The 461,373-nt window shown below is 62.4% G+C and carries 400 protein-coding genes, 2 tRNA genes, 18 pseudogenes and 1 riboswitch (2 of these 421 only partly in view); of the genes and pseudogenes, 220 read left to right on the forward strand and 200 right to left on the reverse strand.

The annotated features are described in order from the left end of the window. A pseudogene (locus RW095_RS36025) lies at positions 1-26 on the reverse strand (EAL domain-containing protein) (it extends 1,830 nt beyond the left edge of the window). Between the two features lie 333 nt (positions 27-359). Next, positions 360-1,382, reverse strand: a complete 1,023-nt coding sequence (locus RW095_RS36030; protein WP_317020509.1) for a bile acid:sodium symporter family protein — start codon at positions 1,380-1,382, stop codon at positions 360-362. Positions 1,383-1,954: 572 nt separating this feature from the next. Here RW095_RS36030 and RW095_RS36035 point away from each other — a divergent pair. From RW095_RS36035 to icmF, 4 genes are all read left to right on the forward strand, one after another. Beyond that, complete coding sequence (locus RW095_RS36035) at positions 1,955-2,410, forward strand: hypothetical protein (RefSeq protein WP_317020510.1); 456 nt, start codon at positions 1,955-1,957, stop codon at positions 2,408-2,410. A 567-nt stretch (positions 2,411-2,977) separates the two neighbouring features. Then, positions 2,978-4,063 (forward strand): porin, encoded by a 1,086-nt coding sequence (locus RW095_RS36040; protein ID WP_317020511.1) that lies wholly within the window; start codon positions 2,978-2,980, stop codon positions 4,061-4,063. Positions 4,064-4,263: 200 nt separating this feature from the next. Further along, positions 4,264-5,199 (forward strand): LysR family transcriptional regulator, encoded by a 936-nt coding sequence (locus RW095_RS36045; protein ID WP_317020512.1) that lies wholly within the window; start codon positions 4,264-4,266, stop codon positions 5,197-5,199. A gap of 122 nt (positions 5,200-5,321) precedes the next feature. After that, a complete protein-coding gene (icmF, locus tag RW095_RS36050) occupies positions 5,322-8,759 on the forward strand; it encodes a fused isobutyryl-CoA mutase/GTPase IcmF (protein ID WP_317020513.1) in 3,438 nt (1,145 codons plus the stop codon). 77 nt (positions 8,760-8,836) lie between these two features. Here icmF and RW095_RS36055 read toward each other — a convergent pair whose 3' ends face one another. Continuing rightward, positions 8,837-9,796: an NAD(P)H-dependent flavin oxidoreductase gene (locus RW095_RS36055; RefSeq protein ID WP_317020514.1), complete on the reverse strand. Its 960-nt coding sequence runs from the start codon at positions 9,794-9,796 to the stop codon at positions 8,837-8,839. A gap of 289 nt (positions 9,797-10,085) precedes the next feature. On the opposite strand from RW095_RS36055, the gene RW095_RS36060 reads away from it, so the two are divergent. Beyond that, complete coding sequence (locus RW095_RS36060) at positions 10,086-10,976, forward strand: alpha/beta fold hydrolase (protein WP_317020515.1); 891 nt, start codon at positions 10,086-10,088, stop codon at positions 10,974-10,976. A 10-nt stretch (positions 10,977-10,986) separates the two neighbouring features. Here the strand turns inward: RW095_RS36060 and RW095_RS36065 are convergent, their stop codons facing one another. Next, entirely contained in the window at positions 10,987-11,457 is a 471-nt protein-coding gene (locus tag RW095_RS36065) for an Lrp/AsnC family transcriptional regulator (protein WP_317020516.1), read from the reverse strand. A 113-nt stretch (positions 11,458-11,570) separates the two neighbouring features. Here RW095_RS36065 and RW095_RS36070 point away from each other — a divergent pair, with 113 nt between their 5' ends. Beyond that, positions 11,571-12,470: a DMT family transporter gene (locus RW095_RS36070; RefSeq protein WP_317020517.1), complete on the forward strand. Its 900-nt coding sequence runs from the start codon at positions 11,571-11,573 to the stop codon at positions 12,468-12,470. A gap of 387 nt (positions 12,471-12,857) precedes the next feature. Here RW095_RS36070 and RW095_RS36075 read toward each other — a convergent pair whose 3' ends face one another. From RW095_RS36075 to RW095_RS36100, 6 genes are all read right to left on the reverse strand, one after another. Beyond that, a complete protein-coding gene (locus tag RW095_RS36075) occupies positions 12,858-13,778 on the reverse strand; it encodes an MBL fold metallo-hydrolase (protein ID WP_317020518.1) in 921 nt (306 codons plus the stop codon). Further along, positions 13,775-14,248 carry a MaoC family dehydratase gene (locus RW095_RS36080; protein WP_317020519.1) on the reverse strand — a complete coding sequence of 158 codons (474 nt, stop codon included), beginning with the start codon at positions 14,246-14,248 and terminating at the stop codon, positions 13,775-13,777. The genes RW095_RS36075 and RW095_RS36080 overlap by 4 nt, the downstream gene beginning before the upstream one ends. Continuing rightward, positions 14,245-14,472, reverse strand: coding sequence for a DUF1289 domain-containing protein (locus RW095_RS36085; RefSeq protein WP_317020520.1), 228 nt, complete (start codon positions 14,470-14,472; stop codon positions 14,245-14,247). The genes RW095_RS36080 and RW095_RS36085 overlap by 4 nt, the downstream gene beginning before the upstream one ends. Before the next feature lie 4 nt (positions 14,473-14,476). After that, positions 14,477-14,998 (reverse strand): YbaK/EbsC family protein, encoded by a 522-nt coding sequence (locus RW095_RS36090; protein WP_317020521.1) that lies wholly within the window; start codon positions 14,996-14,998, stop codon positions 14,477-14,479. A 61-nt stretch (positions 14,999-15,059) separates the two neighbouring features. Beyond that, positions 15,060-15,989 carry a hydroxymethylglutaryl-CoA lyase gene (locus tag RW095_RS36095; protein WP_317020522.1) on the reverse strand — a complete coding sequence of 310 codons (930 nt, stop codon included), beginning with the start codon at positions 15,987-15,989 and terminating at the stop codon, positions 15,060-15,062. 76 nt (positions 15,990-16,065) lie between these two features. After that, complete coding sequence (locus RW095_RS36100; protein ID WP_317020523.1) at positions 16,066-17,007, reverse strand: 2-hydroxyacid dehydrogenase; 942 nt, start codon at positions 17,005-17,007, stop codon at positions 16,066-16,068. A gap of 309 nt (positions 17,008-17,316) precedes the next feature. Between RW095_RS36100 and RW095_RS36105 the strand changes: the two genes are divergently transcribed. Both RW095_RS36105 and RW095_RS36110 read left to right on the forward strand, forming a co-directional pair. Further along, positions 17,317-17,919: an RBBP9/YdeN family alpha/beta hydrolase gene (locus RW095_RS36105; RefSeq protein ID WP_317020524.1), complete on the forward strand. Its 603-nt coding sequence runs from the start codon at positions 17,317-17,319 to the stop codon at positions 17,917-17,919. 191 nt (positions 17,920-18,110) lie between these two features. Further along, on the forward strand, positions 18,111-19,136 hold the full coding sequence (locus tag RW095_RS36110) for a sulfate ABC transporter substrate-binding protein (protein WP_317020525.1): 1,026 nt from the start codon (positions 18,111-18,113) through the stop codon (positions 19,134-19,136). An 86-nt stretch (positions 19,137-19,222) separates the two neighbouring features. On the opposite strand, the gene bioB is transcribed toward RW095_RS36110, so the two are convergent. The 4 genes from bioB to bioA are packed head-to-tail and all read right to left on the reverse strand — an operon-like array spanning position 19,223 to position 23,635. Next, positions 19,223-20,329, reverse strand: coding sequence for a biotin synthase BioB (bioB, locus tag RW095_RS36115; protein ID WP_317020526.1), 1,107 nt, complete (start codon positions 20,327-20,329; stop codon positions 19,223-19,225). A gap of 35 nt (positions 20,330-20,364) precedes the next feature. Beyond that, complete coding sequence (gene bioD / locus RW095_RS36120; protein ID WP_317020527.1) at positions 20,365-21,093, reverse strand: dethiobiotin synthase; 729 nt, start codon at positions 21,091-21,093, stop codon at positions 20,365-20,367. Then, positions 21,090-22,274: an 8-amino-7-oxononanoate synthase gene (gene bioF, locus RW095_RS36125; protein ID WP_317020528.1), complete on the reverse strand. Its 1,185-nt coding sequence runs from the start codon at positions 22,272-22,274 to the stop codon at positions 21,090-21,092. Before bioF ends, bioD begins: the two co-directional genes overlap by 4 nt. Beyond that, positions 22,274-23,635 carry an adenosylmethionine--8-amino-7-oxononanoate transaminase gene (bioA, locus tag RW095_RS36130; protein WP_317020529.1) on the reverse strand — a complete coding sequence of 454 codons (1,362 nt, stop codon included), beginning with the start codon at positions 23,633-23,635 and terminating at the stop codon, positions 22,274-22,276. Before bioA ends, bioF begins: the two co-directional genes overlap by 1 nt. 429 nt (positions 23,636-24,064) lie before the next feature. Between bioA and tssM the strand changes: the two are divergent. Continuing rightward, positions 24,065-25,974 (forward strand): annotated as a pseudogene (tssM, locus tag RW095_RS36135) (type VI secretion system membrane subunit TssM); the annotation flags it as partial. 33 nt (positions 25,975-26,007) lie between these two features. Continuing rightward, entirely contained in the window at positions 26,008-27,360 is a 1,353-nt protein-coding gene (gene icmH / locus RW095_RS36140; RefSeq protein ID WP_317020530.1) for a type IVB secretion system protein IcmH/DotU, read from the forward strand. Between the two features lie 193 nt (positions 27,361-27,553). Here icmH and RW095_RS36145 read toward each other — a convergent pair whose 3' ends face one another. From RW095_RS36145 to RW095_RS36180, 8 genes are all read right to left on the reverse strand, one after another. Next, complete coding sequence (locus RW095_RS36145) at positions 27,554-28,858, reverse strand: dienelactone hydrolase family protein (protein WP_317020531.1); 1,305 nt, start codon at positions 28,856-28,858, stop codon at positions 27,554-27,556. A gap of 802 nt (positions 28,859-29,660) precedes the next feature. Continuing rightward, the gene (locus RW095_RS36150; protein ID WP_317020532.1) at positions 29,661-30,128 is read right to left on the reverse strand and encodes a YchJ family protein; all 468 of its coding nucleotides are present in this window, start codon (positions 30,126-30,128) and stop codon (positions 29,661-29,663) included. A 7-nt stretch (positions 30,129-30,135) separates the two neighbouring features. After that, positions 30,136-31,272: an acyl-CoA dehydrogenase family protein gene (locus RW095_RS36155; RefSeq protein WP_110405448.1), complete on the reverse strand. Its 1,137-nt coding sequence runs from the start codon at positions 31,270-31,272 to the stop codon at positions 30,136-30,138. A gap of 12 nt (positions 31,273-31,284) precedes the next feature. Continuing rightward, positions 31,285-31,962 (reverse strand): SDR family oxidoreductase, encoded by a 678-nt coding sequence (locus RW095_RS36160; protein ID WP_128589633.1) that lies wholly within the window; start codon positions 31,960-31,962, stop codon positions 31,285-31,287. 46 nt (positions 31,963-32,008) lie between these two features. After that, the gene (locus RW095_RS36165) at positions 32,009-33,217 is read right to left on the reverse strand and encodes an acetyl-CoA C-acetyltransferase (RefSeq protein WP_317020533.1); all 1,209 of its coding nucleotides are present in this window, start codon (positions 33,215-33,217) and stop codon (positions 32,009-32,011) included. Further along, on the reverse strand, positions 33,210-33,986 hold the full coding sequence (can, locus tag RW095_RS36170; RefSeq protein ID WP_027780080.1) for a carbonate dehydratase: 777 nt from the start codon (positions 33,984-33,986) through the stop codon (positions 33,210-33,212). The genes RW095_RS36165 and can overlap by 8 nt, the downstream gene beginning before the upstream one ends. A 98-nt stretch (positions 33,987-34,084) precedes the next feature. Continuing rightward, a complete protein-coding gene (gene aceK / locus RW095_RS36175; protein ID WP_317020534.1) occupies positions 34,085-35,959 on the reverse strand; it encodes a bifunctional isocitrate dehydrogenase kinase/phosphatase in 1,875 nt (624 codons plus the stop codon). Between the two features lie 223 nt (positions 35,960-36,182). Further along, on the reverse strand, positions 36,183-36,596 hold the full coding sequence (locus RW095_RS36180; RefSeq protein ID WP_317020535.1) for a MerR family transcriptional regulator: 414 nt from the start codon (positions 36,594-36,596) through the stop codon (positions 36,183-36,185). Positions 36,597-36,721: 125 nt separating this feature from the next. On the opposite strand from RW095_RS36180, the gene RW095_RS36185 reads away from it, so the two are divergent. Continuing rightward, positions 36,722-37,792 carry an MBL fold metallo-hydrolase gene (locus tag RW095_RS36185; RefSeq protein ID WP_317020536.1) on the forward strand — a complete coding sequence of 357 codons (1,071 nt, stop codon included), beginning with the start codon at positions 36,722-36,724 and terminating at the stop codon, positions 37,790-37,792. A gap of 85 nt (positions 37,793-37,877) precedes the next feature. On the opposite strand, the gene RW095_RS36190 is transcribed toward RW095_RS36185, so the two are convergent. The 6 genes from RW095_RS36190 to argS form a co-directional block, all read right to left on the reverse strand. Next, the gene (locus RW095_RS36190; RefSeq protein WP_317020537.1) at positions 37,878-39,464 is read right to left on the reverse strand and encodes an ABC transporter substrate-binding protein; all 1,587 of its coding nucleotides are present in this window, start codon (positions 39,462-39,464) and stop codon (positions 37,878-37,880) included. Between the two features lie 245 nt (positions 39,465-39,709). Then, complete coding sequence (locus RW095_RS36195) at positions 39,710-40,528, reverse strand: cobalamin-binding protein (RefSeq protein ID WP_317020538.1); 819 nt, start codon at positions 40,526-40,528, stop codon at positions 39,710-39,712. Positions 40,529-40,531: 3 nt separating this feature from the next. Then, positions 40,532-41,305, reverse strand: a complete 774-nt coding sequence (locus tag RW095_RS36200) for an SDR family oxidoreductase (protein ID WP_128594161.1) — start codon at positions 41,303-41,305, stop codon at positions 40,532-40,534. Positions 41,306-41,321: 16 nt separating this feature from the next. Next, a complete protein-coding gene (locus RW095_RS36205) occupies positions 41,322-41,960 on the reverse strand; it encodes a thiol:disulfide interchange protein DsbA/DsbL (RefSeq protein ID WP_317022792.1) in 639 nt (212 codons plus the stop codon). Between the two features lie 187 nt (positions 41,961-42,147). Then, positions 42,148-42,975 carry an SPOR domain-containing protein gene (locus RW095_RS36210; RefSeq protein ID WP_317020539.1) on the reverse strand — a complete coding sequence of 276 codons (828 nt, stop codon included), beginning with the start codon at positions 42,973-42,975 and terminating at the stop codon, positions 42,148-42,150. Between the two features lie 61 nt (positions 42,976-43,036). After that, positions 43,037-44,839, reverse strand: a complete 1,803-nt coding sequence (argS, locus tag RW095_RS36215) for an arginine--tRNA ligase (protein ID WP_317020540.1) — start codon at positions 44,837-44,839, stop codon at positions 43,037-43,039. A gap of 433 nt (positions 44,840-45,272) precedes the next feature. Between argS and RW095_RS36220 the strand changes: the two genes are divergently transcribed. Then, complete coding sequence (locus tag RW095_RS36220) at positions 45,273-45,599, forward strand: DUF1840 domain-containing protein (RefSeq protein WP_128586100.1); 327 nt, start codon at positions 45,273-45,275, stop codon at positions 45,597-45,599. A 178-nt stretch (positions 45,600-45,777) separates the two neighbouring features. Here RW095_RS36220 and RW095_RS36225 read toward each other — a convergent pair whose 3' ends face one another. From RW095_RS36225 to RW095_RS36255, 7 genes are all read right to left on the reverse strand, one after another. After that, positions 45,778-45,984 carry an acid-shock protein gene (locus RW095_RS36225; RefSeq protein WP_317020541.1) on the reverse strand — a complete coding sequence of 69 codons (207 nt, stop codon included), beginning with the start codon at positions 45,982-45,984 and terminating at the stop codon, positions 45,778-45,780. Positions 45,985-46,157: 173 nt separating this feature from the next. After that, a complete protein-coding gene (gene metH / locus RW095_RS36230; protein ID WP_317020542.1) occupies positions 46,158-48,932 on the reverse strand; it encodes a methionine synthase in 2,775 nt (924 codons plus the stop codon). A 94-nt stretch (positions 48,933-49,026) separates the two neighbouring features. Next, the gene (locus RW095_RS36235; protein ID WP_317020543.1) at positions 49,027-50,097 is read right to left on the reverse strand and encodes a homocysteine S-methyltransferase family protein; all 1,071 of its coding nucleotides are present in this window, start codon (positions 50,095-50,097) and stop codon (positions 49,027-49,029) included. Between the two features lie 393 nt (positions 50,098-50,490). Further along, positions 50,491-50,748 (reverse strand): BTH_I0359 family protein, encoded by a 258-nt coding sequence (locus RW095_RS36240; protein ID WP_013337859.1) that lies wholly within the window; start codon positions 50,746-50,748, stop codon positions 50,491-50,493. 118 nt (positions 50,749-50,866) lie between these two features. Beyond that, positions 50,867-51,655: an alpha/beta fold hydrolase gene (locus tag RW095_RS36245; protein ID WP_317020544.1), complete on the reverse strand. Its 789-nt coding sequence runs from the start codon at positions 51,653-51,655 to the stop codon at positions 50,867-50,869. A 183-nt stretch (positions 51,656-51,838) separates the two neighbouring features. Further along, positions 51,839-53,122, reverse strand: coding sequence for a DUF3108 domain-containing protein (locus RW095_RS36250; RefSeq protein ID WP_317020545.1), 1,284 nt, complete (start codon positions 53,120-53,122; stop codon positions 51,839-51,841). A gap of 64 nt (positions 53,123-53,186) precedes the next feature. Further along, a complete protein-coding gene (locus RW095_RS36255) occupies positions 53,187-54,104 on the reverse strand; it encodes an IclR family transcriptional regulator (protein WP_317020546.1) in 918 nt (305 codons plus the stop codon). A 164-nt stretch (positions 54,105-54,268) separates the two neighbouring features. Between RW095_RS36255 and RW095_RS36260 the strand changes: the two genes are divergently transcribed. From RW095_RS36260 to rfaE2, 6 genes are all read left to right on the forward strand, one after another. After that, positions 54,269-55,252, forward strand: coding sequence for a fumarylacetoacetate hydrolase family protein (locus RW095_RS36260; RefSeq protein WP_317020547.1), 984 nt, complete (start codon positions 54,269-54,271; stop codon positions 55,250-55,252). 123 nt (positions 55,253-55,375) lie between these two features. After that, positions 55,376-56,641, forward strand: a complete 1,266-nt coding sequence (locus tag RW095_RS36265) for an ABC transporter substrate-binding protein (RefSeq protein ID WP_317020548.1) — start codon at positions 55,376-55,378, stop codon at positions 56,639-56,641. 36 nt (positions 56,642-56,677) lie between these two features. Beyond that, entirely contained in the window at positions 56,678-57,529 is an 852-nt protein-coding gene (locus RW095_RS36270; protein WP_317020549.1) for an enoyl-CoA hydratase/isomerase family protein, read from the forward strand. Between the two features lie 119 nt (positions 57,530-57,648). Next, on the forward strand, positions 57,649-58,503 hold the full coding sequence (locus tag RW095_RS36275) for a PhaM family polyhydroxyalkanoate granule multifunctional regulatory protein (RefSeq protein WP_317020550.1): 855 nt from the start codon (positions 57,649-57,651) through the stop codon (positions 58,501-58,503). A gap of 567 nt (positions 58,504-59,070) precedes the next feature. Continuing rightward, positions 59,071-59,943 (forward strand): ferritin family protein, encoded by an 873-nt coding sequence (locus RW095_RS36280; RefSeq protein ID WP_317020551.1) that lies wholly within the window; start codon positions 59,071-59,073, stop codon positions 59,941-59,943. A 234-nt stretch (positions 59,944-60,177) separates the two neighbouring features. Further along, on the forward strand, positions 60,178-60,660 hold the full coding sequence (gene rfaE2 / locus RW095_RS36285) for a D-glycero-beta-D-manno-heptose 1-phosphate adenylyltransferase (protein ID WP_317020552.1): 483 nt from the start codon (positions 60,178-60,180) through the stop codon (positions 60,658-60,660). 228 nt (positions 60,661-60,888) lie between these two features. Here rfaE2 and RW095_RS36290 read toward each other — a convergent pair whose 3' ends face one another. The 3 genes from RW095_RS36290 to RW095_RS36300 form a co-directional block, all read right to left on the reverse strand. After that, entirely contained in the window at positions 60,889-61,128 is a 240-nt protein-coding gene (locus RW095_RS36290) for a hypothetical protein (protein ID WP_020067099.1), read from the reverse strand. Positions 61,129-61,207: 79 nt separating this feature from the next. After that, positions 61,208-62,062, reverse strand: a complete 855-nt coding sequence (locus RW095_RS36295; RefSeq protein ID WP_317020553.1) for a type III pantothenate kinase — start codon at positions 62,060-62,062, stop codon at positions 61,208-61,210. Then, the gene (locus tag RW095_RS36300) at positions 62,059-62,973 is read right to left on the reverse strand and encodes a biotin--[acetyl-CoA-carboxylase] ligase (protein ID WP_317020554.1); all 915 of its coding nucleotides are present in this window, start codon (positions 62,971-62,973) and stop codon (positions 62,059-62,061) included. The genes RW095_RS36295 and RW095_RS36300 overlap by 4 nt, the downstream gene beginning before the upstream one ends. 106 nt (positions 62,974-63,079) lie before the next feature. Between RW095_RS36300 and RW095_RS36305 the strand changes: the two genes are divergently transcribed. From RW095_RS36305 to RW095_RS36350, 10 genes are all read left to right on the forward strand, one after another. Beyond that, positions 63,080-64,213, forward strand: a complete 1,134-nt coding sequence (locus RW095_RS36305; RefSeq protein ID WP_128594174.1) for an MlaE family ABC transporter permease — start codon at positions 63,080-63,082, stop codon at positions 64,211-64,213. Further along, positions 64,210-65,088: an ABC transporter ATP-binding protein gene (locus tag RW095_RS36310; RefSeq protein ID WP_317020555.1), complete on the forward strand. Its 879-nt coding sequence runs from the start codon at positions 64,210-64,212 to the stop codon at positions 65,086-65,088. Before RW095_RS36305 ends, RW095_RS36310 begins: the two co-directional genes overlap by 4 nt. Positions 65,089-65,113: 25 nt before the next feature. Next, positions 65,114-66,076 carry an MlaD family protein gene (locus RW095_RS36315; protein ID WP_317020556.1) on the forward strand — a complete coding sequence of 321 codons (963 nt, stop codon included), beginning with the start codon at positions 65,114-65,116 and terminating at the stop codon, positions 66,074-66,076. Positions 66,077-66,106: 30 nt separating this feature from the next. Beyond that, positions 66,107-66,748: an ABC-type transport auxiliary lipoprotein family protein gene (locus RW095_RS36320; RefSeq protein ID WP_317020557.1), complete on the forward strand. Its 642-nt coding sequence runs from the start codon at positions 66,107-66,109 to the stop codon at positions 66,746-66,748. Between the two features lie 31 nt (positions 66,749-66,779). After that, the gene (locus RW095_RS36325) at positions 66,780-67,943 is read left to right on the forward strand and encodes a VanZ family protein (protein ID WP_317020558.1); all 1,164 of its coding nucleotides are present in this window, start codon (positions 66,780-66,782) and stop codon (positions 67,941-67,943) included. A 156-nt stretch (positions 67,944-68,099) separates the two neighbouring features. Beyond that, the gene (locus RW095_RS36330; protein WP_027780106.1) at positions 68,100-68,423 is read left to right on the forward strand and encodes a (2Fe-2S) ferredoxin domain-containing protein; all 324 of its coding nucleotides are present in this window, start codon (positions 68,100-68,102) and stop codon (positions 68,421-68,423) included. A gap of 8 nt (positions 68,424-68,431) precedes the next feature. Next, a complete protein-coding gene (locus tag RW095_RS36335; RefSeq protein WP_317020559.1) occupies positions 68,432-69,076 on the forward strand; it encodes an alpha/beta hydrolase in 645 nt (214 codons plus the stop codon). Between the two features lie 332 nt (positions 69,077-69,408). Then, a complete protein-coding gene (locus RW095_RS36340; protein WP_317020560.1) occupies positions 69,409-70,638 on the forward strand; it encodes a D-alanyl-D-alanine carboxypeptidase family protein in 1,230 nt (409 codons plus the stop codon). Positions 70,639-70,650: 12 nt separating this feature from the next. Next, the gene (locus tag RW095_RS36345) at positions 70,651-71,610 is read left to right on the forward strand and encodes a D-amino acid aminotransferase (protein ID WP_317020561.1); all 960 of its coding nucleotides are present in this window, start codon (positions 70,651-70,653) and stop codon (positions 71,608-71,610) included. Next, positions 71,582-71,851 carry an HP0495 family protein gene (locus RW095_RS36350; RefSeq protein ID WP_317020562.1) on the forward strand — a complete coding sequence of 90 codons (270 nt, stop codon included), beginning with the start codon at positions 71,582-71,584 and terminating at the stop codon, positions 71,849-71,851. Before RW095_RS36345 ends, RW095_RS36350 begins: the two co-directional genes overlap by 29 nt. Before the next feature lie 9 nt (positions 71,852-71,860). Here the strand turns inward: RW095_RS36350 and RW095_RS36355 are convergent, their stop codons facing one another. Next, positions 71,861-72,829 carry a transcriptional regulator GcvA gene (locus tag RW095_RS36355; RefSeq protein ID WP_317020563.1) on the reverse strand — a complete coding sequence of 323 codons (969 nt, stop codon included), beginning with the start codon at positions 72,827-72,829 and terminating at the stop codon, positions 71,861-71,863. 98 nt (positions 72,830-72,927) lie between these two features. On the opposite strand from RW095_RS36355, the gene RW095_RS36360 reads away from it, so the two are divergent. The 3 genes from RW095_RS36360 to lipA all read left to right on the forward strand — a co-directional run bounded on the left by RW095_RS36360 (position 72,928) and on the right by lipA (position 75,074). After that, positions 72,928-73,254, forward strand: coding sequence for a DUF2917 domain-containing protein (locus RW095_RS36360; RefSeq protein ID WP_128587938.1), 327 nt, complete (start codon positions 72,928-72,930; stop codon positions 73,252-73,254). Between the two features lie 73 nt (positions 73,255-73,327). Beyond that, on the forward strand, positions 73,328-74,053 hold the full coding sequence (gene lipB, locus RW095_RS36365) for a lipoyl(octanoyl) transferase LipB (RefSeq protein WP_317020564.1): 726 nt from the start codon (positions 73,328-73,330) through the stop codon (positions 74,051-74,053). Positions 74,054-74,066: 13 nt separating this feature from the next. Next, the gene (gene lipA / locus RW095_RS36370; protein ID WP_317020565.1) at positions 74,067-75,074 is read left to right on the forward strand and encodes a lipoyl synthase; all 1,008 of its coding nucleotides are present in this window, start codon (positions 74,067-74,069) and stop codon (positions 75,072-75,074) included. Positions 75,075-75,193: 119 nt separating this feature from the next. On the opposite strand, the gene RW095_RS36375 is transcribed toward lipA, so the two are convergent. Continuing rightward, complete coding sequence (locus RW095_RS36375) at positions 75,194-75,328, reverse strand: hypothetical protein (RefSeq protein ID WP_317020566.1); 135 nt, start codon at positions 75,326-75,328, stop codon at positions 75,194-75,196. Positions 75,329-75,926: 598 nt separating this feature from the next. Between RW095_RS36375 and tauA the strand changes: the two genes are divergently transcribed. The 3 genes from tauA to RW095_RS36390 are packed head-to-tail and all read left to right on the forward strand — an operon-like array spanning position 75,927 to position 78,654. After that, positions 75,927-76,949, forward strand: a complete 1,023-nt coding sequence (gene tauA / locus RW095_RS36380; RefSeq protein WP_394365170.1) for a taurine ABC transporter substrate-binding protein — start codon at positions 75,927-75,929, stop codon at positions 76,947-76,949. Between the two features lie 41 nt (positions 76,950-76,990). Beyond that, on the forward strand, positions 76,991-77,788 hold the full coding sequence (locus tag RW095_RS36385) for a taurine ABC transporter ATP-binding protein (RefSeq protein ID WP_317020567.1): 798 nt from the start codon (positions 76,991-76,993) through the stop codon (positions 77,786-77,788). Next, positions 77,785-78,654: an ABC transporter permease subunit gene (locus RW095_RS36390; RefSeq protein ID WP_317020568.1), complete on the forward strand. Its 870-nt coding sequence runs from the start codon at positions 77,785-77,787 to the stop codon at positions 78,652-78,654. The genes RW095_RS36385 and RW095_RS36390 overlap by 4 nt, the downstream gene beginning before the upstream one ends. Positions 78,655-78,699: 45 nt before the next feature. Here the strand turns inward: RW095_RS36390 and RW095_RS36395 are convergent, their stop codons facing one another. Then, the gene (locus tag RW095_RS36395) at positions 78,700-79,383 is read right to left on the reverse strand and encodes a histidinol-phosphatase (protein ID WP_317020569.1); all 684 of its coding nucleotides are present in this window, start codon (positions 79,381-79,383) and stop codon (positions 78,700-78,702) included. A 207-nt stretch (positions 79,384-79,590) separates the two neighbouring features. On the opposite strand from RW095_RS36395, the gene RW095_RS36400 reads away from it, so the two are divergent. Then, on the forward strand, positions 79,591-81,258 hold the full coding sequence (locus tag RW095_RS36400) for a Na/Pi cotransporter family protein (protein WP_317020570.1): 1,668 nt from the start codon (positions 79,591-79,593) through the stop codon (positions 81,256-81,258). Positions 81,259-81,287: 29 nt separating this feature from the next. Here the strand turns inward: RW095_RS36400 and RW095_RS36405 are convergent, their stop codons facing one another. Next, positions 81,288-82,058 (reverse strand): DeoR/GlpR family DNA-binding transcription regulator, encoded by a 771-nt coding sequence (locus RW095_RS36405; protein WP_020067080.1) that lies wholly within the window; start codon positions 82,056-82,058, stop codon positions 81,288-81,290. 327 nt (positions 82,059-82,385) lie between these two features. Between RW095_RS36405 and ugpQ the strand changes: the two genes are divergently transcribed. The 8 genes from ugpQ (at position 82,386) to RW095_RS36445 (ending at position 92,516) form a co-directional block, all read left to right on the forward strand. Further along, entirely contained in the window at positions 82,386-83,150 is a 765-nt protein-coding gene (ugpQ, locus tag RW095_RS36410; protein ID WP_317020571.1) for a glycerophosphodiester phosphodiesterase, read from the forward strand. Between the two features lie 163 nt (positions 83,151-83,313). Next, complete coding sequence (locus RW095_RS36415) at positions 83,314-84,426, forward strand: ABC transporter substrate-binding protein (RefSeq protein ID WP_317020572.1); 1,113 nt, start codon at positions 83,314-83,316, stop codon at positions 84,424-84,426. A 162-nt stretch (positions 84,427-84,588) separates the two neighbouring features. Further along, complete coding sequence (locus RW095_RS36420) at positions 84,589-85,527, forward strand: ABC transporter permease (protein WP_128584592.1); 939 nt, start codon at positions 84,589-84,591, stop codon at positions 85,525-85,527. Beyond that, complete coding sequence (locus RW095_RS36425) at positions 85,524-86,315, forward strand: ABC transporter permease (RefSeq protein WP_020067076.1); 792 nt, start codon at positions 85,524-85,526, stop codon at positions 86,313-86,315. Before RW095_RS36420 ends, RW095_RS36425 begins: the two co-directional genes overlap by 4 nt. Positions 86,316-86,348: 33 nt before the next feature. After that, positions 86,349-87,419, forward strand: a complete 1,071-nt coding sequence (locus RW095_RS36430) for an ABC transporter ATP-binding protein (protein ID WP_128584590.1) — start codon at positions 86,349-86,351, stop codon at positions 87,417-87,419. 376 nt (positions 87,420-87,795) lie between these two features. Next, positions 87,796-89,076, forward strand: a complete 1,281-nt coding sequence (locus RW095_RS36435; protein WP_317020573.1) for a dicarboxylate/amino acid:cation symporter — start codon at positions 87,796-87,798, stop codon at positions 89,074-89,076. Between the two features lie 61 nt (positions 89,077-89,137). Further along, positions 89,138-91,147, forward strand: a complete 2,010-nt coding sequence (locus RW095_RS36440; protein ID WP_317020574.1) for a sensor histidine kinase — start codon at positions 89,138-89,140, stop codon at positions 91,145-91,147. 16 nt (positions 91,148-91,163) lie between these two features. Next, on the forward strand, positions 91,164-92,516 hold the full coding sequence (locus tag RW095_RS36445) for a sigma-54-dependent transcriptional regulator (RefSeq protein ID WP_317020575.1): 1,353 nt from the start codon (positions 91,164-91,166) through the stop codon (positions 92,514-92,516). A gap of 124 nt (positions 92,517-92,640) precedes the next feature. Here RW095_RS36445 and RW095_RS36450 read toward each other — a convergent pair whose 3' ends face one another. Continuing rightward, positions 92,641-93,174, reverse strand: a complete 534-nt coding sequence (locus RW095_RS36450; RefSeq protein WP_128584587.1) for a TlpA disulfide reductase family protein — start codon at positions 93,172-93,174, stop codon at positions 92,641-92,643. Between the two features lie 380 nt (positions 93,175-93,554). Here RW095_RS36450 and RW095_RS36455 point away from each other — a divergent pair, with 380 nt between their 5' ends. Beyond that, on the forward strand, positions 93,555-94,094 hold the full coding sequence (locus RW095_RS36455; RefSeq protein ID WP_394365171.1) for a hypothetical protein: 540 nt from the start codon (positions 93,555-93,557) through the stop codon (positions 94,092-94,094). A 331-nt stretch (positions 94,095-94,425) separates the two neighbouring features. Here RW095_RS36455 and RW095_RS36460 read toward each other — a convergent pair. The 3 genes and pseudogenes from RW095_RS36460 to RW095_RS36470 form a co-directional block, all read right to left on the reverse strand. After that, positions 94,426-95,307: pseudogene (locus RW095_RS36460) on the reverse strand (YifB family Mg chelatase-like AAA ATPase); the annotation flags it as partial. A gap of 197 nt (positions 95,308-95,504) precedes the next feature. After that, the gene (locus tag RW095_RS36465; protein ID WP_317020577.1) at positions 95,505-95,759 is read right to left on the reverse strand and encodes a hypothetical protein; all 255 of its coding nucleotides are present in this window, start codon (positions 95,757-95,759) and stop codon (positions 95,505-95,507) included. Then, complete coding sequence (locus RW095_RS36470) at positions 95,756-96,787, reverse strand: hypothetical protein (protein ID WP_317020578.1); 1,032 nt, start codon at positions 96,785-96,787, stop codon at positions 95,756-95,758. The genes RW095_RS36465 and RW095_RS36470 overlap by 4 nt, the downstream gene beginning before the upstream one ends. A gap of 960 nt (positions 96,788-97,747) precedes the next feature. On the opposite strand from RW095_RS36470, the gene RW095_RS36475 reads away from it, so the two are divergent. The 5 genes from RW095_RS36475 to RW095_RS36495 all read left to right on the forward strand — a co-directional run bounded on the left by RW095_RS36475 (position 97,748) and on the right by RW095_RS36495 (position 103,887). Beyond that, positions 97,748-98,236, forward strand: a complete 489-nt coding sequence (locus RW095_RS36475; protein WP_317020579.1) for a hypothetical protein — start codon at positions 97,748-97,750, stop codon at positions 98,234-98,236. Positions 98,237-98,243: 7 nt separating this feature from the next. Beyond that, positions 98,244-99,881 (forward strand): hypothetical protein, encoded by a 1,638-nt coding sequence (locus RW095_RS36480; protein ID WP_317020580.1) that lies wholly within the window; start codon positions 98,244-98,246, stop codon positions 99,879-99,881. A gap of 1 nt (position 99,882) precedes the next feature. Beyond that, complete coding sequence (locus tag RW095_RS36485; RefSeq protein WP_317020581.1) at positions 99,883-101,910, forward strand: hypothetical protein; 2,028 nt, start codon at positions 99,883-99,885, stop codon at positions 101,908-101,910. 13 nt (positions 101,911-101,923) lie between these two features. Next, positions 101,924-102,610: a hypothetical protein gene (locus RW095_RS36490; RefSeq protein ID WP_317020582.1), complete on the forward strand. Its 687-nt coding sequence runs from the start codon at positions 101,924-101,926 to the stop codon at positions 102,608-102,610. Positions 102,611-103,455: 845 nt separating this feature from the next. Further along, positions 103,456-103,887: a YybH family protein gene (locus RW095_RS36495; protein ID WP_317020583.1), complete on the forward strand. Its 432-nt coding sequence runs from the start codon at positions 103,456-103,458 to the stop codon at positions 103,885-103,887. Between the two features lie 190 nt (positions 103,888-104,077). Here the strand turns inward: RW095_RS36495 and RW095_RS36500 are convergent, their stop codons facing one another. Then, complete coding sequence (locus tag RW095_RS36500; protein WP_317020584.1) at positions 104,078-105,028, reverse strand: LysR family transcriptional regulator; 951 nt, start codon at positions 105,026-105,028, stop codon at positions 104,078-104,080. A 100-nt stretch (positions 105,029-105,128) separates the two neighbouring features. On the opposite strand from RW095_RS36500, the gene RW095_RS36505 reads away from it, so the two are divergent. Then, a complete protein-coding gene (locus RW095_RS36505; RefSeq protein ID WP_317020585.1) occupies positions 105,129-106,550 on the forward strand; it encodes an aldehyde dehydrogenase family protein in 1,422 nt (473 codons plus the stop codon). Positions 106,551-106,822: 272 nt separating this feature from the next. Here the strand turns inward: RW095_RS36505 and RW095_RS36510 are convergent. Continuing rightward, positions 106,823-108,237: pseudogene (locus RW095_RS36510) on the reverse strand (IS1182 family transposase). 269 nt (positions 108,238-108,506) lie between these two features. Next, positions 108,507-109,034: pseudogene (locus RW095_RS36515) on the reverse strand (magnesium chelatase domain-containing protein); the annotation flags it as partial. Between the two features lie 81 nt (positions 109,035-109,115). Here RW095_RS36515 and RW095_RS36520 point away from each other — a divergent pair. Genes RW095_RS36520 through RW095_RS36535 form a run of 4 tightly spaced genes read left to right on the forward strand, consistent with a single transcriptional unit; the run spans position 109,116 to position 115,166 of the window. Then, positions 109,116-111,095 carry a hypothetical protein gene (locus RW095_RS36520; protein WP_317020586.1) on the forward strand — a complete coding sequence of 660 codons (1,980 nt, stop codon included), beginning with the start codon at positions 109,116-109,118 and terminating at the stop codon, positions 111,093-111,095. Beyond that, positions 111,058-113,274 (forward strand): hypothetical protein, encoded by a 2,217-nt coding sequence (locus tag RW095_RS36525; protein ID WP_317020587.1) that lies wholly within the window; start codon positions 111,058-111,060, stop codon positions 113,272-113,274. Before RW095_RS36520 ends, RW095_RS36525 begins: the two co-directional genes overlap by 38 nt. Next, the gene (locus RW095_RS36530) at positions 113,264-113,899 is read left to right on the forward strand and encodes a hypothetical protein (protein WP_317020588.1); all 636 of its coding nucleotides are present in this window, start codon (positions 113,264-113,266) and stop codon (positions 113,897-113,899) included. Before RW095_RS36525 ends, RW095_RS36530 begins: the two co-directional genes overlap by 11 nt. Beyond that, positions 113,886-115,166 carry a hypothetical protein gene (locus tag RW095_RS36535; protein ID WP_317020589.1) on the forward strand — a complete coding sequence of 427 codons (1,281 nt, stop codon included), beginning with the start codon at positions 113,886-113,888 and terminating at the stop codon, positions 115,164-115,166. Before RW095_RS36530 ends, RW095_RS36535 begins: the two co-directional genes overlap by 14 nt. Positions 115,167-115,415: 249 nt before the next feature. Here the strand turns inward: RW095_RS36535 and RW095_RS36540 are convergent, their stop codons facing one another. Then, entirely contained in the window at positions 115,416-115,724 is a 309-nt protein-coding gene (locus tag RW095_RS36540; RefSeq protein ID WP_317020590.1) for a hypothetical protein, read from the reverse strand. Between the two features lie 152 nt (positions 115,725-115,876). Here RW095_RS36540 and RW095_RS36545 point away from each other — a divergent pair, with 152 nt between their 5' ends. Continuing rightward, complete coding sequence (locus RW095_RS36545; RefSeq protein ID WP_317020591.1) at positions 115,877-116,092, forward strand: helix-turn-helix domain-containing protein; 216 nt, start codon at positions 115,877-115,879, stop codon at positions 116,090-116,092. Positions 116,093-116,252: 160 nt separating this feature from the next. On the opposite strand, the gene RW095_RS36550 is transcribed toward RW095_RS36545, so the two are convergent. From RW095_RS36550 to RW095_RS36580, 7 genes are all read right to left on the reverse strand, one after another. After that, entirely contained in the window at positions 116,253-117,713 is a 1,461-nt protein-coding gene (locus RW095_RS36550; RefSeq protein ID WP_317020592.1) for a class I SAM-dependent DNA methyltransferase, read from the reverse strand. Beyond that, positions 117,710-118,126: a hypothetical protein gene (locus tag RW095_RS36555; protein WP_317020593.1), complete on the reverse strand. Its 417-nt coding sequence runs from the start codon at positions 118,124-118,126 to the stop codon at positions 117,710-117,712. Before RW095_RS36555 ends, RW095_RS36550 begins: the two co-directional genes overlap by 4 nt. A 368-nt stretch (positions 118,127-118,494) precedes the next feature. Continuing rightward, complete coding sequence (locus RW095_RS36560; protein ID WP_317020594.1) at positions 118,495-120,213, reverse strand: AAA family ATPase; 1,719 nt, start codon at positions 120,211-120,213, stop codon at positions 118,495-118,497. Between the two features lie 2 nt (positions 120,214-120,215). Next, positions 120,216-121,979, reverse strand: a complete 1,764-nt coding sequence (locus RW095_RS36565) for a restriction endonuclease subunit S domain-containing protein (RefSeq protein ID WP_317020595.1) — start codon at positions 121,977-121,979, stop codon at positions 120,216-120,218. Continuing rightward, the gene (locus tag RW095_RS36570; RefSeq protein ID WP_317020596.1) at positions 121,976-124,765 is read right to left on the reverse strand and encodes a type I restriction endonuclease subunit R; all 2,790 of its coding nucleotides are present in this window, start codon (positions 124,763-124,765) and stop codon (positions 121,976-121,978) included. Before RW095_RS36570 ends, RW095_RS36565 begins: the two co-directional genes overlap by 4 nt. Before the next feature lie 23 nt (positions 124,766-124,788). Next, positions 124,789-125,175, reverse strand: a complete 387-nt coding sequence (locus RW095_RS36575; protein WP_317020597.1) for a type II toxin-antitoxin system RelE/ParE family toxin — start codon at positions 125,173-125,175, stop codon at positions 124,789-124,791. 16 nt (positions 125,176-125,191) lie between these two features. Then, positions 125,192-125,494 (reverse strand): type II toxin-antitoxin system Phd/YefM family antitoxin, encoded by a 303-nt coding sequence (locus tag RW095_RS36580; protein WP_317020598.1) that lies wholly within the window; start codon positions 125,492-125,494, stop codon positions 125,192-125,194. Positions 125,495-126,297: 803 nt separating this feature from the next. On the opposite strand from RW095_RS36580, the gene RW095_RS36585 reads away from it, so the two are divergent. The 4 genes from RW095_RS36585 to RW095_RS36600 all read left to right on the forward strand — a co-directional run bounded on the left by RW095_RS36585 (position 126,298) and on the right by RW095_RS36600 (position 128,842). After that, positions 126,298-127,182 carry a ParA family protein gene (locus RW095_RS36585; RefSeq protein ID WP_317020599.1) on the forward strand — a complete coding sequence of 295 codons (885 nt, stop codon included), beginning with the start codon at positions 126,298-126,300 and terminating at the stop codon, positions 127,180-127,182. Then, positions 127,179-127,604, forward strand: coding sequence for a hypothetical protein (locus RW095_RS36590; RefSeq protein WP_317020600.1), 426 nt, complete (start codon positions 127,179-127,181; stop codon positions 127,602-127,604). Before RW095_RS36585 ends, RW095_RS36590 begins: the two co-directional genes overlap by 4 nt. A gap of 852 nt (positions 127,605-128,456) precedes the next feature. Beyond that, positions 128,457-128,705, forward strand: a complete 249-nt coding sequence (locus tag RW095_RS36595; RefSeq protein ID WP_317020601.1) for a hypothetical protein — start codon at positions 128,457-128,459, stop codon at positions 128,703-128,705. A gap of 11 nt (positions 128,706-128,716) precedes the next feature. Next, positions 128,717-128,842 carry a hypothetical protein gene (locus tag RW095_RS36600; RefSeq protein WP_317020602.1) on the forward strand — a complete coding sequence of 42 codons (126 nt, stop codon included), beginning with the start codon at positions 128,717-128,719 and terminating at the stop codon, positions 128,840-128,842. A gap of 163 nt (positions 128,843-129,005) precedes the next feature. Here RW095_RS36600 and RW095_RS36605 read toward each other — a convergent pair whose 3' ends face one another. The 3 genes and pseudogenes from RW095_RS36605 to RW095_RS36615 form a co-directional block, all read right to left on the reverse strand. Further along, complete coding sequence (locus RW095_RS36605) at positions 129,006-129,731, reverse strand: HAD family hydrolase (protein ID WP_317020603.1); 726 nt, start codon at positions 129,729-129,731, stop codon at positions 129,006-129,008. A 206-nt stretch (positions 129,732-129,937) separates the two neighbouring features. Further along, positions 129,938-130,135: pseudogene (locus tag RW095_RS36610) on the reverse strand (magnesium chelatase domain-containing protein); the annotation flags it as partial. Between the two features lie 124 nt (positions 130,136-130,259). After that, positions 130,260-130,514, reverse strand: a complete 255-nt coding sequence (locus tag RW095_RS36615) for an accessory factor UbiK family protein (protein WP_020067052.1) — start codon at positions 130,512-130,514, stop codon at positions 130,260-130,262. Between the two features lie 446 nt (positions 130,515-130,960). Between RW095_RS36615 and RW095_RS36620 the strand changes: the two genes are divergently transcribed. The 7 genes from RW095_RS36620 (at position 130,961) to ptsP (RW095_RS36650) (ending at position 138,712) form a co-directional block, all read left to right on the forward strand. Then, positions 130,961-131,299 (forward strand): P-II family nitrogen regulator, encoded by a 339-nt coding sequence (locus RW095_RS36620; RefSeq protein WP_013088261.1) that lies wholly within the window; start codon positions 130,961-130,963, stop codon positions 131,297-131,299. 44 nt (positions 131,300-131,343) lie between these two features. Further along, on the forward strand, positions 131,344-132,840 hold the full coding sequence (locus tag RW095_RS36625) for an ammonium transporter (protein ID WP_201702252.1): 1,497 nt from the start codon (positions 131,344-131,346) through the stop codon (positions 132,838-132,840). A 247-nt stretch (positions 132,841-133,087) separates the two neighbouring features. Then, positions 133,088-134,377: a glutamate--cysteine ligase gene (gene gshA, locus RW095_RS36630; protein WP_317020604.1), complete on the forward strand. Its 1,290-nt coding sequence runs from the start codon at positions 133,088-133,090 to the stop codon at positions 134,375-134,377. Between the two features lie 156 nt (positions 134,378-134,533). Further along, positions 134,534-135,490, forward strand: a complete 957-nt coding sequence (gene gshB / locus RW095_RS36635; protein WP_317020605.1) for a glutathione synthase — start codon at positions 134,534-134,536, stop codon at positions 135,488-135,490. A 341-nt stretch (positions 135,491-135,831) separates the two neighbouring features. Beyond that, positions 135,832-136,320 (forward strand): PTS sugar transporter subunit IIA, encoded by a 489-nt coding sequence (locus tag RW095_RS36640; RefSeq protein ID WP_128585545.1) that lies wholly within the window; start codon positions 135,832-135,834, stop codon positions 136,318-136,320. Between the two features lie 79 nt (positions 136,321-136,399). Continuing rightward, the gene (locus RW095_RS36645; RefSeq protein ID WP_006048084.1) at positions 136,400-136,669 is read left to right on the forward strand and encodes an HPr family phosphocarrier protein; all 270 of its coding nucleotides are present in this window, start codon (positions 136,400-136,402) and stop codon (positions 136,667-136,669) included. A gap of 294 nt (positions 136,670-136,963) precedes the next feature. Next, positions 136,964-138,712, forward strand: a complete 1,749-nt coding sequence (ptsP, locus tag RW095_RS36650) for a phosphoenolpyruvate--protein phosphotransferase (protein ID WP_317020606.1) — start codon at positions 136,964-136,966, stop codon at positions 138,710-138,712. 72 nt (positions 138,713-138,784) lie between these two features. Here the strand turns inward: ptsP (RW095_RS36650) and RW095_RS36655 are convergent, their stop codons facing one another. The 3 genes from RW095_RS36655 to gpmA all read right to left on the reverse strand — a co-directional run bounded on the left by RW095_RS36655 (position 138,785) and on the right by gpmA (position 142,340). Beyond that, positions 138,785-139,543, reverse strand: a complete 759-nt coding sequence (locus tag RW095_RS36655; protein WP_317020607.1) for a HesA/MoeB/ThiF family protein — start codon at positions 139,541-139,543, stop codon at positions 138,785-138,787. A gap of 74 nt (positions 139,544-139,617) precedes the next feature. Further along, complete coding sequence (locus RW095_RS36660; RefSeq protein ID WP_317020608.1) at positions 139,618-141,195, reverse strand: S41 family peptidase; 1,578 nt, start codon at positions 141,193-141,195, stop codon at positions 139,618-139,620. A gap of 398 nt (positions 141,196-141,593) precedes the next feature. After that, positions 141,594-142,340, reverse strand: a complete 747-nt coding sequence (gene gpmA, locus RW095_RS36665; protein WP_128585549.1) for a 2,3-diphosphoglycerate-dependent phosphoglycerate mutase — start codon at positions 142,338-142,340, stop codon at positions 141,594-141,596. Between the two features lie 136 nt (positions 142,341-142,476). Here gpmA and RW095_RS36670 point away from each other — a divergent pair, with 136 nt between their 5' ends. From RW095_RS36670 to RW095_RS36690, 5 genes are all read left to right on the forward strand, one after another. Next, a complete protein-coding gene (locus RW095_RS36670) occupies positions 142,477-142,902 on the forward strand; it encodes a rhodanese-like domain-containing protein (protein WP_317020609.1) in 426 nt (141 codons plus the stop codon). Next, positions 142,899-143,159 (forward strand): glutaredoxin 3, encoded by a 261-nt coding sequence (gene grxC / locus RW095_RS36675; RefSeq protein ID WP_006048078.1) that lies wholly within the window; start codon positions 142,899-142,901, stop codon positions 143,157-143,159. Before RW095_RS36670 ends, grxC begins: the two co-directional genes overlap by 4 nt. A gap of 150 nt (positions 143,160-143,309) precedes the next feature. Further along, positions 143,310-143,780: a protein-export chaperone SecB gene (gene secB, locus RW095_RS36680; RefSeq protein ID WP_128594191.1), complete on the forward strand. Its 471-nt coding sequence runs from the start codon at positions 143,310-143,312 to the stop codon at positions 143,778-143,780. 21 nt (positions 143,781-143,801) lie between these two features. Then, the gene (locus RW095_RS36685) at positions 143,802-144,800 is read left to right on the forward strand and encodes an NAD(P)H-dependent glycerol-3-phosphate dehydrogenase (protein WP_317020610.1); all 999 of its coding nucleotides are present in this window, start codon (positions 143,802-143,804) and stop codon (positions 144,798-144,800) included. A gap of 116 nt (positions 144,801-144,916) precedes the next feature. Then, the gene (locus RW095_RS36690; protein WP_317020611.1) at positions 144,917-145,465 is read left to right on the forward strand and encodes an O-acetyl-ADP-ribose deacetylase; all 549 of its coding nucleotides are present in this window, start codon (positions 144,917-144,919) and stop codon (positions 145,463-145,465) included. Here the strand turns inward: RW095_RS36690 and trmL are convergent. Further along, the gene (trmL, locus tag RW095_RS36695; RefSeq protein WP_317020612.1) at positions 145,438-145,908 is read right to left on the reverse strand and encodes a tRNA (uridine(34)/cytosine(34)/5-carboxymethylaminomethyluridine(34)-2'-O)-methyltransferase TrmL; all 471 of its coding nucleotides are present in this window, start codon (positions 145,906-145,908) and stop codon (positions 145,438-145,440) included. The genes RW095_RS36690 and trmL overlap by 28 nt on opposite strands. 18 nt (positions 145,909-145,926) lie before the next feature. Continuing rightward, positions 145,927-146,712 (reverse strand): ComF family protein, encoded by a 786-nt coding sequence (locus RW095_RS36700; protein WP_317020613.1) that lies wholly within the window; start codon positions 146,710-146,712, stop codon positions 145,927-145,929. A gap of 83 nt (positions 146,713-146,795) precedes the next feature. Here RW095_RS36700 and RW095_RS36705 point away from each other — a divergent pair, with 83 nt between their 5' ends. From RW095_RS36705 to RW095_RS36740, 8 genes are all read left to right on the forward strand, one after another. Further along, positions 146,796-147,761, forward strand: a complete 966-nt coding sequence (locus RW095_RS36705; protein WP_317020614.1) for a methyltransferase domain-containing protein — start codon at positions 146,796-146,798, stop codon at positions 147,759-147,761. A gap of 314 nt (positions 147,762-148,075) precedes the next feature. Then, positions 148,076-148,549, forward strand: coding sequence for a DUF2244 domain-containing protein (locus tag RW095_RS36710; RefSeq protein WP_317020615.1), 474 nt, complete (start codon positions 148,076-148,078; stop codon positions 148,547-148,549). A 73-nt stretch (positions 148,550-148,622) separates the two neighbouring features. Further along, positions 148,623-150,257: a cytochrome c oxidase subunit II gene (coxB, locus tag RW095_RS36715; protein ID WP_317020616.1), complete on the forward strand. Its 1,635-nt coding sequence runs from the start codon at positions 148,623-148,625 to the stop codon at positions 150,255-150,257. 43 nt (positions 150,258-150,300) lie between these two features. Next, a complete protein-coding gene (gene ctaD, locus RW095_RS36720) occupies positions 150,301-151,914 on the forward strand; it encodes a cytochrome c oxidase subunit I (RefSeq protein WP_020067033.1) in 1,614 nt (537 codons plus the stop codon). Positions 151,915-152,026: 112 nt separating this feature from the next. Then, on the forward strand, positions 152,027-152,161 hold the full coding sequence (locus tag RW095_RS36725; protein ID WP_317020617.1) for a cytochrome oxidase small assembly protein: 135 nt from the start codon (positions 152,027-152,029) through the stop codon (positions 152,159-152,161). Between the two features lie 44 nt (positions 152,162-152,205). After that, on the forward strand, positions 152,206-152,820 hold the full coding sequence (locus RW095_RS36730) for a cytochrome c oxidase assembly protein (protein WP_020067031.1): 615 nt from the start codon (positions 152,206-152,208) through the stop codon (positions 152,818-152,820). Positions 152,821-152,851: 31 nt separating this feature from the next. Next, positions 152,852-153,061, forward strand: a complete 210-nt coding sequence (locus tag RW095_RS36735; protein ID WP_027801199.1) for a DUF2970 domain-containing protein — start codon at positions 152,852-152,854, stop codon at positions 153,059-153,061. Between the two features lie 130 nt (positions 153,062-153,191). Continuing rightward, entirely contained in the window at positions 153,192-154,049 is an 858-nt protein-coding gene (locus RW095_RS36740) for a cytochrome c oxidase subunit 3 (protein ID WP_020067029.1), read from the forward strand. A gap of 165 nt (positions 154,050-154,214) precedes the next feature. Here RW095_RS36740 and RW095_RS36745 read toward each other — a convergent pair whose 3' ends face one another. Further along, on the reverse strand, positions 154,215-154,424 hold the full coding sequence (locus tag RW095_RS36745; protein WP_020067028.1) for a twin transmembrane helix small protein: 210 nt from the start codon (positions 154,422-154,424) through the stop codon (positions 154,215-154,217). Positions 154,425-154,535: 111 nt separating this feature from the next. On the opposite strand from RW095_RS36745, the gene RW095_RS36750 reads away from it, so the two are divergent. From RW095_RS36750 to RW095_RS36770, 5 genes are all read left to right on the forward strand, one after another. Further along, a complete protein-coding gene (locus RW095_RS36750) occupies positions 154,536-155,252 on the forward strand; it encodes an SURF1 family protein (RefSeq protein ID WP_317020618.1) in 717 nt (238 codons plus the stop codon). Positions 155,253-155,322: 70 nt separating this feature from the next. Next, on the forward strand, positions 155,323-155,982 hold the full coding sequence (locus tag RW095_RS36755; RefSeq protein ID WP_317020619.1) for an SCO family protein: 660 nt from the start codon (positions 155,323-155,325) through the stop codon (positions 155,980-155,982). Positions 155,983-156,005: 23 nt separating this feature from the next. Then, positions 156,006-157,115 carry a COX15/CtaA family protein gene (locus RW095_RS36760; protein ID WP_317020620.1) on the forward strand — a complete coding sequence of 370 codons (1,110 nt, stop codon included), beginning with the start codon at positions 156,006-156,008 and terminating at the stop codon, positions 157,113-157,115. A 6-nt stretch (positions 157,116-157,121) separates the two neighbouring features. After that, the gene (gene cyoE / locus RW095_RS36765) at positions 157,122-158,027 is read left to right on the forward strand and encodes a heme o synthase (protein ID WP_317020621.1); all 906 of its coding nucleotides are present in this window, start codon (positions 157,122-157,124) and stop codon (positions 158,025-158,027) included. Positions 158,028-158,031: 4 nt separating this feature from the next. Next, positions 158,032-158,649 (forward strand): SCO family protein, encoded by a 618-nt coding sequence (locus RW095_RS36770; protein ID WP_317020622.1) that lies wholly within the window; start codon positions 158,032-158,034, stop codon positions 158,647-158,649. A 96-nt stretch (positions 158,650-158,745) separates the two neighbouring features. Here the strand turns inward: RW095_RS36770 and RW095_RS36775 are convergent, their stop codons facing one another. Continuing rightward, entirely contained in the window at positions 158,746-159,036 is a 291-nt protein-coding gene (locus tag RW095_RS36775) for a YciI family protein (protein WP_317020623.1), read from the reverse strand. 270 nt (positions 159,037-159,306) lie between these two features. Here RW095_RS36775 and RW095_RS36780 point away from each other — a divergent pair, with 270 nt between their 5' ends. Continuing rightward, a complete protein-coding gene (locus RW095_RS36780; RefSeq protein WP_317020624.1) occupies positions 159,307-160,119 on the forward strand; it encodes a MetQ/NlpA family ABC transporter substrate-binding protein in 813 nt (270 codons plus the stop codon). Between the two features lie 6 nt (positions 160,120-160,125). On the opposite strand, the gene RW095_RS36785 is transcribed toward RW095_RS36780, so the two are convergent. After that, complete coding sequence (locus RW095_RS36785; RefSeq protein WP_317020625.1) at positions 160,126-161,049, reverse strand: bifunctional helix-turn-helix transcriptional regulator/GNAT family N-acetyltransferase; 924 nt, start codon at positions 161,047-161,049, stop codon at positions 160,126-160,128. Positions 161,050-161,416: 367 nt separating this feature from the next. On the opposite strand from RW095_RS36785, the gene RW095_RS36790 reads away from it, so the two are divergent. The 5 genes from RW095_RS36790 to nagE all read left to right on the forward strand — a co-directional run bounded on the left by RW095_RS36790 (position 161,417) and on the right by nagE (position 168,839). Beyond that, positions 161,417-162,151, forward strand: coding sequence for a GntR family transcriptional regulator (locus RW095_RS36790; RefSeq protein ID WP_020067018.1), 735 nt, complete (start codon positions 161,417-161,419; stop codon positions 162,149-162,151). A 108-nt stretch (positions 162,152-162,259) separates the two neighbouring features. After that, entirely contained in the window at positions 162,260-163,363 is a 1,104-nt protein-coding gene (gene nagA, locus RW095_RS36795; protein WP_317020626.1) for an N-acetylglucosamine-6-phosphate deacetylase, read from the forward strand. After that, complete coding sequence (locus tag RW095_RS36800; RefSeq protein WP_317022795.1) at positions 163,356-164,363, forward strand: SIS domain-containing protein; 1,008 nt, start codon at positions 163,356-163,358, stop codon at positions 164,361-164,363. The genes nagA and RW095_RS36800 overlap by 8 nt, the downstream gene beginning before the upstream one ends. 11 nt (positions 164,364-164,374) lie before the next feature. Next, positions 164,375-166,966 (forward strand): phosphoenolpyruvate--protein phosphotransferase, encoded by a 2,592-nt coding sequence (gene ptsP, locus RW095_RS36805; RefSeq protein ID WP_317020627.1) that lies wholly within the window; start codon positions 164,375-164,377, stop codon positions 166,964-166,966. A gap of 73 nt (positions 166,967-167,039) precedes the next feature. Beyond that, the gene (gene nagE / locus RW095_RS36810) at positions 167,040-168,839 is read left to right on the forward strand and encodes an N-acetylglucosamine-specific PTS transporter subunit IIBC (protein WP_317020628.1); all 1,800 of its coding nucleotides are present in this window, start codon (positions 167,040-167,042) and stop codon (positions 168,837-168,839) included. 337 nt (positions 168,840-169,176) lie between these two features. Here the strand turns inward: nagE and rpoH are convergent, their stop codons facing one another. Continuing rightward, the gene (gene rpoH, locus RW095_RS36815) at positions 169,177-170,112 is read right to left on the reverse strand and encodes an RNA polymerase sigma factor RpoH (RefSeq protein ID WP_020067013.1); all 936 of its coding nucleotides are present in this window, start codon (positions 170,110-170,112) and stop codon (positions 169,177-169,179) included. 359 nt (positions 170,113-170,471) lie between these two features. Between rpoH and RW095_RS36820 the strand changes: the two genes are divergently transcribed. Then, positions 170,472-171,035: an acyloxyacyl hydrolase gene (locus RW095_RS36820; protein WP_317020629.1), complete on the forward strand. Its 564-nt coding sequence runs from the start codon at positions 170,472-170,474 to the stop codon at positions 171,033-171,035. 43 nt (positions 171,036-171,078) lie between these two features. Further along, a complete protein-coding gene (locus tag RW095_RS36825) occupies positions 171,079-171,462 on the forward strand; it encodes a nuclear transport factor 2 family protein (RefSeq protein WP_317020630.1) in 384 nt (127 codons plus the stop codon). A 3-nt stretch (positions 171,463-171,465) separates the two neighbouring features. Here the strand turns inward: RW095_RS36825 and ybiB are convergent, their stop codons facing one another. Then, positions 171,466-172,440: a DNA-binding protein YbiB gene (ybiB, locus tag RW095_RS36830; RefSeq protein WP_317020631.1), complete on the reverse strand. Its 975-nt coding sequence runs from the start codon at positions 172,438-172,440 to the stop codon at positions 171,466-171,468. 225 nt (positions 172,441-172,665) lie between these two features. Here ybiB and RW095_RS36835 point away from each other — a divergent pair, with 225 nt between their 5' ends. Both RW095_RS36835 and maiA read left to right on the forward strand, forming a co-directional pair. Next, a complete protein-coding gene (locus tag RW095_RS36835) occupies positions 172,666-173,364 on the forward strand; it encodes a fumarylacetoacetate hydrolase family protein (RefSeq protein WP_317020632.1) in 699 nt (232 codons plus the stop codon). Between the two features lie 25 nt (positions 173,365-173,389). Then, the gene (maiA, locus tag RW095_RS36840; protein WP_317020633.1) at positions 173,390-174,034 is read left to right on the forward strand and encodes a maleylacetoacetate isomerase; all 645 of its coding nucleotides are present in this window, start codon (positions 173,390-173,392) and stop codon (positions 174,032-174,034) included. A gap of 92 nt (positions 174,035-174,126) precedes the next feature. On the opposite strand, the gene ftsY is transcribed toward maiA, so the two are convergent. Beyond that, the gene (ftsY, locus tag RW095_RS36845) at positions 174,127-175,308 is read right to left on the reverse strand and encodes a signal recognition particle-docking protein FtsY (protein WP_317020634.1); all 1,182 of its coding nucleotides are present in this window, start codon (positions 175,306-175,308) and stop codon (positions 174,127-174,129) included. A 242-nt stretch (positions 175,309-175,550) separates the two neighbouring features. Between ftsY and rsmD the strand changes: the two genes are divergently transcribed. From rsmD to RW095_RS36860, 3 genes are all read left to right on the forward strand, one after another. After that, positions 175,551-176,165 (forward strand): 16S rRNA (guanine(966)-N(2))-methyltransferase RsmD, encoded by a 615-nt coding sequence (gene rsmD / locus RW095_RS36850; RefSeq protein WP_317020635.1) that lies wholly within the window; start codon positions 175,551-175,553, stop codon positions 176,163-176,165. A gap of 112 nt (positions 176,166-176,277) precedes the next feature. Next, the gene (gene coaD / locus RW095_RS36855; protein ID WP_288824630.1) at positions 176,278-176,793 is read left to right on the forward strand and encodes a pantetheine-phosphate adenylyltransferase; all 516 of its coding nucleotides are present in this window, start codon (positions 176,278-176,280) and stop codon (positions 176,791-176,793) included. A gap of 63 nt (positions 176,794-176,856) precedes the next feature. After that, positions 176,857-177,114 carry a YfhL family 4Fe-4S dicluster ferredoxin gene (locus tag RW095_RS36860; RefSeq protein ID WP_317020636.1) on the forward strand — a complete coding sequence of 86 codons (258 nt, stop codon included), beginning with the start codon at positions 176,857-176,859 and terminating at the stop codon, positions 177,112-177,114. Between the two features lie 68 nt (positions 177,115-177,182). Here RW095_RS36860 and hisC read toward each other — a convergent pair whose 3' ends face one another. The 8 genes from hisC to RW095_RS36900 form a co-directional block, all read right to left on the reverse strand. After that, positions 177,183-178,262, reverse strand: coding sequence for a histidinol-phosphate transaminase (hisC, locus tag RW095_RS36865; protein WP_317020637.1), 1,080 nt, complete (start codon positions 178,260-178,262; stop codon positions 177,183-177,185). A 164-nt stretch (positions 178,263-178,426) separates the two neighbouring features. Then, entirely contained in the window at positions 178,427-179,029 is a 603-nt protein-coding gene (pth, locus tag RW095_RS36870) for an aminoacyl-tRNA hydrolase (protein ID WP_317020638.1), read from the reverse strand. Positions 179,030-179,178: 149 nt separating this feature from the next. Further along, the gene (locus RW095_RS36875; protein WP_128587852.1) at positions 179,179-179,796 is read right to left on the reverse strand and encodes a 50S ribosomal protein L25/general stress protein Ctc; all 618 of its coding nucleotides are present in this window, start codon (positions 179,794-179,796) and stop codon (positions 179,179-179,181) included. Between the two features lie 163 nt (positions 179,797-179,959). After that, the gene (locus RW095_RS36880; RefSeq protein ID WP_006048037.1) at positions 179,960-180,916 is read right to left on the reverse strand and encodes a ribose-phosphate pyrophosphokinase; all 957 of its coding nucleotides are present in this window, start codon (positions 180,914-180,916) and stop codon (positions 179,960-179,962) included. Between the two features lie 46 nt (positions 180,917-180,962). Continuing rightward, positions 180,963-181,039: transfer RNA gene (locus tag RW095_RS36885), tRNA-Gln, on the reverse strand. 52 nt (positions 181,040-181,091) lie between these two features. Beyond that, on the reverse strand, positions 181,092-181,973 hold the full coding sequence (ispE, locus tag RW095_RS36890; protein WP_317020639.1) for a 4-(cytidine 5'-diphospho)-2-C-methyl-D-erythritol kinase: 882 nt from the start codon (positions 181,971-181,973) through the stop codon (positions 181,092-181,094). Positions 181,974-182,033: 60 nt separating this feature from the next. After that, positions 182,034-182,666, reverse strand: coding sequence for a lipoprotein insertase outer membrane protein LolB (gene lolB, locus RW095_RS36895; RefSeq protein ID WP_201702244.1), 633 nt, complete (start codon positions 182,664-182,666; stop codon positions 182,034-182,036). After that, a complete protein-coding gene (locus RW095_RS36900; RefSeq protein WP_317020640.1) occupies positions 182,666-184,507 on the reverse strand; it encodes a tetratricopeptide repeat protein in 1,842 nt (613 codons plus the stop codon). Before RW095_RS36900 ends, lolB begins: the two co-directional genes overlap by 1 nt. A gap of 87 nt (positions 184,508-184,594) precedes the next feature. Here RW095_RS36900 and mutM point away from each other — a divergent pair, with 87 nt between their 5' ends. Further along, on the forward strand, positions 184,595-185,425 hold the full coding sequence (gene mutM / locus RW095_RS36905) for a bifunctional DNA-formamidopyrimidine glycosylase/DNA-(apurinic or apyrimidinic site) lyase (RefSeq protein WP_317020641.1): 831 nt from the start codon (positions 184,595-184,597) through the stop codon (positions 185,423-185,425). 6 nt (positions 185,426-185,431) lie between these two features. Beyond that, on the forward strand, positions 185,432-186,580 hold the full coding sequence (gene mutY / locus RW095_RS36910; protein ID WP_317020642.1) for an A/G-specific adenine glycosylase: 1,149 nt from the start codon (positions 185,432-185,434) through the stop codon (positions 186,578-186,580). A 23-nt stretch (positions 186,581-186,603) separates the two neighbouring features. On the opposite strand, the gene RW095_RS36915 is transcribed toward mutY, so the two are convergent. From RW095_RS36915 to kdsD, 11 genes are all read right to left on the reverse strand, one after another. Beyond that, on the reverse strand, positions 186,604-187,239 hold the full coding sequence (locus tag RW095_RS36915) for an LON peptidase substrate-binding domain-containing protein (RefSeq protein ID WP_317020643.1): 636 nt from the start codon (positions 187,237-187,239) through the stop codon (positions 186,604-186,606). Between the two features lie 39 nt (positions 187,240-187,278). Continuing rightward, entirely contained in the window at positions 187,279-188,172 is an 894-nt protein-coding gene (gene rapZ, locus RW095_RS36920) for an RNase adapter RapZ (protein WP_128592435.1), read from the reverse strand. Between the two features lie 103 nt (positions 188,173-188,275). Further along, positions 188,276-189,244, reverse strand: a complete 969-nt coding sequence (gene hprK, locus RW095_RS36925) for an HPr(Ser) kinase/phosphatase (RefSeq protein WP_007179412.1) — start codon at positions 189,242-189,244, stop codon at positions 188,276-188,278. Positions 189,245-189,383: 139 nt separating this feature from the next. Next, a complete protein-coding gene (locus RW095_RS36930; protein ID WP_027804462.1) occupies positions 189,384-189,899 on the reverse strand; it encodes a PTS sugar transporter subunit IIA in 516 nt (171 codons plus the stop codon). A gap of 314 nt (positions 189,900-190,213) precedes the next feature. Then, entirely contained in the window at positions 190,214-190,570 is a 357-nt protein-coding gene (gene hpf, locus RW095_RS36935; RefSeq protein WP_020066967.1) for a ribosome hibernation-promoting factor, HPF/YfiA family, read from the reverse strand. 171 nt (positions 190,571-190,741) lie between these two features. Continuing rightward, entirely contained in the window at positions 190,742-192,256 is a 1,515-nt protein-coding gene (locus tag RW095_RS36940; RefSeq protein WP_317020644.1) for an RNA polymerase factor sigma-54, read from the reverse strand. Positions 192,257-192,435: 179 nt separating this feature from the next. After that, positions 192,436-193,221 (reverse strand): LPS export ABC transporter ATP-binding protein, encoded by a 786-nt coding sequence (gene lptB, locus RW095_RS36945; RefSeq protein ID WP_020066965.1) that lies wholly within the window; start codon positions 193,219-193,221, stop codon positions 192,436-192,438. Continuing rightward, complete coding sequence (gene lptA, locus RW095_RS36950) at positions 193,218-193,889, reverse strand: lipopolysaccharide transport periplasmic protein LptA (RefSeq protein WP_128592271.1); 672 nt, start codon at positions 193,887-193,889, stop codon at positions 193,218-193,220. The genes lptB and lptA overlap by 4 nt, the downstream gene beginning before the upstream one ends. Before the next feature lie 21 nt (positions 193,890-193,910). After that, positions 193,911-194,519, reverse strand: coding sequence for an LPS export ABC transporter periplasmic protein LptC (gene lptC, locus RW095_RS36955; protein ID WP_317020645.1), 609 nt, complete (start codon positions 194,517-194,519; stop codon positions 193,911-193,913). Beyond that, a complete protein-coding gene (locus tag RW095_RS36960; RefSeq protein WP_317020646.1) occupies positions 194,516-195,076 on the reverse strand; it encodes a KdsC family phosphatase in 561 nt (186 codons plus the stop codon). Before RW095_RS36960 ends, lptC begins: the two co-directional genes overlap by 4 nt. Beyond that, entirely contained in the window at positions 195,076-196,059 is a 984-nt protein-coding gene (gene kdsD / locus RW095_RS36965; protein ID WP_317020647.1) for an arabinose 5-phosphate isomerase KdsD, read from the reverse strand. The genes RW095_RS36960 and kdsD overlap by 1 nt, the downstream gene beginning before the upstream one ends. Positions 196,060-196,232: 173 nt before the next feature. Here kdsD and RW095_RS36970 point away from each other — a divergent pair, with 173 nt between their 5' ends. From RW095_RS36970 to purU, 5 genes are all read left to right on the forward strand, one after another. Further along, positions 196,233-198,236, forward strand: coding sequence for a cation:proton antiporter domain-containing protein (locus RW095_RS36970; RefSeq protein ID WP_317022797.1), 2,004 nt, complete (start codon positions 196,233-196,235; stop codon positions 198,234-198,236). Between the two features lie 75 nt (positions 198,237-198,311). Continuing rightward, positions 198,312-198,878, forward strand: coding sequence for an adenine phosphoribosyltransferase (locus tag RW095_RS36975; RefSeq protein WP_317020648.1), 567 nt, complete (start codon positions 198,312-198,314; stop codon positions 198,876-198,878). A 58-nt stretch (positions 198,879-198,936) separates the two neighbouring features. Further along, positions 198,937-199,551: a LysE family translocator gene (locus RW095_RS36980; RefSeq protein WP_317020649.1), complete on the forward strand. Its 615-nt coding sequence runs from the start codon at positions 198,937-198,939 to the stop codon at positions 199,549-199,551. A gap of 53 nt (positions 199,552-199,604) precedes the next feature. Further along, entirely contained in the window at positions 199,605-200,456 is an 852-nt protein-coding gene (locus tag RW095_RS36985) for an NUDIX hydrolase (protein WP_317020650.1), read from the forward strand. 95 nt (positions 200,457-200,551) lie between these two features. Further along, entirely contained in the window at positions 200,552-201,421 is an 870-nt protein-coding gene (gene purU, locus RW095_RS36990; protein WP_027777810.1) for a formyltetrahydrofolate deformylase, read from the forward strand. 111 nt (positions 201,422-201,532) lie between these two features. Here the strand turns inward: purU and RW095_RS36995 are convergent, their stop codons facing one another. Further along, positions 201,533-202,798 carry a PepSY-associated TM helix domain-containing protein gene (locus RW095_RS36995; RefSeq protein ID WP_317020651.1) on the reverse strand — a complete coding sequence of 422 codons (1,266 nt, stop codon included), beginning with the start codon at positions 202,796-202,798 and terminating at the stop codon, positions 201,533-201,535. A 358-nt stretch (positions 202,799-203,156) separates the two neighbouring features. Here RW095_RS36995 and RW095_RS37000 point away from each other — a divergent pair. Further along, positions 203,157-205,281, forward strand: a pseudogene (locus tag RW095_RS37000) (TonB-dependent siderophore receptor). A gap of 58 nt (positions 205,282-205,339) precedes the next feature. Here the strand turns inward: RW095_RS37000 and RW095_RS37005 are convergent. Together RW095_RS37005 and uvrA are read right to left on the reverse strand one after the other, a co-directional pair. Continuing rightward, on the reverse strand, positions 205,340-206,425 hold the full coding sequence (locus RW095_RS37005; RefSeq protein ID WP_317020652.1) for an AI-2E family transporter: 1,086 nt from the start codon (positions 206,423-206,425) through the stop codon (positions 205,340-205,342). A gap of 33 nt (positions 206,426-206,458) precedes the next feature. Next, positions 206,459-209,332: an excinuclease ABC subunit UvrA gene (gene uvrA, locus RW095_RS37010; RefSeq protein WP_317020653.1), complete on the reverse strand. Its 2,874-nt coding sequence runs from the start codon at positions 209,330-209,332 to the stop codon at positions 206,459-206,461. Positions 209,333-209,717: 385 nt separating this feature from the next. Between uvrA and RW095_RS37015 the strand changes: the two genes are divergently transcribed. Both RW095_RS37015 and RW095_RS37020 read left to right on the forward strand, forming a co-directional pair. Next, positions 209,718-210,911: an MFS transporter gene (locus RW095_RS37015; RefSeq protein ID WP_317020654.1), complete on the forward strand. Its 1,194-nt coding sequence runs from the start codon at positions 209,718-209,720 to the stop codon at positions 210,909-210,911. Between the two features lie 169 nt (positions 210,912-211,080). Then, complete coding sequence (locus tag RW095_RS37020) at positions 211,081-211,620, forward strand: single-stranded DNA-binding protein (protein ID WP_317020655.1); 540 nt, start codon at positions 211,081-211,083, stop codon at positions 211,618-211,620. Positions 211,621-211,688: 68 nt separating this feature from the next. Here the strand turns inward: RW095_RS37020 and RW095_RS37025 are convergent, their stop codons facing one another. Then, entirely contained in the window at positions 211,689-212,489 is an 801-nt protein-coding gene (locus RW095_RS37025) for a bestrophin-like domain (protein ID WP_317020656.1), read from the reverse strand. 306 nt (positions 212,490-212,795) lie between these two features. Between RW095_RS37025 and RW095_RS37030 the strand changes: the two genes are divergently transcribed. After that, positions 212,796-214,448, forward strand: a complete 1,653-nt coding sequence (locus RW095_RS37030; RefSeq protein WP_317020657.1) for a methyl-accepting chemotaxis protein — start codon at positions 212,796-212,798, stop codon at positions 214,446-214,448. A gap of 207 nt (positions 214,449-214,655) precedes the next feature. Here RW095_RS37030 and RW095_RS37035 read toward each other — a convergent pair whose 3' ends face one another. The 7 genes from RW095_RS37035 to RW095_RS37065 form a co-directional block, all read right to left on the reverse strand. Further along, positions 214,656-215,465, reverse strand: coding sequence for a c-type cytochrome (locus tag RW095_RS37035; RefSeq protein ID WP_317020658.1), 810 nt, complete (start codon positions 215,463-215,465; stop codon positions 214,656-214,658). Next, complete coding sequence (locus RW095_RS37040; protein WP_317020659.1) at positions 215,462-217,087, reverse strand: b(o/a)3-type cytochrome-c oxidase subunit 1; 1,626 nt, start codon at positions 217,085-217,087, stop codon at positions 215,462-215,464. The genes RW095_RS37035 and RW095_RS37040 overlap by 4 nt, the downstream gene beginning before the upstream one ends. Further along, the gene (locus tag RW095_RS37045) at positions 217,074-217,646 is read right to left on the reverse strand and encodes a cupredoxin domain-containing protein (protein WP_128594231.1); all 573 of its coding nucleotides are present in this window, start codon (positions 217,644-217,646) and stop codon (positions 217,074-217,076) included. Before RW095_RS37045 ends, RW095_RS37040 begins: the two co-directional genes overlap by 14 nt. Before the next feature lie 2 nt (positions 217,647-217,648). Next, on the reverse strand, positions 217,649-217,825 hold the full coding sequence (locus RW095_RS37050; RefSeq protein ID WP_020066944.1) for a hypothetical protein: 177 nt from the start codon (positions 217,823-217,825) through the stop codon (positions 217,649-217,651). A gap of 30 nt (positions 217,826-217,855) precedes the next feature. Continuing rightward, complete coding sequence (locus tag RW095_RS37055; RefSeq protein ID WP_317020660.1) at positions 217,856-219,190, reverse strand: c-type cytochrome; 1,335 nt, start codon at positions 219,188-219,190, stop codon at positions 217,856-217,858. Then, positions 219,187-219,888, reverse strand: coding sequence for a c-type cytochrome (locus RW095_RS37060; protein ID WP_394365172.1), 702 nt, complete (start codon positions 219,886-219,888; stop codon positions 219,187-219,189). Before RW095_RS37060 ends, RW095_RS37055 begins: the two co-directional genes overlap by 4 nt. 452 nt (positions 219,889-220,340) lie before the next feature. After that, the gene (locus tag RW095_RS37065; RefSeq protein WP_317020662.1) at positions 220,341-221,228 is read right to left on the reverse strand and encodes a LysR family transcriptional regulator; all 888 of its coding nucleotides are present in this window, start codon (positions 221,226-221,228) and stop codon (positions 220,341-220,343) included. 94 nt (positions 221,229-221,322) lie between these two features. Between RW095_RS37065 and RW095_RS37070 the strand changes: the two genes are divergently transcribed. The 8 genes and pseudogenes from RW095_RS37070 to RW095_RS37105 all read left to right on the forward strand — a co-directional run bounded on the left by RW095_RS37070 (position 221,323) and on the right by RW095_RS37105 (position 232,589). Continuing rightward, on the forward strand, positions 221,323-222,651 hold the full coding sequence (locus RW095_RS37070) for an MFS transporter (RefSeq protein ID WP_317020663.1): 1,329 nt from the start codon (positions 221,323-221,325) through the stop codon (positions 222,649-222,651). A 344-nt stretch (positions 222,652-222,995) separates the two neighbouring features. Continuing rightward, positions 222,996-223,667 (forward strand): response regulator transcription factor, encoded by a 672-nt coding sequence (locus RW095_RS37075; protein WP_317020664.1) that lies wholly within the window; start codon positions 222,996-222,998, stop codon positions 223,665-223,667. A 137-nt stretch (positions 223,668-223,804) separates the two neighbouring features. Then, positions 223,805-224,494, forward strand: a complete 690-nt coding sequence (locus tag RW095_RS37080) for a response regulator transcription factor (protein ID WP_317020665.1) — start codon at positions 223,805-223,807, stop codon at positions 224,492-224,494. Positions 224,495-224,604: 110 nt separating this feature from the next. Beyond that, complete coding sequence (locus RW095_RS37085) at positions 224,605-225,249, forward strand: response regulator transcription factor (protein WP_317020666.1); 645 nt, start codon at positions 224,605-224,607, stop codon at positions 225,247-225,249. Between the two features lie 238 nt (positions 225,250-225,487). Next, positions 225,488-226,234 (forward strand): aquaporin Z, encoded by a 747-nt coding sequence (gene aqpZ / locus RW095_RS37090; RefSeq protein ID WP_317020667.1) that lies wholly within the window; start codon positions 225,488-225,490, stop codon positions 226,232-226,234. Positions 226,235-226,296: 62 nt separating this feature from the next. Next, a pseudogene (locus RW095_RS37095) lies at positions 226,297-230,708 on the forward strand (ATP-binding protein). A 352-nt stretch (positions 230,709-231,060) separates the two neighbouring features. Further along, positions 231,061-231,495, forward strand: a complete 435-nt coding sequence (locus RW095_RS37100) for a CHRD domain-containing protein (RefSeq protein ID WP_128586079.1) — start codon at positions 231,061-231,063, stop codon at positions 231,493-231,495. Positions 231,496-231,626: 131 nt separating this feature from the next. Continuing rightward, the gene (locus RW095_RS37105; protein ID WP_317020668.1) at positions 231,627-232,589 is read left to right on the forward strand and encodes an alpha/beta hydrolase; all 963 of its coding nucleotides are present in this window, start codon (positions 231,627-231,629) and stop codon (positions 232,587-232,589) included. Here RW095_RS37105 and RW095_RS37110 read toward each other — a convergent pair. Beyond that, positions 232,559-233,401: an EcsC family protein gene (locus RW095_RS37110; protein ID WP_317020669.1), complete on the reverse strand. Its 843-nt coding sequence runs from the start codon at positions 233,399-233,401 to the stop codon at positions 232,559-232,561. The genes RW095_RS37105 and RW095_RS37110 overlap by 31 nt on opposite strands. 138 nt (positions 233,402-233,539) lie before the next feature. Here RW095_RS37110 and RW095_RS37115 point away from each other — a divergent pair, with 138 nt between their 5' ends. Then, positions 233,540-235,135, forward strand: coding sequence for an MDR family MFS transporter (locus tag RW095_RS37115; RefSeq protein WP_317020670.1), 1,596 nt, complete (start codon positions 233,540-233,542; stop codon positions 235,133-235,135). Positions 235,136-235,164: 29 nt separating this feature from the next. After that, entirely contained in the window at positions 235,165-235,683 is a 519-nt protein-coding gene (locus RW095_RS37120) for a MarR family winged helix-turn-helix transcriptional regulator (RefSeq protein ID WP_317020671.1), read from the forward strand. 90 nt (positions 235,684-235,773) lie between these two features. Here RW095_RS37120 and RW095_RS37125 read toward each other — a convergent pair whose 3' ends face one another. Continuing rightward, positions 235,774-237,051: an amino acid deaminase gene (locus RW095_RS37125; RefSeq protein ID WP_317020672.1), complete on the reverse strand. Its 1,278-nt coding sequence runs from the start codon at positions 237,049-237,051 to the stop codon at positions 235,774-235,776. A gap of 165 nt (positions 237,052-237,216) precedes the next feature. Between RW095_RS37125 and RW095_RS37130 the strand changes: the two genes are divergently transcribed. The 3 genes from RW095_RS37130 (at position 237,217) to RW095_RS37140 (ending at position 240,052) form a co-directional block, all read left to right on the forward strand. After that, positions 237,217-238,107, forward strand: coding sequence for a MurR/RpiR family transcriptional regulator (locus RW095_RS37130; RefSeq protein ID WP_317020673.1), 891 nt, complete (start codon positions 237,217-237,219; stop codon positions 238,105-238,107). A gap of 3 nt (positions 238,108-238,110) precedes the next feature. Then, the gene (locus RW095_RS37135) at positions 238,111-239,592 is read left to right on the forward strand and encodes an N-acyl-D-amino-acid deacylase family protein (RefSeq protein WP_317020674.1); all 1,482 of its coding nucleotides are present in this window, start codon (positions 238,111-238,113) and stop codon (positions 239,590-239,592) included. Between the two features lie 73 nt (positions 239,593-239,665). Beyond that, positions 239,666-240,052, forward strand: coding sequence for a RidA family protein (locus tag RW095_RS37140; RefSeq protein WP_128586072.1), 387 nt, complete (start codon positions 239,666-239,668; stop codon positions 240,050-240,052). Between the two features lie 58 nt (positions 240,053-240,110). On the opposite strand, the gene queF is transcribed toward RW095_RS37140, so the two are convergent. The 6 genes from queF to RW095_RS37170 form a co-directional block, all read right to left on the reverse strand. Then, positions 240,111-240,935 (reverse strand): NADPH-dependent 7-cyano-7-deazaguanine reductase QueF, encoded by an 825-nt coding sequence (queF, locus tag RW095_RS37145; RefSeq protein WP_317020675.1) that lies wholly within the window; start codon positions 240,933-240,935, stop codon positions 240,111-240,113. After that, positions 240,932-241,834 (reverse strand): 5'-nucleotidase, encoded by a 903-nt coding sequence (locus RW095_RS37150; protein WP_317020676.1) that lies wholly within the window; start codon positions 241,832-241,834, stop codon positions 240,932-240,934. Before RW095_RS37150 ends, queF begins: the two co-directional genes overlap by 4 nt. Positions 241,835-241,856: 22 nt before the next feature. Continuing rightward, entirely contained in the window at positions 241,857-243,422 is a 1,566-nt protein-coding gene (ilvA, locus tag RW095_RS37155; RefSeq protein WP_317022798.1) for a threonine ammonia-lyase, biosynthetic, read from the reverse strand. A gap of 65 nt (positions 243,423-243,487) precedes the next feature. Next, positions 243,488-243,859, reverse strand: a complete 372-nt coding sequence (locus RW095_RS37160; RefSeq protein WP_317020677.1) for a hypothetical protein — start codon at positions 243,857-243,859, stop codon at positions 243,488-243,490. A 37-nt stretch (positions 243,860-243,896) separates the two neighbouring features. Beyond that, the gene (locus RW095_RS37165; protein ID WP_317020678.1) at positions 243,897-244,073 is read right to left on the reverse strand and encodes a hypothetical protein; all 177 of its coding nucleotides are present in this window, start codon (positions 244,071-244,073) and stop codon (positions 243,897-243,899) included. A 35-nt stretch (positions 244,074-244,108) separates the two neighbouring features. Then, positions 244,109-244,327: an MARCKS-like protein gene (locus tag RW095_RS37170; protein WP_317020679.1), complete on the reverse strand. Its 219-nt coding sequence runs from the start codon at positions 244,325-244,327 to the stop codon at positions 244,109-244,111. Positions 244,328-244,819: 492 nt separating this feature from the next. Between RW095_RS37170 and RW095_RS37175 the strand changes: the two genes are divergently transcribed. The 18 genes from RW095_RS37175 (at position 244,820) to RW095_RS37260 (ending at position 267,521) form a co-directional block, all read left to right on the forward strand. Then, positions 244,820-248,911, forward strand: coding sequence for an FAD/FMN-binding oxidoreductase (locus RW095_RS37175; protein ID WP_317020680.1), 4,092 nt, complete (start codon positions 244,820-244,822; stop codon positions 248,909-248,911). A gap of 34 nt (positions 248,912-248,945) precedes the next feature. Further along, positions 248,946-249,374, forward strand: coding sequence for an HIT family protein (locus RW095_RS37180; protein ID WP_201702232.1), 429 nt, complete (start codon positions 248,946-248,948; stop codon positions 249,372-249,374). Positions 249,375-249,452: 78 nt separating this feature from the next. Continuing rightward, on the forward strand, positions 249,453-249,866 hold the full coding sequence (locus tag RW095_RS37185; protein ID WP_317020681.1) for a DUF971 domain-containing protein: 414 nt from the start codon (positions 249,453-249,455) through the stop codon (positions 249,864-249,866). Between the two features lie 67 nt (positions 249,867-249,933). Beyond that, positions 249,934-250,665, forward strand: a complete 732-nt coding sequence (gene ubiE, locus RW095_RS37190) for a bifunctional demethylmenaquinone methyltransferase/2-methoxy-6-polyprenyl-1,4-benzoquinol methylase UbiE (protein WP_317020682.1) — start codon at positions 249,934-249,936, stop codon at positions 250,663-250,665. 37 nt (positions 250,666-250,702) lie between these two features. After that, positions 250,703-251,692, forward strand: coding sequence for a Tim44 domain-containing protein (locus RW095_RS37195; RefSeq protein WP_317020683.1), 990 nt, complete (start codon positions 250,703-250,705; stop codon positions 251,690-251,692). A gap of 165 nt (positions 251,693-251,857) precedes the next feature. Next, positions 251,858-252,502: a ubiquinone biosynthesis accessory factor UbiJ gene (locus RW095_RS37200; RefSeq protein WP_317020684.1), complete on the forward strand. Its 645-nt coding sequence runs from the start codon at positions 251,858-251,860 to the stop codon at positions 252,500-252,502. A gap of 15 nt (positions 252,503-252,517) precedes the next feature. Next, a complete protein-coding gene (ubiB, locus tag RW095_RS37205; RefSeq protein ID WP_020069627.1) occupies positions 252,518-254,095 on the forward strand; it encodes a ubiquinone biosynthesis regulatory protein kinase UbiB in 1,578 nt (525 codons plus the stop codon). A gap of 19 nt (positions 254,096-254,114) precedes the next feature. Further along, positions 254,115-254,738: a methyltransferase domain-containing protein gene (locus tag RW095_RS37210; protein ID WP_317020685.1), complete on the forward strand. Its 624-nt coding sequence runs from the start codon at positions 254,115-254,117 to the stop codon at positions 254,736-254,738. Between the two features lie 233 nt (positions 254,739-254,971). Next, positions 254,972-255,352: an FmdB family zinc ribbon protein gene (locus RW095_RS37215; RefSeq protein ID WP_317020686.1), complete on the forward strand. Its 381-nt coding sequence runs from the start codon at positions 254,972-254,974 to the stop codon at positions 255,350-255,352. A gap of 72 nt (positions 255,353-255,424) precedes the next feature. Next, positions 255,425-256,078, forward strand: coding sequence for a DUF502 domain-containing protein (locus RW095_RS37220; RefSeq protein WP_020069630.1), 654 nt, complete (start codon positions 255,425-255,427; stop codon positions 256,076-256,078). A gap of 76 nt (positions 256,079-256,154) precedes the next feature. Beyond that, positions 256,155-257,954, forward strand: coding sequence for an aspartate--tRNA ligase (aspS, locus tag RW095_RS37225; protein ID WP_317020687.1), 1,800 nt, complete (start codon positions 256,155-256,157; stop codon positions 257,952-257,954). 211 nt (positions 257,955-258,165) lie between these two features. Continuing rightward, positions 258,166-258,651, forward strand: coding sequence for a dihydroneopterin triphosphate diphosphatase (gene nudB, locus RW095_RS37230; RefSeq protein ID WP_317020688.1), 486 nt, complete (start codon positions 258,166-258,168; stop codon positions 258,649-258,651). After that, entirely contained in the window at positions 258,648-259,907 is a 1,260-nt protein-coding gene (gene clsB / locus RW095_RS37235) for a cardiolipin synthase ClsB (RefSeq protein WP_317020689.1), read from the forward strand. Before nudB ends, clsB begins: the two co-directional genes overlap by 4 nt. A gap of 356 nt (positions 259,908-260,263) precedes the next feature. Beyond that, entirely contained in the window at positions 260,264-260,863 is a 600-nt protein-coding gene (locus RW095_RS37240; protein ID WP_317020690.1) for a TetR/AcrR family transcriptional regulator, read from the forward strand. A 128-nt stretch (positions 260,864-260,991) separates the two neighbouring features. Further along, positions 260,992-262,779: an acyl-CoA dehydrogenase C-terminal domain-containing protein gene (locus RW095_RS37245; RefSeq protein WP_317020691.1), complete on the forward strand. Its 1,788-nt coding sequence runs from the start codon at positions 260,992-260,994 to the stop codon at positions 262,777-262,779. Positions 262,780-262,894: 115 nt separating this feature from the next. Continuing rightward, a complete protein-coding gene (locus RW095_RS37250) occupies positions 262,895-265,342 on the forward strand; it encodes a 3-hydroxyacyl-CoA dehydrogenase/enoyl-CoA hydratase family protein (RefSeq protein WP_317020692.1) in 2,448 nt (815 codons plus the stop codon). 76 nt (positions 265,343-265,418) lie between these two features. Next, a complete protein-coding gene (locus RW095_RS37255) occupies positions 265,419-266,618 on the forward strand; it encodes an acetyl-CoA C-acyltransferase (RefSeq protein ID WP_317020693.1) in 1,200 nt (399 codons plus the stop codon). Positions 266,619-266,750: 132 nt separating this feature from the next. Then, positions 266,751-267,521, forward strand: coding sequence for an enoyl-CoA hydratase (locus RW095_RS37260; RefSeq protein WP_317020694.1), 771 nt, complete (start codon positions 266,751-266,753; stop codon positions 267,519-267,521). A gap of 33 nt (positions 267,522-267,554) precedes the next feature. Here RW095_RS37260 and fdhD read toward each other — a convergent pair whose 3' ends face one another. Continuing rightward, on the reverse strand, positions 267,555-268,394 hold the full coding sequence (gene fdhD, locus RW095_RS37265; protein ID WP_317020695.1) for a formate dehydrogenase accessory sulfurtransferase FdhD: 840 nt from the start codon (positions 268,392-268,394) through the stop codon (positions 267,555-267,557). Positions 268,395-268,516: 122 nt separating this feature from the next. Between fdhD and RW095_RS37270 the strand changes: the two genes are divergently transcribed. Both RW095_RS37270 and RW095_RS37275 read left to right on the forward strand, forming a co-directional pair. Beyond that, entirely contained in the window at positions 268,517-268,993 is a 477-nt protein-coding gene (locus tag RW095_RS37270) for a nitrate reductase associated protein (RefSeq protein ID WP_317020696.1), read from the forward strand. A gap of 184 nt (positions 268,994-269,177) precedes the next feature. Further along, positions 269,178-272,288 carry a sensor domain-containing protein gene (locus tag RW095_RS37275; protein ID WP_317020697.1) on the forward strand — a complete coding sequence of 1,037 codons (3,111 nt, stop codon included), beginning with the start codon at positions 269,178-269,180 and terminating at the stop codon, positions 272,286-272,288. 115 nt (positions 272,289-272,403) lie between these two features. Here RW095_RS37275 and RW095_RS37280 read toward each other — a convergent pair whose 3' ends face one another. Both RW095_RS37280 and RW095_RS37285 read right to left on the reverse strand, forming a co-directional pair. Continuing rightward, complete coding sequence (locus RW095_RS37280) at positions 272,404-273,018, reverse strand: glutathione S-transferase (RefSeq protein WP_317020698.1); 615 nt, start codon at positions 273,016-273,018, stop codon at positions 272,404-272,406. 240 nt (positions 273,019-273,258) lie between these two features. Continuing rightward, entirely contained in the window at positions 273,259-273,654 is a 396-nt protein-coding gene (locus RW095_RS37285; protein WP_317020699.1) for an acyl-CoA thioesterase, read from the reverse strand. Between the two features lie 311 nt (positions 273,655-273,965). On the opposite strand from RW095_RS37285, the gene RW095_RS37290 reads away from it, so the two are divergent. Then, on the forward strand, positions 273,966-275,855 hold the full coding sequence (locus RW095_RS37290; RefSeq protein WP_317020700.1) for an ABCB family ABC transporter ATP-binding protein/permease: 1,890 nt from the start codon (positions 273,966-273,968) through the stop codon (positions 275,853-275,855). Between the two features lie 57 nt (positions 275,856-275,912). Here RW095_RS37290 and murU read toward each other — a convergent pair whose 3' ends face one another. Both murU and RW095_RS37300 read right to left on the reverse strand, forming a co-directional pair. Further along, positions 275,913-276,620 (reverse strand): N-acetylmuramate alpha-1-phosphate uridylyltransferase MurU, encoded by a 708-nt coding sequence (gene murU, locus RW095_RS37295; RefSeq protein ID WP_317020701.1) that lies wholly within the window; start codon positions 276,618-276,620, stop codon positions 275,913-275,915. A 9-nt stretch (positions 276,621-276,629) separates the two neighbouring features. Then, positions 276,630-277,742, reverse strand: a complete 1,113-nt coding sequence (locus tag RW095_RS37300) for an aminoglycoside phosphotransferase family protein (protein ID WP_317020702.1) — start codon at positions 277,740-277,742, stop codon at positions 276,630-276,632. Positions 277,743-277,963: 221 nt separating this feature from the next. Here RW095_RS37300 and RW095_RS37305 point away from each other — a divergent pair, with 221 nt between their 5' ends. From RW095_RS37305 to rsmA, 4 genes are all read left to right on the forward strand, one after another. Then, complete coding sequence (locus RW095_RS37305; protein WP_317020703.1) at positions 277,964-280,330, forward strand: LPS-assembly protein LptD; 2,367 nt, start codon at positions 277,964-277,966, stop codon at positions 280,328-280,330. Positions 280,331-280,397: 67 nt separating this feature from the next. After that, on the forward strand, positions 280,398-281,762 hold the full coding sequence (locus RW095_RS37310; protein WP_193424956.1) for a peptidylprolyl isomerase: 1,365 nt from the start codon (positions 280,398-280,400) through the stop codon (positions 281,760-281,762). 5 nt (positions 281,763-281,767) lie between these two features. Further along, positions 281,768-282,778 carry a 4-hydroxythreonine-4-phosphate dehydrogenase PdxA gene (pdxA, locus tag RW095_RS37315; protein ID WP_317020704.1) on the forward strand — a complete coding sequence of 337 codons (1,011 nt, stop codon included), beginning with the start codon at positions 281,768-281,770 and terminating at the stop codon, positions 282,776-282,778. 69 nt (positions 282,779-282,847) lie between these two features. Continuing rightward, entirely contained in the window at positions 282,848-283,678 is an 831-nt protein-coding gene (gene rsmA, locus RW095_RS37320; RefSeq protein ID WP_317020705.1) for a 16S rRNA (adenine(1518)-N(6)/adenine(1519)-N(6))-dimethyltransferase RsmA, read from the forward strand. A 124-nt stretch (positions 283,679-283,802) separates the two neighbouring features. Here the strand turns inward: rsmA and RW095_RS37325 are convergent, their stop codons facing one another. Next, positions 283,803-284,729, reverse strand: a complete 927-nt coding sequence (locus RW095_RS37325) for a DMT family transporter (protein ID WP_317020706.1) — start codon at positions 284,727-284,729, stop codon at positions 283,803-283,805. A 337-nt stretch (positions 284,730-285,066) separates the two neighbouring features. On the opposite strand from RW095_RS37325, the gene RW095_RS37330 reads away from it, so the two are divergent. From RW095_RS37330 to RW095_RS37340, 3 genes are all read left to right on the forward strand, one after another. Continuing rightward, a complete protein-coding gene (locus RW095_RS37330) occupies positions 285,067-286,179 on the forward strand; it encodes a porin (protein WP_317020707.1) in 1,113 nt (370 codons plus the stop codon). A 96-nt stretch (positions 286,180-286,275) separates the two neighbouring features. Further along, positions 286,276-286,662, forward strand: a complete 387-nt coding sequence (gene gloA, locus RW095_RS37335) for a lactoylglutathione lyase (RefSeq protein ID WP_020069654.1) — start codon at positions 286,276-286,278, stop codon at positions 286,660-286,662. Between the two features lie 39 nt (positions 286,663-286,701). Continuing rightward, a complete protein-coding gene (locus RW095_RS37340; RefSeq protein WP_317020708.1) occupies positions 286,702-287,100 on the forward strand; it encodes a DUF4440 domain-containing protein in 399 nt (132 codons plus the stop codon). Positions 287,101-287,176: 76 nt separating this feature from the next. Here RW095_RS37340 and RW095_RS37345 read toward each other — a convergent pair whose 3' ends face one another. From RW095_RS37345 to RW095_RS37380, 8 genes are all read right to left on the reverse strand, one after another. Then, entirely contained in the window at positions 287,177-288,064 is an 888-nt protein-coding gene (locus RW095_RS37345) for a M48 family metallopeptidase (RefSeq protein ID WP_317020709.1), read from the reverse strand. Positions 288,065-288,108: 44 nt separating this feature from the next. Then, a complete protein-coding gene (locus RW095_RS37350) occupies positions 288,109-288,867 on the reverse strand; it encodes a lysophospholipid acyltransferase family protein (protein ID WP_317020710.1) in 759 nt (252 codons plus the stop codon). A 40-nt stretch (positions 288,868-288,907) separates the two neighbouring features. After that, entirely contained in the window at positions 288,908-289,462 is a 555-nt protein-coding gene (gene gmhB, locus RW095_RS37355) for a D-glycero-beta-D-manno-heptose 1,7-bisphosphate 7-phosphatase (RefSeq protein WP_317020711.1), read from the reverse strand. A gap of 10 nt (positions 289,463-289,472) precedes the next feature. After that, the gene (gene glyS / locus RW095_RS37360; RefSeq protein WP_317020712.1) at positions 289,473-291,575 is read right to left on the reverse strand and encodes a glycine--tRNA ligase subunit beta; all 2,103 of its coding nucleotides are present in this window, start codon (positions 291,573-291,575) and stop codon (positions 289,473-289,475) included. Between the two features lie 15 nt (positions 291,576-291,590). Further along, the gene (gene glyQ, locus RW095_RS37365; RefSeq protein ID WP_084166877.1) at positions 291,591-292,598 is read right to left on the reverse strand and encodes a glycine--tRNA ligase subunit alpha; all 1,008 of its coding nucleotides are present in this window, start codon (positions 292,596-292,598) and stop codon (positions 291,591-291,593) included. A 145-nt stretch (positions 292,599-292,743) separates the two neighbouring features. Next, positions 292,744-294,354 carry an FMN-binding glutamate synthase family protein gene (locus tag RW095_RS37370; RefSeq protein ID WP_317020713.1) on the reverse strand — a complete coding sequence of 537 codons (1,611 nt, stop codon included), beginning with the start codon at positions 294,352-294,354 and terminating at the stop codon, positions 292,744-292,746. A gap of 129 nt (positions 294,355-294,483) precedes the next feature. Beyond that, positions 294,484-295,629: a tRNA 2-thiouridine(34) synthase MnmA gene (gene mnmA, locus RW095_RS37375; RefSeq protein ID WP_317020714.1), complete on the reverse strand. Its 1,146-nt coding sequence runs from the start codon at positions 295,627-295,629 to the stop codon at positions 294,484-294,486. Between the two features lie 69 nt (positions 295,630-295,698). Beyond that, on the reverse strand, positions 295,699-296,178 hold the full coding sequence (locus RW095_RS37380) for an NUDIX hydrolase (RefSeq protein WP_317020715.1): 480 nt from the start codon (positions 296,176-296,178) through the stop codon (positions 295,699-295,701). Between the two features lie 380 nt (positions 296,179-296,558). On the opposite strand from RW095_RS37380, the gene RW095_RS37385 reads away from it, so the two are divergent. Genes RW095_RS37385 through RW095_RS37395 form a run of 3 tightly spaced genes read left to right on the forward strand, consistent with a single transcriptional unit; the run spans position 296,559 to position 299,511 of the window. Further along, positions 296,559-297,701 (forward strand): Re/Si-specific NAD(P)(+) transhydrogenase subunit alpha, encoded by a 1,143-nt coding sequence (locus RW095_RS37385; RefSeq protein WP_317020716.1) that lies wholly within the window; start codon positions 296,559-296,561, stop codon positions 297,699-297,701. A gap of 26 nt (positions 297,702-297,727) precedes the next feature. Then, a complete protein-coding gene (locus RW095_RS37390) occupies positions 297,728-298,057 on the forward strand; it encodes an NAD(P) transhydrogenase subunit alpha (protein WP_006047931.1) in 330 nt (109 codons plus the stop codon). Beyond that, on the forward strand, positions 298,057-299,511 hold the full coding sequence (locus tag RW095_RS37395) for an NAD(P)(+) transhydrogenase (Re/Si-specific) subunit beta (RefSeq protein WP_317020717.1): 1,455 nt from the start codon (positions 298,057-298,059) through the stop codon (positions 299,509-299,511). Before RW095_RS37390 ends, RW095_RS37395 begins: the two co-directional genes overlap by 1 nt. Before the next feature lie 125 nt (positions 299,512-299,636). Here the strand turns inward: RW095_RS37395 and RW095_RS37400 are convergent, their stop codons facing one another. The 8 genes from RW095_RS37400 to RW095_RS37435 form a co-directional block, all read right to left on the reverse strand. After that, on the reverse strand, positions 299,637-300,377 hold the full coding sequence (locus RW095_RS37400; RefSeq protein ID WP_317020718.1) for a helix-turn-helix transcriptional regulator: 741 nt from the start codon (positions 300,375-300,377) through the stop codon (positions 299,637-299,639). Positions 300,378-300,463: 86 nt separating this feature from the next. Further along, positions 300,464-300,847: a VOC family protein gene (locus RW095_RS37405; RefSeq protein ID WP_317020719.1), complete on the reverse strand. Its 384-nt coding sequence runs from the start codon at positions 300,845-300,847 to the stop codon at positions 300,464-300,466. A 326-nt stretch (positions 300,848-301,173) separates the two neighbouring features. Next, on the reverse strand, positions 301,174-302,463 hold the full coding sequence (locus RW095_RS37410; RefSeq protein ID WP_317020720.1) for a THUMP domain-containing class I SAM-dependent RNA methyltransferase: 1,290 nt from the start codon (positions 302,461-302,463) through the stop codon (positions 301,174-301,176). 805 nt (positions 302,464-303,268) lie between these two features. Beyond that, entirely contained in the window at positions 303,269-304,006 is a 738-nt protein-coding gene (locus RW095_RS37415) for a PqiC family protein (protein ID WP_317020721.1), read from the reverse strand. Then, the gene (locus tag RW095_RS37420) at positions 304,003-305,661 is read right to left on the reverse strand and encodes a PqiB family protein (protein ID WP_128594283.1); all 1,659 of its coding nucleotides are present in this window, start codon (positions 305,659-305,661) and stop codon (positions 304,003-304,005) included. The genes RW095_RS37415 and RW095_RS37420 overlap by 4 nt, the downstream gene beginning before the upstream one ends. Beyond that, on the reverse strand, positions 305,654-306,304 hold the full coding sequence (locus tag RW095_RS37425) for a paraquat-inducible protein A (protein WP_317020722.1): 651 nt from the start codon (positions 306,302-306,304) through the stop codon (positions 305,654-305,656). Before RW095_RS37425 ends, RW095_RS37420 begins: the two co-directional genes overlap by 8 nt. Positions 306,305-306,311: 7 nt before the next feature. Then, positions 306,312-307,091: a paraquat-inducible protein A gene (locus RW095_RS37430; RefSeq protein WP_201702203.1), complete on the reverse strand. Its 780-nt coding sequence runs from the start codon at positions 307,089-307,091 to the stop codon at positions 306,312-306,314. Further along, positions 307,073-307,348: a hypothetical protein gene (locus RW095_RS37435; RefSeq protein ID WP_317020723.1), complete on the reverse strand. Its 276-nt coding sequence runs from the start codon at positions 307,346-307,348 to the stop codon at positions 307,073-307,075. Before RW095_RS37435 ends, RW095_RS37430 begins: the two co-directional genes overlap by 19 nt. A 119-nt stretch (positions 307,349-307,467) precedes the next feature. On the opposite strand from RW095_RS37435, the gene RW095_RS37440 reads away from it, so the two are divergent. The 4 genes from RW095_RS37440 to RW095_RS37455 all read left to right on the forward strand — a co-directional run bounded on the left by RW095_RS37440 (position 307,468) and on the right by RW095_RS37455 (position 310,823). After that, positions 307,468-308,028, forward strand: a complete 561-nt coding sequence (locus RW095_RS37440) for a cytochrome b (protein ID WP_201702201.1) — start codon at positions 307,468-307,470, stop codon at positions 308,026-308,028. Positions 308,029-308,036: 8 nt separating this feature from the next. Then, positions 308,037-308,600: a YceI family protein gene (locus RW095_RS37445; protein ID WP_317020724.1), complete on the forward strand. Its 564-nt coding sequence runs from the start codon at positions 308,037-308,039 to the stop codon at positions 308,598-308,600. Positions 308,601-308,663: 63 nt separating this feature from the next. After that, complete coding sequence (locus RW095_RS37450; protein WP_317022800.1) at positions 308,664-309,236, forward strand: YceI family protein; 573 nt, start codon at positions 308,664-308,666, stop codon at positions 309,234-309,236. Between the two features lie 309 nt (positions 309,237-309,545). Next, positions 309,546-310,823: an MFS transporter gene (locus RW095_RS37455; protein WP_317020725.1), complete on the forward strand. Its 1,278-nt coding sequence runs from the start codon at positions 309,546-309,548 to the stop codon at positions 310,821-310,823. 170 nt (positions 310,824-310,993) lie between these two features. Here RW095_RS37455 and secF read toward each other — a convergent pair whose 3' ends face one another. The 5 genes from secF to queA all read right to left on the reverse strand — a co-directional run bounded on the left by secF (position 310,994) and on the right by queA (position 317,037). Next, the gene (gene secF, locus RW095_RS37460; protein ID WP_317020726.1) at positions 310,994-311,944 is read right to left on the reverse strand and encodes a protein translocase subunit SecF; all 951 of its coding nucleotides are present in this window, start codon (positions 311,942-311,944) and stop codon (positions 310,994-310,996) included. 18 nt (positions 311,945-311,962) lie between these two features. Then, positions 311,963-314,032 carry a protein translocase subunit SecD gene (gene secD, locus RW095_RS37465; RefSeq protein WP_317020727.1) on the reverse strand — a complete coding sequence of 690 codons (2,070 nt, stop codon included), beginning with the start codon at positions 314,030-314,032 and terminating at the stop codon, positions 311,963-311,965. Between the two features lie 116 nt (positions 314,033-314,148). Beyond that, positions 314,149-314,478: a preprotein translocase subunit YajC gene (yajC, locus tag RW095_RS37470; protein ID WP_007179286.1), complete on the reverse strand. Its 330-nt coding sequence runs from the start codon at positions 314,476-314,478 to the stop codon at positions 314,149-314,151. A 197-nt stretch (positions 314,479-314,675) separates the two neighbouring features. Further along, positions 314,676-315,866 (reverse strand): tRNA guanosine(34) transglycosylase Tgt, encoded by a 1,191-nt coding sequence (tgt, locus tag RW095_RS37475; RefSeq protein WP_317020728.1) that lies wholly within the window; start codon positions 315,864-315,866, stop codon positions 314,676-314,678. A gap of 103 nt (positions 315,867-315,969) precedes the next feature. Further along, positions 315,970-317,037, reverse strand: a complete 1,068-nt coding sequence (gene queA, locus RW095_RS37480; protein ID WP_317020729.1) for a tRNA preQ1(34) S-adenosylmethionine ribosyltransferase-isomerase QueA — start codon at positions 317,035-317,037, stop codon at positions 315,970-315,972. Between the two features lie 167 nt (positions 317,038-317,204). On the opposite strand from queA, the gene recG reads away from it, so the two are divergent. The 7 genes from recG (at position 317,205) to ubiA (ending at position 324,635) form a co-directional block, all read left to right on the forward strand. Beyond that, positions 317,205-319,571, forward strand: a complete 2,367-nt coding sequence (recG, locus tag RW095_RS37485; RefSeq protein WP_317020730.1) for an ATP-dependent DNA helicase RecG — start codon at positions 317,205-317,207, stop codon at positions 319,569-319,571. Between the two features lie 146 nt (positions 319,572-319,717). After that, positions 319,718-320,677, forward strand: a complete 960-nt coding sequence (locus RW095_RS37490; RefSeq protein WP_020069683.1) for a LysR substrate-binding domain-containing protein — start codon at positions 319,718-319,720, stop codon at positions 320,675-320,677. Positions 320,678-320,852: 175 nt separating this feature from the next. After that, the gene (locus RW095_RS37495; RefSeq protein ID WP_317020731.1) at positions 320,853-320,990 is read left to right on the forward strand and encodes a hypothetical protein; all 138 of its coding nucleotides are present in this window, start codon (positions 320,853-320,855) and stop codon (positions 320,988-320,990) included. Positions 320,991-321,072: 82 nt separating this feature from the next. Continuing rightward, positions 321,073-322,527 carry a catalase gene (locus RW095_RS37500; RefSeq protein WP_317020732.1) on the forward strand — a complete coding sequence of 485 codons (1,455 nt, stop codon included), beginning with the start codon at positions 321,073-321,075 and terminating at the stop codon, positions 322,525-322,527. Positions 322,528-322,601: 74 nt separating this feature from the next. Continuing rightward, on the forward strand, positions 322,602-322,763 hold the full coding sequence (locus RW095_RS37505; protein WP_317020733.1) for a hypothetical protein: 162 nt from the start codon (positions 322,602-322,604) through the stop codon (positions 322,761-322,763). Between the two features lie 236 nt (positions 322,764-322,999). Continuing rightward, entirely contained in the window at positions 323,000-323,488 is a 489-nt protein-coding gene (locus RW095_RS37510) for a Dps family protein (protein WP_006047907.1), read from the forward strand. A 283-nt stretch (positions 323,489-323,771) separates the two neighbouring features. Then, on the forward strand, positions 323,772-324,635 hold the full coding sequence (gene ubiA, locus RW095_RS37515) for a 4-hydroxybenzoate octaprenyltransferase (protein ID WP_317020734.1): 864 nt from the start codon (positions 323,772-323,774) through the stop codon (positions 324,633-324,635). Positions 324,636-324,773: 138 nt separating this feature from the next. On the opposite strand, the gene proC is transcribed toward ubiA, so the two are convergent. The 6 genes from proC to RW095_RS37545 form a co-directional block, all read right to left on the reverse strand. Then, the gene (gene proC, locus RW095_RS37520; RefSeq protein WP_317020735.1) at positions 324,774-325,589 is read right to left on the reverse strand and encodes a pyrroline-5-carboxylate reductase; all 816 of its coding nucleotides are present in this window, start codon (positions 325,587-325,589) and stop codon (positions 324,774-324,776) included. 84 nt (positions 325,590-325,673) lie between these two features. Further along, a complete protein-coding gene (locus RW095_RS37525) occupies positions 325,674-326,372 on the reverse strand; it encodes a YggS family pyridoxal phosphate-dependent enzyme (RefSeq protein WP_317020736.1) in 699 nt (232 codons plus the stop codon). 36 nt (positions 326,373-326,408) lie between these two features. After that, the gene (glcF, locus tag RW095_RS37530) at positions 326,409-327,635 is read right to left on the reverse strand and encodes a glycolate oxidase subunit GlcF (protein WP_317020737.1); all 1,227 of its coding nucleotides are present in this window, start codon (positions 327,633-327,635) and stop codon (positions 326,409-326,411) included. Between the two features lie 7 nt (positions 327,636-327,642). Continuing rightward, a complete protein-coding gene (glcE, locus tag RW095_RS37535) occupies positions 327,643-328,731 on the reverse strand; it encodes a glycolate oxidase subunit GlcE (protein WP_317020738.1) in 1,089 nt (362 codons plus the stop codon). Positions 328,732-328,867: 136 nt separating this feature from the next. Further along, the gene (locus tag RW095_RS37540; RefSeq protein WP_317020739.1) at positions 328,868-330,361 is read right to left on the reverse strand and encodes an FAD-linked oxidase C-terminal domain-containing protein; all 1,494 of its coding nucleotides are present in this window, start codon (positions 330,359-330,361) and stop codon (positions 328,868-328,870) included. A 141-nt stretch (positions 330,362-330,502) separates the two neighbouring features. Next, positions 330,503-331,918 carry an FAD-linked oxidase C-terminal domain-containing protein gene (locus RW095_RS37545; protein ID WP_317020740.1) on the reverse strand — a complete coding sequence of 472 codons (1,416 nt, stop codon included), beginning with the start codon at positions 331,916-331,918 and terminating at the stop codon, positions 330,503-330,505. Positions 331,919-332,482: 564 nt separating this feature from the next. Here RW095_RS37545 and RW095_RS37550 point away from each other — a divergent pair. Further along, positions 332,483-333,037, forward strand: coding sequence for a cob(I)yrinic acid a,c-diamide adenosyltransferase (locus tag RW095_RS37550; protein WP_317020741.1), 555 nt, complete (start codon positions 332,483-332,485; stop codon positions 333,035-333,037). Between the two features lie 105 nt (positions 333,038-333,142). Next, on the forward strand, positions 333,143-334,348 hold the full coding sequence (gene hmpA, locus RW095_RS37555; protein WP_317020742.1) for an NO-inducible flavohemoprotein: 1,206 nt from the start codon (positions 333,143-333,145) through the stop codon (positions 334,346-334,348). Positions 334,349-334,417: 69 nt separating this feature from the next. Here hmpA and RW095_RS37560 read toward each other — a convergent pair whose 3' ends face one another. The 6 genes from RW095_RS37560 to RW095_RS37585 all read right to left on the reverse strand — a co-directional run bounded on the left by RW095_RS37560 (position 334,418) and on the right by RW095_RS37585 (position 343,530). Beyond that, positions 334,418-334,750 (reverse strand): helix-turn-helix domain-containing protein, encoded by a 333-nt coding sequence (locus tag RW095_RS37560; protein WP_317020743.1) that lies wholly within the window; start codon positions 334,748-334,750, stop codon positions 334,418-334,420. Between the two features lie 3 nt (positions 334,751-334,753). After that, positions 334,754-335,092: a type II toxin-antitoxin system RelE/ParE family toxin gene (locus tag RW095_RS37565; RefSeq protein WP_317020744.1), complete on the reverse strand. Its 339-nt coding sequence runs from the start codon at positions 335,090-335,092 to the stop codon at positions 334,754-334,756. A gap of 197 nt (positions 335,093-335,289) precedes the next feature. After that, positions 335,290-336,363 carry a 3-deoxy-7-phosphoheptulonate synthase AroG gene (aroG, locus tag RW095_RS37570; protein WP_317020745.1) on the reverse strand — a complete coding sequence of 358 codons (1,074 nt, stop codon included), beginning with the start codon at positions 336,361-336,363 and terminating at the stop codon, positions 335,290-335,292. A 346-nt stretch (positions 336,364-336,709) separates the two neighbouring features. Next, a complete protein-coding gene (gene tldD / locus RW095_RS37575; protein WP_088173110.1) occupies positions 336,710-338,176 on the reverse strand; it encodes a metalloprotease TldD in 1,467 nt (488 codons plus the stop codon). Between the two features lie 91 nt (positions 338,177-338,267). Beyond that, entirely contained in the window at positions 338,268-339,164 is an 897-nt protein-coding gene (locus RW095_RS37580) for a carbon-nitrogen hydrolase family protein (RefSeq protein WP_317020746.1), read from the reverse strand. Positions 339,165-339,342: 178 nt separating this feature from the next. Continuing rightward, entirely contained in the window at positions 339,343-343,530 is a 4,188-nt protein-coding gene (locus tag RW095_RS37585; protein ID WP_317020747.1) for a YhdP family protein, read from the reverse strand. A gap of 203 nt (positions 343,531-343,733) precedes the next feature. On the opposite strand from RW095_RS37585, the pseudogene glnE reads away from it, so the two are divergent. Further along, a pseudogene (glnE, locus tag RW095_RS37590) lies at positions 343,734-346,535 on the forward strand (bifunctional [glutamate--ammonia ligase]-adenylyl-L-tyrosine phosphorylase/[glutamate--ammonia-ligase] adenylyltransferase); the annotation flags it as partial. Between the two features lie 123 nt (positions 346,536-346,658). Here the strand turns inward: glnE and recN are convergent. Together recN and RW095_RS37600 are read right to left on the reverse strand one after the other, a co-directional pair. Continuing rightward, the gene (recN, locus tag RW095_RS37595; protein WP_317020749.1) at positions 346,659-348,329 is read right to left on the reverse strand and encodes a DNA repair protein RecN; all 1,671 of its coding nucleotides are present in this window, start codon (positions 348,327-348,329) and stop codon (positions 346,659-346,661) included. Positions 348,330-348,397: 68 nt separating this feature from the next. Continuing rightward, positions 348,398-349,300: an NAD kinase gene (locus RW095_RS37600; RefSeq protein WP_317020750.1), complete on the reverse strand. Its 903-nt coding sequence runs from the start codon at positions 349,298-349,300 to the stop codon at positions 348,398-348,400. 318 nt (positions 349,301-349,618) lie between these two features. Here RW095_RS37600 and hrcA point away from each other — a divergent pair, with 318 nt between their 5' ends. The 3 genes from hrcA to RW095_RS37615 all read left to right on the forward strand — a co-directional run bounded on the left by hrcA (position 349,619) and on the right by RW095_RS37615 (position 352,292). Further along, the gene (gene hrcA, locus RW095_RS37605; RefSeq protein ID WP_025601566.1) at positions 349,619-350,638 is read left to right on the forward strand and encodes a heat-inducible transcriptional repressor HrcA; all 1,020 of its coding nucleotides are present in this window, start codon (positions 349,619-349,621) and stop codon (positions 350,636-350,638) included. Between the two features lie 167 nt (positions 350,639-350,805). Beyond that, entirely contained in the window at positions 350,806-351,876 is a 1,071-nt protein-coding gene (hemH, locus tag RW095_RS37610) for a ferrochelatase (RefSeq protein ID WP_317020751.1), read from the forward strand. An 8-nt stretch (positions 351,877-351,884) separates the two neighbouring features. After that, positions 351,885-352,292 carry an RNA-binding S4 domain-containing protein gene (locus tag RW095_RS37615; protein ID WP_128585265.1) on the forward strand — a complete coding sequence of 136 codons (408 nt, stop codon included), beginning with the start codon at positions 351,885-351,887 and terminating at the stop codon, positions 352,290-352,292. On the opposite strand, the gene RW095_RS37620 is transcribed toward RW095_RS37615, so the two are convergent. Then, positions 352,264-352,425, reverse strand: a complete 162-nt coding sequence (locus RW095_RS37620; protein WP_006047884.1) for a hypothetical protein — start codon at positions 352,423-352,425, stop codon at positions 352,264-352,266. The two genes, RW095_RS37615 and RW095_RS37620, sit on opposite strands and share 29 nt — an antisense overlap. A gap of 379 nt (positions 352,426-352,804) precedes the next feature. On the opposite strand from RW095_RS37620, the gene grpE reads away from it, so the two are divergent. The 5 genes from grpE to pabB all read left to right on the forward strand — a co-directional run bounded on the left by grpE (position 352,805) and on the right by pabB (position 359,364). Continuing rightward, positions 352,805-353,389, forward strand: coding sequence for a nucleotide exchange factor GrpE (gene grpE / locus RW095_RS37625; RefSeq protein ID WP_317020752.1), 585 nt, complete (start codon positions 352,805-352,807; stop codon positions 353,387-353,389). Between the two features lie 92 nt (positions 353,390-353,481). Continuing rightward, positions 353,482-353,922, forward strand: coding sequence for a thioredoxin family protein (locus RW095_RS37630; RefSeq protein ID WP_317020753.1), 441 nt, complete (start codon positions 353,482-353,484; stop codon positions 353,920-353,922). A 152-nt stretch (positions 353,923-354,074) separates the two neighbouring features. Then, positions 354,075-356,033, forward strand: a complete 1,959-nt coding sequence (gene dnaK / locus RW095_RS37635) for a molecular chaperone DnaK (RefSeq protein WP_317020754.1) — start codon at positions 354,075-354,077, stop codon at positions 356,031-356,033. Positions 356,034-356,306: 273 nt separating this feature from the next. After that, positions 356,307-357,449, forward strand: a complete 1,143-nt coding sequence (dnaJ, locus tag RW095_RS37640; protein ID WP_027799408.1) for a molecular chaperone DnaJ — start codon at positions 356,307-356,309, stop codon at positions 357,447-357,449. Between the two features lie 25 nt (positions 357,450-357,474). After that, positions 357,475-359,364 carry an aminodeoxychorismate synthase component I gene (pabB, locus tag RW095_RS37645; protein ID WP_317020755.1) on the forward strand — a complete coding sequence of 630 codons (1,890 nt, stop codon included), beginning with the start codon at positions 357,475-357,477 and terminating at the stop codon, positions 359,362-359,364. Between the two features lie 47 nt (positions 359,365-359,411). Here pabB and panB read toward each other — a convergent pair whose 3' ends face one another. From panB to RW095_RS37680, 7 genes are all read right to left on the reverse strand, one after another. Next, positions 359,412-360,227 carry a 3-methyl-2-oxobutanoate hydroxymethyltransferase gene (gene panB / locus RW095_RS37650; RefSeq protein ID WP_128591085.1) on the reverse strand — a complete coding sequence of 272 codons (816 nt, stop codon included), beginning with the start codon at positions 360,225-360,227 and terminating at the stop codon, positions 359,412-359,414. 34 nt (positions 360,228-360,261) lie between these two features. After that, positions 360,262-360,942, reverse strand: a complete 681-nt coding sequence (locus RW095_RS37655; RefSeq protein WP_020069714.1) for a deoxynucleoside kinase — start codon at positions 360,940-360,942, stop codon at positions 360,262-360,264. After that, positions 360,939-361,472: a 2-amino-4-hydroxy-6-hydroxymethyldihydropteridine diphosphokinase gene (folK, locus tag RW095_RS37660; RefSeq protein ID WP_317020756.1), complete on the reverse strand. Its 534-nt coding sequence runs from the start codon at positions 361,470-361,472 to the stop codon at positions 360,939-360,941. The genes RW095_RS37655 and folK overlap by 4 nt, the downstream gene beginning before the upstream one ends. A gap of 48 nt (positions 361,473-361,520) precedes the next feature. Beyond that, entirely contained in the window at positions 361,521-363,119 is a 1,599-nt protein-coding gene (pcnB, locus tag RW095_RS37665; protein WP_317020757.1) for a polynucleotide adenylyltransferase PcnB, read from the reverse strand. After that, positions 363,116-363,802 carry a histidinol-phosphatase gene (locus RW095_RS37670; protein WP_317020758.1) on the reverse strand — a complete coding sequence of 229 codons (687 nt, stop codon included), beginning with the start codon at positions 363,800-363,802 and terminating at the stop codon, positions 363,116-363,118. Before RW095_RS37670 ends, pcnB begins: the two co-directional genes overlap by 4 nt. Next, the gene (gene hda, locus RW095_RS37675; RefSeq protein ID WP_317020759.1) at positions 363,795-364,538 is read right to left on the reverse strand and encodes a DnaA regulatory inactivator Hda; all 744 of its coding nucleotides are present in this window, start codon (positions 364,536-364,538) and stop codon (positions 363,795-363,797) included. The genes RW095_RS37670 and hda overlap by 8 nt, the downstream gene beginning before the upstream one ends. A 71-nt stretch (positions 364,539-364,609) precedes the next feature. Next, on the reverse strand, positions 364,610-365,686 hold the full coding sequence (locus RW095_RS37680; RefSeq protein ID WP_317020760.1) for an AI-2E family transporter: 1,077 nt from the start codon (positions 365,684-365,686) through the stop codon (positions 364,610-364,612). A gap of 153 nt (positions 365,687-365,839) precedes the next feature. Between RW095_RS37680 and purM the strand changes: the two genes are divergently transcribed. Further along, positions 365,840-366,907: a phosphoribosylformylglycinamidine cyclo-ligase gene (purM, locus tag RW095_RS37685; RefSeq protein ID WP_317020761.1), complete on the forward strand. Its 1,068-nt coding sequence runs from the start codon at positions 365,840-365,842 to the stop codon at positions 366,905-366,907. Positions 366,908-367,057: 150 nt separating this feature from the next. On the opposite strand, the gene miaA is transcribed toward purM, so the two are convergent. After that, positions 367,058-368,017 (reverse strand): tRNA (adenosine(37)-N6)-dimethylallyltransferase MiaA, encoded by a 960-nt coding sequence (gene miaA / locus RW095_RS37690; RefSeq protein WP_317020762.1) that lies wholly within the window; start codon positions 368,015-368,017, stop codon positions 367,058-367,060. Between the two features lie 43 nt (positions 368,018-368,060). Continuing rightward, the gene (gene mutL / locus RW095_RS37695) at positions 368,061-370,106 is read right to left on the reverse strand and encodes a DNA mismatch repair endonuclease MutL (protein ID WP_317020763.1); all 2,046 of its coding nucleotides are present in this window, start codon (positions 370,104-370,106) and stop codon (positions 368,061-368,063) included. A gap of 192 nt (positions 370,107-370,298) precedes the next feature. On the opposite strand from mutL, the gene RW095_RS37700 reads away from it, so the two are divergent. Then, the gene (locus RW095_RS37700; RefSeq protein ID WP_317020764.1) at positions 370,299-370,964 is read left to right on the forward strand and encodes a VTT domain-containing protein; all 666 of its coding nucleotides are present in this window, start codon (positions 370,299-370,301) and stop codon (positions 370,962-370,964) included. A gap of 109 nt (positions 370,965-371,073) precedes the next feature. Here the strand turns inward: RW095_RS37700 and RW095_RS37705 are convergent, their stop codons facing one another. The 11 genes from RW095_RS37705 to ydfG form a co-directional block, all read right to left on the reverse strand. Continuing rightward, positions 371,074-371,886, reverse strand: coding sequence for a mechanosensitive ion channel family protein (locus tag RW095_RS37705; RefSeq protein WP_317020765.1), 813 nt, complete (start codon positions 371,884-371,886; stop codon positions 371,074-371,076). Between the two features lie 178 nt (positions 371,887-372,064). After that, positions 372,065-372,439 carry a hypothetical protein gene (locus tag RW095_RS37710; protein ID WP_317022802.1) on the reverse strand — a complete coding sequence of 125 codons (375 nt, stop codon included), beginning with the start codon at positions 372,437-372,439 and terminating at the stop codon, positions 372,065-372,067. A gap of 361 nt (positions 372,440-372,800) precedes the next feature. Next, a tRNA-Lys gene (locus RW095_RS37715) sits at positions 372,801-372,876 on the reverse strand. 202 nt (positions 372,877-373,078) lie between these two features. After that, positions 373,079-373,828 (reverse strand): tol-pal system protein YbgF, encoded by a 750-nt coding sequence (ybgF, locus tag RW095_RS37720; RefSeq protein WP_317020767.1) that lies wholly within the window; start codon positions 373,826-373,828, stop codon positions 373,079-373,081. Positions 373,829-373,847: 19 nt separating this feature from the next. Then, entirely contained in the window at positions 373,848-374,357 is a 510-nt protein-coding gene (gene pal, locus RW095_RS37725; RefSeq protein ID WP_317020768.1) for a peptidoglycan-associated lipoprotein Pal, read from the reverse strand. Positions 374,358-374,388: 31 nt separating this feature from the next. Continuing rightward, complete coding sequence (tolB, locus tag RW095_RS37730; protein WP_317020770.1) at positions 374,389-375,681, reverse strand: Tol-Pal system beta propeller repeat protein TolB; 1,293 nt, start codon at positions 375,679-375,681, stop codon at positions 374,389-374,391. Positions 375,682-375,818: 137 nt separating this feature from the next. Continuing rightward, complete coding sequence (gene tolA / locus RW095_RS37735; RefSeq protein WP_317020771.1) at positions 375,819-376,835, reverse strand: cell envelope integrity protein TolA; 1,017 nt, start codon at positions 376,833-376,835, stop codon at positions 375,819-375,821. Further along, on the reverse strand, positions 376,832-377,278 hold the full coding sequence (gene tolR / locus RW095_RS37740) for a protein TolR (RefSeq protein ID WP_025601528.1): 447 nt from the start codon (positions 377,276-377,278) through the stop codon (positions 376,832-376,834). Before tolR ends, tolA begins: the two co-directional genes overlap by 4 nt. Before the next feature lie 10 nt (positions 377,279-377,288). Further along, positions 377,289-377,966 carry a protein TolQ gene (gene tolQ / locus RW095_RS37745; protein ID WP_006047860.1) on the reverse strand — a complete coding sequence of 226 codons (678 nt, stop codon included), beginning with the start codon at positions 377,964-377,966 and terminating at the stop codon, positions 377,289-377,291. 157 nt (positions 377,967-378,123) lie between these two features. Then, positions 378,124-378,603, reverse strand: a complete 480-nt coding sequence (gene ybgC / locus RW095_RS37750) for a tol-pal system-associated acyl-CoA thioesterase (RefSeq protein WP_317020772.1) — start codon at positions 378,601-378,603, stop codon at positions 378,124-378,126. Positions 378,604-378,663: 60 nt separating this feature from the next. Further along, positions 378,664-379,410 carry a bifunctional NADP-dependent 3-hydroxy acid dehydrogenase/3-hydroxypropionate dehydrogenase YdfG gene (ydfG, locus tag RW095_RS37755; protein WP_317020773.1) on the reverse strand — a complete coding sequence of 249 codons (747 nt, stop codon included), beginning with the start codon at positions 379,408-379,410 and terminating at the stop codon, positions 378,664-378,666. Between the two features lie 238 nt (positions 379,411-379,648). Beyond that, positions 379,649-379,757, forward strand: a riboswitch (ZMP/ZTP riboswitch). Positions 379,758-379,923: 166 nt separating this feature from the next. On the opposite strand from ydfG, the gene glyA reads away from it, so the two are divergent. The 7 genes and pseudogenes from glyA (at position 379,924) to RW095_RS37790 (ending at position 384,760) form a co-directional block, all read left to right on the forward strand. Next, complete coding sequence (gene glyA, locus RW095_RS37760; RefSeq protein WP_317020774.1) at positions 379,924-381,171, forward strand: serine hydroxymethyltransferase; 1,248 nt, start codon at positions 379,924-379,926, stop codon at positions 381,169-381,171. 6 nt (positions 381,172-381,177) lie between these two features. Continuing rightward, positions 381,178-381,660 carry a transcriptional regulator NrdR gene (nrdR, locus tag RW095_RS37765; protein ID WP_317020775.1) on the forward strand — a complete coding sequence of 161 codons (483 nt, stop codon included), beginning with the start codon at positions 381,178-381,180 and terminating at the stop codon, positions 381,658-381,660. Between the two features lie 203 nt (positions 381,661-381,863). Beyond that, entirely contained in the window at positions 381,864-382,424 is a 561-nt protein-coding gene (locus RW095_RS37770) for a GspH/FimT family pseudopilin (protein ID WP_317020776.1), read from the forward strand. Positions 382,425-382,510: 86 nt separating this feature from the next. After that, positions 382,511-382,880 (forward strand): annotated as a pseudogene (locus RW095_RS37775) (hypothetical protein). Further along, entirely contained in the window at positions 382,880-383,689 is an 810-nt protein-coding gene (locus tag RW095_RS37780) for a PilW family protein (RefSeq protein ID WP_394365230.1), read from the forward strand. The pseudogene RW095_RS37775 and the gene RW095_RS37780 overlap by 1 nt, the downstream one beginning before the upstream one ends. Next, complete coding sequence (locus RW095_RS37785) at positions 383,686-384,318, forward strand: pilus assembly PilX family protein (RefSeq protein ID WP_394365173.1); 633 nt, start codon at positions 383,686-383,688, stop codon at positions 384,316-384,318. The genes RW095_RS37780 and RW095_RS37785 overlap by 4 nt, the downstream gene beginning before the upstream one ends. A gap of 10 nt (positions 384,319-384,328) precedes the next feature. After that, on the forward strand, positions 384,329-384,760 hold the full coding sequence (locus RW095_RS37790) for a type IV pilin protein (RefSeq protein WP_317020778.1): 432 nt from the start codon (positions 384,329-384,331) through the stop codon (positions 384,758-384,760). Positions 384,761-384,863: 103 nt separating this feature from the next. Here the strand turns inward: RW095_RS37790 and RW095_RS37795 are convergent, their stop codons facing one another. The 3 genes from RW095_RS37795 to RW095_RS37805 form a co-directional block, all read right to left on the reverse strand. Further along, positions 384,864-385,328, reverse strand: coding sequence for a DUF3318 domain-containing protein (locus RW095_RS37795; RefSeq protein WP_317020779.1), 465 nt, complete (start codon positions 385,326-385,328; stop codon positions 384,864-384,866). 185 nt (positions 385,329-385,513) lie between these two features. Next, positions 385,514-385,900, reverse strand: a complete 387-nt coding sequence (locus RW095_RS37800) for a phage holin family protein (protein ID WP_128587984.1) — start codon at positions 385,898-385,900, stop codon at positions 385,514-385,516. 139 nt (positions 385,901-386,039) lie between these two features. Further along, the gene (locus RW095_RS37805) at positions 386,040-386,342 is read right to left on the reverse strand and encodes a DUF883 family protein (protein WP_006047848.1); all 303 of its coding nucleotides are present in this window, start codon (positions 386,340-386,342) and stop codon (positions 386,040-386,042) included. 340 nt (positions 386,343-386,682) lie between these two features. On the opposite strand from RW095_RS37805, the gene RW095_RS37810 reads away from it, so the two are divergent. Both RW095_RS37810 and ltrA read left to right on the forward strand, forming a co-directional pair. Further along, positions 386,683-387,321 carry a peroxiredoxin gene (locus RW095_RS37810; protein ID WP_128587982.1) on the forward strand — a complete coding sequence of 213 codons (639 nt, stop codon included), beginning with the start codon at positions 386,683-386,685 and terminating at the stop codon, positions 387,319-387,321. 500 nt (positions 387,322-387,821) lie between these two features. Continuing rightward, entirely contained in the window at positions 387,822-389,192 is a 1,371-nt protein-coding gene (gene ltrA, locus RW095_RS37815) for a group II intron reverse transcriptase/maturase (RefSeq protein WP_317020780.1), read from the forward strand. A gap of 140 nt (positions 389,193-389,332) precedes the next feature. Here the strand turns inward: ltrA and RW095_RS37820 are convergent, their stop codons facing one another. Beyond that, the gene (locus RW095_RS37820) at positions 389,333-390,523 is read right to left on the reverse strand and encodes an acyl-CoA dehydrogenase (protein ID WP_317020781.1); all 1,191 of its coding nucleotides are present in this window, start codon (positions 390,521-390,523) and stop codon (positions 389,333-389,335) included. Between the two features lie 94 nt (positions 390,524-390,617). Here RW095_RS37820 and RW095_RS37825 point away from each other — a divergent pair, with 94 nt between their 5' ends. Then, positions 390,618-391,403, forward strand: coding sequence for an IclR family transcriptional regulator (locus RW095_RS37825; RefSeq protein ID WP_317020782.1), 786 nt, complete (start codon positions 390,618-390,620; stop codon positions 391,401-391,403). A gap of 176 nt (positions 391,404-391,579) precedes the next feature. On the opposite strand, the gene RW095_RS37830 is transcribed toward RW095_RS37825, so the two are convergent. Continuing rightward, a complete protein-coding gene (locus tag RW095_RS37830; protein WP_128594333.1) occupies positions 391,580-392,413 on the reverse strand; it encodes an EAL domain-containing protein in 834 nt (277 codons plus the stop codon). Positions 392,414-392,731: 318 nt separating this feature from the next. Here RW095_RS37830 and RW095_RS37835 point away from each other — a divergent pair, with 318 nt between their 5' ends. Genes RW095_RS37835 through fahA form a run of 3 tightly spaced genes read left to right on the forward strand, consistent with a single transcriptional unit; the run spans position 392,732 to position 396,772 of the window. After that, positions 392,732-394,096: an MFS transporter gene (locus tag RW095_RS37835; protein WP_317020783.1), complete on the forward strand. Its 1,365-nt coding sequence runs from the start codon at positions 392,732-392,734 to the stop codon at positions 394,094-394,096. Between the two features lie 31 nt (positions 394,097-394,127). Continuing rightward, complete coding sequence (hmgA, locus tag RW095_RS37840) at positions 394,128-395,474, forward strand: homogentisate 1,2-dioxygenase (protein WP_317020784.1); 1,347 nt, start codon at positions 394,128-394,130, stop codon at positions 395,472-395,474. Next, a complete protein-coding gene (fahA, locus tag RW095_RS37845; protein WP_317020785.1) occupies positions 395,471-396,772 on the forward strand; it encodes a fumarylacetoacetase in 1,302 nt (433 codons plus the stop codon). The genes hmgA and fahA overlap by 4 nt, the downstream gene beginning before the upstream one ends. Positions 396,773-397,444: 672 nt before the next feature. On the opposite strand, the gene RW095_RS37850 is transcribed toward fahA, so the two are convergent. Together RW095_RS37850 and RW095_RS37855 are read right to left on the reverse strand one after the other, a co-directional pair. Further along, a complete protein-coding gene (locus RW095_RS37850; RefSeq protein ID WP_317020786.1) occupies positions 397,445-398,611 on the reverse strand; it encodes an MFS transporter in 1,167 nt (388 codons plus the stop codon). Positions 398,612-398,852: 241 nt separating this feature from the next. Beyond that, positions 398,853-399,677: a crotonase/enoyl-CoA hydratase family protein gene (locus tag RW095_RS37855; RefSeq protein ID WP_317020787.1), complete on the reverse strand. Its 825-nt coding sequence runs from the start codon at positions 399,675-399,677 to the stop codon at positions 398,853-398,855. Between the two features lie 97 nt (positions 399,678-399,774). Between RW095_RS37855 and RW095_RS37860 the strand changes: the two genes are divergently transcribed. Beyond that, complete coding sequence (locus RW095_RS37860) at positions 399,775-400,389, forward strand: plasmid fertility inhibition factor family protein (protein ID WP_317020788.1); 615 nt, start codon at positions 399,775-399,777, stop codon at positions 400,387-400,389. Here the strand turns inward: RW095_RS37860 and RW095_RS37865 are convergent. Beyond that, positions 400,386-401,120 (reverse strand): annotated as a pseudogene (locus tag RW095_RS37865) (NAD(P)-dependent oxidoreductase); the annotation flags it as partial. The gene RW095_RS37860 and the pseudogene RW095_RS37865 sit on opposite strands and share 4 nt — an antisense overlap. Between RW095_RS37865 and RW095_RS37870 the strand changes: the two are divergent. The 3 genes and pseudogenes from RW095_RS37870 to RW095_RS37880 form a co-directional block, all read left to right on the forward strand. After that, positions 401,041-402,030: pseudogene (locus tag RW095_RS37870) on the forward strand (TrkA C-terminal domain-containing protein); the annotation flags it as partial. The pseudogenes RW095_RS37865 and RW095_RS37870 sit on opposite strands and share 80 nt — an antisense overlap. A gap of 1 nt (position 402,031) precedes the next feature. After that, positions 402,032-402,651 (forward strand): annotated as a pseudogene (locus RW095_RS37875) (aminotransferase class I/II-fold pyridoxal phosphate-dependent enzyme); the annotation flags it as partial. 192 nt (positions 402,652-402,843) lie between these two features. Beyond that, a complete protein-coding gene (locus tag RW095_RS37880) occupies positions 402,844-404,067 on the forward strand; it encodes a pyridoxal-phosphate-dependent aminotransferase family protein (RefSeq protein WP_128594340.1) in 1,224 nt (407 codons plus the stop codon). A 102-nt stretch (positions 404,068-404,169) separates the two neighbouring features. On the opposite strand, the gene RW095_RS37885 is transcribed toward RW095_RS37880, so the two are convergent. Next, the gene (locus RW095_RS37885) at positions 404,170-405,381 is read right to left on the reverse strand and encodes an MFS transporter (protein ID WP_317020789.1); all 1,212 of its coding nucleotides are present in this window, start codon (positions 405,379-405,381) and stop codon (positions 404,170-404,172) included. Between the two features lie 378 nt (positions 405,382-405,759). On the opposite strand from RW095_RS37885, the gene xdhA reads away from it, so the two are divergent. From xdhA to xdhC, 3 genes are read left to right on the forward strand one after another with little or no spacing between them, the layout of a single operon-like run. Further along, entirely contained in the window at positions 405,760-407,313 is a 1,554-nt protein-coding gene (xdhA, locus tag RW095_RS37890) for a xanthine dehydrogenase small subunit (RefSeq protein WP_317020790.1), read from the forward strand. 45 nt (positions 407,314-407,358) lie between these two features. Then, positions 407,359-409,722, forward strand: a complete 2,364-nt coding sequence (gene xdhB, locus RW095_RS37895) for a xanthine dehydrogenase molybdopterin binding subunit (protein WP_317020791.1) — start codon at positions 407,359-407,361, stop codon at positions 409,720-409,722. A gap of 17 nt (positions 409,723-409,739) precedes the next feature. Beyond that, entirely contained in the window at positions 409,740-410,330 is a 591-nt protein-coding gene (xdhC, locus tag RW095_RS37900) for a xanthine dehydrogenase accessory protein XdhC (RefSeq protein ID WP_317020792.1), read from the forward strand. A 173-nt stretch (positions 410,331-410,503) separates the two neighbouring features. Here xdhC and RW095_RS37905 read toward each other — a convergent pair whose 3' ends face one another. The 3 genes from RW095_RS37905 to RW095_RS37915 all read right to left on the reverse strand — a co-directional run bounded on the left by RW095_RS37905 (position 410,504) and on the right by RW095_RS37915 (position 413,917). Further along, the gene (locus RW095_RS37905; protein WP_317020793.1) at positions 410,504-411,469 is read right to left on the reverse strand and encodes a LysR substrate-binding domain-containing protein; all 966 of its coding nucleotides are present in this window, start codon (positions 411,467-411,469) and stop codon (positions 410,504-410,506) included. A 204-nt stretch (positions 411,470-411,673) separates the two neighbouring features. After that, entirely contained in the window at positions 411,674-412,318 is a 645-nt protein-coding gene (locus RW095_RS37910) for a 2-hydroxychromene-2-carboxylate isomerase (RefSeq protein ID WP_317020794.1), read from the reverse strand. A gap of 99 nt (positions 412,319-412,417) precedes the next feature. Then, on the reverse strand, positions 412,418-413,917 hold the full coding sequence (locus tag RW095_RS37915) for a TAXI family TRAP transporter solute-binding subunit (RefSeq protein WP_317020795.1): 1,500 nt from the start codon (positions 413,915-413,917) through the stop codon (positions 412,418-412,420). Positions 413,918-414,614: 697 nt separating this feature from the next. On the opposite strand from RW095_RS37915, the gene RW095_RS37920 reads away from it, so the two are divergent. Continuing rightward, the gene (locus RW095_RS37920) at positions 414,615-414,968 is read left to right on the forward strand and encodes a BON domain-containing protein (RefSeq protein WP_317020796.1); all 354 of its coding nucleotides are present in this window, start codon (positions 414,615-414,617) and stop codon (positions 414,966-414,968) included. Between the two features lie 125 nt (positions 414,969-415,093). On the opposite strand, the gene RW095_RS37925 is transcribed toward RW095_RS37920, so the two are convergent. Then, positions 415,094-415,336: a hypothetical protein gene (locus tag RW095_RS37925; protein WP_317020797.1), complete on the reverse strand. Its 243-nt coding sequence runs from the start codon at positions 415,334-415,336 to the stop codon at positions 415,094-415,096. On the opposite strand from RW095_RS37925, the gene RW095_RS37930 reads away from it, so the two are divergent. Continuing rightward, positions 415,335-415,583 (forward strand): hypothetical protein, encoded by a 249-nt coding sequence (locus RW095_RS37930; protein ID WP_317020798.1) that lies wholly within the window; start codon positions 415,335-415,337, stop codon positions 415,581-415,583. The genes RW095_RS37925 and RW095_RS37930 overlap by 2 nt on opposite strands. An 88-nt stretch (positions 415,584-415,671) precedes the next feature. On the opposite strand, the gene RW095_RS37935 is transcribed toward RW095_RS37930, so the two are convergent. Together RW095_RS37935 and RW095_RS37940 are read right to left on the reverse strand one after the other, a co-directional pair. Next, positions 415,672-416,460, reverse strand: a complete 789-nt coding sequence (locus RW095_RS37935; protein WP_128584373.1) for a sulfite exporter TauE/SafE family protein — start codon at positions 416,458-416,460, stop codon at positions 415,672-415,674. 199 nt (positions 416,461-416,659) lie between these two features. Beyond that, positions 416,660-417,319: a LysE family translocator gene (locus RW095_RS37940; protein ID WP_317020799.1), complete on the reverse strand. Its 660-nt coding sequence runs from the start codon at positions 417,317-417,319 to the stop codon at positions 416,660-416,662. Between the two features lie 254 nt (positions 417,320-417,573). Here RW095_RS37940 and RW095_RS37945 point away from each other — a divergent pair, with 254 nt between their 5' ends. The 5 genes from RW095_RS37945 to RW095_RS37965 all read left to right on the forward strand — a co-directional run bounded on the left by RW095_RS37945 (position 417,574) and on the right by RW095_RS37965 (position 424,028). Further along, on the forward strand, positions 417,574-418,467 hold the full coding sequence (locus RW095_RS37945; RefSeq protein ID WP_317020800.1) for a LysR substrate-binding domain-containing protein: 894 nt from the start codon (positions 417,574-417,576) through the stop codon (positions 418,465-418,467). Between the two features lie 294 nt (positions 418,468-418,761). After that, positions 418,762-419,745 (forward strand): hydroxymethylglutaryl-CoA lyase, encoded by a 984-nt coding sequence (locus tag RW095_RS37950; protein ID WP_317020801.1) that lies wholly within the window; start codon positions 418,762-418,764, stop codon positions 419,743-419,745. Then, positions 419,742-420,980, forward strand: a complete 1,239-nt coding sequence (locus tag RW095_RS37955; RefSeq protein WP_317020802.1) for a CaiB/BaiF CoA transferase family protein — start codon at positions 419,742-419,744, stop codon at positions 420,978-420,980. Before RW095_RS37950 ends, RW095_RS37955 begins: the two co-directional genes overlap by 4 nt. A gap of 62 nt (positions 420,981-421,042) precedes the next feature. Further along, entirely contained in the window at positions 421,043-422,524 is a 1,482-nt protein-coding gene (locus tag RW095_RS37960) for an MFS transporter (RefSeq protein ID WP_317020803.1), read from the forward strand. A gap of 418 nt (positions 422,525-422,942) precedes the next feature. Beyond that, positions 422,943-424,028, forward strand: a complete 1,086-nt coding sequence (locus RW095_RS37965) for a glycosyltransferase family 4 protein (RefSeq protein WP_317020804.1) — start codon at positions 422,943-422,945, stop codon at positions 424,026-424,028. A 35-nt stretch (positions 424,029-424,063) separates the two neighbouring features. Here the strand turns inward: RW095_RS37965 and RW095_RS37970 are convergent, their stop codons facing one another. From RW095_RS37970 to RW095_RS37985, 4 genes and pseudogenes are all read right to left on the reverse strand, one after another. Then, positions 424,064-426,460, reverse strand: coding sequence for an RICIN domain-containing protein (locus RW095_RS37970; RefSeq protein ID WP_394365174.1), 2,397 nt, complete (start codon positions 426,458-426,460; stop codon positions 424,064-424,066). A 120-nt stretch (positions 426,461-426,580) separates the two neighbouring features. Further along, positions 426,581-427,033: a GDP-mannose mannosyl hydrolase gene (locus RW095_RS37975; RefSeq protein WP_317020805.1), complete on the reverse strand. Its 453-nt coding sequence runs from the start codon at positions 427,031-427,033 to the stop codon at positions 426,581-426,583. 54 nt (positions 427,034-427,087) lie between these two features. Further along, positions 427,088-427,228 carry a hypothetical protein gene (locus RW095_RS37980; protein WP_317020806.1) on the reverse strand — a complete coding sequence of 47 codons (141 nt, stop codon included), beginning with the start codon at positions 427,226-427,228 and terminating at the stop codon, positions 427,088-427,090. Between the two features lie 146 nt (positions 427,229-427,374). Beyond that, positions 427,375-429,273, reverse strand: a pseudogene (locus tag RW095_RS37985) (hypothetical protein). A gap of 889 nt (positions 429,274-430,162) precedes the next feature. On the opposite strand from RW095_RS37985, the gene RW095_RS37990 reads away from it, so the two are divergent. From RW095_RS37990 to RW095_RS38030, 9 genes are all read left to right on the forward strand, one after another. After that, positions 430,163-431,146, forward strand: a complete 984-nt coding sequence (locus RW095_RS37990; protein WP_317020807.1) for a helix-turn-helix domain-containing protein — start codon at positions 430,163-430,165, stop codon at positions 431,144-431,146. Positions 431,147-431,236: 90 nt separating this feature from the next. Continuing rightward, a complete protein-coding gene (locus RW095_RS37995) occupies positions 431,237-432,784 on the forward strand; it encodes a mannose-1-phosphate guanylyltransferase/mannose-6-phosphate isomerase (protein ID WP_317020808.1) in 1,548 nt (515 codons plus the stop codon). 51 nt (positions 432,785-432,835) lie between these two features. After that, positions 432,836-434,221 carry an undecaprenyl-phosphate glucose phosphotransferase gene (locus RW095_RS38000; RefSeq protein ID WP_317020809.1) on the forward strand — a complete coding sequence of 462 codons (1,386 nt, stop codon included), beginning with the start codon at positions 432,836-432,838 and terminating at the stop codon, positions 434,219-434,221. A 68-nt stretch (positions 434,222-434,289) separates the two neighbouring features. After that, entirely contained in the window at positions 434,290-435,429 is a 1,140-nt protein-coding gene (locus tag RW095_RS38005; RefSeq protein ID WP_317020810.1) for a polysaccharide biosynthesis/export family protein, read from the forward strand. 49 nt (positions 435,430-435,478) lie between these two features. Continuing rightward, positions 435,479-437,713: a polysaccharide biosynthesis tyrosine autokinase gene (locus tag RW095_RS38010; RefSeq protein ID WP_317020811.1), complete on the forward strand. Its 2,235-nt coding sequence runs from the start codon at positions 435,479-435,481 to the stop codon at positions 437,711-437,713. A gap of 62 nt (positions 437,714-437,775) precedes the next feature. Beyond that, on the forward strand, positions 437,776-438,894 hold the full coding sequence (gene gmd, locus RW095_RS38015; protein WP_317020812.1) for a GDP-mannose 4,6-dehydratase: 1,119 nt from the start codon (positions 437,776-437,778) through the stop codon (positions 438,892-438,894). 5 nt (positions 438,895-438,899) lie between these two features. Next, on the forward strand, positions 438,900-439,856 hold the full coding sequence (locus RW095_RS38020) for a GDP-L-fucose synthase family protein (RefSeq protein WP_317020813.1): 957 nt from the start codon (positions 438,900-438,902) through the stop codon (positions 439,854-439,856). Positions 439,857-439,881: 25 nt separating this feature from the next. Further along, positions 439,882-441,024: a glycosyltransferase family 4 protein gene (locus tag RW095_RS38025; protein WP_317020814.1), complete on the forward strand. Its 1,143-nt coding sequence runs from the start codon at positions 439,882-439,884 to the stop codon at positions 441,022-441,024. Between the two features lie 62 nt (positions 441,025-441,086). Further along, positions 441,087-442,418 (forward strand): glycosyltransferase WbuB, encoded by a 1,332-nt coding sequence (locus RW095_RS38030; protein WP_317020815.1) that lies wholly within the window; start codon positions 441,087-441,089, stop codon positions 442,416-442,418. A 31-nt stretch (positions 442,419-442,449) separates the two neighbouring features. Here the strand turns inward: RW095_RS38030 and RW095_RS38035 are convergent, their stop codons facing one another. Beyond that, positions 442,450-442,944 (reverse strand): hypothetical protein, encoded by a 495-nt coding sequence (locus RW095_RS38035; RefSeq protein ID WP_317020816.1) that lies wholly within the window; start codon positions 442,942-442,944, stop codon positions 442,450-442,452. A gap of 172 nt (positions 442,945-443,116) precedes the next feature. Between RW095_RS38035 and RW095_RS38040 the strand changes: the two genes are divergently transcribed. Next, entirely contained in the window at positions 443,117-443,731 is a 615-nt protein-coding gene (locus RW095_RS38040; protein ID WP_317022806.1) for a DapH/DapD/GlmU-related protein, read from the forward strand. A 170-nt stretch (positions 443,732-443,901) separates the two neighbouring features. Further along, positions 443,902-445,632: a GMC family oxidoreductase gene (locus tag RW095_RS38045; RefSeq protein ID WP_317020817.1), complete on the forward strand. Its 1,731-nt coding sequence runs from the start codon at positions 443,902-443,904 to the stop codon at positions 445,630-445,632. A gap of 100 nt (positions 445,633-445,732) precedes the next feature. Here RW095_RS38045 and RW095_RS38050 read toward each other — a convergent pair whose 3' ends face one another. Next, a complete protein-coding gene (locus RW095_RS38050; RefSeq protein ID WP_317020818.1) occupies positions 445,733-446,950 on the reverse strand; it encodes a glycosyltransferase in 1,218 nt (405 codons plus the stop codon). Beyond that, a pseudogene (locus tag RW095_RS38055) lies at positions 446,947-447,513 on the reverse strand (hypothetical protein); the annotation flags it as partial. The pseudogene RW095_RS38055 and the gene RW095_RS38050, both read right to left, overlap by 4 nt. A 380-nt stretch (positions 447,514-447,893) precedes the next feature. Here RW095_RS38055 and RW095_RS41780 point away from each other — a divergent pair. Both RW095_RS41780 and RW095_RS41785 read left to right on the forward strand, forming a co-directional pair. Beyond that, the gene (locus RW095_RS41780; RefSeq protein ID WP_449406541.1) at positions 447,894-448,238 is read left to right on the forward strand and encodes an acyltransferase family protein; all 345 of its coding nucleotides are present in this window, start codon (positions 447,894-447,896) and stop codon (positions 448,236-448,238) included. Further along, positions 448,239-448,571, forward strand: a complete 333-nt coding sequence (locus RW095_RS41785; RefSeq protein WP_449406542.1) for a hypothetical protein — start codon at positions 448,239-448,241, stop codon at positions 448,569-448,571. A gap of 10 nt (positions 448,572-448,581) precedes the next feature. Here RW095_RS41785 and RW095_RS38065 read toward each other — a convergent pair whose 3' ends face one another. Then, positions 448,582-449,784 carry a glycosyltransferase gene (locus RW095_RS38065; RefSeq protein ID WP_317022808.1) on the reverse strand — a complete coding sequence of 401 codons (1,203 nt, stop codon included), beginning with the start codon at positions 449,782-449,784 and terminating at the stop codon, positions 448,582-448,584. A gap of 370 nt (positions 449,785-450,154) precedes the next feature. On the opposite strand from RW095_RS38065, the gene RW095_RS38070 reads away from it, so the two are divergent. Beyond that, entirely contained in the window at positions 450,155-451,408 is a 1,254-nt protein-coding gene (locus tag RW095_RS38070; RefSeq protein ID WP_317020819.1) for an oligosaccharide flippase family protein, read from the forward strand. Further along, positions 451,408-452,481, forward strand: coding sequence for a glycosyltransferase (locus RW095_RS38075; protein WP_317022810.1), 1,074 nt, complete (start codon positions 451,408-451,410; stop codon positions 452,479-452,481). The genes RW095_RS38070 and RW095_RS38075 overlap by 1 nt, the downstream gene beginning before the upstream one ends. A 19-nt stretch (positions 452,482-452,500) precedes the next feature. Here the strand turns inward: RW095_RS38075 and RW095_RS38080 are convergent, their stop codons facing one another. The 3 genes from RW095_RS38080 to RW095_RS38090 all read right to left on the reverse strand — a co-directional run bounded on the left by RW095_RS38080 (position 452,501) and on the right by RW095_RS38090 (position 456,269). Continuing rightward, positions 452,501-453,382, reverse strand: a complete 882-nt coding sequence (locus tag RW095_RS38080) for a hypothetical protein (protein ID WP_317020820.1) — start codon at positions 453,380-453,382, stop codon at positions 452,501-452,503. Positions 453,383-453,654: 272 nt separating this feature from the next. Then, the gene (locus tag RW095_RS38085; RefSeq protein WP_317020821.1) at positions 453,655-454,290 is read right to left on the reverse strand and encodes a hypothetical protein; all 636 of its coding nucleotides are present in this window, start codon (positions 454,288-454,290) and stop codon (positions 453,655-453,657) included. A 1,286-nt stretch (positions 454,291-455,576) separates the two neighbouring features. Further along, entirely contained in the window at positions 455,577-456,269 is a 693-nt protein-coding gene (locus RW095_RS38090) for a phosphatase PAP2 family protein (RefSeq protein ID WP_317022811.1), read from the reverse strand. Positions 456,270-456,565: 296 nt separating this feature from the next. Between RW095_RS38090 and RW095_RS38095 the strand changes: the two are divergent. Beyond that, positions 456,566-458,115: pseudogene (locus RW095_RS38095) on the forward strand (IS3 family transposase). 363 nt (positions 458,116-458,478) lie between these two features. Here the strand turns inward: RW095_RS38095 and RW095_RS38100 are convergent. The 3 genes and pseudogenes from RW095_RS38100 to RW095_RS38110 all read right to left on the reverse strand — a co-directional run bounded on the left by RW095_RS38100 (position 458,479) and on the right by RW095_RS38110 (position 461,330). After that, positions 458,479-459,800, reverse strand: a pseudogene (locus RW095_RS38100) (IS5 family transposase). 695 nt (positions 459,801-460,495) lie between these two features. Continuing rightward, positions 460,496-460,735, reverse strand: coding sequence for a hypothetical protein (locus RW095_RS38105; RefSeq protein ID WP_317020822.1), 240 nt, complete (start codon positions 460,733-460,735; stop codon positions 460,496-460,498). Between the two features lie 235 nt (positions 460,736-460,970). After that, positions 460,971-461,330, reverse strand: coding sequence for a hypothetical protein (locus tag RW095_RS38110; RefSeq protein ID WP_317020823.1), 360 nt, complete (start codon positions 461,328-461,330; stop codon positions 460,971-460,973). Here RW095_RS38110 and RW095_RS38115 point away from each other — a divergent pair. Beyond that, positions 461,311-461,373 (forward strand): annotated as a pseudogene (locus RW095_RS38115) (M3 family metallopeptidase) (its annotated part continues 702 nt past the right edge of the window); the annotation flags it as partial. The gene RW095_RS38110 and the pseudogene RW095_RS38115 sit on opposite strands and share 20 nt — an antisense overlap.

Genomic DNA, 461,373 nt, shown 5'->3' on the forward strand with positions numbered 1-461,373 from the left:
ATTCCGGAGGGCGAGCGAAGTTGCATGGCAGGTTGACGTAGCGATGGACCTTCGGCTTATCGACCTGCGCTGCGGAGAATTAAGTGAACTTTTGGTGAGGCGTCGCACTGGTGTGGTGCGTTCGGGCAGGGGTGAGATTTCGCGCGGGGTTCTCTGATGGTTTGAGGCGCTGCGGGGAGTTGACCGGAAGTCGGCCACGAGCCAGCCAGGACCCGGCCAGGAAGCCCCCTATGCCATCTGGCCGAGGCGACAACCGTCACGGATGAGCGTGAAATGACGAAAAGCCGCGCAAGGCGGCTTTTGGAAAACGACGCTCAGGGAGGGCGCTTATGAATGTCCTATTTGCATTGCGCGCGTATTCAACGGCGGGCGACGGCGGCGGCAGCCCGCTCGCGCGAGGCGCGGCTTTCCGCGCTGGGGTCGCGAGCGCCCCAGCGCTGCGCGAGCGCGGCGCAGACCATCAACTGGATCTGGTGGAACAGCATCAACGGGAGAACGACCGCGCCGACCGCCTGCGAGGCAAAGATGACCTTGGCCATGGGCACGCCGGCGGCAAGACTTTTCTTCGAGCCGCAGAAGATGATGGTGATCTGGTCCGCGCGACTGAAGCCGAGCCGCTTGCTCACGAAAATCGTGATGCCCAGAGCGAGCGCGAGCAGCACCACGCTGATGAGCAGCACGCCGCCCAAAGCGGAGAGCGGGATCTGATGCCAAAGGCCTTCGGTCACGGACTCGCTGAACGCGCCATACACGACCAGCAGAATGGAACCTTGATCGACGAACTTCAGCACGCCGCGATGCCGCTCGATCCACTTGCCGATCAGCGGGCGCAGCAGTTGCCCCGCCACGAATGGCACCAGCAACTGCAGCACGATATTGCCCACGGTGTGCCAAGGGGAGCTTCCGCCCGCCGCTTGATTCGTGACGAGGACGCTGACGAGTGCGGGCGTGATGAAGATGCCGAGCAGGCTCGAGGCCGACGCGCTGCAAACCGCGGCCGGAACGTTGCCTTTGGCGATGGACGTGAAGGCGATAGAGGACTGAACCGTCGACGGCAACGTGCAGAGGAAGAGGATCCCGGCGTAGAGCGCAGGCGTGACAAGTGGCGAAAGGAGCGGTTTAAGCGCGAGGCCGAGCAGAGGAAACAGTGCGAACGTGCTGAGCAGTACGACCACATGCAGACGCCAATGCGTCGCGCCCGCAACAATCGCTTCCCGCGAAAGCTTCGCGCCGTGTAGGAAGAACAGCAGGCCGACCGCGACGTTCGTCACCCAGTCGAACCCCGCGGCGGCCCGGCCGTGAACCGGCAGCAGGCTGGCGAGTATCACCGTGCCAATCAGGCACAGGGTGAAGTTGTCGGGAAGCAGTTTCGGGCGGGCCATTGTCAGATTCTCGAAATCGGTGATGCGGGACTACACGCAAGGCGCGTGCGCGGAGCGCCCGGCGATAGTGCTATGGAAAACCCTATTGTCCGTCTAAAGCTATTAAAACGACAAATTCATTTGCCGAATTGATTAATGACTAGCATGCATTCGAGCAGCAATCGACGACTCGGCTATGGTGTCACCGCGTATGCGCACGGGTCCGACCGCCGATCCATTCCGCGGGTGCGCTTGGCTGACCGACTAATCGTCGGGTAAAAAGGGCGCGTCGGTTGGTGCAATTTACGCCTTTCGCGAACGCGTCTAACCCTTGATGCACTGCCGGTTCTCAGGCGGGTTTAGCAAGGGTTGTGGCGTAGAAAAACGTCGCAGTAACAACGTGTTACAACAGCGGGCGAGGCCTAACACTTTTTGGCTCGACACCCTCTTCCCGCGACCATAAATTACCGATCAAAGGCCGTCGGGATGCTCTGCGCTGCGACCTGTTCGCAGCGCCAGCGCCAGTCCCTCAACAAGTCCATCGCAGCTCGAACGGTGGGCTTCAGGCAAGTCTTCGGGCAAGTGAGTCACTGGTGGACGGGTTGTCGAGAACGAAGCACCTGGTGTGGGGCGCGGTAATCGTCGCGCTGTGCTCGTTCGCCTACGCAAAAGGTCCGGGCATGCCGCACGGCGGCGCGAGCTTTGGTGCGGACAGCTACGGTCACGGCAATTACGTCAACCGCGACGTCGGCCGCAACGTCGAGCGCAACCTCGATCCCTCTGGCGCTTCAAGTCCAGGCATGCATCGCGTCGCCGGACCAGGTGCTTATCCTGGCGATGGCCGCGGCGGCATACCGTACGTCGGCGTCATTCAACCCGTTAGCGCCGAGACGCGCCCCGGACAGCGCCCGCAATCCAATGCACCGGTTCGCTCGGGGTCGATCCGGGCCGACGTCGCGCGCTATAACGAAGAACGCGGTTCACTGCGCGCCGTCCAGCGCCAGGGCGACGACAGCCGCCCGCCCGAAAGTTCTCCCTATCGAAATTAAGCCGGCACGGGCCGCGTTTTAATCAATCCTCCAGCCGGATAGGCGACGCCGCGGTTTGCGTCGCGTTCATTGCCTTGGCAACGCTCGATGTTCCAGGCTCCGCTCCCTTGCACGCCTTTCAATCGGCTTGGTGCGCGCATTACGCTTTAACTCACCTCCAAACCTCGCGCGCATCTGACGTTTCGACGCCACACTTTTTTGAAAACACTCGGCAGCAGGCCGCCTCCCGTCGTCAAATTTGGGCGGTTATGCGGCGGCGCGTCATCAGCATGTCATTTGAAGCGTTATCGAACGCGTTACGCATAGCGCGCGCTGCTTCGCGCAAGCGGCGGTGTGTGCCGCGGTGCCACGAACATGCGCACACGAAGGTCTGTAGCAGGCCGATAAGCGACAAAACTAATCAGACCGATATACCGGCAATAACCAGCGATATTTTTGTTCATAAAAATGGTCCGCAAAGATGGTCCCGCCCAGATTGGCTCGACGATCGAGCGGACAACAACAATGGTTCGCGCGAGCTTGCCCTTTCGCACAGCCACACCCCTTTTGACAAAGACTGGAGAATCCATGAAAACAGGCATCAGCCGTGCGCTGAAGACCACCCTCAAGGCAACCGCGTGTGCCGCTTTGCTGGCCAGTGCATCGTCTGCTTTTGCGCAATCGAGCGTGCAACTCTACGGTCAGGTGGACGAATGGGTCGGCGCGCAGAAATTTCCCGGCGGCAAGACGGCGGTCCAGGTGTCCGGCGGCGGAATGTCGACGTCGTACTGGGGCTTGAAAGGGGCTGAAGATCTGGGCAACGGCTACAAGGCGATCTTTACACTGGAAGGCTTCTTCCGCGCGCAGAACGGCCAGTACGGCCGCTTCGCCGGCGACACGACGTTTTCGCGTAACGCGTACGTCGGTATCGAATCGCCGTACGGCACGGTTACGGCCGGCCGGTTGACCACCGAACTGTTCGTGTCGACGATCCTGTTCAACCCGTTCATCGACTCGTACGTCTTTTCGCCGATGGTCTACCACGTGTATCTCGGGCTGGGCACATTCCCGACTTACTCGACCGATCAAGGCGTGACGGGCGACTCGGGCTGGAACAACGCGGTTCAATATCAGTCGCCGAACTTCAACGGCCTGTCGGCGAGTGCAATGTATGCGCTGGGCAACACGACGCAGAATGGCGCAAAGAAGTGGAGCGGCCAGGTGCTGTATTTCCACGGCCCGTTCGCCGCGACCGCGGTCTATCAGTACGTGAACTTCAACAACACGCCGGGCGATCTGGGCAGTTTCGATTCCTCGGGTGTGCCGGGCCTGAAGGCGCAGAGCGTCGCGCAAGTCGGCGTCTCCTATGACCTCAAGTATGTGAAGCTGTTCGGCCAGTACATGTACACGCACAACGACCAGACGCTGACGAGCTGGCACGTGAACACCGCGCAAGGCGGCGTAACGGTGCCGGCGGGCCCGGGCACGGTGATGGCGTCGTACGCTTATTCGCGCGACGGCGGCGGCTTCGACCAGACGCGCCAGACCGCGGCGATCGGCTACGACTACCCGCTGTCCAAGCGCACGGACGTGTACGCGGCTTATCTGTACGACCACATCAGCAGCCAGTCGAGCGGCAATACGTACGGCGTTGGTTTGCGCGCGAAGTTCTAGGCGACACTGCGCAGTTGAACTGACCGGCGCGCGGCAACTGCCGCGAGCCGGGCCGCATGCTCACCAACCTCCAAAGCCCGCTTCCTCACGGAACGCGGGCTTTGGTCTTTTCTGACGCGATCCGCCATAGTCGTTTCGCCATCTGCTCTTGATAAACCGGGCAAAATAACGCCGATCAATTCCTATAGCGAGCGATTTGGATGGACACCCTCGTCAGCATGAAAGTGTTCCGGCAAGTGGTCGAGGTGGGCAGCTTCGTGGGCGCGGCTGAACGGATGGAGATGTCCGCGGCGATGGCGAGCAAGCACGTGATGCATCTCGAACAGCAGCTCGGCGCGCGCCTGTTGAACCGCACCACGCGCCGCGTCGCGCCGACCGAGGCGGGCCGCGAATACTACGAGCGCTTGAGTCAGGTGCTCACCGAACTCGAGGAGGCGGAGCAGGTCGTCGGTGCGGCGAGCGTCGTGCCTCAAGGGCGCTTGCGGGTGTCGTCGCTGTCGGCATTCGGACTGAGTCACGTGATGGCCGCGGTCGCCGACTACGCCGCGCAGTATCCGCAGGTCACCGTCGACATCACGTTGTCGGACCGCGTGGTCGAGCTGATCGACGAAGGCTTCGACGTCGCGATCCGCGCTTCGCCGAGCGGCCTCAAGTCGTCGTCGCTGATCGCGCGGCAGATCGCGATGGCGCATCTGCTGCTGTGCGCGTCGCCGGAGTATCTGCGCCGGCGCGGCACGCCGAAGACGGCCGCCGATCTCGCGCGTCACAACTTTCTGCAATACACGGGCGTGTCGGCACTCGACATCCTGCAAGCCACCGGCGAAGCCGCGCGCGTACGCCTGTCCGGCAATCTGATCGTCAATCATCTCGAAGCGCAACGCGTGATGGTGCTGCAAGGTGCGGGCATAGCGCTCCTCGGCACCGAAGTGATCGGCGCCGATCTGACCGAGGGGCGCCTCGTGCCTGTGCTCTTCGATGAAGTGCCGCCTCGCGAGCTGCCGATCCATGTGGTGTACGCGAGCCGGCGCCATTTGTCGGCGAAGGTGCGCTCGTTCGTGGACTTCCTCGCCGACCGGTTCGCGAACGAGTCGCTGTGGCCGTCGCTCGAACAGATCAAGGCGCTGGCCGTGAGATAGCGCCCGGCACAGCGCGTTGGCTAGCGCGCCAGGCCACAAACCGCCGAAGCCGCGCCCACCCGTTTCGTTATACTGGTTGCCAGCACCCACACACGCAAACAGCGTAACGATCTGGGGGAGACATGACCGATCTGTCCACGCCGCAGCGCGCCGCCAGCCACGAGCTGCCCGCCGGCCGGCGCTTGCGCTTCGTCACCGCCGCAGCCCTGTTCGACGGCCACGATGCGTCGATCAACATCATGCGCCGCATCCTGCAAGCGAGCGGCGTCGAAGTCATCCATCTAGGCCACAACCGTTCCGTCGATGAAGTCGCGACCGCCGCGCTGCAGGAAGACGCGGACGGCGTCGCGGTGTCGAGCTACCAGGGCGGCCATAACGAATACTTCCGCTACCTGGTCGATCTGCTGCGAGCGCGAGGCGGTGAGCGCATCAAGGTGTTCGGCGGCGGCGGCGGGGTGATCGTATCCGAAGAAATCGTCGCGCTGGAAAGCTACGGAGTCGAAAAGATCTATTCGCCGCACGACGGCCAGCGGCTCGGCCTGCAAGGAATGATCGACGACATGATCGCGCGCTGCGCAGCAGCGGCCCGAGAGGGCGTCACAGCGCGGACCGGCGCAGTCGGCGAATGGCTCGCCGACCTGATCGGTCAACCTCTGTCGCACTTGCGTTCGAGCGCACAGGTAAGCCAAGGCGCGGGCATCGGCGATAGAGACGACGGTTCCCAAAACGTTCCGGGCGAGACGAGCAGCGTTAATCCGCGCGACGCAAGCTCGCTCGTGTTCCGTCGGCTCGCTCGACTGATCAGCGCCTTCGAGGCGGGCGGCGTCGCGTCGTCGAAGCGTGCCGAGCTCTCCGCCCTTACTCAGGCAATGCAAGTCCCCGTGCTCGGCATTACCGGCACAGGCGGTGCGGGCAAATCGTCGCTCACCGACGAACTGATCCGCCGCTTCCGGCTCGATTACGGCGACACGCTGACCATCGCCGTGCTCGCCATCGACCCGTCGCGCCGCAAGTCCGGCGGCGCGCTGCTCGGCGACCGCATCCGCATGAACGCGATTGGCGACTGGGGCGGCGGTGCGCGCGTCTATATGCGCTCGATGGCGACGCGCGAGGCGTCGAGCGAAATCTCCGACGCGCTGCCCGACGCGCTGATGCTGTGCAAGGCGGCCGGCTTCGACCTGATCGTCGTCGAGACCTCAGGGATCGGTCAGGGCGACGCGGCCATCGTGCCGTTCGTCGACGAATCGCTATATGTGATGACACCCGAGTTCGGCGCGGCCAGCCAGTTGGAGAAGATCGACATGCTCGACTTCGCCGACGCGGTCGCAATCAACAAGTTCGATCGCAAGGGCGCGCCAGATGCGTTGCGCGATGTCGCGAAACAGGTGCAGCGTAACCGCGCCGACTTCGCGAAATCGCCCGAGGCGATGCCGGTGTTCGGCACGATCGCTTCGCACTTCAATGACGACGGCGTGACCGCGCTTTACCAATACATCGCCGAAGCGCTGCGAAAGCACGGCCTGCGCTCAGGAGGCGGCCGTTTGTCCGTGCCCGCCGGCGTGCGCTTTTCGAGCGGCCGTCATGCGATCGTGCCGCCCGCGCGGGTGCGCTATCTCGCGGAAATCGCGCAGACCATCCACGCTTATCGCGAGCGGGCTGATCAGCAAGCGGGTGTTGCGCGCGAGCGCTGGCAACTCGTCGAAGCGCGCCGGATGCTCGCGCAAGCGAGCGCGGACGCGTACGATGCGCAATCCTCGCTCGACGCGCTCATCGAGCAACGCACCACGGCACTCGGCGAGCGCGAGCGCAAACTGCTCGACGCGTGGCCCCAAACCGTCGCCGCCTATTCGGGCGATGACCATGTGGTCCGCATTCGTGACCGGGAGATACGCACCGCGCTCACGGCCACGACCTTATCGGGCACGCAACTGCGCAAAGTCGCGCTGCCGAAATTCGTCGACCACGGCGAGATTCTGCGCTGGCTGATGCTCGACAATCTGCCGGGCTACTTTCCGTTCACCGCAGGCGTCTTCCCGTTCCGTCGCGAGAACGAAGACCCGACTCGAATGTTCGCCGGAGAAGGCGATCCGTCGCGCACCAACCGGCGTTTCAAACTGCTGTCGGAGGGCATGCCGGCCAAGCGTCTTTCGACCGCATTCGACTCGGTCACGCTATACGGCGAAGAGCCGCATGAGCGCCCGGACATCTACGGCAAGGTGGGCAACTCGGGGGTATCGGTCGCGACGCTCGACGACATGCATGCGCTCTACGACGGCTTCGATCTGTGCGCGCCGCAGACGTCGGTGTCCATGACGATCAACGGCCCCGCGCCGACCATCCTCGCAATGTTCTTCAACGTAGCGATCGATCAGCAGATCGCGCGCAAGGCGCAGCAACTGGGCCGTGCGCTAAGCGAGGACGAGCTCGCCGAGACGCGCCGCACAGCGCTGGAGAATGTACGAGGCACAGTGCAGGCCGACATTCTGAAAGAAGACCAAGGTCAGAACACCTGTATTTTTTCGACCGAATTCAGCCTGAAAGTGATGGGCGATATTCAGGCGTACTTTGTCGAACACGGCGTGCGTAACTTCTATTCGGTCTCCATCTCCGGCTATCACATTGCCGAGGCTGGCGCGAATCCGATCTCGCAACTCGCCTACACGCTCGCGAACGGCTTCACGTATGTCGAGGCGTATCTGGCGCGCGGCATGTCGATTGACGACTTCGCGCCGAATCTGTCGTTCTTCTTTTCCAACGGAATGGACCCGGAATACACGGTGCTCGGCCGCGTTGCTCGGCGCGTGTGGGCAATCGCAATGCGCGAGCGTTACGGCGCGAACGAACGCAGCCAGAAGCTCAAGTATCACGTGCAGACCTCGGGCCGTAGCCTGCATGCGCAGGAGATCGACTTCAACGATATCCGCACCACGCTGCAAGCGCTAATCGCGATCTACGACAACTGCAACTCGCTGCACACGAATGCGTTCGACGAAGCGATCACGACACCCACCGAGGAGTCGGTGCGACGCGCAGTGGCGATTCAGTTGATCATCAACCGCGAATGGGGGCTTGCGAAGAATCAGAATCCGAATCAGGGCAGCTTCGTCATCGAGGAACTGACCGACCTCGTCGAAGAAGCGGTACTCGCCGAATTCGACCGGCTGACCGAGCGCGGCGGCGTGCTCGGCGCAATGGAGACGGGTTATCAGCGCGGCCGCATTCAGGATGAGTCGATGCTGTACGAGCATCGCAAGCATGACGGCTCGTATCCGATTGTCGGCGTGAACACGTTCGTGAGCGCGAAGCCGCATCAAGCGCCGACGCCAATCGCGCTCGCCCGCTCCACCGAAGAAGAGAAGCAAAGCCAGTTGAAACGTCTGCGCGATTTCCAGGCGCGGCATTGCGACGCCGCGCCCGTCGCGCTCGAGCGTCTGCAACGCGCGGTGATCGACGACGAAAACGTCTTTGCGGTGCTGATGGATGTGGTGCGCGTCTGTTCGCTTGGGCAAATCACGCACGCGCTGTTCGAAGTGGGCGGGCAGTATCGTCGGAATATGTAGCGAGCGGGGCGAGTCGAAGGCGCGCCGCCGCGACCGTCAGCGAGCGACGGCAGCAACCCGCGCAACCCTCGGCAATGTCAACGCCCGATACCGAGTCGCGCCTTTGCGTCGTTGTATTCCTTCGACAGACGCTCGACCAGTTCGCTCACGCTCGGCACGTCGTCCATCAGGCCGACGCCCTGGCCTGCGCCCCAGATGTCTTTCCACCCCTTCGCCTTTTCGTTCGCGAAGTTCATCTTGGTTTTGTCCGATTCGGGCAGCGCCTCCGGATCGAGCCCGGCGTTGACGATGCTCTCGCGAATGTAATTGCCGTGCACACCCGTGAACAGGTTCGTGTAGATGATGTCCGACGCGGTGGAATTGACGATAGCCTGTTTGTAGCTGTCCACCGCATGCGCTTCTCTTGTCGCGATGAAGCGCGTTCCCATGTACGCAAGGTCGGCGCCCATGGCTTGCGCGGCGAGAATCGAGCCGCCGTTCGCAATCGATCCGGACAGCACGATCGGGCCGTCGAAAATGCGCCGCACTTCGCCGACCAGCGCGAACGGTGAAGTCGTGCCCGCATGGCCGCCCGCGCCCGACGCAACCAGAATCAGACCGTCGACGCCCGCTTCCAGCGCCTTCTGCGCGTGCCGCAGATTGATCACGTCATGCAGCACGATTCCGCCGTAGCTATGCACTGCATCGACGATCTCGCGCGCCGGCGCGCGCAGGCTCGTAATGAAGATCGGCACCTTGTGCTCGACGCACACCCGCACATCATGTTCGAGCCGCGTATTCGATTGATGGACGATCTGGTTGACGGCAATCGGTCCGATCACCGAGCCGGGATTCGCCGCCTTATGTTCGGCGAGTTGCGCCTGCAGTTGCGTGAGCCATTCGTCGAGCAGTTCGGCGGGGCGCGCATTCAACGCGGGGAACGAACCGACGATGCCGGCCTTGCACTGCGCCAGCACGAGCTCGGGATAGCTGACAATGAACATCGGCGAGGCGACGACAGGCAACGCCAGATTTTGTAGAACGGCGGGCAATGCCATAGTGCAAGTCTCCTGATTAACCGACCGGTGCGCAAAGCGCCCGGCTATTGATGAGTGTAGCGGCATGCGGCTTGCACTGTGGCGAAGCTAACAGCCCGCGCATATGGCCGCTCGAAATTTTAAGAACGATCGTTCGATTATAGGCCAAGCGCACGCTTCGCGTTCGCCGGTTCGTTTTGAACGGTTGGAATGAGTGTTCGGGTTCTACGCTTGCGTGGGTTGTCCCACCCGGTGCGGACACATTGGGCTTCTACAATGCACTGACTTCTAACGACGAGAGACGCCGGCCATGGCCTTCGAGAATTTCACGCCCTTTCGCGTCGCCGCGGGCGATGCAGATATCTTCGGAGTGAAGGGCGGAGCGGGGCCGCCGCTTCTCCTGTTGCACGGCCATCCGCAATCGCATCTGATCTGGGCGCGCTGCGCGGATCAACTGGCTCAGCACTTCACGGTCATTGCCACCGATCTTCGCGGCTATGGCGCATCGGGAAAGCCGCAGAGCGACGCCGCGCATGCGCCGTATTCGAAACGCACCATGGCCGCCGATCAGGTCGCAGTGATGCGGCACTTCGGGTTCGAGCGCTTTCTCGTCTGCGCGCATGACCGCGGCGCCCGCGTCGCGCATCGCATGGCGCTCGATCATGCGGACGCCGTCGAACGTCTGATGCTGCTCGACATTGCGCCGACACTAGCCATGTACGAAGCCACCGACCGCACCTTCGCCACGCATTACTTCCACTGGTTCTTCCTGATTCAGCCGCAGCCGTTGCCCGAAACGCTGATCGGCGCGAACCCGGCCGCTTATGTCGATGCAGTCATGGGAGGCCGTCACTCGGGTCTCGCGCCGTTCGACCCGGCCGCGCTCGACGCTTACCGCTCGGCGCTCGCGCAACCCGGTGCGGTGCATGCAATGTGCGAGGACTACCGCGCGTCGGCGAGTATCGACATCGAGCACGACCGCGCGGACATCGAGCGCGGGCAGAAGATTGCCTGCCCATTGCGCGTGTTGTGGGGCGACAAGGGCGTGATCGAAAAGTGCTTCAACGCGCTGGACGAATGGCGTCATGTGGCGCGCGACGTGAGCGGCCGTTCGCTGTCTTGCGGCCACTACATACCCGAAGAGGCGCCTGACGAACTGATCGCCGAAATGCTGTCCTTCTTCGAAGCGCTCGAAAAGTAGGGTTGCTCGCTTAACCAAGTGGCGGCAGGCGCCGCGCGATGGGCGTTGATTTGACGATCGCGGTGCTGGTCTCCGCTCGCTCGGCTACCTTCGACAGAATCTCGTCGAGCTGCTCGATCGAATGCAGATAGAGGCGGCAGATGAAGCAATCGTCGCCCGTCACTTTGTCGCATTCCACAAACTCCGGAATTCGCCGGATCACTTCTTCCACCAGATGCAACTGGCCGGGCAAAGGCTTCACGCGCACGATGGCTTGCAGCGTAAAGCCTAACGCGCGCGGGTCGAGCTGCACGGTGAAGCGCTCGATCACGCCTTGCGTTTCCAGGCGTCGAATGCGCTCGGCCGTGCTGGGCGCCGATAGTCCTACGAGGCGAGCAAGTTCGCTGACCGGCCGGCGCGCGTCTTCGGCGAGCGCGGCGAGGAGCGCGCGGTCGGTTTCGTCGAGCGTGGCAGGTGCGGGCTGCGCGAGGCGTTTTGTCATGACGGCCTTCGATTATTAGGTTTGATCGCAGTATCGCTTAAGTTTAGCCATGTATTCGCGAGAGCGGATTATCTACACTGCTTGTCAGGCAGAATTCAATCGAGGATCGGATCATGGCTTCAAACGAAATCCGGCGCGGTGCGGCGGAGATGAGCATCGCAATGCTGATGTCGGGCACTATCGGCTGGCTGGTGGTGTCGTCGCAGCAGAGTCCGTTCAATGTGGTGTTTTTCCGTTGCATTTTCGGCGGCGCAACGCTCGCGCTGGTGTGCGCCGTGCTCGGTCTCTTCAGGCGCAAGCTGTTCTCGTGGAAGATGCTTGGGCTCGCGTTGCTCGGCGGCGCGGCGATCGTCGCGAACTGGGTGCTGCTGTTCGCCGCCTATTCGCGCGCGTCGATCTCGATGGCGACGGCCGTCTACAACACGCAGCCTTTCATGCTGGTGGCGCTCGGCGCGCTGGTGTTTCGCGAGCGCATCAGCGCGTCGACGGTGGCGTGGCTGCTGATCGCATTAGTCGGGCTCGTGTTTGTCGTCAAGGTCGAACCGGCGGTACTGGCGGTGCCGGGGCAATATCTCGTGGGTATCGCCTACGCGGTGGGCGCGGCTGCGATGTACGCGGTCTCCTCGATCATCACGAAGCGCCTGAAGGGCACGCCGCCGCATCTGATTGCGCTGATCCAGGTGTTGCTCGGCGTGGTCATGCTGGCGCCGCTCGTGCGTTTCGACGCGCTGCCCGCCACCGGTGCGCAATGGATCGAGTTGATCGTGCTGGGCGTCGTGAACACGGGCCTCATGTACGTGTTGCTGTACGGTGCTATCCAGAAGCTGCCGACCTCCATGACCGGCGCGCTGTCATTGATTTATCCGGTGGTGGCGATCATCGTCGACCGTGTTGCGTTTGGCCAGGCGCTCGCGTGGATTCAGGTGCTGGGCGCGGTGCTGATCCTCGTTGCGGCTGCCGGCGTCAATCTCGGTTGGCGGATCGTGCCGCAAAGGCGCGTGCCGTCCGTCTGAGCGCCGCGCATCCGGTCAACGCGGCGAGTCGCAATGCTATGGATTGCAAAGCATATGCGCGAACGTTTGTTCATATCAGCGGACCAATCGTTCGTAAGGCTCGTCGCGGCTCGCATCTGCTTCAGGCCGCATGCGGGTTAACAGCCGCCGTCAAGCATCTGTAGGGAAATCACTGATGCGGTCAAAAATCGCGCACGCGTATCATTCGACCAGACGCTGATCACGTCCGACAGAATTTCCGCCGCTCGCCTTTACAGGTCGAGCGGCTTTCTTTTTGTGGCGGCGTTTTCCTGGCTGGCCGGGGCCGGCGCTCTTGCCAACGCGCATGTGCCGGCGGCGAGTGCCCGGACACTCAATCGCTTCAAGCAATGTAGGCGCTCACGCCCGCTATGCCGCGCGCGCGACGATCTGCTCACCTTCCACCGTGAGCGGTCCGTTTCCCGCAGCCAGTTCATCCACAATCGTTTTGACGAGTGCGGGCCATTCGCCACGCGGCTTCAGCATCGAAGCGGCCGCACGCATCACCGCCGCGTCGTGGAGCATTTGCAGCAGCGTCGCAAAACTCATCGCGCGGACGTCGAGCAGCTTGAAGACGATCAGCACCTTCAGCGCGTTCCTGGCATTGCGTGCCGGGTCGGCGCGCAACCACGCCACGCGGGAAAAAGCCCGTTCCAGCGCCTGTCCGACGTTCGTGAACGGCGCGCCATGGCCGGGAATCACAAGGCGCACGTCGAGCGCGGCAATGGCTTCCAGCACCGCCTGCTCCTCCGCGAAGCCGCTTTCGCCTTCGAGCTCCGGAAAGATCACGCCGAAGCCGTTCTCCCACAGCGCGTCGGCGCTAATCAGTACGCGTTCGTCCGCGCAGTACAGCATCAGCGAATGCGGATCGTGACCGGGTGCGCCGAGCACCTGCCAGTCGAGTGTGCCGAGCCGCAGCGTCCCGCCCGGCTCGATTGTGCCTGTGAAGCCGAAGCGCTCGCAGCTCTGCCCGGTCGCGCGGAAGCTCAGACGCGCCTCGTCCCAGTCGCGCACGGCGCCCGCTTCGGAGGCGGGGATCAGCGTGCGGCACGGCCACGTCGATTGCAGCAGCGCATTGCCGCCGCAATGGTCTGAATGCAGATGCGTGTTGACGATCAGATCGAGCGGCCGCTCGCCGAGCGCCTGCTGGACGAGGGCCAAGGTTTGGTGCGCGTGCGTCGCGTAACCCGTGTCCACGATGGCGGCGCAGTCGTCGTCGACGAGCAGCACGTTGTTCGACGAAAGCCAGCCGCGCTCGAAGACGCGGATCGATGCAGGCAATGCGTTCATAGCGTGCCCACGCCCGACCCGGCTCCTGCGGAAGCCTCGGCTTTCGGCATCACGAGAATGGTCGACGTGCCGACCACTGCAACTTCACCACGCTGATTCTTGACCGAGCCCTCCAGGTGCGTGAGATCGCCGTTCAGGCTCGGCTTCCAGTAAGCGTCGCGCACGCGCCAGGTCATGGTGAGCGTGTCGCCTGCATGCGCGGCCTTTTTCAGCTTGATATCGAACTCGAGTCCGAGCGGCTGCGCGTAGGTCGAAAAATGCGTCGCGAGCAGCGCCATGAAGTGCGCGGTGGGCTGTGTGCCCGACGCAATGAGACCGCCGAAGCGGCTTTGCGCCGCATAGGTTTCGTCGTGATGCAGCGGGTTCATATCGTTGACGAGCGTTGCGAACGACTTCACCGAATCCGTCGACAACGTGAGCCTCGAGCTGAAAGTCTCACCGATGGTGACAATGCGTGGCGGCGCGTTCATGGCTGCACCTTTGCCTGGCTTGCGATCAACCGGGCGCGGCGGGCTTCCAGTTCGTCCCACACGGCGCGCTTCTCGTGGTCGTCGTAGATCGACCAGCCGGCGATTTCGTCAATGGTGCGCAGGCACCCTTCGCACCAGCCGGTCGACGCATCCATCCGGCACACGTTGATGCACGGCGACGGCACGCCGCCGGCCTGTGTTGCTTTGTCGATTACCGCTGTCATCGCGTCAGGCCGTCTCGCGCAGCGCTACGTCGACTACCGGCGCGCCCGTCAATGCAACCAGTTCCTGTGCGGTCAGATTGAACACCGCATGCGGATGTCCGGCGGCCGCCCACAGGCTGTCGAGCGCGAACAGGTCTTCATCGATCAGTGTGACCGGTTCGACCGCATGACCGACCGGACACACGCCGCCAATTGCATACCCGGTTTTTTCGCGGACGAACTTCGCGTCGGCGCGGCCGATATCGCCGACTTGCGCCGCCACTTTCTTTTCATCGACGCGATTCGCGCCGCTTGCTACCACCAGCACCGGCGCATCGTCTTCGCGACGGCGAAACAGAATCGACTTTGCGATCTGCGCGACCGAACAGCCAAGCCCGGCGGCGGCTTCGGCGGAAGTCTTGCCGGTCTCCGGCAGCATGACGATCCGGCCACTGTGACCGCGCTCGCGCAGCAGCAGTGCGACGCGGCGTGCCGAGTCCGGTAATGCGGTGAGGTCGTCTGATTCAAGAGAAGCGTCGTCCGTCATCGTGTCAGGTCCTGATTGTCTGGTGTCCGGCAATGTCTTGAGCGAGGCGTCCGACCCAGGCTCAAACGCAGTTGGCCGCTGCTTCGCTGCGCGCCTTCGCGAGCAGCGCCTTGCCCGCGCGCGAAACGTTCGGCCGGCCGATCGACGTGGAAATGAAATCGCCGATTGCTACGACTTGCGCAAGGTCGATGCCGGTCTCGATGCCGAGGCCGTTCATCAGATACAGCACGTCTTCGGTCGCGACGTTGCCGGTTGCGCCCTTCGCATACGGACAGCCGCCGAGCCCCGCCACCGACGCGTGATAGATTTCGATGCCTTCCTGCAGCGCCGCGTAGATGTTGGCAAGCGCCTGGCCGTACGTGTCGTGAAAGTGCCCGGACAGACGCTCGCGCGGAAACACCTGTGTCACCGCTTCGAAGACTTCGCGCGTGCGCTTCGGCGTGCCGACGCCGATCGTGTCGGCGATGTCGATTTCGTCGCAGCCGAGCGCTGCGAAGCGTTGCACCACGTCGACTACCGACGCGACCGGCACCTCGCCTTGATACGGACAACCCAGCGCGCACGACACGCTGCCGCGAATGCGCAGGCCGTGCTGCTTGGCTGCCTGCGCGACCGGCGCGAATCGTTCGATACTTTCCGCGATGCTGCAGTTGATGTTCTTCTGCGAGAACGCTTCGCTCGCGGCGCCGAAGATCACGATCTCGTCCGCGCGCGCGGCAAGCGCGCCTTCGAAGCCGCGCAGGTTAGGCGTGAGCACCGAATAGATGGTGCCGGGGCGGCGCTCGATGCCGGACATGACTTCCGCGCCGTCGGCCATCTGCGGCACCCATTTGGGCGATACGAACGACGCCGCTTCGACGTTGCGAAAACCCGCTGCGGAGAGCCGGTTGATCAATTCGATCTTGGTGGCGGTCGGGACAAACTCCTTCTCATTCTGAAGGCCGTCGCGCGGACCGACTTCGACGATTTTCACTTGCTGCGGTACAGCCATGATTGTCTCCCCATACACAGTAGTCGATCAGAGTTGGCGGTTCGGCACCTGCTCCCGTCCATGCAATTCGACGATGTCAGTATCCGCGTTCGATATCCACCACGCCTCCGACCGCTTCCCCACGCTCCAGCGCCAACATTTTTTCCGCGATCTGCGCGACGCTTTCTTCGCGCAACGTCAGCGCGGAGATGTGCGGCGTAACGGTAATGCGCGGCTCCTGCCAGAACGGGTGATCGGCGGGTAACGGCTCCTCGCGAAACACGTCGAGCGTGGCCGCGGCGAGTTGACCGCTTGCTAGCGCGTCGAGCAGATCTGCTTCGACAAGATGCGCGCCGCGTGCAACGTTGATCAGATACGCGCCGCGCTCAAGCCGCGAAAACGTGCGCGCGCCGAGCACGTCGGCGGTATCCGGCGTATGCGGCAGCAGATTCACGAGCACCTTCACGCCGTCGAGAAACGCGTCGAACTGCGCCGCGCCAGCAAACGTAGTGATGCCTTCGACGTGCCGCGCGCTACGGCTATAACCGCGCACGGGCATGCCGAACGCCGCGACGGTTTGCGCGACATGAGCGCCGAGCACGCCAAGTCCGAGCACACCGACCGTGAACGTCTCGCGCGGATGCGGATCGAGTACTTGCCAGCGCCGCTCGCGTTGCAGCGTCTGATATTCGTCGAAGCGCCGCAGATAGCGCAGCACCGCATGCGTTACGTACTCGGCCATTTGCGGCGCCATGCCGGTGTCTTCGAGGCGGATCAGCTGCGCGTTGCCGGGCAACGTTCCGGGCTGCTCGCGTTCGAGCGCGAGAATGGCGTCGACGCCCGCACCGAGATTGAAGATCGCGCGCAGATCGCCGCGGCCGGCCAGCATCTCGCGCGGCGGGCGCCATACAACGGCAAAATCGGCGGGGGCTGTGTCGCCGGGCTGCCATTCGCGCAGATCGGCCTCAGGCAGCGCGCGGGCGAAGTCGTGCAGCCAGGCGGCGGCTTCGCCGTTCGGCATGTAAAAGAGTATCTTCATGCGACCTCGCCGTTGAATGCGCGATCGCGCCGCTCCGCACAAGAGGTGCGGCAGGATGGCTGCGAGGCTTCCGGCGGCTGCGGCGCAGCGCATGACGCTGGCGACATGAGGGCTCCTCCTTTTATGAATAGGCTTCATTCTACTTTTTCGCCGGCAATCCCGCGCGGTTGCGCACGACCGTGCGCGTCGCGGGCTTGTGCGCCGCCACTTCCCGCGCTCCACTCCATAAACAAAGCACAAAAACTTGGTTCGTCCACGCGTCGCACGGCGGGACAATGGCCTCCCGGTTTCCCGTAGCGAGGGACAAACATGCTTTCATGCACCACATCGCCGTGGCCGCCGCGGCTCGTGACCGTTCCCGGCCTGCACGGCAGCGAGGGCGCGCATTGGCAAAGCTGGCTGGAGCGCCAGTTCGCGCGGTCGTTACGCGTCGAGCAGGCCGACTGGGATGCACCGGACGTCGCAGGTTGGGCGAACTCGCTGCGCGAGCTGCTCGCGCGTGAACGGGGGCCGTTCGTGCTCGCCGCGCATAGCTTCGGCTGCCTCGTGGCTGCGCACGCGTTGCAGCAGGCGTCGTATGCAAACGAGGTAGTCGGCGTGCTGTTCGTCGCGCCCGCAAGTCCGCAAAAATTCGCTTTCGCCGGACCGTTCGAGGCGCGGCGTGTTGGCGTTCCGTCCATTCTGATCGGCAGCGAAACCGATCCGTGGATGTCGCTCGCCGGCGCCCGCGAACTCGCGCAGCGCTTTGGCAGCGCGTTCGTCAATCTGGGCGACGCAGGGCATATCAATACCGCAGCCGGGTTCGGCCCCTGGCCGAGGGCGAAGTATTTCATCGACACACTGGTGCACTGCGCGGCGCCGCTGCGCTTTCGCGACGAAGCGTTCGAGCTTGGGCAGCACGCGCTGGTTTGATGCGCCGGTTGTTGACCATTCGTTCGACAGACTTGTTCGGCTTCTGATCGTGCGCCGCTCGATGTCCGGCATGCGACGACTATCGCGCGGCCCGACTTCGGCCGCGGCGCGCGGAGGCGATCCGCTAGAATCCCGCTTCACGCTGCGCAATTGCGCGGCCACAGGTTTTTATCATCGATAGCGGGGACAACATGGCAGACAGGACGGGGACAACGCGCTGGCTGGCGGCGGGCTTCACGGCAATCGCGCTTGCGCTCGGCGGCGTGTCGGCAGCGCACGCAGAGACGTCGTTGATGAACGTGTCGTACGACGTGACGCGCGAGTTGTACAAGGACATCAATGCCGGCTTCATCGCCGCGTACAAGCAGAAGAGCGGCGAGAGCGTGTCGATCCGCCAGTCGCATGGCGCGTCGAGCGCGCAGGCGTTGTCGGTATTGCAGGGCTTGCAGGCGGATGTCGTGACGATGAATCAGCCGAACGACATCGACCTGCTCGCCGAAAAGGGTCAACTGGTCCCCGCCAATTGGCGCACGCGTCTGCCGGACGACAGCGCACCGTACACGACTACGATGGTGTTTCTCGTGCGCAAGGGCAATCCGAAGCAGATCAAGGACTGGGACGATCTGGCCAAGCCCGGCGTGCAAGTGGTGATCGCGAATCCGAAAACTTCGGGCAACGGACGCTATACGTATCTGGCCGCATGGGGTTATCGCAAGCAGCATGGCGGCAGCGACGCACAGGCGCTCGACTTCGAAAAAGCGATCTTCAAGAATGTGCCGGTGCTCGACACGGGCGGCCGCGGCGCAACGACGACGTTCACGCAGCGCGGCATCGGCGATGTGCTGGTGACATTCGAAAACGAAGTCGCGCTGATGAATACCGGCGTGGGCGCGGGCAATTTCGAAGCGGTGTATCCGTCGGTGAGCCTGCTTGCCGCGCCGCCGGTGTCGGTCGTCGACAAGGTGGTCGACAAGCGCGGCACGCGCAAGGAGGCGCAGGCTTACCTGGACTATCTATGGTCGCCGGCCGCGCAAGAGATCATCGCGCAACATCATCTGCGTCCGCGTGACAAGAACGTCCTCGCGAAGCACGCCGCCGAGTTCAAGCCGATCAAGACGTTCACCGTCGAAGAAATGTTCGGCAGCTGGCAGAAAGCGCAGCAAACACACTTCTCGGACGGCGGGACGTTCGATCAGATCATCGTCGACAAGAAGTAATTTTCCCGGCTGGAAATGAACAAGGCCGCTTCGAGATCGAAGCGGCCTTTTTATTGCGCGGCTTTTATAGCGCGCGGTCGGTGTGCCTAGTTTGTCGCGGCGTGTGCGGATTGCTCATGTTCACAACCATGCTCGCAGCCGCTTTTATCGAGCGGCATGTGCTGCGCGGCTTCGGCGCGAATGCCGAGACGTTCGAGTAGCTTGCGGTCCGCTTCCGCTTGCGGATTGCTCGTGGTGAGCAACTGATCGCCGTAGAAAATCGAATTCGCACCGGCGAGGAAGCACATTGCCTGCAACGCTTCGTCCATCTGCTCACGACCGGCCGACAGGCGCACCATCGCGCGCGGCATGGTGATCCGCGCAATCGCGATCGTCCGAACGAATTCGAACGGATCGATCGATTCAGTGCCCGTCAGCGGCGTGCCTTCCACTTGCACCAGATTGTTGATCGGCACCGATTCGGGATACGGGTCCATGTTCGCCAGTTGCGCGATCAGTCCCGCACGTTCGCGGCGCGACTCGCCCAATCCGACGATGCCGCCGCAGCACACGTTGATGCCGGCGTCCCGAACGCGTTCGAGCGTGTCGAGACGGTCCTGATATGTGCGCGTCGAAATGATCTGGCCGTAGAACTCCGGCGACGTGTCCAGGTTGTGGTTGTAGTAGTCGAGGCCTGCTTCGCGCAGTTGCTGCGCCTGGTGCGTTTCGAGCATGCCGAGCGTCACGCAGGTTTCGAGACCCATCGCCTTCACGCCGCGAATCATGTCCTTGATCGGCTCGAGGTGGCGGTCTTTCGGATTGCGCCACGCGGCGCCCATGCAGAAGCGCGTCGCACCGTTTTCCTTGGCGACCTTCGCGGCGGCGAGCACTTCGTCGACCGGCATCAGCTTGTCGGCTTGCAGGCCGGTATCGTGATGCACCGACTGCGGGCAGTACGCGCAATCTTCTTCGCAGCCGCCGGTCTTGATCGAAAGGAGCGTCGACAGTTGTACGGTGTTCGCATCGAAATGCTCGCGATGCGTTTGCTGAGCGCGAAACATCAGGTCGTTGAACGGCAGTTCATACAACGCGACGATATCGGAAACGCGCCAGCGCGCGAGTTGCTTGCCCGCCGCATCGACATTGGCGTTGGCGTTGGCATTGTTGGCGGCGGCCGTTTCAGCAGGCGCGGTGGCGATGTTCAGTTGCGTCATGTGTTCAATCCTCATGAATGGATGTGTTGGTTGATTCAGCGCTGCGCGTGACGCAGCGTCTGCAATAGCATGCTGATGTCGAGCTGATCAGCCGCGAGTTCCGGCGCGGCTGGGCGCAGATGCGGCACGATGCCGAGCAACGGCGCACCGTGCTCCCGCGCGAGATGCTCGCGGATCGCCGCGATGTTTTCGTCGGGGAAAGTCATGTCCGGATCGACGCGATTCGCTACCCAGCCGGCGAGCGTCAGCCCGCGCGCGGCAATGGCCTCGGCGGTGAGCAACGCGTGGCTGATGCAGCCGAGGCGCATGCCGACCACCAGCACGACCGGCAGCTTCAGCGCGACGGCGAGATCGGCGGTGTCGTGCGTGGTGGTCAACGGCACGCGGAAGCCACCGACGCCTTCCACTACCACGACGTCCGCGCGCTGCAACGCCTGCGCATGGCAAGCGACGATATGGTCGATATCGAAGGTGACGTTCTCCAACGCGGCCGCGATATGCGGCGCCGCTGGCTCCTTTAGCAGATACGGCGTGCGCATCGCGGACGGCAGCAGCACGTTTGAAGCGGCGTCGAGCTGATCCGCATCTTCGTTATGTAGTTCGCCGTTCAATTCGAACGCGCCCGCAGCGATCGGCTTCATCGCGGCGGCTTGCAGACCTTCGTGCACGAAGCCGCGCAACAGTGCGCAAGAGACGAACGTCTTGCCGATTTCAGTATCGGTGCCGGTGACAAACAGCGACAGTGCAGAGTTCGTGTTGGTCATACGGCTTGCGCTCCTGCCTGTTGCAAGCCGGCTTCCAGCCGGTCGAGATCCGCATGCGAATGCGCGGCCGACAACGATATGCGCAAGCGCGATGTGCCGGTGGGCACGGTCGGCGGACGGATTGCGGGAACCCACAAACCGGCGCGGTCGAGCGAGGCCGCAATATCCAACGTCGCCTCGTTCGCGCCGATCACGAGCGGCTGCACGGCGGTGTGCGAATCCACTGGAATCCACGGCGTGCTTTTGAGCATCGCGCGCGCGCGTTCGATCAATTGCCGCAGATGCGCGCGGCGTTCATCACCTTCTTCGCCGCCGATAATGCGCAGGCTCGCGGAAACCGCATGCGCCGCCGCGGGTGCGGAAGCCGTGGTGAAAATATACGGACGCGCGCGCTGCACGAGCCATTCGATCACCGTCTCATGCGCGGCGACGAACGCGCCCGACACGCCCGCCGCCTTGCCGAGCGTGCCGATCGAAACCAGATTCGGCGAGCGCAACGCGGCGTCTGCGACGGCGCCGCGGCCTTGCGGACCGAGCACGCCGAAACCATGCGCGTCGTCGACGATCAACCATGCGCCATGCTGTTCCGCGAGTTCAAGCAGACGCGGCAGCGGTGCGATATCGCCGTCCATGCTGAACACCGTGTCGGAGACGATCGCTTTGACATCCGCATCTGACGCGTCGAGCATCGCGCTGAGCGCTTCCATATCGCAGTGCGGATAGATCTGCACGTCTGCCCGCGATAAACGGGCGCCGTCGATCAGCGACGCGTGATTCAGCGCGTCGGAGAAGAGCGTCGTGCCGCGGCCCGCGAGCGCGGTGAGCGTCGCGAGATTCGCCATATAGCCGGTGCTGAAATAGAGCGCGCGCGGTGCATCCACGAATCCGCCAACGAATTCGGCCAGGTCGTCTTCGAGTTGCGCGTGTGCGCGGGAGTGGCCGCCAAGCAGATGCGAACCGCCGCTGCCCGCGCCATAGCGTTGCGCGCCTTCGGCGATGGCCGCGATCAGTTGCGGATGCGCGGCGAGCCCGAGATAGTCATTGCTCGCAAAGCCGATGATCTCGCGTCCGTCGACTGTCATGTGCGCGGCGCAGGGCGTATCGGCCGTACGGCGTCGACGGCGCAGGCCGCGTTCGTCGATTTCCTTCAGCCCCTCTGAGAGTTTGTCGAGTAGATGCATTAGCGGACCTGCGCGAGCGTTGCTTCGAATGTTTCGCGAGTGCGCGAGGCGAGCAGCGCCAGTTCGTCGTCGTCGAGAATGTATGGAGGCATCAGATAAACCGTGGTCGAAATGGGGCGCAGCAGCAGTTCACGTTGCAACGCGTTTTCGAAAAAGCGGCGTGAGAATGTTTTGGCATGCTGTGGATTTTCGATTGCCGCGTCGAAGGCGATGATGGTGCCGCATTGCCGTAGGTTGCGCACTTGTTCATGCTCTGCTAGCGGCGCGAGCGCGGCCTTCAGCTTTACCGACTTTTGCGCGTTGGCCGCGAGCACGTTGTCGGTCGCGAACAGATCGAGCGTGGCGAGCGCCGCGCGGCACGCGAGCGGATTGCCGGTGTACGAATGCGAGTGCAGGAAGCCGCGAGCGGTGTCGTCGTCATAGAAGGCTTCGAAGATTTCGTCGCGCGAGAGCACTATGGAAAGCGGCAGATAGCCACCGCTTATACCTTTGGAGAGGCACAAGAGGTCCGGCCAGATGCCGGCCTGTTCGCACGCGAAGAAGGTGCCCGTGCGTCCGCAGCCAACGGCGATTTCATCGGCGATCAGATGCACGCCGTATTGATCGCACAGCGCGCGTAAGCCGGCGATATACGAAGCGTCGTGCATGGCCATGCCAGCCGCGCATTGCACGAGCGGCTCGACGATCAACGCGGCGATCTTCGTGGCACGGGCTTCGAAGAGCGCGCGTACGTGGTCGAGCGCGCGACGTGCGGCGTCCGCGGCCGTTTCGCCTGGTTTCGCGAGACGTGCGTCGGGTGATGCGACGACGTGCGCGTTGCGGATCAGCGGGTCGTAGGCGTCCTTGAACAGCGCGACGTCTGTGACGCCGAGCGCGCCGATGGTCTCGCCGTGGTAGCTATTCGCGATGCACACGAATTCCTGCTTGTCGGCGAAACCGCGATTGCGCCACGAGTGGAAGCTCATCTTGAGCGCGATTTCGACTGCCGATGCGCCGTCCGACGCGAAGAATGCGTGACCCAACGTGCCGTGGGTGAGCGCACCGAGGCGCTCCGCGAGTTCGATGGCGGGTTCATGCGTGCAACCGGCAAGCATGGCGTGCTCGAGCGTATCGAGTTGATCCTTGAGCGCCGCGTTGATGCGCGGGTTTGCGTGGCCGAACAGATTGACCCACCACGAGCTGATTGCATCCAGATACCGATGGCCGGCGCGGTCGTAGAGCCACGCGCCTTGACCGCGCGCGACGGGCACGAGTGGAAGGCGCTCGTGATGCTTCATCTGCGTGCAGGGATGCCAGACCGCGCCCAGGCTGCGGGCGATCCAGTCTTCAGTCGATGTTGGCGATGTTGCTGAATTTTCCAAGAGGTACTCCGAGGTGCTTTTTTGCCGCTGCGGTTTGGTTTTTGTATGTTTTTGTATGGTTTTTGGGGCGCGGCGCGTGGTCGTTTTTTGCGCTGCGCGCGGCCCTCCCGGCTAGCGTGCGGGGTCGAGATTAGCGGTTTATTTCGGGCTTTGCACTAGGGGTGGGGCGGTGCGTTTTGGCTGAGGCTTTGGGGTTCGGCGGGGTTCGCGGCAGGTGGTTTGGGTTTGGGTCTGAAGGTCGCTTTTGGGGGGAGTTGGCGACGGAAAAGTAATTGGGGTGTTAGGAAGGGAGGAGGGGCGCGAGGCGGTTGGAGGGACTGGAGCGTGCCGTTTAGGTCTTGTGGCGCGGTCGTCGAAGTTCGCGTCGGCTCGATAAGAAGCTTTTGTTATTGCGACGGATATACTCGCTGATCTGTGCGTTTCGTTGGCAGATTCAGTGCCGACGACGTCAAGGCGTGGGTGCTCGACGACTGGGCCAGGACCGATAGCGCGGCTGTGTTTGGAGGCCGGGCGTCGATGGTGGATCATGTGCAGCAGCTCTTCTCCGGCTCGCGCACGGTTGAGTCGCCGTTCGTGCACAACGACGCGCTGATTCAGCAAGCGCGTTCTTTCCTCGACAGCAGCAATGCTACTGAACGGCTCTATGAGCGCGCCAAGGCGGCCATGCAAAAAGAGGCGCCCGACGAGTTTACGCTGCTGCGCGCGGTCGGCCCGCAGGCGGGTACGGTGTTCACTCGCGCGAGCGGCACGCCGCTTTCGCGCGGAGTGCCAGGTATTTTCACGTTCGACGGCTATCGCAACGTGTTCGACAAGCGGCTACCGGAATTCGTACAGCTCGCGCGCGACGACGATGCATGGGTGATGGGCCGTTCGTTACTCGGTGATGCTCAAAAAAAACGCTTGAGATTGTGAGTTCCGCGACGGGCGCGAACGACCCGTTGACCGAGGCGATCCGCCGGCAATATCTGAGCGAATACGCGCAGCAATGGGATGCGTTTCTCGGCGATATCCGCACAGTCAGCGGTACTAGCCTTGCATTCAATCTCCAGGTGTTGCGCAGCTTTGCAGCGCCGGACTCGCCGCTGTCGCTCCTTGCGCGCGCTGCGGTCCACGAAACCACGCTGGCGCAGCCTGTTGCGTCGGCCGAGGGTTCGCTGCTGCAAAAAGCGACTGGGCAGGTCGTGCAGAAAACCGACAGCGCGCTCGGCATACGGTCGGAGGAGCGTACCGAGCGCGAACTTGTCGACAGCCATTTCGCCGCGCTTCGTGAGGTCGTCACCGGCAATACCGATTCGCCGACAAGCGCGCCGGGCGCGCCGCCGGCTTCCGCGCAGGCGGGCAAGACCGGGCTCGATGGTGTGGCGAACATCCTCAACGACTACTACACCGCGCTCACGGTGGCGGACAACGCGCTTACCAACAACAGCATGCCGCCTGCAAGCGACGTCGCCGCGAGGCTCAAGATGGCCGCGGGCACGATGCCCGCGCCGTTCCGTTACGTCCTGCTGCAACTGGCGCAGCAAGGCTCGCAGGAGGTGAACCACGGCATCGGCCAGCTCCTGTCGCGGCAGATGCAGGCCGTGGTCGGCGATGTCTGCCGGCTCACCATCGAGGGCAACTATCCTTTCGCGAAAGACAGTCCGCGTGACGTCAGTATCGACGACTTCACGCGGGTGTTCGCTCAGGGTGGCGTCATCGACGATTTTTTCACGAAAACGCTGGCGCCGTTCGTCGATACATCGGCGAGACCATGGCGTTACCGGACGCTGCCGGGCGCCACGGATGCCGTTCAAGGACCGGGTCTCGAACCCTTCGAGCACGCGAAGGCGATTCGTGACGTGTTCTTCGGCGAGGCGGGTCAGAAACAGCTTGGGTGGAAGGCGAATATCCAGATTCCCGAGCTGGATCCGACGATCACCGGGCTGATGGTCGACATAGACGGCCAGACCATGCTTTACCAGCACGGACCCGTACAGCCGTTCGGGCTGGCCTGGCCCGGGCCCCGCGGTGGCGTGCACGCGGAGATGACCGCCAGTCCGCGGATCCGGCCAGATACGTCGACGATCTCAACCGACGGACCGTGGGCGCTGATGCGTCTGGCTCAAAAGGGCCATGCGATAGAGACGGCGACGCCCGGCCGTACGCGCATCGCTTTCGACTTCGATGGACGCAAGGCCGTGCTCGACATCGCGAGCGCGGGGAGTGTCGCCAATCCACTGACGAGCGACGTGCTGAAAACGTTCCGTTGCCCCAGTTCAATGCCTGTGTTCACTCTGACCGACAGTGGTCCGCCGCCGGCGTTGCCGCCTGCCGGTGCCGTTCCCGGCGCGTCCCGCTAAACATATGACGCAGCGAATACACGCGAAACGGAGATGACCACCTTATCCGCACGACCGCGGCCGCCGACGCACGAGGGCGTCCCCTCGCCATTGCCGTTTCATCTGCGCATGGAGGCGGCCCGGCGGGCTCACAACCCGCTGCTCGAAGCGGCGCAGGTATTGCTCGATGCGCTGGCTCATACGCCCGCAAAGCTGAACGCCGAGGAGGTGGTGCGCTGGCGCGAGGGTCTCGCGTGTGAGCTCAGGATATTCGGGAAGCTCTGCGCCGAACTTCGGTTACGTCCCGATCATGTTCGTGACGCGCGTTACTGCCTTTGCGCTGCGCTCGACGAAGTCGCAATGCAGAAGGATTGGGGGCAAGGTGGCGCGACCACTGCCGATTGGAGTTCCAACTGTCTTGCCGTCGAGTTTGGACTGGACCGGCAGGGGGCCGATGGCGTCTTCCGGATTGCCGGGCAAGCCATGCTGGATCCGCACAAGCATCGTTGCCTGATCGAGGTGATCCGGCACATTCTCGACTTGGGGTTCAAGGGACGCTATCGCTTCGAGCCCGATGGTCAAAGGAAGCTGGCTGCGGTTCGCGAGCGTGTTCATCGTGCGGCGGCAGCGCACGGATCGCCCGCCGAGCATGGTGCCAGTGTTGCCCGAGTTGCCCGAGTTGCCACGGTTGCCACGGTTGCCACGGTTGCCACGGTTGCCACGGTTGCGGGTTCAAAGCCTGAACCTCAGACCGAGGCGCAATTGAGTTATGAAATGACGTCGACGGTAAAGAAGAGGCGCCGGCCATGGCTGATCATCGGCCCGCTGATCGTCGTCACCATCACCATCACCATCACCATTGCCGTCACCGTCGCCGCGCTTGCTGGCGCCGGGTACACATTCCAGAAGCAATCGATTCGGGACAGGCCCGCGGTCGACACGCGTACGGCGGCGCACACCGCTCCCTCCGTTCATGCACTGACGGGCAAGCTCGAGGCACGTCTGCACAACGCGATCGCAGCCGGCGTCGTGGACGTCGACGAAAACGCGAGCCAAACGGCCGTTACGCTGAGCTTTCGCGACATGTTTGCGCCAGGCGAGGTTAGCGTCAACGCGCTGGTCAGTCCATTCATTGCCGTTGCGGGACAGGAGTTGGCCGGTGCATCCGGGCAGATTCGTCTAACGGGCTACACCGACAATCTGCCGGCAGACAGAGGACAATTCGCGTCCAACGAGGCGCTCTCACTGGCGCGCGCGACCACCGTGAGGCAGATGCTGGTCGCCGCGGGCGTGCCGGCGGACAGGATCGAGATGGTCGCGAAAGGCGATGCCGAACCGGTCGCGAGCAATGAAACATCCGAGGGCCGGTCGAGAAACCGGCGGGTGGAAATCTGGGTGTCGACGTAGGACCACGCTCACGGTCAGAGAGAGCCGGCATGGCTAAGTGTGAATGACTAAAAAGCATTCGTTCGACAGCGAGCAGCTTTGATGGTCGGCACGTCTGGCGGCAACGAAAGCTGATCGACGGCCGGCCGGAACACCGACAGGCGCATGCTCGGTCAGCAATGTTCGAGACGACATCACACGTCGTCGTGGGCGGCTATTCGCGACTAGCAATCGCCCGCCGCGCTTCGTCGGCAGAAGAAAGGGAAGAACGATCAGAAGCCCCGGCCCCCGAATTGTTATCAGCCGTGCGCGATCCCTGATCTCCCCAAACGACGGAGTTATCGACCGCGTACAGCCGGCAAGGCGCCGAACTCTGCTTCTGGCAATTCGCAATCGCGACCGACATCGGATCGTCGCCGCCCTCGGCCCACGACCATGCGCCCGTGTCGGACACCGCGAACGCGCGGCTCGGATACTGATGCAGGAAGTTGCGGTATCCGTTGCGCCCGGCTTCATCGACGTAGGGCACGGCGTCGATGGCATCCACTGAAGCAAAGCCGCTCGCCTTCGGCGCCGACGGGTCCGATACACGGTATTGCACGCCCGTGGGCATGCCCACGCGGGCGAGGAAGGCCTCCACGGCCGGCCACCATACATGCACGCCGTCGCGGTCGCCGACGAGCCGATGTGCGTCGTTCTTGTAGCTGCCGTAGTCGACCATCTTCGCGCTCGCGCCGTGCGCTACGTACGCCGCGTACATTCCGGCCACGAGCGGCGCATTCCACACTGAATCGTTGTCGCCGTACATCCACAGCGACGGCACTTTCGTTTTATCGCCGTACGCACCGAATGCGCGTGTCAGGTTGCCTTGCCAGTCGCCGCACGCGTCCTGCCGCAAGCCGCCCGAAAAGTTGATCAACGCGCGCACGCCCGGTGCGGCCTGTGTGCCGTAGGCCAACGTAGCGAGACCGCCGTGTGACGTGCCGGCCACCACGATATGTGACGCGTCGACGTAGGGCTGCTTCGACATGTAGTCGACGGCGGCCGCGACGTCGCCAGCCTGCGACATGCCATTGCTTTCCACGTCGCACCCGTCCTGGTGATAGACGCCGCCCGACTGGCCGAAGCCCTGGCGGTTCGGCGCTACCACCACATAGCCCCGGCGCACGAATTCGCGCGCGAACGGCAGCGGGTCGCTGCGCTCCTGCATGCGCGGATCGCCGGGAATCTTGCCGTGATTGAAGACGATCATCGGAAACGGGCCTGCGCCGTCCGGCTTGTAGACCGTTGTTTGAAGCGTGATGTCACCGTCGGCATCGACGGGTATGCGAATAATCTGTTGGTTCAGGCGCGCGGTGGGCAGATAAACGTCGTCCTGGAGCGCAATGCGCGGCACCTGCGCGCGGGCGAGGGGTCCGGGCTGGGCGTCCGCGAGCGGGTTCGCCTGCGCGACTGCGACAGCGCACATGGCCGCTGCACAAATCGCCGCACACTTCGTAAGGACCTTGCTCAACACCATTCACGCACCTGCCTGAAAAGACTGCCTGGACATCTCATGTCCGTTCATCGAAACACGCGGCTGACATTCGCCTTTCGTGCACGTTTGCGACAAACAAAAAGATGCTCACGTACGCATTGCGCTAAGCGCACGCACGTCAATCGAGATCGCACGGGATAAACCCAACGGCCGACGCGACCCCACGCGTCGATGATGAACGCCACGTCTGCCGCCGGGCGCCGCGGCCGCAACCCTTTGTATCTGGTTATCGGCCAAGCGCCGGCGCGGCTTGCGGAACCCTTACCGACTGGTCCTCGCATCGCGTCGTCATGAAGCTACGGCCTCATCCTGGCACGACAATTTTGTTTTGTGCAATCAAGGAGAACCCGCGACGAAAAATTTGCCGCGTCGCGGGCGCCCGTCTGGCGGGGCGCAAACTGGCCGCAGGCGCGGCTGGTGGGGCAAATGTGGCCCTGAATTGGCGTGCGACTAGGCGGTACGGAGAGGCGGGATGGGGACAGAGACGCGGCCCGCGAACCGGCTGGTCAAGGGGCCGGTAAGGGCTGCGAAGGGACTCGATGAGGGGCCCCTGTAGATCGAGAACGAACGAGGCTATCTGCGGCCCATAAAAGGGCTTCCCGGCAGACCTGTTAAGAGGGAGCTAGCGAGCCGTCGCGAGGCGCCACAGCGCGCGGCAAGCAAAGAGAAGGCGCGGGCTGTGGTGTCAGTCCAACACAACGAAATGGCGTTGCTATAGGGCCATATGCAATTGCGGCGCCTTGTCCGCTGCTGCGCGGCGAAATACCGGGAAAGGCGCTGAAAGCTACCCGCTCACATCGCCGTCGACGTAGAGCCAGCGTCCGTCGTCGTTGCAAATGAAGCGGCTCAACTCATGCAGCCTGTGCGCGCGGCCCGCAACCTTGTATCTGGCGATGAACTCGACAGTCGCGTGACGCGAGTCGATCTCCTCGAACGCCTTGATTTGCAGTCCGAGCCAGCGAGGAGCGTCAGGCGCCGACACGTCCGCGTCCAGATCGGCGGGGCAGGCTTGTGGCGCCCAGGTCGCGCGCAAATAGTCCGTTGCGCCGACAACATAAGCGCTGTAACGCGAGCGCATCAGTTCCAGTGCGCGCGGCGCGACCTCGCCACCGTCGATGTAACGGCCGCAGCACTGCGCGAAACGCGGCGCTTTTGCGGCGCTCGCCTGGCCGGGAGCCGCGCCGCCGCATGGACAGTCGGCGGGTCGCTGCGTGGACGACTTGTGCTTGTTTATCGAACTCATCGATCCCATCGAACTCCTAGCCCAGACCGCGCGCGATCAATATCTTCTGGATGTCGCTCGTGCCTTCGTAGATCTGGCACACGCGTACGTCACGATAAATCCGCTCGACCGGAAAGTCGCTCAGATACCCATAGCCGCCGTGGATCTGCAGCGCCGCTGAACAGATGCGCTCGGCGGCTTCCGACGCAAACAGCTTCGCCATTGCGGCTTCGGTGAGACACGGCTGACCGGCGTCCTTCAGCGACGCCGCGTGCCAGATCAACTGACGCGCCGCTTCCAGTTGCGTGGCCATGTCGGCGAGACGGAACTGCACCGCCTGGTGCGAAAAAAGCGGCTGACCGAAGCTCTCGCGCTCTTTTGCATAGGTCAACGCAGCCTCGTACGCGGCGCGGGCCATGCCGACGCTTTGCGCAGCGATGCCGATGCGCCCGCCTTCGAGCCCCGAGAGCGCGATGCGATAACCCTCTCCCTCCGCGCCGATCAGATTCGCGGCCGGCACGCGGCAGTCCTCGAAGATGATCTGCGCGGTGTCCGACGAATGCTGGCCGAGCTTGTCTTCGACGCGCGCGACCACGTAACCCTTGCTGTCGGTCGGCACGATAAACGCGCTGATGCCGCGCTTGCCCGCCGCCTTGTCGGTGACGGCCATCACGATCGCGACGTTGCCGTTCTTGCCGCTCGTGATGAACTGCTTGACGCCGTTCAGCACGTAAGCGTCGCCGTCTTTATCACGTGTGGCGGTGGTGCGCAGCGCCGACGCGTCCGAGCCGGCTTGCGGTTCGGTCAGACAGAACGCGCCGAGCATTTCGCCGCGCGCGAGCGGCGTGAGCCAGTCACGCTTTTGCGCGTCGTTGCCGTAAGTCAGCAGAATGCTGCATACGGGGCAATTGTTCACGGAGATCGCCGTGGATGTGCCGCCGTCGCCCGCGGCGATTTCCTCGAGAATCAGCGCGAGCGCAAGCGCGTCCATGCCGGCGCCCCCGTAGGTTTCGGGCACCAGCACACCGTATGCGCCGAGCTCCGCGAGTTGACGGTGAACGTCCTTTGGGAACGTGCGCTCGCGATCCCACGTCGCCGCGTACGGTGTGACTGCTTCGCGCACGAATGTGCGCAGCGCGTCGCGGACCATCAGGTGGTCCTGATCAAGCACCATAAGCGTGTCTCCTCACCATTCCAGCGGCGTGCCGTCGTATTGATAAAAGCGGCCATTGAACGCTTCGCGCGAGGCGGCGGCCTGCTTGAGTACCTCGCGCATGCCGGCGACGCTGCGCGTAGGGTCGATCGCCGCCTGCGCGCCGCCCATATCGGTTTGCACCCAGCCGGGATGCAGCGACACACACGTGGCGCGCTGCGCGTCGAGCGACGCGAGTTTGAGCGCGTCGTTCAACGCCGCCTTGCTCACGCGATACAGCCAGCCGCTCGTGCCGCTCGTGTCGCCGATGCTGCCCATCTTGCTCGAGATCACCGCGAGCACACCGCCCGTTTCTTCGACGAGCGGCAGCAGGATCGGCATCAGTTGCATCGGGCCGCGCACGTTGGTGTGCATGACATGGTCGAAGTCTTCGGCGGTAATGGTTTCAATGCCTTCGGTGCGCGGGCCGTACACGCCCGACACGACGATGGCAACGTCCACATGCTCGCCGTCGAGCTTCCAGCCGAGCGCGGCGATATCCTCCGGCTCGGTCACGTCGACGGAATAGGTTTGCGCGCCGAGCTGAGTGAGCGTGTCGAGCGCTGCGCCGTCGCGCGCGGTGGCGAGCACGCGCCAGCCGCTATGTTTGTACTGCCGGACAAACTCCTGGCCGATGCCGCGCGATGCACCGACGATCAACACTGTCTTCATGATTCACCTCGGACTAAGTGAAACGCTTGAGCGTGCGTACGACGCGTCAAATCAGTTCGATACCCATCGCAGTCGCTTCGCCGCCGCCGATGCACAGGGTCGCGACGCCGCGCTTGCCGCCGCGCTTTTTCAGCGCGCCGATCAGCGTGACGAGAATACGTGCGCCCGATGCGCCGATCGGATGGCCGAGCGCACATGCGCCGCCGTGCACGTTGACCTTGTCGTGCGGCAGCTTGTGCTCCTTCATCGCGGCCATGGTCACCACGGCAAACGCTTCGTTGACTTCGTACAGATCGACTTCGTCGGCGCGCCAGCCGTTCTTCTCGAACAGCTTGCGAATCGCGCCGACCGGCGCGGTGGTGAACTTCGCCGGTTCCTGCGCGAAAGTCGAGTGGCCGACCACGCGCACAATCGGCGCGACGCCGAGACGCTTTGCCGTCGATTCGCGCATCATCACGAGGGCCGCGGCGCCGTCCGAAATCGACGACGAGTTCGCTGCCGTCACCGTGCCGGTTTTGCTGAAAGCGGGCTTGAGCGTAGGAATCTTTTCGAGGTTCGCCTTGAACGGCTGTTCGTCGTGGTCGATGGTTACTTCGCCTTTGCGGCTCGCAACCTTCACCGGCGCGATTTCCCATGTGAACGAACCGTCTTCGTTCGCGCGCTTCGCGCGGTTCAGCGATTCGACGGCGAATGCGTCCTGCGCGTCGCGCGTGAAGTCGAACGAGGCCGCGCATTCTTCCGCGAACGTGCCCATCAGGCGGCCTTTTTCGTAGGCGTCTTCGAGGCCGTCGTAGAACATGTGGTCGATCACCTGGCCGTGACCCATGCGCATGCCGCCGCGCGCCTTCGGCAACAGATACGGCGCGTTCGTCATGCTCTCCATGCCGCCCGCGACGATTACGTCGGCCGAGCCGGCAGCCAGCATGTCGTGCGCGAACATCGCCGCGCGCATGCCGGAGCCGCACATCTTGTTGACCGTGGTGCTGCCCGTTGCAAGCGGCAAGCCGGCGCCGAGCGCGGCCTGTCGTGCAGGCGCCTGGCCGAGGCCGGCGGGCAGCACACAGCCCATCACCACCTCGTCGATCTGCTCGGGCTTGAGGCCCGCGCGTTGAACAGCGGCTTCGATCGCCACCGAGCCGAGTTGCGGCGCAGTCAGCGACGCGAAGTCGCCCTGAAACGCTGCCATCGGCGTGCGCGCCGCGCTCACGATCACAATCGGATCAGCCGTTGTGCCGTTCATGTTTGTCTCACTCATGTTTTAGCTCCTTGATCACACCTTCGACGATAGCCGGCACGTCGCCAAGCTGGGCCGCATCGGCGGCGACCACGTCGTTGTCCGCCTGATGCGCGCGGCTTGCCGACACGGCTGCGACGCAACGCTGGTAAGTTTCATCGAGCGCGGCCGCGTTGTTGATCGTCATGCCGAGGTCGCGCACCTTGCCGTCGTGCACGCCGTACGCCCAGCCGTGCACGGTCAGTTCCTGGCCGCGCGCCCATGCATCGTTGATGATGGTCGTGCGGCACACGTTCACCACTTGTTCGAGAGCGTTCAGTTCGACGAGACGCCGGTGACGCGCCTCGCCGAGCGGCCATTCGTCGAGCAGCGCGGCATGCTTCGCCCGCACGTCCTGCACATGATGCAGCCAGTTATCCGCGAGACCCACGCGACGGCCGTGCAAAGCCGCGCCCACGCCCGAGCAGCCATAGTGGCCGACCACCATGATGTGCTTGACCTTCAGCAGATCGACGGCGAACTGGATCACCGACAAACAGTTCAGGTCCGTGTGCACCACTACGTTTGCGATGTTTCTATGCACGAAGACTTCGCCCGGCGGCAAGCCGATGATCTGGTTGGCCGGCACTCGCGAATCGGAGCAGCCGATCCACAGATACTCGGGCGTCTGCTGATGCGCAAGGCGCGAGAAATACTCGGGATCTTCGGACAATTTGCGGGCGACCCACGCGTCGTTGTTGTCGAACAGATGAGCGAGCGGGTGAGCAGGGTTGGAAGCGTTCGTGTTCATTAAGCGTCTTGGCGGTTATTCGACCGTTGAGCGGCCGGGGTCGTTACGTTAAATTCGGTGTCATACAGGCGTCATGCATGCGGCGTGCGGGCAACTAGCTATGCGACTCTCACGCTGCGCTCGTCTGCTGGCGCTAGTGCGGCGTCCTGGGCATTCGGTTCATTGGATTTGTTCGATCCATTCGATGCGTTGAATGTCCCATCGGCAAAGCGTTCCGGATAGCGGATGCAGAAGCGCACGCTGCTGTCGTACGGAAAAAAATCGGGCAATTCGCCTTTTAGTAGATGATTCTTATGCGTTTGCCACAGCGCGGGATCGAAGAAGTCGGCGTGATGCTGCAGAAACGAGCGGCGCACGCGTGGGTCGCCGAGCAGGAAAGTGCCATACGTCTCCGGGAAAATGTCGTGCGGGCCGACCGAGTACCACGGCTCGCCCGACATTTCGTCTTCCTCGTTACGCGGCGCGGGCACCGCGCGCACGTTGCAATCGGTCAGATATTCGATCTCGTCGTAGTCGTAAAACACGACACGGCCGTGGCGCGTCACGCCGAAGTTCTTGTACAGCATGTCGCCGGGGAAAATGTTCGCCTGCATGAGTTCCTTCACCGCGTTGCCATATTCCCTGATGCCGTGATCGACGTCGTTGTCGCTGCCGTTTTGCAGGAACAGATTGAGCGGCACCATGCGGCGCTCGATGTACATATGGCGAATCACGAGATTGTCGCCGTCGTACTCGAGCAGCGACGGCACTTCTTTCTCCAGTTCGCGCAAGAGCGCCTCGTCGAGCCGCGAAAGGGGCAGCGCGACGCTCGAATATTCGAGCGTGTCCGCCATGCGGCCCAGGCGGTCGTGCCGTTTGACGAGCTGGTACTTCTCCTGGATCTTCGCGCGAGTGGTTTCCTTCGGCGGCGGGAAGTTGTCCTTGATCAGCTTGAATACATACGGAAACGAGGGCAGCGTGAACACCAGCATCACGAGCCCCTTGATGCCCGGCGCGATGATGAACTGATCGCTCGAATGCGACAGGTGATGCAGCAAGTCGCGATAGAACAGATTCTTGCCCTGCTTCTGCAAGCCGACCGACGTGTAGATCTCCGCCTTCGGTTTGCCCGGCATGATGGTGCCGAGGAATTCCACGTAAGCGGACGGCACTTCCATATCGACCAGAAAGTACGAGTGCGAGAAGCTGAAAATGATCAGCAACTGTTCGCGCTTGAGCAGCACGGTGTCGAGCGCGAGCACGCCGGGCTGCACATGGCGCAGCGGCACCGCGAACGGCAGCAGCATATCGCCATTGATAATTCTGCCGACGATATACGCCGACTTGTTGCGGAAGAACAGCGACGAGAGCACATGAATCTGGAAGTTCGGCGCTTCGTCGAACGTACCGAACGAGTCGTGAATCGTCTGCATCACGCAGCCGACGTCGCGCGTCAGATCTTCGAACGGCGGTTCCAGCTGAAAGTTCGTGACGATGCGCTCGAGCGTGGCGGCAAGGCCGTCCTTGCCGGGATAGTACGCACGGTAGGTCGGCTTTGCTGCGGGCTCGTCGTTCTCGATGTATTCGGTCGAGATCGCCGGGCGCACGAAAATGAAGTCGTTGTTGAAGTACGAGCGATGCAGGATCTTGCAGCAGACCGAATTGAAAAACGTTTCCGCGCACTCAGGCTGACGATGCGTGGTCAGCAGGCCGATGTAGTGCAGCTTGATCTGTTGCCACACTTCGCTGTCGATATTCTCCGCGTCGTACTCGTCTTCGAGCAGCGCGACGCATTCTTCAACGCGATCGTCGTATGAAGTAATGCGCTCGCGGGCTAGCTTTTGCAGGCCGTGCCAGTCGCCGCTTTCGAACAGCGCCTTGGCGTGGATCGCCGCGTCGCGAAAGATCCGGTAGTGCCGGTTGAATCCTTCGAGCAGCGTTTCCGCGACGTCAAAGCCGATTTGCGACGACAACAGTTTGGGGAAGTGATTCATGTCGACCGTGCATTCGTCTCATGTCGTGAAGACACCCGTGATTGTATCGTTCGAGTGCGCCCTCGACGCATTGCGCCAACCGGTTGGTGACCCGCCGCCGCGTTGGCGTTGCCGGGGACTCGCCGACTTTTCCGACTAACTCCGCTCAATGCTCCTGTTCCGCCTCGTTAAACGACTCAACTTGCAGCAAAAAATAGGCTCGGGCGACGGTTCGCTGCCTTGCTTACGCGGGCTTGGCTTCACGTGCTTTGTGCGTGCCGCTCTCGAGCAGCGCTCGCGCTTGAGCTTCATATTGCGCGAGGTCTTCGAGCGTCGCGTTGAGGTCTTCCAACTGGCGCTCCAGCACGTCGCGATGACGCGCCACCGTGGCGAGAAACGCTTGCAGTTGGGGGACCGTGTCGGTCGGCGATTCATATACGTCCAGCAAATCGCGAATCTCGGAGAGGGTGAAGCCGAGCCGTTTGCCGCGCAACGTGAATTTGAGCCGCGTGCGGTCGCGACCCGAGTAGACGCGCCGCAAGCCGCTCGAACCTTCGCGGCTCGGCGAGAGTAAACCCTGGTCTTCGTAGAAACGGATAGCGCGCGGCGTAACGTCAAACTCACGCGCGAGCTCGGTGATCGTGTATTGCGTGTTCATCGGGACATTCAGTAGCCGGGCAAAAAATCGGATTGAACGATAGAATCGACGTTTACGTTATCGTCAACTCGGGTTGAATGCAACCTGCTGCAAGTACGCGAAACGCGTGGAGGAAGACATCCGAAATGAATGCGCTCGAACATCAACTCGACTATCCGTTCAAAGACACATTGCCCGAACCCGGCCACGCGCAGGAGGTCGCGCGCGGCGTCTTCTGGCTACGCATGCCGCTGCCGTTTGCGCTCGACCACATCAATCTCTGGCTGTTGCGCGATCAGATCGACGGCCAGGACGGTTGGACGGTGGTCGACTGCGGGATCGCGTCGGATGCGATCAGGGAGAGCTGGGAGACAGTGTTCGAGTCGGTGCTCGGCGGTTTGCCGGTGCTGCGCGTGATCGTCACGCATTGCCATCCGGACCACGTCGGTCTCGCGCACTGGGTTTGCAACGGCGGCGACAAGAAGCGCTGGAACGCCCGGCTATGGATGACGCTCGGCGAATACATGCAGGCCCGCGTAATGGCGGCGGGCGACGGCTCGAACGCGGGCGGCGAGGGCGCCGCGCGCCACTTTGCAATGCACGGCGTGACCGACGAGGCGTCGCTCGAAAAACTGCGCAGCCGCCAGAACTATTACGCGAACCTGGTGCCTGAAGTCCCGGACCAATACCGGCGCTTGCGCGAAGCGGATGCCGTGAGGATCGGCGGCAAGACGTGGCGCGTGGTGACTGGCTTTGGCCACTCGCCGGAGCATTGCGCGCTGCATTGCGAGGAGACCGGCGTGCTGATCTCCGGCGACATGGTTCTGCCGCGCATATCGACGAACGTGTCGGTGTTCGCGATGGAGCCAGAGGGCTCGCCGCTCGCGCTGTATCTGGAATCGCTTGCGCGCTACGAAGCCATGCCTGAAGAAACGCTCGTGCTGCCGTCGCATGGCAAGCCGTTTCGCGGTGTGCGTACGCGCGTGAGGCAGTTGCGCGAGCATCACGATGCGCGTCTCGCCGAAGTCCGCGAGGCGTGTGCGCAAAAGCCGCAAAGCGCAGCGGATATCGTTCCGCTGATGTTCAAGCGCGAGCTCGATATTCACCAGTTGACGTTCGCGATGGGCGAGGCGCTCGCGCACTTGCATCTGCTGTGGCTGGCAGGCGCGTTAAAGCGTAGGCTCGATGCGGACGGGGTGATGCGGTTTTCGGCGTGACGGTTCGCCTGATCTGAGATGTCGATAAAAAGGCCCGGTGCTTTCGCATCCGGGCCTTTTCTATGTCTCAGAGCACAGCGAGTGACTACTGCACTGCTACCGCCGCAAAATTCTGTCGTCCAAACGGACTCACGTGATAACCGCTCACGTTGGTTCGCGTGATAACCGCGGCGGTCGGATAGCCGAGCGGAATCCACAGCGCCTGGTCGTGGATGATCTGTTGCGCGGCCTGATACGCTTTCGCGCGCTTGGCCTGGTCCGGCGTGGACTTGCCGTCGGCGATCAGCTTGTCGAGATCCTCATTGCAGAAGCGCGCGAAGTTGATGCCCGACTTCACCGCGTTGCAGCTAAAGAGCGGCGACAGATAATTGTCCGGATCGCCGTTGTCGCCGGCCCAGCCCATGAATAGCGAGTCATGCTGGCCTTGCTTGGCCTGCTTGATCAGTTCGCCCCATTCGATCACTTTCACTTCCGCCTTCACGCCGATCTTCGCGAAGTCCGCTTGCAGCAGTTCGGCGCCGGCCTTCGGATTCGGATTCAGCACGCTGCCGTTCGGGCGCACCCAAATAGTTGTTTCGAAGCCGTTCGGATAGCCCGCGTCCGCGAGCAGCTTCTTGGCCTTCGTCGGATCGTACGGCCAAGCCTTCACTGCCTTGTCGTAGCTCCACGTATTCGGCGGATACGGATTCACCGCCGGCGTTGCGGTGTTGTCGAAGACGGTCTTCAGGTACGTGCTGCGGTCGAACGCCATGTTCAGAGCGGCGCGCACTTTCTGATTGTCGAGCGGCTTCTTCTGCGTGTTCAACGCGACGAACGCGGTCATGAATGCAGGCGTCTGCACGATGGCGAGCGACTTGTCGCCCTTCGCGTCGACTAGATCCTGCGGCTTCGGCGACAACGCAATCTGGCATTCGCCCGCTTTCACCTTCTGCGCGCGCACCGTGGCGTCAGGCGTAATTGCGTAGATCAGGCGGTCGATCTTCGGTTTCGCGCCCCAGTAGGACGGGTTCACGTCATAACGGATCACCGCGTCTTTCGTGTAGCTCTTCAGTTCGAACGGACCCGTGCCGATCGGCTTCGAGTTCAGGTCGACCTGCTTGCCGGCCTTCAGCAACTGATCCGCGTACTCAGCGGAATAGATCGAGGCGAAGCCCATGGTGAGGATCGACACGAAGGTCGCGTCCGGTGCGTTCAGTTCGAACTTGACGGTGTTGTCGTCGACCTTGCTGATCGACTTGATGAGCTTCGGCAATCCCATCGACTGCGCATGCGGGAAGCCGCTCGCGCCCGCCACCTTGTGCCACGGGTTGCTGTCGTTGAGCATGCGGTCGAACGTGAAGACGACGTCGTCGGCGTTCAGCGGCCGGCTCGGCTTGAAGTAGTCGGTGGTCTGGAACTGCACGTTCGGGCGCAGGTGGAACGTATAGGTGAGGCCGTCCGCACTCACGTCCCATTTGTCGGCTAGCGACGGCACCACTTTCTTTGCGGCTTCGTCGTATGAGACCAGCGAATTGAAAATCACGTCAGCCGACGCATTCGTCGTGACGAGCGAGTTGAACTGCACGACGTCGAAGCCGTCGGGGCTCGACTCGGTGCAGACGGTCAGCGGTTTGGCGAGCACGAGCGCGGGCGCCGTGAACAGTACGGCGGCTGCGAGCAGTTTGAAGCGCATAAGATCTCCGATAACAAGCGCAGTCAGGCAGTGCGTCTGGTTTCTGGTTATGTTCCGTTGACGGGCGACGGCGGCGTGGCCGTCGACTTCATTTTGATACGTTTCCAGCGCTCGCGCATGGTCGCCATTAATCCGGACCAACCTGCCGGACCACGCGCGCGCCGGCCTTCGCGAAAGCTTATCGAAGGGCAGTTGCGGCGACAACAACATAATCCGCATATTCATATGGAATCGGCGCCGCGCGTTTATGCGGCCGCGGCCTGCTTCACCAGATAAGCGATGCCTTCGATAGCGCGCACGCCGTACCACGACACCATCTCGCCATCGATCAACTCAATGCGCTTGCCGGCCACTCGCCGATCGCGTTTGAGCGCATCGCAATGAGCTTGCGTGAAGCGATACGGCTCGCTCGAAAGCAGAATACGGTCGACGCCGGCAAGCCACGGCGAGCGGTCGAAATCGAACGCCGGATAGCGGGCCGCGCCTGCGCTTCCGCCTTGCACGTCGGGCAGCGTATGCCAGTTCACGAGGCGCAGCATCGCGGAAATGTAAGTGTCGCGCGCGACGGTCATCCAGGGTTCGCGCCAGATCAGATACAGCACGTTTTGCGCTGCAAACGCACGTGAGGCGGCCTCGTGCAGACGCGCTTCAAGCATTGCGGCGAGACGCTGCGCTTCTTTATCCCGATCGAAAATCGCACCCAGCAGCGCGTATAGCGAAAGGTTGTCGTGCGGTGTCTGCGGATGCGTGACGACGACATGCGGCACGAAGGTGCGCAACTGCTCGACGGTGCCGCGCTCATTCTCGTCGACATTGACGATCAGATGCGTAGGTTGCAGCGCGCGAATCGCTTCGACATTCACCGCTTTCGTGCCGCCGACCTTGGGCACGTTGCGAACCCTGTCGCGCGGATGCACGCAAAAGCCGGTACGCCCGACGATCTGCGGTTCGAGGCCCAGAGCAAACAAGAGTTCGGTAATGCTCGGCACCAGCGAGACGATGCGCGCGCCGGCACCCGCTTGCTCGTGCGCGACGCCGGTTGCATCGACCGCACGCAGTGACATGATTTACTCGACGATAGCGCGCGGCTTGCGCGGCGCGCGTTCGAACACGCGGTCGTAGAGCCAGCGTGGCGCGATGTGCAGCAGCATTGCCACAACACGCATCTGCCAAGGAAACACAGCGTAAGCCGTGCGACGCTCGATCGCATGCGCGGCCTTGGCGGCAAAGCGATCCGCGTCCATCAGAAAGGGCATGGTGTACGGATTGTGCGCGGTCATCGGCGTGCGCACATAGCCAGGCGCGATCGTGACGACGCCGACGCCGAGCGGACGCATCTCGACACGCAGCGCTTCGAGATACTTCAGCGCCGCGGTTTTCGACGCGCTATACGCGCCCGAGCCCGGCAAGCCGCGCACGCCCGCGACGCTGGCAATGCCGACCAGCGTTCCGCGCCTCGCCGCGATCATGGGCGCCGCGAACGGCTCGAATGTGGCGACCATGCCGAAGTAGTTGACGTCCATCACCTCGCGGAAGGTGCGCAGGTCGCCTTGTCCGGTGACCGCGCCGCGGCTCACGCCTGCATTGGCGATCACGATGTCCGGCAAGCCGTGCTGCGCGATGAACTGCGCGGCCGCATCGGCGAGCGCCTCGGCGTCGCGGACGTCGACGGAATAAATGGAGATGGAGTTCTGCGGATGAGACCGCTGAAAGGCGGCAAGGGCGTCGCCGCGGCGGGCAACGAGGCCAAGAATCGCGCCGCGCCGCGCATATTCGGCGGCGAGCGCGAGGCCGATTCCACTTGACGCGCCGGTAATGAAAACTTTCAGCGGTGAACTCATTCCGGCGCCTCGGGCTTTACATCTTCTTTGCGCGAACCTGCTGGACCAGGTAGTCGAGCACCTGCACGGTGCCAGGCAGGCTATTGGTCGCGGCCGGGCCGGTTTCATACTTGCCCTGAACCGCGACAGTCGGCACGCCGTCGATCTTGTAGTCGTCGAGCAGCTTCTTGTCTTTCTGCAACGCGCTCTGCGTCGAGAAAGAGTTGTACGCGTCCATGTACTTTTTCGGATCGACGCCGTTCTTCGCGAGGAATTTGGCCTGATCTTCAGGCGTCAGCAGATAGTCTTTGTTGACGTGGATTTCGTTGAAGACCTTCGGCGTGAGTTGCGTGGCGAGGCCGAGTGCGTCGAGCGCGTGATACATCTTGGAATGCGGAATGAAGTCGTCGCGGAAGGCAACCGGCACGCGCTTGAACACCACGTCCGCACCCTGTTTCTTCACCCATGCTTCGAGGTACGGGTTGAATTCGTTGCAGTGCGGGCAGCCGTACCAGAAAAATTCGGTGACTTCGATTTTGCCGGCGGGTACGTCGGTGGGTTGCGTGCTCGGCAACACCGTGTAGTCCTTGCCCGCGACCGGCGCCGACGGCGATGCCTGCGCGGTGGCCGCGACGAGCCCCAGCGAGAGGAACAGAATGCTCAGCAGTTTTTTCATGTTTTGTTGACCCAGGTAGGCGTAAAACAGTGGCGCCACGCAAATGCCCGTCACCGTTTTTAGAATCGGCATTGGACGGTTCTATCGTCCGTCGTGCTCAATCATGCTTATCGTGCTTGCGATTCTTGTGACAGGTGCCGCGCACCGATAGTTCGGCGGCGGCGCATGCCGGCGGATCACTCGCTGTTTATTGCTTGGTGAAGCGTATTACCGCTGTGTCCACGCCCGCGTCCGACAGGCGCTGACGGTTCGCATTCATGTCCTCGAACTTCGAAAACGGTCCGATACGCACGCGATAGTACGTAACGCCGCCCGCATCGCGCTGCGTGACCTTCGACTCGAAGCCCTGGAACGCGAGACGCGCGCGTTGCTGCTCGGCGTCTGCGGCGGTCTTGTACGCGCCCACTTGCAGGAAGTAGCCCGTGTTCGCGTCGCCCGGAGCCGGGGCTGCGCCCGAACCCGGCTTGCCGTTCGCGGCCGTGGCCGACGACGTGCTCTTGGGCGCGGAACCCGCGGCCGTGGCTGCCGGCGCGCTAGTGGCTTGCGGCTTTTTCGCAGGCGCGGCTGCGGTGGTACTGCTGCCGTTATCCTGAGCCGGCTTCGGAGCGACCGCGCTGCCGTTCGCGTTAGCGTTCGGATTATTGCCGATAGTCGGCGGCACTTCGATGATCTGAGGCTGCTCCAGCATGCCAGACTGCGTCTGCGAGTTGGTCTGGCCAGGCGCGGTATTCGGCGGCGCGGGTTGCGCCGCTTGCGGCACCGGCTGGCCCGGAGTCTTGCCTTGCAGCGGACGGTTCGGATCGTATTGCGCCTGGCTCGCGCTCGAATCAGATGCGGCAGGCGGCGCGACCTTCGAGACGAACGGCGTAGGCGCACGGGTGATATACAGCGCCACCACTACCGCGATCGCAAGGCCGACGATCAGGCCCAGCACGATGCCGAGAAAAGTGCCCCCGGTTTGTTTCGATTGCTTTGTTGTGCGGCGTGGTTTTGCCATCGTACGAATTACCTGCAAAAAGAATCCTGGAACGGCCGCCGATTATAGCGACGGCCGCATACATGTTGCGCCGGAGGACTTACATCTTGACTGGAGCGGAGACGCCGATGATCGCAAGACCGTTGGCGAGCACCTGACGCGTGGCCGCAAGCAGCGCGACGCGTGCATTGCGTTCGGTTGCATCGTCGACCAGCACGCGCTCGGCTCTGTCATTGTAGAACGAGTGGAATTCCCCGGCGAGGTCGCGCAGATAGAACGCAACCGCGTGCGGCGCGAGTTCGTCGGCGGCATGTTGAAGCATGTCCGGGAACTCGGCGAGCTTGTTCAGCAAAGCCATTGAGCGCTCGCTCGTGAGCGGCGCGAGGTCGACGCTGCCAAGCGCGCTTTCGTCAGCGCTTTGGTCGCCGCTGTAGCGGGCCTTGCATTCGGCTATGACCGAGCAGATCCGGGCATGCGCATACTGCACGTAGTGCACGGGGTTTTCGTCATTTTGTTTCAACGCGAGGTCGATGTCGAAGACGAACTCGGTGTCGGCCTTGCGCGAAATCAGGAAGAAACGCACGGCGTCGCGGCCACGGCGAATCGTTTCTTCGTCGATCAGATCGACTGCGGCTTCCGAGCCCGGCGTCGCCCCGCCCGACCATTCGATCAGATCGCGCACCGTCACATAGCTGCCCGCGCGCTTCGAGATCTTCACCTCTTCGCCGTTGCGCATGACCGTGACCATCTTGTGCAGCACGTAGTCCGGGTAGCCTTTCGGAATGCCGAGGCCGAGGCCTTGCAGACCGGCGCGCACACGCGCGATCGTGCCGTGGTGATCGGAGCCCTGAATGTTGATGACCTTCGTGAAGCCGCGCTCCCACTTCGCGACGTGATACGCGACGTCCGGCACGAAGTACGTGTACGTGCCGTCGCTTTTGCGCATGACGCGGTCTTTGTCGTCGCCGTCGTCGGTCGTGCGCAGCCACAGCGCGCCTTCCTGCTCGTAGGTCTTGCCCGCGGCGATCAGCGCTTGCACCGTCTTCTCCACGCGGCCTTCTGTGTAAAGCGACGACTCCAGATAGTACTGGTCGAATTTCACGCCGAACGCCTGCAAGTCCATGTCCTGCTCGCGGCGCAGATACGCGACCGCGAAACGGCGGATCGCCTCGAGGTTTTCGACGTCGCCCGCGCCGGTGACGGGTTCACCGTCGCTCGCGGATACCGTGACGCCGTTCAGATAGTCTTTCGCGATGTCGGCAATGTACTCGCCGTTGTACGCGGAAGCCGGCCAGCCTTCGTCGCCCGGAGCGAGGCCGCGTGCGCGCGCCTGGGTGGACAGCGCAAGCGTTGCGATCTGCACGCCGGCGTCGTTGTAATAGAACTCGCGATGCACGTCCCAGCCTTGCGACGCGAGCACGTTCGACAGCGCGTCGCCGAGCGCGGCCTGGCGGCCGTGGCCGACGTGCAGCGGTCCCGTCGGGTTCGCCGACACGAATTCGATTAGCACATGCTTGCCGGCGTCGCGTTGCGAGCGGCCATACGTTTCTTTTTCGGCGAGCACGGCGGCGATCACGGCCTGCTTGGCCGTGGCGGCGAGGCGCAGGTTGATGAAGCCGGGCCCCGCGACTTCGGCGGCTTCAATGAGTCCTTGTGCTTGCGGCTGGGCGAGCAGCGCGTCGACGATCTGCTGCGCGAGCTGGCGCGGATTGGAGCGAAGCGGCTTGGCGAGTTGCATCGCCACATTGCACGCGACGTCGCCGTGCGCGGCGACTTTGGGGCGCTCCAGCGCGATGGTGGGCGACACGAACGCGGCTTCGGCCGCACCTTGCGTGGCAAGAGCTACCTGCTTCACCGTGTCGGCGAGCAGTGTTTCGAGAGTATGTTTATGTGCGGGCAGCATGCTTGTTGCGAGTCCAGTGAGGCAATCCGGTGATGCGGAAGAGGCGCCGGCCGCGCGGCAGGCACGGCCGATTCGTCAGAAGCGTGGAAAGCGGTGGTTCGCTCGTCAACGCATCGGCATGACGGGCGCGCCATCGGGCACGTAGCCTGCAACGCAACGAGCGCGCTGCGCGGCGTCCTGCAAAGGCATGTCTGCGGCGGCATGCAGGCGCGAACCGGCCGGGGCTGGCTGCGCCGCTTGCACCTTTGCGCGCGGCGCAGCGAGGCGCGCTTTTCCGTCCAGACGGATTTTAGCAGGTGCTAATATGTTCAATCAGATGCCCAGCAAGGGCCGATGCCGCCGCGTCTCTTTGGCGAGCTAAGGGAGCGCGTGCTGACGGCTGCATTGAGCGCCGCTCGCGCGTCAATCGACCATAACGAAAAAGGGAACAGTCATGCTGATTACTTTCAAATGCCGCGCTTGCCCAGACGTGATGATGCTCGAGAATCTGGCACAGTACCTGGTCGGCATTGTCGGCAAGCGTCTAGGTGAACGAGGTGTCATTACGCACGCCGAACTCGGCGACGCGATCACCAAACTTGAAACGGCCATCACCTTCGACAAGCAGGAACGCGCCGAACACGACGGCCATTTCCACGAAGGCGAAGAGGGCCACGACCATCACGAGATTCCGCCGGGGCTCGCGCAGCGCGCTTACCCGTTCCTCGACATGCTGCGCGCCGCGCAAAAAGCGAACGCGGACATTGTTTGGGGACTGTGATTCTCGTAGGCCAGCCCGGCCAACGCGGCCGGACCGGGAGGGCGGCTATGCCCGCGCGGTATTTGCCGCTGATCTGATATTCGGCGGCCCGCGCCCAATGCCTGCATGAAAAAGAGCCCGCTCAACGCGGGCTCTTTTTTTCTTGCGAGGCCTGAAGCGGTTTGGCCGTGCCGCTTGCTTACTGGCTGGCGGCTTCCGGAGCGACTGCGGGAGCTGTCTCACCCTTCTTCGTTTTTTGCTTCTTCGGTTTCTTGACGTGTTTCACCGTGGGCGGGGAGTACGAACTGACCGCGCTCGAGCCGCCCGGAGCGGCGGTTTGCGCGAGCGCCGCCGAAGCACCTGCGGCGAGCGAAACAGCAGTCAATAACAGCGCCAGCTTCTTCATAAGATTTTCTCCGTTGACGGTTGCAATTAGATGAGCCGACGCGTTTTCGCCGCGTCTGGCGGGTCAAGCCGCCCCAGTCTACAAAGCCGAAAATTACGTTGCCGCAAATATTCAGTCTTTCTCGCCCGATATAGTGGGTTTCCCGCCACGCCGGCACACCGGCTGTTACCGGCTCATAGCAACGGCGCCAACGCCCGCTCGGCGTCCGCCTTCGAAAGGGACATGCGCTGCGCGTAGTCTTCCAACTGGTCCTGGCCGATCTTGCCCACAGAGAAATACGTGCTGTCCGGATGCGCGAGATAGAAGCCGGAGACGCTGGCCGCTGGCAGCATGGCGAGCGATTCGGTCACGCTCATGCCAATGTCGCCGGCTTGCAGCACCTCGAACATGTCGCGCTTTACCAGATGGTCCGGGCACGCCGGATAGCCGGGCGCCGGACGAATGCCGCGATATTTTTCGGCGATCAGGTCGTCGCTGGACAGGTTTTCGGTGTTCGCGTAACCCCACAGGTCGCGCCGCACGCGCGCATGCAGCGCTTCGGCAAAGGCTTCGGCGAAACGGTCGGCGAGCGCCTTCAGCATGATTGCGCTGTAGTCGTCGTGATCCTTTTCGAACTGCTTTTCCTTCACGTCGACGCCGAGACCCGCCGTCACCGCGAACATGCCTATGTAGTCCGCCACGCCCGAATCTTTCGGCGCAATAAAGTCGGCTAGCGAGCGGTTCGGCCGCATCACGCCGTCGACCACCGGCCGCACGCTTTGCTGCCGCAAGTTGCGCCATGTGAGCGCGACTTCGCTGCGCGATTCGTCCGTGTAGATTTCGATGTCGTCGTCGTTGACCGTGTTGGCGGGCAGCAGCGCGATCACGCCGTTAGCCTGCAGCCAGCGGCCCTGGATCAGGCGCGCGAGCATCGACTTGCCGTCGGAAAACACGCGCCGCGCCGATTCGCCGACGATCTCGTCGTTCAGAATCGCCGGATAAGGACCGGCGAGGTCCCACGTCTGGAAGAACGGCCCCCAGTCGATGTAGTTCGCCAGTTCGTTCAGATCGAAGTTCTTGAACACGCGGCGGCCAATGAACTTCGGCTTGACCGGCTGATAGCCTTTCCAGTCGATCGGGGTCTTGTTCGCGCGGGCTTCGGCGAGCGTGACCATCGGCAGAGCCTTCTTGTTCGCGTGCTGACTGCGGATGCGATTGTAGTCGGACTTCAACTCGTCGAGATACTTCGTCGCGCCTTCGTCGGACAGTAGACTCGAGGCGACGGACACCGAACGCGACGCGTCCGGCACGTACACCACGGGGCCTTCGTAATGCGGCGCGATCTTCACTGCGGTGTGCACGCGCGAGGTGGTCGCGCCGCCGATCAGCAGCGGAATCTTCTTCACGCGGAAGTAGTCGTCGCGCTGCATTTCCGACGCGACGTAGGCCATTTCCTCAAGGCTCGGCGTGATCAGCCCGGAGAGCCCGATGATGTCCGCGCCTTCGACCTTCGCCTTCGCGAGAATGTCGTTGCACGGAACCATCACACCCATGTTGACCACTTCGAAGTTATTGCACTGAAGCACCACCGACACGATGTTCTTGCCGATGTCGTGCACGTCGCCCTTCACGGTCGCGATGACGATCTTGCCTTTCGCGCGCACGTCGCCGCCCGCGGCCGCAAGCTGCTTCTTTTCTTCTTCGATGAACGGGATCAGGTGCGCAACCGCCTGCTTCATTACACGCGCCGACTTCACGACTTGCGGCAGGAACATCTTGCCCTGGCCGAACAGGTCGCCGACGATGTTCATGCCGTCCATCAGCGGGCCTTCGATCACGTTGATCGGACGGCCGCCAGCGGCCGCGATCTTCGCGCGGACTTCCTCGGTATCTTCGACGATGAAGTTCGTAATGCCATGCACGAGCGCATGCGACAGGCGCTTCTCGACCGGCTGGTTGCGCCACTCGAGGTTCTCTTCTTTCTTTGCCGCGCCGGTTTTGAACTTGTCGGCGATTTCGAGCAGGCGGTCGGTGCCGTCTTCACGACGATTCAACACCACGTCTTCAACGCGTTCGCGCAGTTCCGGATCGAGATCGGCATACACGCCGAGCTGCCCCGCGTTGACGATGCCCATGTCCATGCCGGCCTGAATCGCGTGATACAGGAACACGGTGTGAATCGCCTCGCGCACCGGATCGTTGCCGCGGAACGAGAACGACACGTTCGACACGCCGCCGCTCACCTTCGCATACGGCAGGTTCTGCTTGATCCAGCGCGTCGCGTTGATGAAATCGACCGCGTAGTTGTTGTGCTCCTCGATACCCGTGGCAATCGCGAAGATGTTCGGGTCGAAGATAATGTCTTCCGGCGGAAAGCCCACTTCGTTCACGAGGAAGTCGTACGAGCGCTTGCAGATCTGCGTCTTGCGCTCGAACGTGTCGGCCTGGCCCTGTTCGTCGAACGCCATGACCACAGCGGCCGCGCCGTAGCGGCGAATCAGGTTCGCGTGATGACGGAACGCTTCTTCACCTTCCTTGAGCGAAATGGAGTTGACGATCGCCTTGCCTTGCACGCACTTCAGGCCCGCTTCGATCACCTCCCATTTCGACGAGTCGATCATGATCGGCACGCGCGCGATGTCCGGCTCCGACGCGATCAGATTCATGAAGCGGACCATCGCCGCTTTGGAGTCGAGCATCGCCTCGTCCATGTTGACGTCGATCACCTGCGCGCCGTTTTCCACCTGCTGACGCGCGACGGCGATTGCTTCGTCGAACTGGTCGTTCAGGATCATTCGTGCGAACGCCTTCGATCCCGTCACGTTGGTGCGTTCACCAACGTTGATGAAGAGCGTCCCGGACGTGACGTTAAACGGCTCGAGGCCGGCAAGGCGCATGGTGTGATCTGTCATGGCGTATGTGCGAGTCGATTGCGTGCGTTGGGTGCGGCCTGGGTGCGTCTGTGGCACGTCTCAGGTGCGGCTCGGTTGCTTCTGCGGTGCGTGTCTGGTTCGTCGCTATTGCGTGTCTAGTGCGCCCGAGGTGCGTCTGCCTGGACGCCGCTTACGCGGCGTCGCGATATTGCGTCGGCCATTTGCGCGGCTTCACTTCTGCGAGCGCCTTCGCTATCGCAGCGATGTGCTCCGGCGTCGTACCGCAGCAGCCGCCGGCGATGTTCACGAGGCCCGCTTCGGCAAATTCCTTGAGCAGTCCGGACGTGTCGGCCGGCAATTCGTCGAAGCCCGTATCGCTCATTGGATTCGGCAAACCCGCGTTCGGATAGCACGACACATACGTGTCGCAAAGCTTCGCAAGTTCGGCGATGTACGGGCGCATCAACGCCGCGCCCAGCGCGCAGTTCAAACCGAACGTGAGCGGCTTTGCATGCCGCAGCGAGTTCCAGAATGCCTCGACGGTCTGGCCCGAGAGAATGCGCCCCGAGGCGTCGGTGACCGTGCCCGAGATCATGATCGGCAAACGTTCGCCGGTGTCTTCGAACAGTTCGTCGAGCGCGAAAAGCGCGGCCTTTGCATTGAGCGTGTCGAAGATCGTTTCGACGAGAAACAGGTCGGCGCCGCCCTCTAGCAGCGCCTTCGCCTGCTCGTAATAGGCCGCGCGCAGTTCGTCGAACGTGACGTTGCGCGCGCCCGGGTCGTTCACGTCGGGCGAAATGCTCGCGGTCTTCGGCGTCGGTCCGATCGCGCCGGCAACGAAGCGCGGTTTGTCCGGCGTCGAATACTTGTCGCACGCGGCGCGCGCAAGCTTTGCCGACTGCAGATTCATTTCGACTGCAAGCGCTTCCATGCCGTAGTCCGCCTGCGCGACCGTAGTCGCGCCGAACGTGTTCGTCTCGATGATGTCGGCGCCCGCAGCCAGATACTGCTCGTGAATCTCGCTGATGATCTGCGGCTGCGTGATGGACAGCAGTTCGTTGTTGCCTTTGATGTCGCGCCCGTAGTCCTTGAAGCGCTCGCCGCGATAGCGCGCTTCGTCGAGCTTGTAGCGCTGGATCATCGTGCCCATTGCGCCGTCCAGAATCAGAATGCGCGACTTGAGCAGCGCGGGCAGCGCCGTGCCGCGGGTATAGGCGAGCTCGGGACGGACAGGCTTGGCAGTTTGGGCAGGCTGGTTCATGGCGGACAAGGGCTTGCGCCGGCTTTTTCGGGAACCAGTCATTGTAGCCGCAGCCGGGCTAATTCGCCGGGCGCAGGCGGCGTGGCGTTGACTGGATGTCGGGGAGGAGCAAGTCAGGTCGCGACAAACGCCGCGAGAGACCGCGCAATACACGACCGCGCGCGAATCACACAGCTACGTCACGGCAACCCGACAGCAACCCCTCGCGGTGAAGGGTCACCACAAAAAGAAAAACGGTTCAGCAGGCTGAAGCCCGCTGAACCGCTTCCATCATTGCCGACCGTCTTATGAAGGCCGCCGGTGGAACCGGACGGCGCGGTCGATATATGTCGCCAAATACGTTGAAAACACTACAAACGGTATTAACGCCGAAAACGTCGGCGCGACTTGCACTCAGTGGAGTATTACCGGTTGATGCATCAGGCTGTCGAACTGGCCGAGGAATTCGTCCACTTCGTCTAGCGACGGTTCCTCTTCGATCAGCTTTTGCACGTTCTCGCGAAACCGCGCCGCCATTGCACCGTCAATGTAAATTTCACGCTGCATGTTTTTGTCGACGATCTCGTAGCCACCCGATTTCATGGCCAGCGGGCCTTCTTGCGGCGGGAATTCGACGACACAATAGTTAGGGCTGTTGTAGATCATTTGCATGGCGACACTCCTTATTTCCGTTGGCTCCTGGCCATTCCTGCGCCATACGTGGAGCTTATGGTGTGGAATTCAAGGGGTGGGTCCGGATTGACGCTTGTAAAAGTTCCGAACCTACCGGTTAGACCGGCCTTTCAAGAAACGTTTCAAGCAGTGCAGCAAAACGTTGAGACTGCTCGACTGGCGCAAGATGAGCGGCGTCGAGTAATTCGAAGTGAGCGCCTTCAATGGCATCTGCTATCGCCTGACTAGCAGCAGGCCGCGTGCCCGTATCGTGGCGCCCCGCCACGACCAGGGTTGGACAGTGAATCGCTCCCAGCTTACCGCGTACGTCGAAGTCACGCAGCGCTTCGCACGCCATAGCGTAGCCTTCCGGCAACGTGCGGGTCAGCGCCTCGTGAATCGGTTCCACCGCTTCGGGATGCGCGACCCGAAAACCCTCGGTCAGCCAGCGTTCGAGCGTGGCGGGCGCGAGCGACGCCATGCCGTCCCGGCGCGCGCTCGCGGCGCGTTGATCCCATGTTGCGCGGGCCTCTGGCGGATTCGCGGCAGTGCTGTCGGCAATGATGAGCGAGTCCACGCGCGAACGGTGGTCCAGCGCGAACTGCTGCGCGATCATGCCGCCCATCGACATGCCTACGAGGTGCGTGCTCGGCGCGCCCAGCGCATCGAGCAGCGCGGCAAGGTCGCCGGCAAGATCGGCAACTGAGAACGGCTCTTTTGACAAAGCCGTTTGGCCGTGACCCCGCACGTCGTAGCGCAGAACCGTGTAGTCGTCGCGAAAATAACCGGCGAGCTGGTCCCACACGGACAGGTCGCCACCTAGTTGATGAATAAACGTGAGCCAGGGGCCGCCGCCTTCATTGCTCAGCACGTAGCGGGTCTCGATACCGTTGATGTTCACTTGCATGCGGGCTCCTTCAAGGGGAACGCAGTGGAAGAATTGGTCGAGGCTTGACGCATATACGTATGCGGCTCGCCAACGGTTGCATCTGATGATGCAGAGTCGGCGTCGAGAAGGAAGTTTCGCGTGTATGTGCGAGGCACTATTCGAGTGCATGCCGGCATTGCCGCTGTTGCCGGCGGTTTTATGTCAGGGCTTGATGTTGCCGGAACTGTCGTCGGTACCGGTCGAATTGGCGGGTGGGCCTGGCTGCGGCGTCAGCGGCGCGGCTGGTGCGGCTTCGGACGCAACTGCCGGCGCAGCGGAAGGCGCGGCATCTGGCGATGTATCGGACGAGCCCGCGCTGTTATCGACATCCATCTTGCCGTGCCACACCAGTTCGAATTGCGTGCCGTTCGGCTCCGTCTGCACGAGCCGCGCGGGCAGCCAGCCGAGCGAAGGCGCGAGCCACACGTCGATGCGGCGCTGGTCGCCTTCGCGGCGCGGCAGGCGTTTGAAATGACGCGTTTGCAGGTAGCCCTGCGCGGTGCGGATCGTTTCGTCGCCGATTGTCTCGACTGGCCAGTTTTCGCCGCTGTCGCTGTCTACCACGAAAAACTGCCGGGTCACGCCCGGCTTGTAGGCGTCGGGGTCACCGCGCACGAGGCTTGCCAGTTGCATGATCATGCTGAAGCGGTCCTGCGCGCCGTCGGGCAACGGCAGCGTCGTCGGTGTTCGCGTGAAGGCGATCTTCCTGTCGGCGCGATTGAAGATGGAAACATCTTCCACGCGATGACCGCGCTTTTCCACGTATTGCTCGGGAGCGAGGCCGAATGCATCAATACGGCCATGGCTCGAATAGACGAAGGTGCCGACAAAAGGCAAGGGCACCGAGACCACCATTTCGTAACTTTGCGTGCTGCTCGTCCAATGGATCGTGCCGGGCTGGTTGCGCACGCCGTTGTAGAACGTGTCGTATTGAAGTTCGCCTGACGGCGGGACCGAGAACTTGACGCCAGGCGACGCTTGCGCCGCGTTTGCCGTTGCGCTCGCGGACGCGCCGCTTGCGCCAGTTGCGACGCTCGCCGGCACTGCGTCTGCGGCAGGCGCGCTGGCGGCGGTGTCCGCGGTGTCCGAAGCGGCGCTTGCGGCGTCGACGGTAGGCTTTTCGGCCGATTGCAGCGCGGTCAACACATGCTCGCGCAGCTTGCCGGCGGCAGGCTTGCGTTTTCGCTCGGGCGCAGCCGCAGCCGGGGTTGCGGCAGCCGGATTACGCTCGATACGTTCGGGCTTGAGAAGCGCAACCTGCACTGGGACATGTTCGTCATTGGATGGATTCAGTGTCGCGCGGTGGCGCTCGATCCACTGCGCCGCGATCCAGTGAAGAACGCCGACCACGAGCAACACCGCGATCCAGCGCCACGTACGCCCACGGGCGCGCGGCTCGTCAGCGAGCGTCAGATCGGAATGGTGTGCGGCGGAAGGTAGGGCCATCGGCGAAAGAATGCGTGTAGTGCGGGCGCGAAATGCGTGAATAAATGGATACCGGCGGCGGGCGTCAACGCGGCGTTGGACTATACCCCAGCTCGTAGGAGAGCTTTTGCGCACATTCGCGCAGCGCCGTGTCGATTTCGCCGCCCCAGCCGATGTCGAACGCGCCTTCGTGGCCGAGCGCGACCAGGCCGAGCGCCAGTTCGCCGGTGGAGTCGAACACCGGCATGCAGAACGCGTGAATGGTCGGCAGCAACATGCCTTCGACGCGCGCCGCTTCATGCTCGCGCACGTCCGCGAGCACCCGTTCGACCTCCTCGCGGGTGCGCGGCACGCCAATATGCGACGAGCGGCGCGTGTCGGCCAGTTCGCGCTCCAGCATCGCGCCGGTCTTGCCCGTGGGCAGATAGGCCGCAAAGAGCAGACCCGTGGCGGAGCTGAGGAGCGGCATTACATCGCCGAGTTTCAACGACGCCTTCGCCGGATGGCTCGACTCCATCCAGTGAACCATGGTCGGCCCCTGATTGCCCCACACGGCGATGCCCACGGTCAGGTCCAGCCGGTCGCGCAATTCGGCGAGCGCGATCCGCGCGAGCTTCACGCCGTCGACGCGGGCAAGCCGCGCGAGTCCGAGTTGCAATGCGAAGCCGCCCAGTTCATATCGACCGGACAGCGGGTCTTGCGAGACGACTCCGAGGCGCAGAAAGCTCACCAGATAGCGGTGCGCTTTGGCGGGACTCATGCCGGCGCGCTGCGCGAGATCGCGCAGCATCATCGCGCGCGGTTCGTGGGTCAGCACGTCGAGCAGCCGGAAGCCGACTTCGATCGACTGGATGCCCGAGCGCAGCTTTTCCTCGCCGGCGTCGGTGGCGTCGGTGGTTTCGGCGGTTTCGTCGTCGATGTCGGACGCGCCGGGCGCTTCGGCGGAGTCCGCGTCGGCGTCAGCGTGATCAGGAATGGCGCCGGAGCGGGCAGGGTTCGGCATGTGCAAGGCGCGCTAAGCGCGTTCAAAAGCGATGAAAGAAAAGCCGGCCGCAGAGCCCTTGCCATGCGCCCGTCAGCCGGTTTCGGCAAGGCGGGGTTGGGCGGCGCCGATTCACCATCGTAGAATAGATTCCCTCTATCGTCACTAACAGGGTTCATTCCTCCATGAAACTTGCCACGCTGAAGGACGGCACGCGCGACGGCCAACTGATTGTCGTGTCCCGCGACCTGCACACCGCGGCCGTTGCCGACGCGATCGCGCCCACGTTGCAACGCGTGCTCGACGACTGGACCTTCTACGCGCCGCAACTGCACGACCTGTACGACGCGCTCAACCAGGGGCGCGCACGCAACACATTTTCATTCAACGCAAACGACTGCATGGCTCCGCTGCCCCGCGCTTTCCAATGGGCGGACGGGTCGTCGTATGTGAATCACGTCGAACTCGTGCGGCGCGCGCGCGGCGCGGAGATGCCGCCGGAATTCTGGACCGATCCGCTCATGTACCAGGGCGGCAGCGACGACTTCATCGGTCCGAAAGACGACGTGGTCTGTGCATCAGAAGCGTTCGGCATCGACTTCGAGGCAGAAGTCGCCGTTATCACAACGGACGTGCCGATCGGCGCCACGCCCGAGCAGGCGCTCAAAAGCGTGCGTCTGATCACGCTCGTCAACGACGTGTCGCTGCGCAACCTGATTCCCGCCGAACTCGCAAAGGGCTTCGGGTTTTTCCAGAGCAAGCCGGCTACTTCGTTTGCACCGGTCGCCGTGACGCCCGATGAACTCGGCGAACATTGGCGCGAAGGCCGCGTGCACCGGCCGATGATCGTCCATTGGAACGGCAAGAAAGTCGGCCAGCCCGACGCCGGCACGGACATGGTGTTCCATTTCGGCCAGCTGATCGCGCATGCTGCCAAAACGCGCAATCTGCGCGCGGGCGCGATTGTCGGATCGGGCACCGTCTCCAACAAGGACGCGAAGCGCGGCTATTGCTGTATCGCCGAAAAACGCTGCCTCGAAACGATCGAGCACGGCGCGCCGCAGACCGAGTTCATGAAGTACGGCGACACGGTGAAGGTCGAAATGTTCGATGAAGCGGGCAAGTCGATTTTCGGCTCCATCGAGCAGAGCATCGCGCCGCTCGACTGAAGCGGTACGGCGCGTCGTCCGAAAGGGTTTCGCCCGATGCCGCTGCCACCGCGCGCCGCTACACTGACTGGCGCGGCGGCATCGGCGGCATATCAAAACGAAAAACTCATGTGAGGAGACACCATGCGGCGAGCTGGATCGTTTGACGCGGGATTGGGGAGCGCTTACGCGCGTGGTCTGCATGCGAGCGCGGGACGCACGCGGCTGGAGCTGAAGCTGACTGGGCGGCCAGCCAGAGCCGCGGCTCGTGTTGCCGCACTGTGCACGGCGCTTCTATGCCTGTCGCCCACGATCGCGTTGGCTCAGGTGAAGATCGGGCTCGTGCTCTCGCTAACGGGGCCCGCTGCGTCGCTCGGCATTCCCGCGCGCGATACGGCGACGTTGCTGCCGAAACAGATCAGCGGCCAGAGCGTCGAATACATCGTGCTCGACGATGCGTCGGACACGACCCAGGCCGTACAGGACACCAAGAAGCTGATCTCCGAAAATCATGTGGACGCGATCATCGGTTCATCCATCACGCCGAACTCACTGGCGATGATCGACGTGGTCGCCGACGGAACGACGCCAATGATCTCGCTCGCGTCGTCGGCGAAAATCATTGAACCCGTGGATGCCAAGCGCCATTGGGTATTCAAGACTCCGCAAACCGATGCGATGATGGCTTCGGCAATCGCCGAGCACGCAAGCACGCGCGGCGTGAAGACGGTCGCCTTCATCGGTCAGGCCGATGCGCTCGGCGAGACGTTTTACGCCGAAGTCGCGAAATTCGCGCAGCTTCATCATATGCAAATGGTGGCGAGCGAGCGCTTCAATCGCACCGATCCGAGCGTGACGGGTCAGGTGCTGAAAATCCTCGCAACGCATCCCGATGCAGTGGTGGTGGGCGCGGCCGGCACGCCCGCCGCGCTACCGCCGAAGACACTGCGCGAGCGCGGCTACAAAGGGCTGATCTATCACAACCACGGCGTGGGCAATAACGACTTTTTGCGCGTGTGCGGCGCCGATTGCAACGGCACCTTCCTGCCCGCAAGCCCCGTGTTGGTCGCGGCGCAATTGCCCGCCGATCATCCGGCCAAGCGCCTCGCGCTCGATTACATCGCGCGCTTCGAAGCGCTGCGCGGACCGGGCAGCGTCTCGGCATTCGGCTCGTACACGTGGGACGCGGGCATGTTGCTCAACCATGCTGTGCCGATCGCGTTGAAAACGGCGGCGCCCGGCACGCCGGAATTTCGCCGCGCGTTGCGCGACGCACTGGAAGGCACGCGCGGTCTCGCGGATACCAACGGCGTCGTCAACATGAGCGCCGGGGACCACCTGGGGCTCGACCAACGCGCGCGCGTAATGGTCGAAATCAGGAACGGCAAATGGATTTATCAGCCGCGTTAAGCGATGCGCACATCACGCACACACGGATCGATCACCATGTCTGAACAAGCTCACAGCAACGATGCGTTTTACGCACAGTACCAGTCGCTCAAGTTGCATCGCCGTCCGCACGGGGTGCTCGAAGTGGTGATGAGCGGCGAAGGCGCCAACAGAAGCGGGCTTGCCACCGCCGACGCGCGCATGCATTACGAACTCGCGGAAATCTGGCGCGACATCGACCGCGATCCCGACACGCGCGTCGCTATCATTCGAGGCGAGGGCAAGGGCTTCTCGGCGGGCGGCGATCTGCAACTGGTCGAAGACATGGCCACCGACTTCGACGTGCGCGCGCGCGTGTGGCGCGAGGCTCGCGATCTGGTCTACAACGTCATCAACTGCAGCAAACCGATCGTCTCGGCGATGCACGGTCCGGCCGTCGGCGCGGGTCTGGTCGCGGGCCTGCTTGCGGATATTTCGATCGCATCGAAGACGGCGCGCATTATCGACGGTCACACACGGCTCGGCGTAGCCGCCGGCGATCACGCGGCGATTGTCTGGCCGCTACTGTGCGGCATGGCGAAGGCCAAGTACTACCTGATGCTGTGCGAGCCGGTGAGCGGCGCGGAGGCGGAGCGCATCGGGCTCGTGTCGCTCGCAGTCGACGAAAACGATCTGCTGCCCAAAGCATTTGAAGTCGCGCAGAAGCTCGCGCACGGTTCGCAAACCGCGATCCGCTGGACGAAGTATGCGTTGAACAACTGGCTGCGCTCGGCAGGGCCCGCTTTCGATACGTCGCTTGCGCTGGAATTCATGGGGTTCGCCGGGCCGGACGTGCGAGAAGGCGTGAACTCGCTGCGCGAGCGGCGTGCGCCGGATTTTGGCGGCGCGGACCCTTGGCGTGCACCGTAATGGATGCAGCGCGATTCCGATGCACTGCGCTGTATGATCGGATTCAGGTGCGCTCCATGCGCTCTTTCTTTCGCGTTTTCCTTCCGCGCTTTTTTTGTTAATGCAGCGAGGCGACAAGCATGACTGACACACCTGGCTCAACGCCGCCGTTCCCTGGCTTCCCTGGTTTTCCGCCCGCCGAAATGCTGGAGGGCATGTGGGGCATGATGCGCATGTCACCGTTCGGCTCCGCGTTTTCCGGCGCACAACCGGGCGCGGGCCTGGGTCCGTCACTGTCGATGATGTCCGACATGATGGCGCCGCTTACCAACGTCGAAGAACTCGATAAGCGCATCACTGACATGCGCGCGGTCGAGCAATGGCTCAAGCTGAACCTGAGCATGCTGCAGTCCGCGATTCAGGCGCTCGAGGTGCAGCGCGCGACGCTTGCGACGCTGCGCGCGTTCGGCGCGTTTGCACAGCAATCGATGAGTCAGCCGGCGGCGGCGTCGCCAGTGCCAGCGCCGAGTCCGTCGCCGACGAGCAGTTGGCCTCATCCGGAGCCGGCGGCTTCGGCCGAAAGCTCGACTGCCGCCGAATCGTCGAGTGACGAGGAAGACACACCTGCCACACCGCCGTTCGACGCATCGGCATGGTGGAACCTGCTGCAATCGCAATTCAACCAGATCGCGCAATTCGCGATGACTCAGCCGCCAGCCAGCGCGGCGGGTGCAGCCGCGAGCGGCGGCGCGCAAGCCGACGCTTCCCAGGATGCTGCGGACGAGGCGAGCGAGGCGGTTGGCGGGGCGACTGATGTGCCGCGGCCATCGCCCGGGGACGATGCCGCCGCAGTGTCTGCAAAGTCGGCTGAAGGCGCTGGATCTGCTCAGCCTGCGGCGAAGCGGCCAGCGGCGAAACGCGCGCCGTCAACCGCGAGGCGCGCAGCTTCGAGCACGGTCAGCAGCGGGTCGAAGCCGCCAAAGAAGTCCGTGTGACGACGCGCAGCGAGAGGCGGGCGGCGGGCGGGCCGACTACAGGCGGCCGGCGACCATAGAAAAATTGCCGACTTGTCACCGTTTTGACCCCGTCGGGAGCCACACTCCGCCGATTGCGCCAGTCGTTGAGGCAGGTCAACCGGGCATCGGAATTGCGTCCGTTACCACGCGGGTTTGAGGAAGTCAGCGTGATATCATTGGAAGGTCTTTGTTTGGTTTTTGGGCGTGCGCTGAAAACAACCAATCGAGCCGCCCACGCTCCATTCGCCGCCGGCATCACCGGCGCAGGGCTGGACGGTGCGGTTTTCATCGCAAACTGGCTCGACCTCAGGCAAAGGGTATCCCTCACCCACGGTTGGCCGCGCAGCGCGTAGCTCCTCGCGCGAGCGCCCGGACCTCTTCGCTGGCCGTGCATCCAGGCGGCCGGTACCGCGTAAAATTGAAGGGTTGGCCGGCGAACGGCGCGGCATTCGGGCACGACACCCGGCGCGTTTCGTTCGTGGCCAGGAAAGTGCTACACGTAGTAGTGACAGACACACACAGTATGTGCAGAACAGGGGTGGGACTATGAACACCATGCTTTACCCGGAACTTTATAAATCGCTCGAATCCGTTCGATGGGACATGGAGAAAGACATTCCCTGGGACAAGTTCGACGCATCGCTATTGACCGACGAGCAGGCCGCGACGATCAAGATGAACGCGATCACCGAATGGTCGGCGTTGCCCGCCACGGAAATGTTTCTGCGTGACAATCATCATGACAGCGATTTCTCCGCGTTCATGAGCGTGTGGTTCTTCGAAGAGCAGAAACATTCGCTGGTGCTGATGGAATACCTGCGCCGCTTCAAGCCGGAAATGTGCCCCACTGAAGAAGAGCTGCACGCGGTGCGCTTCGAATTCGACCCGGCGCCGCCGCTTGAAACGCTGATGCTGCACTTCTGCGGCGAAATTCGCCTGAATCACTGGTATCGCCGTGCTGCCGAATGGCACACTGAGCCGGTCATCAAGCACATCTACGAAACCATTTCGCGCGACGAAGCGCGGCATGGCGGCGCTTACCTGCGCTACATGAAGAAAGCGATGGTGCAAACCGGCGACATCGCGCGGGCCGCTTTTGCAAAGATCGGCGTGCTGATGGCGTCGGCCCGCCGCACCGAAAAGCCGTTGCATCCCACGAATCTGCATGTGAATCAGGCGCTGTTCCCGCGCGACACGATCCAGTCGCGCCTGCCCGATCCCGAATGGCTCGAGCGCTGGCTCGACGAGCAGATCCGTTTCGACGACGGTTGGGAAAAGAAGGTGGTCGAGCGCATTCTGCATAACCTGTCGCTGCTATTCGAGCGCACGTTCACTACTGCACAGGAACTGAACCGCTATCGCAAGGAAGTGGTGGCGCGGCTGCAGGTCGACCAGAAATCGGCCGAACAGCCGGCTTGAATGCAGCCTCGTGAATTCCGGTTCGCGGCTCGCGCATGATGCAAAGCTAGCGCCGCGCTCCGGTTCGGCGCTCTGAAACGGTCCGGCAGGCGCGAGCTTGCCGGACCGTTTTGTTTGATTGGCGCTTGATTTCGATGCTTGACCTTTGCGCTTGACCGATCTGCCCGAACGTCAAGCTCCACGTTGCTTGCGCCGTATCGCGACGGCAATTTTCTGTATCTTCCACATCCCCAAATGGCTGCTATTTTCGAACGCAAGATTCTCACGCGCGACGCGCTGGTCGCGCTGCGCCCTTCGCTGAACGCGCCGGTCGTATTTACGAACGGCGTGTTCGACATCCTGCATCGCGGGCATGTGACCTATCTCGCGGACGCGAAAGCGCAGGGCGCTTGCCTGATCGTAGGCGTGAACAGCGACGCGTCGGTCCGCATGCTCGGCAAGGGCGATGACCGGCCGATCAACAACGAAGCCGACCGGATGGCTTTGCTCGCGGCGCTGGAGAGCGTCGACTACGTGGTTTGCTTTGGGGAAAAGACGCCGGTCGAACTGATCTCGGCGCTACGTCCCGATGTGCTCGTCAAGGGCGGCGACTACGACATGAATGCGCTGCCGGAGTCGGCCGTCGTGCGCGGCTGGGGCGGCAAGGCGCTGGCGATTCCGTTCGAGCACGACCGCTCGACCACGGCGCTGCTCAAGAAGGTTCGTACGCAGGGCTAAGTGTGAGCGGGCGACCGGGGCGCTGAGTCTGCGTGGCTTGGGCCAGGGCTTGCGCTTGCACAGTTCGATGCCCGGTTCGACGCTTCAGTTGCCGCCTCGATGGGCCCCTTAGACGCGCCGCTCGTATTCGCCGATGCAGAGCTCGCCGTTACCCTTCGCCGCTCGAATGCCCCGCTCTAACACGCCACTGCTGTAGCCGGCTCCAATTCTCTGCTTCGATTTTCCGCTTTATTGCGGCAACGCCGACGCCGCGATCGGCGCGACCGGTGCCGCCGCGCCAACAACAGCCTGATCGGCGGCGTCGGTGGCCGTGACCGGACGCACCTTCAACCAGTCCGGATGGACTTCACGGCTCAAGTGATTGGGTTCGCGCCCGCTCGCCGTGGGCGTCGGGCCGAACACGCCGCGCACTGCGACGAATGCCAGAAGGTTGGCCAGGAACAGTATGGCGATCAGCCAGCGCAGCATCGTTATATTTTCCCTTCCAGAAGTTAAGCCGCCGATGTGATTCAGGCGCGAAGTTGAGCCGTCACATCCGGCCGGTGTTCTACACGCCGTGTTCCGAAGCGCGCTCGGAAGCTATCAGTGCAAGCCCGGACAAGACCAGTGAATCGTGGCGAGTATGCGGCACTTTCAATGCGCTCGCCACTTCGTCTGCAGCGCCGCCGCCGACCACGAGGCGCACCGGCACCTGCCATTCGTCCTGCAAGTCGCGCCAGGTCCGCTCGACGAGACCTGCTTGTGCCAACGTGCAGCCGGCGGATAGCGAACGCGGCGTGTCCGTCGCGAAAAACGGGCCGCGTCGGGCCACGTCCTGCGTTCCGGCGGCGCTCCCCAGAAGACCGCGCGCGGCGCTCGCGTCGAGCGTCGGCAATTGAGCCGTATGCTCGCCGAGCGAGCGCATCATCAACGTCCAGCCTGGCGCGATGAGTCCGCCGACGAAGCAGCCGTCCGCGCGCAACGCCTCGAGCGTGGTCGCTGTTCCGAAGGTCGCAATCAGCAGATGCTCGCCGGGAAATGCCGCGTGCGCGCCGATCATGCCGGCCCAGCGGTCGCTGCCGAGCGCATGCGGCGTCGTATAGCTGTTAGTCACGCCGCATTGCTGCTCGCGGGCGCGGATCGTGGTGAGCGGCAGATGCCGCCATTGCGCGTCGACCATCGCAGCGATGCGCTCAGCCACAGTTTCGCCGGCGACATTCGATAACCATGCGCCGCGAGGCGTCGGCAAGTTCGCCCACTGACTCGCCCACTGAGTCGCCGCCTCGGTAGCCCACTGAGCCTGATCGGCGCCACCGTGCGCGAGCGCGCCGGCCGCGATCTGCAGGCCGTCAGCCTCCACCATCGCCCATTTGACACGGCTATTGCCCGCGTCGATCAAGAGATGATGCGCGCCGCTCGTCATGCAGCACCGCCGGCGAGACGCAGGGACACGTCGCCGGTCGCGATGCTCTGCCGGCCCGCGCCGGTATCGAGCAACAACTGGCCGCGCTCATCGACGCCCGCAGCGACGCCGCGCGCGACTTCCTTGCCCTGTTCGAGCAGAACGACGTCGCGGCCCGCGTACGCATGCATTGCGTTCCAGCGCGCCTGGAACGGCGCGAATCCTTCCGCGCCGAAGCGCAGCAAAGCGGGCTCCAGTGCATTGAGTTCGGCTGCGAGGGTATCGGTGAGGTTCGCGTTGGGTAGCGCGCGCTGCAGCGCGGTCGGCGCCGTGCCGCGTGCCTGCGGCGGCGCCCCGGCGTTGAGCGCGCCGATTTTCGCGGCGAGTTCGTCGGCGCCCTTCACGTTGGTGCCGATGCCGATCACGACGGCGCTCGCGTCCTCCGCACTCCAGGCGGTCTCGATCAGGATGCCGGCGAGCTTGTCGCCTTCGAGCAAGATGTCGTTCGGCCACTTCAGCGCAATCTGGCCGGGGCCGGCGACAGGCAACGAGCGCAGTCCGTCGACGAGCGCGACGCCCACCGCGAGGCTCAATCCCGCGAGTCCTTCCAGCGGACGAGGCAGCACGCAGGCAACCGAAAACAGCAGCGCATTGCCCGGCTCCGCGTACCACGGACGGCCGCGGCGGCCGCGTCCGGCGGTTTGCAGGTAAGCAACCCGCACGATCGGCCTCGGCAGCGCGCCCGCCTTGCGCGGCAGCGCCTTCACGCGGGACATGAGGTCGGCGTTGGTCGAGCCGGTTTCCTCGACGATTTCGATTGGCCAGTCATGCGCATGCGCGCCGAACAGAGCGACGGCGCGTTCACGGTCGATACGCCAGTCGGCTGCGTTCGCGGCAGCGGCCGGTCCTTGGGGCGGAGTGGAAGCGTTCATGTCCCATATTGTAGCGACAGCGAACCGCCTGGGCCCGCCAGCGCGGTCGATCCGCTGCGCCTTCGTTACAATGGCCGCTAATCCGATAACCACATTGCAACGATCCTTGAACTACGACACTCCGCCCGGCCTCGAAGTCGCGGCTGGCAGCCAAGGCAAGATCGTCCGGCTCTCGGGCCAGTGGACGGCGCTCGCGCTCGCGCGCGACCGTGCAACCGGACATGTGATCCCGCAACTTCGTTCGCTGGAAGGCGCCGAAGGCATCGGCCAGTGGGATCTGTCGCGTATCGACCGCATGGATCACGTAGGCGGCCAGGCGCTGTGGCGCGTGTGGGGCCACAGAATGCCGCCCGACACCGAACTCACCGACACACAGCGCGATATCTTCGAGCGCATTGCGTTGCTCGACACCGTCCGCGAGACGGCGGAGCCGGTCGCCAGATTCGATCCGTTCACGCGGCTCGGCCTTGCGCTGTTTTCGTTCTTCGAGCATTTGTACGGCGGCGTGGCCATGCTTGGTCGCGTCGTGCTCGATCTGCTGGCGATCGCGCGCAAGCCCGCACTCACGCCGTGGACTGAAATCTCCGCGAACGTCTACAACGCCGGCACGAGGGCGTTGCCCATCACCGCGCTGGTCGCGTTTCTGATCGGCATCGTGCTGAGCTATCTGTCCGCGCAGCAATTGAGACTCTTCGGCGCCAATCAGTACATCGTGAATATTCTCGGGCTGTCGGTGATCCGCGAACTCGGGCCGGTGCTCTCGGCGATTCTGGTGGCGGGCCGCTCAGGCTCTGCAATCACCGCGCAGATCGGCGTGATGCGCGTGACCGAGGAACTCGACGCCATGCGCGTGATGGGCATTCCCCACGGTCTGCGGCTGATCTTGCCGCGCGTGGTGGCGCTCGGTGTGGCGATGCCGCTACTCGTGATGTGGACGAACATCATCGCGCTGAGCGGTGGGGCGCTCGCCGCGAAGATCGTGCTCGGCATCGACATGAGTTACTTCGCGCGCGCGTTGCCCGGCGTCGTGCCGGCTGCGAACCTGTGGATCGGTCTTGGCAAGGGCGTCGTCTTCGGCATGCTGATCGCGATCGTCGGCTGCCACTTCGGGTTCCGTATCAAAGCCAATTCGCAGAGTCTCGGCGAAGGCACGACGACCTCGGTGGTGACGTCCATCACGATCGTGATTCTCGCGGACGCTGTGTTCGCGATCCTGTTCCAGAACGTGGGGCTCGGATGATCGCGCCGCTCACTCAGGCCGTACGCGGCCAGCCGATGCCTTCCATTGCCGAGCCGGTGATCGAAGTGATCGACGTCACCAAGCGCTATGGCCGCAACATCGTGCATCAGCATGTGAATCTCGACGTGCGACGCGGCGAGATCGTGTCGATCGTCGGCGGGTCGGGTTCGGGCAAGACCACGCTCGTGCGGCAGATTCTCGGGTTGGAGCGGCCGTCTTCGGGAACCATCAAGCTGTTTGGCGAAAACCTCGCGACCATCTCTCCCGAAACCGCGCTGCTGATGCGCAGCCGCTCCGGCATGCTGTTTCAGCGGGGCGCGCTGTTTTCGTCGCTGTCGGTGTTCGACAACGTCGCACAGCCGGTGCGCGAACTCGGCCAGGTGCCCGAAGATCTGCTGCGCGACATCGTCATGCTGAAGCTGGAGATGGTCGGGCTGCCGTGCAAGCACGCGTCCAAAATGCCGTCGGCGTTGTCCGGCGGCATGATCAAGCGCGTTGGCATTGCGCGCGCGATCGCGCTCGAACCCGAACTGCTGTTCCTCGACGAACCGACGGCCGGGCTCGATCCGGAAGCGTCCGACGAGTTCGTCGAACTGATTGCGGCGCTGCATCGCGCGCTCGGCTTGACGGTTGTGATGGTCACCCACGATCTCGACACGATGGTCGCGCTTTCCACGCGCGTGGCGGTGCTGGCGGATCGGAAGGTGCTGGTCGCCGCGCCCGTCGAAGAAGCGGCGGGCGTCGATCATCCGTTTATCCGCGAATATTTTCTCGGCTTGCGCGGGCGCCGCGCCTTGCAAGCCTTGCCGCCCGAGCGCCGCGCAAAGTTGCCGCGGGCGGCGCTCGAGCCGGCATCGTCCGAATTGCCGCTGTGAATCAGGGAAACTAGGGAACCTGGCAATGGAAAACAAATCGCATGCGTTCTGGGCAGGACTCTTTACGGTCGTCCTGCTGGCCGCGATCGCCACGGCGGCTTTTTTGTTCAATGTCGACCGCGCGGTGCGCGTGCCGTACGATCTGATTGCGCGCACCAACGTAACGGGCCTTTTTACCGACGCGGCCGTGCGCTATAGAGGGCTCGACGTCGGCAAAGTGCAGTCGATCAAATTCGACCGCGACCATCCGGGCCAGATCCTGATCCGCATTCTCGTCGACACGCATGCTCCGATCACGCATTCCACGTTCGGCAGTCTCGGCTTCCAGGGTGTGACCGGCATTGCGTTTATCCAGCTCGACGACACGGGGCGCGATCCGTCACCGCTCGCTTCGTCGGCAAAACAGGTTGCGCAGTTGCCGATGCATCCGGGCTTGCTGGATCAATTGCAGCAACGCGGCGACGTGCTGTTGAAGAAACTCGAAAAGGTCGCGGACGACGTCGACAATCTGTTGTCGCAGGAAATGGTCGACCAGTTGCAGGGCACGGCGGCAAGCATCCAGAAAGCCGCGGACGGCGTCGCCACGCTCACGCACCAGATGGCGCCGGTGGCCGGCAAGCTGCCCGCCACCATCGACAAGCTGGATAGCACGCTCGCCTCGACGAACCAGTTGATCACGAGCCTGAATCGCGCGGATGGTCCGTTCGAGACCAATCTGAACAAGGTGGGCACCGCGGCTCAGCAAGCGGGCGACGCGCTCACGGCGATGAACGGCTCATTGCAGGATCTGTCGGCGCGGGTCGGTTACGACACGTTGCCGCGGGTCAATTCGCTTGCTGAAGACGTGCGCTCCGCCGCGCGCTCCGTGGACCGCGCCGCCGATACGTTCAGCACCAGCCCGCGCAGCGTGCTGTTCGGCGCGCCGGCGGCGGCGCCGGGGCCCGGCGAGGCCGGTTTTACGTGGCCCGCCGCGCGCGCCGCACAATGAATCTGAAGGTTTGAAGAAAGGAACATCGTCATGTCACGCTCCATTCACCGCTTGTTGTCCTCGCGCCCCGCGCGCACGGGCGCTGCTTGCGCGACGCTGCTTGCGCTCAGTCTGCTGGCGGCCGGCTGCTCCAGCACGCCGGCCGCGCTCGCGGACATTCGCTACGACTTCGGGCCGCCGAAGCCTGCGGCGTCCGCGGGCACGCAATCGGCAGTGAAGGTGCTCGACGTGAACGCGCCGGAAATGCTCCAGTCCGACAAGCTCGTGTACCGGCTCGGCTATGCCGACGCGCAGCAGATGGCCGCGTACGCGAACAGCCACTGGACGATGCCGCCTTCGCAGTTGCTCACGCAGCGTCTGCGCGGCGCGCTCAGTTCGCGCGGCACGGTGCTGACGGGCGCCGACGGCGTCGCCGCGCCCGTGCTGAAGGTGGATCTGAGCGAGTTCGAGCAGGTCTTCGACAGTCAGTCGCAAAGCCATGCAGCGGTGACCGCGCGCGCCACACTGACGCAGGGCGGCAAGGTGCTGGGTCAGCGCACCTTCATCTCTCGCGCGCCGTCCAGTACGGCCGACGCCGCGGGCGGCGCGCAAGCGCTCGCCACCGCCAGCGACGACCTCGTCGCGCAAATCGGCGCCTGGCTCGGCGTTCAGGCGCTGGTCGCCGCGCAATGACCGGCGCGCAGCGCACGCAACGGAGCGCTGCATGAGCGAAAGATCGTGGCTGCGCCGTCCGTCGGTGCTTTCGCGGCAAGCGCTGCTGCTATACACCGCGCTGATCGTCTACGGTTCGTGGTATCCGTTTTCAGGCTGGCGCTCGCTCGGTCTCACGCCGTTCGCCTTCCTGTCCGATCCGATGCCGCAGTATCTGACGGCATTCGATGTCATCACGAATGTGCTTGGCTATATGCCGTTCGGCGCGCTGATGGTGCTTGCGCTCTACCCGCGCTGGCGCGGTCCGCTCGCGGTCGCGCTGGCTTTCGTGCTCGGCGGCCTGCTGTCGGGCGTGATGGAAGCCGTGCAAACGTACTTGCCGACGCGGGTCGCATCCAACCTCGACCTCGCGGCCAATGCGCTCGGCGCGCTGCTTGGCGCGGCGATCATGTCGCCGGCTACGGGCGCGCTGCTCGATCGCGGGTTGTTGCGACGCTTGCGGCTCATGTGGTTCCACCGTGAGAGCGCCGCGCTCGCGTGTCTCGTCGCGACCTGGCCCTTTGCGACGATGTATCCGTCGCCGCGTCTCTTTGGGCTCGGTAACTGGCCGCGCGCGCTGTGGACGCGAGTCGATTCCACTACGCAAGATGTCCTCTTCGCATGGACGCCCGCTGGCTGGCACGTCGGCGCATGGCCCGCGTGGGTCGCAGCGTGGTTGCCTGACGATGCCTGGGAAGCGCTCATCACCACGCTCAATCTGTTCGCCGCGCTTGCACTCGCGTCGTTGACGGTACGCCGTCATGCGCCGCGCGTGCGGCTGTTGCTGCTGTTTATCGTCGTGGCTCTCGGGGTGAAGGCGGGCGCTACGTTCCTGCAATCGCAATCGGGCCTCGCTTTCGACTGGGCGACGCCCGGCGCGCTCGCGGGCCTCGGCTGCGGCGCGGCGCTCGGGCTGCTTGCACTGCGTCTGCGGCGCAGATCGCGCGCCGCGCTGGCGGCGGGCGCACTCGTCGTCACGTTGGTGTTCGTGAACCTGCTGCCGGTGAATCCTTATTTCGATGTCGTGCTGGCCGACTGGCGGCAAGGACGGTATCTGCATTTCAATGGCCTCGCGCGCTGGCTCGCGTGGGTGTGGCCGTACGCGGCGCTCGTGTGGCTCGCGTTCGTCGTCGAACGGGTCTGGCTCAGGCGGCGCACGAGGCTTGAGTCGAAGTAGGCGCCCCGCCGCGTCAGCGATGCTGGCCCCTTGCTCGCTATAATCGTCCGCAGGCGGCCCCCCGCAGGCGGCCTTCCGCAACAAAGCGCGCGCCGCTGCGCCCGACTGCCTTCTGCTGCACTATTGCCCTTCTGACAGCCTCGCTCTTCGTACACCATGGACTCCTTCTACAAGTACCACGTCTTCTTCTGCCTCAATCAGCGTGAACCGGGCGCGGAGCGTCCGAGTTGCGCGAACTGCAACGCGCAGGCAATGCAGGAATACGCGAAAAAGCGCGTGAAGAAGCTCGGCCTTGCCGGCCCCGGTCAGGTGCGCATCAACAAGGCAGGTTGCCTCGACCGCTGCGAACTCGGCCCGACGCTCGTCGTCTATCCGGAAGGTGTCTGGTACACGTATGTCGACGAGAGCGACATCGACGAAATCGTCGACTCGCATCTGGCAAACGGCAAGGTTGTCGAGCGTCTGAAGATCGATCAATAAGCGCCGCCATGAACGCACACACGAAGAAGTATCTGATCGACGGCCCGGCAGGCAAAATCGAGGTCGCGCTCGATCTGCCCGACGAGGCGCGCGAAAACGGCGCGGCGCCGCGCGGCATCGCGCTCGTCGCGCATCCGCATCCGCTCTTTGGCGGCTCGATGGACAACAAGGTCGCGCAGACGCTTGCACGCACGCTGGTCCAGTTGAACTACGTGACGTATCGCTCGAATTTTCGCGGTGTCGGGCAAACGCAAGGCGAGCATGACGGCGGCATCGGCGAGCGCGACGATTTGCGTGCGGTGCTCGACCACATGCGCGCGCAGCCGGGGCACGCCGATCTGCCGCTGGTGCTGGCAGGCTTCTCGTTCGGCACTTTCGTGCTGTCCCATGTGGCCGCGAAGCTGCGCGACGAAGGCGAGGAGATCGAGCGGATGGTGTTCGTCGGCACCGCCGCGAGCCGCTGGGAAGTGGCGCCCGTGCCGGACAATACGCTGGTGATTCACGGCGAGACCGACGAGACCGTTCCCATTCAATCCGTTTACGACTGGGCGCGGCCGCAGGAATTGCCCGTGGTGGTGATTCCGGGCGCGGAGCATTTTCTACATCGCAAGCTGCATATCCTGAAGCGGATCATCGTCGACGCGTGGCGGTGAGTTCCCGCGCGGCGCGCGTTTTCCGGGGTACAGGTACACGCAAAAGCGTCACTATTCGCCAGCCATTGCGCGAAGTTCGGGGAATAGCGCGCGTATAATGAGCGCTCTTTTTTGGGCGCAGCACGGCCTGTCCGGCAGTTCGCGCGACGCGTAACTTCTTTTCACGCGCGCAGCGGTGCCGGCTACGAGTGCTGCGCGAACCGATCGCGTGGCCGGAAGTCCAATGGGCGCTCAAGCCGTTACGTTTAGTCGTTACGGCCAGTCGCTCGCCGACCGGCTCTTCCAAACTCTGCGCCCTGCGCGCGTTGTATTTTTCTGCACGAACCTACCCTATGCGTTTTTCCACCTCCGGCCGCACGTCTTTCCCCTCCGTTGCATCTCTTGTTTCTCCCACGCTAAGCCGCACATTGACGCTCGGCGTCGTGCTGCCCGCCACGCTCGCGGCCAGCACGGCGTTCGCGCAAGTGCCGCCGCCGGCGGTGAACGCGCGTTCGTGGGTGCTCGTGGACGCGACCAGCAATCAGGTTCTCGCCTCGGGCAATCCCGACGAGCGCGTGGAACCCGCATCGCTCACCAAGCTGATGACTGCGTATCTCGTCTTCGAAGCACTGCAAACGAAGAAGATCGCGATGGACCAGACGGTGACGCCGAGCGAAGCGGTGCGCCGCGTGCGTACCGACGAATCGCGCATGTTCGTGGAGGCAAACAAGCCCGTGACCGTGCACGATCTGGTGTACGGCATGATCGTGCAGTCGGGTAACGACGCCGCCATCGCGCTGGCCGAACTGGTGGGCGGCAGCGAAGCGCAGTTCGTCAACATGATGAACACCGAAGCACAGCGCCTCGGCATGAAGCACACGCATTTCGCCGACGTGAACGGCATGCCCGACCCGCAGCACTACACCACAGCCGGCGATCTCGCGGTGCTGTCGGCGCGTCTGATCCGCGACTTCCCCGACTACTACAACATCTTCTCGGTCAAGGACTTCACGTACAACAAGATCAAGCAGCCGAACCGCAACCGTCTGCTGTGGATCGACCCGACTGTCGACGGTCTGAAGACCGGCCATACGCAAGCCGCCGGCTACTGCCTGATCGCGAGCGCGAAGCGCTCGCTGCCGGGCACGCAGGACGCATCGCGCCGCCTCGTTTCGGTAATGATGGGCGAGACGAAGGAACATGACCGCGTGCAGGACAGCCTGAAGATGCTGAACTACGGCTACTCCGCGTACGACACGGTGCGCCTCTACAAGGCGAGCCAGGTCGTGGGCACGCCGCGCGTCTACAAGGGTGCGCAGGACTCGGTGCAGATCGGCGTGAAGAGCGATCAGTACATCACCGTGCCGAAGGGCATGGCGGACAAGGTGAAGCCGCAAATCGAGCAGATGGATCCGCTGATCGCGCCGATCGCGAACGGTCAGCAGGTCGGCACGGCGAAGCTCGTTGCCGACGGCAAGGTGCTTGCACAATTCCCGATAGTCGCATTGCAGGCCGTGCCGCAAGCGGGTGTGGTGGGCCGCGTGTGGGACTCGCTCATGCTCATGTTCAACAAGAAAAAGTAAACACGGATCGCAATGACCGCTCTTCCTGATGTTTCGCTGGAACCGATCGTTTATCTGAACGGCGAAGTGGTGCCTTTGTCCGAAGCGCGCGTGCCGGTGCTCGACCGCGGCTTCATTTTCGGCGACGGCATCTACGAAGTCGCGCCGCTGTATGCGCACGCGGGCGGACGCACGGCCTTCCGCTTCGAACAGCATCTGGCGCGTCTCTCGCGTTCGCTCGAGAAGATCGGCATTGCCAATCCATTCGACAATGCGGGCTGGCGCGCGTTGATCGAGCGCGTGGTCGCGGCTAACGAGGCCGAGGCCGATCTCGCCGCCGGTCAGGACGCGATTGCGTACATTCAGATTACGCGCGGCGTCGCAAAGCGCGGCCATGCGTTTCCCGCGGGCATCCAGCCGACGGTATTCGTCATGATTACGCCGCTCCATCTGCCGAACGCCGCGCAACGCGCGGAGGGCGTGCGTTGCGTCAGCGCGGAAGATCGCCGCTGGCTCAATTGCGACATCAAGTCTGTCTCATTGCTCGGCAATGTGCTGATGGCGCAATACGCGGCGGAAAACGGCGCGTTCGAGACGATCCAGTTCCGCGATGGCGTGTTGACCGAAGGGTCGTCGTCGAATGTGTGGGTGGTGAAGGGTGGAGTATTGATCGCGCCGCCGCGCAGCCACAAGATTCTCGAAGGCATCCGTTACGGGCTGATCGAAGAGCTGTCGGCCGAATGCGGTATCCGCCTGGAAGTACGCGAGATCGCCGAAGCCGAAGTGCGCGCAGCCGATGAGATCATCATCAGTTCGGCCACCAAGGAAGTGCTGCCCGTCACGCAGCTCGACGGTCAGCCTGTTGGCGCGGGCAAGCCGGGTGCGGTGTTTGCGGCGCTGTATGCGGCGTATCAGCGAGCCAAGGCAACAGATGCGCAAGGGGCGCAGCAGCAAGGAGCAAAAAATGAATCCGGCGAACGAGTCACTGATTGAGTATCCCTGCGATTTCCCGATCAAGATCATGGGCAAATCGCACCCCGAGTTCACCGAGACGATCGTCACGGTGGTCCGGCGGTTCGATAGCGAAGTCGACGCCTCGCGCGTCGAGACGCGTCCGTCCAGCGGCGGAAACTACACCGGGCTGACGGTGACGGTGCGTGCCACTAGCCGTGAACAGCTCGACGATATCTATCGGGCGCTCACCGGTCATCCGATGGTCAAGGTCGTACTTTAAGGCGTCACACTACGGCGCGACGCGCAATGCGTCCGCCGCTCGGGCCGCGCTTGCGGCTGAGCCGGCCGCGCAAGCCCGGTCGAACAGCAGCTTGAACCGTCCCACTTCCGCAAAGACCCAGTCCCTGAACGCCTTCACCCGCGCTGTTTCCAGCATCTGCGGCGGGCAGATGAAGTAGTACTGCCACGGACTCGGCCCGTCCACGTCGAATAGCCTCACGAGCCGGCCGGCCGCGATCTCATGCATTGCGAGCGAGCGGCGCGTTAGCGCAATCCCTTGACCGTCGATTGCTGCCTGCAACAGGTTCGACGAATCCTGATACAGCACGCCGCGCTTCGGCTCGGGCCACTCGGTGAGGCCCGCCGCGTCGAACCATGGGCGCCATAATTCGTCGTCGGAACGGAGCAGAGGAAGCTTCGCCAACTCGGCCGGCGTTTGCGGCAGGTTGCCACCGTTGAAATTCGGCGCGCATGCCGGGAAGAAAATCTCCTCGAGCAACAGTTCGGAATACAGCCCCGCATATTTTCCGTAGCCGAAACGGATCGCTACGTCGACGTCGTCGCGCGCGAAGTCTGTCAGCGCATTTGTGGACAACAGTTCGAGGTCCCATTGCGGATGTGCTTCGATAAAGCTGCCAATGCGCGGCGTCACCCAACGCGCCGCAAACGACGACAGCATGGACACCACGAGCCGCCGCTCGCGGTCGCCGGCACGGAGTTCGCGCGTGGCGTCGGACAATGCGGTGAGCGCGGAGCGCACGTGGTTGGCGTAGCGTCTGCCCGTTTCTGTAAGCCGCACGCGCTTGCCGTCGCGGGCGAACAGCGACACGCCGAGTTCAGCCTCCAACGCCCGGATCTGATGGCTGACCGCGCCGTGAGTGACGAAGAGTTCGTCGGCGGCGCGCGAGAAACTCTCGTGGCGGGCGGCGGCTTCGAAGGCTTTGATCGCATTCAACGGCGGCAGATGGCGGAGCTCCATCGTAGTTTTTCTCACATAGAGGTGAAAATTGATCGTTTTGCGAAACCCCTTGCTACGCCTACGATTGTAGCCATGAAACGACTTTTGGCGAGGGCATTATGCGAGAAGTTTCCTCTAGCATCGCGTATGAAATTCACGGTGGCGAAACGCTTCCCCTGAAGGTGGCGCGCAGCACGAAGCTGGTCGTGCGAGGCGGCGCAGTGTGGGTAACGCGCAGCGACGACACCGAAGACTACTGGCTGCAGCCCGGCCACACGTTGAGATTGCGGCGCGGCGAAAGGCTGTGGGTCAGCGCGGAAGGCACGCCGCGCGCGACGATCGCGTTTTCGGTGCCCACGCGTTGCGACGAGCGCGCGCTGAACTGGTTTGCGCGAGTCGGCGAACGTTTGGCGGCGCGCATGCGCGGCGGCTGGCGCACCGTTTAACGGCGGGCGCCCCGGCTCCGGGGCGCGGCGACTCCCGGCGGGGATTGCCAGATTTCGGTAAACTGCCGGGATCATGTCTGTCCCTCCGGTTTCTTCATCTCAATTGCCCGCCGCGGCGCCGCTTACGCTGCGCTGGCGCGGCAGCGAACTCTACGAAGCCAGTTTCGAAGCGATGCGCGCGTTCACCGACGCGCGCACCGTCGACACTCCCGACGAAATCTGGCTGGTCGAACATCCACCGGTATTCACGCTTGGCCAGGCCGGCGATCCGGCACACCTGCTGGCCGCCGACAGCGCTATTCCTCTGGTGAAAGTCGACCGCGGCGGCCAGATCACGTATCACGGCCCGGGGCAGGTGGTTGCCTACCTGCTGCTCGATTTGAGGCGTCGCAAGCTGATGGTGCGCGAGATGGTCACGCGGATCGAGCAGGCCGTGATCGACACCCTTGCGGCGTATAATCTCGCCGGAGAACGCAAGGCGGGCGCGCCCGGTATTTACGTCGCGCCCGGGCCGCACGCCGGGTTGCATGCCGGCGCAAAGATCGCCGCGCTGGGCCTGAAAATCCGCAACGGCTGCAGCTATCACGGCGTTAGCCTGAACGTGAAAATGGATTTACGGCCGTTTCTGGCCATTAACCCTTGCGGCTACGTGGGGCTCGAAACAGTCGACATGGCAACGCTAGGCGTTGGAGCCGGCTGGGACGACGTGGCCCACACCCTTGCAGCGTGCCTCACCGCAAACCTCGACGGCAACCCCGCGGCCGTCGCCCAACCGCAGGCCGGTGCGCTCACCGCCTGACTGGACCGAACGAATGACTGACGTTACCGCGAACCTCGCAACTTCTCCCGTGCCGGAAGGCGTGCCGGCATCCGCCGCTGCCTACGACGCCACCGCGAAGCAGAAGGCGCAAGCCAAAACCGCCCGCATTCCTATCAAGATCGTTCCGATCGAAAAGCTGAAAAAGCCGGACTGGATTCGCGTCAAGGCGGCGACCGGCAACTCGCGCTTCTATGAAATCAAGCAGATTCTGCGCGAGCACAATTTGCATACGGTGTGCGAGGAAGCGAGCTGCCCGAACATTGGCGAATGCTTTGGCAAGGGCACGGCGACGTTCATGATCATGGGCGACAAGTGCACGCGTCGCTGCCCGTTCTGCGACGTAGGCCACGGCCGCCCGGATCCGCTCGATCCGGAAGAGCCGGGGAATCTCGCGCGCACCATTGCCGCGTTGAAGCTGAAGTATGTGGTGATCACGAGCGTGGATCGCGACGATTTGCGCGACGGCGGCGCGGTGCACTTCGTCGAATGTATCCGTCAGACGCGCGAGTTGTCGCCTGACACGCGCATTGAGATTCTGACGCCGGATTTCCGGGGCCGTCTGGACCGTGCGCTCGGCATTCTGAATGCTGCACCACCTGACGTAATGAATCACAACCTCGAAACGGTGCCGCGTTTATATAAGGAAGCGCGCCCGGGTTCCGACTACGCGCATTCGCTCAAGCTGCTCAAAGACTTCAAGGCGCTGCACCCGGACGTCGCGACGAAATCAGGCCTCATGGTTGGCCTGGGGGAAACGGAAGAAGAGATCTTGCAGGTTATGCGCGATCTGCGCGAGCATGATGTGGACATGCTCACCATCGGTCAGTATCTGCAGCCTTCGGAACACCATTTGCCGGTGCGTTCTTATGTGCACCCGGACACCTTCAAGATGTACGAGGAAGAGGCGTACAAGATGGGCTTTACGCACGCAGCGGTGGGCGCAATGGTGCGCTCCAGCTACCACGCCGACTTGCAGGCGCATGGAGCCGGCGTAGTGTAAGTATCAAGTGCGCTGGTCTGCCAGGTTGACGAAAACCCGCACATGCTGCGGGTTTTTTATTTCGCGGTGAGCAGGCGCCTGAGCGTTAATGCAGCGCCTTGGCAAGGCGCTTGCGCCTGCTAGCGGTAGTACCGTGCGAGCAGCATACAGATAGATGCAAGCGTTCCGCCGATGATCGAAAAGGGAATGGTGAGTTCGATGAAACGCTCACGCATAGCCTGATTTTCGATGACGTAGTCGATGAAATTTGGCATCTGGCGGCTGCGCCAAACGAGACCAGCACCGACGCCACGACGATAAACACCACGTGCCAAAGCATGCCCGCCAGCATGAGCGCGAGCGTACCCCGCGTGGGCGCTTCGCCTGGTGCACACCCGATCTCGTAGCATGCGCTGGCGCACATGGAGATGACGACCCAGAGAAGCTGTCCCTCGCGTATCGAGCGTGCGGCAGTTCCCTTCGACGTATGTCGGTAAGAACGTGAAAAGCTCAAAAGTGGCAGTAGTGCAATGGGTCCCAGTGCGGGCACCCCGATATTGAAAAATAACCAGCTCAAGCGGCTAAGAAATTCGGTCATGGAAGAGCGGGAGCATGGGCAACGCACCATCTTCCGGGGCGCGCAAGACGAGCGTCAATCTGCCGAACGGCCAGCTTGCGTTAAGGCATGCCAACACGACATCATTCGCTGAAGCCGGCTAACCGCCCGCATCGGCCGCCGCCTGCAACCAACCCAGCGTGAAAAGCAATGCTCGAACAGCGTGATTTGCAATCGCGGATTTATTAGAACCGCATAAGAGAAAACTCCCTATAGTCGAAAGCCTCCCGGACAACATTCACTAAAGGGGCTTTCCGATGAACCGTTTTCGCCGTCCGCTGGCAGGTGTCGCTGCACTGCTTGCCATGTCCGTGCTGTTTGCTTCCACCGCGCATGCCGACGCGAAAGAAGTCGTGATCGCCTATCAGGACATGGTGGTGCCGTGGCGCTACGCACAGGCAACGGGTGAAGTCGAGAAGGCCACGGGCTACAAGGTCACATACCGCAAGCTCGGCAGCGGCGCGGACGTGATTCGCGCTCTCGCCTCGGGTTCGGTGCAACTCGGCGAGGCGGGTTCGAGCCCCATTGCGGCAGGCTTGTCGCAAGGCGTCGATATTTCGTTGTTCTGGATCCTGGACAACATCAACGACGCCGAAGCGCTCGTCGCGCGCGACGGCTCGAACGTCACGAGCATTGCTGCGTTGAAGGGCAAGAAAATCGGCGTGCCGTTCGTCTCCACGTCGCACTTTCATACGCTCGTGGCGTTGCAAAACGCGGGCGTGAATCCGTCGGACGTGAAGATCGTCAATCTGCGTCCGCCAGAAGTCGCGGCGGCGTGGGAGCGTGGCGACATCGACGCGACGTACATCTGGGACCCGGTGCTCGCGAAGGTCAAGAAGAACGGCAAAGTTCTCATTACGTCGGGCCAGGTCGCGCAGCAAACGGGCAAGGCGACCTTCGACGGTTTTGTCGTCGACCGCAAGTTTGCAAGTGAGAACGCGGAGTTCGTGACGCGCTTCGTGAAGGTGCTCGCCGCCAACGACGCGAACTACCGCGAGCACACGTCGGCATGGAGCGCAGCGTCGCCGCAAGTTCAGGCCGTCGCGAAAGAGTCGGGCGCGAACGCACAGGAGGTGCCGGCAAGCCTCGCCCTTTACGGGTTCCCAACGCCGGCGCAGCAGGCGTCGAATGCATGGCTTGGTGGCGGCGCGCAGTCGGGCGCGGCAAAGTCGCTCGCGGCAACCGCGTCTTTCCTGAAGGCGCAGGGCACGATTCAGAACGTGCTGGCCGATTATTCGACCGGCGTCGACCCGCGGTTCGTGCAACGCGCGGGCCAATGAGCGTCGCACGGGCAATCGGGTGCGCATGTTGAGGCTGGCCCATGAGCGCTCTTGAAATCCGGCGATTGCGTGTCGCCTATGAAGGTTCACGCGGCGGCGCCTCGCAACTCGCGCTCGACGACGTGGATCTGCACATCGAAAGCGGCGAGTTTGTCGTCGCGTTGGGTGCATCGGGGTGCGGCAAGACGACCTTGCTCAACTGCATTGCCGGATTCGTTTCGCCAACGCAAGGCGAGGTGCGGTTAAACGGCGAGCGCGTCCGCGGCCCCGGTGCGGATCGCGGCGTGGTGTTTCAGAAATATGCACTGATGCCATGGCTCGACGTGCTCGATAACGTCGCGCTCGGTCTGCGCTTCCAACGCGTGCCGAAGGCCGAACGCGAGCGCGTCGCACGCGCAATGCTTGCACTCGTCGGGCTTGAAAAGCATGCGCATTCGCGCGTGCACGCACTCTCGGGCGGCATGCAGCAGCGCGTCGGCATTGCACGCGCGCTGGCGAGCGATCCTCAAGTCCTGCTGATGGACGAGCCGATGGGCGCTCTCGATGCAATGACGCGCGAGTCGATGCAGGAGCTCGTGCTGGATGTGTGGGGGCGCACGCACAAGACGGTGTTCTTCATCACGCACAGCGTCGAGGAGGCGCTGTTTCTCGCGACGCGTCTGGTTGTGATGACGCCAGGCCCAGGTCGAATCGCGCAGAGTTACGACTTGCCGTTCGCGCGGCGTTTCCTGCAGACGCGCGACGCCCGCGCGGTTAAGTCGTCGGCGGATTTCATGGAGTGGCGCGAGCGGCTGGTGCGCCACCTGCATCGCCGTAACGAAGAAGAGGTGAGTCAATGACGGCTTCGCGCGAATCCTTAGGCAACGTGCCGCTGACGGATAGCGAGACGCGCGAGCGGCGTGGAGCACGGTCCGCGAGGAGCTGGCGCTTGCCGGGCGAAGGTCCGACTGCGGCCCTTAGCGCCGTGTCGGTCGCGAGTCTCGCGGCGCTCTGGTGGCTGGCCACACATCTGCACTGGCTCCCGCCGTTGTTTCTGCCGACGCCGGAAGCGGTCTGGGCCGCGTTCGTAGACGCCTCGCGCGGACGCATTCAGGGCGGTTTGCCGCTGTCGCAGCATCTGGCGTGGAGTGCGTTACGCGTGTTCGGCGCGTTCGTGCTGGCGGCGGCAACGGCGGTGCCGGTCGGCATACTGATGGGCGTGAGCCGTGTCGCGCGCGGTCTGCTCGATCCGCCGCTCGAGTTTTACCGGCCGCTTCCTCCGCTCGCTTATCTGCCGCTCGTCGTGATCTGGTTCGGCATCGACGAAACGGCGAAGATCGTCGTGATCTACCTTGCCTGTTTCGCACCCATTGCTATGGCCGCGCGCGCCGGCGTGCGCAGTGCGACCATCGAGCAGATCCACGCGGCCTATTCGCTCGGCGGCAACTTTTCGCAAGTCGTGCGTCATGTCGTGTTGCCGGCCGCGCTGCCGGAGATACTGACCGGCCTGCGCATCGCTATCGGCTTCGGCTGGACAACGCTGGTCGCCGCCGAAATGGTCGCGGCGACCGCCGGGCTGGGTCAGATGGTGCTCAACGCGTCGAGCTTTCTGCGCACCGACGTCGTGGTCATGGGCATTGTGCTAATCGGCTTGATCGCCTGGGTGTTCGATCTAGGCATGCGCGCGCTGGAGCGGTGGCTCGTGCCATGGAAAGGGCGCGCGTGAGCGCGGATATGCTCGCGCGCTAGCGGTTATGCGCTAGCGTGTGCGTCACGGGAAAAGTTCGATGACCGGCCAGCCTCGCTCGTTCGCGATCGCACGCAAACGCGGATCGGGATTTGTCGCGACCGGATGCGTGACGCGTTCGAGCAGCGGAACGTCGTTGATCGAATCGCTATAGAACCAGCTCTCCGGAAAGTCGTGCAAACGGTGGCCGAGTGAAGCGAGCCAGCTCTCCGTGCGCGCGATCTTGCCTTCACGGAAAGTCGGAACGCCCACTGACGTGCCTGTGAAACGGGCAAGCGGATCATCACCCTCTGTACCCAGTTCGATCCCAAGAAGATGCTCGAAGCCGAGCGCCTTGCCGATAGGCGCGGTAACGAACACATTCGTTGCGGTGACAATGCAGCAGAGGTCGCCCGCCTCGATGTGACGCTGCACCAGTTCACGTGCGGCCGGCAGGATCGCCGGCGTGATCACTTCCTGCATGAATTGCGCATGCCATGCGTCGAGCTGCTCGCGCGAGTGGCGAGCGAGCGGCGCCAACGTGTAGTCCAGATAGGCGGCCATGTCGAGCGTACCGGCTACGTACTGCCGGTAATACTCGTCGATGTCTTGCGCATGCCGCGCCGCGCCTTCTATGCCAAGTCCGGCGATAAAGTGAGCCCATGCCTGGTCGCTGTCGAGCGGCAGCAACGTGTGGTCCAGGTCGAACAGCGCGAGATTGCGGCTCATCCGTTGTCCTCGTGACAGGTGGTGGAAGCGCCACATGAACGGCACAGACGGCCACGCGACGATCCTCATCGTTGAGCGAGCGTATATTTAAAAGCACAAAATTACAATAAGGCAAAAATGTGCAACACTACTGTCATATACGCCCCGGGTGTCGTACGCGCGGCATGCGGTTCGGGTCATGGCAGCAGAGAATAAGAGCAGTGCCTTATGTTGATTCTCCTTAACCTTCTCGCCGGCGTGGCACTGCTTGTCTGGGGCTCGCATATCGTTCGCACCGGCATCCTGCGCGTACTGGGCGCCGATCTGCGCAGCATCCTCGGGCGAAGCACCCGCAGCCGTTGGCGAGCATTCCTGTCGGGAGTCGGCGTAACGAGCCTCGTGCAAAGCAGCAACGCCACGGCGGTCATCGTCACGTCGTTTGCCGCACAAGGGCTCCTGCCGCTGACCAGTGGGCTCGCCATCATGCTCGGCGCCGACGTCGGCACGGCGCTGATGGCGCGGGTTCTCACTCTCGATCTGTCCTGGTTGTCGCCGATCCTGATCCTCTTCGGCGTGCCACTGTTCCTCTCGCGCAAGCAGACGCGCACAGGCCAGGCCGGGCGTACGCTGATCGGTCTCGGTCTGATTCTGCTTGCGCTGCATCTGATCGTAGAGGCCGCTCAGCCGATGATGCAAGGCGCAGGCGTGCGAGTGATGTTCGGCGCATTGACCGGCGACACCATGCTCGACGCGCTGGTGGGCGCGGCCTTCGCAATGCTGTCGTATTCCAGCCTCGCAGCGGTGCTGCTCACGGCCACGCTTGCATCGTCGGGCGTCATTTCGTTGAAGGTGGCGTTGTGCCTCGTGATCGGCGCGAATCTCGGCAGCGGCTTGCTGGCGTTGGTCGGCACCGTGGCGCAAAACGCGGCGGCGCGCCGGCTCGCATTGGGCAGCTTCGCCTTCAAGCTGGCGGGCGCGCTGCTGATCCTGCCGTTCACGTCCCTGCTCGCGCGCGGACTGCCGGTGCTGATCGCCAATCCGCGCGAAGCCACGGTGGGCTTTCATCTGATCTACAACGCGGTGCGTTGCTGCGCGTGTCTGTCGCTGATCGATCCGGTGGCGCGCATCTGCGTTCGCGTGTTGCCCGACCGGCCCATGCCGAACGGCGAACTGCGGCCGCTGCATCTGGACGAGGCCGCGCTGTCCACGCCGACGCTCGCGCTCGCGCATGCGGCGCGCGAAGTGCTGCGTATCGGCGATATCGTGCGGGCCATGCTCGACAACGTGGCCGAGCTGATTCATCACAATCATCTCGACAAGGCGCGGGAAACGATCCGTATGGACGACGACGTCGACGAACTCTACGCAGCGGTCAAGAACTACCTCACGCTGATTTCACGCGAGCAGCTGGACGAAGCCGACAGCCGCCGCTGGACCGACATCATTTCGCTGACGATCAACCTAGAGCATGCGGGCGACATCATCGAGCGGATCGTAGGGGATATCGAGGAGAAGAAGATCGCTCACCGCCTGTCGTTTTCAGAAGAAGGACTCGGCGAACTGGACGATCTGCAGGCGCGGCTCGTCAGTAATCTGCAACTCGGTCTATCCGTATTCCTGAACAACGATCTGCGCTGCGCCGAACGTCTGCTCGCCGAAAAAGAGCGTTTCCGCGATCTGGAGCGTGCGTATTCATACAGGCATCTGGACCGGCTCACGGGGCAGACTCTGCGCAGCATCGAAACGAGCGCATTGCATCTGGATCTGATCAGCGACATGAAGCGGCTCAACTCGCTGTTCTGCTCGACGGCTTACCCGGTGCTCGACGCCGCCGGCGCATTGCATGACACGCGTTTGCGCAAGCGCGCGCTCGACACGATGCATGTGAAGGAATGAGCGGCACGGGCGGCGCGCCGCAAGACGCTTCAGGCCAGCACGACCTCTTCGAGCTTCTTTTTTAGCGCGGTGAAATCGGCGGCGTCGGCGGCCTTCTTGTTGGTGACGAGCACGTCGATCCGCTCGACCGGGCAATACGAGATCCGGCTGCGCTGGCCAATCTTGCTGTAGTCAGCAAGGATCACGACACGGTCGGCATTCGCGACCATCGCGCGCGCCACTTCTGTTTCAGCGTGGTCGTAATTCGTCGCGCCATGCCGGTGATCGACGCCGACCGGCGACAGCAGCGCAAGGTCCGCTCGATAGCGCTGAATATCGAGCACGGTGGTGGCACCCGTGGTTGCCATTGCCCGGTCGCTGATCGTGCCGCCGAGCAGAATCACTTCGTTGCCCGCATCGGCTTGTTCCGCAGCGCCGCGCAGCTTCAACGCGACGTCGATCGAATTCGTGACGATGGTCAGGTTGGCGAGTTTCGCGAGCTCTTCGGCGAGTGCGGCGGTCGTGGTGCCCGCGTCGATGAATAGCGTCTGGCCGCTCGCGATCAACCCGGTCGCCGCCTTTGCAATCGCCGTCTTGGATTTGACGCGCATGTGAGCGCGCTCGGCGATGGGCGCTTCGTCAGCGGGCTTGATCGCGCCGCCGTGTACCCGCCGCAATTCACCGAGCGCTTCGAGGTCGAGCAGATCGCGCCGGACCGTTTCGCGCGACACGCCAAGATCCGCCATGATCCGTTCGGTCGACACCCGATGCAGCGTCGACACCAATGCGCGTATTCTCTGATGACGGTCTTCCTGCCACATGCATTTTCCTTGGATGCGAAGGCGCTCGCACAACGTGTCTTAACGTGTGACATCGTGGACACGAATGTGTGACCAGACGATGTCAAGCCTACTCCTTTAGCCCCATTGTGTTGTATTTTTTTGGCAGCTTGCAAGTTTGTGTATTTGACTTTAGCCTTCGCAAATCGAAGCGCCGTGCTTGTTCGAATTTCGGATGTTCGAAGGGAAAGTCTGATCTGTTCTTTCGCGCACTTTCGTGCATTAGCGTGGCGCTTTTTGACAAGACCGCATGCGTTGGAGCGCATTCAATACGCTCTCCGCTTTATTCTGGGTGAAAGGTGACCGGACGTGGGAAACGGGATCGATCATGCATCACCTGCAGACTGGCCATATCCGCCGCTCGTCGCGCACCGCTGCGGCGGCACGCTCGCGCCGGAAAACACTTTAGCGGGCTTCGACGCCTGTGTGCGCCACGGCTACCGCATGGTTGAGTTCGACGCCAAGCTTTCCGCCGACAACGAACTCTTCCTGCTGCACGACGACACGCTCGAGCGCACCACCAACGGCTACGGCGCCGCTGCTGTCTATACATGGGCGCAGCTCGCCATGCTCGACGCGGGCGCCTGGTACGGTCCGCAATTCGCGGGCACTCGCCTGCCGACGCTTGCCGATGCGGCTGCGCGTTGCGCGCGCGACGGCATCGCGGCGAACATCGAAATCAAACCCTGTCCCGGCCGTGAAGAGATCACCGGCCGCCTTGTTGCGGACGGTGCGCTGAGGTTGTGGCAAGGGCAAACGCCGCCGCTGCTGTCGTCGTTCTCTTTCGAGGCGCTTGCGGCTGCGCGCGACGCGGCGCCTTCGTTGCGGCGCGGCATGCTGTTCGAGGAAGTGCCTGCGGACTGGCTGCGTATCGTGCGAGAGCTCGGCTGCGTGTCCCTGCATGCGAGCCACCGTTATCTGACCGAGCCGCTCGTCGGCGAGATCCGCGCGGCTGGACTGCATGTGCTCGCATACACGGTCAACGATCCGGCGCGCGCGCAATTGCTCGCGCAGTGGGGCGTTGACATGATTTGTACAGATCGCATCGATAAGCTGCAGCACGACATGCTTTGAGCTGCGAAGCCGGCCAACGCAGGGCGTGGGCGCGCAGGCAGGCACGCGAAGGCGGCCGCAAAGGCTGATCCAGGAGCGCACGCAATGGCGCACGAGTAGCGCCCTTGAAGTCGAACTAGAAATTTTCCAAACGTAGCAACTTCGGCAGAGGATGGGGAAAACTATGAACCGCACCGTGTTAGCTCGCATACTTTCGATGTCTGCCGCCGCAGGCGTCGCTGCCGCCGGCGCGAGCAGCGCTTGCGCCGCGCCGCTCGACGCACTGATCGCCGCCGCGAAACAGGAAGGCCAGCTTACCGTGATCGCGTTGCCGCACGACTGGTGCAACTATGGGCAACTCGTCGCGGGTTTCCAGAAGAAGTACGGCATCAAGATCAACGAGCTGAATCCCGACGCGGGCTCCGGCGATGAAGTGGAAGCGATCAAGGCGAACAAGGGCAACAAGGGTCCGCAAGCGCCCGACGTGATCGACGTGGGCCTGTCGTTCGGCCCGAGCGCGAAGGCTGAAGGGCTGCTGCAGCCGTATAAGGTCTCTACGTGGAACTCGATTCCCAAGGAATCGAAGGATGCCGACGGCTACTGGTACGGCGACTACTACGGCGTGCTCGCGTTCGAAGTGAATGCCGACATGATCGACAAGGCGCCGTCCGACTGGAGCGACCTGCTCAAGTCAGACTACAAGAACGCAGTGTCGCTCGCGGGCGATCCGCGGTCCGCGAATCAGGCGATTCAGGCGGTGTACGCGGCGGGTCTCGCGCAAAGCAAGGGCGACGCGAGCAAGGCGGACAAAGCCGGCCTCAAGTTCTTCGCCGACCTGAACAAGAGCGGCAACTTCGTGCCGGTGATCGGCAAGGCCGCGTCGCTCGCGCAAGGCACGACGCCAATCGTCGTCCGTTGGGATTACAACGCGCTCGCCGATCGCGACACGCTGAAGGGCAACCCGAAGGTTCAAGTGGTGATTCCGAAAACGGGCGTGGTCGCAGGCGTCTATGTGCAGGCGATCAGCGCTTATGCGCCGCATCCGAACGCAGCCAAGCTGTGGATGGAGTATCTCTATTCCGACGAAGGCCAGATCGGCTGGTTGACCGGCTATTGCCACCCGATGCGCTACAACGAACTGGTGGCCGCGAAGAAGGTGCCGCAGGCGCTCCTCGACAAGTTGCCGCCGCCGTCGTCGTATAAGAACGTGGTGTTCCCGACGCTCCAGCAACAGGACGCGTACAAGGAAACCATCACGAAGCATTGGGACGAAACGGTCGGCGCGAACGTCAAGTAAGCGCTACGTCGACGTTTAGCGCGCGGTCGTGCGTGCCGTGCGTGCCGTGCGCGCCGTGCCAGTCGGACGGCGCGCGCGCCGTTAGCCCTCAGGGCCGGAAACGCCGGCAATGCGGCAACGCCGGCAATGCGGCCATTGCGGCGAATACCCAAAGGGTGAGCTATGAGCGCTTCATCGGATGCTGGATCGGTGCAGCCGGACTTGCTGGTTCCGCCTGTGCCCACCCCAACGCCGCGCGTCGACGGTCCGGGCCGCGCGTCGCAGATGCTGGCCTGGATCGGCGTCGTGCCGTTCTTCACCTTCGCGCTGCTGTTCCTGATTGTGCCGACCGGCTTTCTGATGATCGGCGCGTTCCAGGATTCGCAAGGTCATTTCACGCTCGCCAATCTGCGCGATCTGTTTCAGCCGTCCGTGCTCGACGCCTACTGGATCAGCTTCAAGGTAAGCGCGGCATCCGCGGCGGGCGGTGCGCTGATCGGCTCGCTGCTCGCCTGGGCGGCGGTGCAGGGCAAGCTGCCGGGCTGGATTCGTCCGACGTTGATGACGTTCTCCGGTGTCGCGTCGAACTTTGCGGGCGTGCCGCTCGCGTTCGCTTTCATCTGCACGTTGGGGCGCGTCGGGCTCGTCACCGTGTTGTTGAAGAAGTATCTCGGCTTCAATCTGTATTCGACGGGCTTCAGCATTCTCAGCTTTTCGGGGCTCACGCTGACCTATCTGTATTTCCAGATTCCATTGATGGTGCTGATCGTCACGCCCGCGCTCGACGGCCTGAAGCGCGAATGGCGCGAAGCATGCGATTGCCTCGGCGGCACCGCGTCTCAGTACTGGCGCTACGTCGCGCTGCCGGTGCTATGGCCGAGCGTGCTGGGCGCGACGCTGCTGCTGTTCGCCAACGCCTTCGGCGCGGTCGCCACCGCTTATGCGCTGACCGGCAGCTCGTTGAACATCGTGCCGATTCTGCTCTTTGCGCAGATTCGCGGCGACGTCATGCACAACCAGAACCTCGGCTACGCGCTTGCGCTCGGCATGGTGCTCGTCACGGGTCTTTCGAATGGCGGCTACATCTGGCTGCGCTCACGCGCTGAAAGGGGCCGCGGATGAAAAGCCAATCGCGCGTGGGAGCGTGGACCGCCATGGTGGTCGGTTCCCTGTACTTCCTGATTCCGCTGATCGCCACCTTCGAGTTCAGTCTGCGGATGAAGCGTGGCACGTATAGCTTCGAAGCGTATAGCGTGGTGCTCGGCGATCCGCGCTTTCAGGCCTCGTTCGGCTATTCGATTCTGATGGCGCTGCTCACGATCGTCGTCGGCATATTGCTTGTTGTGCCGACCGCTTACTGGGTGCAACTGCGCTTGCCGAAGCTGCGGCCTGTGGTCGAATTCATTACGCTGCTGCCGCTCGTCGTGCCGGCTATCGTGATCGTGTTCGGCTATTTGCGCATCTACAACAGCAGTTCCATTCTGCCGCTCACGAGCAACGAGCGCGCGACCGATCTGCTGCTGGTGTTCGGCTACGTGACGCTTTCTCTGCCGTACATGTACCGCGCGGTCGATGCGGGCCTGCGCGCCGTCGACGTGCGCTCGCTCACGGAAGCCGCCGAGTGTCTCGGCGCAAACTGGCCGACCATTCTCTTCAAGGTGATCTTCCCGAATATCCGCTCGGGCATTCTGTCCGGCGCGTTTCTCACCTTTGCGGTGGTGATCGGCGAGTTCACGCTGGCGAGTCTGCTCGATCGCCCCGCGTTCGGCCCTTACCTGCAACTGATCGGCGCGAATCGCGCGTATGAGCCGTCGGCGCTTGCGATCATCGCGTTCATGATTACATGGGCGTCGATGGGGTTGATCCAGGTGTTCGGCTCGGCCCGCGCGTTGAGCGGTCAGAAGGTTTGATGCAATGAGCTTGATCCACTGAGGCAGCGAATCATGGCATTTCTCGAGATCGAAAATCTGCATAAGTCCTTTGGTGCGAACATCGCGTTGCATCACTTCGACATGAAGATCGAGCGCGGCGAGTTCATCACTTTCCTCGGGCCTTCTGGCTGCGGCAAGACGACCGTGCTGCGGATGATCGCCGGCTTCGAAACGCCGACGCGCGGCATCATCCGGCTCGATAACAAGGACGTCACGCACCTTCGCACGCGGCAGCGCAAGGTCGGCATGGTGTTTCAGTCGTATGCGCTGTTTCCGAACATGACAGTGGCTGAGAACATCGGCTTCGGACTCAAGATCACGCATCGGCCGCAGGCGGAGATCAGCCAGCGCGTCGAAGAGATGCTGCACCTGATCAAGCTGCCGCAACTCGGAGGCCGCTATCCGTGGCAACTGTCGGGCGGTCAGCAGCAACGTGTGGCGCTGGCGCGCGCGTTGGCCGGCAAGCCGCAGGTATTGTTGCTCGACGAGCCGCTGTCCGCGCTCGACGCGAAGATCCGCATTTCGCTGCGGCAGGACATTCGCGCGCTGCAGCGCGAACTCGGCATCACGTCGATTTTTGTCACGCACGATCAGGAAGAGGCGCTGTCGATTTCCGACCGCATCGTCGTGATGAACGAAGGGCGCGTCGAGCAGATCGGCTCGCCCTCGGAGATCTACAACTATCCGCGCACGCGCTTCGTCGCGTCGTTCGTCGGCACGCTGAACATTCTGGCGGGGCATGTGATCGATCCGGCGACCGGCAAGATGGCCGTGGACGGCCAGGAGTTGACCACTACCCAGGAACTGCCGGCCGGCGATGCGGGCAAGAAGCGCCTGCTCGCGCTGCGCCCCGAAGCGATCGTGCTCGAACCCGCGGCGCCTGGCCGCAACACGCTGAGCGCGACCGTCGAAGAAGTGAATTTTCTCGGCGCGGTGGTGCGGATCAGAACGCGCGTGAAAGATGCGGTGATTTCTCTCGACGTGTTCAACGATCCGAATCGCGGTTTACCCGAACGAGGTCAGCCGGTGTCGCTCGGTTTCTCGCATGAGAATCTGCTGGTACTCGAAGAGGGCGGCGCTTAGGAAACGGCAAAAGCCCCGCCAGAAAAGGCTCCGGGTTTTCCCGGGGCCGCTGCGGCAACGAATTCCGGTTTTCCCGACGCGGGTCGTCTGGATTTCCGGAAACCCGGATGGCACTTGCGAACAGGCGCAAGAAAACCTATAAAAATCAAAGGCGCGCGGCCTACCTCAAGCTGGCATCGACCTTGCGAAATAGATAACGCGGCCGCAACGGTCCGACAACTAAAGCAAGGAGACAACGATGTCCGATTTCCCTTCCCGGTATTTCTGAATTCGTCGTCTTGTCGCGGCCTAATGCCGTGCACAGGCGTGACGATCACTCGTTCGCATGATGCGCAGCGTGGCAGGCCATGGGCTCACCCACATCGCAGGAACCATCGTGAAGAAACCTATCCACAAAGTGCTGTACGTCCAGGTGATCGTGGCGATCATCATTGGTATCGCGCTCGGACATTACTATCCGAATCTCGCCGTCGACATGAAACCGCTCGGCGACGGCTTCATCAAGCTGATCAAGATGGTGATCGGGCCGATCATCTTCTGTACGGTCGTGACCGGCATTGCCGGCATGGAGGACATGAAGAAGGTCGGGCGCGTCGGCGGCAAGGCGCTGCTGTATTTTGAAATCGTCTCGACGTTTGCACTGGTGCTCGGCCTGATCGCGACGCACGTGCTGAAGCCGGGCGTCGGTTTCAATATCGACCCCGCCACGCTCGACGGCAAGGCAGTCGCTTCGTACGCCGCCAAGGCGCACGGCCAGACCACGGTCGACTTCCTGATGCACCTGATTCCGGACACGCTCGTCTCCGCGTTTGCACAGGGCGAGATCCTGCAGATCCTGCTGATCGCGCTGCTGTTCGGCGCGGTGCTCGCCACGGCCGGTGAGAAGGGCAAGGTCGTCACGAACTTCATCGACGGGCTCTCGCATGTGCTGTTCGGCATCGTGCGCATCATCACGAAGCTCGCGCCGATCGGTGCGTTCGGCGCGATGGCGTTCACCATCGGCAAGTACGGTATCGGCTCGCTGCTGCCCATGCTGAAGCTGATCGGCACGTTCTATCTGACGTCGATCGTATTCGTGGTGGTCGTGCTCGGCATCATCGCGCGTGCGGTGGGCTTCAACATCTTGCGCTTCATCGCGTACATCAAGGAAGAGATGCTGATCGTGCTCGGCACGAGCTCGTCGGAAGCCGCGCTGCCGCAACTGATGCTCAAGCTCGAAAACCTCGGCTGCTCGCGCTCGGTGGTGGGTCTCGTGGTGCCGACCGGTTACTCCTTCAACCTCGACGGCACCAACATCTATATGACGATGGCCGTGCTGTTCATCGCCCAGGCGACGAACACCGACCTCACGTGGGCGCAGCAGCTCACGCTGCTGGCGGTGACGATGCTGACCTCGAAGGGCGCGAGCGGCGTGACGGGCGCGGGCTTCATCACGCTCGCGGCAACGCTGGCCGTGGTGCCGACGATTCCGCTGTCGGGCATGGTGCTGATTCTCGGCATCGACCGCTTTATGAGCGAATGCCGTGCGCTGACGAACATCGTCGGCAACGGCGTGGCGACCGTGGTCGTGTCGGCGTGGGAAAGGGAACTGGACCGCAACAAGCTGAACGCGGCGTTGCGCGGCGACGTGCCGCTCAAAGAGCCGGCCGGCGTTTGAGCCGGGCATCGACTCACATTGTCTGAAAACGCGTGACGTTTGCGGCCGCGGACACCAGCACATGCAACCGGTGACCGCGCGCCCAACTGAAGTGCCGCCGGCCGGGGAAGCTCGCGCCGACGGCGCTTCGCCTTATGCCACAATATCCGATCACACCCGACCGGATATTGCCAACGTGACGCGCCGTCTGCTGATCCTCTTCGCGCTCGTCGCCGGGCTCGTTGCGGCGTGCGGACTCACTTATAGCGTCGCGTGGCAAAGCGGAATCGACAGCTTGCGGCGCAATGCCGCCGGGCGTGTCGATCGCACCGCCAGTTCGCTCAAGAGCACGCTCGAGCGCTATGAATCGCTGCCGTATCTGCTCGCCGAGCATCCAATCGTGCAGGACGTGCTGGTCGATCCGTCGCCCGCCAACGTCCAGCGTGCGAATCTCTATCTCGAAGACCTGAACCGCCACGCGCGCGCGACGGTGACCTACATCATTCCGCTCGACGGCTATTGTGTCGCCGCGAGCAACTGGCAAGGACCGGGCAGTTTCATCGGCGCGGGCTATCTGTTCCGGCCATATTTCGTCGATGCAATCAAAGGCGGCGTGGGCCGCTTCTTCGGCATCGGCACGATCTCGCAGGCGCCGGGCTATTACATTTCACAGCCGGTGCGGCGTGAGGGAAAGATCGTCGGCGTGGCGGTCGTCAAACTCGATCTCGAATGGTTTCAGGGCGCGGACGCATTCGAGCCGCTCCTCGTCACCGACGATCACGGCGTGATCTTTCTGTCGTCCGTGCCCGCGTGGAAATATCACACGATACGGCCGCTGTCGGGCCAGGTCGCCGATTCGATCTACCAGGCTCGTCAGTACGCGCAGCAGCCTATTGCGCCGCTGCCCGTGACGATCGAGCGCAGGCTCGAAGGCGACGCGCAGATCGTGCGCGTCGGCGGCGGACGCTACGCGCCGCGCTATCTCGCGTCGCGGCGCGGCATGGGCGAACCGGACTGGCATCTGATCACGATGGCGCCCGTGAGCCCGGTCGACGCCGACGCGCGCAACGCGACCATCGTCACGGGCTTCGGCTATGTGTCGCTCGTATTGCTCGCGTTCTACTGGAGAATGCGCCGGGCCCGCGTGCGCGAGGTGATGCGTAGCCGCGCGCTGCTGCAAAAGGCCTACGCCGAGTTGAACCAGCGCGTTGCGGAGCGCACCGCGGACCTGTCGCAAGCGAACGAGCAATTGCAGAAGGAAGTGGCGGAACGCACGCGCGCCGAACAGGAATTGCGCGCCGCGCACGACGAACTCATTCAGGCGAGCAAGCTCGCGGCGCTCGGTCAGATGGCGGCCGGCATCACGCATGAACTGAATCAGCCGCTCGCGGCACTGCGCGGATTTTCGGACAATACGCGCGTGCTGCTGGAGCGCGGCGACCAGGCATCGGCGCGGGAGAACCTCGAAGCGATCGCGGCGCTCACCGAACGCATGGGCAAGATCACCAATCAGCTGAAGCTGTTCGTCGGACGCGCGCGGCCGCGCAGCGCCCGCGCGTCGGTCGTGCGGGCGTTGCGCAATGCCCTAGCGCTGTTGCAACAACGTTTGAAGGGCGTCGAACTCGACCTCTCGTTATTCGATGCGGAAAACGGCACGCGCGCGCCGCTCGATCTCGCCGACGATCACGCCGAACAGGTCGCGCACTGCGACGATCTGCGGCTCGAGCAGGTGCTGATCAACCTGCTCGGCAATGCGCTCGACGCGACCGCCGGTATGAGTCCGCCGCGCATCTCAGTGCAGATTGAAGTTGCTGCGGACAGCCTGTCGTTCGCGGTCAGCGACAATGGCCCCGGCATTGCCGAAGATGTCTTGCCGCACCTGTTCGAGCCGTTCTTCACCACGAAGGAAATGGGTCAGGGACTCGGCCTCGGGCTGGCGATTTCGTCGTCGATCGCGCGCGATTGCGGCGGCACACTGGTGGCGCGAAATGTGTCGAACGCGCCGGAGGGCGGTGCATTATTTGTGCTGACGCTGCGCCGCGCACGCGTGCAGATGAGTCACACCGCGGACCCGCTCACCACCGGTTCCTGAATCCGATGAGAACAACATGCTGAACGACGGCTTGCAAGTGCTGTATATCGAAGACGACGAACTCGTGCGGCGCGCCAGCGTGCAGAGTTTGCAACTGGCGGGCTTCAACGTGGTCGGTCATGCGTCGGTGGAATCCGCGGCGAAGTCGATCAGCGCGGACTTTTCAGGCGTGATCGTCAGCGATATCCGGCTGCCCGGCGCGAGCGGTCTCGATCTGCTCGCGCAGTGCCATGAGCGCGCGCCCGACGTGCCGGTGATTCTCGTCACCGGCCACGGCGATATTTCGATGGCCGTGCAGGCCATGCGCGACGGCGCCTATGACTTCATCGAAAAGCCGTTTGCTTCGGAGCGTCTGATCGAAACCGTGCGGCGCGCGTTGGAGCGGCGCAAGCTCGTGCTGGAAAACCTCGCGTTGCGCCGTGAGCTCGCCGGACAGAGCACGGTCGCGCCGCGGATCATCGGCCGTAGTCCGGCAATCGAGCAGGTCCGGCGGCTGATTGCAAACGTCGCGCCGACCGATGCATCGGTGCTCATCAACGGTGACACCGGCGCGGGCAAGGAATTGATCGCACGCAGTCTGCACGAGCTTTCGCCGCGACGTGACAAGCCGTTCATCGCGGTCAACTGCGGCGCGCTGCCCGAGCCGATGTTCGAGTCGGAGATGTTCGGCTACGAACCCGGCGCCTTCACGGGTGCTGCGAAACGCCGGATCGGCAAGCTCGAACACGCGTCGGGCGGCACGTTGTTTCTCGACGAAATAGAAAGCATGCCGCTTGCGTTGCAGGTCAAGCTCCTGCGCGTGTTGCAGGACGGCGTGCTCGAACGCCTCGGCTCGAATCTGCCGATTCGCGTGAATTGCCGCGTGGTCGCCGCGGCAAAAGGCGATATGGCGGAACATGTCGCCGACGGTTCGTTCCGTCGCGATCTGCTGTACCGGTTGAATGTGGTGACGATCGGGCTGCCGCCGCTCGGCGAGCGTCGCGAGGACATCGTGCCGCTCTTCGAACACTTTCTGCTGGACGCGGCCGTGCGTTATCAGCGCCCCGCGCCGATCCTCACCGACCGTCAGCGCGCGAGCTTGATGCAGCGCGACTGGCCGGGCAATGTGAGGGAATTGCGCAATGCGGCGGACCGCTTCGTGCTCGGCGTCGCCGACGACCCTGTCATGTCTTTCGGCGACGAAGGCGCGCAGCCACAGCCGCTGAAGGAGCGCGTGGAGCAATTCGAACGGGCGGTGATCGCTGAGGCGTTGGAGCAGAGCGGCGGCGCGGTGGCAATCGCGGCGGATCGGCTGCAGCTTGGCAAAGCGACGCTTTACGAGAAGATCAAACGCTATGGCCTTGCGGCCAAAGGGGACGGGGACAGGTGAAAAAAGAAACGCCGGCAATTCATGCCGGCGTTTTTCATTGGGCTTTGGCTTGGGATCGGTTGATCTGAGCGCCTGGCGTTACTTTCGGCGCGAGACTCAGTCAGCCGCTTTGCCGCTCGCTGACTCAAGCAGCATTCAGCGCCTTTTCCAGCAGCTGGTCGAGTTCCGCGAACTGCGGCTCGCCGACATAGCGCTTCAGAATCTTTCCGTCCTTGTCGACCAGAAAGGTGGTCGGCGTGAGCTGGACGTTGCCGAACTGCTTCGCGGCCGAGCCGTCGTCCATGGCGACCTTGAACGGCAACTGGCGCGTCTGGGTGTAGTTGGTCACGTACATGGGGGCGTCGTAGCTCATGGCCACCGCGACGAATTCCAGTCCTTTGCCCTTGAAGCGGTTATAGGTCTGGACCATCTGCGGCATTTCCTTCATGCAGGTATCGCAGCTCGTCGCCCAGAAGTTGACGAGGTAGACCTTGCCTTTCAGATCGGCAGTCGAAACTTTCTGGCCGGAGAGCAGCGTGAAAGTCGCGTCGGGCACGCGCTGTTGGCCGGCAAACGCGAAATAGCCAGCCACGCCGATCGCAATCGCCACGACGGCAATGATCAGGTAGCGAAGCGGATTCGTGCGCTTGACGGCGGTGGTCGACGTGATGGTGCTCATGAACGGAACCTCGGAAGTCGCGAAAAGGCGCGGAATAGCGCGTGGGCTGGCGCTTTGCGCCCGCTGCGGCGTAGCGTGGGTATTGTAGTCCTATTCGGGCGAGGCGGCAGCGAGCAGCGTCGCCCCGGCCGGACGCCTCGGGCCGGGCGCGGACGGTTCCCTGCAGTCAGCGTGCGCTTTCCGCGGACGCTTCCTCAACTGCCAGCGGATAATGTCGCTTTGTGCTCACGTCATCTGCGCCGTTTTCCGGGCGCCTCGTTCCCATGCTCCAGACAGTTTTTCGCGTTTTCCTCCTGTTCACTCAAATTCTCTCGCGTCTCGTTTCTGGCCTCGCCCGGAATCGCAATTCAGCGGATCAGGAGCCGCCCGCGGTTTCGCGCATGCATTCGGCCGTCCGCGTGGGAGCTGGTGCGCTCGCCATAGGCGCGGCTCTGAGCGGATGCTCGCCGACTTTCGACTGGCGGACCATCATGAATAACGACAGCGGCTACACGATCGATCTGCCCGCCAAGCCGGGCAACGATCAGCGCGCCGTGCAGATAGACGGGGCGCCGATGCAAATGGCCATGCAAACGGCCGAAGCTGGCGACGCCGTGTTCGCGGTCGGCACGATCACGCTGCCCGACGAAAGCGAGGCGACGCAACGCAAGGCGCTCGACTTTTTGCGTACCGGCCTGGCGCGCAACGTCGGCGCGGAGCCGCAGGCGCGCGCTGTGCAGATTCCACTCGCGGCGGGCGGCAAGGTGCTGGGGCTGGAAATGAAGCTGAGCGGACAGGCCGGTTCGGGCCACGAAAAGCGCACCGTCTATGCTCGGCTGGTCGCGCGAGGGCGGCATGCATATCAAGCCGCGATCATCGCTTCGCAGCCATTGCCGCAGGAGCAGGTGGACCAATTTTTTTCGTCGTTCCAACTATATTGAAAACAGTAGTTTTGGCCGATTCGCGGCGCGAGCGATTCATTGTTGCAGTGAAAGTTCCTTCGCAGCTTCTCACGCTAATTCTCGGTTTACGTTGAAGTTTTCCACTTGACGGCGCGTCCTGTGGATAACTCTGTTGAGAACTCTCACTTTATTCGCGCAGACGCCCGTCCCGTGGGCATTTCACCAGTCCGTGGGCGCACGGGGTTGAATAAAAAGATGTTTTAAATCAAGGATCTTGCGACGCAGGCTTCTAGGTACCTTTCAGATGTTTCTAAATTTATCTGGAACGCGCGCATGTGCATAAGTCAAGTCTTGACAGCATATTTTCTCCTCACCCAGAGCCAAAAGCGCGTCGATAATGAACCGCCTCGCCAACATGCGCAGCGCTCGGCATGCTCGTCCCCGCGAGGTCTGCGATGGTGCGCGCCACCTTCAACACACGGTAGTAAGCGCGGGCGGACCATCCGAAGCGCTCGCCGGCCTCGCGCAATAGCGCTTCGCCGGCTGCGTCGGGCCGGCAGACGTCGTCCACCTCTCTTCCGCTCAACTCGCGGTTCGTTTTGCCTTGCCGCGCCAATTGGCGATCGCGTGCGACATTCACCCGGCATGCGATAGCCGCGCTGGTTTCGCCAACGGCGTTCGACCGCGCGGATAGCTCCGCCGACGTAAGCGCCGGCACTTCGAGTTGAATGTCGATCCGGTCGAGCAGCGGGCCGGACAGCTTGCGCAGGTAGCGCGCCGCGATCTCGGGCGTGCAGCGGCAACGTCCGTTCGGATCGCCGCGCCAGCCGCAAGGACACGGATTCATCGCCGCGATCAATTGGCAAGCCGCGGGGAAGTCGGCCTGCAACGCAGCGCGAGAGATGGTGATGCGGCCGGCTTCCAGCGGTTCACGCAGTGTTTCGAGCACGTCGCGGTCGAACTCGGGCAACATAACGAGAAAAAGCACGCCAAGGTGGGCCAGCGTGATCTCACCCGGTTGCGGAGGATTGCGCCCGCCGACCAGCGCTGCCGCGCTTGACGAATGATGCGGTGCGCGAAACGGCCGTCGGCGCCATTGCGCGGGCGAGAAACCAGTGCGGCTTGCGGACAGTAAGGCTGCTGAACTGAGCGCTTCGTCGTCGGTCATGGGTGGCAGCAGACCCGGCAGGCGGGCGGCGAGCATGAATTTGCCGGCGCCCGGCGGCCCGATGAGCAGCATATTCGGCCCGCCAAAACCCCGCGTTGGTTTTGAGGTTGCGGCCTGACTGCCTGCTCGAACAGTGTCCGGCGACGTTTCGAACAGTCACGAAGGCGTTTCGAATCGACGGCGGCTATCGGGCGCAACTGCCATGAGACAGCTCGTGACCCGTAGGTGACATTTGTAATTCGAGATATCGGGCGTTCAACGAAGTCGTACATCGCCACTCGTCAAGATGCCTCAACACTGAAGATCCCGAAACGGGGATCTGCGTACGAAGGGTGGTTGCGGTTTTTGATCAGGTATGAAGTCCCAGCGGCGCGTGTCGTGCCGCCCCCGCCGCCGTTGTCGATCACGCCGTGCGAACGATAGACGACCGTATGGATGTGCGCGCTCGACGGCCTTTGCAGGAAGTCGGATGTCATGATTTGCAAACCAGTGGCAGCGGAACGGGAGGAGCTATCCAATTGTCCCAGACTGATCAATTGATCTGCTGTGAGCGCGTGAAGTTGGACCGCAAGCATAGCGGGACGCGTCCCGGTGAACTGGCCCTTCGCGCGTCGCGCAATTGACGCCTCATCCCGTCGAGCACTTCATCTTGCTTCTCGCTTGCGAGGGATAGAATCACGGCGCGCCGGCCCGGCGAAAACAGGATCATCAGGTTGACATTCGATCGACCCGTGCGCGTCCGCACAAACTGATCAACCTCATCCCGGGAAATTTCCCCCGGAGATCTACTGAACGGGCTATCGTTGATCGGAAAGTCCCAGATCCGAACCGTGCAGTGCTCGGTCTGCGTCAATGCTTCACCCTGAAGCAGCCCCTTTCTAACCGCCGTTTCAATTTCACGATGCTGTGCGGGCGCCGGGGTCAGGCGATCCGGTATCGTGACCGCCACGATCAGTCCCTTTGTAGCGGAATTGTATGTTTCGACCAATACCTCCGCCAACTGCTTGTAGAGCGTTGCGCTTCGGCGCCGGTGGATCTTTCGACCGAGGTCGGCTGAGAACATCTTGCACTCGACCTCAATCTCAACATCGTCCTTCCTAGCGACAAAGTCCACGCCTCCACCATGTTCCATGTCCTGAAATTCGACGTCGAAGGCTCGGTGAATGAGGTGGACTGCGGTTGTAATTTCGTGCTGAATTGAAAGCAGCCCCTTGTCCTCTTTCAGGCCATCCAGCAGCACACCACGCAATCTTCGCCGACCGCTCTCGCTGAGGCGCTCGTGGCAACGTACAGTACCTGCGGCAAATGCCCCTAGTTCGTACTGTGACTGGGTCTGCAGTTTGAACGGTTGATTGGGCTTCAGCGACGAGTCCGACAGAATCTCGCGCATTGCCCATTCAATTGCGCACCTTTCCCGCAGCCAATCTTCCATCAGGGGATTTTCGCTGAGTTCCCGCTGGAGCCATTCGAAGCGACGCTTCCAAGCCTCGATCCCTGTGATCTGCGTCAGGGCTTGTAAGACGTCCGCCACTTCGGTATCGCGAATTTCAATGGAGAATCTCATATCACGTTACCTAGCCCTGAAGGAAACAGTATTGTCAGCAATTCGCGGAAGGATGTCGAATGACCGGTTGGCCGTACCCGGTCGAATCGGTTCATCTAGTTCACCGGGATTGGGCCGGTGGACACAATATATCCACAGGACCAATTAAACCCGATTGGCCCTCTCACGATTGCTGAACTTGCGCGAACTTCTTGGTAAATAAAATCGGGATCGCGGCAAAGTCTAGATGGGTGGGTCTAATTGGCCACAAGTTAAGCACATGCAGCCCGCCAAAACCCGAGTTTTCGCGCGCTGTATCGGTCCAACAGCGTGTTCGAGCGGCGTCCGGTGATGTCTCGATCGTTTATGCGCGTTACGAATAGATGGCTGCACTCAAGAATGTATCGGGCGCAACTGCTGCCAGGCGGGTCTCGACCCAGAGCCGCCCTTTGATCAAGGCAAGAACAACGTCCGCTTTGGACGTCCAACGGATGAGCCTGACCGATACTATTCGGCCTTATCGTCTTCTTAGAGCCCAAACTCCCGAGCCACTGGAATGACGTGTCGATATTTTCTCGATGTGCAAAGCTAACAGTCGAAACCTAAAGTTTGCGTCAGCGCGGCCGTTATCCCTATGGGGCATGCAGAGCTTTGCGATTTTCCTTGGATACCCGCTTTACGACAGCGTCACGCACACGGCATGTAGCAGATTGTGCACGCGGTGTCTTAAAGCTGACGTATTCATCGAACCATGTGCGCATTGTCGGGGGCGGCAATGGGTAAGAAACAATACTGACAAAAAAGATTTCCATAAAAATGAGAGATGCACGTTCAATTCGGAACTGTTCCAGTCAAACCATCTGCGCAGCGCAGATATCTCTATGACGCTCGAAGTGTTCAACGCTAAGCGTCATCGATCGATTTATGCCGCGCTTGCGGCCAGATAAATACAAATTAACACTGTCATCGGGGAACCCACTCATGAAGCTTCGCGCCTATTGGGCTGCGCCGCTCGCACTTACCTGTTTGCTCTTTATAACGGCGTGTCACGACACGTCGAACCATGCATCAGTCGCAACGGACGTGAGCATCGGACAAGTCAGGTCAGCGCTCGAGCAGAAAAACTTCAGCGTGGCGTCGACCTTGTCGGACCAGCTAACCGCCGCCAATCCGAAGAGCGCTGATGCCTGGCTCGCGGCAGCGGACGCCAAAGCGGCCTCAGGCGACCGGCTCGCCGCGCTGGCCGCGCTCGAAAGTGCAATGAACAACGGCACGCGCGATACGGCGCGACTCGATGCGGACGGCTATCTCGACGCCGTGCGCTCGTCGCCTGAATACCAGGCGCTGCTGGTCCGCTTCGGTCTTGCCCGACCCATCGCTCAGGCGGGCGATACCTCGATCACCGAAACTTCCACCGGTACGGTCGTCACGGCCGGCGACATTTCCGTCACGCTTCCCAATTCCCGATAAAACCACTATGAAATTGTTGAACAGGACCTTGCTTGCAACGGCCGCTGCAGCCATCGTGTTGACCCCGCTTGCGCACGCAATGGACATCGAGGCGCGCGGCGTCGGCTCGGCCGCGATTGCAGGTGATGTGAATTCGGTGCGCAACTCCGCGCTGCGGCAGGCGAAACGCAATGCGGTGCTCGCAGCGTTAGACAAGGTGGTCGGCGCCGGGACGAGCCGTAATCCCGATGTACAAGCTAAGCTCGACGATCTGGTCGTGCAGATCGGTGAAGAAAATTTTTACAGCGTGACGCCGAGTTCGGCCGAAGGCCAGTACCAGGTCAGCGTCACGCTGCGGATGGACGACAAGTCGCTACGCTCCGAAATCAGCGATCTCGGCCTCGCCATGAATACGACGACAACGCGCAGTCAGCCGATTCTCGTGATGATGGACGAGTTCTTCACGACACCGACGAACCTCCATGCGCCGCTCGAAGAGTTGACGGAGTTCCGTCACGAAGCGGGATCGCACTACAACGAGAAGGAAGCGGCTGCCTCGTCGAAGAGTTCCGCCTATGCGGCGAGCAGCAACGCAGCGTATGCGTCGAAAGAGCAGGCGGCCTTCGCGGTGAATGACAAGTCCGCTGGCCGCATCAGCGCAGCACGCGATACGCAGATAGCCGGCGCGGCGCAAGACGGTTACGGCAACTCGGCTGCGGTGGCAGGGCGCGATTCGGGTCGTCTCGATGCGTCCGGCGAAAGCAGTCATCAAGCGGCCGGCGCCGCGAGCCGTCAGGTCGCGGCAGCTGCCAGCAGCAAGGTGGCGGCTGCGTCGTCGTCGCAGTCGGCCTACGCGCACAACGTGAATGCCGAGGACCATGACAACACGTACTACAGGAAGCTCGTCAAATATCAGCCGCAAAACACCGGCCCCGACAAGAAGAACTACACGTACAACGAGTTGAAAGGGCAGTTGGGCGATCTCGACATCAAGGTGCTCGACAACTCGCTGTTCAAGAGCAGGTATTTTGGCGATCGCGCAATCACGCTGGACCAGTTGGAGAACAGCGCCGAGCTGGCCAAGTACGTCGACTATGCGCGTAAGGATGCGACGGCCGATTACATGATGATCGGTTCGTCGGTTATCTATGATCTCGGCGTCGACAAGAACTCGGGTCAGGAGTCGTGCACGGGCGTCGCGAGCACCAAAACGTTCTCGACCAAAACGGGCGAAGACATCGCGTCGGCGACGCAATCGGAAGCGGCCGTCGGCGCGTCGTCGGACGACTGTCGCGCGCGGCTGGCCGTCAAGCTGGCCGGCAGTCTCGGCGACCAGGTCGGCAAGCGGATTCAGGAATTCGTCAAGAAGCGCACGATGTACGGCGCCGAATACACGATCCGTCTGACAGGCGACAACCTGCCGCTCATGACCCGCACGGCATTCAGCCAGGCGCTCAAGTCGGTGCCGGGTCTGGAGAAAGCCACCCAGCGTCAGGCGGGAGCAGGGCAGGTCGAAATCGTCGCGACCTACCGCGGCAGCGATCCCCTCGACCAAGCCGTCGCGATGGCGCTCGGCAGCAATCCGCAGTTCGCGAGCCTCGATTCGTCGGTGGACGGAACCGTCATTACGCTGTGTATGAACGGTTGCAAAAAGGCGGTTCACTGACATGAGCCTCAAGGCAATCACACTCGCCGCAGCATTGGCAGCGGCCTTCGCCACGACGGCAGTGCCTGCCGCGCCTGCACCGGCAGTCGGCTTGTATGTCGTGCCCGGCATCTTCTTCGACGATGCTTCGGCCGCGGCCGGTTCGGCTAGCGGCAGCAGCAAGATCGATCCCGCGTTTCGCGCGTCGCTCGATATCGGCCAGACCGTCGGGCTGTTGCAGCAACAGGCTGAGGCGCATTTTCCGGCACTGAGCGCCACCATCGACAGCAAGAACCGCCTGCGCACGCTCGCGCTGTCGGTGCAGGTGACGCGCGTGTCGAAGTATCAGATCGACAAGACCGACGGCACCGCCGACATCTATCTGCCGATCACGCTGAGCGTCTACTTCAGCAACCCGATGACGGGCGAAGTCTTGCAGTCGTTCAGCCAGACTCGCTATGACGTGCTGACGGTTTCTGATTCGCAGCCCGTCGCCGACATCGCGGCCAAGATCAGCGACGCGTATCGCGCGGGCTTTTCGGCTTTGCTCGACAGCACGCTCACGGCCGCCGCAGGCCAGTTCAATCCGTATGTCGTCGACACCAAGGTCGCCGATACCTGGAAGGGCTTCGTCATTCTCGACAAGGGTTACCGGTCGGGCATCGGCAAGGGCGATGTGATGGACGACGGCGACGCCGAAATTCGCGTCGAATACGCAGGGCAGAACTATGCAGTCGCGGTGCCCGTACTGGGTACGCCGAAAGACGGCGCGGTGTTCAGCCGCGCAGGCACGATGGCTCTGTCCGACGTCAAGAAGCCGCGTGTGCTGGCACTCGTCAGCGACGGCAATTCGGTGCTGTCCGATGCGGTGAGCACGCAGCTTTTCACCGACAAGCTCGGCAGCAACGCGCCGTTCGCAACCTTGCCGTTGAACGCCAACTTCAGTCAGGTCCAGGCGTCGATCGACAGCCATACTGGCATCGGGCACAACGTGAGCGGCAACCGTGCGTTGCCCGACTACTTCATCCGGATGGTGCTGCCTGCTGCCCGCCACTACGAACTACCGACCAACCTCAGCTACAAGACGCAGCAGTCCGTGCAGGCTTGGGCGTTTGCTGAGCTGCTGTCGCGCGACGGGCGCGTGCTGTATTCGGCGGATGTCGACACGCGCATCGACGATACCGTCACGAACGGTTCGGGCTTTAGCGTGGAGTCGCGCAAGGAAGTGGTGCTGAAGAACGCGCTGAACGATCTGGCCTTGCGCTTCGGCAAGGAGGTCCTCTTCAAGCCCGTCACGCTCAAGGTGACCGATGCGTCGTCCGATACCTTCCAGATCGACGATAGCGGGATGAATCTTCAACCCGGGGATTCGATCCGCGTGTATCACAACGCGGGACGTCCAGGCGGCATCGCCGAGGACGCACTCGTGCCCGTGTGGGACGCGAGCGTGGTGAGCCGCGACGGCAGCAAGGTGACGGCGTCGTTGGTATTGCCGGTCGCGGGCAAGCCGTCGAAGCCGTCGAGTGGCGACGTGGTGCTGATCGACAGCGTAGCGAAGGCCGGTGCGGGCGCGCAACGGATCGCGTTCTGTCCGGCGGAGAAAAGCCAGGTGGGATCGGTGGCGCTGGAGCGCTTCAACGCGCTCGCTTACGCTGACGCGGCAAGTGCGCCGCTCGTCATGGTCAATCCGGGTCTGGCCGATCTGGTGAAGGGCAAGGTAGGCGGTCAATCGGGCTTTGCAAAAAACCTGGAACTGCGCCCGGCAACCTATGACCGTTGTCTCGAAGCGCTATACCGGATCGATCCGAAAGAGCCGAAGTGCGACGGCGGCACGTGTGCGGCTGTGTACAACGTGCGGCTCGCCTATCGGCAAAAAGCAGGCGGCGTCGTATCAAGCCAGGCCATTCTCGAACACGGCTTTACGACCAACAGCTATCCCGCAACCACGGATGCCGCGAATGCGGCCGCCTTGCAAGGTATCGACTCGGACGCGGATACGCGGACAAGTCTCGATGGTGTGATGAAGCAGATGTTGTCAAAAACAAACTAAGGACTAGACCAACATGAAAAAGTATTCAACATTGCTAGGCGTACTGGTGATCGGCACGATGGCGATGAACTCGCCGCAAGCGCTGGCATTCGGTATCGGCAACCTGACGGCCGCGATTCCGGGCGTGGGCGGATCGTCGGGCAGCGCAGTGTCGGCTGGCGACATCGACGCGTTCATCAAGACCGCGCAAGACGCTGATCTGATGATCGGCACGGCGACAGCGCATATCTTCAAGGCCGTCGCGAACAAGGAAGAGATTGCCGCGCTGGAAGCCAAGGAAGCCGCCGCCAACAGCATCGCCGATCCGGCCGAGAAAGCCGCCGCGGTCAACAAGATTAAGGACGATCAGGCGACCGCCGTGCAAAAGGCGCTGTCGAGCAAAGACGTGCAGGATAAGCTGAACGGCATGAGCAAGGCGCAACTTGCGTCGTTCGGCAACGCGGCATTCACGTTCATGCTCGGCGTGCTGAAAGACAAGCAGCTCGCCGACGGCAGCCGCGCGCTGGTCGCCGGTGTCGCGTCGAATCCCGTTTTGCTGCCGCGTCTGGGCGCGTTGAAGGACGTGGCGGCATCGGTGAGCGCGCAGGCGTCCAACACCGCGAAGATCGGCGAAGGCCTGGTCAAGCTCGCTAGCGCAGGCAAGATCGCTGCATTGCCGACGTCCGCTTCCGACGCGGCGAAGCCGGTCGACAATATCTAATTCCGGTTCGATTCGAGTAGCTTCGTAATAGCAGGGCACACCAGTCAGCAATTGGCTGAGGTGCCCTCCAACACTCTACATCCATCCAGCGTGTTCGAGCTAATAAGCAACCTTTTCGGTTTCTGATCGCGGCGTTGCATCGTGATTTGCGAGCGCCGCGTCATCCGATTGCAAGAAGACCGGCACCGCTAGGGAGAAAACTATCCTCGGTAATGCGCGGAGGTTCGAGTGGCAGAAAGGTGGCTTGAAGCTGCCTCGCAAACTCTGACACCTGAACGTCTGCTATCACCGATTTTTATCCTCGATCGACGGTACGCAATGACCTTTCGCCTGTGGGATCCGCCGGTCGTCCCACTGCTAGATGCCGCCACAGTCAGCAATCCGCCACCCTCTGACGTAGAACCCAGCCCGCCTGAATGTCTGCTTAGGCCGATGAAGCACCATTCGTCTTCGCCAATCCAACGGCCGTTTACTGGGCGGAGCCGACGTCTGAACGGCTGAACGACGCGACAGGCGAATGACGCTTCCTGGCCGGCAACTGCCGCACGCGGTCGACCGTTGACTAGGGACGGATTTCCCTGATTTGCCGACCCCTGCCGTTCTGCACGATAGGCCGACGCTCATCACCGCGCGTACGCCGGCACCCGTCCGATCAGACCGGATCCGGCTGGGGGTGGTTCAGCCACCCAGGGATTCAACGCGTGATGCGCTTCGTGCCCGCGATTTCCAAGCCCGAGACTCGTTCCGCAGGGGCCTCAACGGCTATGGAAATCGATCGGCACGCGATCGCCAATGGTGTATGTTGGATCAAGAGCGCCCGGTCGTTCACTCAAGGAGAATGATTCATGTCCACAGAAGACGAAATACGTACTGCATCACAGCAGTTCTACGCTGCGCTGAACGACATGGCCAATGGAGACGCAAGTGCGATGTCAGAGATCTGGTCGCATGACGCCGTCGTAACGGCCATGCATCCGGTTGGTGGACGGCACGTAGGTTGGGACGAGGTTCGAGACTCGTTTCAGCAAGTGGCCCAGATCGCCTCGGAGGGGCGGATAAGGCTGGATGATCAGATGATTCAGGTTACAGGCGCTATGGCCTACGAAATCGGTTCGGAGCGCGGGCAGGCCCGCTTTGCCGGACAACAGGTTACGTTAGATCATCGCGTCACAAACATCTATCGCCGAGAGAAGGATAGCTGGAAGATCGTCCATCATCACACTGATATCTCTTCTGCAATGCTGGATGTTCTAAAGGGGATACAGACGAAGACCTAGTCGTCCGTTTGCCATCGGAGTCTCGTGCAACGGGGTTGCGCTATGTCCACCGCCAAGCCACCAGCGCACTGCGTCGCACTTCGACTCCGTCGTCAATGTCTCATGGCGACCCACTCCGGACGCAGGGCCAGGCTTCACCTCATAGGCAGCTTCCAGGTTACATCGGTCATGCGTGCCTCGTCATGCGCCACTAGCGCCGTGCGCCGCGAACTTTTCCTTTTGGGGACGCTCGCTCGCGGCGCGCCCGTCGCCCATCAGCGTGTTCGCGGATCATGTCGATCAGTGCGCGCAGTCCGGCCGGCACATGGCGGCGGCCTGGATAGTACAGACAGAGGCCGTCGAGCGCCGGCGTCCAGTCTTCCAGCACGCGAACCAGCGTGCCGGCCTCCAGATCCGCGGCGACGGTCCACTCGGTCAGATACGTGAGACCGAGACCGGCGCGCGCCGCTGCCAGCATCAGGCTTGGCTCGTCCAGCGTCAGCGCACCCTTTCCGTCGATACGCACCGCTTCGCCGTGTCGTTCGAACTCCCACTGATAGATCGCGCCGCTTGGCATTCGCGTGCGGATGCATTTGTGCGCGTTCAGGTCCGCGGGCGCGCGCGGCGGCTTGTGCTGCGCGAAGTACGTCGGACTGCCGACGACGGCAAAGCGTTGCCTGTCACCAAATGCCACCGCGATCATGTCCTGCGGCACAGTTTCGGCGAGACGGATGCCCGCATCGAACCCTTCGACGACGATATCGATCAACCGTCCTTCGGTGACGATGTCGAGCTTCATTTCCGGATAGCGCTGCAGGAACGCGATAAAGAGCGGCATCGCCTGCTTCGCCGCTCCAGCCGACCCATTGATGCGCAAGGTGCCCGACACCGTGTCGCGAAAGCTGCCGACCCGTTCGATCGCGACGCGGATCGTCGACAGCGCGGGCGCTATTGTGTCGACGAATTGCACACCCGCTTCCGACAACGATACGCTGCGCGTCGTGCGATTGAAAAGCCGCACGCCGATGCGTGCTTCGAGCGCCGCCACCGCATGACTGAGCGCGGATGTCGAGACACCCAGGTCGGTCGCCGCCGCGCGAAAGCTGCGATGACGCGCGACGGCCAGCACCGCTTCCAGTTCACCCAGCCCTGAAGTCTTCATTGTCCCAAATCTCTCAATATGGCGTGCCAGATTGTACGGCTAGTCAACGCAATTGCGCCGGTCTATCGTGTGTCATTGACAACGCAATCCGGGAGCAGCAATGCAGATCATCGACAAGGTTTATATCGACGGCACGTTCGTCACGCCGCACGGCGACGAACTGTTCGATCTCTTCAATCCCGCGACCGAACAGGTGATCGGCCGCGTGCGCCTCGCCGATGCGCAGGACGCGCGCGACGCGATTGCTGCAGCGAATCGCGCGTTTCCCGCGTTTTCGCGTACGGACAAGCGCGAGCGCATCGACATGCTGAAGCGGATGCATGAAGCCATCGTTGCGAAAGAAGACGAGCTTTACGAAGCGATCATCGAAGAATATGGCGCACCAGTGTCGCGTGGCCGATGGATGGCTGAGCATGCGAGCAGTGTGCTGCTCGAAGCGGCGAAGGTGCTACAGGACTACGCGTTCACGCGCCGGGCGGGCACCGCTGAAGTCGTGATGCAGCCGCTCGGTGTCGCGGGCCTGATCACCCCGTGGAACAGCGACGCGGGTTTCATCTGCGGGAAGCTGGCCGCCGCGTTGGCCGCGGGCTGCACGGCCGTCATCAAGCCGAGCGAAATGAGCGCGATCCAGACCCGCATCGTCACCGAAGCGTTGCACGAAGCGGGCTTGCCGGCGGGCGTATTCAACATCGTTACGGGACGCGGTGAAACGGTCGGCGCCCAGATCAGCTCACACCCCGATGTCGCGAAACTATCGTTCACGGGCTCCACGGCAGTCGGCAAGACGATTCTGCGGGCCGGCGCCGATACGTTGAAACGCGTAACGCTCGAACTCGGTGGCAAGTCGCCGGTGGTCGTGCTCGACGATGCGAACTTCGACCACGTCGTGCCGCTTGCGATTCAGGCCGGTTTCATGAACAGCGGCCAGGCATGCATCGCGGGCACGCGCATTCTCGTGCCCAGACAACGGCTCGCGGAGTTCGAGGCGCGCGTGCGGGAAGAAGTCGCGCGAACACAGGCGGGCGATCCGCGCGATCCTCAAACGACCGTCGGCCCGATGGTCAGCAAGAAGCAGTGGGAGCGCGTGCAGCGCTATATCCGCATCGGCACCGATGAAGGAGCGCGTTTGATCGCGGGGGGCGAAGGCCGGCCGGATGGCGTCGACGCAGGATGGTTTGTGCGGCCCACTGTCTTCAGCGACGTGACGAACGACATGACAATCGCGTGCGAAGAGATTTTCGGGCCGGTGCTGTCGATCATCACGTACCGCGATACTGACGATGCCATCGCCATCGCCAACGATACGAACTACGGCTTGCAGGCGTACGTGTTCTCGGCGGATGAGAAGCGTGCGCGCGAAGTCGCGTCGCGAATCGAAGCGGGACGCGTACTCGTCAATACGCTCGCACACGAACCGGCCGCGCCGTTCGGCGGCTTCAAGCAATCGGGTATTGGCCGCGAGTATGGCTCGTTTGGGCTGGAGGCGTTTCTCGAGCCGAAGGCCGTGATTGCGACATTGTGATTGCGTAGAACAAGCGTTCGTTGGCGCGCCCCACAGGGCTGATCAAGCGGGAACGCCAGCCTTAGGACTGCGTGCTCCGGAAAATCGGAAGCGCTGCAGTTCTACGCCCGACGCCGCGACATCCATGGTCAGAGCGCGAAGGTCCGTTGTCTGGGGGATTGTGTTGAAAAAGTCTTGTTTTTGTCGGAGACGCCGGAGTTGGCGGCATGTTTTCGAGTTGTGGCGATCGGCGAAGCGGCGAACCTGTGCGAGGCAACGATCCTCGTTTCTCGTCATGCCACTGCCTGGTTCATCTGCTTGCTTCCTGACATGAAACGCTTGGCCATTCTTCGCAGGTTTTGCGCAGTCGCCGCCATCAGGAATTCATCATGGGCGCCGCTTGGACCCCGCAGGCGCAGACGGTCCAACTTCAGAATGCGTTTGAGATCGGCAAAGAGCATTTCCACCTTCTTTCGCTCACGGCAAGATCGCTTGTATTCAGGCGTTTTCGCAATATGCCTCGTTTCGTCACGCGCAGCTTCATGGATGCTGCGGGCGATCTTGCGGAATGGTGTATTCGGACAGCAGCGATCCTTCATCGAACAGCTTTCGCAGTCGAACTGGCTTGCCCGATAGATGATCGTGCCAGCCTTCGTGACGCGCGAGCGCGGATCTCTGAACTTGCGCCGATCACTGCGTAGGGTGTGACCGGTGGGACAGCGATATTCATTGGCCAGTTCATCCCATTGGAACTCGCTGTTGGACAATGTGTTGTCCTTGCGCGTCGTTTTGTCCCAGACCGCAACATGTGGTGCAATTTCCTTCTCGTCGATCATCCAGGCAAGCATCGCTGCCGAGCCATACGCGGTGTCGCCTGCAAGACGTCGGGGTTTGAGATCGTGCCGCCGCTCAACGCGATCAATCATCGTCCTGGTTGATTCCACTTCGTGCGAGCGGTTCGCGGGCGTCGCCTCGACGTCAACGATGATCCCTGCCTGCAGGTCAATCAGATAATTGGTCGAGTAGGCGAAGAACGCCGGGCTACCCTTGGCGGCTGTCCAGCTCGCAGCGGGATCGGTCAGGGATATTCTCTTTGGAGGTGTCGATGTCTCTGCCTCCTCGACCGCGTCTGCGCCGGCCGGATTCGCTTCCTCTAATACCTTTAGATATTCCCGTCTGCGCGGCTTTGGTCCTTGACGCAACCCCAGTTGATGGGCTCAGTACCTGGGACACCGCGTGCAGGGCTTGCATCGGCCCTGATGATGCTTGCGTCAATCGCGAAACCTTCACCCTTTACGAGCCCCTCGGACATGCAGCGACCCAGCACCGACTCGAACACATGGCGTAACACATCGCTATCGCGGAAGCGACCGTGGCGGTTCTTGGAGAAGGTCGAGTGTTCGGGTACGACGTCCTCCAGACCCAGTCGACAGAACCACCGATATGCAAGGTTCAAATGGACCTCCTCGCATAACCTGCGTTCGGACCGGATGCCGAAGCAGTAGCCCACAATCAACATGCGGATCATGAGCTCCGGATCAATCGACGGCCGTCCCATTGGACTGTAGAACGGCACGAGATGCTGGCGCAGATCGCGAAGGTCGAGGAAGTGATCAATGCCTCTCAACAGGTGTTCGCGAGGGACGTGACTATCAAGGTTGAACGAATAGAAGAGTTTGTCCTGTCCACTGCCCAGTTGACCCATCATGACGAATCACTCCCGTCGATCGATGTCTTCCAGGATACCGAACATTCCGAACCACGGGCGACTTTTTCAACACAATCTGGGGCGAAGCTGACGTTGGAATGGCTCTGCGCAAGCACGCGCCAATGTCCGGTGATGGCCGATACTCGCCCGTTGCGGGAAGTTGAACTCATCTAGCGCTCATCTGTCGAGAGGCCGCCACTTGGTCGCATCAGTGACCGCGGGCGAACCAAGGGGCGCCAAGCCGGTTACAAATGGGGTTTAATTGGCTACAAGGTAAGCACATGATGTCCGCCGGCTGCGGCGACTTCGAGCGCACGACGCGCGCCGCGCTGGCCGATGACGTCGCCCATGTCGGGCACGGCCGCGGGTGTGAACTGCGCGAGGTCGGGTGCGGCGACCGGATAAAGGCGCGCATCGGGCGCGTCGGCCAGATGCGCGCACAACGAGGGCAGATCGCTCGCGCCATATACATCTACGCCGGGCACGAGCGCGGCCTCGGCCGCGCTTGCGGCCGGCAGATAGAGTTGCGGATTGCGGTGCGGCGGCGCGTGAGTGGCCATGCATTCGGCGGACGTTTCACCGCACGCTGCCGCGCTGCGCGCGGTGCCGCACGCCATAGCGAAAGCGCCGCGCATGGGACGCAGCGCGCCGGTCAACGACAGCTCGCCGGCGAATTCACGATGAAGCAGCGATTCCACCGGAATCTGGCCGCTTGCCGCGAGAATGCCCAAGGCGATCGGCAGATCGAAGCGGCCGGATTCCTTGGGCAAGTCTGCGGGAGCGAGATTGACGGTGATGCTGGGTGCCGCCTTGAATTCGCACTAGGTACGACTAGACTGAAAGCCAAAGATTTGAGGTAGCCGGCTATTCAGTACGCTATGGACAGCAAACCTTTGCCACAAACCCTCGTCGTACAGACAGTTGAGCGGGTCTACGGCAAGCTCTACAAAGAAAAAGTGCGCTTCGACATCTCGGCGTTGCGGTTGCGGCAGGGCAGCTGGATGTATTGTGTGCTTGAAGAAATAAATGCCAAACAGCGAAGGGCGCCCTTTCGCTCCCAAGACATGCAGACGCTGCGATCCGTAGTAAATGCATGCTGCGAAGACCCTGCGACGCGGGCCTTCCTGACAATGCCGATAGGTTTAATAGGACGTCGCGAGATTTCCAGGTGTTTTTCGGCGATGGAGTTGGTATTAGTAAATTCTTTTGGCGAGCGTTGGCGGAAACCGGGGACTCTTTACGTAGGATCAAACATCTTTCGACGGTTCATGGTGGAAAAAATGCCGCCAGACACCTTCGTCGAAGACGTGAGGAACAATTGGCGATATTTCAAAACGACGCTCCGGTCCAAACGCTTGCCTAGAAAAACGTTGAGTGAGGATTCGAGGTCGGAAGGGACTGGCCATCTTGGATATCCACTTGGTTCGACACCCCATCAGACAATCCGGGAACTTCGCGACCGTGAAATCGAACGGATGACTGTTGACGTAAATCGATTGCGCGATGGGTGTCGGGCGGAGATGCTGTTCTGGCGGGAAGCGAGAGACCGTATGCACAAGTGTTGCGCGTACCGGTCGACGGACGAGGATTCCGCGCTCGCACGCGCTTTTCTACTCGGGGGATATGACAACAATACTGCGAGAAAGATTCGTTGTTGCAGCACCGCAGCTCTCGTTTCGTCAATCGTCGAGGCTGCCAATGATGTGTCATTCCCGCGGCATCCAACGAAGATAAACAAGCACAATATTGGTGAAATTGCCGACCGTGTCATTAATGCAGTCGGAGTTGAAAAAGAGCGCATGGAAGGGTTGAGATACAAGCACGTGTTCTTCCTGACTCGCTGTGTTCACAAAAAAGAGATGCTCTGCGCCTTTTATTCACTTTTGATTCATACGCGATTCAATGCTGATGCGCTACGCGCTATCAGGCGTGAATGGATAACAAAGGAAGGAGATATCTATACGTTAAAAAGCTATAAGCAAAAAACAGGGCAGGAAACGCCGCGAGTAGATATTACCAAGGAAAATCTGGCTGCATATGAGGCGATTGAACTAATGCTCTGGAATTACGAGCAAATGAAAAAATTTGGTCATATTGGAAAAGATGAGAAAAAAATATGGATTTGTTGGGATAACACCAGATCTAGGTGCTTAAAATATTGCTTTACTAACGCCAGCCGCGTAAAAACAATTCTTGAAAGGCAATTTGGTATGCATCCGTTCAGCGATGAACAGATTCGTACTCACATGCTAACACTCGATAATTTTAAAACCGGGTCGGTGTCGTATGTAAAACAGGAAGCAGGGCATGAGCAAGAAGCGACGACTCACCATTATATTTCCCAGTTTTCAACATTTCTTCATAGTCAGGCAGTCAATCTTGAATTCCAGCGCCGGCTCGATTCCACCATCAAGTTTGCACTTTCCACGGAGCGTATTTTCTTCGCAGACAAATTTTCGCCTGAGTACGTGGACAAGAATTTGCTTTTTCCGATCGGCGACGGTACGAGCTGCACGAACCCGTTTAGTCCTCCCGACCCTGCTTGGCTAACTGGCGGCGCCTGCGACGCCAAGCGATGTCACATAGGCCAAGGTTGTGAAAAGAATCGAACAGTGATCACAAAAGCAAGAGTGCGCGAGGTATGGGCGACTTGCGAGTTTTATTCGTCAAGTTGGCATCGGTTGTTAAACGAGAATGAGGAGGCGTTCATAAAATATCATGCTCCATCGATGCTGTTCAATCTTGCGCTGAAGCAATACATCCAATCAAGTTCGCATTGGATAATGATCAAGCGCGCCGTGATCGACGAGGAATTCGGAAATGAAAAAGATGAAACGTGCAATCTTGGCGGATTGTGATCTTCCGAAATTCTCCGAATTAAATAATAAGCTACGAAGCGCTGATATTAGCATTACAGACGGATGTGTTATCCGAGTGACCCGATCCGAAGCGCGCACAGAGGAAAACAAATATAGAGACTTCGATCTCAATCGAAAAATTCTTCCTCCAAACTCTTTGTACTCGTACCCCGTTCCACTAAGCACTCGCCCGGACTTTGTAGGGGCACTTCTGTTTGGCTTGGATGCCTTCCTCGCGCGGACGAAAAGTGAGTCGCATACGCGCACACATCGCATCGGCACGATCGTCCAAGATATTGTCATGTTCTTTGAGGCGCTATGGATGAGAAATGTGACTTCTGTCGACTTGATTAATCCAAATCATTTCAAGTCGATATTTCGGTGTTTCAAACGCGGTGGTTGGCCGGAGGTCTTGAAAATTCTGGAGCGGGCAGAGAAAGTAGGGATCACAGAAGCCACATGGGTAACAATAATAAGGCATCGCAAGGAAATAGAGTTAATATCGACCAACTACATATCCGTATCCAGTTACCTGACCGTCGCTTTTGAGGCAAAAGAAACGACTGATGCCGAACGGGCACCGGAATCGGTATGCTCCGTCAGTAAGATCCGATCTTGGTGCGCGTCGGCAAACTTACTATTTGAGGCAGGCCAAGAATTCGGTATAGGCGCATATCCGTTTCCTAACCCTTACGCGCTCTCGAAAAAATGGGGGCGAGAGCCATCCAGAACGAAGAACTTTGATATCGGCATGGCGGGAAGGCTCTTCCGGCTCAGCATGATATGGCTTTATGAGAGAGGTCCGTTATTGCTAGCGCTTGTGGAGGAGCTTGTCGCGGCAGTGGAGAAAAGCTCTTCCCGCACCACCAGACATATACCCGGCGAGATCGTGAAGTCTTTCACTGAATCGTCAAACCGCAGGGCGCTGGAAGCGTTACTGCCATTTCGGCTTGAGTGCCTTGATGCTTCCAGAGGCGGATACAGTTTGCGCAGTGTAATAACTGGCCTGATGTCGTCGTGCTTCGTATTAATTGCATTCATGAACGCACGTCGGAAATGTGAAGTCAGTCATCGCAAACTTGGACTGATGATGGGGTCGCTGAAGACAATTAATTGTGAAATGGGTCTTTATCAGGTGGATTTCTATATAGCAAAAGGCAGCGGACGCCGACTGCCATTCTATGTAAATGAAACGACCGCTCAGGCAATATCAATTCTCGACAAACTGCAGGCGATGTTTCTCCGGGTGGATAAAGAATTGACTACACGTTTCGGAACAATTTTCGAGAGAGATAAAATACCACTGTTTTCCTACCGTAGGTTCAGCGAGGCATATGGAATCGGCAGGGATCTGATCTGGTTTGATTTGACGTCGTATGCGCGAGGCCAAGATGCCTCATACTTCGTTAAGGAGGCATTCGGGGACGAAAGATTTACTTTCGGCAGCACACAAGTGTTTAGGCGGATGTACGGACTGGTATTTTACTACCGGTACGAAAACGGTAACATTGTTGCTGCTTGTCAACAGTTTGGCCATGTTGACCTCAGAACTACGCGCATATATCTGACGGACCCGACGTCGCGCCCAGATACCGAAAGTATCTATTCGTTGATGCCTACAGAGGCCGAGGATTGCCGGCGCGCCTTCATGGAGGAGATGAAAGATCTGGACAAGGTGCTGCGGACCGTCGGCGAGACCAAATTGGCAGAAGAAGTCTTCGATATTCTTGCCGGCGAGAAATTTTCGGGTGGGTTTGCAAACTACGTACGACGCATTCACGTCAAATTTTCTCACACCGTATCGTTCTCAGGTGCGCGCCTTGGTGAAGAAGTGTTTGAGGCTGTGAAGCGTCGGGGCCATTTTCCGCGACCGATGCCGCATGGAGAATGCATGCTAGGAGGCAATGAACATGTCCATAACGCGCGATGCTTTTCCCGCGAGAGGGGTTACGCGCAACAGGAGAACGCAAGCCCGGAGTTGTGCCGCGATTGCAGATTCCATCTCACCAAGAAAGCGTATAGAGACAATCTGCAGGGTTGCAAAGAAAGACTAGCTATTGAGGTGCGCTCAAATAACTATTCAGGCTTTGAATTGCGCAGAAAACAGCGAGAATTATCGAATCTTGAGAAGGCAATTGCCGAGTTGTCGAAACGCTTAGGGCTCGAATATGATGAGTAAGAATTCAACAAAGGAGGGTGGAAGGAAGCCTGCTGCCGCATTCGCTGCAGAGGCCGCTGCTTTGTCCAATATTGATAGAAAGATCGAGCTCATCGAGAAGGCCCTGCGATTGTGTGGCGAGGATCCGTCTCTGAAGCAACGTCTGGGTGAGTCGTTCGCGTTCGACGGCGACAAGCGTTTGCCGAGTTCCTTGCGGCAGTTTATGAATTGGCGGGACGCAAGCGCGATTTGTGAGCTTCTTAAAATTCCAGAGACAACTATAGGACGAACGGGTAACGGCACGCTGGACAACTACGCGGAGCGGCGGTTACACGTGGTTTCATTAGTCGGTACGGTCGCAGACCTGAGGCGTCCGGCACCTGAGGTTGTGGAGGAGGGAAGCGCGAGAAGATTGAGACGCGATCTGAAGGTGGCGACGGGCAAGCTAGCCGTGCTAGAGAAGGAGTTAGTGCTCCTGAGGCTTGAGCGTAATGATCTTATCGAGCAGCGCGACGACTATAAGCATCAATGGATCGAACTCACCAAGCGATTTCAAATTGAGTTGAAGGCAGCTCGAATCGCACAGCCCAAAGCTCAGCAGTCAACGGTAACCACCTTGGGGGACCACAAACGTGGAAAACCATGACCAGCTTTCATGTCCTCGTTCGGCCATTTCATGGATTACGCTCGACGAAAAGCGCTATGCGATCGTGTACGATTCCGTCACTCAAGCCATCGTCTGGCCAATGGTCGATTATGCCATCTTCATGACGGATGACTTGGAAAATGACCCAAAGACGGTTGAGTCGTCAATCTTGGCTATCGCCGCCTATCGCCGCTTCCTTGTCGACATTTCCGGTCGCGATGCAGCGCGAAGGGCGGCAGACTTGCCGAGCCTAGAATTTCACGAATCCACGGATCGACTGATTCGCAAATTTCGCGAAAGTGAATTCAGGCGAGTCAAAGAAAAAGTGGCTTCCTCTCACGATGAATCAGCGGCGCGACGCACGGTCAATGCCAAGCTTATTCAAATATATCACTTTTTGAATTGGTATCGTTGGACGTCGGAGTATAAAGCATTCTTCGGTATGCAGAATTTCTGCCTTGTGAAGTCCGCGCTTAAGGAAAGCGATGTCTTTGGCCGAGGTAGGAGCGGGAGATTAAGTATCGGGGGGAGGCGATCAAGCCGCGATGAAATTTCGAACGGAGCACGTTATCCGTTGCTCTACAAACGTACGCTGACGCGAACTCTAGGGCAAGACGCGTACACGGCCACAGATCTGGACAAGCAGCGGATCGATGAGTACTTTGCCGCCCACTTCACAGCGTATGTCGCTTTGAGAAATATGCTGATAGCGGATTTAGCTGATCAGTTGGGGTGGCGGCGGGCCTCTATTAATTCACTCACCTGTTCACAATTTAGCGTCGAACGTCTTGAAAAGATGGAGGCGCGCGGTTTGGCCTGTGTGCCTCCTCAGCAGAAGTTTGGTTATCGTGACTCGTACTATATTCCACCAGCACTCGCGATCAAGATTTCGGCGTTTATCAGTGACACCAGAGCCCAGCTTGTTAATGAGATGGGTTGGGATGCATTTGCTGCCCGCGGAGCGGTGTTCATTTCAGCGAGAGATGGAAAGGGACTAACCAACAAGACGTTGTCAAAGATTTTTAGCAAGGCGTTTGCTGCGATTGGTGCACCGAAACGATCGGGCTTGAAGAGCTTTAGACGGAAGTTCACGAACACGGCTATTGCTGCCGAGACTAGTGCGCGGCTTCAATTGGGCCTCGACACGAGTTCTGCATCGGTATCAGCATCTGTGTCTATGGATCTTGGACATCACAATCCTGCATCTATCAAATCATACGTTGACCAGAATCAGGTGCGACTTGCCAGCAGGAAACGCGATCCTTGAGTAGGAAAGGAACATTTCTCCTTCTGCTGGTTAAGACTTCGAGCCAACGGGCGAGCGGTGCTTTAAGCGCAGGCGTCGTCTTCCACTAGCCGCTTCGGCGGTGCCCAAAAGCAGGCGTTCTTAAGGACCGAAGTCTGGCAGTCCACGATGCTTTAACTGCGGAGCCGTGTATTTAGACGGTCGATAATGCTATCGACTAGACACGGTGTTTGGTTTGTAGCAACGCTGGCAATTCGCTTGCCACGATCCTCAATGCGATCCCACTGGAGGTAGCAATATTCTTGGATCCCGCCCGACTTTCCTGAGGATGTTTTCGGCCTGAGGACGAGAGCAGGGTATTTCGATGTAATGCAGCATGCTGTGTAAAACGATGCCAAGCGTGCCGCCTTCGTATGCAAATTCGTTGATATCATCGATTCCTAATGCAAAGGTAAGCTTGCATTTTTCGGCGGTGATCCACATCAGGCGGTAGTTGTTGTCAACTTCGACTAGAATGCCGGCCGCCACCGGGCACAACACAGCATCCTGTGATCCCGCGTCGCGCTTCGCTTTCGTCATCGGTTTAGTCCTCTTCTGAACTGAGCACACTTCCGATTGTGACTCAAAAGCTACTGACATGAAAAGGCCCCGTTCGCAGTATTCTGCGCATGCCAAGTCAGAGCGGTTTGTCCCCAATCCATTTCACAGCGCGTGCCATACTCGCTGGGAATATGCGTCGTCTCCGCCGCGAACGCGGATGGTCTCAAGAGGAGTTGTCCGCGCGCACAGAACTTGATCGGTCGTTCATCGCCCATGTTGAGCGACAAGCTCGCAACATATCCTTGGACAATATTGAAAAGGTCGCTGACGCTTTTGGCGTTCCTGTTTTCACACTGTTCTGGTCCGATCAGATCGAAGAGGCATCATCAAAATCCGATTTAGATTAGGCAGCGATGAAGAGCATGGAAGGCGGCATCACGAGTTCTTTGATGCCGATCGCACCCCTATACGAGGTTCGCGGTGCGTATGCCGCCGATTGCATGAGTCAGCGACCGGCTTTGTCGCTTTTATAGTTCCCGGGCGCATCAGGGAAGGCTCGACCGGGGATCAATTGGACTGCAGTCCAATTGCCACATCCCGGAAAGACGCCAGCGCAGCTTCTAGATGCTCAATGATTTCGTGTTGCAGCACATCCGGTGGTGGCAGGTCGTCTAGGTTGTCCAAGGTGTTGTCCCTGAGCCAGAAGATATCCAGGTTCGCCTTGTCTCGGGCGATCAACTCGTCATACCGATAGAACTTGCAACGCTCGGTCTCTTTCCGATCGTGGCGGTTCGCAGGGTGGTAGCAGGCGATGAAGTCCTGCAGATCATCCAGCTTGAGCGGGCGCGTCTTCAGCGTGAAGTGCTTGTTGGTACGCATGTCGTAGAACCACACACCTTTGGTGTGCACACGGCCATCCTTGGGCGCGTTGTCGAAGAACACCACGTTCGCCTTAACGCCCTGCGCGTAGAAGATGCCGGTGGGCAGGCGCAGAATCGTGTGCACATCGCAGGTCTCCAGCAACTTTCGGCGGATCTTTTCGCCGGCGCCGCCTTCGAACAGCACGTTGTCGGGCAGCACCACGGCCGCCTTGCCGTCCACCTTGAGCATGCTCACGATGTGTTGCAGAAAGTTGAGCTGCTTGTTCGACGTGGTTTCCCAGAAGTCCTGGCGCTCATAGGTGAGTGCGTCACGGTCTTCCTCGCCTTCCTCATTGGTGATTGTCATGCTGCTCTTCTTGCCAAAGGGCGGGTTGGCGAGCACATAGTCCACCTTCACCTTGGGCTCGTTGATCAGTGCGTCTGAACGATCAATCGAAGGCTTCCCGTCTAATTCGCCGATGTTGTGCAGGAATAGGTTCATCAGGCACAAGCGCCGCGTGTTGGGCACGATCTCGTTGCCGTGGAAGGTGGCATCGCGTAGCGACTCCTTCTGCCGCTTGTTCAGCTTGGCACCGGGGCGGGTCAGCCAGTTGTAGGCACCCAAGAAGAATCCGCCCGTGCCGCAGGCCGGGTCGGCAATGGTCTTGCCGGGCGCGGGGCGCAGGCACTCCACCATCGCTTGGATGATGGGACGCGGCGTGAAATACTGGCCAGCACCGCTCTTGGTGTCTTCCGCATTCTTCTGCAGCAGGCCCTCATAGAGGTCGCCCTTGGTGTCGGCGTCCATACCCACCCAGCTTTGCTCGTCGATCATCTGAACCAGCCGCGAAAGCTTGGCCGGATCTTGAATCTTGTTCTGGGCTTTAAAGAAGATGGCACCTAGCATGCCCGTACCCTGTCCCAGCTTGTGCAGCGTGGCAAGGTAGTGCGCTTCCAGCGGCTCGCCGGTCTTGCTGCGCAGGCTGGCCCAATCGTGGCCTTTCGGGATGCGCGTGTTACGGTTGTAGGGCTCCCCCGCATACTCGTGCGCCATCTTCAGGAACAGCAGGTAAGTGAGCTGCTCCAGATAGTCGCCATAGCCTACGCCGTCGTCGCGCAGCGTGTGGCAGAAGTTCCAAACTTTTTGGATGAGGGTTGATGTGTTCATAGAAGTGCCTCCACCCAAGCCTTGTCACGGTGTGTGCCGATGGCAGATCGGAAGAAGCTTGAGTATTCGTGGTCCGTAGACAAATGTTCTTGCAAATGCGCGACGACTGCCGGCTGATGTCCAGCAATTCGAATCAGATCATCTAGCAGGCGCCAAGAGTTCTTTTTTCTCTCCGGCGTGTTCCAGTCATTGAAGCCAAGCCGGTCAATCGTGTACCGCGCGCGGTCGTTGTCCCATGTGCCAGTTAAGGCAAGAGGTTTGACCTCTCCATCAATGCCGTGTGCTAACAACTGACAGTCGGCTTGGTCGCACGGGTCTAGGAGCCTTGGCTCCTCGGCCGTCAGAAACGCCGCCGGCATTGTGCACCGATGTGCTTCATCCCGAATCGGAAACTCGTTCGCCTTGCCGTGCAAGACGTCGGCTTCATCCTTTTCGGGTCTATTGCACCTTTGGCAAGAAAGGCGAAAATTCCACCACTCATAAGCCAACCAATAATATCCATCGAATCCTGCGAGCTCGACGCCGTCGACCGTAACTCCTAGCTTCGGCCGAAAGTGATCAACGTCAAACGGCGCTCGATCACTTTTAGCTTCACAGTACCAGCACTTGTAACGACTGACCTGGCAAAGCCACCCCTTCAGCCGTCCCCAACTGGTGTGCTTCTTTATATAGGTCGACCGAAGATCATGTGTCGGAAATGCGCCAACGGCCGCGATCCTAGTGGCAGAGATCGTGAGCCACCGTTTTGGTAGTTGGGATGGCAGCGGAAGCTGAACGAATCTCAATCTTGGTCCCCCTGCAATCCGCGAAGCAGGCTTTGCACCAAAGCGTCCAGAGCTTTCTGCTTGTTCTCGGGAGTAACGATGGCGCCATCAATCGCACCATCCGCAGCCAGATCAAATCTGGCGCGTAAATACTCTTGCTCCAGCCGATCTCGCGAGGCGAAGTTGAAGTCCAAACCTTCGAGGCGCTGTCGGATTTCGACCAGTCTGTCGCGATCAACCGGGCTGAGAGGCTGCGGCTGCGTGGAGAGTTGATGCAAGGCGATCAAGTCTTCGTTCGTGGCCTTGTCCAAGCTAGAACCCAAGCCGAACATCTCGCTGGTCACGATGCCGGCGAAGCCCATGCCCTTAGGGTCCACAGCTGGGTTCTCGGCACGCACTGTATGGGCAGCTGATTGCCGATACAAGATCTGCACCTGCTCCTTCACCAGTTCCGCAATGGCCAAGGGGTTGTGGGTCGTCAGAACGATGTGGCTGTTGTCCTGGGCATCACTGTTCTGTCCGACAAATGACTTGAGGTAGTTCAAGTACTTCACACACCATCGTGGGTTCAAGTGCGTGTCAGGCTCGTCTAACAAGAACAAGCTTTCTTCCTCGGCAGTAAAGCGCAGCAGTCCCAACACAGTGAGGAGTTGCTGTTCGCCTTCGCTGAGTTCACGGAAGGTCACGCTGCCATCGTTTTTCTTCAAACGCACGCGGATGCGGATTTCTTCGATCAGCTCGGAGACGTAGGTACTTTCCAAGTCGCGGAAAAATTCGTTTGCAGGTTGGCTGCCTACAAATGTCCTGAGCGACTCTACATCCTTGACGTACAAATACTTGTACTCATGCGCCGATTGATTCTTGTTCCAGATTGACGTCTTCAATCTTCTCTTGATCGTGATCGGCGCCAGCGACGCCGTCATGAGACGATCTAGGAATCGCTGAACCAGACCTCTCGCGTACCAGAATCTGGGGTCGCCATCTTTCGAGTTCCAAGGCGGCTCTCGCAGGACAAAGAGAACAGACTCGATCCCACTATCAGGGTCAATGCCCAGCTCTTGTTCCAAGAACTCCTTTACCTTTTGGTCTGTTTGAATCAAAAACGCCAGAAGTACGAACTGACTGTGAACCGGCAATGCATAGAAGAGCCGCTTTGGCGCTGGGTCAACCTTCGATGTCACAAGATTCTGGTAGTAGTCCTTTAGGTAGGGCTCGAATACCTCTTGCATGCGCGGGCTCTCGCCTGAGTAGTAGCTGAACACATAGCGCGGCAGATACTCGGTCTCGCCATTTAGGAAGGCCGTGAGCTTGATCGGCTCCCCCTGCGGTTTCTTGTCCGCGTCGTCGCTAGAGTCCAGAACTCTATGGAGCAGGTCGTTTTGCTCAATTTGCTTGGCATCAGCGACGCAGATGAGGAACGGTTCCTTTTCACGATCTGGATCGGCGTCGATGTGGATGTGGCGCAGGTCCTCGCCCGCGCCCATGCGGTACGAAAGCTTGAATGCGAATTGAGGAATCCCCTTTCGTTTCTCCGCCGACATACCTTTGTAGGTAATCAGGTCGCGGAAGATGATGGCTAGCGCCTCCAGCACATTGGACTTACCGGTGCCATTCCAGCCGATGATCACCGTGACCCAATGGTCTTGATCGAAGTCGACGGTGACGTTCTTCAGGTTCTTGAACTGGTGCGTCGGGCTGTTCTTGGCGCTGCCGATGGTGAGCTTCTCAAGGCGCATGCTCAATCCGCCCGCAGTTTCAGCTTGTCGTAGAGCTTGCGGCCTTGCGCATCGGTCACGGGCTCGACGGCCAAGCGGCCAGCCTTGTCCAGCGCGCGCAACTCGGTATAGAGCGCTTCAATCTGCTTGGTTAGCGCACCGTCGGCCACGCCACAGCGGCGAAACGCTTCTTGCGCCGGCATCCAGTCGCCCGCTTCTGCGAGCACGTCGATCAGTTGACTCGCCACGGCGGCGATCTCCTTTTTTTGTTTGGTCTTGCGGGCCTTGGGCTGTTTGGCGCGTTCCGCCCTCTCGGCGCGGATGCGTTCCAGCAGCACACCGGCCGGCTCGTCGTTCGGGTCTTGCGGCACCAGCTGGCCGGAGAAAGCGGCACGCAGGATGTTTTGGCGTTGGGCAACGGATTGCCTGAGGGAAAGGTCGATTGCGGAGAGTTGCTCTTTAATCGAAAGCTGAGCTGTCTGAAGTGTCGCCTCAATTGCAACTTGCTCGTCACTGGGTGCCAATGCTATTGGAACTGCACGGACATGACCAAGATTGATGCGAGGGCGACCGATGCCCTTTACAAACTTCATCACGGCATCACGAACCGGTTTCGAGTTGAGCTGAGCCACAACAATGGCCGGACGTATCAATTTGGGATTCAACCGAACGCGGGCGCAGTCAGCTTTCACAATGGCGGGGGCTACGCCATCTGGAATGCTGCATGCGCGGGGTAACACTTCGCCAAGCATGGCTACAACCACATCACCTGTCTCGACGGCGTGCTTAGACAGATTGGCAAAATGCGCTTCTGAAATGTGTGCATACGCGTTGACAAAAATCCCATCGCCGATGTTCTGCAAACGTATGACACGAGGGCCGCTGTCTTGGTAATGCTCAGACTTCAGATTTGAACCAAATGGGCCGTCAGTGATCGCGTTCTCATCAAACGAACATTGATCGACACTGGCCCACGCCCACCCCTCCGGCAAAACAGGCAAGTTGGAGGTATTTGGTTGAACCGGCTCGGGGTATTTCTTTTGCCAGTCTTTTGGGGGGGGCTTGCCTTGTTTCTTGAATTTGGCGAGTTGCTTGGCTTCCCAGCGGGCGCAACGCTCGGTGAGGATGCGTTGCAGCAGCTGAACGCCTGTCTCGGCGGGGGGGGCGAGCTTGTACTGCTCTTCGCGCCAGGGGGCGGTGAGCGCGCCTTCGACGGCGGCCTTGAGCAGTGACTGGCGGCATTGCTGGAGCTTCTTCTGCGCGGCGTTCAGCTCCGCCACTCCAGCATTGAGATCAGATAGCAGTTCTTCGACTTTGGCGACAATGTGAGCTTGTTGTGTTGGTGTCTCGAACGCGAAGGTGTATGCAGCAATGTCTTTCGGCCGTACAGCGGGATATAACGCGCCTTGCACGACGGCAGACATCGCGTCGACAAAACGTTGCGACTGGACCAGGCCAAACAAAAACTCAGGGCGCAGCCATCGGGATCGTAGAACATGAAATCCGGTCGAGCCAATCGCACCATCCAGATGTTCGGGAACCAATGCCACAGCATTCAGGTTCGGTCGTGTCATGGAGACCAAAACATCGCCAGCTCTCAATACTTGCTTGGCGCGACTCGGTGCCGCCGATAGAGGCAATGACTTCGGATCGACGATCCTCTTTGTCTCTCGGTCAATGCTGCCGATATCAACATAAATAAAATCACCTGTTGGCCCCGACTGCTCGACCGGTTCGTCCGCAAGCTCTCCCAACACAGCAAACGACTGCGGAATATACGCGCTCACGCCACCAGCTCCTCATTCATCTCATTCATCAGCGTATCCAGTTCCTTGCCGAACAAACCCCAAGCCTTCTGCAGACCACCCTTATCAGCGAGTTCGGCGAAATCAAAATCCTCGCGCGAGATCGAGCAGGAACTCGCGATGTGGTCCTTCATCAGTCGCAACCACTCAGTCTGCTCCGGCGTGAACGACGTGCCACGTTGTGCGTTGTGGCGAAAGATCCAGGTCTGGAAGCGGCGGTCCACCTCGTCGGCAAAGGGTTTGAGTTCCGCGCCATCGCCATCGAGCCCCAGCGCGAAGCGCAGCAGGCTGACCAGGTCGGTGAGCTGACGGCGGCTCGTCGTGCCTTTCACCTGACTCACTTGCACACGGGCATAGGCGCTCCACACGCGCTCGGTGGTGAGCATCAGTGGCGGTCGGCTCAGATGCTCGTGCAGCTCTTCGATCATCTCGAAGGTGAGCGCGCGGCGCTGGTAGGGCTGCTGGTAGAAAAAGCCCAAAGCCGCGATCTCGTCCTTGTGCTGGCGGACGTAGCTCGCAAAGGACTGGATCACAGCCTTGGCTTGAGCCTCGGCTTGTTCGGAGAAGCCCGAGAAGGTGACCTGATCGAGATTGATGTGGTCGATGAGCTGCTCGCGATCGCGGCGGGCGCTTTCGATTTCATCGCGCAGCTCGGCTTTGTCGAATGGCGCGCAGGCGGCGGCCACGCGGCTGGCGCGGGCGGCTTCGATTTCTTCCGGCAGCAGCGTGTCTTCGCTGCGGATGATGCCGTTGGCCTTAGTGGTGGCGAGGGCAGTTTGCACGATGGCGTCCGGATCCAACGCGGTGATGAGCGTCTTGCCCAACTCGCCGACGGGGACGCCGCCGCTGAGCTTTTCGATGCGCGCTTTCGCCTTGTCGTCGAGCTGCTTGTTCAGGCGCACGAGGCGGTTTGCCAGAGAGAGAACGGTGTCGTCGTCGCGGCTTCCCATAGCCACCCCTTGCAGCAGGTCTTTGAGCGCGATGCCGGGCTTTTTTTCCAGAGGACGGCTTTCGGTCTTGCAGGATTTTTCAACGCCCACGGCATCGATCAGCACGAAGCGCGTCTTCGCGCCTTCGGCACTGTTGCTCACCCGCTTGAGGCTGTCGGCATCGAGGCTGCGCACGCCGCGGCCTTTCATCTGCTCATAGTAGCCCTTGCTGCGGACGTCGCGCATGAAGAGTAGTACCTCCAGAGGCTTTACGTCGGTGCCAGTGGCGATCATGTCCACCGTGACGGCAATGCGGGGGTTGTAGTCGTTGCGGAAGCTGCTGAGGATGCTGTCGGTGTCTTCCACGGCGCGGTAGGTGACCTTTTTGCAGAAGGCGTTGCCTTGGCCATAGACCTCACGGACGATGTTGATGATGTCGTCGGCGTGGCTGTCGGTCTTGGCAAAGATCAGGGTCTTGGGCGTTTCCTTGCGCGCGGGGAAGATCTGCGTTTCCACCGCAGTTTTCATGGCTTGAATGACCTGGCGGACCTGGCTGGTGTTGACCACTGAGCGGTCCAGCTCCTTACCGGTGTAAAAGCTATCTTCTTCCGTTTCTCCCCAGCGTTTTTTGCGCGTCTGGCGATCGCGGTGGTCCACCCACTCTCGGGCCTTGAGTTCAGCGCCTTTCTGCGTGATTTCGGTGACGATCTCGAAGACATCATAGCCAACGTTGACACCGTCGGCCACCGAGTTCTCATAGCTATACTCGGCGACAATGTTTTCATTGAAGAAGCCGAAGGTGCGCTTGTCGGGTGTGGCGGTAAGGCCGATTAGGGACGCGTCGAAGTAGTCCAGAACCTGCTTCCACAGGTTGTAGATGCTGCGGTGGCACTCGTCGATGATAACGAAGTCGAACTCCTCGACCGGGACGGCCGCATTGTAGCGGACGAGCTTCTCCTGCTTGGCAGTTTGCTGAACTTCGTTGAGCGAGACGTCTTCGGCGGACTCGTCGATGGGCACACCGGACAAGACAGAGTACATGCGCTGGATGGTGCTGATGCACACCTGCGCATGTGGGTCAATGCTGGGGGAGGCCAGCCGCTGCACGTTGTATAGCTCGGTGAACTTTCGGCCGTCGTCAGGCGGCGTGTAAGCCATGAACTCCTGGTGCGCCTGTTTACCGAGGTTGCGCGTGTCAACGAGGAAGAGTATGCGCTTGGCACCTCCGAACTTGAGCAGACGGTAGACGGCGGTAATGGCGGTGAAGGTCTTGCCTGCGCCGGTGGCCATGTGGATCAGAGCGCGGGGCTTATTTTGCGCCAGCGACTTCTCTAGGCCGGTGACAGCGCCGATCTGGCAGTCGCGCAGGTTGTGCTCGGACAGCACCGGCATACTGTCGACGAGGCGACGGCGCAGGGTGTCAGACTGCGCAAGCCATCCCGCGAGCTGCTCGGGCCTGAAGAAGTGGAAGAGCTCGCGGGAGCGCGGCACGGGATCTGCGTTGTCCGTGAACCGGATGATCTGGCCGGTGGCTTCAAAAAGGAAGCGTAGCGGGGTGTTGCCCTTGCGCCATTTAAGGTCGGCGCTGGCGTAGCGCGCGGTTTGGGTCTCAGTAACGGTGAGGTTTTTACCGGCGTTATCCTCCTTCGCTTCGATCACTCCGCAGGCGGTGCGGTTGATGAACAGCACGTAGTCGGCTGGACCAGTATCGGTGGGGAATTCGCGCACGGCTACGCCGACACCCGCCGACAAGTCGAGCTGCTTCATGTCCTGAATAACCCAGCCGGCTTGTTCGAGCTTTTGGTCGATCTGCTGACGGGCCTTGGTTTCCGGCGTCATGACTATCCCTTTGTTCTAAATGCTCAGGTTGGCCAGTGACTTGCCAGATCGAACGAAAGCTGTCGGTTGTGGCGGATCGAGAGCAGATATACAGTGCCTTTAATCTGCGCATACAGAAGCACGTAGTGCGTCATCACGTACTCGCACAGTTCGCTGCCCTCGGCAATGGCGTTCAATTGTTCGGTCAGGCGAGCGATGCCGTTGCTCGTTTCGACAGAGCGGGTAGGGCGTTCGAGGAAAGACCGACCCATAGCCGAAAAGCGCTCCAAATTGGGGATAACGGTATCAGTCAGCTCGTCCAGCAGCGCACTGAAGTACCACGAGGCTTCAGCATCTCGCAGGAATGCTTCGATTTCATCGAGATTGCGTTCGAAGTTGGCAGTAAGCTTGACGGTGTGGCGGGCTGTCACGGCGCAAATCGGCCCGTCATCTGGGTGTTTTGGTGGAGCGGCGCAGCTTGAGGGCTGAGAGGGTGCCACGGGCCTCTTTGACCTTGCCGGTAGCCACGTCAGCCAAACCATTACCGGCGTCTGCCATCAGCAATAAGTGGATACGTTCCCGCTCCAGCTGATGGTAGTAATCCAGCCGCTTCGCATCGATGATGGCAACGTAACTTTCGCCGTTCTTTGTGATGATCTTTTCGGCCCCGGCCTTTACCTGATCGGCCAGTTCGGACAGATTGGCTCTAGCTTGGGACAGCGGGATCACATCGCTGGCTGAGATGGACATGGCTTAATCCTAGGCTGTGAATTTGTACAGAATTCCGTACATCATACCGTAATTCGTCCGGTGCCGCGATGGTCGTGGCGACGTCGGGACGGGAGCGCATGGGGAGGCCAACGTGTATGGGTCAGATGGGGTGCTTGCGGGAAATACGGCCATCCGCAACATCCGATCTATGGCCTGGTCCGGTCTCCCGCCTGGCGACGGGCCGATGACTGATTTGGCCGATCACTTATCCCGATTGGACGGCAGGGAATGGCCGTTCCGCTTCCGAAGCCTGCATTTAGGACTCAGCCCGCTCCACCGGCGGCAACGGGGTCGACGCTGTTGAAAGAGTTGCTGCGTGGCGTTTGCGATTGGCTGACGAAAAAATACCCCTCTAGACTGCCCTGCAAACGCTCGCGAACATCGGCTAAGGGTGAGAAGACCCCTGAAAACCATGCGAGAAGGACGGTTAGCGACTTTTTCAACAGCATCGACCACGAACGGTCATTCACGGTCGTGTGGTGAACGTCCGCGGAAGAGCGACGAACCGGCATTTGGCGAGGCGACGGCGACCAAATGATTCGGCAGGCAAGTCAGCCTCATTTCGAAGTGCTGTTTGCGGCAGTGGAGATCTTCGACGGCCATTTTGGCCAAGGGCGCCTTCCGTTCGGCCTTCCTTCTCTGGGCCACTCGCTCTGCAAGCCAACTACGTGTCAGAATTGAGGCTTGGCGCGACACCAGTGGTGCCCGCTTTGTACGGGGGACGCCTTCACAGGGGCGCTCCGGCGTGACGACCGTTTGACCAAAAGAACAGGCGAGGATCGATGGCTACTGTTGTGGGATTTATCAGCGAAAAGGGTGGTGTAGGAAAAACCACTGCGTGCTATCACTTGGCTTTAGGCCTCGTTCGTTTCAAGCACAAGCGGGTGCTCGTCATTGATGCTGACTATCAAAGAGGTGGCATCACAGGACGATTCTTTCCGAATTTGATCGAAGGCTTTGGAGAGCGGCCGGCGGCTGAGATCACGCTTTTTCATAAGTTTCAACAACTCTATAGCGCCACGCCGCTGACGACAGATATTTCGATTCTGGCTTGCCAGCCGGGGTTGGATCTCATTCCAGCAGACTATCGATTGTCGACCGTCTCGACGGACAAATTACCCAGCTCAAACAATATTAGGTCAAATAACGTCGCGCTGTTGCAGCATGTAAAAACAATTAGCACCGTCCTTGACCCGTTGCAAGATCTATATGATTACGTTTTGATTGACTCTCATCCGGAAGTTTCGGATACGCTTCGGGCTATTATTTACGCATCTGATTATTGTGTTTCACCTGTAAAGCTCGACCGCCAATCATCGATAGGGGTTGCAACCATTATTGGCGAAATTGCTAACGTTAATTCGGATATTGATATGCTCAGGTCGTCCTTGCGCACTGAGGATGGATATGTCGACACAATCTTCGCAGGCGCTATGGGCATGATGGCTAGGGAGTACGATAGCTCACTAAAGCAGACAGAGCAGTCGGAATACAACCGTCTTAGTATTGCTGGACCTGTGTTTGAAAACTATGTCACCGAAGGAGACGGTCTTCGTCAGGCCGCTGCTGCCCGGGTGCCCGTATATGATATCGGCGGAGCGAACGCGGCGAAACAATCGATGCAATTTCAAAACCTAACAACAGAATTCGTTCAGGTGTGCCCATGATTAGTCTTGAAGAGCTTATACTTTTTTTAGGTTTGGACGGTGCCAGAGCCGGACTAGAGAGCTCGGATATCACGGTCGCCGAACTGTTAAAGCTTGAGGGCGCGGAGAGCATCCCCAATGCGAGCAAGCAAAAGCGCTCCGATATTATAAATTTATTACTTTCAAACGCACGCACGAGAACCACGAAGACGATTGATCAACTTATGGAGATGGATGCGGAGGCGCTTAAACAATACTTTCATGAGGTGAAAGCTTCACGTGGAGAAATTCTGGAGGTGTTGCTGAAGCTTGATATTCGGCCAGGTAGCGCTGCCAAAAAGAACTTAGTAGATTTTGCCGCTCAAGAGATCAGTGACATTGGTATGTATCGTCGCGTTGCGCAAGGTAAAAGCGGGGGTGTTCCACCGGATATGACTAGGTAAGCAGCAGGACAATACCGGGATCGGCACTACGACGGATCGCGCCCCGTTTGATTAACAGGTTGCGCTTGGACTGCTCGCCTTTGACTAGAGCCGCCGTGGTCGGTCCTGTTATCTGTCGTAGCCGCCGTGACGCAGTCGCGAAACTTCAAGCAACGAACTTCAGCCGATAGAACACTTTCGAGCCACGGCTATCGAATAGCAGGCGTTCGGCTTGAGGGGCGATCAGCGACATTTGAAACGCGCGCCCTGAGCGCCTAGCGAATGAAAGGGACTTCCCCGTCCTGAGGCTGCACCATCAGTCAACAAACCGCGTTTGAGCTTGTGCTCAACGGGGAAGGCCTTGTAGTACGTAAACATCGGAAACGTGACGGCATCCCCGTTTCCGCTCATGTATCGACGAAAGAGACAAAACATACGAGGCGGCGGAAGAGCGGCCTCAGGTTCCCGCGGATTCCGTCATTTGATTTAGTTGATTCTACTGGTCGCGGATTTGGCGCTATCGCTGCAAACTTGGAATCTGATGATTTCATCGACATTATCGCCAATCGTGTTGAAAGACGGTTACTTCTTCACCGGATCGGACTAGAGAACTTCAGGGGCTGCGCTGGCGTCTAGCGCCCGGAAGTGCTCTGCTTCGTTACGACGGGCGCGCACGTACTTAATTGTCGTTTGTGTTGAAAGGCCTGTGGATAACGCGCGTGGGCTAATACAAACACCTGAAGCGCCGCGCTTTTCCATCACCGACTCGCCTAGGTCAGCGCGTGGCATCTTCCCGCTTATTTAATCTGGTCACACGACCACTGCCTAGCCCGCTACACTGATCGCTCTACCCCAGACGGTCACAGGCACGCCATGAGCACCAAAGCGACTCTCGCACATCATCATTCCGAGACCGGTGAACCATCCTGGCACTTCTATGAAGAAGTGTTCGAAGCGGGCGTGGTGTATCTGGAACTGCAGGGTGTCAGCGTTGAACTGTGCACGCGGGAGCAAGGTGGCGCTGATGTCGTGCTGCGCCTGCCGGTCGCAACGGCGAAGCAGCTTGGGCTGCATACCAGCGTGTCATCCGACAGGTGGGAGAGCGCGTGCGAAGACAAGTGATAGTGGCGCCCATGATCGACCTCGCGACCGCCATGGGGGCGGCCTTGTGGCTCGTGCGCATCGTCTTTTCAAGATCGGAACGCCGCAAGCTCGATGCGGCAATGCAAGCGCTTGACAGCGTGACGGATTCCCGATGACACGCAGAAAAGTCGAACAGAATGACGTGTTCGCGCAATGCGATCCAACCGTCCGCTCTGCCGGCGAAGGGTGCCCCGCGGTGCAACCGCTCGGGCAGGAAACCGACGCTCCCGCGAGTCCTGCTGACAGGCCACTCGAGAAGCTGCGTGGTTCGGTCCTTCGTTACGACAACCCGACCGACCCGGTCTGGCCCATTGAGACGAAATCTGACTGAACGCGGAGTGCGGGAAGAATCTCGTCCAGGGTCCGGATGGTCGCGGCGACCTTGGAGCGCGCCTCTTCCCGTCGATCCAGATGCAATGCGTTCAGGCCGCTCGCCAATGCGCCAGCATAGTCGTCGGCGAACATGTCCCCCACCATCAGCGCTTCATGCGGAGCAACATTGAGACGTTCACAGACCCACGCGAAAATGCGCGGATCCGGCTTCATGTGACCGACCTCAAAGGACCATGCTTGGGTATCCGGCTCGAATGGCAGCAAGCGTAATAGGGGTTCGGCGTACGGTGCGGCCAGATTCGATACTATGCCGATCCTGAACCCCTGCCTGCGTAAAGTTTCAAGCAACTCGGGCACCTCCGGGTACAGGCGGATACTGGCCAACTCAGTGACAAGATCCTCCTCCAGCATGGCCAGATCAACGTCCTGCACCTGCAGTTCCTGCGCAGCATCGCGCAGCGAGAGCGCCTGGGTCATGATCAAGTCGCGCGCGCGCCGACGATCCGGATGAAATCGGGCCAGCTGGGCAAACGGCTGACGTTTGATGCCGATGTCGCAGAGGGTGCCGAAGGCATCGAAGAAAACGGCGTTGACTGTCATGGTGTGCAACCCCAACAATGGCCCTGCCGAACGATTCGGCCTGCCCGCTACCGCGGCAGGCAGGTCGCGCATTATGCGTTGTTTCCGGCCTCGCCTGCCACCGCATCGTCAACGGAAAATTTTCAGGCTGAAAGATTTGTAACCCGGGTGCCGCGGTTTCACATCATGAAATGATGTGAAAAATCAGACCGTAAAGTCCAACCAACCAAATCAAGCCTAGGGGCGCCGGTTCAAAAAATCTTATCTAGTTCATTTTTTGAAAATGACGGATGGCGACATGAGATGCGCCGCACGGGAAAATCAAAGCCGCAGTTCTGCAGCGCCGCCCTGACCCGCTCGCGGCTTTCGCGGACTTCCGGATCGGGCAGCCGGACAATCGAAAAAGACGGCAACCCGTTCGCGAGGTGCACCTCGACGGTTACTTCGGGCGCGCGGCCAGAAGCCGGCGCGCGACTGCGCACCACGGCAAGCGACATGTTTTCTCCCGTCGGACGGTGCGCGACTCGCGCTCCGATCCCCTTAATACGCTGATGACGTCACGGCTCGCTTGCCTGTGATGTGCAGCTAAACGCAGCTACTGCGCTGCGAGAGCGAAAAGCGTCAGGAGGTCTGCGTCACCGGCAGTTTCTGTTCGAGTTCCGCGACGCGACGCTCCAGTTCTTCGAGACGTGCGCGTGTGCGGACGAGCACCTGCGTCTGTGTATCGAATTCCTCGCGCGTGACCAGATCGAGCTTGGAGAAGCCCTGCGACAGCATGGCTTTCACATTGCGTTCGACGTCTTTGGCCGGCGAATTCTTGAACAGCTCGCTCATGCGGGCCTGAATGTCGTTGAAAACATCGTTCGGTTGTTTCATGGTGTTCCCCTTGGCGCACAAAAAATGTGCAGCGTTTCATTACGTCTGTGCCTCGCATCTGACGATGCGCTGTGTTGGTGCGCGGCCCTCTTCCAACCACGGCGGCGTGAGCCCCTTTGGTGCGCGCTTCCTCTTTCGGAACCTGCGGACACTCTAGCAACGATCCCTGCACCGCGCCACCGGGCGGGGCGTGCGTTAGCCATCCGGACAAGGGCGGCTGAGCTGCTCGCGAAGCCCGCGCGGGCGGAGTTTGACACAACATGGCATACGAGTTGCTCTTACTGCCCCGCGCGCACTGCCGGCACCATTTTCCGGCAGTGAAACGAGACCACGCGGACGGGTTACGAGTGCCAGCCAGACTTCTGCAAGCGAAATGAAGGCGGAGTGCGAGCAGGGCTGCAAAACGGGTTACGCAAACAGGGTTACGCAACTAAGCGAGGGATTTCATGAAACTCATTACCGCAATCATCAAGCCGTTCAAGCTCGATGAGGCGCGCGAAGCCTTGTCGGCGATCGGCGTCTCGGGCATTACGGTCACCGAGGTCAAGGGGTTTGGCCGTCAGAAGGGCCACACGGAGCTGTATCGCGGCGCTGAATATGTCGTCGATTTCCTGCCGAAGGTGAAGATCGAGGCCGCTGTCTCGGACGACATCGTCGATCAGGCGATCGAGGCGCTGGAGCGCGCGGCGCGGACCGGCAAGATTGGCGACGGCAAGATCTTCGTCACGCCGATCGAGCAGGTGGTCCGGATTCGCACCGGAGAGACCGGCGCGGACGCTCTGTAATACCAAAAGATAGCGACACAGATAGCGACAAGAGGAAACGAAAGATGCGCAAACTATTGATGTCCCTGCTGATGGCCGGTTCGCTGCTCGCGGGCGGTATCGGCGCCGCCCTCGCGGACGACGCTTCCGCTCCCGCAGCCGCCTCGGCCGCTGCATCCGATACGGCGGCAAGCGCGCCGGCGCCGGACGCTTCGGCCGCCGCCGCAGCTTCGGCACCCGCTGCTGACGCATCGGCTGCACCCGCAGCGAGCGCCGCCGCCGCACCCGCGGCATCGGATGCCGCTCCGGCCGCACCGACCGCGCCGTTCTCGGTCGATTCGTCGAAGATCAATTCGGGCGACACCGCCTGGATGCTGACCTCCACCGCGCTCGTGCTGTTCATGACGATCCCGGGTCTGGCACTCTTCTACGGCGGCATGGTTCGCAAGAAGAACGTGCTCGCGACGCTGATGCAAAGCTTCGCGATCACCTGCCTCGTGACGATCATCTGGACGGTGGTGGGCTACAGCCTCGCGTTCACGCCGGGCGGATCGTTCATCGGCGGCTTCTCGCGCGTCTTCATGGCCGGCATGAACTACATCAAGGGCGACAAGGCCACGACGCTGACCGTCAGCCACCTGGCCCCGACGATCCCGGAAACGGTCTACTTCGTCTATCAGATGACGTTCGCGATCATCACCCCGGCGCTGATCACGGGCGCGTTTGCAGACCGTATGAAGTTCTCGGCGATGCTGGTGTTCATGGCGCTGTGGTCGATCATCGTCTACTCGCCGATCGCGCACATGGTCTGGGAACCGACCGGCTGGCTGGCTAGCGCGGGCGTTCTCGACTTCGCGGGCGGCACGGTCGTGCACATCAACGCCGGTATCGCGGGTCTGGTGTGCTGTCTGGTGCTCGGCAAGCGCGTCGGCTACGGCAAGGAAGCGATGGCTCCGCACAACCTGACGCTCACGCTGATCGGCGGCGCGATGCTGTGGGTGGGCTGGTTCGGCTTCAACGCGGGTTCGGCAGTCGCGGCAGACGGCCGTGCCGGTTTCGCGATGTTCGCGACGCAAGTAGCAACGGCAGCCGCGGCACTCGCCTGGATGTTCGCCGAATGGGCGGCCAAGGGTAAGCCTTCGGTGCTCGGTATCGTGTCGGGCGCGGTGGCTGGTCTCGTGGCGATCACGCCGGCTTCGGGCTTCGTCGGTACGCTCGGCTCGCTCGTGATCGGTATCGTGGCCGGCGTGGTCTGCTTCTGGGCGGCAACGTGGCTCAAGCACAAGCTCGGTTACGACGACTCGCTCGACGCGTTCGGCGTGCACTGCGTCGGCGGTATCGTCGGTGCGCTTCTGACCGGCGTGTTCGCGGTCAAGGACATCGGCGGCTTCGACGGCAGCGTCCTGCTGCAGGCGAAGGGCGTGCTGACGACGCTGATCTACAGCGGCGTGGTGAGCTTCATCCTGCTGAAGATCATCGACATGACAATCGGTATCCGCGTGACGGAAGAGCAGGAACGCGAAGGTTTGGACGTGAGCCTGCACGGCGAACACGTCGAATAAGGAAGTGGCTCGACGAGCCCGTGCTCCCGGGCTCGACGAATCAGGAACAAGCACGAATAAGCACAGCGCTTTGGCCCGCCTTCACGGCGGGCTTTTTTCTTGCTTGCTATCTTGTTAACAGTTCTTTTTCCTGTCTATCATTCCGATAGAGACAATGCATTCTGGTTAGCTTGCGAATGGAGAAAGCGTCCCCAAATGGGCAAAGCATTTGCTCTACAATCTTTTTTCTCCAGTCTGCGAGTGATCAATGGTTCCGCACCTAGTTACGGCGTTAAACGGCCCGCTGCTCGATCTTGAGCGGAAGATCCTCGACGCTACTCCCGCAATCGAACGCTGGTTCCGGCTCGAGTGGCAGGAGCACACGCCGCCGTTCTACTGCTCGGTCGACCTGCGCAATGCGGGTTTCAAGCTCGCGCCGGTCGATACCAACCTGTTTCCCGGCGCTTTCAACAATCTGCCCCAGGAAGTGCTGCCGCTTGCCGTGCAGGCCGCCATGGCGTCGATCGAAAAAATCTGCCCGGACGCGAAGAATCTGCTCGTGATTCCAGAGCGCCACACGCGCAACGCGTTTTATCTGGAGAATGTCGCCCGGCTGGCCGCGATCATGCGCCAGGCCGGCTTGAACGTGCGTTTCGGCACGCTCGACGAGAGCATCAACGGGCCCGTCACGATTGCTCTGTCGGACGGGCAGAAACTCGTGCTCGAACCGCTCGAGCGCTCGCAGCGCCGCCTCGGCCTGAAGAATTTCGACCCGTGCTCGATCCTGCTGAACAACGACCTGTCGGGCGGCATTCCGCCCGTGCTCGAGAATCTGCACGAGCAGTATTTGCTGCCGCCGCTGCACGCCGGCTGGGCCGTTCGCCGGAAATCGACGCACTTCTCGTGCTATGACGACGTTGCGAAGAAGTTCTCGAAGATGGTCGAGATCGATCCGTGGATGATCAACCCGTACTTCGCGCATGTCGAAGGTGTGGATTTCCAGGAGCGCACCGGAGAGGAAGCGCTCGCCGATGCGATCGACGGCGTGTTGAAGAAGATCGCCAAAAAATACCGCGAGTACGGCATCTCCGAAAAGCCGTATGTCGTCATTAAATCGGACGCGGGCACTTACGGCATGGGCGTGATGACCGTGCACGACGCGTCGGAAGTGGCCGCGCTCACCAAGCGCGAGCGCGCGAAGATGGCCGCCACGAAGGACGGCCTCGAAGTGCACGACGTCATCGTGCAGGAAGGCGTGTACACGTTCGAGCGGATTGGCGAGGAAGTGGCGGAGCCGGTCGTCTATATGATCGACCGGTACGTGGTGGGCGGTTTCTACCGTGTACACGGCAGCCGGGAGCGCGATCAGAATCTGAACGCGCCGGGCATGCACTTCGTGCCGCTCGGTTTCGAGCACACGGCGCTGCCCGATGCGCACGCCAAACCCGGCGCGGCGCCGCCGAACCGCTTCTACATGTATGGCGTGGTGGCGCGGCTCGGGCTGCTGGCCGCATCGGTCGAACTGGAAAAGACCGATCCGGAAGCGATCCAGGTTTAAGCGCAGGCCGCGCGAGGCCGGGCTGCATGAGGCTGCGGGAGGCGCGCATGCCGCCCGCGCCATTTTCACCGACGACATTCACGCGCAACGTCACGCTCAACTTCACGCGTAACTTCACGATCAACGCCAGGCCCAGCAGGGCGCAACGGGACCTTCATGGACATTCTTTTCATCGCCGATCCGCTTACGCAGTTCAAGATCTACAAAGACTCTACTTACGCGATGATGGCCGAGGCCGCGCGCCGCGGGCATACGCTGTACACGTGCGAGCCGAAGCATCTGGCGTGGACGGGCGGCGACGTCGAAGCAAACGTGCAGCGCTTTGCGATCACCGGCGACGTGACCGACCTGCATCGCGATATCTGGTACACGGCGGAAGCCGCCGCGCCGCGCGCGCTCAAGAGCTTTAGCGCGGTGGTAATGCGCAAAGACCCGCCGTTCGACATGGAATACGTCACGTCCACGTGGCTGCTCGAAATGGCCGAGCGCGCCGGCGCACGCATCTTCAACAAGCCGCAGGCGATCCGGGATCACTCGGAAAAGCTCGCAATTGGCGAGTTCGCTGAGTTCGTCGCGCCCACGCTGGTGACACGCGATCCGGCGCGGCTCAGGGCATTTCACGAGCAGCACGGCGACGTCATTCTGAAGCCGCTCGACGGCATGGGTGGCATGGGCGTATTCCGCGTGAAGCCGGACGGCATGAACCTCGGGTCGATCATCGAAATGCTGAGCCACGACGGCGCGCGTTCGGTGATGGCGCAGAAATTCATCCCCGAGATCAAGGACGGCGACAAGCGCATTCTGCTGATCGGCGGCGAAGCCGTGCCGTATTCGCTCGCCCGCATTCCGCAAGGCAACGAGGTGCGCGGCAACCTGGCGGCGGGCGGGCTCGGCGTCGCGCGTCCGCTGACCGATCATGATCGCAAGATCGCCGATACGCTCGCGCCGGTGCTGGCGGCGCGCGGTCTGCTGCTCGTCGGGCTGGATGCGATCGGCGACTGGCTGACCGAAGTGAATGTGACGAGCCCAACGTGCTTTCGCGAGATCATGGATCAGACGGGCTTCGACGTCGCGGCCATGTTCATCGACGCGCTGGACCGCGCGGCGGGTTGAGCGGTCGTCCTTGAATGTGGGCCGCGGCCCCCAAACTACGTGGCACGATCAGCATCACGTCCGCTGTGAGCGGGACGCCGGCTTTGGCCCGAAAACGGGCCTGCTACAATGCCCGCTCTTCGCGTCTGTTTCCAGCGATGGGCTCTTGCACCGAGCCATCGGCACGAATAGCGGACCTGGAACGAGCGGGTTCGGCGAGCGCCGGCACGGCGCCATGCGCATGGTTCCGCTCACGAAGTGGTGCATTCCCGGCTCTCATGGCCCACGGCCGGCCGAGAGCTCGAGCGTTTCGGACAGGTTCCGATCCACGTTTGGGGCCGTCTTTTTGCAGCAAGGCTGACATGGCAGGTATTCTGATCATTGCGCACGCTCCGTTCGCCACCGCGTTGCGCGACTGTATTTCGCATATCTACGGTGGCTTGCCGGCTCGTATCGGCGTGATCGACGTATCGCCCGACTGCGATCCCGCACAAATGGTTGCTTTCGCGGAGTCGGAAATCGCGCGTCTGAAGGAAGAGAACGGCGCGCTCGTGCTCACCGATATGTTCGGCGCCACGCCCGCGAACATTGCGGGCCGACTTGCCTCGGTGCCGGACGTGCGCGTGCTGTGCGGCGTCAATTTGCCGATGCTGGTGCGCGCAGTCTGTTATCGCGCAACGCCGCTCGATACGCTGGTGGACAAAGCGCTCGCCGGCGCGACCAAGGGCGTTCATGCAATCGGACCGGCCACGCCCGCGCCCGCTGAGGCGTCGGCGGCTCCGCCCGACTGTCTGCCCGCGTTGCCTTGCGACGCGGAACTCGTTCAGAAGGCTGGGCCAGCAGGCCTGTAGCGCGTCGCATTGCAACTGCATAACCACTGATTGCCAGTTCACCTTCACAACAACACTTACCTGCGCTTCGGACCATCACATGCTGCAACAGGAAACGACTATCGTGAACAAGCTGGGGCTGCACGCCCGCGCGTCGGCCAAGTTGACGCAACTCGCGGGCAACTACCAGTCGGAAATCTGGATGAGCCGCAATGGCCGCCGTATCAATGCGAAAAGCATTATGGGCGTGATGATGCTGGCCGCGGGTATCGGCAGCACGGTGCTGATCGAAACCGAAGGCGCCGACGAAAAAGAAGCGATGGACGCACTGTTGAAACTGATCGCTGATAAATTCGGCGAAGGTCAGTGAGCTTGCGAATCGATATAGCGATGAGTGAAAACGCCGCGGCTGTCCGCGGCGTTTTTTTTAGCGCGCGACAATACGCGGATCTCGTCGGCGGATGCCTCGACGCGTCGAGGCCGCAGCGAACAGCACGCATTGGCAGGCGCGTCGATGCGTTGACCGCATCGACTACGGTCTTTCGTGCTGCATTGCACACAGCATTCACGCACGTGCGGGACGGCGTGGAATTTATAATGGCGATGAGAGTCTGAGAGCACTGCAGCGGTTTGCCGCGGCATCACACAACTAGAGGAGGTGCGCGTGTCGTTCACGCTGCATGGAATTCCCGTGTCACGCGGTATTGCCATCGGGCGAGCCTATCTGATCGCCCCGGCTGCACTTGACGTAGACCACTATCTGATCGAACCCGCGCAGATCGAGAGCGAGGTCGAGCGATTTCGCGCGGCCCAGCAACGCGTGCATGAAGAACTCGATGCATTGCGCGCCGATCTTGCCGCAGACGCGCCCAGTGAAATGGGCGCTTTCATCAACGTACATTCAATGATCCTGAACGACGCAATGCTCGTTCAGGAAACCATCGATCTGATTCGCACACGCCGCTACAACGTTGAATGGGCGCTGACCGAACAACTCGAACGGCTCTCGCGCCATTTCGACGATATCGAAGACGAATATCTGCGCGAGCGCAAAGCCGACATCGAGCAAGTGGTGGAGCGGGTGCTGAAGGCGCTGGCGGGGGCGTCGGGCTCGCTGGTGAATGGCGTGCACGGCGCGTGCGACGAAATGATCGTGGTCGCGCACGACATTGCGCCTGCCGACATGATGCAGTTCAAGACGCAAACGTTTCAGGGTTTCGTCACGGATCTCGGCGGGCGTACTTCTCATACGGCTATCGTCGCGCGCAGCCTGGGCATTCCGGCGGCGGTCGGCGTGCAGCACGCTAGCGCGCTGATTCGCCAGGACGACCTGATCATCGTAGACGGCGACCATGGCATTGTGATCGTCGATCCCGCGCCGATCGTGCTGGAGGAATATTCATACCGGCAGAGCGAAAAAGCGCTGGAGCAGCGCAAGCTGCAGCGCCTGAAATTTTCGCCGACGCAAACGCTGTGCGGCACGCGTATCGAACTGTGCGCGAACATCGAGTTGCCCGAAGATGCGCGCGCCGCGGTCGACGCCGGCGCGACCGGTGTTGGCCTCTTTCGCACCGAGTTCCTGTTCATGAATCACAAGCACCGCATGCCCGAAGAGGAGGAGCAGTTCGAAGCCTACCGGCGCGCGGTCGAGTTGATGAACGGTCTGCCGGTCACGATCCGCACCATCGACGTGGGCGCCGACAAGCCCCTCGATTCGATGAGCGGCGGCGACGGCTACGAGACCGCATCGAACCCCGCGTTGGGCCTCAGGGCAATTCGCTGGAGTTTGTCCGAGCCGCAGATGTTCCTCACGCAACTGCGCGCGATTCTGCGCGCGTCGGCGTTCGGCACGGTGAAGATTCTGGTGCCGATGCTCGCGCATGCGCAGGAGATCGATCAAACGCTCGACCTGATCCGCGAAGCCAAGCGTCAGCTAGACGATGCAGGGATTGCGTACGACCCGAACGTGCAGGTCGGCGCGATGATCGAGATTCCTGCCGCGGCCATTGCGTTGCCGCTCTTTCTCAAGCGGCTGGATTTTCTGTCCATCGGCACCAACGACCTGATCCAGTACACGCTCGCTATCGACCGGGCGGACAACTCGGTCGCGCATCTGTACGATCCGCTTCATCCGGCGGTGCTGCATCTGATCGCCTTCACGTTGCGCGAAGCGAAGCGGGCGGGGGTGCCGGTGTCGGTTTGCGGAGAGATGGCGGGCGACCCGAGCTTGACACGTCTGCTGCTCGGCATGGGCCTCACCGAGTTTTCAATGCATCCGAGTCAATTGCTCGTGGTCAAGCAGGAAGTTTTGCGTTCGCATTTGAAAACGTTGGAGAAGCCGGTGGCAGATGTGCTCGCTTCGTTCGAGCCCGAAGAAGTGCAAGCTGCGCTTAAGCGCGTGGCGCAAGCCTGATCGACATTGCCTGCTCCGAATGAAAAACGCCGCACGTGTGCGGCGTTTTTCATTATGGCTTTGTACCGCTGCTTAAGGCCGGTGGCGTTGTCCGCATACCGGGCAATCCGGCTGACGCGCAATGCGCATGGTGGTCCATTCCATTCGCAGCGAATCGAGCATGGTCAGCCGGCCGACAAGCGGCGTGCCGATTTCGCCGATTACCTTCAGCGCTTCGGCCGCCTGCATCGAGCCGATGATGCCGACCGTCGGCGCAAACACGCCCATGGTCGAGCACGCGACTTCCTCGAACGGCTGGTCTTCGGGAAATACACACGCGTAGCACGGCGATGCTTCGTCGCGGAAGTCGAACGTGCTGATCTGGCCGTCGAAGCGCAATGCGGCGCCCGACACCAGCGGCACGCCATGCTTCACGCAGGCGCGATTGATCGCGTGGCGCGTGGCGAAGTTGTCGGTGCAATCGAGCACGACTGTGGCGGCCGGTACATGACGATCAAGCCACGCGTCGTCGACGCGTTCGGCCACCGCGTTCACTGTCACTTCGGGATTGATTTGCGCGAGCGTGTCGCGGCCGGACTCCACCTTCTTGCGTCCGAGAGACGCGCTCACGTGCAGGATCTGCCGTTGCAGATTGGTTAGATCGACCGTATCGGCATCGACTAGCGTCAAGCGTCCGACGCCGGCCGCCGCGAGATACATCGCGGCAGGCGAACCCAGTCCACCCGCGCCGACGATGATCGCGTGGGCATCGATAAAGCGCTGCTGCGCCTCGATGCCGATTTCGTCGACGAGAATATGGCGGGAATAGCGAAGGAGTTGATCGTCATTCATGGCGGGCCAGCGTGTCTTCTTCGCTGCGTGTCTTCACGGCGGCTTGCGCCGCGAAGACACGTGAGTCGTGCTGCTTACTTGCTTTGGGTGGCCGGTGCGGGTGCCGGCGCAACACCCGACGCACCCGGCACCGGTTGCGTCGGCTTCACGGCGACCGGCGCGGATGCCGACGTGGCCGGCTTGTTCTGCGCGAGACGCCGCTCGGTCAGCGACTTCGATTCCTGCACCGGCTTGCCTTCGAGCTTGTTCAACGCTTGCGCCAGCATGAAGTCGTCGGCGGAACCGAATTCGACCGGCTTGCGCTCGCGATCTTTCTGGCGCTGTTCCGGCGTCTTCTTGTCGTTCTGCTCTTCGAGCTGACGTAACTGGTCCATGCGATCCTGCTCGCGCTTCTCGGCTTCCTTCTTCTCGTTCGGGTCTTGCGTGTTGGCAAGATGATTCGAGTAGTCGACTTCGCGCGTGACGAGTGCGTCGTCCGGATCGCCTTCTGCGTACTGATCGATCGCGATGTCAGGACGGATGCCCTTGTTCTGGATAGAACGGCCGCTCGGCGTGTAGTAATACGCCGTGGTCAGGCGCAGCGCGGTGTCGGCGGTCATGGGCCGCACGGTCTGCACTGAGCCCTTGCCGAAGGTCGTCTTGCCGACGATCAGCGCACGATGCTGATCCTGCAGCGCGCCCGCGACGATCTCCGATGCCGACGCCGAGTAGGCGTTGGTCAGCACGATCATCGGCACGGTCTTGAAGATCGGCGCTTCGTCTTTCAGCGGATCGGTGTCGAAGGACTGCAGGCGGTAGTTGTCGTAAGTGTCGCGGTAGACCTGCTTCGAATCCGGAATCTGCCCGTTGGTGGACACGACGACCGAGTTCGGCGGCAGGAACGCGCCGGCCACGCCGACCGCGCTTTGCAGCAGCCCGCCGCCGTTGTTGCGCAGGTCGAGCACGAGGCCCTTCAGATTCGGCTGCTGACGCGCAATGTCCTGCAGCTTCGCGGCGAGGTCAGGCGTAGTGCGTTCCTGGAAGCTGGTGATACGCACATACGCATAGCCCGGCGCGAGGATCTTCATCTTGACCGACTGCACCCTGATGAGCGCTCGCGTGACGGTGAGCGGGAACGTGCGGTCGTCGGTCTTGCGGAAGATCGTGAGCGTGACCTTGGTGCCCGGTTCGCCGCGCATCTGCTTGACCGCCTGGTCGAGCGTCATGCCGCGTACGGGCTTGTCGTTGATGCGCGTGATCAGGTCGCCCGGACGAATGCCGGCGCGGAACGCGGGCGTGTCTTCGATCGGCGAGATGACCTTGATCAGGCCGTCTTCCGACGAAATTTCAATGCCGAGGCCCGCGAAGCGACCTTTGGTCTGCTCCTGCAGTTCCTCGTAATCGGTCTTGTCGAGGTAGGACGAATGCGGGTCGAGGCTCGACACCATGCCTTTGATTGCGGCGGTCAGAAGCTTTTTATCGTCGACAGGTTCGACGTACTCGTGCTTGATCTGCCCGAACACTTCGGCAAAGAGCCTGAGCTGGTCCAGCGGCAACGGAGTGGCGGCGGCGCTGGCGGGCTGCTGGGCCGAGGCCGAAAGTTGCAAAGTGGCAAATACACCGGTAGCAAGGCCCGCGGCGATCAGGCCGATATTTTTCAGGTTCTTTCGCATAGAGTCTGTTGCGGTCGGAAGCGCGTGGCAGCGTCGATAGAGATGGGGACGGACAAGTATAACTGCACACCCGCCAACTCAGGGCGCAGCGCAGGCAATCGAGATTCGACAGCGCCAGGCGTGCCGGGTTCGGCGCAACCTGCGCGGGGCGTCGAAGTAATGTGCTGTAACGGTGGATCGCGGCCAGAATGATCGCGATCGAGGGAAGCGGACTGCACTGACCGGTACGTCTTGCCGGTCGGCGTGGTCCGTTGCTGGCGCGCCGCTGCGCTTGCTGCCACCTTCGCCGCCACGATCTTTAACAAAGAAGCGCGGGGACGCGGCGAAGGGCAGATGAGCAGGCGGCGGCCAGAAGCAGCTACGTCGCAGTCGCGCTGCAACTAGCGGGCACAGCGGAATCAGCCCGCCTTGCCCTGCTTCGCGACGGCAGCCTGTGCCTTCGCGATAGCTTCCTGGTCGCCCAGATAGTAGTGCTTCAGCGGCTTCAGGTTTTCGTCCAGCTCATAGACGAGCGGCACGCCGTTCGGAATATTGAGCCCGACGATGTCGTCGTCCGAGATGTTGTCGAGGTACTTCACCAATGCGCGGATCGAGTTGCCGTGCGCCGCGATCACCACTTTGCGGCCCGACTTGATGGCCGGCGCGATCGACTCGTTCCACAGCGGCAACACGCGCGCCACCGTATCTTTCAGGCACTCGGTGAGCGGCAGCTGTTCGCGCGGCACCTTGGCGTAGCGCGGATCGTTATAAGGCGCGCGCTCGTCCGTCGGTTCGAGCGCCGGCGGCGGCGTGTCGTAGCTGCGACGCCAGACCAGCACCTGTTCGTCGCCGAATTTCGCCGCGGTTTCGGCCTTGTTCAGACCCGACAGCGCGCCGTAGTGGCGCTCGTTCAGACGCCACGAATGCACGACGGGTATGTACATCTGATCCATCTGGTCCTGCACATGCCACAGCGTGCGGACCGCGCGCTTGAGCACGGACGTGTAGGCGATGTCGAACGAATAGCCGGATTCCCTCAGCAGCACGCCCGCCTGCTGCGCTTCGCGGTTGCCCTGCTCGGTCAGGTCGACGTCGACCCAGCCCGTGAAGCGGTTTTCCTTGTTCCACGTTGATTCGCCGTGGCGGATGAGAACGAGTTTGTACATAAGATTGCCGGTCGGTAGTAAGGAAGCTGTAAGCGCTGCCAGGCGCCCGACGAGGAGCGCCGCCATCGCGTCAGACGCTTATTTTATAATGCCGGGATTGCCCTTTCCGATTTCTCTCTTTTTCGGCGGATCTTCCGTGAAGTTTTTCACTGATTACACAAACCTTGTCCTCATTGCGATCGTCCTCATCTCCGGTGGGTTGCTACTGTGGCCGACCATCAGCCGGCGCGGCCGCGGTGGCCTGTCGGCCGCCGAAGCCACGCAGCTGATCAATCGGCGCAATGCGGCGGTTATCGACCTGCGTCCGCTGGCCGACTTCGCCAAAGGGCATTTGCCCTCGGCGCGGCACCTGGAATTCGCCGAGTTGCAAGCAAAGGTCGCGCAACTGGTGAAGAATAAGAGCAACCCCGTGCTGCTGGTGTGCCAGACCGGCCAGCAGTCGAACAAGGCAGCGCGTATCGTGCAGGATGCGGGATATGCGGAAGTCCACGTTCTGGAAGGCGGCGTCGACGCCTGGCAGAAAGCCGGCATGCCGGTTGTGAAACAAGGAGTAGCCAAGTGAACAAAGTGATCATGTACAGCACGCAGGTGTGCCCGTATTGCCAGATGGCCGAACGTCTTTTAAAGTCGCGCGGCGTCGAGAATATCGAAAAAGTACTGATCGACAAGGACCCGGCCCGTCGTGAGGAAATGATGACCCGGACCGGTCGTCGCACGGTGCCGCAAGTGTTTATCGGCGAGAAGCACGTGGGCGGGTACGACGATCTCTCCGCGCTCGATCGCGCGGGCGGTCTGACGCCTCTGCTCGAAGCCGCCTGAATTCTCGCGCCGTTGGGCGCGGGAAGCGGCGGGTGAAATACAAGCCGGCGCATCGTCGCCCCGCGTGGGCGGGCGGCGCGCCGCAAATATCCGGCGACCCATGAGTTCATGGGCCGCCGCTACGCATACCTATCAGGGAATCACTCAATCATGTCCGACGAGAATAACCAGCCGTTCTTCAACATCCAGCGCATCTATCTGAAGGACATGTCGCTCGAACAGCCGAATTCGCCGGCCATTTTCCTCGAGCAAGACATGCCGTCGGTCGAGGTGGAAGTCGACGTGAAGGCCGAGCGCCTCGCGGACACCGTGTTCGAAATTCTCGTGACTGGCACCGTGACGGCCAAGGTGTCGGACAAGGTCGCGTTCCTGATCGAAGCCAAGCAGGCAGGCATTTTCGATATTCGCAACATTCCGGCGGAACAGGTCGATCCGCTCGTCGGCATTGCGTGCCCGACCATCCTGTTCCCGTACCTGCGCTCGAACATCGCCGACGCGATCACGCGCGCGGGCTTCCCGCCGATCCACCTCGCCGAAATCAACTTCCAGGCGCTCTACGAGCAACGCCTCGCGCAGATGGGCGGCCAGGACGGCGCAGCGCAAAACGGCGTCACGCATTAAGTGTCGCAGGCAGTGCCGGCTATGAAGGTTGCTGTTCTCGGAGCCGGCGCATGGGGCACGGCCCTCGCCGGCCATCTGGCAGTCAGGCACGACACGCTGTTGTGGGCGCGCGAGCCCGCGCTGGTCGCGGATCTCTCCGCTTCGCACGAAAACGCCCGCTATCTTGCGGGCGTTGCTTTGCCGTCGGCGCTTCGCTACGAAGCGGACCTGAACGCGGCGCTCGACCATGCGCTTGCCGACGACGCGCTATGCGTCGTGGCCACGCCCGTGGCCGGACTGCGCGCGCTGTTCCAGTCGATGCGCGATGCGGGCAAAGTGCCCGCGCATATCGTGTGGCTTTGCAAGGGTTTCGAGGCGGAGTCGCAGTTGTTGCCGCATCAGGTGGTCGCGTCCGAGCTGCCCGCGCACGGCAGTAATGGCGTGCTGTCCGGTCCGAGCTTCGCGCGGGAAGTCGGTCAGGGCTTGCCGGTTGCGCTGACCATCGCGAGTGCTTCGGCGGCATGCCGCGAGCGCACGGTTGCGGCGTTTCATCACGGCGCGATGCGCATTTATACGGGCGACGACATCGTCGGCGTAGAAGTGGGCGGCGCGGTGAAGAACGTGCTGGCTATTGCAACGGGAATCGCCGACGGTCTGGGTCTCGGCCTGAACGCGCGCGCGGCTCTGATCACCCGCGGACTCGCCGAAATGTCGCGTCTCGGTGTGACGCTCGGCGGACGCGCGGAGACGTTCACTGGTTTGACGGGGCTCGGCGATCTGATTCTTACCGCGACCGGCGATCTGTCGCGCAATCGCACGGTCGGCGTGCAGCTCGCCGCGGGCCGTTCGCTCGCCGATATTCTCGGCGGCCTGGGCCATGTGGCCGAAGGCGTGCGTTGCGCGCAAGCGGTTCTCGCGATCGCGCGTGCTCATGCAATCGAAATGCCGATCACTCAGGCGGTCTGTGCCGTGCTGTTCGACGGCGTAGCGCCGCGCGACGCCGTCAGCGCCCTGTTGCGGCGCGATTCGAAGGCCGAATAAGCCGCCCCAGGTTCCCGGGCGCTCTCCCTGTCAGCCGTTCGGCGTGTAACAACGCTGAACGGCTGCCTGCACTCGCTGTCCATTGTCTATCGACGCTACGGATCAGTGAGGTTCCCATGCTCAGTATCGATCGTTGCACGCTGGAAGCGCGCGTGTCCGACATCACGACTCTTGACGTGGACGCCATTGTCAACGCAGCCAATACTTCGTTGCTCGGCGGCGGCGGTGTGGACGGCGCGATTCATCGCGCGGCCGGCAAGGAATTGCTGCGCGAATGCGAAGCGCTTGGCGGCTGCGCGACTGGCGACGCGAAGCTCACGCGCGGCTACCATTTGCCGGCGCGATATGTGATCCACGCGGTGGGACCGGTCTGGCGCGGCGGCACGCATGGCGAGGCGGATCTGCTGGCTTCCTGCTATCAGCGCTCGCTCGAGGTGGCGCGCGAGGCAAACTGCGCGAGCATTGCATTCCCCGCGATTAGTTGCGGCATCTACCGTTTTCCTCCCGATGAAGCAGTTCGTATCGCGGTCGAAACAGTAATCGAAAATCTGCCTCGCATGCCGCAACTCGAGCAGGTTATCTTCGCCTGCTTCGACCACGCGATGTTCGAGCGCTATCAGGCGGAGTTGCAGCGCCGTCAGGCGCCGCCCTCGAAACCTGTTTGACGCCACGCTTCGAACACCACGATTGCGACTGTATTCGACAGGTTCAGGCTGCGGTTGCCCGGACGCATCGGCAGGCGCACGCGCTGTTCGTTGGGAAACTCTTCGAGCATCGAGTCGGGCAGGCCGCGCGTTTCCGCGCCAAACACGAACCAGTCGCCCGATTGAAACGCGTGCTCGTGGAAGCGGCCCGAGCCGCGCGTGGTGAACGCGAACATGCGCGCCGCATCCGGCGACTCTTTCGCGATGAATGCGGCCCAGTCGGCATGCACGTTCATTTGCGCATATTCGTGATAGTCGAGACCGGCGCGGCGCAGCTTGGCATCGTCGAGCGGAAAGCCGAGCGGCTCGATCAGATGCAGCCGCGCACCCGTGTTGGCGCACAGGCGGATGACGTTGCCGGTGTTAGGCGGAATTTCCGGTTCGACGAGAACGACATTGAACATAAAGTGGTCAGGTAGAGACTAGTTTTTCGGTGTGCGCAGTGCGACGAAGTTCGTGACGCGCCGCGCACCGGCTGCCTTCAGCGTGCGCGCGAGCGCTTCGAGCGTCGCGCCGGTCGTCATTACATCGTCGACGATGCCGACGTGCAGCCCTTCAACTCTTCCAGCAAGCTGGAATGCACGGCCCACGTTAAGCCGGCGCGCGTCGAGGTCGAGCCGCGACTGCGGCGCGGTGTCGATCACGCGGCGCACCAGGGTCGGGTCGCCCGGCACGTTCAACGAGCGAGCCAGCGCTCTGGCAATCTGCCATGCCTGGTTATAACCGCACTCTCGGAGACGCCGATCCGCGAGCGGTACCGGAGCGATGACATCGGGGCAGTCGGACGGATCTTGCCAGGTATCTTGCGCGAGACGCGCAAGGCGCCGCGCGAATTCGCGCGCCAGCATCAACTGGGCGCGAAACTTGAGGCCGACTGCGAGCGCGTCGAGCGGCGCGCGGTAATCGGCGAGCGCGAACGTTGCATCGAACGGCGGTTTTTCGGCGACGCAATCCGCGCAGCGATATGACGCGTGCTGTTCCCTTCGCGCGAAGGTCAGCGGCACGGCGCAGACGCAACAACGCAACGCACTCTCATTCCAATAGGATTCGTCGCAAAAGGGGCACAGCGTGCTGTGCGACAAATTGCCGCACAAAGCACAGGCGTTCGGCAGAATCGCGTGCATTGCATGCGGCCACGCCGAACGCACGCCGCGCGTGAATTGCGTGAAGTGGCTGGCTGAGGACGAAAAATATGCTCGGAATGTCATGCATTGGCGGCCGCAAAGGCCTTTCGCACTGAAGCAGAGGAAGCGAACGAGTATACTTCGGGCTCTACGCCAGTACGACACCCATGTCCCCAACTCCCGCTCAATCAGGCCGTCCGGCCTACGATTCCCGGCGCCTCAGGCGGATTTTCGACCGCCGTGCAACGACTTTCGACGACGTCGCCTTCCTGCCGCGCGAGATCGCGCAGCGCATGCGCGAGCGTCTCGATTACATCAAGGTCGCGCCGGCGAGCGTGCTCGATGCCGGTTGCGGTGCAGGCGAAGACATTCCTGCATTGCGTGAGCGCTTTCCGGAAGCGCCGGTGTTCGGCTCAGACCTGTCGCACGCCATGCTTACGCGCGCGCTGCGCCACGATTCCGGCGATACGAGCTGGCGGCGCTTCTTGCCGGCCACGCTCGGCAAGGCGCTTGGCGCACGCGGTCCGCGCTTCGCGCAAGCGGACTTTTCCGCGCTGCCCTTCGCGGCGGGCGCCTTCGAATTCATCTGGTCCAACCTCGCACTTCACTGGCACTCGCGCCCCGATCTCGTATTCCCTGAGTGGCAGCGGGTGCTCAAGGTGAATGGGCTGCTGATGTTCAGTACCCTGGGACCCGACACTCTGAAGGAGTTGCGCGGCGCATACGCCGAAGTGGAGGCGGCGCACGGCGTCGGCTCGCGCAAGCATGTGATCGACTTTGTCGACATGCATGACCTTGGCGACATGCTGGTCGAAAGCGGTTTCGAAATTCCCGTGATGGACCAGGAAACCATCACAATCACCTATAAGTCGCCCGAGTCGCTACTCGCGGACGTGCGCCGTTGGGGCGCGTATCCGTTCGAGCGCGAAGAGTCGTCGGGCGCGGCGGCACGCCGGTTGCACAGAGCGTTGCTGGCAGCGCTCGAAGCGCGTCGGCGCGACGACGGAACAATCGCGCTGACCTTCGAGGTGATCTACGGACACGCGTGGAAAGCGGTGCCGCGCACGACGGCGGAAGGACACGGCATCGTGCGAATAGAGGACATTGGGCGAGGCTCGTCGAGGAATCGCTAAAGCGGTAAAGAGGACATCTGTTATGTCTGAAATTACCGTTTCCAAAGACGTGCGGAAGGTGCGGCAAAACGGCGCGGAGGCTTGTCGCGCCTGGCTTGTGAGGCTGTTGGGGCTTGCTTGTGGATGCTATGGATCGCGCCTATAATGCGTCAGTTTGTCGCCCGGAGTTCCCACATTTGGGGCGGCAGGCCCCAGGCACGGGGCTGCAAGATGAGTTGGTGCGGTGGCGGTTGGGCGACCGGAATATGAGGTCGCGGTCGGGCATTGCGGGCGGCCGTTGGTGACGCGTTTGTGACGTTCGGCGGGAGGCAGCGATGGATGCATCAGATCTGCTGGCGGATTCAGAACCGGTCCTGAAGGACTGGACAATGAAACGCAACTGTTCCATGTCGCCGCGGCAGTTTGTGTGTTTCTACGTGTCGCTTGCGTTGTTCTCGTTGGCAATTGCTTTCATGCTGGTTCTGGTCGGCGCCTGGCTGGTGTTGCCGTTCACCGGTATCGAATTGCTGGCGGTGGGCGTCGCGTTTGCCATTTATGCGCGCCACGCTGTCGATTACGAACGCATCCGGCTGTTTCAGAACCGGCTCGTGATCGAACAGGTGAGCGCCGAGCAGGTCACGCAGTTCGAGTTCAATCCGCGCTGGGTGCGGATCGAGGCTGGCGCAACACCGCGTGATCAGATCAAGCTGGTCTCGCGCGGCGAGACGATCATGATCGGGCAGCATCTCGCGCAGCACCGGCGCGCGCAGTTCGCCGGCGAATTGCGTATCTGGCTCGCGCGTTGTTAGGCGCGTCCGGTCATACGGCGTTCACGGGGAGCGCGAGCAGCCCGTCACGGGGTCAGCGGGGTCGAGGGTTTGAATGGAAATTTTGGGTAAGGAAGCTATGAAAACAATCAAGCGAGCGCTCATGGGCGTGCTGGCGATGAGCGGACTGCTTTTCGCCGGTGCCGCCCTGGCAGTGGGCGATGTTCCGGGCGGCCCCGCCGTCAACGAGATCAATCTCCAGCCGCCTGCGACGAAAATCGCTGAGGAGCTCTACAGCCTCCACACGTTCATGCTGATTCTTTGCACGGTGATTTTCATCGGCGTGTTCGCTGTGATGTTCTATTCGATCTTTGCCCACCGCAAATCGAAAGGTCACAAGGCTTCGAATTTCCACGAAAGCACTACCGTCGAAATCATCTGGACGATCGTGCCGTTCGTCATCGTCGTGTTGATGGCGTTGCCGGCCACCAAGACGGTTGTCGCAATGAAGGACACGACCAATGCCGACGTCACCATCAAGGTCACCGGCTACCAGTGGAAGTGGGGCTACGACTACGTGAAGGGTCCGGGCGAGGGCATCAGCTTCCTCTCCACGCTGGCCACGCCGCGTGCCGAAACCGACGGCCGTCAGCCGATTTCCACTACGTATCTGCAAGAAGTCGACAATCCGCTGGTCGTGCCGGTCGGCAAGAAAATCCGCATCATCACCACCGCGAACGACGTGGTCCACTCCTGGTACGTGCCGGCCTTCGGCGTGAAACAGGACGCGATTCCGGGTTTCGTGCGCGACACGTGGTTCAAGGCTGACAAGGTCGGTACCTTCCGCGGCTTCTGTACCGAACTTTGCGGCAAGGAACACGCGTTCATGCCGGTGGTGGTCGAAGTACTTTCCACCGACGACTACGCGAAGTGGGTCGACACGCAGAAGAAGAAAATGGCCGCGGGTCAGGACGATCCGAACAAGACCTATACGTTGGCCGAGTTGATGGAGCGCGGCGGCAAGGTGTATGCGGCCAACTGCGCGGTCTGCCATCAGCCCACCGGCAAAGGCGCGGGCGCATTCCCGGCGCTCGACGGCAGCAAGGTTGCCAACGGCGCGATCGCCGAGCATGTCAGCATCGTGTTGAAAGGCAAGAACGCAATGCCTTCCTGGGCGCCTACGCTGAACGACGTCGAGATTGCTTCGGTGGTCACATTCGAACGTAATTCGTGGGGCAACCACACCGGCGACGTTCTCCAGCCGAAGCAGGTCGCGGACGCCCGTAACGGCAAGATGCCCGAAGGCGGCAATCATCTGGCCGACGCAGGCACGGCGGCGAGCGGCGCGGAAGCGGCGTCGGGTGCGGCGGCTCCGGAAGCACCGGGTGCGCAAGCAGCGTCGGCGGGCTCGGAAAGCACGGCGGCATCGCAAGCCGCGCTGCCGGCGAGCGTCTACTTCGATACCGGCAAGAGCACCTTACCGGCCGACGCAAAAGCGGCGGTCGAAGCAGCCGCGGCTTACGCGAAGGCGCATCCGGACGCGAAGTTCACGCTGTCTGGCTACACCGACGCCACCGGCTCCGCGGACGCGAACGCGAAGCTCGCAAAGAGCCGTGCGGAAGCCGTGCGCGACGCGTTGAAAGCAGCCGGCATCGCCGAAGACCATATCATTTTGAAGAAGCCGGAAACGATCACGGGCGGCAGCGACGCGAAAGAAGCCCGGCGTGTTCAGATCAGCCCGGCTGCCTGACGTGTCACGGTCAGCACCGCAGTATTCGCTTTAGGAGATTGTCATGTCTAGCATCGGACACGATGTAGTCGCGGGCCACGAGCACGTGCACGGCGACCATGCCCACGAAACGCCGCATGGCTGGCGTCGTTGGCTGTTCGCAACCAACCACAAGGACATCGGTACGCTGTACCTGATCTTCTCGTTCACCATGTTCCTCTCCGGGGGCGTGATGGCGCTGATGATCCGTGCCGAGTTGTTCGAGCCGGGCCTGCAGATCATGCGCCCCGAGTTCTTCAACCAGTTGACCACCATGCACGGCCTGATCATGGTGTTCGGCGCGATCATGCCGGCGTTCGTCGGCTTCGCAAACTGGATGGTGCCGCTGCAGATCGGCGCATCGGACATGGCTTTTGCCCGCATGAACAACTTCAGCTTCTGGCTTCTGCCGGTGGCGGCTGTCCTGCTGGTCGGTTCGTTCTTCTCGCCGGGCGGCGCGACCGCCGCGGGCTGGACGCTGTACGCGCCGCTGTCCACGCAGATGGGCCCGGGCATGGACTTCGCGATTTTCGCGGTCCACCTGATGGGTGCTTCGTCGATCATGGGCGGGATCAACATCGTCGTGACGATCCTGAACATGCGCGCGCCCGGCCTCACGCTCATGAAGATGCCCATGTTCGTCTGGACCTGGCTGATCACCGCGTACCTGCTGATCGCCGTGATGCCGGTTCTCGCTGGCGCAATCACCATGGTTCTGTTCGATCGCCACTTCGGCACGTCGTTCTTCAACGCGGCCGGCGGCGGCGACCCGGTCATGTACCAGCACATCTTCTGGTTCTTCGGGCACCCCGAGGTGTACATCATGATCTTGCCGGCGTTCGGGATCGTGTCGCAGGTGATTCCGGCGTTCTCGCGCAAGCCGCTGTTCGGCTATAGCTCCATGGTGTACGCAACCTCGTCGATCGCGATTCTGTCGTTCATGGTCTGGGCGCACCACATGTTCGCAACCGGCATGCCGGTGACGGGCCAGCTGTTCTTCATGTACGCGACCATGTTGATCGCCGTGCCGACTGGCGTGAAGGTGTTCAACTGGGTCGCGACGATGTGGCGCGGCTCGCTCTCCTTCGAAACGCCCATGCTGTTCGCGGTCGGCTTCCTGCTGGTGTTCACGTTCGGCGGTTTGTCGGGCCTGATGCTCGCAATGGCGCCGCTCGACATCCAGTATCACGGTACCTACTTCGTGGTCGCGCACTTCCACTACGTGCTGGTGGCGGGCTCGCTCTTCGCGTTGTTCTCGGGCTGGTACTACTGGGCGCCGAAGTGGACCGGCTGGATGTACAACGAAACGCGCGGCAAGATCCACTTCTGGGCGTCGATGTTCTTCTTCAACCTCGCGTTCCTGCCGATGCACTTCGTCGGTCTCGCAGGCATGCCGCGTCGCTACGCCGACTATCCGGCGCAATTCACCGACTGGAACCAGGTGATTTCGATCGGCGCGTTCGGCTTCGGTCTTGCGCAGGTGTACTTCCTGTTCGCGGTTGCGTTGCCTGCGTATCGCGGCGGCGGCGACCACGAAAAGGCTGGCGACAAGCCGTGGGACGGCGCAACGGGCCTCGAGTGGACCGTGCCGAGCCCGGCTCCGTTCCACACGTTCGAAAACCCGCCGACCGTCGAGTAATCGTCGTTTAGCGAAGTGGCCGGTTCCGAGGCGACGTGATCGCATCGTCGCCGGGACCGGACGGCGGCGAAAGCGCGGCAATGGCAGTAACAAGGTATTCAGAAACCCGAGCATGACGCGTAATTCACAGGAAAGACGTACACCGGAGCAGATTCGAGTGAGCAACAGGCGGATAGGTCTTGTTCTGCTTGCAATCGCAGCGGTATTTTTCGCGAGCGTCATCATCAATCAGGGTTGGTTTTCCTGACGGAACCGGTACAGGTGTAGTTTGCAGGTTTGTTGAGGATTGAGATGTCGACGCAACCGCCGGCTCAGGCCGATCGCTCTTTCAACCGTTCGATGCTGGTCAAGCTGTTCGTCGTCGCGTTGATGATGTTCGGCTTTGGTTTTGCACTGGTGCCGATGTACCGCGCGATCTGTCAGATCACCGGCATCAACAACCTGGTGCAGCGCGATGCAACGGTGCGCGAGGCGAAGAATACGCAGGTCGACATGAGCCGTACGGTTTCGATCGAATTCGATGCGAACGCGCGCGGCCCGCTCGGTTTCAAGCCGGAGCAGCGCAGCATGGACGTGCATCCGGGCGAAGTGACAACAGTGATGTACGAGGTGAGCAACGAACAGGCGCGCACGATCCAGGCGCAAGCCATTCCGAGCTACGCGCCGAAGCAGGCGACCGAGTACTTCAAGAAGATCGAGTGTTTCTGTTTTACGCAGCAGACGTTGACGGCGAATCAGACGAAGCGGATGCCGGTCGTGTTCGTCGTCGATCCGAAGTTGCCGAAGGACGTGAAAACGATCACGTTGTCGTACACGTTTTTCGAGTTGAATACGCCGGCAACGGCGAAGGTCGGAAGCGCGGCGCTCCCGGCCGAGACGGCGGCCACTGCCGCCAATCCCGCCTGACGGCTGATGCCGCCGGCGAAGGAAGACAACAATGAGCGATAACAGCGGCGGCCCGCGCAAAAGCAGTTTCGGCCAGTCGATGAGGGCGGTGTTCTGGTCGTTTTTCGGCGTGCGCAAGCGGCGCGATCTGGAAGCCGACGCAACGCAACTGAACCCGCTGCACGTCATTATCGCGGCGCTGATCAGTACGGCCATTTTCATCGGCGTGCTGATTCTGGTGGTGCGCGCGGTGGTGGGCTGACATTGCGCGCATGCATGTAGTACGGGCGTAGCAGCGCCCACGAATTAGAGTGAAGCGGTGCGGTACACACGCGCCGCCGAAGATACAGCCGGAGCTTCCGGAACAACTGGACTGAAGTGGAGAATCAAGAATGAGCGGTCAAAACGAGAGCCCGTACTATTTCGTACCGCATCCGTCGCGGCATCCGATCAGCGCCGCCGCTGGTTTGCTGGTCATGCTCGGATCGCTTGCGGCGTGGATCAACGAACATGACTGGGCGCCGATCGGCGTTGTCGTCGGCCTGTTGTGGCTGCTCTTTACGTTGTGGCACTGGTTTGGCGACGCGATTGCCGAATCCGAAGGCGGCATGTACGGCAAGAATGTCGACAAGTCGTACCGCTGGAGCATGAGCTGGTTCATCTTCTCCGAAGTGATGTTCTTCGGCGCTTTCTTCGGCGCGCTCTTCTACGCACGCGCAATCGCGCTGCACGAACTGGCGAGTCTGGATTACAAGCTGATTTGGCCGGATTTCTCGGCGGTGTGGCCGAACAACGGTCCCGCGTCGCTCGTGTCGACCTTCAAGTCAATGACGCCGTGGCCGGTGCCGACCATCAACACGGCGCTGCTGCTTTCTTCGGGCGCCACGCTGACGGTCTCGCACCACGCACTGCGTGAAGATCATCGCAAGAAGGCAATCATCTGGCTGGCAGCTACGCTGGTGCTGGGCGTGTGCTTCCTGTTCCTGCAGGGCTTCGAATACTTCCACGCGTATAACGAACTGAACCTGACGCTGGCTTCGGGCGTGTACGGCTCCACGTTCTTCCTGCTGACGGGCTTCCACGGTTTTCACGTGTTCCTCGGCGGCACGATGCTCGCGGTGGTGCTGGTGCGGATGATTCGCGGCCACTTTACGGCGGAACACCACTTCGCGTTCGAAGGCGCGGCCTGGTATTGGCACTTCGTCGATGTGGTCTGGCTCGGACTCTACGTGGTCGTGTACTGGCTGTAAGACTGATTGGCCCGCGCCGCGGCCGGCTATACCGGAGCGTGCGGGGGCCGTCGCGCAGCGTCCTTCGGAACACCGCGCACGCGAGTAGTGAGCAGGATTGTGAAGCGCCGCCCTCGACCCTGTCAGGGCGGCGTTTTGTTTAGGGCAGTGATGGTTGCGCCAGGCTCAGCGCCCGTACGGAATGCCGGTTGAGTGAATCCAGCCCATCCAGTACGCAAACAGAATGAAGAGGAAGAGCGAGATAGAAAGTCCGACTCGCGTGGCGAGCGACCAGACCATCCGCTTGGTTTTGCCCTTGTCATGCATCATGAAATACAGCGCCGACACCATGCTGGCGATGATCAGGACGAAGGCAATGGGAACGAGAATGTGCATGGAAGCTGCTGAAACGGAAAAGCGCGAAGGCAAGGTGGCCATTATCTCACCGCGCGCCGGCGTTTGCCCTACGCTCGCCACCACGCTCAGGCCGGGCATGGAGTGTCGTCGATGAAGATCCGCCTCGTTCCCGCGTTGTTGATTCTGCTCGTGGTCGCGGTGACCTTGCGGCTCGGCTTCTGGCAGCGCGACCGCGCGCATCAGAAAGAAGCACTCGAGGCACGCATCACGCAGTTCGAGAACGCGCCCGCGCAACCTGTCACCAGCGCGCCGGTGGCATTGAAGGACATCGAATTCCATCGCGTGAAAGCGCGCGGCACGTTTGTCGCGGACAAGGTCGTGTATCTCGACAATCGTCCGTATAACGATCAGCCGGGCTTTTACGTGGTGATGCCTTTTAAACTCAGCGACGGCGGTTATGTGCTCGTCAATCGTGGCTGGTTGCCGCGTAACATCAATAATCGCGAGACGATTGCACCGTACACTACGCCGCAGGGCGAAATCGAGATAGAAGGGATTGCGCGTGCGGATGCGTCACGCGCGTTCGAACTCGGGCAGGGCGGTTCGGCCGCGCATCAGGCGATTCGCCAGAATCTCGACGTCGCCGCCTATGCCGCCGAAACCGCACTGCCCTTGCAATCGTTCGTGATCCAGCAATTGAGCGACGACGGCGACAAACTCGTGCGCGACTGGCCGGCTCCAGGCAGCGGCGTCGAGCGCAACTACGGCTACATGTTCCAGTGGTGGGGCATGGCGGCCGCGGCTTTGGCCTTCGGCCTGTACGCCGCGCGCCGCGCCGCCAGAAAACCGCAGGCGCCCGTCGTGTGATGCAGCGCGTGCCCGGCGCGGCTCTGCACGAGTGAGGCGAGCCGCACAAATTATTGAAAGAGGTCATGTAGTGTCGACGCCATCTCCCCGTTCGCCGCAAGCCGGCAAATCCGCCGCCAAACCGATGCCCGGCCAGCCCAACGGCAAGGGCTCCTGGGAGCGCGGCCGCTGGATCTTGCTGCTGCTCGCGATCGTCTGCGCGGCGCCTATCGCCGTGTCGTATTTCATGTACTACGTGGTGAAGCCGAGCGGCGGCAGCACCAGTTACGGCACGCTCGTCGAACCACAACGGCCGATTCCCGAGTCGCTCGTCGCCATTGGCGAAGACGGCAAACCGCTCAAACTCGCCACGTTGCGTGGCCACTGGCTGCTGATTTCCGTCGACGACACCGCCTGCGACAAAGCGTGCGTGACGAAGCTCTACTTCATGCGGCAAATCCGCGCGGCACAGGGCCCGGAACGCGAGCGCGTCGTCGAAGTGTGGCTTCGTACAGGTGCGGGCAACGTGGCGGACGTGATACAAAAGGCTTATCCCGACACCAACATACTGCTCGCCGATCCGGCGCAGGTGTCGGCGTGGCTGCCGACCGCGATCGGCACCAAGGTCACCGACCATATCTACATGGTCGATCCGAACGGCAATCTGATGATGCGTTTCCCGAAAGATCCGAACCCGAGCAAGATCAAGGGCGACGTGACCAAGCTGCTGAAGTGGTCGAGCATCGGCTGATGCCGCAACCAGGGTAAGAGAAGATGTTCGTACTGCAATTGGGCCTGATCGGCTTGTGTATCGCGTTGTTGCCGCTGTCTTATGTGTGGGTCAAGGCCGACGACAATAAATTCCGCAAGCTCGTGTGGCTCACCACTTTCCTCACGCTCGACCTCGTGATGTTCGGCGGCTTCACGCGTCTGACGGACTCGGGGCTCGGCTGTCCGGATTGGCCCGGCTGCTATGGCACGTCCTCGCCGTTTATCGCGCATGCCGCAATCACCGCCGCGCATCAGGCGATGCCCACCGGCCCCGTCAGCATGACCAAAGCATGGATCGAAATGATCCACCGCTACTTCGCAATGGCGATCGGCGTGCTGATCATCGCGCAGACGGTCATTGCATGGACCGCGCGCATCAAGCGGCGTCCGCTGCACGTGTCGCCCTGGTGGCCCACTTCGCTGCTGCTGCTGATTCTCGTGCAAGGCGCATTCGGCGCATGGACGGTGACGATGAAGCTGCAACCGGTCATCGTGACGACGCACCTGCTGCTCGGTCTCGCGCTACTGGGCACGCTCGGCTGGCTCGCCGCGCGTCAGACGCCGTTGCCCGCCTACGAGCCCGAAGCCGCGCGCTGGCGCGTCGCGGCGGTCGCGGGTCTCGTGCTGTTGATTGCGCAGATCGCGTTGGGCGGCTGGGTCAGCACGAACTACGCGGTGCTCGCGTGTACGGATTTCCCCACCTGCAACGGCCAATGGGTTCCCCCGATGGACTTCGCCCACGGCTTTCACTTGTGGCGTGCGCTCGGCATGACAGGCAACGGCGACATGATCACGCAAGATGCGCTGGTAGCGATTCACTGGACCCACCGCACCTTCGCGCTCGTGGTCGTCGGCTACCTCGTGTGGTTCGCGCTGCAATTGCGCCGCTTCGAGTCGCTGCGGCGTCCGGCGAACGGTGTTTTGCTGGTGGTGCTGATCCAGTTCGTCACCGGATTGTCGAACATCGTTCTGCAATGGCCGTTGCCTATTGCGGTAGCTCATAACGGAGGCGCGGCGATCCTGTTGCTGCTGCTCGTTATGTTAAACTTTCGAATCGCTTATAGCCGTCCCGGCCGCGCCGTGTTGCCTGCGCGCGATGCCGCGCCAGCGTGACTCCACATGGACAGCACAACACTCCCCCAAACGCCCGGCAACCGGATCTCGCAGTACATTGCGCTGACCAAGCCGCGCGTCACGCAACTTGCCGTGTTCTGTGCCGTCATCGGCATGTTTCTGTCGACGCCCGGCATGGTGCCCTGGACGATTCTGATCGGCGGCACCGTCGGCATCTGGCTGCTCGCCGGAGCGGCGTTTGCAATCAACTGCCTCGTCGAACAAAAAATCGACGCGAAAATGCGGCGCACTTCGTGGCGTCCGTCGGCGCGCGGCGAAATCACCACTACGCAAATTCTGCTGTTCTCGGCCGTGCTCGGCGGCCTCGGCATGTGGACGCTGTACACGTTCGCCAATCCGCTGACCATGTGGCTCACGCTTGCCACGTTCGTCGGCTATGCCGTCATCTATACGTTGCTGCTCAAGCCGGCCACGCCACAGAACATCGTGATCGGCGGCGCGTCGGGTGCCATGCCGCCGGCGCTCGGCTGGGCCGCCGTCACCGGTCAGGTGCCGGGCGACGCGTGGATTCTCGTGCTGATCATTTTCGTATGGACGCCGCCGCACTTCTGGGCGCTCGCGTTGTACCGCCGCAAAGACTATGAAAACGCCGGCTTGCCGATGCTGCCGAACACGCACGGCGAAAAGTACACGCGGCTGCATATTCTGTTGTACACAGTAATTCTGTTCGCCGTCACGATGATGCCGTTCATCTCAGGCATGAGCGGCGTGGTGTACCTCGCGGCGGCTGTTGTGCTCGGCGCGGTGTTTCTCGCCTACGCGTGGAAGATCTACCTCGAGTACTCCGACAATCTGGCGCGCCGAACCTTCCGTTACTCAATCGTCTATCTGTCGCTGCTGTTTGCCGCGCTGCTGGTCGACCACTATGTGCGCGTTGTGATCGGCGCGTAATACCATGCTCAATACCCGCTTCGCGCGTGCGGCGCGTGCTGCTGTGATTGCCTGCGCGCTCGTCAGCGCGTTATTCGTGGCGGGCTGCGGCAAGCAGACGCCAGCGTTCCAGAACCTGGACCTCACCGGCAATACTCAGTTCGGGAGCAACTTTTCGTTGCCCGACACGTCCGGCAAGATTCGCACAATGGCGGATTACAAAGGCAAGGTCGTGGTGCTGTTTTTCGGCTACACACATTGCCCGGACGTTTGCCCCACCACGATGGCCGAGCTCTCGCAAGCGCTGCAGCAACTGGGCCCCGAAGACGCAAAGCGCGTTCAAGTACTGTTCGTCACCGTCGATCCCGAGCGCGACACTGACGCGCTGCTCGCGCAATACGTCCCAGCGTTTAATCCGACTTTCGTGGGCCTGCGCCCCGCTGACGAGGCGCAGCTCAAGAAAGTGGCGAAAGACTTCCGCGTCTACTACGCGAAGGTGCCCGGCAAGACCCCCGACAGCTACACGATGGACCATACGGCGGCGAGCTACGTGTTCGACCCCGAGGGCAAGCTACGCCTTTTCGCGCGCGACGGCCAAGGCGCCGCGCCTTGGGTACACGACATCGAGCTGCTGCTTGACTGACGCGGCGGCCGCTCATTCTCTAACGGATAAATGCGGCACGAACGCCGCAAGACTCGCACAAGAGCCGCACGAGAACTACACGCGAGCCGCACCAACTCAAGCCGGTATCGGCAGATTCAACCCCGGCGCAAGCCGTGTCGTCTTGAACTCGGTCACCTCGTAACGCGCGAGCTTCTGCACGGCGAACGGATCGGTTGCGAGGATCGCATCCAGCCTGTCGCGATCGATCCGCACCGCCAGGATGATGCCGCCGTCGCGCGGCACTTTCGGTCCCGCGACCACGAAGACACCTGCTTCGAAATGCGTCGTCAGGAACGCACGGTGCGCCTCGAGCGCGTCGTCGATGCGCTCGAGCGGGGCGGTATAGATAAGGTTGATGACATACATGGGCGTCCTCGCAGGTGATTGAACGTACCGCGGATACTCGCGGCAACGTTTCGAATTATCGGCCACAGCGTGGCTCTTCGCCGCGCAATCGCGCCGCGCATACCCATATGTGATTGCGATATTTCACATCTCGCACAGCATATGAGACGATTTACGGTCCAGCCGGCGGCGCGCTGTTATCCCGTTCTTACCTGCGTGTCATCAGTGCCTGCCTCCGGCTATCACCCGGATCTCATTGCAAACGATCCGATTAGAAACAGCGAGAATTACATGCAGCGCAGAAACATCCTCAAAGCCCTCTCCGCAGTAATCGCCGGCGCGGCGATCGTTACCAGTTTCGGCGCCCATGCCGACGACAAAGTCATCAAGGTCGGCACCATCGGCGGCCCGGACGCGCAGATCTGGGAAGTCGTCACCAAGGTGGCCAAGCGTGAAGGTCTGAACGTGAAGGTCGTCGAATTCAACGATTATGTGCAGCCGAACGCCGCGCTCGACGCCGGCGATCTCGACGCCAACAGCTTCCAGCATCAGCCGTATCTCGACAGCCAGATCAAGCAGCGCGGCTACAAGATCGTCAACGCGGGCCTCACCTACATCTCGCCGCTCGGCATCTACTCGAAGAAGCTGAAGTCGCTGAAGGATCTGCCGCAAGGGGCGAAGGTCGCCGTGCCGAACGATCCGTCCAACGAGAACCGCGCGCTGCTGCTTCTGCAGACGCAAGGCGTGATCAAGCTGAAGGCCGGTGCGGGCACGAACGGCAACAACGCGACGGCGCTCGACGTCGCTGAGAATCCGAAGAAGATCAAGCTGGTTGAACTCGATGCTGCGCAATTGCCGCGCTCGCTGGCCGATGTCGATGCAGCCGCGATCAACACGAATTTTGCGCTTTCCGCCGGTCTGCAGCCGACCAAAGACGCGATTGCGCTCGAAGACGTTCACAGCCCGTACGCGAACCTGATCGCGGTGCGCACTCAGGACAAGGACAAGCCGTGGGTGAAGAAGCTGGTTGCAGCGTATCAGTCGGAAGACGTGCGCCAGTTCATCAAGACGCAGTTCAAGGGGTCGGTGGTGCCGTCGTTCTAACGCGGCTTACAGTCCCAACTCCCATCGCTCGATCATCAGGTCCTTGCCGAAACGGCGCTCCGGCGCCGTGCTGACGAGCTCAAACCCGGCGCGCCTGCACAGGCGCCGCGGCTCTTCCAGCGCGCTGGCCGTGGTCAACGTCAGTCTCGTGTAACCCGCGCGCCGCGCGAACCGCGTTGCTTCGGTCATCAGGCGGGTGCCAATGCCAAGACGCAAGTCCGGTTCGACCCATAAGAGGCGCACGCCGGCCACCGTCGTCGACACTGCGACGATGCACACCGCGCCCACCACCGTGCCGTTCTGATCGGCGACGACACACGTTTCGCGAACGCTATCGTTGCGTTGCGTGTAGTCGGCGACCACGCGCGCAAGCAGCCCTTCGAACGATCCGTCCCAGCCATATTGCGCCGCGAACCACTGCGCTTGTCGATGCACGAGCCAGCCGCATTCGCCCGGGCGCGGCGCGCGCAGTTCAATGGCGTCCTGGCGTGGCTTGTCGCCGAGCAGCCTTTCGATAATGTTCATCGCGGCAATCAACTGCTCCTGTGAGGCCGCGCCGAGCCCGCCCAGCAGGTCCAGCACTTCCTGAACAGCCGCCGAGTCGAGCGGCGCATAGGCCGCGTGGCCGTTGGACGTCAGTTCGATCAGCGACTGGCGCGCGTCCGTCTCGGACGGCCGTCGCGTGATCAGATTGCGACGCTCGAAACTGGTGAGTAAGCGGCTCAGATAACCGCTGTCGAGTCCAAGCGCGCGGCCGAGCACCGACGCCGTCTGCGCACTTCCGCGCGACAGTTCGTGCAGCACGCGCACCTCCGTCAACGAGAACGTGCTGCGAGCCAGGCGCTCGTGCAGAGCGCCGATAAGCCGCGTGTAGAAGCGATTGAAATGGCGGACTGCCTGGGCCCGTCGCAGCGTCTCGGAATCGGTCAAATGCTGATCTCCGTTTTTTTATGGATTCGCATACCACTATATTGGAACGCGCCCTCATTAACAAAACCGCGCGCGCTCAGATGAACCGCTTGCGAATCTAAAAGGTACGAACGTGCACACTTCCAGACGTCACGAACTGGTTCGCAATTGGGTCTGCGGCACGCTTAACTTGTCTCGAATACGGGTAAATCCTGGGACCTCCAAACCGGCACAAAAACCGCGGTCGTTGGCCTGAGAGGCTTGTTCCGCAACGCTTTGCGCCCGGTCATACCGGCATAGAACCAGTTCGTTGACTGGTATTATGTTGGTTATATAATGGGCTCTCTTTTTTGCAGGTCGAACCTTTCGCCACTGCCGCCGGAGCGCCATGGAAACTCGCTGGTCCGCACTCATGCCTGACGCTCGCAACGTCACGCCGCTCTATTTGCAGCTCGCGCGCAATCTGGCGACCGCGATCCATTGCGGGGTGTGGTCGGCAGGTGAGGCGCTGCCTTCGGAGCGTACGCTGTCGGACGCAATCGGCGTGTCGCGCATTACCGCGCGCAAGGCAATCGAACTGCTGGTCGAGCAAGGGCTGATCCGGCGCGCGCGCGGCGCGGGCAGCTTCATCACGCCACGCGTCGAAGATCCGCTGTCGCGGCTCACCGGCTTCACCAAGAAGATGCAGCAGCGCGGCTTCCGACCGGACTCGGTGTGGCTCGAGCGCGATATCCGCGCCGCCAATCGGGAGGAACTGGTGCGGCTCGGTTTGTCGCCCGGCGCAGCGGTGGCGAGCCTGCGCCGGCTGCGCCGCGCGGACGGCATCGTGATGGCGGTCGAGCATTCGGCGCTTCCTGTCGCGATCGTTCCCGATCCGCAAGCAATCGGCGTCTCGCTCTATAGCTATCTGGAGCAACGCGGTGCGGCGGTTGTGCGCGCGTTGCAGCACTTTCGCGCGGTCAACGCTTCGAGCGAGATCGCTTCACTCATGGATATCGAACCCCGCTCGGCGCTGCTGGTCATTACCCGTATCGGTTATAGCGCCGACCAGCGCGCAATCGAATTGACGGACACCTATTGCCGCGACGACTACTACGACTTCGTCGCTGAATTGCGGACCTGAGCGCCGCATCCGAGTGGGCGCGTGGTTCGCACCCGCACGCCGCGCCCGCACGTCGCACCCTCAGCGCAATTCAGCCACGCCCTGCATCACGCCTTGCAAGAGAGACTCATGCTGACCGGAAACATACTCACCACCGACGGGTGGATTCACGGCACGCTCGAATACGAAAACGGCCGCATCACGACGCTCACCGGCGCGCGCGTCGATCCCGCGACGAACGACGCACCGTACATCCTTCCAGGCTTCATCGACCTGCACGTGCATGGCGGCGGCGGCGCGGACGTAATGGAAGCCGGCGACGCGATCGAAACCATCACGCGCACACATGCGCGCTACGGCACGACGAGTCTGCTGGCCACAACCATGACCGCACCGCGCGACGAACTGATGAGCGTGGTCGCCGGTCTCGGCGACGTCGCGCGGGTGCGCACGCCAGGCTGCTCGCGAGTGCTCGGCGTGCATCTGGAGGGGCCGTACATCAACCCCGGCAAGCTCGGCGCGCAGCCCGACGCAGCCGTCTCCGCTGTGATGGACGAAGTGCTCAAGTATCTGTCCATCGCGCCCATTCGCGTCGTCACGCTGGCGCCTGAAATTGCCGGCCACATGGACATCATCTCCGAGATGGCGGCGCGCGGCGTGCGCGTGCAGCTCGGCCATTCGCTCGGCACTTACGACGACGCCGTTGCCGCGCTCAAGCACGGCGCGTGCGGCTTCACTCATCTTTTCAATGCGATGTCGCCGCTGCATCACCGCAATCCTGGCCTCGTCGGCGCGGCGCTCGCGCATGCCGAATTCGCGGAAATCATTCCCGACTTGCTGCACGTGCATCCGGGCGCGATCCGCGCCGCACTGCGCGCGATTCCGCGTCTGTACGTGGTCACAGACAGCACGTCGGCGACCGGCATGCCCGACGGCGAATACCGTCTCGGCAGCCAACACGTGACGAAGTGTCTGGGCGGCGTGCGTCTCGCCGACGGAACGCTCGCCGGCAGCACCCTGACCATGGATCAGGCGCTGCGCAATCTGGTGTCGATCGGCCTGCCGATCGCCGATGTATCAAACCGTTTGTCGCGCTACGCCGCCGACTACCTCGGCATCGAAGACCGCGGCCGCATCGCGCGCGGTGCATGGGCCGACGTCGTCGTGTTCGATCGTGAACTGGCGTTGAGCGCGACATACGTCGAAGGAGAAGCAATTGTCGAATATGCTTAAAGAGGCGCTAGCGTCCGCAGAAACGGTCGCCGCGCAACTCACGGACACCTCGCGCGTCGAGGCCCTGGCCGCCCGGCTCGCACAGCAACCGCGCCATGTCGCGTTGACGGTCGCGCGCGGCAGTTCCGATCATGCGGCGAGTTACTTCGCAAGCCTGACGATGAGCCGCCTCGGCGTGCCCGTCGCGTCGCTGCCCATGTCGGTCGCGACGCTGCAACAGGCGCCGCTACAAGTTCGCGATCAGCTTGCACTGGCGTTCTCGCAATCGGGCAAGAGTCCTGACCTGGTCGGCACGATGCAGGCGCTGCGAGAGGCGGGCGCGTTGACCGTTGCCGCAGTGAATGCACTGGCTTCGCCGCTCGCCGACGCGTGCGAGTGGCATCTGCCGCTCGTTGCCGGTCCTGAACTGAGCGTTGCGGCCACCAAGAGCTACATCGCGATGCTCTCGACTTCCGCGCAACTGGTCGCGCATTGGCAGCGCGATGCGGAACTGCTGGCTGCATTGAATACGCTGCCCGACGCGTTGCAGACCGCCGGCAAGCTCGACTGGTCGAAGGCCGTCGACGAACTGCGCGGCATCGAACGCATGATCGTGATCGGACGCGGTCTCGGCCTTGCCATCGCGCAGGAAGCCGCGTTGAAGCTGAAGGAAACCTCCGGCATTCAGGCAGAAGCGTTTTCTAGCGCGGAAGTGCGGCACGGTCCGATGGAACTGATCGACCGCGACTACCCGTTGCTGGTGTTCGCTCCGCGCGGACCGGAGCAGGCGGGTCTCCTGCAACTCGCGCGCGACATGCAGGCGCGGGGCGCTCGCGTGTTGCTCGCCGCTCCGTCCGATGTACCGGAAGCGACGCTGCCGCTCGCTACCACCGCTCACGCGGCGCTCGATCCGATCGCCGCCATCCTGTCCTTTTACGTGATGGCCGCGGGCCTTGCCGCCGCGCGCGGGCGCAATCCCGATGCGCCGCGCCATCTCAACAAAGTCACCGAAACTCACTGACGAGAAATCAGATGCGACGTGTCGAGGAGTCCCGTTTAATGAGCCATTCTGAAGGCCATATTGTTTTGCTCGCGCCGATGACCGGTCCGGTCGTTCTGCTCGCGAACGTGCCCGACCCGGTATTTTCGGGCGGCATGTTCGGCGACGGGATCGGCGTCGATCCGCTCGAGGGCCGACTCGTCGCGCCATGCGAGGGAACCGTCACCCATCTTGCGCGCACCGGCCACGCCGTGACGCTGGCGACAGCGGAAGGCGCCGAGATTCTGCTGCATATCGGTATCGACACTGTCGAGCTGAATGGCAAAGGCTTTGCGCCGATGGTCGAGCAGGGCGCACACGTGCATGCCGGCGACGTGCTGATCGAGTTCGATCAGGATCAAATCGCCTTGCATGCGCCGAGCCTTGTTTCTGTCATCGCTATTGCCAACTCGGACGCGTTCGAAATCGTCGAGCGCGTGCAGGGCGGCATGCTAAAGGCGGGTGAAACGCCGCTGTTGTTGCTGCGTCCTCGCGACGGTGCAGCGGCCGACGCGTCGCGTCAGTTGAGCGCAACGAGCGTGACCGAAGAAGCGCGCGCGCAAGTCACACTGGTTCACGCGGGCGGCCTGCATGCGCGGCCGGCTGCGCGTGCTCGTGAAGCGGCACGCGGTTTCGATGCACGTGTCGAAGTGCGTTACGAAGGTCGCAAGGCGGCAATTGAAAGCGTGGTTGGACTGCTGGGACTCGGCGCAGGTCAAGGTGCGACTGTGGAGTTACTCGGTGTGGGTCCGCAAGCCCGAGCCGCTGTCGACGCGATTGTTCAGGAACTGACCCGCGAGGCGCACGGCGAAGTCGAAGAGAAGCCGGCGCGGCAAAGTTCGCCCGCACCGCAAACGGTGGCACCGGCCGCAGGCGAGGCTCTCGCGCCGAACACGCTCGCCGGTGTCTGTGCGGCGCCGGGTGTGGCTATCGGCAAGCTCGTGCGCTGGGACGACGCGGACATCGATCCGCCCGAACAGGCAAGCGGCACGTCGGCTGCGGAAAGCCGTCTGCTCGACAAGGCGATTGCGACCGTCGACGCCGACCTCGGCACGACGGTGCGCGACGCGTCGCAACGCGGCGCGGTCGGCGAGGCGGGTATTTTCGCGGTGCATCGTGTTTTGCTCGAAGACCCCACGCTGCTCGACGCCGCGCGCGATCTGATCAGTCTCGGCAAGAGCGCAGGCTTTGCGTGGCGCGAAGCGATCCGCGCACAGATAGCCATCCTTACCAATATTGAAGACGCATTGCTCGCCGAGCGTGCCGCCGATCTGCGCGACATCGAGAAGCGCGTGCTGCGTGCGCTCGGCTATACGAATGCCGCGGCGCGCACGCTCCCGGACGAAGCCGTGCTCGCCGCGGAAGAGTTCACGCCGTCCGATTTGTCCGCACTGGATCGCTCGCGCGTCACGGCTCTCGTGATGGCGCGCGGCGGTGCGACGTCGCATGCGGCGATTCTCGCGCGGCAGGCGGGCATTCCCGCGCTGGTGGCCGTCGGCGATGCGCTCTATGCGATTCCCGAAGGCACGCAGGTCGTGGTGAACGCGACCACCGGCCGCCTGGAATTTGCACCGACGGAGTTCGATGTAGAACGCGCGCGTCTCGAGCGCAGCCGCCTCGCGGGCGTGCGCGAAGCGAACCGCCGTACGTCGCAGCAAGCTGCGGTCACGGCGGATGGCCGCGCGATCGAAGTCGCCGCGAACATCGCGACGCTCGACGACGCGAAAACCGCCGTCGAAAACGGCGCCGACTCCGTGGGCCTGCTGCGTACCGAACTGCTATTCATTCACCGCGCAGCCGCGCCGACCACGGACGAGCATCGGCAAAGCTACCAAGGCATTGTCGACGCATTGAGCGGGCGCACGGCGATCATCCGCACGCTTGACGTCGGCGCGGACAAGGAAGTCGATTACCTCACGCTGCCGCCGGAGCCGAACCCCGCGCTCGGCTTGCGCGGCATTCGCCTCGCGCAGGTGCGCCCCGATCTGCTCGACGATCAGCTGCGCGGCCTGCTCGCCGTCAAGCCGTTCGGCGCCGTGCGCATTTTGCTGCCGATGGTGACCGATGTCGGCGAGCTGATCCAGATTCGCAAACGAATCGACGAATTCGCTCGCGAGCTGGGCCGCACCGAGCCGATCGAAGTCGGCGTGATGATCGAGGTGCCGTCGGCGGCGCTGCTGGCCGACCAACTGTCGCAACACGCGGACTTCCTGTCGATCGGCACCAATGACCTGACGCAATACACGCTTGCCATGGACCGCTGTCAGGCCGATCTCGCTGCGCAGGCCGACGGTCTGCATCCGGCTGTGCTGCGGCTGATCGCGGCCACCGTGCAAGGCGCGAACCGGCATGGCAAATGGGTCGGCGTATGCGGTGCGCTGGCGGGCGATCCGCTTGCGATGCCGCTGCTCGTCGGCCTCGGCGTGACCGAGCTTTCGGTGGACCCGGTTTCGGTGCCGGGCATCAAGGCGCGGGTGCGCAATCTCGATTATCAACTGTGCCGTCAACGCGCCCAGGATGCGCTGGCGCTCGAATCGGCGCAGGCGGTAAGAGCAGTAAGCCGCGAAACGTGGCCGTTGGACTGAACCCCGCACGGTACGCAACGCCACATAACTCAACGACGTCCGTCGACAACGAGACAAGGGATTGGAGGTATCAATGGATGGGAACCCGTTTCTGAAGATTCAGCGCCTGGGACGCGCGCTGATGCTGCCTATTGCGGTGCTGCCGGTTGCCGGCCTGCTGCTGCGCCTCGGCCAGCCCGATGTGTTCAACATCAAGATGATCGCCGACGCCGGCGGCGCGATCTTCGACAACCTGCCGCTGCTGTTCGCAATCGGCGTGGCGGTCGGTTTTGCGAAGGACAACAACGGCGTCGCGGGTCTCGCGGGCGCGATCGGTTATCTGATCGAAGTCGCGGTGATGAAGGACATCAACGACAAGCTCAACATGGGCGTGCTGTCCGGGATCGTGGCGGGTATCGTGGCCGGTTTGCTGTACAACCGCTACAAGGACATCAAGCTGCCCGACTACCTGGCGTTCTTCGGAGGGAAACGCTTCGTGCCGATCGTCACGGGCGTGGTCTGTCTCGCGCTCGGCATTGTGTTCGGCTATGTGTGGCAACCGGTGCAGAGCGTGATCGATACGGCCGGCCATTGGCTGACCACGGCGGGCGCGCTCGGCGCTTTCGTGTTCGGCGTGCTGAACCGGCTGCTGCTCGTTACGGGCTTGCATCACATCCTCAATTCGTTGACGTGGTTCGTGTTCGGCACGTTCACGCCGCCGGGCGGCGTCGCCGTGACCGGCGATCTGCATCGTTTCTTCGCCGGCGATCCGACCGCCGGAACGTTCATGACGGGCTTCTTCCCGGTCATGATGTTCGGCTTACCGGCCGCGTGTCTGGCGATGTTCCATGAAGCGCCGAAGGAGCGCCGCGCGGTCGTGGGCGGTCTGCTGTTCTCGATGGCGCTCACGTCGTTTCTGACGGGCGTCACGGAGCCGATCGAGTTCAGCTTCATGTTCCTCGCGCCGGTGCTGTACGTGATCCATGCGCTGTTGACGGGTCTTGCCCTCGCGATCTGTTCGGCACTCGGAATTCACCTCGGTTTCACGTTCTCCGCGGGCGCGATCGACTACGTGCTGAACTACGGCCTTTCGACGAAGGGCTGGCTGGCCATTCCGGTCGGCATTGCGTATTCGGTGGTGTACTACGGCCTGTTCCGCTTCTTCATCCGCAAGTTCAACATGGCGACGCCGGGCCGCGAACCGGCCGCTGCCGACGAGCAAGTCGATTCGTTCGCGGCTGGCGGTTTCGTTTCGCCTGCCGCCGGCGCTGCCGTGCCGCGCGCGCAGCGTTATATCGCGGCGCTGGGCGGCGCGTCGAATCTCTCGGTGGTGGATGCGTGCACGACGCGTCTGCGTCTGTCCGTCGTGGACTCGAGCAAGGTGTCGGAGAACGAACTGAAGACGATCGGCGCGCGTGGCGTGCTCAAGCGCGGCGCGACGAACGTGCAGGTCATTATCGGACCGGAAGCGGACATCATCGCTGATGAAATTCGGACTGCGATGGAGCGGGGCGGCAACGATGCCGCTGCGGTAAAGCCGGCTGCTTCGGCTGCTGCGCCAGCTGCGATTTCGGCTTCGGCTTCGGCGGCGGTGACCGCGGGTGGTGCGTCGCGTGCCCCAAGCGGTCCGCTCGATCCCGATCCATTGCGCTGGCTGGCGGTGTTCGGCGGCGCCGGCAACGTAAAGTCGCTCGACGCCGTCGCGACAACGCGTCTGCGTATCGTCGTGCGAGATCCGTCGGCAGTGGATCGTCAGCGTCTCGCGACGCTCGACACGGCGTGGGTCGCAGCGGATACGTTCCATATCGTCGTCGGCGATGCGGCGCGGCGTTACGCGGAAACACTGGCTACGCGCATGCCGGCCAGCGGCGGCGCAGCGCCTTTGCCTGCCTGATCGAACAAGCGTGGCGCGCAAAGCGCTTCAAGGCGCTTCATGCCACGACGTGATGCGGTAGCAGCAACTTAGCGGCCGAGCAGCCATCGCAATAAAAAAGCGGCACCTTGATTCGAGGTGCCGCTTTGCGTTTAGCGGCGCAATGCCGCTCAAGCTATTCGTCAGCGTGCTGTACGTTGAACCGTTTAGCATATCTGGCACGCGTGCCCGTCTTGTCGGGCAGCGCGGGAACATCGCATAAAAAAAGCCCCACCGTCTTGCGAGGCAGGGCTTGCGACTTCAGCGCTTCTTTCGGGCTAACCGGCCAGCACCACGCCGATGTAACCGTTGGCGAGCGTTACGCGTATTCGGTCAGCGCACCGCGCATCTTCTTCATTGCGCTAGCTTCGATCTGACGAATACGCTCAGCCGATACGCCGAACTCGTCGGCCAGTTCGTGCAGCGTCGAGCCGCCCGAACCGTCGTCTTCGACCTTCAGCCAGCGAGCTTCGATGATGCGGCGGCTGCGGGCGTCGAGCGCCTCCAGTGCCGTCGCGATACCGTCGCTTTGAAGCTTGTCGCGTTGACGCGAGGCCAGTACCGCGGTCGGCTCGCTGTGCGAGTCGGCGAGATACGCGATCGGCGCATACGACTCTTCGCCGTCTTCAACCTGGCCTTCCAGCGCGATGTCGCCGCCGGAGAGGCGCGTTTCCATCTCGGCCACTTCTTCGCGCTTGACGTTCAGCTCCTTGGCGAGACCTTCGATCTCGTCCGGCGTGAAAGCGCCCAAGCCTTGCTTATGGCTGCGCAGATTGAAGAACAGCTTGCGCTGCGCCTTGGTTGTGGCGACCTTCACCATGCGCCAGTTGCGCAGGATGTATTCGTGGATCTCGGCCTTGATCCAGTGCATGGCATACGACACGAGACGTACGTTCTGCTCGGGATCGAAGCGCTTCACGGCCTTCATCAGGCCGATATTGCCTTCCTGGATCAGGTCGGCGTGCGGCAGCCCATAGCCCAGATAGTTGCGCGCGATCGAGACGACCAGCCGCAGGTGCGACAGCACGAGGCGGCGTGCAGCCTCGAGGTTGTCGTGCTCGCGGAATTCTGTGGCGAACTGGCGTTCTTCTGCCGGCGTCAGCATCGGAATCCGATTTACGGCCTGGATGTAGGCGTCGATGTTGCCCAGTTGACCGGGCAGCAGGGAGGAATGCGAGAGCGCCAGCGCACCTGCCGGAGCGGCCTTAGCCGACGACGGGCTCAGAGTACTCGGAAGGGTCAATGCATGGCTCACGTTTAAAACTCCTTTGGAATCAGGCAAAAGCTTGTTCAGGTAACGACTCCAGCGTTGGATGTTAGCACTCTCGTTTTCCGAGTGCTAATACTTAGAGCTCATAGGGGCATCCAAGTTCCGTAATTTCCTATTGAATTTCAAGTTTCAATAGCCATCATACTCGCCTTTAAAGGCCAGCGCCGGTGCCGTAGGAATTACCTAACAAATTCCATTCATTCTCACTTTCGACCGATTTTTCCAAATTTTGATGTATGTAATTGCGGAAATTTAAGTTTCTTAATAGGATCCACCGACTTCAGATTGTCTTTAGAATACGCGGACTGTTACAGAATGTTCAACGTGCTGAGCTCGGGTATCAGATGGACAACAAAAAGAACGTCTTCCGTGGACAGGCTCTGAAAGCGGCATGCGCGGCTCTGCTGCTTACCCTTTCCGGCGTTGCTGCTGCCGATCAGTTCGGAATCCAGGTCACCGGGGCTGTCGGGGATCGCCATGTCAAAAAACTGGACCTCGGCTTGGTGTGGGACCCCAATCTAACGTGGTGGCAGATCGGCGACTGGCATTTCGCGCTGATCGGCGAGGCCCACGTGGCCTGGTGGCATACGAACGAAGGCAATGTGCATGAGAACATCGGCGAGATCGGTGTGACGCCTATCATTCGCTTCATTAAAGGATCGGGATCAATCCGGCCTTTCGTCGAGTTGGGCGCGGGCGTGCGCTTGCTGTCGAGCCCGAGAATTTCTTCGACCTTCACGCTGTCCACTGCGTTCCAGTTCGCCGATATGGCGGGCGTGGGCATGCAGTTCGGCGGCCATCAGCAGTATCAGGCGGGCTACCGCTTCCAGCATGTTTCGAATGGCGGTATCAAAGAGCCGAATCCTGGTATAAATTTCCACCAGCTATACCTGCAATATAACTTCTGACGACCGTGGCCGCGTCTGGCTCACCGGTGCAAGGGGCTGAGCAATGGCGGCAAAGACAATCGAGGCGATTCGCGGGCTGGAACGCGAACGCTTTCGCGCGATGGTCGACGGCGACGGTCAATCGCTCGACACGCTGCTCGCGGAGAACGTGAGCTACGTGCACACGAACGGCAAGCGCGAGACGAAGCGACAGTTCATCGACGGCATTACCGCAGGGCGCCGCCGCTACCGGCAGATCGAAGTGCAGTCGCAAGATGTGCTGGCGGTGGGCCGCGAAACTTGCGTCGTGACCGGCCGCGCGCTGATCGAGATGGAAGCGAATAGCGGTGCACTGCTTTTTCCCATTGCCTACACGGCGATCCACACGCAGGAAGACGGCCAGTGGCGCCTCATTGCATGGCAGGCGACGCGTTGCGCGATTGAGTGAGCCTTAGTGCGCGGGCGTTCTCGCGACGTCGGCGATCAACTCGACTTGCCTCTCTATCGCGCTCGGCGCCAGCGCCTCGCCGCGCAGCACGGCGCCGATCCATGCCGCTGTCGTCGCGGCGTCGCGCGCTTCGGGCAACTCGACCTGGGGTGCGTCGGGCGACGAGCGCTCATGCGGCACTCGCGTCTCGCAGACCCCGTCATGCAGCCAGTCCACCTGGACCTGACGCCGGGTGTCGGCCACGGCTTCGCCCTCCGTGCCCCGCGCGAGCAAGGCACCGCCGGCCGCCGCGTCGGGATGGGAGCTGAATAGCTGCGTGAGGCTGTCCCGATACGGGGGATGCGTGTAGTTCACGAGACGCAGTCCGGCGGGCGCGAACGGCTGGAGAATCTTGACGAGCGTATGCGTCGAATTGCGCACGCCCATGCGCCGGCGCAGCGCGAGCAGACGCGCGAGCTTTGGCGCGAGCACGTCGATCGGCGCAAATGCGAGACGGCGCTCTGCGAGGCCGTCTTCAATGTCGTCATGCGAGTTCGCGTGCGGTATCCGCAGGTGCGTGAAAATTTCAGCGCTTGTCACGCGGCCGGGATCGTCGGTAACGCCGTGCACGAGAACCGGCACCCCTTCACGCGCGAGCAGCAGCGCAAGCAGCGGCACGAGGTTCGGCTGCTTGCGTGCGCCGTTATAGCTGGGGATCGACACGGGCCGAAACTCGCCGGGCCGCAGATGAACCGGCTCGAACGACGCGTGGGCGCCAGCGAGCATCGCCGCGAGTTCGTCGGCGGTTTCGCCTTTGACACGATAAGCCAGCAGCACCGCGCCCAGCTCGAGTTCACCGACGCGGCCGTCGAGCATGGCGGTGTAGAGCGCGCGGGTATCTTCGGCGGTGAGCGCGCGGGCTCCATTCGGCCCGCGGCCGATTTCCTTGATGAAGCGGGCGCAGGGGAACGGGTTGGCGGTGTCGGTGAAGTCGGTCATGAGAGCAATTGACGTGCTGGCGTGCCGCCATCGGGCCGGCCGCCACGGTATTCAAGGGACGTTATCTGGTGTGAGTATCGCATCTATAGCCGTCTGGCGAGGCGTGGGCACTGGCGCGCCGCTGTCGCGAACCCGTGCCGGACTGGCGCGCGCCACCTTCTACCACGCGTTACACTCGCTGTTTTATCGCCGCACTGCGGCTCATATCGAAGAACGGAGAACCGGATGAGTTACGTATTTGCACCGGCACCGGTGGTCGGGGTGCCGATTGTTGGGTCCAGCGAGCAGTTCCCTGTGCGTCGCATTTATTGCGTCGGCCGCAACTACGAGGCGCATGCCCGCGAGATGGGGCACGATCCCGACCGCGAGCCGCCGTTTTTCTTCAGCAAGCCGGCGGATGCCGTCCTGTATGTCGCGCCGGGCGAGACCGGCGAATTCCCGTATCCGACGCTATCGAAAAACCTCCACTTCGAGATGGAGCTCGTCGCGGCGATCGGCAAAGGCGGCAAAAATATCTCCGCGGACAGCGCGCTGGATCACGTCTATGGCTACGCGCTCGGTCTCGACATGACGCGCCGGGACCTGCAGGCCGAGGCGAAGAAGCTGGGTCGTCCGTGGGACACCGCAAAGGGTTTCGATCACTCCGCGCCGCTTGGCCCGATTCATCCCGTGTCGAGCCTGGGCCACATCGGGAAGGGCGCGATCTGGCTGTCCGTGAACGGTGAAGAGAAGCAACGCTCGGACGTGTCGCAGCTCATCTGGTCGGTGGGCGAAACCATTGCCTACCTGTCGACGCTCTTCGAGTTGCAGCCGGGCGATCTGATTTTCACCGGCACGCCGGAAGGCGTCGGCGCGGTGGTCCAAGGCGATCTGATGAAAGGCGGCGTGGACGGACTGGGCGAATTCAGCGTGCGCGTCGTCTGAAATAGTCCTGGGAGGAGACAACCACATGAAGCTCTATAGCTATTTTCGCAGCTCGGCGTCGTATCGGGTGCGGATTGCGCTCAACCTGAAGAACCTGCCGTACGAGTATGTGCCGGTGCATCTCGTGCGAGACGGTGGCGAGCAGTTGAAGCCGGAATACCGCAAGGTCAACGTGGACGGCATCGTGCCCACGTTGATCGACGGCCATGAGGTGATGCCGCAGTCGCTCGCCATCATCGAATATCTCGAGGAAACGCATCCCGAGCCGCCGCTTCTGCCGAAGGCGCCCGCCGACCGTGCGTATGTGCGCTCGGTCGCGTTGCAGGTAGCGTGCGAAATTCATCCGCTAAACAATCTGCGGGTGCTGAAGTATCTGAAACACACGCTGCGCGTGGAGAACGACGCGAAAGACGCCTGGTACCGGCACTGGGTGGACACCGGCTTTGCGACGCTGGAGGCTCACCTTGCAGGCGACGCGCGCACCGGCAAGCTTTGTTTCGGCGACGAGCCGACACTCGCCGACGCGTGCCTGATCCCACAGGTGTTCAACGCGCAGCGCTTCAACGTCGATACGGCAAAATATCCGACCATACAGCGCATCTACGAGCACGCGATGCAAATCGACGCGTTTGCGCGCGCTGCGCCCGGCGTGCAGCCAGACGCCGAATGAGCCGCACGGCGTTGTCGGTGCAGAAAGGGCACTCCGAGGAGTGCCCTTTTTTTGGATTGCCGGCGAGGCGCCGGTGGTGGCGTGGCTTCGGCTTACCCGCCTAGCAACGCATCTGAGAACTCTTCAGCGCTGAAAGGCTGCAAATCCTCGACCTTTTCGCCAACGCCGATGAAGTACACCGGAATTGGTCGCTGCCGCGCGATGGCTGCAAGAATGCCGCCCTTGGCCGTACCGTCGAGCTTGGTGACGATCAGGCCGGTCAAGCCGAGCGCGTCGTCGAAAGCCTTGACCTGCGCAAGCGCGTTCTGCCCGGTATTGGCGTCGATGACGAGCAACACCTCGTGCGGCGCGCCGTCTTGCGCCTTGCCGATCACGCGCTTGACCTTGCGCAATTCCTCCATTAGATGCAACTGCGTAGGTAGACGGCCGGCCGTGTCCGCCATCATCACGTCGATCTTGCGCGCCCGCGCGGCACCGACCGCATCGAATATCACGGCCGCCGGATCGCCGCTTTCCTGCGACACCACGGTGACGTTGTTGCGTTGTCCCCAGATCGCCAACTGCTCGCGGGCGGCGGCGCGGAAGGTGTCGCCGGCGGCAAGCAACACCGACTGGTTAAAACTCTGCAGATGCTTGGCGAGCTTGCCGATGCTCGTCGTCTTGCCCGCGCCGTTGACGCCCGCGATCATCATGACGAGCGGCTGCGCGCGCCCGAGCATCAGCGAGCTTTCCAGCGGCTTGAGCAACTCGACCAGTAGCGCGCGCAGCGCCGTCTTGACCTGTTGCGGCTCCGTAAGACGCTCGGTGCGAACCTTCTCGCGCAGCGCTTCAAGCAGGAATTCGGTCGCGTCGACGCCCGCGTCGGACATGATCAGCGCGGTTTCCAGCTCTTCGTAAAGATCCTCGTCGATCTTGGTGCCGACGAAAATGCCGGTGAGACTCGAACTGGTCTTCGACAAGCCGGTTTTCAGACGAGTCAGCCACGAGCCTTTCGCGCTTGCATCCTGCAAGGGCGGAGGCACGATCTCGACGGTCTCGAGCGTCGATTCCTCGAAATCGGGTTGAGGCTGCGGTTCCGGCGAGGCGGCGGTCGGCGGCACAATGCTCGCCGGCGGGCTGGAAGTTGAAGCCGTCCCGGTGGTTGCAGGGACAGGAGGCGCGGCTGGCGCTTCTGTAGCCGGCTCGTCAATCAGCCCCTCAGGCGCGATTTGCGATTCGTCTGGCGCGTTTTCGGACTCTTTCGAACCCTTGAATCGTTTGAAAAAGCTGAACATGATCTGGCATGGTGAGAGCGCGCGCCGATGCGCGCAGCCGGTACAGCACCGGCGAAAGCGGCAGGCAGCGTTGCGATGCGGGATGCAAGGCGCTGGAAGCCGCACATTTTATCAGGCGCGCCGTCGCACGTCGTATAGGCCGAACGGCCAGGCTGGACGCGCCGCGCCCCTGTGGTAACGTTGGCGCTCCGGTCCGCTTGCTTCGACGCAGCGGACGCTTATATCAACGTAATCGAAACTGCATGCCCCGTTCAGCCACTTCCCGCGCCCATGGCGCTTCGTCCAAAGGCGGCAAGCCGCACGCCATCCGGATTATCGGCGGCGACTGGAAACGCACGCCGCTGCCCGTGCTCGACCTGGACGGCTTGCGCCCCACGCCGGACCGCGTCCGCGAAACGCTGTTCAACTGGCTCGGTCAACGTCTGGACGGTCAGCGCTGCCTCGATCTGTTTGCCGGCAGCGGCGCGCTCGGCTTCGAAGCGGCGTCGCGCGGCGCCGCACGCGTGCTGATGGTCGAGCGCAATGCGCGAGCGGCGACCCAGTTGCGGGCAAACCAGGAACGCCTCGCGGCGCGCATGATCGAAATTGCCGAGGCCGATGGTTTGCGCCTTGCGGCGAGCCTGCCGCCCGGTTCGTTCGACGTGGTATTCCTCGACCCGCCGTTTGGCACGGATGTGCTGGATAAAGCGCTCGCGCTGGCCGCTCCGCTCGTGAGCAACGACGGTTTCCTTTATGTGGAAGCTGGCGTGGCGATCGAGCCCGGCGCAAACGAAGCGCTTGCCGGATGGGAAATCGTGCGGCAAGGCAAGGCGGGCGCTGTCCACTTCCATTTGCTGCAGCGCGAAAATGAGGAATAATGCGCCTTCCATAACAAGCGCCGGACGGTTTGCCGTCACGCGCGCGGCCGGTGCCAAATGCGTCGCGTGGACGCTTTGACGTGCCCATCTGTCTGAAGAGAGGAGAAATCTCATGGTAGTCGCCGTGTACCCGGGCACGTTCGATCCGCTAACGCGCGGTCACGAAGACCTCGTTCGGCGCGCGTCGAGCATCTTCGACACGCTGGTGGTCGGCGTCGCCGACAGCCGCAACAAGAAGCCGTTCTTCACGCTGAAAGAGCGGCTTGATATCGCTCACGAAGTGCTGGGCCATTACCCGAATGTTCAGGTCATGAGCTTCAAAGGGCTGCTGAAGGACTTCGTTCGCAGCAATAACGCGCGAGTGATCGTGCGCGGACTGCGCGCGGTGTCCGACTTCGAATATGAGTTTCAGATGGCGGGCATGAACCGCTATCTGTTGCCGGACGTCGAAACCATGTTCATGACGCCGTCCGATCAATACCAGTTCATCTCGGGCACGATCGTGCGCGAGATCGCGCAGTTGGGCGGCGACGTGAGCAAGTTCGTTTTCCCGTCGGTCGAAAAATGGCTGAAGGAAAAGGTTGCGGCGTTGGACCCGGATAACGGTGCTCCGGCGGCGCAGCCGTAACCGGCGTAAACTGTCGGTATGACGGATCCAAGCCGGCTGCGGCCGGCGCGAAGGGAGAGAAGTATGGCCTTGATGATTACCGACGAGTGCATCAATTGCGACGTGTGCGAGCCCGAGTGCCCGAACGACGCGATTTCGATGGGCCCGGAAATCTACGTGATCGACCCGAAGAAGTGTACGGAGTGCGTCGGTCATTTCGACGAACCGCAGTGCATCCAGGTATGCCCGGTCGAGTGTATTCCGCGCGATCCCGAGTATCTCGAAACGCCGGAAGGCTTGATGGCGAAGTACCATGCACTGCAGGCGGCAAAGGGCGCGTGACGTTCTTGCGGTGGGAATGTGTAAAACGGCGAGGCGCGGGCCTCGCCGTTTTTTTTGCGCACGTCCAATCAGCCGATGTAAGCGCTGAATATGTCGCGCAATGCGTCGAGCAGAAGCCCGCACTCCGCGTCGGTACCGACCGAGATGCGCAGGTGCTGGTCGATTCTCGGCGCGTTGAAGCGGCGCACGAAAATTTCCCTTTCACGAAGGCGCAACACGAGCGTTGCCGCGTCGTACGCCTCGTGACGCGCAAACAGCAGATTGGCTGCGGACGGCACCACGTCGAAGCCTAGCGCCGTTAGCCCCGCGGCCAGCCGTTCGCGGCTTGCAATCACTTTTGCGCATGTGTCGCGAAACCACGCGTCGTCTTCGTAAGCCGCGCGGGCGGCGACTTGCGCGAGGCGGTCGAGCGGATAGGAGTTGAAGCTGTCTTTTACACGATTGAGCGCGTCGATTAGCTCCGCGTTGCCAAAGGCGAAGCCGACGCGCATGCCTGCCAGCGAGCGCGACTTGGACACTGTCTGCACGACGAGCAGATTCGGAAAGCGGTCTATCAGTCCGATCGCCGACTCGGCTCCGAAGTCGACATAGGCTTCGTCGATCACCGTAACGGAGTCGGCGTTTTTCGCTACCAGGCGCTCGATATCGGCGAGCGGCAACGGACGTCCAGTGGGCGCATTCGGGTTCGGAAACAGGATGCCACCGTTCGCAACGGCGTAGTCGTCGACGTTGATGGCGAAACTGTCGTCGAGCGGAATCGTCCTGTAGTCGACGTCGAAAAGCCTCGCGTACGTCGGATAGAAGCTGTACGTGATGTCAGGGAACAGCAAAGGTTTGTCGTGCTTTAGCAAAGCCTGGAAGGTGAGCGCAAGCACTTCATCCGAGCCGTTGCCCGCAAACACCTGATCGGCACGGATGCCGTGGTAGGCGGCAACTGTTTCGCGCAACTTGAGCGCGGTGGGGTCCGGGTAGCGGCGCAGCGACTCGCCTGCATCGGCGAGTTCCTGGCGAATCGCCTCGAGCACGCGGGGCGACGGAGGATAGGGATTTTCGTTGGTGTTCAGCTTGACCGGATGGGCGAGGAGGGGTTGCTCGCCCGGCACATACGGCGTCAGTCGGTGAACGATGTCACTCCAATATCGGCTCAAAGCACTCTCCTGTCCTTGCAAGGCGGTCGTTCGGGTCAGGGCTTAGCTGCTCGCCGAAGGCCGCGCTTTTTCAGCTGCTTCGGCCGGACAAAGCGTTTAGTCCTTCCCCACGCCGACAGCAGTTGTAAAGGCTCGACGACGGGCGCCGCCGCGCGCAACACCAGTCACGAATTGCGATGCAGTTGCATCATCGCGCGTTCAAGCTCGCCTTTGATGATCTGCGGCATGACCGCCAACGCGCGCTCGATGGACGCGTCGATCACGTCCTGCTCTTCACGCCGCGGCGGTTTCAGCACGTAGTTCGCGACGTCGGGCTTGGCGCCGGCACGCGCGCTTTCAGGAATCAGGTCGCGTGGATGCCCGATGCCGATGCGCAGCCGCCAATATTGCTGCGACGACAGGTGCGCCGTGATGTCCTTCAAGCCGTTATGTCCGCCGCTGCCGCCGCCGAGCTTCAGCTTCACGCTGCCGGGCGGCATGTCGAGCTCGTCGTGCGCGACCAGGATTTCGTCCGGAAGAATCTTGAAGAATTGCGCCACCGCGACGACAGACTGACCAGAGCGGTTCATATAAGTCTGCGGCTGCAGCAGGTGCACTTCCTCGCCGTGGAGTCGCGCCTTCGCATAAAAGCCGTGGAAGCGCCGCTCGTCGCGCAGCGTCGTGCCCGCCTCGCGCGCCAGTTGATCCACCAGCCAGAAGCCGGCGTTATGGCGCGTCGCAGTGTATTCGGCGCCCGGATTGCCGAGGCCGACGATCAGCTTGATCATGATTGCGTGGGTCCATCTGGCCCGCAAGCGAAACGCGGCCGGGCCGAAATAACCGAAAAAAAACCCGCCGGGGCGAACCTCGGCGGGTCACATCGATCGTCTCATTGAAACGAATCGAGAGGATTACTTGCTCACTGCGCGAAGCGCACTTAAGCAGCCGGCGTTTCGCCTTCACCAGCAGCGGCGTCGCTTTCGGACACTGCGCCAGCCGGGATCGTTGCAGCAGCGACCACCGGGTTTTCTGCTTCGAGGTGAGCAACCAGCGACACGCCTGCCGGCAGCGGGATGTCCTTAGCGTGAACCGATTGACCGGCTTCGATCTTGGCCAGGTCGACTTCAATGAATTCAGGCAGTGCCGACGGCAGGCACTCGATTTCCAGTTCATTGACGACGTGCGAGATCACCGCGCTCGCCAGCTTCACTGCGGGGTTGCTTTCCTGGTTCAGGAAGTGCAGCGGCACCTTGGTGTGCAGCTTCTTCGATGCGTCGACACGTTGGAAGTCCACGTGCAGCACGAGCTGACGGAACGGGTGGTATTGCACGTCGCGCAGCAGAACCTGTTGCGACTTGCCACCGACTTCCAGATCGAGGATCGACGAGTGGAAAACTTCTTTCTTCAGCGCGTGCCACAGCGCGTTGTGGTCCAGTTCGACCAATTGCGTTTCAGCACCAGCGCCATATACGATGCCCGGGGTCTTGCCCGAGTTACGCAGGCGGCGGCTCGCACCCGTACCTTGCAAAGAACGCTCGAAAGCGACAACTTTCATTTTGAATCTCCAATGCACTGCCCGCGACCAGGCAGTAAAAACGGGGCCCGCAAGCCGTTATGGCTGAGGCCCCAGAGCTGCGGCATGAACCTTCGTTCGTTCACGCCGATTGTGCAAAAGCGCGCGTGTCGCATAAAGCGATACACCGCGCCTTCGCAAATACTTAACTTTCAGCGAACAGCGACATGACCGAATCGCCGCGGCGGATCCGCGAGAACGTTTCGGCAAGCAGACCGGCGCTGGTCAACGAACGGATCTTCGCGCACGAGCGGGCTTCTTCACCGAGCGGGATCGTGTCCGTGACAACGAGTTCGTCGAGTGCGGATGCGGCGATACGCTCGCCGGCGCCGCCCGACAGAACCGGGTGGGTGGCATAAGCGAAAACCTGTTTCGCACCACGTTCCTTCAAAACCTGAGCTGCCTTGCAAAGCGTGCCGGCGGTGTCGACCATGTCGTCCATGATCACGCAGGTCCGGCCTTCCACTTCACCGATGATGTTCATCACTTCGGCAACGTTCGCCTTCGGGCGGCGTTTGTCGATGATCGCGAGATCGCAATTCAACTGCTTCGCCAATGCCCGGGCTCGCACCACGCCGCCGACGTCCGGCGAGACGACCAGCAGGTTCTCGTAGTTCTGCTTGCGCAGATCGCCGAGCAGCACGGGCGTAGCGTAGATGTTGTCGACGGGGATGTCGAAGAAGCCTTGAATCTGGTCGGCGTGCAGATCCATCGTGATGATCCGCTCGACGCCTGCGATTTCCAGCATGTTCGCCACGATTTTCGCCGAGATGGCGACGCGCGCCGAACGGGGGCGGCGATCCTGACGTGCATAACCGAAGTAGGGGATGGCTGCAGTGATCCGACCAGCCGATGCGCGCTTGAGCGCGTCGACCATGATCATCAGTTCCATCAGGTTGTCATTCGCCGGTGCGCACGTGGACTGCAGAACAAAGACGTCTTTGCCGCGCACGTTTTCCTGAATCTCGACCTGGATTTCGCCGTCTGAGAAACGGCTAACCATTGCTTTGCCGAGGGGAATACCGAGGATTTTGACGACTTCCTGTGCAAGCGCGGGATTCGCGTTGCCAGTAAAAACCATCAGGCCGTCATGGCTGCTCATCGTGCACCTGCTTCAGGCTGGGGGCGAGGGGAAATGCGAGAACTATTGGCAGGGGAGAAAGGATTCGAACCTTTGCATGCCGGAATCAAAATCCGGTGCCTTAACCAGCTTGGCGACTCCCCTACACTAACTTTGAGCCCCGCCGAACATGGACTTTCGTTCGACGATGCAAAACCTATGACGCGAAAGCAAAGAGTGGATGTTGCTCTAGACTGGCGGCCACTGCGCTGTTCCATTCGCCTGGCAGTTTGGCTTGCACCGCTTCTGCTTCAGCTTTGTTACGGAACGCTGCAAAGACACTTGCACCGGATCCAGACATCCGCGCCGGCGCGACGTTTTCAAACCATCGCAGCACTTGGGCTACTTCCGCGTACTTTCCGACGACAACCTGCTGCATGTCATTGCGGCCAAAGCTTTCTGGCCACTCAGTGTTGCAGCTAAGTTCTGCAGGAAAGTCCGTAATTGTGAGGGCTTTTGAATCTCTTGTCAACGCTTTTTCGGAAAAAATCGCTGCAGTCGGAACATGAACCCTCGGCGTCACTACCAGGAAATGACGCGGCGGCAATTGTACAACGTCTAAAGCTTCACCGACACCCTGGGCGAATGCATTTTTTCCGAAAACGAAAAATGGCACGTCGGCGCCGAGCTTTAACGCCAGCGCCTGCAATTCCAGCCGCGGCACGTTCAACTTCCAAAGCCGGTTCAGCGCGAGCAGCGTGGTCGCCGCGTCGGAACTGCCGCCACCGAGACCCGCGCCCATGGGCAGGCGCTTTTCGATTTCTATATCGACGCCTTCCGGCGAGCCTGTATGCGCTTTCAGAAGCGTGGCGGCGCGCACGGCGAGGTCGTGTTCGGGGGGCACGTCGGCGATTTCGGTGCTACGCGTGATGAGTCCGTCGGCGCGACGCTTGAAGTGCAGCGTGTCGCCCCAGTCGAGTAGCTGGAAGACCGTTTGCAGCGTGTGATAGCCGTCCGGCCGGCGTCCGGTGATGTGCAGAAAGAGGTTGAGTTTGGCTGGCGCGAGGCAATCGCGCAGCGAGTCGGTTGTTTCGATCATATCGAGGCTGCATGCGCCGAGGTGGCGCCGAATAAGCGGCAAGAGCGCGAGGCGCGCGTTTTACTGGTCTAGTACAAGCTTGATGTCGAGCGGCGGCTCCGAGCGCGTCAGATTCACGCGTTTTACGCCAGTGGCCGGTGCTTCGGCGTAGGCAAGATAGTCGATCGTCCAGCCGTCTTGGGTGATTTCTTTAAAGCGTGACGGCTGCTCCGGGTCCTTTTCCGTTTTGGCGCGCGAGGTAGGCGCGGGCGAAGGCTGCAGCCAGTAACGCAATCCTTCGACGGGAAGTGCGAAGCCGAGCGCGTTCTGCATCAACGTGGAGACGTTGTCGGCGGTAAGCGGTTGGCGGTTCGGCAATTCAAGCGTGGCCGAAGCCGGCGACGATGTGACGATCGCGAGCGTCTGACCAAGCGGATTGCGCAATTGCAAGGTGACCGTGTCGCCCGTTTCCTGCCACGAGAAATTGCCGTAGGCATTGCGCTGCTGGCCATTCTGATCGTTGTACTGGATCGCGAAACGGCCATGGTAAGCACGGCTCGTTTGCGCGGTCACCGCGGTCGCCGCATTCGACGTGGACGGCCCCTGCGGTTTCACCGAAGCGCAGCCGGCCAATGTGACGACGGCCGCCGCAGCGAGCCCGAGCGCCGCGCGACGCGGCGCCCACGAAAAAGAATTGAAACGGGAAATGCGCATCAAAGATCGTTCACCTGAAGACGTTGCAGCGTTTTGACGAGCGTTTCGTTGTTAGGTTCGAGCTTGCGCGCTTCGCGGAAAGCGGCGCGGGCCTGGTCCTGATCGCCGGCTTTCCACAGCACCTCGCCGAGGTGCGCGCCGATTTCAGCGTTCGGCTGAATGTCGTACGCCTTGCGCAGCACTTTGATCGCGTCCGACGTATTGCCCATGCGGTACTTGACCCAGCCGACGCTGTCCATGATGAACGCGTCGTTCGGCGCAAGCGACGACGCCTTCTCGACCAGCTTGTCCGCTTCCGCGAGACGCTGATTGCGATCGGCAAGCGAATAGCCGAGCGCGTTGTACGCCTGGGGATTGTCCGGCTGCGTCTGGATAAGCTTGCGCAATTGCGCTTCCATGACGTCGAAGTGGCCGTTCTTTTCGGCGGCCATTGCGTAGTCGTAGGTCAGATCGGGGTCGTCCGGGAATGCCGCCGTGGCTTGTTGCAGGCGCGTCTCCGCTTCCGGGTAGCGCTTCGCGTCGAACAGGATTGCTGCGTCGGTGCGTGCGACCAACGCCTGGTCACGCGGATCGGCCGGCCGCAGATTGGCCAGCTGGCGGCGCGCGTCGTCGGGCTTGCCTTGCTTGGCGAGCAGTTGCGCGCGCGTGATCTGCGCGGGCATGTACTGCTGGCTGGACGGCGAAATCTTGTCGAGCCAGTCGGCGGCGGCCGCTTCGTTCTTCTGTTCGAGCGACAGCTGCGCAAGATAGATATACGCTTGCCCCGCGTCCGCGCCAGGTGTCTTCTCGGCTTGCTGCGCGTACTGCGTGAGATAAGTCTGCGCTTCGTTGAAATTCTTTTGCTGGATCTTGATGAGTGCGAGCGCCATGAGCGGCGTGAGGTCGTTCGCATTCGCCTTGTGCATGATCTCGAACTGCTTTTGCGCGTCGTCCAGGCGGTCGCTCGCCAGATACATTTGCGCGAGCGCGAGACGCGCGTCATGCGATTTCGGGTTTTGCTGCACGTATTTTTCGAGCGACGCAATTCCTTCCTTGCGCTCCTCCGGGCCCATTTGCGACAGCATGAGCGCGGCCGGCAAATAGTCAGGCTTAAGGGCAAGTGCCTGTTCCAGCGACTTGCGAGCACCCGGCGCGTCATTGGAAACCAGTTGCTGACGTGCGATGGCCAATTGCGCTTCCGGCCTGTTCATATCGTTCTTCAGCATGTCCTGCAGCACATGCAGGCCGCCGATGCGATTCGGTCCGCGGGAAAGCAGCAACTGAAGCGCCAGAATCGCGCTGCCGCGATTCTGCGCGGGCACCTTCTCGAGCTCACGCGCGAGCAGCGGCGCTGCGTCATCCGGCTTGCCCGACAGCACGAGCAGCGAGGCGTCGAGCTGCGCCGCGCGCTCGGAGTCCGGCGCATACTGCTGCCACAATTGCGCGGCGGCCAACGCGTCCGACGGACTTTGTGCGGCTAGTGCGATTTCAGTGGCGCGCTGCGCCATGCGCGGATCATGCGTGTCGCGCGCGAGCGCGAGGTAGGTCTGATAGGCGGGCGCCGGCTGATTGCGCTGCAGCGCGACTTCCGCAGCGAGCACCTGGAATACGATCTGGCTCGTCAACTGCACGCTTGGCAGCGCTTTCTGTTCTTCCGCCGACGGCGGGCCGAGCGGATCGGATAGCGTGACCGAGGTGTCGTCCGCGTCCGGCGATGGGTCCTGCGCGTGCGCGGGCATCGCGGCGAACGCCCAGAGCGCGAGCGCGGCCACACCCAGCGAGCGCCGGGCGGACACTGCGTGCGGCACGCGGGACGCGCTAGCCGGGCGCTTCGAAAACAGCTTCACGAAGGACAAGTTCATGGAAATCCGTTCAATGTTTCGGACGATTGTAACGCGCTCGCTACAATACGCGCACAACCACTCACGCAAGTTGCAGACCAGTTAGACATGCCAGAGCTGCCAGAAGTTGAGGTTACCCGACGAGGGATCGAGCCGTATGTCTCCGGCCGCAAGGTGGAGCGCGTCGAGGTCCGTACGCCCGCGCTGCGGTGGCCGATTCCCGCGGACCTTGCTAAGACCTTGCGCGGGCACATCGTGCGCAACGTCGAGCGGCGCGGCAAGTATCTGCTTTTCGAAATCGACGCGGGCTGGTTCATCGTGCATCTTGGCATGACGGGCACACTGCGTGTATTGCGCCATGTGCCGCATCCTCCGGCCGCGGCGAAGCACGACCACGTCGACTGGATTTTCGACGACTTCATTTTGCGCTTCCGTGATCCGCGACGCTTCGGCGCCATACTGTGGCATCCGCGTGAGGCCGGCGACGTGCTGGAGCATCCGTTGCTTGCGAATCTTGGCGTCGAGCCGTTCTCGCCCGCATTCTCAGGCGCGCTCATGCACCGGCTCACGCGCGGGCGCAAGGTGTCGGTGAAGCAAGCTCTGCTAGCCGGCGAAATCGTGGTCGGCGTGGGAAATATCTATGCGTCCGAAAGTCTCTTTCGCGCAGGTATCCGGCCCACCACTGCGGCTGGCCGTGTCTCGCTAGTACGCTACGGCTTGTTGGCCGACGCCGTGCGCGTGACGCTTGCAGCGGCGATCGAGAAGGGCGGCAGCACGCTGCGTGATTTCGTTGGCAGCGATGGCGAAAGCGGGTACTTCCAGCTCGATTATTTCGTCTATGACCGCGCGGGGCAGCCCTGCCGCGTGTGCGGCACGCCGATCAGACAGATCGTGCAAGGTCAGCGCTCCACTTACTTCTGTCCCACCTGCCAGCGCTAATTTTCAATGCCCTCCCGCTTAACTCCGAGTTCCGGCCAGCGTTCCACACCGTCCGCCGCGCCCGCTGTATCCACTGTGTCAGCATCTGCGCTCACGTCCGGGTTTTCCACCCGGCTGATCGCGTGGCAGCGCAAGCATGGGCGCCATGATCTGCCATGGCAGAACACGCGCGATGCATATCGCATCTGGCTGTCGGAAATCATGCTGCAGCAGACGCAAGTGTCGACGGTGATTCCGTACTATGCGAAGTTTCTCGCGCGCTTTCCGGATGTTGCCGCGCTTGCCGCGGCTCCCGTCGATGACGTAATGGCGCTGTGGGCCGGCCTCGGCTATTACACGCGCGCCCGCAATCTGCATCGCTGCGCGCAGGCGGTCGTCGAGCAGCACGGCGGCGCGTTCCCGGCTTCGGTAGAGGAACTCGCGGAATTGCCCGGCATTGGCCGCTCGACGGCGGCGGCGATCGCGTCGTTTGCGTTCGGCGCCCGTGCGACGATTCTCGACGGCAACGTAAAGCGTGTGCTCGCGCGCGTGTTCGGGGTCGAAGGTTTCCCCGGCGAGAAGAAGGTCGAGAATGCAATGTGGACTCTGGCTGAATCGCTCTTGCCGTCGAATGCATCGGACGACGAAGTCAGCGGGTACACGCAAGGTCTGATGGACCTCGGCGCCACGTTGTGCGTGCGCGGCAAGCCCGACTGTTTGCGTTGTCCGTTCGCGGCCGACTGCGTCGCTAATGTAACGGGACGTCAGCGCGAACTTCCGGCCGCGCGTCCGAAGAAAGCCGTGCCGACGCGCCGCACGTGGATGCTCGTGCTGCGCGACGGCAATGCGGTGATGCTCGAAAAGCGCCCGCCGTCCGGTATCTGGGGCGGCTTATGGAGCTTGCCCGAAGCCGCCGACGAAGCCGCGCTCGCCACGCGCGCGCGCGAGTTCGGCGGCGACGGCGCGGTGTCGCCGCTCGCGCCGCTCACTCATGTGTTCACGCATTTCAAGCTGGACATCGAGCCGCGGCTTGCAGAGTTCGATCGCGGTGTCGGCGCGCTCGCGGCGCTAGGCGATGCGGACACCGCCTGGGTGTCGCTGAGCGACCTTGACTCTTTCGGCGTGCCCGCGCCCGTACGAAAACTTCTGGAGAGTCTGCAAGGTTCGCTGATCTGAGCGATCACGCGCGGAGTCGCTGCTTACAGCAGTTGATGCTGCTGCATATAGTGATGAACCACGTCGATGCGCGCGCCGGCGTCCAGCATTTCCATGAGTTTCTGGCGCGCTTTCAGCGCGATCGGCAGCACTTCGGCGAGACGGTTCGACACCCACGTCGGGTCTTCGAGTCTGAACGGTTCTGCGAACGGCAAGCTTTCCGGGTCGCGCTCGCGGATCGTCGCGATGATGCGCTCCAACACCTCTGCGCACGCGCCGAACTTGGCGAGTTGCTGGTTGCCTTCCAGCGGCCGGTCTTCGCCGAGCGGCTCGGCCATACCGACCAGCAAGCCGCTGCTTTCCACTCGATGTGACAGCAGCCGAAAGCGCCGCGTGCCGCGCGCGCGAATCAGCAACATGCCGAAGGTCTCAACGTCGCATTCATCGATTTCGGCGAGGCAGCCGATTGATTCGGGCACCGAAGGCTCGTGTTCCCGCGCGACCTCGGCGCCGCTTTTCAACAGGCACACGCCGAACGGCGTCTTTTCGCGCAGGCAGTCGCGCGCCATATCGAGGTAGCGCGCTTCAAAGATTTTCAGCGGCAGAATTCCGTCAGGAAATAGAACGGTATGCAGCGGGAACAGCGGCACATCGGCGAGCACAGTAGAAGTAGAGGACATGGCGCAACGCTTCGAGTTAAGGCCGCGCGATGCGGCCGGTTAAGCCACTAACTTCGATGACGCGCCGGCGTCGACCGGTGCGTCGCGGTGCCGCACGATTACATTCGCTGCATTGGCGAGACGCGCGGCGAGCGTCTCCGCAATAAACACAGAGCGATGCTGGCCACCCGTACAACCAATTGCGACTGTCAGATAACTACGATTGTCGTCGCGGAAATGCGGCAGCCATTTGGCGAGAAACTTCTCTATATCGTCGATCATTTCATGGACGACTGGCAGCGCGTCCAGAAAATCGATCACCGGTTTGTCGAGCCCCGTGAGCGGACGCAATTCATGATCGTAGTACGGGTTGGGCAGCGTGCGTACATCGAACACGAAATCGGCGTCGAGCGGCACGCCGCGTTTGAAGCCGAACGACTCGAACATCAGCACGAGCCCTGCATGCTCCTGCTCAATAAAGCGCTTCACCCACTGGCGCAGCACGTTCGCGCGCAGATTGCTCGTGTCGATCTGATGGCCGAATTCGGCAAGTCCCGCGACGAGCTCACGCTCGCGTTCGATTGCTTCCGCAAGCGACGTGAGCAAGCCGACGTCGGCGTCATGCGCGGTAGAGCCCGACAACGGATGGCGGCGACGCGTCTCCGAGAAGCGCTGAATCAGCGACTGCGTGCTCGCGTTGAGGAACAGCACCCGCACGTCGTGAGCGCGCGACAGGTCACGGATCATCGCAGGCATGTCGTCGAGTGACGCACTCGAGCGGGCGTCGATCGCGACCGCGAGGCGTTCATTTCCGTCTTCGGCGAGATAGGAGGCGAGTTCGGGCAAAAAGCGCGGCGGCAAATTGTCGACGCAGTAATAGCCCGCGTCCTCAAGCGCGTTGAGCGCGACGGATTTGCCGGAGCCGGATATGCCGGTGATGAGGATTATGCGCATGAAGTCGTGAAATCGATCCGTTTCATCATAGCATCTGAGTGCTCTCGCGCGTACTCGCAGCCGGCCACTGGCGGGGGCTGCGAGTGCTCGATGTACGACCGGCTCAGATCAGTTTGCCGGGAAACTGACTATCCGGGTCCTGCATGGCGAGGCGCTGCCGGTCCATGAAGTCACGCAGCGTATCGATGCCGCGCAATTGCAGGATGGTATTGCGCACCGCAGCCTCGACCAGCACCGCGAGGTTGCGGCCTGCGGCCACCTGAATCGTGACCTTGCTGATGGGCAGGCCGAGCACGTCGACGGTTTGGCTCTCCAGCGGCAGCCGCTGGAATTCACCGTCAGGACGGCGTACCAGTTGCACGATCAGCTTGAGCTTCATTTTCCGGCGCACTGCGGTTTCGCCGAAAATCGTCTTGATGTCGAGCAGGCCCAGGCCGCGCACTTCCAGCAGATTTTGCAGCAGCGGCGGGCACCGTCCTTCGACGAAGTCCGGGCCTAGTCGCACGAAGTCGACGGCGTCGTCAGCGACGAGGCCGTGGCCGCGGCTAATGAGTTCGAGACCGAGCTCGCTTTTTCCGAGACCCGAATCGCCGGTGAGCAGCACGCCCATGCCGAGAATGTCGAGAAACACGCCATGCAACGTGGCGCGCGGCGCGAGAATGCGCGACATATAGAGGCGCAGGCTGTCGATCACCGCAGCCGCCGACATCGGCGTCGTAAAAAGCGGTGTGGACGAGCGCGTGCAGCGAAGCACCAGTTCCGGCGGCGCGGCGACGCCGCCCGCCACCACGAGGAACGGCGGTTCCAGCGCGATCAGCTCGGCCATGTGGCGCGAGCGGTCTTCGTCGGTCTGGCGTTTGTAGTAGTCGATTTCGGCGTCGCCGAGCACCTGGATCCGGTTCGGGTGGATCAGGTTCAAGTGGCCGACGAGGTCGGCGCTCGACGTGGCATTGGCGACCGATTCCGAAGAAAAGCCGCGTTCCCAGCCTTCATGCCCTGTCAGCCAGCTTAGCTTCAGCGTGGCGGCGTTATCGTCGAAAATGCTCTGGGCGTTGATGCTGGACGTATCCATGAGTCAGTGACTCCAGTGTTGGCCGCTGGCCGGGCAAACCGCTGGCCGCGCTAACGCGGGCCGTGCGCCGAGCCTGACTGTATCCGCACGCGGGCGGTGGGACGTGCGGATAGGCGGCGTGCGGATGAGCGCCGCTGCATCAAGGTTGCCACTGAGTGAGCAGGCGATGCAATGATTCGCGGTCTTCTTCCGTATGCAGACGCTCGCGTGCCTCGCGATCGGACAACAGTTGCGCGATTTCCGAAAGGATTTCGAGGTGCTGCTGCGTGGCCTGTTCAGGCACGAGCAGAAAGATCAGCAGCGAGACCGGCTGACCGTCTGGCGATTCGAAGGGAATAGGTTCGGCCAGGCGGACAAACGCGGCGAGCGGCTGCTTGAGTCCTTTGATGCGGCCGTGCGGAATCGCGACGCCTTCGCCAAGCCCCGTCGATCCGAGGCGCTCTCGCGCAAACAGATTGTCTGTGACCGTGCTACGGGCGATGCCGTTCTGGTTCTCGAAGATGAGGCCCGCTTGCTCGAACACGCGCTTTTTGCTGGTGACCGATAGTCCGACGACGACGTTCTCGAGGGGAAGAAATTTGGCTAAACGATTCATGTTGACAGGCGAAAACGTGGCCTGGGTTCTCCTCGCTGGGGCAATTGATTGGCGTTCCATTCGTTTGATGCTCACCGCGACGTGCATTGGAGTCCGAAAGCACAGGACTCCGGCAGACTGCCTGCATGCGATCTAGACCCCGATGGTAACCGGAACATTATAGAACAGGGCGGCGGCGTATGGTGCGGCGCGCCATCAATGCTCAATAGGTTCTTTTTCGGGACGATTCGCGCCGCGCCAGCCTTGCGAATCGGCCTGTGAAAACTGGCAAGCGACCGGCAAGCAACCCGCAAGCAACCCGCAACCCCAATGAAAAACCGCCCGAATGCGGGCGGTTCACGTGAACCGAAATGAAGTAACTCTTCTAATTTCGCTTACTGCGGCGGCACGTCTAGTTGCGGCGCCGGTTGATACTTGATCGCTTCATGCTGATGGCCTTGCAGGCGATCCTTGTGACGTATCACTTGCCGGTCGAGCTTGTCGATCATGAGATCGATCGCAGCGTAGAGGTCGCTGTCGCAGCTCTCGACAAAAATGTCCTTGCCCTTCAGATGCAGGTTGATTTCAACCTTTTGCCGCTTATCCTTTTCCTTGTGGTTGTCGACCGAGAGGACCACACTGCCGTCGATGACCTGATCGAAATGTCTTAGCACCCTATCCAGTTTGGTGATCACGTATTCGCGCAACGCAGGCGTTACTTCGAGGTGGTGTCCACTGATCTGCAGATTCATAGTGCTTCTCCAAGCTAATGGCCGCTTGGTCCGCACGATGACGAAGGTCCGGTCGATCTGTCGGCTTGCCAAAGTCGCCCCCCGGTGACTGACTTCTGGCAGGTCGCATCGGCCGGCCTGTCCGCCAACTTGCGGAGCGGCCGGTAAATGCCCGCCACGGAAGGCGACGGGCTACAGAGACTTGCGCAGGTTGACTGCCGGAATCCTGAGTGCTTCGCGATACTTCGCCACGGTGCGCCGTGCGACCACGAAGCCCTGTTCCGCCAGCAGTTCGGCTATGCGGCTGTCTGAAAGAGGCGTTTTTGCGTTTTCCGCTCCTATCAGTTGCTTGATGAGCGCGCGAATGGCCGTGGAAGAGGCCGCGCCGCCCGTGTCTGTCGAAACATGCGATCCGAAGAAGTACTTGAACTCCAGCGTCCCGAACGGGGTGAGCATGTACTTACCGGTTGTCACACGCGAGACAGTCGACTCGTGTAGGCCCAGCGTATCAGCAATTTCTCGCAAAACCAAGGGGCGCATAGCAATTTCGCCGTGCACAAAAAAGCTCTTCTGGCGCTCCACAATTGCTTGCGCGACACGCAGGATTGTTTCGAAACGTTGCTGAATATTCTTGATCAGCCAGCGCGCTTCCTGCAGTTGCTGGCGCAACGAACCGCTGCCCGGATCGCCCCGGTTGTTGCGCAGAATGTTGGCGTAGAGGTGATTGATGCGCAGCTTCGGCACCACTTCGGGATTGAGCTCGGCCTGCCAGCCCTGGGCGGTTTTACGCACCATGATGTCCGGCACCACGTAGTCCGCTTCGGCCTTGCCGTACGCTGCGCCAGGGAACGGTTCGAGTGAGCGGATCAGCATGTGCGCGTCGCGCAGGTCGTCGTCGTTTGCTTTCAGATGCTTGCGCAGACGCGTGAAATCGCGTGCGGCCAGCAGTTCCAGATAATGGGCAACGATCTCCAGCGCGAGCGTTCGCGTGGGCGAGGGCGGCAGCCGCAACAGTTGCAGCTTGAGACACTCAGAGGCGGAGCGTGCGCCTACGCCGGCCGGGTCGAAGCTATGCAGCAGCGCGAGCGCGGCATTCAGTTCGTCGAGGTCGACTTCGAGTTCGTCGGGCAGATCCGCGAGCACTTCGTCGAGCGTGGCGGCAAGGTAGCCGTCGTCGTCTAGCGACTCGATCAGGAAGGTAATCAGCGCCCGGTCACGCTGACCAGCCTGCGTAACGCACAGTTGCGCCATCAGGTGATCGCGCAGCGAAGTACTCGATTCGTGAATTTGCAGCGGGGGTAGGTCGTCGTCGTCGGAGGCGTTGCCGGAGCGGCCGTAGTCGTCGAGATTCCATTGCGACGCGTCGCCATTGCTGTCGCCCGAGAGGCCGTTGTACTCGTCCACGCCTTGCGGCTCGCCGTTCTCCGCGCGCTCACTGCTGCTGGACGATGACGAGCCGTTGCCGCCCATCTGATCGGGCGGCGCTGACGAACTGGGCGCCTGCGTAATCAGCGAACCGTCGGCCGCCACGCGAAGCGGGCTCGCGATCCAGTCGTCCTCGTTCTCGAGGAGCGGATTCTGCGAGATCGCGGTTGCCACTTCCTGCTGCAGTTCGAGCGTGGACAGCTGAAGCAGCCGGATGGACTGCTGCAGTTGCGGGGTCAACGCAAGATGCTGCGATAGGCGGAGTTGGAGGCTGGCTTTCATGGCAAGTTCAGATTCATTGTAGAGAGTTTGCCACGACCGCGATACCTTGCGAATTCGCAATTACGCCTGCGCCGGTGTCGGCGACGCCGGGCGCGGGCCGCCCGCGACGGGAACGGGCCCGGGCGCTTGCCGCGAAAGAACCGGCGGACGCGCGCGGCGCCGCCGATTCCCGCGTGCACTTACATGCGGAAATGCTCGCCCAGATAGACGCGCCGCACGCTTTCGTTTTCGATGATTTCGCTCGGCGCGCCGGCGGCCAGCACGCTGCCGTCGCTGATGATGTAGGCGTGATCGCAGATACCGAGCGTTTCACGCACGTTGTGGTCGGTGATTAGCACACCAATATTGCGCTGCTTCAGAAATTTGACGATCTTCTGGATTTCGAGCACCGCAATCGGATCGACGCCCGCGAACGGCTCGTCCAGCAGAATGAAGCTCGGATTGGTGGCGAGCGCCCGCGCGATTTCCACCCGGCGGCGTTCGCCGCCCGACAGCGACAACGCTGGATTGTCGCGCAAATGCGAAATTTGCAGCTCGTCCAGCAAGGCTTCCACGCGGCTTGTGATTGCGTCTTTGGTGAGGCGCTTGCCGTTGTCTTCGTGCTGCAATTCCAGCACCGCGCGAATATTCTGCTCGACGGAAAGCTTGCGGAACACCGAAGCTTCCTGCGGCAGATACGAGAGCCCGAGCGAAGCGCGCTTGTGGATCGGCAACAGGCTGATGGACTTGCCGTCAAGATCGATTTCGCCTGCGTCGAGTGGCACGAGGCCGACGATCATATAAAACGACGTGGTCTTGCCCGCGCCGTTCGGCCCGAGCAGCCCGACCACTTCGCCGCTTTTCACGTCGAGCGAGACGTCTTTGACGACCGTGCGCGAACCGTAACGCTTCTTCAGATTGCGTACGACCAGCGAACTACTGGTGCCGGCCGGCTTGCGATTGGGGAGGGACGCGGAGGTGCTCACTGATTCGGCGCTCCCTGAATCGTGGTGGACGGCGCGAGCGTGGCCGACGCACCGTTCAGCGGCGCCGCGCCGCCGTTGCGCGGCGAAAGCATCGCGCGCACACGGCCGCTCGGGTTGCCCGGTCCCGCGACGTCCTTGCCTGCCTTCGCGGTATAGAAGTCCTTTTGCCCGTCATATGTGATGACGCTGCCGTGCACCTGATCCATCACTGTGGAAAGGCCTTGCAGACGCTTGACGGTCGCATTCGTGGTGAGGGTGGTCAGGTCCTGCTTGCCGTCGTAGTCGATACGAACGGCCGTGCCTTCGATGTATTCATCGAGACCTTCCCGCTTCTGGCGGAAATACGACAGGTTGCCGCCGCTCGACGTGCCGGTTGCGTACTGATAGCCCTGCGGGTCTTGCGTCACGTCCACACGGTCGGCCTTGATCACGATCGTGCCTTTGGTCGCGACCACATGGCCGGTGAAGATGTTGACCTGCTTGAGGTCGTCGTAAGTCATGTTGTCCGCTTCGATATTGAGCGGCTTGTCCTTGTCGGCGCGGTCCGCGTGCGCGAGCGGCGCGAAGCCGGCGAGCGGCAACGCGACCATCAGCGCAGCGAGTCCGGCGCGGCACGCGGACAGGGTGCGCGAGCGGCCGGTATCAAAACGGGGGAACGATTCGTTCATGCAGTCACGCCTGGAATGGATTTACCCGGGTTGCTTGGGCGAGCTGCCGCCGGCGTCGGACGCGGCGATCGCGCCTTTCACATTGCCGAAGAGCTGCATCACCCGGGTGACGTTGTTGTAGTTCATGCCGCTGGCAGTCATCACGGACACGCCGCGCTGAAGTTTAACCGGCTTTTCCGTCTCGATCACATCGTCGTTGACCAGCACGCGGAAATGCTCGGAATCGGCTTGCATCTGCGGATCGCCATAGCCTGGCGCGCGCAATATGCGTGCGTTGCCATACAGGTCGACGATGGACGCGTCGCCGTTGACCTTGCCGGTGTCGCCGGTTGCAGTGACGATCGGCTTGCCCGGCTGGAACGCGCGCATCGCGGGCTTGACCAGATCGCTCAGTTCGTCGTCTTCGTAGTGAACCAGCGACTGCGCGGTCAGGCGATATTGTGTCGAGCCCGACTGATCGAGTTCGGATACCGAGAAGTTGTCGGCGAAGTAGTCGGGCGTGTGCTCCTTGGGACGCACCGCGCCTTCGTTTTGCCGCGGCAACGTGGCTTGCAGAAGCCACCACGTGATGCCCGCGAGAGCGGCCATCGCGACGAGCGGGATCAGCGAAGTCAGGCGAAACTGATTCATCCGACGAGGCCCCGCTGTTCGCCGCTACAGGCGGCTGCGAGCAGCGCCTCATACTTGTGCTGCGCGCGCAGCAGCGTGTCGCAGACTTCGCGCGCCGCGCCGTGGCCGCCGCGTGCCTCGCTCACCCAATGGGCTCGCGCGATCACTTCAGGATGCGAATTAGCCGGCGCCGCCGCGAAGCCGACCTTCAGCATCACGCCGAGATCGACCCAGTCGTCGCCCATGTAGCCGCATTGTTCGGCGCTCATGCCGGTCGCTTGGAGCAAGTCCGCGAACGCCTGCGGCTTGTTCTCGATGCCCTGATACACGTGCGTGATATGCATTTCTTTCGCGCGCGCGGCGACGATGCCCGACTTGCGCCCGGTGATGATCGCCGTTTCAATGCCGGCCTGGCGCAACAGCTTCATGCCGTGGCCGTCCATGGAATTGAAACCCTTCATCGTGTCGCCTTCCGCCGTGAAGAGCAGGCCGCCGTCGGTGAGTACGCCGTCGACGTCGAAAATCATCAGCTTCACGCGGCTTGCGCGTTCGGTAGCGGTAGGGGGCGCGACGGCCATCAGATCACCTTTTTCGAGAACAGGTCGTGCATGTTGAGTGCGCCGATGAGCTTGCCCGCTTCGTCGACGACCAGCATCTGATTGATGCGATGGCGCTCCATCAGTTCCACGGCTTCCACTGCGAGATGATCGGGACCGATGGTGCGCGGGTCGGCGGTCATCACCGAAGCGATCGACAGCGCGCGAAAATCGCCGTCACGCTCCAGTACGCGGCGCAAGTCGCCGTCTGTGAAAATGCCCTTCACGCGGTCTTCGCCATCGACAATCGCCGTCATGCCCATGCGCTTGGCCGTCAACTGGAACAACGCGTCGCGTACGGTCGCTTCGGGCGTGACCTTCGGCACTTGCTCGCCCGTGCGCATGACGTCGCTCACGTAGGTGAGCAGGCGCCGGCCGAGCGCGCCGCCCGGATGCGAGCGCGCGAAGTCGTCGCGACCGAAGCCACGCGCGTCGAGCACGGCGACCGCGAGCGCGTCGCCGAGCGCGAGCGCCGCGGTGGTGCTCGCCGTGGGCGCAAGATTCATCGGACAGGCTTCTTTGGCGACGGCAGAATTCAGATGGACGTCGGCCAGTTTCGCGAGACTAGACGACGGGCGTCCGGTCATTGCGATCAGCTTTGCGCCGATGCGTTTGATGAGCGGCAGGATGGCCACGAGTTCTTCGGTTTCGCCGGAATTGGACAGCGCGAGGAATACGTCGTCGGCGGTGACCATGCCGAGATCGCCATGGCTCGCTTCTGCGGGATGCACGAAGAACGCCGGTGTGCCCGTGCTGGCTAACGTGGCCGCGAGCTTGCGGGCCACATGCCCTGATTTGCCGATGCCGGAGACGACCACGCGCCCGCGGCAACCCATGATGAGCTCGACCGCACCGACGAAGGCGCCGTCGAGTTGATCGCGAAGCGCGCGCACGGCGTCCGCTTCGATGTCGAGCACGTCACGAGCGAGCGCGAGCGCCCGGTCGCCATTGATTTTCGCTATCATTCGCGAAGTATAGCAAAGGCGCTTGTTCGCCGCGCCGGGCCTGCTGTGCAAAGCCGCTGCCTTCATCGCCCCCTTTATCGCACCCTATAACGGCCCCTCAACCTTGTCGCACGGCATGTTGCGTGCGCGGTTCCGCTGACGAACGAGGACGCTTCACCCATGCGTTTTTGCCGATGATTTCCCCGCTCGAAATGACGCTTTTCCTGCTGCTGGCCTCGGTCGCGGGCGTGGTGATCTTTCGCTTTCTGAATCTTCCGCCGATGCTCGGCTATCTGAGCGTCGGCATCGTCGTCGGGCCGAATGCGTTGGGCCTCGTTCCCGATTCGGTGGGCGCGCAGAACCTCGCGGAGTTCGGCGTCGTGTTCCTGATGTTTTCGATCGGCCTCGAGTTTTCGCTCGCGAAACTGCGCTCCATGCGCCGCCTCGTATTCGGTCTTGGTCTGTTGCAAGTGCTCGGCACGATCGCGATCGCAGTCACGCTCGGTTTCGTATTCGAGCGTTGGGTGCATATCAAATGGCAGGCGAGTGTTGCGCTCGGCGGCGCGCTGGCGATGTCGTCGACGGCGATCGTCAGCAAGATGCTCGCGGAGCGGCTCGAAATAGAAACCGAGCATGGCCGCAATATCTTCGGTGTGCTGCTGTTCCAGGATCTCGCGGTGGTGCCGCTCCTGATCATCATCTCGGCGCTGGGCGGCGATCCGAAAGACCTCGTCAACTCGCTCGGCGTCGCGGCCATCAAGATCGTCGTCGCATTGTCGCTGCTGCTGATCGTCGGACAGCGCTTCATGACGCGCTGGTTCAACGTGGTCGCGCGGCGCCGCTCGCAGGAACTGTTCATTCTCAATCTGCTGCTCGTCACGCTCGGCTCGGCGTTCATCACGGACAAGTTCGGGCTCTCGCTCGCGCTGGGCGCATTCATCGCAGGCATGTTGATCGCGGAAACGCCGTACCGCCATCAGGTTGAAGAAGACATCAAGCCGTTTCGCGACGTGCTGCTCGGGCTCTTCTTCGTCACGACCGGCATGCTGCTGAATCCGCGCGTGATCTGGGAACATCCGCTGATCGTTCTCGGCTTCCTGATAGGCCCGATCCTGCTGAAGGCGGTCATGATCACGGGGCTTTCGCGTCTGTTCGGCGCGTCGCCGGGCGTCGCGATGCGCACTGGCATCGGCCTCGCTCAAGCGGGCGAGTTCGGTTTCGTGCTGCTGAATCTGATTCTCGACAAACATCTCGTCGACGCCACGATGCTGCAGGCAATTCTCGCGGCGATGCTGCTGTCGATGCTCGCCGCGCCGTTCCTGATCCAGAACGCGGACCGTATCGTGCTGCGGCTTTCTTCGACTGAATGGATGATGCAGTCATTGCAAATGACGCGCATCGCTACGCAGAGCCTGAAGCAAAGCGGCCACGTGATCATCTGCGGCTACGGGCGCTCCGGACAGAACCTTGCGCGCATGCTCGAACACGAAGGTTTGTCGTATGTCGCGCTGGACCTCGACCCGGACCGCGTGCAGGCGGCCGCCGCCGCGGGCGAGTCGGTGGTTTTCGGCGATGCGGGTCGGCGCGAATCGCTGCTCGCGGCCGGCATTCATCGCGCCGCGGCGATCGCGATTACGTATGCGAACACGCCGTCGGCATTGCGCGTGCTGCACAACATCCACGAACTCGAACCGACGCTGCCGGTGATCGTTCGTACCGTCGACGACGCCGATCTGGAAAAGCTGCTGGCCGCCGGCGCGACGGAGGTGATTCCCGAGATCGTGGAGGGCAGCCTGATGCTCGCTTCGCACACGCTCGTCGTGATGGGCATACCGATGCGCCGCGTGGTGCGCCGCGTGGAGGAAATGCGCGACGAACGTTATGCGCTGCTGCGCGGCTATTTCCACGGCGCCGACGACATGGACGACGACGACGGCCACGAACAGGTGCGGCTACAATCGGTCCCGGTCGACCAGAACGCCGACGCGGTTGGTCGCACGCTGGCGGACCTGGGCCTGTACGAACTGGGTGTCGAAGTGACGGCGATTCGGCGTCACGGCATTCGCGGCGTCGAACCGGACCCGTCCACCAAGCTGCGCGCGAGCGACATTGTCGTGTTGCGCGGCTTGCCCGAGCAGTTGGCGCAGGCCGAGGAGCGACTCTCGAAACACCGCCGCGCGGGCGCTGCCGCGGCGTAGCAATTGCTGCACGGTTCGTGCGGCTGCACCAATTCAGATTTTCATTGGACCTGTCGAGGTCCATCCGGAGACATCATGTCAAACGCGCTCGCGAGCGCGCCGCTCGATGCGGCCGACTACATCAAGAGTCATATTCGCACCGTGCCCGACTGGCCCCAGGTTGGCGTGCAGTTCCGCGACATCACGCCGCTGCTTCAGGAGCCGAAGTCGCTGCGGGTGCTGATCGACCTGTTCGTGCAGCGTTATATCGATGCGAAGCTCGACTACATTGCAGGGCTCGATGCGCGTGGTTTCATCATCGGGCCCATTCTCGCGTATGAGTTGAATCTGGGCTTCATTCCGATTCGTAAGGAGGGCAAACTGCCCTACAAGCGCGCGTCGCAATCTTATGAACTGGAATACGGCACGGCCACCGTCGAGATCCACGAAGACGCGTGCAAGCCTGGCGACCGCGTGGTGATCATCGACGATCTGATCGCAACCGGCGGCACGATGATGGCCGGCAAGATTCTGCTCGAGCGGCTCGGCGCGGTCGTCGTGGAAGGTGCGGCGATTATCGATTTACCGGAACTCGGCGGCTCGAAACTGCTCGCGGGCGGCGGGCTGTCGCTTTATACGGTGACGAGTTTCGACGGTCATTGACCGCGGCGCAAACTCGCCGCTAGGCGCTTCACCTTGTGCAATAAAGAAGGTAAGAACGATGCCCAACTTCATGTTATTCCTTGCCACGTCGATTGCGATCACGATGGCGCCCGGTCCGGACAATCTGCAAGTGCTCGCGCGCGGCATCTCGCAGGGCCGTGCTGCTGGTCTCGTGGCCGCGCTCGGTTTTGCGGCGGGCATCACTTTTCATACGACGCTCGCCGCGCTCGGCGTGGCAGCGTTGCTGCGCTCGTCGCCGTTCGCTTTCCAGGCGATCAAGCTGGCCGGCGCGGCGTATCTCGTCTGGATCGGCGTCAAGGCGCTGCGCAGCCAAGGGCTCGCGACCGCGCACGAACGCGCGCCGCAGCCGTTGATGACCGTGTTCCGCCAAAGCGTGCTCGGCAATCTTCTCAACCCGAAAGTGACGCTGTTCTTTATCGTGTTTCTGCCGCAGTTCGTGCAGCCGCATGGCGCGCAAAGCGTCACCGTGCAAATGCTCGAACTCGGCGTGCTCTTCATGTTGCAGACCGTAGCGGTGTTTTCGCTGTTCGGCGTGTGTGCCGGGATCATCGGCGGGTGGTTGAAGCGCCGGCCGCGTGTGGGCGTGTGGCTCGACCGTCTTGCCGGCGCCACGTTCATTGCGATCGGAATTCGAGTCGCGTTGCGCGATTGATTTGCGATTGATCTGGCTCATCGCCACTCGCCGCCGACAGTTTGGAGTTTTGAATGAGTTTGCCTTGCCTTATCGCCGCGCGCCGTTTTGACGTTGCTGCGCATCTGCCGTTCTGCATCGACGCCGACCAGGTCGGCTGGATTCGTTCGGGCGATGTGCATTTGCTCGCGCGTTGGCCCGACGTGTTCGATATCGACGATGCGCGCGTCAGCCTCGCGCCGTCGTTCAACACCGTTGACTTGCGGAGCGCGGCGCTGGGCTCCGTGATCGGCGCGCTCGCCGCCGAAGGCCGCATTCCCGGCTGGCGCAACGAGACCTATGCGATCCGCAATGCGTTCGACGCGCCGCCGCTCGCTTACATCGAGCGCGCGGCGTCGCGCTTTTTCGGCACGCTGACCTACGCGGTGCATCTGAACGGCGTCGTAGAATACGCGGACGGCGGCGCGCCCAGATTGTGGATCGCGCGCCGCAGCGACACGAAGGCGACCGATCCCGGCATGCTGGACAATGTGGTGGCGGGCGGAATCGGTTGGGGCTTCGGCGTCGAGGCGACCATCGTCAAGGAGTGCTGGGAAGAAGCCGGCATTCCGGAAGAGATTGCCGTGTGCGCGGTCGCGGGCCGCACCGCGTATGTGCTGCAATCGCTGCCCGAAGGCACCCAGGCCGAACAGATCTTTATCTACGACCTCGCGCTGCCCGCGGACTTCGCGCCGCGCAATCAGGACGGCGAAGTCGGCGAACACCGGCTTGCGCGCATCGACGAAGTGGCGCGCTGGATCGAGGAAGGCGCAATGACGGTCGACGCGAGTCTTGCTACGCTGGATTGCCTGCTGCGCCGCCGCTGGATCGACGAAGAGGCGTGCGCGGGATTCGAAGCGTTGTTCGCACCGCCCGTGCGCGCGTAAGCACGTCACCGCGGACCTTGCCAAAGCGCCTTGCGCCGCACACCATACAGCAACACCGAACAAGCCACGCATTGAAGAAGGGAGTCACCCAGGTCATGTCGACCGATCACAGCTTTATCCTCAAACTGTCGTGCGCCGACCGGCCCGGCATTGTTCACGCCGTGTCGGGCTTTCTGTTCGAGCGTGGCAGCAACATTCTCGACTCCGCGCAGTTCGGCGACAGCCGCACCGGCGAGTTCTTCATGCGCGTGCATTTCCAGCAGGTGGGCGGCGACCCGGGGCTCGAGGCACTGCGCGCGTCGTTCGGGGCGCTCGCCGAGCAGTTCGGCATGAGCTGGGAATTGCACGACGCATCGGTGAAGCCGCGCGTCGTCATCATGGTGTCGAAAATTGGACATTGCCTGAACGACCTGCTGTTCCGCTACCGCACCGGTCAGCTGAACATCGAGATCCCGGCGATCATCTCGAACCACAAGGAGTTTTATCAGCTCGCAGCGAGCTATGACATTCCGTTTCATCATTTCCCGCTGCTGGGCGGCACGCCTGAAGCGAAGGCCGCGCAGGAAGCGCGGGTGCTCGAAGTGATCGACGAGCATCAGGCGGATCTCGTCGTGCTCGCGCGCTACATGCAAATTCTGTCGCCGAAGCTGTGCGAGGCGCTTGCCGGCCGCGCAATCAACATTCATCACTCGTTCCTGCCGAGCTTCAAGGGTGCAAAGCCCTATTACCAGGCGTTCGATCGTGGCGTCAAGCTGATCGGCGCAACGGCGCACTACGTGACGACCGATCTGGACGAAGGTCCGATCATCGAGCAGGAAGTGGAGCGCGTGGACCACAGCATGACGCCGGAACAGTTGACGGCGATCGGCCGCGACGTCGAATGCGTGACGCTGGCGCGTGCGGTCAAGTGGCACGTCGAGCACCGCGTGGTGCTGAACGGTAGCAAGACGGTGGTGTTTCGTTAGAAACCGGTGGGGCTTTCCGCAGCGGCTCGCTGGGCGCTGCCGTGAAGCCTCGCGGCAAGCGGCATCCTTCATTGAAGGGTCGCTTCGCCTGCCGCTGCGCACAGGTGCGGGCTATTCCGGCGCGACCTCTGCCTTCGGTCGTGCCGGGGCTCTGCCGGCGTCCCGGGTCACTCGCGCTTTGTGCATCCTCTGCGCGTTCCGCGATGAGCGGCGGCGCGCATTCAGCTTCTTCAGCCAGATCAGCAGCCCCGTCGCGCTCAGCACGGCGACCGCGACGCCGACTGCGCTAATCACGACCCGCCCGCCGAGTCCGAGAATGCGCCCCGAGTGCAGCGGAAACTGCACCTGCATGAAGACGTCGCCCGCTGTGCCTTTGCCCGGAATCTGCTGACCGAGCAGCTTGCCGGTTGCCGCGTCCCAGTACATCCACGGGTTGCCGAGACCCATGTCGCCGTGATCGTTGCCCGTCTCGTAGAAACCGACGCCGTACGCGTGCAGGAACTCCGCGTAGTAGATTCCCCCCGGAGGCGCCTTCAGGTGCTGCGTTTTGCCGGCTTCTTGCGCGAGTTGCACGACGCGCTCGCGGGTCAGCACGCTGTCGCCGGGCTTCGGCGCACGAAGAATCTCCGGGTTGTTGATCGGGTCCGGCGTGAGCGTCGAAAACATCGAGACGATGGGGCGCACAACGGGTGACGCGAGGTTCATCGATACCGACGTCACCGCGACGATCATCAGCAGTCCCCAGATCCACACGCCGCCCGAGCGGTGCAAGTCGAACGTGAGCGCATAGCCGCCGCGGCCGAAGCGAAACGCGAACGACTTGCGCCACGCATTGAGGCTTGGAAACGACAGGCACAGCGCAATCGCGCTATCGAACAGCCAGATCATCCCGACAATGCCCATCAACCAGACGCCCACGTCGATGCCGCCGGTGAACGGCAGATGCAGCGTGTAGTGCAGCTTGTAGATAAACGGAATCAGGTTGATCCTCGCCAGCGAAAACGCGCCCCATTGCCGCTGGCCCTGGATCTCGCCGGTGGCGGGATCGACGGCGATCTGGTTGAAGTCGAGCTTGTACGGCTCTCGCGTGACGGGATCAGTGCGCGGAAGCACCATCATCTGCAGCGTGTGGCCGGGCTCCGCCGCGAGCGGCAGATACGTCACTTGCATGCGCGGATCGGCGGCTTCGACGCGCCGGGCGAGTTCCAGCCCGGACAACGCAGGCCCCTCAGTGCGCGCCTTGAAAAACGACGGATTGAGCGCGGCATCGAGTTCGTGATCCCACGCGATGATCGCGCCGGTCAACCCCGCGACGAGCAGAAACAGCGCAGTGGCCACGCCGAACCAGCGATGCAGGCGGACGAGCTGGCGCCTCATAGGCAGACCGGCAGGGCGAAGCAGATAGGCGGACGACGGGTCACAGCGGAAGCCAATGCGTAAATGGGAATTGTTCGCATCTTATGCGAAGCATGTGGTAAGCCGCAAGTTCCTTAAAAGTGCGTGAGGCGGCTGCTCCAATCGCCCCCAGTGCGGCGCCCGCAACGCCCAGCCCACGCGCCTCTCCGACGGTCCTGCGGCAAAATGTCGCGCCTCGGACCTTACAATCGGCATAGTTTTTGGGCATTATCCCGTCCCGTACAAATCGTAATGATTCTCATTTGATAGATGAGACAGAGAAACGGGATCGACAATGAAGAAACACAGCGGGGTAGGACGTTCACCAAAGACTCGCAAAATGCACCGGTTGCACTGGGCCGCGTGCCTGGCACTAACGGCAAGTCACGCCGCGCTGGCGCAGCAGGCGCCGTCTCCAGCCGCATCTTCGGAGAGTGGTGAAAACGCGCTGCCGGCCGTCAAGGTCACGGCGGCACAAGACACCGCCCAGCATCTGAAAACGGACGTCGGCAGCGGCGCGCTAGGCACCCGCTCGCAACTCGATACGCCGTTTTCGACCACCGTCGTCACCAGTGAAGAGTTGCAGGATCGCCAGCCGTCCAAACTCGGCGACGTGTTCGCCACCGACGCCTCCGTATCCGACAACGGCAACGCCTACAACGCTTGGGCCACGTATCTGACCGTGCGCGGCATGCAGCTGGACTGGCAGTCCGGGATTCAAGATCGACGGCATGCCGTTCAACAGCTACGGCATTACGATGCCCTACGAGCAACTAGAGAAAGTGGAACTGCTCAAAGGCCTCACCGGCTTCATGTACGGATTCGGCGCGCCTGGCGGCGTCGTCAATTACGTGACGAAGAAGCCGCCCGTTTCGACGACGCCAATACGCAGCGTCGACATCGGCTACTACACCGACGGTGTATGGACGGAGCACGCGGACCTCGGCGGCCGCGTGGGTCCCGACGGCATGTTCGGCTATCGCCTGAACGCCACGCACGAGGAAGGCAAGACCTATAACGACGGCAACGTGCGGCGCGATACCGTTTCAGTCGCACTCGACGCCCGCATCACGCGCGACCTGAAGGCGACCTTCGGCGCGTTATATCAGGAGCGTCATTCGAGCGGCATTACGGGCGCGATCTCGACGGCGCAATACACAGGTACCGGTCTGCCGCATACGATAAGCGGCGGCACCGGCGATCTCTCCGGTCCCGACCAGCATCTGAATACCAACCTGCAGCTCTATACCGCCGGCCTTCAGTACAACCTCGGCCCGGACTGGACGCTCAACGCAAGCTACAGCTACAGCAAGAGTTCGCGCGACCGCAACGAAAGCACGTACTACCTGCTGAACGGCGCGGGCGACTACACCGACAGCCGTTTCGCCGGCAAGGAAGGACATCAGCTGAGCTTGTGGCAGGTGGCGGCGGAAGGTCGCGTGAAGACGGGGCCGTTGCAGCATCAACTGGTATTTGGCGCCGCCTATCAGCGTCAGACGAACGACTACGGTGCGAACAGCTTCTTCGGCCAGATCGGCACGGGCAACATCTACCAGCCGAACACCAACACGTTCGGCGGCGCATCCAACTACTACACCTACCGCGACAGCGATATCACGCAAAAAGCGCTCTTTGCCAGCGATACGATCGAGTTGACGGAGCGCTGGTCGGTGCTCGGCGGCGTGCGTTACACGAACTACGAGCAGCACGGCTACTCGACGACCGGCGCGACCACGTCGACATATAGCCAGAACGGCGTCGTTACGCCGACCGTCGCGCTGATGTTCAAGCTCGCGCCGACCACGACGTTGTACACGAGCTATGTCGAGTCGCTCGAAGCGGGGACCGTCGTCGGCGATACGTATGCGAATCGCGGCGAACTGCTCAAGCCGCTGCGCAGCAAACAGTACGAAGTGGGCGTCAAAACCGAGCAGGGACGCTGGAGCGCGACGGCCGCCTTGTTCCGCATTGAGCGCGGCTCGGCGTACGCGAATAGCGCGAACGTCTACACGCAAGACGGCGAGTCGATCTTCCAGGGTATCGAGATGGGCGGCGATGTGCGTCTTGGCCGCCACTGGAACGTGCGCGGCGACCTGATGTGGATCAACGCGAAGTACGAGCGCGGCGCGGCCAATAACGGCAACCGCGTGGCGGGCGCGCCGCAGTTTGTCGTTGCGGGCCATGCGACTTACTCGGTGCCGTATGTGCCGGGGCTGCGCATCGGCGCGGACGCCAAGTTCACGGGCAATACCAACGTGCGTCCGTCGGACAATCTGAACGCACCGGGCTACTTGCAGGTGAATCTGGGCGCGAGCTACGCGACCCGCATCGCCGGCTATGACGTGACGTTTCGCGCGGCGATCGACAACCTGCTTAACCGCCGCTATTGGGAGTACCAATACGCGGATTACGTGACGCCGGGCGATCCTCGCACGTTGTCACTCAACGCGCGCATCGACTTCTGAGTACAAAAAAACGGCACCACGGTGCCGTTTTCTTTGCATTCTCTTGCGTGCAACAGATTCAGACCAGCCGAAGATAGATCAGCTCGCGCTTGATATACGCGTAGAAGATTGGCGCCGCAACCACGCCCGGCAGGCCGAACGCGGCTTCCATGACGAGCATCGCCACGAGCAGTTCCCAGGCGCGCGCCTCGATCTGTCCGCCGACGATCCGCGCGTTCAGGAAGTACTCGAGCTTGTGAATCAGGATCAGAAACGCGAGCGACATGACCGCCGCAGGGAAGCTCACCGACAGCGCCACCGCGACGATGATCGTGTTCGAGATCAGATTGCCGATGACCGGCAGCAAGCCGACGATGAACGTGACCAGTACCAGTGTTTTCGAAAGCGGCAACTGGTCGTGGAAGATCGGCAGAAACACCAGCAGGAAAATGCCCGTGAACACCGCGTTGATCGCAGAAATTTTCACCTGCGCGAACACGATGCGGCGGAAGGCGTCGGCGAAACGGATCACGCGCGTGACGAACGCGGTGGACAGCGGCAGCCGATGCATGTGCTGTTGCGCACTCACCGCGATGATCGCCCCGATGATCATGCCGATCAGAATGTGAGTGAACGCGCGCGCCGCGCTCTTGCCGCTTTGCTGCAGCATGTTGGCGTGCGTCTGCATCAGCTCGGCGGCTTTGGTTTTCATCTGCTCGGTGTCGACCGGCAGCGAACTCGCGATGAATTGCGGAATTCGCCCGCGCGCCTGATCGATCAACTGCATGGCCTGGTCGAGCAGCCTCTGCGCACTCGGCACGTCGTTCTCGAAGTGCTCGATGATGCCGAGCGTGAGGCCCGTAAGCGCGCCCACGATCACCGCCGACAGAAACACCACTGCGAGCCAGCGCGCCCGTTTGCTGGACATATGACGCTCGATGCGCGGCGCGATCGTATGCACCAGCTGGAACACCAGCAGCCCGGCGAGTAGCGCGCCGAGCAGCCGGAGTTCGATCACCGCCCACATCCCGAACAGCATCAGCACGTAACTGCCGATCTCGACTGCCGAGAGCTTCGGCAGGCTCATGTTGCTGGTCAGCCTGACCGGGCGTGGACGTAGGTCCTCAACTTGCCCGTCTTCGCGCGCCTCATTCCGCTTGGCCATGGCTTATCCGTCTCCAACCCGTGTTGTGCAGCGTTACTTTTTACTGGCCGCGCGCTTGAGCAGAGGCGCCAGATATCTACCGGTAAAACTTGCTTTGGACTTCGCAATCTGCTCGGGCGTGCCTTGCGCGATGATCTGGCCACCGCCCGCGCCGCCTTCCGGACCCATGTCGATGACCCAGTCGGCAGTTTTGATTACATCGAGATTATGCTCGATGATCACGACGGTATTACCCTGGTCGCGTAACCGATGAATAACTTCGAGCAGCAGCGCAATGTCATGAAAGTGCAACCCGGTCGTGGGTTCGTCGAGAATGTATAGTGTGCGACCGGTATCGCGCTTGCTCAGTTCCAAAGATAGTTTGACCCGCTGCGCCTCGCCGCCCGACAAAGTGGTGGCGGACTGGCCCAGCCGGATATAGCCGAGGCCGACGTCGAGCAAGGTTTTCAGCTTGCGCGCAACGACCGGCACCGGCTTGAAGAACTCGTACGCATGCTCGACCGTCATGTCGAGCACCTCGCTGATGTTCTTGCCTTTGTACTGCACGTCCAGTGTTTCGCGGTTGTAGCGCTTGCCATGGCAGACGTCGCAGGGCACGTAGACGTCCGGCAAAAAGTGCATCTCGACCTTCAGCACGCCGTCGCCCTGGCATGACTCGCAGCGCCCGCCCTTCACGTTGAACGAGAAACGGCCCGGGTCGTAGCCGCGCTCCTTGGCTGCGGGAACGCCTGCGAACAGTTCGCGGATCGGCGTGAAAAGACCCGTATAAGTGGCCGGATTCGAGCGCGGCGTGCGGCCGATCGGCGACTGGTCGACGTTGATGACCTTGTCGAAGTGCTCCAGACCCTCGATCGATTCATACGGCGCCGGCTCCGTGGACGAGCCGTACAGATGATGAGAGACCGCGTGATACAGCGTGTCGTTAATGAGCGTCGACTTGCCCGAACCGGAAACGCCGGTCACGCACGTGAGCAGACCGACCGGCAGGTCGAGTGTGACGTGCCGCAGATTGTTGCCGTGCGCCTCGACGATGCGCAGATGCCGCTCGTCCGGGTCCCTGCGCTCGTCCGGATACTCGATGGTGCGCGCGCCGGACATGTACTGCCCCGTCATGGAGGCGGGGTTGCCCTGCACCTGTTTGGGCGTGCCCTCGGCGATCACCATGCCGCCGTGCTCGCCGGCGCCCGGTCCCATGTCGACCACGTAGTCGGCCATGCGGATCATGTCTTCGTCGTGCTCGACGACGATCACCGAGTTGCCCAGGTCGCGCAGGTGCTTGAGCGTGGAGATGAGCCGGTCGTTGTCGCGCTGGTGCAGGCCGATGGACGGCTCGTCGAGCACGTACATCACGCCGGTCAGACCTGAGCCGATCTGCGACGCGAGGCGAATGCGTTGCGCCTCGCCACCCGACAGCGTTTCGGCACTGCGTTCCAGCGACAGATAATCGAGCCCGACGTTGTTCAGGAACATGAGCCGCGCGACGATTTCTTTCACGACCTTGTCGGCGATCTCGCGCTTCGAGCCTTCGAGCCGCAGCGTCTGGAAATAACCGAGCGCGTCGCGCAACGGCCAGCCGCTGATTTCATAGATGCCGCGGGCGTCGCCGTCCGTGCCGATCCGCACAAAGCGCGCTTCCCGGCGCAACCGCGTGCCCGCGCAGGCGGGGCACGGCTGATTGTTCTGATACTTCGCAAGCTCTTCACGCACTGCCGCTGAATCCGTCTCGCGATAGCGCCGCTCCAGATTCGGGATGATGCCTTCGAACACATGTTCGCGGACCGACGTGCGGCCGCGCTCGTTGATGTACGAGAACGGAATTTCCTGCTTGCCCGAGCCGAACAGCAGGATCTTGCGGACTTTTTCAGGAAGATCTTCGACGGCTGTGTCGATGTCGAAGTCGTAAAACGCCGCGAGGCTCTGCAGCATCTGGAAGTAGAACTGGTTGCGCCGGTCCCAGCCCTTTACCGCGCCAGCCGCGAGCGACAGCGACGGATGCGCGACCACCCGCTTCGGATCGAAGAAGGTGATCTGTCCGAGGCCGTCGCATTCCGGACACGCGCCCATCGGATTGTTGAACGAGAAGAGCCGCGGCTCCAGTTCCTGCAGCGAATACGAGCAGATGGGACACGCGAACTTCGAACTGAAAAGGTGCTGCTTGTCGGTGTCCATTTCGAGCGCGATCGCGCGGCCGTCGGCGAGACGCAGTGCGGTTTCGAACGATTCCGCGAGGCGCTGCTTCATGTCGGGCCGCACCTTGAGGCGGTCCACCACGACGTCGATAGTGTGCTTGTCGTTCTTCTTCAGTTTGGGCAGCGAGTCGACTTCATAGATCTTTGCCGCGCCTTCATTAGCCGTGCCGCCGCCCGAACGCACGCGGAAGCGGATGAAGCCCTGCGCCTGCATTTCCTCGAACAATTCGACATGCTCGCCCTTGCGGTCCGCGACGACCGGCGCGAGGATCATCAGCTTCGTTTCTTCCGGCAGCGCGAGCGCCGCGTCGACCATTTGCGACACGCTTTGCGCTTCGAGCGGGATTTCGTGATCCGGACAGTATGGCGTGCCAACCCGTGCGAACAGTAGCCGCAGGTAGTCGTGAATTTCGGTGACGGTGCCCACCGTGGAGCGCGGATTGTGCGACGTGGCCTTCTGCTCGATCGAGATCGCCGGCGACAGGCCTTCGATCAGATCGACGTCGGGTTTTTCCATCAACTGCAGGAACTGGCGTGCGTAAGCGGACAGGCTTTCGACGTAGCGCCGCTGCCCTTCCGCGTACAGCGTGTCGAACGCGAGCGACGATTTCCCCGAGCCGGAAAGACCGGTAATTACGACGAGCTTGTGACGTGGTAGGTCGAGATTGACGTTCTTCAGGTTGTGGGTGCGAGCCCCACGAATACGGATTTGTTCCACGGATTTATTCCATGAACTGCGGAAAGAGGAAGAGGCTAAACCTGCTACTATAACGACTTTTCAAGGCCGCCGTTATGGCTGCCTGACGGGCAGAACAGGGCAGAACAGCGCCTCAGGCAAGCTGTGCGACCGCCGTTCAGCGCTAGCGGGAAAAGGCCTAACTGGGGCCGTTTTCGGCGAGTACAAGGCGCCGCGAACCGCGCCAAGGCTGCAAAAGGCGCGAGAAAGCCGAAGGGTCCGGAGCGCGGCCAGCGCGGAGCGGGAACGCTGCAGGCTGCCTGGTTGGCCCGAGCGACCGTGCCGCATGCCTGCAGGCCCTCCCATGGAAAGCCGTCCGGTCGTGGCGCTCCGGTGCGTCACCCAGCTCATTCAAAGAACGCTTCCGATGTCGAATCCGTCTGCCACCTCTTCACGCATGAGCGCGCCTGAACTGCGCGCGACCGTGTCGCTTGCCGCTATCTTCGCGCTGCGCATGCTCGGGCTCTTCATGATCATGCCGGTGTTCTCGATCTACGCGAAGACCATTCCCGGCGGCGAAAACGTGCTGCTGGTCGGCATCGCGCTGGGCGCGTACGGCGTGACGCAGTCCATGCTCTACATCTTCTACGGCTGGGTCTCCGACAAGATCGGCCGCAAACCGGTCATTGCCACAGGCCTGCTGATCTTCGCGTTCGGCAGCTTTGTCGCGGCGGGGGCGCACGACATGACGTGGATTATTGTCGGCCGCGTGATTCAAGGCATGGGCGCGGTGTCGTCAGCGGTGATCGCATTCATCGCCGACCTGACCGCCGAGGAGCACCGCACGAAGGCGATGGCCATGGTCGGCGGCAGCATCGGCATTTCCTTTGCGGTGGCGATTGTCGGCGCGCCGATCGTTTTTCACTGGGTCGGCATGAGCGGTCTTTTCACGCTGGTGGGCGTCTTCTCGATTCTTGCTGTCGGCGTCGTGCTGTGGGTCGTGCCCGATGCGCCGAAGCCCGTGCACGTGCGGGCGCCGTTCGCCGAAGTGCTGCACAACGTCGAGCTGCTGCGGTTGAACTTCGGCGTGCTCGTGCTGCACGCAACGCAGACCGCGCTGTTCCTCGTCGTGCCGCGCATTCTCGAAGCCGGCGGCCTGCCGGTCGCGTCGCACTGGAAGGTGTATTTGCCGGTCATGGGCTTGTCGTTCGTGATGATGGTGCCCGCGATCATCGCCGCTGAAAAACGCGGCAAGATGAAGATCGTACTGCTCTCTGCCATCGCTCTTATCCTGATCGGACAGTTGTTATTGGGCGTGGCTCCGCATACGATTCTGAGTGTGGCGGCCATCCTTTTTGTGTACTTTCTCGGCTTCAATATTCTGGAGGCGTCGCAGCCTTCGCTGGTATCGAAACTGGCGCCGGGCAACCGCAAGGGCGCGGCGGCCGGCGTGTACAACACCACGCAGTCAATCGGTCTTGCGTTGGGCGGCATGATCGGCGGCTGGTTGCTCAAAGCGGATGGCCAGAGCGCGGTCTTCTTCACTTGCTCGGGGCTCGTCTTTTGCTGGCTTATAATCGCCGCAAAGATGAAACAGCCGCCGCGCAAAGCGTCATCGTGACACGCGCGGAACACTCGCAGAACATACGCGGCGGACTCGGGCGTGTCCCGGCATCACCCAGAACTCACCCGGCGGCGGGCAGAGGCGCACTTCTGATCTCGGGCCGGCTGGGCGCGAGAGGCGAACTGTGTTGCCGGGCCGCCCGAAATGGAATCAACAGGAGAAACTCATGGCATCCGTGAACAAGGTCATTCTCGTCGGCAATCTCGGAGCCGATCCGGAAGTCCGTTATCTTCCGAGCGGCGACGCAGTGGCGAATATCCGCCTTGCAACGACGGATCGGTACAAGGACAAGGCGTCCGGTGAAATGAAGGAAGCTACCGAATGGCACCGCGTGTCGTTCTTCGGCCGCCTCGCCGAGATCGTCTCCGAATACCTGAAGAAGGGCTCGTCGGTCTACCTCGAAGGGCGCATTCGCACCCGTAAGTGGCAGGCACAAGACGGCACCGATCGTTACTCGACGGAAATCGTCGCCGAGCAGATGCAAATGCTGGGCGGCCGTGGCGGCTCCATGGGCGGCGGCGACGAAGGCGGCTATAGCCGTGGCGAGCCGTCGGAGCGCAGCGGCGGCGGCGGTGGCGGCCGCGCTGTGTCGGGTGGCAATTCGCGTGGCGGCAGCGGTGGCGGCGCGAGCGGCGGTGGTTCCAGCCGTCCGAGCGCACCGGCCGGCGGCGGCTTTGATGAGATGGATGACGATATTCCGTTCTGATCCGCCCGTAGCGCCAGACCATCAAGAAAACCCCGCTTCCTCAGCGGGGTTTTTTCTTTCAGCCGTCGCTACCGCCTCAAATGCTCCAGCGCATCTCGCATCGGCAAGCTGGAAATCATGATCGGCCCGGTGAGCGGCGTGTCCAGATCGACGATTACATAGATCGCCGACGCAATCGACACAGCCCCAAGCGAAATCGTCACGAGCGCCAGCGCATTGCGAGGCGCGATGAGCCCGAAGCTCAAAAATATCACGCAAAGCCAGAACGTCAGCGTCTTCAAGAAGGGCTGCGAAATGGAGCTGTGCGCTTCCTCGATGATCTTCCAGCGCGCATCCACCACGCGGCGAAATTGCGTCAGGCCGTCGTCGAGCGCGTGCTGTTGCAGCGGGTCATGCGCGCGCAACTGCCGCAATTGCCGGCCTACCGACGTCAGCATTTGGCCGAGCCGCACATTTTCCAGCCTTTGCGAGTTGTCCGGTGAGCCTAAGTGGGTGGGGTAATCGCCCGTAGGAGCGGGTTCTTTCGGCCACGTCGATGCGATGGCCGCAGCCGTGTAGACGCGCAAGAGATTGCGCGCCGGTTCGGTGTCGCTGCCGTAATCCCTCAACGTCGTGTCCAGTTCGATGATGTCGGCGGCATAGGTGCGCAAGTCATTTGACGCCGTGTCGAAGCTGGATTTCGCCGACGCGGTCATCAAACCGAGCACCAGTGCGGCAAACGTCACCAGCATGCCGATCACCAGTTGCACGAGTTGCACGGTCTCGTACGCCTTGTGTTCCTCGGGGAGGAGCGGGCGCACCCAAACGCCGATCCCGGTAGCCGCGAGCAGGAGAACGAAAACCAGCAGAGCCGAGCCTATTTCGGACATGGAAATGCTCCTGTGACACTTGCGTCCACTGCCGATCAGCTTAGGTAGGACGCCTGAAACTCGGCAGTCCCGCTATCGCCGGCGTCCGGGCGGCTCGCCGCCGCTTGTAATTGATGTGACGCAAAAGCGTACGCCATTCACCATAAAGTTTTTAGCGATTCAGCCGTAGTCCCTATCTGTGGCATTCGCTTAATTTTTTGACAAAAACGGTTGCGGACCATGCCAAATGGGCTGCGGCGCAGCATGCATGGCCGACGCGTATTTCACTGAACATTCGGTCAGGCGGCCCAAATGGAGACTAGCCCGATGCTGAAAAATCTGTCGATTCGCAGTTGCCTTACCCTGATGATCGCGTTCTTTGCCGCCGCACTGCTGCTGGGCGCCGCGGCCGGGCTTCTGTCGCTGCGCGCGAGCAACGCGTCGCTGCAGCAGATGTACACGGTCGATACGCCCGCAGTCGCCGATCTCGAAGGCAGCGCCGGCCAGTTGCTGCGCCTGCGCCTCGCACTCGCCACTTATGCATCGCTCGTCGATCTTAATGATCAGGACGGCGCGAATGCTGTGCTCAAGCGTTTCGATCAGTACCAGAAAGCATCGAATGAGCGGCTTGCCCACTATGTGAGCCGCGCGAGCGCCGAGGCCGACGAGCAGCGCCTCATCAAGGATATGCAGGATAAGCGCGACACGTTTCTTCGCGAGGGCGTCGAACCGGCGCTAGCCGCGCTCAAGGCGGGCGACCGGACCGCGTTCCAGCAATTGCAGGCGAAAAAGCTGCCGTCTGTGTACAGCGCTTTCGAAAAAGCGATGCTCGCGCTCGAACAGTTGCAGCTCGACCACGCCGCGCAGCGCTATCAGAGCGCACAGGACCTCTTTTACGCGATTTGCGTGACAGTGGCGATCGGCATCGTCATCTCGCTGCTTGGTTCGCTGCTCGGCCGCGCGGTGCTGGTGCGCGCAATCGTGAATCCGGTCGATGCCACCATCGCCCAGTTTCAGCGGATCGCCAACGGCGACCTGACGGGGCAGATCGTCGTTACGAGCAGCAACGAAATGGGACGCCTCGCCGCCGCTCTGCGCAAGATGCAGGAGTCGTTGATTGCGACGGTGAACTCGGTGCGTCAGGGCACGGAATCGATCGACAGCGGCGTAAGCGAAATCGCCGCGGGCAATACGGATCTGTCGCAACGTACGGAAGAACAGGCGGCGTCGCTCGAAGAAACGGCGGCGAGCATCGAGCAGCTCACGTCGACGGTGAAGCAGACCGCGGACAACGCGAAGCAGGCGAGTTCGCTCGCGCAGGGCGCGTCGACGCTCGCCGCTCAGGGCGGCGAATTGACGGAGCAGGTGGTAGGAACAATGCACGAGATCGTCGACGACTCGCGGCGCATTGCGGATATTGTCGGCGTGATCGAAGGGATTGCGTTTCAGACGAACATCCTCGCGCTGAACGCGGCGGTCGAGGCGGCGCGCGCCGGCGAGCAGGGCCGCGGCTTTGCGGTCGTCGCGAGCGAGGTGCGCTCGCTGGCCCAGCGAAGCGCCGCGGCCGCGAAGGAAATCAAGGCGTTGATCGAAGCGTCGACTACGCGCGTCGAGAACGGCTCACATCTGGTCGAGCGGTCGGGCTCGACGATGACCGAGATCGTTCAGGCAATTTCGCGCGTCAGTTCGATCATGGGCGAGATTGCCGCAGCAGCGACCGAGCAGAGCACCGGCATCGACCAGGTCAATCTGGCCGTCGCGCAAATGGACGAGGTCACGCAGCAGAACGCCGCGCTGGTCGAACAAGCCGCGGCTGCGGCAAGCTCGCTGGAGGAGCAGGCGAGAAGGCTCACATCGGCGGTGGCAGTGTTCCAGACGGAAGGTGGTTCGTCGTCGCGGGCATTGGCGGGCTCGCGTAACGGTCAGAGCCCTGCGACCAAACGTGCGGCGAGCAGCGCGGACGAACTGGCCGCTGCTTGAAACATTGGCGGGTGGTGTTGCGTTGCCTTGCGTTGCGCTCGTGGCGCGTGGCGCGTGGCGTGTCGCGGCAGTGCACTGCGCCGCACCACGCCGCAACGCGGGGCAGGGCCGGCGCCGCGCCCTCGCGCATCGCATAGCACCTGGCGCGTCCCAGCGCATCGCACGGCACCGCCCCGAGCCCCGAGCCCCGAGCCCAAATCATTCGCTCTACTGCATGGCTGCGTAGTACTTCGCGAGACTGTCTATCTCCGCCGATGTCATCTGCCGGGTGACATTGCGCATCTGCTCGTTGATGTCGTTGCGGCGTGCGCCCGAAGCGAACGCCCGCATCTGCGCCGCAAGATAAATCGACGATTGGCCGCCCAGCCACGGCGCCGAACCCTTGCGATCGAGCTGCCCGTGACATGCCGCACATGGCGCGATGTTGCGCTGCGGATCGCCCTGCATTGCGAGCCGCACGGCGTTCGCATCGGGCGTGCTGCGGGTGGGCGCGACTTCCGCCGCCGGACCGCGTGGCAGCGACGCGTAGTAAGCCGCGAGATCGTGCAGGTCCTGATCGCTGCGAGCAGCGACGATCGGCTGCATCACTGCGTTTTGCCGCAGGCCTTGTTGATAATCGCGCAACTCCTTGTAGACGACGTCCGCATATTGACCGGCCAGCGCGGGCGCGGTGACCTGAACTGTGCCGAGCACACCATGACACATCGAGCAATTCTGCGTGGCGATGGTCGCGCCGCGGCCGATCGAATCCGCGTCGGCTCGCACGCGCCGCAGCGGCGGCAAGACAATCACGTTGCTCGGCGCCGGCCCTGCAATATTGTTCCCGCTGTACCAGCTCGACGGCGCGCCCGCGGCGCTGCAAATCGTCGCCCATAGACCGCGGCCCGCGAATGCGCTATTCGCGGAAGGCAGCCAGATGAAACCTATCAGCATGGACACAATGGCAAGCGCCAGCGTGCCGGCAACGCTTACCGTGAACCACGGATTACGCAAGCTGAAGACGCGTTCCTGATTCATCGTTGTGCTCCAACGACCACCGCCGGCACGGAAGTCTGCGGCAGCTTGAGCAACTGGACGATGGGCACGCTGTAATTGACGACGGTTAGGCCGATCATCAACGCGACCCACAAGCCGAAACTATTGAGCGCGGCGGGCACGCGTTCGACCGGATGCACCGCGCTCGCGAAACGGAAGCCTTGCTGCGGAGCCGCCGGCCCGAACTGCGACTTCGCGAGAATGTAGATGAAGAGCGCGCCCGATACGGCGAGAATCACTCCGCCGACCGCCGACATGCTGACCCAGAACGCCTGCGATTCTAGCCCCGGCATCTTGTAGTCGTAGTAAGCCATGCGGCGCGGTGCGCCGAGCAGGCCGACGTAATGCCACGGCAGCGTGACCACCAGCATGCCGATGAACCACAGCCACAGTTGCGTGCGCACCAGCTTCATCGACACAATCGCGCGGCCGGTGAGTTGCGGCCACAGTTCGTAGGCGATTGCAAAATACATGATCACGATCGCGCCACCGAAGATCAGATGGAAGTGCCCGGTCACCCACTGCGTGTTGTGCACGGTGGTATTCAACTGATAGCTCATGTTGATCAGACCGCCGGCGCCGCCGAGCCCCAGCATCACGAACGAAAACGCAACGACGAGCATCATCGGGTTCTGCCAGGGCAATGCGGTGAGCCAGCCGAACGCACCCTTGCCGCCACGCAGCCTGCCGGCAATTTCCACCGACGCGCAAATCGTGAACACGGTCAGCAACGTGGGCACGGACACCATCCCCGTGAATACTGCGTGCAGGAACTTGAAGCCAGAGCCGATCTGCGGATCGGCAAACAGATGGTGGATGCCGATCGGCATAGCGAAAACGAGGAACAGGATGAACGACACGCGCGCCATCGAATCGCTATAGAGCCGCCCGCCGATGGCCCGCGGCACAAGCGTGTAGTACGCGATATACGCGGGAATCAGCCAGAAGTAGACGATGGCATGCAGCGTCCACGAGAACAATACGCGTGACAGGCCGGCGTCGATCGTATTCGTGAGACCGAACGCGACCGGCAAAATCTGAAGCAGGATTTCGAGCGCCGCGCCCACGGCGGTCCATGCCCACAGATATGCGCCGGCTACATTGGCGAACATCGCGAGCGGCACCGGCTTGCCGGGGTTCGCGCGCCGCCATATCGCGAGATTCACATGCATCAGCGCGACCCAGATCCACGAGCCGACCACCACTAGCACCACGCCCAGGTAATAGAACGGGCTGCCGATCATCGGCGGATAGAACGTGTAGAGCACCGAGGCCTTGCCGAGCGCGACGGGCACCATCGCCATCACCGCGCCGACCGCCAGCATGATGAACGCGGCCCATGCCCACTTCAGGCCCGCGAGGCGCTGCGCGAGCGCGAGCTCGACGATTGCGTAGCCAAAGCCCATCGACACCAGGGTCGGCAGCACGTAGGCCATCACTGTGCCGTGAGCGGTTACAGAGCGGTAGTACAGCTCGGGGTCGCCGATCCACGGCGCGAGTGGACTGCGCACAAGCATCTGCCACGCGCCGAGAAACAGCGCGACGATAAACGCGATGAAGGCGAGCCAGAAATGCGCGAGAACGAGTCGCTTAGCGTGAAACACAGCTCAGCCTCCGTGATTGTCGGGCCTGCTCGAGGAAGGCGGCTTTGTCGATCACTTTCACATGCGCCCACATGGCCTGATGGCCGAAGCCGCAGAACTCGTGACAGGGCATGGTGTGATCGGCGGGCGCGTCGAAGCGCGTGTTCAACGTGGCCACGTAGCCGGGCACGACCATCGTGTTGATATTGGTGCCGGTGACGAGCAGGCCATGCACGACGTCCGCGCTGGTGGTTCGGATCGTGATCGGAGTGTCGGCGGGCACGAGCAGGCATTGCGGCGTGAACGAGTACTGCTGCGCGATGAAACGCACGACCACGGAGCCGTCCGGCTCGACCGCGCTGCCCAGATTGTCTTCGACGAATTCGCCCGAGAGTTGCAGGCGAGACGGGTCGATGGTTTCCACGCGCGATGGCGGCATCATCGCCCAATGGAGCCCCGAGTACACGATCACGGCCAGCATCAGCACGATCAGCGCGCCGGCGAAAATCGCCCAGCGCCGTTCGGCGCGTAGCGCGACGGTGTGGCCGCTGCCGGGTTGGTGTTGGGATTCGGTGGACATGATCAGTGCACGACGCCGCGCGGCAGGAACACGAGGAAGTAGAAGCCGAACCAGATCGCCATGACGATCAGCGTTGCCACGCCTGCGACTGCGATCGCACCATGCGGACCCGCGACGACCACGCGTTCTACTTCGTCGTCGGTGGGAGGGAGCGCGGCGCGCGTATCGTTCGCTTCCATCTAGGGCTTCTCCAGTTGCCGATGCGGCGCCTAGTGCAGCGGCGCGTTGCGCAGCTCGTTGACATCACGGGCGGTGACCGGCGTCCCATGATTGCCCCACGCTGTGCGGATATAGGTAATGACGGCGGCCGCGTCGGTGTCGTTGAGTTCCTGCGCGAAAGGCGGCATGCCATAGGGCTCCGGATTACGCTTCGTGCCAGGCGGGAAGCCGCCGTTCAGCACGATGCGGATGGGATTGACCGCGGAGTTCATTTCGATCGACTGGTTGCCCGCGAGCGGCGGATAGTGCTGCAACTGTCCTTCGCCTTTTGCGCCATGACACAGCGCGCACTTGTCGGTGTAGATCTTTTCACCGAGCGCGAACACGTTGGTGCTGGTCGGCGCTGTCGGCCCGGACTTGCGGCCGAGATTGTCCGGCAACGTTTTCAGATACACGGCCATTGCCTTGACGTCTTCGTCGGTCATGTATTGAAGGCTGTGATAAGTGACTTCGGCCATTGGGCCGTACACTGCGCCGCGATCCGAAATTCCCGCTTGCAACAAATCGACGATGTCCTTGATGCTCCAGTCGCCGAGGCCGCCGTCCTTGTCGGAAGTCAGCGACGGCGCGTACCAGTTCTGCACCGGGATCAGCCCGCCGGCAAACTGTTCGCTTTGCGACGAGCCGCCGAGCATGTTGATCTTCGTGTGGCACATCGTGCAGTGCCCGAGCCCTTCGACGAGATACGCGCCGCGATTCCATTCGACGGAGCGGGTCGGATCGGGCTTGAATTCGCCTTCGCGGAAATACAGCGTGCGCCAGCCATACAGCAATTTGCGCTGATTGAATGGGAAGCGCAGCGTGTGCTTGCGATTCGACTCGCGCACCGGTTCGACCGATTTCAGATAAGCGAAGATCGCGTTGGAGTCCTCACGCGTGACCTTCGTGTACTGCGCAATCGGCATGGCGGGATAGAGCAGCTTGCCCTCGGGCGTGATGCCGGTGCGCATCATCCGGAAGAACGCGTCCTCGCTCCATGTGCCGATGCCGTACTGCGCGTCTGGCGTGATGTTCGGAGAATAGAGCGTGCCGAACGGCGTTTCCATTGCGAGGCCGCCGGCGAACAGCCTGCCGCGCGGTGCGGTGTGGCAGGCTACGCAGTCGCCCGCGCGCGCAAGGTATTCGCCGCGCTTGACGATGTCCGTGCGGTTGTCGACGGATGTATTGGGCTTGGCTTCTTTCGCGCTGTCGGCGGCGCGAGCTTCGGTGACAAGCGAGCGCAATGGCGCGCTGCCGGTCACTAGCGCAGCCGCGGCGACGAGAGGCAAGAGCGAGCGGCGCAGGTTACGTGAGAGCACGCGCAGCGGACCAAGTGTCGTTTTCATTGCGGTTGGCTCCCGCATGCGAGAGGCAAGCGCTCCGCGGACGCCGGCACGGGCCGCGGGTCGGCTGGACGCGGTTGCCGCGCAAGCCAGGTCGAGACAGCGGTGATGTCCTTGTCGGTCAGCTTTACGGCGATCGAGCGCATGCAATCCGGCGCGAGTGCGTGGCGCGTGCCGGAGCGCCAGGTTCCCATCTGCCCGGCTATATAGCTCGCATGCAAACCGAGCAGGCCGGGAATGCCGGGTTGCTGGCCCGTCATGCGCGCTCCGTGACACGCGATGCATGCGGGAATCTTGCGCGCGGGGTCGCCCTGCATGACGAGTCGCTGACCTGCGGCGAGTACGGCGGGTGCGGCATTCGACTGATCGGCATTCGGATAGGGCGGCTGCAAATCGGCGAAGTACTGGCTGATCTTGCGCAAATAGTCGTCGGGGAGAAACGCGACCAGATAGCCCATCGGCGGATAGGTGCGGCCGCCATCGCGAAACGCGCTTAGTTGATTGAACAGGTACTCGGCCGGTTTGCCGGCGATGCGCGGGAAGTAATCGTTGTTGAGGCCCTGGCCTTGCACGCCGTGACAGGAGGTGCAGGCGCGCACGCGTTCGTCCATGGCAGAAGGCATTGCGCCGGGCGCGCCGGCAGCCGCGAGCGCCGCGTCGCTCCACAAGACGTAAAGCACAAACAGAAGCGCAAATCCCATAGCTCTACGATGCACGTCGGGCCTCGCTCGGGAACGTTCTTGTCGATCTGCTTCGCCCGCATTGATGGCAGGATTTCGCTTCCGGCCTGGTTCGCCATGCTTAGCGGGTCTACCTTTTTTCTCTATCGCGACAGCGCAAACGGCAAATGGAAGCGCACTTATTGTGGATAGCGAAACGTTGGTTCGCCACTGCGATGCAATTGCTGGTCAGACGCGGTGATACGCGTGATTGCGCCGAAGGACGGCAGCTTTCGCGTTGCCGGATTGACGCTTTGATTGTCCGACTGCGTATGGCAGATTGCAGCAATCCATTCGGAGCGTCAATGGCGAAACAATAAGGCTGGCTGACTTCGTCTCTGATCATCATAGGCGGCGTTCAGAGCGCTTTCAACACTTCTATTCGAATCGCATGCAAATGGACCTTAGCGCACGAATGTGATCGTCTGATGTACTTAACTGAAGAGCCTCATCAACGCGGTGCGCGCATTGGTCACGCGTTCGCTCTCGCCGATCCGCCCGGGCAGTAAATGAAACTCGACGGCGGGCAATGCCGGTAGGCCAATGCCCGGCGGGCATGCGACCACACCTGCTCCAATCGACGATTCGTTCAGACACGAGATGCCGAGTCCCGCCTTCAACGCGAGCTGCAACCCGGCCACGCCCGAGGCGGAATGCGATACGACATAAGGCACCTTGTTTTCGTCGAGGAGCTTCACGACAAAGCGCTGCAACTGGCAACTCGACGGCAACAGCACCAGGTGGTACGGCGCGACCGGTCGCGGGCTCGCATCCGATGCGCTCGCCCACAGCAATTTCTCACGCCGCACGACGGTGCTCTGCCCGGCGCTGCGCACGCCGGAGGCGCGAGCGTTGCCCGTGACGAGCCGCAAGGAAAGACCGATATCGAACGAGGCATCGTCGCCGGCGTTGCTGTCGATCACGGCGCTCGGCAACACTGTGACATGCAGCTTCAGACGCGGGTGCTGCTCGGAAAACGTCTTGAGGATGCGGGCGATGTCGTGCGGGCGGTAGTAGTCGGTAATCGCGATGCGCAGTTCGCCGTCGAGCGAGCGGCCTTGCAGATCTTCGAACGCCGCTTCGCTCATCGCGATAATGCGTCGCGCATGCTCCAGCAGGCGGCTGCCCGCGGGCGTCGCGCTCACGCCCTGCTTGCTGCGCACGAAGAGCGGCTGGCCTGCACGCTCCTCGAGTTTCTTCAACTGCTCGCTCACCGACGATTGCGACAGGAACACGCGCTCCGCACCGGCCGAAACGCTGCCCGATTCGGCGACGGCGACGAAGGTCCGCAGTTGCGTGAGGTCGAACCCGCGCTGGCTCATATTTCGCTGTATCCGATGGATGGCATCTGTATTTCCGGCTTTTCCGATAGAAGACGTCGCCGTAGCATACCTCCGAATTCATTGCGGAGGAAACATGGCAGACGGATTATCGGTAAGCGTCCGGATAGCTGGCGGTCGGGCGGCGAGCCACAGGTGGAAGGTATTGGGTGTGGGCTTTGCAGCCAACGCGAGTTTTTCCGCCGCGTTCTCGGGTATTCCGACGACGGCGGTCTACTTGCGCTCGGGTTATCACCTCGACAACGAGGGGCTCGGGCTCGTGCTGGGCATGCTCGGCTTGGGCATCGCGGTGAGCGAATTGCCATGGGGACTTTTGACGGACCGCTGGGGAGACCGTCGCGTGTTGCTGCTGGGGCTGCTTTCGACAGCCGCGGCGCTGGCAGGCCTGGCGTTATTCGCGGCACCGTCCGGGTCGCATGTGCCTAGCCTGATGACGCTTGCGCTCGGCCTGTTGCTCGTCGGTCTGCTCGGTGGCAGCGTCAACGGTTCGAGCGGTCGCGCGGTAATGGCGTGGTTCCGCGAGGGCGAGCGCGGACTGGCCATGAGCATTCGCCAGACGGCTGTCCCGGCAGGTGGAGGATTCGGCGCGCTGTTGCTGCCGGCGCTCGCAACGAGATTTGGTTTCGTAAGCGTTTATGCAGTGTTGGCGCTGGGTTGCGCGATAACCGCGGGATTCGCATGGCGCGGGCTGCACGAGCCGGCGCATGTTGACAGCGGGGGTGCAAACAGCGCAAACAGCGCAAACGGCATAAGCGGCGCACATGCCAGGAGCCGCTCGCCGCTGCGTGATGTCAGCATCTGGCGCGTAGCTCTCGGTGCAGGCGCGCTCTGCGTGCCGCAACTGGCGGTGATCACCTTCGGAACAGTGTTCCTGCACGACTTCGGGCGCGCCGGCGTGCTGACCATCAGCATCGCCATGGCCGCGGTGCAGGCGGGCGCCGCCATCGCCCGTGTCTGGAGCGGCCGGTGGACGGATCAGCGCGGCAATCGCCGGACATACATGCGCGGCTGCAGTCTGCTGACGGCGGTGATGTTCGCGGCGCTCGCGCTCATGAGCGGCGTGGCGGCCATGCAGCACACTGCAACAACAGTGATGACGACGATTCTCGCGCCGATGATCGTGCTCGGCGGGGTGAGCGCGTCTGCCTGGCACGGCGTCGCCTTCACCGAACTCGCGACGCTCGCGGGCACGAACCGCGCCGGCACTGCGCTGGCGATCGGCAATACCTGCGTTTTCGTCACGCTTTTTCTGACGCCGCTCGTCATTCCGCCGCTGCTATCGCTCGGATCATGGCCGATGGTGTGGGCGGTAGCGAGCTCCTGCGCGTTGATTGCGTTGCCGGTTTTTCCGCGCGCACTGCACGATGACAGCGCGCGCGCGCCGCGCCCCTGCGACGCGGCTTGACGATTTTCCGCGTGCGCGATGCAGTCTTTGCGCGACGTTTATCCGGATGCCGCGCGAGCCACGGTTAATGCGGATGTTATTTTGCAAGCGAATCTGGCCGCGCGGATTTTCTCAAATTATTCATTTTGAGTAATTCGGGCTTTTGTTGTCCGTGCGCCGTGATTGACGGTTGGTTTCAACACTGGATTAGGAACACTCCGATTTTCGTTACGCGCGCCGCGGTGATTTTATGGTCCCGTCGACGCGCTACCGTTGAAAACGATTGCTCGTCGACGCAGGCGTGGAGCGTGTCGATTTGTTCTGCGTATGTGACGACTATTCCTACAACAAACGAGAGCAATCTAGTGAACCTGAACCTCCGAATCATTCTCGCGGATGATCATCCATTCGTTCTGCTCGGCGTTAGAGCTATGCTCGAAACTCGAGCCGGTGTCGCCATCGTCGGCCAGGCCGTCAGCCAGACGTCGTTGATCAAACTGCTGAGGCGCACACCATGTGACGTGCTGGTCACCGACCTGTCGATGCCTGAGCCCGGCGCTGCCGTGGAAGACGAACTCAACCTGATCCGGCAGATCCACGCTGAGTGGCCGCGGCTGCGCATCGTCGTCATGTCGACGACGACCAATTCTGCGTTGCTTCGCGTCCTCGCATCCGACGGTGCCGTAAGCTTGCTCAGCAAAACCGAATCCATGCACGAGTTGTGGCGTGCGATCGACCGGCGTGAAAGCAGCCGGCCATACATTGGCAACTCTATCGCCACACTTCTCGCAACGCCGCGCGAAGCCGGGTGCGAACGGCCGCTTGCGCTCCCTCTGTCGGGAATGCAGAAGACGGTCGTCAGGATGTTCGTCGATGGCCGGTCTATTGCGGAAATTGCCGCCACTCTCGGATGTCATCGCCGCACCGTTACTTGGCAAAAGCGTGAAGCAATGGTAAAACTTTGCGTTACTAATGATCCTAGTTTATTCTCGTGCGTTCGAGCCGGTGAAATTCTTAAATTTGAATCGCATATCTAAGTAATTAATCGACCGCGTTATTGAAGTTGTTTCGGAGCGATCTTATGTTTAACGCCGCCAGAATGTCTGATGATGGGGTAGGGCCGGTTGCGCGGGAGACGGTGACACGGAGTCAGGATATGGAGGAGAGATAGACGATGGGCGACACCGCTGAAATAAGCACGCCGGTCCGGGCGATCATCGCGGACGATCATCCGCTCGTCCTGTTGGCGATCGAGAACTTGATGGGCGGTTACCAGAACATGCAGGTGGTCGGCCGCGCGGCCGATGCGACCGACCTCTTTGCTGAGGTCGACCGTACCGGTTGTGACCTGGTGCTGATGGACCTCTACATGCCAGGCGGCACAGATGGCAGTGGGATTGACGCGGTGCGGCAGTTCAGGCGCCGCTACCCCGACGTGGCCCTCGTCGTGCTCACCATGGAGACCGAGGCAACAGCGCTGCAAAGCGTGATCGCGCTCGGCGTTCACGCGCTTATCAGCAAGCGTGACCGCATCGACCTGATTCATGTGGCGATCATCACGGCGCTCGCGGGCGAATGCTATCTAGGGCCGGCGGTGCGAGCGGTCATTGCGGACGCGACGGCGATGCAACGGCTCGACTTCGTCCGTTCTGTGTTGTCGCGGCGCGAGCTCGAAGTGTTCACCCAGTACGCGTCCGGCTTCGGCGTCACTGAAATCGCTGGGCGGCTGGGGCGCAGCGTGAAGACAATCAGTGCACAGAAGTGCACCGCCATGCGCAAGCTGTCGTTGCACAGCGACGCTGAGCTATTTCGCTTCGCGGTTGAGCACGGCGTGGTATCCGAGGCGCGCGTCGAAGGGCGCTGAAGAACAACCCGAGGTCGCGCCGGGCCGGCGTGACAAACATAAAATGTGTTGGCGTTGTCCGGGGAAGTACGTTTTGTGCTGGGCATGCCAATCGATAAGACAACAAAAATATGACAGACAAGATCCGCGTCATCGTGGCGGACGACCACGACTGCGTTCGCGCCGGCGTGAGGAGGTTGTTGCATGCCACGCCGCATATTGAAATTGCCGGCGAGGCCTGCAACACGCATGACCTTGCCGAACTGCTCGACGTTTGCGAATGCGATATCGTCATCTCCGACATTGGCATGCCAGGGCTGGACGGAGCGAGCAACGCCGTTCCTTTCCTGCGCCGGGTATTGAGAGGGCATGCGCATCCCGCTGTCGTTGTGCTCACCATGATTTGTCATGCGCATATGATGTCGGGCCTGCTGCATCTTGGCGTCAGCGCAATAGTCGATAAGCGCGACACCACGGCCGCATTGATCGACGCAATCCAGGCAGCATTGACAGGAGGCGTCTACCTGTCGGAGCAGGTGCGCGTTGCAATGGAAACGACTGACACTCCGCCGCAGCTGCGTGCCAGCGTTTTGAGTGCGCGCGAATGGGAGATCTTCCAGCTCTATGTGCAAGGTGTAGCAGTACACGAAATCGCGAAACGGTTGCAGCGCAGCGGCAAGACCATTAGCACTCGAAAGCGTACCGCAATGCGCAAGCTAGGTCTCGAAACGGAGTCGGATCTTATCGACTACGCACGGAAGATCGGATTGATCTAGCACGGTCGGCAACGCCGCGCTTATATACCGGCAACTCACGGTCCCGAAATTAGGACTCTTCTGATTGGTCGGGAGACCTTGCCACTCCATAGTTCTGAATTAGCTTCGGCTTTTACTGACGTTGGTCTCATCAAAGCAGTTATTTCTTGAGGCCGCGCCGCTCAAAGCTGGGAAATTCAAGCGGATGTTCGCGGAAATTGCGTGGCGCGTGCGCTTCGCATAGCGACAGGGAGGCGGCATGGCCGTGCTAGGTAAGCGGTTGTTGGTCGAGAGTGTGGGTACGGCATGGCTTGTGTTCATCGGCTGCGGCAGCATCGTATTGAATACCGGCGCCGTTCAGCAGGGCTACGGCGTGCTAGAGGTATCACTCGCGTTCGGTCTCGCGCTCGCCACCGCGAGCTACTGGTTTGGCGAGACGTCGGGCGCCCACTTCAATCCCGCTGTCACGGTAGGTTTCACCGCCGCGCAACGGTTCCCGGTCAAAGACCTGTTGCCCTATATTGCCGCTCAGATTCTTGGCGCGGTCGCTGCCGCAGCGCTTCTTGTTTATGTGGCGAGCGGCCGCCCGGGCTTTGAAATTGGCGCGAGCGAATTCGCGGCCAATGGTTTTGGCGATCATTCCCCCTCCGACTATCAATTGCACTCCGCATTGGCTATTGAGTTCGTGCTGTCGTTTGCATTTGTCATGGCAAGTCTTCTCGTGGCCGCGCGATACAAGACGAAGCCGGGCGGACCGATGGTCGTCGGCGGATGCCTCGCGCTCGTCTACCTCGTGTCGATTCCGGTCACTAACGGCTCGGTCAATCCAGCGCGCTCCACCGCGCAAGCGCTTTTCGTGGGCGACTGGGCGCTAGACCAACTGTGGCTCTTCTGGGCGGCGCCAATGTCTGGCGGCGTCGTCGCCGGCTTCGTGTTCTCGTTGCTCGGTGGAAGGTCCGACCAGTCCGCCGCCGCGCTTGCGGAAGGCCACAGCGAAGCCGCGTGAGTTGTGCCGTGCCGCTCTTCTCTTTCTTTGCCACATCGTTCCAACGCGCTGCCTTAGCGCGCATGCTGCGGCGCGTGTCGATATGGGTGCTTGCGGGGTTATCCCTCTTTGTCGCGACTCAAGTGGTGGCTGTCGGGCAGCCGTTCGTGGAATCCGGCTCCGGTCGGGTCGTTGGTGCCTTTCCGCAGAAGCTGACCGTCGGCGTACTCGCGGATAGCTGGTTGCCGTTCGACGCGCTTCAAAACGGGCAACTCACAGGCTTGAGCGTCGACTATCTGCGCGCACTGGTCGGGCCGCGTGTTGTGATCGAGGCGAAGGCATATCCCGACATGCCGCAGCTACTCGCCGCCGCATGCGCGGGCAACGTCGATTTGTTGATGAGTCTCGCACGCACGCCGGAGCGCGAACGTTGTGTCAGTTTCACCGCGCCGTATTTTCGAGCGTCCACCTCAACGGCCGTTCGCAGGGACGGCGACATGTACGAGGGACCTGCGCGCCTTGCGGGGGCGTCCATTGCCATAGAGAAAGGCTTTGCGCTCGAGCGCTCGTTGCGCGAGCGCTTCCCGCGCGCCCGGATCAGCGCATTCACATCGACGCACGCGGCGCTCGCTGCCGTCGCCCACGGCGACGCGGACGCTTATATGGGTTTCACTCCGGTCGTCGACTATGCGCTCGCAACGGAAGAGTTCCGCAACCTGCGCGTCGCATTTAAGGAAAGCACTCGCTCCGCTGAACTGCGCTTTGGCGTGCCGCGTGGTCAGGTCGCCTTGCGCGACCGGCTGGATCGCGCGTTAGCCTCGATCAACCAGGCCGACGACACGGCGATTCGGGTTCGCTGGCTCTCCGGCAATTTCGGCGCAAAGCCGGAGCCCACCACATACCGTCTCGAACTGACGCAGCAGGAACAAGCCTGGCTACGTTCGCTACCGCCGTTGCAGGTGGGCTTCGACAGCAACTGGCCGCCCTTCAGCTATGTCGACCCTTCCGGGCGTCCTGCCGGCGTGACCGCCGACTATCTTGCCTACCTGAGTCGCACGCTTGGCCTCGTGTTCAACCGCGCGCGGCAGCCCGACTGGCCGTCCGCGATCGACGCGTTCCAGCGCGGTGAACTCGCGATTCTCACCACGGGCTCGAGTAACGACCCGCGCCTCCTGAAGGCACGCCATACACGTGCGTACGAGAGCTATCCGTTGGTAATGGTGGGTCGCGACGAAGAGCCGGCCGCCCGTTCACTCAACGATTTCGCCGCGCGGCGCATCGTGGTGTCCTCGCACGTTGCCGGGGTCGACCCGCTCACATTCGATCGTATTCCGAAAGATCATCTGGCCATTGCGTCACGCCTTGACGAGGCGCTGCGCATGGTTGCTTCCGGCGAAGCAGATGTCGTTGTGGAAAACGTGGCCGCCGTCGACATCGTGCTCAAGCGGCAATACGCCGGCGTGCTGAAGGTAGTCGGCACCGTGGGCAAATCCGACGCCCTCGATTTCGCCGTACGTCCGGATCTGAGTCCGCTCGCCGACCTGATCGACCGCGCGTTGCTAGCAATGCCGCCAGCGGAAAAGCAGCGCATCCGGCAAAAATGGGTGACCGGCGACACGCCGGCAAGCGGTGCGTGGAGCGTTTCCGCAGTGCGCCTGTTACCTGTGCTGATCGGCATCGCCGTCGTGCTGCTCGTTACCCTGCGCGCCTATGTCCTTTTGCAACGCGAAGTCAGGCGCCGCAAGGAGACCGAGCGCGAGCTGGCGCTGCAGTTGAATTTCCAGGAAACCATGATGAAGATGGTTCCGTATCCGCTCGTTGCCCAGGATCTGCAGGGTCGCTACATCGCAGTCAACGGCGCGTACGAGCGAGCGTGCGGGCTAAGCCGCGAGGCGGTTATCGGACGCAGCACGATGGAGGTCCAGACATGGGGCGAGGCCAACAGCCGGGTGCTCGCCGATATGACCCGCGACCTGCTGCAAGGCGGGGACATGGCCCAGGTCGAGCTGCAGTTCGAGTCCAGCGCCGGAGATCTGCGGCACGGTCTCTTCTGGACGAGCATCTGCCGCGGCAACGACGGTGAGCCGGTCTGCGTACTCGGCACCATGGTCGATATCACCAACATACGGCGCGCGGAAATGCGCGCGCGCGACACCGAGCGGCGGCTCTTCGACGTCACACGTTCCTTGCCGGCAGTCGTGTTCCAGCTGCGCCGCACGGCAGGCGGTGCTTATTCGTTCCCTTACATCGGTGGGGACCCAAAACTTCTGCTCGGACAGGGCAACGGGGTGGCGGGCAGCCGCGATCATGTGGACTTCGACCGTATCCACGAGCAAGACCGTTCGTTCGTGATTGCCGAGCTCGAGCGCTCGGCTCGTCTTGAAACGCCGGTGCTGATCGAATTCCGCATGCGCTGCGATGCGGAGGTCAAGTGGGCGCGAGCGGAACTGGTGCCGCGTCGCGAGGCTGACGAAAGCGTCGTTTGGAGCGGCTACTGGGTCGACGCGAGTATCGAACACGCGCGCGCCGAGGAACTGGCCGGCGCGCGCGATGCGGCTGAAGCAGCGTCGCGTGCGAAAGACGACTTTTTCGCAATGATGAGCCACGAAATCCGCACGCCTATGAACGGTGTACTCGGGCTGGTCGAAGTGCTCGAGCGCACGCCGCTCAAGGCGGACCAGGGCGAAATGCTCGGCATGATCCACGAATCAGCGGGCGCGCTGCTGCAGATTCTCGACGACTTGCTCGATCACTCGAAAATCGACGCGGGACGGTTGACCATCGAAGCAGAGCCCATCGACCTGCGCGAACTGGTCGACAACGCCGTGGGCTTGCTCGCGGGCCGAGCGCACGAGAAGGGCCTGAAAGTGAGGGTGAATATTGCGTCGGACATAGCGGCCACGCTACGAGGCGACAGCGTGAGATTGCGCCAGGTCCTGTTCAATCTGCTCGGCAACGCGATCAAGTTCACTCCCGAAGGTCAGGTGGACGTGAGCGTGGCGGTGCTCGCGCAAACGGGCGACCTTCAGACAATCGAGATGGCCGTCGAGGACACCGGTATCGGCATAGCGGCGGACGTGCAGGCAAAACTGTTCGAGCCGTTCGTGCAGGCGGAGTCGTCCACCACGCGCCGCTTCGGCGGCACGGGCCTTGGCCTGACCATCTGCCGCAAGCTGATCGAACTGATGAACGGTTCGCTCACGCTAGACAGCGAACTCAACCGCGGCACGCGCATGACGGTGCGGCTCAGCATGCCCGTCGAGATGCAGCGTTACTCGGTGAGCGGCTTGCGCGGCAAGCGCTGTCTCGTGGCGACCAACGACGCGCAAGTCGGTCAGGCTCTCGTCGACTTCGGGAAAGCGTTGGGACTGGAGCTGCGCCGGGTTCCGGCCGACTTTGCGCAGTTGCGTTGCCGCGTCGCGGGGATCTGCTGTTCGTGAGCGAGGACGTGGTGCTGCCTGCCAACGTCAGATGCAAACTGCGCGTGATATCCCTCACGGAAAAGCCAAAGCCCACGGGCTACCGCATTCTTGATGACAACGTTCGCCTGAGCATCAACCCGATATCGTGGCGCGGGCTCGGTGCGGCGTGCGCTGCCGCCATGACGGGCCTTCAGTCGGTGCCGGCGCCGCCGGTTGGTGTGCCGCGCACGCAAGAAGGCATCACAGCGCCGCCTGACCGCGAGCGGGCGATCGCGAGCGGACGCCTGATTCTCGTCGCCGAAGATCATCCGGTGAATCAGGAACTCATTCGCCATCAACTGGCGCTGCTCGGTTTCGCGTGCGACGTCGCGAACGACGGTGCCGAAGCGCTCGCCGCGCTCGAACATACCAGTTACGGATGTCTGATTACGGACTGTCATATGCCCAACGTATCGGGCTATGAACTGACGCGGCGCATTCGGGAGCGTGAGCGCGAGCAGGGTGGCTCGCACCGTCTGCCGATTCTGGGCATCACCGCAAACACGGCGCCCGAAGACCTGAGCCTCTGCCGCGAGGCGGGCATGGACGACAATCTCGTCAAGCCGACGCGCCTCGCTACGTTGCGTGAATATCTGAGCCGCTGGTTCGGCACTGACAGTGCCTGGCAGGCGGCACCCGCCGATAACGCTGATATCGAGGAGGCGACAGACTTGTCGGCAGCGGGCGGCTCGGCCTTCGTTCCGGTCGACCTCAATCAAATGACGCAATTGTGGGGCAGCGAATCGACGGTCAAGGCGTTGCTCGATTCGTTTGTTTCTTCCGTGCGCGAAGACATTCAGTCACTGTCGTCGTTGCTGGAGGACGCGGACACCGTGCGCGTGCGCGAGTGGCTTCACCGGGTCGCGGGCGCGGCGAGCGTGCTGCAATACCCGCCTCTAATCAGCGCGCTCGACGAATATCGCCGCGATATCTCGAGCGCACCTGAGCGCGTGCGCCATGACGGACTCGCGCTGATTGACAACTGCAATGCCATGCTTGACGGCATCGAGCACCAGGCGGCATTGCTGGCCTGAGCGCGCCGCCATTCGGGGGACCCACCGGCAAGACGGTATTGCCGGCAACCACACTGCAATCGACGGGCGAAAAAAAACGCGGCCGAAGCCGCGTTAAAGATTTGGAGACATCCCTCGATGAAGGAGTCACTTCTCGCGAGGCCAAAGCATACCCGGGATAACGCGGATGATTCAGTGCAGAATCTGCAAATAATTGTTCGGAAAATCGTTACAAGCGAATCAACGGCGCCGTTTAGACCGCAGACCGACGCGTCCTTCGCTACAGGTGTCCTTCGAAGATTTGCACTAGTATGTGATGGCTTCGCGCGTGGCCGAGATGTCGGCGCGGCGGCGCATCTAGTCGGAGAAGACCATGATTACGCTAAAAAAACTCAACCTGATTGTGGCGTTGTGGGCCGTAACGGCGGGTGTCGCGTTCGCGGACACCGTCGCGTTGAAAGCGGCTTTGGAGCCTTCCAGCGAAGTGCCGCCTCGTGTAAGTCACGGGCATGGCACGCTGAACGCAACGTTTGACACGTCGACGAAATCCCTGCAATGGACCGTGAGCTACGAGGGCCTCAGCGGCCCCGTGACTGCCGCGCATTTTCACGGGCCGGCGCCGGTCGGACAAAATGCCAAGGTACAGGTGCCGATCGACAAAAGCGCGCTCGCAAGTCCAATGAAGGGGTCTGCTGCTCTCACCGAACAGCAGGTAACCGATCTGATGGCGGGCCAGTGGTACTTCAACATTCACACCGCGCAAAACCCGACGGGTGAGATTCGTGGGCAAGTCATGCCCGCGAACTAGGCAGAAAGATCCCTTAAGCGGCGCCTCGCCACGCGTCGCCGCGCTCTTTAGCAAGATTAGAAGCCGCCGTCCACCGGCATGGCGGCCAACGCACGTACCATGATGGGACATTTTCCAAGGAGGATGTCCCAATGAGTTGGCAAAGCGCACTCGCGTGCTGGTTTTTGCGCAGGCAGTTTCGCCCTCAAACCCTGAAGCCGCATATCGATGTCGAGAAAGCGCGCGCATTGACGGCGAAGCGAGCCTGGTCGCCCGATGTGCCGCGTGGCTGGCGTCTGCGAGAACTGGACGGCGCGGACGGCAAACCGCTGCGCGGCGAATGGATCGAGCGCTCGGGTGAACCGGCAACCGGCGCACGGCCCACGGTGCTGTATTGCCACGGCGGCGGCTATTACTTCTGCTCGCCGCGCACCCATCGCTCGATTGTCTTCGGCCTCGCAACGCGCGCGAACGCGCCGGTCTTTTCGCTCGACTACCGCCTCGCGCCTGAACATCGTTTTCCGGCCGCACTCGACGATGCAACTGCTGCCTATCGTCACTTGATCGCTGAAGGCACGAGGCCCGAATCGATCGTGATCGCCGGCGATTCAGCAGGCGGCGGTCTTGCCCTCGCTACTTTGGTCGCGCTGCGCGACGCGGGCGATCCGCTGCCCGCAGGCGCCGTGCTGTTCTCGCCGTGGACCGACCTGGCGGCAACGGGCGCGAGCGTTGTCGACAACGACGGCGCCGATCCAATGTTCAGCGGCCCGGCAATCGCCAAAGCAGCGAAAGTCTATCTGGGCGATATGCCTGCCACGCATCCGTATGCGTCGCCGTTTTATGCGGACCTGCGCGGCTTGCCGCCGCTTTTCATGATGGCGGGCAGCACCGAGGTTCTGCTCGACGATTCGCGGCGCGTGGCCGCTAACGCGCGTGCGGCAGGCGTCGATTGTGAACTGGAGGTGTGGGAGAAGATGCCGCATGTGTGGCCGATCTTCGCGCCGTTCATCCCCGAGGCGAACCGTGCGCTCGATCGCGCCGCCGCCTTCGTTGGACGCGCGACGAGCAGCGCGGCCAATGCCGCTCAGGTATCCAAGGCGACGTCGATAGTCTGATAGGCGGCCTTTACCGTCTGCTCGCCGTACTGCCGCTCGAGCCGCCGCACGGTGAAATGACCGTGCGCGACCTGCTGGAAATGGTCGATAAACACGGTGTTGACCATCGCGCCGAGCACGGCGCCGATCGCCGGAATGGACTTCGCGGCGATCTGTTCGCTCACCTGCACCGAGAAGCGCGCGGCGATCGAATGCAGCAAGCGCAACAAAGCAGCCGAGCCGTGTGCTGTGAATCCCTTCGTCGCCATTTCCGACGACGCTTTCGACACCGCCTGCGCCAGCGCGCCGCGCATGATGAAGTAGCCGAAGTCGGCGTCGTCGTCTGCGGCCGATGTGCCGCCCATGCCCAACACTGTCAGACACTGGAGTTGGGTGTCGACCGCCGTCAGATCCTCGCCCTCGCTGCGCGCAATATCGCAGATTGAGCGGAACATGAGCGTGGTGGTCACGGGCAACTCGACGGGCAGCGCAAAGAGGCCGAATGCGCCGCCGGCTGCGCCGGTCGTGGCCACCGCGAACTTGTGCAGCAGGTTGCTCGGCTTCTCCGGCGCAAGCAAGGGCGAACCGCTGTCGCGCCGGCCGAGCGTGCGCAGCGCAATGGACAGACATTTGCGCAACGCCAGTTCGGTCGCGTCCGTGACCTTTTCGTTTGCGAACGCCGGCATGCGCGAAATCAGTTTCTCCAGCGGCGCGCCGACGATGCTCGCCAGTTTCATTGCCAGCGCGGGACTTTCCAATTCGTGTTTCGCGCGCCGCAGCGCGCTGAGGTCCTCTTCGGACAGCGATTGTGTTGCGAGCGAACTCGGCTCCATGTGCCTCCCTGGCGTCGTTTCATGTGCGTTTTCAGCTGATTCCGCGCGCCGTCTGGCGCGCCCGAACGTCCTGCTTAGAGCGCGAACGCATGGTATGATTCCCAATCGTTTGACGAGTCAACTGTTGCTCCATCAAAAATGGCCGTTCACACCGCAGCCCACCATTCGAGTGGGCAAGTCTTACCTTTCCGGGAATCGCTTCTCGCGATGCTCGGCATCTCCTTCGTCACCATGCTGGTCGCGCTCGACCAAACGGTGGTCGGCACCGCGCTGCCTACTATCGTCGCCGAACTCAAGGGTTTCGAGCTTTACGCGTGGGTGGCGACGTCGTATCTGCTCACTTCGGTGATCACCGTGCCGGTTTTCGGGCGCCTCGGCGACTACTACGGACGAAAACCGTTCGTGATCGCGTCGATTGTCGTGTTCACCGGCGCGTCCGTGTTGTGCGGCGTCGCCAACAACATGCTGTTTCTCGTGCTCGCGCGCGGCTTGCAGGGCATCGGCGGCGGCATGCTGGTCGGCACCGCGTTTGCCTGTATTGCCGATCTTTTTCCGGACTCCGTCGTGCGTCTGCGCTGGCAGGTGTTGATGAGTTCTGCATTCGGCATCGCCAATGCTGTTGGCCCATCGCTCGGTGGCTTTCTGACGCAGTACTACGGCTGGCGTTCGGTCTTTTACGTGAATCTGCCGGTCGGCCTGCTGTCGCTGTTCTTCGTCTGGCGCTTTCTGCCGCATCTGCGACATGTGGAGCATGAAGGCAAGATGCGGCTAGACTGGCCCGGCGCCGCGCTGATCGCGGTTGCGCTCGGCTCGCTGCAACTGTTCGTCGAATTGCTGCCGAAGCATGGGCTCACATTGAGCGCGTGCGCGTTGCTCGTGCTGAGCGTCGCCTCGGCGTATGCGCTGTGGCAATGGGAGAAACGCTGCCCAACGGCAATCCTTCCCGTCGACATGTTCCGCAATCCGAGTCTCGCAGCGCTTTTTACACTGGCGGTGCTCGGCGGCTTCACGATGTTCTCGCTGCTCTTTTACGCGCCGCTGCTGTTCCAGGGCGGCTTTGGCATGTCGCCGAAGGAAGCGGGCCTCGTCATCACGCCACTCGTCGTTTTCATCACGATCGGCAGTATTGCCAACGGACGCGTCATTTCGCGCGTGCGCAATCCGAACCTGATGCTATACGTCGGCTTCGCGCTGCTCGCGCTCGCGTGTCTGGGCGTGGTCGTCGCAACGCGCTCCATGCCGCAGTGGCTACTCATGTCGTTCATGGTGCTGGGTGGACTCGGCCTCGGTTTCGTCATGCCGAACCTGACGATCTTCGCGCAGCAGACGGCCGGTCGCGAGCATCTTGGCATCGCAACGGCGCTGCTGCAATCGCTGCGGATGATCGGCGGCATGATCGGCACGGCGCTCACCGGAACGCTGGTCAGCCATATGTACGCGAGCGGCGTGCGCAGCGCGCTTGACAATGAGCGCGCATCGCAATGGTTCACGGACCTGGGCGATCCGCAGATTCTGATCAACCACGAAGCACAAGCACGCGTGCTCAGCGAGCTCGCACAAGCTGGACATAACGGCGCCATGCTCCTGGAAAGCGCGCGCGAAACGCTCGTGGCCGCGATTCATTTAGGTCTGGCAATGGCGGCAATCATCGCCGTGGTGTCGGTATGGCAAAGCCGCCGTGTTCCGCCGATCAAGCTTCAGCGTAAGCTCGAGCCGGTGATTCACGCCGACTGATTTTAGATTTTGAGTTTTACTGAACCATCATGGAAGAACAGGACCGCATAGCCGTCATGCAGCAATTCGGCCGCACTTACCGTGCGTTCATGTCGGCGTTCGAGGCACAAGTCGGCCACCCGCTGCCGCGCTGGCGCATCATGCTCGCGCTGCATGAGCAGGCGGGCGAATCGTCGCAGAAGCGGCTTGTCGAACGCTTGCGTGTGGATCCCGGCGCATTGACCCGCCAGTTGAAAGCGCTCGAAGGATTGGGCTGGATCGCGCGCAGCATGGACTCTCGCGATAACCGCGTGACCAATGTACGCCTGACCGAAGCGGGCTTGTCCGCAACCGAAGCGAGCCTGCCGCGCCGCAACGCATTTCTGCACGACACAATGGCCGCGCTGCCGGACGACGCTATGAGCGCGCTGTCCGGCGCGCTGAAAATGCTGGAGGCGAGGATTGGCGAAGTGGTGTCCGCGGCGAACGGCGCGGAAACAACCGGCGATGTCACCGCTGACGACGGGCAGCCGCCTGTTGGTCGCCTGGCCGTGAAGCAACGCGCTTGACGACGGTTTGCGCGGCGAGCAGAGCGTTAAGAGCGCGAGCGGCGCGTCCCGCCGCAACGCCGCTCGCCGTCCGTAGAAACACGAGAACAATTAGAAGAACGTTTCGATCACCTCAGTAACGCGATAAGCAGGGTCGAGCACCAGCACCTGACGCCACTTATCGAACGTCAGGCACGGATGCGAGATGTCGAACGCAATCATGTCGCCGACTTTCAGATCGGCGCCCGCGGGAATCCGCAAGTACGCGTGCTGATCCATCAAGCCGAAAATCTCCCAGCCTTCGCTTACCGCTATGTCACGCGGCGCCTGATTGCCCGGCCGATAATGGCGCGCCGGTTCGGGCAGGCCCGCGTCGAATGCGGAGTCGCGCTTGCCCAGACCGATGATCGCGCGATCCGGCTCGGGAATCGATTGCACGTAGGCCCACAATTGCAAGGCGGGCAGCAAGCCTTCGCCCATCTTCTTCGCGACCGGATTCCGCGCCAGGATATCCGTCTGCGCCTTGCGATAAATGCCGACGTCATGCGTCAGATAGCAGCCCGGACGCAGCACGACCTCGACCTTGCCGGTCTCCGACGCCTTTACGAATTCCTCGGCGACCACGTCGTACCATGCGGAACCCGCGCCCGACAGGATAGCCGGCGTGCGATCGAAACGTCCTTCGTCGAGGAGCGCGCGTGTGACCGCGACCGCGCTTTGCAGGAACTCGCGCACTTCGTGTTCTTCCTTCAGCACGCCCTCGTACAACTCGACGCCGGCGAGCCTGAGCACGTCGGGATAACGTGCGATTGCTTCCAGCACCGCGTTGCGCTGCGCTTCATCGCGCACGCCTGTGCGGCCGCCCGGCACGCCAAGCTCGAGCAGCACTTGCAATGGCTTCTTCACCGATGTGAAGAACTGTCCCAACTGCTCGACGCCATCAACTGAATCGACGAGGCAAAAGAACTCGAAGTCCGGATCGCTGAGCAGTTCTGCGACCATCATCATGTTGCGGCGGCCAACCAGCTGATTCGCCATCAACACGCGCGAGACGCCGCCGTGATAAGCCGCGCGAACCTGATGCGCGGTGGCGAGCGTGATGCCCCACGCGCCGGTTTCCAACTGACGGCGGAACAGTTGCGGCGCCATTGTCGTCTTGCCGTGTGGTGCGAGCTTGACACCGTATTCGGCAACGAACGCCTGCATCCATTTCAGGTTGTGCTCGACGCGGTCCGCGTAAAGCACTGCGGCGGGCAGGCTCACGTCTTCGTTCAGCAGATTCCACTCAAGACGCGCGGCGTCCGTGAGCTGGATGCTGGCGCCCGGAACCATGCCCAAGCCCTTGCTATAAGGATCAATCGTAGCGCCCTGATAGTTTGTAACTTTCATGTCTCCTGCTCCATCGTTCGGTTAGATTGCATCGAAGTTGACTTTACCATCTTACCGAAAGTACGATGATGGAAGAAATGTTATTTAGTACCAAGCTGGGCCAACGCCGCGCTGTCAATCGCTGTCAGCCGTCGCAAACCTCCGCGCGGTATCCCACGAGCTTTAATGAACTCAACCGCCGAACCGCTGGCATTCGACATCGTCGCGCGCATCGCCGAATGTGCGCCCGGGTTGCGCTCAGCTGAACGCAAGGTCGCCGCGCTGATCCTGGACGATCTGACGGGCGCATCGCGCGCCAGCATCGGCGCGCTCGCGCAGCAGGCGCAGGTGAGCGTCGCGACCGTCACGCGGTTTGCCAAGGCGGTGGGCTGCCGCGACGTCCGCGAGCTGAAGCTGCGGCTCGCACAGGCGGCCGCGGTCGGTCAGCGCTTTTTGCAGCCGGGCACCGCGAACGACGCGCCCGAGCACATCGCGACCCGCGTGTTCGACGAACTGCAGACGGCGCTCGCGCATAATCATCAACTGCTGCGCCAGGCTCCGCTTGGGCCTGCCGCAGCTGCGCTGCGGGCCGCGCGCATGATCTATGTGTTCGGCATGGGCGGCGGCTCGACCGCGCTCGCCGACGAAATGCGTTTTAGACTGGTGCGGCTGGGCCGGCCCGTAGCGACTTATCAGGACGGCTTGTTGCAGCGCATGGTCGCGAGCACTGTATCGCGTGAAAGCGTCGTGATCGCGTTGTCCACAACGGGCCGCGTGCCGGAGATGGTGGAGAACTGCAAGATCGCGCGCAGCTACGGCGCAACGGTGATCGCACTGACCGCTCCGGCGTCGCCGTTGGCGAAGCTGGCCGACTGGGTCATCCCGATCGTCGCGTTTGAGACAGACTTCATTTACAAGCCGTCGTCGTCGCGCTACGCAATGATGATGGCGCTCGATGTGCTCGTCACCGAACTTGCCGTCAGTCAAGGTGACGAGAGCCGCGAGTTGCTGCGCCGCATGAAGCACGCGCTTGACATGCACCGCGGCGGCGGCGATCGACAACCGTTAGGAGACTGATTCATGCACTCGCATCCCGAAGCCGCCGATACGCTGATAGTCGGCGCGCAACTGTATGACGGCACGGGCGCGCCGCCTGCCGAGCGCGACGTCGCGGTCCGCGACGGGCGCATCGTCGCGATCGGCAATCTGTCGAACTGGCTCGCCGAAGAAGTGATCGAAGCCGAAGGCCGGGCGCTGGCGCCCGGTTTCATCGACGTTCACACGCACGACGACACGCACGTGATCCGCTCGCCGCAAATGCTGCCGAAGATCACACAAGGCGTGACGACGGTGATCGTCGGCAACTGCGGCATTAGCGCGTCGCCGGTTGCACTGAAGGGCGAGCCGCCCGATCCGATGAATCTGCTCGGCGAGCGCGACGCGTTCCAGTATCCGACCTTCGCGGACTACGTGAAGGCGGTGAACGCTGCGCGTCCGGCGGTGAATGTCGGCGCGCTGATCGGACACACCGCGTTGCGCAACAACCAGATGGACCGGCTCGACCGCGCGGCCACGCCGCAGGAAATCGACGGCATGCGCGCGCAACTCGAAGAAGCGCTGGCCAACGGCGCGCTCGGGTTGAGTTCGGGGCTCGCCTACGGCTCCGCGTTCGCCGCGCCCACCGAAGAAGTCATGGCGCTTGCCGAACCGCTCGCCGCCGCCGGCGCGCTGTACACCACGCATATGCGCACGGAGTTCGACGCGATTCTCGACGCAATGGACGAAGCGTATCGCGTGGGCCGTCACGCGCACGTGCCGGTGATTATCTCGCATCTGAAATGCGCGGGCCCGTCGAACTGGGGGCGCAGCGTCGAAGTGCTGAGTTCGCTGGAAGGCGCGCGGCGCATGCAGCCTATCGGTTGCGATTGCTATCCGTACAACCGCAGTTCGTCGACGCTCGACCTGAAGCAGGTCACCGGCGACATCGACATCACGATTACGTGGTCGGAACCGCATCCGGAAATGGCTGGCAAGCTCGTCAAGGAAATTGCCGCCGAGTGGGGCGTCACGCAGCAGGAAGCGGGCAAGCGCCTGCAGCCCGCGGGCGCGGTCTATCACAACATGTCCGAGGAAGACGTGCGGCGCATCCTGTCGCACCCCGCGACAATGGTCGGCTCCGACGGCTTGCCGAACGATCCGCTGCCGCATCCGCGGTTGTGGGGCGCGTTTCCGCGCGTGCTCGGCCATTACGCGCGCGACGCCGGTTTGCTGCCGCTCGAAGAAGCGGTGCGCAAGATGACGAGTCTGTCGGCGCGGCGCTTCGGCCTTGCGCAACGCGGCGAGGTGCATATCGGCTATCACGCCGACCTGGTGCTGTTCGACCCGGCCAGGGTGCGTGACGCGGCGACATTCGAAAAGCCGCAACAGGCGGCCGACGGCATCGACGCAGTGTGGGTGAACGGCGTGCTGTCTTACCGCAACGGCGAGGTAACGGGCGAGCGCGCCGGGCACTTCGTCGCGCGCGGCGCGGCGTCGAAAGGCGATGCGCAGGGCGCATTCTGATTACCTGATCGAACGATCTACCATGGCGCGCGCCGCAACGAGCACGCGCGCCCGACCTCTAAGGAGCATGACGATGAAGCGATATGGCGTTGAAGGCGGGAAGGGAACGGGCGGTCAACATATGCCGTTTGCGCGTGCAGTCGAAGCGGACGGCTGGCTGTTCGTTTCCGGGCAAACGCCGATGGAAAACGGCGAAGTGATCAACGGCGGAATCGTCGAGCAATCGCACAAGGCGATCCAGAACGTGTTCGCGATTCTGAAGGAAGCAGGCTACGGCGCGGAGCATGTGGTCCGCTGCGGCGTGTGGCTCGACGATCCGCGCGACTTCGCTTCGTTCAACAAGGTGTTTCGCGAATACTTCGGTGACAATCCGCCGGCGCGCGCGTGTGTCGTTTCGTCGATGGTGATCGACTGCAGGGTCGAAGTGGACTGCGTCGCTTATAAGAAGCCGACGGCTTGAAGCATCTGGTTCGCCGCGGGCGCGTGACTGCGAGAACCCGCGGCGATACCTCGTTTGCTTACTGACGCGCGAGCCGCATGTTGTCCGGCATGGGCAGGTTGTAGTTGGTGCGGAACGGGTTGATATCGAGCCCGCCGCGCCGCGTATAGCGAGCATAGACCGCGAGCTTGACTGGCTTGCACGCCTTCAGCACATCGATAAAAATTTTCTCGACGCATTGCTCGTGAAAACCCGTGTGATTACGGTACGAGATGATGTAGCGCAGCAAGCCCGCCTGATCGATCTGCGGGCCGACGTAGTGAATCTGCACGCTGCCCCAATCGGGTTGCCCGGTCACCGGACAATTCGACTTCAACAAGTTCGAAAACAGCGTCTCTTCGACAGGCGCTTCGTCTAGTGCTGCTTTCAGCAGCGAGGCGTCGGGCTGGTAGATATCCGTGTCCAGATCCAGCCGGTCGAGCGACATGCCCTCGAATTCTTCCATGTGCAATTTGGCGAAATCGTGCGGGGCAGTCAGATGAACGGAGACGGTCGCGCCGCAAGATGCGGACACGTCGCGCTTGATCGTGTCGCGCACCGCGTCGATCGACTCAAACGCGGTCTGCGCGAACGAGCCGAGATAAAGCTTGAACGACTTCGACTCGACGATATTCGGCGACTCGGCGGGCACGAAGAAGGTTGCCACCGCAATCTGCGGTTTGCCGCGCTGATTCAGCCACGACAATTCGTACGCGTTCCAGATGTCCGTGCCGAAGAACGGCAATTGCGCGCCAATGCCGATCGCGTCGCGCGCGTTGCTGCGCGCGATCGGAAAGAGCAGCGAGGCGTCGTACTGTTCGGTGTAAGTGGAAGCCTTACCCAGCGGTGATTGTTCGGGTGTCATGATGCATTCACGATGCCACTCAGCACGTGCCCGGTCGCCGTCACGACGCGGGCCGATTCGCAATGGCCAATTTGGTCGTCGAAGAAAAAGTCCGGCTCGAACTCGCGCAAAAATGCGCTCTTGTCGAGGCCGCCGAGAAACATCGCTTCGTCGATTTCGATGTTCCAGGCCATCAGCGTTCGGATCGCGCGCTCGTGCGCGGGCGCCGAACGCGCCGTCACCAATGCCGTACGAATATGCATGGGCGCGGCTTGATCCGCGAGTTTTTGCAGCCGGTGAAGCGCTTCGAGCAAGGGCTTGAGCGGCCCGTCCGCGAGCGGCAGATCCTTGTTGTGCGTCTCATGGCCGACGAAGGCCCGCAGGCCGTCCTTCTGAAACACGCGCTCGGCTTCGTCGGAAAAGAGAACCGCGTCGCCGTCGAAAGCAATGCGGATTTCGTCCGGATACTTACTCGCCATTTTCGCCGATTCCGGCAGCACGCGTGCAGCCGGAAACCCGGCGGCAAGCGCGTCGCGCACGTCGTCCTGGTTAGCCGAGAGAAACAGCGACGCGTTCAACGGCTTCAGATATCCGAACGGCGCACGGCCGCGCGTGAACACTCCGCGCTCGATGGCGAGCCCGTGTTCGCGGCACGAATGAAACGCGCGCAGTCCGCTGATCGGATCGCTGCGCGACAGGATCACCACTTCCACGCGATGACCGCCTGCGTTCAACGCGAGCAGCTTGCGGATCAGAGGGAACGCGACGCCAGGTTTCGCGGGCACGTTCAGCCGGTCGCGCTGCAGCGCTTCATACGTCTGAAGGTCGCCTTCTTCGTACACGCGGTTCTCTTCCTCGAAATCGAAGAGCGCGCGCGAGGATATCGCCACCACCAGTTTGTCGACAAGCGAGAGAGCCATCTGCGCAATTCAATCCAGAAGTTCAGGCAAGAAACAGCCGATACACCGGATTGTGCGTCTCTTCCCAATGCGGATAACCGAGTGTGGCGAGAAAGCGCTCGAACTCCGCGTTGTCCGTCTCCGGCACCTGAATGCCGACGAGAATCGAGCTGTAGTCCGCGCCCTGATTCCGGTAGTGAAAGAGGCTGATGTTCCAGTCAGGCGCCATCGACGATAGAAACTTCATCAGCGCGCCCGGCCGCTCGGGAAACTCGAAGCGGAACAGGCGTTCGTCGTGTGCGAGCGGCGAGCGGCCGCCGACCATGTAACGGATGTGCTGCTTCGAGAGTTCATCGAACGTCAGATCGACGGTGGCAAAATTGTGCGCCTCGAAGGCGCCCGCAATCTGCGCCGATTCGCTGCGGTTCCTGATCTGCACGCCGACGAAAATATGCGCGGACTCGGCCTGCGCGATCCGGTAATTGAATTCGGTGACGCTGCGCGTGCCGACCAGTTCGCAAAAGCGCTTGAAGCTGCCGCGCTCTTCGGGAATCGTCACCGCGAACACCGCCTCGCGCGCCTCGCCCACTTCCGCGCGCTCGGCCACGAAGCGCATGCGGTCGAAGTTCATGTTCGCGCCCGACGTGATCGCGATCAGCGTCTGGTTCTCGATGCCTTCGCGCTCCGCATACTGTTTTGCGCCCGCCACCGCGAGCGAGCCCGCCGGTTCGAGCACGCTGCGCGTGTCCTGAAAGACGTCCTTGATCGCGGCGCACAGCGCGTCGGTGTTCACGAGCAGCACGTCGTCGAGATATTCGCTGCACAGGCGGAAGGTTTCTTCGCCGACGAGCTTCACCGCGGTGCCGTCGGAGAACAGGCCGACTTCGTTTAACGTGACGCGCTCGCCGGCTTTGAGCGATGCCGCCATTGCGCACGAATCGTCGGTCTGCACGCCGATCACCTTGATCTCGGGACGCACCGATTTCACGTACGCCGCGACACCCGCCGCGAGTCCGCCGCCGCCGATCGGCACGAAGATCGCGTGAATCGGGCCCTGATGCTGGCTGAGGATTTCCATTGCAACCGTGCCTTGCCCGGCGATCACATACGGATCGTCGAACGGATGCACGAAGGTCAGCCCGCGCTCTTGCTGCAGTTGCACCGCGTGACCGTATGCATCGCTATACGATTCGCCGAACTGCACCACCTCAACGGTCGGGCCGCCATGCGCGCGCACCGCGTCGACCTTGACCTGCGGCGTGGTGACCGGCACGACGATGATCGCCTTCACGCCCATGCGTGCCGCAGACAGCGCCACGCCCTGCGCATGATTGCCCGCCGACGCGGTGATCACGCCGCGCGTGAGCGCCTCGGCGGGAATGTGCGCCATCTTGTTGTACGCGCCGCGCACCTTGAACGAGAACACCGGCTGGTTGTCCTCGCGCTTCAGATAGACCGGATTGCGCAGGCGCGCCGACAGTTGCGGCGCGCGTTCGAGTTCGGTCTCGCGGGCCACGTCGTAGACGCGCGCGGTGAGGGTTTTCTTCAGGTAGTCGTGGGAGGCCATGCGGGTGGCGCGATGCGCTCTGGAAGGCGGAAAAGCATCAATGATAGCGCCAACGCCGCATGCACTGGCCTCACAGGTCGTCGGGCCGCGCCCCCGCCGCACGCGGTCTAGAAAATATGTGGCGGCCTGCCGTCGGTGAGTTCGCGCGGCAGCGGTTCATCGAGTTGCCATTCGACATGGGGCAGCGCGAACAGGTCGCCGTGAAATTCGACAGGGCCCTCGCTCGTGAAAAGCCCGTCGAGATAATCGAAGTTCAACTGCGACGAGACGGCGCGCAACGCCGCGTCGACTGAATGTGACGGTTGCAGATCGAGCGGATCGACGTCAAGCCGCACGGTGTAGCGGTCGCCTTTCTTTTCCATGGCGCCGACGTCGATCAGCTTGCCGTCCGGGTTTTGAGCAATGACGCGCTCGCCGTTGGCGAACAGCCTGAACGTGGCTCGAAGCGCCGCGGACGCGGCGGGTTGCTTGCTTGCCATCGCGATTCTCCTTGTGATTTCGCGTCGCAGAGGTGATTCAGCCGGCTTCGCCGACTTCCTTTGGGTCGGGCAGATTCGCGCCGCCACCAGGCTTAGGCGGCGCGGGTTCGTCCCTGGCCGATTGCTTCTGTTCGTCGGACAGACGCCGGTCGCCGGCAGTCGGGTCGTTCGGCGTCTGACGCGGCGGCGTTGGGCGGGCGGATTCGCTTGTCATCAGGGGCTCCTTGTCGTGATCGGTGAAATTCGCGCTCAGTCAGGCGAGCGCGTGCGGTCGGCGTCGCTTTGCGTGCCCGGCGGCGTGCCGGGTTTCGTGTCGGGGCCGGCGGTCGGTGCGGCGTCTTCCAGGCGCTGAGTCCCGGATTCCTCATCGCGCCGCTCGTCCGAGCCGTCGCTGGGAATGTTCTCGGTATGGCCGGGCACCGGTTGCTGCTCGATATGCTCGGTGTTCTTCGTGTCGGGGTCGGACATCGTGAGCCTCCGTGATGGCTGGTTTCACGTAGATCAGCATCCCGCATGCCGCGTTCTTTGCTTTCGTCGGCATCTTCTGGCTGATGGTGACAAAAGTCGCCTGATCGACCACAGGGCCATCGACGCCGCGCGGCCCGCGCCGCGGCGCGGGTTGCGCGCCGTCAGACCTGCCGCGGCTCCCGTTTCAACGGGCAACGCGTGGCGGGCCGATGCGGTAGAATTCCATTTTGGAATAAGGATCGGAAGATGCACTGGCAGCCTCGGATCGCCCACTTGGTGCCCGCCCCGCGTGAGTCGTGCCCCGCGGCGGAGCGTCATGTCCGCCACGCACGATCGTGTAGCTGTATCTGAGCGCCGCGAAGGGACCGACGTGAACAGGCCGTCGGTGGCGCTTCGCTACCCAAGAAGATTTCCAAGCATTGCGCCCCACGCGCACCGTCAGCCGGCGCCTCGCCATGAGCGCGCAGGACTGACCCACCGAGTCGTCCAAACATGAACGCACCTCAAGTTTTCGATCCGCACGGAGCCGCCGCTGCGGTCGCCGATCCCGAAGCGCGCCTGCGCGAAATTCCCTACAACTACACGTCGTTCTCCGACCGTGAAATCGTCATCCGCCTGCTAGGCGACGACGCATGGGCGGCGCTTGCCGAACTGCGCGCGGAGCGCCGCACCGGCCGCTCGGCGCGCATGCTCTACGAAGTGCTCGGCGACATCTGGGTGGTGCGCCGCAATCCGTATTTGCAGGACGATCTGCTCGACAACCCGAAACGCCGCGCAATGTTGATCGAGGCGTTGCATCATCGTCTGTCCGAGATCGAGAAGCGCCGCCGCGCCGATCTGACCGCACATGGCGATGAAGCGGGCGTCGACCGGGCGGCGCGTGTCGAAACGCTGGTGCAGGCCGCGCGCCGCGCCGTCGACGAGTTCGAAAGCGAATTCCAGAAGACCTACGATCTGCGCCGCCGCGCGACGAAGGTGCTGGGCCGCGTCACGGAGAAGGACAACATCAAGTTCGACGGTTTGTCCCGCGTGTCGCACGTGACCGACGCGACTGACTGGCGTGTCGAGTATCCGTTCGTCGTGCTCACGCCCGATACCGAAGCCGAGATTGCCGGCATGATCAAGGCGTGTTTCGAGCTCGGGCTGACGGTGATTCCGCGTGGAGGCGGCACCGGCTACACGGGCGGCGCCGTTCCGCTCACGCCGTTCTCGGCCGTGATCAACACCGAAAAGCTCGAACAGCTCGGCGCGGTGGAAATGACCGAACTGCCGGGCGTCGACCGCAAGGTGCCGACCATTTTCTCGGGCGCAGGCGTGGTCACGCGGCGCGTGACCGAGGCGGCCGAGCAGGCCGGCTTCGTGTTCGCGGTCGATCCGACCTCGCTCGACGCGTCTTGCGTCGGCGGCAACGTCGCGATGAACGCGGGCGGCAAGAAAGCGGTGCTGTGGGGCACGGCGCTCGACAACCTCGCCTGGTGGCGCATGGTCGACCCGGAAGGCAACTGGCTCGAAGTCACGCGTCTCGATCACAATCTCGGCAAGATTCACGATATCGAGGTCGCGCGTTTCGAGCTGAAATGGTTCGACGGCAACCATGCGCCGGGAGAGAAGCTGCTGCGTACCGAGTCGCTCGACATCAAGGGCCGCGTGTTCCGTAAGGAAGGCCTCGGCAAGGACGTCACCGACAAGTTCCTCGCCGGGCTGCCCGGCGTGCAGAAGGAAGGCTGCGACGGTCTCATTACGTCCGCACGCTGGGTGCTGCACAAGATGCCCGCGCATACGCGCACCGTCTGCCTCGAATTCTTCGGCCAGGCGCGCGAGGCGATTCCGAGCATCGTCGAAATCAAGGACTACCTGTTCGAAACGTCGAAGCAGGGCGGCGCGATTCTCGCCGGCCTCGAACACCTCGACGAGCGCTATCTGCGCGCGGTCGGCTATGCGACCAAGAGCAAGCGCAACGCGTTTCCGAAGATGGTGCTGATCGGCGACATCGTCGGCAATGACGCTGACGCGGTCGCGCAAGCCACGTCTGAAGTGGTGCGCATGGCCAACGGCAAGAGCGGCGAAGGCTTCGTCGCGGTGAGCGCCGAGGCGCGCAAGCGCTTCTGGCTCGACCGCAGCCGTACCGCCGCAATCGCAAAGCACACGAACGCGTTCAAGATCAACGAAGACGTGGTGATTCCGCTCGACCGCATGGGCGAGTACACGGACGGCATCGAGCGGATCAACATCGAGTTGTCGATCAAGAACAAGCTGCAACTGGTCGACGCGCTCGAAGCATTTTTCAAGGCAGGCAAGCTGCCGCTCGGCAAGAGCGACGACGCCAATGAAATTCCGAGTGCGGAACTGCTGGAAGACCGCGTTCAGCAGGCGCTCGATCTGCTGAAGCGCGTACGCACGCGTTGGGAATTCCTGCGCGACAAGCTCGATCTGTCGTTGCGCGAAGCGCAGCACTATCTGGTCGGTCTGGGTTACGAAGCGCTTGCCGAGAAGTTCGCCGACCGCGTCGACACGCAGTCCGGCGCCACGGTGTTCGACGTCACGCAGGACCGCACCATCCGCGTGTCCTGGAAGCAGGAGATTCGCGCCGAGTTGCGGCAGATCTTCAATGGCGGCGAGTTCAAGCCGATCCTCGACGAAGCCCAGGCGATCCACAAGCAGGTGCTGCGGGGTCGCGTGTTCGTCGCGCTGCACATGCACGCGGGCGACGGCAACGTGCACACGAACCTGCCGGTGAACTCCGATAACTACGAGATGCTGCAGGACGCCCACACTGCGGTCGCGCGCATCATGAAACTCGCGCGTTCTCTCGACGGCGTGATTTCCGGCGAGCACGGCATCGGCATCACCAAGCTCGAATTCCTGACCGACGACGAAATCGGCGATTTCCGCGCGTACAAAAAGCGCGTGGATCCGCATGGCCGCTTCAACGCGGGCAAGCTGCTCGAAGGCGCCGACCTGCGCAATGCCTACACGCCGAGCTTCGGCCTGATGGGCTATGAATCGCTGATCATGCAGCAGTCCGACATCGGCGCGATTTCCGAGTCCATCAAAGACTGCCTGCGGTGCGGCAAGTGCAAGCCGGTGTGCGCGACGCATGTGCCGCGGGCGAACCTGCTGTACAGCCCGCGCAACAAGATCCTCGCGACCTCGCTGCTGGTCGAGGCGTTCCTGTACGAAGAGCAGACGCGCCGCGGCGTGTCGATCAAGCACTGGGACGAGTTCAACGACGTCGCCGATCACTGCACCGTGTGTCACAAATGCGTGACGCCGTGTCCGGTGAAGATCGACTTCGGCGACGTGACCATGAACATGCGCAACCTGCTGCGCAAGATGGGCAAGAAGAAGTTCAATCCGGGCAACGCGGCCGGCATGTTCTTCCTCAACGCGACGAATCCGCAGACCATCAACCTCGCCCGCACGGCGATGATGGGTATCGGCTACAAGGCGCAGCGCCTCGGCAACGACGTACTGAAGAAGTTCGCGAAGAAACAGACGGCGCACCCGCCCGCAACGGTCGGCAAGCCGCCGGTCACGCAGCAGGTGATCCACTTCATGAACAAGAAGATGCCGGGCAATCTGCCGAAGAAAACCGCGCGCGCGTTGCTCGATATCGAGGACAACAAGATCGTTCCGATCATCCGCAATCCGAAGACGACCACGGCCGACACGGAAGCGGTGTTCTACTTCCCCGGCTGCGGTTCCGAGCGGCTCTTCTCGCAAGTCGGCCTTGCGACGCAGGCCATGTTGTGGGAAGCGGGCGTGCAAACGGTGTTGCCGCCGGGCTACCTGTGCTGCGGCTATCCGCAGCGCGGCTCCGGGCAGTACGACAAGGCCGAGCAGATCGTTACGGACAACCGCGTGCTGTTCCACCGCGTAGCAAATACGCTGAACTATCTCGACATCAAGACCGTGGTGGTGTCGTGCGGCACGTGTTACGACCAGCTCGCCGGTTATGAATTCGACAAGATTTTCCCGGGTTGCCGGATCATCGACATTCATGAGTTCCTGCTGGAAAAAGGCATGAAGCTCGACGGCGTGAACGGCGTGCGTTACATGTACCACGACCCTTGCCACACGCCGATCAAGACGATGGATCCGGTCAAGCTCGTCAACTCGCTGATGGGCTCGGAGAAAGACGGCTACAAGATCGAGAAGAACGATCGCTGCTGCGGTGAGTCGGGCACGCTCGCGGTCACGCGTCCTGACATTTCGACGCAGGTGCGTTTCCGCAAGGAAGAGGAAATCCGCAAGGGCGCTGCAAAATTGCGCGGCATTCCTCTGCTCGCCGAAGCCGGCGCGAACGCAATCAACCCGGCCAATGCATCGGCCGGCACGGCGGGCGCGGCGAACGGCTCGGTGCTGAAGGCCGGCGACGGTCCGCAGCCCAAGGGCGCCACCGACGTGAAGATCCTGACGAGCTGCCCGTCCTGCCTGCAAGGTTTGTCGCGTTACAACGAAGACGCGGGCATCGAGGCCGATTACATCGTCGTCGAAATGGCGCGTCATGTGCTCGGAGAAGACTGGATGGTCGACTACGTGCAGCGGGCGAACAATGGCGGAATCGAGCGCGTGCTGGTTTAATGGCACGACTGACGATTTTTGCCTGAGGACGACGATGGACTGCGTTTTTTGCCGTGAAGATGGCGGCGATGTGCTGTGGCAGGACGACACCTTGCGCGTCGTCCTTGCCGACGAACACGACTACCCGGGCTTTTGCCGCGTGATCTGGAATGAGCATGTGGCGGAGTTCTCGGACCTCGACGCCGCTGGTCGCGATCGCGTGATGAAGGCCGTGTACGCCGTGGAGCGCGCAATGCGGCGTATCCTGCACCCGGCGAAGGTGAATCTCGCGAGCCTCGGCAACCAGGTGCCGCATGTGCACTGGCACGTGATTCCGCGTTTCTCGAACGACGCTCACTTCCCGCTGCCCATCTGGGCGCCGCGTCAGCGCACGGTGTCCGAGGCGATGCTGTCGTCGCGCCGCGCGCAAGCCACCCTGTTGCGCGAAGCGGTGCGGCAGGAAATCGAACAGGCTCTTGGCTGAGCGCCACTAACCATTCCTTCGCGCCGTGCCGTCTCAAGGGCGACCTTCGGTGCGGCGGCGCTTTCTAATGAGGCCATGATGAGCGGATTGACTCCCGATACTCCGGTGCCGACCGGCGTCGTTGTGCATTCGAAGTCGCGCGTGCTCGAACTGCAGTACGCAAGCGGCGAATCGTATCGGCTGCCGTTCGAACTGCTGCGCGTGTATTCGCCATCGGCGGAAGTGCAGGGCCACGGCCCAGGCCAGGAAACGCTGCAAACCGGCAAGCGCAACGTCACGATCACGATGGTCGAGGGCGTGGGCAACTACGCGATCCAGCCGACGTTCTCCGACGGACACTCCACCGGCATCTATTCGTGGGACCTGCTCTACGACATGGCGCGGCGCCAGGACGAACTCTGGCGCGCGTATCTCGACAGACTGGCCGCGGCGGGCGTCGACCGCGACGCGCCAATGCCTTCAGCCGGCGCTGCGCACGGCCACCGTCACTGATACGATTCGCCTGACCCGCCGCACCGATGCGGCGCAACATTTCAGAATACGCGAAAGGACAAGCGCGATGAGCAAAACCCACTTCGGCTTTCAATCGGTCGACGAACAGGAAAAGGCGCAGAAGGTGGCGGGCGTGTTCCACTCGGTTGCCGCCAACTACGACTTGATGAACGACCTGATGTCGGGCGGATTGCACCGGGCGTGGAAGATGTTCACGATCGCCCAGGCCAACGTGCGGCCGGGCTACAAGGTGCTCGACATCGCGGGCGGAACGGGCGATCTTTCCAAAGCGTTTGCAAAGCAGGCGGGCGAAACCGGCGAAGTCTGGCACACGGACATCAACGAATCCATGCTGCGCGTGGGCCGCGACCGTTTGCTCGACAAGGGCGTCATCACGCCGGCGCTGCTCTGCGACGCCGAGAAGATTCCTTTCCCGGACCATTACTTCGACGTCGTGACCGTGGCATTCGGCTTGCGCAATATGACGCATAAGGACGTCGCGTTGGCGGAAATGCGCCGCGTCCTGAAGCCGGCAGGCCGTCTGCTAGTTCTTGAGTTTTCGAAGGTATGGGATCCGTTGAAAAAGGCCTACGATGTCTATTCGTTCAAGGTCTTGCCGTGGCTCGGCGAGCGCTTTGCGAAAGACGCGGAAAGCTACCGCTACCTCGCGGAATCGATCCGGGTGCATCCGGATCAGGAAACCTTAAAAACAATGATGGAACAAGCCGGCCTTGACGGCGTCAAATATTACAATTTGTCAGCTGGCGTGGTAGCTTTACATGTGGGGACCAAATACTAGGGTTCCTAACCCATCGTTTTTAAAGGAAAGTGCCAAAATGTCCGATTCAGCCGTGTTATCTCCCCGTAAGGTTAAGCGGTCGCTGGCGAGACGAATCGGACTGATCGCGATGGTCGGCCTGATCGTGGTCGGCTCCGTCGCCTCGCTCGATGCGGAAGCTCGCCGCATGGGCGGTGGCCGTAGTCTTGGCCGTCAGTCGAACACCGTTCAGCAACAGGCTGCGCCGTCGCAGCCTTCCCCGTCCAATCCGGGCATGCAGCGCGCGCAACCGGCGCCCGCGCCTGCGCCGGCTCCAGCGCCGCAACCTAACCGCTCGCGCTGGCTCGGACCGATCGCGGGTCTGGCAGCCGGTCTCGGTATCGCAGCGCTGCTGTCGCACTTCGGTTTGGGTGGCGCGTTCGCGGGTGCAATGGCCAATATCATCGTGATCGCACTCCTCGCCATGGTCGGCATCTGGTTGATCCGCCGCTTCATGGGCCGCAAGCGCGATACGTCGCAGCCGGCTTACGCGGGGCAGTCGCCGTCGCTGAATTCGGGTGCCACGGGTTACACGCAGGAGCCGCGCTACAGCGCGCCGCCTACGGGCTCGTATCTCGAACCGCAGGGCAATCCGCTGACCACGCCGTCCGTCAATGCAACGCCCAGCGTGCCGCCGGGCTTCGATTCCGAAGCGTTCCTGCGTAACGCGAAGGTGTACTTCGTGCGCCTGCAGGCCGCATGGGACGTCGGCAATATCGACGACATCCGCGAATTCACCACGCCGGAAATGTTCGCGGAGATCCGCGTCGACCTCGCTTCCCGCGGCGCCGAAAAGAACCAGACGGACGTCGTGCAGCTCAACGCCGATCTGTTGGGCGTCGAGGAACGTGCGAACGAATACTTCGCGAGCGTGCGCTTCTCCGGCCTGATCCGTGAAACGCCGGGTGCGGCGGCGCAGCCGTTCGTCGAAGTGTGGAACCTGTCGAAGGCGAACCGTCCGGGCGAAGGCTGGCTGCTGGCCGGCATCCAGCAACTCGCGCAGCATTGAGATACCGCGGGCGCGCAGCGCTGTGTGCCCCGCGTCCGCGCGCAACGTTGGCCTGCGGCCGGCCCGCAGTTAGCCGTTCAGCCGAGCGGGCCGCGAAGCGAACGGACGTTACAATAGGAACCCGCGCGAGCACTCGCTCGCGCGGGTTTTTTCTTGCCACTGTCAATGACTCTCGCCGCCAAGCCTTTCGCTGCTGCTGTCAATCATCTGCTCGCCCGCGAATCATGGGCCCGTGAGCGCCTCGCCCCTTATGCGGGCAGGACCGCCAGACTGTCGTCGCCGCCTGTCGTGCTGATGCTGCTGGTGCAGCCGGACGGCTATCTGACCACGGTCGGCGCAAGCGACACACAACAGTTCGACGTCACCATCTCGGTCCCGTCCGACGCATTGCCCGCCTTCGTGCAGGGCGGCCAGGCGGCCGTCATGAAACACGTGAAGATCGAAGGCGACGCGGAGTTCGCCACGGTCATCGCCAAACTCGCCGAGCATTTGCGCTGGGAACCGGAGGAGGATCTGGCGAAGCTGATCGGCGACGGCCCCGCGTGGCGGGTTGCGTCGATCGCGCGCACGGTCGGTGAACATGTGCAGCGCACCGGCCGCAATCTGCTCGATACGGCCACCGAATATCTGCTCGACGAGAACCCTCAGCTCGTGCGCCGCGCCGCGCTGAAAGACTTCAACGCAGAACTGGCGCAGGCCCGCGACGCGTTGGCGCGAGTCGAAAAACGTATTCAGCGTCTTGAACAGAAGGTCGAAGCCCACGGCGCAGATATGCCGGGCGGCGCCGCCACGTTGCGCGGCACGCGCTAGTCACCGGGCTCAACTATGCGTTTTCTGCGTTTCCTCAAGATTTTTTTCACGGTTATCCGCTTCGGTCTCGACGAGATGATGCTCGGCCGCGTCAACGACCGGCGCGTGCGCATGCTGCTGCGTATCACCACGATCGGCCGCAAGTTCGACGCGCCGCCTGGCGTGCGTTTGCGGCTCGCGCTTGAAAGCCTCGGGCCGATCTTCGTCAAGTTCGGACAGGTGTTGTCGACGCGGCGCGACCTGTTGCCGGTCGATATCGCCAACGAGCTCGCGAAGCTTCAGGACCAGGTGCCGCCGTTCGATTCGGCAGTGGCGATAGGGCTGGTCGAGAAGTCGCTAGGCGCACCGGTCGACGTGCTGTTCGACGATTTCGAGCGGGTGCCTGTGGCGAGCGCGTCCATCGCGCAGGTTCATTTTGCGACGGTGAAGGCGGGACAGCATGCCGGCAAGGCCGTCGCCGTCAAGGTGCTGCGTCCGAACATGCTGCCCGTTATCGATTCGGACCTCGCGTTGCTGCGCGACATCGCCGTTTGGGCCGAGCGTTTGTGGGCGGACGGCAAGCGTTTGAAGCCGCGCGAGGTGGTCGCAGAATTCGATAAGTACCTGCACGACGAACTGGATCTGATGCGCGAGGCGGCCAACGGCAGCCAGTTGCGCCGTAATTTCGCCGGGCTCGATCTGCTGCTCGTGCCGGAAATGTACTGGGAGTTCTGCACGCCAACCGTGCTCGTGATGGAGCGCATGGTCGGCGTGCCGATCAGCCAGGTGGATACATTGCGGGCGGCGGGCGTGGATATCCCGAAGCTGGCGCGCGAAGGCGTCGAAATTTTCTTCACTCAGGTGTTCCGCGACGGCTTTTTCCACGCGGACATGCACCCCGGCAACATTCAGGTGAGCCTCGATCCGGCGCACTTCGGGCGTTATATCGCGCTCGATTTCGGGATCATCGGGGCGCTGTCGGACTTCGACAAGAACTACCTGGCGCAGAATTTCCTCGCGTTTTTCAAACGCGACTACCACCGCGTCGCGACGCTGCATCTGGAATCGGGCTGGGTGCCGCCCACCACGCGCGTCGAAGAACTCGAAAGCGCCATTCGTGCGGTGTGCGAGCCGTATTTCGACCGCGCGCTGAAGGACATCTCGCTCGGTCAGGTGCTGATGCGTCTGTTTTCTACGTCGCGCCGCTTCAACGTCGAGATTCAGCCGCAACTGGTGCTGTTGCAAAAGACCATGCTCAACGTGGAAGGGCTCGGCCGTTCGCTCGACCCCGAGCTGGACCTGTGGAAGACGGCAAAGCCCTATCTCGAGCGCTGGATGAACGAGCAGATCGGCCTGCGCGGCTGGTACGAGCGGCTCAAGATCGAGGCGCCGCAGTGGAGCAAGACGTTGCCGCAGTTGCCTCGGCTCATCCATCATGTGCTGGCCGAACGCCACGATCACGGGCGGGTCGGGAACGACGACATGATCCGGCAGATTCTGCTCGAACAGAAGCGTACTAACCGGCTGCTGCAGGGCTTGCTGCTGTTCGGCGTGGCGGTCGGTGTCGGCGCGGCGCTTGCGCGGGTAGTCCTCGCGCTGGCCTACGGCAGCTAATGAGTTTGCGAGGCGCGCGATGAGCGACACGACCCAATCCCCGGTGCCCGATTTTGAAAACCGCGATCCGAACTCGCCGGCGTTCTGGAACGAGCGGTTCGAGCAGCATTTCATGCCGTGGGACCAGGCTGGTGTGCCGTCGGCGTTTCAGTCGTTTGCGAGCCGGCACACAAGCGAGGCGGTGCTGATTCCGGGCTGCGGCAGCGCATATGAAGCCGCTTGGCTGGCGGCGCACGGCAGCCCGGTAAGGGCGATTGATTTCTCGCAGGCAGCGGTTGCGGCGGCGCGCGCGCAGTTGGGCGAGCAACACGCACAACTCGTAGAAGAAGCCGATTTCTTCACCTACGAGCCGCCGTTCAGGCCGGCATGGATCTACGAACGGGCGTTCCTCTGCGCGTTGCCGCCCGCGCGGCGCCTCGACTATGCGCGCCGAATGGCGGAGCTGTTGCCGGCGGGCGCGTTGCTCGCCGGAGTCTTTTTTGTCGGCACGACGCCGAAAGGGCCGCCGTTCGGCATCGAACGTGCCGAACTGGAAGCGCTGCTGACGCCGTTTTTCGAACTGCTCGAAGACGAACCCGTGACCGATTCGATCGCCGTATTTGCCGGGCGCGAGCGCTGGCTGACCTGGCGCCGCCGCGCGTGATCGTGGCGCGAGCGGAATCGACGGCTGAAGCGACACGCGAAAGCGGCTACGGTTTGAGACGCGTCACGCGCTACCGGCGCCGGCGCGGCCCTTGATTATCCCCGCAGCCGCCCTCATCTGGCGCATCGGCGGTCGCGTCGGGCGCTTATCCCCAAAATGCGGGGAGCGTTACCGTTTGCGGCTATAATTCAAGGCTTTGCAAGCGTTTACAAGATTTCAGTAGGGAAAAGGTCATGCCGATCTACGCTTATCGTTGCGAGTCATGCGGCTTCGGGAAAGACGTGCTTCAGAAGATGAGCGACGCCCAGTTGACGCAATGTCCCGAATGCGGGAAAGACACTTTTCGGAAACAGGTCACGGCCGCGGGCTTCCAGTTGAAAGGCTCCGGCTGGTACGTGACCGACTTCCGCGGCGGCAACAGCGGCGCGAGCGCGCCGGTGAAGGCTGACGCCGACGGTGCGTCCAACGGCAGCTCGGCCGCAACTGCCGCAGCTGCCGGCAACGGCGCCGGGGAATCCGCCACGGCCACGACCAGCAGCCCAGCCGCCACGCCGGCCGCCCCTGCTGCGGCGCCGGCGGCTAGCGCAGGCGCAAGCAGTTCGGGCAGCGCCTAGTGGGACTGCCGCCCTCGCGGGCGGCGCACACGCCGCGCAGCGCTTTCGCGGCGCGGCTTTCTGGCGGTATACATGACGACGAAAAAAACGACACTCAAATCGGTGTTTCTGACTGGCCTGCTGGTGCTGGTGCCTTTGGCCATCACACTGTGGGTGCTCGGTCTGATCATCGGCACGATGGACCAGACGCTGTTGCTGCTGCCGCGCGCATGGCAGCCGGAACGTGTGTTCGGCTTCCGCCTGCCTGGTCTCGGCGCGGTGCTGACACTGGCGTTCATCTTTGTCGTCGGGCTGTTGACCCAGAACTTCGTTGGGCAGAAGCTCGTGAAGTGGTGGGAAGTCGTGGTCGCGCACATTCCCGTGGTCGGACCGATCTACACGAGCGTCAAGCAGGTGTCCGACACGCTGCTGTCGAGCAGCGGCAACGCGTTCCGCAAGGCGCTTCTGATCGAATATCCGCGCCGTGGCTCCTATACGATCGCGTTTCTCACTGGTATTCCGGGCGGCGACGTGATCAATCACCTGAAGGAAGATCACGTCAGCGTATACGTGCCGACAACACCGAACCCAACGTCCGGCTTCTTTCTGATGGTGCCGAAGAGCGAAGTGATCGAGCTCGACATGACCGTCGACGCCGCACTCAAGTACATCGTCTCGATGGGCGTGGTGGCGCCGTCCGCGCCGCCGGCACCGGTGCGCCGCACGACAGTCGAGCCTCCGCTGTAATGCCGGCGCGCAATGTTTCACGCAGTGTTCAGCTGCGGCGCGCCGTTCAACCAATGCAAAACGAAAGTCAAACATCATGTCGATGAGATCTGAATACTGCGGTCTGGTGACCGAAGAACTGCTGGGCCAAACCGTCTCGCTGTGCGGCTGGGTAAGCCGCCGCCGCGACCATGGCGGCGTTATCTTCATCGACCTGCGCGACCGCGAAGGCCTCGTCCAGGTCGTCTGCGACCCGGACCGCGCGGAGATGTTCAAGGCCGCCGAAGACGTGCGCAACGAATTCTGTCTGCAAATCAAGGGCGTGGTGCGCAGCCGTCCGGAAGGCACGACGAACGCCGCGCTGAAAAGCGGCAAGATCGAAGTGCTGTGCCACGAGCTGATCGTGCTGAACGCCTCGGTCACGCCGCCGTTCCAGCTCGACGACGACAATCTGTCGGAAACCACGCGTCTCACACATCGCGTGCTGGACCTGCGTCGTCCGCAGATGCAGCACAACCTGCGTCTGCGCTACCGTGTCGCGATCGAAGTGCGCAAGTATCTGGACGCGCAGGGCTTCGTCGACATTGAAACGCCGATGCTCACCAAGAGCACGCCGGAAGGCGCGCGCGACTACCTGGTGCCGTCGCGTACCAACCCCGGCCAGTTCTTCGCGCTGCCGCAATCGCCGCAGCTCTTCAAGCAGCTTCTGATGGTGGCGAACTTCGATCGCTACTACCAGATCGTCAAGTGCTTCCGCGACGAAGACCTGCGCGCCGACCGTCAGCCGGAATTCACGCAGATCGACTGCGAAACCTCGTTCCTGTCCGAACAGGAAATCCGCGATCTGTTCGAAGCGATGATCCGCCACGTGTTCAAGGAAACCATCGGCGTCGAGCTGGACGAAAAATTCCCGGTTATGCAGTATTCGGAAGCCATGCGCCGCTTCGGTTCGGACAAGCCGGACCTGCGCGTGAAGCTCGAGTTCACCGACCTGACCGACGCGGTCAAAGACGTCGACTTCAAGGTGTTCAGCACGCCGGCCAACACGAAAGACGGCCGCGTCGCGGCGATCCGAGTGCCGAAGGGCGGCGAGCTTTCACGTGGCGACATCGACAGCTACACGGAATTCGTGCGCATTTACGGTGCGAAGGGTCTCGCGTGGATCAAGGTCAACGAAGTGGCGAAGGGCCGTGACGGCCTGCAAAGCCCGATCGTCAAGAACCTGCACGACGAAGCGGTCAAGGCGATCATCGAGCGCACCGGCGCGCAAGACGGCGACATCATTTTCTTCGCGGCGGACCGCGCGAAGGTGGTGAACGACAGCCTCGGCGCGCTGCGCCTGAAGATCGGCCACTCCGAATTCGGCAAGGCAAACGGCCTCGTCGAATCCGGCTGGAAGCCGCTGTGGGTGGTCGACTTCCCGATGTTCGAATACGACGAGGAAGACAACCGCTACGTCGCCGCGCATCACCCGTTCACGAGCCCGAAAGACGAGCACCTCGAGTATCTGGAAACGGACCCGGCGCGCTGCCTCGCAAAGGCTTACGACATGGTGCTGAACGGCTGGGAAATCGGCGGCGGCTCGGTGCGTATTCATCGTGAAGAAGTGCAGAGCAAAGTGTTCCGCGCGCTGAAGATCAACGCGGAAGAAGCGCAAGCCAAGTTCGGCTTCCTGCTCGACGCGCTGCAATACGGCGCGCCTCCGCACGGCGGCATCGCGTTCGGTCTGGACCGGATCGTCACGATGATGGCCGGCGCCGATTCGATCCGCGACGTGATCGCGTTCCCCAAGACGCAGCGCGCGCAAGACTTGCTCACGCAAGCGCCGAGCGAAGTGGACGAGCGCCAGTTGCGCGAGTTGCACATCCGCTTGCGTACGCCTGAACCCAAGGCGTGATCCAGGCAACCTGCGGCTGCTTGTGAACGGCAACGCGGGCTAGCATAGGGCTAACGTCGAGCACAATCCGCTTGATGAAAAAGCAAAACGAGAAAGGCGCATTACGCGCCTTTTTTGCTTTTTGCGTTACAGTCCATGCAACAGCTTCCGCTCGCTCATTGGACCACTCGCCGACATGTACCGCGCAAGCGTTGCGCCCAGTTTTCACGCCATGCCGAAACCGCCGAAGATCCCGCAGTCCGTACTCGTCGTCATTCATACGCCCTCGCTCGACGTGCTGTTGATCGAACGCGCCGATATTCCTGGTTTCTGGCAATCGGTGACGGGTTCCAAGGACCGGCTCGATGAGCCGCTCGCGGAAACGGCGATCCGTGAAGTGGCCGAAGAGACGGGCATCATGATCGGCAGCGCACTGGTGCCCGAGAGCGCCTTGTTCGATTGGCAATACTCGATCGAGTACGAGATCTATCCGCAGTTCCTGCATCGTTACGGCGAAGGCGTGATCCACAACACCGAGCATTGGTTCAGCGTACAAGTGCCCGAGCAACTCGAAGTGACATTAGCGCCGCGCGAACACACCGCGTTTCTCTGGCTGCCGTATGAAGAGGCGGCGTCGCGCTGCTTCTCTTCGTCGAATGCGGATGCGATTCTGCAATTGCCCGAGAGGCTGCGCGAGCGTTCGGAGTCTCACGGATGAGCGTCGGCGGCGCACGCCGTTTCGCCCGTCTGCGGCAATCGCTGCTCGGCCGCCGCTATTGGCAGCGCTACCGCTTCACGAGCGGCAACGACGTCAAGCTGCTGCGCTCGGGCGGCGAGTTCTTTAGCGCGCTCATTGATCGCGTCGATGCCGCCGAGCACGACGTCGTTCTCGAAACCTACATCTTTTGCTACGACGAGGCCGGCCAGGCGGTCGGCGCCGCGTTGCTGCGAGCGGCGGCGCGCGGCGTGCGCGTGCGAGTGATTACCGACGGCATCGGCACTGCGCGCCTGCCGATGTTCGACGAGTGGGTCAGCGCGGGCATCGAGCATCGGATCTACAACCCGCACATCTTCGGGCGCTTCGGCTTTTCGCGCACGCATCGCAAGCTTGCCGTGATCGACGATCAATTCGGGTACTGCGGCGGCATCAACATCGTCGACGATTACGACAACGACGGCGAAAAGCTGCCCTATCGGCGGTGGGATTTCGCGGTCGAATTGCACGGGCCGGTGGTCAACGACATCCGCGAGGCTTTCGAAGTGCAGTGGCGCCGGATACGCGTCGGGCATCGATCGCTGGAATCATTGGAGCCGGATCTCGCTCCGAAGACGGCAGCGTCGCTCGGCAGCCTCCGACGTCGCCGCCGGCGCCGCAACGAGGAGTTGTGGGCGGGCGGCGAACCGTGCGTGGCGTTCGTCGCGCGCGACAACCTGATCAATCGCCGGGCGATCGAAAAGGCGTATCTGACGGCGATCGGGCAGGCTCGCCACGAGGTGCTGCTGGCGAACCCTTACTTCATGCCGGGCCGCAAGCTCCGGCGCGCGTTGGTGTACGCGGCGCGGCGCGGCGTGGTGGTGAAGCTGATCGTCGGGCGCAAGGAGTTCAAGGCGCTCGATTACGCCGTGCCGTTTCTCTATCGCGCGTTGCTCAGAGCGGGGGTGCAGATCGCCGAGTACGAGAAAACCCTGCTGCACGGCAAGGTCGCGGTGGTCGACTCGAACTGGGCGACCGTGGGTTCGTCGAATCTCGACGCGCTGAGCCTGATGCTCAATAACGAAGCCAACGTCGTGCTGGTGAACGATCCGTCGATCGACGCGCTTCGCGAAGCGATTCTCGTCGCCTTCAAGGACGCACGGCGCATCGACGAAGCGCACTACGACGCTCGCCCGGCCGGCGAGCGCCTGCTCAACTGGCTCGCCTACACGACCTACCGGGTCGTGATGAAGCTGCTGACGGTGGGCGGCTACGATTGAAGGGCAGAGTCGATGGCCGACCGATCCTGGCGCACGCGCTCATCGCCGACGCAGCGCCGACACAACGCCCACATCGCGTCCGGCCCTTCCTGATGGCGGCCTTTCTACGGCATCATGCCGGCCTGACGGCGAAAACGGCAACGGAAGCAGCATCGAAACGGACGTCCCTCTTGAGCAACAATTGCCTCAAGGCGAACCCCTCTAAAAAATCAGCTTCCTCCGATTGCCAGATGCCGCAGAATTGAAACCGGGTTAGAAACCGGTTTCTAATAAAGTCCTTGTTTCGCGGACGGCGCCACTCAATAATAGTACGGCCGTTCGATTTTCATTTCGGTCACATTAGAACGGTAAAAGCTATGCGAAAAGGCGAACAGACGCGCGCCGCAATTCTCGACGCAGCACTTGATCTCGCAAGCCGCGACGGACTTGAAGGTCTGACGATTGGCCTGCTGGCCGAGCGCATGCAGATGAGCAAAAGCGGTGTGTTTGCGCATTTCGGGTCGCGCGAAGACTTGCAGGTTGAAGTGGTGCGCGAATACCACCGTCGTTTCGAAGACGAGGTGTTCTTCCCGAGCCTGCGCGAGCCTCGCGGATTGCCGCGCTTGCGAGCGATGATTTCGCGCTGGATCGAGAAGCGCATTCAGGAAGTCACGACCGGGTGCATCTACATCAGCGGCGCCGTCGAGTACGACGACCGCGCGGATAGCCAGGTGCGCGAGCAACTTGTGTCGAGCGTGACGATCTGGCGCGCGGCGCTGACTCGCGCGATTTCGCAGGCGGTGGACGAAGGCCATCTGCGTGCCGACACGGAACCGCAGTTGATGCTCTTCGAACTGTACAGCTTCACGCTCGGCCTGCATCACGACGCGCGGTTCCTGCATCTGCCGGACGCGGTGCGTCTCACGTGGGCCGCGCTGGAAAAATTGATTGTTTCGTATCAGAGCGAAAGCCGTTAGTGCAACCGCGGAACCTGAACAAGGTTCAGCGGCGAGAAAGCGAACCAGCGAGAGAAAAAGCGGGAGGAACATCCGCGCCACGCACTCGCGCTAACGGCCTGGCTTCTTGTCAAACTTTGGAGAGAGTCATGGGACAGTACGCCGCGCCGCTGCGCGACATGCAATTCGTGTTGCACGAACTGCTTAACGTCGAAGCCGAGATCAAGCAGATGCCGAAGCACGCGGATCTCGATGCGGAGACGATCAACGCCGTGCTCGAAGAGGCCGGCAGGTTCTGCTCCGAAGTGTTGTTCCCGCTCAATCACAGCGGCGACCAGGAAGGCTGCACATACGTCGGCGACGGCGTCGTCACCACGCCGAAAGGCTTCAAGGAAGCCTATCGGCAGTATGTGGAGGCAGGCTGGCCGGCACTTGGCTGCGATCCGGAATACGGCGGCCAGGGGCTGCCCGCGTTCGTCAACAACGCGTTGTACGAAATGCTGAACTCGGCGAATCAGGCGTGGACAATGTACCCCGGCCTGTCGCACGGCGCCTACGAATGTCTGCACGCACACGGCACGCCCGAGTTGCAGCAGCGCTATCTGCCAAAGCTCGTCTCGGGCGTGTGGACCGGCACCATGTGTCTGACCGAACCGCATTGCGGCACCGACCTCGGCATTCTGCGCACCAAGGCCGAGCCGAACAGCGACGGTTCGTACTCGATCAGCGGCACGAAGATTTTCATCTCTAGCGGTGAGCACGATCTTGCGGAGAACATCGTTCACCTCGTGCTCGCGCGTTTGCCGGATGCGCCCAAGGGCACCAAGGGCATTTCGCTTTTCATCGTGCCGAAGTTCGTTCCGAACGAAGCCGGCGAGCCCGGCGAACGTAATGGCGTGAAGTGCGGCTCCATCGAACACAAGATGGGCATTCACGGCAATGCGACCTGCGTGATCAATCTCGACAACGCGAAGGGCTGGCTCGTCGGTGAGCCGAACAAAGGTTTGAACGCGATGTTCGTGATGATGAACGCCGCGCGTCTTGGCGTCGGCATGCAAAGTCTCGGCCTTACCGAAGTTGCGTATCAGAACTCGCTCACCTACGCGAAAGAACGTCTGCAGATGCGTTCGCTGACCGGCCCGAAGGCGCCTGAGAAAGCCGCTGATCCGATCATCGTGCACCCCGACGTGCGCCGCATGCTGCTCACGCAGAAGGCCTATGCGGAAGGCGCGCGCGCGTTTTCGTACTGGTCCGCGCTGCACATCGACAAGGAACTGTCGCACGCCGACGAAGCAGTGCGCAAGGAAGCCGCCGATCTCGTCGCGCTGCTCACGCCGATCCTGAAAGCGTTCCTGTCGGACAACGCGTTCGAAGGCACGAATCACGCCATGCAGATTTACGGCGGCCACGGCTTCATCGCCGAGTGGGGCATGGAGCAGTACGTGCGCGACGCGCGTATCAACATGATCTACGAAGGCACCAACGCGATTCAGGCGCTCGACCTGCTGGGCCGCAAGATTCTCGGCGACATGGGCGCGAAGATGAAGAAGTTCGGCAAGCTCGTCACGGAGTTCGTCGAAGCCGAAGGCATCAAACCGGAGATGCAGGAATTCATCAACCCGCTCGCCGACATCGGCGAAAAGGTGCAGAAGCTGACCATGGAAATCGGCATGAAGGCCATGCAGAACCCGGACGAAGTCGGCGCCGCTGCCGTGCCGTATTTGCGCACCGTCGGACATCTCGTGTTCTCGTACTTCTGGGCGCGCATGGCGCGCATCGCGCTGGACAAGGAAGCGTCGGGCGATCCGTTCTACAAGGCGAAGCTCGCCACCGCGCGCTTCTACTTCGCAAAGCTGCTGCCTGAAACGGCCATGACGATCCGTCAGGCGCGCGCCGGTTCAAAGCCGCTGATGGAAGTCGAAGAAGCGCTGTTCTAAGCCATCTCACGGAACGCGCCGCGCTCATTCGAACCGCGCGGCGCTTTCGCCAGCCACACATGTCGCGAACCAGCCGACACATTCGCGACACCGCACAACTCCCCGGAGAAACGACGTGAGCAATCTGATCATTCGCAAGGTAGCCGTGCTCGGCGCCGGCGTGATGGGCGCGCAGATCGCCGCGCACCTGATCAACGCCAAGGTGCCCGTGCTGCTGTTCGACCTGCCCGCCAAGGAAGGCCCGAAGAACGCAATCGCGCTGAAGGCGATCGAGAATCTGAAGAAGCTGTCGCCGGCGCCGTTCGGCGTGAAAGACGACGCGCAATACATCCAGCCCGCGAATTACGACGACGACATCGAGAAGCTCGCCGAATGCGACCTCGTAATCGAAGCAATCGCCGAGCGCATGGACTGGAAGCACGACCTGTACAAGAAGGTGTCGCCGCATATCGCGCCGAACGCGATTTTCGCGACCAACACGTCGGGTCTGTCGATCACTGAACTCTCGCAAGGTTTCGCGGACGAGTTGAAGGCGCGCTTTTGCGGTGTGCACTTTTTCAATCCGCCGCGCTACATGCATCTAGTCGAACTGATTCCGACCGCGACGACGCGGCCGGAAATTCTCGATCAACTGGAAACGTTCCTGACGAGCGTGGTCGGCAAGGGCGTCGTGCGCGCGAAAGACACGCCGAACTTCATCGCGAATCGCGTCGGCATTTTCTCGATTCTCGCGGTCATTGCCGAAGCTGCGAAATTCGGCCTGCGTTTCGACGAAGTCGACGATCTGACCGGCTCGCGTCTCGGCCGTGCGAAGTCGGCCACGTTCCGTACCGCCGATGTCGTCGGTCTCGACACGATGGCGCACGTCATCAAGACAATGCAGGACAACCTGAAGGACGATCCGTTCTTTCCCGTCTACGAAACGCCGGCCGTGCTCGCCGAACTCGTGAAGAAGGGCGCACTCGGTCAGAAGACCGGCGGCGGCTTCTACAGGAAGGAAGGCAAGGCGATCAAGGTGCTGGACCCGAAAACGGGCGAGTACGTGGAGGGCGGCGCGAAGGCGGACGAGCTGGTCGGCCGCATCCTGAAGCGCCCGCCGGCCGAGCGCCTCAAACTGCTGCGCGAATCGCAGCATCCGCAGGCTCAGTTCCTGTGGTCGATTTTCCGCGACGTGTTCCACTACATCGGCGTGCATCTGGAATCGATCGCCGATAACGCGCGCGACGTCGATCTGGCAATCCGCTGGGGCTTTGGCTGGAACGAAGGACCGTTCGAAGGCTGGCAGACGGCGGGCTGGAAGCAGGTCGCCGAATGGGTGCAGGAAGATATCGCGGCGGGCAAGGCGCTTTCGAACGTGCCGCTGCCGTCGTGGGTGCTCGACGGCCCGGTCGCCGAGAAGGGCGGCGTACATACGAACGAAGGGTCGTGGTCGCCCGCTTCGAAGACTTTCGTGCCGCGCTCATCGCTCGGTGTGTATGACCGGCAGGTGTTCCGCGCGCCGCTCGTCGGCGAAACGGCTGCGGACCCCAAGACCTACGGCAAGACGCTGTTCGAAACCGACGCCGTTCGCGCATGGGTCGACGACCGCGCCGGCCGGGGTTCGGACGAAAGCGACGTGCTGATCGTGTCGTTCAAGAGCAAGATGAACACGATCGGACCGTCGGTGATCGACGGTCTCACGCAGGCAATCGAACTCGCTGAGAAAGAGTACAAAGGTCTCGTCGTATGGCAGCCGACATCGCTGAAGCTCGGCACGCCGGGCGGCCCGTTCTCCGCGGGCGCCAACCTCGAAGAGGCGATGCCCGCGTTCATGATGGGCGGCGCGAAGGGCATCGAGCCGTTCGTGAAGAAATTCCAGCAAGGCATGCTGCGCGTGAAGTATGCGAGCGTGCCGGTCGTTTCCGCGGTATCGGGCATTGCGCTTGGCGGCGGCTGCGAGCTGCTGCTGCATAGCGCGAAGCGGGTGGCGCACATCGAAAGCTATATCGGTCTGGTGGAAGTCGGCGTGGGTCTGGTGCCAGCGGGCGGCGGCTTGAAGGAAGCGGCGCTGCGCGCGGCGGAAGCCGCGACGCAAGTCGGCGCGACCAACGACCTGTTGAAGTTCCTGCAGAAGTCGTTCGAAAACGCGGCGATGGCGAAGGTCTCCGCCTCCGCGCTCGATGCTCGCGCGATGGGTTATCTGAAGCCGTCCGACACGATCGTCTTCAACGTGTTCGAGTTGCTCGACGTCGCGAAGAAAGAAGCGCGCGCGCTGGCCGGCGCGGGTTACCGTCCGCCGCTGCGCGTCACGCAGGTGCCTGTCGCCGGACGTTCGGCGATCTCGACGATCAAGGCTTCGCTCGTCAATATGCGCGACGGGCGGTTCATCAGCGAGCACGATTTCCTGATCGCAAGCCGTATCGCGGAAGCCGTGTGCGGCGGCGACGTGGAAGCAGGCAGTCTCGTCGACGAAGAATGGCTGCTGCAGCTGGAGCGTCGCGCGTTCGTGGATCTGCTCGGCACGCAGAAGACGCAGGAACGGATCATGGGCATGCTGCAGACCGGCAAGCCGGTGCGGAATTGAGCGACTAGCGCAAATACATTTGCATGGGGCGGGAGTAAGCGCGAAAGCGTCACCGCCGCCTACATCGGAGCTTCAAATGACAAAGCAATTGCAAGACGCATACATCGTCGCCGCGAGCCGTACGCCGATCGGCAAGGCGCCGCGCGGCATGTTCAGGAACACGCGCCCCGACGAACTGCTGGTTCACGCGATCAGATCAGCCGTCGCGCAGGTGCCTGGGCTCGACACCAAGGTGATCGAAGACGCCATCGTAGGCTGCGCGATTTCCGAAGCGGAACAGGGGCTGAACGTCGCGCGGATGGGCGCGTTGCTGGCCGGTTTGCCCAATTCGGTCGGCGGCGTCACGGTCAACCGCTTCTGCGCGTCGGGCCTGACCGCGCTGGCTATGGCCGCGGACCGCATTCGCGTGGGCGAATCGGACGCGATGATCGCGGGCGGCTGTGAATCCATGAGCATGGTGCCGATGATGGGCAACAAGCCGTCGCTATCGCCGCATATCTTCGATCGCAACGAAGACGTCGGCATCGCGTACGGCATGGGCCTGACCGCGGAGAAAGTCGCCGAGCGCTGGAAGATCAGCCGCGAAGCGCAAGATGCGTTCTCCGTCGAATCGCATCGCCGCGCCATCGCCGCGCAGCAAACCGGCGAGTTCAACGACGAGATCGCCGCTTACACGATCACCGAGCGCTTCCCCGATCTGGCCACCGGCGAAGTGCGCGTCAAAACGCGTGAAGTCTCGCTCGACGAGGGCCCGCGCGCGGACACCTCGCTCGAAGGTCTCGCGAAGCTGCGCACCGTGTTCGCGAACAAGGGCTCAGTGACGGCGGGCAACAGCTCGCAGACGTCGGACGGCGCGGGCGCGTTGATTGTCGTGTCTGAAAAGATCCTGAAGCAATTCAACCTGACACCGCTCGCGCGTTTCGTGAGCTTTGCGGTGCGCGGCGTGCCGCCGGAAATCATGGGCATTGGGCCGAAGGAAGCGATTCCGGCCGCGCTGAAGGCTGCGGGTCTCAAGCAGGACGACATCGACTGGATCGAGTTGAACGAAGCGTTCGCCGCGCAATCGCTCGCGGTGATCCAGGACCTCGGTCTCGATCCGTCGAAGATCAACCCGCTCGGCGGCGCGATCGCGCTGGGTCATCCGCTCGGTGCGACGGGCGCGATTCGTGCGTCCACGGTCGTGCACGGCCTGCGCCGCCGCAACTACAAGTACGGCATGGTGACGATGTGCGTGGGCACGGGCATGGGCGCAGCCGGCATTATCGAGCGGCTGTGACACAGTCCGCGCCGGTGTTCGCGGCAAGCCGTTAAGGCGCGCAGAACGGTTCGCAGGCTTGCCGCTTGCGAACCGTTTTCGCATTCCAAGCAGCAGTTTTCCAGCAGTTTCCGCAGCAGTCGAGGAGACGAAATGACGACGGATATTCTGGTCGAGCGCGCAAACGGCGTGCTGACAATTGCCTTCAACCGGCCGGACAAGAAGAACGCGATCTCGGCCGCGATGTACCAAACGATGGCCGACACGCTGGTGCAGGCGCAAGGCGACGCGTCGGTGCGCGCGATCCTGATTCGCGGCAGCGCAAACATATTCAGCGCCGGCAACGACCTCGAAGACTTCATGAAGTCGCCGCCGATGGGCGAAAACGCGCCGGTGTTCCAGTTCCTGCGTGCAATCAGTTCCGCCGAGAAGCCGGTGGTCGCGTCGGTGGCGGGGCCGGCGGTGGGCATCGGCACCACGCTGCTGCTGCATTGCGATCTCGTCTATGCCGCCGACTCCGCGAGCTTCTCGCTGCCGTTCGCGCAACTCGGGTTGTGCCCGGAAGCGGCGTCGAGCCTGCTGCTGGCGCGCGTCGCCGGCTACCAGGCGGCAGCGGAAAAACTGCTGCTCGGCGAGGCGTTCGACGTCGCCGAGGCACAGCGCATGGGCTTCGTGAACCGCGTACTGCCGGCGGCGGAAGTCGATGCGTTCGCGGCGTCACAAGCCGCGAAGCTGGCCGCGCTGCCGGCGTCGTCATTGCGGGTGACGAAGAGCCTGATGAAGCGCGCGAGCCACCAGGAACTGCAAACGCAGATGTCGGAAGAAGCCGTGCACTTCGGCAAAATGCTGATCGCGCCCGAAGCGCGCGAGGCGTTCAAGGCATTCTTCGAAAAGCGCAAGCCGGACTTCCGGCAATTCGACTGAGCGGCGCCGCAGCGGTTGCGGACTGGAGGCTGCTCAGCTTTGTGCCGGCTGCGCCGTGTCGTAATCGACGTAGCTGGTTTCGCGGCAGAAGCTGACCAGCCGCACGCCTGCCTTGCGGGCAATCGCAATCGCAAGCGACGAGGGCGCCGAGATCGTCGCGACCATCGGCACGTCGACGCGCGCGGCTTTGCGCACGAGCTCGTAACTCGCGCGGCTCGACAGGAACACGAAGCCCTCTTTGGTATCCACGCGATCGAGCACGAGTTGGCCGATCAGTTTGTCGAGCGCATTGTGGCGGCCGACGTCTTCGAACGCATAGCGTATCGCGCCCGCCGCGTCGCACCAGGCGGCGGCGTGCAAACCGCCCGTGAGGCGGGTGAGCGCCTGATGCTGCGGCAATTCGCGAGCGGCGCGCGCAATCGCGTCCGGTGCGAGCCGCTGCAGAAAGCCGGTGTCGGGCACGCGTTCCGGTTTCAGATCGAGTAAGTCGATGCTTTCGATGCCGCACACGCCGCAGCCGGTGCGGCCGGCCAGCGCACGGCGCTTTTCCTTAAGCGCGACGAACGCCTGCTGCACGACCTGCAATTGCACTTCGGCGTGCGGCAAGTCGCCGTCGTCATGTAATTCGACCTCGATGTCCTGAATGTCGCTGCCGCGCCCGACGATCCCTTCCGAAATCGCGAAGCCCACCGCGAAGGCTTCGAGGTCGCGCGGCGTGCACATCATCACCGCATGCGAGATACCGTTGAAGACGAGCGCGACCGGCCACTCCTGACCGACGTGGTCGGTGACCGTTTCGACCGCCGCACCGCGATGGCGATGCACCTGACGCTCCACCGCGCCCGGCTGGCCTGCTGTTTCCAGTTCGTTCAAGCTGATTCACTCCATTTATGCTGCGCGCACCGTACCGGACTGCGCCGCCGGTGTGCGAATAAGGTTCTAAAATACCTCAAGCCGGGCTTGTGCGTTGCCCGTCAACAATGAGGAACACTGTCATGGGACTCAACGAGGCACCGCTGCTGTTCAACTTCGAGGTGGAGTCGTCGGAGAATTTCACCTACATCCCGATGTCGGTTCGCTTCAATCTCGATCGTTTCGGCCTGCGCATTTCGCTCGCGCAGTGGCAAATGCTGCCGCTCGAAGACCGCAAGCTGCTCGCACGTTTCCCCGTCGAGGACGACGCGGAGATCGAGCCGAACTTCGATCACGCGCTGTTCGAAATGCTGCGCACTCACGCGAACGTCGAGCCGGAGTGGTTCACGCCCGACGAGGCGCCAGCCTGGCGCAACACGGACGGCGTGCCCGAAAGCGTCGTGCGTCAGGCGAAACAGGCAGGCCTCTCGGCGCCGAGCGCCGCGCTGTGGGCGGAGCTCGATCCGTTCAAGCGCTACGTGCTGGCCAAGCTTTCGCGCAAGCAGGAGATCAACCACGACTTCATCCCGGCGATGAAGGAATTTGGCGCGGCCGGCTAGGCGCGGCCGGCCAGACGCCACCACCCAGCGCCACCACCGAAAATTTTTTCACTCCCAACCCTCAACCTGTTCCGAACGCTGCCGTTATCCATGGGTTGGCGCGTAAAAGGCTCGCATCGATGCGGCCGGACGCATCGATGCGGCCTCGCGCTCCCGCCTGAAGAACGATCGACGTTCGGAACCCATGACTCATTTCATCTCGAAGCGGCTGCTGATCAATATCGCGGTCGTAGCCGCCGCGCTCGGCGCAAACGTGTTCGTCGCGTATTTGCAGATCGGCGGGCAGCGCGATGCCGACGCCCGCATGCTGCATTCGACGCATGTTCGCCAGAGTCTCGACGCCTACCAGACAGCGCTCGACGGCGGGCTCGCCGCGCTCGCCCGCTTCGAAGCGTCCGCTGAACCGTCGCCTGGAAACGCGGCGGTGACGATGAGCGCCACACTCGCCAGTCTCCAGCGCCAGTTGCGCGACGAGCTTACCGACGAGCCGGCCATGCTCGCCACGCTCGCGCAGGTCGGCGCGGACAGCCACGCGCTGCAACGCGACATCGACGATGCGCTGCTGGTGCGCGATGCCGCCGAGCCGGCCGCGTCAAGCGCGTGGGCGGCGTCGTCGTATATGCATGTCGGGCTTGGGCTGCAACGTGTTGAAGCGGGCCTCGCCGCGCTGCGCGACGCCGAAAACCGCGCGTTCGAAGCGTCGCTCGCGGCTTCGTCGAAACGGGCCAGGCACACCATGTTCATGTTGGTCGTGACCATGGTCGCGGGCAGTGCGCTTCTCATCTTCACTTTCGGCGTCCGCGAAAGCAGTGCGCGCAAGAAGCTGCACAGCGTGCGGGCGCTTGGCCGCAACGACGAGCGTTTTCGCAGCCTGTTCGACGATCATCCGGTGCCCATGTATATCTTCGACCGCGAGACGCTGCGCTTTCTCGCCGTCAATTCCGCGGCGATCCAGCAGTACGGCTATTCGGAGACCGAGTTTCTCGACATGACGATTCGCGCGATCCGGCCGAATGTGGAGATCGCGCGCCTCGAGTCGCACCTGCAGCGCGCCGACAGCGTGCAGCACGGCCGAACGATGGCGGGCATCTGGCATCACCGGCGCAAGGACGGCTCGACCATCAGCGCGGACATCTCCTATCACGCGCTGAACTTCATGGGACGCGCCGCGTTTTTCGTTCTCGCCGACGACGTCACCGAACAGATCAATGCCGAAGCCGAGGCGCAGCGTTCGAACCAGATGCTCGAAGCGGTGATCGACAACATTCCGCAGCGCATTTTCTGGAAGGATCTGGAGTCGCGCTACCTGGGCTGCAACATGGCGTTCGCGCGTGACGGCGGCCTCTCGTATCCCGAGCAGGTGGTAGGCAAGAGCGACGCAGACATGCCGTGGCGCGCCTTCGCCGAGTTGCTGAACGCGCACGACAAGGAAGTGATCGACACCGGCGTGCCGAAGATGAACTTCGAGGTCGACATGGTAATCGACGGCGTGCATCGCACGACTGTAACGAGCAAGCTGCCGTTCACCGACGGCGAAGGCCGCGTGATCGGCGTGCTCGGCTCATACACGGACATCACGGAGCGCAAGCGCGCCGATCTCGCGTTGCGTCTGCAAAGCCGCGCGCTCGACGCGAGCGTCAACGCGATTCTGATCACGGCGCCGTCGCCTGCGGGCAATCTGATCGAATACGTGAATCCGGCGTTCATGCGCATCACGGGCTACGATCCCGCCGAGGTGATCGGCCACGATTGCCGCGTCCTGCAACGCGACGATCGCGAGCAGGAAGGCGTTGCGTCGATCCGCAAGGCGCTCGCCGCGAATCGCGAAGTAAGCGCGGTGGTGCGCAACTATCGCAAGGACGGCGCGCTGTTCTGGAATCAGTTGTTCATTGCGCCCGTGCCGAACGCGGAAGGCGTGATCACGCATCACATCGGCGTGATCAACGACGTCACCGACCTGATGCGCTATCAGGAACAGCTCGAATATCAGGCCAACTACGACAGCCTCACGCGCCTGCCCAACCGCAATCTGCTGCGCGACCGTCTGCAGCATGCGCTGATCGTCGCGCAGCGGCAGCATAAGGGCGTGGCTGTGGTGTTCATGGACCTCGACGGTTTCAAGAATGTCAACGACAGCCTGGGCCACAGCGTCGGCGACCGGCTGCTCGGCGTCGTGGCCGAGCGGCTCGCGCGCTGCACTCGTACGAGCGACACCGTCGCGCGTCACGGCGGCGACGAGTTCGTGATCGTGATGACGGACACCGTCGACGAACAATCGCTGATTGCGTGGATGGAGCGCGTGCGCGCTTCGATTTCGGAGCCGGTCTGGCTCGACGGCACTGAGCTGTACGTTGGGTGCAGCATGGGCGCGAGTCTTTTCCCGCAAGACGGCGACGACGCAGAAACGCTGATGAAAAAGGCCGACCTCGCGATGTATCGCGCGAAGGACATGGGCCGCAACACGTTCCAGTTCTATCAGCCGGAGATGAACGCGAGCGCGGGCGCGCGTCTGAATCTCGAGCGGCGCTTGCGCCGCGCGCTGCGCGACAACGAATTCCTGCTGCACTATCAGCCGCAGGTCGATATCGACAGCGGACAGATTGTCGGCACCGAGGCGTTGATACGTTGGCGCGATCCGGAAGTGGGACTCGTGCCGCCGTCGTCGTTCATTCCCGTTGCCGAGGAAAGCGGTCTGATCGGGCCGCTGTCCGAGTGGGTGCTGCGTGAGGCGTGCCGTCAAAACAAAGCCTGGCAAGACCTCGGCTTGCCGCCGGCCCGTGTGTCGGTCAACCTGTCGGCGCGCGTGTTCCAGCAGCGCGATATTGCGAAACTCGTCATGCAGGTGCTCGACGAAACCGGCCTCGCGCCGCAATACCTCGAACTGGAATTGACCGAAAGTGCGATCATGCGCAACGCCGAAGAAGCGGTGTCCATGCTCAACGAGCTTCACGCGCTCGGCATTGGCCTTGCCATCGACGACTTCGGCACGGGTTATTCGAGCCTCAGCTACCTGAAGCGTTTTCCAGTGGACCGGCTGAAGATCGACCGCTCGTTCGTGTCCGACATCGGCATATCCGGCGACGACGAGACCATTACCTCGGCCATCATCGCGCTCGCCCATTCGCTGAAGTTGCAGGTGATAGCCGAAGGCGTGGAAACGTCGGCGCAACTCGACTTCCTGAAGGAGCGTGCTTGCGACGAGATGCAAGGCTTCTACTTCGCGAAGCCGTTGTCCACCGATGCAATTTACGAGTTGATGCAAGGCGGCTCAGCGCGCGAACTCGCGATGGTTTGAATGCGGCGGCGGCTCGGTCGTTCGCTGCCGCTGAATCGGTCGCGATGCGCAGCCGCGATGCACGCCCGCATGCATCGTGCGTGATGCACCGACGCCTGCGTTAGCGCCGCCGATCTCACACCGCCGGCGTGCTCACAAAAACCGGCAACTGCTCGGCTGCCGCCGAAAATGCCTGCAAATGCGGATGCGCGCTGGCGCTCACGATCTGCGGCAGCATCGTCTGTGTGAAGTTCCATGCGACCGCGAGCGTCACCTCCGCCGCGCCGAAGCGCTCCGCTTCGGTCGGCAACGGCGACGCCGCGGCTTCCTGTTCAAGTTCGGCATACGCGGCGAGCATCTGTCTGCGCACCCGCTCCATCCACGGCTCATGCTGCTTGTCCACCGGCCGCAGATTGCGTTCGTAGACGATCTGCACCGTCTTGTCGCACGCGGCGAGCGAGAGGCCCGTGAGGCGCGCGGCGCGCAGGCAGTCGTCCGGATGCGACGGAAATAGCCGCTGCCCGGGACCGGCGAGCGACGGGAGGTATTGAAGGATCACCGTCGAGTCCATCACCGTCTTGCCGCTGTCGGCGACGAGCGTCGGCGCCTTCACGACGGGGTTGATGGCCGCGAACCGGTCGTAGGTGCTGAACACGGAGATGGGCGCGTGTTCGAAGTCCAGCTTCAGCATCTTCATGCAGATAGCCACCCGGCGCACGTACGGCGAGTCCAGCATTCCGATCAGTTTCATGTTGCTCCCGTTAGAAGTTCTATCGCGATGCGCCGGCGCTCGCGGCGGCTGTGCATCTGGCCGCCGGTGCAGAGTGGCGCGCTTCAGGGCAACAGATTAAGCATCTCCGTGCGGCAGAAAAAGCGAAATTAATCGACGGTTTGCGTCAGAATCGCTTACATGAAACCGATCCCGGCCACGCGCCGCGCGCAGGCTCGTCCGCAGCGCCGGAATGCAGAGACTCAGTGAACCCGGTCGGGTTCAATCAAGTACGGGCAGCGCGCGCGGACGGCGGTCGCTATCGGTAGCGACGTAGGTGAGGATTGCCTCGGTGACCTTCACGAGATCTTCGGCGAGGCTCATACGTTGCGCGTAGACCTCGACGGAAACGGTGACCGACGTATTGCCCGTCTTGACGATGTCCGCATAAAAGCTCAGCAGATCGCCGACGAACACCGGCTGCTTGAACACGAACGAGTTGACCGCGATGGTCGCGACCCGGCCATTCGCGCGGCGGCTCGCCGGGATCGAACCGGCAATGTCCACTTGCGCCATGATCCAGCCGCCGAACACGTCGCCGTGAACGTTCGCGTCGGACGGTTGCGGCACGACGCGCAGTGCGCAAGGCTTTTGCGGGAGTTGGAGAATATCGGTCATTGGGTACCCTGGAAACGCGTGTTGGGTTGTTTGGCTCTGGCGGCTGGGCCAGGAAGCGGGACTATGCGGCAACGGCTCCATGCGAGCCGCGGACATGGCCAGACGGCAGGCCCGCGCGGTCAACCTTCGACCGGCGCTCGGATAGCCCATGAAAAGCGGCACCAGCCGGCTTCTGCGACAATAGGAAGATCAGGAATTGTACGGGAAAGCGCCCAGCGAGGTTGCGCGACCAGGCAGCGTGCCCACGTGCACACGGTGGCCGGCGTACCGCTGCGAACTCCGGCATTCCACCTCCTCCCCCAGCCGAATCCATGCGCCGCTCGCTTCCGTCAGAACCCTCGCCGATCTCCACCCAACCGCGCAACGACTGGCAGACGATCCTGTCGCTGCTGCCTTATCTCGCGACCTACAAGTGGCGCGTGATCTTCGCGCTCAGTTGCCTGATCGGCGCGAAGATCGCCAACCTTGGCGTGCCGATCGTGATGAAGCGGATTGTCGACAACCTCGCGTCGGTGCAGCATCTGACCGCGCTCGGCCGCGCGCACGATTCTCCGGGCATCGTACTGCTCGGCGGCGTCGGCTTGCTGGTGGTTGCATATGCGGTTGTCCGGCTTTCCACGTCGCTCTTCACCGAATTGCGCGAAATCCTGTTTTCGAAAGTCACCGAAAGCGCCGTGCGGCAGCTCGCGCTCAAGGTGTTCCGGCATCTGCATGGCTTGTCGTTGCGCTTTCACCTGGACCGGCAAACGGGCGGCATGTCGCGCGACATCGAACGCGGTACGCGCGGCATCACGCAGCTCATTTCCTATTCGCTGTACAGCATTCTGCCGACGCTGGTCGAAGTCGGGCTCGTGCTCGGGTTTTTCGTCGTCAAATACGAAGCCTATTACGCGGTGGTCACGTTCGTGGCTCTCGCGGTGTACATCGTCTTCACGGTGAAAGTGACTGAGTGGCGCACGCATTTTCGCCGCACGATGAACGAGCTCGATTCGAAGGCGAACTCGCGCGCAATCGATTCGCTGCTCAACTATGAGACCGTCAAATACTTCGGTAATGAAGAGTGGGAAGCAAGCCGCTATGACGAAAATCTGAAGCGCTATCGCACGGCGGCCATCAAGTCGCAGCGTTCGCTGTCGGCGCTGAATTTTGGACAGCAGGCGATTATCGGCACGGGGCTCGTGTTCATTCTGTGGCGCGCGACCGAAGGCGTGATGGCGGGACGCCTCACGCTCGGCGATCTCGTGCTGATCAACACGTTCATGCTGCAGCTTTATATTCCGCTGAATTTTCTTGGCGTGGTGTATCGGGAACTGAAGCAAAGTCTCACGGACATGGACCGCATGTTCACGCTACTCAGGGCCGCGCAGGAAGTGCCGGATCTGCCCGACGCGCCCGCGTTGCAAGTGAGCGGCGCGCAAGTGCGCTTTGACCGCGTGAACTTCTCATACGAACCGGCGCGCCAGATTCTGCACGACGTGAGCTTTACGATTCCGGCCGGCACCACGACGGCGGTGGTCGGCCATAGCGGCTCTGGCAAGTCGACGCTCGCGCGGCTCATGTTCCGCTTCTACGACCTGGACCGCGCGACCGGCGGCGCGATCACCATCGACGGTCAGGACATTCGTGACGTGGCGCAGGCTTCGCTGCGTGCTTCGATCGGCATCGTGCCGCAGGACACGGTGCTATTCAACGATTCGATCTATTACAACATCGCTTATGGACGGCCGTCCGCGACGCGCGACGAAGTGACCGCGGCGGCGCGCGCCGCGCACATTCACGAGTTCATCGAAGGACTGCCGAAAGGATATGACACGCCCGTCGGCGAGCGTGGGCTGAAGCTCTCGGGCGGCGAGAAGCAGCGCGTCGCGATTGCGCGGACCATCCTGAAGAACCCGCCGATCCTTTTGTTCGACGAAGCCACGTCGGCGCTCGACTCGCGTTCCGAGCGCGCCATCCAGCACGAGCTCGATCAGATCGCACGCGAACGCACGACGCTGATCATCGCGCACAGGCTTTCGACGGTGGTGCACGCACAGCAGATCATCGTGATGGACAAGGGGCGCATTGTCGAGCGCGGCACGCACGCCGAACTTCTGCGCGCGAATGGCCTCTTCGCTCAGATGTGGGCGTTGCAGCAGCAACGCGCGGCCGAGGCGCCAGAGTCGGCGGAGATTGTGGGTGCGGGGAACGGCGAGCCGTGACGCGGCTAGCGGCGCGCGTATGGCGCCGCGCTTGGTTCAGCGCTGGCGCGGCGTCGCTCAGCACTCAACCAGCCGCTGATGGAGCGCCTGAAGCTGCGCCGGCCTCCCGACGTTTTCCCACAAGCCTTCGTATAGCTCGCCAGTCGCCAGACCGCGCGCAATCGTCTCGCGATAGTACGGCGTGAGCGCGCGCCGTGTGCCGCGCGGCAGATCGCGGAACATGCGCGTGTCGTAGAGCCCGATATTGCCGAACGTGAAGCGCGGCTCGGCGTCGAGCGACAACACGCCGCCCGTGAGCGCAAAGTCTCCGTTCGGATGAAACGCCGGATTCGGCACCATCACCAGATGCATGCCCGGCTCCGCCAGCGACTTCATTGCCTGCGCATGCGCATTCAATGCGCGGTAATCGAAATCCGCGTACACGTCGCCGCTTACCGCGAGGAACACCTCGCTCACGCCGTTATCTTCGATAAGCGGCAGCGCGTTGACAATGCCGCCCGCCGTCTCGAGTGCTTCATGCTCGGGCGAATAACGCAGCTTCACTTGCCAGCGCGAACCGTCGCCGAGCACGGCTTCGATCTGCTCGCCGAGCCACGCGTGATTGATGACAATCGTCTCGAAGCCCGCGCGAGCGAGCCGCTCGATCTGCCACACGATCAGCGGCTTGCCGCCTACTTCGAGCAAAGGCTTGGGGCGCGCGTCGGTCAACGGACGCATGCGCTCGCCGCGGCCCGCGGCGAAAATCATCGCTTTCTTCAGGGACATTGTGATGGGTCAGAACGTGTAGCCGACTTCGTTCGCGCGGCCTTCGAGATCGTCGAGCAGCTTCGCGAACAGACGCAGCGGCGCATAACGCTCGCCCACCTTGCGCGCATAGCCGATGAAGCGCGGCAGATCCTTCATGTAGTGCGGTTTGCTGTCGCGGTAATTGATGCGGCAGAAAAGACCCAGCACCTTGATATGCCGTTGCAGTCCCATCCACTCGATCTGGCGGTAGAACTCGCCGAAATCGGGATCGACGGGCAGGCCGGCTTTCTTTGCGCGCTCCCAGTAGTACACGAAGCAATCGAGCTCGAACTCCTCGTCCCAGCTGAGGAACGCGTCGCGCAGCAACGATGCGACGTCGTAGGTAATCGGGCCATACACCGCGTCCTGGAAGTCGAGCACGCCGGGGTTGGCCTCGCGGCTCGCGTCGCTCGCCGCGTTCGGCGCGGCGCAGACCATCAGGTTGCGCGGCATGAAATCGCGCAGCATGAACGCTTGCGGCTGCGCCCGCGCGCTCGCTATCAGCAATGCGAACGTGCGGTCGAGCAGGCCGCGGGTGTTGTCGTCGATCTCGCGGCCAAGGTGCCGGCCGATGAACCACTCGGGCATCAACTCCATCTCGCGGCGCAGGAAGGCTTCGTCGAACGGCGGCAGCACGTTTTCGCGCGACGTGATCTGCCAGCGGATCAGCGCGTCGAGTGCGTCGCGCATCAGCGTGCGGGCGCGGCGCGGGTCGTTGCCGTCTTGCGCGGCGGTGAGCGCGCCGAGGTACGACGCGGTGCCCAGATCGGTGACGAGCATGAACCCGGCGTCGAAGTCGGCCTCCAGCACGCGCGGCACGTGCACGCCGGCGTCGACGAGCAACTGCGCGATCTGCACGAATTCGCGGCACTTTTCAGGCGGAGGGGCGTCGACGGCAATCAGCGTAGCGGCGCTTTCGCCTTGCGCCGCCTTACCGGCGAGCCGGAAATAGCGGCGAAAACTGGCGTCGGACGAAGCCGGCGCGAGCGTGCCGAGATCGAGCGCATAGCGCGTTGCATGGCCTTGCAGCCAGGCTTCGAGCAGTTCGAGGCGGCGGTCGGCGCGGTGGTGTGTGAAGTCTTGGGAAGGGGGCAGCGTCATGAAAACCGGCGGCAAATTCAGGGGGACAACGTCTTGCCATATAATACCCCACGACTTTTTTGACGCGACTCACGCCAGCTTTCGCGTATTCCGCTTTACCGCCCGCCTCACCGTTCGAAGATTGTAAATATTGATGTGCAGCCGACTGTCACGGTCGTGGTGTGCAGGCGGTGGATCGTGACTGCAGAAGCTGACGGACGGGCCGATTCGCCAAACGATACATGCCGCCTAGACAGCTTTCCCAAACGATTCCCTCTTGTGCCGCGGCGCCGCGCAAAAGGCGGCTCGTCGCGGCGTTGATCGCCGTTCCGGGTCTCATGCCCGCGCTCGCTCACGCCCAGCTGGTCGGCGAGGCCGCGCAGCCGCAGCCTATCGACCCGCCCTGGGGCATGCAACTCGCCCCGCAACTCGAAGATCATGCGCTGCAGCCGGGACAGAAGCCGGCCACGTTCGTCCTCGGCGATTCGACCAACGGCACCACCGATCAGGACATGGCCGTCAAAGGCTCGGCTGAGGTGCGCCGCAGTACGGTCGTGATCAAGGCCGACGCGCTCCATTACGATCAGGACACGGACATGGCCGACGCGTACGGCCAGGTCCGCATGAACAACAACGGCACCACATTCGCCGGACCTGAAGCGCACATGCGCGTGGATTCGAGCGAAGGCTTCATGACCGCGCCGAAGTATCACTTCAACGTAACGGGCGGCTCGGGCAGTGCGGAGCGGGTCGACCTGCTCGATAACGAGCGCTCGGTGTTCACCAGGGGCACCTACACAGCCTGCGCGTGCGCGGACGATCCGGCGTGGTACATCAAGGGCAGCGAGTTCGACTTCGACACCGGTGCCGACGAAGGCGTGGCCCACAACGGCGTGCTGTTCTTCCAGGGCGTGCCGGTTTTCGCGTCGCCGTGGCTGTCGTTTCCGCTGTCCGGCGAGCGGCGCAGCGGTATCCTGCCGCCCACCTTCTCGCTCAGTTCGACGAACGGCTTCGAACTTTCGGTGCCGTATTACTTCAACATCGCGCCAAATCGCGATCTGACGGTCACGCCGCGCATCATCTCGAAGCGCGGTGTGCAGTTGCAGAGCACGTTCCGCTATCTTTCGCCCACGTATTCCGGGTCGATCACCGGCGAGTTCCTGCCGAACGACCGGCTGACCAAGACGAACCGCTACGCGCTGTACATCCAGCACAACCAGAACTTCGGCAACGGGTTCGGCGGCTACATCTACTACAACAAGGTTTCGGACAACACGTATCCGGAAGACCTGTCGTCGTCGGTCAATCAGTTCATGAACGGCACCCAGCTCCTGTATCAGCAGGAAGCCGGGTTGACGTATAACAACGGCCCGTGGTCGGTGCTCGCACGCGAGCAGCACTGGCAGACGCTGACGCCGTCGGTCGCGCCGTATGGCCGCGAGCCGCAGTTGAACGTGAAGTACGCGAAATACAACGTGGGCGGCTTCGACTTCGGCGCCGAAGCGGACTACACGAACTTCCGCATCACGACCGCGGACATGACCGAAGGTCAGCGGGTGGTGTTCAACCCGTACATTTCGTACTCGGTCGTGGGGCCCGGCTACTTCGTCACGCCGAAGGTGCAGTGGCATTTCGCGTCGTATAACCTGCGCAACATCAGCAGCGACGTGCCGGTCGGCACGCCGAAGAATTTCACCGAATCCATCCCGACGCTGAGCTTCGACACCGGGCTCGTTTTCGACCGCTCGGTCCGGCTCTTCGGCGAGGATTACATCCAGACGCTCGAGCCGCGCCTGTACTACGTGTACACGCCGTTTCGCAATCAGGAGTCGGCGCCGCTCTTCGATACCGCCGAATCCGACTTCGGGCTCGCGGAAATCTTCACGCCGAACACGTTCGTCGGCAACGACCGCATTGCGGACGCGAACCGTCTGACCGCGGCCATCACCACGCGCTTCATCAACCCGGCAACGGGCGACGAACGCGCGCGTTTCGTGATCGCGCAGCAGTACTACTTCCAGGATCAGCGTGTCACGCTGCTGCCGAATCAGACCAGCACGCAAGCCACGCATTCGGACCTGATCGTGGGCGCGTCGCTCAAGCTCGGGGCTGGTTTCGCGTCGGAAACCGCGTTCCAATATAATGCCGACAACAATCAGCTGGTCAAGACGAGCGTCGGTTTCGGGTTCAGTCCGGCGACCGGCAAGGTGCTCAACGTCGCGTATCGCTACACGCGTGCGAACACCACGCTGGAAAACCAGCCTATCAATCAGGTGCTGGTGTCGGGGCAATGGCCGCTCACGCATCGGGTGTTCGGGGTTGGGCGGTTCAATTACGATCTGGGCGGGCATCGGATCGTCGACGGGCTCGTGGGTTTGCAATACGACGCGGACTGCTGGACGCTCGGCGCGGGTATTCAGCGCTACGCAAACGGCCTGAATACGTCGGGGCAGCAGCAATCGAGCACGCGCTTTCTCGCGCAGTTGACGTTCAAGGGCTTGTCGAGCGTCGACAACGGGCTGATTTCCGCGTTCCGCAGCAGCGTGGCGGGCTACACGCCGCTGCCGCCGCCGCCGCCGCCCGAGTCGCGGTTCATCAACTACGAATGACGCTCGCCCGGTCGTTCATCGAATGCGAAAAGACGGGCCAGGCGTGCCCGACATCATTGGAGTATCTGTGGCAATCATGAAAAAGCTTCGCTTGGCAACGCTCGCGGCAGGTCTTGCCGCTGCGGCGTCTTTCCTGTCGGTTGCGCCGGTACAGGCGCAGGCGCTGGGCGGCAACCGCGGCGGCCAGACCGTCGACACGATCGCCGCAGTGGTCAACAACGGTGTCATCACACGGCGCGAGCTCGAAGAGCGCGTGGGCCTGATTACCCGCCGCCTGAACCAGCAGAACGCCCCGATTCCGCCTGCCGATCAGTTGCGTCAGCAGGTGCTCAATCAGATGGTGCTGGAGCGCATCCAGTTGCAGAAGGCGAAGGAAGACGGCATCAATATCGACGACGCAGCGGTGCAGAAAACGCTCGAGCGGCTCGCTCAGGCGAACAACCTGTCGCTCGACGTGTACCGCTCGCGGATCGAGGCGCAAGGCGTGCCTTGGGCCACGTTCACGAGCGACGCTCGCACCGAGCTCACGCTTTCGCGTCTGCGTGAAAAGGAAGTGGACAGCAAGGTCACAGTGTCGGACGCGGAAGTCGCGAACTACATTGCCAGTCAGCGCGGCCCCAATGCCGGCGCGACGAGCGACCTGCACATGCAGCACATCTTGCTGAAGGCGCCGCTGAACGCGCCGCAAACGGATATCGAAGCGGCTCAGAAGAAGGCCGAGGCATTGCTCGCCGAAGCCAAGGGCGGCGCCAACTTCGAGAAGCTCGCGAAGTCGAATTCGCAGGCTCCGGATGCATCCAAGGGCGGCGACATGGGCTTTGCCGCGCCGTCGAAGCTGCCGCCGGAATTCGTCAAGGCGGCCTCGGCATTGCGTCCGGGCCAGGTTAATCCGGAAGTGATCCGCACCAACGACGGCTTTGAAGTCGTGCGCCTCGTCGACCGCCGCAGCGGTCAGGGCACGAGTTCGGACGCGCCTAAGCTCGTGCAAACGCACGTGCGCCACATCCTGCTGCGCGTGGGCGACGGCATGTCGGAGCCCCAAGCGCGCCAGAAGCTGCTCGAAATCAAGAAAGAAATCGCCGCGGGCGGCGACTTCTCGAAGTTTGCCCACACGTATTCGCAAGACGGTTCGTCGTCGCAAGGCGGCGACCTGGGCTGGATCAGCCCCGGCGAGACGGTGCCCGAATTCGAGCGCGCCATGAACACTTTGCAGGACGGTCAGATCAGCGACCCCGTGCGCAGCGAATACGGCTATCACCTGATTCAGGTGCTGGAACGCCGCGAGTCTGAAGGCTCCGTCGCGCAGCAAATGGATCTCGCACGCCAGGCCATCGGTCAGCGCAAGGCGGAGCAGGCTTACGCCGACTGGCTGCGCGAACTGCGCGACACCGCGTACGTCGAAGTAAAGCCCGATCTGTCTCGCGTTCAATAAACCTCATGAGTTCCGCCGCCCAGTCAGCCAGCTTGCCCTTGCAGATCGCGATCACGACGGGCGAGCCGGCCGGCGTCGGTCCCGAGCTGACCGCGCAGGCGCTCGCGGGCGCGGCGGCACATTGGCCCGGCGCGCGGTTCACCGCGCTGGGCGATGCGGCTCTTGTCGCCGAACGGGCGCGGGCGGTCGGCGTGGATTGGCAGGCGCTCGTCGCCGACGCGCCGCGTATTCAGGTGCAGCATCGGCCGCTCGGTGCGCCGGCGGTTGCCGGTAAGCTCAACGCGGCCAATGGACGCTACGTGCTCGATCTGCTGGACAGCGCAATCGACGGCGCAATGGCCGGCACATTCGACGCGATCGTGACCGCGCCGCTGCAAAAGAGCACCATCAACGACGCGGGCGTGCCCTTCACCGGCCACACCGAGTATCTCGCCGAGCGCACGCGCACGCCGCGCGTGGTCATGATGCTGGCGGGCACCGGCAAGCGTCCGTTGCGGGTTGCGCTCGCCACCACGCATCTGCCGCTGAAGGACGTCTCGGCCGCGCTCTCGGTCGAGGGCATCGTCCAAACGCTGCGCATTATCGATCACGATTTGCGGCATCATTTTGGCTTGCCGGCACCGCGCATTCTCGTCACGGGTCTGAACCCCCATGCGGGCGAGAACGGTTATCTCGGTCGCGAGGAAATCGACGTGATCTCGCCGGCGCTCAAGCTCGCGAACGGTGAAGGTATCGACGCGTGCGGTCCCTATCCGGCGGACACGCTGTTTCAGCCGCGTTATCTGGAAGAAGCCGACTGCGTGCTGGCGATGTTCCACGATCAGGGCTTGCCGGTGCTCAAGTACGCGACGTTCGGCGAAGGCATTAACGTCACGCTTGGCTTGCCGATCATCCGCACGTCGGTCGATCACGGTACCGCGCTCGATCTCGCCGGCACGGGCCGCGCGGACGCGGGCAGCCTGATCGCCGCCATCGACACGGCGGTTCTGATGGCGCAACATCGCCGCGCGGGCTGATTCAACGTCGCGTCGGCGCCTCGCGCGTAGTCATTTCTCAAGCAGTTTTCTTTCTTTAGCGTTTCTTCGATGTCCACCAGCAGACAGCAGCAGGGCCGGCACCAAGGCCATATCGCGCGCAAGCGTTTCGGGCAGAACTTTCTGGTCGACATGGGCGTGATCGATTCGATCGTCAATGTGATCGGGCCGCAGCGCGGCCAGCGCATGGTCGAAATCGGGCCGGGGCTCGGCGCGCTGACCGAACCGTTGATCGAGCGTCTGGCGACGCCCGAGGCGCCCTTGCACGCCGTCGAGCTGGACCGCGATCTGATCGGGCGTCTGAAGAACAAGTTCGGCGAGCTGCTCCAACTGCACGCCGGCGACGCACTCGCGTTCGACTTCGGCTCGCTCGCCGCGCCCGGCGACGAGCCGTCGCTGCGCATTGTCGGCAACTTGCCGTACAACATTTCGAGCCCGCTGCTATTTCATCTCACTGCGTTTGCGCACCGTGTGATCGACCAGCACTTCATGCTGCAGAACGAAGTGGTCGAGCGGATGGTGGCCGAGCCGGGCACCAAGGCCTTCAGCCGTCTCTCGGTGATGCTCCAATATCGCTACGTGATCGACAAGCAGCTTGACGTGCCGCCCGAGGCATTCCAGCCGCCGCCGAAAGTCGATTCGGCAATTGTGCGAATGATCCCGTATGCACCGCACGAACTGACGCCCGTGGACGAGCGCGTACTCGGCGAAGTGGTGACGGCGGCTTTCTCGCAGCGTCGCAAGATGTTGCGCAACACGTTGGCCGCGTTGCGCGATACCGTCGACTTCGACGCGATCGGCTTCGACCTGCAGCGCCGCGCCGAAGACGTGCCGGTGGCCGAATATGTGCGCGTCGCGCAGATCGTGGCGGGTAAGCGTTAAGCGCTGGGCGTTGGATTTGGAGCGCTGAGGTTCGTGGGCTAAAGCGTCGGCAGGAGTTCCGAGCCGTTGCGCCAGGAGCGCCAGGCGTTCAGGCGCAATGGCTACGAGCGAAAGCTCAGGTCACTCACCGCTTGCCCGGCGCATTGACCAGCGCGATGCCGGTCAGCACGAGCGCCGCGGCCATCAGAAACCTCAAGCTGAATGACTCGCCGAGCAGCAGCACTCCGAAGGTCACCCCAAACATCGGCGTGAGAAACGAGAACACCGACAGGCGCGACGCGACATAGCGCGTGAGCAGCCAGAACCACACCAGATAGCTGACGAACGCGACCACCACCGCCTGATACGCGAGGCTCGCGAGCGCTATCGGCGTGACCGTGTCGACGTGCGCCTCGCCGAACGCAAGCGCCAGCACCAGCAGCACCACCGCGGACACCGCCAGTTGATAGAAGAGCGTCTTGCTCGCGCTCGAGTGCGCTAGCCGCGTCGCGCGCACCACGACGGTCGTCGCCGCCCAGGCGATGCCCGCGAGCACGCCGAGCGCGTCGCCGGCCACGGCAGCCAGCGACGAGCTGCGCGCCGCTGCGCCATGCAGGAAGCCATCCGCGAAAGCCAGCGTCATGCCGGCAAACGCCACGAAAATGCCGAGCCATTGAATGCGCCGCATCCGCTCGCCATCGACGAACCAGTGCAGGCCCAGCGCCGTAAAGCAGGGCGCGGTGTACAGAAAAACCGCCATGCGCGACGCGCTCGTCAGTGTGAGTCCGAGAAAGATGCACACGAACTCGGCTGCGAACAGCATGCCCGCCAGCAGACCGGCGCCGAGCGTGCCGTCGTCGCGGAAAAGCGGCGTGCCGCGCGAGCGAGCCCAGCCCCAGACCAGCAGCGTGGCGATCGCGGAACGCAAGCCCGCCTGAAAGAACGGTGGCAACGCGGCGTTGGCGCTTTTGATCGCCACTTGCTGGAATCCCCAGATCGCGCACAAGCCGACCATCAGCAGGATGGCGAAGCCATCGGGGGCGCGGCGCGCGCGAAGTGCGGTGGTGCTCATGGCGATGTGGTGACGATAAGGGCTAGACGGGTTGTCCGGCGCAGCGCGTACGATACCAAACCCGCTCACGCGTCCATTCGATGACCCCACCGCCTACGCGTGCTTCCGACAAGTCGCAAGTCATTTGCGAATTCAAGGACACCTGCGCAACTCCCGCGCAACACCTATTTCTTACCATCCTGATTTCGCGCTAAGGTTCGACGACATGTTCTGTCGGTGTGTTCGTACGCGCTGCGTCGCCGAATCGGGCTTCAGTACGATGCCGGCCACCGGGCGAGGCGCCGCGTAAACAAACAAACTCTATCCGCGCAAAGCGGAGCCTGTAAGAGGAAACGGCATGAAGACCCTCAGCAGAGGCGCGGCGGTCGTGGCGTTGGTATCGTTCGGTTGTCCAGTTGCGCAGGCCCAATCGAGCGTGACGCTTTACGGCGTGGTCGACGAGAGCGTGCGCTACCTGACCCATGCCAACAAAGCGGGCGACTCTTCACTCGGACTGGGCACGGGCGGCATGACGCAAAGCCGCTGGGGGCTGAAAGGCGTCGAGGACCTTGGCGGCGGCTGGTCCACCTTTTTCAAACTTGAAAATCGCCTTTACATCAACAGCGGACAGAGCGATCCGACCTTGCCGTTCTTCAACGAAGCGCAGGTCGGTGTGCGCTCCACTTCCTACGGGCAGGTGATTTTGGGCCGTCAGTACAACGTGATGATAGAAGGCATCACGGTAGGCGGTTACGGCAGCAATCCGTGGATTCCGTACGACTTCAGCTTCCAGCCTGAGGTGACGATGACGGGCGGCATCTGGACCAGTAACCAGGTGCAGTATCAGGCAAAGTACAACGGCTTGAGCTTCTCGGCGGGCTACGCGTTCGGCGGCAACGCCGGCAATTCGTACGGCAGTCAGGTCGGCGCGGCGGCCGCTTACGCGCCCCCGGGCGGACCATTTACCGTCGGCGGCGCGTACGAGGAGTCGAAAGATTCAGTCAACGGAGCCTCGGCCAAAGCGTGGACATTCGGCGGCTCGTACACGTGGGACAAAACGCGCTTTTCGCTGGGTTACATCGTCAATCGGGCCGACGCCGGTTTCTCCACTTTCGCCAACGGACCGTTTACGGCCGCCGCGCTGACCGCGCTCAAATACACGGACTTTTCGCGGCGCCGCATGTTCATGGGCGGCATTACGCAGCAGGTAGGCAACGCCTGGCACCTGGCGGCAAACGTCTGGCGCACGCTGCAGGACGGCAAGACCGCCGCGAAGGACGGTTCCGCATGGCAATACCAGCTCGTCGCGGACTACAACCTGTCAAAGCGCACTGACGTCTACGTGGAAGGCGATTATTCGCTGTATCGCGGCGATCTGATCGGCGCGCAACTGCAAGGCGTGAATGGCGTCGGACTCGCGCAGAAAGGCTCGCAAATCGGCTTGATGGCGGGGCTGCGGCATCAGTTCTGACATATCGGGTTACAAGGCAGCGCGGCGCGTCCCTGCAACGACGGTCGATTCCGGGTACATTTACGCTCTCGACATCAAGCAAAAAGGGAGTACACGATGCGCCTGCTTCACACCATGCTCCGGGTCGGTGACCTGGACCGTTCGATCGCGTTCTACACCGAACTGCTCGGCATGAAGTTACTGCGCCGCGAAGATTATCCGGACGGAAAGTTCACGCTGGCGTTCGTCGGCTACACGGACGAGCGCGACGGCACTGTCATTGAATTGACGCACAACTGGGACACGCCGGCCTATGACCTCGGCAACGGCTTCGGCCATCTCGCCGTCGAAGTGGAAGACGCCTATGCCGCATGCGACAAAATCAAGGCGCAAGGCGGCACGGTTGTGCGTGAAGCCGGGCCTATGAAACACGGCACCACGGTGATCGCATTTGTCACCGATCCGGACGGCTACAAGATCGAGTTCATCCAGAAGAAGAAATAAACGTCGGCGCCGGGGAGCCGGGATCTCATCGATCACGTAATGAACAACAACATTCCCTACTTCAACGAACTCGACGCGATCCACGTCGAAATCGAGGCCTTGTTCGACGGTTCCGCGGACGACCTCGCGCTCGAACGGATCATGGCGCGCTTCGCGCCGCAGTTCACCTTGATCGTGCCGTCCGGCGCTGTGCTCGATCACGCCGCGCTGCGCGAGACGTTCGCGAGGCTGCGCGGCGCGCGGCCGGGCTCGCAGATCGACATTCGCGACAGGGAGATCGTCGTCGAATATCCGTCGGGCGCGGTCGTGAAATATCGCGAGTATCAGCGGGACATTGCGGGCAATGCGAACGTGCGGCGCTCAACCGCAGTGATGGACGTCGACGCGCAGGGCAAGGTGACGTGGCGTCATCTGCATGAGACGTTTTGCACGGAGTAGGTCGGGCGGCGTCAGTCACAGTCGACGCCGCGTAAGCCTTTCACCGCACCGCGGGGACGCAGGAGAAACGCCGGCTCTAAAGCGTCGGCAGCAGTTCCGGCGGATGCGACTTCAGCGTCTGCCGCGCTTCGCGAAATTCCGGAAAAATCGATTCGACCGTTTGCCAGAAGCGCGGGCTGTGATTCATTTCCCGCAGATGCGCCAACTCATGCGCGACGACGTAATCGATGATGGAAAGCGGAAAGTGAATCAGCCGCCAGTTCAGGCGAATCTTGCCGTCACTCGAACAGCTGCCCCAGCGTGTGGCCGCTGAAGAAAGCGCATACGCGCGATAGTTGACGCCCAGCTTCTCCGCGTAAATAGCGAGGCGCTCGCCGAACACACGCTTCGCTTCGCTCTGCAACCAGCCTTGCACGCGGTCCTTGATCTGCTGCGGATCTGCTTGCAGAGGCAGCGGCACTTGCAGGGCGGAGTCGGCCGCGCTAAACGCGAGCGTGCCTTGCGGCGCGCCGAGCGTTACGCGCACCGGCTGCCCGAGATAGGGCACCTCGGCGCCGTCTTTCCAGTCGACCTTCGGCAACGCGCGCTGTTCGACGCGCGTTTGCCATTCAATCAGCTTCGTGAAAATCCAGCGCTGTTTTTCGGTGATCGCGGTTTCGATATCGGCGAGCGTGACCCAGCGCGGAGCGGTGATCGTGAGGCCAGTGCTGTCGATCGCAAAGCCGATCGAGCGGCGCGCCGAACGCTTGAGCGCGTAATGCAGCGTGCGCGAGCCGATGACGAGACTGCGCAGCTTGCTGCCGTCCGGTGCAAGCGGCACGGCGGGCTGCTGACCGTGAGGCGTTGCCGAAGGCGCGGACGGTGAAGGGGACGACGAAGTCGACCCCGGCTCGGCGAAGAGCGGGAGATCGAGTTGCCGGTTATCGAGCGCCGCAGCGGGCTGCGGCGTAGGAGACTTCTGCATCGGATTCGGCTTCGCGCAAGTACGCCTTCGAGGGCGTGGGCGCGTCAGATAGGTGCGGCGGCGGAACTGCTTCCCGCCGCGCGATACGCAGTAGGATCGATGCGACGCATTTCAGCTTCGATCCACTGTTCGACGCGCGTGTTCACTTCATCGGGCGTGAGCCCCGTCGTCTCGATCGGCTTGCCGATCGACACCGTGACTATACCCGCATATTTGAGAAACGAGTTGCGAGGCCACACACGTCCGGCGTTGTGCGCGATGGGCACGACCGGTGCGCCGGTTGCAATCGCAAAGCGCGCACCGCCGGTTTTGTACTTGCCCTGCTTGCCCGTCGGCGTGCGCGTGCCTTCCGGAAACATGATCACCCAGGCGCCTTCCGCCATGCGCGCCTTACCTTGCCTGACCACCGATTCGAACGCGTACTTGCCTTCTTTACGGTCGATATGAACCATCTTCAGGAGGCCGAGCGCCCAGCCGAAAAACGGCACGTACAGCAGCTCGCGTTTGAACACGTAGCACAGCGGCCGCGGCATCAAGGCGGGAAACGCCAGCGTCTCCCATGCCGACTGATGCTTCGACAACAACACCGCCGGACCGTTGGGCAGGTTCTCCATGCCCTCGATCGTGTAGCGGATGCCGTTGAGCCAGCGCACCGCGTTGAGTGTCGCGCGGCACCAGCCGGCCGCCATCCAGTAGCGGCTATCGGCGCGCATGAACGGGAACGCAATGAAGCACGCGGTCGCGTACGGCACCGTGAACACGATGAAGTAAATCAGCAGCAGCGAAGAACGAATGAAGCGCATCGGCGTGGTCAGTAAGGGGTGGGGACGCGCGTGGTACGCGTCACTCTTGAGCGTCGGCGAGAAAGTCGAGCGCGAACGCTCGCAGGTCGTCGTGGACGACCGCGCCATCCGGCAGGCCGCCGGCCGTGAGCGTTTTGCGGCCCTTGCCTGTGAGCACCAGATGAACCGGGTGGCCGAGCGCCGCGCCCGCTTGCAGGTCGCGCATCGCGTCGCCGACCACCGGCGTGTTCTCAGGGTCGACCTCGAAACGCTCGTTGATCATTTTCAGCATGCCGGGCTTCGGCTTGCGGCATTCGCAGTGGTCTTCCGCCGTGTGCGGGCAGAAGAATACCGCGTCGATGCGCCCGCCCACGGACGCCGCCATGCGATGCATCTTGAGGTGCATCGCGTTGAGCGCGTTCATGTCGAAGAGGCCCCGGCCGATGCCCGACTGGTTCGTTGCGACTGCCACGCGATAGCCGGCCTGGCTCAGGCGCGCAATCGCTTCGAGCGAGCCCGGCAACGCGACCCACTCGTCCGGCGACTTGATGAACGCGTCGGAATCGGCGTTGATCACGCCGTCGCGGTCGAGGATCACCACTTTTTTGGTCGGCATGGCGTGCGGCTCAGGCGGCGAGGCGGGAAATGTCGGCGACGCAATTCATCTGCTGATGCAGCGCGCCGAGCAAGGCCAGACGGTTCGCGCGCAGAGCCGGATCTTCAGCGTTGACCATCACGTCGTTGAAGAACGTGTCGACCGGTTCGCGCAACGCGGCAAGCGCGGTAAGTGCGCCCGTGTAATCGCGTGCGGCAAGTTGCGACTGCACACGCGGCGCTACCTGCTCCAACTGCGCATGCAAGGCCTTTTCCGCAGGCTCGAAGAGCAGCGTGACCTGCACGCCGCCGGTAGCGGTAGCGCCTTCCGACTTCTTCAGGATGTTCGAGATGCGCTTGTTGGCTGCCGCGAGCGCTGCCGCTTCCGGCAACGCCGCGAACTCGCGCACTGCATCCAGGCGCGCGACGATATCGTCGAGGCGCGTCGGGTTGAGCGCCAGCACCGCGTCGATTTCGCCTGGCGGGTGACCGCGTTCGCGCAGCAGACCACGCAGACGATCCATGCTGAATTCGTAGATGGCTTGCGTCGAATCCGCCACGTTTGGCACTGCGGTGAATTGCGCGTAAGCGGTGCGCAGCAGTTCGACGAAATCCACGGCCAGTTGCTTCTCGACCAGAATGCGCAGGACGCCGAGCGCGTGACGGCGCAGCGCGAACGGGTCTTTCTCGCCGGTGGGTTGCAGACCGATGCCCCAGATGCCGACCAGGGTTTCGAGCTTGTCGGCCAGCGCGACGACCGTGCCGGTTGCCGTGCCCGGCAACGCGTCGCCGGAGAAACGCGGCTGATAATGCTCCGAGCACGCGAGCGCGACTTCTTCGGGCTCGCCGTCGTGGCGCGCGTAGTACGTGCCCATCGTGCCTTGCAGCTCGGGGAATTCGCCGACCATGTCGGTGATCAGATCGGCCTTGGCCAGACGCGCGGCGCGCTTCGCCAGCGCCACGTCCGCGCCGATCAGGCCGGCGATCGCGCCGGCCAGCGCTTCGACGCGCTCCACGCGTTGCAGCGCCGAGCCGAGCTTGTTGTGATACACGACGTTCGCAAGCAAGGGCACGCGATCGGCGAGCGGCTTCTTCTTGTCCTGCTCGAAGAAGAATTTTGCGTCGGCCAAACGCGGGCGCACCACCCGCTCATTGCCTTCGACGATATCGCCGGGCGTCGATGTTTCGATGTTCGATACGATCAGGAAGCGCGAGCGCAGCTTGCCGTTCTCATCCGTCAGCGCGAAGTATTTCTGGTTCGTCTGCATGGTGAGGATCAGACATTCCTGCGGCACTTGCAGGAATTCGTCCTCGAAACGGCATGCGTAGACCACCGGCCATTCGACCAGCGACGTCACTTCGTCCAGCAGCGATTCGGGCATCACGACCTGATCGCCGTCCGCGTGCGCGAGCAGATGCGTGCGGATGGTTTCCTTGCGGTCGGCGAAGTTCGGCACCACACGGCCCTTGTGCATCAGCGTGTCGGCGTACGAATCCGCGTGCTGGATCTGCACGAAGCCTTCGGACAGGAAGCGATGGCCGAGCGTGGTGTCGTCCGCGTCGATGCCGAGCGCGCTGACCGGTACGATCTGCTCGCCATGCAGCGCGGTCAGGCGATGCGCCGGCCGCACGAACTGCACGTTCGTGCCGTCCGGGCGTTGATAGGTCATCACCTTAGGAATGGGCAGCTTGGCGAGCGTTTCGTCGAGCGCGGCTTGCAGGCCTTCCGCGAGCGTGGCGCCCGGCGCGGCGTAGCGCAGGAAAAAGGCTTCGGCCTTACCGTCCTGCGCGCGCTCCAGGTCGTTCACCGAAAAATCGGGGAAGCCGAGCGCGGCGAGTTTTTTCGCGAGCGGCGCGGTGGGCTGGCCGTCTTTGTCGAGCGCGACGGAGACCGGCAGCACTTTTTCGCGCACATGCTTTTCCGGCGCAACCGTGCGCACGTTTCTGATCGTGACGGCGAGGCGGCGCGGCGTCGCATAACGCTCGAATGACAGCTCGCCTTCGATCAGATCGCGCGCCGCGAGGCGCTCCGCGATGCCTTCGGCGAAGGCGTCGCCTAGACGGGCGAGCGCTTTCGGCGGCAGTTCCTCGGTCAGCAGTTCGACCAGCAGGGTAGCTTGATGGGATTGAGTCATTTCTTGATGTTCTCGTCAGTCCGCGTCGATCTTGCGTTCGACTTTCAGCGGCGGCGCCCACGCGGGCATGGCGGCGTCCTGCTCGTCGGTGGTGAGGCCGGGCACGGCGTGCACCGGATTGCCGAGCATCGGGAAGCCGAGCTTCTCGCGTGAATCGTAGTAGGCCTGGGCGACCAGACGCGACAGCGCGCGAATCCGGCCGATGTAGGCCGCGCGCTCCGTGACCGAGATCGCGCCGCGCGCGTCGAGCAGATTGAACGTGTGGCCGGCCTTCAGCACGAGTTCATAGGCGGGCAGCGCGATCTGCGCTTCGATCATGCGCTTCGCTTCGGCTTCGTAGCTGTTGAAGAACGTGAACAGAAGATCGACGTTCGCGTGCTCGAAGTTATACGTGGACTGTTCGACTTCGTTCTGGTGATACACGTCGCCGTAAGTGAGGCGGCGCGTTTCCGGGCCGTTCGGGCCTTGCTCCTCCCACTCGGTCCAGACGAGGTCGTAGACGTTTTCGACCTTTTGCAGATACATCGCGAGGCGTTCGAGACCGTACGTGATTTCGCCGAGCACCGGCTTGCAGTCCAGGCCGCCGACCTGCTGGAAATACGTGAACTGGGTCACTTCCATGCCGTTCAGCCACACTTCCCAGCCGAGCCCCCACGCGCCGAGCGTGGGATTTTCCCAATCGTCTTCGACGAAGCGCACGTCGTTCTGCTTCAGGTCGAAGCCGAGTGCTTCGAGCGAGCCGAGATACAGATCGAGGATGTTCTCCGGCGCGGGCTTCAGCACCACCTGGTACTGATAGTAGTGCTGCAGGCGGTTCGGGTTCTCGCCATAGCGGCCGTCTTTCGGGCGGCGCGACGGCTGCACATAGGCGGCGCGCCACGGTTCCGGGCCGACCGCGCGCAGGAAAGTGTGGACGTGCGAGGTGCCCGCGCCGACTTCCATGTCGATCGGCTGGAGCAACGCGCAACCCTGCTTATCCCAATAGGATTGCAGTGTCAGGATGATTTGCTGAAACGTGAGCATGAAGTGCCTTTCGGGCATGAGGCCGCGCAGCGAGCGCGTGTGCGCGCGGGGCGGCCGTGGAGCGAAGTGCTAGACCTGCGATTTTAACGGAAAGGCGGGGGGGTGTCCGGTTTTGGGGAGGGGCTGACAGACGAGCGGCGCTCTCTCACGCCACCGCCAACTCCACCTTCGGCGAAAACGAATCGCTTTGCGCGACCGGCCACCACTTCTCATACAACGAGTAGCGGTATTTCCCGTTGAGCAGATCATCCGGCTCGAGATACTTCAGCAACTCGGACATCAACTGCACCTCATGCGACGACACTCGCCGCACGATGTGATGCGCGCGCAACTCGGCGGGATGCTTCAACCCGGCAGCCTGAATGATTTCCTTCAGCGCATGCAGCGTGTTGTGGTGGAAGCTGAACACGCGGTCGGCCTTGTCCGGCACGACGAGCGCACGCTGGCGCACCGGGTCTTGCGTCGCGACGCCGGTCGGGCAGCGTCCGGTGTGGCAGGTTTGCGCCTGAATGCAGCCCACCGCGAACATGAAGCCGCGGGCCGCGTTGACCCAGTCCGCGCCGATCGCGAGTGTCCTGGTGATGTCGAACGCGGTGATCATCTTGCCGCTCGCGCCGATGCGAATGCGTTGCCGCAAGCCGATGCCAACCAGCGTGTTGTGCACGAGCAGCAGGCCTTCCTGCAACGGCACGCCGACGTGGTCGGTGAACTCGAGCGGCGCTGCGCCCGTGCCGCCTTCCGCACCGTCCACGACGATGAAGTCCGGCAGAATGCCCGTCTCCAGCATCGCCTTGGCAATGCCGAAAAATTCCCAAGGGTGCCCGATGCACAGCTTGAACCCGGTCGGCTTGCCGCCCGACAACGTGCGCAAGCGGTCGACGAATTCGAGCAGGCCGCGCGGCGTCGAAAACTCCGAGTGCGTGGCCGGCGAAATGCAGTCGCGGCCCATCGGCACGCCGCGCGTCTCCGCGATTTCAGGCGTGATCTTCGCGGCCGGCAACACGCCGCCATGACCCGGCTTCGCGCCTTGCGACAGCTTCACCTCGATCATTTTCACTTGCGGTTCGGCCGCCTGCTTCGCGAATTTTTCCGCACTGAAGGTGCCGTCGTCGTTACGGCAGCCGAAATAGCCCGACGCGATTTCCCAGATGATGTCGCCGCCGTGCTCGCGGTGATACTTCGACATCGAGCCTTCGCCGGTGTCGTGCGCGAAGTTGCCTTTCTTCGCGCCTAGGTTCAGCGCCATGATCGCGTTTGCGGACAGCGAGCCGAAGCTCATTGCCGAGACGTTGAAGATCGACATCGAGTAAGGCTGCGCGCGCCCGGCGCCGACTACGATGCGGAAGTCGTGGCTATCGAGCGTGGTCGGCGCAAGCGAGTGGCTGATCCATTCATGCGCGACGGCTTTGACGTCGACCTCGGTTCCATACGGGCGGCTATCGACGTCGTTCTTTGCACGCTGATAGACGATGCTGCGTTGAGCCCGCGAAAACGGCTTTTCGTCGGTATCGCCTTCGACGAAATATTGGCGGATTTCCGGGCGAATGAACTCGAACAGAAAGCGAAAATGACCCCACAGCGGATAGTTGCGAAGAATTGCGTGCCGCTGCTGACCGAGATCGAACAGGCCGACTGCGACGAGCGCGAGCGGCACGACGATCCACAGCCACGACATGTGATGCGTCGCGGCGAGCGCCGCGCAAACGGCGAGGAGCGCGACTGCGCTCCACATGGCCAGATAACGTCGAGAAAACATTGGGACTCCGGTGCAGTGAAGATCGTCGCGGAGGGATCGCCGGCGCCGGCGGCGCGGACGGATCCGCCGCGAAGGAAAACGAGCGACTGCCCGTCGGGAAAAAGCGGACTGCCAGGGAGGCGAGCGGCTTTAACGCGCGCTCAGCAACGCCGCTTTCTGCGGCTCGCGCGCGGTTGGCTGCGCAGTAGCAGCATGTTCGATGATGCCGCCGCCGAGGCACACGTCGCCATCGTAGAGCACCGCGGATTGCCCCGGTGTGACAGCCCATTGCGCATCGTCGAAATTGAGTTCGAAGAGACTTTCGCCGTAGTTCGCTGTCGTAAACGTGCAGCGTGCATCCGCCTGCCGGTAGCGGGTCTTCGCGCCGCAGGCGAAGCCTTCCGCCGGCGGCTCGCCCGCGACCCAACTCGTGTTGCCCGCGCTGAGCGTATGGCTCAGGAGCCACGGATGATCGTGACCTTGCGCGACGTATAGCGTATTCGACGCAATGTCCTTGCCCGCCACGAACCACGGCTCGCCGCTGCCTTCCTTGCTGCCGCCCAGACCGATGCCCTTGCGCTGCCCGAACGTGTAGAACGCGAGTCCGATGTGCTCGCCGACCGTTTTGCCGTCGGTGGTTTTCATCGGGCCCGGCTTTGTCGGCAGATAGCGGTTCAGGAAGTCGCGGAACGGCCGTTCGCCGATAAAGCAGATGCCGGTCGAATCCTTCTTCTTCGCATTGGGCAGCGCGATCTGTTCGGCGATTTCGCGCACCTTCGTTTTGGGAATTTCGCCGAGCGGAAACAGCGTTTTCGACAACTGCGGCTGGTTCAACCTATGTAGGAAGTACGACTGATCTTTCGTATGGTCGAACGCTTTCAGCAGTTCGAAGCGGCCATTGTTCTCACGCACGCGCGCATAGTGGCCGGTCGCGATGGTTTCCGCGCCGAGCGACATGGCGTGATCGAGGAAGGCCTTGAACTTGATTTCGGCGTTGCACAGCACGTCCGGGTTGGGCGTGCGGCCCGCGGAATATTCGCGCAAGAACTCGGCGAATACGCGGTCTTTGTATTCGGACGCGAAGTTGACCGCTTCCACGTCAATGCCGATCAGGTCCGCGACCGACACCACGTCGATCCAGTCCTGGCGCGTCGAGCAGTATTCGCTGTCGTCGTCGTCTTCCCAGTTCTTCATGAACAGGCCGACCACGTCGTAGCCCTGTTCCTTCAGCAGCCACGCGGTAACCGACGAATCGACGCCGCCCGACATGCCTACTACGACTTTCTGCTTGCTCATAAGGTGCTCACTGGGTACTGCGTGACTTCATGGATCGTGGGTCGATGCTGCCGCGCGGTTTATCCGCGGTTACCTTTTCGGCCCGACCGAATGCGTATGCACGAAGTCGAGCGGGAAACGCCGGCCTGCCAGGTAATCGTCGATGCATTGCATGACGAGCGGCGTGCGGTGCCGTTCGGGGCAGGCGCGCAATTCGTCGGCGCTCATCCACAACGTTCGCACGATGTCGGGGTCGAGCGCGCGTGCCGCCTCGCGTTCGCCGCCGGTGCCGCAATAAGTGAAGCGCAAATACGTTACGCCTTCGCTGTCCGGCCGCTCGAAATGCGTCATGTATATGCCGACCAGCGCCTCGGGCGTGAACGGGTGCGCGGTTTCCTCGAGCGTTTCGCGGATCACTGCTTCCAGCAGCGTTTCGCCGGCTTCCAGATGGCCGGCCGGCTGATTCAGGCGCAGACCGGCCGCCGTGTGTTCCTCGACCACGAGAAAGCGCCCGTCACGCTCGACTATGGCCGCGACGGTCACGTGCGGCAGCCAAGTTTCCGGTTTCATGGGTGCGCATTTTACCGTTTATAGGCACTCGCTGCCGGGAAGCGGGCGGCCGGCTTCAGGGGCGGTAGGGCCGGCGGCTGCGGGGCACGCCGTTTTTGAACGGCCTCATTCGCAACGCTCGATGCGGGTTGACCGGCTTTCGGGCGCCCAGCAAAGAACGGCGGCCTTCGGCGCGCGCGGCTCGGGCGCGATCCGTATTGGCCGCCGAACCAGGAACGCACGGCCCTGAGCGCGCGCCAGCCGACCGGCACCCCCGGATTGTCCCCGATTTCTGCAGCCCCCCATGTTTCGGGTAAAGTGAGGCGTTAGCCGTTGCACTTGCAAGCCGGCGTGCCTCGTCGGCCGATCTGTCGTCAACAGTAAGTCGAGGAGGAAGCACGATGCACATCGGAGTGCCAGCTGAGACGCGCGCGCACGAAACCCGCGTCGCCGCGACGCCCGAAACGGTCAAGAAGTACGTGGGCCAGGGCCATCGGGTCACCATCCAGAGCGGCGCCGGAGCTGGCGCGAGCTTTCCCGACGACGCCTTCACAGCCGCCGGCGCGGAAATCGTCGACGCCGCCAGCGCGTTTGGCGCCGAACTGGTCCTCAAAGTGCAGTCTCCAACCGAAGCCGAACTCCCGCTGCTCAAGCGCGGCGCAGTGCTGGTCGGCATGCTCGATCCGTTCAACGCGGAGAATGCGTTAAAACTGGCTGCGGCCGGCGTTACCGCGTTCGCGCTCGAAGCCGCGCCCAGAACGACCCGCGCGCAAAGCCTCGACGTGCTGTCGTCGCAGGCGAACATCGCCGGATACAAGGCGGTGCTGCTGGCGGCGACGCTGTACCCGCGTTTCATGCCGATGCTGATGACCGCGGCCGGCACCGTGAAAGCCGCGCGTGTGCTGATTCTCGGCGCGGGCGTGGCGGGCTTGCAGGCAATCGCGACGGCGAAACGGCTGGGTGCCGTGATCGAAGCGTCCGACGTCCGTCCGGCCGTGAAAGAGCAGATTGAATCGCTCGGCGCGAAGTTTCTCGACGTGCCTTATGAAACCGACGAAGAGCGCGAAGCCGCCCAAGGCGTCGGCGGCTATGCGCGGCCCATGCCGCCGTCGTGGCTGCAGCGGCAGTCGGCGCTCGTCCACGAGCGCGCGAAGCAGGCCGACGTGGTGATCTCCACCGCCTTGATTCCCGGCCGCGCGGCGCCGACGCTGATCTCCGTCGAAACCGTGCAGGCGATGAAACCCGGCTCCGTGCTGGTCGACCTTGCCGCGGGCCGCGGCGCGGACTATGAAGGGCAGCGCGGCGGCAACTGTCCGCTCACCGAAGCTGACAAGGTGGTCGTCAAGCATGGCGTGACGATTGTCGGCTACACGAATCTGGCCTCGATGGTGCCCGCCGACGCTTCGTCGCTCTATGCGCGCAATCTGCTCGACTTCCTGAAGCTGATCGTGACGAAGGAAGGCGCGCTCAACATCGACCTCGCCGACGACATCGTCGCCGCCACGCTGCTTGCCCGCGACGGCGAAGTCGCGCGCAAGGCATAAAACGAATCCACCGAGGAGAAACGGCGATGGAAGTGCTCAACCACACCGTCATCAACCTGATCATTTTCGTGCTGGCGATCTACGTCGGCTACCACGTGGTCTGGAACGTCACGCCCGCCCTGCACACGCCGCTGATGGCCGTGACCAACGCCATTTCGGCGATCGTGATTGTCGGCGCGATGCTGGCAACCGGTCTCACGCTCGGCACGCCGGGCAAGTTCTTCGGCACGCTCGCCGTCGCGCTCGCGGCGGTCAATGTGTTCGGCGGCTTTCTCGTCACGCGGCGAATGCTGGAGATGTTCCGCAAGAAAGAGCCGAAGAAGCTGATCGCCGACAAGAGCAAGGAGAACGCGTAATGAGTCTGAACGTCGTCACGCTGCTTTATCTGGTCGCGTCGGTCTGCTTCATTCAGGCGCTCAAAGGGCTGTCGAATCCGAAGACCGCCCGCATCGGCAATACGTTCGGCATGGTCGGGATGGCGATTGCGATTCTCACGACCATCGCATTGATCGCCAAGCAGGCCACCGCGCTTGGATCGAATCTCGGCCTGGGGCTTGGTCTGCTGCTGGTCGCGCTGATTATCGGCGGCGCTATCGGCGCGTTCGTCGCCGCGCGCGTCGAGATGACCAAAATGCCGGAACTCGTCGCGGCCATGCACTCGCTGATCGGTCTCGCGGCGGTCTGCATTGCATATGCGGTCGTGTCGGAGCCGGCCGCGTTCGGTCTCGTCGATCCCGAGTATCCGGTGCCGGGTTTCCTGCCTTACGGCAATCGCGTCGAGCTGTTTATCGGCACGTTCGTCGGCGCGATTACTTTCAGCGGTTCGGTGATCGCGTTCGGCAAGCTCTCGGGCAAATACAAGTTTCGCCTGTTTCAGGGCGCGCCAGTGGTGTATGCAGGCCAGCACCTGATCAACCTGATGCTCGCTATCGCGATGCTCGGCTTCGGCATCATCTTCTTTTTCACGCAGTCGTGGCTGCCGTTCATCATCATGACGGCGATCGCGTTCGTGCTCGGCGTGCTGATCATCATTCCGATCGGCGGCGCGGATATGCCGGTCGTCGTCTCCATGCTCAACTCGTACTCGGGCTGGGCGGCGGCGGGTATCGGCTTCTCGCTTAACAATCCGATGCTGATCATCGCGGGCTCGCTCGTCGGCTCGTCGGGTGCGATTCTGTCGTACATCATGTGCCGCGCGATGAACCGCTCGTTCTTCAATGTGATTCTCGGCGGCTTCGGCAACGAGCCAGGCGCGGCGGCGGCTGGTGGCTCGGCGGAGCAGCGTCCGGTGAAATCCGGTTCCGCTGACGATGCGTCGTTCATGCTCGGCAACGCCGAAACGGTCGTGATCGTGCCGGGTTATGGCCTTGCCGTGGCACGCGCGCAGCATGCGTTGAAGGAGCTGACCGACAAGCTCGTCGAGAAGGGCATCGAGGTCAAGTACGCGATTCACCCGGTGGCCGGACGGATGCCTGGCCATATGAACGTGCTGCTCGCCGAAGCCGAAGTACCTTACGACATGGTGTTCGAGATGGACGACATCAACGGCGAGTTCGGTCAGGTCGACGTGGTGCTGGTGCTCGGCGCAAACGACGTGGTCAATCCGGCCGCGAAGAACGATCCGAAGTCGCCGATTGCGGGCATGCCGATTATCGAGGCTTACAAGGCGCGTACTGTCATTGTGAATAAGCGCTCCATGGCCGCAGGCTACGCCGGGCTCGACAACGACCTCTTCTACATGGACAAGACGATGATGGTTTTCGGCGACGCCAAAAAGGTGATCGAGGATATGGTGAAGTCGGTCGACTAGGCGCGTGTGGTGAGTCTCGCGGATTGTTTTGCCGTTGACCGCGGGACTCGAAACGGGAAGCCTGTATTTCAAGCCGGCAGCTGCGGCGCGTTTCTCGCATTGCTCGCGTTACCCGCGTTGTCGGTCTAACGCGGCTTGGCGTTGACATGCCGCAACAGGTCCGCGAGCCGCCTGCCTTGCTGATCCGGATAGGGTTCGTGCACTTCCAGTTCCTGGATCCGCTCCAGTCCAAAATTGCGGAAGTCGCCGCGCAATTCACACCACGCGCCTAGCGTCCAGCGCGCGCCCCAATAGGCGAGCGCGAGCGGCCACACACGGCGCTCAGTTGCCGCGCCGTTTGCATCGGTGTACGAAAAGCTCACCACTTGCCGTGCGTCGATCGCGCGATGCAGCGTGTCAAGCTGTGCTGAGAAATCACTCCTGATATGAAACGACGGGGCGAAGACAGCGAGTCTTTCGAGCGACGCGCGCTTGTCCGCCGGCATTGCCGACGCAATCTTGGCGAGCGCGCCGCGCGCGCCGCTTGCAAAGTCGGCGCCGCCCCAGGACTCCAGCATGCGTGCGCCGGCGGCGAGCGCCGCGAGTTCGTCGGCGGTGAAGGTGAGCGGCGGCAGGCTCGCGGCGCGGCTCAGCCGGTAGCCGATGCCGGCCTCGCCCTCGATCGGTACGCCCGACAATTGCAGATCGCGCACGTCGCGATAGACAGTGCGCAGCGAGATGTTGAGCCAGTCGGCGAGTTGTTGCGCGGTGGTCAGACGCCGGCCGCGCAGCAGTTCGGCGATCTGGAACAGGCGGTCGGCGCGGCGCGTCATCGTGGGCGTCTTGTAGAAAAGGACCGGGACAGTCCCGCGATGATAGCGCCGCATGCCGCGCTCCGGTCAGCGTTCAGGCGGCGGCCGCGTGGCGCTTCGTGCTGTTCTGCGCTGCGCGCGCTCTGCTCGCCGCTTGCGCTCTAGCCGTTGGTGCGCGAGTGCAGGCCGAGGCGGTTGCCTTCGGTATCGGTGAAGAACCCGATATAGCCGATATCCTGCGGCAGTTTGACGACCGGCCCGTCGGATTTGCCGCCGGCTTCTTCGATGCGGGCGAGGGTGGCGTCCACGGTCGGCTGCGCATTCAGATAGACGAGCACGCCGTCGCCGTTCGGGGTCGCCGACGGATTGTGGACGATCGCGCCGCCAGTGGCCGGTTCTTCGTAGCCGAACACGGCAATCGGCTGGCCGCCGATTTCCTGACGGTTCAGTTTGACGTCGAGCGCGGCTTCATAGAAGCGGACGGCGCGATCGAAGTCGACGGACGGGATCTCAAACCATGCAACAACTTTCGACGATGCAGACATGACACTCTCCTGTTGACCCGAGCTAGTGCTTCAGCGCTTGCTCTGGTCCCATGCAAGATGGTTTCGATGGATGGACGGCGGATAAGCCGTGTAAAGCGCCGGATGGCGTGAGGAGAAGTGTGCGGGCGTGCTGCTGACAGCGTGGTGTCAGTAGGGTACGAGAAGGACGGTTCGGGCGAGCGGTTTCAGCGACGCGAAAAAAAACCGCGGGAGTCGGTGTCCGCGGTTTCTTTGGGTCTGCTTCTGCTTCTTCTGTTAGTGCTCGGGTTCGTGAGGTGCGCAAGCCGCACCTGTACGCCGGAACGGCGTGTGGCGACCGGCTGGCGTCAATCGGCGGGCGTGTCGCTTTGCGGCCGCTGGCGGACGCTGCCCGCGATCAGATCGAAGCGGAACAGTCGGCATTCGAGAGCGCCGTTGAAAAGCGGCGTCTTGGTCGATTCGCGCAGACGCAACTGGCCGGGCAGCTTGCGATCCGAAGTCAGGATGAATGCGTGCCAGCCGGTGAAGCGCTGCTTGAGCGCGTCACCGAGCGACTGGAAAAATTCGCTGTCGGGCGTTTCTTCCTGAGCGCGGCGAAAGCCGTCGTCTTCGCGGTTGTCGCGGTTGCGCCCCTCGCGGATTTCACCGCGCGCGTTGCGCCCACGCACTTCGATCCGCTCGCCGTACGGCGGATTCGCGACGAGAATGCCCGGCTCGGAGCTCGGCGGCGTCATACCGCGAGCGTCGACCTGTTTAAGCGGAATCGACGGCAAGCCTGCGCGCTGGAAATTCGCACGCGCTTTGTCGAGCATGTCGCCGGAAATATCGCTGCCGAATATCTGCAGATCGGCGCGCGACGTGCGGGCGGCGTGCTTCGCGTCTAGCGCGGCGGCCTTCAGTGTTTGCCAGGTTTTGCTGTCGTATTGCTTGAGCTTTTCGAAGCCGAAGCGGCGCTCCGCGCCAGGCGCGATGTTCAGCGCGACTTGCGCGGCTTCGGCGAGGAACGTGCCGCTGCCGCACATCGGATCGTACAGCGGCGTGCCCGCGCTCCAGCCCGTAAGACGCAGGATGCCCGCCGCGAGATTTTCGCGCAGCGGAGCCGCGCCCTTGTCGAGCCGCCAGCCGCGCTTGAAGAGCGGGTCGCCGGAGGTGTCGAGGTAAAGCGTGCAGTCGGTCGCGGTGAGGAACGCGAACACGCGGACGTCGGGCGTCGCGGTGTCGATATTCGGGCGCGCACCGCTGACTTCGCGCAGACGATCGCAGATGGCGTCCTTCACGCGCAGCGTGGTGAATTCGAGGCTGCGCAGCGGCGACTTGATCGCGGTCACGTCGACACGCAGCGTTTCGTTTGCGGAGAACCACTGCTCCCAACGCTGCTCGACGGCGAGCGCGTAGATGTCCTGTTCGCTGCGATACGGACGATGCGCGATTTTCAGCAGCACGCGGCTCGCGATCCGCGAATGCAGATTGGCCGCCATGCCGGCTGCCCAGCCGCCGCGGAAATGCACACCGCCGGGGACTTGCGAGCCCGCCGTGAATGGCGCGCCGTTCAGATGTTTCGCGGCGATTTCGGCGAGTTCGGACGCTAGCGAGGCTTCGAGGCCGCGCGGGCAGGGGAGGAAGAAATCAAAGGACATGGGGTGGGGCGGGGGCCGGTAGGCGTTGGATAAGGGCGTATTGTACGCGGTTGGCTGGTGCGGTTTTTTTGCGCGCGGGGGTTGGGGTTTTTTGACCGCCTTGGCCTTTCCTTGAATTCGCGGTGGTCTATAGGCGTTGCCCCTGTGCGGGGCGGCACTTACTTTCTTTGCATGCCGCAAAGGAAGTAAGCAAAGAAAGCGGCTTCAAACCGCTAGCTCATAAGTGGGTCCCTCGGCTTGGAGGGGGGGAGTGGTGCATCTGGAATCTGTGTCCTCGCGCACTCCGCGCGGGTGACAAGGCAGTCATGCTTCCCGCCTCACACTGCGTGCTCGCCGGAAAGGTCTGCTCCAGAACCGCCCGCTTGCGTCTTTCGCGCACGGCGGAAAAGAGAGGCCGGCATTCGAGGCGTGCCGCGCAGCTTGCTGAGGGCAAGCAGCGTGGTACGTAAGGCAGCAAAGAGATCGCGAGACCAAGGAAATCAGCGAAGGACCAGCAGTTAAATCAGCGAAGGACCAGCAGTTTCGAGAACGACCGCCGCGGCGCGCGAAGCGTCGCCGGAAAAATGACTGCCTTGTCACGAACGCGGAGTGTGCGAGAGCACAGATTCCAGATGCACCACTACCCTCTCCAAGCCGAGGGACCCGCTTATGAGCTAGCGGTGGGAGCCGCTTTCTTTGCTTACTTTCTTTGCGGCCGCAAAGAAAGTAAGTGCTGCCCCGCACAGGGGCAACGCCAATAGACCACCGTGAAACCAAGGAAAGGCCAACGGGGTTCAAAAGCCAAAAACCCAGGCACCGCAAAAACCTACCCCCCAGCAACCGCTGCCCCGTCGGAGGGACAACCCGGCACACTGACCCGCGCCACCCCCTTCCCCTGCGAAACAGAAGCACCGGCAGTACCAGCCGAAGAAGCAGCCATCGCCCGCAACGCCCCCGCTACCTGCTCAGAGACCCGCTGCAAAGCCCTTCGATGCCCATCGACGAGCGAGTCGTACCCACTCCCCACCTGCTCGCTCACGACACTCCTGCAAGTCATCACAGCAGTACTCCGAACAGCCCGCACACTCCACACCGCATCGATCAACGCATGCGACCCAGGCCATGACTCGAACCGCTGGACATTCACGCTGACCCGATACACAGGCGTCGTATCGGAATAAGCGGTGCCGTACACATCGATCGTGTTCAACTGCTGCGTGAGGCTCGTCGACAACGCCCGGCGCAGTTCGTCGCCTGGCAACGACGCCCAACGCTCCTCTTCCAGCACCTTCACCTGAGTCGGTCCGGTCTGCACGACCAACTGGGTCTTGGCGACTTGCGGCGGCACGTCGATCGGTGCGACTTCGATCAGCCACGCCGGCGCCGCCGAAGTGCGCACGCTCGACGCAGCCGCCGATGCGCCTGTGCTCACGTCGCCCAACGTATAGAACCGGCTGGTCGGCGACGAACAGGCAGCGAGAGCGAGCGCTGCCGCGAGCGCACCGGCATGAACAGCGCCACGCGCAATTCGGCGCGGCAGGCGGGGGAGGCGGGCAAACATCATGGCTTATCTCCTGCTTTACCGCGCAACAACGATTCGGGGTGGCGCTCCAGATAATCCGACAGCGCATTGAGCGACTGCAACGTGCGCGTCAATTCCTGCAATGCCTGATGCACGTCCGACTGCAACGGCGAGTCCTGCTGCAACGTCGCCTCCGCCGAGCCGAAAGTCTGCTTCGCCGCCGCCAGCGTGTCGCGGGCTTGCGGTACGACTTCCGTGTCGAGACGCTTGAAGAGCTGATCGGCGTTCTTCAGCGCGCTGTTCAGGTTGTTGCCGATCTGGTCAAACGGTACCTTGTCGAGCTTCTTCGCGATGTCTGCGACCTGAAGCTGCAACTCGTCGAGCGTGTTCGGAATCGTCGGCAATTCGAGCGGATCGCTTGCTACGTCGACGGTGGCCGGCGGCGCCTTCGGGAAGATATCGAGCGCAACATATAGCTGGCTTGTGATCAGATTGCCCGTGCGCAACTGGCCGCGCAGACCGTGCTTGACCAGCTGTTGCAACAGGTTCTGACCGGCAAGGCTGCCCGCCGCCGGAGCCGTTTCGCGGAAGCGCTTGCCGAGCCGGTCCGGATAGATGTTCATAGTCACGGGCATCGTGAAGCTGCGCGTCTTCGGATCGTAGTCGATGCCGATGTTCGTCACCTGGCCTAGCACGATGCCGCGGAAGTCCACCGTCGCGCCGACCGAGAGCCCGCGCAGCGACTGGTTGAAGTTCATCACGACGCGTAGCGGCTCGCCGTCCGGTTCGCGCATCGCGTCGCCCTCATCCGAACCGAGGCGGAACGTCATGTTGTTCGGCGCCTGCGCGCCCACGCCCTGGCCGGGCGGCGACTGGAACGACAAACCGCCGACGATCACCGTCGCGAGCGACTGCGTATTCAGCTTGAAGCCGCTCGAATCGAGCCGCAGATCGACGCCGCTCGCATGCCACCAGCGTGAATTGGTGCCGACGTACTGGTCGAACGGCGCGGACACGAACACCTGCATCGTCACGCCGGTGCCGTCCTTGTCGAGCGAGAAGCCGACCACCTGGCCGACCTGCACGCGACGGTAGAAAATCGGCGAGCCGATGTCGATCGAGCCGAGCGAATCGCCGTGCAGGATGAACTGGTGTCCCTTCTGGTCGCCGGTAATGGGCGGCGGCGTCTCGAGGCCGACGAAGTTCTTCTCGCTGTCCGGCGAGTGGCCGGCGTCCGCGCCGATATACGCGCCGGAAAGCAGCGTGGTAAGCCCCGACACGCCGCTTGCGCCCACCCGCGGCCGCACGACCCAGAAGCGCGAATCCTTGACCGCGAAGTCTTCGCCTTCCTTCGTCAACTGCACTTGCACGAGCACGTGAGAAAGATCTTTCGACAACGTGATGGACTTCACCGCGCCGACGTCGACGTCCTTGTATTTGACCTTCGTTTTGCCGGGCTCGAGCCCTTCGGCGCTCACGAAACTGATCGTGATGGTCGGGCCTTTCTCCGTCACCGACTTGATGACGAGCGCAACGCCGATCAGCGCGGCGATCAATGGAATCACCCAGACGAGCGACGGCAGCCAGCGGCTGCGCGGCTCGATTTGAGGATCTGGGAGTTGGGGCGGCAGCTTCGGTCCGTTCGAATCGTTGCGCGGCGCATCGGAGGCGGGCGTCGGTCCTGGCGGGCTAGTCATGTTCGAGATCCTGAGGTTTTTGAGTACTGCCGTCCACGTCGTCCCAGATGAGCCGTGGATCGAATTGCATGGATGCCATCATTGTGAGGATCACCACTGAGCCGAACGCGATTGCGCCCGGTCCAGCCGTGATCACTGCAAGCGACTTGAAGCGCACCAGCGCGACGGTCAATGTGACCACGAACACGTCGAGCATCGACCAGCGGCCGATCCGTTCGACCATCCGGTAAAGCGTGGTGCGTTGCTCCGGACGCCAGCGCGAGTGGCGCTGCGCGGTGATGGTGAGGAGCGCGAGCACGCTCAGCTTGAGCATCGGCACCATGATGCTGGCGACGAAAACGATCACCGCAAGCGGCCAGTCGCCGGATGTCCAGAAGTACACGACGCCGCTCATGATGGTGTCGTCCTCCGAACCCAGCAGCGACGACGTATGCATGACCGGCAACAAATTTGCCGGAATATACAGCAAGGCCGCGGCGATCAGCAGCGCCCACGTGCGCATGAGGCTATCCGGATTGCGTGAGTGCAGCCGCGAGCCGCACCGTGCGCAGTGTTGCGGCGTGATGGAGCGGATGCGCGGTTCGACGCGACCGCACGCGTGGCAGGCGACAAGGCCCGCGCGTCTTGCGGTGATGTATTTCATGCGCGGGTCATCCTCGATGCGGCGCCGGCGGCACGCCGGGACTGGCGTCGGGGGCCGAGTCACGGTCCGCGCCGGGGTCCGCATCGACTTGCGGCGCGGGCGGAGCGGGCGGGCCGGCGACAGCGCCGACGGCGAGCGCCGCGCTATCGGCCGAACTGCGCGGCAGCGGCCGCTGACTGCGTGCGCCGAGTTCGTCCGCGAGATCCCACAGAATGCGCGGGTCGAAGGTGACGACCACGGCGAACATCAGCGTCAGCACGCCGAACGCGAAAAGCGCCGCCTCGGGAATCACGCGCGCGAGACTGACCATCTTCACAATGGTGATCAGAACGCCGAGCATGAAGACTTCGATCATCCCCCAGGGACGGACGAACTGGATAGCGCGCAAGACGCGGTTGAAGCCCGCAGGCACATAGCCCGAGCGCAGCGGAATCAGCACGTACAGCAGCGCGACGAGTTCGGTGAGCGGAAAGAGAATGGTCGAGCAGAACACCATGACGGCGACGATCTGCATGTCCTCGTTCCAGAGCGCGACGAGCGCGCCGAACAGCGTGGTCTGCGAGGTGATGCCATTGGTTTCCAGTTCGACGATCGGAAAGCCCTGCGCGATCAGAAATGTGATCAGCGCGGCGAGTGTCATTGCGCTGATGCCCTCCAGCTTGCGCGATACGCCGCTGTATAGCGTCGCGCGGCAACGCGGACAGCGCGCGAGTTTGCGCCCGGCAAGCCGCGGCTTGCGGAACAGCGTATCGCACTCGTGGCACGCAATCAGGTTGTCATTTTCCATACGGCAGCGGGCCAACGATATGTGAGTAAACGTGCAATGCCGGTCGCAAGTGTCGGTGTATAACGCAGGTCTGTAAAAAATTGTGCAGCAATAGTACCAAAGGCGTTGCAGCCGCGCGCGTGGGCGCTGCGCCTCGCGAATGAAAGCTCTGACAGCCTCCGTCCCCAATTGTTCAACGGCTTGCCGAACGGCCCGCCGAGTCGCCTTTCGGTAAATTTCGCATCGCCGCAGCCAGCTTTTTCCGCTTCGGGTAGCATGGCGGCCTGGCGCGTCTCGAAGGCTGCGGCGCCTGGCCATCCGCCGATGGACTTTGCATCGGCGTGGAATAGCCGGGCCTGCCGCACCGTTAACCTCTCTTAGCAAGCGTTCACCTGTCATGGCACACAATCCTTCATTCGGTGGCCGGGAGTCGTACACGCGGACTGCCATTGCCTTTCATTGGCTGATCGCATTGCTGATCGTTTGCGGCTTTGCGCTCGGCTGGGTGATGACCGACATCCCTGGCTTTACACCTACCAAACTGCGCTATTTTTCGTGGCATAAATGGATTGGCGTGACGGTATTTGCGCTGGCTATCCTGCGCATCCTCTGGCGCGCGTCGTATGGGGCCCCGGCGATGCCGCGCCGCATGCCCGCCTGGCAGCGCGGCGCCGCGCACCTCGTGCATCTGCTGCTCTATGTATTGATGATCGCGATTCCAGTGTCCGGCTATCTGTACAGCTCGGCGGCGAACGTGCCGGTCGTCTATCTCGGGCTGATTCCGCTGCCGCGTCTGATCGCGCCGGACCCGCATCTGAAGGAATTGCTCAAGAACGTCCATATCGTGCTGAATTACACGTTGCTGGTGCTGGTCGGGCTGCACGTAGCGGCGGCGCTCAAGCATCAGTGGCTGGACCGCGACGGCCTGCTGTCGCGCATGCTCCCCTTCCTCAAATAAGGACAACCATGAAGGTCTCGTTTTATCGCTATATGCTCGCCGCAGTTGCCGCGGTCTCGCTGACCGCGACTGGCAGCGCGCTGGCCCAGGTCGATGTCGCAAAGAGTTCGGTGACGGCCACGTCGAAGCAGATGAACGTGCCGGTGGAAGGCAAGTTCGGTAAATTCAGCGCGCAGATCAAGTTCGACCCGGCCAAGCCAGCCGAGGCCAGCGCTCAACTGAACATCGACGTCGGCAGCTACGATCTCGGCGACGAGACCTATAACGATCAGGTGCGCGGCAAGGAATGGTTCGACGCGAAGACCTATCCCACCGCCACGTTCGTTTCCAGCGCGATTGCGCCGGCCGGCGGCAACCAGTACAAAGTGACGGGCAAGCTGACCATCAAGGGTAAATCGCAGACGGTGGTGGTGCCGGTCACCGTGACGCAGCAAGGCGCGACGCAAACGTTCGACGGTTCATTGCCGATCAGGCGCTCGCAATTCGACATCGGCACGGGCGAATGGAAAGACACGTCGGTTGTTGCCGATGACGTGATCATCAAGTTTCATATCGTCGCCGCACATAAATAACTTGCGCTGCGCGGTTCAGTGCAGCCGTTTTTAACTGACTGGGAGCATGAATTGAAGACATCCATGTTGATCGCCGCCGGTGCATTGGCCTCCTGCGTTTCGCTCGGCGCATTCGCCGCCGCCGACACTTATCAGCTCGACCCGACTCACACCTATCCGAGCTTCGAAGCAGACCACTTCGGCGGTCTGTCCGTGTGGCGCGGTAAGTTCACGAAGAGTTCCGGCACGGTCACGCTGGACCGCACCGCAAAAACGGGTACCGTCGAAGTGAACGTGGATCCCGCTTCCATTACCACAGGCAACGGCAAGCTCGACGACCATCTGAAGTCGGCTGAGTTCTTCGACGTGTCGAAGTTTCCCGCCGCGACCTACAAGGGCACGGACATCAAGTTCGACGGCGACAAGCCCGCGGAAGTGATCGGCACCTTGACGCTGCACGGCGTGACGAAGCCGCTCAACCTGAAGGTCGAGTCGTTCAAGTGCATGCAGCACCCGGTGCTCAAGCGCGAAGTGTGCGGCGTGGAAGCAAGCGGTCATTTCGACCGCGCTGACTACGGCATCGATTTCGGTACAAAGTACGGCTTCAACATGGACACCAAGCTGCACATTCAGGCTGAAGGCATCAAACAACAGTAACTGCTGAGGTGCGCGCATGCGCACCCATTCGCGATGACGCCGCCGTTGCGGCGCAGCACACATAGCGCTTCGCGTCTCGCCGGATATGACCGCTTCGTTCGCTTTCGCGACGAAGCGGTTTTTTCATGGAGCGGCCGCGGATCGCGGCGTGCGAGCCTTATGCGGCGCGGGCGCGCAATTTGCCGCTCGCGTCGGTTTAATTTTTCGGGTACATAGAGCGCTGGCACCGCGTTGGTTGTGCGCGCATCCAATACGGCGAGATCGGGCCTAGGTCCGCATCCATAATATTCGCGCAAACTGGAGATCTGCATGAACGCAACGACAGCAGCAAGCCTTGCGGGAAGCCGGCGAAATTCATGGCGGGCGGTGATCGCCGCGTCGATCGGCAACGCGCTGGAATGGTTCGATCTGGTCGTCTACGGCTTTTTCGCCGTGGTCATCGCCAAGCTGTTCTTTCCCGCCGGCAACGACACAGTTTCGCTGCTGCTCACGCTCGGCACGTTCGGCGTGTCGTTCTTCATGCGTCCGCTCGGCGCCATCGTGATTGGCGCATACGCGGACCGCGCCGGGCGCAAGGCCGCGCTCACGCTGTCCATTCTGCTGATGATGGCCGGCACGCTGATCATCGCGGTTTTACCGACTTACAAAAGCATTGGCATTGCCGCGCCCGTGATTCTCGTCATCGCGCGATTGATGCAGGGTTTTTCGGCGGGCGGGGAGTTCGGCAGCGCCACCGCCTTTCTCGCGGAACATGTGCCGGGGCGGCGCGGCTTTTTCGCAAGCTGGCAGGTCGCAAGCCAGGGGCTTACCACGCTGCTTGCCGCGGGTTTCGGGGTCGCACTCACGGGCAATCTGACGCCGGACCAGATTGCGTCATGGGGATGGCGCGTGCCGTTCTTCTTCGGGCTTCTGATCGGACCAGTCGCCTGGTACATTCGCACGAAGCTTGATGAAACGCCCGAGTTTCTCGCTGCAGAAACGACGAGCACGCCGCTGCGCGACACGTTCACGAGTCAGAAACTGCGGCTGCTGATCGCAATCGGCGCAGTGGTGCTCGGCACCGTATCCACTTACCTCGTGCTGTTCATGCCGACGTTCGGCGTGAAGCAACTGGGGCTCGCGCCGTCGGTCGCGTTCTCGGCCATTGCGCTGACGGGCTTGATCCAGATGGTGTTTGCACCGCTGGTCGGGCATCTGTCGGACCGGCACGGGCGCACCACGATCATGCTGATTTCGGCCGTGCTGCTGCTCGTGCTGATCTACCCGGCGTTCGTGTATCTCGTCGCGCATCCCACGTTTGGCACGCTGATCGCGCTGCAAGTCGTGCTCGGCTTCCTGATGACAGGCTATTTCGCGGCGCTGCCGGGTTTGCTGTCGGAGATGTTTCCGGTGCAGACACGCACGACCGGCATGTCGCTTGCCTATAACATCGCGGTGACGGTTTTCGGCGGCTTTGGGCCGTTCATCATTGCGTGGTTGATCGGCTTCACGGGTTCGAAGGCGGCGCCGAGTTACTACCTGATTTTTGCTGCGCTTCTGAGTGCCGCGGCGCTGATTGCGGCGCGGCGAAAACTGGGCTTCCGGTAGATGTCGACGGTTTCAGCCAGACGGCGGACGCGGCGAGTCGGGCAGTAAAGCGCTAAAGACAACCCCACAAATGCAAAAGGCCGGTTCATGATGAACCGGCCTTTTGCATTGCGAAGGGCTGATGCTGATGCGCGTCTTGCGCGCATCGCCGATGCCTTACTTCCGCGCGATCAAACCTGAGCGCCCGCGTTCGGATCGTTCGGATCGATGCGTTCTTTCTTGTCCTTGATCAGATCGTCGCGCTTCACGCCGAACCACATGGCGAGCGCCGCGGCAACGAACACCGACGAGTAGATACCGAACAGAATACCGACCGTCAACGCCAGAGCGAAGTAGTGCAGTGTCGGGCCGCCGAACAGGAACATCGACAGCACCATCATCTGCGTACAGCCGTGCGTGATGACGGTTCGCGACATGGTGCTGGTGATCGCGTGGTTGATCACTTCGATCACGGTCATCTTGCGTTCGCGGCGGAACGTTTCACGAATCCGGTCGAAGATCACCACCGATTCGTTCACCGAATAGCCGAGCACCGCGAGCACGGCGGCCAGCACCGACAGCGAGAACTCCCATTGGAAAAACGCGAAGAAGCCGAGAATGATTACGACGTCGTGCAAGTTCGCGATCACGCCTGCCACGGCGTACTTCCATTCGAAGCGGAACGACAGATAGATCACGATGCCCGCTACCACACAGGCGAGCGCAAGCAAGCCGTCGGTGGCGAGTTCCTTGCCGACCTGCGGACCGACGAACTCGACGCGCTGCAACTGCACCTGCGGCGTCTCCGTTTTCAGCGCGCTCATGACCTGATCGCTCTGCTGCGCGGACGTCAAACCCTGCTTGAGCGGCAAACGGATCAACACGTCGCGTGAGGTGCCGAAGTTCTGCACCTGCGCGTCGGCGTAGCCGAGCTTGCTCAGTGTGCCGCGCACCGGATCGAGCGGCGCGGCGCCCGGATACTGGACTTCGATCACGGTACCGCCGGTGAACTCCACCGACAGATGCAGCCCGCGATGCACGAGAAAAAACACCGCGGCGAGGAACGTCAGCAGCGAAATTGCGTTGAAGATCAACGCGCGCTGCATGAACGGAATGTCTTTACGAAAGCGGAAAAATTCCATGGTCTTGTTCTCCGGGACTCAGCGGGATGAACCCGGTTTCTGCGGCGTGTTCGGCGTGCCGGGTGTGCTCTGTGCGTCGCGGCGGCGCACGGTCGGCTTGCCCGCGCGCGACTGCGCGGCAGCGGCCGGCGCCTTCGGCTTCGCGGCGGCTGCGGACGCGGCACGCATGGCTTGCGCCGTGTCGGTTGCTGCGTCGTCGTTACCGAGGTAAGCAGCCGAGCCCGCAGGCGCCGTTTCCGGACGCCACACCTGGCCGATCGCCAGCGACTTCAGCTTCTTCTTGCCGCCGTACCAAAGGTTGACGATGCCGCGCGAGAAGAACACCGCCGAGAACATCGACGTGAGAATGCCGATACAGTGCACGATCGCAAAACCGCGCACCGGACCGGAGCCGAATGCGAGCAGCGCGATACCGGCGATCAGCGTGGTGACGTTCGAGTCGAGAATCGTCGCCCATGCATGCGCGTAGCCGTTCTGGATGGCCAGTTGCGGCGGCGCGCCGTTGCGCAGTTCTTCACGCACGCGCTCGTTGATCAGCACGTTGGCGTCGATCGCCATACCGAGCGCGAGCGCGATTGCGGCGATGCCGGGCAACGTGAGCGTGGCCTGCAGCATCGACAGCACCGCGATCAGCAGCAGCAGGTTCACGGACAGGCCGATCATCGAGATCACGCCGAACAGCATGTAGTACGCGATCATGAAGACGGCGATGGCCGCGAAGCCCCACACGACCGAGTGGAAGCCCTTCTTGATGTTGTCGGCGCCAAGGCTCGGGCCGATCGTGCGTTCCTCGATGATGTCCATCGGCGCGGCCAGCGAACCGGCGCGCAGCAGCAGCGCGAGGTCGGCGGCGCCTTGCGGCGTGGCCTGGCCGGTGATCTGGAAGCGATCGCCCAGTTCCGACTGGATGGTCGCGACCGTCAGCACTTCGCCCTTGCCTTTTTCGAACAGCACCATCGCCATCGGCTTGCCGATGTTGTCGCGCGACACGCTGCGCACCGCGCGGCCGCCGGCCGAATCGAGGCGAATGTTGACGGACGGACGCTGATGTTCGTCGAAGCCCGCCGACGCGTCGATAATGCGGTCGCCGGTGAAGATGATCTGCTTCTTCAGCAGCACCGGCGTCTGGTTGCCGTGCGTGAACAGCTCGTCGCCCGGCGGCACCGGGTCGGACGGATTCGGATGCGTGTTGACCGGATCGGCGAGACGCGCTTCGAGCGTTGCCGTGCGGCCGATGATGTCCTTCGCCTTCGCCGTGTCCTGCACGCCCGGCAGTTCGACCACGATGCGGTCGGCGCCCTGTTGCTGGATCACCGGCTCAGCCACGCCGAGTTCGTTCACGCGGTTATGCAACGTGGTGATGTTCTGCTTGAGCGCGGCGTCCTGCACGGCTTTTTGCACAGCCGGCGTGAAGGTGCCGACGAGTTGCACGGAGCCGTCAGTGCCGTTCTGCGATGACCACTGGAGCTCACCGATACTGCGGCTAAGTTGTTTCGCTGCGTTGTCCGCCGTGGCCTGGTCGGCGAAATTGATCACCACCGTCTGGTTGACGCGGTTCACGCCGCCGTCGCGAATGTTGTTGTCGCGCAGGAGCGTGCGCGCGTCCGACGCGTCGGAGTCGAGCTTCTTGTTCAGCGCGCCCGCCATGTCGACCTGCAGCAGGAAGTGCACACCGCCGCGCAAGTCGAGACCAAGATACATGGGCAGCGCGTGCAATGCGGTCAGCCAGCGCGGCGACGCACTCTGCAAGTTCAGCGCCACGATGAACTGCGGGTCGGTGGGGTCGCTGTTCAGCGACTTTTGCAGCAGATCTTTTACGCGCAGTTGCGTGTCGGTGTCCGGCAGACGCACGCGAATGTTCGCGTTGGCCGACGTGTTGTCGAACGTGACGTCGTCTGCTTTGATCTGATTGGCTGCGAGCGCGGCTTCGACTGCCGACAGCGTGGTCGAGTCGAGCTTGACCGTTGCCTTGCCGCTCGACACCTGCACCGCCGGCGCTTCGCCGAACAGGTTGGGCAGCGTGTACACGAGGCCGATGACGAGAGCCACCAGCATCACGGCATATTTCCAGAGGGGGTAACGATTCATGAGTAGTCCAACGGAAGGTTGGCTTGAAAGCGATGCGCCCGGCGATGAGCGCGGGCGATCAGGCGTCTGCTTGCCTGACCGCCGGCGAGGCCGCGCCGGACGCGAGAGAGCAGGCCTTACAGCGACTTGATCGTGCCCTTCGGGAGAATCGTCGTGACCGACGCTTTCTGCACGGTGATTTCCGTGCCTTCCGAGATTTCGACGCCGACGTAAGCCTCGCCCACCTTGGTCACCTTGCCGACGATGCCGCCGTTCGTCACCACTTCGTCGCCCTTGGCCATGGCGGCGAGCATGTTGCGATGTTCCTTCTGGCGCTTCATTTGCGGGCGAATCATGATGAAGTACAGCACGCCGAACATCAGGATCAGCGGCAGGAAGCTCATCAAGTTCGATTCGATGCCACCTGTGGCTGTGCCTTGGGCGAAGGCATTGGAAATGAACGACACGTTGGTCTCTCCGTTATAGATCAATTCAATCAAAAAAATCAGCCGGTTATTCTACCACCGGCATTGCGCGCGTCGGCGCGGCGATTCGGCTTTGGGATCAACCGTTTAAAGCCGTTCTTCGCCGTCCGCGAAAGTAGATTGTAAGGTTTTGCGCTGGCGTCTGACGGATTCTTCCGCGAATCCGACGAGCCAGGTGATCAAGGCGCCTCGTCGATGCCGCGCGCGCGGTTCTCGTGAAAGCGCTTGCGGAACGGTTCGAACATTTTCGCGTCGATGGCGTCGCGCATTTCCTGCATCAGTTCCAGGTAGTAGTGCAGGTTGTGAATCGTATTCAGTTGCGCGCCGAGAATTTCCCCTACGCGATGCAGATGATGCAGATAGCCGCGAGTGAAATTTCGGCATGTGTAACAACCGCACTGTTCATCGAGCGGACGCAGCGAATTCCTGTGCGCGGCGTTGCGGATCTTGATGTCGCCAAAGCGCGTGAAGAGCCAGCCGTTGCGCGCGTTGCGGGTAGGCATCACGCAATCGAACATATCGACGCCTGCAGCCACCCCGGTCACCAGGTCTTCCGGCGTGCCGACGCCCATCAGATAGTGCGGCTTGTCGGCCGGCAGCTTCGGGCCGATGTGGTTCAGCACGCGCATCATGTCTTCTTTCGGCTCGCCGACCGACAGGCCGCCGATCGCAAGGCCGTGGAAGTCTTTCTCCGCGAGACCAGCGAGCGACTCGTCGCGCAGGTCCTCGAACATGCCGCCCTGGACGATACCGAAGAGCGCGTTCGGATTGCCGAGCCGCTGGAATTCGTCGATCGAGCGCTGTGCCCAGCGCATCGACATGCGCATGGAGTCGGCCGCTTCCTTGTGCGAGGTCGGCACGTTGTTGGTCGCGTAGGCCGTGCATTCGTCGAACTGCATGACGATGTCCGAGTTGAGCACTTTCTGGATCTGCATCGACACTTCCGGCGACAGGAACAGCTTGTCGCCATTGATCGGCGACGCGAACGTGACGCCGTCTTCGGTGATCTTGCGCAGGTCGCCGAGCGAAAACACCTGGAAGCCGCCGGAGTCGGTCAGGATCGGCTTTTTCCAGCCCATGAAGCCGTGCAGGCCGCCGTGTGCGCCGATCGTTTCGAGCCCCGGGCGCAGCCAGAGGTGAAACGTATTGCCGAGGATGATCTGCGCGTGCATCTCTTCGAGCTCGCGCGGCTGGACGGCTTTCACGGTGCCGTAAGTGCCGACCGGCATGAAGATCGGCGTTTCGACGACGCCGTGATTCAGTGTGACGCGGCCGCGGCGCGCCTGGCCGTCGGTGCCGAGCAATTCGAAGTGGAGGCCGTTGGCGGGATGCTCGGCGGTGGTCTGTTGCGATTGATGACCTGGGGTCATTGAGGTAACTCCATGGGCAACCGGAAAACAGTCCGGCGCAAACAATGAAACGCCGCCGAAAATGTTCGGCGGCTGAGGAAACTGCAAACTCGTGGGCGGCGCGTCAGACGGCTTGAGCGTCGCGCCGCGTCAACAGCATCGCGTCGCCGTAACTGAAAAAGCGGTAACGCTCTTCGATTGCATGACGATACACGGCGCGAATCGTCTCGACGCCCGCGAACGCCGAAACCAGCATCAGCAGCGTCGACTTGGGCAAATGAAAGTTCGTCACCAGCCGGTCGACGACGCGAAACCGGTAGCCCGGCGTGATGAAAATATCCGTCTCGGTGCTCGCCGCGCCAAGCGCGCGGCCGGCCGCTTCGGCGTCGCGCGCGGCGGCTTCGAGTGCGCGCATCGACGTGGTGCCCACCGCTATCACGCGGTTGCCGCGCGCCTTCGTCGCTGCGATTTTGTCGGCAAGAGACTGCGGCAAGTGATACCACTCGCTGTGCATCTTGTGCTCGGCCAGGTTCTCGACGCGCACCGGCTGGAACGTGCCGGCGCCGACGTGCAGCGTCAGCGTGGCCCGCTGAACGCCCGCGGCGTCGAGCCGCGCGAGCAGCGCGTCGTCGAAATGAAGGCCCGCCGTGGGCGCCGCGACCGCGCCGGGATTTTGCGCGAACACCGTCTGATAGCGGGTTTCGTCCGTCGAGTCGGGGTCGTGCTCGATGTACGGCGGCAGCGGCAAACGCCCGAACTGCTCGATCAGCGTCAGGCAGTCGTCGGGGAAATGCAGCGTGTAGAACGGCTCGACGCGTTTGCCGACGGTCACGTCGAACGCATCGGCGAGACGAATCGTCGTGCCCTCCTGCGGGCTCTTGCTCGCGCGGATCTGCGCGAGCGCCGTGCGCTCGCCGGTGAGGCGCTCGACCAGAACTTCAATCTTTCCGCCACTGGCCTTCTGGCCGAGGAAGCGCGCCTTCAGGACTTTGGTATCGTTGAAAACCAGCAGGTCGCCGGCCGAAATGCATTCGGGCAGTTCGGCGAAGCGGCGGTCGATCAGGCGCGCGGCGCCGTCGGCATGGGCCGCGTTGTCCACCTGGAGCAGGCGACTGGCGCTGCGCTCGGGTAGCGCCACTTGCGCGATCAGCTCAGGCGGCAGATCGAAATCGAAATCGGAAAGCTTGAACATGCGAACGACTGGAAGCGAATGGAGACTGAATTGAGCCGAAGGCCGAGCCGGGCGGCTATGATTGCGGGGCGCCGCGGCGTGCCGCGAGCCCGCGCTTGCGCGCAAGCCGTATAGCGACGCACCCCTCGATACTTTTGACAGCCGATATTGTACTTGCGAAGCAGCCCATGCCTTTGTCCGACCGCCGATTGCCCTCCGCTACCGATGAAGTGAGCGCCGAACCGGCAGCCCCCGTCGCGCGAGGCGGCGCGGCGATGGATGCTGGCGGGCAGGCCGGCGGCACGGCGCAACGCAAGCGGACGGCGCGCGTTGCGGCGGGAGCGGATCAGGCGCCTGGCGAAGCGCCTGATGAAGCGTCCGGGCAAACACCAGAGGGCATGCCTGACCAGAAACCCCAGGCTGCGGCCGGAAGAGCAAGCGCGCCGGCGAAACCGGCGGCGAAGTCATCGGCGAAATCGTCCGCCAAGCCCGCCGCTAAGCCCGTTGACAAGCTCGCCAAGCTCGGCCTCACGCGCGACATCGACCTCGTACTGCATCTGCCGATGCGCTACGAGGACGAAACCTCGTTGACGCCAATCGGCCACCTGCTGCCAGGCGGCATCGCGCAGACTGAGGGCGTCGTCTTCGACAACGAGATCGCCTATCGTCCGCGTCGGCAGCTACTCGTCAAATTGCGCGACGACGCGGGCGACGAACTCGTGCTGCGCTTTCTGAACTTCTATGGTTCGCAGGTCAAGCAGATGGCGATCGGCGCGCGGCTGCGCGTGCGCGGCGACGTGCGCGGCGGCTTCTTCGGCATGGAGATGGTGCATCCGGCGGTACGTGTCGTCGACGAAGACACGCCGCTGCCGCAAGCGCTCACGCCGGTTTATCCCAGCACCGCCGGCGTGACGCAGGCGTATCTGCGCAAGTCGATCGACAACGCGCTATCACGCACGTCTTTGCCGGAACTGCTGCCTGAGGCCGTCGCGCGTGAATGGTTGCAGCCGCTCGGCGTGCCGTCGCTGATGGACGCGGTGCGCACGCTGCATCATCCGGGCGCGCAGTCCGATGAAACCGCGTTGATCGATGGCACGCATCCGGCGTGGGTGCGCATCAAATTCGAGGAACTGCTCGCGCAGCAGATGTCGCTCAAGCGCGCGCACGAAGAGCGCCGCACGCGGTCGGCGCCGCCCATGCCGCGCCGCAAGCTGGGCGACGAATCCTCATTGGTCGCGCGTTTGCTAGAGGCGCTGCCGTTTTCGCTGACGAAGGCGCAGGAGCGCGTCGGCGGCGAGATCGCGCTCGATCTGACGCAGCCGCATCCCATGCAGCGGCTCTTGCAAGGCGACGTCGGCAGCGGCAAGACGATTGTCGCCGCGCTGGCCGCGGCGCAGGCTATCGACGCCGGTTATCAGGCCGCGCTGATGGCGCCGACCGAAATCCTCGCCGAGCAGCACGCGCGCAAATTGCGCGGCTGGCTGGAGCCGCTCGGCGTGAACGTCGCGTGGCTCGCGGGCAGTCTGAAGGCCAAGGAAAAGCGCGCCGCGATCGAAGCCGCGGCGCTCGGCACCGCGCAGCTCGTGATCGGCACGCACGCGATCATTCAGGACGCCGTGGAGTTCGCGCGCCTCGGGCTCGTGATCGTCGACGAACAGCACCGTTTCGGCGTCGCGCAGCGGCTGGCGTTGCGCGCAAAAGCGAGGAACGCCGCGGACGGCGCGCGCGATTTCCAGCCGCATCAGCTGATGATGTCCGCCACGCCGATTCCGCGCACGCTCGCAATGACGTACTACGCGGACCTGGACGTATCGACCATCGACGAATTGCCGCCCGGACGCACGCCGATCCTGACCAAGCTGGTTTCCGACGCACGCCGTGAAGAAGTGATCGGCCGGGTGCGCGAGGCTGCACTGACCGGGCGTCAGGTGTACTGGGTCTGTCCGCTGATCGAGGAGAGCGAGACGCTGCAACTGCAGACCGCGGTCGAGACCTATGAAACGCTGGTCGCGGCGTTGCCTGAACTGAACGTCGGACTCGTGCACGGCCGCCTGGCGCCGGCTGAAAAAGCGGCTGTCATGGACGCCTTCACCCGCAACGAAGTGCAGTTGCTGGTCGCGACGACAGTGATCGAAGTGGGCGTCGACGTGCCCAATGCGTCGCTGATGGTGATCGAACACGCCGAGCGCTTCGGCCTCGCGCAGTTACACCAGTTGCGCGGACGTGTCGGGCGCGGCAGCGCGGCGTCGGTGTGCGTGCTGCTCTACACCGGACCGTTGTCGATGACGGCGCGCGCCCGCCTGCAGACCATGCGCGAAACGACGGACGGCTTCGAAATCGCGCGCCGGGACCTTGAAATTCGTGGTCCAGGTGAATTCCTCGGCGCGCGGCAGTCCGGCGCGGCGATGCTCCGTTTTGCCGATCTGCAGAACGATCAATGGCTGATCGAGCCCGCACGCGAAGCGGCTGCGGCTTTGCTCAAGACGTATCCGGAGGTCGTCACGCAGCATCTGGCGCGCTGGCTGGGGGCTCGCGAGCAGTATCTGAAGGCATGAACCGACGCGCCCACGTCGGCCTTCGCCTGGTGGCGCGCCCATGGCGCGTTTCGCGGATACTGAAAGCCCGCGTAACGGGTTGGCGAACCGACCCTATGGGTGTATAACTGAAACCTATCGAATCTACCGCACTGATTGGTCCCCCAATGACGCTCACCGAATTGAAGTACATCGTCGCCGTTGCCCGCGAGCGGCACTTCGGCCGGGCCGCCGAAGCGTGTTTCGTCAGCCAGCCGACGTTGTCGGTGGCCATCAAGAAGCTCGAAGACGAGCTCAACGTACAGATTTTCGAGCGCGGTACCAGTGAAGTGAGCGTCACGCCGATCGGCGAGCAGATCGTCACGCAAGCTCAGCGAGTGCTGGAACAGACGCTCGCCATCAAGGAAATCGCGAAGCAGGGCAAGGATCCGCTCGTCGGGCCGCTGCGCCTCGGCGTGATCTATACGATCGGGCCGTACCTGCTGCCCACGCTCGTCAAGCAGATGATCAAGCGCGTTCCGCAAATGCCGCTGATGCTGCAGGAAAACTACACGCTGAAGCTGATCGAACTGCTCAAGCAGGGCGAGATCGACGTTGCGATCATGGCGCTGCCGTTTCCCGAAACCGGACTGATGCTGCGCCCGCTCTACGACGAGCCGTTCGTCGTCGCGCTGCCGTCGGGTCACGCGTGGGAGAACCGTCAGAAGATCGACGCCGACGATCTCAAGCAGGAAACCATGCTGCTGCTCGGCAGCGGCCATTGCTTCCGCGATCATGTGCTGGGCGTTTGTCCGGAACTGATGCGTTTCTCGCAGAACGCCGACGGCATCCAGAAAACGTTCGAAGGATCGTCGCTGGAAACGATCCGTCATATGGTCGCGAGCGGCGTGGGCATCACGGTGTTGCCGCGCATGTCCGTGCACGAGGTGAAGCCCCACGCGGGCGGCATCGACTCCGGGCTGTTGTCCTATGTCCCGTTCGGCGAGCCGGTGCCCGACCGCCGCGTCGTGCTCGCGTGGCGCAAGAGCTTCACGCGGATGCCCGCCATCGACGCGATTTGCGACGCAATCAGCGCCTGCGACCTGCCGGGCGTCAAAAAGCTGGATCTGCCGGTCGCCGTGAACTGAACGGCGGCGTGGACGCACGAGCGCTGACGGCTTGTCGCCGCAGCGCCGGCTTCGAGCGTCGATGGCGGCCCAAGCCGCCTCTATTGGATAGATTAAATTTATAAAAGACGCATATTCAATAGTCTTGATATAGTGTCCTCCATGGATCGCACGATCCCAAAGCCCGGAGGACATCATGACGCAATCAAACTTGCCGCAAACTCAGACGTTCGCCGCTGAACCGGCTGGCGCCAATAACGGTTCTGCGGCGGCCATGCTCGGCATGCGCACGGTCGCGCTTTCTTTGCTCGTCGACCGGGCTTTGTCGGCCTGATTGTTCGCATAAGCGTTCGGCATTGCTTTGCCGCGCTTCTCCCCACATTTCCGTCCAACGAAAAACCGTCCAGGAGTCCCGCATGTCCGACCAGAAGCTCACCAATGCCGCCGGCGCGCCCGTCGCCGATAACCAGAATTCGATGACGGCCGGCGTGCGCGGCCCGGTTGTCCTGCAAGACGTATGGCTGCTCGAAAAGCTCGCTCACTTCGATCGCGAAGTGATTCCCGAGCGCCGCGTTCATGCTAAAGGCTCGGGCGCGTTCGGCACGCTGAAGGTGACCCACGATATCTCGCGCTACACGAAGGCCAAAGTGTTCGCCGAAGTCGGCAAGGAAACGCCGCTCTTCATGCGGTTTTCGACGGTGGCCGGCGAACGCGGCGCGGCCGACGCGGAACGCGACGTGCGCGGCTTCTCGATCAAGTTCTACACCGAAGAAGGCAACTGGGACGTGGTGGGCAACAACACGCCGGTGTTCTTCATTCGCGATCCGCTGAAGTTTCCGGACTTCATCCACACGCAAAAGCGTGACCCGTACACCAACCTGCGCAACAACATTGCCGCGTGGGATTTCTGGACGCGTCATCCGGAGTCGATGCATCAGGTCACGATCCTGATGAGCGACCGCGGCATTCCGAAAAGCTACCGTCAGATGCACGGCTTCGGTTCGCACACGTACTCGTTCATCAACGCGAACAACGAGCGCTTCTGGGTTAAATTTCACTTCAAATCGCAGCAAGGCATTGAAAATTTCACCGATGGCGAAGCGTCGCAAGTGGTTGCACAAGACCGCGAAAGCGCGCAGCGCGATCTGGTGGGCAACATCGACGCGGGCAACTTCCCCAAATGGCGCTTTGCGATCCAGGTAATGCCGGAGGCGGAAGCCGCAGCGTATCGCTTCAATCCGTTCGACATCACGAAGGTGTGGTCGCAGAAGGACTACCCGCTGATCGACGTCGGCACGATCGAGTTGAACCGCAACGCGGCCAACTATTTCGCGGATGTGGAGCAGGCAGCGTTCACGCCGGCCAATGTGGTGCCGGGCATCGGCTTCTCGCCCGACCGGCTGTTGCAAGGGCGTCTTTTCTCGTATGGCGACACGCAGCGCTATCGTCTCGGCATCAATCACCATCAGATTCCGGTGAATGCGTCGCGCGTGCCGAACCCGCACTCGTTCCATCGCGACGGGGCAATGCGCACGGACGGCAACCTGGGCGGCAACGTGAACTACGAGCCGAACCGCTTCGGCGACTTCGTGCAGGACACCAACGCATTGGAGCCCGCGCTCGCAGCAGGTGCGGTCGACCGCTACGATCATCGCGCGGACGACGACTATTACACGCAGCCGGGCATGCTGTTTGCGCTCTTTGACGCGGCGCAACGCGAGCGTTTGTTCGGCAACATTGCACGGCATATCAACGGCGTACCGCAGGAAATCGTTGCGCGCGCGGTCGAACATTTCCGCCGCATCGATCCTGCTTATGCCGAGGGCGTGATCGCGGCGATGGCCGAACTGGCGGAAGGCGGCAAGAAGTAACCAGGCAGCGGAAGCGGGGCGCATAGGCGTCCCGCGAGTATCGATATGAACTGAGTGAAGCGGGGAGCACGTCGATGATCGAGATGATGAAAGCCACTGCGGGCAAATCGCGGGCCGCTCATCGCGCGCAGCTGCACTACGCGCTGGGATTGCGCAGAGCCGTGGGTTTCGCGATCGTGACGAGCGGGCTTGGGGTGATCGCGGCGCAGGCGCTGCAACACGCGGTTGGCGGGTAGTGGGCACCAGCGGGGGCCCGTAGCCGTTTGTGATGGCGGGCATGTCAGGTCAACTATTGATAGCCGCGCAGAACACCTCAAGCCGCGCGCGGCGCTGTAGTGACCACGCGCCACACGAGCCCGGCACTTTTCTAAGATAAACTGTCGAGCGCTCGTTCTGCCGGCTTCGCCGTCAGCAAGTCCATAGCACGCCGTTACTTTGCCACCGGTTCGTATCACTCTTCAAAGGAGTCATCATGGCCAAAAAAGAAGCTGTACAACACGTCAATATCGGAATCAGCGACAAGGACCGCAAGAAGATCGCGGAAGGTCTGTCGCGTCTGCTCGCTGACACCTATACGCTGTACCTGAAGACCCACAACTTCCACTGGAACGTGACGGGTCCGATGTTCAACACGCTGCACCTGATGTTCGAAACGCAATACAACGAACTGGCGCTCGCCGTCGATTCGATCGCTGAACGGATTCGCGCGCTCGGCGTGCATGCGCCGGGCAGCTATAAGGATTTCGCGAAGCTGTCGTCGATTCCCGAAGCGGACGGCGTGCCGGCTGCAGAGGAAATGATCCGCCAACTGGTGGAAGGCCAGGAAGCCGTGGTGCGTACCGCGCGCGCAATTTTCCCGTCGACGGAAGCCGCGAACGACGAGCCGACCGCCGACCTGCTGACGCAGCGCATGCAGACGCACGAAAAGACCGCGTGGATGTTGCGCTCGATGCTAGCCTGATTTCGCGCTGCGGCCGTTTTGTTGCCCGCTCGGGCACGATCTCCTTGCGGTCCGAAGAACCGGAATCGACCGGCACAAGCGGAAACAGCCAGACGCGGCCAGATGCAGCCGGACATGCCAAAGCCTCCCCTCGCGGGAGGCTTTATTTTTTGCGGCGCGGCTTGCGCGAGCGCTGTTGCGGCATGAGACTTCAACGCGCGGGTCGCGCGACGCTCGACGCCGGCGGCATCCCGTAAAATAGCGGCACTGTTTCCGCATTTCGCCCGCCTTTACAGAGTCCGCCATGTTCGCCCGACTTCCGCTCTATCTGCGCCTTGTGCGTATGGACAAGCCTATCGGCAGTCTGCTGCTGCTGTGGCCGACGCTCAACGCGCTGTGGATCGCGTCCGAGGGTCGTCCGTCGTGGCCGCTTCTCGTTATCTTTACGGTAGGCACGGTGCTGATGCGCTCGGCGGGATGTGCGATCAACGACTACGCCGATCGCGATTTCGACCGCTACGTAAAGCGCACCGAGAATCGTCCGATCACCTCAGGCAAGGTCAAGGCGTGGGAAGCAGTGGCGCTCGCCGCCGGTTTGTCCTTGCTGGCTTTTCTGCTGATTCTGCCGCTCAATGCGTTGACGAAGGAGTTGTCGGTGGCCGCGCTGTTCGTCGCCGGCTCGTATCCGTTCACCAAGCGTTTCTTCGCGATTCCGCAGGCGTACTTGGGGATCGCATTTGGATTCGGCATTCCGATGGCGTTCGCGGCCGTGCAGAACCACGTGCCGATGCTCGCCTGGGTCATGCTGCTCGCGAACGTATTCTGGTCGGTCGCTTACGACACCGAATATGCAATGGTCGATCGCGACGACGACATCAGGATCGGCATCCGCACTTCGGCGCTCACCTTTGGCCGCTTCGACGTGGCCGCGATCATGCTCTGCTATGCGGTGACGCTTGGAATCTACGCCGGCATCGGCGTGATGCTGGGTTTTGGCGTTCTGTACTGGTTGGGGTGGGTTGCTGCGGCGGGCTGCGCGGTCTACCACTACACGCTCATTCGCGACCGTGAGCGGATGGCGTGCTTCGCGGCGTTCCGGCATAACAACTGGCTGGGCGGCGCGTTGTTCGTCGGCATTGCCGCGCATTATGCGGTGGCCTTGTCCTGAGTCTCCGGCGCGGTCTGTCCATTTCCCGCGTGTCTCTTTTGCACTGAACGCGGAGCGAGTCGAATAGGCTCCGCGTTTTACGGCTTATCCCGTCACAGCCGGTACCAGGCGATAGACAGTAACCGGCGATGGCCGCGCTTACTGCTTGCCGAACTCGTCGCCCATTTCTTTCGCGCGCGCATCGGCGGCGAGCGCCCCGCGAACGATTGCCTCCTTCACGCCGCTCGCGTCGAACGATGCAAGCGCCGCCGCCGTCGTGCCGCCCTTCGATGTCACGCGTTCGCGCAACACGCCCGGCGGCTCGTCCGAATTCGCTGCCAGTTGCGCGGCTCCCGTGAAGGTCGCCACGGCGAGCGCGCGGCCTTGGGCTTCATCCATGCCGAGCTGGCGCGCGGCTTCCTGCAGTGCTTCGATGAAGTAAAACACGTAGGCCGGACCGCTTCCAGAAATGGCGGTGACGGCGTCGATTTTCGCTTCGTCGTCGAACCATACCGTTTCGCCCACTGCGCCTAGCACCTGCGACGCAAGCGCGCGGCCCGCTTCGCCGACACTTGCGGTTGCGGCCAATCCGGCGACGCCCATGCCGATCAGCGCCGGCGTATTGGGCATGACGCGCACGATCCGCGTGTGGCCGTTCAGCCAGCGCGACATGTCGTCCATACGAATGCCGGCGACAATGCTGATTGCCAGTTGCGACGCCTTCAGATGCGGCGCGAGCGATTCAGCGACGCTCTTCAGGATCTGCGGCTTCACCGCGAGCACGACGGCGTCATACGCAGCGAGCGCCGCGTCGGCAGCGGCGCCGGTTTGGACGCCAAACTGCTCTTCGTTGCGCTTGCGCGCGTCTTCGTTGGGATCGATCGCATACAGATCGGCGGGCGCGATGCCACGCTTGATAAGGCCGCCGATCAACGCCGCAGCCATGTTGCCGCCGCCGATAAAAGCAATTTTCATGATGTTCCGGAAGGTTTGATTGAGCGTATGAGTCCGCGCTTACAACTGGGCTTGCAGCCGAAGTTGAAACTGCGTTTGCAGCCGCTAGTTCGAGTAATCGCGCGCGCCGAAGATGGCGGTGCCCACGCGCACAATGGTCGCGCCTTCGAGTACCGCGGCCTCGAGGTCGTTAGACATGCCCATTGAGAGCGTATCGAGCTGGAGACCTTCGTCGCGCAGACGTTCGAACAGTTCGCGCAACCGGCGATGCGGCACGCGCTGTTCGTCGATGCTGCCGACCGGTTCGGGAATCGCCATCAGGCCGCGCAATTTCAGCTTGGGCAGCGCGGCGATCTCTCTCGCGACTTCGACGGCTTCCGCGACGCTCAGGCCGCTTTTCGACGTCTCGCCGCTGATGTTGACCTGCAGGCAGACATTCAGCGCCGGCAGATTATCGGGCCGCTGTTCGGAAAGCCGCTGTGCGATCTTGAGGCGATCCACCGAATGCACCCAGTCGAACTGCTCGGCCACCGGACGCGTCTTGTTCGACTGCAACGGCCCGATGAAATGCCATTCGAGCGTGCCGCGCAAATCGGCGAGCGCTTCGATCTTCGTGATGGCTTCCTGCACGTAGTTTTCGCCGAACGCGCATTGACCGGCGACGTGCGCCGCGCGCACGTCTTCGGCGGGAAAAGTTTTCGAGACCGCGAGCAGGGCGATGGAACGCGCGTCGCGCCCGGCCACGTGTGCGGCCATCGCGATGCGCTGCTGCACCGCTTCGAGGTTATGAATCAGATCGGGCATGGAACGAACGGGAACGGACGGAAGTCGATGCCCCGATTATACGGACAGCATGTGCTCGACCAGTTCGATCCAGTGCGCGACCGGTGTGGACGTGCCGCTCTGCAGGTGCGAAATGCAGCCCACATTCGCGGACACGATCATTTGCGGCTCCTGCGCCTGCAGCCGCTCGAGCTTCTGATCGCGCAACGCATACGAGAGCCTCGGCTGCGTGAGCGAGTAGGTGCCGGCCGAGCCGCAGCAGAGGTGGTTGTCGGCGGGCAGGCGCACTTCCACGCCGAGTCGCGTCAGGAGATGTTCCACTGTGCCGCGCACCTGCTGTCCGTGCTGCAACGTGCAGGGCGGATGAAAAGCCACCGTGTGGATCGCACGGCGGCGCGAGATCGACGCGAGTTGTTCCTCGAAGTCCGGCAGGATCTCGGCAATGTCGCGTGTCAATTCGACGATGCGGCGCGCTTTCTCGGCATACGCCGGGTCATGGCGCAACAGGTGCGCGTATTCCTTGACGGTTGCGCCGCAGCCCGACGCGTTCATCACGATCGCCTCGACGCCCTGTTCGACATACGGCCACCATGCGTCGATGTTTGCGCGCATGTCGACGAGCGCTTCGTCGTTATAGCCGAGATGCAGGCGCACGGCACCGCAGCAGCCCGCCTCGGACGCGACCAGCGTTTCCACACCGAGGGCATCTAGCACGCGCGCGGTGGCGACGTTGACGTTGGGCATCATCGACGGTTGCACGCAGCCCGCGAGCATCAGCATCTTGCGTGTATGTCTTGCGGTCGGCCATTCGAGCGGACGCTGCCGCGCGGGCACCTTGTCGCGCAATTTTCGCGGCAGCAGCGCCCGGAAATGCTGGCCGAGACGCATGGCCGGCGTGAATAGCGCGCTGTTCGGCACGAAGCTCGCGAGGAATCGGCGCGTGAGACGCTGGCCGAGCGGGCGCGTTACCTTTTTCTCGGTGATCTTGCGGCCGATTTCTACCAGCTTGCCATACTGCACGCCGGACGGGCAGGTCGATTCGCAATTGCGGCAAGTGAGGCAGCGGTCGAGGTGAACCTGCGTGCTGCGCGTGACTTCGGCGCCTTCCACCATCTGCTTGATCAGATAGATGCGGCCGCGCGGGCCGTCGAGTTCGTCGCCGAGCAACTGGTAGGTCGGGCACGTGGCCGTGCAGAAGCCGCAGTGCACGCAATTGCGCAAGATGGCGTCGGCCTCGTCGCCGTCGGGCGTGTTGCGAATGAAGTCCGCGAGATTGGTTTGCATCGCGCGCTCAGAAGTCGGGGTAGAGACGGCCGCGATTGAAGATGCGGGCCGGGTCGAAAGCGGTTTTCAGGCCGCGATGGATTTTCATCAGCGGCGCGGGCAGCGGCGTGAACACGCCGGCTCCGCGGTCGTAGCCGAGGCCGGTGCGGAAGATCGTCGCGTGACCGCCGGCTTGCTTTGCGCTGATGCGCACGGTTTGCGCGTCGGTGTCCGTGATCCACCAGCGCTGCGCGCCGCCCCATTCCATCAATTGAGCGCCTGGCAATTGCAGCGGCTCGGTGATGGACGGCAGCGCGAGCCTCCACAGCGCGGCTTTCGGCGGAATCGCGGCGAAGAACGTGTCGGTCTGCTCGCGCAGGCCCGCCCAGAAGCGTTCTGCCTCGACCGCATCGACAACCTCGCCGCCCAGCGACGTACGCGCCGACTTGACCGCGCTCTCGGCGCCCGCGAGACGCACGGCAAGCGTGCCGTGGCGCCACGCGCTCGCGGTGATCGGCAACGGGCGGCCGCCCCATTCGTTGAGCTTACGGACAGCGTCCGTGCCGTTCACGTCGAACTTGAGCGTGGCTTCGGCCTGCGGCTGCGGCAGCACCTTGACCGAGAGTTCGAGGATGAGCCCAAGCGTGCCGAGCGAGCCCGCCATCAAGCGCGAGACGTCATAACCGGCGACGTTTTTCACCACCTGGCCGCCGAAATGCAGTGCTTGTCCCTGGCCGTTCATGATGACCGCACCGAGCACGAAGTCGCGCGCCGCACCGGCCGACGGGCGGCGCGGGCCGGCGATGCCCGCGGCGATGCAGCCGCCGAAGGTGGCTTGCGGCCCGAAGTGCGGCGGCTCGAAGGCGAGCATCTGATGGTGTTCGGCGAGCGCGGCTTCGATTTCGAGCAGCGGGGTGCCGGCGCGAGCGGTGATGACCAGCTCCGCCGGGTCGTACGCGACGATGCCGCGATAAGCGCGCGTGTCGAGGATCTCGCCTTCCAGCGTCTGACCGTACCAGTCTTTCGTGCCGCCGCCGCGAACGCGCAACGCGCGGCCTGCGGCGCTGGCGGAACGCACGCGTTCCGACCACATGGCGACGATGTCGTCCTCTTCCATGATGCCCTGCTTCGTTGTGTTTCGATCGATTGTACCGGGCGGGGGCTCGCTGACAACCCGGAGCGGACCCGCATCGGGTAATCAGGGTGAGATGGCGGCAAGCGCCGCCACGACGGGCTATGCGTATTGCGTGGCGCTAGAAGCGCGGCAGTTCCGGATGCGGCAGCAGACCGCCGCGCACATGCATCTTGCCGTACTCGGCGCAGCGCGCTCGGGTGGGAATGCCCTTGTCCGGGTTCAGCAGGCCGGGCGGATCGAACGCACGCTTGACCGCGTGAAATGCATCGCGCTCTTCCGGCGAGAACTGCACGCACATGGAGTTGATCTTCTCGATGCCGACGCCGTGCTCGCCCGTCACCGTGCCGCCCAGTTCGACGCACGCTTCCAGAATGTCGGAGCCGAACGCTTCGGCCCTGTGCCATTCGTCCTGGTCGTTGCCGTTAAAGAGAATCAACGGATGCATGTTGCCGTCGCCCGCATGAAAGACGTTGATGCAGCGCAGGCCGTACTTCTTTTCCATCTCTTCGATGCGCGAGAGCAGCGGCCCGATACTGCGGCGCGGCACGGTGCCGTCCATGCAGTAGTAGTCCGGCGAAATCCGGCCCGCCGCGGGGAACGCGTTCTTGCGGCCGGACCAGAAGCGCAGCCGCTCGTTTTCCGTGCGCGAGATCTGGATACGGGTTGCGCCGTGCTCGCGCAGCACTGCGGTCATGCGGACAATTTCGTCGGCGACTTCCTCGGGCGTGCCGTCGGATTCGCATAGCAGAATCGCCGCCGCGTCGAGATCGTAGCCCGCGTGGACGAATTCCTCGACCGCGCGCGTGGCCGGCTTGTCCATCATCTCGAGGCCCGCCGGAATGATGCCCGCGGCAACGATGCCGGCGACCGCATCGCCGCCTTTCACGACGTCGTCGAAACTGGCCATGATGACTTGCGCCGTTTGCGGTTTCGGAATCAGCTTGACGGTGACCTCGGTGACGATCGCGAACATACCTTCGCTGCCGATCAGCACCGCGAGCAGATCGAGGCCGGGCGCGTCGGGCGCGAGCGAGCCGAACTCGACGATCTCGCCTTCCATTGTCACGGCGCGCACGCGCAGCACGTTGTGCACGGTGAGGCCGTACTTGAGGCAATGCACGCCGCCCGAGTTCTCCGACACGTTGCCGCCAATCGTGCAGGCGATCTGCGACGACGGGTCCGGCGCGTAGTACAAACCGTAAGGCGCGGCGGCTTCGGAAATCGACAGATTGCGCACGCCCGGTTGCACCGTGGCGGTTCGCGCGTAGGAGTCCACATCGATGATTTTCCTGAAGCGCGCGAGCGATACCACCACGCCGTGGCGAATCGGCATTGCGCCGCCGGACAGGCCAGTGCCGGCGCCGCGCGGCACGATCGGCACTCCGAGACGATGGCAGATCTGCACGATGCGCTGCACTTGCGACTCCGTCTCCGGCAACGTGACGGCGAGCGGCAGACGACGATAGGCGGCGAGGCCGTCACAGTCGTACGCGACGGTATCTTCGTCGCGATACAGCAGACAGTGGTTCGGCAGCACCGCCATCAGCGCCTGCACGACTTCGCGCTGGCGCTGGGCGAGAACCTCTGCCGACAGTTCGGCGGGTGCATTCATGTGAGTCGTCTCCTCGTGTCTCTCGCCCGGCGCTATCCGGCGCTTGCGTGGCGGGCCGTTTGCGGCAGCCGCGGCTCGATCACGCTCAGCCGCGGTCAGTCCTGCTCAATTGCTTTCGACAACGCGCCTCCGAACGACGCTTCAAGCCGCCCAGCTAAAAATCTTGCCGGGGTTCATCAGATTTTGCGGATCGAGCGCGTGTTTGATGGAGCGCATGGTGTCCACCGCAACGTCGCCATGTTCTTCCAGCAGAAAACCCATCTTGTGCAGACCGACTCCATGCTCGCCGGTGCAGGTGCCGTCCATGCGCAGCGCGCGCTGCACGATGCGATGGTTCAACCGTTCGGCCTCGGCGAGTTCGTCCGGCTTGTCCGGATCGATCAGGATCGCGACGTGGAAGTTGCCGTCGCCGACATGGCCGACGATCGGGCAGGGCAGCGGCGACGCCTTCAAGTCCTGCTCGGTTTCCACAACGCATTCCGCGAGTCGCGAGATCGGCACGCAGACGTCGGTCGTGACGGCGCGGCAACCGGGCTTCAGTTGCAGCATCGCGAAATAGGCATTGTGGCGCGCGTTCCACAGACGGCTGCGGTCTTCCGGCCGCGTCGCCCATTCGAATCCTTCGCCGCCGTTCTGCGCGGCGAGTTCCTGCACGAGTTCAGCCTGTTCCTTCACGCCGGCCTCGGTGCCGTGGAATTCGAAGAACAGTGTGGGCGCCTCGCGCAGCGTGAGATTCGAATGCCGGTTGATCGAGCGGATCGCGAGCGCGTCGACGAATTCCACGCGGGCAATCGGCACGCCGATCTGAATTGTTTCGATGACGGCGCGAACCGCGTCGCCCATCGACGGAAATGCGCAGACGGCGGCGGACACGGCCTCCGGCTGCGGATAAAGACGCACGGTGACTTCGGTGATCACGCCGAGCGTGCCCTCCGAGCCGACGAATAGACGCGTGAGGTCGTAGCCCGCGGACGATTTGCGCGCCCGCGTGCCGGTCTTGATGACGCGGCCGTCGGCCAGCACCACGCTCAGCCCGAGCACGTTTTCGCGCATCGTGCCGTAGCGCACAGCGTTGGTACCGGATGCACGCGTGGCCGACATGCCGCCGATGCTCGCGTCCGCGCCCGGATCGATTGGGAAAAAGAGGCCGGTGTCGCGTAGCGCTTCGTTCAACTGCTTGCGCGAAATGCCTGGCTGGACGGTGACCGTGAGATCTTCGGCGTTGATGGACAGCACGCGGTTCATTTCCGACAGATCGATCGACACGCCGCCCTGCACCGCAAGCAGATGCCCTTCCAGCGACGAGCCGTTGCCGTACGGAATGATCGGCACGTTGTACTGGCCGCACAGCTTGACGGCGGTCTGCACGTCTTCGGTGTTGCGCGCGAAGACGACGGCGTCGGGCAGTTGGGGATCGAACGGCGATTCGTCGCGGCCATGGTGCTCGCGCACGGCTTGCGCGACCGACACGCGCTCACCGAAGGCGTTGGTGAGGGCGCTCAGCAATTCGGCAGGGAATGGCCGGCGCAGCGTGGCCGACGGAACGGAATGATTCACACATGTCTCCTGTGTCGACCGGAGTTAGCGCTTCAGCGCTTACTCCGGTCCCAATCAAGGATGTCGACCGGAGTTAGCGCTTCAGCGCTTACTCCGGTCCCAATCAAGGATGTCGACCGGAGTTAGTGCTTCAGCGCTTGCTCCGGTCCCAATCAAGGATGTCGACCGGAGTTAGTGCTTCAGCGCTTGCTCCGGTCCCATCAATGACGTGGACCGGCGTTAGCGCGTTGGCACTTGCTCCAGCTCCATGAAAAAGCTTGTTAGTAATTGTCAGGCGAAGCTGCTTTTGCAGCGGGCACTTCATTTTACGCCGATCGCTTTCTGCCGGGGTCGCGCCGCTTTCATTGCTCCGGGGACTTCGCGCCGGCCATCGCTCCTATAATGGCGGCGGCTGCTGGCTCTGCGCAATATGGTTAACGCGGTGATAACGCGGTAGATGATGCGGTGGCTGCGCAGCGGCCAGCACAGTGCAAGGCACTGGGACCTAGTCGGTGCCCGGTGCGCTATGGGTGCGCTGATGTCCGCGATCGGCGCGGGCATCGTCATTGAATGCATGGAGAAATCATGGGTAACCGTCTGAGCAAGATTGCCACTCGTACCGGCGACGACGGCACCACCGGTCTCGGCGACGGCCGGCGCGTCCGCAAGGACAGCACGCGCATTGCGGCGATCGGCGACGTCGACGAACTCAATTCGAATCTCGGCGTGCTGCTGTGCGAGCGTCTGCCTGATGACGTGCGAGCGGCGCTGGTCTCGATCCAGCACGATCTGTTCGACCTCGGCGGCGAACTGTGCATTCCCGGTCACACAATGATCACGGACCGCCATCTCGCCCAGCTCGACGACTGGCTCGCGGATCACAACGCTGCGCTTGCGCCTCTAAAGGAGTTCATCTTGCCGGGCGGCTCGCGCGCGGCGTCTCTCGCCCACGTTTGCCGTACCGTTTGCCGCCGCGCCGAACGCTCGATCGTCGCCCTCGGTGACGAGGAAGCCGTCAACGCCGCGCCGCGTCAGTATGTGAACCGTCTGTCGGATCTTCTGTTTGTCCTCGCACGTGTGCTCAATCGGGCTGATGGCGGCGCGGACGTGCTCTGGCAGCACGATCGCGGGCAAAACTAGGCGCACGGCCCCTTTCAGCACTCGGCAATGGGCCTGCGACAATCTGTCTGAGTGGACCACATGCTTTAAGATGTATTGTATGTGCATCTTTAAGGAGAAGCATAAATGACCGCCCTGACCGCCGAACAGATTGCCCGCGTCAAAGCCACGGTGCCCGTGCTTGCTGAACATGGCACGACCATCACGAAGCATTTCTACAAGCGCATGTTCGCGCATCATCCGGAGTTGAAGAACCTGTTCAACCAGACGCACCAGCAGAGCGGCAATCAGCCCGAAACGCTGGCGCGCGCGGTGTATGCGTACGCGGCCAACATCGACAATCTGGGCGCGCTCGGCCCGACTGTCTCGCGGATCGCCAACAAGCACGCCAGCTTGAACATCCGGCCCGAGCACTATCCGATTGTGGGCCGCCACCTGCTGGGTGCGATCGTCGACGTGCTCGGCGACGCGGTCGATCAACCCACGCTCGACGCATGGCAAGTCGCGTATGGTCAGCTCGCGAACATCTTCGTGGGCACCGAGGCGAAGCTGTATGAAGGCGCGGCGTGGAGCGGCTTCCGGCCGTTCAAGGTGGCGCGCAAGCAGGTGGAGAGCGACGAAATTACGTCGTTCTACCTGACGCCTGCCGACGGTTCGGCCGCGTGTGACTTCGAACCCGGCCAGTATGTAAGCGTGAAACGGTTCGTCGACAAGCTGGGCGTCGATCAGCCGCGTCAGTACAGTCTGTCGGACGCACCACATGGCAAGTGGCTGCGCATCTCCGTGAAGCGCGAAGACGGGCGCGAAGACACAGCGCCCGGTCACGTGTCCAACCTGCTGCACGCGGATGTCGAAGAGGGCACCGTCGTACATGTGAGCGCGCCGATGGGCGACTTCACGGTCGACCGCAAGAAAACCACGCCTGTGGTGCTGATGAGCGGCGGCGTGGGCGTGACGCCGATGACCTCGATGCTGTCAACCATCCTCGCCGACGGCAGCGAGCGGAGCGTGACTTTCGTGCACGCATGCCGTAACGGCCGCGTGCATGCGTTCCGGCAGTGGCTCAATGAGACCGTCGCGTCGTATCCGAACGCGAAGCGCGTGGTGTTCTACGAAGCGGTCGACGCAGGCGACCGGCAGGGCGTCGACTACGATTTCGAAGGGCGTCTGGACGTGGCAAAAATCGCCGATCAGGTCATCGTGCCGGATGCCGACTACTACATCTGCGGACCGGTGCCGTTCATGCGCGCGCAGTGCGATGCGCTCGCAGCGCTCGGCGTGGACCCGGCGCGGATTCACACAGAAGTCTTCGGTTCGGGCGCGGTCGAGTGAAACGTAATCGTGCATGGTAAGCCGCGCAAAGAAGCGCAAAGAACGCAAACAAGCCGCGAGCCATGCACGCTATCCCACCGCCAACGTAACCGGCTTGCCGATTCGGCTCAACATTTCCACGAGCGTGTCGATGGTGAACTTGGTGGTTTTCTTGTTGACCACGTCGGACACGCGCGGGCGCGAGACCATGAGAATCTCAGCGGCCTCTGCCTGCTTCAGATGATGCTGCTCGATCCAGCTGGATAATTCTGTCATGAGCTGCTCCTTGAGCAGCCTCGTGTCGTTGATCTGCTTTTGCGACGCCGCATGCAAGCGCTTCGCCTCCGCGGCGGAAAAGCCCAGTTCGAGGAACACGTTCGCGCCAGGCTTGGTTACGTGACGAATTTTAATGTCGATCGTCATTTGTTAAGGTTTCCTATCATTAATAATGGCGCGGTACCGCGTTTCGGCGATCAATCTGTCGTGCGGAGCCAGCTTTTGCGTTTTCTTCCGCATGCAATGAAGCAAGTAAAGCGCCTCGGCAAACTTCGTAACGTACATCACGCGATAAATGCCGTTAGCTTCTCTGATGCGGATTTCACGCGTTCCAGCGCCGATTGAGTCGAACGGCTTCCAGTCGTCAGGATCGAGACCTGCCTGAATTTTGCCTAACTGGAAGCCCGCTTGCCGGCGCGGCTCTTCGGGAAAGGCGAGTAGATCGCGATAGCTGGACCCTAGCCAGCGAATTTCTTTTTCCTGCCCCATAACCGCCTTTCGTGTACAAAATATTATACGTACCAATCCACCGGGTCAAGTCATTCCAGACCCGGCCATGACTCGTTACGGTACCGAGGCGGCCCATGAAGCACCATTCATCCGTTCGGCCAGGAAACAAAAAACCCGGCTGGTCGAGCCGGGTTTTTCGTCTGCAAACCGCATCGCACGATGCGGCCGAACAGCAATCAGTTGCCGCTTCCGCGCGCCACGCGCCTTTGCTTCACGGCTTCGGCGAGACCTTCGAGCACGGCAACGCTTTCGTCCCAGCCGATACATGCATCGGTGACGCTCTGCCCGTATGTGAGCGCGCAGCCTTCCTGCAAGTCCTGGCGACCGGCCACCAGATGCGATTCCACCATTACGCCTATAATTCGTTCGTCGCCCGAAGCAATCTGTCGGCCGATGTCCGCGCACACCGGGATCTGGTTCTCATGCTTCTTCGAACTATTCGCGTGGCTCGCGTCGATCATCAGACGCGCGGCGAGACCTGACTTGCCGATGTCCGAGCACGCCGCGTTGACGCTGTCCGCGTCGTAGTTCGGCGTCTTTCCGCCGCGCAGGATGATATGGCAATCCTCGTTGCCCGCCGTCGATACGATCGCCGAGTGGCCGCCTTTCGTGACCGACAGGAAATGGTGGGGCTGCGACGCGGCTTTGATCGCGTCGACGGCGATCTTCACATTGCCGTCCGTGCCGTTCTTGAAACCGACCGGGCAAGACAGGCCCGAAGCGAGTTCGCGGTGCACTTGCGACTCGGTGGTCCGCGCGCCGATCGCGCCCCACGAGATCAGATCGGCGATGTACTGCGGGCTGATCATGTCGAGATACTCAGTGGCGGCCGGCAGACCGAGTTCGTTGATGCGCAACAGCAGTTCGCGCGCCGTGCGCAGCCCTTCGTTGATCTTGAAGCTGTTATCCATATGCGGGTCGTTGATGAGACCCTTCCAGCCGACCGTCGTGCGCGGCTTTTCGAAGTACACACGCATCACGACTTCGAGTTCACCCGCGAAGCGCTTGCGCTGTTCGACGAGACGCCCCGCGTATTCCAACGCCGCCTTCGTATCGTGAATCGAGCACGGCCCGACGATGACGATCAAGCGGTCGTCCATGCCGTGCAGAATGCGGTGCATGGCGGTGCGCGAGTTGTAGATCAGGTCGGACACCGCTTCGTCGCAGGCAAATTCGCGGATCAGGTGCGCAGGCGGAGTAAGTTCTTTCAATTCGCGAATGCGGACATCGTCGGTGTTGTGCGGGGGCATGTTGTTCTCCTGAATCGGTTCGTAGCGTGTTCGCGCGGGCGGTGCGTGCAAAAACATAGTGTTCAAAGGCGGAAGGCGAAAAAAAACCGCCAGACTCGCTGGCGGTTTTTCGGGAATTCTCGGTGTTCTACGTGCACTAACACCCCTCTCGATCCGCCAGCGGTCTGAGATACCAAAAAAAGTAAAAGTAAAACTTGGCGGACATGGCGAAATGGAGTCGCTGGTCAAAAAGGGTGAGTGACTTTATAACCCGGTTAAGCTCGACTGACAAGCGGCACGGCCGGAAAATGCGGAAAATCCGCATGTTTCGCCCATATGGCGCACGAAACATGCGGCGTGTTCACTTTCAGGCAGTGCCGCCAACCGTCATCCGGTCGATGCGCAGTGTCGGCTGCCCGACGCCAACCGGCACGCTCTGGCCTTCCTTGCCGCACACGCCGACGCCCGAATCGAGCTTCATGTCGTTGCCGATCATGCTGACGTATTTGAGCGATTCGGGACCGCTGCCGATCAGCGTCGCTCCCTTGACCGGGTACGTGATCTTGCCGTCTTCGATCATGTATGCCTCGGAGGCCGAGAACACGAACTTGCCGTTGGTGATGTCGACCTGGCCGCCGCCGAAATTCACCGCATACAAGCCGTTTTTCACCGATTCGATGATTTCCTGCGGGTCCTTGTCGCCGTTGAGCATGTACGTGTTGGTCATGCGTGGCATGGGCAACGCCGCGTACGACTCACGGCGTGCATTGCCCGTGACCGGCATCTTCATCAGACGCGCGTTGAGCGTGTCCTGAATGTAACCCTTGAGAATGCCGTCTTCGATCAGCGTCGTGCACTGCGTCGGATTGCCTTCGTCGTCGATGTTGAGCGAGCCGCGGCGGTTCGGCAGCGTGCCGTCGTCGACGACAGTCACGCCCTTGGCCGCGACCTGCTCGCCGATGCGTCCCGCGAACGCCGACGAACCCTTGCGATTGAAGTCGCCTTCGAGACCGTGGCCGATTGCCTCGTGCAGCAACACGCCGGGCCAGCCCGGTCCGAGCACGACAGTCATCGCGCCGGCCGGAGCCGGGCGCGCTTCGAGGTTCACGAGCGCTGCGTGCACCGCGTCGTCGACGTAGCGCGACAGCACTTCGTCGGTGAAATAGCTGTAGTCGAAGCGGCCACCGCCGCCGCCACTGCCGATCTCGCGGCGCCCGTTCTGCTCGGCGATCACCGTGACCGACACCCGCACGAGCGGACGGATATCCGCTGCGAAGCCGCCGTCGCTGCGCGCGACCAGCACGACGTCGTATTCACCGGCGAGACCCGCCATCACTTGCTGGATGCGCCGGTCGCGACCGCGCGCCATGTGTTCGATGCGCTCGAGCAGCTTGACCTTGGCGGTCGCGTCGAGCGAATGCAGCGGATCGGCGGGCAGGTACAGATCGCGCCCGGCGATGCCGGTCAGCGACGACGCCACCTTGATCTTCTGCTTGCCGCCGCCAGCCTTGGCAATTGCACGTGTGGCAATGGCCGCCTGGCGGATAGCTTCGGGCGACAGGTCGTCCGAATACGCGAAAGCCGTGCGGTCGCCCGACACGGCACGCACGCCGACGCCCTGGTCGATGCTGAAACTGCCCGACTTCACGATGCCTTCTTCCAGACTCCACGCTTCGCTGCGGGTTGCCTGGAAGTACAGGTCCGCATAGTCCACGCGATGCGTGAAGATCTCAGCCAGCGTGCGCGTGAGCAGGGATTCGTCGAGACCGTAGGGCGTCAGGAGGATGTCCTTGGCGGTGGCGAGATTACGGATACCGGGTTCGATGATATTCATGCGAAGTATGTTCTGCTCGATACGAAGGATTCGGTTAGCGCCACCGTCACTATATGGGTAAGGGGCGCCGCAGTTTCAATGTCAATGTGTCCTAGCTCAGCACCCGGTGACGCCAGGCGGGCAGGCTCTGCCGCACTTCGTCGATGCGAGTGCGCTCAAGCGTCCCAGCGACCACGGCGGCGCCTTCGTCTCGCACTGCCACGATTTCGCCCCACGGGTCGATCAACATGCTGTGGCCCCACGTGCGGCGGCCGTTCTCGTGCTTGCCGCCTTGCGCCGCGGCCAGCACGTAACACTGGTTTTCGACGGCTCGGGCACGCAGCAGCATCTCCCAATGCGCGCGGCCGGTCGTGTAGGTAAACGCCGATGGCACGACCATCAGCGCGCAATCGCCCATGCGCCGGTACAGCTCGGGAAAGCGCAGATCGTAGCAGACCGACAGGCCGACACGGCCGAAGGGCGACTGGAAAGTGCGGACCTCGCCGCCGGGGCAGACGGTGCGCGCCTCGTCGAACGATTCCTCGCCTTTCTCGAAGTTGAACAGATGAATCTTGTCGTAGCGGGCTGCCTCGTTACCCTGCGGGTCGAACACGAGCGTGGTGTTCAACACGCGCGACGGTTCGGGCGCGGTGACCGGCAGCGTGCCGCCGATCACCCACAGCTTGTGACGGCGCGCGGCATCCGCGAGAAAGCGCTGAATCGGGCCGTCGCGATAAGCCTCGCGCACGGCGAGCTTGTCCGTGTCCTTGAAGCCCATGAAGCAGAAGTATTCCGGCAGGAGGACAAGCTGCGCGCCATCGGCCGCGGCTTCTGCGATCAGGCGCCCGGCGTCGGCCAGATTTCGGTCGCGATCCGGCGTGCTCACCATTTGCAGCGCCGCAACGCGGAACGTGCTTTGTGTGTCGCTTGCCTGCCCAAGCTGCGAAGCGCTCGGCGCGGTGGCGGACAAAGCGGGGGACGAAGATGAAGAGACGTGTGTTTCGCTCATGAGCGTTTCGAAAAACTCCCGGCAAAGGCGGCGGCGCGAAATTCCGCGGCCGCATACGTCGTTCGAGGCTGGCTCGGGCCGCGGGTGTGGAGCGCTGAAAATCCTAAATCCGTAACCAACGGCAGCGTCGACCCCGGCATCGACCTGAAGCTTCAACCAGAGCGTCGACCGAAGGCGCTTACTTCGCGCCCGCGCTCGAAGCTGGAGCGTCCATCTTACCCCGATCGCTCTTGACCCGCTCGATGTGCGGTTTCGACCACGAGCCGGTGATCGCGTACTCCCGCGCGAACGCGTGCGAGATGGATTGGCTGAACGCCAGATCCGCCACCAGCGCGCCCAGGCCGAGCAATGGATTGATCACTGCGGCCGCGATGACCGCTGCGCCGGCGCTCACCGTCGGCACGATCCGGACATGCAGATCCTGCGTTTCCTGAGCCAGATCGACGGAGCCTTTCATTTCGGCGCGGGCCGGCGCGGTCACCATCTCGAAGTTCTCGGTGCGGCCGATGCCGTTGTGAATCTGCGCGGTTCCCGTGACGTGCTCGAACGGCAGACCTTCACCGATCACGTCCCGAAAGTTCATCGTCGCGAAGCGCGCAAGGCTTTGCAGACTGAGCACGCCGAGCAGCTTGGCGACGCCCGGATCGACCTTGAGAATCTGGCCGTGACGAAGATCCACGGCCATGTTGCCGTTCAGCGTCGGGTAGTCGATCGCGGTCGGGCCGCCGCGCCACACCATCTTGCCCGACAGCGTGCCGCTGCCCGCCTTCAGCGTGCGCGGCTGGCCGAAGCGCTGGAGCAGTCCGCCCGCATCCTTGATGTCGAGCTTGAAATCGAACACAGTGCGGCGCGACGTGGTGTCGTCAGCGGAGTTGCCCAGTTCGGTCGACGTGCGCCAGTTCGCCGTCGCCGTGAGCGTCGCCGAGGGATTTGCAATGTCCAGCTTGTCGAGTTGCCAGACGGGCACGCCGTCTTCGTTGAAATTGTGCGCTAGCACTTCGAGCCGGCCGACATCGCGGTCGCGCACAATCAGTTCGTTGACGACCAGATCGATCGACGGCATGTTCTGCGCCGGAGCCGAGATGGCCTGACCGAGCAGATCCTTGTCGGCCACCGACGGAATCACCACGCGCGCGAAGCGCGCCTGCAGCGTGCCCGGCGACGTCTTGTCGGCGCCCGGCAGCCACGAAACGTGACCGGACACCTGATTGGACGCGATATTCGCCTGCCATTTGCCGTCCGCGTGCGAAGCGCCGACGATCACGCTGTCCCAATGGCGTTTGAGCAGCGTCAAAGTACCGATGTGGAGCGCGAAGCGGCTCGGCAGGAACTGCGCGACAGTCGGGTTGGGAGTGGACGGCGCGGCAGATGCGGTGGGCGCTTCCTTGTTGCGCATCTGCGTGACGAGCGCGCGCCATGCGTCGGCATCGAATGCTTCCAGGTCGACGGCGGCGATCACGCCTTCCGAGGGCAGATCGGCCGGCCGGTTCACGCCGATTGCGCCGCGCAGCACCGTCGGCGGCCTTTTCGGCTCGTAATCCAGCAAATAGCGCGCGGCGATTGGACCGAAGTTGAGTTCGGCGCGCTCCAGTCCGCTTTCGCCGGCAACCGTCGACGGGCCGGCGGCGAGCCGCAGCGGCATGGGTGTACCGACCGGCTTGTTGAACGGCGCCGGAAAGTCGAGCGCGAGGCCGGTCAGGTCCGAGTTCGCGGTGAGTTGCGGCAGCTTGCCTTTCGCGCCCCGCACGCTGAGCGCGTAGGGGGCGCTGCCGTTCATGCGCGTGAGCACCTGAGCCGCAGGACCATGCAGACCGAGCCCGCGCGCCGCCTCGACGGCGATATGGCCGCCCAGGTCGAGCGCGTAGGTGCCGTCCTGCTTCAGTCCGCCGCTTGCCCGCAGGTCCCCGCCGAGGAACTGCGCGGTGAGCCGGTCCGTCTGCGCGCTGCGTTCGGTAAAGTGCACCTTGCCCCTCACCTGGGAAAGCGGCGGCACGTTCTCTACCGTCAGTCGATTATTCTCGAAGCCGAGCGCGCCTTCCACGCCGATATGCGGCTTCGGCGTGCGCGGAACCGTCAGCTTCAGCGCGAGCGAGGCCGGCCCTTCGGCGCGGATCTTCTCGGTCTGGTGCCGCGCCATGATGCCGAGCGAGCTTTCGTTCACGTAGTCGAGCATGTCGGCGAGCGGCCCGAGCCCGTCGCCCTTGATGACGAGATTCGACTCGCGCGTGCCGAGGTCGTCGATCCTGCCATTGACGCCATGCAGCGCCACGCGTTTATAGCGCGCGCGGTCGATGTCGAAGCGCAGCACTTTCTGTTTGAGTTCGAACACGCCGTCGATGCCGTCGAGCGGCGGCCAGACGTTTGGCGTGCCATTCCTCATCTTGCGCGGCGGGTACGGCGAAGGGTCGAATTTGCCGCCCTTGAACGGCGCGACGATATGGAAGATGCCCGCGTCGGGATCGCGCGAGTAGGGGAATTTCGTCAGATTGCCGTGTACCTCGATCGTCGCGCCGCGCGACATGCCGGCCTGCAAGCCGTGGCCGAGATAGATGCGCAGCTTCTCGCTGATGCTGGTCGGAAGATAGCGGGCGATGCGCGAGACCTGGGCGCGCTCGAAGTCCGCTTTCAGGTCGAGCGAGCCGCGCCCGTGACCGGGGTTGCTGTAGTCGGCGGTGGCGGTGGCCGCGACGTCTGCATTCGAGACGCCGAAATCGGCCAGTTTCACGGTGAACGCCGGGTGGTTGTCGCCGGGCGCTTTCATACCGATGGTCCAGTCGGCACGGCCGTGCAGACGGTCGAGCTTCAGGCGCGGATCGTCGAACACGCCCGGCAACGTGATCGCCACGTTGGACGTGTCGAGCATCGCCGTACCGTGACGTTGATCGGCGTCGACACTGCCCCATAGATTCTCGATGCCAGGAATGCCCGCGCGCGGGTGATTGCGCGCGGTGAGGCCAGGCGGCGGTTCCTGCGCGGCGACGCTGATACCTTGCAGATCGCCCTTGAAGCGATAACGCTCGACCGGCTCGGCGCCCGTCGCATGACGGTCACCGCCGGGCTCGCCCGATTCCGGCTTGCCGCGCTCCACTTCGATCAGATAGTTGGCGACGAGGCCGCGCGGGTTGTAGCGCACGAGACCGTTGAGAAGGGGCAGCGGCAGCGGCAGCGCGCGGCTGAATTCCGCGAGAATGCCCAGGTCCACACGGTCGCCCGACACGCTGACGAGCTGTCCGTTTTGCTGGGAAGCCTTGCGGTAGCGTCCGTCGAGCGTGCTGAACGTAAGTGTGCGGGTAAGCGGCGTGCCGTCCTCGAGCGGCGGCTGGCCGAGTTCGGCGCGCATATTACTGAGTTGAAGCTTGTAGTCGCCCTGATCGGCTTCCACGCGCCACCCGAAATGGGCGACCGGCAAAAGCAGTTTCGGCTGTGCGGGCCGCACGCGTAACGCGACATCTGCGCCGGCCATCTGGCCGCTTGCCGACTTCATGCGGCCGTCGGCGAACTCGACCCAGATTGCGTTGTCGATGCGGCCTGCGAACGTTTCGATCGGAAACCTGACGTAACGCGCAAGCGTGGGCAGATCGACCGGCCCGGTCGACACATAGGCCTGTCCCTTCCAGTTAATCGGCTTGCCGATCGCCGCGAGCGGCGCGTGCCGGAAATGCGTGCGGAAATCGATTGGGCCGTGTAGCAACCGGCCGTCCGGCGGCGCCTGAAGGGCAAGACGGTGATCGTAGCCGTCGTTCAGAATCGCTATACGGATGTCGCGCAGCGCGAGTTCCGGTTCGTCACGCTGGGCGTCGCGCCAGCGCAGCACGCCGCCGCGCACGACGATCGCCTGCTGGCGCACGAGCCACGTGGACAACGTGTCGTTGCCGCTATGACGGGTCGGCACCGGCACGCCCGCGACCGAGAGCTCGCCGTCGCTGCCGCGCGCAATCAGCACGTCCGGTTGATCGACGATCAGGCTCGAAAGCGTCGGATAGAGCTGCCAGAGCGAGCGCCACGACAAGCTCGCGGTGGCGTGCGGTATGGTGAGCGCGGGTTTGCCCTCGTGATCTCGAATCACCAGATTAGTGATGTCGAGCCCTGGTTGGAACTCGCTCCAATGCGGCGCCAGTTTGCCGATGGTGAACTGCGCGTGCAGCTTTTCGGAGAGGGCGGCTTCGATGCGCGGCCGGAAAGCGTCGGCGCGCGGCAGCACCACATAGCGCAAGCCGAGGTACAGTCCCGCCGCGATGAAATACAGGACGAGCGCGAGCGCCAGAACGACGTGAAGAGTCCGACGCAGCACGACGTGGTCGCTTCCGCTCAGAGGCCGGGCCTGCCCGGTTTCCTGCGGGTCGGCGGGTTCGTTTCGCTCGGACATGCTGCGGCGGGTGGGCGTATGGTAGTTTTGCGAATTAACGACGAAATGTAACACACGGGAAAGCGTCGGCAGGACTTCCTGTAGGCCCTGTCAGCACGCTGCCGCACGAGCCGTATCGGCGTGCCGGAAGTTGTGGTGCGACGAACCGGCCATGCCGTTGGCGCACGGTCCCCCGACAATCAAGCAACGAGCGAGCCAGACCTTTAATGACTCACGCTACTCTCCTGAGTTCCGACTATTCACACTACACGGCGCGCGCCGCCGCGGCCCGTCCCCAACTCGTCGTGCAGGTGGCGGAGCTTGCGTCCGCGCCCTTGACCCGCGAGCGCATCGACGCTCGTTTCGACACGCTCTGCGCGGAGGCGGCCGGCGGGGCCGCCGCTCCCTTGACCGAAGAGGCACTGAAACGGGCTCTGCGCCGGTTGCGCACCGAGGTGTTTTGCGCCGTGATGGAGCGCGACCTCGCTGGCGAGGCGGACGTCGCGGAAGTCACCGGAGCGATGACGGATCTGGCCGAGACGACGATCCAGCGCTCGCTTGCCGTGCTTTCCGCCGAACTGGAGGCGCTCTTTGGCGAGCCGCGCGGCCCGCAGGGCGAGCGGCTCACGCTGGGCGTGGTCGGCATGGGCAAGCTCGGTGGGCGGGAACTGAACGTCTCGTCGGACATCGACCTCATCTTTATTTATGAAGAGGACGGCGAGACCGCCGGCGGCCAGCGCGCGGCGATCGCCACGCAGGACTTTTTCACACGCCTCGGCAAGCGGCTGATCGGCGCTCTCGCCGAAGTCACCGCCGACGGCTACGTGTTTCGCGTCGACATGCGTCTGCGGCCGAACGGCGATTCGGGGCCGCTCGTATGCAGTCTCGGCATGCTCGAAGAGTATTTCTATGTGCAGGGCCGCGAGTGGGAGCGCTATGCGTGGATCAAGGGCCGGCTCGTTTCCGAAGGCACGAGCGAGGCCGCGCGGCGACTGTCGAAACAGCTGGATGCGATCGTCACGCCGTTCGTCTATCGCCGTTATCTCGACTTCGGCGTGATCAGTGCGATTCGCGCGCTCCATCTGCAGATTCGCCAGGAGGCGCAGCGCCGCGCGTCGATGCGCCCGGACAAGGCCGACGACATCAAGCTAGGGCGCGGCGGCATCCGCGAAATCGAATTCAGCGCGCAGGTGTTCCAGTTGATTCGCGGCGGCCAGGACGCCGGTTTTCGTGTGCGTCCGACGCTCGCCGTGTTGCGTCACGCCGCGACGCATGGGTTGATCGACACGTCGGTCTGCGTGAAGCTTTCGCAGGCATATCGGTTTCTGCGCGAACTGGAACACCGGCTGCAATATCGCAACGACGCGCAAACTCATGCGATGCCCGTCGATGCCGAGGACCGCGCGGCTCTCGCGCGTGCGATGGGCTGCGACGACTATCCGACGTTGATGGCGCGGCTCGACGCGCATCGTGAGTTTGTCGAACAGCAGTTCGATCAGATATTTGCGGACAAGGTAAGCGGCCGCGATGGCTGCGGCGCCCCCGAAGACGGCGCGGCGGCATGGGTCTGGAGCAGCGCACTCTCGGACGACAGCGCGGAAGATGCGTTGCGCGCGCGTATCGTCGAACTTGGCGTGGCGGAGCCGGGCGATCTGCTCGCGCGGCTGCGCGGTGTGTGGCAATCGTCGCGTTATGCGGGGCTCGCCGAGCGCAGCAGGCAGCGTTTCGACATCGTCGCGCAGCGTGCGCTCGAAGCCGCGCGCACGCTCGAGCCGCCCGAGCGCCGCGGCGATACGCTCGCGCGTCTTTTCGATCTGCTCGAAGCGGTGGGCCGGCGCGGTGCGTACCTCGCGCTGCTGACCGAATATCCGCAAGCGCTGCACCGGGTGTTGTCGGTGCTGGGCGCTTCGCGCTGGGCGGCCGGCTATCTGATCCGCCATCCGCAATTGCTCGACGAACTGCTCGACGACGAAGCGATCAACAGTCCATTCGACTGGCCCGAGTTCAAGCGCACGTTGCGCTTGCGGCTTGCCGCCGCGGACGGCGTCGAGCAGCAAATGGACTTGCTGCGCCATGCGCACCAGGCGGAAGTGTTCCGTATTTTGCTGATCGATCTGGCCGGCAAGCTGAGCGTCGAGCATGTGAGCGACCGCCTGTCCGAACTCGCCGATGCGGTGCTCGATGTGACGCTCGAAGCCGTCTGGAACCAGTTGCCGAAGCGCCATCGCGAGGTGCCGCGTTTCGCGGTGATCGCATACGGCAAGCTGGGCGGCAAGGAGTTGGGCTATGCGTCCGACCTCGACGTGATTTTCCTCTACGACGATCCCGACGACGCCGCAGCCGATATCTATTCCACGTACACCCGCCGGCTCATCACGTGGCTGACCACCGCGACCGGCGCGGGCACATTGTTCGACGTCGACCTGCGCCTGCGTCCGAACGGCGAGTCGGGCTTGCTCGTCACCGATCTGGACGCGTTCCGCCGCTATCAACTGCGCGAGGGCGACGCAGCCAACACGGCCTGGGTCTGGGAGCACCAGGCACTGACCCGCGCGCGTTACTGTGCGGGCGACGCGCAGATCGGCGCGCAGTTCGAGGCGATCCGTGAACAGGTGCTGACCACGCCGCGCGACGCCGCGCAGCTTGCCGCCGAGATCGTCGAGATGCGCGAGCGAGTGATCGCCGGGCACCCGAACCATACGACGCTGTTCGACCTCAAGCATGATCGCGGCGGCATGGTGGATATCGAATTCACCGTGCAGTACTGGGTCTTGCTGCACGCGGCGCGCGATCCCGAACTGATCCGCAATACCGGGAACATTGCACTGCTGCGCGAAGTGTCGCGCCTCGGGCTGATGAGCGAGGCCGAAGCCGAGACGGTCGGCGCGGCTTATCGCACGTACCGGAAGCTGCAGCACAAGCTGCGGCTGGATGGGATGGAGAAGGCGCGCGTGGAGCCGGCTCTCGTCGCGACGGAGCGCGATGCCGTGCTCGGACTATGGGAGCGGGTGTTCGGCGAGGGTTGAAGGAGGCGTGCGTCGTGCCGGCCGTGGCTCAAGCGTGGCCTACCGCCATTTGTCTTGTGCCGCTCCGGCGTCAAAACGTGCGCCCGCGCTGAAAGCCGGGCGTTCGCCGCAGTCTTCGGGCGACTAAGCCGCCAGCATTTCCTTCGCGTGCTTGCGAGTGGTCGGCGTGATTTCGAGGCCGCCAAGCATTCGCGCGACTTCTTCCACGCGGCTCGCCTTGTCGAGCGAAACGACGCTGCTTACCGTACCGCCCTTGCCATTGCCGGCCTTCGCCACCTGGAAATGATGATCGCCACGTGCGGCGACCTGCGGCAAATGCGTCACGCAAAGCACCTGGCGCGCTTCTCCGAGTTGATGCAATAGACGCCCAACCACTTCGGCGACGCCGCCGCCAATGCCCGTATCCACTTCGTCGAAGATCAGCGTGGGCGTCGGGCTTGCGGCGCTGGCGATCACAGCCAGCGCAAGGCTGATACGCGCGAGTTCGCCGCCCGATGCGACCTTGGCAAGCGGCCGCAGCGGCACGCCCGCATGCCCCGCAACGCGGAACTCGACCTGCTCCAGTCCATACGCGCCGCCTTCCGGGAGCGGCACCAGCGCCACTTCGAAGCTGCCGCCTTTCATCGACAGTTCCTGCATGCCGGTGGTGACCGCCGCGCCGAGCGCCTTGCCAGCCTTCGCGCGTGCTTTGGAGAGCTTTTTCGCTTCCGCGACGAAGACCTCGCGCGCCTTCGCTTCTGCTGCATGCAGGCTATCGAGGTCGGCGGCAGCGTCTAGCGCGGCGAGTTGCGCGCGGCGCGTTTCATGTTCCTCAGGCAGCGTTTCGGGCTGCAAGCGGAATTTGCGCGCCCCCGAATGCAGTGCGTCGAGGCGCTTTTCGACCTGGGCGAGCCGGTCGGGATCGAGTTCGAGCTTTTGTGCGTAATGGCTCAGCGAGTACGCAGCTTCCTGAAGTTGAATCTCTGCGGGTTCCAGCGCGGCCAGCACGTCGTTCAAGACCGGATCGATTTCAGCGAGGTCACGCACCTTCGACACGATCGACGCAAGATGCGTGATCATCGCTTCGTCCGATTCGGATAACGCAGTAAGCGCGCCTTGCACGCCGTCGATCAGATTCGCCGAATGCGACAGCCGCCGATGCTCGGCGTTAACCTCTTCCCATTCGCCCGGCTGGGGCGAGAGCTTGTCCAGTTCGGCAAGCTGCCAGGCAAGCCGCTCGCGTTCCAGTTGCAACTCGCGGTCGCGCGTTTGCGCATGCTCGACCGCCTGGACCTTCTCGCGCCATGTGCGCCACGCGCGCGTGACGCTCGCGGAAAGTTCGCTCAGGCCTGCGTGAGTGTCGAACAGTTCGCGCTGGGCGTCTGGACGCATCAGCAACTGGTGCGCGTGCTGGCCATGAATATCCACCAGCATTTCGCCGAGCTCGCGCAATTGCGCCAATGTCGCGGCCGTGCCGTTGATGAAAGCGCGCGAGCGCCCGTTCGCGTCCACCACGCGGCGCAGCATCACGGTGCCGCCGTGCTGGCCGTCGGCTGCCGACGCGCTGAACGCCTGCTCGTCGAGCCACTGATCCACCTGCGCGTGCGTGTCGAATTCCGCGGTGATGTCGGCGCGGCTCTCGCCGGTGCGAACGACGCTCGCGTCGGCGCGTGCGCCGAGCGCGAGCGCCAGCGCGTCGATGAGGATCGACTTGCCGGCGCCGGTCTCGCCGGAAAAAACGGTAAAGCCGCTGTCGAATTCGAGATCGAGCGCGGCGACGATGACGAAGTCGCGTATCGAGAGGTGGCGAAGCATGGAGGTGGTCTGTGAGCCTGGTATTCGGGTTTCTCTAGCGGCGCTTGTATCCCGGCATTCTCCGCCGGTCAGAGCTTGCCGTCTTCTTCGTGCGACGGGTATTCGTTCCAGTGCAGCTTCTTGCGCAGCGTCGCGAAATAGCTGTAGCCAACCGGATGCAGCATCGGCACCGTATGACGCGAGCGGCGCACTTCGATTGCGTCGCCCAGTTCGAGCGACGTGAACGACTGCATATCGAAATTGACGTTGACCTCGCGCCCGGAAACGATCTGGATACTGACCTTCGAGTCGTCCGGCAACACGATGGGCCGGTTCGACAGCGCGTGCGGCGCGATCGGCACGAGTACGATGCCCTGTAATTGCGGATGCAGAATCGGCCCTTGCGACGACAGCGCGTAAGCCGTCGAGCCGGTAGGCGTGGCGACGATCAGGCCGTCCGAGCGCTGGTTGTACATGAAGCGGCCGTCCACGGAAACGTGCAGTTCCGCCATGCCGGAGAAGCCGCTGCGATTGACCACCACGTCGTTGAAGGCGAGCGCGTGATAGATCGGATTGCCCTGGCGCATGATCCGCGCCTCCAGCAGCACGCGCTCCTCGCGTTCGAAGTTGCCCGCCAGCATTTGCGGCACGATCTCGCTCATGTGGGAGATCGGGATGTCGGTAATGAAACCCAGCCGGCCGTGGTTGATGCCGATGAGCGGTGTGCGGTAAGGCGCCAGTTGCCGGCCGATGCCCAGCATCGTGCCGTCGCCTCCCAGCACGATCGCCACGTCGGCACGCGCGCCGATCTCCGCGGGACGCAGCGCCGGATACTCGGTGACGCCGATTTCCGCGGCGGTGTCGGCTTCGAAAACGACTTCGAAGCCGCGCTTCGCGATGCAGGAGGCGAGCGCGGTCAGGGGCTCACGAATGCCCGGCGTGTTGTTGCGCCCGACGAGCGCCACGGTCTTGAACTGGCTGGTTACTTGCATGCCGGCATTACACCATAGGTAGCACCCGAAAAGAACCGCACTCGGACCCGGCGGCCCGCCGGCACGGGCGGGCCGCCAGCGCAGTTAGGGATTATCGTTAGAATGGTGAAGCCTTGATGACATGCGCGCCGTGCAGAATGCAACGGCGCGTTGCGGGCGGGGCCGTCGACAACAGGGCTGGCGGCGCACCGCACCGAACGCGGCACCAAGCCCTGAAACCGGCGCAAGCGTCGGTCCTGGCGAGCGGCGGTCATTCCGCCGGTGTTGAGCGCCGTTAGCGCTCGCGGTAGTCGCACCATTGAGCTAGAATTTTCCGTCATGCTAGATCCTCGCGCACAAACCCTCCTGAAAACTCTAATCGAGCGCTACATTGCCGAAGGTCAGCCGGTCGGCTCGCGCACGTTGTCGCGCTATTCCGGCCTGGAGCTGAGCCCGGCGACCATCCGCAACGTCATGTCGGATCTCGAGGATCTGGGCCTTGTGATCAGCCCTCATACTTCGGCTGGACGCATTCCCACGCCGCGCGGCTACCGGCTTTTCGTCGACACAATGTTGACTGTCGAGTCGGCCGCAGACGAAGAGGCGGTCACGCGTACCGTCAAGACTACGCTGCAGGCCGGTGAGCCGCAGAAAATCGTCGCCGCGGCGGCGAGCGTGCTCTCGAATCTGTCGCAGTTCGCCGGTGTCGTGCTCACGCCGCGGCGCAGCCACGTGTTCAAGCAGATCGAATTCATGCGCCTGTCCGACAAGCGCATTCTGCTGATCATCGTCACGCCCGAAGGCGACGTGCAGAACCGCATGATGGCGACCCAGCGCGACTTCTCGCCGTCCGAACTGGTGGAAGCGTCCAACTACATCAACGCTCACTTCGCCGGTCTTTCTTTCGACGAAGTGCGCCGCCGCCTGCGCGAAGAGATCGACCAGTTGCGCGGCGACATGACCACGCTCATGCACGCGGCCGTCACCGCGAGCACCGACGAATCGGACACCGGCGAGACCGTGCTCATTTCGGGCGAGCGCAATCTGCTCGAGGTCGCGGATCTTTCCTCGGACATGGCGCGCCTGCGCAAGCTGTTCGATGTGTTCGATCAAAAGACCAGTCTCCTTCAGTTGCTGGATGTATCGAGTCATGCGGCCGGCGTGCAGATCTTCATAGGCGGCGAGTCGAACCTCGTTCCTATCGAGGAAATGAGCGTCGTCACCGCGCCCTACGAAGTGAATGGCAAGATAGTCGGCACGCTGGGCGTGATCGGACCTACGCGAATGGCCTACAACCGCGTGATCCCGATCGTGGACATCACCGCGAGACTGCTCTCGCTGACGCTCAGTCAGCAGTAGCGCGTCACAGCTGCGGCGGTTTGTCCAGCACATGATGCGCGAGCGCGCGCCGCCTGCCAATTGGCCGAACGGCCAGGGGTCCTTAGGGCGCGCGGCCACGAGGCGCGCCGCTATAATGAATCCCACCTGGTTCCACTTCCCGCCTTGTGCGGTTACTCCTGCTGCCTATGCGCTTCGACCTTGAGCGGCCCTCGCAGAACGCCACGTCGCACCGCGTTGCGGTGTTACTGATCAATCTCGGCACGCCCGACGCGCCAACGCCTCGTGCGGTTCGCCGCTATCTCGCGCAGTTCCTGTCCGATCCGCGCGTGGTCGAAATTCCTGCGCTGCTGTGGCAAATCATTCTGCGGCTTCTGATCCTGCCGTTCCGGGGCCGCGCGTCCGCGAAGAAATATGCGGCCGTGTGGATGCCGGAAGGTTCGCCGCTGCGCGTCTATACGGAAAAGCAGGTGGAAGGTTTGCGCCATCTGCTGCAATTGAATGACTACACGGTGCTCGTCGACTACGCAATGCGCTACGGCACACCCGGCATCCCGGCCATGCTCAATCAGCTGAAGCTCGCCGGTGCCGAACGGGTGCTGCTGGTGCCGATGTATCCGCAATACTCGTCGTCGACCACGGCGACCGCTTTCGACGACGCGTTCTCCGCGCTCAAGCGCATGCGTAACCAGCCCGAGATCCGCACGGTGCGCCAGTACGCCGATCATCCCGCGTACATTTCAGCGCTCGCTGCGCAGGTGCACCAGTATTGGCATCTCCATGGTCGGCCGGATTTTGCAGCCGGCGACAAGCTCGTTCTCAGTTTTCATGGCGTGCCCAAGCGCACGCTCGATCTCGGCGATCCGTACCACGAGCAGTGCCAGACGACCGGCGCGCTGCTGATGCAGGCGCTCGGCCTGACGCCGGTGGAATGCCGCATCACGTTCCAGTCGCGTTTCGGCAAGGCCGAGTGGTTGCAGCCGTACACGGCCCCCACGCTGAAGGAACTCGGGGCAGCGGGCGTGCGGCGTGCTGATGTTTTTTGTCCCGGCTTCACCGCCGACTGTCTCGAGACAATCGAGGAGATCGGCATGGAAGTGCGCGACGAGTTCCTGCATGCGGGCGGCAAGGAGTTTCATCGCATTCCTTGCGTGAACGCGTCGCAGGCGTGGATTGCCGCGCTTGGCGAAATCGTCGCGCAGAACCTGCAAGGCTGGCCGGTCCAGGCGGTCCCCGTACCGCATCACACACCTGCTTGAGCATACTCATGAACTACCGGATTTCGACGGAACCGGGCGCGAAGCTGCGCATCGACAAATGGCTCTGGGCAGCGCGCTTCTTCAAGACGCGCTCGCTTGCCGCGGACGCGGTCGAGAAGGGTCGTGTGCGTATAGGCGGGGCCGACGTGAAGCCGGCCAAGGACGTGCGGGTCGGCGACCTCGTCGAGATCGAAATCGAGCGGTTCGTATGGCAGGTGCAGGTGCTGGGCGTATGCGATGTGCGCGGTCCAGCAAGCGTCGCACAGACGCTTTACGCGGAAACCGACGAGAGCCGGCAAAAGCGCCAGGCCGAGCACGAGCGCCGCAAGACCTATCGCGAGCCGGCCGAGGCATTGCACGGCCGCCCGACCAAGCGCGACCGCCGGACTATCGACAGATTTTCAGGTGGGGATTGAACAGTTGTTCCATGGTCGCGTTCACGCCGCCGTATTCGGTTGTGTGATCGTTGACCGCCCCAGACATACAGATGGTCGTGGTGCCCGCAACGAGTACCAGTGCGACCACCGAGATTGCAAAGGTCAGTTTCACGGTACCCCCTTTTGGGATGGTGCGGAAAAGAAACGAGCTAGCCAGGTAGAAATTGCAAAATGGCGGAAAGGTTTATGTCAGATTAGGGTTAACGCTGTTTTTCCGCCGCGTAACTGGAGCATAGGTCACTTGCACGCCGCGCTCAATCTGAATCTGATCGCAGCGCACCCATGGTTGTAACCGCGCATTTCCGCCGGCCGCCGCAGGTTTGAAATTTTCGGCGAAGGCGCTTGAAAACGCGCGTTTGCGGCCCCACCTGCCGTTTCGATACGTGGTAGCGCGCCTGGATGACTGTCGCGATTTTGCAACGCACAAATCGCGGCAGTGTCATGCGCCGTTGCTGCCGTTGGCTTTTAATTTTTTAACGACTTTCAGCGACATGGAAAACACGCAAGAGAACCCGACGAGCCAGAATCCCACGCCCGCGGACGAAACCGCGCGCCAGGCCGCCGAGGCGGTCACTCCCGAGCAGGAAGCCGCTGCGAGCGTCGCCACGGACACGCCGGCAACGGGCGTGGAAGCCGCATTGGCCGAAGCGCAGGCGAAGATCGCCGAATTGCAGGAAAGCTTCCTGCGCGCGAAGGCCGAGACAGAAAACGTGCGCCGCCGCGCGCAAGAAGATGTTGCCAAGGCGCATAAATTTGCAATCGAGAGCTTCGCGGAGCATCTGCTGCCGGTGATCGACAGCCTGGAAGCAGCCGTCGCTCACTCGACCGACGATCTTCAAAAAGTGCGCGAAGGCGTCGAGCTCACGCTGCGTCAGCTCACGGGCGCGCTGGAGAAAGGCCGCGTCGTCGCGCTGAATCCGGTGGGCGAGAAGTTCGACCCGCACCGCCATCAGGCTATCTCCATGGTGCCGGCCGACCAGGAGCCGAACACGGTGGTCGCCGTGCTGCAAAAGGGCTTCGTGATCGCGGATCGCGTGCTGCGCCCGGCGCTCGTCACTGTCGCCGCGCCGAAGTAACGCCGGTTTGCTCCGTATTCCATTTGGGATTTCGCCCGCGCTTCGCCCGCGTTTGGCTGTAGACAGCCGGTAGACACCAGGTAGACACCGTCATGGCCAATATTCCCGTCGACGCAACCGCGTTCTCGGCGTTTGACATGCAGGAGCTGAGCGCCGAATCGTTCGACGCCGGCCTCGCCGAAGCGGGTGACCAACTCGCGGTGGTGTTCTTCTGGGGACTCGACTGCTTTAACTGCGAGATCGCCAAGAAGGCCATGCTCGCGCAACCGGACGCAATCCGCGCGCTCGGTCTGCGGTGGTTTCACAGCAATGTCTACGAGCACCGTGAACTTGGCCGGCGTTTCATGCTTCATGGCGTGCCGACGTGGTTCTTCTTTCATCGCGGCAAACGGCTGGGTCGGGCAACCGGCTGGCACGGCTTGACGCAGTTCAAGGCGGCGGTTGCCGCAGCGCGCGAGAAGATCCGGTCGGCCGATGCCGCGGGCGGTGCGCAAGCTGACGGAGCGAATACGGGCAAAAGTTCGTCCGATTGAAAAAAATTAAAGACCGCATCGCAAAAGAGGTCTTGAAAACGATGCGGACGCACTTATGTTGAGTGCAGGTATGAATTCAGGGTGGATTGCCTTGCCGCCGAACGGCAAACAGGGCGATTCCCGCAGCGATCAAAGTCAGGAGATTAGTGAAAATGGGCAAAATCATCGGTATCGACCTCGGCACGACCAACTCGTGCGTGGCGATCATGGAAGGCAATTCGGTCAAGGTGATCGAGAACTCGGAAGGTGCGCGCACCACGCCGTCGATCATCGCCTACATGGAAGACGGCGAGATTCTCGTCGGCGCGCCTGCCAAGCGTCAGTCGGTCACGAACCCGAAGAACACGCTGTACGCGGTTAAGCGCCTGATCGGCCGCCGCTTCGAAGAGAAGGAAGTTCAAAAAGACATCGGCCTGATGCCGTACAAGATCATGAAGGCCGACAACGGCGACGCATGGGTCGAAGTACGGGATCAGAAGCTCGCTCCGCCGCAAATCTCCGCGGAAGTGCTGCGCAAGATGAAGAAGACCGCTGAAGACTATCTCGGCGAGCCGGTCACCGAAGCCGTGATCACGGTTCCCGCGTACTTCAACGACAGCCAGCGTCAGGCAACCAAAGATGCAGGCCGCATCGCCGGTCTGGAAGTCAAGCGCATCATCAACGAACCGACCGCAGCCGCGCTCGCGTTCGGTCTCGACAAGAACGAGAAGGGTGACCGCAAGATCGCCGTGTATGACCTAGGCGGCGGTACGTTCGACGTGTCGATCATCGAAATCGCCGACGTCGACGGTGAAAAGCAGTTTGAAGTGCTGTCCACGAACGGCGATACGTTCCTGGGCGGTGAAGACTTCGACCAGCGCATCATCGACTACATCATCGGCGAGTTCAAGAAAGAGCAGGGCGTCGATCTGTCGAAAGACGTGCTCGCGCTGCAGCGCCTGAAGGAATCGGCTGAAAAGGCGAAGATCGAACTATCGTCGAGCCAGCAAACCGAAATCAACCTGCCGTACATCACGGCCGACGCGTCGGGTCCGAAGCACTTGAACCTGAAGATTACGCGCGCCAAGCTCGAAGCGCTGGTTGAAGAACTGATCGAACGCACGATCGAACCGTGCCGCGTCGCTATCAAGGACGCAGGCGTGAAGGTCGGCGAAATCGACGACGTGATTCTGGTCGGCGGTATGACCCGCATGCCGAAGGTGCAGGAAAAAGTTAAGGAATTCTTCGGCAAGGATCCGCGCCGCGACGTGAACCCGGACGAAGCCGTGGCCGTTGGCGCCGCGATTCAGGGCCAGGTGTTGTCTGGCGACCGCAAGGACGTTCTGCTGCTCGACGTGACCCCGCTGTCGCTCGGCATCGAAACGCTCGGCGGCGTGATGACGAAGATGATCAACAAGAACACCACGATCCCGACCAAGCATTCGCAGGTCTACTCGACGGCTGACGACAATCAGAGCGCCGTGACGATCAAGGTGTATCAGGGCGAACGCGAAATGGCAGCGGGCAACAAGCTGCTGGGCGAGTTCAATCTTGAAGGCATTCCGCCGGCACCGCGCGGCACGCCGCAGATCGAAGTGAGCTTCGACATCGACGCGAACGGCATTCTGCACGTCGGCGCGAAAGACAAGGCGACCGGCAAGGAAAACCGCATCACGATCAAGGCGAACTCGGGTCTGTCCGAAGCCGAAATCGAGAAGATGGTGAAGGACGCCGAAGCCAACGCGGAAGAAGATCACAAGCTGCGTGAGCTGGCCGACGCCCGCAACCAGGGTGACGCGCTCGTCCACAGCACGAAGAAGGCGCTCACCGAATACGGCGACAAGCTGGAAGCCGGCGAGAAGGAAAAGATCGAAACCGCGCTGAAGGACCTCGAAGAAGCGCTGAAGAGCAGTTCGACCGACAAGGCCGCGCTCGAAGCCAAAATCGAAGCGGTGGCGACGGCTTCGCAGAAGATGGGCGAGAAGATGTACGCCGACATGCAGGCTGCCCAAGGTGCCGAAGCTGCGGCAGCAGGCGCGGCGGGCGCGAGCGCGGGTGCATCGGCTGGTGGCGCGAGCCAGCAGCAGGACGATGTGGTCGACGCCGACTTCAAGGAAGTCAAGAAAGACTAAAGCCAGGTCGCATTCCGACCGTAAAGCCGCACACGGGTTCTGTGTGCGGCCCGGCTGCACGAGAGGGACCGCGGGCAACAGGACGCGGCAACGTGCAAGAGCGGTTATCACGCCTGGCGAGCCTTTTAGGCTCTCCGGGCACATTTGTTTTATGGAGGCCGTTGTTTCGCGCCGCATCTCAGTCGGCACGAAACAGCGACCGGACGAGTCGTGAGACTCCAGCATTCAAGAGGAGCCACCGCGCGGCACTCTCGCGAGGGGCGTTGAACCGATATGGCGAAACGGGATTACTACGAGGTTCTGGGCGTCGCAAAGAACGCGAGCGACGACGAAATCAAGAAGGCTTATCGCAAGCTGGCGATGAAGCACCACCCCGACCGCAATCCGGGCAACAAGGATGCGGAAGAGCATTTCAAGGAGGTGAAGGAAGCCTATGAAATGCTCTCGGACTCGCAAAAGCGTGCCGCGTACGACCAGTATGGTCACGCGGGCGTCGATCCGAACATGGGCGGCGCCGGCGCACAAGGCTTCGGCGGCTTTGCCGATGCGTTCGGCGATATTTTCGGCGACATCTTCGGCCAGGCGGCAGGCGGCGCGGCGCGGGGCGGCGGCGGACGTGCGGGCCCGCAGGTGTATCGCGGCGCCGACCTGCGCTACAGCATGGAAATCACGCTTGAACAAGCGGCGCATGGTTACGACACGCAGATTCGCGTGCCGAGCTGGGTGTCGTGCGAAGTCTGTCACGGTTCGGGCGCGAAGCCCGGCACCAAGCCGGAAACCTGTCCGACCTGTAGCGGTTCGGGCGCGGTGCGGATGTCGCAAGGCTTCTTCAGCATCCAGCAAACCTGTCCGAAGTGTCACGGCACCGGCACCTATATTCCTGAACCGTGCGCTCACTGCCACGGCGCGGGCAAGGTGAAGGAAACCAAGACGCTCGAAGTGAAGATTCCGGCAGGTATCGACGACGGCATGCGCATCCGTTCGGCCGGCAACGGCGAACCGGGCATCAACGGCGGACCGTCGGGCGATCTGTACGTCGAGATTCATATCAAGCAGCATTCGGTGTTCGAGCGCGACGGCGACGATCTGCATTGCCAGATGCCGATTCCGTTCACCACGGCGGCGTTGGGCGGCGAAATCGAAGTGCCCACGCTCGCGGGCCGCGCGAGCTTCACGGTGCCCGAAGGCACGCAGTCGGGCAAGACGTTCCGGTTGCGCGGCAAGGGTATCAAGGGCTTGCGTTCGAGCATTGCCGGCGATCTGTACGTGCATGTCCAGGTCGAAACGCCGGTCAAGCTCACCGAATCGCAGCGCGATCTGCTCAAGCAGTTCGAGAAAGCTTTGGTGGAAGGTGGCGCGCGGCACAGCCCGCAAAGCAAGAGCTGGTTCGACAGGGTGAAGAGCTTCTTCGATTAACGGCGGTTCGAAGTTGGCGGTAAGCATGACGGCAGATGAGCGCGGCGCTGTATTTGCATTGCTCGATGATTGCGACGCGTCGGCGGCGCGCCGCTCGAGCAGGCTGTACACCGGTTTCGCGCATGAGCGGGTATGCGCCGATGCCGCGCAACTGGAAGCCGTGTGCGAGGCCGCCGAATCCGATGCACGGCACGGCCTGCACGCTATCGTGCTCGCCGACTACGAGTTCGGCCGGCATCTTCTCGGCGGGGCATCGGATCCGTCGTTCAAAACGCAGCATGGCGACGCCACGCTGCGTTTTTTATTGTTCGAGCGTTGCGAGAAACTCTCGCGCGACGAGGTCGACGCGTGGCTCGTAAAGCGTGACGGCGATCTCGCTGAACCCTCGGTGGCGGGCACGGCCAACGTGCGCGAGAGTGTCGAGCCCGCGCAGTTCAATGCGGCCATCGACGCAATTCATGCGGCCTTGCGCGACGGCGATTCCTATCAGGTCAACTACACATACCGGCTTGGTTTCGACGTATTCGGCTCGCCTATCGCGCTTTATCGGCGCTTGCGGGCGCGTCAACCGGTTCGGTACGGCGCGTTGATCGCAATGCCTGTTGGTGACTGGGTGCTGTCGTGCTCGCCGGAACTCTTTGTCGAAAAGCAGAATGCAACGTTGCGCGCGCGTCCGATGAAAGGCACCGCGCCGCGTTCGGCCGATACGTCAGCGGATCGGGGCGCTGCTGAATTCCTCGGCAGCGATCCCAAGAACCGCGCCGAAAACGTGATGATCGTCGATCTGCTGCGCAACGATCTGTCGCGCGTCGCTCAGACGGGCTCCGTCAAAGTGCCCGCGCTCTTTTCCGTCGAGCCGTATGCATCGGTTTGGCAGATGACGTCGACGGTTGAAGCCGCTTTGCGGCCCGGCACGTCGTTCGCCGCGATACTGCGCGCGCTTTTTCCTTGCGGCTCGATCACCGGTGCGCCGAAGCATCGCACGATGCAGTTGATCGACGAACTGGAGAGCACGCCACGCGGGCTTTACACCGGCGCGATCGGCTGGCTTGATGCGCCCGCGCCGGAGCCGGCGGCGAATGAAAATAGCGGCGGCGACTTCTGCATGTCCGTCGCGATTCGCACGCTTACGTTGAAGCCGTCCGCGCCCAGGGGACAACTGCGCGGCACGATGGGCGTCGGCGCGGGCATCGTGCTCGACAGCGTCGCCGAAGACGAATATGCGGAGTGTCGATTGAAAGCGCGCTTCCTGACCGGTGCGGAGCCCGGCTTCGATCTGTTCGAAACCATGTACGCGACGCGGGAAGAGGGCGTGCGCTATTTGTCGCGCCATCTCGCGAGGCTGTCGGCGAGTGCCGCGACGCTGGGTTTTGAATTCGATGCCACAAGCATCAGCGCGCAGATCGCGGAGCGATGCGCGTCGTTGCCCGCCGCAACGCCGCACCGCATGCGCTTCGCGCTAGGCAAGAGCGGCGTGACGCAGATTACGTCCGCAGTATTGACGCCGTTGGCCGATTCCACGGTCGGCGTGCTGCTCGCAACGGATCACGATTTTGCGTCGACCCAAGCCGACGATCCACTGCTGCGCCACAAGACCACGCACCGTGCGCAGTACGATCGCGGCTGGCGCGAAGCCGAGGCAAAAGGCGCCTTCGACACGCTGTTCTTCAACGAACGAGGCGAGTTGACGGAAGGCGGGCGGTCGAACGTATTCGTGAAGCTGGCGGGGCTGTGGTGGACGCCGCCGCTCGCCTCGGGCGTGCTGCCCGGTGTGATGCGAAGCGTTCTACTTGAAGACGACGATAGTCTGCAAGCGGCTGAGAAGGTGCTGACAGAGGCCGACGTATTGAACGCCGAAGCGCTGTTGATCTGCAACGCATTGCGCGGCGCGCTGCCGGCTCGGATTGTCCGCTAGAAACACCGAAGCGCCGCCACCCCAACATCACCCGCGCAAAAGCAGCCTCAAAACGAGTGCTCAGGCCCAGGAAAGGTCCCGTTCTTCACCGCTTGCACATACGCTTCCACGGCGGCAAGAATACTCGGCTGCCCGACCATGAAGTCCTTCACGAAGCGCGGCCGCTTGCCGGGAAAGATCCCCAGCATGTCGTGCAATACCAGCACTTGACCCGAGCAGTCGAGGCCCGCGCCGATGCCGATCGTCGGAATCCGCAACTGCTTCGTGACTTCGCTCGCGAGCAGCGTCGGAATTGCTTCCATCACAATGAGCTGTGCGCCGGCCGTTTGCATCGCGAGCGAGTCGCGCAGCAACTGGTTCGCGCCTTCCTCGGTCTTGCCTTGCACCTTGAAGCCGCCAAAAGCATGCACCGATTGCGGCGTTAGCCCGACATGCGCACAAACCGGAATCGAGCGGTCAACCAGGAAACGGACAGTGTCCGTGAGCCATTCACCGCCTTCGAGCTTCACCATCTGCGCGCCGGCGCGCATCAATTCCACCGAGCTTCTATACGCTTCTTCCGGCGTGCCATACGTGCCAAACGGCAAGTCCGCGACGATCAGTGCAGACGGTCGCGCGCGCGCCACGCTCGCCGTGTGATACGCGATGTCGGCGAGCGAAACCGGCAGTGTGGTGGTCTGTCCTTGCAAGACATTGCCGAGCGAGTCGCCGATCAGCATGACGTCGACACCCGCGCGATCCAGCAGCGCGGCGAAGCTCGCGTCGTAACAGGTGAGCATGGCGATTTTCTCGCCAGCATCGCGCATTGCCTGCAGTTTCGGCACGGTGACGGCGCTCCGGCTCGTCTCCTGCAAATAGGTCATGGGTCGATCCGTTGAAGAGAAAGGCGCGCGCCGCTCAGAGCGACGTGCCCTTGACAAAGAATTCCTTGCGTCCGCGCATGGTTTCGATGCGTTCGGCGAGCAGCGCAAGGTCCGCGTCGGAGTCGAGCGGATTCAGGTGTTCGGCGTTAACCGTCAGCACCGGCGTGCGGTCGTAGTGATAGAAGAATTCGTTGTAGGCGTCGCAAAGCGCGTGCAGATACGCATCGGAAATCTGCAACTCCATCGGCACCGCGCGCTTCTGAATGCGCGAGAAGAGCACTTCGGGACTGGCTTGCAGATACACGACGAAGTCCGGTGCCGGCGCGCTCACTTCCAGCCGTGCGGCGAGCGCGCGGTACAGATGCCACTCGTCTTCCTGCAGCGTGAGGCGCGCGAAGATGTCGTTCTTCTGCGTCATGAAGTCCGCTACGAGCGGCGTGCCCGCCACTTGCGCCGCGTTCACTTCCTGCGCCTGCTGCGCGCGTTGCAACGCGAAGTGCAATTGCGCGGGCAACGCATAACGCGCGGTGTCGCGATAAAAACGTTCGAGGAAGGGATTGTCCTGCGGCCTCTCGAACAGTTCCTGCATCGACCAGCGTTGCGCAAGACGCCGCGCGAGCGATGTCTTGCCGACGCCAATAGGTCCTTCGATCGCCAGATAGCCGAATGGAGGCCGCAATTGCGGCGCGGTTACGGTAAGCGGTGTGGAATTCATTCGCAGCGGCCCTTGCCCGCGGCGAGTGCGTTCAGCATCGGGCACTGGCAGGGTCCTTTCACTTTCTCGATGCGCTGATCGCGCACGCCGTCGAGCAGCGCGTCGGCGCGGCCATGTCGCGGAATGATCAGCGCAGCGTCGATTTCGACGAGCGGCACCAGCGCGAAAGCACGCTCGACGAGGCGGGGATGCGGAACGATCAGGTCGGCTTCGTCGATCGATTGGTCGCCGAAAAGCAGGATGTCGAGATCGAGCGTTCGCGGTGCATTGCGAAAGGGCCGCTCCCGGCCGAACTGATGCTCGATCTTGTGGCACAGCGCAAGCAGATGCCGCACGGGGAGCGTCGTGTCGATCTTCACGACACAGTTGAAATAGTCGTCACCGCCCGCGTCGATCGGGGCCGTGCGATACAGGCTCGACTTGGCGAGCACAGTGATGGCGTGCTGTTGTGCGAGGCACACCACCGCGTCTTTCAGGGTCTGGCGCGCGTCCCCGAGATTCGCGCCGAGGCCGAGATAAGCAACCGTCATGGCATAACTTCCTGCAACTATCGTTCGACGGCTTCAGCGAACGCTGCGTCAGTCTTCGTGCGGGCCTTCATGGCCCGCTTCGGCGTCTGTGCGTTCGGCTGGCGTGCCGCCCTCCATTCCGTCGCCCGGTTTGCGGTTTCTCGCGCCACTGCTGCGCCTCCGTCGTTTTCTGGGGCTTCGGTCCTTCCCGCCTTGCGTTAGCAATGTTTCACGCGCCGCGATATCTCCTTCGATGAACTCCGTCCACCACGCTCCGACCGACTCATCGAGTTCGCCCGATTCGCAGCGCAACAGGAGGAAATCATGCCCCGCTCTAAATCTTTGGTGTTCCAGCAGCTTCAGCGCGCTTCTTCCCGAGCGTTTTTCGAGGCGCAGCTGCAAGCCCCAGATCTCGCGCATATCGGACGAAAAACGCTTGTGAATAGCGAGTTTTTCCGTCTGCATGTCGAGGACTTCGTCCATCGCGCGATGCAGCGCCGGCACCGGATACTCACCGTTCGCTTCAAATTTCTGCCAGCGCTGCTGCACGTCGTGCCAGAGCAGCGTGGCGAACAGGAAGCCTGGTGACACCGGCTTGCCAGCGCGCACGCGTGCGTCGGTGTTGGTGAGCGCGAGCGTGATGAATTTTTCGCCGGTGGGCTGCTCGAGCACGACGTCGAGCAAGGGCAGCAAACCATGATGCAGGCCTTCCTGGCGCAGGCGCTTCAAGCAGGCGAGCGCGTGGCCGGACAGCATGAGCTTCAGCATCTCGTCGAACAGACGCGCGGCCGGCACGTTGTTGATCAGGTCGGCCATTTCGGCGATCGGCGCGCGAGTCGCGTCTTCGATCTCGAAGTCGAGCTTCGCCGCAAAACGCACCACGCGCAGCATGCGCACAGGATCTTCGCGATAACGCGTGGCCGGATCGCCGATCATGCGCAGCAGGCGAGCGCGCACGTCCGCCATGCCGTTGTGATAATCCAGCACTGTTTCGGTGGCCGGATCGTAGTACATCGCATTGATCGTGAAGTCGCGGCGCGTGGCGTCTTCGTGCTGCTCGCCCCACACGTTGTCGCGCAGCACGCGGCCGCTTGCGTCCACCGCGTGCGTGCGGCGGTCGAGCTCGTCGCGCTTCAGGCGCCGCGGCGGCGCGGCGTCAGCGGCGGGCGGATCGACCAGCGCGCGGAACGTGGAGGTTTCGATGATTTCCTGGCCGAACTGCACGTGCACGATCTGAAACCTGCGGCCAATGATGCGCGCGCGGCGGAACAGCTTCTGCACCTGTTCGGGCGTGGCGTCGGTCGCCACGTCGAAGTCTTTCGGCTTGATGCCGAGCAGCAGGTCGCGCACCGCACCGCCGACGATGAACGCGCGGTGCCCGGCCTGTTGCAGGCCTTCGGTCACGCGAATCGCGCTGCGCGAGATCAGCGTGGGGTCGATGCCGTGTACGTCGTGCGGAATGATGACCGGCACGTCCGGGTCGCGCACTGTCTTTGCGGGCACGCCATTGCGGGCCGGCTTGCGGCGCGCGCGGCCGGTTCCCGCGGCGCCTGCTGCATTGCGTGCCGGTGCGCTGCCGGGTTCGTCTGAGTCGGCTTCAGCCGGCACGGTGTCGTCGGCGGACGCTGTGTCCTGGCCGAATAGCTTACGGATGAGTTTTTTGATCACGTGGGTTGAAAGAGTTCGAGGATGCGCCAGCCTTTGGCCTGCGCATGGGCGCGCAATGTGTCGTCGGGATTCGTTGCGATCGGATCGGTGACCTTTTCGAGCAGCGGAATGTCGTTGTGCGAATCGCTGTAGAAGTAGCTGCGCTCGAAGTCGCTCCAGCTCTTGCCGAGCGACGCAAGCCATGCCTCGGTGCGCACGATCTTGCCTTCCTTGTAGCTCGGCGTGCCGGTGGGGCGGCCGGTGTAGGCCGAATGCGGCTGGCCGTCGACGGTTTCGGCTTCGCAGGCGATCAGCGTGTCGACGCCGAACGCGCTCGCGATGGGCCGGGTGATGAATTCATTGGTCGCGGTGACCACGCAGCAGAGGTCGCCGGCTTCGCGGTGCCGCTTGACCAGTTCGACCGCCGCCGGGGGGATCGCCGGTGTGATCACCTGGTGCATGTACTGCGCGTGAAAGTCCGCGAGTTGCGCACGCGTGTATTTCGCGAGCGGCGTGAGCATGGCGATCAGATAGGCGTGAATGTCCAGCTTGCCGGCTTTGTAGTCGGCATAGAAACGGTCGTTTTCACGAGCGAAATTTTCGCCGTCGACCATGCCGTGTTTCACCATGAAGCGGCCCCATTCGTGGTCGCTGTCGGTGGGAATGAGCGTGTGATCGAGGTCGAAGAGTGCGAGATTAGCCATGGGGATCTATTTTACTTGAAGCAGCGGACGACGCGGCGGGCCCGTCCGCGCCGGGCGAAGCCAGCATCGTGCGCAAAAGCGGCAGCGTGACCGCGCGCTTCTGTTCGAGCGAAAATCGGTCGAGCGCATCGAGAAGCGCCATCAGGCTTGGCATGTCGCGGCGAAAATGCGTGAGCAGATAGGCCGGCACGTCGTCGGCGAGCATGATGCCGCGCTCGCGAGCCGCGTGCTTGAGCACCGCCGCCTTGCCTTCGTCGGGCAGCGGCGCGAGGTGGAACACGAGACCCCAGCCGAGCCGCGTGCGCAGGTCCTCGCGCACCGTCATGCCGATCGGCGCCGCATTGCCGGTGGCGACGAGCGCGCTCGTCGGATGCGCGCGCACTTCGTTGAAGAGATTGAACACGGCGATCTGCTGCGCGGCCGACAGGCCGTCGCAATCGTCGATCGCATAGAGCGCCACGCGCGGATCGAAACTGAACGCGGCGAGGCTGCTTTGCGGACCCGCGAAGCGCGCGTGGCCCGGCGGCGCTTCGTGCACGAGCGCTTGCAACAAGTGTGTGCGACCGCTGCCCGCCTCGCCCCAGATGTAGAAGGTGCGATCGGCGACAGGCCCGGCAGCAAGCTCGTTGTCGAGCTCGCGCAGCCGCGTAACCAGCTCGGCGTTTGCGCCGGCGAAAAAATTGTCGAATGTCGATGGCGGCGGAGTGCCGAGATCGAGCGTCAGTTGACGAAGCACAGTAGGTTAATGCCGAAAGTAGGGCTGAGGCTGCCGATGGTCCTGGCGAGCCGGGTCACTGGAGCAGAAAGTCAATTGTTGTACAGGGTGCTTTCCAGATAGCTTTGCCGCAATTCGCGCGCCGCCACGGTCAAAATCGCACTCACGGGCAACGCAAGCAGCACGCCGAAAAAGCCGAACAGTTGCCCAAATGCGAGCAGCGCGAAAATGACCGCGAGCGGGTGCAGGCCGATCCGCTCGCCGACGAGGCGCGGCGTCAGGAAAAAGCTCTCCACGATCTGACCGACGCCGTAAATCACAGCCACCGCACCGAAGCCGTACCAGTTGCCGAACTGCAGCAACGCCGCGAGAAGCGCCAGCGCGAGACCGGTCGCAAAGCCAATGTACGGGATGAACACCGCGAGCCCGGTGAAAATGCCCACCGGCAGCGCGATCTCGAAGCGGGCGATGCTGAGCGCCGCCGCGTAGAACACCGCGAGCACGCCCATCACGAGCAACTGGCCGCGCAGATATTGCGACAGCATCTGATCCATGTCGCGCGCGAGTTGCAGCGTCTTGTCGAGCCAGCGGCGCGGCACCACGCTCTGTACGCGCAGCAGCATGCGGTTCCAGTCGTACAGCAGGTAGAACAGCACGAGCGGCACCAAGACGAGATTGCCGATGACCGTCATCATGACGTTGCCGCTCGTCACGATCGAAGTCCACGCATAACGCGCGACCGTCTGCGCACTGCCTTCGAGTTGGCCCATCACCAGATCGCGCACGCTTGCAAAATCCAGCGAATCGGCGAGGCCGAGCATGGCGAGCTTGGGTTGCAGCCACGCATTCACGTGGGCGAACAATTGCGGCACCTGCTGACGCAGCTGCGGGCCTTCCTTCTGGATGACGGCGAATACCAGCAGCGCGAGCATTGTCACGAGCAGCGTGAAAAGCAGCATCATCAGCAAGGCGGCGAGCGCGCGCGGCACACGCCGGCGCACCATCCATGCGACGCCCGGCTGCAGAATGTACGCGAGAATCGCGCCGAGCAGAAACGGCGTGAGGACGGGGCTCAGCAGCCACAGCAGAATGCCGACGCCGAGCGCGATGGCTATCCAGATGAAAGCGCGACGTTGGACCGGAGTCAGTATCGAGGAGTTCTGTTGCAAAGTTGTTTCCCTGGTGTCACCGGAACGCATGATTCAAATTCCAGCCAGCCAGCCGGCCGGCAACTCCGTATGGGACCTGAGTAAGCGCTGAAGCGCCAACTCTGGATCGGCATCGGGTAAAATCGCATTTTACCGACCTTCGAGCTATCCCCCATGAATCAACCGAAATCCGCCCCGAATTCAACCGGTTCGGCCCAAGGTCTGTCGTATCGCGACGCCGGCGTGGACATCGACGCGGGCGACGCCCTTGTCGACGCGATCAAGCCCTTTGCCAAAAAGACGATGCGCGACGGCGTGCTGGGCGGCATTGGCGGATTCGGCGCGCTGTTCGAAGTGCCGAAGAAGTACAAGGAGCCGGTGCTGGTATCGGGCACGGACGGCGTGGGCACGAAGCTGCGCCTCGCGTTCGAGTTGAACAAGCACGACACCGTCGGCCAGGATCTGGTCGCCATGAGCGTGAACGACATTCTGGTGCAAGGCGCCGAGCCGCTCTTTTTCCTCGACTACTTTGCGTGCGGCAAGCTGGACGTGAACACGGCGGCAACGGTCGTCAAGGGTATCGCGTACGGCTGCGAACTGGCAGGCTGCGCATTGATCGGCGGCGAGACGGCTGAAATGCCGGGCATGTATCCGGACGGCGAATACGATCTCGCGGGCTTCGCAGTCGGCGCGGTGGAAAAGAGCAAGATTGTCGACGGCAGCACCATCGCTCCTGGCGACGTCGTGCTGGGCCTCGCTTCGAGCGGCATTCATTCGAACGGTTTTTCGCTGGTGCGCAAGATCATCGAGCGCGCGCAGCCCGATCTCAATGCGGATTTCGACGGCCGTTCGCTCGCCGACGCATTGATGGCGCCCACGCATATCTACGTGAAGCCGCTGCTCTCGCTGATGCAGCAAATCGCCGTGAAGGGCATGGCGCACATCACCGGCGGCGGGTTGGTCGAGAATATTCCGCGCGTTCTGCGGCAAGGCCTGACGGCCGAGCTGGATCATCGCGGCTGGCCGCTGCCGCCGCTCTTCTCGTGGCTGCAAAAGCACGGCGGCGTGGCGGATGCGGAAATGCATCGCGTATTCAACTGCGGTATCGGGATGGCGGTGGTCGTCTCGGCTGCTGATGCGGACGCTGCAATCGGTCTGTTGTCCGCAGCCGGCGAACAGGTCTGGAAGATCGGCGCGATTCGCGAGAGCGCAGGCGGTGAAGCACAGACGGTAGTGGTGTAAAGGTTGGCAGTCAGCGCGGCATGAATAGCAAACGCCGCGCTGACTCACAGTTTCAAGGCTTCCGAGGTTTTGCAGTCCGGCAGTACGCTTCCCGTCTGGTTTGCTGAAAGCAGCACGTCAAAGTGCTTCAAAACGCTTCGAAGAAGCGCATCAAACAGGTTGCGAAACCAGCGCTTCGATCAGATCCAGCACCCGCGCGCTCGCGTTTGGGTCGCAACAGTCCACTACCACCCGCTCGTTCATGCTGCGCAGCCATGTGAGTTGCCGTTTGCACAATTGCCGCGTCGCAAACACGCCTTTGTCGCGCATGGTCGGGTAGTCGACGGTTCCATCGAGATATTCCCAGACCTGCCGGTAGCCGACGCAACGCATCGACGGCATCTCGGGCGATAAATCTCGGCGTTCGCGCAGCTTCACCACTTCATCGACAAAGCCGCTCGCCAGCATGGCATCGAAACGCTGCTCGATGCGCGCGTGCAGGACGCTTCGGTCCGAAGGCTCCAGTGCGATCGGTGCGAAGCGCCACCGCGCCGCGGCGTCGTCGATGCGAGCGGGCGCGGCCAGCAGTGCGGACATCGCTTGACCCGTCAGCATGAACACTTCGAGCGCGCGCTGGATTCGCTGCGAATCGTTGGGCGCAAGGCGCGCGGCAGTCGCCGGATCGACGGCAGCGAGGCGCGCGTGCAGCGCGGGCCAGCCATCGCGCGCGGCGTCGGCGTCGAGGTTCGCGCGTACATTCGCGTCGGCGGCGGGCAAGTCGTTGAGCCCTTGCGTGAGCGCCTTGTAGTACAACATCGTTCCACCGACCAGCAGCGGCAGCCGGCCGCGCGCAGTGATCTCTGCGGTCAGCCGGAGTGCGTCGGCGCGAAATTCAGCGGCGGAATAGGCGTCCGCGGGATCGACAATGTCGATCAGATGATGCGGCGCTACCGCACGCTCGTCGGCGGTAGGCTTTGCGGTGCCGATGTCCATCTCGCGGTAAACGAGCGCCGAATCGACGCTGATGATTTCGACCGGCCGCCGCGCGGCCAAGGCCAATGCAGCGGCCGTCTTGCCCGACGCAGTGGGGCCGAGCAGGCACGGAATGGGCGTTACGGTGCTTGCGGTCATGAGCGTGCCGGCGCTCGGCCATCGAGCCTGAAAAAGCACACCGTCACTGTCCGCGCATGAACAGGCGGTCGAGATCGGAGAGCGTCAACTGATACCACGTGGGACGCCCGTGGTTGCACTGATCGGCGCGCTCGGTCGCTTCCATCTGACGCAGCAGCGCATTCATTTCGTCCAGTGTGAGACGCCGGTTCGCGCGCACCGCGTGATGACAGGCGAGCGTGCCGAGCAGTTCGTGCTGACGCTCGGTCAAGACACGTGAGCCGCCGTAAGCATGCAAGTCGGACAGCACCGCGCGCGCCAATGCCTGAAGGTCGGCGTCTTTCAGCAGCGCCGGCACCGCGCGGATGGCGAGGGTGGTCGGCGACAGCACGGCCAGGTCGAAGCCGAGTGCGTCGAGCGTATCGCGCTCTTCTTCCACTGTGCCGATTTCGACGGGATCGGCTTGCATCGTCTGTGGAATCAGCAACGGCTGCACGGCAACCGTGCGGTCGGCGAGCGCGTTCTTGAACTGCTCGTAAAGGATGCGCTCGTGCGCGGCGTGCATATCGACGATCACGAGTCCATGCGCGTTCTGCGCAAGCACATAGATGCCGTGAATCTGGCCGAGCGCGAAGCCGAGCGGCTGGTCGTCGGCGGAGTTGAACGCGGGCGGCGCGTAGGGCGCCGACGCATTATAGGGCGACGGGCCTTCGGCGGCGGAGTCGCGCGCTTCGAAAAGCGTCGCGCCTTGCGGAGTTCCGGCGCTGGTGTCCTTGCGGCCGAACAACGCGTCATAGAATGCGAGCGGTTGCGCGACCGGCAGCGTGCCCTGCGTCATGCGGGACTGGCGCATCCACGTATTGCCGGCTTGGGGCGCGTTGAAACCGCCGCCCGTCGATCCTGGCGTGCCGCTCGAGCCAAAGCCGCCGACAAAGCTGCCCGCACCGGAAGCGCCGAACCCCGCACCGCCGACACCGCCCGGCGACGCCCCGAACGAAACCGCTCCGTCCGCCGACGCTTGCAGATGCGCCGCGTGCCCGCCTCCGGTCGTCTCCGGCGACGCGCCCGCATGGCGCGCCAGCGCACGCTGGACCGCGTGGAAAACGAACTGATGAATCGAGCGCGAATCGCGGAACCGCACTTCGATCTTCGACGGATGCACGTTCACGTCGACCGCTTCGGGCGGCAGATCGAGAAACAGCACATACGACGGGTAACGGTCGCCATGCAGCACGTCTTCATAAGCGGCGCGCACCGCGTGCGTGAGCAGCTTGTCTCGCACGAAACGGCCATTGACGAAGAAGTACTGCTGATCGGAGCGGCCGCGGCTTGCGGTCGGCAAACCCGCGCAACCGTAGACGGCGAGCGGGCCGGCGGATTCGTCGAGCGGCAGGTGAGCCGTCGCGAAAGTTTCGCCCAGTATCTTCGCGACTCGCGCGGGCGGTTCGCTGGCGTTCCAATGTTCGACGGCCTTGCCGTTGTGCAGGACCGAAATGGCGACGTCCGGTCGCGCCAGCGCGGCACGGCGAATCTGTTCGAGACAATGGCCGAGTTCGGTCTGTTCGCTTTTCAGGAATTTGCGGCGCGCGGGGGTATTGAAGTACAGCTCGCGCACTTCGATGGTGGTGCCTTGCGTGCCCGCAGCCGGGCTCAGCACGCCGGTTTGTGCATCGACGCGCACTGCATGCGGCGCATCGGCCGTGCGGCTCGTAATGATCATCTGCGCGACCGACGCGATCGAGGCGAGCGCCTCGCCGCGAAACCCGAGTGTCGCGACTGCCTCGAGCTCAGCGAGCGAGCGGATCTTGCTGGTCGCGTGGCGCATCAACGCGAGCGCAAGTTCGTTCTCGGGAATGCCGCAGCCGTCGTCGGTGATCGAAATACGTTTGACGCCGCCTTCGTCCAGCATGATGCGCAGCGTCTGCGCGCCGGCGTCGAGCGCGTTTTCCAGCAGCTCCTTCACGACCGATGCGGGCCGCTCGACCACTTCGCCGGCGGCAATCTGGCTAATGAGCTGATCGGGCAGCGGCAGGATTGCCCGCAGCGGGCGCAGAGCCGGCGTGGCGGCAGCGGCCGTGGCGTCGACAGGCGTTTCGGAAAATTCGGACATGGCGAAATTATAGCGATTCGGCGCGGCGGTCCTGAAATGGCGGAAACGTGCCGGAGATTTTCGAAGTTCGCCCGGGCACTTTCTGTATCATGACTCGGTCAATTGGGGCGGCGAGCAAGCGCTCACTGCTATCCCGCTGGTCTGCTGCCGACCTTCCCGCCACGTTCACTCTTGCCTCATAAAGGACGCTTTTTGGACACGCTGCTACATCTAGCCAATCTTGTGCTGCACATCGACAAGTTCCTGGGAGAATTCATCCACGTGTACGGCGCCTGGGTTTATGCGGTGCTGTTCCTGATCGTGTTCTCCGAAACAGGGCTCGTGATTCTGCCGTTTCTGCCGGGCGATTCGTTGCTGTTTATCGGCGGGGCATTCTGCGCGTCTGGGCAGATGAATCTCGGTCTGCTGATCCTGCTGCTGTTCGTCGCGGCGACTACGGGCAACACCGTCAACTATATGGTCGGGCGAGCTATTGGGCCGAAGGTTTTCAATTCGCGTATCCCATTGCTCGAGCGTTTTCTCGACCGGCGCGCGCTGCAGAAAACGCACGACTTCTACGAGAAGCATGGCGGCAAGACCATCGTGCTCGCACGCTTCATTCCGGTTGTGCGCACGTTTGCGCCGTTCGTCGCGGGTGCTTCGGAAATGACGGTTAGCCGGTTTCAGCTGTTCAATGTGGCCGGCGCGCTGTTGTGGGTATTGCTGCTTGTCCTGCTGGGCTATTTCTTCGGCAATATTCCGTTTATCCGCCAATATCTGAATGTGATCGTGCTGGTCGGGATTGGCGCCGCGATCGTGCCGGTCGTGCTCGGCGCGCTCTGGAAGATGATGCGCAAGAGTGCGTCGAAGCCCAGCTAACGCGGGTTCGCGCAATCAGCCCGCTGAAGTTGTCGAATGGACAAACGGCGTCGCGTAAATCGCGACGCCGTTTTTTTTCACGTGCGCGGCCACTCGCCTGCATGCGCGCTCACGTCACCGCACGCGGCGCGAGCGGGGTTTCCGGCGTCGGGTAGCCGGCCTCGCGGAATGTCTGAATGATCGCGCGGTTAGTGTCGAAGTACACCTGCCAGTAATGCTCATTGTGTGCGTAGGGTCGCACGCAAAGCAGCGGTCCTTCGGGCGTGAAGCTCAGCACTTCGACATCGGGTGGGGGGCTTTCCGCGACGTTCGGTATTTCCGCGATGGCGGCCTTCAGCCGGTTCATCGCGTCCGTCGCGTCCACGCCGTTCGCGATCTTCGCTGTCAGCTCGACCCGCCGCACTCGCAGCACGCTGTAATTGGAAATCGTGTCGGCGAAGATCTTGTTGTTGCCGATGATCGTCGTCACGTTATCCGGCGTGACGATGGTCGTGCCGAACAGACCGAGTTCAGAGACGGTGCCGGTGACGCCGCCCGCGGTCACGAAGTCGCCGACCTTGAACGGCCGCAACACCTGCATGAAGATGCCGGCCGCGAAGTGCGCGAGCAGTCCGCCCCACGCCGTGCCGATCGCGAGCCCGAGGCCGGCGAGAAGCGCCGCGAATGAAGTGGTCTGCACGCCGAATACCTGCAAGATCGCGAGGATCAGAAGCAGGTTCAATAGCGCGCCGAGAATTGAACCGAGGTAATGCGCGAGCGTGGGGTCGACGCGGCTGTTGCGCATTAGCACGGCACGCAGCAAGCGGGTAATGAGTCCAATGACCCAGCGGCCGACGATCCACAAGACGATCGCACCGAGCACCTTGACACCTAGGTCGATGCCCCGGGTCATCATGAAAACGCGTACGGTTTCGAAATCCAAGATGTTCCCCAATCGGTGAACTTCGTCTGGCTGATTCACAACGTGACGCGATACTGCGGGACGCGCCCGTATGGGCGCAAACTCGACCCGATAACACCTGGTCTTGGGGAGTTATAGGTGAAGGCGCGAAGGTCCGCAAGGACCGTTCCCGCGGCGCCTCACGCCCGCGGGACGCGTTTTACATCGGCAGATGGGAGTCGGAGTAGGGCGAGGTCGGAATAGCCAGCGTCTTGCCCAACGTTGACTTGGCGGGTCGGTTCGCGCGACCGAAGCTGCGCCAAGCAAATGCCGCGACGATTGCGAGCGCGTATGCGGCGCCGCGTACAAAAAACGCCGACGGCGTGCTGAACTGGCCGTAGCGTGTGCGGGCGTCGGCGAAAACAAGGAAAGTGAGGGCTGCGTCGAGCAGCACGGCGGCGAGCGCGAGCGCCGAAAACACGCGAGAGCCGTCTAGCGCGGCGCCGGGTACCAGGCGATTACACCCATTGCACGCGACAAGCACGATCGCCAGCAACGCAAGATTCGAGGCGAGATCGAACAGAAAATTGGTCATATCGATGGAATGAAAGCGCCGCAGGTTGCGGTGTTGCGAGAACGTCTGCGTCCGTCGGTTGTCAGCGGATCGGCAGACGGCGGCGATCATTGCACGTCTTTATGTCTCAATAAATGCTCACGTTCGCAGTCCGTAGTGTTGTCGGAATGTGCGAGGTCTTGCGTGAGAAAAATCGGAGGCGTTACGAGAAATCTCGGCGAGTCTTTAGGCTGTTTCGCTTTGGACTTTCGCTTTGTGGTTTGCGCTTCTGCCTGACGACGAGATTGTTGCCAAGAGACTGGAGATGAAGAGCGCCGCAAAGAAACTGCGGCACAAAAGAAAAGGGCTTACGACGCTGACGCGTGTAAGCCCTCGAATCTTTTGGTAGGCCGTACGGGATTCGAACCTGTGACCAACGGATTAAAAGTCCGCTGCTCTACCAGCTGAGCTAACGACCCAAAAGAGAAGCGAAATTATAGCGATAGCCCCGGAGGACTGTCAACCCGTTCCGAGCAATCCGATGTTGACGGTTAGTGCAGTCCAGATAGTGAAAAGCCCGGGGCATGAAGACCCGGGCTTCTCAGCGAGAGGCGCGCGTGACCGTCTTTTTGGCCTTCACGGGCACTGCGCGTTACTGCCAACTACCCGACAGTACTACGACTACTTGATCTGCGACAGCTTGCTTTGCGCCGACTGCGCGACCTCGGAGCCGCCGTATTGCGCGACGATCTGCTCGAGCGTCTTCTTGGCCGCGGCCTTCTGACCTTGCTCGAGCTGATTGTTCGCGATTGCCATCAATGCCTCGGGCGCGCGCGGATGCTGCGGATAGTTCTTCACCACACCCTGCCAGGTCGCCGTCGAGCCCTTGTAATCGCGCAGCGCATACAGCGCGTTGCCGAGCCAGTACTGCGCGGTCGGCTGATAGGGGCTGTTCGGAAACTTGGAGATGAAGCTGCGGAACGACGCCGCCGCATTCTTGAAGTCGCCGTTGCGGAACTGCTGTGAAGCCGCATTGAACGATTCCGTTTCGCCCGGCTGGACCTCGCCCTGAACGCCATCCACCGTTTGTTGCTGCGGCTCGAATTTCTTCAGGCGCGTGTCCAGATCGGTGTAGTAGTCCTTTTGCTGTTTTTGCAGCGTGGCGAGCTGATTGGCCATGTCCTCGTTCTGCCCGCGCAGCGTCGCGACCTGTTGATTCATCTGGTCGAGACGGTTGGACTGATCGAGGATCGTGCGCTGCGCTGCCGACAACTGGCTCGACAGGCTGTCAGTCTTCGCCCGAAGATCGAGAATGGCCTGACGGGCCTGATCGTCGTCGAAGATACCGGCGTGCGCCGGCACAGCCGTGAAGACCGTGCCCGCTACGCAGGCCGCTGCGGCAAATCGCAGCCAGGAGAAACGATGCGTCATACGGCTCATCACCTGTTACTTACTGTTGGTACACGAGATCGGCGCGGCGGTTCTGTGCCCACGACGATTCGTCATGACCGGTAGCTTGCGGCTTTTCCTTGCCGAGGCTCACGGCTTCCATTTGCGAGTCGGTCACGCCCATCAGCGACAGCGAACGACGCACCGCTTCAGCACGCTTCTGGCCGAGTGCCAGGTTGTACTCGCTCGTGCCGCGCTCGTCGGTGTTGCCCTGAATCAGCACGTGGCGTTGCGGATGGCTCTTCAGATACTGCGAGTGTTGCTGCAGCAGCGACTGATAGTCGTCCTTCACCGAATAGCTGTCGAAATCGAAGTAAATGCTGCGCTTCGCGAGCGGGCTGTTCGGATCGTTCAGCGGGTCGACGTTCACTTGCGCGACATCGTTCGGGTTCGGTTGCGTCGAGACGGCACCGCCCTTGTTTGCGTTTTCGTCGAGCTTGACGCCCGAATGACATGCGGCCAGTGCACCGACCATGAGGGCTGCGAATGCGAAGCGAAGTTTAGACATCATTTTTTACTCTCCTTGTGTTATTGCATCAACGTTATTGCATGAAAGGGCCCCAGGACGGCTCACGTACGCTGCCGCCCTGCACTGACAGGACCTGCCGGGTGCGACCGTCGGTCGAAACCGCAGCCAATACGCCACGGCCGTTCACCTGAGTGGCGTAAAGAATGTACTGACCGTTCGCCGCGAAGCTCGGCGATTCGTCATGTGTCGTGTCCGTCAGGCCCGTGGCGGTTCCGCCTTGCAGGTCCTGGATATACAGCTTGAAGCCTCCGCCGACGCGCGAAATATACGCGAGTTGCTTGCCGTCCGGGCTCACGCGCGGACTGGTGTTGTAGCTGCCGGTAAACGTGACCCGTTGTGCCGCGCCGGCGCTTTCATCCTGCGCCGACATCTTGTAGATCTGCGGTTGGCCTCCGCGATCGCTCGTGAAATAGATCGTCTGGCCGTCTGGCGAGAAGGTCGGCTCCGTGTCGATCGAGCTGCCTTGCGTGAGACGGCGCATGCCGGTGCCGTCCGCATTCACGGCGAAGATTTGCGTGTTGCCGGTGCGCGAGAGCGCCACGGCGAGCGTGCGTCCGTCCGGCGACCATGCCGGCGCGCTGTTATTGCCTTTCTGGTCCGAAACGACAATGCGGCGCCCCGTGGGCAGATCGTGGATATAGACGATCGGCTTCTTCTTCTCGAACGATACGTAAGCCACCTTGGTGCCATCAGGCGACCACGCCGGCGAGATGATCGGCTCGGGGCTCGACAGCGCGATGTGCGCGTCCTGGCCGTCCGAATCCGAGATTTGCAACTGATAACGGTTGCCTGTCTTGATGACATACGACAGCCGCGTTGCGAACACGCCGCGGCCGCCCATCAGTTTGGCGTAAATGTAGTCGGCCACCTTGTGCGCGCTCATACGCAGGCCGCTTTCGGGGCTAACCAGCACGAGGCCGCCGAGGCTTTCGCCCTTGACCGTGTCGTATAGCTTGAAGCGCACTTCGTACTGGCCGTTCGGCAGGCGGTTCACGCTGCCGGCGACGAACGCATTCGCGCCTTTGGCCTTCCAGCTACCGAGGTCGACCGAGGCCGTTTCGGGAACCGGCGCCGAGCCTGCGTCGATATTGGTGAATTTGCCGCTGCGTTGCAGGTCCTGACGCACGATGGTGCTGACCTGTTGCGGCGAGTTCGCTTCATTGGCGAAGTTCGCCGTTGCGATCGGGAACTGGGTGGACCCGACGCCCGTCACGAGGACGTTGAGTTGTGCGTTCGCGGCGCCGCCGACGGCGATCAGGCACGACGCTACAAGTGTCCGCAGGCCTAGCTTGGTCATCAAACTCATGCTGTATGGATTCCCCAAAAAACGGTTTTACTAAAGCTTCGCGACAGCAGACAGACCGGAAAACAACTAATTCGTTCCCGAGCGCGCCGCGCCGGGCGGGGCGCTGGGTCTGCTGTCAAGTTACTGTCAGGCTTTCATCAACCTGCCGGTCGCAACGTAATTCTGAAGCTCGCGGGCGTCTTGCCGTCGATGTCCTGAGGCATTGGGTCCGAACGCTGAACGGCTCGCAACGCCGCGTCGTCCCACGCGGAATTGCCGCTGCTGTGAGCGATCGTCGCGCTCAACAGGGTGCCCGTTGGTGAACAACGAACGGCGATCACAGTCTCGAGGCCCTCCGTCTCACCACCCCACGAGATGTTCGGCCGCACCACGCGACGCACCTTGTCGGCGTAACCCGGCGATGCCGCATTGCCACCCGAGCCGCTGCCTGTGCCGCTCTTGCCAAGGCCATTGCCAGTCGAGCCCGGAGGCCCGGCCATGCCTTGCATCTGTGCGAGGCGCGCACGGCGTTCGGCGTCGACCTTCTTCGCTTGCGCCGCTGCCTCGGCTTGTGCGGCTTGTGCCTTCGCCTTCGCTGCCTTTTGCGCGTCCGCCTTTTTCTGCGCTTCGGCCTCAGCCTGCTTTTGCTGCTCCTGCTGCTGTTCCTTCAACTGCTGCTGCTTTTGCTGCTCGGCCAACTGCTGTTGCTTGAGCTTTTCCGCCTGCTGCTGTTGTTGCTTCTGCTTCGCGGCGGCCGCCTTCTGGGCAGCCAGTTGCGCCGCCTGTTCGGCCAACTGCTGCTGACGCTTCGCGTCGGCTTCCTGCTGAGCCTGCAGCTTCTCCTGACGTTGCTGTTCTGCGAGTTGCGCCTGACGAGCCGCTTCCTGTTGCTTGCGTTTCTTTTCTTGCAGCGCGATCTCGGCCTGTTCGTCCGCCACCGGCGGAGCAGGGACGACGGGCGCGGGCGGCGGCGGCGCCACGCGCGGGATCGCGCTGTCGGGCACCTCTGTCCACAGTTCCGCTTCGGCGCCTTCAGGCGTGCTGTTCTGCCACTGAATGCCGTGATACAGGAAGAACCCGAGCAGCGCATGCATCACCAGCGCGAACGCAAAGGCTCGCCCGGTGCCGCGTTCACGCGGTGGCTGGAGCGGATAGTCGGTGTTCTTACGGATCATTGCGATTTGACGAGCAATCCAACGCGTTTGACGCCCCGTGCCTTCAGCTCGGACATCACGTTCATCACGGCTTCATACTTCACGGTCTTGTCGGCGGCGATCACGACAGGCTGATCGGGATGCGACTGCGCGCGGTCGGCGATGAAACCGTTGAGGCCCGCTTTCGTCATGTCCTCCTGCTGCTGCGCGCCGGAGTCGTCCTTGTATTTGACGCTCATGTTGCCGTCCGCGCGAATGTTGACGATCACAGGCGGCGTTTGCTGTTGCGGCGCTGCGCCGCCGACGGTCGGCAGATTGACGATGGACGGCGCGACTAGCGGCGCGGTCACCATGAAGATGACGAGCAGCACGAGCATCACGTCGATATACGGCACGACGTTGATGTCGGACATCGCGCGGCGCGAGCGGCCGCCGCGCATGCTGGAGGAGCGAGAGCCTGCCATCGTGGACTCCTTAGTGCGCCTGGCGCTGCAAGATGTTCGAGAACTCTTCGATGAAGGTCTCGAAGCGGATCGCCAGACGGTCGATGTCGTGCGCGTAGCGGTTGTATGCGACCACGGCTGGAATCGCGGCGAACAGGCCGATCGCGGTTGCGGTCAGCGCTTCGGCGATGCCCGGCGCCACGTTCGCAAGCGTGGCCTGCTGTACGTTGGCAAGTCCGCGGAACGCATTCATGATCCCCCACACCGTGCCGAACAAACCGATATACGGGCTGACCGAACCGACCGACGCGAGAAACGCGAGGTTCGCTTCGAGCACGTCCATTTCACGCTGGAACGCCGCACGCATTGCACGGCGCGCGCCGTCGAGAATCGCACCCGGGTCGTTCAGGCGTTTTTCCTTGCCCTTGAGGAATTCACGCATGCCTGACTCGAAAATGCGTTCAAGCGCGCCGATGGTGTGACGGTTATTGGCAGCGCTCTGATACAGCGCCTGCAGGTCGCCGCCCGACCAGAAATCGCGTTCGAAACGCTCAGTCTGCGCGCGGGCGCGGCGGATCGCAAACCACTTGCGGAAGATGAAAGTCCACGAGAGCAGTGACAGCAACAGCAGGAGCGCCATGACGGCCTGCGCCAGCAGGCTCGCGTTGAGTACGAGAGAAACGATCGACAGATCTTGTGTAGTGTTCATAAAGGTTCGTTTTATCGTCCCGAAAGGGGCGTCCGGCTTTGCAAGGCCACACGAAGCTTGCCGTGAGCAAAACGGAAGCATCGGCGGTACTGCAAGCCGAACCATGCTTTTGTGCTGCTTGGTCGATGCGAGTTCACTGGCCCCGTACCAACGGGAGTCAGCATGCGTTCGTTGACACGCCGCCGTCGCGCACGCATGGTCCACGCCGCAAAGCTGCCAGGACCTGCGGCGGAATTGCGGCGGGGCGCAGCGCTGTGCGCTCGACGCAGCCGACCCGGATCGAGCCGGTAGCAAGCAGCGTGCCCCCGCGCCACGCTTCCTGCGCGAAGTCCACGGACGCTCTGCCGAGCCGCTCGATCCGGCTTACCACTTTGACGACGTCGTCGAGACGCGCGGGCGCCCGATAGTCGACTGCGGTGCTGCGGACGATGAAGATCGCGCCCGTTTCATCGGCGAGCCGATTCTGGTCGATGCCGCACGCGCGCAGCCATTCGGTGCGCGCCCGTTCAAAGAACTTCAGGTAATTCGCGTAAAACACGATGCCGCCGGCGTCGGTATCCTCGTAGTACACGCGGATGCCCCACGAATGGCCGATTTCCGTGCCTGGCTGGCTGGTCGTCATATTCATGCGGCGCATTTTACCGGATCGCACACTGCGAGGTCTGTTTCAAGATGTGCGCGCCGTCCGGCGGGCCTTTTAGCCGCGATGAATGGTCAAACCGGCGAACGATTGCGCCACTGGCATCAGTTCGATCGTATTGATGTTGACGTGTGCCGGGCGAGTGGCGATCCAGTAGATCGAATCGGCGATATCTTCGGCCGTCAGCGGCTGGACGTTTTCGTAGACCTTGCCGGCCTTTTCGTCGTCGCCCCGAAAGCGCACGTTCGAAAATTCGGTGCCGCCGCACAGGCCAGGCTCAATGTCGGTCACGCGAAGCGCGGTGCCTGCCAGGTCCGCGCGCAGGTTCAGGCTGAACTGGCGCACGAACGCCTTGGTGGCGCCGTAGACATTGCCGCCGGCATAAGGCCAGCGGCCGGCGACCGAGCCGAGGTTGAAAATATGGCCGCGGTTGCGCTCGACCATGCCGGGCAATAGCGCGTGCGTGACCTGGACAAGGCCGGTGCAGTTCGTTTCGATCATCGTCTGCCATTCGTCGAGGCTCGCCTTCTGCGCCGGCTCGACGCCCAGTGCGAGGCCGGCGTTGTTCACGAGCACGTCGATGGCGGCGAATTCGGCGGGCAGGGCTGCCGGGACCGCCTCCACGGCCGCGCGGTCCCGCACGTCCAGCTCGTAAGGCAGGAGGGCGTCGCCGAGTTCGTCGGCGAGCGCCTGCAGGCGGTCTTTGCGGCGGGCCGTGGCGACGACGCGATGGCCGCCCTTGACGAAGGCACGAGCGATGGCGGCGCCGAATCCTGCGGACGCACCGGTGACGAACACGATCATTACAGTTCCCTGGTCGGTAGAAGAGAAAGGCCACAAGCCTACTTCCAATGCGGCGCTGCGGCAAGGATAGACGAGCCGGATGGATTGCGTCGCAAGACGTGCGCACAGGCTTCCTGGCGGGTCTTCGCGGGACGGCTCCGCGCTGTGCTGCGCGCCTACGGTGGCCTTCGTGCCGGCGCCCAGGGCGACGGCGGAAACCCGGTTGCCTATTCGATCCTCTTCCAATAAACTAACGCGCTCACCCCTGCGTGACTGGCGATAGAACCGATCCAACCAATCGGGTTCAAGGTGGAAAAACCCACCGTGAAGCGCAGGGTGCCGTTTTGCCGTTCGCCTGGGCAGCCGTGATCCGCGCGCATTAATTTGCGCTGACGGTGGCTGTCCTGCCTCGCGTGTGCGGCGACTCTCCTTTCGCCACGTCAGGGCTGGCCCAGCCGCCAGCAGCGCCGCGTACCCTCTACGCAAGATTCGGCGCACGATCCGGTCAACCTGAACACACTCAACGGAATCCGTATGTTTGACAGAGCCCAAAGCACCATCGCCAACGTCGACCCTGAACTCTGGAAGGTGATCGAGCAGGAAAACCGTCGTCAGGAAGAGCATATCGAACTGATCGCGTCGGAAAACTACACGAGCCCGGCTGTGATGGCTGCGCAAGGCTCGCAACTCACGAACAAGTACGCCGAAGGGTACCCGGGCAAGCGCTACTATGGCGGGTGCGAATATGTGGACGTGGCGGAGCAGCTCGCGATCGACCGCGTGAAGCAACTGTTCGGCGCCGAGGCCGCCAACGTGCAGCCGAACTCGGGCTCGCAGGCGAACCAGGGTGTGTTCTTCGCCATGCTCAAGCCGGGCGACACGATCATGGGCATGAGCCTCGCGCACGGCGGCCACCTGACGCACGGATCGCCCGTCAACATGTCGGGCAAGTGGTTCAACGTGGTGAGCTACGGCCTGAACGAAGCCGAAGACATCGACTACGACGCTGCCGAGAAGCTCGCCCAGGAACACAAGCCGAAGCTGATTGTTGCCGGTGCGTCCGCATTCGCGCTGCGCATCGACTTCGAACGTCTGTCGAAAATCGCGAAGTCGGTCGGCGCGTACTTCATGGTCGACATGGCGCACTACGCCGGCCTCATCGCTGCCGGCGTCTATCCGAACCCGGTGCCGCACGCGGACTTCGTGACCACCACCACGCACAAGAGCCTGCGCGGCCCGCGCGGCGGCGTGATCCTGATGAAGGCCGAATTCGAGAAGCAGATCAACTCGGCAATCTTCCCGGGCATTCAGGGCGGCCCGCTGATGCACGTGATCGCCGGTAAGGCGGTTGCGTTCAAGGAAGCGCTGTCGCCGGAATTCAAGGCTTATCAGCAACAAGTCGTTGAAGATGCCCGCGTGCTCGCGGAGACGCTCGTCAAGCGCGGTCTGCGCATCGTGTCGGGCCGTACTGAAAGCCACGTGATGCTGGTCGACCTGCGCGCGAAGAAGATCACCGGCAAGGCCGCGGAAGCCGCGCTGGGCGCCGCTCACATCACGGTCAACAAGAACGCGATTCCGAACGACCCGGAAAAGCCGTTTGTGACGAGCGGTATCCGTCTCGGCTCGCCGGCCATGACCACCCGCGGCTTCGGCATCAAGGAAGCGGAGCAGGTGGGTAACCTGATCGCCGACGTGCTGGACAACCCGGAAGACACAGCCACGATCGAACGCGTGCGCGGGCAGGTCGCCGAGTTGACGCAGCGTTTCCCGGTCTACCGCTAAGCCGCCATGCATTGCCCTTTCTGCCGTCACGCCGATACGCAGGTCGTCGACTCGCGTGTCTCCGAAGACGGCGCGACGATTCGCCGGCGCCGCCGCTGCCCGGCCTGCGACAAACGTTTCACGACGTATGAGCGGGTCGAGCTGGCGTTGCCGTCGGTCGTCAAGAAAGACGGCAGCCGTACCGAATTCGATCGCCGCAAGATTGTCGCAAGCATGCAACTGGCGCTGCGCAAGCGTCCGGTTGCAGCAGACGCGATCGACGCGGCCGTCGCCCGGATCGAGTACCAACTCCTTGGCAGCGGCGAGCGCGAGGTGCGCAGCGAGCGCCTCGGCGAACTCGTAATGAACGAGTTGCGAGCGCTCGACACCATTGCCTACGTTCGTTTCGCCTCTGTTTACCGGCGCTTTGAAGACGTCTCTGAATTTGAAGACGTGATCGAAGAGTTCCGCCACGCTTCCTCTCCTCCCAGGCCGTCGCGCAAGCGCTGAGCGTCCACGCGCCTCGCGTCGCGTCCGGCTACTCGTGTGTTGCCGCGTCGCTTCCCGTCTCTGCATTTCCCGCTCCGTCATGGTTAGTCGCGTGAATTCTTGCGCGCAATAGCGCCTGAATGCCACCTGGCCATCCGGCCGATTGTTGAGCCACCCTTGAATTGCTAGATTCGCCGCATTCTTTGAAATGTTCAGGGATGCAGATGAAACAGCATGCAATCGGTTTGCCGCCGTGCGGCGGATTTACGCTTGTCGAAACGCTGGTCGTGCTCGCGCTGCTGGCGATGATCGTGTTGGCGGCGACCCCATCCTTCGTAGCGTGGCAGGTACGGGATCAGGTCGACGCCCGCGCAAAGGCGCTCATGTCGACGCTCGCGTATGCGCGCAGCGAGGCATTGCGTCGCGGCGCTCGCGTGACCGTATGCCGGACGGATGCGGCGCGGCACTGTCTTGCCCCCGGGCAACCGTGCGGCACTGGCTCGACCGACTGGTCTTGCGGCTGGGCGGTATTGGCGGACCGAGCCGGCACCCTTACGCTGCTGCGCGCCCATTCCTCGCTTTCGTCGGTGAGCATCGTGGGTACTCAGACGAATCTGACGTTTACGCCGCCCGTGGGCCAATTGATCGGCACCTTCCGCAGTTTCGACATTGCACCGCGTGCGCCATCGAAAGCGACTCAGGGCGATAAGTGGCGGCGCTGCATCCGGATTGCGGCGGGTGGGCGGGCGCGGATCGTCGCAGGGGCGTGCGGGGCGGCGTCATGAGGCCGTTCATCACACTATCCTGGGCGCAACCACCATCGCAGCAGCGTTGCAGCGGCGAGTGCGGCGGCAACTCGTTGATCGAAGTGATGCTGGCCGTCGCGGTGCTGGCGGTCACGGCGCTCGGTGTGATCGCCGGGCAATTGTGGACAGCGCGTGAGGCCCGAGCAATGTCGATGCGAGAACACGCCGCATGGATAGCCGATTCCGTGGCTGAGGCGATGTCCGCGACGTCGGGCAACGAGGCCGCGCTCGCGTCGTGGAACTCGCGAGCGGCAACGCTGCTGCCGCGAGGCGACGCGTCGGTCGTCACGACCGGTGGCGTGTCGGCGGCTCGAGTGATGGGCGGCTTCGCAAAACTTGCCGCGCGCGAACGACGTGATCGACAAGCCCGAGCCTTGTGGCGGAGTGAACGCGCCCGTGGGCTTCTCATGTGTCGCGCTGGCGTTCGTCAAATGATGTCGCGTTTGCATCGTGCGCGCGGCCATACGCTGGCCGAATTCGTTATTGCCGTTGCGCTGGGGCTCGTAGTGACTGCTGGCGTAGTGTCGCTTTACACGACACAGCGCGCAGCCCATGAGCACGCGAACAATGCGCTGCGGATCCGCGAGGCCGGTTGGACGGCGCTGACCGTTGTCGGGCAGCAGTTGCAGATGGCGGGCTTCGTGCCGGCCGACGCGGCGCAATATCGCGCTCCGGCGCCGTTGTTCGGCTGTTCGGGCGGCCACCCCGCCGGCACGGATGACAGCCGTCTGACGTGCGAGACATTGCCCGGTAAATCAGACGGCGTCGCGGTGCGATATGTCGGCGACAACGTGTCGACGTGGCCGTCATCGACGGGACAGACAACGGACTGTCTCGGGCAAGCCGTGACCAGCAGCAGCGCTGCGCTCGGCGAGCGCGGCGTGCCGGTGGTCAATCGCTTCTACGCCAAGGTGAGCGGCTCGACCGGCGAGCCGGAGCTTTATTGCGAAGGCAATGGCAAGACAGGCTCCGCGCAGCCGCTGGTCGAAGGCGTCGAGCGCGTGCGGATCAGGTACTGGTTGGCCGGCGCGGTCAATGCAATAGACGCGTCGGCGGTGATGGCCGACCAGTGGGCCAGCGTCGTCGCGGTCGATCTTTGTGTGCTCGTGCGGGGCGCGCCACAAGGGCAGCGCTCACGCTATCTGGACTGCGATGGCGTCAGCGGCATCGCGAGCGACTTGCGTCCGCGGCAAGCATTCTGGCGGCGGATCGCGCTGCGTAATCACGTGGAGGCTGTTTCGTGACCTACACACCAGGCAGAACGGCGTGCCGCTGCGTCGGTCAAGCGCTGCGCGGCTGCGGACAGCAATGGGCGGCGCCGAGGGCGGCGCCGAGCGGCCAGAGGCGTCGTGCTTCGCGCCTACGCCGCCGCGCACCGCGCACGCGTTGCCGCGGCGCCGTCCTGCCCATCGTTCTGCTGATTTCGGCGATGTTGTTGGCGACATCGGCGGCCTGGTTCGAGGCATCGGTCGCGGCCGCGCGTAGCGCCGTCAATGTGCGCGACTACTTGCAGGCATTCCACGCTGCGGATTCGGCATTGAGCTTATGTGCCCGCAGCGCCGTTGCGGGCACGGGCATTGGCGCATTGGCATCGCCGCCAGTCGCCCGTGAACCGCCGCAGTGGAAAGTCGAAGCTGCCTTCGAAGCCGCGGCCGCGACCCCTGTCGCGCAGTGGCCCGGGTCGCTGCGCGCGCCGCAATGCGTGGTCGAAGGATGGAGTCTGCCGGCTCGCCCCGATGCGCGGGCGTACCTGCTCACATCGCGCGGCTTTGGCAAGAACAAGGACTCGCAGGTATGGCTGCAAATGGAACTGGTTATCGACGGCGACAGGATCGAACGCCATTGGCGGCGCGTCGCCGCACGGCCCTTTTAGTGAGGCATAGATGAGAAGGGCGTACGTATCCGCATTCACCTTGCTCGAACTGATCATCACTCTCGCGATAGTCGCGGTGCTGGCCGTCTTTGCTGTGCCGTCGTATCGCAGCCAAGTCGTGCGAACGCATCGGGTCGACGCGGCATCGGCGCTGTTTCGGGCAGCGCAATTGGTCGAGGGTGCGGGAAGTGACAGCATTGCTGCTCTGCCGCCGGGCCTCGATCAGGCTCCGCAATTCGGTACTGCGGTCTATCGGCTGCATCTGCTGCCGGCGGACGATGCTAACGGCGGTTATTCAATTGAAGCGGCTCCCGAGGAATCGGGCCCGATGCACGATGACCCGTGCGGCGTTTTCACGCTCGACGCGACAGGGATGCGAAGTAATAAGAATGTCGCGATTGGGTCGGCGCCGCCCACGGGGCAGTGTTGGGGCACTAGCTAGCAAGCAGCGAAGCCAGCGTGCGCCGCGGTGCGCTCGTTGACTGACAAAAAGGCAGGAACCATGAAGCACTGAAGCACTGAAGCACTCAACCCTGCCCAGCACTTCACCGCTGGTCGCCCGAACCATACGGTGCACGCGACTCCCCTTTGATCTGCTGCCACACGCGGTACGCTTCCCACGCGGCAAGCGCCAGGCCGCCCCATTTCAGCGCGGGCTTAGCGCCGGCTGCAACCGTCGCGCGCAGCGGCTTCGCGAGGACGAGCGAGGCGATCGAACTGACTAGCGGATACTGTTTGAGGAGAGCGCCAATCGTCCCGGCGTTGAGGAAATTCGCTTTGGACCCTGTGCCCATGCGCAACCCGCCGAAACCCGGCACGACGAACTTAAGCCAACTGAAGTGTGTGACGGCTTCGCGCAATTCGATCGTCGCCTGAGCCAACTCCATGCGCTCGACGTCCGCGCGCACGAGCAGCAATTCCTTGCGTAGCGCTCGCAGGTGCGGCGCGCTAAGGTCTCTCGCCGGCTGGCGCTTGTTGCGGAATGCGGAACTTGTATGGCTCTGGCTCATGGCGTATCGGCAGTATTGAGGGCTAGGAACAGCGCACGGAACGGCACAACGAGCGGCGCAAAGAACGGTGCAAAGAACGGCACAGCAAGCGTCGGTGCAACCGGTCGGCTTCAGATACGCTTGACATCCGGCTCACGAACTTGCCAATCAGCGAAGGACGGCTCCCGCTCCGTGCGCTCGCAGTGCTACGGTCTACGAAATACGTCGCGGTCTTTTTCGAATTCGGCGATGGTGGACTCGAAAACCATCGGCGCATTACGCAGATTACTGCGCGCTTTTAGCGCGCAGGTCAGTCCGGCGATCGCATAGACAAGTGTGATTCCGGCAAGCGCCTGCCACCGGTATGTGTCCCAGAACGCGATGGCGACCAGCGCGGTAAGAGCGATCAGGGCCATGGTGGTCAGCATCATCGCGGCAAGGCCAAGAAAGAGCACGCCCAGAAGGCGGTCTTTTTCTTCGGCCAGTTCAATGCCGACCAGTTCAAGGCGTGTTTGCAGAATGGCGGACACCGAGCCGATGATGCGGCGTAACGGGCTATGTTGTTCGCGCTGCGAATGTGTGTCGGTCGTCATGGCTGTGGGCGTTGCGCGTGTTGGCCTAAGCGGCGCGTGCAAACGTGCGCGCCAAGATAAGCGGACCGGCCGGACATGCGCCGGTCCGCTTGATTCGCTGGCAAGCCGGACAGAGCTTGTCCGGCAACGTGCTGTGGTGTTACTTGCGGTTGATCAGCAGACCCAGCAGCACGCCGGCGCCCGCGGCAATGCCGATGGATGCCCACGGATGCTCGTGAACGTAGTCGTCGGTTGCGCGAGCAGCCTTCTTGCCTTTCTCGACCACGACGACTTGCACGTCGGCCGCTTTTTCCCTGGCTTGCTTCAGACGTGACAGCGCCGTTTCGCGCAGTTCCGAAGCGCGCTCGCCAGTTGCGCTTGCGGCCTGTTTCAGCAGGTCTTCAGCGTCCGCGAGGACGGTTTTGATATCCGACATCAATCTCTCCTTGTTGACTTCCGACATTGACAGCTCCCCTTCGTCTCACGCCACGCGTGAATCCTAACTAAAGAAACGGCGGCTGGCGAGCGCACTGCCCGGTTTGCGGAGCCGAACGCACGAACCGTTCCTGGCGAGCCGAAACCCTTCCGGACAGCACCTGCATGACCCCTTACAGATGATGTTAGTGCATGATGGAGTTGATCTGTCCCGCAAAGTTTCCACCAAATCGGCGAAAATTACAAAAAGGCATAAAGTAGTGAGCCGATGTTCGTTCGGCATGTACGGTCGCTGCCGTATGCTTTATCTTTTCCAGGCGCTGCGGGCACATGCTCGCGCTGGTGTCCGAATACTTAAGGAGATGCACATGAGTCTACGTCTTGGCGATACCGCACCGGATTTCGAGCAGGAGTCGAGTATCGGCCGCATCAAGTTTCATGAATGGCTCGGCGACAGCTGGGGCGTGCTGTTCTCGCACCCGGCCGACTTTACGCCGGTCTGCACCACGGAACTCGGCCTGACCGCCAAGCTCGCCGAGGAATTCGAGAAGCGCAACGTGAAGACCATCGCGTTGTCGGTCGACAGCGCCGAGTCGCACAAGGAATGGATCAAGGACATCAACGAGACGCAGGCCGCCAACGTCGGCTTTCCGATTCTGGCCGATGGCGACCGCAAAGTGTCCGAGTTGTACGACATGATTCACCCGAACGCCAATGAAACACTCACGGTCCGCTCGCTCTTCGTCATCGATCCGAAGAAGAAAGTGCGTCTGATCATTACGTACCCGGCAAGCACAGGACGCAACTTCGACGAAGTGCTGCGCGTAATCGATTCGCTTCAGCTCACCGACAGCCACTCAGTTGCGACGCCCGGCAACTGGAAGCAGGGCGACGACGTCGTGATCGTGCCGTCGCTGAAGGACGAAGAGGTGATCAAACAGAAATTCCCGAAGGGTTACAAGGCGCTGCGTCCGTATCTGCGCATGACGCCGCAGCCGAATAAGTAAGCGCGCTCGGCGCAAGGCTGAGGACTTTCGGAAGCCGAAAGCCGAAAGCTGAGCCATACACGGACAAAGGCCGGTTCATCGCGAACCGGCCTTTTACTTTGTGCGCCCAGCATGGGCGCAATCTTGTGGGTGCAAGTCCCATCGTGAGCTGACCACAGCGAACGAAGCAAAGCGCAACTGCGTGAGGGCGACCGAGCGTGGGGAGGAAGCGTGGAGCGAAACCGCGAGCCGATGAACAAGAACCGGATATGAGGCGTTGCCGATCAGGGCGAGCGTGCAAAGAAGCGCGAAGCTCTCGTGGTCAAGGATCAGGCAACGTAGATGCGGCGGTTGTGCGGCGAAGGATTGCGTTCTTACCTGGGGAGATCTCGCCTCGTGCCTGAAAGGGCAACGGCGTCGAGCCGGAGCGAGAAGTCAGCAGAGGCCGTAGTAGTCATAGGACAGGCCGATGAGGCCAAAGCTGGTGACGAAGGGCCAAACGGGAAGGAGTGTCCAGCGTCATGTCGATGCGACAGGCAATGCGTCAGATGCCCGCGCAAGCGGGGCGGGTGGGAGTCACGTGCGGTGAAGTTGCACGGCGTACGCCGACAAGCGATGAAGCCTGCTGCCCGCGACATGAATCGGGGGACACAGGGTCGGCGCTGCTGGAAGCAGCGCTGACAAAAGAGAACCTGAAGCAGGCGTTCAAACGGGTCCGGTCGAACAAGGGAGCCGCTGGCGTGGACGGTCTGGACATTGACCAGACGTCGCGTCATCTGGTGACGGCGTGGCCCGCGATCCGTGAGCAGCTGCTCAAGGGGACGTACCGGCCCAGCCCGGTACGTCGGGTGACGATTCCGAAGCCGGATGGAGGTGAGCGCGAGCTTGGCATCCCGACGGTAACGGACAGGTTGATCCAGCAGGCACTCCTGCAGGTGCTGCAACCGGTTCTAGACCCTACCTTCAGTGAGCACAGCCACGGCTTCCGGCCTGGACGGCGTGCGCACGACGCGGTGTTAGCCGCGCAGTCGTACGTGCAGTCAGGTCGGCGAATCGTGGTGGACGTTGATCTGGCGAAATTCTTTGACCGGGTCAATCACGACATCCCGATCGACCGTCTACAGAAACGAATCGATGATGCCGGCGTAATCCGGCTGATCCGGGCGTATCTGAACAGTGGCATCATGGATGGCGGAGTGGTCCAGCAACGGGATCAGGGCACGCCGCAAGGCGGACCACTATCCCCGTTGCTGGCCAACGTGCTGCTCGACGAAGTGGACAAGGAGCTGGAGCGGCGGGGTCATTGCTTCGCGCGCTACGCCGACGACGCGAATGTCTATGTTCGTAGCCGCCGTGCGGGTGAGCGGGTGATGGCATTGCTGCGACGTCTGTATGGGCGACTGCGGCTCAAGGTCAACGAGACCAAAAGCGCAGTGGCCAGTGTGTTTGGTCGCAAGTTTCTGGGCTACAGCCTGCGGGTGGCTGCGGGTGGGGCGGTCAAACGCAAGGTGGCGGCCAAACCGCTGCTGGCGTTCAGACACCGCATCCGTGAACTGACCCGTCGCTCTAACGGGCGCAGCATGAAGGAAGTGGTGGAACAGTTACGGCCTTACGTGCAAGGCTGGAAGGCGTACTTCAGGATGGCGCAAACCCCCGGTGTGTGGTTGGCACTGGATGAGTGGCTGCGTCACCGGTTGCGCACGATCCAGCTCAAACACTGGCGCCGCGGCACCACCATCTACCGGGAACTGCGTGCGCTGGGGGCACCGGCCGCTGTGGCGCGGCAAGTCGCGGCGAACAGTCGTTGCTGGTGGCGCAATGGCGACGGTGCGCTCAAGCGTGTGCTGACCATCGCCTACTTCGACCAGCTTGGCGTACCCCGACTCTCCTGACCTCAACTTCCCGAACCGCCCGGTGCGGACCCGCATGCCGGGTGGTGTGGCAGGGGTACGGCCTCATGGCCGTCCCCTATGCCGATCGACGCATGAGCAAACCGCGCTGCGACAAACCGTGGTCTGCCTTCGGAAAGGCTTTAGAAAAACGCCTGGATGCCCGTTTGCGCGCGCCCGAGAATCAGCGCGTGGATGTCGTGCGTGCCTTCGTAGGTGTTGACCACTTCAAGATTCACCAGATGCCGTGCGATGCCGAACTCGTCCGAGATGCCGTTCCCGCCGAGCATGTCCCGCGCGAGCCGCGCAATGTCGAGCGCCTTGCCACATGAATTGCGTTTCATGATCGACGTGATCTCGACGGCCGCCGTGCCTTCGTCTTTCATACGTCCAAGGCGTAGCACGCCTTGCAGGCCGAGCGTGATCTCTGTCTGCATATCGGCGAGTTTTTTCTGAATCAACTGGTTTGCCGCGAGCGGCCGGCCAAACTGCTTGCGATCGAGCACGTACTGACGCGCGGTGTGCCAACAGGCTTCCGCTGCGCCGAGCGCGCCCCACGCAATGCCGTAGCGGGCCGAGTTCAGGCACGTGAACGGACCGCGCAAGCCGCTCACTTCCGGAAAGCGGTTTTCTTCCGGCACGAACACTTCGTCGAGCACGATTTCGCCGGTGATCGACGCGCGCAAGCCCACCTTGCTATGGATGGTCGGCGCCGACAGTCCCTTCCAGCCCTTCTCCAGGATGAAGCCGCGAATCGCGTCCTTGCCGTTTTCCTCGAGCTTGGCCCACACCACGAAGACGTCGGCGATCGGCGAATTGGTGATCCACATTTTCGAGCCCGACAGCGAGTAGCCGCCGTCGACCTTCTTTGCGCGCGTCACCATGCTGCCCGGATCGGAGCCGTGATTCGGCTCGGTCAGTCCGAAGCAGCCGATCCATTCGCCGGTGGCGAGCTTCGGCAGGTATTTTTGCTTCTGCGCCTCGGAGCCGAACTCGTAGATCGGCACCATGACTAGCGAAGACTGCACCGACATCATCGACCGGTAGCCGGAGTCGACGCGCTCCACTTCACGCGCGATCAAGCCATACGCCACGTAGTTCAGCCCCGGCCCGCCGTATTGCTCGGGAATCGTCGGACCGAGCAGGCCCAGTTCGCCCATCTCGCGGAAGATTTCGATGTCGGTCTTCTCGTGACGGAACGCTTCGAGCACGCGCGGCTGCAGTTTGTCCTGCGCATACGCGGCGGCGGCGTCGCGCACCATGCGTTCGTCTTCGGTGAGCTGCTGATCCAGCAGCAGCGGGTCTTCCCAGTGAAACTGCGCGGCCTCGGCCATGACGTATCTCCTGATTCCTTGCTTGATTGAAGCTTGACTATGGTTCCGCTATGCGGAACAATGTTTTGCAAACCACGCCTGAGTGTATCACCCGATGACGCCCGCATCCACTTTGTCCGATCCGCTCGACGAGCGCAAATTCGTCGTCGCCCTCGCACGCGGGCTTGATCTGCTGCGCGCGTTCAAGCCGGGGGAGACGATGCTCGGCAACCGCGACTTCGTCGAACGCACCGGCTTGCCGAAGGCGACTGTCAACCGCCTCGCCTACACGCTGACCGTGCTCGGCTATCTTCGGTTCGATGAAACGTTGGGCAAATACGCGCTTGATGCAGGCGTGCTGTCGCTCGGGTTTGCGCTGCTCTCGGGCACCGACACACTCGAACTTGCCCGCCCTCACATGCGCGGGTTCGCGCGCGAGGTGGGCGCTGCTGTTTCCCTCGGCTGCCGTGACGGCCTCGACATGATCTACCTCGACACCATACGCAGCGAAACCGCGCTGACGCTCGGCCTCGCGCCCGGCTCGAAACTGTCGATGCTGACGAGTTCCATGGGCCGCGCTTATCTCGCTGTGCAGCCTGTCGACGTGCGCGCCGCGCTGCTTGCGGAACTCAGGAAAGCGGCGGGGAAGGGCGGTGCGGCGCTGGTGGCCGACGCTGTGAAGGAGATCGCCGCGTTCGAAAAGGAGCGCTGCTGCTATTCGTTCCGCGCCTGGCACGACGATGTCAACGCGGTTGCCGTGCCGTTTCGCGAGCCGCGCGAAGGGCGTTGGCTTGTGCTGAGTTGCAGCGGACCGGCTTCGTCGATGGGAGAAGACGTGTTTCGGGAGAAGGTTGCGCCGCGGCTGAAGGCGCTTGCGCGCCGCCTCGGCGACGCTGGCTGAGGCTTCGCATCGGGCCTGGCGCAGCGGGTCAGGCAGAGCTAAGCAGGCCGAGTGAAATGCATCAAGCAGATCAAGGGAATCAAGCCGGGAGAATCAGCCCGAGCAGACTGGATCAAGCCAGGACAATCGCCCGGAGCAAATCAAGCCAAGCCCGCAAATCAAACCAAGCTCGTCAATCAAGCCGCGCGGTCGTGATAATGCGCATTGAACAGCGGCCCTTGCACGAAGCGCACATCGTATTGCTGCAACGCTTCGAATTGCGGTTCGTCCATTACCCGATTGAAAATCAGCGGAATCCGCAGCCGGCTCGCGTATCCCACTAACGGCTTGACCGTCGCGTCGCGCAACGCGGTCGCCGCATCCATCTTGATGAAGTCGAGCCGAGCGGTGTCCGACACCGACAGAATCTGTCCTGCATTGGACAGGTTGCCTGCCACCTTGAAGCCGTAGTGCTGATAGCTCTTGGTCAAATAGCCGAGAAACGTCTTATGCGCGACCGCGGCTGCCGGCAGTTCGATCACTATCCTCGACGGGTTCAACCCGAACGACGTGAGCACGCTCGAAAAGTGCCGCCCATGATCGTATTTCACGCTCTTCAGAAGCCGCTCGTGCACGCGCAGGAACAGCAGTCCGTGCCGCTGTGCGCCGAAGAAGTTGATCGCGTGCAGCGCGCGCGACGTGCGGTCGAGCGCGACGACCTCCTGATCGTCGGCGATGCGGTCGAACGCGTCGAACATATCGAACGGCGCGGCGTCGAGCCGCTGCGTGACCGCCTGGAAACCCAACTCATCGCCGAAACGGTCGACGTTTTCCACATCGGACGACATCGACTGCGCCAACGCGTGCACGCTGATGTCGAAGATCGGTTCATAGGCGCTCGTGAGCTCGAGGTCGTGGAACCGCGCGAGCGCAATATCGCCGCTCGTGCCGTGACCCATCGCCAGATGTTTGGCGAGGAACGGATGCTCAGATGCGCGGGCAACGAGATTGGGAATGGTCGGCGGGATCATCTAAGCGAATGGATCGGGTGAGTGGTGCGTTCGCGCCTCAAAACAGAGCATGTGCGCCGCATGCTTCGATGGTAGCAGTCCGCATCGCGCTCACATGAACAAAATGCTGCTAACGATATCCGCCAACCCTTGCCCGGCGGTGGCGCCGCGCGTTTGCCGTCGTGCGTCCAGGGTATACGTTAATTTCACTTAACGTAATTCGTTTTACCATGCGTAAATTGTCGGGCGACTGACGAGAGTCGACTCACGCCGTGCCGCGTGCTTCGCATCGGCCCGCCGCCGCAGACGTTCGAACCATCAGATGTGGAGACCCTACCCATGAGCGCCAACCCGGCATCAGCCGCGCCGAACGTGATCGAAGTCGAGCAGGTGCTCGGCGAGACGCATCACCCGGCATTCCAGTTCATGCTGCTTGCGTTGTGCGGACTATGCCTCGTGATCGACGGTTTCGACGCGCAGGCCATGGGTTACGTCGCGCCGAGCGTGATCGGCGAATGGCATGTGTCGAAGGCGGCGCTCGGCCCAGTGTTCAGCGCAAGCCTGTTCGGCATGCTGCTCGGGGCGTTGGGGCTGTCGGTGCTGGCGGACCGCATCGGCCGTCGTCCGGTGCTGATCGGCGCAACGTTTTTCTTCGCGCTGTCGATGCTGGCTACGCCCTTCGTCTCGGCGATTCCCGCATTGATCGCGCTGCGCTTCATCACGGGCCTCGGCCTCGGCTGCATCATGCCGAACGCGATGGCGCTCGTAGCCGAATTTTCGACGCCCGCCCATCGCGTCAAGCGCATGATGCTGGTGTCGTGCGGCTTCACGCTGGGCGCGGCGCTCGGCGGTTTCATCAGCGCTGCGCTGATTCCGGCCTACGGCTGGCGCGCGGTGTTCTGGGTCGGCGGCGCGGTGCCGCTGGTGCTCGCGGTCGCCATGCTCGCCGCGTTGCCCGAGTCGTTGCAATTTCTCGTGCTGAAGGGCCGCAGCGACCGCGCGTTGCGCTGGCTCGCGCAGTTCAATCTGGACCTGCCGATCGATGCGAACACACGCGTCGTCGTACGCGAGAAGGGCAATGCCGGTGCACCGGTCGCCGAGCTGTTCCGCGCGGGCCGTGCTCCGGTCACCTTGATTCTGTGGGCGATCAGCTTCATGAACCTGATCGATCTGTACTTTCTGTCGAACTGGCTGCCGACCGTCATGCGCGACGCCGGCTATTCGCCGGGCACGGCGGTGATCGTCGGCACGGTGTTGCAGACGGGCGGCGTGGTGGGCACGTTACTGCTCGGCTGGTTCATCGAACGCCTTGGTTTCGTGCGCGTGCTGTTCGTGTGCTTCGCGGGCGCGGCGCTCGCTGTCGGCACCATCGGCAGCGTGGCGCATGCTTTGCCGTGGCTGCTGATCGTCGTGTTCGCGGGCGGCTTCTGCGTGGTCGGCGGGCAGCCGGCGGTGAACGCGCTTGCGGGCCACTTTTATCCGACCACACTGCGATCGACGGGGATCGGCTGGAGTCTCGGAATCGGGCGTATCGGCTCGGTGATCGGGCCGCTGGTCGGCGGTCAACTGATTGCGCTGAACTGGTCGAACGAATCGCTGTTTCATGCGGCCGCGCTGCCGGTGCTGTGTTCCGCGTTGCTGGTGATCGCGCTCGCCGCGGCGACGCGGCAACGCAGCCGCTCGTCCGAACCGCAAACCGCGTGAAGTGAAGTCTAAGGTCAACGGAGAATCTTGCATGCATACCTCAACACGTCAGCCAAATACCGTCAGGTCGCGGCTCGAGATCGAACCCGGCTATCAGTCGGGCTTCGGCAACGAATTCGCGACCGAGGCTCTACCGGGCGCGCTGCCTGAAGGGCGCAATTCGCCGCAGCGCGCGGCTTATGGTTTGTATGCCGAACAGCTGTCCGGCACCGCTTTCACCGCACCGCGCGGGCACAATCGGCGGACCTGGCTGTACCGCATTCGTCCCGCGGCAGTGCATAAGCCGTTCACGCCGCTGCCTTCGGAGCGGCTCGTCGCGAATTTTGCCGAAGTGCCGCCGACGCCGCCGAATCAGTTGCGCTGGGACGCGTTGCCGATGCCGGGCGAGCCGACGGATTTCGTCGACGGCTGGGTCACGATGGCGGGCAACGGCGCCGCCGAATCGATGAGCGGCTGCGCGATCCACCTTTATGCGGCGAATCGCTCGATGACGGACCGTTTCTTCTACAGCGCCGACGGCGAATTGCTGATCGTGCCGCAGGAAGGGCGCCTCGAAATTGCGACGGAACTCGGCCGGCTCGAAGTGGGGCCGTTCGAGATCGCAGTGATTCCGCGCGGCGTGCGCTTCGCGGTGAGCTTGCCGGACGGCACGGCGCGCGGCTACATCTGCGAAAACTTCGGCGCGTTGCTTCGCTTGCCGGACCTCGGGCCGATCGGCTCGAACGGTCTTGCCAATCCGCGCGACTTCCTCACGCCGCATGCCGCTTACGAGGACCGCGAAGGCGACTTCGAGCTCGTCGCAAAAATGAACGGCAATCTGTGGCGCGCGGACATTGGACATTCGCCGCTCGACGTGGTCGCGTGGCACGGCAATTACGCGCCGTATAAGTACGACTTGCGGCGCTTCAACACCATCGGCTCGATTAGCTTCGACCATCCGGACCCGTCGATCTTCCTGGTGTTGCAATCGCAAAGCGACACACCGGGCGTGGATTCGATCGACTTCGTGATCTTCCCGCCGCGCTGGCTTGCCGCTGAAGATACGTTTCGGCCGCCATGGTTTCATCGCAACGTCGCGAGTGAGTTCATGGGACTCGTGCACGGCGTCTACGACGCGAAGGCCGAGGGTTTCGTGCCGGGCGGCGCAAGCCTTCACAATTGCATGTCGGGCCACGGTCCGGACGCGGGCACCTTCGAGAAGGCGTCGCACAGCGATACGTCGAAGCCGGCCAAGGTTGGCGACACGATGGCGTTCATGTTCGAAACCAGGACGCTGATCAAGCCGACCCGCTTTGCGCTCGAAACCGCGCAACTTCAGGCGCATTACTACGAGTGCTGGCAAGGTCTTAAGAAACATTTCAATCCGGAGCAACGATGAGCGCATTGAACGATCTTCAGGCGACGCTCGATCCGTCGCGCAAAAGTTGGGTCCAGTCGGCCAACGAACCGAGCAACGATTTCTCGATTCAGAACTTGCCGTTCGGCATTTTCAGCGATAGCAACGACGATGCGCGGCGCGTGGGCGTTGCGATTGGCGATGAGATTGTCGATCTGGCCGCGCTGCAGGCGGCGGGATTGCTCACGGTGCCCTCGAAGGCCGACGTTTTCGCCCGCGATACTTTGAACGAGTTCATCGCGCTTGGCCGCGAAGCATGGCGCAGCGTGCGCATCCAGCTGAGCAATCTGCTTTCACGCGACACCGCGACTTTGCGCGACGACGCTACGTTGCGCGCGAAGGCGCTGGTGCGTCAGGCCGACGCGCGGCTCCATCTGCCCCTGCAAATTCCCGGCTACACGGATTTCTATTCATCGAAGGAGCACGCAACGAATGTCGGGTCCATGTTCCGCGATCCGAAGAATGCGCTGCTGCCGAACTGGTCGGAGATGCCGATAGGCTACAACGGACGCGCGTCGTCGGTCGTGGTGAGCGGCACGCCGGTGCGTCGGCCGAACGGTCAATTGAAGTTGCCCGATCAGGATCGTCCCGTGTTCGGCGCGTGCCGTAAGCTGGATATCGAACTGGAGACCGGCTTCGTGATCGGCGGCGGCAACGCATTGGGCGAGCCTATCGCCTGTGCCGATGCGGAAGCGCACATCTTCGGCATGGTGCTGTTGAACGACTGGAGCGCGCGCGACATTCAGCAATGGGAATATGTGCCGCTCGGCCCGTTCAATTCAAAATCATTCGCGACCACCATTTCGCCGTGGATCGTCACGCTGGATGCGCTCGAGCCTTTCCGCGTCGCACAGCCCGTGCAGGAGCCGCAGCCGCTTGCGTATCTGCGGCACGACGGCGAGCATGCGTTCGACATAGCGCTGGAAGTGAAGCTGCGTCCGCAAGGCGCGAAAGAAGCCACGACCATTGCGCGAACCAACTTCAAGCACATGTACTGGACGATGGCTCAGCAACTCGCGCATCACACGGTGTCGGGCTGCAACACGCGAGTGGGCGACCTGATGGGCTCGGGTACGATCAGCGGGCCGACGGAAGACTCGTACGGCAGCCTGCTCGAACTCACGTGGAACGGCAAGAAGCCGCTGGAGTTGAAAGACGGCGGCACGCGCAGCTTTCTCGAAGACGGCGATGAAATGACGCTCGCCGGCTGGTGCCAGGGCGATAGCTATCGCGTCGGTTTTGGCACGTGCGTTGGTGAAATTCTGGCGGCGCGGGGGTGAGTAAGTAGCAAGAACGGCGAATGAAAAAAGCCGGCGGAGCACGCCGGCGTTTCATTGAGATTACGATATCGAAGCCGCAGCTGGTTTGGATATTTACCGAACATACCAAAGTCCGTGGTCGTAAAGAATCGAGAGTACTTAGCGATCATGGGCCGCGTCTGGAGAACGTCGCAAAACCGTGGATGTCTGCCGATACAAAGAGGTCGCCATTCAATGTGAAGCGAATGGTTGCTTCCGTCTGCGAATCGCCGTGTGGAATTAAGATGTCTCTCATACGTTTCTAGTTCTATAGGAATGCGTATGAATTAGTGTGCCTTAATCTCGCATCGGTGTGTTGTGGGAAATTTCGCAAAATCAAAGAGCCGGCCCGGCGTCGCCGCCTCTCGACCTTCAAGCGACCAGAACGGCGAACAACACACGGGCAACTTCGTCGCCGCTGGAACTGGTCGCCAGCGCGCCTACCTCGAGCGGTCCACCCAATGCGGGGGCGCCTTACATGCGCCCGCCAGCGAGGTCGCGTCGTCTGCCGACTGACCGACCCAAACCGGGTCGATCGTGAAGAGCGGCATCGACGTCGCGACGATGACCATCATCGGGGAAGCCACTACGTGTGCACGATTCGCGGCTTCACCTTTGCGACGCCCGAAGCGAGTCGGCGCCGCCTGTCCGCTTTCAGCCCGCCACGGCCACCCGCTGCGCGCGCCGGTCGATGGACACCGACCACAGCGTGAGCAGGAGCGCCCCGATCGAGGTCGCGACGCCGACCCACGGCAGCGTGGTCAACGGCGCGCCCGCGCCGATCGCCATGCCGCCGAGCCAGGCGCCCGTTGCGTTGCCGAGGTTGAACGCGCCCTGATTCAACGTCGACGCGAGATTCGGCGCGTGGCTCGCCCGATCCACGATCAGCATCTGCAACGGCGGCACGATTGCAAATGCCAGAACGCCCCACGCGAAGATGGTGATCATTGCCGGAATTTCGGCGTGCATGGTGCCGGCAAAAATCGTGAGAATCACGACGATGGCGAGCAGAAAGGCCACCAGCGACGGCATCAGGCGCCAGTCGGCGAGCTTGCCGCCAAGCGTGCTGCCAACCGTCAGGCCGAGCCCGAACAGCAGCAGAACGAGTGTGACCGCGTGCGGTGTGAAGCCGGTCACGTCTTCGAGAATCGGCGTGATGTACGTGAACGTGGAGAAGAGGCTTGCCGACGCGAGCACGCTGATGCCGAGCACCATCAGCACCTGCGGATTTTTCAGCACGCTGAATTCGCGCACGAGGCTCGCCTTCTGCATCTCGATCTGCGCCGGCAGGCACACCGCGAGCGCGGCGGCCGCGGCAATGCCGATGCCCGTTACGGCCCAGAAAGTCGCGCGCCAGCCGACAGCCTGGCCGAGCGCCGTGCCAAGCGGCACGCCCAACACATTCGCGAGTGTGAGGCCGGTGAACATCAGCGCGATGGCCTGCGCGCGGCGGTTCGGCGCGACGAGACCCGCGGCGACCACCGAGCCGATGCCGAAGAACGCGCCATGGCAGAACGCCGTGACGATCCGCGCGGCCATCAACACCGCGTAGCCCGGCGCAACCGCGCACAGCAGGTTCCCGACGATGAACACGCCGATCAGGCTCATCAACGCTTTCTTGCGCGGCATGTTGGCGACCGCGATTGCCACGATCGGTGCGCCGATGGTCACGCCAAGCGCATATGCCGACACCAGCATGCCCGCGGCCGGAATGGAGACGGACAGATCGCGGGCAACATTGGGCAACAGCCCCATGATGACAAATTCGGTGGTGCCGATGCCAAAGGCGGCAACGGCGAGAGCAAGCAGGGGCAAAGGCATGGCGGCAGACTGTGGATTGGCGCGGCGCGAAGCGTCGCGCGGCCGGCGCGCGTTTTCGGGACGAGAGCGCATGCGCCGTGCGGGATGCAAAACAGTCAGGGATTCTACCTAAGTCGAAACGATAGCGCTGAGCGCCGATGCAGATGTTGTTTTTCGCTGAACACCGCGGGACATCACGCTGCTGGAGTGCCTGCAACCCGCCGTGCCGATGGGTTGGAGCCGCCCCGTTTCGCCGCCCCCGCTAGCCGCTTCCTTCGTGTGAATCCGGCGTTTTGCCGTGACGTCCAGCGCCTCTCGCGAAGCGTGCGGCGCCGGCGATGCCTTCGTCGAATACAGCGCGATAGCCGCCGGCGCCTTCGCGCCGGAGTGCCTCGGCCAGGTTGCCGAGCATGCTGTTTTCCAGCACTGAACGGCGGTCGGCCAGAAGCGCCGCCTGCGGAAACGCCGCGAGTTCGGCGGCCAGTTGCTCTGCCGCGCCACGCGCTTCGCCCCTCGCGACCACGCGGTTGGCGAGGCCGAAGCTGAGCGCTTCCTGCGCGCTCACGGCACGTCCCGTCAGGATCAGATCGAGCGCGCGCGACATGCCGATCAGCCGCGGCAAGCGGATCGTGCCGCCGTCGATCAACGGAATGCCCACGCGCCGGCAGAACACACCGAGCACCGCATCGTCCTCGACGACACGCAGGTCGCACATCGCCGCCAGTTCCAGGCCGCCCGCCACCGCATAGCCAGCGATTGCCGCGATGACCGGCTTCGTGAAGCTCATCCGTGTCGGTCCCATCGGCCCAGGTCCGCTGCCGTCCGCGTGTAGCTCGTTGCGGCGGTTTTCGTCGGCGTGCGCGCTCAGATCCGCACCCGCGCAAAAGGTGCCGCCCGCGCCGAACAAAACTGCGGCGCGCCACGCCGGTTCCGCTTCGAAGCATTGGAACGCGGCGCTCAACGCATCGGCGACAACGCGGTCGACGGCATTCCGGCGCTCCGGGCGCTCAAGCACGATAGTTGCTATGCCGTTATCGTGGTTAGCCTCGATGCGCACATATTGATCGAAATTTTGGGTGCTTATCATCGTCGTGTCCTTGAAGGTCCGCGTTCGCCCGTCCGTTCGGGCGCTTGTGCCGCGCTCATCGGGCGCTCATGCAGAGCAGTTAATACCGTGGCTTGACATGCTTCTTTCACAATCGACTCGTAGCGTTAGCGCTCTCTTAACGCGCTGGCGAATCTTCGCCGGCTTTGCGAGCGTGCCTTTGCCTCTGACCAATTCATCGTCCGCCGCTGCGCCGGCCTGCGCGGAGACGGTCTGGATCGTGCCGCTTCACCAGCATTCATGGTACGACCATGTGCGCCTGAAACGCGTGTTCGTCGCCGACGGCACCCGGCATCAGGTCGTGCTGGTCGACGTCCGCAAGCTGCTCGCCTGCGCGGATCGCGACAACACCGACTACGTTCTGAAGCCCATCGCCGAATGGCATGCGGGGAAAGTGCGCGGCATTCGCGAATTCCTCGATCCGGACAATCCTCGTATTCCGCAGATGCCCTACGTGACGATTTGCACGCGCCGCGCGTCCGGTCTACTCGGCTGGCTCGGTTTCGAGCGCGAGGGTGTGGTGGCGTTTCGCAATGGCCAGCATCGCGCACGCTATCTCGCCGATGCGGGAGCGCGCTGGTTTCCGGTGGAAGTGCACGAGCGCGAGGCGACCTTGCTGCGCGAGATGTGCGGCGCGCCGGACGACGCGCGCACGGCGATTCGCCCGGTCTCGCTGAACTCCGGCGGCGTCTAGCCCGCTGCGCTCGCCGCGCGGACCGCGTTGCGAGGCGCGCCCGCTTGCCACGCGGCGACGTTGTCGAGCGTGGTCTGCGCAATCTCGTTCATCGCCTCGCGCGTGAAAAACGCCTGGTGGGCGGTCACGATCACGTTCGGGAACATCAGCAGGCGCGCGAGTACATCGTCTTGCAGCGGCAGATTCGAATGGTCCTCGAAGAAGAGACCGCCTTCCTCCTCGTAGACGTCGAGACCGAGATGGCCAAGCTGGCCGTCCTTAAGCGCGCCGACCAGCGCATTGCTTTCGACGAGTCCGCCGCGCCCCGTGCTGATCAGCATCGCGCCGCGCTTCATTTTGGCGAGCGCGGCAGCGTCGATCAGATGGTAGGTCGACGGCACCAACGGACAATGCAGGCTCACGATGTCCGATTCCGCGAGAAGCGCGTCGAGCGCGACGTAGCGCGCGCCGAGCGCGAGCAGGTCGCTCGCGGGCGTGCCTGGATCGTGCGCGAGCACACGCATGCCGAAGCCCGCCATGATGCGGCCGAACACGCGGCCGATCATGCCGGTGCCGATCACGCCCACCGCCTTGCCGTGCAAATCGAAACCGAGCAGTCCATGCAGCGAGAAATCGCCTTCCCGTGTGCGGGCGACGGCGCGCGGAATGCGCCGGTTCAGCGCGGTCACGGCGCTGATCACCGTTGTGGTCTGTGCGAAGCTGTTCCACCTGAACAAGGGGCTCGCGGCGGGGCTCGCCGGCGGCGCGCTCACGCAGTCCGCGATCATCGGTACAGCGGGCGACGCGATCGCGCGCCTCGGGCTGCCCGCCGAAGAGGTGAAATCGCTGCAATCCGACGTTGCGATCGCCTATGCGGTGACGTACGTGTTCGGCTCGCTCGGCGCGATCATCGTATGCGTGAACATTTTGCCGAAGTTCATGGGGCAGAGTCTGCGCGATGCGTCCATCGAAGCAGAACGCGAGCTCACCTCGGGCGCGCCGGCGCGCGGACCAGGACAGCTTCTGGCGTTGCCGGAACTGGTGGGGCGGGCGTACCGGATCGACGTGAGCGCGGGCAAGACGGTGAAGCAGGTCGAGACGCTGCATCGCGACATGCTGACAATCGAGCGCGTCAAGCGAGGCGGCCATACGCTCGACCCGACACCGGACCTGGTATTGGACCCCGACGATGTCGTGCTGGTCGTGGGCCGTCGCGAAGCCGTCGTCGAGTTTGGCGCGAACGGCAGCGAAGTTGCCGACATTGGCGATGTCGGCGTCGTCATGCAAACGCGCGAAGGCGTGTTCCCGCGCAAAGGCATGAACCACACCACGATCGCGGCCGCGCGGGAAATGGTGGATCGCGACATGCGCCATGGCGTCTACCTGCAGGGCGTGACGCGCGCCGGCCAGCCGCTGCCGCTGCTGCCCGAAACCCATCTGGAACATGGCGACGTGCTCACGTTTTATGGCTCGCCTAAAGACACGAAGCGCGCCGTGGAAGCCGCGGGTTACGAGCTGCCGTACAGCAATAAGACCGACTTCATCTACATGGGCGTCGGTCTCGTGCTCGATTTGCTGATCGGGCTCATCGTCGTCAACGTCGGCGGAATTCCGCTTACGCTCGGTTCCGGCGGCGGCTGTCTGCTAGCTGGCCTGGTGTTCAATTCTCGCATCGAACTATCCGGTGCCCGACCGGATGCTCAAGCTGTCCGAAGTAATCGTCGGGCAATATCTGCGTCGGGAGATGATCGGCCAGCATCCGTTCGTCGGCGAATTCGACGTGTTCGCGGTGGAGGGCGGCACGGCGGCCATGACGTACATCTTCAACACGATGCGCGAGAATCACCTCATCAAGCCCGGGGACACCATCGCGCTCGGCATGCCGATCTTCACGCCGTACATCGAGATTCCACGACTGAACGACTACCGGTTGAACGTGGTGAATCTGCACGCCGGCGTTGAGAACGGCTGGCAGTACACCAAAGAGGAGCTCGACAAGCTGCGCGATCCGAAAGTGAAGGCGTTCTTTCTCGTCAACCCGAGCAATCCGCCTTCGGTGAAAATGGACGACGAGAGCCTCCAGTAGCGCGCGAGGCGCGGGTGGTGCTGTTGCCGGGACTCGGCTTCGGCACGCAGCATGCGTCGGGGCGCGTGTCGCTGGCCAATCTCAACGAGTCGGACTACCGGCAGATCGGACGCGCAATGCGGCGGCTGATCGAAGAATACGTTGAGCGTTTCAATGCGGAGACCGGCAAGAAGCTCGACAAGACGAAGGTGAAATGAGGTTTTGCCTCGGTGAGGCCGAGCGCGTCGCCAACGCGCGTTTGCAGAGCCGCCCGGTAAAGCATGGTCAAAAAACTTGCGCAATTGCGCGGATCGGTGAATGATCGGACGACGGCCTCGCCAGTGTGATAGCTGGCGAGGCCGTTGGCTCCTGTGCATTCCATCTTTGCGCTTTCCTTCCAAGTACCGATCATGCCGACTTCATCATCTAACGTTGCGTCTACTGCTGTGCCGTGTCCGGTCGTCGAATCGCTCGACGCCATTCTTCCCGAAGAGCCGTTACTGATGATGGGCGCCGGCCCCGTGCCGATTCCCGCAGCGGTCGCCAAGGCCAACACGATCGTGATCAATCATCTGGGCGCCACCATGGTGAAGGTGATCGGTCAGGTGAAGACAATGGCGCGCTATGTGTTCCAGACCAATTCGAAATGGGTGCTCGGCGTCGCGGGACCCGGTTCCGCCGCGATGGAAATGGCAATCTCGAATCTCGCGTGGGAAGGCACGCGCGTGCTGAGCATCAAGAACGGCTTTTTCAGCGGGCGCATGGCCGAGATGGGCCGCCGCGTCGGCGCGCGGGTGAGCGAACTGGAAGTGGCCGACCGCACGGTGGCGAGTCTCGACGAGATCGCCGAGGCAATCCGCCGCGAGCGTCCGGAGATTGTCACGGTGGTGCAGGGCGAGACCTCGAATACTGTGTGGAATTACCAACTGAAGGACATCGCCGCATTGGCGAAGGCGGCGGGCGCGCTGGTGATCGTCGACGCGGTGTGCACATTGAGCACCATGCCGCTCGCCATGGACGCATGGGGTATCGACGCGGTAATCACGGGCGGGCAGAAGGGCTTGTCGTCTATTCCGGGAGTCTCGCTGATTGCGTTTTCCGATGCGGCCTGGGAGCGCGTGAAAGGACGTACCGCGCCGAATGCGCATTGGTGCCTGGACGCGTCGCTCGCGGAGAACTTCTGGCATAACGCGGGGTATCACTACACGGCGCCGGTGTCGGGCGTGCTGGCCTTACATGAGGCGCTGCGGCTCGTGTGCGCCGAGACGCTGGAAAAGCGTTTTGCGCGGCACCTCAAGTGTTCGGTGGCATTGCAGGAAGGCGTGACCGCGCTCGGCTTGCAGCTGTATGCGCCGGTTGCTTGCCGGTTGAATTCGGTGGTGGGGATCGAGGTGCCCGCCGGGCTGAGTCCAGGCGATGTGTGCGCGCATATTTCGCGGCAGCATCAGGTCGAAATCTCAGGGTCGTTTGGATTGCCGATTGTTCGGATCGGGCAGATGGGCGAGCAATGCCGCGAGCACAATCTGTTTCGCACTGTGCACGCGTTGGGGCGGACGATGGTCGATCTCGGGGTTAAGGTCGATTTGCCCGCCGGGGTCGCGGCGTTGGAGAGGGGATTGTCGGGGGCCAAGTAGGAAATGGTATCCGGCCTCTCCCTACGTCATTTCTGATTACACCGCTGCCTGGCCGGAGCCACGGAACTCACTTATGAGTTGGTGCGTTGAGCCGAAAACTGCTCAAAGCGCCGCAGGCATCTTGCCAACCTTCACATCCCGAAGATAAAGAAAGCTGGAGAGCCCCACACCCGCGGCAGCGGCAATCGCCGCAAACAGAAACACTGACCCATACCCGAACTCGCCGGCAATATACCCTGCCAACGGCCCTGTAATTCCCAACGACAGATCCAGAAACACCGAATAAGCCGACAAAGCCGCACCACGGCTAGCGGGCGGCACGAGTCCGACTGCCTCGACTCCAAGCGCCGGAAACACCAGCGCAAAGCCGAATCCGGTCAACGCCGCCCCCGCGAGCGCAATATGCGGCTCAGGCGCAAGCCACAGCATCAGCAAGCCGACACATTCAAACGAAAACGAAACAATCGCGACCCGGAATCCTCCGTACGTCTTGATCGTGTTGGCGAACAGCAGCCGCGCGCCGATGAACAGCGTGCCGAACACCGTCAGCGACAACGCCGCGTTCGGCCACTGCTTCGCCGCATAGAACAATGTGATGAACGTCGCAATCGATCCAAAACCGGCCGAGCCGAGCGCAAGGCCGATGCCGTGCGGCAGGACCCGCGTGAACACGCTTCGGTATGACATCCGTTCACCGTGCACGATCGGCACAGGTGCGATCGGCCGGGCGAGATAGAAACCGAGCGCCGCAAGCAGGATCACCAGAATGCCGAGCGCCGCAAACCCGACCGTCCGCTCGATCGCAACGCCGAGCGGCGCGCCGATTGCGAGTGCGCCATATGTGGCGATGCCGTTCCATGAAATTACCCGCGCGTTGTTGCTCGTGCCCACACGGCCGATCCCCCACAGAATCGCGCCGGTGCCGCACAGGCTCTCGCCGAATCCGAGCACGAGCCGGCTGCACACGAGCAGGCCGAGGCTCAGCACGGGCCAGCGTCCGCACAAAACCGCCAGCAGCAACAGAACGCCGCTCGCGCCGCACCCGAGCAAGCCGATCGTCACCGTGCGCTTCGGTCCAAGCGTGTCTGCCGAACGTCCTGCCAGCGGCCGCGACGCCAGCGTCGCCAGGTATTGCACGCTGATTGCCGCGCCCGCGAGCACCGCGCTGTAGCCCAGGTCGTCGTGCACGTAGCCCGGCAGCACCGCTAGCGGAATGCCGATCGTCAGATAGCAAAGAAACGTGAAAAAGACGACCGGGATGATCTGCATGGTCGTCGCAAATTCGCTGCGGGGTGTCGCTGTGTCGGTGGACATGGGGAAAACGAGACTTGAAAACGGCGGAAAGACGTGATTCTCCCATGTAACCGATTCTCTTGCAGGATTTGCTTAATAATTGATCGGACTTAAGCACGCGCACAGCCACAGATGGTGGGGCCGAGATGCTCGACCCGGTCCTGCAGACGCGCGCGGAATTGCTTCGCGAGCGTCGGAAAAACTGGCTGAAACGAGGTGTCTCAGGACCAAACGTCTCAATCCAGCCAGTCCAACATAAGCGGAAAGCGCTCCGATTCCGTCTCAATATCGCTTTGAGAATATGTCCCGCATGCGACCCGAGCTATGGGTTGTATTTATTGACGGTGATAGTTTTCGAACCATCCCTGCTGCACAAAGAACATTCGAGAGCAATAAGCCATGACTGAGCCAATTCGCTTTTACCATCGCAACGCGATCCGCGAGATCAAGGACGCGCCCGTCACCCGCACGGTCCTGCAGTATCTGCGCGAGGACGCGCACTGCACCGGCACCAAGGAAGGTTGTGCCGAAGGCGATTGCGGCGCGTGTACGGTCGTGATTGGCGAGCGCAACGAAGAGGGCGGCGTTGACTTCAAGGCGGTCAATGCCTGCATCCAGTTCATGCCGACGCTCGACGGCAAGGCGCTCTTCACCGTCGAAGATCTGCGTCAGCCCGACGGCTCGCTGCATCCGGTACAGCAGGCGATGGTCGACTGCCACGGCTCGCAGTGCGGTTTTTGCACGCCGGGCTTCGTCATGTCGATGTGGTCGCTCTACGAAAAGCACGGTCACGAGCACGGCTGCGCGAACAAGACGGTGCCCTCGCGCGAAGCGATCAGCAACGCCCTCACAGGCAATCTGTGCCGCTGCACCGGCTATCGGCCGATCGTGGATGCGGCCGTGCGCATGTTCGAAGCCCCCGGGCCTAAGGCACCGGTGAATGTCGAGGCACTCGCAGGCACGCTTGCGACGCTGCAACGCGACGACACGTTCCATTACGAGCACGCCGGCCAGCGCTTCGACGCGCCACGCACGGTCGAAGCGCTCGCGCGGATCAAGCAGGCCGAGCCGGCCGCGCGCATTCTCGCGGGCAGTACGGACATCGGACTGTGGGTCACCAAGCAGATGCGCGAACTCGGCAATGTCGTCTACGTGGGACAGATCGCGCAATTGCAGAAGCTCGAAACGCGTGCCGACTGGATCGAAATTGGCGCGGGCGTGACGGTCGAAAACGCCTATGCGGGGATCGCGAAGCAGTATCCCGAGCTGACCGAAATGTGGCAACGCTTTGCTTCGCTGCCCATTCGCAACGCGGGCACACTCGGTGGCAACATCGCCAACGGCTCGCCGATCGGCGATTCGATGCCTGGTCTCATCGCGCTCGGCGCGCGCGTGATTGTCCGCGGTGGCGGCGTTGAACGCGAAATGCCGCTCGAAGACCTGTACCTCGCGTATCAGAAGAAGGATATGGCGGAGCACGAGTTCGTCGTCGGCGTAAAGGTGCCGACACGCACGGGCGCGCGCGAAAAGCTGCAATTCCGCACCTACAAGCTGTCAAAGCGCTTCGACTCGGACATCTCCGCGGTGTGTGCCGCTTTCTCGTTTGTCGCCGACGGCGACGTGATTCGTGAGCCGCGCATCGCGTTCGGCGGCATGGCCGCAACGCCGAAGCGCGCAACGCACGCAGAAGCCGTGCTGCGCGACGCCGAATGGCATGAAGCCACCGCGCAAGCCGCGATGCTCGCGCTCGGCAACGACTACGCGCCGCTTTCCGATATGCGCGCGACCAGCAATTATCGTCTCGAAGCTGCAAAGAACACGTTGTATCGCTTCTGGCTCGAAACGCGTCCCGACAATCCGTTGCCGAAAAGCTCGCTCCATGTGCGCGCGGTGGTCGCGGCCTGCGCGCCTGCAAATGTCGGTATCAGCGGCAACGTCGAAGCAAATGCCTGACGCGCGAGACCTGCGAAGCGCACGAAGGATACGGAGAACACAACAATGAATCAGCATGCCGAACCATTTCTGAAGGACGCTCAGGCGCTCGACGACTTCACGCAGGTTCACGTGTCGCGCCCGCATGAATCGGCGCATCTCCACGTGAGCGGTCGCGCGACTTACACGGACGACATCCCGACGGTCGCGGGCACGCTGCACGCCGCGCTCGGCCTGTCGAACAAAGCGCACGCAAAGATCGTGTCCATGTCGCTCGACAAGGTGCGCTCGACGCCCGGCGTGGTCGCTATCTTTACCGCGGACGATATTCCCGGTGCCAACGACGTCGCGCCGATCGTCCACGGCGACGATCCGATACTCGCCGACGGGATCGTGCAGTACGTGGGCCAGCCGGTGTTCATCGTGGTCGCGACGTCGCACGAGACTGCGCGGCTCGCCGCTCGCCGCGCGGAGATCGTCTACGAGGAATTGCCTGCAATCCTGACCGCGCAACAGGCGCGCGCCGCCAATCAACATGTCTTGCCGCCGATGAAGCTCGCGCGCGGCGAGGCCGGCACGAAGATCGCGCGCGCCTCGCATCGCGAGGCTGGCGAAATGCTGCTCGGCGGCCAGGAGCAGTTCTATCTGGAAGGGCAGATTTCGTATGCGGTGCCGAAGGACGACGACGGCATGCACGTGTATTGCTCGACGCAGCATCCGACTGAAATGCAGCACCTTGTCGCTCACGCGTTGGGCATTGCGTCCCATAACGTGCTGGTCGAATGTCGCAGAATGGGTGGCGGCTTCGGCGGCAAGGAATCGCAGTCGGGTCTCTTTGCGTGTTGCGCGGCGCTTGCCGCATGGAAGCTGCTGTGCCCCGTGAAGCTGCGCCCGGATCGCGACGACGACATGATGGTGACGGGCAAGCGGCACGACTTCCACTACATGTATGAAGTGGGCTACGACGAGAAGGGCGTGATCGAAGGCGTCGCCGTCGACATGACCTCGCGCTGCGGTTTCTCAGCGGACCTGTCCGGCCCGGTGATGACGCGCGCACTGTGCCACTTCGACAACGCGTACTGGCTGTCCGATGTGACTATCGACGGCTTCTGTGCCAAGACCAACACGCAATCGAACACCGCGTTTCGCGGCTTCGGCGGTCCGCAAGGCGCGTTTGCGATCGAATACATCATGGACAACGTGGCCCGCTCGATCGGCGAGGATTCACTCAACGTGCGCCGCCGCAATCTGTATGGCAAGACCGAGCGTAATCAGACGCCGTATGGCCAGATCGTCGAAGACAACGTGATTCACGAACTGATCGACGAACTGGAAGCGACCAGCGAATATCGCGCGCGCCGCGCGGCGATCAACGAATTCAACGCTAACAACGAGGTGCTGAAGAAAGGCCTCGCACTCACGCCAGTCAAGTTCGGTATTGCGTTCAACGTCACGCACTTCAATCAGGCCGGCGCGCTCGTGCATATCTACACCGACGGTTCGGTGCTCGTGAATCACGGCGGCACCGAAATGGGCCAGGGCTTGAACACGAAAGTCGCACAGGTCGTCGCGCATGAACTGGGCGTCGGCTTCAACCGGATTCGCGTGACGGCGACCGATACGAGCAAGGTCGCGAATACGTCGGCGACGGCGGCTTCGACGGGTTCCGATCTGAACGGCAAGGCTGCACAGGACGCGGCGCGTCAGCTGCGCGAACGGCTCGCCTCGTTTGCCGCCGAGCGTTTCGGCGCCGGCGAGGTCAATGCTTCCGACGTGCGCTTCGCGCACGAGCGCGTGATTGTCGGCGAGGCCGTGGTGCCGTTTGAAGAAGTCATCGCAAAGGCTTATCTTGCGCGAATCCAGCTGTGGTCCGACGGTTTCTACGCAACGCCGAAGCTCTACTGGGATCAGGCGAAGCTGCAAGGCCGGCCGTTTTACTACTACTCGTATGGCGCGGCCGTGTCAGAAGTGGTGATCGACACGCTGACCGGCGAAATGCGCGTACTGCGCGCGGACGCGCTGCACGACGTGGGCGCGTCGCTGAATCCGGCGCTCGACATCGGCCAGGTGGAAGGCGCATTCATTCAGGGCATGGGCTGGCTCACCACCGAGGAGTTGTGGTGGAACGCAGGCGGCAAGCTGATGACGCACGCGCCGTCCACCTACAAGATCCCGACCGTCAACGATACGCCGCCGGTTTTCAACGTGCGTCTGTTCAAGAATCGCAATGCTGAGGACAGCATCCATCGCTCGAAAGCGACCGGCGAGCCGCCGTTGCTGTTGCCGTTCTCGGTGTTCTTTGCGATTCGCGATGCGGTGTCGGCAGTGGGCGGTCATCGGGTGAATCCGCCGCTCAATGCACCTGCCACGAGCGAGGAAATCCTCAGGGCGATCGGTGCGGTGCGAGCCGCCACGTCGGCCGCGAGGTGATGAGAGAGATGAATGCGATGAACCAGTGTTCTTCGATTCGGATCGGCCGGCGCAGCGCGGTCGACGAACCCCGTCCCGCGCCCATGCACATCGCGCTGTTCGGCGCGGGCCATGTGGGTCATGCGCTTATCCAGTTGCTCGGCAACCTGCCGTGCGTAGTCCAGTGGGTCGACGAGCGCGACGAACTGTTCCCCGACGAAACGCCTGCGAACGTGCAGATCGAAGCCACCGACACGCCCGACGCGATCGTCGATACGGCACCGCCCGGCGCCTGGTTTCTAGTGATGACGCATAACCATGCGCTCGATTTTTCGCTCGCTGAACGTATCATGCGGCGGCGCGATTTCAGCTACTTCGGCATGATCGGTTCGAAGACAAAACGCGTGAAGTTCGAACGGCGCCTGCGCGCGCGTGGCGTGGAGCTCGAACGGTTGGAGCAGATGACATGTCCGATCGGCGTGCCTGGCATCGTCGATAAGGCGCCGGCGATGATCGCAGTGGCGGTATGCGCCGAGTTGCTGCAGGTCCGCGGGCGGCGAACCGCGGCTCAGGCCGCAACAGGGAACGGAACGCAAGCGGCGCGTCGGCCTGTGGCGACAAACGTCTGAAATGCCTTGGCCGCCTTGGCCGCATAAAAACCGGGGCGACCGGGTCAACTACGTCAACCGCATCGGTCGCCGCAACCCGTCGACAGCCGCAAGCGCATCGGTCGCCGAAGACTCCTTAACCGTCTCAGCCGCATGGACGCCTCATCGCTCCATTAGCAGCGTCCGCACCGCCCTCAGGCTGGCCCTTGCCGTGGCCGCTTCGTGCGCCGAACCTTCCGCGCGACCAGCCCGTCCGACACCTGTGACATCAACGCACGCAGCCAGCCAAGATCACTCGGGCGATCCGGCTGCGGATGCCACATCTGGTAGCACTTGATACGCGGAAACGGAATGGGCGCCTCGACAACCGCGAGCGGCAGAATGCTCGCGTAGTGCGTCGCGAAGCGCCGCGTCGTCGTGAAGATGAGATCGGATTGCAGCAGCGTCTGCGGCACGAGGCCGAAATACGGCAGCGTGGCGACGATGCGCCGCTCGGCGCGTGCGCGCGCAAACCCGATGTCGATGGCGCCACCGCGCGCGCCGCTGTAGGGAGTCGGCGTGAGATGCGGCGCCGCGAGATACGCGTCGCGCGTGAGCGGCGCGCGCGCTAACGGATGGTCCGCCCGCATCAGGCACACAACCGTGTCCGAAAACAGGTCGCTGCGCTCGAAACGCGGATCGGGCTTCGGCCAGTTGCCGATCACGAGGTCGAGCTCGCCCGCATCGAGCGAGGCAGTGTGGTCGAGCATCGGGCTCAGCGAATCGATTTCGAGCCGCGCGTGCGGTGCCGCCTCGCGGAACTGCGCGATCACGGTCGGCATGAAGAAGTCGTTCAGATAATCCGGCGCGGCTACCCGAAAAGTGCGGCGCGAACGGCCGGCATCGAAGTCGCCGTGCGGCGTGGCCACGAAATCCACCTCGCGCAACACCCGTTGCGCGGAAGCGAGCAGCGACTCGCCATATTCGGTCGGCACCATGCCCGATTTGCCGCGTACGAGGATAGGGTCGTTCAGCGTCTCTCGCAGCTTGCGCAACGCCGTACTGATTGCAGGCTGTGTCTGATTCAGACGCAGCGCGGTTTGCGTGACGCTGCGCTCGACGAGCAGCGTGCGCAGCACGCGCACGAGCCAGATATCGAGGGAGGCGGCGGTGTCGTCCATGGAAAAGAGGCAAGCGAAGTCGAGCGGGCGTCGTACGAATCCGCCGAGAGACCGCCCCGCGCGAGAGGCGACCACCGCGCGGACCGTGCATGGCGCAAAGGTTATAACCTTAGGCCCGATTGCATTGCGGCCGCCATAGCGGGCGCGGTATGACCGGCATCAGCAGCGCTCGGTGCGGCATGCGCACGCCACTGCACCGAACGCTCAAATATCGGCCAAACCCGACGGCAGCGCACTGATCCGCTTCACTTCGCTCGATTCCAGCCAATTGGGCGTGCGTGCACAGTACAACACCATCGGCAACGCATCTTCTCCCCAGAACAACTGGTCGTTCAGCCGGAACGTCGGCACGCCGTACACGCCGAGGCCGATGGCGTCGGCGGTATTGCGCTGCAACTGCGCCTTCACTTCTTCGCTCTTGATGAGTTCGGGGCCGTCCGGCATGCCCACCCGTTCGCACAATTCGGCGAATGCCGCCTCGCTCGACGGATCGCGGCCTTCACGCCAGATGAAGCGAAAGATCTCGCGCACACAGAACACGTCTGCCTGAGCGGCGGTGGCGAGCAGCAGGGGCTTCATGGAGTCGAAAGGATGAGCCGGCGGCATCTTGTACGGTATGCCGAGTTGCTCCGCGCGAAAGAGCGCGTGCCGGTACAGGAAGGTGCGCTTGGCCGGCACGCTGTAAGCCGGCCGTTGCCCCCAGTGACGATACAGGTCGTTCAGCACCACAGGCGTGAATACGAAGTCGAAGCCCGGCCATTTGTCGTGTTGTTCGAGCAGCAGATACGTGAACGGCGAGACGAAATCGTAAAACCACAGCGGCTGCGCGGCGTCGATGCCAACGGTCATATATGTCTCCCGGATTGCCTGTCCGACAGATCGGCGGATGCGTCTGCCAGATCGTCGGAATTGTAACGATCTTACGCGGTGCGGCGGCGGCTTGCACCGTCAATCTGGTTTGCGGCGCTCGTCGGCGCGTGTTTCGCCAATCTCCGCGGCTTCGTTCGGCGCGCCCGGCGCAGTGTCGGCGTCGCCTGCTTCGGTTGCTATGACAGAGTCCTGGTCGGCACCTTCGTCCGGCTCTTCTTCGTACATTTCGCGCTGCGCATCGCGGCTTTGCGTGAGCCTTGCCCGGACAAAGCCGATGTGCTCGCGCAGCACATAGAACTGATCGGCATAGGCGAGCGGCATCTTCAGACCATTCACCGAGTCTTCGATCGCATCGAGCCGTTGCAGAAGCGACGCCCGCTCGGCCGGCGAATGGTCGCTGAGCGCGCTGCGCTCGATAGCGATCAGTGCGCCATACCAGCGATAGATGCGTGACTTCACGCGCCATGCATACAGCGACGGCACGAGGCGCAGTGCCGGGATCAGCAGCACCACGAGCGGCACGACCACCACCAGCAGCCGGTCGGCAAGGCTCGCGAGCCAGAACGGCAACACGCGGTACAGAAAGCCCTTGCCCGACTTGTAGTAGCGCGCGGCGTCGTCGCTGATCGTGAAGTCATGGGCGAGCGGTGCAGGGAATTCACCCGCGCGCTGCATGATGTTCGCCTTGCCGTGCACTTCGCGGGCTGCCTCGATGAGCAGGTCGGACAGCGCGGGGTGCAGCGAGTCGCGCGCCACCAGTTCGGCGGTCGGCGCGACCATGTGGATAGGCGCGGACGGCAGGTTCTTGCCGAGATCGAACGCGCCCATCGGCAATTCGAGTTGCGTCAGGTACGGAAAGCGGCGCGTGTATGCGTCGGCCTGCGAGAAATCGTAGAACTGCACGTTCGGCGTGCGGTAAAGCTTGCCCATGACCGCGGGTTGCGCGGAATCGCCGGCGAGGAAAGCCGCGTCGACCTTACCGGAGATGAGCGCCTGCGCCGCTTCGTCGCCGGAAAGCGGCAGCAGTTTCGTCGCGCCGCCCGGCTCGATGCCGTTGGCCTTAAGGAGCGCGAGCGCCAGTTCGCGAGTGCCGCTGCCTTCGGCGCCGACCGCGAGCCGCTCGCCCTTGAATTCGGAGAGCCGCGCGACCGTCGGCCCGTGATAGAAGATCGCGAGCGGCACATACGACACGCTTCCGAGCGACATCAGGCCGCTGCTTGCCGCGCCGGGCGCGACGCCGTCCTGCACGAAGCCCACGTCGACGTTCGAGTTCGGGTCCGACAGCCGCTTGAGGTTTTGCAGCGAGCCTTCCGACGGCAGCACGTTCAACGTGATGCGGTTGCGCGCCAGAATCTCCTTGTACTTCTGGGCCGCCGTCCAGAAGCTGCTGCCTTGCGGGCCGGCGCTAATGGTGAGCGTGCTGGGCGGCGCGGGCTGGATCAGACGCACGGCGAGCCAGATCGCGACGATGGCGACCAGCACGATCGGCCCGAACGACACAGCCAGATCGCGCCACGAGATCGCGACGAAACGGGCAACGAGGTGGGGAGGGCGTTTGAGGCCGGTGGCTGGCTTCATCGGATGACAGGACGGCTACGATCGGGAGTGAACTGGATGGCGGGCTGCGCGTGGCGCCGATGGTACCTGAGATTGCCGCGGCGGCGGAATGGACGACTGGGCCGGGCGCGGAGAAACCCGTAACAAAAAGTGACTACGGAGTGGCGGAGCGGCGAGCGCCTGGCGAAGAGCCGGCAGTGAGCACGCAACGAAAGCGCAGTGAGCGGCAAGTGCTTCGGCAGCGAGCGGGGAGCAGGCGGCCAATAAAAAGCGCCTCGGCGACGAGCGCTTCAGCATGTGAAGCGCGTATTGGAACCGCATGAAGCGCATCTGAATGCGTGCAAACATGCGCTTTCAACCCGGCTCGCTCGCATCGAGCATGACTAAACCCTTTGCGCTTCTGGCGCGGCTAGATTAAATTGTGCATCGCTGCCGCGAACACACGTTTCGCGCGGCGCGACCCGGCACGACACACAAGAACCGGGCGCGTCTGCGAATATCGCGGCTTGCCGGTCTCCGTACCGCATCGCATGAGCGTCTTCGCCATCGCGTGCGGAATATGGCAGCCGGCCTCCCTTCGCCTCTCGCATCTCGTGTCGCAGCCATAGCCGGCCATTGCCTCGCCGCGCGCCTCGTCGCGCCTCGGGCATGGCCGCAGGTAGTCGTAACGAAGCCGCTTATTCAAGCGGTCCAATGTGATGCTAAGGAGAGAAGCAATATGAAATCGGTCGGTTTTCTGAAGACGCTGAGCTCGGTGGTGGCAATGGTGGTGGCATGTAACGTCTATGCTCAGGCAAGCGATGCAACGGCAACGGGCACGACAGCCGCCCCCGCCGCCAGCGCGAAGGCGAGCAAGAAGGCCAATAGCCAGCTGGGCCGCAAGGTGCGCGCCGCGCTCGCGAAGACGCAGGGCATCGACGTGTCCAACATCGCCGTGCGTGCCCGCGGCGGCGCCGTGACGCTCACGGGCTCGGTGCCGGATCAAGGTCAGATCGACGCGGCCGGCGAGGCAGCGAAGGGTGTCGCCGGCGTGACGTCGGTGTCGAACAAGCTGAACGTGATGCAGCAGTAAGCGCGGCGAGCGGGCGCATCGGTAAGCCCGCTGTGACGGCGCACTGATCAGGCGCTTAGCGGCGCAGCAATCAGCGCGCCTCACACGGCGCGGCTTGGCAAGTGGCGGCGTCGCCAGGCATTGCCTCAGGCATTTCCCGACGCAATGCGCCACTTCGATGCGCGCGAACAAAAAAGCTCCGGCAGCCATGCCGGAGCTTTTTTGTTTTCTGCCACGCCATTAGTCAAACGGCGCTGACGAAACGGCAATGACGGTTTCATCAGATGGTGTGCGGCAAACAAGGCGCCGTCGTCCAACTGTGTGCGATGACACATTTCGGACGCCGCGCAAAGCGTACCGTATGCATGAAGAACCGGAATCAACGCCATGCAACCTACGCTCCTGCGCTATACCGATCTGCCCATCACCGACCGGGCCGCATTCGAACTGGTGTGCGCGCGACGCGGCTTCGCGCCCGCGCATTTCGACATCAGCGTTTATGCCGATCCCGCCGATGCTGCCCATGAGCGCCTCGTCACCGTGCGGCGTGGCGGCTGGGCCCAATCGTATTACGACCGCCATGGTCAATGGGTCAGACAGTTCGAGGCCGATCTGACCTGCCGCTTTTTCAGGTGAGGGCGACGGCGCGAGCCCGGCATCTGATGTGCGTCAGCCCGACATAAGACGAACATCGGGCTGGCGCCTCACCGGCTTCAGGCCAGCTTCAGGCCAGCACCAGGCGCACGCCCACCAGCGTGAGCGTCGCAGCGAGCAGATTGCGCAGCAACGCATCCGGCGCGCGCGCGGAGAGCATGCTGCCCAGCGCGATGCCCGGCAGCGAGCCCACGAGCAGCGACAGCAGCATCGACCAGTCGACCGAACCGAGCAGCCAGTGGCCCGCGCCCGCCAGCAGCGTGAGCGGTACCGCATGCGCGATGTCGGAGCCGATGATGCGCATTGTCGGCAGCATCGGATAAAGCAGCAGCAAGATGGTCACGCCGATCGCCCCCGCGCCCACCGAAGTCAGTGACACCAGCACGCCGAGCACCGCGCCCGTCAGCATGGTGAGGCCGAGCGTGCGTCCCTGGCTGGGTGTGCGTTGGCGGTGCGCGCCGAGCGCCGCGAGTTGCGGGCGGAACACGAGCGCGACCGCCGTCACCAGCAGCGCAGCGCCGAGCACGATCTGGATCAGCCGGCTCGCGCCGGGCGTGTCCATCCCATAGCGGTGCAACAGCACCAGCGTGACCGTCGCGGCCGGCACGCTGCCGGCGGCGAGCCGCAGCGTCACCTGCCAGTCGACGGAACCTTTCAGGCCGTGGACCAGCGTTCCGGTCGCCTTGGTGGCGGACGCGTACAGAAGGTCGGTGCCGACTGCGGTCGCCGGGTGGACGTTGAACAGCAGGACCAGGATCGGCGTCATCAGCGAGCCGCCGCCAACGCCCGTTAGCCCGACCAGAAAGCCGACGAACAGGCCGGAGGCGGAGTACAGCAAATCGATATGGGGAAGAGCCATTGATGAGACCGCTGGCGGTCGGTGGATTGACAGTTAGGGCACGGGCGGCGCGCGTGTGCCCCACCGCCGACGCAAGTCGGCAAGTCGGGCATCAGCAACGCTCGGCGCAGCGAAAGCCGCTATTGTCGCAAAACTGACGCGTCAACGTACGAACGCGGGGAAACGCCAATGCCGCGGTCGTCCGCGCGCGGCCAAGCGCTCAAAGCGCGCGGCGAATTTCGACGACGCCGAAGGCCGCGAGCATGATCCCGACGAACCGGTCGATCGCGAGCCGCAATTTGCTGCCGATCGCATGCCGCGCGAGCGATACCACCGTCACGAGAAAGCACCACCACGCGATCGAGCCGCAGAAGACGCCGCCGACCGTCGTGAGCGCAATCGTCGACGAAAATGCGCCGCGCGGTGCCAGCGTCGTGAACAATGCGGCGAACATGATGACTGTCTGCGGATTGGTCAGGGTGAGCAGCAAGGAACTCGCGTAGGCGCGCAGCGCCCCGGCACGGCCCACTTGCGCGAGCTTGCCGTTGCCGTTGCCATTGCCGTTCGGTTCGCCGTTGGCCGCGTCGGCGGGAGGTTTTTGCAGCAGCGTGCGCACGCCGAGATACAGCAAAAACAATCCGGCAAGCAGATGCAACGGCCGGTCGTATGCCAGCATGAACTGCGAAATGCCGACGAGCCCGAGCGCCGCGATTAGACCATAGAACGCGTCGCCGCTCGCTATGCCCAGGCCGATCGCGAGCCCTGCGCTCGGGCCGCCCGTCAGCGTGCGGCGGATGCAAAGCGTGCCCATGGGCCCGACCGGCGCGGCAATTGCAAGACCGACGCCGGCGGCGGTAAAGAAGAGACTGGTCATGGACATGGAGATTTCCGTGAGTTGTTACGGTCGATAGCGATACAGCCGCTGGAGCGCCGCGCAATACGTTAGGGACGGTGCCCGCGAGCAACGCTCAGCATAGCGAGCCAGCAAGCCGCGAGCAAGCGGGTCAGCGGGTCAGGAGGGAAGCCAACGCGCAAGCGCTGCTCACGTATCAACCGTGGATACCCTGGGAATGAAGTCGGACGCCGCTTTACTCGGGCATAATTTTCCCCACTCTAATTTGGGAGCCGTCCGGCATGTGGCAGATCGATCAGGTGACGTTGCGCTTGTTCATTGCCGTTTGCGAGGAAGGCACGATCGCGCGCGCCGCGGAACGCGAGTTCATCGCGCCGTCGGCGGTCAGCAAGCGGCTCGCCGATCTCGAGGCGCTCGTCGACGTCGCGCTGCTTTCGCGCAGTCAGCGCGGTGTGCGCGCCACTGCCGCGGGCGAGGCGCTGTTGCGGCATGCACGGCTCATCATGCGCGGCCATGAACGCATGCAGGCCGAGCTGAGCCAATATGCGGCCGGCGCGCGCGGCCATGTTCGCGTGCTGGCGAACGTGTCGTCGATGGTCGAGTTTTTGCCCGAGGCGTTATCAGAGTTTTTAAAGGCCAACCCGCAGATTCGCGTGGATGTCGAAGAGCGCGTGAGCACGGAAATCGTTCGCGGCCTCGAGGAAGGCGTGGCCGATCTCGGCATCTGCCGCGACGTGGTGCCGATGGGTAGTCTCGACGCGCTGCCGTATCGCGCCGATCACCTCGCGCTGATCGTGCCGCGCGATCATCCACTTGCCGGCGAGGCAGGCATCGGCTTCGAGCAGACGCTCGCGTTCGACCACCTCGGGCTCTCGTCGAACGCGTCGGTTAATGCGTTGATGCAGCGGATCGCGGCTGAGAAAGGGCGCGAGCTCAACTATCGCACCTACGTGTCGACGTTCGACGCCGCCTATCGTTTTATCCAGGCCGGCCTCGCGGTAGCCATTCTGCCGGGCGAGGCGCTGCCCCGTCATGCCGCCGACGAATACGGCATCGTCGCCGTGCCGTTGCACGAAGCGTGGGCCGAGCGGCGCTTCGTGATCTGCCTGCGCGACTGCAACGCGCTGACGCTCGCCGCGTCGCATTTGTTGGAGCATTTGCTGCGCACGGTTTAAGGCATGCGGAGGCGTAGCGTCTCGACTTCCGATCCGGCGCGAGATCGGATCGCTCAACCGCTCTTCAATATGCGATTCAAGCGTCGCGCATGGTCGTGCAGGTCTGCACTTCACACCTCTGAAAAGCCCTTAAGGGTTTCCCCTTTGCGACGGCGCATGCCCGTCCCGCTTGTGTCGCCGGCCATCGTCAACGGCGATGGAGTGCTTCGTCAACGCAGACTTTGCGACCCGGCTTCGCGCAGGCACGCTGTGATCCGTACTTCAATTCCCCGCATTTTCCGCAGGATTCAAAACATGAGTGATATGAGGGAGCGCGTCGCCGTGACCGAGGTCGGCATGCGCGACGGTCTGCAAAGCATCGCGCGAACGATGCCCACCGAATCCAAACGCCGCTGGATCGATGCCGCCTATGCCGCCGGCGTGCGGCACATGGAAGTGGCTTCTTTTGTGCCGGCCAAGCTGCTGCCGCAAATGGCCGACGCCGACGAGGTCATTGCCCACGCGCTCGGTTATCGCGATCTGATCGTGACCGCACTCGTGCCGAACCTGAAAGGCGCGCAACGTGCGCTCGAATGCGGCGTGCATCGGATCGTCGCGCCGATCTCGGTGAGCACCGCGCACAGCCTCGCGAACGTGCGCAAGACGCCAGCGGAAATGATCGACTCGTTCGCGGCAATGCGCGAGGCGATCGACAGCGTGCCGGGCTCAAGCACGCGGCGTGTGGAGTTGATCGCCGGTTTGTCGACGGTATTCGGCTGCACGCTGCAAGGCGCGGTGCCCTATGAGGACATCGCCGCGATTGCACGCGACGCCGTGCATGCAGGCGCCGATGTAATCGCACTCGGCGATACGACCGGCGAAGCGACGCCACGCCAGGTCGGCGAGATTATTGAATTAGTGCGCGGCGTGGCGGGCGACAAACTGCGCTCGCTGCATCTGCACGACACGCGCGGCCTTGCTCTCGCAAATACGCTGATCGGACTGCAACACGGCATCCGCGAATTCGACGCGTCGCTCGCCGGGCTTGGCGGTTGCCCGCACGCGCCTGGCGCGACCGGCAACGTCAACACCGAAGATCTCGTCTTCATGCTCGAAAGTATGGGCTATGAAACCGGCATCGATCTCACGCGTTTGATCGCGTCGCGTGCAGTGCTCGCCGATGCATTGCCTGGTGAGCCGCTTTACGGCTATCTCGCGCGCGCCGGTTTGCCCAAGCAGTTCGCCGCTTCGAGACAAATCGAAGCTTCACCATCTTCCTGCTCACAGGTGCTGCAATGAACGCCCATTCCGCTATCGCCAGTTCCTTCACTGAAGCGCCGCAGGAGCGCGCATTGCCGCTTGCCGGCATTCGCGTGATCGAGTTGTCGCATATGGTGATGGGCCCGACCTGCGGGATGATTCTCGGCGACCTGGGCGCAGAAGTCATCAAGGTCGAGCCGCCGCGCGGCGACGGCACGCGCCGTTTGCTCGGCACCGGCGCGGGTTTCTTTCGCACCTTCAATCGCAACAAGAAGAGCGTCGCGCTCGATCTCGATAGCGAAGCGGGACTGGCCGCACTGCACAAGCTTGTCGATACCGCCGACGTGTTCGTCGAAAACTTCAAGCCGGGCCGCATGGCGAAGCTCGGTCTCGACTATGCGTCGCTGCGCGAGCGCATCCCGAAACTGATCTACGTTTCGCACAAGGGCTTTCTCAATGGCCCGTATGAGCACCGCCTCGCGCTCGACGAAGTCGTGCAGATGATGGCCGGTCTCGCGTATATGACAGGCCCGGTGGGTCGTCCGCTGCGCGCCGGCAGTTCGGTCAACGACATCATGGGCGGCATGTTCGGCGCGATCGGCGTACTCGCCGCATTGCACGAACGGCATGCGAGCGGGCGCGGCAAGGAAGTGCAAAGCGCGCTCTTCGAAAACTGCGTGCTGCTGTCCGCGCAGCACATGCAGCAGTATGCCGCGACCGGTGTGCCGCCCGCGCCGATGCCTGAGCGCATCAGTGCATGGGCCGTCTACGACGTCTTCGCGCTCGCGAACAACGAGCAGATGTTCATTGCCGCGACCGGCGACGGCCAATGGCGCGCATTGTGCGCGATTCTCGGCCGCGGCGACCTGCTCGCCGACCCGCGCCTCGCGACGAACAACGACCGCGTGCTTGCGCGCTCATGGCTGCTGCAAACGCTCGGCGACACCTTGAGCCGTTTCGAAGGCGCGGCGCTCGTGCCGCTGTTCGAGCGCGACCACATTCCGTTCGCGTCGATTGCCAAGCCCGAAGAGCTATTCGACGATCCGCACCTGAAAGAGAGCGGCGGCCTTGCTCGCCTCACGCTCGAGGACGGCAGCGAAACCGCAATGCCTCTGCTGCCCATTTCGATCGACGGCGCGCGTTTGCAGCCGCGTCAGCCCATCGCGAAGATCGGCGAGCACACGGTAGCGGTATTGCGCGAGCTAGGCTATGACGACGCGCAAATCGCGCTGTTGAACAGCGACTCGAATCAGGCGCCACGCGTGGCCGCGTGATCGGCAGCGCACATAACCAATCAAGCTTATCCGGCGCAGACCGGCATTCAAGGAGACAGACGATGAAGTCGTCGAATCAGGCGGTGTATGCGACAGCGGTCGGCGATGCCGGCGCCCTCGGCTTGCCTTCGGGCGCCGGTGCGTCTGCGGGCAGCCGTGCCGAAGAAATAGCGCTGGGCGGCGCGCGCATTTCGGCGCGGCTCGACCGCTTGCCGGCCACGCGTTCCATCTGGAAGCTGGTGATGTTGTTGAGCCTCGGGCTCTTCTTCGAACTGTACGACCTCATGTTCTCGGGGTATATCGCGCCGGGACTCGTACGCAGCGGCATCCTGACCGCGACGACGCACGGCCTCTTTGGCACGAGCGGCGTGGCGAGCTTCATTGCCGCGTTGTTCGCGGGGCTCTTCATCGGCACCGCGGCGTGCGGCTTTCTAGCCGACCGCTTCGGGCGGCGTGCGATTTTTACGTGGTCGTTGCTCTGGTACACGGCGGCGAACGTCATCATGGCGTTTCAGGACACGGCGCTCGGGCTCAACCTGTGGCGTTTCATTGCGGGCATCGGCATAGGCGTGGAGATCGTGACGATCGGCACATACATCTCCGAACTCGTGCCCAAGCATGTGCGAGGGCGTGCGTCCGCGTGTTCGCAGGCAGTCGGCTTTTGCGCGGTGCCGATCGTCGCGTTTCTCTCGTATCTGCTGGTGCCTCATCAGTACTTTGGTCTCGACGGCTGGCGTCTCGTCGTGTTGACGGGTGTGGTGGGTGCGCTCGTCGTGTGGTGGATCCGCCTCGGTTTGCCGGAGAGCCCGCGTTGGCTCGCGCAAAAAGGCCGGATCGACGAAGCGGACGCGATCATGACGCGGCTCGAAGCGCGAGTCGAGCGCGAATACGGACGAGCGCTGCCGGAACCCGCAATGCCCGAGCCGGTTCGTGCCCGCGCGGCGTTCCGCGATCTGCTGGTGCCGCCGTATCGCAAGCGCACGCTGATGCTCATCATCTTTCATGTGTTCCAGACGATGGGCTACTACGGCTTCGCCAACTGGATTCCGACGCTGCTGATCAAGCAGGGCATTACGGTAACGACGAGCCTGATGTACGCAAGCATCATCGCGGTGGCGGCGCCGCTCGGACCGTTGCTCGGCTTGCTGATTGCCGACCGTTTCGAGCGCAAGACGGTGATCATCTTCATGGCGGCGGTGAACGTGGTGTGCGGCTTGCTGTTTAGTCAGGTTCGCGAGACGGTGCTGCTGGTCAGCCTCGGTGTGTGTCTCGTGCTCGCGGGCAACATCATTTCCTACAGCTATCACGCGTACCAGGCAGAGCTTTTTCCAACGAGTATCCGCGCACGCGCAGTAGGCTTCGTTTATTCGTGGAGCCGGCTGTCGGCAATGTTCTCCGCATTCGTGATCGCTGGATGCCTGAGCCGCTTCGGCGTAAATGGCGTGTTTGTGTTTATTTCCGGTGCGATGGCGATTGTGATGCTCGCTATCGGCACGCTCGGACCGAAGACGCGCGATGTGGCGTTGGAAGATATCTCGAAGTAGTGTCGCTGTTTGCGTGACCTACCCTGGTACATAGACGGCGAGACCCCCGCCGCTTTCATCGCTCTTGTCCAATGTGCGGTAGCGCTCATTAACGCTCGTCACCGACTTCGCGAAATGGTGTAATGGATCGGCCGACCTGTTCGGTCTCCAGAAGGAATTCGCCACCCAAGTGGGCGATACCGCTCATACCGAAGCGGAAGAAGTCTTGGACTTGGCGCAAACTTGCAGGATCTTGGGTGTAACGTTTTCTCGCGACGAGAACCGGTGCATTGGCCGGTCGCGTGTTTCGTAAACGGCGCGCGTCGCAAAGGCGTGCACCACATACCAACTATCGGATGAGAGCGTTCAGTGAGCCGTTGGTCGCTGGGCCGACTCATCTATCCGCTGCAAAACGGGGCGGTCATCAGAGAGATAAATCGTGAGGATTCTTCAACTGGTTCACGCACCACGATTGTCCGGGGCAGAAGTACTCGTAAAAGGTGTTGCGATTCACCACCAGCGTGCCGGACACGAAGTCTGTATGACTTCGCTGTTGCCGCAGCACGACGACTTCATCGCTATTCGAGCCGAACTGGAAGCGGCGGGTGTCATGTGCCGCTTCCCCGAGGTACGGCATGGCAGGTTCGGCAAACTGCTGCACCTGTACCGCGTGGTGCGCGAGTTTCGCCCGGATTTCATCATTGCGCATGCCACGCTTGCTGCGCTGTACGTGCGTTTGTTGCCGGTACGCACGCCTATCGCATGGGTGATGCACTCGGGCGTCAACGACTTCGAAAACGGTGCGCTCAAGCGCGCCGAACGCCTGTTATCGCGCCGGGCGAGAGCCATCATCGGCGTTTCGCAGCAGCTTATCGACGACTATATGCGCGAGATTGGCCGGCATCCTTCGATGGTGGTCATTCCTAATGGCGTCGACGCGTCGCTATTCGCCGGACCCGACGGTTCGCCCGCACCTGACAGTGCTGTGCCGTCCAAGCAGATCGTTCAGCTCGGCCGGTACATAGAAGGAAAGAGTCAACTGGACACGGTTCGCGCATTCGAGCATGTGCTGCAGGTCGAACCCGAAGCGCGTCTGCTGCTGTGCGGCGTGGTCGAGGAACTCGACTATCACCGCGCGGTGGTGTCGCTTGTGAGGCAACTCGGTCTTGAGAGCAAGGTCAGCGTGTGCGGACCGCGCTCGGACGTCGCCGCGGTGCTGCGCTCCTCGCGCGTATTTGCAATGCCATCGCGCTTCGAGTCGCAAGGCATAGCATTTCTGGAGGCGCTTGCATCGGGAATTCCGGTCGTGGCGAACCGCATTCCTGCGTTCGGTTTTGCGAGCAATCTGGCCGGCGTGAGTCTCGTCGACACGACCGACGTCGACACCTATGCTCAGGCGCTCGTCAAGGCATTGGGAACGCCTCGCGCGCACCGGCAACTCGCGGGTTATGCGCTGCACGACACTGCGGACCGCTATATGTCGATTGTGCGCAAGTTCGCTCAGCCGATGCAGGTATCGGCCTGAGTTTGTCCTGCGTTTATCGACCGGCGCGCCACACGTTATTGCGCGAGCCGGTCGATTCTCACCGTCTCCGAAAAGAGCCCTGGCAGCACGCCGAGATCGTGCGGCGCGCCCAGGGCAAAGCCGTTTTCCAGCGGATAGCGCGATAGCGCCGGTGCGCCGCCAGTGAAGTAAAAGTCGCCGAGCGTCGCGTCGGTTCTGCGATAAAGCACGAGCGCCGCGCCGTGCGTGTCGCGCACATAGCCAGGCAATACATCCGACCACGACATGCCGCGCAACGAAGCCACGTGTACCGGCGCGGCAGCGGATTGGGCGAGATCGAGCGTGTCGATGTCGATCAGCGTGTCGGCGTCGGTGCCATTCACACGCGGCGTTACCAGCATCAGGGTGTCGCGATCGTCGGCGCGCGTCGACGCGACCGTCGTCTTCACGAAGCCCGGTACGAAGTTGGCGGGCAACATTCTGCGTTCGCCGATGCGCATGCGCGCGCCGTCGTTAGAGATGATCGTGAGCGACACGCGTGCTTGCGCGGTTTCCACGGCGACGAGCGACGAGCGCGAGCCCGCGTTGCCGAACGGCAGCAAGGCGGCGTTCTGCGCGAGGCCTCGGGCTTGCGCGACGAGCGTAGGCGCGGCGCCAACGTCCGCGGCGCCGCTAGATGACGCGATCCACAAGTCGAGCCCGCTATCTGCGCGCTTTTGCGCAATGAGCACACTGGCTTTACGCGTGCCGGTGAAATCGGCAGCCACGTATTGCTGTGTCAGGTCGGGTTTGAATGCCGTGCCCGTTTGCAACCAGAGGCGCGGCGCGTCGAAACGATCGCCCGCGCTGCGCAGCAGCCAGAAGGCGGTACCGTTCTCTCGCGCTGCGACGATCATCAGGTCAGCCTTGCCATCGCCGTCGAAGTCGCCGAGCAGGAAGCGCGCGCTGTCGAAGCACAGTTTGTCGCCCGCGCAGCTCGGCGCGGTGGCGTCTGGATCGAACGGGACAGTGGCTGCATACCAGAGCGCCGGCGGCACGGCTTTTTCGAGCGACGCCGCGTAGACATTGAAGCCGGGACCATCGTGCTGCCGTTGCACATAGACTGCGGATTGTGCACCCGTGCCCGTCACGTCTGCGTACATTGCCGTGGCAAGCCGCAGATCGTTTGCCTGAATGCGTTGCGTCGTGGCCCAACGGTAACGTGTAGTGAGCGCGGTGCAGCCGCGCATTGTCAGCTTGCCGTCGTTTTCACCGAGGCAATGGCGCAAAGGTGTATAGACGAGCCCGAAGTCCCATGGCGTCCAGCGTTGCGCAAGATCCCACTGATCGCAGCTTTCCGAGCGCAGATAACCGTCGCGTTCGGCGATGCATTGCGACGTCGCCGCGCTGACAAGCGCCGCATTGCGCGCGTTGCCGGGATAGACCGTTACCGGTTCCCATCGCCATTGCTGGGCGGCCGATCCATTGCATGCGGAGAGCGTGGGCGCGCGGCCTGGTCCGTTTGCAGTTACGCAGCGATTCGTCGCGACGTTGAATAGCTGTATGGGGCGCGCCTGGAAGTCCGGCACGCGGCGATCGCTGCGATCCGCAGATGCATAGCGCCGCGCGATCCAGTTGCCGTCCCACTGAAACTCGCCGAATACATGCGACGACTCGCTTCCGTCGATCGAGAAGTAGCTCGCGACAACGTCGCGCTTGCGCTGCACTTCGGTAGCGGGAAGATTGGCCGGCCAGCCGCCCGTCGGGTACGTCACGTGATAGACGATCGGTACGCTCATGGCGAGGGTTTGCGCGACATGACGCGTAATGCGTGCGGCAAGGATGTGGTCCGGATGTTCTGCAAATGGTACGGTGTCCGGATTAAGAGTATAGATCTGCGTGGCCTGAGCGAGAACTGCCTTCAAGGTGGCCGACAGCGTGTCGCGGTCGTATTTCATGCGTCCGGAGCCGTCCGTGCTCATCGGATACGAGGAAAGCGTTGCGCTCTGCTCCCACAGCAAGCCGAGCGGCTGGCGACCGCCGCGCACGCCTCCGCCCGGCAGCCGCAGTTCGAGCAGGCGAACCTGGGGCTTTGCTTTCAGCACCATTTGGTGGACGAGCTTGCCGGCAATCCCGATGTTCGACTCGCTCCACGCGTCAGGCACGCCCGCCATGCGTGCATACGCGAGCCGCGAGGCCCGTTCGCGCGTGAGCACGTAAGAGAAGTTCGCACCGTTTGCGCCGCCGATCAGATGCACCGTAGTGATGCACCATCCGGCATCCAGACGCTCGCTGATCGCGGGATCGACAAAGAGCAGATCGTCGTCGAGATGCGCGACGACCGTGACAAGCGTGCCCGCCTTGCAACCGGCCGCCCGCGCTGCCGCTGGAAACATGGCGAGCACGAGCACTGCGAGTACCGCGACGAGCGCAATGCATGGCCCCCGAACAGAACTGGCTACCGCTGATCGCATGTCGATTCGAGCCGTTGGAGTGGACTCGATCATACGGCAATAGTCTGACGTTCCGTGTTGCCGGGGTAACACTGCGGGACACGACGCCAACGTTTCGGCGATCCGCGTATGTCGGGGCGGTTAGCGGAAATACGCCTTGGTGTTCTCGTGGACGTCCGCGTGAGCGAGCAGCTCGGCGGGCGTGAGCCAAAGATAGTCGCTGTGCTGATCGGGCCGCCCGATCTGCTGTGTATTCCCGAGCGACAGCGCATAGGCAAGCACGATGTAGTGAGTCGAAACGCCGGGCTCTGCCGCGAAATTGTCGTTGTAATGATGCTCGAATACGCCTTCGAAGCGCGCGGACGAACGCGAGAGTTTCGCGATGCCCAATTCTGCGTCCACAATGCGCGCGAACGCGGCGTCGAGCTTCTCATCTTTCAGAATGCGGCCACCGGGCACAAACCACGTACCGCGCGCGGGCCGGTTGCGGCGATGGCCGATCAGGATTCGTCCTTCTGCGTCGCTAACGATCAGATCGATCGCGACAAGCGGCGTTAGACGAACAACGTCGAGGAAGTCGATCTCCGTCAGCATTTCAGTTCCTTGGGCGAGGGCGCTATGTCTAGCGCGACCTTGCTGTTGCAAGCGCTAGTAATTGCCGCGGTTGTCATCGTCGCGGGTCAGCTTTTCCGCTACATCGGCGAACAGCAGCAGGAGCACGAGTGTGCCCGCCGCCGCAAAGATAAACGCGCCGGCCACCACGCCGGCCACCGCGGCGAGTACCGGCATGATCCATGCAATGCCGTTCGTTGGCGGCTCCAGCGCGTCGATAGGAATGCTAGCTTTCCCGGCCCAGATTTTTTGTGCGCTACCTAGCTATCGCGGTGGTTTCGCCGCTCGATGTAGCGCACCGATCGCGCCGTCCATTCGAAGCTCTATCGGGCAACGTACCCTTCCGGCACAGTTACCGCGTCCTTGAACACGTCCGCGTTGCTGGACAGCACATAGAGAGGCGCGGGCGACAGTTTCAGGTTCGCCGCGCCGTCGCGATACGGTATGGCCGTTGCGTTGCCCATCATGTCGAGCGCGGTGACTTCGCCGCTCATTCCGGGTGCGTCGACGCGCAAGCGGTAATCGGCGCTTTGTGCCGCGTTGAAGCCGGTCTTCGCGCTCCATCTGTCGTTGTCGTGGGTCCACAGCGCAGTCACGACCGCGCCGCCGCCGAGCCTCCTGAACGCGTAGGCATGGACGCCTGCTGGCAGGCCCTTCAGCGCCCCAACCGTATTCGTTCCGTCGATGATGCGTGTCATCGCCGCAACCGCGAGCGCCGCGGGTTTCGGGCTGATCCCCGAAGGACATACGCGCCTTTCGCGTGTTCGAGCTCGAAGAAGATGCCATAGCCTGGCGCAGCATCCGGCATGTCCGCGAGATAGAACACGTAGGTTATGTCGGCCCCCTCGCCAAGCAGAATGAAATGAGTGCGCGCGACGACCGCGGCTTGTGCATACAGCACGTCCGCGCCAGGATAGTTCTTGCCATACGATTCGCCGATGTCGTAACTGATGCCCGTTTCGGTGACGAAGAGCGGCGCGCCCGGTTTCAGATATTGCCGCATTTCGTGGCGCAACGCGCGCATCGAAGCAGCCAGCGCACCCGACACGGTGCCCTCATTGCGCGTGTCGGTGACACGCTCCGGCGGATGCGATGGCGTGGTGCCGATGTCGTAATAGCCGTGCACGGTCATGCCGTCCATATAGCGGCCGATGCCTAGCGGGCCCAGACGGCGCATCCACGTCACATTGCCCTGCACCGATGAATACGTGAGCTCCATCACCACCGCATGCGGCTCTGTCTGATGGATGCCTTCCCACACTGCCTTGTACATCGCGACGAAATTGGCGTCGCTGTCGCGCCACGGCAATCCGCCATCCGCGTCCGGCTCCCAGGTCACCTGATAGTAATTGTCACGCTGCTTCCGAAAATATGTCGTGCCGACCCGATTCGATTCCGCGCCGACCTTCGCCATATAGTCCTTCATCTGCGCAAGTGAAGTAGGTGCGTAGCTATGAGCCTGCTTGACTGTCGGACTTGCCCACTTGGGAATGCCGTCTAGCTGGATCAGACGCATGATGTCGCCGCGCTGAAAGTACGGCGTGAGCTGCTTCGTCGCGGGATTGAAGGTGCCCGGTTTATCCGGCTCCTCCATATACCAGTTGCGATTGTCGTTGGCCCAGGTCAGGCTGAGCGCGGTATAGACCGGGCGGTCGCCCTCACCGTCGCAGCAATGCTGGCCGGGCGCGAGATAGGCTGTGCCCTGGCCGCCGAACCGATGCAGGTCCTTGTATGAAAATCGTACGGCGGGCAAGGCCGGCGCGGTATCGGGCAGCACACCTGAAGGTCGCGATACCTGCGGGACGCGTGCCGCGCGATTGGAGCTGACCTCGCGCGCGTTCGAGCGAGGCCGACACCGCAAAGTAGCCCGCCACCGTGGATGCGCAACCAAGCGTTGCCGACGTTGTGCCCGCCGCGACGCCGAAGCTCCCGCTTGCACGCACGACGTTCCAGGCGTCGCGTATCTGCCAGTTGAGCGTGTCGTTTTGCGGTGCGCGCGTGGTGATGACGAGCGCGAACGGTTTCGACGCGGCGAAGAGGCGCGTGCCGTCGCTGCGCGTGTCGGCTTCGATCAGATCGCCGGCGGAGGCCGCGCGTGCCTGCGATGACGGCGCGGAGCACCGCAGGCCTTGGCCTGACAGGGCTTTGATATCGACCGGCACCGCGGATGCAGCCGCGGCCGCGGATGCTGCGCCGCATTGAACCGGGAAGCACCAGAGTATGGTGACGACAGCAAAAAAAGAAGGCGGCGGCCCACATTGGGGCGCGCGCTGACGAGGGGCCGCTCATGCTTCGCACTGCGTCATGTTTGCTTCGACTCGACATATGTTCCCCGTGCGGTTCGCGGTGTATTAAGACGCGCGAACGTCGTCAATTTGCTAATTCGCCAGGTCAGAGCCGCCTGGGTGTACTGTCCATTGCCGCGCGTTGCGGAAACCGCATAGTGCAATTCCGCAATTTTACGGCGGTTTCCGCCGGTCTCCGGCTTCGCGCCTTATGCTTCTGGTCCGTCAATTGCGCCGCCGCGTTAACGAATGTTGTTTCATGTTTCAGGTCTGAAACATTAATCGTCATGTTTATATTCAAGACGCCGATAAGAACAAATTAAATAATTTAAGTGCGCAGTAACGCGCCTGTATTAGACGCTTCTTTGCGCTATTGAAGTGCGTGGTGTCCATCGGACGCGCAGTGCTGCGCAGCAAGTTTGGCGGCGAGCCCAAGCGCGGAGGAGAGTCATCTGCGCGTCCCGCAGAACCAGGAAAAAATAGCTTTGTAACAGTGACCGCGCCGCAAAGATTAGATTGTAACCGCTCTTTTTTGAGTCGTGATCCAGTGTGCGGTGGCGAACGAAATGCGCTCCTGCTTTGCATTAACATTCGCAAACGCCAATTCAATGATATGCGGAACCGGCAACTAGTTCGGTGCAATTCAGCGTAGGCAAGAATATTGCCGCAAATCACCGGCGAGCCACCCCCGTCAATGCGCCAACATGTCAACACTATCGGTCATGGCGGCTAAATACTTGATTTAGGGTGGCTATGATGCACTGTTCGGAGTCGGCCCGCCGTGGCCGTTGACGGTGAAGTAAGCCGTTTTCTGATGAGGATAGCTATGAGCTGCGCGAGTCTCGAGTCAGCAATGCTGCGCTGGGTGCACGCACCGAACAAGGGGATGCGTCGCATCGCAATTTTGATGTTCAACGACTGCTCGCTGCAAGGCGCTGGCGTCGTAGCCGAAGTATTTCAGGCGGCGAACGATCTCGCGGCCACGGGCTCCGGCGGCTGCTCTTACGACGTGTGTTTCCTGTCGGCGGACGGCGGCATGGTGACCTCCTCGTCGGCTTTGCGAGTGTGGACCGATGGACTCGACGCGAGACATTACAGCGGCTTCGACGCGCTATACGTGGCCGGCGGCAAGGGTGCCGTGGCTGCTGCAAAGGACGAACGCCTGATCGCCTGGTTGCGCCGTGAGCGTGGCAACACCAGGATGATCCGGCCGATCGCGGAAGGACGCGCACTGCTCGACGCGGCGTACACGCCCGACGCAATGGGCGGCAGCGAGTTGCGCGAGCCTTCGATACTGCCGCGCCAGACCGAGGAGACCGCCGACGCAGGCGATCGTCTCGAGTCCATGCGAAGTGCGCTCGCGATGATCAAGCGCGATCTGGGCGCCGCGACCGCGCGCACCGTTGCCGAGCGCCTGCTGGCCGATTCGTGCTCGAACCTCGGACCGCTGTTGAGGGAAGACGGCGCGCTCACGCCGGGTGACAAGGTTCGCGCGGCGGCCCGCTGGCTGCAGGAAAACTGTCAGCAGTCGATTTCGATTGCTGACGCTGCGCAGTTCGCCGCGATGAGCGAGCGCAACTTCCTGCGCCGCTTCAAGATGGAAATGGGCATTACGCCTTCGAGTTTTCTGCTGCACGAGCGTCTCGCGGTGACATGCAGTCTGTTGACCGAGTCAGAATTGCCGGTCGACAAAATTGCGCGCCGCACCGGCATGGGCAACGGTGACAGGCTCGCGAAGGTATTTCGCAAACGGATGAGAATTTCGCCCACGGAATTCAGAATTCAAAGCCGCCGCATGGTGGGCCAATAGCCTCGTAGGCGCGAGATGGGGCCGCCGCCTGATACACACGGTGTCCGGCGTCTGTTTCGGTGTTATTGAAGAATCGTAAGGATTACGAATATGTGGACTCATGGAGCTGAAAACGGCGAGTCGTCCAATGCGAGTGGCGAGGCAACCGGCGCGCGTTGCACGCGCATTGTCCCCGTCATACTTGCGGGCGGATCGGGCACGCGGCTGTGGCCCGTGTCGCGCGAGAACTATCCGAAGCAGCTTATCGACGTGGTGGGTTCGGATTCTCTGCTGCAAGCGACCGCGCGGCGCATGAACGGTTTTCCGGCGAGCTGGCAGGTCGACGCTTCGCCCATCATCGTATGCGGAGAAGAGCACCGCTTCGTGATTGCTGAACAGTTGCACGAGAACGGCGTGGACGCGCGCCTGATCGTTGAGCCCGCTCGTCGCGATACGGCGCCCGCGCTTACGCTCGCGGCATCACTTGCGTGCGCGGACGGTAAGGACGGCATTCTCGTGGTGATGCCGGCCGATCATTCGATCGCTGACCTCCGTGCGTTGCAGGCCGCGCTGGAAAGCGCGGCTCTTTACGCGGAACGAGGCGCGATTGCGACGCTGGGCGTGCCGCCCACGCGGCCCGATACTGGCTTCGGCTATATCCGTATCGGTGCCGCGTTGCCCGACGGTGGACATGCTATCGACGGCTTCGTGGAGAAGCCCGCCGAGGAACTCGCTGCGAAGTACGTTGCTGCGGGAACGTATTGGTGGAATAGCGGCATCTTCATCGTGCGCGCGAGCGTGTGGCTCGATACGCTCGCGCGTCTGCAACCCGAGATGCACGCCGCGTGCGAGCGCGCATTTAGTGGCGGGCGCAGCGAAGGCGCGTATTTCCGGCCGCTCGTCGACGCGTTCCTCAGTGCGCCGGCCAATTCCATCGACTATGCCGTGATGGAACGTCTGACTGAATCGCCGGACGCGAATGCGGCCGAACCCGCTCGCGCAGACGGCACATCGCTGGCGGGCGTGGTCGTCAGGCTGGAAGCAGGCTGGTCCGATCTCGGTTCGTGGGACGCGGTGTGGGCCGCGATGGAAAAAGACGCCAATGGCAACGCAGGGCGTGGCCGCGTGACTTTCGAGGGCGCGGTGTCGAGCTACGCGCATTCCGAAGGACGCCTTGTTGCGTGCGTCGGCACCACGAATGTGGTAGTGGTCGAAACCGCCGACGCGGTGCTCGTGGTGGACCGCTCGCATGTGCAGGACGTCAAGGGTCTCGTGTCGCGCATCAAGGCGCAGCACGCACCGGAAGCCGATGCGCATCGCAAGGTGCACCGCCCGTGGGGCTTTTACGATTCAATCGACCACGGCGAGCGCTTTCAGGTGAAGCGCATCGTCGTGACGCCCGGCGCGCAGCTTTCGCTCCAACTGCATCATCACCGCGCCGAACATTGGGTCGTGGTGCGCGGCACAGCGCTCGTCACGCGAGGCGAAGAGCAATTCCTGCTAAGCGAAAACGAGTCGACTTATATCCCGCTCGGCACGCGGCACCGGCTTGAAAACCCGGGCAAGGTGCCGCTCGAAATCATCGAAATCCAGTCGGGTACTTATCTGGGCGAAGACGACATCGTGCGATTCAACGACAACTACGGCCGCTGCTCATAGGCAGCGTGCCCGACGGTTGCGGACAGGAACGGCCAGTACGAGGTAAGCAAAATGCGCAAGTTTCAGGATTTACTCGCGCGAATGTTCGACGTCGCGTTGGTGCTGGCGGGTGCGGCGGCAGCGTCGCAGATTCGCTTCGATTACCTCGCTCAATCCGGTTTCTATTGGGCGCTGGTGATGTTTGCCGCTGCCTTCGCGCTGGCGATCTTTCCCGCGTTCGGCGTGTATGAATCGTGGCGCGGCCGCTCCAAGTTGATGCTCGCGGGTCAGGTGTCGCTCGCCTGGCTGATCGTGCAGGGCAGCGCGCTCGTACTCATGTATTCGTTGCATCGGATCGACCTCGTGTCGCGTTTGTGGTTCTCGTACTGGACTGCCGTTACGGGCGGCTTGCTGATCTCGTACCGGCTCATCACGCATGCGGTGCTTGCGCGAGCGCGCAGTGCGGGCATGAATCTGCATCAGGTGGCGATAGTAGGGAGCGGCTCGCAATGCGACGCGATCATTCGCCGTATCGAATCCGCACCCACCGCGGGCTTTCGCGCGACGGCGGTCTACAACACGAGCCCGGAGAAGTCGCCGGTGACGAGTACGCGTGTGACGGTGTTCGACAGTGTGGATGCGCTCGCTGAATACATCCGCACGAATGACGTTCACGAGTTGTGGCTGATGTTGTCGCTCTCCGAAGAGCCGCTGATCTGTTCGCTCGTCGGCGAGTTTCGCGACGATCTGGTGAACATCCGTTTCATGCCCGACGTGCGCAGCCTTGCGCTCTTCGAGGGCAGTGGCGTGATCGACGTTCTCGGCGTGCCGGCAATCAACCTGGTTGCTTCGCCGCTGTCGGCGAACTCAATGCTGAAGAAGGAGATCTTCGACCGCCTGTTCGCGGCCGCCGCGCTCCTTTGTCTGTCTCCGGTCCTGCTTGTTATCGCCGTTGCGGTGAAGCTTTCGTCGCGTGGTCCGGTGTTTTTCAGGCAGAAACGCAAGGGTGCGGACGGACGTGTATTCACCATCTACAAGTTCCGTTCAATGCGCCTGCACACCGAGGAAAAAGGCACCGTGAAACAGGCCACGCGCGACGATCCGCGCGTGACGAAGGTTGGTGCGTTTCTGCGCCGCACGAGCCTCGACGAACTGCCGCAGTTTTTTAACGTATTGCGTGGTGACATGTCGGTTGTCGGACCGCGTCCTCATGCGCTCGAGCACGACGAGCTCTATCAGAAAGTGGTCGCGGGCTACATCAATCGCTATCGGATCAAGCCGGGCATTACAGGTTGGGCGCAAATCAACGGCTTTCGTGGCGAGACCGACCGCATCGAAAAGATGGAACGTCGCGTCGAACATGACCTCTACTACCTGGGGCATTGGTCGTTCGCACTCGACATGCGGATCATCGGCGCGACGATTGTTGCCGGACTGTTGCATCGAAACGCTTACTAGTTGTTAACAAAGCACGCGGGGCGTCGCCTTATCTGAGGATCACCGCTCTCGCGCAAGGAGGAAATGTTATGAGCTCGCTTGGTACACGCACGGGAAGTCTCACGGTTTTTGCCATTGCTGCATTGCTCGCGGGCTGTGCCGCCGCGCCTGGTCAGCGGATGGACACACCGGCCATGCTTCAGGAAACAGGTGGCGATTTCAGCACCGAACCCGCGCAGCAACAGACGATACCGATTACCGATATTAATCTGTCGCTGGTGCGCAAGATGCGCACGGATCAAAGCACTGCCCCATTGCCGCCCGAAACTCTGGCGCTTTTCGGCAAGCCGACTCCCTATCGCGTGGGTCCCGGCGACGTACTGCAAATCGTTGTGTGGGATCACCCCGAACTCGCGGCGGCTCTGGGCCAACCGGCGCCGGGCGGGAAGACGACGGATGCGACGTCGGGCTTTCTCATCGACGAAAAGGGCGATGTGCAGTTCCCGTACGCGGGCACGGTACACGTGGCCGGCAAGGACGTCGGCGCGATCCAGAAAGAACTGTATAGCCGCCTGAGCAAGGTCTATCAGAAACCGGAAGTGACCGTGCGTATAGCGTCTTTCCGTGCTGCGCAGATCTACATAGACGGCGAAGTGCGCACGCCTGGCACGCAGTCGATCAACGACATTTCGATGTCGCTCGCGAGCGCGATCAATCAGGGCGGCGGCTTCAGTCCGAATGCCGATCGCAGCCGCGTCGAGCTGATCCGCAATGGCGTCACGTATCAGCTGAACATGGACGAGCTGCTCAAGCGCGGGCACAACCCGTCGAACATCTACCTTCAACCGGGCGACGCTGTGCGCGTGGCCTCGCGCGAAGACAGCGGTGTCTATGTGATGGGCGAAGTGAACAAGCCTGCGACCATCACGCCGATGCGCAACGGTTCGCTGACGCTTTCGCAGGCGATTTCGGACAGCGGCAGCTTCGACTCGAACACGGCCTCCACGCGGCAATTGTTCGTGATCCGCAATTCGACGAGCGAATCGCCGCAGATCTATCACCTCGACGCCACCTCGCCGGTTTCGATGATTCTCGCCAATCAGTTCGAGCTGCAACCGAAGGACGTCGTGTATGTCGGTCAGGGTGGACTGGTTCGCTTTAACCGTGTGTTGAACCTGCTGCTGCCGGCAATCAATGCGGCTGTGACCGGTGCCGTGCTTGCAAAATAACGACCCTATAACGTAAATCAGAACCGCCGGGTTCCGCTGGGTGACCAAAATGGCAATCAACTTCGAAAACCGCTACACCGACGTGTCCGGACCGGACGAGCTTCATCTGTCGGACTATCTCCGCACTATCGTGCGGGGCCGGCGCACCATCGCAACGGTGACGCTGATCGCGCTCGCGCTGGGGTGCGCGTACGCTTTCCTTGCTCCGCCTGCGTATCGAGCGGATGTGTTGTTCCACGTCGAGGACAAGACGGCGAATGCCAACGCCAACGGCAAGGACTCGTTGCCGCCGCTCACGGGGATGTTCGATACGAAGCCGTCGACCGCGGCCGAGATCGAGCTGCTGAAGTCGCGTCTCGTGACGGAGGAGACCGTCAAGAAGCTGCACCTCGACATCACCGCTACGCCGCGCTACATGCCGGTTATCGGCAGCCTGATTGCCGGGCTTGTGAACGGGCAGTGGGGTTTCAGACTGCCGCAGTTCATCAATCTGTCCGGCTACGCGTGGGGCAATGAAAGCATCTCGGTGTCGCGGTTCGACACATCGAAGGAAATGTACGACACGACGTTCACGCTGATCGCTGGCAACGACCGTTCGTACGTGCTGCGCGACAAGAACGGCATTGCGATTCTGTCGGGCCACGTTGGCGAAACGGTGGGAACCGACACGGCGGACGGTCCGATCTCCTTGCGTGTGGATGCGCTGACCGGCGCGCCGGGCTCGCAGTTCGAATTGTCGCGGGCATCGACGTTGAGCACGGTCGATCGTTTGCAGAAAGCGCTCGTCGTGCAGGAAACCACGCTGCAGTCCGGCGTGATTCGCGCGAGTCTCGAAGGCGGCGACAGCGCGTTGACCGCGGCGATCGTCAACAGCATGGCGCGTGAATTCGTGCGCCAGGACGTTGCGAGCCGTTCGACGGAAGCCGAGCACATGCTCGCATTCCTCGATCAGCAATTGCCGGGCTTGCGCAAGGAACTGGACGAGGCCGAGCAGCGCTACAACAAGTTCCGCAACACGCACGGCACGGTGGATCTCGGCGAAGAGAGCCGCTTGCTGCTTCAGCAGATCGTCGACAACAAGACCAAGCTGCTGGACCTGCAAACGCAACGTGCGGAGATGTCGCAACGCTTCACCGCGAATCACCCGGCGGTTGCCTCGCTGGATGCGCAAATCGCGGCGCTGCAAGGCGCGCAGACCAATATGAACCGCAGCGTGTCGGTGATGCCGGACACGGAGCAGACCGCGTTGCGTCTGTTGCGCGACGTGCATGTCGATACCGAGCTTTACACGAACCTGCTCAATAGCGCGCAGCAGCTGCGCGTGGCGAAGGCAGGTCAGGTCGGCAACGTGCGGGTGGTCGATTTCGCCGAGGCGCCGGATGAGCCGGTGCGTCCGAAGCGCGTGATCGCAATCCTGATCGCGCTTAGCGGCGGCCTCGTGCTCGGCATCATGCTGACCTTCTTCAAGCGCGCGATGTACGGCGGAGTGGAGCGTCCCGACGAGCTCGAAGCGGTGCTCGGCGTGCCGGTGTTCGCCGTGGTGCCGCGCAGCCAGACGCAGTTGCGGTTGCAGGAAAATGTTATGTTGCGCCGTCGCGGCTTGCATGTTCTCGCCCAGCAGGCGCCGGAAGATATCGCCGTCGAAGGCGTGCGTAATCTGCGCACCTCGCTGCAGCTTTCACTCGACCACGCCCCAAATAACGTGGTGATGATCACGGGTTCGCGGCCCGACGCGGGCAAGTCGTTCCTGTCGGTGAATCTCGCGGCACTGGTCGCGTCGGCGAACAAACGGGTGCTGGTTATCGACGGCGACATGCGGCGCGGTGACGTGCACTCGCACTTCGGCATTGCGCACCAACCGGGTTTGTCGGATGTGCTCAGCGGCGGCGATCTGACGTCGATGATCCAGCGCGACGTGCTGCCGGGTCTGGATGTGCTGGCCAAGGGCACGCTGCCGTCGCATCCTTCCGAACTGCTGATGAATTCGCGCTTCGAGTCGATGCTGGAAGAACTGAAGGCGCGTTACGACCTGGTGATCATCGACACGCCGCCGGTTCTCGCTGTGACCGATTCGACGCTGATCGGCAAGCATGCGGGCACGACACTGCTGGTGGTGCGCCATGGCCGTCATCCGGTGAATGAAATTGCGGAGACCGCCAAGCGTCTTCGTAATGGAGGCGTCGGACTCGGAGGCGTATTGCTCACTGACGTGCCGCAGGAAGCGGCATTCCTCGGTTCGGGTTATCAGGGCGGCTATTACGGGTACGACAGTATCGCGGGTTGAAAAAAATCGGGGCAGAGTTTTCTCGCCAAAAGTACTAAAAAGTTCAAAAAAGGGGAAGCTTCATGAAACGCAAGGTCGCGCTGATCACGGGGATCACGGGGCAGGACGGGTCGTACCTTGCCGAGCTGCTGCTCGCTAAGGGTTACGAAGTGCACGGCATCAAACGCCGGTCGTCGCTATTCAACACAGATCGTATCGATCACCTGTATCGCGATCCACACGATCCGGAACAGCGGCTCTTTCTGCATCATGCGGATTTGACCGATTCCACCAGCATTCTGCGCGTGATTCAACGCGTGGAGCCAGACGAGATATACAACCTGGCGGCGCAAAGTCACGTCGCCGTATCGTTCGAAGAGCCGGAATACACGGCTAACGCGGACGGACTTGGCACACTGCGCATTCTCGAGGCAATCCGTATTCTGGGCCTTCAGAGCAAGACGCGCTTTTATCAGGCGTCGACTTCGGAACTGTATGGTCTCGTGCAGCAGGTGCCGCAATCGGAGACCACGCCGTTCTATCCGCGCAGCCCTTATGCCGTAGCGAAGATGTTCGCGTACTGGACCACGGTCAATTATCGCGAAGCCTATGGCCTGTATGCATGCAACGGCATCCTGTTCAATCACGAATCGCCCGTACGCGGCGAGACTTTCGTGACGCGCAAGATCACGCGTGCGATTGCACGAATCGCGGTCGGTATGCAAAAGACGCTGCATCTCGGCAATCTGTCCGCGTTGCGCGATTGGGGCCATGCGCGCGACTACGTCGAGATGCAATGGCGCATGCTGCAACAGGAACAGCCTGAGGATTACGTCATCGCCACCGGTGTGCAGTACAGCGTGCGTCAGTTCGTTCAGCACGCTGCCGCCGAACTGGGCGTCACCGTGCGTTTCGAAGGCAGCGGTGTCGACGAAATCGGCATTGTCGAGAAGGTGGAAGGGCGCGAAACCAGAATGTCGCCGGGCGACGTGATCGTGCGCGTCGATCCGCGCTACTTCCGTCCAGCGGAAGTCGAGACGCTGCTCGGCGATCCGTCGAAGGCGCATGCGCAGCTCGGTTGGCAGCCGACCACGCCGTTCGCCTCGCTCGTCAAGGAGATGGTTCGCTCCGACTTTCAGATTGCACGTCGTGACGCGCTCGTCACGCTCGCCGGTTTCACGGCGCTCGAACACCACGAGTGACTGCGATGGACAAACATTCACGCATTTTCGTCGCGGGGCACCGCGGCATGGTCGGCTCTGCGCTGCTCAGACGGCTCGCTGCCGCGGGCTACGCGAACGTAATCACGCGCTCGCGCGTCGAGCTCGATCTCACGGATCAGGCCGCCGTGAACCGTTTCTTCGAGGCGGAGAAGATCGACGTCGTGCTGCTGGCGGCGGCGCGCGTGGGCGGCATTCTTGCCAACGCGTCGCGGCCGGGCGAATTCATCTATGAAAACCTGGTGATCGAAACCAACGTGATTCACGCTGCGTATCGCGCACAAGTGGAACGGCTCGTCTTCTTCGGATCGTCGTGCATCTACCCGAAGCAGTGTCCGCAGCCGATCCGCGAGGAGTATCTGATGACCTCGTCGCTCGAGCCGACCAACGACGCGTACGCGATTGCGAAGATCGCCGGCGTGAAGTTGTGCGAGGCGTACAACTGCGAATACAACACGCAATACGTGTCGTTGATGCCGACCAATCTGTACGGCCCGAACGACAACTACGACCTGAACAGCAGCCATGTGTTGCCCGCGCTTTTGCGCAAAGCGCATGAAGCGAAGCTGAATGGCGCGGACACTTTGACGGTGTGGGGCTCGGGCACACCGCGCCGCGAGTTCTTGCATGTCGACGACCTGGCTGCCGCCACATTGTTCGTGCTTGAAAACAACGTGACGGAAGGTCTTTTCAACGTGGGTGTAGGCGAAGATCTGTCGATTCGCGAACTGGCGGAGGGCATTTGCAAAGTGGTGGGTTTCGAGGGCGAACTGATGTTCGACGCGTCGAAACCGGATGGCACGCCGCGCAAACTGCTCGACGTCTCGCGTCTTGCGAAGATGGGCTGGCGCTCAACGATCGCACTCGAGCAGGGAATCGCGTCGACGTATCGGGATTTCGTCGAATCCTATTCCGCGTCGGCGACTACGGCTGCCATGCAATGACGCCTTGTCGAGGAGTTGCATAAAAATGTCCGCATCAGTCACCATCTTCCACAACGTCGTATGGTCGCGTCACAAAGGTGTCGTCTTTTCTGCGCTGCATAATATTTCGGTATCCGGAGCAATTCGCTATTCGATGGTTCAGATCGCCGATACCGAGCACGACCGAATCGGCTTCTCCGACGTCGATTATTCGTACCATCGGTATCCGATGCAGAAGCTGTTCGACGGCTGCTACGAAGACGTGCCGGCGCTCAAGATGATCGTCCGCCTCACATGGGAAGTGCTGAAGGCCAAGTCCGACCTGATCGTGCTTCCCGGTTATCACCGCCCGGAATATTGGGCGATGCTCGCGGCGTGCGTCGTGACCGGCAAGCGGCGCGCGGTGTTTTGCGATTCGACTGCGCGAGACCGTCCAAAGAAGCTGGTTACGTCGATTCCCAAGCGCGTGTTCCTTTCACTGTGCGACGGCTATTTCGGGTTCGGCGAGCGCAGTCGTGAGTATTTGCTGTCGCTCGGCGCGAAGCGGGAGAAGATTTTCGTGCCGTGCCAGGCGGCCGCATTGCCGGGCTCGTTTTCGCCAGAGCGCGCGTTAGTGGAGCGTGTCGCCGCGCGCGCCGGCAATCCGCCGGTGTTTCTGTACGTGGGGCGTCTCTCGGAAGAGAAGGGCATCGGCACGCTGATCGAAGCGTTCGCCGGCCTGAGAAAGCGTATTCCTGCAGCGCAGCTGCGCATGGTCGGCACGGGGCCGATGGCCGACGCATTGCACGAGAAGGTCGTCGAACTGCAACTGGGCGGTGCAGTGACTTTTGCCGGCAGTTTTCAGGACGAGCCGCTCACGCGGGAGTACTACCGCGCGACCTGCATGGTGTTGCCGAGCTATAGCGAGCCGTGGGGTCTCGTGGTGAACGAGGCGCTCGCGCACGGTTGTCCGGCAGTAGTCAGCGAAAGCTGCGGCTGCGTGCCGGAACTCGTCATCGACGGAGTGAGCGGCTATTCATTCACTGCGGGCGACGTTGCCGGATTGCAGCGCACGCTCCTGAAGGCTATGGAGGCCTTCGCCGATGCGAGCGGCACTGCTCACCGGTGCATGGATGTCATTCGCCGTTACGATCCGCCTTCTGCAGCGGCCAATATTGCCCGGGGCTGTGCGCTGATCCTGAGCGATTGACGGGCGTGCGGCGTCGCCGCGAGGTCGGGCATAGAAGCCTTAAACACGTTCAGACAAGCACAATGAAGATCCTGATCTACGGCCTCAATTACGCGCCCGAACTCACCGGGACTGGCAAGTACACGGCTGAAATGGCCGCGCTGCTTGCGAGCCGGGGGCACGACGTCCGGGTGGTATGCGCTCCGCCTTACTACCCGGATTGGCGAGTTTCCTCCGGGTATACATCGTGGCGCTATCGTCGCGAAGAGCGCGACGGTGTCACGGTATGGCGCGCGCCGCTATGGGTGCCGTCGCGCCCAAGCGGTGTGAAGCGGATGATTCACCTGGCCAGCTTCGCGGCAACCTCTCTGCCCTTGCTCGTGTTGCAGGCCTTCTGGCGCCCCGATGCAGTACTGTTGATCGCACCGACCTTGATGTGCGCACCCGCGACGATCGCGCTCGCCCGAGTCGCCCGTGCAAGTGCGTGGTTGCACATTCAGGACTATGAGGTCGACGCCGCTTTCGAACTCGGCCTGCTCAAAGGCTCGCGTGCCGCGCGGATCGCGCGCTGGATCGAGAGCCAGTTGTTGCGGCGCTTCGCTGCAGTGTCGTCGATCACGCGGCACATGAGCGCGCGTGCGTCGACAAAGGGCGTCGACCCTTCGAAGGTGGTGTGCCTGCCCAACTGGGTCGACGTTTCGGCGGTGTTTCCGCTGCCGCGGCCGAGCGAGTATCGAAGCCTGCTCAACATATCCGACGAGCAGAAGGTCGTTTTGTACTCAGGCAACATGGGCGCGAAGCAGGGCATCGAAATGCTTGCGGAAGCCGCGGCGTCGCTCGCGTTTCGCCCGGATATCACGTTCGTGTTCTGCGGTAGCGGCGCGGCAAGAGAGAATCTCGTCAAGCGGTGCGCCGCCTTGCCGAAGTGCGTCTTTCTTCCGCTGCAGCCGGTGGAGCGTCTGAACGAACTGCTTAATCTCGCCGACATTCACGTGCTGCCGCAACGCGCCGATGCGGCCGATCTGGTGATGCCGTCGAAGCTGACCGGCATGCTTGCCAGCGGTCGTGCGACCATTGCGATGGCACGGCGTGGTACGGCGCTTCATGAGGCGGTGCATTCGCGCGGCGTGGTCGTGCCGCCGGATAACTTGGAGGCGCTGGTGGGCGCTATCACCGCACTTGCAAACGACTCGGAGCGGCGCGCTGCGCTCGGCCGTGCGGCGCGTGACTATGCGGAAAGCACGCTGTCGCCCGATTCGACGATCAGTACGTTTGAAGAACGCGTTGGAATGCTGTGCCGCGCGGCACGAAGAAGGAGTGTGGAAGCCAGCAAGACGTATTTCGACGGAAGGCCTTCAGCGGTGGAGGTGCGGCATGTCAAGCCGGCGACCACGGAGGAAGTCGCGCCGGATTGAACCGGCATGCGGCCCTCTCATGAACGTGCGATCACCACGGCGACCGGTAGACGGAGCGCTTACCCGTTGTGTACGGATCGGTGTAAGCGGCCTTGGCCGCGCCTCGGGGCAGCAGTGTGTCTGCCGGGCGCTGGCGCGGGGCGGCGTCGGCCACGCGCAACTGGCCGTTGGCTGCGGCAGGCGCCTTGCGCTTGACCGCAGCGCCCTCCTGGCCGGCTTGCTCGGCACCGATGACGGTCATGCGTTGCTCGTTCATCAACGCCGCGCGGCGTGCGTCGTCGATATTGCCGTCTCGTGCATTGGCGGCGCCGTATCCGTCGGGCGCGCCGAGCAGCTTCTGCTCCCGCTTGCGCTGCACGGCGCGGCGATCGACGGGAGCCTGCTGGGGCGCGCCATAGCCGGTCGGCGCGGTGGCGGTCATTGCCGGTGCTCGGGCAGGCGCGGCGTTCTGGGCGAGCGCCGGTCCTGCGCACGCGGTGGCAAGGACAAGCATGCAGGTGGCGGTGCGCTGAAGCGAAGTGGTCATTGTGGTCCCCGGGGTTGATACAGTCGTGATGAAGATATCGTGCGCCAAAATCCATGCGCGTAGCCGCCAAAACGCTTGCCGGGACGGACACGTTGACCGTCAAAGCCACACGCACAAAAATAATTAGTAGCCCTGTGTATAGGAACGGGAACGCAAGGTATGGAGGAAGATGATGGGCAACATTGCAGACGATCCGCGGCTCGCATGCTCGCCGCAAGCAGAAGGCGCTGCCGCCGAGCGCCGCGTCATCGACCTGAGTCTGGCCGGCAAGGGGAATTACCGCGCGCGGCGCAGTGCGCTGATAGAGCTTATATGGTTCTTCGTGGAAGCCTGCGTGATCAACAACAAGCTGCTGCCGTTCTCATTCGTGCGAGTCGCTCTGCTGCGCCTCTTCGGCGCGAAGATCGGCACAGGGTGTCGTTTCGTGCATCCATTGCGCGTGAAGGCGCCATGGAATCTCGAGGTCGGCGACAAGTGCTGGTTCGGCGTCGACGTATGGATCTACAACCAGGCGCCGATTCACATAGGTTCGAATGTGTGCATCTCTCAAGGGACCTTCCTCACGGCCGGTTCGCATGACATGAGCACCACGATGGACCTGCGTGTGGCGCCTATCGTGATCGAAGACGGCGTGTGGATCACGTCGAAATGCGTCGTGCAAATGGGCGTGACGATCGGCCGCTCGGCAGTCGTCACGCCGTTGTCTGTCGTACATCGTTCGCTCGAAGCCGAGGGCGTGTATGGCGGAAATCCGTGTCGTTTTTTGCGGAAGCGGTTTCTTCCGTGACCTGAAGCACAGAAGTAAAGCCGCAGCGTTTATACGCTGAGGAGACCGACGTGGTGGCAACCGGAACAAAGGCGCATCCGGTCACGGCATATGGGCGCGTTGTTCGCGGGGCCACTCGCCTGCGAGCCGGCGACGCCCCACAAACATCATGAAGAATAGGGGAGCTGCGGATGTTCATCGATACTCGCAATGTCGAGCAAAACACGGTCATTGAAACGACGGTTTGCATTATCGGGGGAGGGGTCGCGGGCATTACGCTCGCACGTGAAATGTCGCGTATCGGCGTGGATACCTGCATGCTTGAAAGCGGCGGCTTCGCGCCCGACGAGGAAACACGCGACCTCTATCGCGGCGAGAATGCCGGGCTGCCGTACCGTTTTGCGGACGGCTCGCGCAGCCGTTATTTCGGCGGCAGCAGCAATTGCTGGGGCGGCTGGTGCCGCCCGCTCGATCCGTGGGACTTCGAGAAGCGCGACTGGATTGCACATAGCGGCTGGCCGTTTGGTCTCGACGAACTCGCGCCATACTATGCGCGCACGCACGATCTGCTGAAGCTCGGACCTCAAACGTTCGACCCCGCCTACTGGGAGCGCGAGATCGGCCGCTCAGACGTGCGCCGCATCCCGCTGGGCACCGGCGATATGCGCGACACCATTGCCCAATTCAGCCCGCCGGTGCGTTTCGGCAAGGTGTATCGCGAGGAACTGTCGAGCTCTACGCGCGTGCGCGTTTTTCTTCACGCGAACGTCCTGAATATCGACGCGGATGCGCAAGGCACGACGATTACGCGAGTGCAGGTCGGCACGATCAGCGGCCGTAGAATGTCCGTGAAGGCGCGTATTTTCGTGCTTGCCACGGGCGGAATCGAGAACGCGCGGCTGCTGCTTGCTTCAAACAATGTCCAGGCAGCAGGAATCGGCAACGCCAACGATCTGGTGGGCCGTTACTTCATGGACCACCCGCGCATGATGTCGGGGAAGGTGCGTTTCCTGCCTGGCGTTGCGCGCAACAAGCTGTATGACATCAAGTACCACTACCAGAATGCAGCCGTCTCGGCGCACGGTACGAAGATCTCATCTCAGTTCGCCCCGCGACAGGAGATGATGGAGCGCGAAAAGCTGCTCAATTCTCGGGTGTGGCTCTATTCGCGGTGGTACGGGGAAGGTAGCGCGGGCTCCGAGGCGCTGATTCGTTGCAAGGAAGCGCTGATGCACAAGGACCAGCCGGGGCGTAGCCTGAAGGCGGACATTGCGACGATGGCGGCGCACCCTCTGGATACCGTGGGATATGGTTTGACCCGGCTGTTGCAGTGGCCTGCGCTGATTACCGACGTCACGCTGCAGGCAATCGTCGAAGCGGTGCCCGATCCGGACAGCCGCGTCACCTTGTCCGCCGACAAGCGCGATCATTTCGGCATGCCGCGCGTGAAGGTCGACTGGCGCCTTGGCGACCAGGTGAAGCGCACATTCGACAAAACGTTCGAGGCGCTCGCGAAGGAGCTGCGGCTGGCGCGCGTCGCCGAAGTCCAACTGGACGAGCCGCTCGAAGGCAGACCGTGGCCGCAGAAACTGGAAGGGACGTGGCATCACATGGGCACGACGCGCATGCATGACTCGCCGCGCGAGGGCGTGGTCGACCGCGATTGCAAGGTACACGGCATCAGCAATCTTTATATTGGCGGCAGTTCGGTGTTCCCGACTGTCGGCGCGAATTTCCCGACCATCACGATCGCCGCGTTGTCGTTGCGGCTCGCCGGACATCTGGCGCGGCAACTTGACGTTCCGAACATCGTCGGCAACACGGGCGCGGAAGCGGCGAATAGCGGTGTTTCGCCGGCGCAGTCGCCGGTAGAGACGCTGCCGATCGCGGCCTCGACGTTGACGCCGTTGATGAAGGAGTAGTGAACCGGCAGTGCAATGAACGAAGGCGACGGCGCGGTGAACGCGGCGTCGCCCGGCAAAAGGGCGGCGCTCATATGAGCGCCGTCATTCTTCATTGAAGTCAGCGAGCCTGCTCAGTGGCTTTGCGAAAAGCGGGTAGTGTGTTCTTCTCTGCCTGGCCGTGGTGACCGGCTCTCGTTTCAAGCAAGGTGGTCAACGCGCTCACCATCGTTTCGATCCTGAAGCGGGCGTTGAAAGTGCGCGCGGCTTGCAGACGCATCGCTTCACGGGTAGCGTCGTCGAGTTCCAGCCAGCGAACGAGGCTCTTTTCGGTGCTCTCGACGGTGTCGGACCCAACCAGCCCCGCGCCGTCTTCTTCGATTTCGCGCCACACGTTGACCTTATCGGAGATCAACGCGGGCAGGCCGCAGCCGAGCGCCTCGGCCACCGCGACACCGAAATTCTCCTGATGCGACGGCAGCGCGAACACGTCGCTTGCATGAAACGCTCCCCACTTCAAATCGCCCTGCAGCATGCCAGGCAGGGTCATGCGATGCGCGATGCCAGCAGCTTGCGCCTGAGCGCGCAGACTTGCGGCCCAGCCGGTTTCATCGGGACCGGCGATCACGAGATGCAGCGCCTCGTCACGTCTGGCCACGCGCGCGAATGCGTCGATCAGCAGATCGCAGCCCTTCTTCGCATGCACTCTGCCGAGAAACAGCACGACGCGTTTGCCGCGGGCGCTGGGTACTGCCTGCAAAAACGCTTCGCGTACCGATGCTACGTCGACCGTAGGCACCGTCGTTCCGAACGGCACGATGCGCTCGCGAGCGCGATAGAGCCAGAACGATTGGCGGGCCCTGGTGCGCTCTTCTTCGGTCGTGAAGATCACAGCGCACGCGTCGCGCAGCACACGGTACTCCGCCCATGGCCAGTAGAGCCATTTCTTTAGATGCTTGAGCGGATACGCCTCTTTGAACCACGGGTCCAGCATGCCGTGCGTGTACACGTAGTACGGCACGCCGCTGTCGTGCAGCGCTTTCCATGTCGCAAAGCCATGGTATTGCCACAAGCCGTGCACGACGACGGCGTCGAAGCGCCTCGCATGATTTGCGAGCCACGGCGCGAGATAGGCGCTATAGCTGTAGCGGTTGGATGTGGGGCCGAACGCATGAACCGGGAACGGCAAAGCCGCAAGGTATGGATCGTCCGGAGCGTCGCAGGTAGCGACTTCGATTTCATGTCCAGCATCCTGCATGGCCACGCCGCTGCGGCGAACGCCCTCGACGGGACCGCCGGCGCGCGGATCCACGCTTGCAAGCACGTGTAGGATTTTCATCGCGCGATATCCGGTCGGTTGGAACCCGGCAGTCGCGTCGTCTGCGACATGCCCAGCGTACTGGCGAGATCCCCCCGGCCCATGCCCGGTTGAATGCGGCGAGGCAAGTCCGGCGAAGCGGCGGCCCGCATGCGGCGCGCGGCGCCCATTCGGTTCGCGCGTGCCGGCAGTGCGCGCTGCAAACGCGTGTAAGTGGCAATCATCAAACCGAGACCAATGCCGAATACGAGCCCGGAAAAGCGGGGTCCACGCGGATTGCCGCCGATAGAGGTGGCCGGCAACGCGGAGAACAGCACGATCGCGTGCCCGAGTATCGGCAGCATCGGCGCATCGGGCACCACCGATCGCCAGTAGCGATACGCGGAGAAACATAGCGCGAGCGCGCCAAGTGTGGCCAGTGGCATGGCGATACCGAACACAAGCCCGCCCGCGAACGACTGATAGACCCAGACGTTGTGGCCCGCGAACCATTCGTTGATCGCGTAGAAATCCTGCTTGCTGAACTGGCCTGCAAGGTCCGGCAGATAATCCGGCGAATAGCGGTAGTAGTGCCCGTAGCCCGCGAAGTGGCCCGTGGTCGCGTCGGTGGCCTTGTAGTCCAGAGCAAGCGGCAATAGAAAAATCCATATCCAGGGTGCTGCATACTGATGGCGCATTCTTATTCCCTCCCCGTCGCCGTTTGCCGTCGTCTAAGCGGACGGTCTCGCGTCGGGTCATTGTGAGCGCAACTTTGTGCTTGAGGATATCGCTAGTTGCTGTTCGTCTCCGCCTGCCTGGATTCTGGCGACAGTGGAAAGGGCTATGCCTGCAAGACGCACGCAAGCTGTCCTTTATCGCCGGTGAATGCCTTGATCTTGGCGGTCGCTTGTACCTGCCGACACCGAAGATGCAAACAAGATGACGCGCCCGAGAAAACAGAAAGGGAAATACAAAACGAAGCTATTTGGCGGGGCGGGACACGCGAAAGCCGGTCGGGCTGGACTTCGTTCGCGGCACAGCAATTATTGCGGTGATGGGCTTTCACTTTCACGCTGTTCATACCGACAATGTACTCCTTCAGATTATGGAGTACCCACTCAAGAACTTCGAGGGGGAGGGCGTCAATCTTTCCTTCACATTGAGCGGCTTTCTGGTCGGCGGCCTGCTGTTTCGGCGATACGCCGAAACGGGTCATATCGACGCGCGCCGTTTTATCGTGCGGCGGATGTTCGGTATCTGGGCCGCGTATTACGTTCTGGTCGCTTTTCATGTGCTGGCTGTCCGGCATCCGTGGAATACATTCCTTTAAGTGCTGGAGTATTCGGGCGCGCTGCGCACGACATGGGTTTATCGCGGGGTCGCCTGGGTCGGTCTGTATTCATACGGTATCAATTTGTGGCACTCTCTCGCGCTCGCTCCCGGCAACATGGTGATTCGCAAGGCCACCGCACTTGGCCTCGCGCCGAGCGTCATCTGGATCGTTGCGCTTGCGGCACAGATTGTCATCGCAATCGTGATCGGCTCTGTGACGACGCGCGCAATCGAATACCCGTTCCTGCTAATGCGCAACGCGTTGTTTCCGGAAAAGCGCAGCAGCTCGGTGCGCGAGGAAGTGCCTGTCGCCAGTGGGCAGTTGTCGTGACTGCGGTCGATCACGCCATCTGTTGCAGCAAGGTTTGCTTGAATTCGCCGAGCGTGTGCCGCGACAGTAGATTGTCGCGCGATGATGCCGTTAGATGTTCGTGCGGCCACGAAGTCATTGTTTCGGCGATGGCCTTGCCGATCGACGCCGAGCTCAGGTCGCTCAGTATCGGTCCCAATTCGCAGCGCCTGCTGAACCAGCCGATCAGACCGTCTTCCGTCGCGATTATCGGCTTGTCGAAGCGGTACGCCTGCACGAGCACGCCGCTCATGCCGTAATGGCCTTTGTAGCCGAGCCATACCGCGTCGCATGCGGAGAACAGATCGCGCTCCGTATCGTTGGAGATGAACGAATCCAGCACGAGCGGCGCGGGCGTGAGACTGCGAATGTGATTGCGCATGAAGTGCCGCGTGCTCGCATCTTGTTCGCCTGCGACGATCAGCGTGGGCGCGTGCTCGAGACGCGTCATTGCATGAACGAGTTCGTAGATGCCTTTGCGTTCGGTGATCGCGCCGTACACGAGCAGGTAGCGTTGCTTGGGATCGAGGCCGAGCCGCTCGCGCGCGAGCGCAGGATCTTCCGCCCGTTCGTCCGGGAACGGGTCGGCCACATAGGCGACCTTTGCACTGTCTTTCGATGTATTGAGCGCCGCCCATTCCGGCAAGGTGGGATCGATGCTCAGCAAGGTGCGCAGCCCCGCCGTGCGAACCGCGCGTTTGAACAGCTGTGCCTTGATCGCGTTGACGAACGGACGATCGGGCGCTTTGATGCCTACCTTGTGATGATGAAACGTCGAGCGCATCGTAATGCCGATCCACGGCGTCTTGCCGAACGGAGAGCCGAGAAACGGTAGTCCATTGAAAAAATAATCGGCATAGGGCACGACGACCAGCCGGATCGACTGCGTGCGGCTGAGAATGCGATAGGCACGCTGGAAGTAGTTATGAAAGCGCCAGTACTGATTGCGTTCGCGCAAACGGTGAGTGCGGCTTTCCTCCGGATCGACAAAAGCGATCTGCTGATCGGGGCGGTTGGCTGCAGTGATCTGTTTCGCGAGCCGGTGATCTTCGTTTGCGCATTCAGTGACCAGAATGCACGGATGGCCGGCCTCCGCGCAGGCCTGCATCGTCCACTCGACATACCGCCAGCGGTGGCCGGTGAGATTGGGCTCCACGATCAGGACAAAGTCAGGTTCGATCACGTCGGTAGGCATAGGCGGAAATAGCGTGCATGGGTTGACGAATCGCATCAGCGGGTTCTCCGCCGCGAGCGGAAATGGCCCGAGCCGCGGGCTCTGCCGTGGCGTCAGATGAATAACGGTAGCACCCCTCGCAGCATGAAAACCGCCTATCTCTCGCGCTGTGTGGGTAAACGTACTACCACACAAGGGCTCGGGCCGAAGCCGCCTGGTTGATGGCGGTTGACGGCGAATATCTCGCGGTAAGGTCCTGCTTACGGTTAAGGTGAACCGTCGCCAGCTTGCTGGCGGGACCCAATTCCAATCAGGCGCCGCGGCGTTCACAGCGAGTCACGACACGCTGATCAAACCGCTGCACGGCGCAGCAATTCGACGGAGAACCAGCTTGCGGGCGATCAGGCTTCCCGCGCTCTCGATAGCCGGCAGTTTCGGCGCGAGCGCGGCGACATGGGTGTTATTGCAACAGTTCGCGGTGCGTGGACTGGTGGCCATCAAATTTCTTGCGATCGGCCGCATGCTCGGGCCGGCGGCGATCGGCAGTGTGAGCGTGGCTTTGCTCGCGGTCGCAATTGCAGAGGCGCTATCCGATACCGGGCTCGCGCAGGCAGTGATTCAAGGCGAGCACGCACCAACGCGCTCGCAGCTCGGCGCGGTGTGGACCACTCTCACGGCGCGTGGCGTATTGATTTCGCTGTTGCTGGTTGCGCTCGCACCGTTGCTGAGCAGTCAGTTTCATCTCGATGGATCGCTCCTGCTGATCCAGCTCGCCGCGTTGCTGCCGCTGTTGCGCGGGCTCGCGTCGCCGACCTACTACGTGGTCCAGCGTGAGCGGCGCTTTCAGCATATCGCGGGCGTGGAGGTGGCCGCTGCCTTCGTCGATTGCTCGGTCGGCCTCGCGCTCGCTTATTTCGGCGCGGGCGCGGCTTCGGTACTGATCGGCCTCGTCGCCGGTGAATCGCTCAAAAGCGCGCTGACGTGGGGCACCATGAAACCCAAGCCGCCGGTGCGCGCGGTTTGGTCGGGCATCGGCCAGTATGTCGGTTTCAGTCGATGGATCTGGGCGAGCAGTGTGATCAACCTGCTGCTCAACCAGTTCGACAAGGTGGTGGTCGGCAAGCTGCTTGGCCCCACGCAACTCGGCGGCTATCAGATGTCGTCGCGTCTCGCACAGATGCTGCTTGCCGATGCGGCGATCGCGATGTCGCAATACCTGTTTCCGACTTTTGCCGCACACCATCGCCGCGATCCGAAGGCGGCGTCGCGCCTCATCAGGGTTTATCTGCTGGCGGTCGCAATCGGGCTCGCCGCTTTTGTCGAGGTGCTGCGGCTGATCGCGGAGCCAATGTTCTCGCTGATTCTCGGCGCGGCCTGGCTGCCCGCGGTGCCGCTCTTCAGGATACTCGTCATCAACATGGCGATAGGCGCATTGATCGCGGTGCTCGTTTCGTATTTGCGCGCGATCGGCGACGCGAAAGCGACTGTGCATGCGTCGGCGATTCAGGTGGTAGTGCTGCTGATCAGTGCGCCCCTCGCGCTTCGCTGGTGGGGTGTGACAGGGATCGCATGGTCGATGACACTGGGCCTCGGCTGTGCCGCGGCGTGGATGCTGTACAGAATCCTGAGAGCAAGGACTGCATGATGCGCGTCTTCCATCTCGTACTGGCGCCGCGTTTGTCCGGCGCCGAAGTGCTCGCGAAAGACCTCGCGCTCGATCAGTGCGCCGAGGGCATGGCGGTATGCGTTGGCTCGCTCCTGCCTGCGCATGACGACTTTGCGTCGTTGGCGAACGAGTTGCAAACGCGCGGCGTGCAGTGCTTGTTTCCGCAGAAACGGCACCATCCGGCAGGCAAGCTGTGGAATCTGTTCGTCGCAGTGCGGCGGTTTCGCCCGGATGTGATCTTCGCGCATGCCACGATTCCGTCGTTTTATGCACGCGCGTTGCCGCTGGGCGTGCCTGTCGTCTACGTGATGCACTCCGCGACCAACGATTTCGAACGCCCGCTGTTCCGGCGCATCGAGTATCTTCTGTCGGGGCGCGCGAGCGTCGTGATAGGCGTATCGCAGAAAGGCGTCACGGACTACATACAGGCAATCGGCGTGCATCCGTCGATGACGGTGGTGCCGAACGGCGTCGATCGCGCGCGCTTCGCATTCACTGACGGCGCGCAGCGAGCCGCGAGTGTTCCGCAGATCGTGCAGATCGGCCGATACGCGTCTGTCAAAAATCAACTGCTCACGGTGCGCGCTTTCAGCGAAGTGGTAAAGCAGGTTGGCGACGCACGGCTCGTGCTATACGGCGTGGTCGAGGACCCCGATTACCAGCGCGCCGTCGTTGCGCTCGCAACCGAGCTGGGCGTCGCGGAGCGCGTCGTGGTCTCCGGGCCGCGCAGCGATGTGGCGACCGTGCTCTCCGAGTCGAGCGTTTTCGTCATGCCTTCACAGTCGGAAGGGCACAGCGTGGCGTTTCTGGAGGCGTTGGCCTCGGGCGTCCCGATCGTCGCAAGCAGGATACCGGCGTTCGCATTCGCCAATGGTTTCCCGGGTGTGCAATTGGTCGATACCGACAGCGTAGGAGGTTACGCCGACGCTATCGTGAAGGCGTTGAGCGAGAAGCGCGTGCAAAGATCGCTAGCGGGACTCACGCTTAGAGACGCGGCCGAGCGATACCGCGCCATCGCGCGGCAAGTGTGTCCGGCAGTGTCGGCGCGCTGAATATCGATCCTGGCGCGCGTCAATGATGCAAGTTGATGTCGCGTATATCGGGCGCAGTTTCGGGTGCGGGCTCGATCGTCCGGGCGCTTGCGAGCGCCGACTCCTGCACCGCAAGTGTCATGAGATGCCGCGCTTCCTTACTGCTCGAATCGATACCGAGCGCGCTGCTTGCATTGAGCGACACGCAATCCCAACGGGCAATGTAGCCGCAGCCTCGCGCAAGACTCAACAGTGCGTCGCGCTGCTGTTCACGTGTATTGACGGCCGCGCGCAGGTTCCGCGCGTCACGGCTTTGAGGTTGCACCGCGATCGCCGCGGCGACGCACGCCTTCGTCGCAGATAGATTGTTCTCCCGAAGGCTTGCACGCGCGGCACGCAGATGCCGCGACAGGTCGGCGCGTGCTTTTTCTTCTGCGGTGATGGGCGGTGTGGCGCCGGGATTGCGCTTTGCTTGCTCGGATGCGATTGCGACACCGGAGGCGGCCGGCGCGGCGGAGATGGCTGCGGCAGCGGAAACGGCCGGCGCGGTACGACGCGCGGACAACGACGACGAAGCGGGTAATTCCGCGGTCAACGCCGTGGGCAACGGGCGTGCCGTGTCGGAGCGAGGAGCGGCGGTGACCGCTGTTGAGCGCGCAGGAGCGGCAGTCTCAGGACGCTGCACCGCCAAAACCGGGGTCACGCTCTTCTGCCTGCTGATCGCACCGGATACGGTAAGCGGCTCGACATCGTCATCGGTGTCTTTGCTGTGTATGAAGCCGACATAGACCGCCGAGGCTACGATCAGAGCGGAGGCGGCAAGAGCGAGCGGCTCGCGCATCCGTTGATAGGTGCTCTGGACGATTGCTGGGTCTTCGACCACAGCATATGGATTGGCGAACGCGCGCGAGGGGTCCCACACTCTTCGCGTCGGTAGGCGCCTCGCTTTCGGCGGCCGCGCGTCGGTGAGTCGCACGGTTAGCGTCGGCACCATCGCGGCATACGCAGGGACACTGCGCGCACGGCATGAAGGGCAGGGAACGTTGCGGCTCACGAGCGGCGCGCCACATTGTTCGCATTCCGAAGAGTCGTTCTGGTCTGTATTCATGTCGTCATATTCGCGATGGTGACGGCGTGCGACGCGCTCCCCGTAGCCGGCGTACCGGTCGCCGCAAGCAGGCCTGCAACGAAGGCTTACTGCGCAACGACATAGCCTCGTGCCTGCATGCATGCGCCGTAAGCGGCCCAGTAGCGCGTCATGGGTGGCTCGGGTGCCGGAAGTGGGGGCAGTGCGGCAATGCCTGGTTGTGACGCGCCGGCAGCGCTCGCTGTGGTCGCCGGCTCAGAGGCGGGCTTCTCCGCGATTGCCGCGGACGGCGGCAGTGCCCCAGATGCCGCGTGCCCCGCGTTAGCGGTGCCGGGTGCCGTTGCCGCTCCACTCGCGGGTGCCGCATGTGCCGCCGACGCGGCATTGCTGGCTGTCGCCGCGCCGGGTTGCGTCGCCGAAGCCGTGTTGGGCGCGGCTGGAGCCGTGCCGTCGGGTAGCGCAGGACCACCAGGCGCGGCGGAGAACGTACTCGGAGGAAGCGGCGGACGCGATGGCGCGCCGGTCGAAGACGTCTTCGTTGCCGCAGACCTTGGTGGCGGAATTTGCGACTCGCGCACAGTGTTGACTTTGGTTTCCTTATTCGCAGACGCATAGCACAACGCACTGTCGACGCTGCGCTGATACGCGGTTTGACTTCGAATCGGGTAGATGAGCGGCTGCCACGCGAGGGCTGCGTTGCTAACCGCCAGTAATGTCATCAGGGTATAGGACTTGTATCCCATCGCAGTGGCTCCCGCAGCGATGTTGAGCCGTTAGCCGGCAATTGCACTTCGCGGTGCGTTTTAGTTGCTCGGATCTCGCCGCAAGGCGGCGACTCACTGCCGCGAAGGCTGCTATCTTCAGGGTACCACTCTGGTGCGTAACGTCAGTGCGCTGTGTAACACTGGAAAACGCCATGGTGCAGTCGAATCAGAACAGTCCACTGGGTCCGCAGCCCCGTTGTGGCGGCTGCGCAATATGCGTACTAGGGTTTGCGCGGCGCTAAGAATCGCTCAATCTCACTGGCGATGCGGCTGTGGCGATCGGATTGTTCTACCCGCCACCGCGACGGCCTTATCCGCCGACGAATAAAGCTTTTACATTTTGCAGACACTCGCGAGTCGGGCCTTTCGAAGAGCAAGAGATTCGCGCAAGCCGCTGGCTCCTCGCCGACTGTACGGTTTCTATTGTTACTTATCGAGCCACGCCCCTGCAGTTTTGAAACGTTTATAATTCTCCCGCCGCTACGTTCAGTAATTACTGCAATAGCGCCCCGTTAGAGCCAGTTATAAGTAAGTTTTCCCTCGTTGGTTTCCGATTGGCGCCGCACCGTTGCCGCAGGGCCGCGCTAGCCGCGTAGATGGCGTTGGAGTTTGCCGCTTGCTCTATGTCTGTCGCCACTCTGTAACGTGCGCGACAAACGTTGCATTCAACGACCGCCATTGATCGATGATGAAAAGCAAACTTGCGGAGGTAGTAAGCAACCCTAATTGAATGAATGCCGGAAGATAGCGGCGTTCACACACTGGTGCTTTTGTTTCCCACCGCGCGTAGTACACAGCCGCGCCGGTCTTCGATCGTTCAGCGTGTGATCTCTCAAGACGGACCGCATTGGGTGTGCGCCGTGAAAAGGTGGCGCTTTCCAGCGGGTGCAAGCCCCGCCCGGCAAATGCTCCAGCCGGAAGCAACCGGAGCAGCTATGGAGGCAACGAAATGGCTCAAGCCTCCGGTGATGCGTGTCACAAATTGGTGACAGCGCGAGTGTGCAGGCCGTAACGCGAGTGAACGTCGAGCAAACCTCGAAAAGGTCGATGCGCAGGCCGACCCGACAACCCTATCGGGGAAGGCTGATATCGGGTCGCTCCTTTCGTCGCTGGAGTCAACGTTCGGCCAAGTTTTCTCGCGACTCGTGAAATACCCGCGACTTCGGAAGACTAGAACCACCTTGGCGGTCATGGTCGGCCTTTTGTCAGCGAGTAATCGGGCTCGCAGAAGTCGTTCAATCCGACCTACGCCCGCGGTGCGCATTTCATAGATTTTTGAACAGACCGCCCGCCGCCTTGCGCAATTCGTCGAACTGTGTAACGAGCTGGACGCACAGCACGAAGGCCAACGTCGCTGAAGGCGCCGGGTACCGTTCGATCCATCGCACCATCGGAGACGCGTAGCGCACGCGGATCGAGTCTCGCGTCATTACCAGGGTAATCACGACTCCCAACGCGGCGCCCGCGAGTAAATCGGTCGGATAGTGAAAGCCGAGCCACGCGCGCGGAAGGCAGATGACGAGGGCGGTATAGATGATCGCCATTAGACCGATGCCGCGCCATGCGAGAAAGATACCGGTGGCGACCGCCATCCACAGCATCGCGTGATCGCTCGGAAAGGAGCTCCACGTCGACAGCTGTGCGTCGTTGGTCTCCCCACCCGGAAAGTGCAGATGCAGCTCAGGGTTGAAGACGGGTCGCACGCTGAACGGCAACACATGAGCCAACAGCCTTCCGACGAAAAGCGCCATAAGGCCGCTGAGAAGTGTCGCGAGAACGATTTCCCTCCGCCATTCGCGGCGCTCGTGTGGCTGAAACCACATCCAACACAGAACGGGGATCAGTACGAGTCCCTTGGATGAGTACAGGTCAGTGATGACCTCGATGCTGTGGGTAATGAAATGACCGAAATGTATGTGCGACAGATACGTTTCGATGAATGAATCGAAGTTGGTCATCATGTTTTAATAAAAGCGAGCTAGTTAACCTAGCCTAAAGGATTCGCTGCATCTCATAGTGTTCGCTTTGGTACAGATCTTTTTACTTCGTTTATTTTGTTGCCTTCGATCACTGGGCAGTTCCGCTGCCAACCTGATTTTTTGCTTTCAAGAAGCGCTCCCTTGTCAGCGTCTGTTAAGGGGCGAGTCAATTTTATTTTTAGCGAGCCCGCGTGAACGACGAGCCCCCGGCGTCAGAATAGATGTCGTGTCGCTTGATTCTTAGACATGGTCCGGGGGCGGTAGAATCGGAATGAATGAAAGCCTACCCAGAAGAACGAAAAGAAGCGCTGGTGCGTCGCATGATGCCGCCGGAGAATGCGCCGGTGTCGGCGCTAGCACGAGAAACGGGGATTACCGAACAGACGTTGTAAACGTGGCGCGACAGGCGAAAGGACAAGGGCTGGCAGTGCCGGGCGACGGGAAGAACCCCGAAGAATGGTCTTCGGGCGACAAGTTTGCCGTCGTACTGGAAACTGCCCCGCTCAATGCAGCGGAGCTGGCCGAGTACTGCCGTCGCAAAGGTCTCTACTCCGAGCAGGTTGCTGCGTGGCGAGCGGCCTGTATGGGCGCCAACGCGAACGCTGCGGAGCAGGCGCGCGAGCAACGTCAACATTCCAAAGAAGACAAGCGGCGTATCAAGCAACTCGAGAAGGAGTTGCAGCGCAAGGAGAAGGCGCTGGCCGAAGCGGCAGCGCTGCTGGTTCTCAGAAAAAAAGTCCAGGCGATCTGGGGAGAACAAGAGGACGATTGATCAACGTCCCTGATCGCCTGTTATGTATATCGTTGATCCGCGAGGCGGCGCAGTCGGGTTACCGCCTGGAGCAGGCATGCGAAGAGCTGGGCCTGAGCGTACGCACGTTCCAGCGCTGGGTTGTGATGGCGATGCGGTGCGCGCCGACGGCCGCAGCACGGCATCGCGGCCCGAGTCCAGCAACAAGCTGAGCGAAACCGAACGGCAGCGGATTCTGGAGGTGGCCAATAGCGCCGAATTCGCCAGTTTGCCGCCCAGTCAGATCGTGCCGAGCCTGGCGGACCGCGGCGTGTATCTCGCGTCGGAATCGAGCTTTTACCGCGTATTGCGAAGTGCCTCGCAGCAGCACCGCCGAGGTCGGGCACGGCAGCCATCGTCACGGATGCGCACCAGCCATTGTGCGACAGCACTGAACCAGCTGTGGTCGTGGGACATCACCTGGTTACCGGCGGCGATCAAGGGCAAGTTCTACTACTGGTACATGGTGCTCGATGTGTTTAGCCGCAAGATCGTCGGTCACGAAGTCCAGGAAGCGGAATCTGCAGAACTTGCGTCGTTGCTGATGCGGCGCACGAGTTTGGCCGAGGGCCTGGCGGGACGCCCACTGGTTCTGCACTCGGACAATGGCAGTGCGATGAAGGGTGCGACGATGCTCGCCACGCTGGAAAACCTGGGCGTGGTGGCTTCGTTCAGCCGACCGCGTGTGAGCAACGAAAACCCGTACGCCGAGGCGCTGTTCCGCACGTGCAAGTACAGGCCCGACTATCCGCGTAAAGCGTTCGTGAGCCTTGGCGACGCGCGCGCCTGGACGCAGCAGTTCGTGCGTTGGTTCAACTACGAGCACAAGCACAGCGGCTTGAAATTCGTCACGCCGGCGCAGCGTCATAACGGCGTCGCCAACGCAGTGCTGGCACAGCGTGAAATCGTCTATGCGCGAGCCAAGGCGAACAACCCGCACCGCTGGTCTCGCTCGACCCGCAATTGGAATTGAAGGACCAGGTCTGGCTCAATCCGGAGCATGTGCCCCGAGCCGAACTTAAGCAGTGCGCGTGAAGCGACACGACAACTACGTTGACAAACACCGCGAGCCGGTCGGTCGCATTCCTGCTATAAATGAGATCGACAGCCTTCCGCTGCATCTCGTCGTTCACGTCGATGTATCGCTGCGTCGTCGAGATGTCCCGATGGCCCGAACGACGCGATTTCGATCGGCCCGGGAATCTACTTAATCGACCTGATCTTTGAGGCGTAGATTGATCGAGCCCCAGTGCAATGCCGAGCAACGTGCAGGCGACCCCGCAACATCGTGAGTTGTCGGTTGAACCGACAACTCGCGCCTCGCAACGTAAAAGTTGGTCAAACTCTCCCCGCTCGAATAGTCGGCCCTGAATAATTCGTTCTGGCGGAGGGATAAGTTCAGACGGACGAGGGAACGGAGTTTTTGGAGTTGAGCAAAGCGGCGAGAATCAGGGCGTAAAAAAGCCGCAGCTTGCGCAGGATCATCCGCAGGTTGTGGCCGGCACCGCACAGCACCGCATGAAGCGCATCGCCCAGCGAACCCTTGAGCCAATTGCGATCGAGCTGCCGTCGGCCTTCATGTGCCCGATGGCCGGCTCGATCGCGCTGCGCCGCCGGTTCATCGCGCGCAAGCCGCGCGTGATACCGCGTCGCAGGCCCGGGTGATAGACCTTCACACCATCAACGGCGACGCCCTTGTAGCCGCGGTCGACGACCGCTATCTCCGGCTGAACGTCGCTGAGGATCGCCGCTTGTTCCAACGCTTCGGCCAACGTGTGCCCGTCATACGGATTGCCCGGCATCGAACGAGCTCCGACCACGAGACCTTCCTTGTGCGTCGTCGTGATCGACACCTTCACGCCGAATTCGTACGGCTTGCGTGCTTTGCCTTTGGCCAGGCATTCGACTTCCGGCGCATGCAGCGCATACAGCTTGTTTTTGTCCTTCTGCTTGTGCGTGAGAATCCGCTTCGTGCGGCTAATCAGTTCTTCCAGCGCCGCCCGACTTTGCTGGGCGACGCCGTCCAGTTGGCGCTCGACGTCACGCATCACGCGTCCCACTCGGGAGCGCAACGTGCGCAGCGATTTCTTCATCCGCCTGTATTGCTTCGCATGCGCATAGCGCCCGATCTGGGCCGCCAGACGCGGCGCTTCGCGGTTGTAGTTTTGCCGCAACTGCAGACCGTGCCGGGCGGCAGCCTTCACCAGATGTTCCCGGCAACGTTCGAGCAGCCGTGAATCGGTGGGATGCGCAACTGCTTTTTCCATCACGGTCGTATCGACGATCACCCGCTTCAGGCTCGCAGTCTTGATGACGTTTGCGCGTTTGGCCGCTTCGATGGTCTGCGCCAACAGTTCTTCAACGCCCGCTTCGCTCAGCCGCTTGCGCCAGCGCGTCAGGCTCGACAGATCAATCGGCGGCTTCGTCTGCAAGTACGTCTCGCCGGTGAACACCTGCCAATGCGGATTCTCCAGCCATTGCCGCACCACGTCCTCGTCCGACAGGTCGAAGGCATGCTGCAAGTACAGCAGCCCTGCGATCAGGCGCGGCGAACTCGCCGGCCGCCCTCTGCTCGAGACGAAGCTCGCGCTCATCGCCGCATTCAACCGTTCCCAATCGATCAGATCGGCAAGGGGAACCAACGGATGCTTCAGGTGGATTTGCTCGCGCAGCGGTTGGCGGAAGAAATCTCCCTCTGGCACCGGCGTCTTCGGACCCATCCGCACCTCGTCGAAAAATGCAGGATTCTCGCGCTAATGTGCCAGGTTCCTGCAAATCCCACAACTCCATTTCGGCCTCAAGGCCCTGCGGCATAAGCCGTTCCGAATTGTTCAGGGCCGACTCGAATAGCCGGAATTGGAATCCCAGCGTTCGTTGGAGATGCATCGCGATTGTTTAATTCGGCGGCTACAGTCACTGAGAACGAGCAGACTAGCAATTAAGCTCAATCCGCGGACAATCTCGCAAAAGACGCGCAATGCTGCTACAGCCGCCAATACAGGCCGGACACATAGCAAAGCATCGCGGAAAAAGATGAGCGCCAGTCAGTCCAAATGGACGAGAAAACCGGCGCAGTTTGTGAAGATGGTTAAAACACGACAGGCTAATCGATTAGCCTGAACGGCAATATCACGGCTGCTGAACGCGCCATCTTGCGATTGCGGCCTCGCTCATTTTGGCTCGTGTTTCGGCGGAAAATATTTTCCCCTTCGCAGCTTCGCTGATCTTTTTACGTGTCTCTGCAGAGACTGTTCGCCCTAACTGAACCGCACGCATCTTTTTCAGCGTTTCTTCGCTGCATTTCTACCCGGCGGGGCGGCCTCGCCGCTTTTTTGGAGGCATAGTTACTTGCGCGCTCATGCCTTCACCCACTTGCCCTGTCGGAACGCCTCGACCGTTTTAAGGTTGTTGAATTCTACGATACGTTCACGACGGTGCTAGATGCGGGCAGGTCGAAGGAGTCAAGGTCCGCATCGTACTTTTCAACGGTCTCCGAAATTCTTGACATGCCCACGCCATTATCGCCAAGTTGCGTTTTAAGCCAGTCCGCAATCATGTCGTGACTAGCCAGCGCCATTTTTTCGTTGCGGAACGAACCAATGAAGCGGGCTGGAGAATCGGATACCTGTTCCCATTTGCTTTTAATGTTAGCCATTTTTTATCTTTCCTTTGATGTGAGTTGAACCGCGCCCGACTATTCGGAAGCGCGGTTGATCACCGGAAGGACAGAACAGCGTGTCGTATTAGCGCTCGTTAAACGGTAATAAGTCACGCTGCTCGGTCAGCTTCCGGCTTGGTACTGCTTACATAGGTTTAACTTCATAAGTGCCTCAATATCTGTTTGCTGTCCGCATCATTAACAGGATGACGATTGAGACGGATACTGCTTTTTACATATTGCTTTCATCTAGCTCGTTACTGCCAAGCTGAAGCTTAAACAACACGTCCGTGGCGTCGTCGATAGAGTTGACATAGAGGTAGATGCCTTCAGCGCTGTACGGGTGAAACCGCATTCCTCTCGGGTCGAAACCCCACTTCGAGTCGGAACGAGCCATGAATGGACGCTTCTTCGCTTTTGGATGCTGCTCAACGTGCCACGCCATAATCTGCTCGTAGATCTGCTGGATTGACTTTGGAAACTCGCCGCACATCATCCATGCATCAGTGCGTTCGACATGAAAGCCGACGCTGAACATGCTATATCTTCCCTTGCGGGTGCGGGCGGCGTAGACCCCGGTGGCGTATCTCACGTGTAACTTCTCCGCGCCGGTCGGCGGCAAGCCCGCCTGCTTC

Source organism: Paraburkholderia kirstenboschensis, from assembly GCF_032806925.1.
Lineage (GTDB): Bacteria > Pseudomonadota > Gammaproteobacteria > Burkholderiales > Burkholderiaceae > Paraburkholderia > Paraburkholderia kirstenboschensis.

What these genes read in the sequence shown, in the direction of transcription:
- RW095_RS37960 (WP_317020803.1), top strand. Translation starts at nt 421,043, where the DNA reads ATGAAGTCGTCGAATCAGGCGGTGTATGCGACAGCGGTCGGCGATGCC.
- can (WP_027780080.1), bottom strand. Translation starts at nt 33,986, where the DNA reads ATGAACACGAACGCTTCCAACCCTGCTCACCCGCTCGCTCATCTGTTC.
- RW095_RS37955 (WP_317020802.1), top strand. Translation starts at nt 419,742, where the DNA reads ATGAACGCCCATTCCGCTATCGCCAGTTCCTTCACTGAAGCGCCGCAG.
- RW095_RS36110 (WP_317020525.1), top strand. Translation starts at nt 18,111, where the DNA reads ATGGCAGACAGGACGGGGACAACGCGCTGGCTGGCGGCGGGCTTCACG.
- RW095_RS38035 (WP_317020816.1), bottom strand. Translation starts at nt 442,944, where the DNA reads ATGACCACTTCGCTTCAGCGCACCGCCACCTGCATGCTTGTCCTTGCC.
- RW095_RS37060 (WP_394365172.1), bottom strand. Translation starts at nt 219,888, where the DNA reads ATGGGATTTGCGCTTCTGTTTGTGCTTTACGTCTTGTGGAGCGACGCG.
- folK (WP_317020756.1), bottom strand. Translation starts at nt 361,472, where the DNA reads ATGACGGTTGCTTATCTCGGCCTCGGCGCGAATCTCGGGGACGCGCGC.
- ybgF (WP_317020767.1), bottom strand. Translation starts at nt 373,828, where the DNA reads ATGACGCATCGTTTCTCCTGGCTGCGATTTGCCGCAGCGGCCTGCGTA.
- purM (WP_317020761.1), top strand. Translation starts at nt 365,840, where the DNA reads ATGAATCAACCGAAATCCGCCCCGAATTCAACCGGTTCGGCCCAAGGT.
- RW095_RS37325 (WP_317020706.1), bottom strand. Translation starts at nt 284,729, where the DNA reads ATGAGCACCACCGCACTTCGCGCGCGCCGCGCCCCCGATGGCTTCGCC.
- RW095_RS37800 (WP_128587984.1), bottom strand. Translation starts at nt 385,900, where the DNA reads ATGACGACCGACACACATTCGCAGCGCGAACAACATAGCCCGTTACGC.
- RW095_RS36725 (WP_317020617.1), top strand. Translation starts at nt 152,027, where the DNA reads ATGACGCGTAATTCACAGGAAAGACGTACACCGGAGCAGATTCGAGTG.
- glyQ (WP_084166877.1), bottom strand. Translation starts at nt 292,598, where the DNA reads ATGCTCACGTTTCAGCAAATCATCCTGACACTGCAATCCTATTGGGAT.
- RW095_RS38075 (WP_317022810.1), top strand. Translation starts at nt 451,408, where the DNA reads ATGCGCGTCTTCCATCTCGTACTGGCGCCGCGTTTGTCCGGCGCCGAA.
- RW095_RS36270 (WP_317020549.1), top strand. Translation starts at nt 56,678, where the DNA reads ATGTCTGAACAAGCTCACAGCAACGATGCGTTTTACGCACAGTACCAG.
- RW095_RS36060 (WP_317020515.1), top strand. Translation starts at nt 10,086, where the DNA reads ATGGCCTTCGAGAATTTCACGCCCTTTCGCGTCGCCGCGGGCGATGCA.
- RW095_RS36505 (WP_317020585.1), top strand. Translation starts at nt 105,129, where the DNA reads ATGCAGATCATCGACAAGGTTTATATCGACGGCACGTTCGTCACGCCG.
- RW095_RS37015 (WP_317020654.1), top strand. Translation starts at nt 209,718, where the DNA reads ATGTCGAATCCGTCTGCCACCTCTTCACGCATGAGCGCGCCTGAACTG.
- RW095_RS36100 (WP_317020523.1), bottom strand. Translation starts at nt 17,007, where the DNA reads ATGAAGATACTCTTTTACATGCCGAACGGCGAAGCCGCCGCCTGGCTG.
- RW095_RS37975 (WP_317020805.1), bottom strand. Translation starts at nt 427,033, where the DNA reads ATGCTGACGGAGATCGACTTCCTCGACGTTGTTCGTCTAACGCCGCTT.
- RW095_RS37855 (WP_317020787.1), bottom strand. Translation starts at nt 399,677, where the DNA reads ATGATAAGCACCCAAAATTTCGATCAATATGTGCGCATCGAGGCTAAC.
- RW095_RS37630 (WP_317020753.1), top strand. Translation starts at nt 353,482, where the DNA reads ATGGCCAATATTCCCGTCGACGCAACCGCGTTCTCGGCGTTTGACATG.
- grpE (WP_317020752.1), top strand. Translation starts at nt 352,805, where the DNA reads ATGGAAAACACGCAAGAGAACCCGACGAGCCAGAATCCCACGCCCGCG.
- RW095_RS36075 (WP_317020518.1), bottom strand. Translation starts at nt 13,778, where the DNA reads ATGAACGCATTGCCTGCATCGATCCGCGTCTTCGAGCGCGGCTGGCTT.
- RW095_RS37115 (WP_317020670.1), top strand. Translation starts at nt 233,540, where the DNA reads ATGGCCGTTCACACCGCAGCCCACCATTCGAGTGGGCAAGTCTTACCT.
- RW095_RS37405 (WP_317020719.1), bottom strand. Translation starts at nt 300,847, where the DNA reads ATGTCTGCATCGTCGAAAGTTGTTGCATGGTTTGAGATCCCGTCCGTC.
- hrcA (WP_025601566.1), top strand. Translation starts at nt 349,619, where the DNA reads ATGCTAGATCCTCGCGCACAAACCCTCCTGAAAACTCTAATCGAGCGC.
- RW095_RS36030 (WP_317020509.1), bottom strand. Translation starts at nt 1,382, where the DNA reads ATGGCCCGCCCGAAACTGCTTCCCGACAACTTCACCCTGTGCCTGATT.
- RW095_RS37215 (WP_317020686.1), top strand. Translation starts at nt 254,972, where the DNA reads ATGCCGATCTACGCTTATCGTTGCGAGTCATGCGGCTTCGGGAAAGAC.
- RW095_RS37285 (WP_317020699.1), bottom strand. Translation starts at nt 273,654, where the DNA reads ATGACCGATATTCTCCAACTCCCGCAAAAGCCTTGCGCACTGCGCGTC.
- RW095_RS36485 (WP_317020581.1), top strand. Translation starts at nt 99,883, where the DNA reads ATGAGCCTCAAGGCAATCACACTCGCCGCAGCATTGGCAGCGGCCTTC.
- RW095_RS36525 (WP_317020587.1), top strand. Translation starts at nt 111,058, where the DNA reads ATGAAAAAGATGAAACGTGCAATCTTGGCGGATTGTGATCTTCCGAAA.
- RW095_RS36165 (WP_317020533.1), bottom strand. Translation starts at nt 33,217, where the DNA reads ATGAGTGAGACAAACATGAACGGCACAACGGCTGATCCGATTGTGATC.
- RW095_RS36780 (WP_317020624.1), top strand. Translation starts at nt 159,307, where the DNA reads ATGCAGCGCAGAAACATCCTCAAAGCCCTCTCCGCAGTAATCGCCGGC.
- RW095_RS37340 (WP_317020708.1), top strand. Translation starts at nt 286,702, where the DNA reads ATGAACAACAACATTCCCTACTTCAACGAACTCGACGCGATCCACGTC.
- RW095_RS36420 (WP_128584592.1), top strand. Translation starts at nt 84,589, where the DNA reads ATGAGCGCTTCATCGGATGCTGGATCGGTGCAGCCGGACTTGCTGGTT.
- proC (WP_317020735.1), bottom strand. Translation starts at nt 325,589, where the DNA reads ATGAAAATTGCTTTTATCGGCGGCGGCAACATGGCTGCGGCGTTGATC.
- ispE (WP_317020639.1), bottom strand. Translation starts at nt 181,973, where the DNA reads ATGATCGAAACAACCGACTCGCTGCGCGATTGCCTCGCGCCAGCCAAA.
- RW095_RS36875 (WP_128587852.1), bottom strand. Translation starts at nt 179,796, where the DNA reads ATGAAAGTTGTCGCTTTCGAGCGTTCTTTGCAAGGTACGGGTGCGAGC.
- RW095_RS36080 (WP_317020519.1), bottom strand. Translation starts at nt 14,248, where the DNA reads ATGAACGCGCCGCCACGCATTGTCACCATCGGTGAGACTTTCAGCTCG.
- RW095_RS36320 (WP_317020557.1), top strand. Translation starts at nt 66,107, where the DNA reads ATGTCACGCTCCATTCACCGCTTGTTGTCCTCGCGCCCCGCGCGCACG.
- secF (WP_317020726.1), bottom strand. Translation starts at nt 311,944, where the DNA reads ATGGAATTTTTCCGCTTTCGTAAAGACATTCCGTTCATGCAGCGCGCG.
- RW095_RS37395 (WP_317020717.1), top strand. Translation starts at nt 298,057, where the DNA reads ATGAGTCTGAACGTCGTCACGCTGCTTTATCTGGTCGCGTCGGTCTGC.
- tauA (WP_394365170.1), top strand. Translation starts at nt 75,927, where the DNA reads ATGAACCGTTTTCGCCGTCCGCTGGCAGGTGTCGCTGCACTGCTTGCC.
- RW095_RS36520 (WP_317020586.1), top strand. Translation starts at nt 109,116, where the DNA reads ATGGACAGCAAACCTTTGCCACAAACCCTCGTCGTACAGACAGTTGAG.
- RW095_RS36375 (WP_317020566.1), bottom strand. Translation starts at nt 75,328, where the DNA reads ATGCCAAATTTCATCGACTACGTCATCGAAAATCAGGCTATGCGTGAG.
- RW095_RS36820 (WP_317020629.1), top strand. Translation starts at nt 170,472, where the DNA reads ATGGACAACAAAAAGAACGTCTTCCGTGGACAGGCTCTGAAAGCGGCA.
- RW095_RS37850 (WP_317020786.1), bottom strand. Translation starts at nt 398,611, where the DNA reads ATGCCTTTGCCCCTGCTTGCTCTCGCCGTTGCCGCCTTTGGCATCGGC.
- RW095_RS37860 (WP_317020788.1), top strand. Translation starts at nt 399,775, where the DNA reads ATGCTTCTTTCACAATCGACTCGTAGCGTTAGCGCTCTCTTAACGCGC.
- RW095_RS36240 (WP_013337859.1), bottom strand. Translation starts at nt 50,748, where the DNA reads ATGCAAATGATCTACAACAGCCCTAACTATTGTGTCGTCGAATTCCCG.
- RW095_RS36350 (WP_317020562.1), top strand. Translation starts at nt 71,582, where the DNA reads ATGAATCCGGCGAACGAGTCACTGATTGAGTATCCCTGCGATTTCCCG.
- RW095_RS37270 (WP_317020696.1), top strand. Translation starts at nt 268,517, where the DNA reads ATGGGACTCAACGAGGCACCGCTGCTGTTCAACTTCGAGGTGGAGTCG.
- RW095_RS36430 (WP_128584590.1), top strand. Translation starts at nt 86,349, where the DNA reads ATGGCATTTCTCGAGATCGAAAATCTGCATAAGTCCTTTGGTGCGAAC.
- RW095_RS36190 (WP_317020537.1), bottom strand. Translation starts at nt 39,464, where the DNA reads ATGCGCTTCAAACTGCTCGCAGCCGCCGTACTGTTCACGGCGCCCGCG.
- RW095_RS36325 (WP_317020558.1), top strand. Translation starts at nt 66,780, where the DNA reads ATGAGCGAAAGATCGTGGCTGCGCCGTCCGTCGGTGCTTTCGCGGCAA.
- rfaE2 (WP_317020552.1), top strand. Translation starts at nt 60,178, where the DNA reads ATGGCTGCTATTTTCGAACGCAAGATTCTCACGCGCGACGCGCTGGTC.
- lptA (WP_128592271.1), bottom strand. Translation starts at nt 193,889, where the DNA reads ATGAACGAATCGTTCCCCCGTTTTGATACCGGCCGCTCGCGCACCCTG.
- RW095_RS36340 (WP_317020560.1), top strand. Translation starts at nt 69,409, where the DNA reads ATGCGTTTTTCCACCTCCGGCCGCACGTCTTTCCCCTCCGTTGCATCT.
- RW095_RS36775 (WP_317020623.1), bottom strand. Translation starts at nt 159,036, where the DNA reads ATGTATGTCATCAACCTTATCTATACCGCCCCGCTCGAGCGCATCGAC.
- RW095_RS37830 (WP_128594333.1), bottom strand. Translation starts at nt 392,413, where the DNA reads ATGATCCCGCCGACCATTCCCAATCTCGTTGCCCGCGCATCTGAGCAT.
- RW095_RS37825 (WP_317020782.1), top strand. Translation starts at nt 390,618, where the DNA reads ATGACGCCCGCATCCACTTTGTCCGATCCGCTCGACGAGCGCAAATTC.
- RW095_RS36600 (WP_317020602.1), top strand. Translation starts at nt 128,717, where the DNA reads ATGATCGACCTCGCGACCGCCATGGGGGCGGCCTTGTGGCTCGTGCGC.
- RW095_RS36245 (WP_317020544.1), bottom strand. Translation starts at nt 51,655, where the DNA reads ATGCAAGTGAACATCAACGGTATCGAGACCCGCTACGTGCTGAGCAAT.
- dnaJ (WP_027799408.1), top strand. Translation starts at nt 356,307, where the DNA reads ATGGCGAAACGGGATTACTACGAGGTTCTGGGCGTCGCAAAGAACGCG.
- RW095_RS37175 (WP_317020680.1), top strand. Translation starts at nt 244,820, where the DNA reads ATGAACGCACCTCAAGTTTTCGATCCGCACGGAGCCGCCGCTGCGGTC.
- RW095_RS37670 (WP_317020758.1), bottom strand. Translation starts at nt 363,802, where the DNA reads ATGGCTAATCTCGCACTCTTCGACCTCGATCACACGCTCATTCCCACC.
- RW095_RS37790 (WP_317020778.1), top strand. Translation starts at nt 384,329, where the DNA reads ATGAGAAGGGCGTACGTATCCGCATTCACCTTGCTCGAACTGATCATC.
- RW095_RS36640 (WP_128585545.1), top strand. Translation starts at nt 135,832, where the DNA reads ATGGCAGGTATTCTGATCATTGCGCACGCTCCGTTCGCCACCGCGTTG.
- RW095_RS36255 (WP_317020546.1), bottom strand. Translation starts at nt 54,104, where the DNA reads ATGCCGAACCCTGCCCGCTCCGGCGCCATTCCTGATCACGCTGACGCC.
- RW095_RS36490 (WP_317020582.1), top strand. Translation starts at nt 101,924, where the DNA reads ATGAAAAAGTATTCAACATTGCTAGGCGTACTGGTGATCGGCACGATG.
- RW095_RS37255 (WP_317020693.1), top strand. Translation starts at nt 265,419, where the DNA reads ATGACAAAGCAATTGCAAGACGCATACATCGTCGCCGCGAGCCGTACG.
- rsmA (WP_317020705.1), top strand. Translation starts at nt 282,848, where the DNA reads ATGTCCACCAGCAGACAGCAGCAGGGCCGGCACCAAGGCCATATCGCG.
- xdhB (WP_317020791.1), top strand. Translation starts at nt 407,359, where the DNA reads ATGAATCAGCATGCCGAACCATTTCTGAAGGACGCTCAGGCGCTCGAC.
- secB (WP_128594191.1), top strand. Translation starts at nt 143,310, where the DNA reads ATGTCCGACGAGAATAACCAGCCGTTCTTCAACATCCAGCGCATCTAT.
- RW095_RS38065 (WP_317022808.1), bottom strand. Translation starts at nt 449,784, where the DNA reads ATGCCTACCGACGTGATCGAACCTGACTTTGTCCTGATCGTGGAGCCC.
- RW095_RS38085 (WP_317020821.1), bottom strand. Translation starts at nt 454,290, where the DNA reads ATGGGATACAAGTCCTATACCCTGATGACATTACTGGCGGTTAGCAAC.
- RW095_RS37380 (WP_317020715.1), bottom strand. Translation starts at nt 296,178, where the DNA reads ATGAAACCGGAAACTTGGCTGCCGCACGTGACCGTCGCGGCCATAGTC.
- RW095_RS36710 (WP_317020615.1), top strand. Translation starts at nt 148,076, where the DNA reads ATGGATGCATCAGATCTGCTGGCGGATTCAGAACCGGTCCTGAAGGAC.
- RW095_RS36500 (WP_317020584.1), bottom strand. Translation starts at nt 105,028, where the DNA reads ATGAAGACTTCAGGGCTGGGTGAACTGGAAGCGGTGCTGGCCGTCGCG.
- RW095_RS37500 (WP_317020732.1), top strand. Translation starts at nt 321,073, where the DNA reads ATGTCCGACCAGAAGCTCACCAATGCCGCCGGCGCGCCCGTCGCCGAT.
- ubiE (WP_317020682.1), top strand. Translation starts at nt 249,934, where the DNA reads ATGAGCAAAACCCACTTCGGCTTTCAATCGGTCGACGAACAGGAAAAG.
- RW095_RS37020 (WP_317020655.1), top strand. Translation starts at nt 211,081, where the DNA reads ATGGCATCCGTGAACAAGGTCATTCTCGTCGGCAATCTCGGAGCCGAT.
- RW095_RS37135 (WP_317020674.1), top strand. Translation starts at nt 238,111, where the DNA reads ATGCACTCGCATCCCGAAGCCGCCGATACGCTGATAGTCGGCGCGCAA.
- RW095_RS37880 (WP_128594340.1), top strand. Translation starts at nt 402,844, where the DNA reads ATGCCGACTTCATCATCTAACGTTGCGTCTACTGCTGTGCCGTGTCCG.
- RW095_RS37280 (WP_317020698.1), bottom strand. Translation starts at nt 273,018, where the DNA reads ATGAAACTGATCGGAATGCTGGACTCGCCGTACGTGCGCCGGGTGGCT.
- RW095_RS37065 (WP_317020662.1), bottom strand. Translation starts at nt 221,228, where the DNA reads ATGAGCCAGCGCGGGTTCGACCTCACGCAACTGCGGACCTTCGTCGCC.
- RW095_RS36570 (WP_317020596.1), bottom strand. Translation starts at nt 124,765, where the DNA reads ATGACGCCGGAAACCAAGGCCCGTCAGCAGATCGACCAAAAGCTCGAA.
- tolR (WP_025601528.1), bottom strand. Translation starts at nt 377,278, where the DNA reads ATGGCAGGCTCTCGCTCCTCCAGCATGCGCGGCGGCCGCTCGCGCCGC.
- trmL (WP_317020612.1), bottom strand. Translation starts at nt 145,908, where the DNA reads ATGTTCAATGTCGTTCTCGTCGAACCGGAAATTCCGCCTAACACCGGC.
- RW095_RS36975 (WP_317020648.1), top strand. Translation starts at nt 198,312, where the DNA reads ATGTCAAACGCGCTCGCGAGCGCGCCGCTCGATGCGGCCGACTACATC.
- RW095_RS37425 (WP_317020722.1), bottom strand. Translation starts at nt 306,304, where the DNA reads ATGAAATACATCACCGCAAGACGCGCGGGCCTTGTCGCCTGCCACGCG.
- RW095_RS36970 (WP_317022797.1), top strand. Translation starts at nt 196,233, where the DNA reads ATGATTTCCCCGCTCGAAATGACGCTTTTCCTGCTGCTGGCCTCGGTC.
- RW095_RS37070 (WP_317020663.1), top strand. Translation starts at nt 221,323, where the DNA reads ATGGCAGACGGATTATCGGTAAGCGTCCGGATAGCTGGCGGTCGGGCG.
- RW095_RS37450 (WP_317022800.1), top strand. Translation starts at nt 308,664, where the DNA reads ATGTTGATCGCCGCCGGTGCATTGGCCTCCTGCGTTTCGCTCGGCGCA.
- RW095_RS37980 (WP_317020806.1), bottom strand. Translation starts at nt 427,228, where the DNA reads ATGCCGGTACTCGCCGCGGTGGCCGGCGTGGTGGCCGGCGCGTTTATC.
- RW095_RS37805 (WP_006047848.1), bottom strand. Translation starts at nt 386,342, where the DNA reads ATGTCGGAAGTCAACAAGGAGAGATTGATGTCGGATATCAAAACCGTC.
- RW095_RS36290 (WP_020067099.1), bottom strand. Translation starts at nt 61,128, where the DNA reads ATGCTGCGCTGGCTGATCGCCATACTGTTCCTGGCCAACCTTCTGGCA.
- RW095_RS36620 (WP_013088261.1), top strand. Translation starts at nt 130,961, where the DNA reads ATGAAACTCATTACCGCAATCATCAAGCCGTTCAAGCTCGATGAGGCG.
- RW095_RS36260 (WP_317020547.1), top strand. Translation starts at nt 54,269, where the DNA reads ATGAAACTTGCCACGCTGAAGGACGGCACGCGCGACGGCCAACTGATT.
- icmF (WP_317020513.1), top strand. Translation starts at nt 5,322, where the DNA reads ATGACCGATCTGTCCACGCCGCAGCGCGCCGCCAGCCACGAGCTGCCC.
- RW095_RS37390 (WP_006047931.1), top strand. Translation starts at nt 297,728, where the DNA reads ATGGAAGTGCTCAACCACACCGTCATCAACCTGATCATTTTCGTGCTG.
- RW095_RS37400 (WP_317020718.1), bottom strand. Translation starts at nt 300,377, where the DNA reads ATGCGGCGCTATCATCGCGGGACTGTCCCGGTCCTTTTCTACAAGACG.
- clsB (WP_317020689.1), top strand. Translation starts at nt 258,648, where the DNA reads ATGAGCGTCGGCGGCGCACGCCGTTTCGCCCGTCTGCGGCAATCGCTG.
- RW095_RS37170 (WP_317020679.1), bottom strand. Translation starts at nt 244,327, where the DNA reads ATGTCCGACCCCGACACGAAGAACACCGAGCATATCGAGCAGCAACCG.
- pth (WP_317020638.1), bottom strand. Translation starts at nt 179,029, where the DNA reads ATGATCAAGCTGATCGTCGGCCTCGGCAATCCGGGCGCCGAATACACT.
- RW095_RS36065 (WP_317020516.1), bottom strand. Translation starts at nt 11,457, where the DNA reads ATGACAAAACGCCTCGCGCAGCCCGCACCTGCCACGCTCGACGAAACC.
- RW095_RS36300 (WP_317020554.1), bottom strand. Translation starts at nt 62,973, where the DNA reads ATGAACGCTTCCACTCCGCCCCAAGGACCGGCCGCTGCCGCGAACGCA.
- RW095_RS36455 (WP_394365171.1), top strand. Translation starts at nt 93,555, where the DNA reads ATGCATTCGGCCGTCCGCGTGGGAGCTGGTGCGCTCGCCATAGGCGCG.
- RW095_RS36960 (WP_317020646.1), bottom strand. Translation starts at nt 195,076, where the DNA reads ATGGCCGTCGCGCCCCCTACCGCTACCGAACGCGCAAGCCGCGTGAAG.
- RW095_RS36530 (WP_317020588.1), top strand. Translation starts at nt 113,264, where the DNA reads ATGATGAGTAAGAATTCAACAAAGGAGGGTGGAAGGAAGCCTGCTGCC.
- RW095_RS36275 (WP_317020550.1), top strand. Translation starts at nt 57,649, where the DNA reads ATGACTGACACACCTGGCTCAACGCCGCCGTTCCCTGGCTTCCCTGGT.
- RW095_RS37505 (WP_317020733.1), top strand. Translation starts at nt 322,602, where the DNA reads ATGATCGAGATGATGAAAGCCACTGCGGGCAAATCGCGGGCCGCTCAT.
- RW095_RS37580 (WP_317020746.1), bottom strand. Translation starts at nt 339,164, where the DNA reads ATGAGCGAAACACACGTCTCTTCATCTTCGTCCCCCGCTTTGTCCGCC.
- ubiB (WP_020069627.1), top strand. Translation starts at nt 252,518, where the DNA reads ATGCGTTTTCTGCGTTTCCTCAAGATTTTTTTCACGGTTATCCGCTTC.
- RW095_RS37415 (WP_317020721.1), bottom strand. Translation starts at nt 304,006, where the DNA reads ATGATGTTTGCCCGCCTCCCCCGCCTGCCGCGCCGAATTGCGCGTGGC.
- RW095_RS36480 (WP_317020580.1), top strand. Translation starts at nt 98,244, where the DNA reads ATGAAATTGTTGAACAGGACCTTGCTTGCAACGGCCGCTGCAGCCATC.
- xdhC (WP_317020792.1), top strand. Translation starts at nt 409,740, where the DNA reads ATGAACCAGTGTTCTTCGATTCGGATCGGCCGGCGCAGCGCGGTCGAC.
- RW095_RS37655 (WP_020069714.1), bottom strand. Translation starts at nt 360,942, where the DNA reads ATGAATTCCACACCGCTTACCGTAACCGCGCCGCAATTGCGGCCTCCA.
- RW095_RS36980 (WP_317020649.1), top strand. Translation starts at nt 198,937, where the DNA reads ATGCCCAACTTCATGTTATTCCTTGCCACGTCGATTGCGATCACGATG.
- RW095_RS37210 (WP_317020685.1), top strand. Translation starts at nt 254,115, where the DNA reads ATGAGCGACACGACCCAATCCCCGGTGCCCGATTTTGAAAACCGCGAT.
- gmhB (WP_317020711.1), bottom strand. Translation starts at nt 289,462, where the DNA reads ATGCCGACCAAAAAAGTGGTGATCCTCGACCGCGACGGCGTGATCAAC.
- RW095_RS36180 (WP_317020535.1), bottom strand. Translation starts at nt 36,596, where the DNA reads ATGAACACGCAATACACGATCACCGAGCTCGCGCGTGAGTTTGACGTT.
- RW095_RS36355 (WP_317020563.1), bottom strand. Translation starts at nt 72,829, where the DNA reads ATGGAGCTCCGCCATCTGCCGCCGTTGAATGCGATCAAAGCCTTCGAA.
- aroG (WP_317020745.1), bottom strand. Translation starts at nt 336,363, where the DNA reads ATGCCCCCGCACAACACCGACGATGTCCGCATTCGCGAATTGAAAGAA.
- RW095_RS37385 (WP_317020716.1), top strand. Translation starts at nt 296,559, where the DNA reads ATGCACATCGGAGTGCCAGCTGAGACGCGCGCGCACGAAACCCGCGTC.
- RW095_RS38090 (WP_317022811.1), bottom strand. Translation starts at nt 456,269, where the DNA reads ATGACCAACTTCGATTCATTCATCGAAACGTATCTGTCGCACATACAT.
- hmpA (WP_317020742.1), top strand. Translation starts at nt 333,143, where the DNA reads ATGACCGCCCTGACCGCCGAACAGATTGCCCGCGTCAAAGCCACGGTG.
- RW095_RS36160 (WP_128589633.1), bottom strand. Translation starts at nt 31,962, where the DNA reads ATGAAGACAGTGTTGATCGTCGGTGCATCGCGCGGCATCGGCCAGGAG.
- RW095_RS37185 (WP_317020681.1), top strand. Translation starts at nt 249,453, where the DNA reads ATGAGCGGATTGACTCCCGATACTCCGGTGCCGACCGGCGTCGTTGTG.
- RW095_RS37200 (WP_317020684.1), top strand. Translation starts at nt 251,858, where the DNA reads ATGACTCTCGCCGCCAAGCCTTTCGCTGCTGCTGTCAATCATCTGCTC.
- tgt (WP_317020728.1), bottom strand. Translation starts at nt 315,866, where the DNA reads ATGACCCCAGGTCATCAATCGCAACAGACCACCGCCGAGCATCCCGCC.
- maiA (WP_317020633.1), top strand. Translation starts at nt 173,390, where the DNA reads ATGAAGCTCTATAGCTATTTTCGCAGCTCGGCGTCGTATCGGGTGCGG.
- RW095_RS37885 (WP_317020789.1), bottom strand. Translation starts at nt 405,381, where the DNA reads ATGTCCACCGACACAGCGACACCCCGCAGCGAATTTGCGACGACCATG.
- RW095_RS36860 (WP_317020636.1), top strand. Translation starts at nt 176,857, where the DNA reads ATGGCCTTGATGATTACCGACGAGTGCATCAATTGCGACGTGTGCGAG.
- RW095_RS37430 (WP_201702203.1), bottom strand. Translation starts at nt 307,091, where the DNA reads ATGGAAAATGACAACCTGATTGCGTGCCACGAGTGCGATACGCTGTTC.
- RW095_RS37300 (WP_317020702.1), bottom strand. Translation starts at nt 277,742, where the DNA reads ATGACGCTGCCCCCTTCCCAAGACTTCACACACCACCGCGCCGACCGC.
- RW095_RS36425 (WP_020067076.1), top strand. Translation starts at nt 85,524, where the DNA reads ATGAAAAGCCAATCGCGCGTGGGAGCGTGGACCGCCATGGTGGTCGGT.
- hemH (WP_317020751.1), top strand. Translation starts at nt 350,806, where the DNA reads ATGCGCTTCGACCTTGAGCGGCCCTCGCAGAACGCCACGTCGCACCGC.
- RW095_RS36195 (WP_317020538.1), bottom strand. Translation starts at nt 40,528, where the DNA reads ATGTCACTGCGTGCGGTCGATGCAACCGGCGTCGCGCACGAGCAAGCG.
- lptC (WP_317020645.1), bottom strand. Translation starts at nt 194,519, where the DNA reads ATGAATCAGTTTCGCCTGACTTCGCTGATCCCGCTCGTCGCGATGGCC.
- RW095_RS37820 (WP_317020781.1), bottom strand. Translation starts at nt 390,523, where the DNA reads ATGGCCGAGGCCGCGCAGTTTCACTGGGAAGACCCGCTGCTGCTGGAT.
- RW095_RS38045 (WP_317020817.1), top strand. Translation starts at nt 443,902, where the DNA reads ATGTTCATCGATACTCGCAATGTCGAGCAAAACACGGTCATTGAAACG.
- RW095_RS36655 (WP_317020607.1), bottom strand. Translation starts at nt 139,543, where the DNA reads ATGAATGACGATCAACTCCTTCGCTATTCCCGCCATATTCTCGTCGAC.
- RW095_RS36940 (WP_317020644.1), bottom strand. Translation starts at nt 192,256, where the DNA reads ATGAAAGCCAGCCTCCAACTCCGCCTATCGCAGCATCTTGCGTTGACC.
- RW095_RS38050 (WP_317020818.1), bottom strand. Translation starts at nt 446,950, where the DNA reads ATGAAAATCCTACACGTGCTTGCAAGCGTGGATCCGCGCGCCGGCGGT.
- miaA (WP_317020762.1), bottom strand. Translation starts at nt 368,017, where the DNA reads ATGACCGCAAGCACCGTAACGCCCATTCCGTGCCTGCTCGGCCCCACT.
- RW095_RS37615 (WP_128585265.1), top strand. Translation starts at nt 351,885, where the DNA reads ATGAACTACCGGATTTCGACGGAACCGGGCGCGAAGCTGCGCATCGAC.
- glyA (WP_317020774.1), top strand. Translation starts at nt 379,924, where the DNA reads ATGTTTGACAGAGCCCAAAGCACCATCGCCAACGTCGACCCTGAACTC.
- RW095_RS38025 (WP_317020814.1), top strand. Translation starts at nt 439,882, where the DNA reads ATGTCCGCATCAGTCACCATCTTCCACAACGTCGTATGGTCGCGTCAC.
- nagA (WP_317020626.1), top strand. Translation starts at nt 162,260, where the DNA reads ATGCTGACCGGAAACATACTCACCACCGACGGGTGGATTCACGGCACG.
- RW095_RS36360 (WP_128587938.1), top strand. Translation starts at nt 72,928, where the DNA reads ATGCGAGAAGTTTCCTCTAGCATCGCGTATGAAATTCACGGTGGCGAA.
- RW095_RS36540 (WP_317020590.1), bottom strand. Translation starts at nt 115,724, where the DNA reads ATGACGAAAGCGAAGCGCGACGCGGGATCACAGGATGCTGTGTTGTGC.
- RW095_RS38000 (WP_317020809.1), top strand. Translation starts at nt 432,836, where the DNA reads ATGCGCAAGTTTCAGGATTTACTCGCGCGAATGTTCGACGTCGCGTTG.
- gpmA (WP_128585549.1), bottom strand. Translation starts at nt 142,340, where the DNA reads ATGTACAAACTCGTTCTCATCCGCCACGGCGAATCAACGTGGAACAAG.
- RW095_RS36235 (WP_317020543.1), bottom strand. Translation starts at nt 50,097, where the DNA reads ATGAACCAGCCTGCCCAAACTGCCAAGCCTGTCCGTCCCGAGCTCGCC.
- RW095_RS37005 (WP_317020652.1), bottom strand. Translation starts at nt 206,425, where the DNA reads ATGGCCAAGCGGAATGAGGCGCGCGAAGACGGGCAAGTTGAGGACCTA.
- RW095_RS36040 (WP_317020511.1), top strand. Translation starts at nt 2,978, where the DNA reads ATGAAAACAGGCATCAGCCGTGCGCTGAAGACCACCCTCAAGGCAACC.
- RW095_RS37130 (WP_317020673.1), top strand. Translation starts at nt 237,217, where the DNA reads ATGAACTCAACCGCCGAACCGCTGGCATTCGACATCGTCGCGCGCATC.
- glcF (WP_317020737.1), bottom strand. Translation starts at nt 327,635, where the DNA reads ATGCAAACCAATCTCGCGGACTTCATTCGCAACACGCCCGACGGCGAC.
- aqpZ (WP_317020667.1), top strand. Translation starts at nt 225,488, where the DNA reads ATGGCCGTGCTAGGTAAGCGGTTGTTGGTCGAGAGTGTGGGTACGGCA.
- aspS (WP_317020687.1), top strand. Translation starts at nt 256,155, where the DNA reads ATGTCGATGAGATCTGAATACTGCGGTCTGGTGACCGAAGAACTGCTG.
- kdsD (WP_317020647.1), bottom strand. Translation starts at nt 196,059, where the DNA reads ATGATAGCGAAAATCAATGGCGACCGGGCGCTCGCGCTCGCTCGTGAC.
- RW095_RS37600 (WP_317020750.1), bottom strand. Translation starts at nt 349,300, where the DNA reads ATGCAAGTAACCAGCCAGTTCAAGACCGTGGCGCTCGTCGGGCGCAAC.
- RW095_RS36200 (WP_128594161.1), bottom strand. Translation starts at nt 41,305, where the DNA reads ATGAGTTCACCGCTGAAAGTTTTCATTACCGGCGCGTCAAGTGGAATC.
- RW095_RS37490 (WP_020069683.1), top strand. Translation starts at nt 319,718, where the DNA reads ATGACGCTCACCGAATTGAAGTACATCGTCGCCGTTGCCCGCGAGCGG.
- RW095_RS36495 (WP_317020583.1), top strand. Translation starts at nt 103,456, where the DNA reads ATGTCCACAGAAGACGAAATACGTACTGCATCACAGCAGTTCTACGCT.
- RW095_RS36295 (WP_317020553.1), bottom strand. Translation starts at nt 62,062, where the DNA reads ATGACGAGCGGCGCGCATCATCTCTTGATCGACGCGGGCAATAGCCGT.
- RW095_RS37935 (WP_128584373.1), bottom strand. Translation starts at nt 416,460, where the DNA reads ATGGCTCTTCCCCATATCGATTTGCTGTACTCCGCCTCCGGCCTGTTC.
- RW095_RS36660 (WP_317020608.1), bottom strand. Translation starts at nt 141,195, where the DNA reads ATGCGAAAGAACCTGAAAAATATCGGCCTGATCGCCGCGGGCCTTGCT.
- RW095_RS37035 (WP_317020658.1), bottom strand. Translation starts at nt 215,465, where the DNA reads ATGAATCAGGAACGCGTCTTCAGCTTGCGTAATCCGTGGTTCACGGTA.
- gshB (WP_317020605.1), top strand. Translation starts at nt 134,534, where the DNA reads ATGGACATTCTTTTCATCGCCGATCCGCTTACGCAGTTCAAGATCTAC.
- RW095_RS37810 (WP_128587982.1), top strand. Translation starts at nt 386,683, where the DNA reads ATGAGTCTACGTCTTGGCGATACCGCACCGGATTTCGAGCAGGAGTCG.
- RW095_RS36825 (WP_317020630.1), top strand. Translation starts at nt 171,079, where the DNA reads ATGGCGGCAAAGACAATCGAGGCGATTCGCGGGCTGGAACGCGAACGC.
- RW095_RS37495 (WP_317020731.1), top strand. Translation starts at nt 320,853, where the DNA reads ATGACGCAATCAAACTTGCCGCAAACTCAGACGTTCGCCGCTGAACCG.
- RW095_RS37525 (WP_317020736.1), bottom strand. Translation starts at nt 326,372, where the DNA reads ATGCCCGATCTGATTCATAACCTCGAAGCGGTGCAGCAGCGCATCGCG.
- RW095_RS36095 (WP_317020522.1), bottom strand. Translation starts at nt 15,989, where the DNA reads ATGGCTGTACCGCAGCAAGTGAAAATCGTCGAAGTCGGTCCGCGCGAC.
- dnaK (WP_317020754.1), top strand. Translation starts at nt 354,075, where the DNA reads ATGGGCAAAATCATCGGTATCGACCTCGGCACGACCAACTCGTGCGTG.
- lolB (WP_201702244.1), bottom strand. Translation starts at nt 182,666, where the DNA reads ATGCGCATTTCCCGTTTCAATTCTTTTTCGTGGGCGCCGCGTCGCGCG.
- RW095_RS37045 (WP_128594231.1), bottom strand. Translation starts at nt 217,646, where the DNA reads ATGTCCACCGAATCCCAACACCAACCCGGCAGCGGCCACACCGTCGCG.
- RW095_RS36330 (WP_027780106.1), top strand. Translation starts at nt 68,100, where the DNA reads ATGGACTCCTTCTACAAGTACCACGTCTTCTTCTGCCTCAATCAGCGT.
- RW095_RS36335 (WP_317020559.1), top strand. Translation starts at nt 68,432, where the DNA reads ATGAACGCACACACGAAGAAGTATCTGATCGACGGCCCGGCAGGCAAA.
- secD (WP_317020727.1), bottom strand. Translation starts at nt 314,032, where the DNA reads ATGAATCGTTACCCCCTCTGGAAATATGCCGTGATGCTGGTGGCTCTC.
- RW095_RS36995 (WP_317020651.1), bottom strand. Translation starts at nt 202,798, where the DNA reads ATGAGGCGCCAGCTCGTCCGCCTGCATCGCTGGTTCGGCGTGGCCACT.
- RW095_RS37445 (WP_317020724.1), top strand. Translation starts at nt 308,037, where the DNA reads ATGAAGGTCTCGTTTTATCGCTATATGCTCGCCGCAGTTGCCGCGGTC.
- RW095_RS37260 (WP_317020694.1), top strand. Translation starts at nt 266,751, where the DNA reads ATGACGACGGATATTCTGGTCGAGCGCGCAAACGGCGTGCTGACAATT.
- RW095_RS36405 (WP_020067080.1), bottom strand. Translation starts at nt 82,058, where the DNA reads ATGTGGCAGGAAGACCGTCATCAGAGAATACGCGCATTGGTGTCGACG.
- RW095_RS37345 (WP_317020709.1), bottom strand. Translation starts at nt 288,064, where the DNA reads ATGCAGAAGTCTCCTACGCCGCAGCCCGCTGCGGCGCTCGATAACCGG.
- RW095_RS37435 (WP_317020723.1), bottom strand. Translation starts at nt 307,348, where the DNA reads ATGCTACCCGAAGCGGAAAAAGCTGGCTGCGGCGATGCGAAATTTACC.
- RW095_RS36735 (WP_027801199.1), top strand. Translation starts at nt 152,852, where the DNA reads ATGAGCGATAACAGCGGCGGCCCGCGCAAAAGCAGTTTCGGCCAGTCG.
- RW095_RS37905 (WP_317020793.1), bottom strand. Translation starts at nt 411,469, where the DNA reads ATGGACGACACCGCCGCCTCCCTCGATATCTGGCTCGTGCGCGTGCTG.
- RW095_RS36705 (WP_317020614.1), top strand. Translation starts at nt 146,796, where the DNA reads ATGTCCCCAACTCCCGCTCAATCAGGCCGTCCGGCCTACGATTCCCGG.
- RW095_RS36150 (WP_317020532.1), bottom strand. Translation starts at nt 30,128, where the DNA reads ATGGGATCGATGAGTTCGATAAACAAGCACAAGTCGTCCACGCAGCGA.
- queA (WP_317020729.1), bottom strand. Translation starts at nt 317,037, where the DNA reads ATGTTCAAGCTTTCCGATTTCGATTTCGATCTGCCGCCTGAGCTGATC.
- RW095_RS38020 (WP_317020813.1), top strand. Translation starts at nt 438,900, where the DNA reads ATGGACAAACATTCACGCATTTTCGTCGCGGGGCACCGCGGCATGGTC.
- gshA (WP_317020604.1), top strand. Translation starts at nt 133,088, where the DNA reads ATGGTTCCGCACCTAGTTACGGCGTTAAACGGCCCGCTGCTCGATCTT.
- RW095_RS37195 (WP_317020683.1), top strand. Translation starts at nt 250,703, where the DNA reads ATGTCCGATTCAGCCGTGTTATCTCCCCGTAAGGTTAAGCGGTCGCTG.
- nrdR (WP_317020775.1), top strand. Translation starts at nt 381,178, where the DNA reads ATGCATTGCCCTTTCTGCCGTCACGCCGATACGCAGGTCGTCGACTCG.
- purU (WP_027777810.1), top strand. Translation starts at nt 200,552, where the DNA reads ATGTCGACCGATCACAGCTTTATCCTCAAACTGTCGTGCGCCGACCGG.
- RW095_RS36445 (WP_317020575.1), top strand. Translation starts at nt 91,164, where the DNA reads ATGCTGAACGACGGCTTGCAAGTGCTGTATATCGAAGACGACGAACTC.
- RW095_RS37420 (WP_128594283.1), bottom strand. Translation starts at nt 305,661, where the DNA reads ATGACTAGCCCGCCAGGACCGACGCCCGCCTCCGATGCGCCGCGCAAC.
- RW095_RS36055 (WP_317020514.1), bottom strand. Translation starts at nt 9,796, where the DNA reads ATGGCATTGCCCGCCGTTCTACAAAATCTGGCGTTGCCTGTCGTCGCC.
- coxB (WP_317020616.1), top strand. Translation starts at nt 148,623, where the DNA reads ATGGAAATTTTGGGTAAGGAAGCTATGAAAACAATCAAGCGAGCGCTC.
- RW095_RS37920 (WP_317020796.1), top strand. Translation starts at nt 414,615, where the DNA reads ATGAAATCGGTCGGTTTTCTGAAGACGCTGAGCTCGGTGGTGGCAATG.
- RW095_RS37940 (WP_317020799.1), bottom strand. Translation starts at nt 417,319, where the DNA reads ATGTCCATGACCAGTCTCTTCTTTACCGCCGCCGGCGTCGGTCTTGCA.
- RW095_RS37780 (WP_394365230.1), top strand. Translation starts at nt 382,880, where the DNA reads ATGTCGCGTTTGCATCGTGCGCGCGGCCATACGCTGGCCGAATTCGTT.
- glcE (WP_317020738.1), bottom strand. Translation starts at nt 328,731, where the DNA reads ATGGAAGAGGACGACATCGTCGCCATGTGGTCGGAACGCGTGCGTTCC.
- RW095_RS36800 (WP_317022795.1), top strand. Translation starts at nt 163,356, where the DNA reads ATGCTTAAAGAGGCGCTAGCGTCCGCAGAAACGGTCGCCGCGCAACTC.
- RW095_RS36770 (WP_317020622.1), top strand. Translation starts at nt 158,032, where the DNA reads ATGCTCAATACCCGCTTCGCGCGTGCGGCGCGTGCTGCTGTGATTGCC.
- RW095_RS36560 (WP_317020594.1), bottom strand. Translation starts at nt 120,213, where the DNA reads ATGCGCCTTGAGAAGCTCACCATCGGCAGCGCCAAGAACAGCCCGACG.
- bioF (WP_317020528.1), bottom strand. Translation starts at nt 22,274, where the DNA reads ATGCATCTACTCGACAAACTCTCAGAGGGGCTGAAGGAAATCGACGAA.
- RW095_RS36250 (WP_317020545.1), bottom strand. Translation starts at nt 53,122, where the DNA reads ATGGCCCTACCTTCCGCCGCACACCATTCCGATCTGACGCTCGCTGAC.
- RW095_RS37710 (WP_317022802.1), bottom strand. Translation starts at nt 372,439, where the DNA reads ATGACCAATTTTCTGTTCGATCTCGCCTCGAATCTTGCGTTGCTGGCG.
- hprK (WP_007179412.1), bottom strand. Translation starts at nt 189,244, where the DNA reads ATGGATACGTCCAGCATCAACGCCCAGAGCATTTTCGACGATAACGCC.
- RW095_RS36385 (WP_317020567.1), top strand. Translation starts at nt 76,991, where the DNA reads ATGAGCGCTCTTGAAATCCGGCGATTGCGTGTCGCCTATGAAGGTTCA.
- ybiB (WP_317020631.1), bottom strand. Translation starts at nt 172,440, where the DNA reads ATGACCGACTTCACCGACACCGCCAACCCGTTCCCCTGCGCCCGCTTC.
- gmd (WP_317020812.1), top strand. Translation starts at nt 437,776, where the DNA reads ATGAAACGCAAGGTCGCGCTGATCACGGGGATCACGGGGCAGGACGGG.
- lipA (WP_317020565.1), top strand. Translation starts at nt 74,067, where the DNA reads ATGACTGACGTTACCGCGAACCTCGCAACTTCTCCCGTGCCGGAAGGC.
- RW095_RS36400 (WP_317020570.1), top strand. Translation starts at nt 79,591, where the DNA reads ATGTTGATTCTCCTTAACCTTCTCGCCGGCGTGGCACTGCTTGTCTGG.
- ctaD (WP_020067033.1), top strand. Translation starts at nt 150,301, where the DNA reads ATGTCTAGCATCGGACACGATGTAGTCGCGGGCCACGAGCACGTGCAC.
- RW095_RS36595 (WP_317020601.1), top strand. Translation starts at nt 128,457, where the DNA reads ATGAGCACCAAAGCGACTCTCGCACATCATCATTCCGAGACCGGTGAA.
- RW095_RS37770 (WP_317020776.1), top strand. Translation starts at nt 381,864, where the DNA reads ATGAAACAGCATGCAATCGGTTTGCCGCCGTGCGGCGGATTTACGCTT.
- RW095_RS37915 (WP_317020795.1), bottom strand. Translation starts at nt 413,917, where the DNA reads ATGAAGCCAGCCACCGGCCTCAAACGCCCTCCCCACCTCGTTGCCCGT.
- RW095_RS36415 (WP_317020572.1), top strand. Translation starts at nt 83,314, where the DNA reads ATGAACCGCACCGTGTTAGCTCGCATACTTTCGATGTCTGCCGCCGCA.
- rapZ (WP_128592435.1), bottom strand. Translation starts at nt 188,172, where the DNA reads ATGCGCATAATCCTCATCACCGGCATATCCGGCTCCGGCAAATCCGTC.
- RW095_RS37995 (WP_317020808.1), top strand. Translation starts at nt 431,237, where the DNA reads ATGTGGACTCATGGAGCTGAAAACGGCGAGTCGTCCAATGCGAGTGGC.
- RW095_RS37085 (WP_317020666.1), top strand. Translation starts at nt 224,605, where the DNA reads ATGACAGACAAGATCCGCGTCATCGTGGCGGACGACCACGACTGCGTT.
- RW095_RS37510 (WP_006047907.1), top strand. Translation starts at nt 323,000, where the DNA reads ATGGCCAAAAAAGAAGCTGTACAACACGTCAATATCGGAATCAGCGAC.
- RW095_RS36085 (WP_317020520.1), bottom strand. Translation starts at nt 14,472, where the DNA reads ATGACAGCGGTAATCGACAAAGCAACACAGGCCGGCGGCGTGCCGTCG.
- RW095_RS37290 (WP_317020700.1), top strand. Translation starts at nt 273,966, where the DNA reads ATGCGCCGCTCGCTTCCGTCAGAACCCTCGCCGATCTCCACCCAACCG.
- RW095_RS37950 (WP_317020801.1), top strand. Translation starts at nt 418,762, where the DNA reads ATGAGTGATATGAGGGAGCGCGTCGCCGTGACCGAGGTCGGCATGCGC.
- RW095_RS36265 (WP_317020548.1), top strand. Translation starts at nt 55,376, where the DNA reads ATGCGGCGAGCTGGATCGTTTGACGCGGGATTGGGGAGCGCTTACGCG.
- ltrA (WP_317020780.1), top strand. Translation starts at nt 387,822, where the DNA reads ATGTCGATGCGACAGGCAATGCGTCAGATGCCCGCGCAAGCGGGGCGG.
- RW095_RS37970 (WP_394365174.1), bottom strand. Translation starts at nt 426,460, where the DNA reads ATGCGATCAGCGGTAGCCAGTTCTGTTCGGGGGCCATGCATTGCGCTC.
- RW095_RS36280 (WP_317020551.1), top strand. Translation starts at nt 59,071, where the DNA reads ATGAACACCATGCTTTACCCGGAACTTTATAAATCGCTCGAATCCGTT.
- RW095_RS36745 (WP_020067028.1), bottom strand. Translation starts at nt 154,424, where the DNA reads ATGCACATTCTCGTTCCCATTGCCTTCGTCCTGATCATCGCCAGCATG.
- RW095_RS37455 (WP_317020725.1), top strand. Translation starts at nt 309,546, where the DNA reads ATGAACGCAACGACAGCAGCAAGCCTTGCGGGAAGCCGGCGAAATTCA.
- RW095_RS37540 (WP_317020739.1), bottom strand. Translation starts at nt 330,361, where the DNA reads ATGAATGCACCCGCCGAACTGTCGGCAGAGGTTCTCGCCCAGCGCCAG.
- RW095_RS36395 (WP_317020569.1), bottom strand. Translation starts at nt 79,383, where the DNA reads ATGAGCCGCAATCTCGCGCTGTTCGACCTGGACCACACGTTGCTGCCG.
- nagE (WP_317020628.1), top strand. Translation starts at nt 167,040, where the DNA reads ATGGATGGGAACCCGTTTCTGAAGATTCAGCGCCTGGGACGCGCGCTG.
- RW095_RS36450 (WP_128584587.1), bottom strand. Translation starts at nt 93,174, where the DNA reads ATGAGCACCATCACGTCGACCACCGCCGTCAAGCGCACGAATCCGCTT.
- RW095_RS37795 (WP_317020779.1), bottom strand. Translation starts at nt 385,328, where the DNA reads ATGAGCCAGAGCCATACAAGTTCCGCATTCCGCAACAAGCGCCAGCCG.
- tolQ (WP_006047860.1), bottom strand. Translation starts at nt 377,966, where the DNA reads ATGAACACTACACAAGATCTGTCGATCGTTTCTCTCGTACTCAACGCG.
- RW095_RS36615 (WP_020067052.1), bottom strand. Translation starts at nt 130,514, where the DNA reads ATGAAACAACCGAACGATGTTTTCAACGACATTCAGGCCCGCATGAGC.
- icmH (WP_317020530.1), top strand. Translation starts at nt 26,008, where the DNA reads ATGACCACCTTATCCGCACGACCGCGGCCGCCGACGCACGAGGGCGTC.
- cyoE (WP_317020621.1), top strand. Translation starts at nt 157,122, where the DNA reads ATGGACAGCACAACACTCCCCCAAACGCCCGGCAACCGGATCTCGCAG.
- RW095_RS36730 (WP_020067031.1), top strand. Translation starts at nt 152,206, where the DNA reads ATGTCGACGCAACCGCCGGCTCAGGCCGATCGCTCTTTCAACCGTTCG.
- RW095_RS37110 (WP_317020669.1), bottom strand. Translation starts at nt 233,401, where the DNA reads ATGGAGCCGAGTTCGCTCGCAACACAATCGCTGTCCGAAGAGGACCTC.
- RW095_RS37370 (WP_317020713.1), bottom strand. Translation starts at nt 294,354, where the DNA reads ATGTTTTCTCGACGTTATCTGGCCATGTGGAGCGCAGTCGCGCTCCTC.
- RW095_RS36915 (WP_317020643.1), bottom strand. Translation starts at nt 187,239, where the DNA reads ATGTCCTCTACTTCTACTGTGCTCGCCGATGTGCCGCTGTTCCCGCTG.
- aceK (WP_317020534.1), bottom strand. Translation starts at nt 35,959, where the DNA reads ATGAATCACTTCCCCAAACTGTTGTCGTCGCAAATCGGCTTTGACGTC.
- RW095_RS36625 (WP_201702252.1), top strand. Translation starts at nt 131,344, where the DNA reads ATGCGCAAACTATTGATGTCCCTGCTGATGGCCGGTTCGCTGCTCGCG.
- RW095_RS36700 (WP_317020613.1), bottom strand. Translation starts at nt 146,712, where the DNA reads ATGACATTCCGAGCATATTTTTCGTCCTCAGCCAGCCACTTCACGCAA.
- argS (WP_317020540.1), bottom strand. Translation starts at nt 44,839, where the DNA reads ATGCTGCCCGCACATAAACATACTCTCGAAACACTGCTCGCCGACACG.
- RW095_RS37030 (WP_317020657.1), top strand. Translation starts at nt 212,796, where the DNA reads ATGCTGAAAAATCTGTCGATTCGCAGTTGCCTTACCCTGATGATCGCG.
- RW095_RS37330 (WP_317020707.1), top strand. Translation starts at nt 285,067, where the DNA reads ATGAAGACCCTCAGCAGAGGCGCGGCGGTCGTGGCGTTGGTATCGTTC.
- RW095_RS36105 (WP_317020524.1), top strand. Translation starts at nt 17,317, where the DNA reads ATGCTTTCATGCACCACATCGCCGTGGCCGCCGCGGCTCGTGACCGTT.
- RW095_RS37410 (WP_317020720.1), bottom strand. Translation starts at nt 302,463, where the DNA reads ATGTCCTTTGATTTCTTCCTCCCCTGCCCGCGCGGCCTCGAAGCCTCG.
- xdhA (WP_317020790.1), top strand. Translation starts at nt 405,760, where the DNA reads ATGACTGAGCCAATTCGCTTTTACCATCGCAACGCGATCCGCGAGATC.
- RW095_RS37835 (WP_317020783.1), top strand. Translation starts at nt 392,732, where the DNA reads ATGAGCGCCAACCCGGCATCAGCCGCGCCGAACGTGATCGAAGTCGAG.
- tolA (WP_317020771.1), bottom strand. Translation starts at nt 376,835, where the DNA reads ATGATCCGTAAGAACACCGACTATCCGCTCCAGCCACCGCGTGAACGC.
- RW095_RS37100 (WP_128586079.1), top strand. Translation starts at nt 231,061, where the DNA reads ATGATTACGCTAAAAAAACTCAACCTGATTGTGGCGTTGTGGGCCGTA.
- bioB (WP_317020526.1), bottom strand. Translation starts at nt 20,329, where the DNA reads ATGACGCAACTGAACATCGCCACCGCGCCTGCTGAAACGGCCGCCGCC.
- RW095_RS37140 (WP_128586072.1), top strand. Translation starts at nt 239,666, where the DNA reads ATGAAGCGATATGGCGTTGAAGGCGGGAAGGGAACGGGCGGTCAACAT.
- mnmA (WP_317020714.1), bottom strand. Translation starts at nt 295,629, where the DNA reads ATGAGCAAGCAGAAAGTCGTAGTAGGCATGTCGGGCGGCGTCGATTCG.
- RW095_RS37105 (WP_317020668.1), top strand. Translation starts at nt 231,627, where the DNA reads ATGAGTTGGCAAAGCGCACTCGCGTGCTGGTTTTTGCGCAGGCAGTTT.
- hmgA (WP_317020784.1), top strand. Translation starts at nt 394,128, where the DNA reads ATGCATACCTCAACACGTCAGCCAAATACCGTCAGGTCGCGGCTCGAG.
- glyS (WP_317020712.1), bottom strand. Translation starts at nt 291,575, where the DNA reads ATGACTCAATCCCATCAAGCTACCCTGCTGGTCGAACTGCTGACCGAG.
- RW095_RS37565 (WP_317020744.1), bottom strand. Translation starts at nt 335,092, where the DNA reads ATGGGGCAGGAAAAAGAAATTCGCTGGCTAGGGTCCAGCTATCGCGAT.
- RW095_RS36900 (WP_317020640.1), bottom strand. Translation starts at nt 184,507, where the DNA reads ATGAACTTGTCCTTCGTGAAGCTGTTTTCGAAGCGCCCGGCTAGCGCG.
- panB (WP_128591085.1), bottom strand. Translation starts at nt 360,227, where the DNA reads ATGACCTATTTGCAGGAGACGAGCCGGAGCGCCGTCACCGTGCCGAAA.
- RW095_RS37025 (WP_317020656.1), bottom strand. Translation starts at nt 212,489, where the DNA reads ATGTCCGAAATAGGCTCGGCTCTGCTGGTTTTCGTTCTCCTGCTCGCG.
- RW095_RS36690 (WP_317020611.1), top strand. Translation starts at nt 144,917, where the DNA reads ATGCTCAGTATCGATCGTTGCACGCTGGAAGCGCGCGTGTCCGACATC.
- RW095_RS36185 (WP_317020536.1), top strand. Translation starts at nt 36,722, where the DNA reads ATGAATGCGCTCGAACATCAACTCGACTATCCGTTCAAAGACACATTG.
- coaD (WP_288824630.1), top strand. Translation starts at nt 176,278, where the DNA reads ATGGTAGTCGCCGTGTACCCGGGCACGTTCGATCCGCTAACGCGCGGT.
- ftsY (WP_317020634.1), bottom strand. Translation starts at nt 175,308, where the DNA reads ATGTTCAGCTTTTTCAAACGATTCAAGGGTTCGAAAGAGTCCGAAAAC.
- RW095_RS37055 (WP_317020660.1), bottom strand. Translation starts at nt 219,190, where the DNA reads ATGAAAACGACACTTGGTCCGCTGCGCGTGCTCTCACGTAACCTGCGC.
- RW095_RS38010 (WP_317020811.1), top strand. Translation starts at nt 435,479, where the DNA reads ATGGCAATCAACTTCGAAAACCGCTACACCGACGTGTCCGGACCGGAC.
- RW095_RS36310 (WP_317020555.1), top strand. Translation starts at nt 64,210, where the DNA reads ATGATCGCGCCGCTCACTCAGGCCGTACGCGGCCAGCCGATGCCTTCC.
- RW095_RS36145 (WP_317020531.1), bottom strand. Translation starts at nt 28,858, where the DNA reads ATGGTGTTGAGCAAGGTCCTTACGAAGTGTGCGGCGATTTGTGCAGCG.
- RW095_RS36590 (WP_317020600.1), top strand. Translation starts at nt 127,179, where the DNA reads ATGATTAGTCTTGAAGAGCTTATACTTTTTTTAGGTTTGGACGGTGCC.
- pdxA (WP_317020704.1), top strand. Translation starts at nt 281,768, where the DNA reads ATGAGTTCCGCCGCCCAGTCAGCCAGCTTGCCCTTGCAGATCGCGATC.
- RW095_RS37550 (WP_317020741.1), top strand. Translation starts at nt 332,483, where the DNA reads ATGGGTAACCGTCTGAGCAAGATTGCCACTCGTACCGGCGACGACGGC.
- bioD (WP_317020527.1), bottom strand. Translation starts at nt 21,093, where the DNA reads ATGACCAACACGAACTCTGCACTGTCGCTGTTTGTCACCGGCACCGAT.
- RW095_RS36090 (WP_317020521.1), bottom strand. Translation starts at nt 14,998, where the DNA reads ATGACGGACGACGCTTCTCTTGAATCAGACGACCTCACCGCATTACCG.
- RW095_RS36220 (WP_128586100.1), top strand. Translation starts at nt 45,273, where the DNA reads ATGCTGATTACTTTCAAATGCCGCGCTTGCCCAGACGTGATGATGCTC.
- RW095_RS36645 (WP_006048084.1), top strand. Translation starts at nt 136,400, where the DNA reads ATGCTGCAACAGGAAACGACTATCGTGAACAAGCTGGGGCTGCACGCC.
- RW095_RS36750 (WP_317020618.1), top strand. Translation starts at nt 154,536, where the DNA reads ATGAAGATCCGCCTCGTTCCCGCGTTGTTGATTCTGCTCGTGGTCGCG.
- recG (WP_317020730.1), top strand. Translation starts at nt 317,205, where the DNA reads ATGCCTTTGTCCGACCGCCGATTGCCCTCCGCTACCGATGAAGTGAGC.
- lipB (WP_317020564.1), top strand. Translation starts at nt 73,328, where the DNA reads ATGTCTGTCCCTCCGGTTTCTTCATCTCAATTGCCCGCCGCGGCGCCG.
- RW095_RS36550 (WP_317020592.1), bottom strand. Translation starts at nt 117,713, where the DNA reads ATGAACACATCAACCCTCATCCAAAAAGTTTGGAACTTCTGCCACACG.
- RW095_RS37350 (WP_317020710.1), bottom strand. Translation starts at nt 288,867, where the DNA reads ATGCGCTTCATTCGTTCTTCGCTGCTGCTGATTTACTTCATCGTGTTC.
- RW095_RS37220 (WP_020069630.1), top strand. Translation starts at nt 255,425, where the DNA reads ATGACGACGAAAAAAACGACACTCAAATCGGTGTTTCTGACTGGCCTG.
- RW095_RS37080 (WP_317020665.1), top strand. Translation starts at nt 223,805, where the DNA reads ATGGGCGACACCGCTGAAATAAGCACGCCGGTCCGGGCGATCATCGCG.
- RW095_RS37990 (WP_317020807.1), top strand. Translation starts at nt 430,163, where the DNA reads ATGAGCTGCGCGAGTCTCGAGTCAGCAATGCTGCGCTGGGTGCACGCA.
- RW095_RS36740 (WP_020067029.1), top strand. Translation starts at nt 153,192, where the DNA reads ATGAGCGGTCAAAACGAGAGCCCGTACTATTTCGTACCGCATCCGTCG.
- RW095_RS36835 (WP_317020632.1), top strand. Translation starts at nt 172,666, where the DNA reads ATGAGTTACGTATTTGCACCGGCACCGGTGGTCGGGGTGCCGATTGTT.
- pabB (WP_317020755.1), top strand. Translation starts at nt 357,475, where the DNA reads ATGACGGCAGATGAGCGCGGCGCTGTATTTGCATTGCTCGATGATTGC.
- RW095_RS36605 (WP_317020603.1), bottom strand. Translation starts at nt 129,731, where the DNA reads ATGCGCGACCTGCCTGCCGCGGTAGCGGGCAGGCCGAATCGTTCGGCA.
- rsmD (WP_317020635.1), top strand. Translation starts at nt 175,551, where the DNA reads ATGCCCCGTTCAGCCACTTCCCGCGCCCATGGCGCTTCGTCCAAAGGC.
- ydfG (WP_317020773.1), bottom strand. Translation starts at nt 379,410, where the DNA reads ATGATCGTGTTCGTCACCGGTGCGTCCGCAGGATTCGGCGCCGCCATC.
- mutM (WP_317020641.1), top strand. Translation starts at nt 184,595, where the DNA reads ATGCCAGAGCTGCCAGAAGTTGAGGTTACCCGACGAGGGATCGAGCCG.
- tolB (WP_317020770.1), bottom strand. Translation starts at nt 375,681, where the DNA reads ATGAGTTTGATGACCAAGCTAGGCCTGCGGACACTTGTAGCGTCGTGC.
- RW095_RS37150 (WP_317020676.1), bottom strand. Translation starts at nt 241,834, where the DNA reads ATGGCTCTCTCGCTTGTCGACAAACTGGTGGTGGCGATATCCTCGCGC.
- RW095_RS37050 (WP_020066944.1), bottom strand. Translation starts at nt 217,825, where the DNA reads ATGGAAGCGAACGATACGCGCGCCGCGCTCCCTCCCACCGACGACGAA.
- RW095_RS36790 (WP_020067018.1), top strand. Translation starts at nt 161,417, where the DNA reads ATGGAAACTCGCTGGTCCGCACTCATGCCTGACGCTCGCAACGTCACG.
- RW095_RS36205 (WP_317022792.1), bottom strand. Translation starts at nt 41,960, where the DNA reads ATGAAAAAACTGCTGAGCATTCTGTTCCTCTCGCTGGGGCTCGTCGCG.
- RW095_RS38030 (WP_317020815.1), top strand. Translation starts at nt 441,087, where the DNA reads ATGAAGATCCTGATCTACGGCCTCAATTACGCGCCCGAACTCACCGGG.
- ptsP (WP_317020627.1), top strand. Translation starts at nt 164,375, where the DNA reads ATGCGACGTGTCGAGGAGTCCCGTTTAATGAGCCATTCTGAAGGCCAT.
- RW095_RS37560 (WP_317020743.1), bottom strand. Translation starts at nt 334,750, where the DNA reads ATGACGATCGACATTAAAATTCGTCACGTAACCAAGCCTGGCGCGAAC.
- RW095_RS37125 (WP_317020672.1), bottom strand. Translation starts at nt 237,051, where the DNA reads ATGAAAGTTACAAACTATCAGGGCGCTACGATTGATCCTTATAGCAAG.
- mutY (WP_317020642.1), top strand. Translation starts at nt 185,432, where the DNA reads ATGCCCTCCCGCTTAACTCCGAGTTCCGGCCAGCGTTCCACACCGTCC.
- RW095_RS37275 (WP_317020697.1), top strand. Translation starts at nt 269,178, where the DNA reads ATGACTCATTTCATCTCGAAGCGGCTGCTGATCAATATCGCGGTCGTA.
- RW095_RS38105 (WP_317020822.1), bottom strand. Translation starts at nt 460,735, where the DNA reads ATGGCTAACATTAAAAGCAAATGGGAACAGGTATCCGATTCTCCAGCC.
- RW095_RS37240 (WP_317020690.1), top strand. Translation starts at nt 260,264, where the DNA reads ATGCGAAAAGGCGAACAGACGCGCGCCGCAATTCTCGACGCAGCACTT.
- RW095_RS36760 (WP_317020620.1), top strand. Translation starts at nt 156,006, where the DNA reads ATGTTCGTACTGCAATTGGGCCTGATCGGCTTGTGTATCGCGTTGTTG.
- tldD (WP_088173110.1), bottom strand. Translation starts at nt 338,176, where the DNA reads ATGAATATCATCGAACCCGGTATCCGTAATCTCGCCACCGCCAAGGAC.
- recN (WP_317020749.1), bottom strand. Translation starts at nt 348,329, where the DNA reads ATGCTTCGCCACCTCTCGATACGCGACTTCGTCATCGTCGCCGCGCTC.
- RW095_RS36225 (WP_317020541.1), bottom strand. Translation starts at nt 45,984, where the DNA reads ATGAAGAAGCTGGCGCTGTTATTGACTGCTGTTTCGCTCGCCGCAGGT.
- RW095_RS38040 (WP_317022806.1), top strand. Translation starts at nt 443,117, where the DNA reads ATGGGCAACATTGCAGACGATCCGCGGCTCGCATGCTCGCCGCAAGCA.
- queF (WP_317020675.1), bottom strand. Translation starts at nt 240,935, where the DNA reads ATGACACCCGAACAATCACCGCTGGGTAAGGCTTCCACTTACACCGAA.
- RW095_RS37925 (WP_317020797.1), bottom strand. Translation starts at nt 415,336, where the DNA reads ATGGCGTTGATTCCGGTTCTTCATGCATACGGTACGCTTTGCGCGGCG.
- RW095_RS36470 (WP_317020578.1), bottom strand. Translation starts at nt 96,787, where the DNA reads ATGAGATTCTCCATTGAAATTCGCGATACCGAAGTGGCGGACGTCTTA.
- RW095_RS37120 (WP_317020671.1), top strand. Translation starts at nt 235,165, where the DNA reads ATGGAAGAACAGGACCGCATAGCCGTCATGCAGCAATTCGGCCGCACT.
- RW095_RS36475 (WP_317020579.1), top strand. Translation starts at nt 97,748, where the DNA reads ATGAAGCTTCGCGCCTATTGGGCTGCGCCGCTCGCACTTACCTGTTTG.
- hpf (WP_020066967.1), bottom strand. Translation starts at nt 190,570, where the DNA reads ATGAATCTGCAGATCAGTGGACACCACCTCGAAGTAACGCCTGCGTTG.
- RW095_RS36440 (WP_317020574.1), top strand. Translation starts at nt 89,138, where the DNA reads ATGCAACCGGTGACCGCGCGCCCAACTGAAGTGCCGCCGGCCGGGGAA.
- RW095_RS37585 (WP_317020747.1), bottom strand. Translation starts at nt 343,530, where the DNA reads ATGTCCGAGCGAAACGAACCCGCCGACCCGCAGGAAACCGGGCAGGCC.
- RW095_RS36070 (WP_317020517.1), top strand. Translation starts at nt 11,571, where the DNA reads ATGGCTTCAAACGAAATCCGGCGCGGTGCGGCGGAGATGAGCATCGCA.
- RW095_RS36580 (WP_317020598.1), bottom strand. Translation starts at nt 125,494, where the DNA reads ATGTCCATCTCAGCCAGCGATGTGATCCCGCTGTCCCAAGCTAGAGCC.
- RW095_RS37930 (WP_317020798.1), top strand. Translation starts at nt 415,335, where the DNA reads ATGCAACCTACGCTCCTGCGCTATACCGATCTGCCCATCACCGACCGG.
- RW095_RS36930 (WP_027804462.1), bottom strand. Translation starts at nt 189,899, where the DNA reads ATGGAACGCCAATCAATTGCCCCAGCGAGGAGAACCCAGGCCACGTTT.
- gloA (WP_020069654.1), top strand. Translation starts at nt 286,276, where the DNA reads ATGCGCCTGCTTCACACCATGCTCCGGGTCGGTGACCTGGACCGTTCG.
- RW095_RS37910 (WP_317020794.1), bottom strand. Translation starts at nt 412,318, where the DNA reads ATGACCGTTGGCATCGACGCCGCGCAGCCGCTGTGGTTTTACGATTTC.
- RW095_RS37245 (WP_317020691.1), top strand. Translation starts at nt 260,992, where the DNA reads ATGGGACAGTACGCCGCGCCGCTGCGCGACATGCAATTCGTGTTGCAC.
- RW095_RS36315 (WP_317020556.1), top strand. Translation starts at nt 65,114, where the DNA reads ATGGAAAACAAATCGCATGCGTTCTGGGCAGGACTCTTTACGGTCGTC.
- RW095_RS36685 (WP_317020610.1), top strand. Translation starts at nt 143,802, where the DNA reads ATGAAGGTTGCTGTTCTCGGAGCCGGCGCATGGGGCACGGCCCTCGCC.
- ubiA (WP_317020734.1), top strand. Translation starts at nt 323,772, where the DNA reads ATGTTCGCCCGACTTCCGCTCTATCTGCGCCTTGTGCGTATGGACAAG.
- RW095_RS36545 (WP_317020591.1), top strand. Translation starts at nt 115,877, where the DNA reads ATGCGTCGTCTCCGCCGCGAACGCGGATGGTCTCAAGAGGAGTTGTCC.
- RW095_RS36985 (WP_317020650.1), top strand. Translation starts at nt 199,605, where the DNA reads ATGAGTTTGCCTTGCCTTATCGCCGCGCGCCGTTTTGACGTTGCTGCG.
- RW095_RS37180 (WP_201702232.1), top strand. Translation starts at nt 248,946, where the DNA reads ATGGACTGCGTTTTTTGCCGTGAAGATGGCGGCGATGTGCTGTGGCAG.
- RW095_RS36880 (WP_006048037.1), bottom strand. Translation starts at nt 180,916, where the DNA reads ATGAGCAGCCATGACGGCCTGATGGTTTTTACTGGCAACGCGAATCCC.
- RW095_RS36045 (WP_317020512.1), top strand. Translation starts at nt 4,264, where the DNA reads ATGGACACCCTCGTCAGCATGAAAGTGTTCCGGCAAGTGGTCGAGGTG.
- pal (WP_317020768.1), bottom strand. Translation starts at nt 374,357, where the DNA reads ATGATGTCTAAACTTCGCTTCGCATTCGCAGCCCTCATGGTCGGTGCA.
- murU (WP_317020701.1), bottom strand. Translation starts at nt 276,620, where the DNA reads ATGTCCCTGAAGAAAGCGATGATTTTCGCCGCGGGCCGCGGCGAGCGC.
- RW095_RS37945 (WP_317020800.1), top strand. Translation starts at nt 417,574, where the DNA reads ATGTGGCAGATCGATCAGGTGACGTTGCGCTTGTTCATTGCCGTTTGC.
- RW095_RS37440 (WP_201702201.1), top strand. Translation starts at nt 307,468, where the DNA reads ATGGCACACAATCCTTCATTCGGTGGCCGGGAGTCGTACACGCGGACT.
- RW095_RS36585 (WP_317020599.1), top strand. Translation starts at nt 126,298, where the DNA reads ATGGCTACTGTTGTGGGATTTATCAGCGAAAAGGGTGGTGTAGGAAAA.
- ybgC (WP_317020772.1), bottom strand. Translation starts at nt 378,603, where the DNA reads ATGCGCCGCATGAATATGACGACCAGCCAGCCAGGCACGGAAATCGGC.
- RW095_RS37305 (WP_317020703.1), top strand. Translation starts at nt 277,964, where the DNA reads ATGCCGCCTAGACAGCTTTCCCAAACGATTCCCTCTTGTGCCGCGGCG.
- RW095_RS38005 (WP_317020810.1), top strand. Translation starts at nt 434,290, where the DNA reads ATGAGCTCGCTTGGTACACGCACGGGAAGTCTCACGGTTTTTGCCATT.
- RW095_RS36155 (WP_110405448.1), bottom strand. Translation starts at nt 31,272, where the DNA reads ATGGTGCTTGATCAGGACCACCTGATGGTCCGCGACGCGCTGCGCACA.
- mutL (WP_317020763.1), bottom strand. Translation starts at nt 370,106, where the DNA reads ATGTCCGAATTTTCCGAAACGCCTGTCGACGCCACGGCCGCTGCCGCC.
- nudB (WP_317020688.1), top strand. Translation starts at nt 258,166, where the DNA reads ATGCCGAAACCGCCGAAGATCCCGCAGTCCGTACTCGTCGTCATTCAT.
- RW095_RS36345 (WP_317020561.1), top strand. Translation starts at nt 70,651, where the DNA reads ATGACCGCTCTTCCTGATGTTTCGCTGGAACCGATCGTTTATCTGAAC.
- RW095_RS37160 (WP_317020677.1), bottom strand. Translation starts at nt 243,859, where the DNA reads ATGGCAAGCAAGCAACCCGCCGCGTCCGCGGCGCTTCGAGCCACGTTC.
- RW095_RS36390 (WP_317020568.1), top strand. Translation starts at nt 77,785, where the DNA reads ATGACGGCTTCGCGCGAATCCTTAGGCAACGTGCCGCTGACGGATAGC.
- RW095_RS37165 (WP_317020678.1), bottom strand. Translation starts at nt 244,073, where the DNA reads ATGACAAGCGAATCCGCCCGCCCAACGCCGCCGCGTCAGACGCCGAAC.
- fahA (WP_317020785.1), top strand. Translation starts at nt 395,471, where the DNA reads ATGAGCGCATTGAACGATCTTCAGGCGACGCTCGATCCGTCGCGCAAA.